Annotated in this window: 486 protein-coding genes, 5 tRNA genes, 3 rRNA genes, 6 pseudogenes and 1 riboswitch (2 of these 501 cut by a window edge); of the genes and pseudogenes, 326 read left to right on the top strand and 174 right to left on the bottom strand. The window is 36.6% G+C overall.

The genetic code is table 11. From position 1 onward, the window contains the following. The 12 genes from CDOMF_RS03385 to mnmC form a co-directional block, all read left to right on the top strand. Positions 1 to 108, top strand: partial view of a fibronectin type III domain-containing protein gene (locus CDOMF_RS03385; RefSeq protein ID WP_260952454.1) — the 3' end only. It extends 1,110 nt beyond the left edge of the window; only the last 108 of its 1,218 coding nucleotides appear in the window; its start codon lies beyond the left edge, outside the window; it ends in the stop codon at positions 106 to 108. Continuing rightward, positions 108 to 1,289, top strand: coding sequence for a tRNA (guanosine(46)-N7)-methyltransferase TrmB (gene trmB, locus CDOMF_RS03390; protein WP_260952455.1), 1,182 nt, complete (start codon positions 108 to 110; stop codon positions 1,287 to 1,289). Before CDOMF_RS03385 ends, trmB begins: the two co-directional genes overlap by 1 nt. Next, positions 1,273 to 1,944 carry a cell division ATP-binding protein FtsE gene (locus CDOMF_RS03395; protein ID WP_172128950.1) on the top strand — a complete coding sequence of 224 codons (672 nt, stop codon included), beginning with the start codon at positions 1,273 to 1,275 and terminating at the stop codon, positions 1,942 to 1,944. Before trmB ends, CDOMF_RS03395 begins: the two co-directional genes overlap by 17 nt. Then, the gene (locus tag CDOMF_RS03400; protein ID WP_260952456.1) at positions 1,931 to 2,746 is read left to right on the top strand and encodes an FtsX-like permease family protein; all 816 of its coding nucleotides are present in this window, start codon (positions 1,931 to 1,933) and stop codon (positions 2,744 to 2,746) included. Before CDOMF_RS03395 ends, CDOMF_RS03400 begins: the two co-directional genes overlap by 14 nt. Further along, the gene (locus CDOMF_RS03405) at positions 2,743 to 3,993 is read left to right on the top strand and encodes a murein hydrolase activator EnvC family protein (RefSeq protein WP_260952457.1); all 1,251 of its coding nucleotides are present in this window, start codon (positions 2,743 to 2,745) and stop codon (positions 3,991 to 3,993) included. The genes CDOMF_RS03400 and CDOMF_RS03405 overlap by 4 nt, the downstream gene beginning before the upstream one ends. 71 nt (positions 3,994 to 4,064) lie before the next feature. After that, positions 4,065 to 4,784, top strand: coding sequence for a UMP kinase (pyrH, locus tag CDOMF_RS03410; RefSeq protein WP_169974179.1), 720 nt, complete (start codon positions 4,065 to 4,067; stop codon positions 4,782 to 4,784). Between the two features lie 21 nt (positions 4,785 to 4,805). Continuing rightward, the gene (locus CDOMF_RS03415; protein WP_169974177.1) at positions 4,806 to 5,024 is read left to right on the top strand and encodes a DNA-directed RNA polymerase subunit omega; all 219 of its coding nucleotides are present in this window, start codon (positions 4,806 to 4,808) and stop codon (positions 5,022 to 5,024) included. After that, positions 5,008 to 7,191, top strand: a complete 2,184-nt coding sequence (locus tag CDOMF_RS03420; RefSeq protein WP_260952458.1) for a RelA/SpoT family protein — start codon at positions 5,008 to 5,010, stop codon at positions 7,189 to 7,191. Before CDOMF_RS03415 ends, CDOMF_RS03420 begins: the two co-directional genes overlap by 17 nt. 16 nt (positions 7,192 to 7,207) lie before the next feature. Next, positions 7,208 to 8,422, top strand: coding sequence for a tyrosine--tRNA ligase (gene tyrS / locus CDOMF_RS03425; RefSeq protein ID WP_260952459.1), 1,215 nt, complete (start codon positions 7,208 to 7,210; stop codon positions 8,420 to 8,422). Then, a complete protein-coding gene (locus CDOMF_RS03430; RefSeq protein ID WP_260952460.1) occupies positions 8,412 to 9,509 on the top strand; it encodes a nitronate monooxygenase in 1,098 nt (365 codons plus the stop codon). Before tyrS ends, CDOMF_RS03430 begins: the two co-directional genes overlap by 11 nt. A gap of 16 nt (positions 9,510 to 9,525) precedes the next feature. Beyond that, positions 9,526 to 10,983 carry an N-acetylmuramoyl-L-alanine amidase family protein gene (locus CDOMF_RS03435; RefSeq protein ID WP_336296820.1) on the top strand — a complete coding sequence of 486 codons (1,458 nt, stop codon included), beginning with the start codon at positions 9,526 to 9,528 and terminating at the stop codon, positions 10,981 to 10,983. Beyond that, complete coding sequence (gene mnmC / locus CDOMF_RS03440; protein ID WP_260952462.1) at positions 10,980 to 12,854, top strand: bifunctional tRNA (5-methylaminomethyl-2-thiouridine)(34)-methyltransferase MnmD/FAD-dependent 5-carboxymethylaminomethyl-2-thiouridine(34) oxidoreductase MnmC; 1,875 nt, start codon at positions 10,980 to 10,982, stop codon at positions 12,852 to 12,854. The genes CDOMF_RS03435 and mnmC overlap by 4 nt, the downstream gene beginning before the upstream one ends. A 297-nt stretch (positions 12,855 to 13,151) precedes the next feature. Here the strand turns inward: mnmC and CDOMF_RS03445 are convergent, their stop codons facing one another. The 5 genes from CDOMF_RS03445 to aspS all read right to left on the bottom strand — a co-directional run bounded on the left by CDOMF_RS03445 (position 13,152) and on the right by aspS (position 16,975). Beyond that, positions 13,152 to 13,355, bottom strand: coding sequence for a hypothetical protein (locus CDOMF_RS03445; RefSeq protein WP_260952463.1), 204 nt, complete (start codon positions 13,353 to 13,355; stop codon positions 13,152 to 13,154). 37 nt (positions 13,356 to 13,392) lie between these two features. Next, positions 13,393 to 13,911, bottom strand: coding sequence for an inorganic diphosphatase (gene ppa / locus CDOMF_RS03450; protein ID WP_170018520.1), 519 nt, complete (start codon positions 13,909 to 13,911; stop codon positions 13,393 to 13,395). Positions 13,912 to 14,043: 132 nt separating this feature from the next. Beyond that, positions 14,044 to 14,424, bottom strand: coding sequence for a YgiW/YdeI family stress tolerance OB fold protein (locus tag CDOMF_RS03455; protein WP_260952464.1), 381 nt, complete (start codon positions 14,422 to 14,424; stop codon positions 14,044 to 14,046). A gap of 220 nt (positions 14,425 to 14,644) precedes the next feature. Continuing rightward, positions 14,645 to 15,214 carry an adenylate kinase gene (locus CDOMF_RS03460; RefSeq protein ID WP_260952465.1) on the bottom strand — a complete coding sequence of 190 codons (570 nt, stop codon included), beginning with the start codon at positions 15,212 to 15,214 and terminating at the stop codon, positions 14,645 to 14,647. A gap of 9 nt (positions 15,215 to 15,223) precedes the next feature. Then, the gene (gene aspS / locus CDOMF_RS03465) at positions 15,224 to 16,975 is read right to left on the bottom strand and encodes an aspartate--tRNA ligase (protein ID WP_260952466.1); all 1,752 of its coding nucleotides are present in this window, start codon (positions 16,973 to 16,975) and stop codon (positions 15,224 to 15,226) included. 93 nt (positions 16,976 to 17,068) lie between these two features. Between aspS and CDOMF_RS03470 the strand changes: the two genes are divergently transcribed. The 14 genes from CDOMF_RS03470 (at position 17,069) to mrdA (ending at position 28,971) form a co-directional block, all read left to right on the top strand. Beyond that, positions 17,069 to 17,944: an NAD(+) kinase gene (locus CDOMF_RS03470; protein WP_260952468.1), complete on the top strand. Its 876-nt coding sequence runs from the start codon at positions 17,069 to 17,071 to the stop codon at positions 17,942 to 17,944. Continuing rightward, positions 17,937 to 19,460 carry an AAA family ATPase gene (locus CDOMF_RS03475; RefSeq protein WP_260952469.1) on the top strand — a complete coding sequence of 508 codons (1,524 nt, stop codon included), beginning with the start codon at positions 17,937 to 17,939 and terminating at the stop codon, positions 19,458 to 19,460. Before CDOMF_RS03470 ends, CDOMF_RS03475 begins: the two co-directional genes overlap by 8 nt. Before the next feature lie 81 nt (positions 19,461 to 19,541). After that, a complete protein-coding gene (locus tag CDOMF_RS03480) occupies positions 19,542 to 20,798 on the top strand; it encodes a GGDEF domain-containing response regulator (protein WP_260952470.1) in 1,257 nt (418 codons plus the stop codon). Then, complete coding sequence (locus tag CDOMF_RS03485) at positions 20,795 to 21,583, top strand: TatD family hydrolase (RefSeq protein ID WP_260952471.1); 789 nt, start codon at positions 20,795 to 20,797, stop codon at positions 21,581 to 21,583. Before CDOMF_RS03480 ends, CDOMF_RS03485 begins: the two co-directional genes overlap by 4 nt. Before the next feature lie 12 nt (positions 21,584 to 21,595). Then, the gene (locus CDOMF_RS03490) at positions 21,596 to 22,819 is read left to right on the top strand and encodes a lytic transglycosylase domain-containing protein (RefSeq protein WP_260952473.1); all 1,224 of its coding nucleotides are present in this window, start codon (positions 21,596 to 21,598) and stop codon (positions 22,817 to 22,819) included. Beyond that, complete coding sequence (locus CDOMF_RS03495) at positions 22,803 to 23,612, top strand: septal ring lytic transglycosylase RlpA family protein (protein ID WP_249934083.1); 810 nt, start codon at positions 22,803 to 22,805, stop codon at positions 23,610 to 23,612. Before CDOMF_RS03490 ends, CDOMF_RS03495 begins: the two co-directional genes overlap by 17 nt. Positions 23,613 to 23,614: 2 nt before the next feature. Then, complete coding sequence (gene hisB / locus CDOMF_RS03500) at positions 23,615 to 24,184, top strand: imidazoleglycerol-phosphate dehydratase HisB (RefSeq protein WP_170018511.1); 570 nt, start codon at positions 23,615 to 23,617, stop codon at positions 24,182 to 24,184. After that, complete coding sequence (locus CDOMF_RS03505; RefSeq protein WP_260952474.1) at positions 24,181 to 24,669, top strand: KdsC family phosphatase; 489 nt, start codon at positions 24,181 to 24,183, stop codon at positions 24,667 to 24,669. Before hisB ends, CDOMF_RS03505 begins: the two co-directional genes overlap by 4 nt. Then, positions 24,660 to 25,181, top strand: a complete 522-nt coding sequence (gene lptC / locus CDOMF_RS03510) for an LPS export ABC transporter periplasmic protein LptC (protein WP_260952475.1) — start codon at positions 24,660 to 24,662, stop codon at positions 25,179 to 25,181. Before CDOMF_RS03505 ends, lptC begins: the two co-directional genes overlap by 10 nt. Next, complete coding sequence (lptA, locus tag CDOMF_RS03515; RefSeq protein WP_260952476.1) at positions 25,160 to 25,633, top strand: lipopolysaccharide transport periplasmic protein LptA; 474 nt, start codon at positions 25,160 to 25,162, stop codon at positions 25,631 to 25,633. Before lptC ends, lptA begins: the two co-directional genes overlap by 22 nt. Continuing rightward, on the top strand, positions 25,630 to 26,232 hold the full coding sequence (gene yihA / locus CDOMF_RS03520) for a ribosome biogenesis GTP-binding protein YihA/YsxC (RefSeq protein ID WP_269468969.1): 603 nt from the start codon (positions 25,630 to 25,632) through the stop codon (positions 26,230 to 26,232). The genes lptA and yihA overlap by 4 nt, the downstream gene beginning before the upstream one ends. Before the next feature lie 47 nt (positions 26,233 to 26,279). After that, entirely contained in the window at positions 26,280 to 26,696 is a 417-nt protein-coding gene (locus tag CDOMF_RS03525; protein ID WP_260953125.1) for an N-acetyltransferase, read from the top strand. A 290-nt stretch (positions 26,697 to 26,986) separates the two neighbouring features. Then, positions 26,987 to 27,151, top strand: a complete 165-nt coding sequence (locus tag CDOMF_RS03530) for a hypothetical protein (protein ID WP_260952477.1) — start codon at positions 26,987 to 26,989, stop codon at positions 27,149 to 27,151. Continuing rightward, the gene (gene mrdA / locus CDOMF_RS03535; RefSeq protein WP_260952478.1) at positions 27,148 to 28,971 is read left to right on the top strand and encodes a penicillin-binding protein 2; all 1,824 of its coding nucleotides are present in this window, start codon (positions 27,148 to 27,150) and stop codon (positions 28,969 to 28,971) included. Before CDOMF_RS03530 ends, mrdA begins: the two co-directional genes overlap by 4 nt. Positions 28,972 to 28,973: 2 nt before the next feature. On the opposite strand, the gene ybeY is transcribed toward mrdA, so the two are convergent. Further along, on the bottom strand, positions 28,974 to 29,384 hold the full coding sequence (gene ybeY / locus CDOMF_RS03540) for an rRNA maturation RNase YbeY (RefSeq protein ID WP_260952479.1): 411 nt from the start codon (positions 29,382 to 29,384) through the stop codon (positions 28,974 to 28,976). A 76-nt stretch (positions 29,385 to 29,460) separates the two neighbouring features. Between ybeY and queC the strand changes: the two genes are divergently transcribed. Next, positions 29,461 to 30,129: a 7-cyano-7-deazaguanine synthase QueC gene (gene queC / locus CDOMF_RS03545; RefSeq protein WP_260952480.1), complete on the top strand. Its 669-nt coding sequence runs from the start codon at positions 29,461 to 29,463 to the stop codon at positions 30,127 to 30,129. Between the two features lie 37 nt (positions 30,130 to 30,166). Here queC and CDOMF_RS03550 read toward each other — a convergent pair whose 3' ends face one another. The 6 genes from CDOMF_RS03550 to mobB all read right to left on the bottom strand — a co-directional run bounded on the left by CDOMF_RS03550 (position 30,167) and on the right by mobB (position 35,382). Beyond that, positions 30,167 to 30,823 carry a hypothetical protein gene (locus CDOMF_RS03550; RefSeq protein WP_260952481.1) on the bottom strand — a complete coding sequence of 219 codons (657 nt, stop codon included), beginning with the start codon at positions 30,821 to 30,823 and terminating at the stop codon, positions 30,167 to 30,169. A 134-nt stretch (positions 30,824 to 30,957) separates the two neighbouring features. Beyond that, entirely contained in the window at positions 30,958 to 31,947 is a 990-nt protein-coding gene (locus CDOMF_RS03555; protein ID WP_260952482.1) for a ferrochelatase, read from the bottom strand. Then, positions 31,948 to 33,843: a methionine--tRNA ligase gene (gene metG / locus CDOMF_RS03560; protein WP_260952483.1), complete on the bottom strand. Its 1,896-nt coding sequence runs from the start codon at positions 33,841 to 33,843 to the stop codon at positions 31,948 to 31,950. 12 nt (positions 33,844 to 33,855) lie between these two features. After that, positions 33,856 to 34,059 carry a hypothetical protein gene (locus tag CDOMF_RS03565; protein ID WP_260952484.1) on the bottom strand — a complete coding sequence of 68 codons (204 nt, stop codon included), beginning with the start codon at positions 34,057 to 34,059 and terminating at the stop codon, positions 33,856 to 33,858. Then, a complete protein-coding gene (locus CDOMF_RS03570; RefSeq protein WP_442863519.1) occupies positions 34,052 to 34,903 on the bottom strand; it encodes a class 1 fructose-bisphosphatase in 852 nt (283 codons plus the stop codon). The genes CDOMF_RS03565 and CDOMF_RS03570 overlap by 8 nt, the downstream gene beginning before the upstream one ends. After that, on the bottom strand, positions 34,903 to 35,382 hold the full coding sequence (gene mobB, locus CDOMF_RS03575) for a molybdopterin-guanine dinucleotide biosynthesis protein B (protein ID WP_260952487.1): 480 nt from the start codon (positions 35,380 to 35,382) through the stop codon (positions 34,903 to 34,905). Before mobB ends, CDOMF_RS03570 begins: the two co-directional genes overlap by 1 nt. Before the next feature lie 104 nt (positions 35,383 to 35,486). Here mobB and CDOMF_RS03580 point away from each other — a divergent pair, with 104 nt between their 5' ends. Continuing rightward, the gene (locus CDOMF_RS03580) at positions 35,487 to 35,972 is read left to right on the top strand and encodes a hypothetical protein (RefSeq protein ID WP_260952488.1); all 486 of its coding nucleotides are present in this window, start codon (positions 35,487 to 35,489) and stop codon (positions 35,970 to 35,972) included. Here CDOMF_RS03580 and CDOMF_RS03585 read toward each other — a convergent pair. From CDOMF_RS03585 to gltX, 3 genes are read right to left on the bottom strand one after another with little or no spacing between them, the layout of a single operon-like run. After that, a complete protein-coding gene (locus tag CDOMF_RS03585) occupies positions 35,881 to 37,521 on the bottom strand; it encodes a lytic transglycosylase domain-containing protein (protein WP_442863520.1) in 1,641 nt (546 codons plus the stop codon). The genes CDOMF_RS03580 and CDOMF_RS03585 overlap by 92 nt on opposite strands. Continuing rightward, positions 37,505 to 37,798 carry a YggT family protein gene (locus tag CDOMF_RS03590; protein ID WP_169974113.1) on the bottom strand — a complete coding sequence of 98 codons (294 nt, stop codon included), beginning with the start codon at positions 37,796 to 37,798 and terminating at the stop codon, positions 37,505 to 37,507. The genes CDOMF_RS03585 and CDOMF_RS03590 overlap by 17 nt, the downstream gene beginning before the upstream one ends. Further along, positions 37,795 to 39,096 carry a glutamate--tRNA ligase gene (gene gltX / locus CDOMF_RS03595; RefSeq protein ID WP_260952490.1) on the bottom strand — a complete coding sequence of 434 codons (1,302 nt, stop codon included), beginning with the start codon at positions 39,094 to 39,096 and terminating at the stop codon, positions 37,795 to 37,797. Before gltX ends, CDOMF_RS03590 begins: the two co-directional genes overlap by 4 nt. Positions 39,097 to 39,212: 116 nt before the next feature. On the opposite strand from gltX, the gene mscL reads away from it, so the two are divergent. From mscL to CDOMF_RS03630, 7 genes are all read left to right on the top strand, one after another. Next, positions 39,213 to 39,611: a large-conductance mechanosensitive channel protein MscL gene (gene mscL, locus CDOMF_RS03600; protein WP_169974111.1), complete on the top strand. Its 399-nt coding sequence runs from the start codon at positions 39,213 to 39,215 to the stop codon at positions 39,609 to 39,611. 27 nt (positions 39,612 to 39,638) lie between these two features. After that, complete coding sequence (locus tag CDOMF_RS03605) at positions 39,639 to 40,277, top strand: Crp/Fnr family transcriptional regulator (RefSeq protein ID WP_336296826.1); 639 nt, start codon at positions 39,639 to 39,641, stop codon at positions 40,275 to 40,277. A 125-nt stretch (positions 40,278 to 40,402) separates the two neighbouring features. Next, complete coding sequence (locus tag CDOMF_RS03610; RefSeq protein WP_260952492.1) at positions 40,403 to 40,951, top strand: cytochrome c3 family protein; 549 nt, start codon at positions 40,403 to 40,405, stop codon at positions 40,949 to 40,951. A 19-nt stretch (positions 40,952 to 40,970) separates the two neighbouring features. Further along, a complete protein-coding gene (locus CDOMF_RS03615) occupies positions 40,971 to 42,317 on the top strand; it encodes a multiheme c-type cytochrome (RefSeq protein WP_260952493.1) in 1,347 nt (448 codons plus the stop codon). A 149-nt stretch (positions 42,318 to 42,466) separates the two neighbouring features. Then, on the top strand, positions 42,467 to 43,540 hold the full coding sequence (locus tag CDOMF_RS03620; protein ID WP_260952497.1) for a metallophosphoesterase: 1,074 nt from the start codon (positions 42,467 to 42,469) through the stop codon (positions 43,538 to 43,540). After that, the gene (locus CDOMF_RS03625) at positions 43,541 to 44,350 is read left to right on the top strand and encodes a phosphatidylserine decarboxylase (RefSeq protein WP_170018491.1); all 810 of its coding nucleotides are present in this window, start codon (positions 43,541 to 43,543) and stop codon (positions 44,348 to 44,350) included. Positions 44,351 to 44,361: 11 nt separating this feature from the next. Beyond that, positions 44,362 to 44,709: a hypothetical protein gene (locus CDOMF_RS03630; protein WP_170018490.1), complete on the top strand. Its 348-nt coding sequence runs from the start codon at positions 44,362 to 44,364 to the stop codon at positions 44,707 to 44,709. A gap of 52 nt (positions 44,710 to 44,761) precedes the next feature. Here the strand turns inward: CDOMF_RS03630 and CDOMF_RS03635 are convergent, their stop codons facing one another. From CDOMF_RS03635 to folD, 11 genes are all read right to left on the bottom strand, one after another. Next, positions 44,762 to 45,499 (bottom strand): DNA alkylation repair protein, encoded by a 738-nt coding sequence (locus CDOMF_RS03635; protein ID WP_260952498.1) that lies wholly within the window; start codon positions 45,497 to 45,499, stop codon positions 44,762 to 44,764. A 12-nt stretch (positions 45,500 to 45,511) separates the two neighbouring features. Further along, a complete protein-coding gene (locus CDOMF_RS03640; RefSeq protein WP_260952499.1) occupies positions 45,512 to 45,994 on the bottom strand; it encodes a DUF6622 family protein in 483 nt (160 codons plus the stop codon). A 25-nt stretch (positions 45,995 to 46,019) separates the two neighbouring features. Further along, positions 46,020 to 47,123 (bottom strand): redox-regulated ATPase YchF, encoded by a 1,104-nt coding sequence (ychF, locus tag CDOMF_RS03645; RefSeq protein ID WP_260952501.1) that lies wholly within the window; start codon positions 47,121 to 47,123, stop codon positions 46,020 to 46,022. Then, positions 47,123 to 48,574: a leucyl aminopeptidase gene (locus tag CDOMF_RS03650; protein WP_260952502.1), complete on the bottom strand. Its 1,452-nt coding sequence runs from the start codon at positions 48,572 to 48,574 to the stop codon at positions 47,123 to 47,125. The genes ychF and CDOMF_RS03650 overlap by 1 nt, the downstream gene beginning before the upstream one ends. Then, the gene (locus CDOMF_RS03655) at positions 48,564 to 49,160 is read right to left on the bottom strand and encodes a DedA family protein (RefSeq protein WP_170018485.1); all 597 of its coding nucleotides are present in this window, start codon (positions 49,158 to 49,160) and stop codon (positions 48,564 to 48,566) included. Before CDOMF_RS03655 ends, CDOMF_RS03650 begins: the two co-directional genes overlap by 11 nt. Before the next feature lies 1 nt (position 49,161). Continuing rightward, entirely contained in the window at positions 49,162 to 49,710 is a 549-nt protein-coding gene (gene apt, locus CDOMF_RS03660) for an adenine phosphoribosyltransferase (protein ID WP_169974093.1), read from the bottom strand. Between the two features lie 16 nt (positions 49,711 to 49,726). After that, complete coding sequence (locus CDOMF_RS03665; protein WP_169974091.1) at positions 49,727 to 50,059, bottom strand: hypothetical protein; 333 nt, start codon at positions 50,057 to 50,059, stop codon at positions 49,727 to 49,729. Beyond that, on the bottom strand, positions 50,056 to 50,508 hold the full coding sequence (gene rpiB, locus CDOMF_RS03670) for a ribose 5-phosphate isomerase B (RefSeq protein WP_260952504.1): 453 nt from the start codon (positions 50,506 to 50,508) through the stop codon (positions 50,056 to 50,058). The genes CDOMF_RS03665 and rpiB overlap by 4 nt, the downstream gene beginning before the upstream one ends. A gap of 102 nt (positions 50,509 to 50,610) precedes the next feature. Further along, positions 50,611 to 51,255: a site-2 protease family protein gene (locus tag CDOMF_RS03675; protein WP_260952505.1), complete on the bottom strand. Its 645-nt coding sequence runs from the start codon at positions 51,253 to 51,255 to the stop codon at positions 50,611 to 50,613. A gap of 6 nt (positions 51,256 to 51,261) precedes the next feature. After that, positions 51,262 to 52,128 (bottom strand): signal peptidase I, encoded by an 867-nt coding sequence (gene lepB / locus CDOMF_RS03680; RefSeq protein WP_169974087.1) that lies wholly within the window; start codon positions 52,126 to 52,128, stop codon positions 51,262 to 51,264. Positions 52,129 to 52,131: 3 nt separating this feature from the next. Beyond that, a complete protein-coding gene (folD, locus tag CDOMF_RS03685; RefSeq protein ID WP_260952506.1) occupies positions 52,132 to 52,980 on the bottom strand; it encodes a bifunctional methylenetetrahydrofolate dehydrogenase/methenyltetrahydrofolate cyclohydrolase FolD in 849 nt (282 codons plus the stop codon). Between the two features lie 83 nt (positions 52,981 to 53,063). On the opposite strand from folD, the gene CDOMF_RS03690 reads away from it, so the two are divergent. The 9 genes from CDOMF_RS03690 to CDOMF_RS03730 are packed head-to-tail and all read left to right on the top strand — an operon-like array spanning position 53,064 to position 60,130. Beyond that, positions 53,064 to 53,429 carry a cytochrome c gene (locus CDOMF_RS03690; protein ID WP_260952507.1) on the top strand — a complete coding sequence of 122 codons (366 nt, stop codon included), beginning with the start codon at positions 53,064 to 53,066 and terminating at the stop codon, positions 53,427 to 53,429. Beyond that, positions 53,419 to 54,705: a glutamate-1-semialdehyde 2,1-aminomutase gene (gene hemL / locus CDOMF_RS03695; protein WP_260952509.1), complete on the top strand. Its 1,287-nt coding sequence runs from the start codon at positions 53,419 to 53,421 to the stop codon at positions 54,703 to 54,705. The genes CDOMF_RS03690 and hemL overlap by 11 nt, the downstream gene beginning before the upstream one ends. After that, positions 54,698 to 54,985 carry an AtpZ/AtpI family protein gene (locus CDOMF_RS03700; RefSeq protein ID WP_169974081.1) on the top strand — a complete coding sequence of 96 codons (288 nt, stop codon included), beginning with the start codon at positions 54,698 to 54,700 and terminating at the stop codon, positions 54,983 to 54,985. Before hemL ends, CDOMF_RS03700 begins: the two co-directional genes overlap by 8 nt. Positions 54,986 to 54,990: 5 nt before the next feature. Next, a complete protein-coding gene (locus tag CDOMF_RS03705; protein WP_260952511.1) occupies positions 54,991 to 55,542 on the top strand; it encodes a hypothetical protein in 552 nt (183 codons plus the stop codon). 19 nt (positions 55,543 to 55,561) lie between these two features. Beyond that, positions 55,562 to 56,746: an MFS transporter gene (locus CDOMF_RS03710; protein ID WP_442863528.1), complete on the top strand. Its 1,185-nt coding sequence runs from the start codon at positions 55,562 to 55,564 to the stop codon at positions 56,744 to 56,746. 19 nt (positions 56,747 to 56,765) lie between these two features. Then, positions 56,766 to 58,430 (top strand): flagellar hook-length control protein FliK, encoded by a 1,665-nt coding sequence (gene fliK / locus CDOMF_RS03715; RefSeq protein ID WP_260952513.1) that lies wholly within the window; start codon positions 56,766 to 56,768, stop codon positions 58,428 to 58,430. A 22-nt stretch (positions 58,431 to 58,452) separates the two neighbouring features. Beyond that, the gene (locus CDOMF_RS03720) at positions 58,453 to 58,719 is read left to right on the top strand and encodes a FlhB-like flagellar biosynthesis protein (protein WP_169974077.1); all 267 of its coding nucleotides are present in this window, start codon (positions 58,453 to 58,455) and stop codon (positions 58,717 to 58,719) included. Positions 58,720 to 58,731: 12 nt separating this feature from the next. Next, on the top strand, positions 58,732 to 59,298 hold the full coding sequence (locus tag CDOMF_RS03725; RefSeq protein ID WP_260952514.1) for a CheB methylesterase domain-containing protein: 567 nt from the start codon (positions 58,732 to 58,734) through the stop codon (positions 59,296 to 59,298). After that, the gene (locus CDOMF_RS03730; protein ID WP_260952515.1) at positions 59,288 to 60,130 is read left to right on the top strand and encodes a CheR family methyltransferase; all 843 of its coding nucleotides are present in this window, start codon (positions 59,288 to 59,290) and stop codon (positions 60,128 to 60,130) included. Before CDOMF_RS03725 ends, CDOMF_RS03730 begins: the two co-directional genes overlap by 11 nt. On the opposite strand, the gene CDOMF_RS03735 is transcribed toward CDOMF_RS03730, so the two are convergent. Continuing rightward, the gene (locus CDOMF_RS03735) at positions 60,127 to 61,329 is read right to left on the bottom strand and encodes an MFS transporter (RefSeq protein ID WP_260952516.1); all 1,203 of its coding nucleotides are present in this window, start codon (positions 61,327 to 61,329) and stop codon (positions 60,127 to 60,129) included. The genes CDOMF_RS03730 and CDOMF_RS03735 overlap by 4 nt on opposite strands. 112 nt (positions 61,330 to 61,441) lie before the next feature. Continuing rightward, positions 61,442 to 61,882, bottom strand: coding sequence for a copper resistance protein NlpE N-terminal domain-containing protein (locus tag CDOMF_RS03740; protein ID WP_260952518.1), 441 nt, complete (start codon positions 61,880 to 61,882; stop codon positions 61,442 to 61,444). A gap of 114 nt (positions 61,883 to 61,996) precedes the next feature. Between CDOMF_RS03740 and CDOMF_RS03745 the strand changes: the two genes are divergently transcribed. From CDOMF_RS03745 to CDOMF_RS03770, 6 genes are all read left to right on the top strand, one after another. Further along, positions 61,997 to 62,911, top strand: coding sequence for an SPFH domain-containing protein (locus CDOMF_RS03745; protein ID WP_170018470.1), 915 nt, complete (start codon positions 61,997 to 61,999; stop codon positions 62,909 to 62,911). 16 nt (positions 62,912 to 62,927) lie between these two features. Further along, positions 62,928 to 63,320 (top strand): NfeD family protein, encoded by a 393-nt coding sequence (locus CDOMF_RS03750; RefSeq protein WP_260952520.1) that lies wholly within the window; start codon positions 62,928 to 62,930, stop codon positions 63,318 to 63,320. 67 nt (positions 63,321 to 63,387) lie between these two features. Further along, positions 63,388 to 64,440 carry a dehypoxanthine futalosine cyclase gene (locus tag CDOMF_RS03755; RefSeq protein WP_260952522.1) on the top strand — a complete coding sequence of 351 codons (1,053 nt, stop codon included), beginning with the start codon at positions 63,388 to 63,390 and terminating at the stop codon, positions 64,438 to 64,440. Continuing rightward, a complete protein-coding gene (locus CDOMF_RS03760; protein WP_260952523.1) occupies positions 64,437 to 65,663 on the top strand; it encodes a M16 family metallopeptidase in 1,227 nt (408 codons plus the stop codon). Before CDOMF_RS03755 ends, CDOMF_RS03760 begins: the two co-directional genes overlap by 4 nt. Then, positions 65,653 to 67,467, top strand: coding sequence for an ATP-dependent DNA helicase RecG (gene recG, locus CDOMF_RS03765; protein ID WP_260952524.1), 1,815 nt, complete (start codon positions 65,653 to 65,655; stop codon positions 67,465 to 67,467). The genes CDOMF_RS03760 and recG overlap by 11 nt, the downstream gene beginning before the upstream one ends. 11 nt (positions 67,468 to 67,478) lie before the next feature. Further along, on the top strand, positions 67,479 to 67,694 hold the full coding sequence (locus CDOMF_RS03770) for a 2-hydroxymuconate tautomerase family protein (protein ID WP_169974841.1): 216 nt from the start codon (positions 67,479 to 67,481) through the stop codon (positions 67,692 to 67,694). A gap of 42 nt (positions 67,695 to 67,736) precedes the next feature. Here the strand turns inward: CDOMF_RS03770 and hpf are convergent, their stop codons facing one another. Genes hpf through fliW form a run of 6 tightly spaced genes read right to left on the bottom strand, consistent with a single transcriptional unit; the run spans position 67,737 to position 74,660 of the window. Next, positions 67,737 to 68,264, bottom strand: coding sequence for a ribosome hibernation-promoting factor, HPF/YfiA family (hpf, locus tag CDOMF_RS03775; RefSeq protein ID WP_170000854.1), 528 nt, complete (start codon positions 68,262 to 68,264; stop codon positions 67,737 to 67,739). A gap of 43 nt (positions 68,265 to 68,307) precedes the next feature. After that, the gene (locus CDOMF_RS03780) at positions 68,308 to 68,772 is read right to left on the bottom strand and encodes a hypothetical protein (protein WP_260952526.1); all 465 of its coding nucleotides are present in this window, start codon (positions 68,770 to 68,772) and stop codon (positions 68,308 to 68,310) included. Continuing rightward, positions 68,748 to 69,665: a type II secretion system protein gene (locus tag CDOMF_RS03785; RefSeq protein ID WP_260952527.1), complete on the bottom strand. Its 918-nt coding sequence runs from the start codon at positions 69,663 to 69,665 to the stop codon at positions 68,748 to 68,750. Before CDOMF_RS03785 ends, CDOMF_RS03780 begins: the two co-directional genes overlap by 25 nt. After that, positions 69,665 to 70,282, bottom strand: coding sequence for a type II secretion system protein (locus tag CDOMF_RS03790; protein ID WP_260952528.1), 618 nt, complete (start codon positions 70,280 to 70,282; stop codon positions 69,665 to 69,667). Before CDOMF_RS03790 ends, CDOMF_RS03785 begins: the two co-directional genes overlap by 1 nt. A gap of 4 nt (positions 70,283 to 70,286) precedes the next feature. Continuing rightward, positions 70,287 to 74,246, bottom strand: coding sequence for a hypothetical protein (locus CDOMF_RS03795; protein WP_260952529.1), 3,960 nt, complete (start codon positions 74,244 to 74,246; stop codon positions 70,287 to 70,289). Positions 74,247 to 74,276: 30 nt separating this feature from the next. Then, on the bottom strand, positions 74,277 to 74,660 hold the full coding sequence (gene fliW, locus CDOMF_RS03800; protein WP_169974854.1) for a flagellar assembly protein FliW: 384 nt from the start codon (positions 74,658 to 74,660) through the stop codon (positions 74,277 to 74,279). 155 nt (positions 74,661 to 74,815) lie between these two features. Between fliW and CDOMF_RS03805 the strand changes: the two genes are divergently transcribed. Both CDOMF_RS03805 and lon read left to right on the top strand, forming a co-directional pair. Next, positions 74,816 to 75,463, top strand: a complete 648-nt coding sequence (locus CDOMF_RS03805; RefSeq protein WP_169974856.1) for an outer membrane protein assembly factor BamD — start codon at positions 74,816 to 74,818, stop codon at positions 75,461 to 75,463. A gap of 9 nt (positions 75,464 to 75,472) precedes the next feature. Beyond that, entirely contained in the window at positions 75,473 to 77,887 is a 2,415-nt protein-coding gene (gene lon, locus CDOMF_RS03810) for an endopeptidase La (RefSeq protein ID WP_260952530.1), read from the top strand. Between the two features lie 77 nt (positions 77,888 to 77,964). On the opposite strand, the gene CDOMF_RS03815 is transcribed toward lon, so the two are convergent. From CDOMF_RS03815 to CDOMF_RS03855, 9 genes are all read right to left on the bottom strand, one after another. Continuing rightward, the gene (locus tag CDOMF_RS03815; RefSeq protein ID WP_260952532.1) at positions 77,965 to 78,897 is read right to left on the bottom strand and encodes a hypothetical protein; all 933 of its coding nucleotides are present in this window, start codon (positions 78,895 to 78,897) and stop codon (positions 77,965 to 77,967) included. A 23-nt stretch (positions 78,898 to 78,920) separates the two neighbouring features. Continuing rightward, a complete protein-coding gene (locus CDOMF_RS03820; RefSeq protein WP_260952533.1) occupies positions 78,921 to 79,202 on the bottom strand; it encodes a hypothetical protein in 282 nt (93 codons plus the stop codon). Positions 79,203 to 79,267: 65 nt separating this feature from the next. Continuing rightward, positions 79,268 to 80,011, bottom strand: a complete 744-nt coding sequence (locus tag CDOMF_RS03825) for an alanine racemase (RefSeq protein WP_260952534.1) — start codon at positions 80,009 to 80,011, stop codon at positions 79,268 to 79,270. A gap of 125 nt (positions 80,012 to 80,136) precedes the next feature. Continuing rightward, positions 80,137 to 80,397 carry a 30S ribosomal protein S18 gene (gene rpsR / locus CDOMF_RS03830; protein ID WP_169942306.1) on the bottom strand — a complete coding sequence of 87 codons (261 nt, stop codon included), beginning with the start codon at positions 80,395 to 80,397 and terminating at the stop codon, positions 80,137 to 80,139. Positions 80,398 to 80,417: 20 nt separating this feature from the next. Then, positions 80,418 to 80,990 (bottom strand): single-stranded DNA-binding protein, encoded by a 573-nt coding sequence (locus CDOMF_RS03835; protein WP_260952535.1) that lies wholly within the window; start codon positions 80,988 to 80,990, stop codon positions 80,418 to 80,420. Positions 80,991 to 80,999: 9 nt separating this feature from the next. After that, positions 81,000 to 81,386 (bottom strand): 30S ribosomal protein S6, encoded by a 387-nt coding sequence (gene rpsF / locus CDOMF_RS03840; RefSeq protein WP_169974862.1) that lies wholly within the window; start codon positions 81,384 to 81,386, stop codon positions 81,000 to 81,002. Between the two features lie 80 nt (positions 81,387 to 81,466). Further along, positions 81,467 to 82,453, bottom strand: a complete 987-nt coding sequence (holA, locus tag CDOMF_RS03845; RefSeq protein ID WP_260952536.1) for a DNA polymerase III subunit delta — start codon at positions 82,451 to 82,453, stop codon at positions 81,467 to 81,469. After that, positions 82,446 to 84,368 (bottom strand): RNB domain-containing ribonuclease, encoded by a 1,923-nt coding sequence (locus tag CDOMF_RS03850; protein WP_260952537.1) that lies wholly within the window; start codon positions 84,366 to 84,368, stop codon positions 82,446 to 82,448. The genes holA and CDOMF_RS03850 overlap by 8 nt, the downstream gene beginning before the upstream one ends. Further along, a complete protein-coding gene (locus CDOMF_RS03855; protein ID WP_169974868.1) occupies positions 84,365 to 85,183 on the bottom strand; it encodes an HDOD domain-containing protein in 819 nt (272 codons plus the stop codon). The genes CDOMF_RS03850 and CDOMF_RS03855 overlap by 4 nt, the downstream gene beginning before the upstream one ends. Positions 85,184 to 85,333: 150 nt before the next feature. Here CDOMF_RS03855 and ilvC point away from each other — a divergent pair, with 150 nt between their 5' ends. Genes ilvC through ruvX form a run of 4 tightly spaced genes read left to right on the top strand, consistent with a single transcriptional unit; the run spans position 85,334 to position 88,694 of the window. Further along, on the top strand, positions 85,334 to 86,356 hold the full coding sequence (gene ilvC / locus CDOMF_RS03860) for a ketol-acid reductoisomerase (RefSeq protein WP_260952538.1): 1,023 nt from the start codon (positions 85,334 to 85,336) through the stop codon (positions 86,354 to 86,356). Further along, positions 86,357 to 87,562: a divergent polysaccharide deacetylase family protein gene (locus tag CDOMF_RS03865; RefSeq protein WP_260952539.1), complete on the top strand. Its 1,206-nt coding sequence runs from the start codon at positions 86,357 to 86,359 to the stop codon at positions 87,560 to 87,562. It begins immediately after the preceding gene. Continuing rightward, the gene (locus CDOMF_RS03870) at positions 87,559 to 88,323 is read left to right on the top strand and encodes a DNA-processing protein DprA (protein ID WP_169974872.1); all 765 of its coding nucleotides are present in this window, start codon (positions 87,559 to 87,561) and stop codon (positions 88,321 to 88,323) included. Before CDOMF_RS03865 ends, CDOMF_RS03870 begins: the two co-directional genes overlap by 4 nt. After that, on the top strand, positions 88,320 to 88,694 hold the full coding sequence (gene ruvX, locus CDOMF_RS03875; RefSeq protein WP_260952541.1) for a Holliday junction resolvase RuvX: 375 nt from the start codon (positions 88,320 to 88,322) through the stop codon (positions 88,692 to 88,694). Before CDOMF_RS03870 ends, ruvX begins: the two co-directional genes overlap by 4 nt. A gap of 8 nt (positions 88,695 to 88,702) precedes the next feature. Here the strand turns inward: ruvX and CDOMF_RS03880 are convergent, their stop codons facing one another. The 5 genes from CDOMF_RS03880 to hemW form a co-directional block, all read right to left on the bottom strand. Then, on the bottom strand, positions 88,703 to 89,731 hold the full coding sequence (locus CDOMF_RS03880) for a hypothetical protein (protein WP_260952542.1): 1,029 nt from the start codon (positions 89,729 to 89,731) through the stop codon (positions 88,703 to 88,705). 8 nt (positions 89,732 to 89,739) lie between these two features. After that, positions 89,740 to 90,759 carry a tRNA preQ1(34) S-adenosylmethionine ribosyltransferase-isomerase QueA gene (queA, locus tag CDOMF_RS03885; RefSeq protein WP_260953127.1) on the bottom strand — a complete coding sequence of 340 codons (1,020 nt, stop codon included), beginning with the start codon at positions 90,757 to 90,759 and terminating at the stop codon, positions 89,740 to 89,742. Beyond that, positions 90,752 to 91,555 (bottom strand): twin-arginine translocase subunit TatC, encoded by an 804-nt coding sequence (gene tatC, locus CDOMF_RS03890; RefSeq protein WP_260952543.1) that lies wholly within the window; start codon positions 91,553 to 91,555, stop codon positions 90,752 to 90,754. Before tatC ends, queA begins: the two co-directional genes overlap by 8 nt. Then, positions 91,555 to 91,968, bottom strand: a complete 414-nt coding sequence (gene tatB / locus CDOMF_RS03895) for a Sec-independent protein translocase protein TatB (RefSeq protein ID WP_260952544.1) — start codon at positions 91,966 to 91,968, stop codon at positions 91,555 to 91,557. The genes tatC and tatB overlap by 1 nt, the downstream gene beginning before the upstream one ends. A gap of 65 nt (positions 91,969 to 92,033) precedes the next feature. After that, positions 92,034 to 93,086, bottom strand: coding sequence for a radical SAM family heme chaperone HemW (gene hemW, locus CDOMF_RS03900; protein ID WP_260952545.1), 1,053 nt, complete (start codon positions 93,084 to 93,086; stop codon positions 92,034 to 92,036). A gap of 421 nt (positions 93,087 to 93,507) precedes the next feature. On the opposite strand from hemW, the gene CDOMF_RS03905 reads away from it, so the two are divergent. From CDOMF_RS03905 to CDOMF_RS03970, 14 genes are all read left to right on the top strand, one after another. Then, on the top strand, positions 93,508 to 93,768 hold the full coding sequence (locus tag CDOMF_RS03905) for a hypothetical protein (RefSeq protein WP_260952546.1): 261 nt from the start codon (positions 93,508 to 93,510) through the stop codon (positions 93,766 to 93,768). A gap of 355 nt (positions 93,769 to 94,123) precedes the next feature. Next, positions 94,124 to 94,591, top strand: coding sequence for an RNA pyrophosphohydrolase (locus CDOMF_RS03910; RefSeq protein WP_172128852.1), 468 nt, complete (start codon positions 94,124 to 94,126; stop codon positions 94,589 to 94,591). Then, positions 94,591 to 95,790 (top strand): aspartate kinase, encoded by a 1,200-nt coding sequence (locus CDOMF_RS03915; protein WP_260952548.1) that lies wholly within the window; start codon positions 94,591 to 94,593, stop codon positions 95,788 to 95,790. The genes CDOMF_RS03910 and CDOMF_RS03915 overlap by 1 nt, the downstream gene beginning before the upstream one ends. Further along, positions 95,787 to 96,329, top strand: a complete 543-nt coding sequence (locus CDOMF_RS03920; protein ID WP_260952549.1) for a HobA family DNA replication regulator — start codon at positions 95,787 to 95,789, stop codon at positions 96,327 to 96,329. The genes CDOMF_RS03915 and CDOMF_RS03920 overlap by 4 nt, the downstream gene beginning before the upstream one ends. Positions 96,330 to 96,334: 5 nt before the next feature. Beyond that, on the top strand, positions 96,335 to 96,955 hold the full coding sequence (locus CDOMF_RS03925) for a DNA polymerase III subunit delta' (protein ID WP_260952550.1): 621 nt from the start codon (positions 96,335 to 96,337) through the stop codon (positions 96,953 to 96,955). Continuing rightward, the gene (gene folP, locus CDOMF_RS03930) at positions 96,952 to 98,100 is read left to right on the top strand and encodes a dihydropteroate synthase (protein ID WP_260952551.1); all 1,149 of its coding nucleotides are present in this window, start codon (positions 96,952 to 96,954) and stop codon (positions 98,098 to 98,100) included. The genes CDOMF_RS03925 and folP overlap by 4 nt, the downstream gene beginning before the upstream one ends. Continuing rightward, the gene (ligA, locus tag CDOMF_RS03935; protein WP_260952552.1) at positions 98,093 to 100,030 is read left to right on the top strand and encodes an NAD-dependent DNA ligase LigA; all 1,938 of its coding nucleotides are present in this window, start codon (positions 98,093 to 98,095) and stop codon (positions 100,028 to 100,030) included. Before folP ends, ligA begins: the two co-directional genes overlap by 8 nt. 30 nt (positions 100,031 to 100,060) lie before the next feature. After that, positions 100,061 to 100,786, top strand: coding sequence for a 23S rRNA (cytidine-2'-O)-methyltransferase TlyA (gene tlyA, locus CDOMF_RS03940; protein WP_260952553.1), 726 nt, complete (start codon positions 100,061 to 100,063; stop codon positions 100,784 to 100,786). Then, positions 100,752 to 101,636: a bifunctional riboflavin kinase/FAD synthetase gene (locus tag CDOMF_RS03945; protein WP_260952554.1), complete on the top strand. Its 885-nt coding sequence runs from the start codon at positions 100,752 to 100,754 to the stop codon at positions 101,634 to 101,636. Before tlyA ends, CDOMF_RS03945 begins: the two co-directional genes overlap by 35 nt. Next, on the top strand, positions 101,633 to 102,337 hold the full coding sequence (cmoA, locus tag CDOMF_RS03950; protein ID WP_260952555.1) for a carboxy-S-adenosyl-L-methionine synthase CmoA: 705 nt from the start codon (positions 101,633 to 101,635) through the stop codon (positions 102,335 to 102,337). The genes CDOMF_RS03945 and cmoA overlap by 4 nt, the downstream gene beginning before the upstream one ends. Before the next feature lie 88 nt (positions 102,338 to 102,425). Beyond that, positions 102,426 to 103,517, top strand: a complete 1,092-nt coding sequence (locus CDOMF_RS03955) for a transglutaminase domain-containing protein (RefSeq protein WP_260952556.1) — start codon at positions 102,426 to 102,428, stop codon at positions 103,515 to 103,517. After that, a complete protein-coding gene (locus CDOMF_RS03960) occupies positions 103,514 to 103,837 on the top strand; it encodes an aryl sulfotransferase (protein WP_260952557.1) in 324 nt (107 codons plus the stop codon). The genes CDOMF_RS03955 and CDOMF_RS03960 overlap by 4 nt, the downstream gene beginning before the upstream one ends. Beyond that, positions 103,830 to 104,102 carry a heavy-metal-associated domain-containing protein gene (locus CDOMF_RS03965; protein WP_260952559.1) on the top strand — a complete coding sequence of 91 codons (273 nt, stop codon included), beginning with the start codon at positions 103,830 to 103,832 and terminating at the stop codon, positions 104,100 to 104,102. Before CDOMF_RS03960 ends, CDOMF_RS03965 begins: the two co-directional genes overlap by 8 nt. Positions 104,103 to 104,104: 2 nt before the next feature. Then, positions 104,105 to 105,382, top strand: coding sequence for a M20/M25/M40 family metallo-hydrolase (locus CDOMF_RS03970; protein ID WP_260952561.1), 1,278 nt, complete (start codon positions 104,105 to 104,107; stop codon positions 105,380 to 105,382). An 87-nt stretch (positions 105,383 to 105,469) separates the two neighbouring features. On the opposite strand, the gene nth is transcribed toward CDOMF_RS03970, so the two are convergent. Then, positions 105,470 to 106,102 carry an endonuclease III gene (gene nth, locus CDOMF_RS03975; protein ID WP_260952565.1) on the bottom strand — a complete coding sequence of 211 codons (633 nt, stop codon included), beginning with the start codon at positions 106,100 to 106,102 and terminating at the stop codon, positions 105,470 to 105,472. 106 nt (positions 106,103 to 106,208) lie between these two features. Between nth and CDOMF_RS03980 the strand changes: the two genes are divergently transcribed. From CDOMF_RS03980 to CDOMF_RS04010, 7 genes are read left to right on the top strand one after another with little or no spacing between them, the layout of a single operon-like run. Then, positions 106,209 to 107,021, top strand: coding sequence for a peptidylprolyl isomerase (locus CDOMF_RS03980; protein WP_260953129.1), 813 nt, complete (start codon positions 106,209 to 106,211; stop codon positions 107,019 to 107,021). 17 nt (positions 107,022 to 107,038) lie between these two features. Continuing rightward, the gene (fbaA, locus tag CDOMF_RS03985) at positions 107,039 to 108,103 is read left to right on the top strand and encodes a class II fructose-bisphosphate aldolase (protein ID WP_260952567.1); all 1,065 of its coding nucleotides are present in this window, start codon (positions 107,039 to 107,041) and stop codon (positions 108,101 to 108,103) included. An 8-nt stretch (positions 108,104 to 108,111) separates the two neighbouring features. Continuing rightward, positions 108,112 to 109,437, top strand: coding sequence for a MotA/TolQ/ExbB proton channel family protein (locus CDOMF_RS03990; RefSeq protein ID WP_260952568.1), 1,326 nt, complete (start codon positions 108,112 to 108,114; stop codon positions 109,435 to 109,437). Continuing rightward, a complete protein-coding gene (locus tag CDOMF_RS03995; protein WP_260952569.1) occupies positions 109,421 to 110,488 on the top strand; it encodes an OmpA family protein in 1,068 nt (355 codons plus the stop codon). The genes CDOMF_RS03990 and CDOMF_RS03995 overlap by 17 nt, the downstream gene beginning before the upstream one ends. Positions 110,489 to 110,528: 40 nt before the next feature. Further along, a complete protein-coding gene (locus CDOMF_RS04000; RefSeq protein WP_260953130.1) occupies positions 110,529 to 111,329 on the top strand; it encodes a 1-aminocyclopropane-1-carboxylate deaminase in 801 nt (266 codons plus the stop codon). Then, on the top strand, positions 111,326 to 112,633 hold the full coding sequence (hisD, locus tag CDOMF_RS04005; RefSeq protein ID WP_260952570.1) for a histidinol dehydrogenase: 1,308 nt from the start codon (positions 111,326 to 111,328) through the stop codon (positions 112,631 to 112,633). Before CDOMF_RS04000 ends, hisD begins: the two co-directional genes overlap by 4 nt. 50 nt (positions 112,634 to 112,683) lie before the next feature. Continuing rightward, the gene (locus tag CDOMF_RS04010) at positions 112,684 to 113,436 is read left to right on the top strand and encodes a flagellin (protein ID WP_260952571.1); all 753 of its coding nucleotides are present in this window, start codon (positions 112,684 to 112,686) and stop codon (positions 113,434 to 113,436) included. 62 nt (positions 113,437 to 113,498) lie between these two features. Here CDOMF_RS04010 and dnaK read toward each other — a convergent pair whose 3' ends face one another. From dnaK to CDOMF_RS04025, 3 genes are read right to left on the bottom strand one after another with little or no spacing between them, the layout of a single operon-like run. Further along, positions 113,499 to 115,385 (bottom strand): molecular chaperone DnaK, encoded by a 1,887-nt coding sequence (gene dnaK / locus CDOMF_RS04015; protein WP_260952572.1) that lies wholly within the window; start codon positions 115,383 to 115,385, stop codon positions 113,499 to 113,501. 35 nt (positions 115,386 to 115,420) lie between these two features. Next, positions 115,421 to 115,945, bottom strand: coding sequence for a nucleotide exchange factor GrpE (grpE, locus tag CDOMF_RS04020; RefSeq protein WP_260952573.1), 525 nt, complete (start codon positions 115,943 to 115,945; stop codon positions 115,421 to 115,423). Beyond that, positions 115,942 to 116,730 carry an HrcA family transcriptional regulator gene (locus CDOMF_RS04025; RefSeq protein WP_260952574.1) on the bottom strand — a complete coding sequence of 263 codons (789 nt, stop codon included), beginning with the start codon at positions 116,728 to 116,730 and terminating at the stop codon, positions 115,942 to 115,944. The genes grpE and CDOMF_RS04025 overlap by 4 nt, the downstream gene beginning before the upstream one ends. A 284-nt stretch (positions 116,731 to 117,014) precedes the next feature. Between CDOMF_RS04025 and CDOMF_RS04030 the strand changes: the two genes are divergently transcribed. Together CDOMF_RS04030 and CDOMF_RS04035 are read left to right on the top strand one after the other, a co-directional pair. Then, on the top strand, positions 117,015 to 117,269 hold the full coding sequence (locus tag CDOMF_RS04030) for an XRE family transcriptional regulator (RefSeq protein ID WP_169974929.1): 255 nt from the start codon (positions 117,015 to 117,017) through the stop codon (positions 117,267 to 117,269). Then, complete coding sequence (locus CDOMF_RS04035; protein WP_170018427.1) at positions 117,262 to 117,456, top strand: hypothetical protein; 195 nt, start codon at positions 117,262 to 117,264, stop codon at positions 117,454 to 117,456. The genes CDOMF_RS04030 and CDOMF_RS04035 overlap by 8 nt, the downstream gene beginning before the upstream one ends. A 42-nt stretch (positions 117,457 to 117,498) precedes the next feature. Here the strand turns inward: CDOMF_RS04035 and rpsO are convergent, their stop codons facing one another. Next, positions 117,499 to 117,771, bottom strand: a complete 273-nt coding sequence (rpsO, locus tag CDOMF_RS04040; RefSeq protein ID WP_169974933.1) for a 30S ribosomal protein S15 — start codon at positions 117,769 to 117,771, stop codon at positions 117,499 to 117,501. 144 nt (positions 117,772 to 117,915) lie between these two features. Between rpsO and CDOMF_RS04045 the strand changes: the two genes are divergently transcribed. From CDOMF_RS04045 to CDOMF_RS04075, 7 genes are read left to right on the top strand one after another with little or no spacing between them, the layout of a single operon-like run. Then, positions 117,916 to 118,320 (top strand): Rrf2 family transcriptional regulator, encoded by a 405-nt coding sequence (locus CDOMF_RS04045; RefSeq protein WP_260952575.1) that lies wholly within the window; start codon positions 117,916 to 117,918, stop codon positions 118,318 to 118,320. 2 nt (positions 118,321 to 118,322) lie between these two features. Then, positions 118,323 to 120,482: a flagellar biosynthesis protein FlhA gene (flhA, locus tag CDOMF_RS04050; RefSeq protein WP_260952576.1), complete on the top strand. Its 2,160-nt coding sequence runs from the start codon at positions 118,323 to 118,325 to the stop codon at positions 120,480 to 120,482. A gap of 9 nt (positions 120,483 to 120,491) precedes the next feature. Further along, a complete protein-coding gene (locus tag CDOMF_RS04055) occupies positions 120,492 to 121,523 on the top strand; it encodes a DHH family phosphoesterase (protein WP_260952577.1) in 1,032 nt (343 codons plus the stop codon). Then, positions 121,520 to 121,747 (top strand): hypothetical protein, encoded by a 228-nt coding sequence (locus CDOMF_RS04060; protein ID WP_260952578.1) that lies wholly within the window; start codon positions 121,520 to 121,522, stop codon positions 121,745 to 121,747. The genes CDOMF_RS04055 and CDOMF_RS04060 overlap by 4 nt, the downstream gene beginning before the upstream one ends. 28 nt (positions 121,748 to 121,775) lie before the next feature. After that, the gene (locus CDOMF_RS04065) at positions 121,776 to 121,946 is read left to right on the top strand and encodes a hypothetical protein (RefSeq protein ID WP_172128827.1); all 171 of its coding nucleotides are present in this window, start codon (positions 121,776 to 121,778) and stop codon (positions 121,944 to 121,946) included. Continuing rightward, complete coding sequence (gene cmoB / locus CDOMF_RS04070; RefSeq protein ID WP_260952579.1) at positions 121,947 to 122,843, top strand: tRNA 5-methoxyuridine(34)/uridine 5-oxyacetic acid(34) synthase CmoB; 897 nt, start codon at positions 121,947 to 121,949, stop codon at positions 122,841 to 122,843. It abuts the gene before it with no gap. A gap of 8 nt (positions 122,844 to 122,851) precedes the next feature. Continuing rightward, entirely contained in the window at positions 122,852 to 123,385 is a 534-nt protein-coding gene (locus tag CDOMF_RS04075; protein WP_260952580.1) for a PaaI family thioesterase, read from the top strand. Positions 123,386 to 123,431: 46 nt separating this feature from the next. Here CDOMF_RS04075 and CDOMF_RS04080 read toward each other — a convergent pair whose 3' ends face one another. Further along, positions 123,432 to 124,052 (bottom strand): MBL fold metallo-hydrolase, encoded by a 621-nt coding sequence (locus tag CDOMF_RS04080; protein WP_260952581.1) that lies wholly within the window; start codon positions 124,050 to 124,052, stop codon positions 123,432 to 123,434. A gap of 125 nt (positions 124,053 to 124,177) precedes the next feature. Here CDOMF_RS04080 and CDOMF_RS04085 point away from each other — a divergent pair, with 125 nt between their 5' ends. The 8 genes from CDOMF_RS04085 (at position 124,178) to CDOMF_RS04120 (ending at position 130,768) form a co-directional block, all read left to right on the top strand. Then, positions 124,178 to 124,942: an NAD+ synthase gene (locus tag CDOMF_RS04085; RefSeq protein ID WP_260952582.1), complete on the top strand. Its 765-nt coding sequence runs from the start codon at positions 124,178 to 124,180 to the stop codon at positions 124,940 to 124,942. A gap of 10 nt (positions 124,943 to 124,952) precedes the next feature. Beyond that, positions 124,953 to 126,086, top strand: a complete 1,134-nt coding sequence (locus CDOMF_RS04090; protein ID WP_260952583.1) for a DegT/DnrJ/EryC1/StrS family aminotransferase — start codon at positions 124,953 to 124,955, stop codon at positions 126,084 to 126,086. Continuing rightward, complete coding sequence (locus CDOMF_RS04095) at positions 126,079 to 126,990, top strand: tetraacyldisaccharide 4'-kinase (RefSeq protein ID WP_260952584.1); 912 nt, start codon at positions 126,079 to 126,081, stop codon at positions 126,988 to 126,990. Before CDOMF_RS04090 ends, CDOMF_RS04095 begins: the two co-directional genes overlap by 8 nt. A 36-nt stretch (positions 126,991 to 127,026) precedes the next feature. After that, a complete protein-coding gene (argB, locus tag CDOMF_RS04100) occupies positions 127,027 to 127,869 on the top strand; it encodes an acetylglutamate kinase (protein WP_260952585.1) in 843 nt (280 codons plus the stop codon). Beyond that, on the top strand, positions 127,866 to 128,174 hold the full coding sequence (gene cutA / locus CDOMF_RS04105) for a divalent-cation tolerance protein CutA (RefSeq protein ID WP_260952587.1): 309 nt from the start codon (positions 127,866 to 127,868) through the stop codon (positions 128,172 to 128,174). Before argB ends, cutA begins: the two co-directional genes overlap by 4 nt. Continuing rightward, complete coding sequence (thrC, locus tag CDOMF_RS04110) at positions 128,171 to 129,637, top strand: threonine synthase (protein WP_260952588.1); 1,467 nt, start codon at positions 128,171 to 128,173, stop codon at positions 129,635 to 129,637. Before cutA ends, thrC begins: the two co-directional genes overlap by 4 nt. Further along, positions 129,634 to 130,347 (top strand): 3-deoxy-manno-octulosonate cytidylyltransferase, encoded by a 714-nt coding sequence (gene kdsB, locus CDOMF_RS04115; RefSeq protein ID WP_260952589.1) that lies wholly within the window; start codon positions 129,634 to 129,636, stop codon positions 130,345 to 130,347. The genes thrC and kdsB overlap by 4 nt, the downstream gene beginning before the upstream one ends. Before the next feature lie 67 nt (positions 130,348 to 130,414). Next, positions 130,415 to 130,768, top strand: a complete 354-nt coding sequence (locus tag CDOMF_RS04120) for a nitrous oxide-stimulated promoter family protein (protein ID WP_260952590.1) — start codon at positions 130,415 to 130,417, stop codon at positions 130,766 to 130,768. Between the two features lie 41 nt (positions 130,769 to 130,809). On the opposite strand, the gene dsbD is transcribed toward CDOMF_RS04120, so the two are convergent. Next, positions 130,810 to 132,570, bottom strand: a complete 1,761-nt coding sequence (dsbD, locus tag CDOMF_RS04125) for a protein-disulfide reductase DsbD (protein WP_260952591.1) — start codon at positions 132,568 to 132,570, stop codon at positions 130,810 to 130,812. Between the two features lie 143 nt (positions 132,571 to 132,713). On the opposite strand from dsbD, the gene ppk2 reads away from it, so the two are divergent. Further along, positions 132,714 to 133,535, top strand: a complete 822-nt coding sequence (ppk2, locus tag CDOMF_RS04130) for a polyphosphate kinase 2 (RefSeq protein ID WP_260952592.1) — start codon at positions 132,714 to 132,716, stop codon at positions 133,533 to 133,535. Between the two features lie 17 nt (positions 133,536 to 133,552). Here ppk2 and CDOMF_RS04135 read toward each other — a convergent pair whose 3' ends face one another. The 5 genes from CDOMF_RS04135 to rpoD form a co-directional block, all read right to left on the bottom strand. After that, positions 133,553 to 134,149: a hypothetical protein gene (locus CDOMF_RS04135; RefSeq protein WP_260952593.1), complete on the bottom strand. Its 597-nt coding sequence runs from the start codon at positions 134,147 to 134,149 to the stop codon at positions 133,553 to 133,555. Positions 134,150 to 134,274: 125 nt separating this feature from the next. Beyond that, positions 134,275 to 135,036 (bottom strand): ABC transporter ATP-binding protein, encoded by a 762-nt coding sequence (locus tag CDOMF_RS04140; RefSeq protein WP_260952594.1) that lies wholly within the window; start codon positions 135,034 to 135,036, stop codon positions 134,275 to 134,277. After that, positions 135,020 to 136,000: a FecCD family ABC transporter permease gene (locus CDOMF_RS04145; protein ID WP_260952595.1), complete on the bottom strand. Its 981-nt coding sequence runs from the start codon at positions 135,998 to 136,000 to the stop codon at positions 135,020 to 135,022. Before CDOMF_RS04145 ends, CDOMF_RS04140 begins: the two co-directional genes overlap by 17 nt. After that, the gene (locus CDOMF_RS04150; RefSeq protein WP_260952596.1) at positions 135,997 to 136,884 is read right to left on the bottom strand and encodes an ABC transporter substrate-binding protein; all 888 of its coding nucleotides are present in this window, start codon (positions 136,882 to 136,884) and stop codon (positions 135,997 to 135,999) included. Before CDOMF_RS04150 ends, CDOMF_RS04145 begins: the two co-directional genes overlap by 4 nt. Before the next feature lie 408 nt (positions 136,885 to 137,292). Further along, the gene (gene rpoD / locus CDOMF_RS04155; protein ID WP_442863529.1) at positions 137,293 to 139,128 is read right to left on the bottom strand and encodes an RNA polymerase sigma factor RpoD; all 1,836 of its coding nucleotides are present in this window, start codon (positions 139,126 to 139,128) and stop codon (positions 137,293 to 137,295) included. 154 nt (positions 139,129 to 139,282) lie between these two features. Between rpoD and CDOMF_RS04160 the strand changes: the two genes are divergently transcribed. The 6 genes from CDOMF_RS04160 to CDOMF_RS04185 all read left to right on the top strand — a co-directional run bounded on the left by CDOMF_RS04160 (position 139,283) and on the right by CDOMF_RS04185 (position 144,021). Next, positions 139,283 to 140,095 (top strand): flagellar hook-basal body protein, encoded by an 813-nt coding sequence (locus CDOMF_RS04160; protein ID WP_260952598.1) that lies wholly within the window; start codon positions 139,283 to 139,285, stop codon positions 140,093 to 140,095. Between the two features lie 83 nt (positions 140,096 to 140,178). After that, a complete protein-coding gene (gene flgG / locus CDOMF_RS04165; RefSeq protein WP_170018405.1) occupies positions 140,179 to 140,967 on the top strand; it encodes a flagellar basal-body rod protein FlgG in 789 nt (262 codons plus the stop codon). Between the two features lie 158 nt (positions 140,968 to 141,125). Next, positions 141,126 to 141,788, top strand: a complete 663-nt coding sequence (locus tag CDOMF_RS04170) for an AzlC family ABC transporter permease (protein WP_260952600.1) — start codon at positions 141,126 to 141,128, stop codon at positions 141,786 to 141,788. A gap of 47 nt (positions 141,789 to 141,835) precedes the next feature. Beyond that, positions 141,836 to 142,138 (top strand): branched-chain amino acid transporter permease, encoded by a 303-nt coding sequence (locus CDOMF_RS04175; RefSeq protein ID WP_260953131.1) that lies wholly within the window; start codon positions 141,836 to 141,838, stop codon positions 142,136 to 142,138. Between the two features lie 131 nt (positions 142,139 to 142,269). Then, positions 142,270 to 143,316 (top strand): type II asparaginase, encoded by a 1,047-nt coding sequence (locus tag CDOMF_RS04180; RefSeq protein ID WP_260952601.1) that lies wholly within the window; start codon positions 142,270 to 142,272, stop codon positions 143,314 to 143,316. 108 nt (positions 143,317 to 143,424) lie between these two features. Beyond that, on the top strand, positions 143,425 to 144,021 hold the full coding sequence (locus CDOMF_RS04185) for a LysE family translocator (protein WP_260952602.1): 597 nt from the start codon (positions 143,425 to 143,427) through the stop codon (positions 144,019 to 144,021). A gap of 1 nt (position 144,022) precedes the next feature. On the opposite strand, the gene CDOMF_RS04190 is transcribed toward CDOMF_RS04185, so the two are convergent. Further along, positions 144,023 to 144,988 carry an SLAC1 anion channel family protein gene (locus CDOMF_RS04190; RefSeq protein ID WP_260952604.1) on the bottom strand — a complete coding sequence of 322 codons (966 nt, stop codon included), beginning with the start codon at positions 144,986 to 144,988 and terminating at the stop codon, positions 144,023 to 144,025. Positions 144,989 to 145,151: 163 nt separating this feature from the next. On the opposite strand from CDOMF_RS04190, the gene CDOMF_RS04195 reads away from it, so the two are divergent. The 12 genes and pseudogenes from CDOMF_RS04195 (at position 145,152) to glyS (ending at position 154,223) form a co-directional block, all read left to right on the top strand. Continuing rightward, entirely contained in the window at positions 145,152 to 145,793 is a 642-nt protein-coding gene (locus tag CDOMF_RS04195) for a Crp/Fnr family transcriptional regulator (protein WP_260952605.1), read from the top strand. Between the two features lie 99 nt (positions 145,794 to 145,892). After that, a complete protein-coding gene (locus tag CDOMF_RS04200) occupies positions 145,893 to 146,069 on the top strand; it encodes a YgaP family membrane protein (protein WP_260952606.1) in 177 nt (58 codons plus the stop codon). Positions 146,070 to 146,196: 127 nt separating this feature from the next. Beyond that, positions 146,197 to 146,673 carry a 3-isopropylmalate dehydratase small subunit gene (locus tag CDOMF_RS04205; RefSeq protein WP_260952607.1) on the top strand — a complete coding sequence of 159 codons (477 nt, stop codon included), beginning with the start codon at positions 146,197 to 146,199 and terminating at the stop codon, positions 146,671 to 146,673. A 1-nt stretch (position 146,674) separates the two neighbouring features. Beyond that, positions 146,675 to 147,748, top strand: coding sequence for a 3-isopropylmalate dehydrogenase (gene leuB / locus CDOMF_RS04210; protein ID WP_260952608.1), 1,074 nt, complete (start codon positions 146,675 to 146,677; stop codon positions 147,746 to 147,748). After that, positions 147,745 to 147,990, top strand: a complete 246-nt coding sequence (locus CDOMF_RS04215; RefSeq protein WP_169974993.1) for a hypothetical protein — start codon at positions 147,745 to 147,747, stop codon at positions 147,988 to 147,990. Before leuB ends, CDOMF_RS04215 begins: the two co-directional genes overlap by 4 nt. Positions 147,991 to 148,127: 137 nt before the next feature. Then, positions 148,128 to 148,295: pseudogene (locus CDOMF_RS10845) on the top strand (CiaD-like domain-containing protein); the annotation flags it as partial. Then, complete coding sequence (locus tag CDOMF_RS04225; protein WP_260952610.1) at positions 148,258 to 149,370, top strand: CCA tRNA nucleotidyltransferase; 1,113 nt, start codon at positions 148,258 to 148,260, stop codon at positions 149,368 to 149,370. The pseudogene CDOMF_RS10845 and the gene CDOMF_RS04225, both read left to right, overlap by 38 nt. Positions 149,371 to 149,431: 61 nt before the next feature. Next, positions 149,432 to 150,265, top strand: coding sequence for a formyltetrahydrofolate deformylase (gene purU / locus CDOMF_RS04230; RefSeq protein WP_172128738.1), 834 nt, complete (start codon positions 149,432 to 149,434; stop codon positions 150,263 to 150,265). Continuing rightward, positions 150,265 to 150,732: a tRNA (cytidine(34)-2'-O)-methyltransferase gene (locus tag CDOMF_RS04235; RefSeq protein WP_170018392.1), complete on the top strand. Its 468-nt coding sequence runs from the start codon at positions 150,265 to 150,267 to the stop codon at positions 150,730 to 150,732. Before purU ends, CDOMF_RS04235 begins: the two co-directional genes overlap by 1 nt. A 9-nt stretch (positions 150,733 to 150,741) precedes the next feature. Continuing rightward, positions 150,742 to 152,046, top strand: coding sequence for an endonuclease/exonuclease/phosphatase family protein (locus CDOMF_RS04240; protein WP_260952611.1), 1,305 nt, complete (start codon positions 150,742 to 150,744; stop codon positions 152,044 to 152,046). After that, positions 152,043 to 152,165, top strand: a complete 123-nt coding sequence (locus tag CDOMF_RS04245) for a hypothetical protein (RefSeq protein ID WP_257792998.1) — start codon at positions 152,043 to 152,045, stop codon at positions 152,163 to 152,165. Before CDOMF_RS04240 ends, CDOMF_RS04245 begins: the two co-directional genes overlap by 4 nt. A gap of 30 nt (positions 152,166 to 152,195) precedes the next feature. Continuing rightward, entirely contained in the window at positions 152,196 to 154,223 is a 2,028-nt protein-coding gene (gene glyS / locus CDOMF_RS04250; protein ID WP_260952612.1) for a glycine--tRNA ligase subunit beta, read from the top strand. A 40-nt stretch (positions 154,224 to 154,263) separates the two neighbouring features. On the opposite strand, the gene modD is transcribed toward glyS, so the two are convergent. From modD to CDOMF_RS04300, 10 genes are all read right to left on the bottom strand, one after another. Next, positions 154,264 to 155,103, bottom strand: coding sequence for a ModD protein (modD, locus tag CDOMF_RS04255; protein ID WP_260952613.1), 840 nt, complete (start codon positions 155,101 to 155,103; stop codon positions 154,264 to 154,266). Positions 155,104 to 155,106: 3 nt separating this feature from the next. Beyond that, entirely contained in the window at positions 155,107 to 155,376 is a 270-nt protein-coding gene (locus tag CDOMF_RS04260) for a helicase (protein WP_260952614.1), read from the bottom strand. Further along, positions 155,370 to 157,445: a heavy metal translocating P-type ATPase gene (locus CDOMF_RS04265; protein WP_260952615.1), complete on the bottom strand. Its 2,076-nt coding sequence runs from the start codon at positions 157,443 to 157,445 to the stop codon at positions 155,370 to 155,372. Before CDOMF_RS04265 ends, CDOMF_RS04260 begins: the two co-directional genes overlap by 7 nt. After that, positions 157,429 to 157,773 carry a YtxH domain-containing protein gene (locus CDOMF_RS04270; protein WP_260952616.1) on the bottom strand — a complete coding sequence of 115 codons (345 nt, stop codon included), beginning with the start codon at positions 157,771 to 157,773 and terminating at the stop codon, positions 157,429 to 157,431. Before CDOMF_RS04270 ends, CDOMF_RS04265 begins: the two co-directional genes overlap by 17 nt. Before the next feature lie 2 nt (positions 157,774 to 157,775). After that, positions 157,776 to 158,075, bottom strand: a complete 300-nt coding sequence (locus CDOMF_RS04275; protein WP_170018386.1) for a Cys/Met metabolism pyridoxal-phosphate-dependent enzyme — start codon at positions 158,073 to 158,075, stop codon at positions 157,776 to 157,778. Continuing rightward, the gene (locus tag CDOMF_RS04280) at positions 158,075 to 158,401 is read right to left on the bottom strand and encodes a hypothetical protein (protein WP_260952617.1); all 327 of its coding nucleotides are present in this window, start codon (positions 158,399 to 158,401) and stop codon (positions 158,075 to 158,077) included. The genes CDOMF_RS04275 and CDOMF_RS04280 overlap by 1 nt, the downstream gene beginning before the upstream one ends. Before the next feature lie 25 nt (positions 158,402 to 158,426). After that, positions 158,427 to 159,116, bottom strand: coding sequence for an aminotransferase (locus CDOMF_RS04285; protein WP_260952618.1), 690 nt, complete (start codon positions 159,114 to 159,116; stop codon positions 158,427 to 158,429). After that, positions 159,106 to 159,444: an HMA2 domain-containing protein gene (locus CDOMF_RS04290; RefSeq protein WP_169975018.1), complete on the bottom strand. Its 339-nt coding sequence runs from the start codon at positions 159,442 to 159,444 to the stop codon at positions 159,106 to 159,108. Before CDOMF_RS04290 ends, CDOMF_RS04285 begins: the two co-directional genes overlap by 11 nt. Positions 159,445 to 159,522: 78 nt before the next feature. Then, complete coding sequence (locus tag CDOMF_RS04295; RefSeq protein WP_260952619.1) at positions 159,523 to 161,691, bottom strand: heavy metal translocating P-type ATPase; 2,169 nt, start codon at positions 161,689 to 161,691, stop codon at positions 159,523 to 159,525. Then, positions 161,688 to 162,122 (bottom strand): Fur family transcriptional regulator, encoded by a 435-nt coding sequence (locus CDOMF_RS04300; RefSeq protein ID WP_260952620.1) that lies wholly within the window; start codon positions 162,120 to 162,122, stop codon positions 161,688 to 161,690. Before CDOMF_RS04300 ends, CDOMF_RS04295 begins: the two co-directional genes overlap by 4 nt. Positions 162,123 to 162,301: 179 nt before the next feature. On the opposite strand from CDOMF_RS04300, the gene CDOMF_RS04305 reads away from it, so the two are divergent. Beyond that, positions 162,302 to 162,511 carry a hypothetical protein gene (locus CDOMF_RS04305; protein ID WP_169943090.1) on the top strand — a complete coding sequence of 70 codons (210 nt, stop codon included), beginning with the start codon at positions 162,302 to 162,304 and terminating at the stop codon, positions 162,509 to 162,511. Between the two features lie 24 nt (positions 162,512 to 162,535). Here the strand turns inward: CDOMF_RS04305 and CDOMF_RS04310 are convergent, their stop codons facing one another. Next, complete coding sequence (locus CDOMF_RS04310; protein ID WP_170018380.1) at positions 162,536 to 163,192, bottom strand: lipid-binding SYLF domain-containing protein; 657 nt, start codon at positions 163,190 to 163,192, stop codon at positions 162,536 to 162,538. Positions 163,193 to 163,284: 92 nt separating this feature from the next. Between CDOMF_RS04310 and CDOMF_RS04315 the strand changes: the two genes are divergently transcribed. The 10 genes from CDOMF_RS04315 to CDOMF_RS04360 all read left to right on the top strand — a co-directional run bounded on the left by CDOMF_RS04315 (position 163,285) and on the right by CDOMF_RS04360 (position 171,367). After that, a complete protein-coding gene (locus tag CDOMF_RS04315; RefSeq protein ID WP_260952622.1) occupies positions 163,285 to 164,091 on the top strand; it encodes a M23 family metallopeptidase in 807 nt (268 codons plus the stop codon). 70 nt (positions 164,092 to 164,161) lie between these two features. Continuing rightward, positions 164,162 to 164,509, top strand: coding sequence for a DUF1104 domain-containing protein (locus CDOMF_RS04320; RefSeq protein ID WP_260952628.1), 348 nt, complete (start codon positions 164,162 to 164,164; stop codon positions 164,507 to 164,509). A gap of 183 nt (positions 164,510 to 164,692) precedes the next feature. Then, positions 164,693 to 165,196, top strand: coding sequence for a DUF1104 domain-containing protein (locus tag CDOMF_RS04325; RefSeq protein ID WP_260952630.1), 504 nt, complete (start codon positions 164,693 to 164,695; stop codon positions 165,194 to 165,196). Between the two features lie 104 nt (positions 165,197 to 165,300). Then, positions 165,301 to 165,963, top strand: a complete 663-nt coding sequence (locus CDOMF_RS04330; protein WP_260952633.1) for a response regulator transcription factor — start codon at positions 165,301 to 165,303, stop codon at positions 165,961 to 165,963. Continuing rightward, complete coding sequence (locus CDOMF_RS04335) at positions 165,956 to 167,068, top strand: sensor histidine kinase (protein ID WP_260952635.1); 1,113 nt, start codon at positions 165,956 to 165,958, stop codon at positions 167,066 to 167,068. The genes CDOMF_RS04330 and CDOMF_RS04335 overlap by 8 nt, the downstream gene beginning before the upstream one ends. Positions 167,069 to 167,168: 100 nt before the next feature. Further along, a complete protein-coding gene (locus CDOMF_RS04340; protein ID WP_260952636.1) occupies positions 167,169 to 167,777 on the top strand; it encodes a trimeric intracellular cation channel family protein in 609 nt (202 codons plus the stop codon). 11 nt (positions 167,778 to 167,788) lie between these two features. Then, positions 167,789 to 168,952, top strand: coding sequence for an acetylornithine transaminase (locus CDOMF_RS04345; RefSeq protein ID WP_260952637.1), 1,164 nt, complete (start codon positions 167,789 to 167,791; stop codon positions 168,950 to 168,952). Continuing rightward, positions 168,936 to 169,925: an SAM-dependent methyltransferase gene (locus CDOMF_RS04350; protein WP_260952638.1), complete on the top strand. Its 990-nt coding sequence runs from the start codon at positions 168,936 to 168,938 to the stop codon at positions 169,923 to 169,925. The genes CDOMF_RS04345 and CDOMF_RS04350 overlap by 17 nt, the downstream gene beginning before the upstream one ends. Continuing rightward, positions 169,925 to 170,794 (top strand): fumarylacetoacetate hydrolase family protein, encoded by an 870-nt coding sequence (locus tag CDOMF_RS04355; protein WP_260952639.1) that lies wholly within the window; start codon positions 169,925 to 169,927, stop codon positions 170,792 to 170,794. Before CDOMF_RS04350 ends, CDOMF_RS04355 begins: the two co-directional genes overlap by 1 nt. A gap of 30 nt (positions 170,795 to 170,824) precedes the next feature. Further along, entirely contained in the window at positions 170,825 to 171,367 is a 543-nt protein-coding gene (locus tag CDOMF_RS04360) for a ClbS/DfsB family four-helix bundle protein (RefSeq protein ID WP_260952647.1), read from the top strand. Between the two features lie 120 nt (positions 171,368 to 171,487). On the opposite strand, the gene CDOMF_RS04365 is transcribed toward CDOMF_RS04360, so the two are convergent. Continuing rightward, complete coding sequence (locus CDOMF_RS04365) at positions 171,488 to 171,784, bottom strand: helix-turn-helix transcriptional regulator (protein ID WP_260952648.1); 297 nt, start codon at positions 171,782 to 171,784, stop codon at positions 171,488 to 171,490. Positions 171,785 to 171,884: 100 nt separating this feature from the next. Between CDOMF_RS04365 and CDOMF_RS04370 the strand changes: the two genes are divergently transcribed. Continuing rightward, positions 171,885 to 172,310: a hypothetical protein gene (locus CDOMF_RS04370; protein ID WP_260952650.1), complete on the top strand. Its 426-nt coding sequence runs from the start codon at positions 171,885 to 171,887 to the stop codon at positions 172,308 to 172,310. Then, positions 172,307 to 172,621, top strand: a complete 315-nt coding sequence (locus tag CDOMF_RS04375; protein ID WP_260952652.1) for a hypothetical protein — start codon at positions 172,307 to 172,309, stop codon at positions 172,619 to 172,621. Before CDOMF_RS04370 ends, CDOMF_RS04375 begins: the two co-directional genes overlap by 4 nt. A gap of 220 nt (positions 172,622 to 172,841) precedes the next feature. On the opposite strand, the gene CDOMF_RS04380 is transcribed toward CDOMF_RS04375, so the two are convergent. The 3 genes from CDOMF_RS04380 to fliL are packed head-to-tail and all read right to left on the bottom strand — an operon-like array spanning position 172,842 to position 174,156. Next, entirely contained in the window at positions 172,842 to 173,288 is a 447-nt protein-coding gene (locus CDOMF_RS04380) for a hypothetical protein (RefSeq protein ID WP_260952660.1), read from the bottom strand. Next, positions 173,285 to 173,629 (bottom strand): holo-ACP synthase, encoded by a 345-nt coding sequence (gene acpS / locus CDOMF_RS04385; protein WP_260952662.1) that lies wholly within the window; start codon positions 173,627 to 173,629, stop codon positions 173,285 to 173,287. Before acpS ends, CDOMF_RS04380 begins: the two co-directional genes overlap by 4 nt. Continuing rightward, a complete protein-coding gene (gene fliL, locus CDOMF_RS04390) occupies positions 173,626 to 174,156 on the bottom strand; it encodes a flagellar basal body-associated protein FliL (protein ID WP_260952664.1) in 531 nt (176 codons plus the stop codon). The genes acpS and fliL overlap by 4 nt, the downstream gene beginning before the upstream one ends. A gap of 53 nt (positions 174,157 to 174,209) precedes the next feature. On the opposite strand from fliL, the gene ybaK reads away from it, so the two are divergent. From ybaK to CDOMF_RS04415, 5 genes are all read left to right on the top strand, one after another. Then, positions 174,210 to 174,683 carry a Cys-tRNA(Pro) deacylase gene (gene ybaK, locus CDOMF_RS04395; protein ID WP_260953133.1) on the top strand — a complete coding sequence of 158 codons (474 nt, stop codon included), beginning with the start codon at positions 174,210 to 174,212 and terminating at the stop codon, positions 174,681 to 174,683. Positions 174,684 to 174,753: 70 nt separating this feature from the next. Then, complete coding sequence (locus tag CDOMF_RS04400) at positions 174,754 to 176,124, top strand: phosphomannomutase/phosphoglucomutase (RefSeq protein WP_260952666.1); 1,371 nt, start codon at positions 174,754 to 174,756, stop codon at positions 176,122 to 176,124. Between the two features lie 4 nt (positions 176,125 to 176,128). Beyond that, positions 176,129 to 177,472 (top strand): mannose-1-phosphate guanylyltransferase/mannose-6-phosphate isomerase, encoded by a 1,344-nt coding sequence (locus CDOMF_RS04405; protein ID WP_260952668.1) that lies wholly within the window; start codon positions 176,129 to 176,131, stop codon positions 177,470 to 177,472. A 10-nt stretch (positions 177,473 to 177,482) separates the two neighbouring features. After that, positions 177,483 to 178,619, top strand: coding sequence for a glycosyltransferase family 4 protein (locus CDOMF_RS04410; RefSeq protein WP_169975052.1), 1,137 nt, complete (start codon positions 177,483 to 177,485; stop codon positions 178,617 to 178,619). Beyond that, on the top strand, positions 178,603 to 179,220 hold the full coding sequence (locus CDOMF_RS04415) for a sugar transferase (RefSeq protein ID WP_260952670.1): 618 nt from the start codon (positions 178,603 to 178,605) through the stop codon (positions 179,218 to 179,220). The genes CDOMF_RS04410 and CDOMF_RS04415 overlap by 17 nt, the downstream gene beginning before the upstream one ends. Positions 179,221 to 179,335: 115 nt before the next feature. Here CDOMF_RS04415 and radA read toward each other — a convergent pair whose 3' ends face one another. Then, complete coding sequence (gene radA / locus CDOMF_RS04420; RefSeq protein ID WP_260952672.1) at positions 179,336 to 180,676, bottom strand: DNA repair protein RadA; 1,341 nt, start codon at positions 180,674 to 180,676, stop codon at positions 179,336 to 179,338. Between the two features lie 211 nt (positions 180,677 to 180,887). On the opposite strand from radA, the gene brnQ reads away from it, so the two are divergent. Further along, entirely contained in the window at positions 180,888 to 182,219 is a 1,332-nt protein-coding gene (gene brnQ / locus CDOMF_RS04425) for a branched-chain amino acid transport system II carrier protein (protein ID WP_260952673.1), read from the top strand. 31 nt (positions 182,220 to 182,250) lie between these two features. Here brnQ and ftsY read toward each other — a convergent pair whose 3' ends face one another. Then, a complete protein-coding gene (gene ftsY / locus CDOMF_RS04430; protein WP_260952674.1) occupies positions 182,251 to 183,120 on the bottom strand; it encodes a signal recognition particle-docking protein FtsY in 870 nt (289 codons plus the stop codon). Next, positions 183,120 to 183,755 (bottom strand): TlpA family protein disulfide reductase, encoded by a 636-nt coding sequence (locus CDOMF_RS04435; RefSeq protein WP_260952675.1) that lies wholly within the window; start codon positions 183,753 to 183,755, stop codon positions 183,120 to 183,122. The genes ftsY and CDOMF_RS04435 overlap by 1 nt, the downstream gene beginning before the upstream one ends. A gap of 70 nt (positions 183,756 to 183,825) precedes the next feature. On the opposite strand from CDOMF_RS04435, the gene CDOMF_RS04440 reads away from it, so the two are divergent. From CDOMF_RS04440 to CDOMF_RS04600, 33 genes are all read left to right on the top strand, one after another. Next, positions 183,826 to 184,455 (top strand): 5-formyltetrahydrofolate cyclo-ligase, encoded by a 630-nt coding sequence (locus CDOMF_RS04440; RefSeq protein ID WP_260952676.1) that lies wholly within the window; start codon positions 183,826 to 183,828, stop codon positions 184,453 to 184,455. Next, positions 184,376 to 185,929: a ribonuclease Y gene (rny, locus tag CDOMF_RS04445; protein WP_169975093.1), complete on the top strand. Its 1,554-nt coding sequence runs from the start codon at positions 184,376 to 184,378 to the stop codon at positions 185,927 to 185,929. Before CDOMF_RS04440 ends, rny begins: the two co-directional genes overlap by 80 nt. 8 nt (positions 185,930 to 185,937) lie before the next feature. Then, on the top strand, positions 185,938 to 186,528 hold the full coding sequence (locus CDOMF_RS04450; RefSeq protein ID WP_260952677.1) for a lipid-binding SYLF domain-containing protein: 591 nt from the start codon (positions 185,938 to 185,940) through the stop codon (positions 186,526 to 186,528). Between the two features lie 9 nt (positions 186,529 to 186,537). Next, the gene (locus tag CDOMF_RS04455) at positions 186,538 to 187,113 is read left to right on the top strand and encodes a DedA family protein (RefSeq protein WP_260952678.1); all 576 of its coding nucleotides are present in this window, start codon (positions 186,538 to 186,540) and stop codon (positions 187,111 to 187,113) included. Positions 187,114 to 187,562: 449 nt separating this feature from the next. Beyond that, positions 187,563 to 189,073 (top strand): 16S ribosomal RNA (locus CDOMF_RS04460). 277 nt (positions 189,074 to 189,350) lie between these two features. Next, positions 189,351 to 189,426: transfer RNA gene (locus tag CDOMF_RS04465), tRNA-Ala, on the top strand. A gap of 129 nt (positions 189,427 to 189,555) precedes the next feature. Further along, positions 189,556 to 189,632, top strand: a tRNA-Ile gene (locus CDOMF_RS04470). Positions 189,633 to 190,191: 559 nt separating this feature from the next. Next, positions 190,192 to 193,299, top strand: a 23S ribosomal RNA gene (locus CDOMF_RS04475). A 393-nt stretch (positions 193,300 to 193,692) separates the two neighbouring features. After that, positions 193,693 to 193,811, top strand: a 5S ribosomal RNA gene (gene rrf / locus CDOMF_RS04480). The 16S, 23S and 5S rRNA genes sit together here with 2 tRNA genes alongside, the layout of an rRNA operon. A gap of 428 nt (positions 193,812 to 194,239) precedes the next feature. Further along, positions 194,240 to 194,395 carry a hypothetical protein gene (locus tag CDOMF_RS04485; protein WP_260952679.1) on the top strand — a complete coding sequence of 52 codons (156 nt, stop codon included), beginning with the start codon at positions 194,240 to 194,242 and terminating at the stop codon, positions 194,393 to 194,395. A 70-nt stretch (positions 194,396 to 194,465) separates the two neighbouring features. After that, positions 194,466 to 194,987, top strand: a complete 522-nt coding sequence (locus CDOMF_RS04490; RefSeq protein ID WP_260952680.1) for a 4'-phosphopantetheinyl transferase family protein — start codon at positions 194,466 to 194,468, stop codon at positions 194,985 to 194,987. Positions 194,988 to 195,018: 31 nt separating this feature from the next. Then, the gene (locus CDOMF_RS04495) at positions 195,019 to 195,417 is read left to right on the top strand and encodes a hypothetical protein (protein WP_260952681.1); all 399 of its coding nucleotides are present in this window, start codon (positions 195,019 to 195,021) and stop codon (positions 195,415 to 195,417) included. After that, positions 195,401 to 196,567 carry a beta-ketoacyl synthase N-terminal-like domain-containing protein gene (locus tag CDOMF_RS04500; RefSeq protein ID WP_260952682.1) on the top strand — a complete coding sequence of 389 codons (1,167 nt, stop codon included), beginning with the start codon at positions 195,401 to 195,403 and terminating at the stop codon, positions 196,565 to 196,567. The genes CDOMF_RS04495 and CDOMF_RS04500 overlap by 17 nt, the downstream gene beginning before the upstream one ends. Further along, positions 196,564 to 197,004, top strand: a complete 441-nt coding sequence (locus CDOMF_RS04505; RefSeq protein ID WP_260952683.1) for an ApeP family dehydratase — start codon at positions 196,564 to 196,566, stop codon at positions 197,002 to 197,004. Before CDOMF_RS04500 ends, CDOMF_RS04505 begins: the two co-directional genes overlap by 4 nt. Beyond that, positions 196,997 to 197,710 (top strand): 3-oxoacyl-ACP reductase FabG, encoded by a 714-nt coding sequence (gene fabG / locus CDOMF_RS04510; protein ID WP_260952684.1) that lies wholly within the window; start codon positions 196,997 to 196,999, stop codon positions 197,708 to 197,710. Before CDOMF_RS04505 ends, fabG begins: the two co-directional genes overlap by 8 nt. Further along, the gene (locus CDOMF_RS04515) at positions 197,704 to 198,927 is read left to right on the top strand and encodes a beta-ketoacyl-ACP synthase (RefSeq protein ID WP_260952685.1); all 1,224 of its coding nucleotides are present in this window, start codon (positions 197,704 to 197,706) and stop codon (positions 198,925 to 198,927) included. Before fabG ends, CDOMF_RS04515 begins: the two co-directional genes overlap by 7 nt. 15 nt (positions 198,928 to 198,942) lie before the next feature. After that, entirely contained in the window at positions 198,943 to 199,395 is a 453-nt protein-coding gene (locus tag CDOMF_RS04520) for a hypothetical protein (protein ID WP_260952686.1), read from the top strand. 14 nt (positions 199,396 to 199,409) lie between these two features. After that, positions 199,410 to 199,829 (top strand): excinuclease ABC subunit A, encoded by a 420-nt coding sequence (locus CDOMF_RS04525; protein WP_260952687.1) that lies wholly within the window; start codon positions 199,410 to 199,412, stop codon positions 199,827 to 199,829. Then, a complete protein-coding gene (locus CDOMF_RS04530; RefSeq protein WP_260952688.1) occupies positions 199,829 to 200,497 on the top strand; it encodes a beta-ketoacyl synthase chain length factor in 669 nt (222 codons plus the stop codon). Before CDOMF_RS04525 ends, CDOMF_RS04530 begins: the two co-directional genes overlap by 1 nt. Beyond that, a complete protein-coding gene (locus CDOMF_RS04535; protein ID WP_260952689.1) occupies positions 200,457 to 201,254 on the top strand; it encodes a lysophospholipid acyltransferase family protein in 798 nt (265 codons plus the stop codon). Before CDOMF_RS04530 ends, CDOMF_RS04535 begins: the two co-directional genes overlap by 41 nt. After that, positions 201,235 to 201,492 (top strand): phosphopantetheine-binding protein, encoded by a 258-nt coding sequence (locus CDOMF_RS04540; protein WP_260952691.1) that lies wholly within the window; start codon positions 201,235 to 201,237, stop codon positions 201,490 to 201,492. The genes CDOMF_RS04535 and CDOMF_RS04540 overlap by 20 nt, the downstream gene beginning before the upstream one ends. Before the next feature lie 2 nt (positions 201,493 to 201,494). After that, positions 201,495 to 201,740 (top strand): acyl carrier protein, encoded by a 246-nt coding sequence (locus CDOMF_RS04545; protein WP_260952692.1) that lies wholly within the window; start codon positions 201,495 to 201,497, stop codon positions 201,738 to 201,740. After that, the gene (locus tag CDOMF_RS04550; RefSeq protein ID WP_260952693.1) at positions 201,730 to 202,260 is read left to right on the top strand and encodes a DNA gyrase subunit B; all 531 of its coding nucleotides are present in this window, start codon (positions 201,730 to 201,732) and stop codon (positions 202,258 to 202,260) included. Before CDOMF_RS04545 ends, CDOMF_RS04550 begins: the two co-directional genes overlap by 11 nt. After that, positions 202,257 to 203,813 carry an AMP-binding protein gene (locus CDOMF_RS04555; RefSeq protein WP_260952694.1) on the top strand — a complete coding sequence of 519 codons (1,557 nt, stop codon included), beginning with the start codon at positions 202,257 to 202,259 and terminating at the stop codon, positions 203,811 to 203,813. Before CDOMF_RS04550 ends, CDOMF_RS04555 begins: the two co-directional genes overlap by 4 nt. A gap of 9 nt (positions 203,814 to 203,822) precedes the next feature. Then, entirely contained in the window at positions 203,823 to 205,442 is a 1,620-nt protein-coding gene (locus CDOMF_RS04560) for a glycosyltransferase family 2 protein (RefSeq protein WP_260952695.1), read from the top strand. Then, a complete protein-coding gene (locus tag CDOMF_RS04565) occupies positions 205,442 to 205,867 on the top strand; it encodes an acyl-CoA thioesterase (protein ID WP_260952696.1) in 426 nt (141 codons plus the stop codon). Before CDOMF_RS04560 ends, CDOMF_RS04565 begins: the two co-directional genes overlap by 1 nt. Further along, positions 205,864 to 206,385, top strand: coding sequence for a LolA family protein (locus CDOMF_RS04570; RefSeq protein WP_260952697.1), 522 nt, complete (start codon positions 205,864 to 205,866; stop codon positions 206,383 to 206,385). Before CDOMF_RS04565 ends, CDOMF_RS04570 begins: the two co-directional genes overlap by 4 nt. After that, the gene (locus CDOMF_RS04575) at positions 206,382 to 208,637 is read left to right on the top strand and encodes a hypothetical protein (RefSeq protein WP_260952698.1); all 2,256 of its coding nucleotides are present in this window, start codon (positions 206,382 to 206,384) and stop codon (positions 208,635 to 208,637) included. Before CDOMF_RS04570 ends, CDOMF_RS04575 begins: the two co-directional genes overlap by 4 nt. A gap of 24 nt (positions 208,638 to 208,661) precedes the next feature. Beyond that, positions 208,662 to 208,761, top strand: a riboswitch (TPP riboswitch). A gap of 25 nt (positions 208,762 to 208,786) precedes the next feature. Next, on the top strand, positions 208,787 to 208,981 hold the full coding sequence (thiS, locus tag CDOMF_RS04580; protein WP_169976137.1) for a sulfur carrier protein ThiS: 195 nt from the start codon (positions 208,787 to 208,789) through the stop codon (positions 208,979 to 208,981). Further along, positions 208,978 to 209,751: a thiazole synthase gene (locus CDOMF_RS04585; RefSeq protein WP_260952700.1), complete on the top strand. Its 774-nt coding sequence runs from the start codon at positions 208,978 to 208,980 to the stop codon at positions 209,749 to 209,751. Before thiS ends, CDOMF_RS04585 begins: the two co-directional genes overlap by 4 nt. A gap of 21 nt (positions 209,752 to 209,772) precedes the next feature. Next, the gene (gene thiH / locus CDOMF_RS04590; protein WP_260953134.1) at positions 209,773 to 210,906 is read left to right on the top strand and encodes a 2-iminoacetate synthase ThiH; all 1,134 of its coding nucleotides are present in this window, start codon (positions 209,773 to 209,775) and stop codon (positions 210,904 to 210,906) included. Further along, the gene (locus tag CDOMF_RS04595; RefSeq protein ID WP_260952701.1) at positions 210,899 to 211,477 is read left to right on the top strand and encodes a thiamine phosphate synthase; all 579 of its coding nucleotides are present in this window, start codon (positions 210,899 to 210,901) and stop codon (positions 211,475 to 211,477) included. The genes thiH and CDOMF_RS04595 overlap by 8 nt, the downstream gene beginning before the upstream one ends. A 65-nt stretch (positions 211,478 to 211,542) precedes the next feature. Further along, on the top strand, positions 211,543 to 212,412 hold the full coding sequence (locus CDOMF_RS04600) for an EamA family transporter (RefSeq protein WP_260952702.1): 870 nt from the start codon (positions 211,543 to 211,545) through the stop codon (positions 212,410 to 212,412). 124 nt (positions 212,413 to 212,536) lie between these two features. Here the strand turns inward: CDOMF_RS04600 and CDOMF_RS04605 are convergent, their stop codons facing one another. From CDOMF_RS04605 to CDOMF_RS04620, 4 genes are read right to left on the bottom strand one after another with little or no spacing between them, the layout of a single operon-like run. After that, a complete protein-coding gene (locus CDOMF_RS04605) occupies positions 212,537 to 213,457 on the bottom strand; it encodes a phage late control D family protein (protein ID WP_260952703.1) in 921 nt (306 codons plus the stop codon). Continuing rightward, positions 213,448 to 213,651 (bottom strand): tail protein X, encoded by a 204-nt coding sequence (locus CDOMF_RS04610; protein WP_260952705.1) that lies wholly within the window; start codon positions 213,649 to 213,651, stop codon positions 213,448 to 213,450. The genes CDOMF_RS04605 and CDOMF_RS04610 overlap by 10 nt, the downstream gene beginning before the upstream one ends. Then, positions 213,648 to 214,202 (bottom strand): hypothetical protein, encoded by a 555-nt coding sequence (locus CDOMF_RS04615; RefSeq protein WP_260952706.1) that lies wholly within the window; start codon positions 214,200 to 214,202, stop codon positions 213,648 to 213,650. The genes CDOMF_RS04610 and CDOMF_RS04615 overlap by 4 nt, the downstream gene beginning before the upstream one ends. Positions 214,203 to 214,213: 11 nt before the next feature. Further along, positions 214,214 to 214,597 carry a hypothetical protein gene (locus CDOMF_RS04620; RefSeq protein WP_260952708.1) on the bottom strand — a complete coding sequence of 128 codons (384 nt, stop codon included), beginning with the start codon at positions 214,595 to 214,597 and terminating at the stop codon, positions 214,214 to 214,216. A 619-nt stretch (positions 214,598 to 215,216) separates the two neighbouring features. Here CDOMF_RS04620 and CDOMF_RS04625 point away from each other — a divergent pair. Genes CDOMF_RS04625 through CDOMF_RS04635 form a run of 3 tightly spaced genes read left to right on the top strand, consistent with a single transcriptional unit; the run spans position 215,217 to position 217,640 of the window. After that, positions 215,217 to 216,929, top strand: a complete 1,713-nt coding sequence (locus CDOMF_RS04625) for a phage terminase large subunit family protein (RefSeq protein ID WP_260952709.1) — start codon at positions 215,217 to 215,219, stop codon at positions 216,927 to 216,929. Next, complete coding sequence (locus CDOMF_RS04630; RefSeq protein WP_260952710.1) at positions 216,926 to 217,195, top strand: gag protein; 270 nt, start codon at positions 216,926 to 216,928, stop codon at positions 217,193 to 217,195. Before CDOMF_RS04625 ends, CDOMF_RS04630 begins: the two co-directional genes overlap by 4 nt. Further along, positions 217,179 to 217,640 (top strand): hypothetical protein, encoded by a 462-nt coding sequence (locus tag CDOMF_RS04635; protein WP_260952711.1) that lies wholly within the window; start codon positions 217,179 to 217,181, stop codon positions 217,638 to 217,640. The genes CDOMF_RS04630 and CDOMF_RS04635 overlap by 17 nt, the downstream gene beginning before the upstream one ends. Here CDOMF_RS04635 and CDOMF_RS04640 read toward each other — a convergent pair. From CDOMF_RS04640 to CDOMF_RS04660, 5 genes are all read right to left on the bottom strand, one after another. Beyond that, on the bottom strand, positions 217,626 to 217,982 hold the full coding sequence (locus CDOMF_RS04640; RefSeq protein ID WP_260952713.1) for a type II toxin-antitoxin system HicB family antitoxin: 357 nt from the start codon (positions 217,980 to 217,982) through the stop codon (positions 217,626 to 217,628). The two genes, CDOMF_RS04635 and CDOMF_RS04640, sit on opposite strands and share 15 nt — an antisense overlap. Continuing rightward, entirely contained in the window at positions 217,979 to 218,206 is a 228-nt protein-coding gene (locus tag CDOMF_RS04645; RefSeq protein WP_169976153.1) for a type II toxin-antitoxin system HicA family toxin, read from the bottom strand. Before CDOMF_RS04645 ends, CDOMF_RS04640 begins: the two co-directional genes overlap by 4 nt. 72 nt (positions 218,207 to 218,278) lie before the next feature. Beyond that, positions 218,279 to 218,692: a hypothetical protein gene (locus CDOMF_RS04650; protein ID WP_260952714.1), complete on the bottom strand. Its 414-nt coding sequence runs from the start codon at positions 218,690 to 218,692 to the stop codon at positions 218,279 to 218,281. 15 nt (positions 218,693 to 218,707) lie between these two features. Beyond that, positions 218,708 to 219,121 carry a hypothetical protein gene (locus tag CDOMF_RS04655; RefSeq protein ID WP_260952715.1) on the bottom strand — a complete coding sequence of 138 codons (414 nt, stop codon included), beginning with the start codon at positions 219,119 to 219,121 and terminating at the stop codon, positions 218,708 to 218,710. A gap of 49 nt (positions 219,122 to 219,170) precedes the next feature. After that, positions 219,171 to 219,389, bottom strand: coding sequence for an XRE family transcriptional regulator (locus tag CDOMF_RS04660; RefSeq protein WP_260952717.1), 219 nt, complete (start codon positions 219,387 to 219,389; stop codon positions 219,171 to 219,173). A 296-nt stretch (positions 219,390 to 219,685) separates the two neighbouring features. Here CDOMF_RS04660 and CDOMF_RS04665 point away from each other — a divergent pair, with 296 nt between their 5' ends. The 31 genes from CDOMF_RS04665 to CDOMF_RS04815 all read left to right on the top strand — a co-directional run bounded on the left by CDOMF_RS04665 (position 219,686) and on the right by CDOMF_RS04815 (position 234,841). After that, a complete protein-coding gene (locus CDOMF_RS04665; RefSeq protein ID WP_260952718.1) occupies positions 219,686 to 219,844 on the top strand; it encodes a hypothetical protein in 159 nt (52 codons plus the stop codon). A 141-nt stretch (positions 219,845 to 219,985) separates the two neighbouring features. After that, a complete protein-coding gene (locus tag CDOMF_RS04670; RefSeq protein ID WP_260952719.1) occupies positions 219,986 to 220,642 on the top strand; it encodes an antA/AntB antirepressor family protein in 657 nt (218 codons plus the stop codon). A gap of 120 nt (positions 220,643 to 220,762) precedes the next feature. Then, entirely contained in the window at positions 220,763 to 220,978 is a 216-nt protein-coding gene (locus CDOMF_RS04675; RefSeq protein WP_260952720.1) for a hypothetical protein, read from the top strand. After that, complete coding sequence (locus tag CDOMF_RS04680) at positions 220,962 to 221,375, top strand: hypothetical protein (protein ID WP_260952721.1); 414 nt, start codon at positions 220,962 to 220,964, stop codon at positions 221,373 to 221,375. The genes CDOMF_RS04675 and CDOMF_RS04680 overlap by 17 nt, the downstream gene beginning before the upstream one ends. 101 nt (positions 221,376 to 221,476) lie before the next feature. After that, the gene (locus CDOMF_RS04685) at positions 221,477 to 221,704 is read left to right on the top strand and encodes a hypothetical protein (RefSeq protein ID WP_260952722.1); all 228 of its coding nucleotides are present in this window, start codon (positions 221,477 to 221,479) and stop codon (positions 221,702 to 221,704) included. After that, complete coding sequence (locus CDOMF_RS04690; protein ID WP_260952723.1) at positions 221,704 to 221,970, top strand: hypothetical protein; 267 nt, start codon at positions 221,704 to 221,706, stop codon at positions 221,968 to 221,970. Before CDOMF_RS04685 ends, CDOMF_RS04690 begins: the two co-directional genes overlap by 1 nt. Continuing rightward, a complete protein-coding gene (locus CDOMF_RS04695; protein WP_260952724.1) occupies positions 221,949 to 223,133 on the top strand; it encodes a phage portal protein in 1,185 nt (394 codons plus the stop codon). The genes CDOMF_RS04690 and CDOMF_RS04695 overlap by 22 nt, the downstream gene beginning before the upstream one ends. After that, entirely contained in the window at positions 223,126 to 224,859 is a 1,734-nt protein-coding gene (locus CDOMF_RS04700; protein WP_260952966.1) for a phage major capsid protein, read from the top strand. Before CDOMF_RS04695 ends, CDOMF_RS04700 begins: the two co-directional genes overlap by 8 nt. A 10-nt stretch (positions 224,860 to 224,869) precedes the next feature. After that, entirely contained in the window at positions 224,870 to 225,163 is a 294-nt protein-coding gene (locus tag CDOMF_RS04705) for a hypothetical protein (RefSeq protein ID WP_260952967.1), read from the top strand. Continuing rightward, complete coding sequence (locus CDOMF_RS04710) at positions 225,156 to 225,452, top strand: hypothetical protein (protein WP_260952968.1); 297 nt, start codon at positions 225,156 to 225,158, stop codon at positions 225,450 to 225,452. Before CDOMF_RS04705 ends, CDOMF_RS04710 begins: the two co-directional genes overlap by 8 nt. Further along, positions 225,452 to 225,907, top strand: a complete 456-nt coding sequence (locus tag CDOMF_RS04715; protein ID WP_260952969.1) for a hypothetical protein — start codon at positions 225,452 to 225,454, stop codon at positions 225,905 to 225,907. Before CDOMF_RS04710 ends, CDOMF_RS04715 begins: the two co-directional genes overlap by 1 nt. Further along, positions 225,907 to 226,353 (top strand): hypothetical protein, encoded by a 447-nt coding sequence (locus CDOMF_RS04720; protein WP_260952970.1) that lies wholly within the window; start codon positions 225,907 to 225,909, stop codon positions 226,351 to 226,353. The genes CDOMF_RS04715 and CDOMF_RS04720 overlap by 1 nt, the downstream gene beginning before the upstream one ends. A gap of 108 nt (positions 226,354 to 226,461) precedes the next feature. Then, complete coding sequence (locus CDOMF_RS04725) at positions 226,462 to 226,752, top strand: GPW/gp25 family protein (protein WP_260952971.1); 291 nt, start codon at positions 226,462 to 226,464, stop codon at positions 226,750 to 226,752. After that, positions 226,749 to 227,795 carry a baseplate J/gp47 family protein gene (locus CDOMF_RS04730; protein WP_260952972.1) on the top strand — a complete coding sequence of 349 codons (1,047 nt, stop codon included), beginning with the start codon at positions 226,749 to 226,751 and terminating at the stop codon, positions 227,793 to 227,795. Before CDOMF_RS04725 ends, CDOMF_RS04730 begins: the two co-directional genes overlap by 4 nt. Continuing rightward, positions 227,795 to 228,385, top strand: a complete 591-nt coding sequence (locus tag CDOMF_RS04735; RefSeq protein WP_260952973.1) for a phage tail protein — start codon at positions 227,795 to 227,797, stop codon at positions 228,383 to 228,385. The genes CDOMF_RS04730 and CDOMF_RS04735 overlap by 1 nt, the downstream gene beginning before the upstream one ends. Beyond that, positions 228,382 to 229,212 carry a phage tail protein gene (locus CDOMF_RS04740; protein WP_260952974.1) on the top strand — a complete coding sequence of 277 codons (831 nt, stop codon included), beginning with the start codon at positions 228,382 to 228,384 and terminating at the stop codon, positions 229,210 to 229,212. Before CDOMF_RS04735 ends, CDOMF_RS04740 begins: the two co-directional genes overlap by 4 nt. Before the next feature lie 10 nt (positions 229,213 to 229,222). Further along, positions 229,223 to 229,573, top strand: a complete 351-nt coding sequence (locus CDOMF_RS04745; protein ID WP_260952975.1) for a hypothetical protein — start codon at positions 229,223 to 229,225, stop codon at positions 229,571 to 229,573. Then, on the top strand, positions 229,566 to 229,778 hold the full coding sequence (locus CDOMF_RS04750; protein WP_260952976.1) for a hypothetical protein: 213 nt from the start codon (positions 229,566 to 229,568) through the stop codon (positions 229,776 to 229,778). Before CDOMF_RS04745 ends, CDOMF_RS04750 begins: the two co-directional genes overlap by 8 nt. Positions 229,779 to 229,781: 3 nt before the next feature. Continuing rightward, positions 229,782 to 230,318 carry a DUF4376 domain-containing protein gene (locus CDOMF_RS04755; RefSeq protein WP_260952979.1) on the top strand — a complete coding sequence of 179 codons (537 nt, stop codon included), beginning with the start codon at positions 229,782 to 229,784 and terminating at the stop codon, positions 230,316 to 230,318. Between the two features lie 3 nt (positions 230,319 to 230,321). Then, entirely contained in the window at positions 230,322 to 230,690 is a 369-nt protein-coding gene (locus CDOMF_RS04760) for a DUF1353 domain-containing protein (RefSeq protein ID WP_260952981.1), read from the top strand. Then, complete coding sequence (locus tag CDOMF_RS04765) at positions 230,687 to 231,103, top strand: hypothetical protein (protein ID WP_260952982.1); 417 nt, start codon at positions 230,687 to 230,689, stop codon at positions 231,101 to 231,103. Before CDOMF_RS04760 ends, CDOMF_RS04765 begins: the two co-directional genes overlap by 4 nt. Next, entirely contained in the window at positions 231,100 to 231,369 is a 270-nt protein-coding gene (locus CDOMF_RS04770; protein WP_260952983.1) for a hypothetical protein, read from the top strand. Before CDOMF_RS04765 ends, CDOMF_RS04770 begins: the two co-directional genes overlap by 4 nt. Continuing rightward, positions 231,366 to 231,530, top strand: a complete 165-nt coding sequence (locus CDOMF_RS04775; protein WP_260952984.1) for a hypothetical protein — start codon at positions 231,366 to 231,368, stop codon at positions 231,528 to 231,530. The genes CDOMF_RS04770 and CDOMF_RS04775 overlap by 4 nt, the downstream gene beginning before the upstream one ends. Before the next feature lie 2 nt (positions 231,531 to 231,532). Continuing rightward, a complete protein-coding gene (locus CDOMF_RS04780) occupies positions 231,533 to 231,757 on the top strand; it encodes a hypothetical protein (RefSeq protein ID WP_260952985.1) in 225 nt (74 codons plus the stop codon). Between the two features lie 3 nt (positions 231,758 to 231,760). Continuing rightward, complete coding sequence (locus tag CDOMF_RS04785; protein WP_260952986.1) at positions 231,761 to 232,054, top strand: hypothetical protein; 294 nt, start codon at positions 231,761 to 231,763, stop codon at positions 232,052 to 232,054. A gap of 3 nt (positions 232,055 to 232,057) precedes the next feature. Continuing rightward, complete coding sequence (locus CDOMF_RS04790) at positions 232,058 to 232,468, top strand: DUF5675 family protein (protein WP_260952987.1); 411 nt, start codon at positions 232,058 to 232,060, stop codon at positions 232,466 to 232,468. 238 nt (positions 232,469 to 232,706) lie between these two features. Further along, positions 232,707 to 233,594 carry a phage tail protein gene (locus tag CDOMF_RS04795; RefSeq protein ID WP_260952988.1) on the top strand — a complete coding sequence of 296 codons (888 nt, stop codon included), beginning with the start codon at positions 232,707 to 232,709 and terminating at the stop codon, positions 233,592 to 233,594. 1 nt (position 233,595) lies between these two features. After that, positions 233,596 to 233,847, top strand: a complete 252-nt coding sequence (locus tag CDOMF_RS04800; RefSeq protein ID WP_260952989.1) for a hypothetical protein — start codon at positions 233,596 to 233,598, stop codon at positions 233,845 to 233,847. A 3-nt stretch (positions 233,848 to 233,850) separates the two neighbouring features. Next, on the top strand, positions 233,851 to 234,345 hold the full coding sequence (locus tag CDOMF_RS04805; protein ID WP_170020591.1) for a phage major tail tube protein: 495 nt from the start codon (positions 233,851 to 233,853) through the stop codon (positions 234,343 to 234,345). Then, complete coding sequence (locus CDOMF_RS04810; protein ID WP_260952990.1) at positions 234,342 to 234,572, top strand: hypothetical protein; 231 nt, start codon at positions 234,342 to 234,344, stop codon at positions 234,570 to 234,572. Before CDOMF_RS04805 ends, CDOMF_RS04810 begins: the two co-directional genes overlap by 4 nt. Positions 234,573 to 234,574: 2 nt before the next feature. Next, the gene (locus CDOMF_RS04815; protein ID WP_260952991.1) at positions 234,575 to 234,841 is read left to right on the top strand and encodes a hypothetical protein; all 267 of its coding nucleotides are present in this window, start codon (positions 234,575 to 234,577) and stop codon (positions 234,839 to 234,841) included. 145 nt (positions 234,842 to 234,986) lie between these two features. On the opposite strand, the gene CDOMF_RS04820 is transcribed toward CDOMF_RS04815, so the two are convergent. Beyond that, entirely contained in the window at positions 234,987 to 235,211 is a 225-nt protein-coding gene (locus CDOMF_RS04820) for a hypothetical protein (RefSeq protein WP_260952992.1), read from the bottom strand. A 119-nt stretch (positions 235,212 to 235,330) separates the two neighbouring features. Here CDOMF_RS04820 and CDOMF_RS04825 point away from each other — a divergent pair, with 119 nt between their 5' ends. Then, the gene (locus CDOMF_RS04825; protein ID WP_260952993.1) at positions 235,331 to 237,637 is read left to right on the top strand and encodes a phage tail tape measure protein; all 2,307 of its coding nucleotides are present in this window, start codon (positions 235,331 to 235,333) and stop codon (positions 237,635 to 237,637) included. Position 237,638: 1 nt separating this feature from the next. Here CDOMF_RS04825 and CDOMF_RS04830 read toward each other — a convergent pair whose 3' ends face one another. The 5 genes from CDOMF_RS04830 to CDOMF_RS04850 all read right to left on the bottom strand — a co-directional run bounded on the left by CDOMF_RS04830 (position 237,639) and on the right by CDOMF_RS04850 (position 240,235). After that, a complete protein-coding gene (locus CDOMF_RS04830) occupies positions 237,639 to 237,935 on the bottom strand; it encodes a hypothetical protein (RefSeq protein ID WP_260952994.1) in 297 nt (98 codons plus the stop codon). A gap of 9 nt (positions 237,936 to 237,944) precedes the next feature. Further along, positions 237,945 to 238,937 (bottom strand): helix-hairpin-helix domain-containing protein, encoded by a 993-nt coding sequence (locus CDOMF_RS04835; RefSeq protein WP_260952995.1) that lies wholly within the window; start codon positions 238,935 to 238,937, stop codon positions 237,945 to 237,947. A gap of 88 nt (positions 238,938 to 239,025) precedes the next feature. Next, positions 239,026 to 239,325 (bottom strand): hypothetical protein, encoded by a 300-nt coding sequence (locus tag CDOMF_RS04840; RefSeq protein ID WP_260952996.1) that lies wholly within the window; start codon positions 239,323 to 239,325, stop codon positions 239,026 to 239,028. A gap of 3 nt (positions 239,326 to 239,328) precedes the next feature. After that, positions 239,329 to 239,715, bottom strand: coding sequence for a helix-turn-helix domain-containing protein (locus tag CDOMF_RS04845; RefSeq protein ID WP_260952997.1), 387 nt, complete (start codon positions 239,713 to 239,715; stop codon positions 239,329 to 239,331). Between the two features lie 379 nt (positions 239,716 to 240,094). Then, positions 240,095 to 240,235: a hypothetical protein gene (locus CDOMF_RS04850; RefSeq protein ID WP_260952998.1), complete on the bottom strand. Its 141-nt coding sequence runs from the start codon at positions 240,233 to 240,235 to the stop codon at positions 240,095 to 240,097. 48 nt (positions 240,236 to 240,283) lie between these two features. Here CDOMF_RS04850 and CDOMF_RS04855 point away from each other — a divergent pair, with 48 nt between their 5' ends. Beyond that, on the top strand, positions 240,284 to 240,496 hold the full coding sequence (locus CDOMF_RS04855) for a hypothetical protein (RefSeq protein ID WP_260952999.1): 213 nt from the start codon (positions 240,284 to 240,286) through the stop codon (positions 240,494 to 240,496). Positions 240,497 to 240,515: 19 nt separating this feature from the next. Then, on the top strand, positions 240,516 to 240,725 hold the full coding sequence (locus CDOMF_RS04860) for a hypothetical protein (protein WP_260953000.1): 210 nt from the start codon (positions 240,516 to 240,518) through the stop codon (positions 240,723 to 240,725). On the opposite strand, the gene CDOMF_RS04865 is transcribed toward CDOMF_RS04860, so the two are convergent. Further along, positions 240,694 to 240,873 (bottom strand): hypothetical protein, encoded by a 180-nt coding sequence (locus CDOMF_RS04865; protein ID WP_260953002.1) that lies wholly within the window; start codon positions 240,871 to 240,873, stop codon positions 240,694 to 240,696. The genes CDOMF_RS04860 and CDOMF_RS04865 overlap by 32 nt on opposite strands. A 183-nt stretch (positions 240,874 to 241,056) precedes the next feature. Between CDOMF_RS04865 and CDOMF_RS04870 the strand changes: the two genes are divergently transcribed. From CDOMF_RS04870 to CDOMF_RS10850, 13 genes and pseudogenes are all read left to right on the top strand, one after another. Further along, the gene (locus CDOMF_RS04870; protein ID WP_260953005.1) at positions 241,057 to 241,281 is read left to right on the top strand and encodes a hypothetical protein; all 225 of its coding nucleotides are present in this window, start codon (positions 241,057 to 241,059) and stop codon (positions 241,279 to 241,281) included. A gap of 23 nt (positions 241,282 to 241,304) precedes the next feature. Then, positions 241,305 to 241,448, top strand: coding sequence for a hypothetical protein (locus CDOMF_RS04875; protein WP_260953006.1), 144 nt, complete (start codon positions 241,305 to 241,307; stop codon positions 241,446 to 241,448). After that, entirely contained in the window at positions 241,417 to 241,623 is a 207-nt protein-coding gene (locus tag CDOMF_RS04880; RefSeq protein ID WP_260953007.1) for a hypothetical protein, read from the top strand. The genes CDOMF_RS04875 and CDOMF_RS04880 overlap by 32 nt, the downstream gene beginning before the upstream one ends. Beyond that, positions 241,596 to 241,802: a hypothetical protein gene (locus tag CDOMF_RS04885; RefSeq protein WP_260953008.1), complete on the top strand. Its 207-nt coding sequence runs from the start codon at positions 241,596 to 241,598 to the stop codon at positions 241,800 to 241,802. Before CDOMF_RS04880 ends, CDOMF_RS04885 begins: the two co-directional genes overlap by 28 nt. 34 nt (positions 241,803 to 241,836) lie before the next feature. Beyond that, the gene (locus CDOMF_RS04890) at positions 241,837 to 242,730 is read left to right on the top strand and encodes a hypothetical protein (protein WP_260953009.1); all 894 of its coding nucleotides are present in this window, start codon (positions 241,837 to 241,839) and stop codon (positions 242,728 to 242,730) included. 9 nt (positions 242,731 to 242,739) lie between these two features. Further along, on the top strand, positions 242,740 to 242,895 hold the full coding sequence (locus tag CDOMF_RS04895) for a hypothetical protein (protein ID WP_260953010.1): 156 nt from the start codon (positions 242,740 to 242,742) through the stop codon (positions 242,893 to 242,895). Between the two features lie 2 nt (positions 242,896 to 242,897). Next, positions 242,898 to 243,422, top strand: coding sequence for a hypothetical protein (locus CDOMF_RS04900; RefSeq protein ID WP_260953011.1), 525 nt, complete (start codon positions 242,898 to 242,900; stop codon positions 243,420 to 243,422). Further along, positions 243,415 to 243,947 (top strand): annotated as a pseudogene (ssb, locus tag CDOMF_RS04910) (single-stranded DNA-binding protein). The gene CDOMF_RS04900 and the pseudogene ssb overlap by 8 nt, the downstream one beginning before the upstream one ends. Then, complete coding sequence (locus CDOMF_RS04915; protein ID WP_260953014.1) at positions 243,944 to 244,873, top strand: DNA-methyltransferase; 930 nt, start codon at positions 243,944 to 243,946, stop codon at positions 244,871 to 244,873. The pseudogene ssb and the gene CDOMF_RS04915 overlap by 4 nt, the downstream one beginning before the upstream one ends. Positions 244,874 to 244,884: 11 nt before the next feature. Then, a complete protein-coding gene (locus tag CDOMF_RS04920; protein WP_260953015.1) occupies positions 244,885 to 245,052 on the top strand; it encodes a hypothetical protein in 168 nt (55 codons plus the stop codon). Positions 245,053 to 245,061: 9 nt separating this feature from the next. After that, entirely contained in the window at positions 245,062 to 246,453 is a 1,392-nt protein-coding gene (locus CDOMF_RS04925) for a DEAD/DEAH box helicase (RefSeq protein ID WP_260953016.1), read from the top strand. A gap of 10 nt (positions 246,454 to 246,463) precedes the next feature. Then, the gene (locus CDOMF_RS04930; RefSeq protein WP_260953017.1) at positions 246,464 to 247,204 is read left to right on the top strand and encodes an antA/AntB antirepressor family protein; all 741 of its coding nucleotides are present in this window, start codon (positions 246,464 to 246,466) and stop codon (positions 247,202 to 247,204) included. Positions 247,205 to 247,215: 11 nt separating this feature from the next. Beyond that, positions 247,216 to 247,416 carry a helix-turn-helix domain-containing protein gene (locus CDOMF_RS10850; protein ID WP_442863523.1) on the top strand — a complete coding sequence of 67 codons (201 nt, stop codon included), beginning with the start codon at positions 247,216 to 247,218 and terminating at the stop codon, positions 247,414 to 247,416. On the opposite strand, the gene CDOMF_RS04935 is transcribed toward CDOMF_RS10850, so the two are convergent. The 4 genes from CDOMF_RS04935 to CDOMF_RS04950 form a co-directional block, all read right to left on the bottom strand. After that, positions 247,367 to 248,566 carry a tyrosine-type recombinase/integrase gene (locus CDOMF_RS04935; RefSeq protein WP_260953018.1) on the bottom strand — a complete coding sequence of 400 codons (1,200 nt, stop codon included), beginning with the start codon at positions 248,564 to 248,566 and terminating at the stop codon, positions 247,367 to 247,369. The genes CDOMF_RS10850 and CDOMF_RS04935 overlap by 50 nt on opposite strands. 195 nt (positions 248,567 to 248,761) lie before the next feature. After that, positions 248,762 to 248,848: transfer RNA gene (locus CDOMF_RS04940), tRNA-Leu, on the bottom strand. A 112-nt stretch (positions 248,849 to 248,960) separates the two neighbouring features. Further along, complete coding sequence (locus tag CDOMF_RS04945; RefSeq protein WP_260953019.1) at positions 248,961 to 249,263, bottom strand: HU family DNA-binding protein; 303 nt, start codon at positions 249,261 to 249,263, stop codon at positions 248,961 to 248,963. Positions 249,264 to 249,383: 120 nt separating this feature from the next. Then, positions 249,384 to 250,121 (bottom strand): YaaA family protein, encoded by a 738-nt coding sequence (locus CDOMF_RS04950; RefSeq protein ID WP_260953020.1) that lies wholly within the window; start codon positions 250,119 to 250,121, stop codon positions 249,384 to 249,386. 133 nt (positions 250,122 to 250,254) lie between these two features. Here CDOMF_RS04950 and CDOMF_RS04955 point away from each other — a divergent pair, with 133 nt between their 5' ends. From CDOMF_RS04955 to CDOMF_RS04960, 3 genes and pseudogenes are all read left to right on the top strand, one after another. Continuing rightward, positions 250,255 to 252,507 carry a flagellin N-terminal helical domain-containing protein gene (locus CDOMF_RS04955; protein ID WP_260953021.1) on the top strand — a complete coding sequence of 751 codons (2,253 nt, stop codon included), beginning with the start codon at positions 250,255 to 250,257 and terminating at the stop codon, positions 252,505 to 252,507. Between the two features lie 80 nt (positions 252,508 to 252,587). After that, a pseudogene (locus CDOMF_RS10855) lies at positions 252,588 to 252,893 on the top strand (DNA translocase FtsK 4TM domain-containing protein); the annotation flags it as partial. 309 nt (positions 252,894 to 253,202) lie between these two features. Next, a pseudogene (locus CDOMF_RS04960) lies at positions 253,203 to 254,657 on the top strand (DNA translocase FtsK); the annotation flags it as partial. A gap of 2 nt (positions 254,658 to 254,659) precedes the next feature. Here the strand turns inward: CDOMF_RS04960 and truA are convergent. Genes truA through glmU form a run of 7 tightly spaced genes read right to left on the bottom strand, consistent with a single transcriptional unit; the run spans position 254,660 to position 260,970 of the window. Then, positions 254,660 to 255,382, bottom strand: a complete 723-nt coding sequence (gene truA, locus CDOMF_RS04965; RefSeq protein ID WP_260953023.1) for a tRNA pseudouridine(38-40) synthase TruA — start codon at positions 255,380 to 255,382, stop codon at positions 254,660 to 254,662. A gap of 1 nt (position 255,383) precedes the next feature. Then, positions 255,384 to 256,409, bottom strand: coding sequence for an LptF/LptG family permease (locus CDOMF_RS04970; RefSeq protein WP_260953024.1), 1,026 nt, complete (start codon positions 256,407 to 256,409; stop codon positions 255,384 to 255,386). Then, the gene (locus CDOMF_RS04975) at positions 256,402 to 257,154 is read right to left on the bottom strand and encodes a prepilin peptidase (RefSeq protein ID WP_260953025.1); all 753 of its coding nucleotides are present in this window, start codon (positions 257,152 to 257,154) and stop codon (positions 256,402 to 256,404) included. Before CDOMF_RS04975 ends, CDOMF_RS04970 begins: the two co-directional genes overlap by 8 nt. Beyond that, complete coding sequence (uppS, locus tag CDOMF_RS04980) at positions 257,151 to 257,822, bottom strand: polyprenyl diphosphate synthase (protein WP_260953026.1); 672 nt, start codon at positions 257,820 to 257,822, stop codon at positions 257,151 to 257,153. Before uppS ends, CDOMF_RS04975 begins: the two co-directional genes overlap by 4 nt. Before the next feature lies 1 nt (position 257,823). After that, positions 257,824 to 258,507: a hypothetical protein gene (locus tag CDOMF_RS04985; protein ID WP_260953027.1), complete on the bottom strand. Its 684-nt coding sequence runs from the start codon at positions 258,505 to 258,507 to the stop codon at positions 257,824 to 257,826. Continuing rightward, a complete protein-coding gene (coaBC, locus tag CDOMF_RS04990) occupies positions 258,504 to 259,676 on the bottom strand; it encodes a bifunctional phosphopantothenoylcysteine decarboxylase/phosphopantothenate--cysteine ligase CoaBC (protein ID WP_260953028.1) in 1,173 nt (390 codons plus the stop codon). The genes CDOMF_RS04985 and coaBC overlap by 4 nt, the downstream gene beginning before the upstream one ends. Continuing rightward, positions 259,666 to 260,970, bottom strand: coding sequence for a bifunctional UDP-N-acetylglucosamine diphosphorylase/glucosamine-1-phosphate N-acetyltransferase GlmU (glmU, locus tag CDOMF_RS04995; RefSeq protein WP_260953029.1), 1,305 nt, complete (start codon positions 260,968 to 260,970; stop codon positions 259,666 to 259,668). The genes coaBC and glmU overlap by 11 nt, the downstream gene beginning before the upstream one ends. Positions 260,971 to 261,245: 275 nt before the next feature. On the opposite strand from glmU, the gene CDOMF_RS05000 reads away from it, so the two are divergent. The 7 genes from CDOMF_RS05000 to CDOMF_RS05030 all read left to right on the top strand — a co-directional run bounded on the left by CDOMF_RS05000 (position 261,246) and on the right by CDOMF_RS05030 (position 269,297). Next, the gene (locus CDOMF_RS05000; RefSeq protein ID WP_169974787.1) at positions 261,246 to 262,013 is read left to right on the top strand and encodes a motility protein A; all 768 of its coding nucleotides are present in this window, start codon (positions 261,246 to 261,248) and stop codon (positions 262,011 to 262,013) included. A 5-nt stretch (positions 262,014 to 262,018) separates the two neighbouring features. Further along, the gene (locus tag CDOMF_RS05005; RefSeq protein ID WP_260953031.1) at positions 262,019 to 262,798 is read left to right on the top strand and encodes a flagellar motor protein MotB; all 780 of its coding nucleotides are present in this window, start codon (positions 262,019 to 262,021) and stop codon (positions 262,796 to 262,798) included. Next, positions 262,795 to 263,529, top strand: coding sequence for a flagellar type III secretion system pore protein FliP (gene fliP / locus CDOMF_RS05010; RefSeq protein WP_260953032.1), 735 nt, complete (start codon positions 262,795 to 262,797; stop codon positions 263,527 to 263,529). The genes CDOMF_RS05005 and fliP overlap by 4 nt, the downstream gene beginning before the upstream one ends. A gap of 97 nt (positions 263,530 to 263,626) precedes the next feature. Continuing rightward, a complete protein-coding gene (locus CDOMF_RS05015; protein ID WP_260953033.1) occupies positions 263,627 to 264,907 on the top strand; it encodes a TolC family protein in 1,281 nt (426 codons plus the stop codon). A 1-nt stretch (position 264,908) separates the two neighbouring features. After that, positions 264,909 to 265,652 carry an efflux RND transporter periplasmic adaptor subunit gene (locus CDOMF_RS05020; RefSeq protein ID WP_260953034.1) on the top strand — a complete coding sequence of 248 codons (744 nt, stop codon included), beginning with the start codon at positions 264,909 to 264,911 and terminating at the stop codon, positions 265,650 to 265,652. Beyond that, a complete protein-coding gene (locus tag CDOMF_RS05025; protein WP_260953035.1) occupies positions 265,653 to 268,673 on the top strand; it encodes an efflux RND transporter permease subunit in 3,021 nt (1,006 codons plus the stop codon). It begins immediately after the preceding gene. A 9-nt stretch (positions 268,674 to 268,682) separates the two neighbouring features. Further along, positions 268,683 to 269,297 carry a tetratricopeptide repeat protein gene (locus CDOMF_RS05030; RefSeq protein ID WP_260953036.1) on the top strand — a complete coding sequence of 205 codons (615 nt, stop codon included), beginning with the start codon at positions 268,683 to 268,685 and terminating at the stop codon, positions 269,295 to 269,297. Here the strand turns inward: CDOMF_RS05030 and CDOMF_RS05035 are convergent. The 4 genes from CDOMF_RS05035 to CDOMF_RS05050 form a co-directional block, all read right to left on the bottom strand. Beyond that, on the bottom strand, positions 269,294 to 270,460 hold the full coding sequence (locus CDOMF_RS05035) for a sensor histidine kinase (RefSeq protein WP_260953037.1): 1,167 nt from the start codon (positions 270,458 to 270,460) through the stop codon (positions 269,294 to 269,296). The genes CDOMF_RS05030 and CDOMF_RS05035 overlap by 4 nt on opposite strands. Then, positions 270,453 to 271,115, bottom strand: a complete 663-nt coding sequence (locus CDOMF_RS05040; RefSeq protein ID WP_260953038.1) for a response regulator transcription factor — start codon at positions 271,113 to 271,115, stop codon at positions 270,453 to 270,455. The genes CDOMF_RS05035 and CDOMF_RS05040 overlap by 8 nt, the downstream gene beginning before the upstream one ends. Beyond that, on the bottom strand, positions 271,115 to 271,366 hold the full coding sequence (locus CDOMF_RS05045) for a hypothetical protein (RefSeq protein WP_260953039.1): 252 nt from the start codon (positions 271,364 to 271,366) through the stop codon (positions 271,115 to 271,117). Before CDOMF_RS05045 ends, CDOMF_RS05040 begins: the two co-directional genes overlap by 1 nt. Positions 271,367 to 271,437: 71 nt before the next feature. After that, positions 271,438 to 272,346: an AEC family transporter gene (locus CDOMF_RS05050; protein WP_260953040.1), complete on the bottom strand. Its 909-nt coding sequence runs from the start codon at positions 272,344 to 272,346 to the stop codon at positions 271,438 to 271,440. Between the two features lie 186 nt (positions 272,347 to 272,532). On the opposite strand from CDOMF_RS05050, the gene CDOMF_RS05055 reads away from it, so the two are divergent. The 3 genes from CDOMF_RS05055 to CDOMF_RS05065 are packed head-to-tail and all read left to right on the top strand — an operon-like array spanning position 272,533 to position 277,009. Continuing rightward, on the top strand, positions 272,533 to 273,729 hold the full coding sequence (locus tag CDOMF_RS05055) for an efflux RND transporter periplasmic adaptor subunit (RefSeq protein WP_260953041.1): 1,197 nt from the start codon (positions 272,533 to 272,535) through the stop codon (positions 273,727 to 273,729). 3 nt (positions 273,730 to 273,732) lie between these two features. Further along, the gene (locus tag CDOMF_RS05060) at positions 273,733 to 275,664 is read left to right on the top strand and encodes a MacB family efflux pump subunit (protein ID WP_260953043.1); all 1,932 of its coding nucleotides are present in this window, start codon (positions 273,733 to 273,735) and stop codon (positions 275,662 to 275,664) included. A 1-nt stretch (position 275,665) separates the two neighbouring features. Then, positions 275,666 to 277,009 carry a TolC family protein gene (locus CDOMF_RS05065; RefSeq protein WP_260953044.1) on the top strand — a complete coding sequence of 448 codons (1,344 nt, stop codon included), beginning with the start codon at positions 275,666 to 275,668 and terminating at the stop codon, positions 277,007 to 277,009. Positions 277,010 to 277,276: 267 nt separating this feature from the next. Here the strand turns inward: CDOMF_RS05065 and tgt are convergent, their stop codons facing one another. Further along, positions 277,277 to 278,395, bottom strand: coding sequence for a tRNA guanosine(34) transglycosylase Tgt (gene tgt, locus CDOMF_RS05070; RefSeq protein ID WP_260953045.1), 1,119 nt, complete (start codon positions 278,393 to 278,395; stop codon positions 277,277 to 277,279). 34 nt (positions 278,396 to 278,429) lie between these two features. Here tgt and CDOMF_RS05075 point away from each other — a divergent pair, with 34 nt between their 5' ends. From CDOMF_RS05075 to mog, 6 genes are read left to right on the top strand one after another with little or no spacing between them, the layout of a single operon-like run. Further along, entirely contained in the window at positions 278,430 to 279,839 is a 1,410-nt protein-coding gene (locus CDOMF_RS05075) for a COG3400 family protein (protein WP_260953046.1), read from the top strand. 41 nt (positions 279,840 to 279,880) lie between these two features. Beyond that, positions 279,881 to 280,921, top strand: coding sequence for a 3-dehydroquinate synthase (gene aroB / locus CDOMF_RS05080; RefSeq protein WP_260953047.1), 1,041 nt, complete (start codon positions 279,881 to 279,883; stop codon positions 280,919 to 280,921). Continuing rightward, positions 280,918 to 282,519 (top strand): mechanosensitive ion channel family protein, encoded by a 1,602-nt coding sequence (locus CDOMF_RS05085; RefSeq protein WP_260953048.1) that lies wholly within the window; start codon positions 280,918 to 280,920, stop codon positions 282,517 to 282,519. The genes aroB and CDOMF_RS05085 overlap by 4 nt, the downstream gene beginning before the upstream one ends. Further along, positions 282,519 to 283,769 (top strand): tRNA (N(6)-L-threonylcarbamoyladenosine(37)-C(2))-methylthiotransferase MtaB, encoded by a 1,251-nt coding sequence (gene mtaB, locus CDOMF_RS05090; protein WP_260953049.1) that lies wholly within the window; start codon positions 282,519 to 282,521, stop codon positions 283,767 to 283,769. The genes CDOMF_RS05085 and mtaB overlap by 1 nt, the downstream gene beginning before the upstream one ends. Further along, on the top strand, positions 283,756 to 285,423 hold the full coding sequence (locus tag CDOMF_RS05095) for an ATP-dependent metallopeptidase FtsH/Yme1/Tma family protein (RefSeq protein ID WP_260953050.1): 1,668 nt from the start codon (positions 283,756 to 283,758) through the stop codon (positions 285,421 to 285,423). Before mtaB ends, CDOMF_RS05095 begins: the two co-directional genes overlap by 14 nt. 51 nt (positions 285,424 to 285,474) lie before the next feature. Continuing rightward, entirely contained in the window at positions 285,475 to 286,014 is a 540-nt protein-coding gene (gene mog, locus CDOMF_RS05100; protein ID WP_170019948.1) for a molybdopterin adenylyltransferase, read from the top strand. A 35-nt stretch (positions 286,015 to 286,049) separates the two neighbouring features. Here the strand turns inward: mog and CDOMF_RS05105 are convergent, their stop codons facing one another. The 8 genes from CDOMF_RS05105 to pbpC form a co-directional block, all read right to left on the bottom strand. Further along, complete coding sequence (locus tag CDOMF_RS05105) at positions 286,050 to 286,643, bottom strand: DedA family protein (protein ID WP_260953051.1); 594 nt, start codon at positions 286,641 to 286,643, stop codon at positions 286,050 to 286,052. A gap of 65 nt (positions 286,644 to 286,708) precedes the next feature. Next, the gene (locus CDOMF_RS05110) at positions 286,709 to 287,485 is read right to left on the bottom strand and encodes a MetQ/NlpA family ABC transporter substrate-binding protein (RefSeq protein ID WP_260953052.1); all 777 of its coding nucleotides are present in this window, start codon (positions 287,483 to 287,485) and stop codon (positions 286,709 to 286,711) included. 272 nt (positions 287,486 to 287,757) lie between these two features. Beyond that, the gene (locus tag CDOMF_RS05115) at positions 287,758 to 288,432 is read right to left on the bottom strand and encodes a methionine ABC transporter permease (RefSeq protein ID WP_260953135.1); all 675 of its coding nucleotides are present in this window, start codon (positions 288,430 to 288,432) and stop codon (positions 287,758 to 287,760) included. After that, a complete protein-coding gene (locus CDOMF_RS05120) occupies positions 288,432 to 289,388 on the bottom strand; it encodes a methionine ABC transporter ATP-binding protein (RefSeq protein WP_260953053.1) in 957 nt (318 codons plus the stop codon). Before CDOMF_RS05120 ends, CDOMF_RS05115 begins: the two co-directional genes overlap by 1 nt. Before the next feature lie 17 nt (positions 289,389 to 289,405). Continuing rightward, the gene (locus CDOMF_RS05125; protein ID WP_169974737.1) at positions 289,406 to 289,552 is read right to left on the bottom strand and encodes a hypothetical protein; all 147 of its coding nucleotides are present in this window, start codon (positions 289,550 to 289,552) and stop codon (positions 289,406 to 289,408) included. Between the two features lie 14 nt (positions 289,553 to 289,566). After that, a complete protein-coding gene (locus CDOMF_RS05130) occupies positions 289,567 to 292,182 on the bottom strand; it encodes a valine--tRNA ligase (RefSeq protein ID WP_260953054.1) in 2,616 nt (871 codons plus the stop codon). A gap of 135 nt (positions 292,183 to 292,317) precedes the next feature. Then, the gene (locus CDOMF_RS05135) at positions 292,318 to 297,504 is read right to left on the bottom strand and encodes an alpha-2-macroglobulin family protein (protein WP_260953055.1); all 5,187 of its coding nucleotides are present in this window, start codon (positions 297,502 to 297,504) and stop codon (positions 292,318 to 292,320) included. After that, positions 297,504 to 299,672 (bottom strand): penicillin-binding protein 1C, encoded by a 2,169-nt coding sequence (gene pbpC, locus CDOMF_RS05140; protein ID WP_260953056.1) that lies wholly within the window; start codon positions 299,670 to 299,672, stop codon positions 297,504 to 297,506. Before pbpC ends, CDOMF_RS05135 begins: the two co-directional genes overlap by 1 nt. A 99-nt stretch (positions 299,673 to 299,771) precedes the next feature. On the opposite strand from pbpC, the gene fumC reads away from it, so the two are divergent. The 17 genes from fumC to CDOMF_RS05225 all read left to right on the top strand — a co-directional run bounded on the left by fumC (position 299,772) and on the right by CDOMF_RS05225 (position 318,672). After that, a complete protein-coding gene (gene fumC / locus CDOMF_RS05145; RefSeq protein ID WP_260953057.1) occupies positions 299,772 to 301,169 on the top strand; it encodes a class II fumarate hydratase in 1,398 nt (465 codons plus the stop codon). 495 nt (positions 301,170 to 301,664) lie between these two features. After that, positions 301,665 to 302,822, top strand: coding sequence for a hydrogenase small subunit (locus tag CDOMF_RS05150; RefSeq protein ID WP_169974727.1), 1,158 nt, complete (start codon positions 301,665 to 301,667; stop codon positions 302,820 to 302,822). Between the two features lie 2 nt (positions 302,823 to 302,824). Beyond that, positions 302,825 to 304,543, top strand: coding sequence for a nickel-dependent hydrogenase large subunit (locus CDOMF_RS05155; protein WP_260953058.1), 1,719 nt, complete (start codon positions 302,825 to 302,827; stop codon positions 304,541 to 304,543). A gap of 9 nt (positions 304,544 to 304,552) precedes the next feature. Further along, positions 304,553 to 305,236, top strand: a complete 684-nt coding sequence (cybH, locus tag CDOMF_RS05160) for a Ni/Fe-hydrogenase, b-type cytochrome subunit (protein ID WP_260953059.1) — start codon at positions 304,553 to 304,555, stop codon at positions 305,234 to 305,236. Between the two features lie 3 nt (positions 305,237 to 305,239). After that, entirely contained in the window at positions 305,240 to 305,779 is a 540-nt protein-coding gene (locus CDOMF_RS05165) for a HyaD/HybD family hydrogenase maturation endopeptidase (RefSeq protein ID WP_260953060.1), read from the top strand. Continuing rightward, the gene (locus tag CDOMF_RS05170; protein WP_260953061.1) at positions 305,779 to 307,332 is read left to right on the top strand and encodes a hypothetical protein; all 1,554 of its coding nucleotides are present in this window, start codon (positions 305,779 to 305,781) and stop codon (positions 307,330 to 307,332) included. Before CDOMF_RS05165 ends, CDOMF_RS05170 begins: the two co-directional genes overlap by 1 nt. Beyond that, positions 307,310 to 309,544: a carbamoyltransferase HypF gene (hypF, locus tag CDOMF_RS05175; RefSeq protein WP_260953062.1), complete on the top strand. Its 2,235-nt coding sequence runs from the start codon at positions 307,310 to 307,312 to the stop codon at positions 309,542 to 309,544. The genes CDOMF_RS05170 and hypF overlap by 23 nt, the downstream gene beginning before the upstream one ends. Before the next feature lie 46 nt (positions 309,545 to 309,590). Further along, positions 309,591 to 310,004: a nickel-responsive transcriptional regulator NikR gene (nikR, locus tag CDOMF_RS05180; protein WP_169974715.1), complete on the top strand. Its 414-nt coding sequence runs from the start codon at positions 309,591 to 309,593 to the stop codon at positions 310,002 to 310,004. Between the two features lie 140 nt (positions 310,005 to 310,144). Continuing rightward, positions 310,145 to 311,329: a Na+/H+ antiporter NhaA gene (gene nhaA / locus CDOMF_RS05185; protein ID WP_260953063.1), complete on the top strand. Its 1,185-nt coding sequence runs from the start codon at positions 310,145 to 310,147 to the stop codon at positions 311,327 to 311,329. Between the two features lie 3 nt (positions 311,330 to 311,332). Continuing rightward, on the top strand, positions 311,333 to 312,592 hold the full coding sequence (locus CDOMF_RS05190) for a DUF2157 domain-containing protein (protein ID WP_260953064.1): 1,260 nt from the start codon (positions 311,333 to 311,335) through the stop codon (positions 312,590 to 312,592). Then, positions 312,582 to 313,055 (top strand): GDYXXLXY domain-containing protein, encoded by a 474-nt coding sequence (locus tag CDOMF_RS05195; protein ID WP_260953065.1) that lies wholly within the window; start codon positions 312,582 to 312,584, stop codon positions 313,053 to 313,055. The genes CDOMF_RS05190 and CDOMF_RS05195 overlap by 11 nt, the downstream gene beginning before the upstream one ends. A 76-nt stretch (positions 313,056 to 313,131) precedes the next feature. Continuing rightward, positions 313,132 to 313,941 carry a hydrogenase nickel incorporation protein HypB gene (hypB, locus tag CDOMF_RS05200; protein ID WP_260953067.1) on the top strand — a complete coding sequence of 270 codons (810 nt, stop codon included), beginning with the start codon at positions 313,132 to 313,134 and terminating at the stop codon, positions 313,939 to 313,941. Continuing rightward, positions 313,941 to 314,228 carry a HypC/HybG/HupF family hydrogenase formation chaperone gene (locus CDOMF_RS05205; RefSeq protein ID WP_260953069.1) on the top strand — a complete coding sequence of 96 codons (288 nt, stop codon included), beginning with the start codon at positions 313,941 to 313,943 and terminating at the stop codon, positions 314,226 to 314,228. The genes hypB and CDOMF_RS05205 overlap by 1 nt, the downstream gene beginning before the upstream one ends. Continuing rightward, positions 314,225 to 315,316, top strand: coding sequence for a hydrogenase formation protein HypD (hypD, locus tag CDOMF_RS05210; protein WP_260953070.1), 1,092 nt, complete (start codon positions 314,225 to 314,227; stop codon positions 315,314 to 315,316). Before CDOMF_RS05205 ends, hypD begins: the two co-directional genes overlap by 4 nt. 17 nt (positions 315,317 to 315,333) lie before the next feature. Then, positions 315,334 to 316,314 carry a hydrogenase expression/formation protein HypE gene (gene hypE, locus CDOMF_RS05215; RefSeq protein WP_260953136.1) on the top strand — a complete coding sequence of 327 codons (981 nt, stop codon included), beginning with the start codon at positions 315,334 to 315,336 and terminating at the stop codon, positions 316,312 to 316,314. Positions 316,315 to 316,322: 8 nt separating this feature from the next. Beyond that, positions 316,323 to 316,664, top strand: coding sequence for a hydrogenase maturation nickel metallochaperone HypA (gene hypA, locus CDOMF_RS05220; RefSeq protein WP_260953071.1), 342 nt, complete (start codon positions 316,323 to 316,325; stop codon positions 316,662 to 316,664). Between the two features lies 1 nt (position 316,665). Continuing rightward, complete coding sequence (locus tag CDOMF_RS05225; RefSeq protein ID WP_260953072.1) at positions 316,666 to 318,672, top strand: site-specific recombinase; 2,007 nt, start codon at positions 316,666 to 316,668, stop codon at positions 318,670 to 318,672. 1 nt (position 318,673) lies between these two features. On the opposite strand, the gene CDOMF_RS05230 is transcribed toward CDOMF_RS05225, so the two are convergent. Together CDOMF_RS05230 and CDOMF_RS05235 are read right to left on the bottom strand one after the other, a co-directional pair. Beyond that, the gene (locus CDOMF_RS05230) at positions 318,674 to 319,441 is read right to left on the bottom strand and encodes a sulfite exporter TauE/SafE family protein (protein ID WP_260953073.1); all 768 of its coding nucleotides are present in this window, start codon (positions 319,439 to 319,441) and stop codon (positions 318,674 to 318,676) included. A 34-nt stretch (positions 319,442 to 319,475) separates the two neighbouring features. Then, the gene (locus tag CDOMF_RS05235) at positions 319,476 to 322,034 is read right to left on the bottom strand and encodes a YhdP family protein (protein WP_260953074.1); all 2,559 of its coding nucleotides are present in this window, start codon (positions 322,032 to 322,034) and stop codon (positions 319,476 to 319,478) included. Between CDOMF_RS05235 and mltG the strand changes: the two genes are divergently transcribed. The 13 genes from mltG to CDOMF_RS05300 all read left to right on the top strand — a co-directional run bounded on the left by mltG (position 321,931) and on the right by CDOMF_RS05300 (position 334,442). Further along, complete coding sequence (mltG, locus tag CDOMF_RS05240) at positions 321,931 to 322,926, top strand: endolytic transglycosylase MltG (RefSeq protein ID WP_442863530.1); 996 nt, start codon at positions 321,931 to 321,933, stop codon at positions 322,924 to 322,926. The two genes, CDOMF_RS05235 and mltG, sit on opposite strands and share 104 nt — an antisense overlap. Positions 322,927 to 322,987: 61 nt before the next feature. Continuing rightward, positions 322,988 to 325,189, top strand: coding sequence for an NADP-dependent isocitrate dehydrogenase (locus CDOMF_RS05245; protein ID WP_260953076.1), 2,202 nt, complete (start codon positions 322,988 to 322,990; stop codon positions 325,187 to 325,189). 9 nt (positions 325,190 to 325,198) lie between these two features. After that, positions 325,199 to 326,092, top strand: coding sequence for a lactate/malate family dehydrogenase (locus tag CDOMF_RS05250; RefSeq protein WP_260953077.1), 894 nt, complete (start codon positions 325,199 to 325,201; stop codon positions 326,090 to 326,092). A gap of 4 nt (positions 326,093 to 326,096) precedes the next feature. Next, positions 326,097 to 327,263: an ADP-forming succinate--CoA ligase subunit beta gene (sucC, locus tag CDOMF_RS05255; RefSeq protein ID WP_260953078.1), complete on the top strand. Its 1,167-nt coding sequence runs from the start codon at positions 326,097 to 326,099 to the stop codon at positions 327,261 to 327,263. Next, a complete protein-coding gene (gene sucD, locus CDOMF_RS05260; protein WP_260953079.1) occupies positions 327,264 to 328,145 on the top strand; it encodes a succinate--CoA ligase subunit alpha in 882 nt (293 codons plus the stop codon). 124 nt (positions 328,146 to 328,269) lie between these two features. Then, complete coding sequence (locus tag CDOMF_RS05265) at positions 328,270 to 328,575, top strand: 4Fe-4S binding protein (protein WP_260953080.1); 306 nt, start codon at positions 328,270 to 328,272, stop codon at positions 328,573 to 328,575. A 1-nt stretch (position 328,576) separates the two neighbouring features. Beyond that, on the top strand, positions 328,577 to 329,698 hold the full coding sequence (locus CDOMF_RS05270; RefSeq protein ID WP_260953081.1) for a 2-oxoglutarate synthase subunit alpha: 1,122 nt from the start codon (positions 328,577 to 328,579) through the stop codon (positions 329,696 to 329,698). 1 nt (position 329,699) lies between these two features. Continuing rightward, positions 329,700 to 330,545, top strand: coding sequence for a 2-oxoglutarate ferredoxin oxidoreductase subunit beta (locus CDOMF_RS05275; RefSeq protein WP_260953082.1), 846 nt, complete (start codon positions 329,700 to 329,702; stop codon positions 330,543 to 330,545). Then, positions 330,542 to 331,096 carry a 2-oxoacid:acceptor oxidoreductase family protein gene (locus CDOMF_RS05280; protein WP_260953083.1) on the top strand — a complete coding sequence of 185 codons (555 nt, stop codon included), beginning with the start codon at positions 330,542 to 330,544 and terminating at the stop codon, positions 331,094 to 331,096. The genes CDOMF_RS05275 and CDOMF_RS05280 overlap by 4 nt, the downstream gene beginning before the upstream one ends. 27 nt (positions 331,097 to 331,123) lie before the next feature. Continuing rightward, positions 331,124 to 331,609, top strand: coding sequence for a flavodoxin domain-containing protein (locus CDOMF_RS05285; protein WP_260953084.1), 486 nt, complete (start codon positions 331,124 to 331,126; stop codon positions 331,607 to 331,609). Between the two features lie 348 nt (positions 331,610 to 331,957). Then, positions 331,958 to 332,344 (top strand): hypothetical protein, encoded by a 387-nt coding sequence (locus CDOMF_RS05290; protein ID WP_260953085.1) that lies wholly within the window; start codon positions 331,958 to 331,960, stop codon positions 332,342 to 332,344. 339 nt (positions 332,345 to 332,683) lie between these two features. Next, the gene (locus CDOMF_RS05295) at positions 332,684 to 333,142 is read left to right on the top strand and encodes a GNAT family N-acetyltransferase (protein ID WP_260953086.1); all 459 of its coding nucleotides are present in this window, start codon (positions 332,684 to 332,686) and stop codon (positions 333,140 to 333,142) included. Next, complete coding sequence (locus tag CDOMF_RS05300; protein WP_260953087.1) at positions 333,135 to 334,442, top strand: DUF4135 domain-containing protein; 1,308 nt, start codon at positions 333,135 to 333,137, stop codon at positions 334,440 to 334,442. The genes CDOMF_RS05295 and CDOMF_RS05300 overlap by 8 nt, the downstream gene beginning before the upstream one ends. 252 nt (positions 334,443 to 334,694) lie before the next feature. Here CDOMF_RS05300 and CDOMF_RS05305 read toward each other — a convergent pair whose 3' ends face one another. The 11 genes from CDOMF_RS05305 to murJ all read right to left on the bottom strand — a co-directional run bounded on the left by CDOMF_RS05305 (position 334,695) and on the right by murJ (position 346,654). Beyond that, positions 334,695 to 335,345, bottom strand: a complete 651-nt coding sequence (locus CDOMF_RS05305; protein ID WP_260953088.1) for a YggS family pyridoxal phosphate-dependent enzyme — start codon at positions 335,343 to 335,345, stop codon at positions 334,695 to 334,697. Continuing rightward, positions 335,342 to 336,454 (bottom strand): RIP metalloprotease RseP, encoded by a 1,113-nt coding sequence (gene rseP / locus CDOMF_RS05310; protein ID WP_260953089.1) that lies wholly within the window; start codon positions 336,452 to 336,454, stop codon positions 335,342 to 335,344. The genes CDOMF_RS05305 and rseP overlap by 4 nt, the downstream gene beginning before the upstream one ends. 63 nt (positions 336,455 to 336,517) lie before the next feature. Continuing rightward, on the bottom strand, positions 336,518 to 337,531 hold the full coding sequence (locus CDOMF_RS05315; RefSeq protein ID WP_169974662.1) for an AI-2E family transporter: 1,014 nt from the start codon (positions 337,529 to 337,531) through the stop codon (positions 336,518 to 336,520). A 12-nt stretch (positions 337,532 to 337,543) separates the two neighbouring features. Next, positions 337,544 to 338,083 (bottom strand): CDP-diacylglycerol--glycerol-3-phosphate 3-phosphatidyltransferase, encoded by a 540-nt coding sequence (gene pgsA / locus CDOMF_RS05320; protein ID WP_260953090.1) that lies wholly within the window; start codon positions 338,081 to 338,083, stop codon positions 337,544 to 337,546. After that, on the bottom strand, positions 338,080 to 338,865 hold the full coding sequence (locus tag CDOMF_RS05325) for an enoyl-ACP reductase (protein ID WP_260953091.1): 786 nt from the start codon (positions 338,863 to 338,865) through the stop codon (positions 338,080 to 338,082). Before CDOMF_RS05325 ends, pgsA begins: the two co-directional genes overlap by 4 nt. After that, complete coding sequence (gene dapA / locus CDOMF_RS05330; protein WP_260953092.1) at positions 338,865 to 339,758, bottom strand: 4-hydroxy-tetrahydrodipicolinate synthase; 894 nt, start codon at positions 339,756 to 339,758, stop codon at positions 338,865 to 338,867. Before dapA ends, CDOMF_RS05325 begins: the two co-directional genes overlap by 1 nt. Then, positions 339,755 to 341,005, bottom strand: a complete 1,251-nt coding sequence (locus CDOMF_RS05335) for a M16 family metallopeptidase (RefSeq protein ID WP_260953093.1) — start codon at positions 341,003 to 341,005, stop codon at positions 339,755 to 339,757. Before CDOMF_RS05335 ends, dapA begins: the two co-directional genes overlap by 4 nt. Positions 341,006 to 341,014: 9 nt before the next feature. Continuing rightward, positions 341,015 to 342,082 (bottom strand): quinone-dependent dihydroorotate dehydrogenase, encoded by a 1,068-nt coding sequence (locus tag CDOMF_RS05340; RefSeq protein ID WP_260953095.1) that lies wholly within the window; start codon positions 342,080 to 342,082, stop codon positions 341,015 to 341,017. Positions 342,083 to 342,154: 72 nt separating this feature from the next. Then, positions 342,155 to 343,885, bottom strand: coding sequence for an ABC transporter ATP-binding protein (locus CDOMF_RS05345; protein ID WP_260953097.1), 1,731 nt, complete (start codon positions 343,883 to 343,885; stop codon positions 342,155 to 342,157). Further along, on the bottom strand, positions 343,882 to 345,267 hold the full coding sequence (gene cysS, locus CDOMF_RS05350) for a cysteine--tRNA ligase (protein ID WP_260953098.1): 1,386 nt from the start codon (positions 345,265 to 345,267) through the stop codon (positions 343,882 to 343,884). Before cysS ends, CDOMF_RS05345 begins: the two co-directional genes overlap by 4 nt. After that, positions 345,254 to 346,654 carry a murein biosynthesis integral membrane protein MurJ gene (murJ, locus tag CDOMF_RS05355; protein WP_260953100.1) on the bottom strand — a complete coding sequence of 467 codons (1,401 nt, stop codon included), beginning with the start codon at positions 346,652 to 346,654 and terminating at the stop codon, positions 345,254 to 345,256. The genes cysS and murJ overlap by 14 nt, the downstream gene beginning before the upstream one ends. 142 nt (positions 346,655 to 346,796) lie before the next feature. On the opposite strand from murJ, the gene CDOMF_RS05360 reads away from it, so the two are divergent. Genes CDOMF_RS05360 through CDOMF_RS05390 form a run of 7 tightly spaced genes read left to right on the top strand, consistent with a single transcriptional unit; the run spans position 346,797 to position 353,666 of the window. Continuing rightward, a complete protein-coding gene (locus CDOMF_RS05360) occupies positions 346,797 to 348,695 on the top strand; it encodes a FapA family protein (protein WP_260953101.1) in 1,899 nt (632 codons plus the stop codon). A gap of 4 nt (positions 348,696 to 348,699) precedes the next feature. After that, complete coding sequence (locus CDOMF_RS05365) at positions 348,700 to 349,866, top strand: MlaE family ABC transporter permease (RefSeq protein ID WP_260951053.1); 1,167 nt, start codon at positions 348,700 to 348,702, stop codon at positions 349,864 to 349,866. Position 349,867: 1 nt separating this feature from the next. Then, the gene (locus CDOMF_RS05370; protein WP_260951054.1) at positions 349,868 to 350,602 is read left to right on the top strand and encodes an ABC transporter ATP-binding protein; all 735 of its coding nucleotides are present in this window, start codon (positions 349,868 to 349,870) and stop codon (positions 350,600 to 350,602) included. Beyond that, on the top strand, positions 350,603 to 351,520 hold the full coding sequence (locus CDOMF_RS05375; RefSeq protein WP_260951055.1) for an MlaD family protein: 918 nt from the start codon (positions 350,603 to 350,605) through the stop codon (positions 351,518 to 351,520). Further along, a complete protein-coding gene (locus CDOMF_RS05380) occupies positions 351,517 to 352,071 on the top strand; it encodes a hypothetical protein (RefSeq protein WP_260951056.1) in 555 nt (184 codons plus the stop codon). The genes CDOMF_RS05375 and CDOMF_RS05380 overlap by 4 nt, the downstream gene beginning before the upstream one ends. After that, positions 352,068 to 352,622: a Holliday junction branch migration protein RuvA gene (gene ruvA / locus CDOMF_RS05385; RefSeq protein WP_260951057.1), complete on the top strand. Its 555-nt coding sequence runs from the start codon at positions 352,068 to 352,070 to the stop codon at positions 352,620 to 352,622. The genes CDOMF_RS05380 and ruvA overlap by 4 nt, the downstream gene beginning before the upstream one ends. Before the next feature lie 9 nt (positions 352,623 to 352,631). Continuing rightward, complete coding sequence (locus CDOMF_RS05390; RefSeq protein WP_260951058.1) at positions 352,632 to 353,666, top strand: D-alanine--D-alanine ligase; 1,035 nt, start codon at positions 352,632 to 352,634, stop codon at positions 353,664 to 353,666. A gap of 52 nt (positions 353,667 to 353,718) precedes the next feature. Here the strand turns inward: CDOMF_RS05390 and CDOMF_RS05395 are convergent, their stop codons facing one another. Next, a complete protein-coding gene (locus CDOMF_RS05395) occupies positions 353,719 to 355,707 on the bottom strand; it encodes a TonB-dependent receptor plug domain-containing protein (RefSeq protein WP_260951059.1) in 1,989 nt (662 codons plus the stop codon). Between the two features lie 189 nt (positions 355,708 to 355,896). Between CDOMF_RS05395 and CDOMF_RS05400 the strand changes: the two genes are divergently transcribed. The 4 genes from CDOMF_RS05400 to CDOMF_RS05415 all read left to right on the top strand — a co-directional run bounded on the left by CDOMF_RS05400 (position 355,897) and on the right by CDOMF_RS05415 (position 360,575). Continuing rightward, a complete protein-coding gene (locus CDOMF_RS05400; protein ID WP_260951060.1) occupies positions 355,897 to 356,127 on the top strand; it encodes a type II toxin-antitoxin system Phd/YefM family antitoxin in 231 nt (76 codons plus the stop codon). Then, entirely contained in the window at positions 356,117 to 356,860 is a 744-nt protein-coding gene (locus CDOMF_RS05405) for an alpha/beta fold hydrolase (RefSeq protein WP_260951061.1), read from the top strand. The genes CDOMF_RS05400 and CDOMF_RS05405 overlap by 11 nt, the downstream gene beginning before the upstream one ends. After that, a complete protein-coding gene (locus CDOMF_RS05410; RefSeq protein WP_260951062.1) occupies positions 356,857 to 358,305 on the top strand; it encodes a Mur ligase family protein in 1,449 nt (482 codons plus the stop codon). The genes CDOMF_RS05405 and CDOMF_RS05410 overlap by 4 nt, the downstream gene beginning before the upstream one ends. Before the next feature lie 725 nt (positions 358,306 to 359,030). Further along, positions 359,031 to 360,575 (top strand): class I SAM-dependent methyltransferase, encoded by a 1,545-nt coding sequence (locus CDOMF_RS05415; RefSeq protein ID WP_260951063.1) that lies wholly within the window; start codon positions 359,031 to 359,033, stop codon positions 360,573 to 360,575. On the opposite strand, the gene CDOMF_RS05420 is transcribed toward CDOMF_RS05415, so the two are convergent. Genes CDOMF_RS05420 through CDOMF_RS05435 form a run of 4 tightly spaced genes read right to left on the bottom strand, consistent with a single transcriptional unit; the run spans position 360,572 to position 363,125 of the window. Continuing rightward, the gene (locus tag CDOMF_RS05420; protein WP_260951064.1) at positions 360,572 to 361,060 is read right to left on the bottom strand and encodes a SixA phosphatase family protein; all 489 of its coding nucleotides are present in this window, start codon (positions 361,058 to 361,060) and stop codon (positions 360,572 to 360,574) included. The two genes, CDOMF_RS05415 and CDOMF_RS05420, sit on opposite strands and share 4 nt — an antisense overlap. Positions 361,061 to 361,068: 8 nt before the next feature. After that, a complete protein-coding gene (locus CDOMF_RS05425) occupies positions 361,069 to 361,884 on the bottom strand; it encodes a ferritin-like domain-containing protein (RefSeq protein WP_260951065.1) in 816 nt (271 codons plus the stop codon). Continuing rightward, positions 361,881 to 362,417 (bottom strand): rhomboid family intramembrane serine protease, encoded by a 537-nt coding sequence (locus tag CDOMF_RS05430; protein ID WP_260951066.1) that lies wholly within the window; start codon positions 362,415 to 362,417, stop codon positions 361,881 to 361,883. Before CDOMF_RS05430 ends, CDOMF_RS05425 begins: the two co-directional genes overlap by 4 nt. A 21-nt stretch (positions 362,418 to 362,438) precedes the next feature. Next, on the bottom strand, positions 362,439 to 363,125 hold the full coding sequence (locus CDOMF_RS05435; protein WP_260951067.1) for a C40 family peptidase: 687 nt from the start codon (positions 363,123 to 363,125) through the stop codon (positions 362,439 to 362,441). A gap of 130 nt (positions 363,126 to 363,255) precedes the next feature. On the opposite strand from CDOMF_RS05435, the gene murA reads away from it, so the two are divergent. The 11 genes from murA (at position 363,256) to thiF (ending at position 373,381) form a co-directional block, all read left to right on the top strand. Next, positions 363,256 to 364,521 (top strand): UDP-N-acetylglucosamine 1-carboxyvinyltransferase, encoded by a 1,266-nt coding sequence (gene murA, locus CDOMF_RS05440; RefSeq protein WP_260951068.1) that lies wholly within the window; start codon positions 363,256 to 363,258, stop codon positions 364,519 to 364,521. 2 nt (positions 364,522 to 364,523) lie between these two features. Further along, entirely contained in the window at positions 364,524 to 365,681 is a 1,158-nt protein-coding gene (locus CDOMF_RS05445; protein ID WP_260951069.1) for a molybdopterin molybdotransferase MoeA, read from the top strand. Between the two features lie 40 nt (positions 365,682 to 365,721). Then, positions 365,722 to 365,796 (top strand) — tRNA-Gly (locus tag CDOMF_RS05450). A 59-nt stretch (positions 365,797 to 365,855) separates the two neighbouring features. Continuing rightward, the gene (gene flgA / locus CDOMF_RS05455) at positions 365,856 to 366,662 is read left to right on the top strand and encodes a flagellar basal body P-ring formation chaperone FlgA (RefSeq protein WP_170020173.1); all 807 of its coding nucleotides are present in this window, start codon (positions 365,856 to 365,858) and stop codon (positions 366,660 to 366,662) included. Next, a complete protein-coding gene (locus tag CDOMF_RS05460; RefSeq protein WP_260951070.1) occupies positions 366,659 to 367,207 on the top strand; it encodes a UbiX family flavin prenyltransferase in 549 nt (182 codons plus the stop codon). The genes flgA and CDOMF_RS05460 overlap by 4 nt, the downstream gene beginning before the upstream one ends. Next, a complete protein-coding gene (gene coaD, locus CDOMF_RS05465; RefSeq protein WP_172128390.1) occupies positions 367,204 to 367,680 on the top strand; it encodes a pantetheine-phosphate adenylyltransferase in 477 nt (158 codons plus the stop codon). Before CDOMF_RS05460 ends, coaD begins: the two co-directional genes overlap by 4 nt. Further along, the gene (gene tmk, locus CDOMF_RS05470; protein WP_260951071.1) at positions 367,681 to 368,280 is read left to right on the top strand and encodes a dTMP kinase; all 600 of its coding nucleotides are present in this window, start codon (positions 367,681 to 367,683) and stop codon (positions 368,278 to 368,280) included. Next, the gene (hisS, locus tag CDOMF_RS05475; RefSeq protein ID WP_260951072.1) at positions 368,273 to 369,508 is read left to right on the top strand and encodes a histidine--tRNA ligase; all 1,236 of its coding nucleotides are present in this window, start codon (positions 368,273 to 368,275) and stop codon (positions 369,506 to 369,508) included. Before tmk ends, hisS begins: the two co-directional genes overlap by 8 nt. Then, positions 369,501 to 371,336 (top strand): biosynthetic arginine decarboxylase, encoded by a 1,836-nt coding sequence (gene speA, locus CDOMF_RS05480; RefSeq protein ID WP_260951073.1) that lies wholly within the window; start codon positions 369,501 to 369,503, stop codon positions 371,334 to 371,336. The genes hisS and speA overlap by 8 nt, the downstream gene beginning before the upstream one ends. Positions 371,337 to 371,355: 19 nt before the next feature. Next, on the top strand, positions 371,356 to 372,519 hold the full coding sequence (locus tag CDOMF_RS05485; protein ID WP_260951074.1) for a pyridoxal phosphate-dependent aminotransferase: 1,164 nt from the start codon (positions 371,356 to 371,358) through the stop codon (positions 372,517 to 372,519). Positions 372,520 to 372,586: 67 nt separating this feature from the next. Further along, positions 372,587 to 373,381, top strand: coding sequence for a sulfur carrier protein ThiS adenylyltransferase ThiF (gene thiF / locus CDOMF_RS05490; RefSeq protein WP_442863531.1), 795 nt, complete (start codon positions 372,587 to 372,589; stop codon positions 373,379 to 373,381). A 39-nt stretch (positions 373,382 to 373,420) separates the two neighbouring features. On the opposite strand, the gene lpxD is transcribed toward thiF, so the two are convergent. The 4 genes from lpxD to flgH form a co-directional block, all read right to left on the bottom strand. Continuing rightward, positions 373,421 to 374,374, bottom strand: coding sequence for a UDP-3-O-(3-hydroxymyristoyl)glucosamine N-acyltransferase (gene lpxD / locus CDOMF_RS05495; protein ID WP_260951076.1), 954 nt, complete (start codon positions 374,372 to 374,374; stop codon positions 373,421 to 373,423). Then, positions 374,374 to 374,835: an acetolactate synthase small subunit gene (ilvN, locus tag CDOMF_RS05500; protein ID WP_170020193.1), complete on the bottom strand. Its 462-nt coding sequence runs from the start codon at positions 374,833 to 374,835 to the stop codon at positions 374,374 to 374,376. Before ilvN ends, lpxD begins: the two co-directional genes overlap by 1 nt. A gap of 8 nt (positions 374,836 to 374,843) precedes the next feature. Then, positions 374,844 to 376,532 (bottom strand): acetolactate synthase large subunit, encoded by a 1,689-nt coding sequence (locus tag CDOMF_RS05505; protein ID WP_260953137.1) that lies wholly within the window; start codon positions 376,530 to 376,532, stop codon positions 374,844 to 374,846. A gap of 307 nt (positions 376,533 to 376,839) precedes the next feature. Next, complete coding sequence (flgH, locus tag CDOMF_RS05510; RefSeq protein ID WP_260951077.1) at positions 376,840 to 377,544, bottom strand: flagellar basal body L-ring protein FlgH; 705 nt, start codon at positions 377,542 to 377,544, stop codon at positions 376,840 to 376,842. A 74-nt stretch (positions 377,545 to 377,618) separates the two neighbouring features. Between flgH and pta the strand changes: the two genes are divergently transcribed. From pta to CDOMF_RS05525, 3 genes are read left to right on the top strand one after another with little or no spacing between them, the layout of a single operon-like run. After that, a complete protein-coding gene (gene pta, locus CDOMF_RS05515; RefSeq protein ID WP_260951078.1) occupies positions 377,619 to 379,001 on the top strand; it encodes a phosphate acetyltransferase in 1,383 nt (460 codons plus the stop codon). Continuing rightward, complete coding sequence (locus tag CDOMF_RS05520; protein ID WP_260951079.1) at positions 378,998 to 380,194, top strand: acetate kinase; 1,197 nt, start codon at positions 378,998 to 379,000, stop codon at positions 380,192 to 380,194. The genes pta and CDOMF_RS05520 overlap by 4 nt, the downstream gene beginning before the upstream one ends. A 44-nt stretch (positions 380,195 to 380,238) precedes the next feature. Continuing rightward, a complete protein-coding gene (locus CDOMF_RS05525; RefSeq protein ID WP_260951080.1) occupies positions 380,239 to 380,667 on the top strand; it encodes a VOC family protein in 429 nt (142 codons plus the stop codon). 152 nt (positions 380,668 to 380,819) lie between these two features. Here the strand turns inward: CDOMF_RS05525 and CDOMF_RS05530 are convergent, their stop codons facing one another. Continuing rightward, entirely contained in the window at positions 380,820 to 383,810 is a 2,991-nt protein-coding gene (locus CDOMF_RS05530; RefSeq protein WP_260951081.1) for a molybdopterin dinucleotide binding domain-containing protein, read from the bottom strand. A 12-nt stretch (positions 383,811 to 383,822) separates the two neighbouring features. Next, a complete protein-coding gene (locus tag CDOMF_RS05535) occupies positions 383,823 to 384,563 on the bottom strand; it encodes a 4Fe-4S dicluster domain-containing protein (RefSeq protein ID WP_260951082.1) in 741 nt (246 codons plus the stop codon). A gap of 153 nt (positions 384,564 to 384,716) precedes the next feature. Between CDOMF_RS05535 and CDOMF_RS05540 the strand changes: the two genes are divergently transcribed. After that, positions 384,717 to 385,784 (top strand): tyrosine-type recombinase/integrase, encoded by a 1,068-nt coding sequence (locus tag CDOMF_RS05540; RefSeq protein ID WP_260951083.1) that lies wholly within the window; start codon positions 384,717 to 384,719, stop codon positions 385,782 to 385,784. 46 nt (positions 385,785 to 385,830) lie between these two features. On the opposite strand, the gene CDOMF_RS05545 is transcribed toward CDOMF_RS05540, so the two are convergent. Further along, on the bottom strand, positions 385,831 to 388,407 hold the full coding sequence (locus tag CDOMF_RS05545) for an ATP-dependent Clp protease ATP-binding subunit (RefSeq protein ID WP_260951084.1): 2,577 nt from the start codon (positions 388,405 to 388,407) through the stop codon (positions 385,831 to 385,833). A 293-nt stretch (positions 388,408 to 388,700) separates the two neighbouring features. Here CDOMF_RS05545 and CDOMF_RS05550 point away from each other — a divergent pair, with 293 nt between their 5' ends. From CDOMF_RS05550 to CDOMF_RS10860, 9 genes and pseudogenes are all read left to right on the top strand, one after another. Then, positions 388,701 to 390,020, top strand: a complete 1,320-nt coding sequence (locus CDOMF_RS05550; RefSeq protein ID WP_260951085.1) for a S41 family peptidase — start codon at positions 388,701 to 388,703, stop codon at positions 390,018 to 390,020. Between the two features lie 15 nt (positions 390,021 to 390,035). After that, positions 390,036 to 390,746, top strand: coding sequence for a phosphoribosylaminoimidazolesuccinocarboxamide synthase (gene purC, locus CDOMF_RS05555; protein WP_170020135.1), 711 nt, complete (start codon positions 390,036 to 390,038; stop codon positions 390,744 to 390,746). Between the two features lie 9 nt (positions 390,747 to 390,755). Beyond that, positions 390,756 to 390,992, top strand: coding sequence for a phosphoribosylformylglycinamidine synthase subunit PurS (gene purS / locus CDOMF_RS05560; protein ID WP_260951086.1), 237 nt, complete (start codon positions 390,756 to 390,758; stop codon positions 390,990 to 390,992). Then, positions 390,989 to 391,654, top strand: a complete 666-nt coding sequence (gene purQ, locus CDOMF_RS05565) for a phosphoribosylformylglycinamidine synthase subunit PurQ (protein WP_260951087.1) — start codon at positions 390,989 to 390,991, stop codon at positions 391,652 to 391,654. The genes purS and purQ overlap by 4 nt, the downstream gene beginning before the upstream one ends. Then, positions 391,648 to 392,841 carry an SH3 domain-containing protein gene (locus tag CDOMF_RS05570; protein ID WP_260951088.1) on the top strand — a complete coding sequence of 398 codons (1,194 nt, stop codon included), beginning with the start codon at positions 391,648 to 391,650 and terminating at the stop codon, positions 392,839 to 392,841. The genes purQ and CDOMF_RS05570 overlap by 7 nt, the downstream gene beginning before the upstream one ends. After that, positions 392,822 to 393,508 (top strand): lysophospholipid acyltransferase family protein, encoded by a 687-nt coding sequence (locus tag CDOMF_RS05575; protein WP_260951089.1) that lies wholly within the window; start codon positions 392,822 to 392,824, stop codon positions 393,506 to 393,508. The genes CDOMF_RS05570 and CDOMF_RS05575 overlap by 20 nt, the downstream gene beginning before the upstream one ends. A gap of 37 nt (positions 393,509 to 393,545) precedes the next feature. Beyond that, on the top strand, positions 393,546 to 394,430 hold the full coding sequence (locus tag CDOMF_RS05580) for a hypothetical protein (protein ID WP_260951090.1): 885 nt from the start codon (positions 393,546 to 393,548) through the stop codon (positions 394,428 to 394,430). A 113-nt stretch (positions 394,431 to 394,543) separates the two neighbouring features. Beyond that, positions 394,544 to 396,409: a molecular chaperone HtpG gene (gene htpG, locus CDOMF_RS05585; RefSeq protein WP_260951091.1), complete on the top strand. Its 1,866-nt coding sequence runs from the start codon at positions 394,544 to 394,546 to the stop codon at positions 396,407 to 396,409. Positions 396,410 to 397,735: 1,326 nt separating this feature from the next. After that, positions 397,736 to 397,993: pseudogene (locus CDOMF_RS10860) on the top strand (methyl-accepting chemotaxis protein); the annotation flags it as partial. Between the two features lie 273 nt (positions 397,994 to 398,266). Here the strand turns inward: CDOMF_RS10860 and CDOMF_RS05595 are convergent. Further along, the gene (locus CDOMF_RS05595; RefSeq protein ID WP_260951092.1) at positions 398,267 to 400,300 is read right to left on the bottom strand and encodes an ATP-dependent helicase; all 2,034 of its coding nucleotides are present in this window, start codon (positions 400,298 to 400,300) and stop codon (positions 398,267 to 398,269) included. Between the two features lie 143 nt (positions 400,301 to 400,443). On the opposite strand from CDOMF_RS05595, the gene CDOMF_RS05600 reads away from it, so the two are divergent. Further along, entirely contained in the window at positions 400,444 to 401,604 is a 1,161-nt protein-coding gene (locus tag CDOMF_RS05600) for a peptidoglycan glycosyltransferase FtsW (RefSeq protein WP_260951093.1), read from the top strand. Beyond that, positions 401,605 to 402,642 (top strand): undecaprenyldiphospho-muramoylpentapeptide beta-N-acetylglucosaminyltransferase, encoded by a 1,038-nt coding sequence (gene murG, locus CDOMF_RS05605; RefSeq protein WP_260951094.1) that lies wholly within the window; start codon positions 401,605 to 401,607, stop codon positions 402,640 to 402,642. Here the strand turns inward: murG and CDOMF_RS05610 are convergent. From CDOMF_RS05610 to CDOMF_RS05650, 9 genes are all read right to left on the bottom strand, one after another. Continuing rightward, positions 402,620 to 403,366, bottom strand: coding sequence for an imidazole glycerol phosphate synthase (locus CDOMF_RS05610; protein ID WP_169974569.1), 747 nt, complete (start codon positions 403,364 to 403,366; stop codon positions 402,620 to 402,622). The two genes, murG and CDOMF_RS05610, sit on opposite strands and share 23 nt — an antisense overlap. Then, positions 403,367 to 403,867 (bottom strand): PAS domain-containing protein, encoded by a 501-nt coding sequence (locus CDOMF_RS05615; RefSeq protein ID WP_260951095.1) that lies wholly within the window; start codon positions 403,865 to 403,867, stop codon positions 403,367 to 403,369. A gap of 114 nt (positions 403,868 to 403,981) precedes the next feature. After that, a complete protein-coding gene (locus CDOMF_RS05620; RefSeq protein ID WP_260951096.1) occupies positions 403,982 to 404,875 on the bottom strand; it encodes a TPM domain-containing protein in 894 nt (297 codons plus the stop codon). 2 nt (positions 404,876 to 404,877) lie between these two features. Further along, a complete protein-coding gene (locus tag CDOMF_RS05625) occupies positions 404,878 to 405,744 on the bottom strand; it encodes a TPM domain-containing protein (RefSeq protein ID WP_260951097.1) in 867 nt (288 codons plus the stop codon). Further along, entirely contained in the window at positions 405,686 to 406,576 is an 891-nt protein-coding gene (locus CDOMF_RS05630) for a TPM domain-containing protein (protein WP_260951098.1), read from the bottom strand. The genes CDOMF_RS05625 and CDOMF_RS05630 overlap by 59 nt, the downstream gene beginning before the upstream one ends. 55 nt (positions 406,577 to 406,631) lie before the next feature. Next, on the bottom strand, positions 406,632 to 407,510 hold the full coding sequence (locus CDOMF_RS05635; RefSeq protein ID WP_260951099.1) for a TPM domain-containing protein: 879 nt from the start codon (positions 407,508 to 407,510) through the stop codon (positions 406,632 to 406,634). Positions 407,511 to 407,528: 18 nt separating this feature from the next. Then, complete coding sequence (locus CDOMF_RS05640) at positions 407,529 to 408,119, bottom strand: LemA family protein (protein WP_260951100.1); 591 nt, start codon at positions 408,117 to 408,119, stop codon at positions 407,529 to 407,531. A gap of 78 nt (positions 408,120 to 408,197) precedes the next feature. Further along, positions 408,198 to 409,256, bottom strand: coding sequence for a tetratricopeptide repeat protein (locus CDOMF_RS05645; protein WP_260951101.1), 1,059 nt, complete (start codon positions 409,254 to 409,256; stop codon positions 408,198 to 408,200). A 100-nt stretch (positions 409,257 to 409,356) separates the two neighbouring features. Next, positions 409,357 to 409,433: transfer RNA gene (locus CDOMF_RS05650), tRNA-Arg, on the bottom strand. 245 nt (positions 409,434 to 409,678) lie between these two features. Between CDOMF_RS05650 and CDOMF_RS05655 the strand changes: the two genes are divergently transcribed. From CDOMF_RS05655 to CDOMF_RS05670, 4 genes are read left to right on the top strand one after another with little or no spacing between them, the layout of a single operon-like run. After that, positions 409,679 to 411,136 carry an acetyl-CoA carboxylase subunit A gene (locus CDOMF_RS05655; RefSeq protein WP_260951102.1) on the top strand — a complete coding sequence of 486 codons (1,458 nt, stop codon included), beginning with the start codon at positions 409,679 to 409,681 and terminating at the stop codon, positions 411,134 to 411,136. After that, positions 411,137 to 411,322, top strand: coding sequence for a hypothetical protein (locus tag CDOMF_RS05660; protein ID WP_260951103.1), 186 nt, complete (start codon positions 411,137 to 411,139; stop codon positions 411,320 to 411,322). It abuts the gene before it with no gap. Continuing rightward, entirely contained in the window at positions 411,319 to 412,041 is a 723-nt protein-coding gene (locus CDOMF_RS05665) for an arginyltransferase (RefSeq protein WP_260951104.1), read from the top strand. The genes CDOMF_RS05660 and CDOMF_RS05665 overlap by 4 nt, the downstream gene beginning before the upstream one ends. A 40-nt stretch (positions 412,042 to 412,081) precedes the next feature. After that, positions 412,082 to 412,906 carry an adenylosuccinate lyase gene (locus CDOMF_RS05670; protein ID WP_260951105.1) on the top strand — a complete coding sequence of 275 codons (825 nt, stop codon included), beginning with the start codon at positions 412,082 to 412,084 and terminating at the stop codon, positions 412,904 to 412,906. Here CDOMF_RS05670 and CDOMF_RS05675 read toward each other — a convergent pair. The 6 genes from CDOMF_RS05675 to CDOMF_RS05700 are packed head-to-tail and all read right to left on the bottom strand — an operon-like array spanning position 412,903 to position 418,480. After that, the gene (locus CDOMF_RS05675) at positions 412,903 to 414,147 is read right to left on the bottom strand and encodes an RNA polymerase factor sigma-54 (RefSeq protein WP_260951106.1); all 1,245 of its coding nucleotides are present in this window, start codon (positions 414,145 to 414,147) and stop codon (positions 412,903 to 412,905) included. The two genes, CDOMF_RS05670 and CDOMF_RS05675, sit on opposite strands and share 4 nt — an antisense overlap. Before the next feature lie 9 nt (positions 414,148 to 414,156). Further along, positions 414,157 to 414,885: an LPS export ABC transporter ATP-binding protein gene (gene lptB / locus CDOMF_RS05680; protein WP_169974550.1), complete on the bottom strand. Its 729-nt coding sequence runs from the start codon at positions 414,883 to 414,885 to the stop codon at positions 414,157 to 414,159. Next, on the bottom strand, positions 414,878 to 415,282 hold the full coding sequence (tsaE, locus tag CDOMF_RS05685; RefSeq protein WP_260951107.1) for a tRNA (adenosine(37)-N6)-threonylcarbamoyltransferase complex ATPase subunit type 1 TsaE: 405 nt from the start codon (positions 415,280 to 415,282) through the stop codon (positions 414,878 to 414,880). The genes lptB and tsaE overlap by 8 nt, the downstream gene beginning before the upstream one ends. After that, positions 415,279 to 415,524, bottom strand: a complete 246-nt coding sequence (locus CDOMF_RS05690; RefSeq protein ID WP_260953138.1) for an RNA-binding S4 domain-containing protein — start codon at positions 415,522 to 415,524, stop codon at positions 415,279 to 415,281. The genes tsaE and CDOMF_RS05690 overlap by 4 nt, the downstream gene beginning before the upstream one ends. A 47-nt stretch (positions 415,525 to 415,571) precedes the next feature. Next, positions 415,572 to 416,399, bottom strand: a complete 828-nt coding sequence (locus CDOMF_RS05695) for an alpha/beta hydrolase (RefSeq protein ID WP_260951108.1) — start codon at positions 416,397 to 416,399, stop codon at positions 415,572 to 415,574. Continuing rightward, positions 416,393 to 418,480: a TonB-dependent receptor domain-containing protein gene (locus tag CDOMF_RS05700; protein WP_260951109.1), complete on the bottom strand. Its 2,088-nt coding sequence runs from the start codon at positions 418,478 to 418,480 to the stop codon at positions 416,393 to 416,395. Before CDOMF_RS05700 ends, CDOMF_RS05695 begins: the two co-directional genes overlap by 7 nt. Positions 418,481 to 418,657: 177 nt before the next feature. On the opposite strand from CDOMF_RS05700, the gene CDOMF_RS05705 reads away from it, so the two are divergent. From CDOMF_RS05705 to CDOMF_RS05775, 15 genes are all read left to right on the top strand, one after another. Further along, positions 418,658 to 419,881: an argininosuccinate synthase gene (locus tag CDOMF_RS05705; protein ID WP_260951110.1), complete on the top strand. Its 1,224-nt coding sequence runs from the start codon at positions 418,658 to 418,660 to the stop codon at positions 419,879 to 419,881. 23 nt (positions 419,882 to 419,904) lie between these two features. After that, positions 419,905 to 420,351: a 50S ribosomal protein L9 gene (gene rplI / locus CDOMF_RS05710; protein WP_260951111.1), complete on the top strand. Its 447-nt coding sequence runs from the start codon at positions 419,905 to 419,907 to the stop codon at positions 420,349 to 420,351. Beyond that, the gene (hslV, locus tag CDOMF_RS05715) at positions 420,351 to 420,896 is read left to right on the top strand and encodes an ATP-dependent protease subunit HslV (RefSeq protein ID WP_260951112.1); all 546 of its coding nucleotides are present in this window, start codon (positions 420,351 to 420,353) and stop codon (positions 420,894 to 420,896) included. Before rplI ends, hslV begins: the two co-directional genes overlap by 1 nt. Beyond that, positions 420,893 to 422,215 (top strand): HslU--HslV peptidase ATPase subunit, encoded by a 1,323-nt coding sequence (gene hslU / locus CDOMF_RS05720; RefSeq protein ID WP_260951113.1) that lies wholly within the window; start codon positions 420,893 to 420,895, stop codon positions 422,213 to 422,215. Before hslV ends, hslU begins: the two co-directional genes overlap by 4 nt. Then, entirely contained in the window at positions 422,212 to 423,081 is an 870-nt protein-coding gene (gene era, locus CDOMF_RS05725; RefSeq protein WP_260951114.1) for a GTPase Era, read from the top strand. Before hslU ends, era begins: the two co-directional genes overlap by 4 nt. Positions 423,082 to 423,142: 61 nt before the next feature. Further along, on the top strand, positions 423,143 to 424,654 hold the full coding sequence (locus CDOMF_RS05730) for a hypothetical protein (RefSeq protein WP_169974532.1): 1,512 nt from the start codon (positions 423,143 to 423,145) through the stop codon (positions 424,652 to 424,654). Then, on the top strand, positions 424,654 to 425,301 hold the full coding sequence (gene pilO, locus CDOMF_RS05735) for a type 4a pilus biogenesis protein PilO (RefSeq protein ID WP_169974530.1): 648 nt from the start codon (positions 424,654 to 424,656) through the stop codon (positions 425,299 to 425,301). The genes CDOMF_RS05730 and pilO overlap by 1 nt, the downstream gene beginning before the upstream one ends. Further along, positions 425,283 to 425,789, top strand: a complete 507-nt coding sequence (locus tag CDOMF_RS05740) for a hypothetical protein (protein ID WP_260951115.1) — start codon at positions 425,283 to 425,285, stop codon at positions 425,787 to 425,789. Before pilO ends, CDOMF_RS05740 begins: the two co-directional genes overlap by 19 nt. Continuing rightward, positions 425,767 to 427,383, top strand: coding sequence for a pilus (MSHA type) biogenesis protein MshL (gene mshL, locus CDOMF_RS05745; protein WP_260951116.1), 1,617 nt, complete (start codon positions 425,767 to 425,769; stop codon positions 427,381 to 427,383). Before CDOMF_RS05740 ends, mshL begins: the two co-directional genes overlap by 23 nt. Next, on the top strand, positions 427,370 to 428,191 hold the full coding sequence (locus CDOMF_RS05750) for an ATP-binding protein (RefSeq protein ID WP_260951117.1): 822 nt from the start codon (positions 427,370 to 427,372) through the stop codon (positions 428,189 to 428,191). The genes mshL and CDOMF_RS05750 overlap by 14 nt, the downstream gene beginning before the upstream one ends. Next, positions 428,184 to 429,071: a transformation system protein gene (locus tag CDOMF_RS05755; protein ID WP_260951118.1), complete on the top strand. Its 888-nt coding sequence runs from the start codon at positions 428,184 to 428,186 to the stop codon at positions 429,069 to 429,071. The genes CDOMF_RS05750 and CDOMF_RS05755 overlap by 8 nt, the downstream gene beginning before the upstream one ends. A gap of 108 nt (positions 429,072 to 429,179) precedes the next feature. Continuing rightward, entirely contained in the window at positions 429,180 to 430,922 is a 1,743-nt protein-coding gene (locus CDOMF_RS05760) for a GspE/PulE family protein (RefSeq protein ID WP_260953139.1), read from the top strand. Then, a complete protein-coding gene (locus CDOMF_RS05765; RefSeq protein ID WP_170020074.1) occupies positions 430,919 to 432,163 on the top strand; it encodes a type II secretion system F family protein in 1,245 nt (414 codons plus the stop codon). The genes CDOMF_RS05760 and CDOMF_RS05765 overlap by 4 nt, the downstream gene beginning before the upstream one ends. Before the next feature lie 17 nt (positions 432,164 to 432,180). Then, complete coding sequence (locus CDOMF_RS05770; RefSeq protein ID WP_170000800.1) at positions 432,181 to 432,693, top strand: PAS domain-containing protein; 513 nt, start codon at positions 432,181 to 432,183, stop codon at positions 432,691 to 432,693. An 11-nt stretch (positions 432,694 to 432,704) separates the two neighbouring features. Then, the gene (locus CDOMF_RS05775) at positions 432,705 to 433,979 is read left to right on the top strand and encodes a methyl-accepting chemotaxis protein (RefSeq protein WP_269468964.1); all 1,275 of its coding nucleotides are present in this window, start codon (positions 432,705 to 432,707) and stop codon (positions 433,977 to 433,979) included. 48 nt (positions 433,980 to 434,027) lie between these two features. Here CDOMF_RS05775 and CDOMF_RS05780 read toward each other — a convergent pair whose 3' ends face one another. Continuing rightward, positions 434,028 to 434,465 (bottom strand): GatB/YqeY domain-containing protein, encoded by a 438-nt coding sequence (locus CDOMF_RS05780; protein ID WP_260951119.1) that lies wholly within the window; start codon positions 434,463 to 434,465, stop codon positions 434,028 to 434,030. A gap of 89 nt (positions 434,466 to 434,554) precedes the next feature. On the opposite strand from CDOMF_RS05780, the gene CDOMF_RS05785 reads away from it, so the two are divergent. The 3 genes from CDOMF_RS05785 to CDOMF_RS05795 all read left to right on the top strand — a co-directional run bounded on the left by CDOMF_RS05785 (position 434,555) and on the right by CDOMF_RS05795 (position 437,867). Then, positions 434,555 to 435,328 (top strand): pyridoxine 5'-phosphate synthase, encoded by a 774-nt coding sequence (locus tag CDOMF_RS05785; RefSeq protein ID WP_260951120.1) that lies wholly within the window; start codon positions 434,555 to 434,557, stop codon positions 435,326 to 435,328. After that, complete coding sequence (pdxA, locus tag CDOMF_RS05790) at positions 435,316 to 436,233, top strand: 4-hydroxythreonine-4-phosphate dehydrogenase (RefSeq protein ID WP_260951121.1); 918 nt, start codon at positions 435,316 to 435,318, stop codon at positions 436,231 to 436,233. Before CDOMF_RS05785 ends, pdxA begins: the two co-directional genes overlap by 13 nt. A gap of 92 nt (positions 436,234 to 436,325) precedes the next feature. After that, positions 436,326 to 437,867, top strand: coding sequence for an inorganic phosphate transporter (locus tag CDOMF_RS05795; RefSeq protein WP_260953141.1), 1,542 nt, complete (start codon positions 436,326 to 436,328; stop codon positions 437,865 to 437,867). A 142-nt stretch (positions 437,868 to 438,009) separates the two neighbouring features. On the opposite strand, the gene CDOMF_RS05800 is transcribed toward CDOMF_RS05795, so the two are convergent. Next, a complete protein-coding gene (locus CDOMF_RS05800; RefSeq protein ID WP_260951122.1) occupies positions 438,010 to 438,786 on the bottom strand; it encodes a hypothetical protein in 777 nt (258 codons plus the stop codon). Between the two features lie 121 nt (positions 438,787 to 438,907). Beyond that, positions 438,908 to 441,463, bottom strand: coding sequence for a bifunctional aconitate hydratase 2/2-methylisocitrate dehydratase (locus CDOMF_RS05805; protein WP_260951123.1), 2,556 nt, complete (start codon positions 441,461 to 441,463; stop codon positions 438,908 to 438,910). Between the two features lie 130 nt (positions 441,464 to 441,593). Here CDOMF_RS05805 and CDOMF_RS05810 point away from each other — a divergent pair, with 130 nt between their 5' ends. Together CDOMF_RS05810 and CDOMF_RS05815 are read left to right on the top strand one after the other, a co-directional pair. Continuing rightward, positions 441,594 to 442,058, top strand: coding sequence for a methylated-DNA--[protein]-cysteine S-methyltransferase (locus tag CDOMF_RS05810; protein ID WP_260951124.1), 465 nt, complete (start codon positions 441,594 to 441,596; stop codon positions 442,056 to 442,058). A 216-nt stretch (positions 442,059 to 442,274) separates the two neighbouring features. Beyond that, the gene (locus CDOMF_RS05815) at positions 442,275 to 446,606 is read left to right on the top strand and encodes a hypothetical protein (protein WP_260951125.1); all 4,332 of its coding nucleotides are present in this window, start codon (positions 442,275 to 442,277) and stop codon (positions 446,604 to 446,606) included. 122 nt (positions 446,607 to 446,728) lie between these two features. Here CDOMF_RS05815 and CDOMF_RS05820 read toward each other — a convergent pair whose 3' ends face one another. The 7 genes and pseudogenes from CDOMF_RS05820 to CDOMF_RS05845 form a co-directional block, all read right to left on the bottom strand. Further along, a complete protein-coding gene (locus CDOMF_RS05820) occupies positions 446,729 to 448,072 on the bottom strand; it encodes a methyl-accepting chemotaxis protein (RefSeq protein ID WP_442863532.1) in 1,344 nt (447 codons plus the stop codon). Next, positions 448,061 to 448,687, bottom strand: a pseudogene (locus CDOMF_RS10865) (PDC sensor domain-containing protein); the annotation flags it as partial. The pseudogene CDOMF_RS10865 and the gene CDOMF_RS05820, both read right to left, overlap by 12 nt. A 134-nt stretch (positions 448,688 to 448,821) precedes the next feature. After that, positions 448,822 to 451,380, bottom strand: coding sequence for a molybdopterin-dependent oxidoreductase (locus CDOMF_RS05825; RefSeq protein ID WP_260951127.1), 2,559 nt, complete (start codon positions 451,378 to 451,380; stop codon positions 448,822 to 448,824). 48 nt (positions 451,381 to 451,428) lie between these two features. Next, positions 451,429 to 451,995, bottom strand: a complete 567-nt coding sequence (locus tag CDOMF_RS05830) for a cytochrome C (protein WP_260951128.1) — start codon at positions 451,993 to 451,995, stop codon at positions 451,429 to 451,431. A 191-nt stretch (positions 451,996 to 452,186) separates the two neighbouring features. Next, positions 452,187 to 452,915, bottom strand: a complete 729-nt coding sequence (locus CDOMF_RS05835) for a response regulator transcription factor (RefSeq protein WP_260951129.1) — start codon at positions 452,913 to 452,915, stop codon at positions 452,187 to 452,189. Then, positions 452,908 to 454,155, bottom strand: a complete 1,248-nt coding sequence (locus CDOMF_RS05840) for an ATP-binding protein (protein WP_260951130.1) — start codon at positions 454,153 to 454,155, stop codon at positions 452,908 to 452,910. Before CDOMF_RS05840 ends, CDOMF_RS05835 begins: the two co-directional genes overlap by 8 nt. Before the next feature lie 29 nt (positions 454,156 to 454,184). Further along, positions 454,185 to 455,201: a bifunctional 3,4-dihydroxy-2-butanone 4-phosphate synthase/GTP cyclohydrolase II gene (locus CDOMF_RS05845; RefSeq protein WP_260951131.1), complete on the bottom strand. Its 1,017-nt coding sequence runs from the start codon at positions 455,199 to 455,201 to the stop codon at positions 454,185 to 454,187. Between the two features lie 221 nt (positions 455,202 to 455,422). Between CDOMF_RS05845 and CDOMF_RS05850 the strand changes: the two genes are divergently transcribed. Continuing rightward, the gene (locus tag CDOMF_RS05850; protein ID WP_260951132.1) at positions 455,423 to 456,244 is read left to right on the top strand and encodes a class I SAM-dependent methyltransferase; all 822 of its coding nucleotides are present in this window, start codon (positions 455,423 to 455,425) and stop codon (positions 456,242 to 456,244) included. Between the two features lie 17 nt (positions 456,245 to 456,261). Here the strand turns inward: CDOMF_RS05850 and CDOMF_RS05855 are convergent, their stop codons facing one another. The 4 genes from CDOMF_RS05855 to CDOMF_RS05870 form a co-directional block, all read right to left on the bottom strand. Then, positions 456,262 to 457,464: an MFS transporter gene (locus CDOMF_RS05855; RefSeq protein WP_260951133.1), complete on the bottom strand. Its 1,203-nt coding sequence runs from the start codon at positions 457,462 to 457,464 to the stop codon at positions 456,262 to 456,264. A 101-nt stretch (positions 457,465 to 457,565) separates the two neighbouring features. Beyond that, positions 457,566 to 459,341 carry an ABC transporter ATP-binding protein gene (locus tag CDOMF_RS05860; RefSeq protein ID WP_260951134.1) on the bottom strand — a complete coding sequence of 592 codons (1,776 nt, stop codon included), beginning with the start codon at positions 459,339 to 459,341 and terminating at the stop codon, positions 457,566 to 457,568. After that, positions 459,334 to 461,085: an ABC transporter ATP-binding protein gene (locus CDOMF_RS05865; RefSeq protein ID WP_260951136.1), complete on the bottom strand. Its 1,752-nt coding sequence runs from the start codon at positions 461,083 to 461,085 to the stop codon at positions 459,334 to 459,336. Before CDOMF_RS05865 ends, CDOMF_RS05860 begins: the two co-directional genes overlap by 8 nt. Positions 461,086 to 461,170: 85 nt before the next feature. Continuing rightward, positions 461,171 to 461,373, bottom strand: partial view of a TonB-dependent receptor gene (locus CDOMF_RS05870; protein ID WP_260951137.1) — the final stretch only. The gene runs 1,873 nt beyond the window's last position; only the last 203 of its 2,076 coding nucleotides appear in the window; the start codon falls outside the window, past its right edge — the gene reads right to left on this strand; the stop codon is at positions 461,171 to 461,173.

Genomic DNA, 461,373 nt, shown 5'->3' on the forward strand with positions numbered 1-461,373 from the left:
GATACTGATGTCAATTATAGTCTAAAATATACATATAAAGTTATAGCTATAGACGAGTATGGCATAAGTTCTGATGAATCCCATAAAGCTATGGTAATTATAGAATAATGCCAAATTTTATAACTAAAAATTTAAAATCTTTAGCCTACCCGATTATTCAGGATGAGGTGGTTTTTGCATGGGAAGCAAGAGGCAGAAACTCTACTATTATCTATACTCAAAGTGGAATTGAAGAGTTTTTTGTGACTTTGAAAGAGCATAAAAATGGCTTTTTAGTAAAAGGCGATAAGATCACGAGACCTGCTCAAGTAGGGCTGCTGCAAAAGGCTTTGGTTAAATTTAAAGAGCTAAATTGCCAAGAAGTTTTAAGTGAGGCAATAGCTGTAAAAAAAACTCATTTAACGCAAAAAACTACTTATATTTCAGATACTAAAGAGCTTTTAAAAATTTTAAAAGAGCCAAGGCTATCTAAAATTTTTATAGAGATAGGATTTGGTTCCGGTAGACATCTACTCTGGCAAGCAGAAAAAAATCCTGATACTTTGGTTATAGGAATCGAAGTATATAAGCCATCAATAGAGCAGGTGGCAAAACTCGCAAAAAGTAAAAATTTAAACAATATAGTACTTATTAATAGCGATGCTAGGTTGCTTTTGTCTTTAATTGATTCAAATTTTATAGATAAGATTTTCCTTCACTTTCCTGTGCCCTGGGATGACGCTCCTCATAGGCGAGTAGTTTCTGAAAAATTTATAAAAGAGTGCGAAAGAACTCTTAAAATAGGCGGTAGATTCGAGCTTAGAAGTGATAGTAGAAATTATACAGAGTACACTATATCTCAGCTTTTAAATTTGCATAGCTCAAAACTTATTGTGGATAAAAATAAATATCTTAATGTTTCAAGTAAATATGAGGATAGATGGAAAAAACAGCTTAAAGACATATATGATGTAACTTTTGAGTGCGAAATAAAAAGCGAGCCCTTAAAAACACTTATCGAGATGAAATTTGATAGCAATTATGATGTTAAAGCCATATCAAAAAACTTTAAAAATATAACTATAAAAAAAGATGACTGCTTCTTGCATATTGAGGAGAAATTTGAGAAAAGCGAAGATGAAATTTTGCTTCGTATATCTTTTGGAGCATTTTCTCAGCCTGAGCAGTGCTATATCCTAATCACCCCTCAAAAGTGCGAATACTTTATAAAAAAGCCGCTTTTAACGAGAGAAAATTTAAATGCGCATTTCGCATTAAAGGAGTATTTGGCTAATGCAAAAGATTATTAGTTCTCATGGTCTTTCTCTCGGGTATAATCAAAATGAACTTATAGTCCAAAATGTGGATTTAGATATAAGCGCTAGTGATTTTGTGATAATAACAGGAAAAAGCGGTAGCGGTAAATCAACTATCGTTAAATCGCTTTACGGTGAGATTAAGCCATATTCCGGCTCTCTTGAGGTTTGTCTTGCTAATATGAACAATATAAGCCAAAAAAAACTTAGTGAAGTTAGGCAAAAAATTGGGATCATATTTCAAAATTACCGCCTGATAAATGAGTGGAGTGTCGAGAGGAACGTGATGCTGCCGCTTATGATAAAAGGGCTTGCGCATAATGTATGTAAAAATCAAGCTCATAAGCTGCTAAAGCATGTAAATTTACTGCATAAAGCTCATAAATTTCCTCTTGAGCTAAGCGGAGGAGAGCAGCAGCGAGTAGCGATGGCAAGGGCTTTAGCACATAATCCAAATTTGCTTTTATGCGATGAGCCTACTGGAAATTTAGATGACTATTCAAGCGATGTTATATGGTCGCTTTTACGCTCTGCAAGAGAGTTTTTAGGCACCTGCGTGGTAGTTGTAACTCATAAAATCCCGTCTACTTTAAGAGTGCATTATCGCCACTTCGTGATAGAAAACGGAGGCGTGCATGAGATCTCTTAAAAATCATTTCGGAGTTATCTTTCCTCTTATTGCTCTTCTTTTTTGTATCCAGTTTATAACTCTTGTGGGTAATGTCATAAAAGATTATGAAAAACTTATGAGTGAGGATTATAATATCATAGTAGTTAGCTCAAAAGATCTGAATAGCTCTAATATAAAGCCTTTGGTAAGTGATTTTGAATCCATCGAGAGATTGAGTACAAAATCGGTTTTAGATAGACTTTCTAAGGATATTTCAGCCAAAAATTTAAATATTTTACAGAATTCTTTACCTAAATTTTACTCCATTAAACTGCAAATTTTTCCAAGTGTTGAATATATGGAGGAGATTAAAGCAAAGCTTTTGAAAGTAAATGGCGTTAGTAGAGTGGAGACATTTTCAAAGACTCATAATAAGATTTATAAAATTTTAAATCTAATTAAAAAAATATCTGAAATTTTTTCTATTTTAATTGTTATTTTAGGACTTATGCTAGTGCTAAAACAGATGAGAATTTGGCTATACGAGCATAAGGAACGAATAGACATCATGACTCTCTTTGGCGCATCTTTTTGGCTAAAATCAGGAGTGCTATATAAGATGGCTGTAGTTGATTCTATTATTGCTACTATTATTGTTACCGTATTTTACTATTTGCTGCCTGATTTTAATGTTGTAAGTTTTATGATGGATGAGGTTGGTTTAAAAATTCCTAACGTGGACATAATATATGAAGGAGGTAGGCTACTTGCCATATCTTTGGCGCTTAGCATAATAGCAGTTTCTTTGGTTATGAGAGAGGCTAAAAAGAACAGCATATGAAAATTTTACTATTTTTATTATTTTTTTTAGGAGCATCATTTTGTGCTAGTACTGATGATAAAATTAAAGTGCAGACGTCATCTTTGCAACTTTCAAATCAAATAGCAAGTAAGCTAAATAAAAAATTAGATGACTTAGCTAAAGACATCAAGGATGGAGAGTCGGAACTAGAGAAAATAGATTCTAAAATGAAAGAGTTATTAGCTCAGATTGCTGAGCTTGAAAATAGAGCAAGCAGTGCAAATAGCGAGCTTAAAAAGCTAAATGAACAAAATAGCGAACTCTTGCAAAATCAAAGACTTATAGAGCAAAATATGATACGTATAATATCAGATCATTTTGCGTTTGATCTTATTGCACCAAAAGAGTATGAGGATAGCAACGAAAGCATAATCGCAACTGAAATTTTGGCTAATTTAAATAGCGTGATAAAAGATGATTTCAAAAATTTAGTTAAGGATTATGAAAAGACCACAAATTCAATCAAAGATCAAAATGATAAGATACAAAATATACAGGCTGATTTAAAAACTTATAAACAAAAGCGAACGGAGCTTGCGTTGCTTCAAAGTGAACAGTCTAAGACCGTGGCTAATTTAAAGCAAGATAGGCAGAGCTATTCTAAAAAATTATCTATGATTCAAGAGCAGCAAAAAGAGATAAGAAAGACTCTAGAGGAGCTTAAAATAGTCGCAAGACAAGAGATTGAAGAGGCAAAGAGGCTAGCGGAGCAAAAAGAAGCCGAAAAAACAAAAAAAGATAAAAAGCATAAAAAAGATAAAGATACTAAAGATGAAAAAAACAATGGTTCTGTTAAGCAAGTGGGCTCAAGCTATCAGGCAAGTTTGGTGAAAAAATATAGCGGAGAAAAGACGATAGCCCCTCTTGATAGCTTTACTGTTAAGCAAAAATTCGGAAACTATATCGATCCTATATATAATATTAAAATTTTTAATGAGTCCGTAGTGCTAAGCTCTCAAACCGCTGATGCAAAGGTAAAAAGCGTATTAAATGGCAAAGTTGTATTCGCAAAGGATACGGCTATGCTGGATAAGGTTGTAATTATAGAAAATGCAAACGGAATTCATACTATCTATGCACATCTTAGCCAAATAGCGCCTACTGTAAAAGTTGGCAAAAAGGTTCAAAAAGGCTATGTTATAGGACGAGTATCAAAAGATCTAACATTTGAAGTAACTCAAAAAAATTACCATATAGATCCGCTTGAAATGATAACCCTTAAATAGATATTTGAGATAAAAGATTAGCAGAATTTAAACACTTTTTTGCTAAAATGCTTGAATTTTAAGGAGAATTTATGGAGCGTAAAAAGCGAATTTTAGTCAAATTTTCGGGTGAGGCATTAGCTGGAGAGAGTGGGTTTGGTATAGATAATTTAGTTTTAAAATTTATCGCCAAGCAGATAAAAGAGCTTGTCGAAAACGGCGTTGAAGTAGGCATAGTTATAGGCGGCGGAAATATTATAAGAGGCGTGAGTGCCGCAAAAGACGGTATCATCAAACGCACAAGCGGCGATCATATGGGTATGCTTGCAACCGTTATAAACTCAATTGCCATGAGAGAGGCGCTTGAAAAATCGGGTCTAAGCGTTCGCGTTCAAAGCGCCATCAAGATGGAGGCGATTTGCGAAACATTTATCGTGGGACGTGCACAAAGACACCTTGAAAAAGGACGCGTGGTAATCTTTGCCGCAGGAACGGGAAATCCGTTTTTTACAACTGATACGGCGGCAACTTTAAGGGCTATCGAGATCGATTCGGATATGATTATCAAAGCCACGAAAGTTGATGGAGTTTATGATAAGGATCCGAAGAAATTTGACGATGCAAAACTGCTAAGAGAGCTTACTTACGAACTGGCAATGAACGACAACATCAAGGTTATGGACGATACAGCCATAGCGCTTGCTAAGGATAACAAACTGCCGATTTTAGTATGCAATATGTTTAAGGACGGAAATTTATTAAGCATTATTAAAGGTGATGAAAACGCACTTTGTTCGGTAGTAAAAAATTAAAATAAAGATTAAGGAGAAATAATGAGAATAGAAGAGGTGGCCGCGAAAGCATTAAAAACGGTTGAAGGTGATAGATATAAGCTATCTTTAGTAGTGGCAAAACGCGCAGAAGCTTTGGCTGCAGGAGCTAAAAGTTTGCTTGATAAAGATGTAAGCAAGATGAAATTTGCAGATATTGCACTTTGCGAAATTGCCGAAGGAAAAATTAGTCTAGAGGCTATCATTGAAACAGCAAAATAGCGGGATTTTTTTAGAACAACTCATTGAAGATATAGTTGTTTGTAAGGATGTAGCCGGTGCTAGAGATATTTTAGCCTCTCTTTGTAATATTACCCCAAACATAGAAAAGGCTATTAGCTGCTGTATAACATCTCATGCCGGGCAATTTAGAAAGAGCGGAGAGCCTTACGCGATACACCCTATATTGGTATCTTCTATCGTGGCTCATATGGGTGGTGATGAGAGTATGATAATATCTGCTATCTTGCACGATGTAGTGGAGGATACGGATTGCTCTACTGAGACTGTCAGAGAGGAATTTGGAGAAGAGGTAGCAAAGCTGGTAGAGGGACTTACTAAAATTGTAGCCATTAGGGAGGATAAGCTGGCCAGTTCTGAGTCAAACGAGCGTCTAGCAGCCTCTGCTATGACATTTCGTAAGATGCTTTTAGTGTCTATTGAAGATGTTCGTGTGCTTGTAGTAAAGCTTTGCGATAGACTTCATAATATGATAACCCTAGATGCTTTAAGACCCGAAAAGCAAAAGCGAATCGCAGAAGAGACTCTTATGGTTTATGCTCCTATTGCTCACAGACTAGGAATCTCTTCCATAAAAAATATACTTGAGGATATAAGTTTTAAATATGCACTTCCTGAAGAGTATAAAAAAATAGACAAATATGTAGATGAGCATAAGCAAGAGCTTCAGTTAAAGCTAAATTCGTTTATAGAAAAGATTAGTCAAATTTTACTTCAAAACGGTTTTAATGAAAGCAGTTTTGATATACAAAAGCGTGTAAAGCATCACTATTCCATCTATCTTAAGATGCAAAGAAAGGGAATATCCATAGAGGAGGTTTTAGATCTTCTTGCGGCTAGAATTTTAGTCAGAGAGCCTCATGATTGTTATTTGGCACTCGGGCTTTTACATATAAATTTTAACCCTCTTATATCAAGATTTAAGGACTATATCGCACTTCCTAAACAAAATGGATACCAAACTATTCATACTACAATTTTTGATAATAAAAGCATTTTTGAAGTCCAAATTCGCACCTTTGATATGCACAAGACCGCAGAATACGGAGTTGCAGCCCACTGGAAGTATAAAAGCGGAGGATTTTTAAATCCTAAGCTTGATTGGCTAAGTGATATCGGTATGCAAAACGAGAGTGAAAATAACCCTGAAGAGCTATATGAGTATGCAAAAGATAGCCTATACGTAGAGGATATTGCCGTTTATTCGCCAAAGGGAGATATTTTTACTCTGCCGCGCGGAGCTACTGCGCTTGATTATGCCTATGAGATTCACACCGAGATAGGACTGCATGCTAAAGAGGCTTATGTAAACCGCATTAGAGTTTCGCTTCTAACCGAGCTAAAAAATGGAGATATAGTAAATATTGTCACAGGAGACGAGCCAAAATATCGCTGCTCTTGGCTTGGAAGCGTAAAAACAGGCAAGGCAAAGGCTACCATAAGATCGCTTTGTAAGCAGAAAATCAAGGATATAAACAATATCGTCGCACTTGAAATTTTAAGTGGAATTTTTGGGGTATCTACTAATAGAATCCTTGTTTGGCTTGAGAGCGAAAAGATGACAAAAAGAGTATTTAGAGCCGCCTATGACTCCGTATACCTTCAAGATGTCGTAAATGCGCTTAAGAAATATATCAAAAAAGATCGTCCATTTGCTCTTGCTTTAACAGATAAATATCTTGTTAGAAAGCAGAAATTTGATCATATAGTTATCTATTCAAACCATAAAATAAGCAGTGTAGAGTTTGATTACTGTTGCAATCCAAAAAGAGGCGATGATATTATGGGCTTTAGAAATGATCATCACGTAACCGTTCACCATAAGCTATGTGAGCGTGCTATGAAGTTAGCCGAATATAAGAATGAGATGATTTTTGTAAAATGGACTAGAAATGCTCCTCATAGATATAAGATCATATTAAGTCTAGAAAATCGTCGCGGTTCTTTGGCGGAGTTTTTAACTTATTTGGCTAGATTACAGGTGGATCTGGTTACTATAACGCTTTCCGAGGCAAATGATATTGCAGCAGACGTATTTAATCTCACCATAGAGCTTAATGAGAATTTGGATGTGAATGATATTAAAGAGAGACTAAGGGATCGTTATAAGATAATGGAATTTGTATCTCTTGATGATGCGTATAATTAAAATTTAAGGAGAAGAAGTGGCTGATATTGCAAAAATTATAGACGAGATAAAAAAGGGTGTTGCAGAGATAATTGGCGAAGAGCAGGTTGTAGAGCTTGTAAAAAGATATTATGAAAAAGGCGAAAATTTTTATGTAAAAGCAGGCTTTGATCCTACTGCGCCAGACCTTCACCTAGGTCACTCCGTAGTGCTTACTAAGATGGCATTTCTTCAAAAGCATGGCGCTATAGTGCAGTTTTTGATAGGTGATTTTACCGGTCAAATAGGCGATCCAAGCGGTAAATCAGCCACTAGAAAGAAGCTTGACAAAGAGACTGTGGCTAAAAATGCCAAAACTTACGAAGAGCAGGTTTTTAAAATTTTAGATCCTAAAAAAACCGTAATAATGTTTAACTCAAAGTGGTGTAACGAGCTTGGAGCGGCAGGTATTGTTGAGCTAACAAGCACTTTTCCCGTGGCTAGAATGCTTGAGCGTGATGATTTCGAGAAGAGATTTAAGTCCGGTAGCTCCATATCCATAAGTGAGTTTTTATACCCTCTTTTACAAGGTTATGATAGCGTAGCTATGAAATGCGATATAGAGATGGGAGGAACAGACCAGAAATTTAACCTTCTAATGGGTAGAACTCTGCAAAGAATTTATAATATCGGAAAAGAGCAAGCGGTTATAATGATGCCGCTTCTTGAAGGGCTTGACGGCGTAAATAAGATGAGTAAAAGCTTGGGTAATTATATAGGAGTAACGGATAATGCAAATGATATGTTTGGTAAAATTTTAAGCATTAGCGATGATCTTATGTGGAGATACTATGAGCTTTTGAGTGATAAAAGTGTGGATGAGATAAAGAGTCTAAAAGATGATGTTGATAGTGGCAAAGCACATCCAAAGGCTGTAAAAGAGGCTCTTGCATTAGAAATAACGGCACGCTATCATGGCGAATCGGTTGCCAACGAGGCTAAGGCTGAATTTGACCGAGTTCATACTCAAAATCAAATTCCAGCAGAGCTTGAAGAATTTAATCTTAAGGCTCCAGTTTGGATAGTCGAGGCTTTGGTTCATTGTAAATTAAGCTCTACAAATTCTCAAGCAAGACGAGATATAAGTGCAAATGCGGTTAGTATAGATCAAAAGAAAATTTCCGATGAACAGTTAAAACTTAGCGTTGGAGAGTATATTTTACAAGTAGGCAAGAGAAAATTCGCAAAACTAAAGGTAGTAGATGGAGTTTAAATCGATAAAAATTGGAAAATATGAGATAAAGTACCCAATAATTCAAGGCGGAATGGGGCTTGGTATAAGTTGGGACAAGCTGGCTGGCAACGTAAGCTTGGAAGGAGGTCTAGGAGTAATAAGCTCTGTTGGTACCGGATATTATGAAAATAGAGCACATATAACCAAAGAGCTAAATTCAAAACCGCTTGGAAGTGAAAATTTCTATTCACGTGAGGGTCTTAAGGCTGTAATTGATAATGCTAGAAAAATTTGCGGAGATCTGCCTCTTGGAGTAAATATACTATATGCCAGCAACGATTATGCCAGAACCGTAAAAGATGCCTGCGAACACGGTATAAATATAATAATAAGTGGAGCAGGACTACCTACAAATTTGCCAGAATTCACACAAAATTTCAAAGACGTAGCATTAGTTCCGATAGTATCTTCCGCTAAAGCTCTTAAGATCATCTGCAAACGTTGGACAATGAGATATAACCGTCTTCCTGATGCTGTGATTTTAGAAGGACCTCTTAGCGGAGGACATCAAGGCTTTACATACGAGCAATGCCTAGATCCAGAGTATCAACTTGAAAATCTAATAAAACCTGTTAAAGATGAGATAAAAGAGTGGGGCGATTTTCCGCTTTTTGCGGCGGGCGGCATCTGGGATAAAGATGATATAAAAAGAGTCTGTGATCTCGGTGCTGACGGAGTGCAGATGGGAACGAGATTTATAGGTACTCACGAGTGCGATGCGAGCAAAGATTTTAAGGATGTGATATTGAATGCGAAAAAAGAGGATATCGAGCTTATTAAAAGTCCGGTTGGATATCCTGCACGCGGAGTAAGGACTAATTTATTAGACTTAGTGGATAAAAAGGCTGGTCCAAAGATAAGTTGTATCAGTAATTGTGTGGCGCCTTGTCAACGCGGCAAAGAGGCTAAAGAGGTCGGGTATTGTATAGCCGATAGGCTTTTTGACGCATTTTCAGGAGTTAAAGAAACCGGACTATTTTTTACTGGTGCAAATGGGTATAAGCTAAACGAGATAATCAGTGTAAAAGAGCTTTTTAAAAAACTAATACATGGCGAAAATAATTAGGGTTATTTTATTTTTTTTGTTTATTGCTACAGTGGGAATTTGCTCTACTTTTGATGCTAGGATAAAGAATTTTGACGATAAATTTCTAAAGGCAAATAAAACTATCAAGCTTGAACTCCATCAGGATATGAAGGGATTATATATAAAGTCCGTCATAGATAATGATGATAAAATCAGAGTCGAGATATTAAAAAGACTGATTGAAAGCTCAAAAGCATTAGGATTAGGCTCTAATCCGTATGAAAGAGAGCTGGAGTCATTAGTACAAGCGGCGCAAAAAGATAGTAAAAATAATAAAAAGTTACAAAAAGAGTCAAAGGGATCAAATCAGCCATTAATAACAGCTAAAGAAAATTACTCAAATAAATCAATTCAAATTCTAAAAGTTATCGAACATCCAAATGGCTTGGAGATAAAATTTAGTAGTCCTATTTTTGAAAGTAGTATAAAACATTTTAAACTGAATTCAAAAAACCATTTTAGAAATGTGTATGACTTAAACAGAGTCTGGATAAGTAAGCCTCAAGCTTTTAAAAATATAATATCTGATGAGATCAAGGTAAGCCAGTTTGATAAAAATACTATCAGAGTCGTATTTTCTCACAAAAAAGAGCAAAAAATAAATTTCAAAATAAAACAAAATTCTATATTTTTCGCGCTTGATAAAGTGGAATTGGAAAATTTAGCATCAAATTCAAAAAGTCAGCAAAAAACTGAACTTAAAGACGATAAGAGTAAAAAACAAAATTCTAATCTATCTAAAAAAATAGTTAAAACTAAGATTAGTACATCAAACAAGATCATAGTCCTTGACGCAGGACACGGCGGCGATGATCCCGGTGCGATAGGCGGCGCAAAACTTAAAGAGAAAAATATCGTCTTAAGCATAGCTCTTAAGGCGGGAGATGAGCTTAAAAAGCGTGGATACAAGGTGTATTACACCCGCACAAAGGATAAATTTATCAATCTTAGAAGCAGAACAAAGCTTGCAAACGATAAACTCGCCGATCTTTTCATATCCGTTCATGCAAATGCCGCGCCAAATAAAGAAAAAGGCGCTGTTATGCAGGGTATCGAGACGTTTTTCCTTTCTCCTGCAAGAAGCGAGCGCAGCAAAAACGTAGCCGCACTTGAAAACAAATCAGACATAGATGAGATGAATTTCTTCTCCAAACAGACCTTTTTAAACTTCTTAAACAGAGAAAAAATCATCGCTTCAAACAAGCTTGCCATAGACATTCAGCGAGAGGTGCTTGCACGCACTAAAAAGATAAATTCAAAGGTTGTTGATGGCGGAGTAAGAGAAGCGCCGTTTTGGGTTCTAGTAGGTGCGCTTATGCCTGCTGTCTTGCTTGAGGTGGGTTATATCTCGCATCCTGATGAGGGCAAGCTCATAGGCAAATCAAACTACCAAGATGCGATCGCTAAAGGTATCGCTGACGGTGTTGATGTCTATTTTGCAAATCAGCAATGAAAACAGCCAAAATTTCTTTTAAAGAGAGCATCGCATATAGCGAGGATTTTGGCGACATATACTTTAACAGCGACGATCCTGCAGGCGAGAGCAGATATGTGTTTGCTAGTGCGATTGATGAAATTTGGGATAGTAAGCAGAAATTTATCATCGCTGAAGCCGGCTTTGGAGCAGGGCTTAACTTTTTAACAACACTAGATAAATTCAAAAACTCAAGCAAATTTTTACATTACGTGAGTATCGAAGCAAATCCTATAAGCAAGGAAGATCTTGCTAAAATTTATGAAAATTTAGGCGTTTTTAACGAGCTTTCAAGTGAGCTTATAAGCAACTATCCTCCTCTTATACGAGGATTTCATCGGCTAAATTTTGCAAATTCACGTATCACGCTTGATCTGTGCTTTGGCAAGATAGATCAAATTTTGCCTGAGCTTGATTTTAAGGCTGATATCTGGTTTATGGATGGCTTTGCACCTAGCAAGAATTCCGATATGTGGAGCGATGAAGTCTTTAAAGAAGTTGCAAATTTAAGTAAATCTGGAGCCATTTTACGAACCTACTCTAGTGCTAAAGCCGTGCAAAATGCACTTGCTAAAAACGGTTTTAAAGTAAATTTACAAAAAGGCTTTGGCAAAAAGCGCGAGATGATAAGCGCCACCCTTGAAACCGCAAGCCACGACGTTAAAAATCCATGGTTTAGTAGATTTGATATCCAAAGTAGCGACAAAACTCCAAAGAGCGCGCTTATCATAGGTGGCGGAGTGGCAGGATGTGTGAGCGCTTATAAGCTAGCCGAGCTTGGCGTAAAGGTTACCATAGCTGAAAAATGCGAAGATATCGCTACAAACGGCTCGGGCAATCACTGTGGAATTTTGATGCCGCTTATCACAAAGCCTGAAGTAGAGCTTGGCAGGATGCACATGAACGCGTTTTTACAAGCGGTTAGGTTTTATAAAAAGACTATGCGCAAGGAAGAGTGCGAATTTAAGGGGTGCATAGACTATGCGCACGATGAAAAGCTTTTAGTAAGATTAGAAGAGTGGCTTAAATTTGATGATAAAAATGGAGTTTTTGATATAAATTTAAATAGTGCTCCTTATCCTAGTGCCTTTATAAAAGAAGGTGCCAAGGCTAGACCGCGTAAGATGTGCAAGGCGGCAAGCAAGTGCGCTGATATCTTGCTTGGATATGAGTTTGAGAGCTATGAGGTTTTACCTGATGGCAAGATCTCGGCGAAATTTAAAAACGGAAAAACCATCATTAGCGATATGCTTATCCTAGCTCTTGGTAGCGATAGTATGGAATTTTTTTCAAATTTTGACATGCAACTTAGCTCGGTTCGCGGGCAGATCACGCACATAAAAGAGTCCATAAAGACAAATTTGGCTTTTAGCACTAAAGGCTATGTCTGCCCTGAGGTTGATGGCGTGCAAGTTGTCGGTGCAACTTATGATAGAAATTTAAAACTTGATGAGCCTAGAAGCAGTGACGATGAGAAAAATTTAGCCGATATAGGTGAGTTTTTAGAAGGCAAGAAGCCTCAAATTTTAGGCTCAAAAGTGGGCTATAGAAGCTATAGTGGCGATAGATTTCCGATCATCGGAAGGCTTTATGATGAGGAGTTTTATAAGGATAGCTACAAAGCTCTTCTTTGGACGAAAAATAAGAGCGAAAATTTAAGCGCCAAATATATCCCAAACGTCTATATAAATACAGCTCACGGCTCGCGCGGACTATGCACTGCCGTGCTTGGGGCTGAGCTCATCTGCGATCTTGTGTTTGATCGCCCATTATGTGTAGAAAAGAGCCTTTTTGACGCGCTTCATCCTGCTAGATTTTTGATACGAAAGCTTAAAAAAGGCATTAAGTAGCTTTCTGAAATTTAAACGCAAATCAATTAGCGCTTTTTATCTTTATCAGCGCTTATAAAATAACTCGTTATAATAAATCCATGAAAAAGCTCTTTATCCTTGCTCTTATAATCCTGTTTTTTACCGCTTTTATCTCTATGTTTAGACCATCGATTCAAACTGAGCCAATTGGCGCAGCAGGTGGCGCACGAGTGATATTTTGGCTATCGATCTTATATATAATTTATCTAAGCGATCCTGGCAATATAAAAGGCATGATAAATTTCTTTAACAAAAACGATCTCGCGTTTGGATTGCTTATTTTGACGGATATTTATCTTGTTTGTAAGATTTGGATTGCTCTTTAAATTTGCCAAATCTGCTAGAATTTGAGTCCTCAAATTTCTTTGAAAATCCGCCATATTTTTGCGTTTTGCCTCCGTGCATATCTATGACGCCTCTTTCTTGAGAAGCGCCAAGTAATAAGGCGCAAGCAGTTAGTATAAGTAGTAGTTGTTTCAAATTTTACCTTTGAAAGCCCCAAATTTAGGGGCTTATATTATTTGTAGCTTGCTATGGCTTTATCTAAAATCGCTTTTGCTGTGTCCGCGCACTTAAACTCTTTTACTTTCACCCATTTGTTTGGCTCAAGCATTTTGTAAGTCTCAAAGAAATTTCTGATCTTGTTTAGTGTCGCTTCTGGAAGATCTTTGTAGCTTTTTATAGCGTCATATCTTGGATCTATCTTGCTAACCGGCACCGCAAGAAGTTTTTCGTCCATGCCTGCTTCATCTTCCATCACAAGAACTCCGATCAGGCGGCAAGGGATGACGCTGCCCGCTTGCAAAGGATACTCGTTAAGCACCAAGATATCGGCAGGATCGCCATCTTCTGCTAAGGTATTTGGCACGAAACCGTAGTTTGCAGGGTAAAACATCGCCGAATAAAGCACGCGATCGACGAAAACCGCACCGCTATCTTTGCAAATTTCATATTTTATGTTTGAGCCGTAAGGTATCTCGATAACGGCATTGATCTTATCAGGGTTTGAGCCTGCTTTGATTTTTGATATATCCATGTTTGCTCCTTGTTTTATGTGAGTGTGATTATACTTATTTGCGGCTTTTATTTAAGTTAAATTTGAGTTGTGACACGGCTACCGCTTGATAGCCGTGCGGGTGAGTATGAGATGGATTAAAAGTAGGTAAAATTATTTGATTATCTCGACAGATTTTACGTCGATAGTTGTTTTCATGAGGTCTTTATCGACTTTTCCCGTGATTCTTATAGGTGTGTTTTCATCTACGGTTACGCCTTTCCAGACGTGGTTATCTATCTCGATTTCGATTGTATCGCCGCTTCTGCCGACAAATTCATAATCATCTGATCTGATTTGAGATTTGATCTTGCCTTCAAGTATGACCGGCGCACCGTCTCTCATATTAAGAGCCTCTTTGATAGTGACTAAAGTCGCACTTCCTTTGCCTGTGAAGCCGCCTTGGTTTTGTGCGGCGTTGTTGGTGCCAGTAAATCCTCCGCTTGCTAAAAGCGAGCCTGCAAGAAGAGCTGATAGTGTAAGTTTTTTAAGCATTTTGTATCCTTTAAAATTTTGATTTTGTTTTTTTAAGCTCCGCTAAATAGAGCAGCCTGATAACTTGGTTTTATAACTTGCTATGAAGTTTGTTATAAACTGAAGCGAATTGTAATGCGAAATTGTTAATTAAAAGTTAAGGGGTAATACTGCTTAAAAAAGAGGAAATTTGCCACATTTTGCGCTATTTGCAAAGCGTGGCAAATCAAATTTGTGTAGGTTACAGAAGCGAATTTATCAAATTTCTCATATCTGTTACGATCTCATCGATCGTTCTTTCGCCGTTTATCTCGTGAAGCAAATTTTTGCCTGAGTAAAATTTGCGGATCGCGCCGATTGGCTCAAGATATACTTTCATTCTGTTGTTAAATACTTCGTTGTTATCATCTGCGCCTCTTGCACGTCCAAGCACACGCTCTCTAGCCACATCTTCGCTAACATCCACTTCGATGACGCCTTTTAGCGAGATCTCGTTTTGAGCGGATAAAACTTTATCAAGTTCAGTCATCTGCTCAATGCTTCTAGGGTATCCATCAAGCACGACATTTGGCGTTTTTGAGCTTTTGATGGCGCTTATTATCGCATTTACAACCACTTCAAGAGGGACTAAATTTCCTTTTGAGATGTAGCTGTCGATGAGTTTGCCTAGCTCGCTTCCGCTTGCAACCTCTGCACGAAGCAGATCGCCTGTGGAGTAGTGAGTAAAGCTATCATCGCCTTTTGTGATCAAATTTGCGTCTGTTGTTTTGCCGCTTCCCGGTGCTCCGATTATCAAAAATAGTTTTTTCATCAAATTTCCTTAATTAGTTTTTTCTCTTAGACGAAGTCCTAGCTCGCGAAGTTGTTCAGAGCTTGCCTCGCTAGGCGCTTTTGTCATAGGGCATTGCGCGCGCTGTGTTTTAGGGAATGCGATCACATCGCGAATACTGGTTGATTTGGTTGCCAGCATCACAAGGCGGTCAAATCCTATCGCGATACCACCATGCGGCGGCGCTCCAAAGCTAAGCGCGTCAAGTAAGAAGCCAAATTTCTCTCTTTGCTCCGCTTCGTCTATGCCAAGAAGTTTAAATACCTTTTGCTGAACGTCGTTTTTGTGGATTCTCACACTTCCTCCGCCTAGCTCAAAGCCGTTTAACACAACGTCGTGAGCGACTGAAAGGATGTCTTCTAAATCCTCTTCGTCTATATTTTTAGGGCATGTGAATGGGTGGTGCATCGCAGAGTAGCTTCCGTCGTCGTTTTGCTCAAACATAGGGAAGTCTAGCACCCATAAAAACTCCATTCTGTCTTGATCGATGATACCCATTTGCTCAGCTAGGAAAATTCTAAATCTTCCCATATAATCAAGCACTATCTTTTTCTTTCCTGCGCCGAAAAATACTACGTCGCCAAGCTTTAGCTCGCATCTATCAACTATCTCTTGCAGGTCTTTTTCTTCAAAGAATTTGCAAAGCGGACCTTTTAATCCGTCCTCTTTCATCTGGAAGTATCCTAGTCCTTGAGCTCCGAATTTGCACACGAACTCTTCAAACCTATTCATCTCGCGCTTGCTAAATATATTATCTCCGTTTGGCACTTTAAGCGCTTTTATGCGGTTTTTCTTAGGATCTTTTGCAATATTTGCAAAAATTTCATTTGACGAGCGAGCAAATATGTCAATCACATCAACCATAGCTAGATCGTAGCGAAGATCAGGCTTATCTGAGCCGTATTTCTCGGTAGCCTCTTTATAACTCATACGTCTAAATGGAGTTTTTATATCATATCCGCAAGCTGCAAATATATCTTTTAGCACCTCTTCAGCCATATTTAGGATATCTTCTTGCTCGATAAAGCTCATCTCGATATCGATCTGCGTAAATTCAGGCTGACGATCAGCGCGCAAATCCTCATCTCTAAAGCATTTTGCTATCTGAAAGTATTTATCAAAGCCAGAGCACATTAAAAGTTGCTTAAACAGCTGCGGGCTTTGCGGAAGCGCATAAAACTGCCCGGGATACACGCGGCTTGGTACTAGATAGTCTCTTGCGCCCTCAGGTGTAGCGCGAGTTAAAATCGGAGTTTCAAACTCTATAAAGCCAAGGCGATCAAGCGAATTTCTAGCGGCGATCGCAGCCTTTGAGCGCATTTTAAAGATATTTTGCAAGCGCTCGTTTCTTAAGTCTAAAAAGCGGTATTTAAGCCTGATGTCCTCATTTACCGAGTTGTCGTTGATCATAAACGGAAGCGGTTCGCTTGGATTTTCTACCGTCACTTCGCTTACTACCACTTCGATCTCGCCTGTCTTTAGCCTAGGATTTACAAGCCCTTCGCCACGCGCTCTTATCTTGCCTTTGATTCTTAAAACATACTCATCACGCACTTTTGAGGCGACTTCATGAGCGCTTACGCTATCAGCAGGATCGCAAACCAGCTGGATTAGCCCAGTCCTATCTCTTAAGTCGATGAAGATAACTCCGCCGTGATCTCTATAGGTATTTACCCAGCCGCAAAGATCGACTTCTTTGCCGATGTCCGCCGCACTAAGCTCTGCACAATAATGGCTTCGCATTAGATACTCCTTAAATTTCGTTTTGAAAGCTTGATTATACTCCAATTTTGCTTTTGCCGAGCTTTTAAACCAAAATATGCTACAATCAAAACTATGAAAAAAGAGATAAATTTAAATTTTGCTGATGTGAAAAAGGTCGGAGTTGTTGCTAAGATAAATGGCGATTTGCCTAAAAATTTAAAGACTATCAAGAAAATTTTAGCCAAATACAAAGTGGAAATTTTGCTTGAGAAAAGCTGTGCTAAAGAGGTTGGCGAGCAGGGCTTTGAGCTTATAAATTTGGCCAAGAATTGTGACTTTTTGATCTCTTTGGGAGGAGATGGCACCATCATCTCAGCCTGTAGGCAAAGTGCTGAAATTTCGCCGTTTGTGCTTGGAATTCACGCCGGTAGGCTTGGATTTTTAACCGATATCACGATGGATGAGTGCGAAGAGTTTTTTAAGGACTTTTTTGTAGGAAAATTTGAGATAGAAACTCCATATATGCTTGATGTTTTTATGCATAAAAAAAGTGGCGAAGTAGTTAAAAAGATCGCATTTAACGAAGCTGCGATGCTAAGTTCAAAATCAGGCTCCATGACTCACATCGAAGCGCTTTTAAACGGGAAAGATTTTAACTCATACTTTGGAGACGGCGTGCTCATCTGCACTCCGATAGGATCAACCGCTTACAACATGAGCGCAAACGGACCTATCATCTATCCGCTAAGCGATGTTTTTGCCGTAACTCCGATATGCTCTCACTCGCTTACTCAGCGTCCTGTCGTACTTCCAAGAGGATTTGAGATGAAATTTAAGACTAAAAGCGATGCGATTTTGGTTATCGACGGGCAAGACCGCTTTAATATGTCAAATTTAGATAGCATAAGTGTGACATTAAGCGAAAAATCGGCGAAATTTATCCGCCATATCGGCAGGGATTACTTCCAAATTTTAAAAGAAAAACTTCACTGGGGATATAATGATTGAGAGGCTTTTGATAAAGGAATATCTAAATTTTGATAGCGTTGAGCTTAAATTTAAGGAGGGGCTTAGCGTATTTACCGGCGTAAGCGGTGCGGGAAAGTCGGTTTTGATGAGTGCGATAATGGCTGTTTTTGGCCTTAAAGATAGTGAAGCAAAGCTCGTTGAAGCCGATGTGGAGTATAAATTTAGCGCTGAAGAATACGGCATTGAAAGCGAGCAGATGAATACATTTAAACTGTTTAGAGATAAGGCGACAAGGTATTTTATAAACTCTCAGTCCATCTCAAAGAAAAATCTCGCTGCAATCGCAAAAGAGCACATCAAATACCTCTCGGCAAAAGAGATAAATGAGTTTGAAAACGAGAGATTTTTAAATTTGCTTGACATTAGCCAGAGTAAAAAAGATGGTTCGTTTCTCAAGTTTAAGCAGGAATTTGAGGCGAAATTTAAAGAATTTGATCAAATTTCAAAGGATCTTCAAAAGATAATCGAAGATGAAAAAAGAGTTGAAGAGCTAAAGGAATTTGCAAGCTTTGAAATATCTAAAATAGAGTCCGTGAACCCAAAAATAGGCGAATTTGAAGAGCTAATAGAGATAAAAAAGCGCCTTAGCAAAAAAGATAAGATAAATGAGGCTTGGAGTAGGGCTGAGGCTGTGTTTCATGCTGAAAAAGCAGTTATAGACGCGCTAAACATAAGCGATATCGACGCGAGCTTTTTTGAAGAGGCGATGAACGAGCTAAGAATAGCGCGCGACAGCCTAAATATGGACGAGCTTGAAGAGATCGATATAGAGGGCGTTCTAGATAGGATAGGGGCGCTAAATTCGCTCATCAGAAGATACGGCAGCGTGGAAGAGGCGCTTGAGCTGCTTCAAAAACGAAAAGTGGAACTTAATAAGTACGAAAACATAAGCTTTGAAAAGAGCGCGCTTGAGGCGAAATTTAAAGCTCTTAAAAGTGAGATAGACGCTATGGCTAGCAAGCTTACTAAGGCAAGAAGTGAAAATCTAAAAGAGCTTGAAAGCCTTATAAATTCTTATCTTAAAGAGCTTTATATGAGCAAGATAACTCTTAATATAAGTCCAAAACAGCTTAATAAATTTGGAGTTGATGAGGTTGGCCTGAGTCTAAACGAGACAAATTTAAAAAATTTGAGCTCCGGTGAGCTAAACCGATTGCGTCTTGCATTTATAGCGAGTGAAACGCAAATTTCAGGAAGCGGAAACGGAGTAATAATACTTGATGAGATAGATGCGAATTTAAGCGGAAAAGAGGCGATGAGTATCGCAAATGTGCTTTTAAATTTAGCCAAATTTTATCAAATTTTTGCCATCTCGCATCAGCCGCAACTAAGCTCAAAGGCAAATTCTCACTTTTTAGTTGAAAGACATGGCGAAAAATCAATCGTAAGAGAGCTTGAAAACAGCGAGCGTATATCAGAACTTGCCAGAATGATAAGCGGTGAGAAGATAACAAATGAGGCTTTAAATTTTGCTAGGCAACTTTTGGAGGGTTAAAAATTTTATATTTTAACAAGAAAAAAAATGGTAGCATTGAAGAAAATTATAAATTTAATGTGTAATGGATAACTTATATTTATGAAAAAAAGTAGAATTTTAATAGTAGAAGACAACAAGGCATTGGCAAAACTTATTGCAAAAAAGATGGAAGGCAACGTCGAAATGGATATAGACGTAGCCCATAGTATGGCTGAAGCGGAAGTTTTTTTAGCTAAACCAAGCGAATATTTTATAGCCTTGCTTGATCTGAATTTGCCTGACGCTCCAAATGGAGAGATAGTAGATTATGTGATTTCAAAAGGTATTGCGGCGATAGTGCTAACAGGAAGCCTTGATCCTAAGACTAGAGAAATATTTATACATAAAGATATAGTGGATTATGTTTACAAGAACAATATGGATGACATAAACTATATATTTCAAATGATAAATAGGCTTATTAAAAATAAACAGTATAAGGTTATGATCATTGAAGATTCGATGCCTTTTAGAAATAATATTAAAAAAATTCTAACAAGTCTTCAGTTTCAGGTATTTACAGCCGCTCATGGCGAGGAGGCTATGAGCTATTTTGCCGATCACCCCGACATAAAGCTTGTTATAACTGATTATAGAATGCCTATTAAGGATGGCCTTGGAGTTTTAAAAGAGCTTAGAAAAGAAAACGATAAGAACAAGCTTGGAATAATAGTTATTACATCTCCAAAAGAAGAGGTTAATGCCTCTATATTTCTTAAAAACGGAGCAAATGATTTTATCGCAAAGCCTTTTGAAAAAGAGGAATTTATATGCAGGATACATAATACCATAGAGGCTATAGAAAATATTAATAGAATTGCAAATTTTGCGAATCATGATTTTTTGACAGGTGTTTATAATAGAAGGTATTTTTATGCCAATATGGAGGAGTATTTAAGTAAGCATGAGGAATTCTTTGAACCTTACGCGATAGCTATGCTTGACATAGATCATTTTAAGAGCATTAATGACACTTATGGTCATGATGGCGGAGATAAGGTGCTTCAGTTTTTGGCAAAAAAATTAGTAGATGAGACAAAAGGAAACGATATTGTGGCTAGATTTGGAGGGGAGGAATTTTGTATAGTTCTTAAAAATATCTCCAAAGAAGAGGCTATTAAATTTTTTGTAAATTTAAGATCTAATATTGCGTCTCAATCCATAACTCTAAAAAAAGAGAGTTTTAAATTTACCGTTTCTATCGGTGTTGCATTTGGAAGAAGCGATTATTCTTTAGATGAAATTTTAGAATTTGCAGACGGCGCATTGTATGAAGCTAAGGAGAATGGTAGAAATAGGGTAGAGGTAGCTGGATGATAATAGATACGCATTGTCATCTTGATGATAATAGATACGATGAAGATCTTGATATGGTTATGCAAAATGCCTATAGTGGCGGCATTGGTGGGGTTTTGATACCTGGTGCTGATATTAAAGATTTACCAAAAGCTGCTAGAATAGCCAATGCTTATAAAAATGTTTTTTTTGCAGTGGGTGTTCATCCGTATCATATAGATGATTTTGATGAGAATGAGTTACGTAAATTTGCTAAGAACAGCAAATGTATAGCTGTAGGCGAATGCGGACTTGATTATTTTAGGCTACCAAAAGATGAGAGTGAGAAATTAGCCGAAAAAGAGTCTCAGAAGAGGGTTTTTAAGGCTCAGCTTGATTTGGCTGTAGAGCTTAATCTACCTGTAATTTTGCATATTAGAGACTCTAATGAGGATTGTTATAATATATTAAAAGAGTATGCAAGTAGGCTAAAAGGGGCGGTTTTGCATTGTTATAACGCATCGCCATTACTATTAGATCTTAGTAAATTTGGAAAATTTTATTTTGGAATCGGCGGAGTTTTAACATTTAAAAATGCTAAAAATTTAGTGGAAATTTTGCCTAAAATTCCAAGGGATAAGTTACTTATCGAAACAGATGGGCCATATCTTTCGCCTGAGCCATATAGAGGCAGGAGAAATGAGCCTTTTTATACGCAATTTGTTGCACAAAGAATGAGTGAAATTTTAGATTTAGAAAAAGAGGAGATAATTAGAATAACCACGCAAAATGCTAAAATGCTTTTTGGAAATTTTAATACCGAATAAATAAGGAGAAAAATGAGAATTTTAAAAATAGTTTTTTTGTGTATGACATGTACTATGTTTTTATCTGCTTCGACTATGAATAAAAACGTTAAAGATGTAACCGAATCACAAAAAAAAGTATTGAAAGAATTTGACATAGACTATAAATTTCTAACCAGTCCTTACTATAAAACAGTTAAAAATAGTATCAAAGATAGTAAGAAAAAAGAATTTGCAAGGACAATAGAGAACGGATATAGGCATATTCCTGTTTTGCAAAAAATTATTAAAGATTCAGGTATCCCGGAGTCGTTTTTATATCTTGCGATGATAGAATCCGGTTTTTCCAACGAGGTTGTATCAAGAGTTAAAGCCGTAGGTATTTGGCAGTTTATGGCTCCTACGGCTAAGCTTTATGGTCTTAGAGTAGATGAGTACGCTGATGAGCGTAAAGATCCAATAGCTGCCACTATCGCCGCTACAAAGTATCTTCAAAATTTAAAAGATGAATTTGGAAAATGGTATTTGGCTATGATGGCATATAATTGTGGAGGAACTAGGCTAAAATCTGCTATAAAAAAGGCCGGAGGCGATGATATACACGTGCTTCTTGATAGCAAAAAAGGTTATTTGCCAAAAGAAACCAGGGCTTTTGTCACTAAAATTTTAACTGTAGCAAATATAGCTGCTGATAATAGCTTCAAAAACTCAAGCGATTCTAATTTGATAAGCGATGCTAAAGTTGTTGAGCTTGCCAAGATTGATGTTCCTGGAGGAACTACCTTGATGGAGGTTGGAGACAGTATAGGAGTTAGCTTAAAAAGAATGAAAGAGTATAACTCTCATCTTAAATTCGTATATACTCCACCTACGGATAAGCAATACTATCTATACATTCCTAAAAATAAAGAAAATATGTTTAATGATAATTTTGAGGCCTCCCAAAATCGTAAATTTGAAATTTATACAATAAAAAAAGATGATACTCTCTTGGCTATTGCTCAAAAAACAGGAGTTAGTCATAAGATAATCAAAGAGTATAATAATCTAACATCCGATAAGCTAAAGCCAAATGAGAACATAGTGATCCCTACGGAGCAAAACATCAACTATCTTGCTGAATATATAGTAAAGAGCGGAGATAGCCTAAATGAAATTTCTGAGAAATTTGATGTCGCACTTAAGGATTTAAAGGATGCAAACAGTCTAATTAGCTCAAATTCATCTATCGGAGCAAAGCTTGCTACTGCAAAATAGTATCAAATTCGGCCTTTTGGCTATTTTTGTATCTATTTTTTTTACAGGATGCTCTTGGATAGGTATAAATTTTGGTCCTACGGGACCTACAAACGTAAAGATAAATAATTCAAAAGGTGTTCATCAAGCCACCATGCGTCCCTATACCATAAACGGAAAGACATATTATCCGACTATAGTAAGCGTGGGAGATAGGGCAAGTGGAATAGCCAGTTGGTATGGACCGAATTTTCATGGCAAAAAAACCTCAAACGGTGAAATTTATAATATGTATAATATGACTGCCGCGCATAAAACTTTGCCTATGAATACAATGGTGAGAGTTACAAATTTAAAGAACGGCAAAAATATTATAGTTAGAATTAATGATCGTGGTCCTTTTGTGGCTGGCAGGGTTATAGATCTGTCAAAAGTAGGAGCGCAAAAGATAGACATGATAGCATCTGGCACTGCACCTGTAGTGCTTGAAGTTGTCGGGTTTAATGGTAGTATAAATAGCAAAGTTGCCAATATACCAAGCTCTCAAAAGCCTAAGGTATCAAGTAGAGTTCAGCAAGATACTTTTGTTGGCGGTATATTTATGGTGCAAATTGGTGCTTTTAGAAATTTAAGTGGTGCAAATGCTTACAAAAGAACTCACTCTGCCAGGAACTACAATACTCAAATCAAAGAGTATATACTTGATGGAAGGGCTATATATAGAGTATTTTTAGTAGGCTTTAGAAGCGAAAACGAGGCTAGAGACTTCATTGAAGCAGGACATATAGAGGGCGCATTTATCGCAAGGGAGTAGGCGTGCAAAAGATAAGAAAGACCAAAGAGACTGATATAAGCTTAGATTTAGAAATTTATGGAAGCGGCAAGTGTGAGATAAGCACCGGTATAGGATTTTTTGACCATATGCTCGAAGCTTTTGCAAAGCACGCTTTGTTTGATATGAAGCTTGTTGCAAAGGGCGATTTACATATAGATTTTCACCATACGGTTGAAGATACAGGCATCGTCATAGGCTCGCTTTTAAAAGAGATGATATATCCTGTAAACGGAATTGAGAGATTTGGCGAGGCGACGGTTGTCATGGATGAAGCAGCTGTAAACTGTGCTCTTGATCTATCTAACCGACCTTTTTTAGTCTATGAAAGTATCCATGAAGGCAAGGTTGGCGAGTTTGATATAGAGCTTGTGAATGAATTTTTCCAAGCGCTTGCATTTAATGCAAATATCACGCTGCATATTGCTAAAATTCGCGGTAAAAACTCTCATCATATAATCGAAGCAAGCTTTAAAGCTTTGGCTGTCGCACTTAGAAGAGCTCTTGCCAAAAACGAGCGAATCGGAGTTCCAAGCACAAAAGGCGTGTTGTGATAGAGATAATTTTTTTAGATGTTGACGGTTGTATGACTGACGGCAAGATAGTCTATGGCGCAAATGGAGAAGAGGTTAAATTTTTTGACGTTAAAGATGGATATGCTATAGAAAGTTGGCTAAAGCTTGGAAAAAAAGTTGCTATCATCACAGGTAGGAAATCTGCAATCGTAGAAAGAAGGGCTGAAAATTTAAAGATAAATCATGTCTATCAAGGAGTAAGCGATAAATTTGCAGTCGCTGAAGAAATTTTAAAATTTGAAGGTCTAAGCTTTGAAAACGCAGCGGCTATCGGGGATGACTATAACGACTACAAGCTTTTAAAAGCTGTTAAGTGGAGCTTTAAGCCAAAAAATGCGATAAAAGAGCTTGATGTAAAAACTAAGCTTGATTTTAAGGGCGGAAACGGCGCTATCAGGCAGATGATAGAGATACTTATAAAACACGAAAATCTTTATGAAGAGTGGTCTAAGCGTTGGTTATAAGGATTTTTTACTTCGTCATAGCTATTTTTAGCGTGGCGATGGTATATATGACACTTCAAGATCCTTACTATAGTGAAATTCTAAAGCCAGACAATAGTATCGCTACTATTGGTATGAACGATGTTGTGGACTACGAAATCAATGCTACCATTGTAAGTGCTAAATATGAGGCTGACGAGTGGAATAGATATAAAAATATGGATGAATTTTTAAATTTTAGGGCTGATGTTTTAAGAGACGATACTTATCATAGTGTTATTTCCGACAAAGCTTTTTATCAAGACGATACTATTAAGCTTAAAGGAAATGTTAGATATTTAAATAGTGAAAATTTGAAATTTGTTTCAGAGGAAGCAGATTATAATACTAAGACAAAAATCGCCAGTTCGAGCATGCCTTTTGTGATGACTAAAAATGAGGATAAGATAGTTGGCAATAGTCTTGTTTATGATGCAAATTTAAAGAGAACTTACGCAAAGGGAATTCAAGCATGGGTGCAAGAAAAAAGATAATTTTGGCTTTTGTTTTTAGTATTTTACCTTTAGTCGCTCAAAATGTAGAAGTAACCGCTGATGATTTTTTTGCAGACGAGAACAAATTTATAAGTGAATTGAGCGGTAATGTTAGTGTCAAAAAAGGTAAAGATATATTAACTGCCGATAAGGTTGTGATACATTTTGATAAAAATCGTAATCCTATTAAATATGTTGCCACAGGAAATGCTAAATTTAAGGTTTTGATTAAAGACAAGAATTATAACGGAAGTGGAAATGAGCTTGTATACGAACTAAAATCAAATTTATATACCATAAACGGAAGCGGATTTTTGCATGAAGTCGATAGCGATAAGAGAGTTTATGGCGAAAAGATAAGTGTAAATCAAAATAGCGGCACATATAGTGTAAATAGCGGCAATAAAAAGCCTGTAAAATTTGTATTTCAAGTAGAGGATAAGAAAAAGTGATAAGGCCTATAAATGCCAGATTTCTTTTGTCTGCTCCAAATATATCACTTGCTCCTCCTGTTAGCGGTAGCGAAGTGGCATTTTTAGGACGTTCTAATGTTGGTAAAAGTAGCCTGATAAACGCTCTTGTGAATCAAAACAATCTGGCTAAAAGCTCCTCAACTCCGGGCAAAACAAGGCTTATCAATTTTTTTGAAGTTGAATATATAAATGATGAGGATAGGGTAAATTTAATATTTGTGGATCTGCCGGGTTTTGGATATGCAAAGGTATCAAAAACTATGCATGATGATTGGAGACGAAATTTAGATGAGTATTTGAAACAAAGATCAAATATAAGGCTTTTTGTCCATCTTATAGATAGCAGACAACATGATATGCTCATAGATAGAGAGGTGGGTGATTATCTGCAAAGTTTTTTGAGAGCCGATCAGAAAATTTTAAATATCCTAACAAAGGCTGATAAGCTAAATCAAAGTGAGAAAAGCGCAGCTTTAAAAGCATATCCTAACGCACATCTAGTATCGACTCTAAAAAAAATAGGAATTGATAAAGCAAATGAGCTTATAGTAAAAAACGCATTAGGTATAAATCAGTAGTGAAAAATTTAGATTTTAGAAAGCCCAAGCCAAAAGATATAAAAGCTATGCAAGATCTTGTCAAAGATGAGGTTGCAAGTGGGGTGATACTGCCAAGAAGCGATGATGAGATCGCTATGAATATTCGCTCATATATCGTGGTTTGCGACAAAAATGAGATAGTGGGCTTTTGCGCTTTACATATACACACTGTAAATTTGGCCGAAGTAAGAAGTCTTGTAATATCTAAAAATTTAAGAGATAGCGGAATAGGAAGCGAGCTAGTAAGAAAAATACTTGATGAGGCTAAATTTTATGATATTGAAAAGGTTTTTACGCTTACTTATAGAAAGAGTTTTTTTGAAAAATTGGGCTTTGTAGAGATTCCTAAATCAGAACTTCCTGCACAAAAAATTTGGGCTGATTGTATTAAATGCAAGCACTTTCCGGTATGCGACGAAATAGCACTGATATACAGCTTTTAAAATCCTTTTTTTGGGTTGCTTTATTATTTATATATCAAGCTTCTACTACGGTATTTATCTGGGCTCCTCCACTGATAGGACTCTTTTTTGCATACATGATTATTCTTACTATGGAAAAACAAAAAAGACTTTTAAAGTATGATATAAGGTGGTATTTTTCTATAGTTTATATTATTTTTGTTGAGCAAGTTCATGGATTTGCTCTATTTTCAACAATTTTAGCCTTTATAGTTTTTTACTATTTTATTTGTGATTGGCTTGTGGTGACTTTTAAATCAAGAGCTGTATTATTGATTTTTTTTGTATCAAACGGATATCTGGGAACGTATCTTATAAGCTCTCTGCTTTTATATATCAAAAATCTACCTATTTTAAATTTTGGATATGAATACTTTGTCTATACTGCCTTAGAGTCGGCTTTGGCTATTGTTTTATTTAAAGAGCGCGTCAAATGAGAATGCGCATAGTTTTTGCCATAATATTTAGTGTCTGGGTGCTTTTGCTGGTTAGAATCTATTATCTAAGCATCAAGTCTAATGAATTTTACGAGGAAATTGCAGAACAAAATATAGTAAAAAAGCAGTTTATGCCACCTGCAAGAGGACTCATACTTGATATTAAAGGGCGTCCTTTGGCAGTTAATAGGCTTGGCTTCTCGGTATCTGTTAAGCCTCATCTTGGTAAAAAAGATGTTTTGGATCAAGAACTTGAAAATTTGCAAAATATGTTTCAAGATCTAAACGTTACAAAATTAAAAAAAGATTATATTAAAGCCGATTCGCCTTATAATCAAGATTTTATAGAAATTATTGACTTTATAGATTATGACAGGATGATTCCTAAGATAGCTGCGCTTTCCTTGCGTGAAAATTTAGAGGTTAAACCGGCTTCCAAGCGTCACTATCCATATTCCAACCTTGCTTCTCATATCATAGGCTATGTCGGCAGAGCTAATCAGCAAGATTATATTAATGATCCTGTGACCAAGATTACAAACTATACGGGAAGAAGCGGAATAGAACGCTATTACAACTCTATTTTGCAAGGACAAGAAGGTGTTAGAAAGATAAAGGTAAATGCTCTTAATGAGGAGATAGAAGAGATTTTTAAAGAAGAGCCCAAGAGTAGCGATATAAGGCTAAGCATAGATCTGGAATTTCAAAAATATATAGAAGAAATTTTTGGAGAAAATGCAGGTGCTATTATTGTAATGGATGTCACCGACGGCTCTATTATAGCTGCCGGGAGTTTTCCCGAGTATGATTTAAATCCATTTGTAACAGGAATTTCACAGGCTAGATGGAACGAGCTTATAAACAGCATAGATCATCCTTTTACTAATAAGCTTGTAAACGGGCTATATCCTCCGGGATCAGTTATAAAGATGGGCGTGGCTTTGGCGTTTTTAGATTCTGGCAAGATAGATAGAGGGACTGATTATTTTTGTAGCGGTTCCTTTGAGCTTGGAGGGCGAAATTTTAGGTGCTGGAACATATACGGACACGGTAAAATGGATATGAATTCCGCAATTAGGGAGAGCTGTGATGATTATTTTTACAAGGGAAGTTTAAAAATAGGCATAGATGCTATAGCTCCGGTGCTTGAACGCTTTGGTATGGGTCAAAAGACAGGCGTGGATCTGCCTAATGAATTTGTAGGTATTGTTCCGAGTCGCGAATGGAAGATGCATAAATACTCTCAGCCTTGGTATCAGGGTGAGACCCTAAACACCTCTATAGGGCAGGGGAATTTTCTAGTAACTCCTATGCAGATTGCTAGGCATACAGCTATGCTTGCAACGGGTAAAAACATAATACCTCATTTTTTACATAGTATAGGCAAAGAAGAGGCTAAATTCGAGGCTAGTGATATATTCACTCCTTTTGAAAAAAAACAACTTCCGTATATTAGAAAAGCTATGTATGAGGTTGTAAATCATCAAAAGGGAACCGCTTTTAAATATTTTACAGATGCGAATTTAACGATAGCCGCTAAAACAGGCACAGCTCAAGTAGTCGGTATTTCTCAAGCTGAAAAAAAGCGTATAAAAGAGGAGGATATGAAGTATCTTCAACGCTCTCACGCATGGATTACAACTTATGCTCCATATGAAAAACCAAAATATGTAGTTACTATAATAATAGAGCATGGAGGTCACGGTGGGCTTACTGCGGGTCCTATGGCGGTAAGAGTCTACAATAAGCTTATAGAGCTTGGATATATCGATAAAAAATATGCTAAGAACGAGCAGGCTATTAAAAAAGATAAAAAATAGCCTTAAATTTCATCCATAGTACGCACTATGAGGCTTTTGGGAAGATTAAATTTATTAATTATCTCTTCTTCTTTTTCTCTCATCTCTCCGCTGTCTTTTTCGTGATCAAAGCCTAAAATATGAAGTAGTCCGTGTGTAAACAAAAGAGCTATTTCATCGTCTTTACAGTGGTTAAATTCTTTTGATTTTTCCTCTGCTAAATCTAAATTTATAACTATACAGCCAAGAGGAACGTGCATAATGAACTCAAATGGAAAGCTCAAAACATCGGTTGTTTTATCTATTTTGCGTTGCTTTAAATTTATATCTCGCATCTGCTTACTATTTACAAAACTTAGCTCCACATCGCCAGCAGTGAGATATTTGCAAATTTGATCTAAAATTTCTGGATATTGTTCATCGCATATTATCATTTTTAAGCTCTTTCATATAAAATTTTGTATAATTTTATCTAATTTTTATTGTTTTTAAATTCCAAAAGAGGCAAGGATGATGAAAAAGGCTGTTTGTATAATGAGTGGAGGGATGGATAGCACTCTATGCGCTACTATGGCAAAAAAACAAGGTTATGAGGTAATAGCGCTTCATTTTGATTACAATCAGTGCACTATGAATCGTGAAAAAAGAGCTTTTGAAGAAATTTGCGACAGACTTAGGATAGAAAAAAGACTGAATTTAGATGTTGGTTTTATAGCCGATATTGGTGGAAATTCTTTAACCGATGCTAATCTAAAAGTGCCAAAAGCCGGGCTTGGCAATGAAATTCCAAATACCTATGTGCCTTTTCGCAACGGAATCTTTATCTCTATCGCTGCTGCACTTGCTGAAAAAGAAGGTGCAGAGGCTATATTTATAGGAGTAGTTGAAGAGGATAGTAGCGGCTATCCTGATTGCTCGGCCAAATTTATAGAGAGGATAAATTTGGCGATAAATGAAGGCACCTCGCCAAATTTCAACGTCAAAATCATAACCCCTCTTGTAAATTTAAGCAAGGCTAATATCGTGGCTAAATCCATTGAAATGAACTCTCCTATCGAGCTTACATGGAGTTGCTATGAAAGTGAGGATATAGCTTGCGGAGAGTGCGATAGCTGCAGGTTAAGACTAAACGGGTTTAAAAGAGCCGGAGTAAAGGATCCGATCCCGTATAAAAAATAGACCTCGCCTGTTTTTGATCAAGAGGCGAGGAGTAAGATTATTTAAATTCTTGAGCAATTTTATCTGTAAGTTGTTTTTCGTAAATTCGTAAAGCGTCATTTGTCACTTTTTGATAGTCTCTATCTAAAACCATCTGAAATTTTTCCATGTGATCCACATCTGTAGTAATGTTTTTGCTACCTGTAGAAACGTCGCTTTTTATATGTGTATTTACAGCAACCGACCAAAATCCTGGGCGGAAAAAAGACCAAAATTTAAGCACATCAACTTTTAATATTATTGTATTTTGATTTATTTGTTTTTCATCGTTTAAAACATAAAATCCATTGTTTGCAAATGCTCTAGCAACACTCGTTTTGACTAAATTTGTAACTGTTTGATTGCCATCAAGAACTATATTTTCCATAGCTTTGCCGTAACTATTTCTTTTTCTTGCTATATACTTATCTTTTTCTTTTGCATTCAGACTTTCTACTTGCATATTGTGAACGGATGGAATCGAAGCATTTTTTGGAGTATCTTCAAATTCTCTTTTATCGTTAACTGAAGCTATAAATACAACTCCTTTTGCTGAATTTATATTTTGGTAATTCTGAAATTCAGGGTTTTGTAGTGTAAATTTACCTTTTGAAGCGGGGCAGCCAGCTAAAAATAAAGCTATGAAAAACATAAAAACTATATGGATAAACCGCATATCTTCTCCTTTTTTTGAAATATTATTTAATATCCGGTAAAAATAGAAATTTTATTTAGATTTGCTTAATATTTACTTATGATATATAGATTTATATAAATAATTTTTATGATATATTTGAAAAATTCTGGATTTTAAAAATCAAATAGAGTTTTTTCGGTTTCGCTCTTGTTTAGCATTGCTTCAAGCTCTTGTTTTTGACACTTTACAATAGCATATCGAAAATCTTTGAGTTGTTTTAGCTCGGCTATATCGTTAAAAATGAAGGTTGGATCTATCTTTGTCTTATAATTTTTAGGCGCACAAATTTCTACTGAGTCTTTGAAGTTTTTTCTTAAAAAATTTGCTTCCATCTCAAATAATTCATCGTCGCTTTCTACTATAAAAGCTCTAAAACTTGCTCCGAATGGAGTTATCTTAAAATTTCTATCTACAAAAACAGGCTCAAAATGCTCAATCCCTCTTAAATCGCCCATCTTAAAGGATATTTGATTTTTATTAAGATGACGAATAAGCCCTGACAAAAACCCCTTGAATGCTTTTGGTATGGCTAAATTTTGATAATACACATCGTCGCAAATAATTGATGTAAAAAATATTGAGCCTTTATTAATTGCTTTGGCTTGTGTATCTGTCCATACGGTATCGTAAAATGGCGCAATCTTTGATAGAATTTTTATATCGTCGCTAAAAAATATATCGTTCTTGTCGGCATTTATGATTTTTAAAAATAGCTCTTTGGTGTCTATGGGCAAGATATTTGCATGTTTTGGTAGGCTCGTTCGTTTTAAGATGGCCTTTTGTACACAATTTATAGAGTAAAATTTAAGATTTTTATAGCTGCTTTCAAAGCGCATTAGACGCATTAAAGCCACGCTTAGACTATCTACCTTTAAAAATGCAATCTCTTTATCGATAACTTCAAAATCATCCTCTATAATGACTGCATAGGCTCCATTTGATATGGCTTCTTTAATCTCATCTTCGTTGGCATTTATGCCTATATAGGCATAGCCATGTCTAATATTTTTGGCTTCAAATGCGAAATTTAAGACGCTTGAAACACTTGGCTTGTTTAAAACCTCTGCATTTATCAGTCGTCTTAAATTCTCAATATTCATCATTTAGCCGACGATCGCTCCGTTTTTAACGCTTGAGATAGGACTTAGCAGCGCTAGCGAGCCATCTTCTGCCGTTAGTATCATGCCTTGAGAGACGTTGCCAAATATCTTAGCCTCTTTTAAATTTGCCAGCACGCAGACCTGCTTGCCGACAAGCTCTTGAGGACCATAAAATTTGGCGATCCCTGATACGATCTGTCTTGGCTCGCTCTCGCCAAGATCTATCTTAAATTTAAGCAGTTTATCGCTGCCTTCGATATTTGAAGCATCTAAGATAGTGCCAACTTTGATAACGCACTTTTTAAACTCATCTATCTTGATCTTTGGCGTTTCATCCTTGATAGGCTCTGCAACGCTTGGCGCAGGAGTACTCATAAGCTCTTTTTCTATCTTTGGAAAGAGCGGTGGTGTCTGCTCGCAAACAAAGTCTAAAACCTCATTTTCAAGTATGATTTTTCTATAGTTTTGGGTTGAAATTTCAAATTCCATCGCTTTAGCTATTTTCTCGCAAGTCTTTGGCATAGCAGGGCTTAGCAAGATCGCCACGCGTGCAAGCAAATTTGCACAAAGACTCACAAGTGCATTAGCCTCATCGCTTCTGCCCTCTTTTATCAAATTCCACGGCTCAAATTTAGCAATGCTTGCGTTTGCGATATTTAGCACTCGCCAAAGCTCTTCTAAGTAGCGATTTGTGGCAAAAATTTCTAAATTTTCGCAGGCTGCTTTTAGGTGAGTGGTTGATTCATCCAAAATTTCGCCATAATACCTCTTAACGTCTTTGCTTGAAACTTCGTAGTTTGAGTATTTGCCGCTCATTCCGATTATGCGGTTTAGTAAGTTTCCAAGATCGTTGCTAAGCTCCGAGTTTATGCGCTCTATAAGTGCTTTTTGCGAGAAATCGCCGTCTTGACCAAACGGCACTTCACGCAGCATAAAGTATCTGAAATTTTCAAGTCCGTAAGCATCTGCAACCTCTTTTGGCACGACTACATTACCCTTGCTCTTGCTCATCTTTTCACCGTTTCTAGTCCACCAGCCGTGTGCCGCGATATGTTTAGGAAGCGGCAGATCAAGGCTCATCAAAAACGCAGGCCAGTAAATCGCATGAAAGCGCAAAATGTCTTTGCCTACTAGATGCACCGCACTATCCCAAAAGCCCATTTTTTCGCCGTCTCTAGTGTAGCCAAGTGCTGAAAGATAGTTCATTAGCGCATCAAGCCAGACATACATCACGTGCTTTGGCTCGTTTAAATTTGTAGGCAGTTTTACACCCCAGTCAAAGCTGGTACGAGTTATAGATAGGTCCTTAAGTCCGCCTTTTACGAAGCTTACGACCTCGTTTTTCTTGCCTTTTGGAAGTATGCACTGCTCATTTTGCTCGTACCATTTAAGCAGGGCGTCTTCGTATTTTGACAGTTTAAAAAAGTAGCTTTCTTCTTTTACTAAGCTTGTAGCACGGCCGCAGTCAGGACAGCATTCGTTATCTAAAAGTTGAGTTTGAGTAAAAAACGTCTCGCAGCTAACGCAGTAAAAGCCCTCGTATTCGCCTTTGTAGATGTCGCCTTTTTCAAGCATTTTATTAAAAGCGTTTTGAACCGTTAGTTTGTGACTCTCGTCAGTCGTGCGGATAAAGTGGTCGTAGCTTATCTCAAATTCATCCCAGAGCTCTTTAAATTTCGCGCTTATCTCGTCTGCATAGGCTTTTGGGCTCTTGCCTTTTTTTTGCGCCGCTTGCTCTATCTTTTGTCCGTGCTCGTCCGTGCCTGTTAAAAAAAACGTCTCTTCGCCCTTAAGTCTTGCAAATCTAGCCATCGTATCTGCGATGATCGTAGTATAGGCGTGTCCGATGTGCGGGACATCATTTACATAATAAATAGGTGTTGTTATATAAGCTTTCATAATCTTCCTTAATTAAAAATCAAATCCACCCGTGTTGCCCTTAGACATTGAGTTATAGACGGCATCAACGTAGTTTTTACGAGTATCACATTCAAATAAATTTTCGCATTCAAAGCAGCTTTTGAGATCCTTTTGCTCTTGGCACGATCTTAAAATTTCAAGCTTTGCGTCAAGCTCAAGTTCAAATTTGTCCTTTTGCTTAAGCTCTTCAGCCATTTTTGCTTCCGTAAAATTCGTGCAGTGTCTTTATCTCGTCTTTTGAGCCAAAGAAGCACGGAGTGGTTTGGTGGATTTTTTCTATCTTTACTTCAAAAAGGCTTTTGGAGTAGCCGTCGCTCGTAGCTCCTCCTGCGCGCTCGTAGATAAATGCAAAAGGTAGCACCTCAAAGAGCACTCTAAGCTTGCCGTTTGGCGCATCGGTGGTAGCAGGATAGCTAAAAAGTCCGCCGCCTTTTAGTAAAATTTGATGCAAGTCGCTTACCATCGCGCCAGAATATCTAAGGCGATACCCCCTCTCAAAAAGCTCTCTTATAAATTTAGCGTGTGTGTCGCTCCAGCCTTTTTGCGTAGCACCAGTGGCGTTTAGCTTACCTTTTTCTTTTAGCTGTAAATCTTTTATAAACTGAAATTTGCCCTCTTTGTTGAGTCTATAAAGCTTTGGCTTGTCCGTGCAGATAACCAGCTCAAGTCTAGGTCCGTAAACGGTATATGCTGCAGCTACTAAATTTTCAGGCTTTAGTTCGTTTTCATATATGCCAAATATCGAGCCGATGGCAAAATTTACATCAACCAAGCTTGAGCCGTCAAGCGGATCGTAGGCTACGATAAATTTTGCGTTTTCGTTTAGTGAGAGCATCTCATCTTTTTCTTCGCTAACTAGAGCTTTGACGCACTCTAAATTTGCAAATTCGCGCGTGATGATCTCATCGCTTAGCACGTCAAGCTTAAGCTGGGTGTCTCCCGTGGCGTTTGCGTGATCGGTGTAGCCAAGATCTGCAAATTTTATCTCGTTGCTGATTTTAACGGCGATTTGTTTAATCGTTTCAAAAATTTTTTCCATCATAAAGCCTTTGCGTTTTGTAAAATCCACTCACAGATACTATTTATATCATCTAAATTAAAATTTGGTTTGTCTATTTTGTATTCTGGTTTGTAAGTAGCGATTGCATTTGAAAAACTCAGATAATCTTCGTTTATCTCATCTTTAAAAACGCTTAGTCTGGGAAGTGGCAGAGTTTTTAGACCTTCGACTAATAATATATCAAATTCTCCAATCATATCCACTATATCATCTAAGCTCTTTTGTGCTTTACTAAAATATGTTGTTCTTGTAGGGCTTGCCACTACGACATCTGCTCCGATTTCACTAAATTTAAAGCTGTCTTTGCCATCTACATCAAATCTAGCCTTATCGCCTGGATCATGCTTGATGATTACAACCTTAAATCCATCGTCTATAAATTTTTTTCCTACTTTTAAAATAAGCGTCGTTTTTCCGCTATTTGACGGACCTGAAAACGCCATAGCTAATCTTTTCATGCTCTCTCTAATCTTAAATTTCGCTAGATTATAGCAAATTTAGGCTTTTTTAAAGCAAAATTATTCAAATTCAAGATAAAATACTTCAAATTTAAAGGGATGATATGGGCAAATTTTTTATATATTTGAGTGTGGTTTTTTTATTTTTAGGGTGTGCAAATAAAGCTATTGTTCACGATCCTCTAAAAAATGAACTTTTGGCATATACTAGTAAATTTGAGATAGTTGAAAAAAACGATAAATTTTTGGCTCTTGGAACCTATTTAAATCCTATTCATAGTGATATTATTACAAAAGATAAAGATGAGAGATTTATAATCGCTATTCATCCAAAAGAAAGTAAAACAAGCCTGTCAAGCTTTAGCGTAAATGGATCTAAAGATGAAGTAAGAGCTAGGATTTTAGCTAAAGATGATCCGCTTTTAAAATTAGTAACTTTTAATATGCCTTGGGGTGAATATATAGAGGTTGTATCGCCACAAAAAATTAGCGATACACTTAAGGTCGAGTTCGAAATTTATCCGTCAAAGAAGGCTCTTTTAGAATTTCGAAAAGTTTCAAAATCGATGTATTGGAGTTCAACAAATTAGAGTATATGATATAGTTTGCTAGAACTTTTTTACCGTAAATTCTACTCTCTGTATATGGAATTAGATCTATAGATAAAAAAGGCTCAAATTCACCATCGTTGAACAAATCCCCTCTTTGTAATACTCTTTTAGTAAAGCCTATTCCTCCGTTATATGCATAGGCTATAAATAAAGGGTGGTGCAGAAATTTTTCTAAGTAGTTTAGGTGGTGGTCGGCAAATCTTAAAGCAACTCTCGGATCAAACATATCATCTTGATCAAAGCCCTCTATCGTGAGCTCTTTTTTGCCGATGTGATTAGCAAGAAATGGCATAAACTGCATCATTCCAAGCGCGTAGGATGTGGATATCACAGAGGGGATAAATCTACTTTCTTGCCTTCCTATAGCATAAATCGTAGCCTTTCTGGTCGCATTTATATCCTCAAGTTCTTCTAAAAACGGCATGACAAAGTAGTGATCTTTATATCCGCTTGCTTTTTCCATGAAGTAAGCGTGCTGCCCAAGTGTTTCTTTAGTGTTGAAAAGCTCTGCGAATTCAAGAGCTTTAGTCGCATTTACCTCTTTTACGATAGCAAAGGTTTTTTGCCATAAAAATGGATCTTTGATGTCGTAGTCTTCGAGCTTTTGCTTAGTTGGTGTCGGCGAAAAAACTTTTGGAATTTCTTTGCCCGTTAGTTCGTTTGCGTATAAAGTATAGATGTTTATGTCGCTACTTTTGTTTAGCTTTTCAAGCAAAATTTGATTTTTAGTTATGAGGTATTGCCAAAAGATCGCAGCGTCTTTTGCACCTTGGTTTTTAAAGCTATCTTCGGCTCTTTTAAAAAACTTAAAAGCAGTCTCTTTTGAGTCTAGTAAAATAGCGTTAATGCCAAGAATATAAGCTATCTGATCGCTTATCAAATCATCTTTGATATTTAAAAAATTCGCTCTAAATTTAGGAAGCTCTTTATCTATAATTACCCTATTTATGATTTTTTGAAAAGATTGTTCTTTGGCTAGTAGATTGATAAATTCGGTACTAAATTTTTGATTAAACCTAAGTTCTTTATGTTTTTTGTCACTTGCCTCAAATAACTCTATAAAGGCTATTGCATCTTTAAATTTATCAAATTTCAAGGCCGAATTTTTAGAGTTTAGAATCCTTAAATTTCTAGCCGTTGTTTTATTTATATCATCAAATTTTTGAGCCAGTTTTTCTCTATCTTTTTTGGATATTTTTAGCATAAAAGGTATTTTTAAAAGCGCTTTTTGACAGGTTAAATTGGCATCTACTATGTTTTTTGCATTTATCTTTGCGCAGTTTGTAGGTTTTAACTCCGGTTTTATTATAGTATTTAGCGCTTTTATCATGGTCGGAGAGCGACGAAATATATCCTTATTTAGCTCCTCAACCTGCTTAATTGTATAATTTCCCTCTGTTATTAACCTATATATATAATAATCTTTTGCTAGCCCTTTTTCTTTAACTTTTATCTCGTTAAAGCTTTTTACCTCTCCAAACAAGAAAGTCGTAAGGAGAAATAAAATTATATTAAATCGAATTAGCATATTGCAGCAGTAAGCTTATGAAAAATCTATCAAAAAACTGAAGTGCTAAAAGTATGAAAATCGGCGCTAGGTCTATCCCTCCAAATACTGTAGGGACAAATTTTCTAATCCAGGCATAAACGGGCTCCGTAAGACGATATAAAAGCTGAACAACAGGATTATACGGATCTGGTCTTACCCAGCTAATAATGGCTGATATAATGATAATCCAGACGTAAATTTGAATCACCATATGCAAAATATCGGCAATAGCGGATAAAAAAGTAGATAGTATCATTGTAAAATTTCCTTTAATTTTTCTTTTATTAGAGGGAACAGCTCGCTTAGTTCAGGTCCGTGCTGTTCGTTTGTAAGCAGAATTCTAAGCGGCATAAAAAAGCTTTTGCCTTTTAAATTTGTAGCGCTCATTAGAGCTTTTTTAAACTCATCAAAGTTTTCAAAACTATCCAAATTCATCGAATTTATAGCGGTTTTTATCGCTTCGCATTCGTTTTTAAACTCATCGGGGATATTTTTTGGTGCAAATATGGCTTTTATTTTTTGCTTGATCTCATTTAGCAAGCTTGCTTCTTGAGTGTAAAATTTGATTAGCTCTGCTAAATTTTCATCCATACCGCAAAGCTGGGCAAGCCGTTTACTGCTTGCTAGTTTGATGTGCTCTCTGTTTATGTGCTCTAGCTGTTTGATATCAAATTTTGCCGGACTTGCCGAGACTTTGGAGATATCAAACCACTTGGCGGCCTCTTGTATGGTAAAAATTTCAACAGGAGCTTTATAACCAAGGGAGATGATGTAGTTGGCTATCGCTTCAGGCATAAATCCTTGTGCAAAGAGCCATTTTACGCTACTTTCATTCTCTCGCTTGCTCATCTTTTTACCATCTATATTTAAGATGATAGGCAGATGTGCGTAGCGAATTTTGTCGGTGTAATCAAGCCCTTCTCTGATAAGCTCTTGCTTGGGCGTGTTACTTACGTGATCCTCTCCGCGTATGACGAAAGTAACGCCCTCAAGCATATCGTCGGTTGCACAGGCGAAGTTGTAAGTAGGGGTTTTGTCCGCGCGCATGATCACAAAGCTATCGACGTTTTCGGGTTCAAAGCTTACTTCGCCTTTTATGGCGTCTGTAAATTTCATCGTTTCTTTTGGCTTTTTCATGCGGATTACAAAAGGCTTTTCGCACGCCAAAACCTCTTCATCACTCATCTTTTCGCAAGTGCCGTCATAGCGATATGCAACACCTTTTGCTTTAGCCTCTTCTTTTTTGGCTTCTAGCTCGCTTTCAGTACAAAAGCAGGCAAATGCGTGTTTGTCTATCATTAGCTTTGAAGCAAGCTGACGGTGAAATTTTAAATTTTCACTTTGATAGTAAAGCTGATCCCATTTGATGCCAAATTTAGTTAAAATTTCTAAAATTTCTTGATCTTTTCCCGGTATATTTCTCTCTTTATCGGTATCTTCTATGCGTATTATAAAGCCGCTTTTATCCTGTAAAGAACATAGATAATTTAGGATGGCTACACGCAAATTTCCAAGATGCATATCTCCTGTAGGAGATGGCGCAAAACGATACATTTTGATATTCCTTTATTAATTTTTAAAGAGTGATTATATCATCTTGTATTTAAATCGCTTGTTAAGAAAAATCTTATATAATGTGATTTATTACACTAAAAACAAGGAGTTTAAAAATGAGTTTCGTTAAGGAATTTAAAGAATTTGCCATGCGCGGAAACGTCATAGACATGGCCGTAGGTGTCGTTATAGGAGGCGCTTTTGGCAAAATCGTAAGCTCTCTTGTGGGTGATGTGATTATGCCTATCGTAGGTGTTTTAACTGGAGGAGTAAATTTTACAGATCTTAAATTTACTCTTAAAGATGCAGTAGGAGATGTGCCGGCTGTTACTGTTAATTATGGCTCTTTTATACAGACTATGGTTGATTTTATGATCATTGCGTTTTGTATATTTTGTGTTATAAAGGCTATAAATACTCTTAAAAAACCAAAAGTCGAAGCTCCTAAAGAACCTGCTAAACCAAGCGAGGATATCGTTCTTTTAACAGAGATTAGAGATCTTCTTAAAAAGTAAATTTGGCTGTTTTACTAAACAATGAGCATTTTAGGACAAATTCCATTTTTTAAAGAGCTGGACCAAGAGGAGCTTAATCAGCTAGAAAAAATCAGCATAATTAAAAAATATAAAAAAGGCGAATTTTTGTTTATGGAAGGAGAGGATTCTAAGTGGCTCCATCTTCTTCTAAAAGGCTCATTGAAACTTTATAAAACTACACCAAAAGGAAAAGAAATTTTTATGCATCAACTCAATGCTATGAATTTCGTAGCAGAGCTTGGAAATTTTGAAAACATTAAATTTCCTGCCAGTGCTTTATTTGTAACCTCGGGAGAGGTTTTAAAGATAGATTACGAGAAGTTTTATAAAGATTTTCTGTCTAATCCTCAAATTTCGGTATCTATTATAAAATCTCTATCTCAAAAACTAAAAATTGCAAGCGATGTTTTGCATCAGGAGCTTGTTTTAAGCTCGGAGGCAAAGGTTGCTAAATTTTTAACAGATCATCAAGACCTTTTTAATACATTAAAGCATGTAAAAATTGCTTCAATCTTAAATATAACTCCGGAAACTTTATCGAGAACACTCGCGAAATTTAGGGCACAAGAGCTTGTTGATTTGGATCAGAACAACAAAATAATCAATATATCAGAGACAAAGCTTAAAAATTTTTTTGATAACTGATACTTAATTTCAAATTAAGAATAATTGATGAACGTCAAGAATTTCCAGATACTGCTTAGTTATAATAATTTAAATATTTTATTAATAATATTTAAATAAAATAAAATATTACAAGAAGGATCCGCATGAAAAGAAAGTTTTTTGTTTGGTCGGTTGTGCTTGGTATATTTATAGGAGTTATATCATCGATCGGAATTGCTGATCTGATCCACTATACTGGAAGTGATAAGTTTTGCACAATGTGCCATACTATGGAGCCTATGGTAAAATCTTATCACAATGACGTGCATGGCGGAAATAATAAGCTTGGCGTAAAAGCAGAGTGTTCAGCCTGTCACCTCTCGCATGATAATACTTTAATGTATCTTTGGACAAAGACAAAAGTGTCTCTAAATGACGGCTACAAGACTGTTTTTACTGATGTAAGTAAAATCGATTGGCATAAAAAACGCGATCATGCTCACAAATTTACTTACGATAGCGGCTGTATGACCTGTCACTCGAATCTACAAGAGATGAATAATCAAGTCGATAAGGCTTGGCTTGCTCACAGAGATTATTTCGCAGGACATATCAAGAAAACCTGTGTCGAGTGCCATAACAACGTAGGGCACAAAAATATGGGTATTGAGATTAAAAAACACTGGGAGAATATAAATGCAAACAATAAATAAAACCTATAAAGGAGGAATAATGTTGAAAAAAGTTATTGCATTACTAGCCTGTCTTTTTTCGTTCGCATTTGCCGAGAGCATTTCGGATGCAAATCTTGTGAAAAACTTAAAAGTCGATCGCAATTTGACTCCGCTTGCTAAAAGTTGCGTTGAATGCCACGCAAAAGAGACACCGGGCATTGTGGCGGATTGGAAAAATAGCCGTCATGCGCATGTCGGAGTAAGTTGTACGGATTGTCACTCGCATCCTGCGGATAGCCCTATGGCAATGAAGAAAGTACATCCAAAAGATAGCAACAATCACGTATCTGCTTTGGTAAGTCCAAAAACCTGTGAAAAGTGTCACGCTAATGAGGTTAAGCAGTTTAACGAGAGCGGTCACGCAAGAGGTGGTATACAGGTATATGCTAAAAAAGGAATGCTTGATTTGATGTATCATTTTGAGGGTAGAGGTCACCCTGACCTACAAATTTCTCCTGATTCAACAGGCTGTATGCAGTGCCACGGCTCTATAATCAAGATGGATGCTGATAATCGTCCTACAAAAGAGACTTGGCCAAATTATGGTATAGGCAATTTGTATCCAGATGGTGGAATCGGCGGATGTAAATCATGTCACAGTGTGCATAAGTTTTCTGTAAGCGAAGCTAGAAAACCGGCTGCTTGTGCATCTTGCCACCTTGGACCTGACCATCCGGATATAGAGATTTACAACAACTCTATGCACGGTCATATCTTCAACTCAGAAGGACACACATGGAATTTCGACAGCGCTCCTGATACATGGGCTGTGCCTGACTATAGGGCTCCAACTTGTGCGACTTGCCATATGAGCGGAGTAGGTGAGTTACAAAGTACTCATAATGTTTCAAGACGTTTGAAATGGAACTTGTGGGCACCACATAGCAACCTAAGAACAGGCGGTAACGACACTGCGGTTAGTGAGTATGAAAAAACAGGTAAGCTAAATGTAGGCACTCCTCTAGCAGGTCATGTTGATGGCCCTGAGGCTGCTAGAAAAGAGATGATGATGGTTTGTAGAGAGTGTCACAGTCCTCTTCATAGTGAGAACTTCTTTGCGATGGCAGATAAGCACGTGATGCTTTATAACGACTATCATAAAGATGCTAAAGCTATGCTAGATGAGCTTAAGGCTAAGAAACTTCTTAAAGAAGATCCATGGGCGGATGAATTCCAAAGAATTTACTACCATTTATGGCATCACGAAGGTCGTCGTATGAGACAGGGTGCGATGATGAACGGACCTGACTATGCTCACTGGCATGGAGTATTCGAGGTTAAAGACGATATCAGAAAACTTAAAGACATCTATGACAAGAGACTTAAGAGCGGAACCATCGAGTAATATTTTTTAAAACATAGGGCGAGAATTTTCTCGCCCTATTCGATTTTTTATTTTCTATCGAAACACTACTTTATTTGACGACATTATTTAATAATTTTTGCTAAATTTATAATATGTTTTATATAGTTTCTTCACTAATTATCATTTTAATGAATTTTGTTGGCTACAGAGGGTTGTTTGCTAAAACCGAAGGGCGAAGTCTGCATAAATTTTTGCTCGCGGTCTTTTTTGCCACTCTTGCCGTAGGTGGCGTGCTGCTTGCGTTTTCGCTTAGGTTTAACTTCTTAAATGCCCAGTTTAGGCTTGCGTTTTCACTCATGCTTGCGCTTAGTTTTATACTCTTTTCGTTTGTGCTGGTTTCAAATCTAATCATCGTCTTTTTTAGACCCGTCACAAAGCGTGTATTTAGCGAAAGCAGGCGTAAATTTTTAAGATTTTATCTTGATATTACTATCCTAATCCTTGCTTTTAGCTACTTTTTTAAAGGTATGTATAATGCCTCGCACGTCCCACAGGTTAAGCCTCAAGAGATAAGGCTAAAAGGACTTAAAGAGCCTCTTAGGATAGCGATGATAACGGATGTGCATTTGGGCGATTTTTTAGGCGTGCCTTTTGCCAAAGCTTTGGTTGAGCGTATAAATTCGTTTGATGTAGATATGGTTGTGATAGTGGGCGATATAGCAGATCTTCATCCAAAAAGGCTTGGCGAGTATATAGCTCCTTTTGCCGAGTTTAAGTCGCGATACGGGACGTTTTATGTGCCCGGAAATCACGAATACTATCACGGTATCGAGGGAACTCTTAAAGAGATATCAAAGATAGGCATTAAAATTTTAGGCAACGAAAGCGTGCAAGTAGGCGGTATAAATTTAGCCGGAGTTTATGATCTTATCGGTTATAGATATAAGTTTTACGAGCCTGATTTAGAGGCTGCGCTTAAAAACACGGATAAAAATTTGCCAACTGTTTTGCTAGCTCATCAGCCTAAATTCATTAGATATATGCACAAAGACGTTGATCTTGTGCTTTGCGGGCACACTCACAGCGGACAAATTTTCCCATTCTCGCTTCTTGTAAAGCTTGATCAGAAGTATTTAGCGGGGCTTTATCAAGTAAATGATAAAATGCAGGTGTATGTAAGCAGAGGTGCGGGATTTTGGGGGCCTCCGGTGAGAGTTCTTGCGCCTAGCGAAATTTCTTTGTTGGAGCTTAAAGGAGAGTAGATGAGAAAGAAAATTTCTCAAATTTTTGGCAAAATCGCAGGAACTAAATTTCCGAAATTTATACAAGATTTTATAAATTCAAACTACGTCAGACACTTTAAAATCGATATGAGCGAGTTTAAAAATCCGCAAGATTACGAGAGTTTGACCGCGCTTTTTACCAGAGAGCTTATGATACCTAGAAAATTTGATGAAGCCAAAGAGGTGCTTATAAGCCCAAGCGACGGGCTTTGCCTTGAGTGCGGTATTAGCAATTTAAGAAAAGCTATTAGTATAAAAGGACACGAATACTCCATAACCGAGCTTTTAGACTCCGCTTTGAGCGAAGAGGATGCTGGTCGTCAAGAGGAGTTTGTCTATGCCAATATCTATCTAAGTCCTAGGGACTATCACCGCTATCATGCTCCTTGCGATATTGAAATTTTAAGCGCTCTTTATGTCCCTGGAGATTTATATAGTGTAAGCGTCAAGGCTCTTGAGAAAGTTGAAAATCTATATGCCCTTAACGAAAGAGTTGTTTTAAAGTGTAGAATTTCAAATAAAAAGATAGTTTGGCTTGTATTTGTCGGAGCTTTAAACGTTGGAAAGATGAAATTTATTTTTGATAATAGAATTCAAACCAATGCGATGGCCTCATTTGTCCAAAGCTATGAGTATGAAAATTTAAGTGTCAGAAAAGGTGAACTTTTGGGTTATTTTGAGCTAGGCTCCACGATTGTGATAGTCGGTGAAAAAGATAGCTTAGAGCTTAATCTTTTTAACTCTAAAGTTTTAAAATTCGGCGACAGTGTCGGAATTATAAAGGCTTAAAGGGAGACAAGATGGGAACTCAGCTGATTGAGCAAACAGAACTAAAGGAAATGATCGAATTTAAAGAGCGTATAGAGAATAATACAGTAGTTGAGTTTTGGGAAAACTCTGAAGATTTCGAGCGTCTAGCCAATACTACTGTTAAGACTATGCGTTATGTCAATGAAGAACAGATTAGGGAATTTGCTCAAGGTATAAATCAGATGAATGAAAAGATCTTAAATCTTACATTCGAAGGCGTTAAAAAGCACTACGAAAAGCAACACGAGAGTGTTGGCAAAAAGCAAAAAATTAATATCGCCTGTGCATTTGCGATAGGACTTATTGTTGGAGCGGTACTAGTTAAATTATTTTTCTAAATTTGACGCTGGAGTGCCTGGCAATTCTTAAGCCCAAACTCTGGCGTTTGCTCTAAATTTTAATCTTTCTTGTGGCGTGTTTTACTATCCACTGCGTGTTTTGATTTTTGGATTTTGTCCATTTGCTAAGAAGCTCTTTAGCTGCTTCAAAATTTAGCTTTAGATAGTCGTTCATGTGATTTGCTACCGATCTTTGCACAAATTTTACATTATCTTCTTTTAAAAGCTCTAAAATTTCAAAAACTGGCTTTGGATCATCTATGAAATTTTCAAGCTTACTCGCCCAAGGAAGCTTCGGACGCAAGCCCTCAGATGCAAGACGCCTTAGGTGAAAGTTGCCGGACTTTGCCCAGTTTCGCATAACTTCTAGCATTTCGTTTGGATATTTTCTTATAAAGACCCTTATCGCGTATTCGCCTGTGTTTCGCTTAGTTATCTCGGCAATCGCGTTTATGGATGTTTCAAAGTCGTTAATCCCGTAAATTTCAACAAATTTGCCAATCGGCAGCACCCAATAGTAGTTTTTAAACATGCCTGTTTCGTTTGGATTTTCTTCGCCTAATATGCTTGTTAAAATTTCTATCTGATCTTTGTAGTTTAAATTTAGCGCGGAGTTAAGCTCTCTTGCGTGAAGCTCTATCCTGCCTGAATAGGCTAGATCATTAACCTTGCTTGCTATATTTTTTATATATTTTTGTTCGTCAAATTTGGGATATACGGCTTTAATCTTGCCTGATAAAAGCTCTGCTAAATTCACGCCAAAATGTTGCGCTAAGCTATAATCGCTCATTAAATTCCTTTTTTATCTTAAACGTAGTATTGCTAAAATTCTAGCGGTAAACATTCCGCTAAAAACTCCTAGTATAAAGCTTGCTGAGCTTATAAATAAAATTGATTTAAGTATTTCAAGATTTCTAGCTTCGCTGTAAGCAACTATATATTTTGCAAAAAAAATTGCCATCATGATTACTATATAGACTTTATTGCCCTTGATTAAAAACAAATCCGAAGATATTTTTGTGATTTGAGATTTAAATTTGTATAAACCTATAATAATACCCAAAATAAGACCTATTAGCCAACTCAAAGATGAGCAAAATAAAAATCCAAATGACGATAAAAGGCTAAAAATTGAAAAGACTAGCATTAAAATAGGAAAAACAACCGCTTTTGTAAAGCATAGAGTGCGATCAAAGCTTTGCTTGTAGCCTAGAAAAATCAAAGCGATAAATATCACAAAAACCCACCAAGGCGTATGTAAAATAGCCTCGGTTATAGTATTCATGACTTATTTTATCGCTTTGATTAAATTAAACATTAAACCTAAAGTGCATCACATCGCCGTCTTGCACGATATACTCTTTGCCTTCAAGCCTCATTTTGCCGGCTTCCTTTGCACCTGTTTCGCCGTTGCAAGCGATGTAGTCATCATAGCTTATCACCTCTGCACGTATAAATCCGCGCTCAAAGTCGTTGTGTATCACGCTTGCGGCTTTTGGAGCTTTCCAGCCTTTTGTGATCGTCCATGCGCGCACCTCGACAACGCCTGCGGTAAAGTAGCTTATCAAATTTAGCTTGGCAAAGGCTGTTCTGATGATCTTTTCAAGACCGCTTTCGTTTGTACCAAGTGAGCTTAAAAACTCATGCGCCTCTTCGTCACTTAGACCCACAAGCTCCTCTTCTATCTTTGCACACAGCTTTATCACTTCATGACCTGAGTGAGCGGCAAATTCGCGAAGTTTTTTTACATATTCGTTATCCTCGCTAATGCCGTCCTCATCGACATTTGCACCGTATATCACCTCTTTAGCACTTAGTAGTCTTAGCTCCTTGTTTAAAGCGATAAATGCTTCGTCGTCGCGCCCCTCAAAGCTGCTTGCGCTCTTGCCTTCATTTAGGTGAGCTAAGAGCTTAGTTGCTATCTCAAGCGCTTCTTTTGCACCTTTTTGATTTGCTTTTGTCTCTTTGTTTAGGCGTTCGATCTTTTTATTTAGCTGCTCGATATCGGCTAGGATTAGCTCGGTTTCGATGATTTCTACATCTCGCACGGGATCGACTCCGCCTTCTACGTGAGTGATGTTTTCATCCTCAAAGCAGCGCACTATGTGAAGTATGACTTCTGTCTCGCGTATATTTGAAAGGAATTTGTTTCCAAGACCCTCTCCCGAGCTTGCACCCTTAACAAGTCCGGCGATATCGACAAAATCGATGGTGGAATACTGAATTTTGTTAGGATTTACGATTTTAGCCAGCTCGTTTAATCTCTTATCAGGCACAGGCACCACAGCTTTATTTGGCTCGATCGTGCAAAACGGATAGTTTGCACTCTCTGCGTTTTGCGCCTTTGTAAGAGCGTTAAAAGTGGTTGATTTGCCGACATTTGGAAGACCTACGATACCTACTCCAAGACCCATTACAGCTCCTTTGCAAGCGCGTTAAGATAGTATAAATTCATCCTTACTCCGGCTCCCGTTGCGCCTGATTGGTTATATCCCCAAGCTTTTTCGGTGTATGCAGGACCTGCGATATCTTCGTGGATCCACTTATCTTTAAACTCTTCTTTTATAAATTTATCTAGGAAAATTCCTGCCGTGATAGCTCCTCCGTATCTGCTTGAAGCTATGTTGCTAACGTCTGCGATTTGGCTTTTTACAAGCTCTCTTAAGTGCCTGTTAAATTCTAAAACAGTGGCAAATTCGCCGCTTTTTGCACTTTTTGCTTTAAGCTCGCTCTTTAGCTCTTCGTTATTTCCCATTAGTCCTATCGTGTACTCGCCAAGGCCAACCACGCAAGCTCCCGTAAGAGTTGCCATATCTATTAAGATATCAGGCTTTAGCTCTTGCGCCCAGCTTAAGCAGTCAGCCAGCACCAAGCGGCCCTCTGCGTCAGTGTTTCTTACTTCTATGCTTACTCCTGAGCGTGAGATAAGTACGTCATCAGGTTTATAGGCGTTGCCTCCTATCATGTTTTCGGTTACTCCGCAAACCGCGTGAATTTCAAAAGGCAGCTCAAGCTCGCTAGCGCCCTTTATGATGCCAAGTGCAGCCGCAGCTCCGCTTTTATCGGCTTTCATCGTAAGCATATAATCAGCCGGCTTCAAGCTAAGTCCGCCGCTATCGTAAGTTAGACCCTTGCCTACAAATACGATCTTCTTTTTAGGCGATTTTGGTTTATACACTAGATGTATCAAGCGAGGCGGATGAACAGAAGCGCGATTTACAGCTAAAAACGCGTTCATATTCTCTTTTTTTAGGAATTTTTCATCGTAAATTTTGCATGTTACGTTTTTTAAATTTTTAGCCAAATTTTGTGCGTCTTCAGCCATTTTTAGCGGAGTGTAAATTTCAGGAATTTCATTTACGATATCTTTTGTGAAATTTGCCGCGCTTGCCATTATCTCACCGTGTTTTATGCCAAGTTCTGCCTTTGCGGTATCTACTTTTTTGCCTTCAAACTCTTCTGTGCTAAAGATTATCTCATTTAGCGTGTAGCTCTCTTTTTTCTCTTTGTATTTGTTAAACTCATAAGCTCCAAGCGCAAAGCCCTCAACCAAGCTTTGAAAGCTCATTTTGGCACATTCTGCTAAGTAGCTTGCAAGCTTGATTTTTTTTACATTTAGCCCTTTTAGGCAGTTATAAGCCTTTGCGGCTGCCAGTCTAAGCTCGTCAAATTCAAGCTTTGCTACAGGGATATAAAGCCTTGCGTTTTCTATGAGAAGTAGCGGACTATCTCCTTTGTAGTTGCTAAATTTAAAGCTTTTTTCATCTTTTATAAATTTGTGTTTTAAATTTTTATCCACGACAAAGATCAGCTCCAAATCGGCTTTTATGGCATCTATTTTTTTATTGACTATACTAAATTGCATTACGTCTATTTTTCCTTTCGTTTAATATCTTGTTTTCTATCCTTTTAAATCCATACAAAAGCGCCCCAAGGAAGGTTGCAGCGATAGGTATTGCTATATACCAATGCTCTTTTGCCTTATCTAAAATATCTAGTATATGCTCTCCTAAAAAATATGCAGGGATGATTGTTATCGCAGCCCAACACCATGCGCTTATTAAATTTATAAAAGCAAATTTTTTGGCATCATATCTTGTAAGTCCTATACTCATAGGTATTACAGTCCTAAGTCCGTACATATAGCGCTGAATAAAGATGATCGGCCATCCGTTTTTCTTAAGAAGCATATGGGCTATTGCGAATTTTCTTCTTTGGGAACGTAGTTTTTTGGATATAAAATTTTTATTATATCTCCCTATGTAAAAATAGACTTGATCTCCTGCAAATCCGCCAAGTCCTGCTATAAATATAGCAAGTCCCAAATCCATCTGTCCCGTATGAGACATGATACCTCCCATTATAAGAGCCATCTCTCCTTCCATCATACACCATATAAAAAGTATAATATATCCGTATTTTGTAAGAAGATCTATAAAAAAAGCCTCCATATTAGATCTCCAAAATACTATAAATTTTTGTAAGAGGTTTTAGATTCTCGCTTCCTTTAAGCTCTTTTAAATCTATCAAAAAGCACGCTTCAACACACTTTGCGTCGGTTTGATTGATTAACTCAACCGAAGCTTTGGCCGTGCCGCCGGTGGCTATGAGATCATCTACCAAAAGCACTCTAGCATCCTTTTTATCGCCAAATGCATCTATGTGAATTTCTATCTCGTCAACTCCGTATTCAAGCGAGTATTTTTGCGAAATCGTTATATAAGGCAGCTTTTTAGGCTTTCTAATAGGCACAAAAGGTATCCTAAGTCTTGCCGCGAGAGCCGCCCCGAATATAAATCCGCGCGATTCTATACCTGCAATAAAGTCGATCTCAAAATCCTTATATCTCTCAAATAGATGATCCATTAAAAAGTTAAAAGCTTCGGTATTATTTAAAAGCGTAGTTATATCGCGAAAAACTATTCCGGGTTTTGGAAAATCCTTGATACAGCGGATTGAATCTAGTAAAAACTCTTTATCTTTTTGACTTAACTCTCTCATGATTTGTCCTTAAAATTTATAGTAATGCCTCGATTTTACCCTCTAGCTCACGAATTCTCTGTCTTAGCTTGTCATTTTCTAAGCGGTATTGAGAATTTCTCGTGCGAAGGGCGTTTGCATCATTTTTTACCTTGCCGAGTTCCTCGGTTAGAATATCGATATTGCCTAGACTTCTTTGTAATTGAACTTGAAGCTTTCTGATAACAACTTCGGTATCCTGGAGATTATCTTTCATAAAATCTTTAGTAGCTCTCTCTTTTTTAAGTAGGGTTTTGAAGTAAAATACCATTACAACTAAATATATGCAAATGCAGATTAAGAATGTAAGTATGAGCCAATCAGTTATCATATTTGCGCCCTGCAGCAGCCCAGCTTATCGACTCTTCTTAAGTGTCTTCCTCCCGCAAATTCGGATGAAAAGAATTTTTTTATCATCTCTTTTGCATCCTCTGGCTTTGTAGTTCTTGCACCAAAAGCGATTATATTTGCATCATTATGCTCTCTTGCCATAGATGCTGTGTATATATCGTGACATAGCGCACACCTAATGTGCTTGTGCCTGTTTGCGGCGATTGATATTCCAATACCTGTTCCGCAAATTAATATTCCATATTCGTTTTGGTTTTTTAAATTTTCCGCCATCAAGTTTGCAAAATCTGGATAATCTACGCTTACTTCGGAGCTGTTTGTACCAAGGTCTATAACTGTTAAATTTAAGGTTTTTAGAAATGTTTTTATCTCGTCTTTTAAATCAAATCCTGCGTGGTCGCTCGCTATAAAAATCTTTTCGATATTCATTAAGTAGTCCATAGGTTTATTAAATTTAGCAATTATATCAAAACTACTATTAAATAAAAATTTTCTAAATTTCGGTAATAAAAATTTGCGTTTTTTGTTTAATTAAAGCGCAAATTTAACCATTTCAAGCGCATATCTTATAGGATAAAAAACATGGTCTTTAAGCGGTGAGGCTATGATGAGAATAAGTATTATCATTCCGTAACGTTGAAGACTAGAAAATAAACTTGCGATTTTATGAAGATTTATGGATCTTAGTGAGTATTCTACAGCTTGAGAGCCATCAAGCGGAGGAATAGGGTATAGATTAAATAGCCCTAGTATTAAATTTACGAGCATGAGCATAATTAAAAATTTTTGTAAATCCGCTTGAAAAATCCCGGTTTTTATCATAAAAAACGATATGGTCGCAAGAATAAAGTTATATATAATTCCTGCAAGAGATACTAATATCATTGCCTTATATCCACCGTTTCTAATAACCGTGTGAGCGTTTATAGGAACAGGCTTGGCCCATCCTATAACAAATCCGGCGGTAATATATAGCAATCCAGGAAATATGATGGTTCCAAACGGATCAATGTGCTTGATAGGGTTTATGCTAAGGCGACCGAGATTTTTGGCTGTATTGTCTTTAAATTTATAAGCGACCCACCCATGAGCTATCTCGTGTCCTACGATAGCTATGGTGAGCGCTATGACAAGAGTAACAATCTCTACGATATCGATATTTTCAAATCCGCTCAAATCTTATCACTCTATCTTGGTGCCGTCATCATGCCCTTCGCTCATAGCTTTTTGGGCATATATAGAATCGTTTTGGATGCTTTCTATCGATTTACCGATCCTATTCCATCTTATCTTGTACTCGTTATCCCAGCTAAAGTAGATGAACCAAGGCTTTCCGACAATATCTTTATAAGCAACGCTTCCCCAAAAACGGCTATCGTTAGAGTGGTCTCTGTTGTCTCCTACCATGAAATACTCATCATCTGGAACCTTAAAATAAAATGCGTTAAACGGCAGGTCTTTTATCTTATCAAGTTCATTTACTATGACTGGCTGCATAGCGAATTTGCCAGCATTTAAATAATATAGCGCCTGCTCGAATAAATTTACCTTATCGTCATAGTAAATTCCTGGAAATTTATAAGGCTCTTTTACAAAGAGTTTTCCAGCTATTGTTATCAAGCTCTCTTTTGGATAATTTTCTTTGATAAATTCCTCTCCTTCTTTAGGGTGTAAAAATAGAGCCTTTTCTGTAAATATTACCTCATCTCCTCCGGTTGCAAAATTTCTCTTTACATAGTGAATTTTCTCATCGTGAGGATATCTAAAAACAACGATATCGCCTCGCTTTGGTCCGTCTCCGTTTATAATATGTCCGTTACCTCTAAAATCTGGTAAAATTTTAAGCTCTATCCATGGAATTCTGGGAGTAGGGATTCCGTAACTAAATTTTTTAACAAAGAGGTGATCGCCTATTAGGAGTGAATTTTTCATAGAACCTGACGGAATTACAAAAGCTTGAGCTATAAAAAATATGACAAGCAGGACAATTACTACAGTGCCTGTCCAGCTGTTTGAGAAGTCTAAAAATTTATTAAATGCTTTTTTCAAAATTTACGCCTTTGCTCTATTTTTGGCTGATTTTATCGTATTTGCAAGTAGCATTGCAATTGTCATAGGACCAACTCCTCCAGGAACCGGTGTGATATAAGAGCATTTTGGCGCTACAGAGTCAAAATCAACATCTCCTACAAGTCTTCCGTCTTCGAGTCTGTTTATGCCTACATCTATGATTATTGCATCATCTTTTACCATATCGGCTGTTAGAAAAAACGGCTTTCCTATCGCGGCTACGATGATATCGGAGTTTAGGCAAATTTCTTTTAAATTTTTAGTCTTGCTATGAGTTACAGTTACTGTAGCATCGGCATTTAGCATTAAATTTGCCATTGGTTTTCCGACAATGTTGCTTCTGCCGATTACGCAGACATTTTTGCCTTTTACATCTATTTTGTACTCTTTTAAAATTTCCATTATGCCAAGTGGGGTGCAAGGCACGAATCCGTCAAGACCGCTTGCTAATTTGCCGACATTTATCGCATGAAATCCATCTACGTCCTTGCTAGCTTTTATAGCCTCTAAAATGCGAGATGTGTTGATGTGCTTTGGAAGCGGGAGTTGGACTAAAATCCCGTCTACGCTATCGTCTAAATTTAAAAGATCTATTAGTGCTAAAAGCTCGCTTTGGGTTGTTTGTTCGGGTAGTCTGTGCATGATGGATTTGATCTCGCAAGCGTGGCAGGCTTTTTCTTTTGAGGCGACGTATGTCTGGCTTGCCTTGTCCTCGCCGACTAGTATCACCGCAAGAGCAGGCTCAACGCCTAAATTTTTAAGCTTCACGGCTTCGTTTTTAACTCTTTCTTTCATCTTTGCGCTTACGGCTTTTCCGTCTAGTAAAATCATAAATTTGTCCTTTATGCTGTTTTAATCACAAAGAGTGTATCATAACTAATTTTATATTAAATTTACGAAAAACGAAAGAATTTATGAGAAAATTGGCCCTTTTTTCTTTGCTTTTTAGCTATCTTTTTGCAAGTGATTTTATAACCAAAACAGAATACGCCAAGATGCTTTATTCAAACCCTAGAGGAATAGGATGCGATAAGTGTCACGGTAAAAAGGGCGAGGGGGCTTTGATAGCTAAATTTAGACGCTTTGATAAAAAATTAAATAAAGTAATAGATGATGAGCTTAGAGCCCCAAGAATAAATGATCTAGACTTTTGGACATTTCAAAAGGCCGTAGTAAGCCCTAAAGGAATGATGCCAACATACTTTTTAACCGATGAAGAGATGGTTTTACTCTACGAATATGTAATAAATTTTAATAAGGATAAGAAAGATGAGAAATAGTGAAGCTTTTGTTGAGGCTAAAAAATATATCCCGGGAGGTGTAAATTCGCCTGTTCGTGCTTTTGGTAGCGTTGGTTCCGAACCATTTATAGTATCAAGAGGTGAGGGTGCTTATCTAATAGATATTGAGGGTAATAGATATCTTGACTTCATCCAAAGCTGGGGGCCGCTTATATTTGGACACTGCGATAAGGATATAGAAAATGCCGTTATTGAGACTGCCAAAAAAGGTCTTAGCTTTGGAGCTCCGACCGAGCTTGAGACAAAGCTAGCTAAGCTTATTTGCGATGAGTTTGAAAACGTAGAAAAAATTCGCTTTGTAAGCTCAGGCACCGAAGCTACAATGAGTGCTATTAGAGTTGCTAGAGGATACTCTAAAAAGGATGGACTTATAAAATTTGAAGGCTGCTATCACGGACATAGTGATGCGCTTTTGGTAAAGGCTGGAAGTGGGGCTACGACTTACGGTAATGCTTCAAGTTCAGGAGTGCCTGAAGATGTCGTAAAAAACACATATTTGGCTAAATATAACGACATAAAAAGTGTTGAAAATATCTTTAAAAGCGGAGCTAAGATAGGAGCAGTTATAATCGAGCCAATAGCTGGAAATATGGGACTGGTGCCTGCTTGCAATGAGTTTTTAAAAGGTCTTAGAAGGCTTTGCGATGAGTATAAAGCAGTTTTAATCTTTGATGAGGTAATGAGTGGATTTAGAGCTAGCAAAAAGGGTTCTTTTGAATTTAATCACATCTTAGCCGATATGGTTACCTTTGGTAAGGTTATAGGTGGGGGCATGAGTGCCGCGGCATTTGGCGGAAGAGCTAAGATAATGGACTGTTTAAGTCCTGATGGAAGCGTATATCAGGCTGGAACTCTAAGCGGAAATCCTGTGGCTATGGCTGCTGGTATAGCCTCTGTTAGCAAGATATATAATGACTCTACCATATACAAAAAGCTTGAAAATTTAGCCAATATGCTTATGAGAGGATTTAAAAAAGCTGCCGATGATAACGGGTTTAAAATGCAAATTTGCGTTCGCGGCTCTATGTTTGGATTCTTTTTTAATAAATTTGAAGTAAAAAACTATGACGATGCGCTAAAGAGCGATACCGCTCTTTATGCTAAATTTCATAAAAAGATGCTTGAAAAAGGAGTTTATTTAGCTCCTAGTCAGTTTGAAACAGGCTTTATATGCACTGTAATGAGCGAAGAAAATATAAAATTCGCCGTAAAAGCCGCAGAGGAATCTTTGCGCGAGATAAAAAACAATGGCTAAACTAAATTTTGGCGAGATCGTAAAAGGTGCAGAGCAGCTAAGTCTTGGTATATCTATGGTGGTTGCAGTTGCCATAGGAACCGGACTTGGGTTTTGGATAATGAAGCAGACGGGTTGGACTTGGGCACTGTTTGTTGGTATGGCTTTTGGTATCGCAGCAGCCATTTTAAATGTCAAAAAGGCTTATAACAGAGTTAAAAAGAGTATGGACGAGCTTAAAGATGAGACAAAATTTAAGCCTGTGCCATACGATGAGGATGATGAAGAGGAAGACAAATAGTGTCTGTGGCTAGAAGGCTTTTAGCTATTTACGGTATTTTTGAAATTTTGCTTTTAGCAAGCTCTTTTTTTATGGGCAAAAGCTGGTTTTATAGTACTCAAGTAGCGTTTTTTGGTTCTCTTTTAATCTTGTTTGCGACATTTAAATCGTATCAAAGACGTGTTCTTTCAAGAGTTGAGAACGAGAAATTTATCTTAGACGATGACTATTATGATGAAGATGATGGTAACGAATGGGGTGAAAATTTTACCAAACACACAGACGATGGTAAAAAAATCATTAAAAAAGATAGCAAAATAGAGAACCTTGCTGAACAAGAGCTTGATCCTAAGGAAATTTTAAAAAGAGAAAAAGAAGCTATGAAAAAGATTCCTAAATTTGCAAATTTGCATACCGCTTTTGTGCCTTTTAGGCTTATTACTTATGCTGTTTTGGCTCTTGGATTTTTAGCTTTAAATAGACAGGGAAATTTAAATATCATAGCATTTTTAATAGCTCTTGGAATTATGCCCATAGGAGCTTTAGTTTATGGAGTAATGAGTCGTGCAGACAAGTAGTAAAAGAACGATAAAGGCGATGATCCCGCTATTTTTCGGGATAGCGCTTCTTTTTGTAGGAAATGGACTTGTAGTAAGCTCGGCTGGAATTGAGCTTAAAAAAATGGGCGCTGGTGAGCTTGAAACCGGACTTGTAATATCAGTGTTTTTTGTAGGCGCCATGCTTAGCACTATAATATCACACAAAATCGTATCAAAAGTAGGGCATATTAGAAGTTTTGCCATATTTTCATCGATATTTGGCGTCTGTGCTATGTTTCATGATTTAAGCCAGAATTTATATCTATGGGCGCTTCTTAGAGGCGGTCTTGGATTTTGTTATTACTCTATTTTGATGATAGCTGAAAGCTGGCTGAATACTAGAGCTAAGGATCAGATAAGATCGCGTGTTTTAGCCTTTTACGAAGTTGTTTTTTACTCTTGTTTTGGACTTGGAATTTTGATATTAGGATTTAATCTAACTAGCTCTCAGATATTTTTAATCAGCGCGGCTTTTATTCTTTTATCAAGTATTCCTCTAAATTTAAACCGTATTAAAGAGCCGCCAATACCAGAAAAAAGAAGCGTTAGCATACCAAGTATATTTAACTTAGTGCCGCTAGCTCTTATTACAAGCATAGTTGCCGGAGTTTTGGTAAACGGCTTTTTTTCTATGGCTAGCATATATATACTACTTCAAGGATATGATGCCAAAGAGGTTTCATTTTTTATGACTATTGCGATGGTTGGAGGGTTTATAGCTCACTGCGTTATAGGTTCACTTTCCGATAGATTCGGAAGAAGACCGGTGATAATCGGCTGTTCTTTTGTCTCTTTGATTGCGGCGTTTATTTTTATCTTGTTTGATTTGGATATAAATTTGCAATACATATTGTCGTTTTTTTTAGGGTCAGGAGTTTTTTGCCTATACGCTTTGGCTCTTGCAAGAGCAAATGATATGCTTGAGTATAAGTCAAAATCCATAGAGATGGGTCGGGCTATACTCTTTAGTTACTCACTAGGCTCGCTGTTTTCACCCATAATAATGGGCGCTACTATGTATTTTTTTGGTCCTCAGGGATTTATGTGGGTCTATGTGGTGCTTTTGATATCTCTTATTATTTTTGCACTTACTCAAAAAACTATTCCGATTGAGAGCAGAAAGATCTTTGAACATAGTCCCGGAACTATGGCTAATGTTACTGTAAATATAAAACAAAAGTGAAAAATAGTGATTTGGTAGTATGGAAATTTTAAGAAATTTAACCTCGGCCAAGATAGGACTAGACCCAAATCAATTAAAAGGCTCCGAGACCAAAGATAGTAAGGCTCTATTTAAAAATCATCCTCAAAATTTACCGACTCAAATAGATTCGGAAGTTTCTGCTAATGATATAGGCGATATCAATAAGCTTGTAAATAGGCTTTTAGACGAGCTGAAGACAAGCTCTAGCGGCGCAAAGATGGCTGAAATCGCAAATCAAGCTAAAGATTTGCAGGTTGCGCCAAATTTAGTAAAAGATCTGAAATCTTTAATAAAATTAGCAGATCAAAATTCTGAGTTAAAGCCCTTTATTGATAAATTAAAGACCTTTTTAAAGCCTATTTCAGAGCTTAAGGCGAGCGCCTTAAACGAGCAGATAAAAAATTCCGGCATAATGCTTGAGGCTAATCTAAAAGACGTTATAGTAAATAAAAATATCCTTCCAGTTTCAATAAATAAACTTTTTGACGATATTAAAAACTTATATAATTCCAAGCTTTTAAATCAAATTTTAACTCTAGCCAAAGATGATAGTTTAAACACTAACGAGAGCTTTGAAAAACTAAGTGAAATTTTAAAAAACGCAAAAATTCAAAACAAAGAAATTTTAAATAACTCCTCTATAAAGTCGCTTTTGGAAAATAGTGCAAAGCTTGAAAATATAGTTAAATTTCTAGATAAGCAGGCTAATGCAATGAGCGAAAAAGGGCTTATTTTAAGTGAAAAAGCAGTAAAAAATGAGATTAATAAAATAAATGAACTGATAGCAAATTTAAAGACTAAAATTCCAGAAATTTCAACAGAAAAACTAAGTCAAAATAGAGCCTATAGCTCAAATTTAAAAGAGCTTTCAAACCTTATAAACGAGGTTGAAAAAGCTATAGAAAATACGGTAAATCAACCAAATGTGATAAATTCATTTGTCGAGCAAATTTTAAATAAAGGATTTAGTGTAGAAAATTTTAGTTTGCAAGATAGATTAAAAGCGGTCGCAAATAAGCTAAATCAGGCGCTAAATTTAGCTGATAAAATAGGATTTGAAGCAAAGACAAATATGGATGAGATAAATAGACTTTCAAAGCAGCAAAATTTGGCTCAAAAAGATATTAAAAACATTCAGCCAAAGATCACAGAAGAGAGCATAAAAGCACTTCAAAACGATGTTAAAAGCGTGCTTTTAAATATACAGACAAAGAGCGTTTCCGACCCAAATTCTCAAATAAATCAGCTGAGCTCAAAACTGATAGCTCAAATAGAGATGCATCAGCTCGTATCAAGTATGGCAGGGGGCATTGAGACCTATCTTCCTTATGTTTGGGATGATGTTGACGGAGCTAAAATCGCCTTTAAACGCGGTAAAAAGCAAAAGCACTATGCGCAGATAGATTTAAATTTCCAGAAGCTAGGCAGTATTAATATAGTTTTAGGACTAAGTGAAAATAGATATATAGATATATCCATAGCAACTCAAAAAGAGGAGTTTAAGCAGCTGATTTTAAGCGGCGCCAAAGAGCTAAAAAGGGTCATAAACGATCAAGGTCTAATACTTTCGAATTTTAGTTTAAAAACAATGCCAAAGCTCTCTTTAAATACGCTTTATAATGATTTTGATAGACTTAATATGGGATTTGACAGGATAATATGAGTTGTGATTTAGGGGTTAATAATTGGCAAAGGTAAAGACCAAAAAAGCAGTAGCTTTAGGATATAATCGTTCAAAAGATAATGCACCAAAGGTTTTAGCCAGCGGATCCGGCGAAGTGGCCAAAAATATAATAAATTTAGCAAGATCTAACGATATCCCTATAAAAGAGGATGCGGATTTGGTAGAATTATTAAGCAAGGTGGATATAAATCACGAGATTCCGCCTAATCTTTATAAGGCAGTTGCCGAGGTTTTTGGATTTCTTTATAGAATGACAAATAAAAAATAGATTGGATAAAATTTGAAGAGAAAATTAGTATTAGCAGGAGCTTCTACCGGAGGTCCGGGACATTTAAAGAAGCTTTTTAGAAATTTAAAAATACATAATACGAGTGTTGTTATAGCCCAGCATATGAGCTTAATGTTTATACCGAGTTTTGTAGATCAATTTGGCAAAGAGTGTTGTGCGGATGTGGTAAGACTGGAAGACAAAACAGAGCTTAAGGATGCTATATATATATGCGAAAAGAACTCCGAAATAACTACATGCAGGCCACTTAGCGCAAAAGTATGTGATCTTATTAAAGAGACTACATATAATCCCAATGTAGATATTTTGTTTAGCTCCGCTGTTGAAGCTTGTAAATTTTGTGATGTTATGGCAATACTTCTTACCGGCATCGGAGATGATGGGGCAAGAGGTCTAAATGAGCTTTATAAGGCCGGAGCAAACTGTATAGCGGAAAGTAAAGAGAGTGCTATAGTATATGGTATGCCAAAGCGTGCAAAAGAGATAAATCCAAATCTTAAATCCATGTCTATTTATCAAATAAGAGCTGAGCTTGAAAGGTTTATAAATGTTTTTTGATAAATTTAAGAAAGATAGTGTTACATCAGGTGTAAAAGATACAAAAATACCTCCTTTGCCTAGCGATAGTTCGGGGCTTGATATGCTGATAGATAATATTAAGAGTATTTGCGGGGTAGATCTTGAATCAAAAAAAGATATCGTAAGGCATCGTTTGGCAAATTTTTGTCAAGCCAATAATATTGCCACATTTGAAAATTTAAGCCTAAAGATTAGTGTCGATAGAGCCCTTAGACAAGATATACTAAACCTCATCACAATAAACGAGACATATTTTTTTAGAGAGCTTGCTCAGCTTCAAGCAGCAATATATCATGCTAAAAATTTGGGAAGAGTGCGCATACTTTGCGCCCCTTGCTCTAGCGGAGAAGAGGTTTATTCTCTAGGAATTTTGGCTCATTCAAATATGCTTAACACATCTCAAATTTCAATTACCGGCATAGATATAAACTCTGAAGCCATTGACAAATGTTTTGAAGGTTTATATTCCGAGCGCTCTTTACACCGCCTAAATGATACTCAAAAGAAGATCTATTTTGATAAGGTAGATGATAAATTCAGGATAAAAAAAGAGCTTTTGCCAAGGTGCGATTTTAGTGTAGTAAATATCTTTGATGACTCTATATTTAGGCTTGGCAAATTCGATATTGTCTTCTCTAGAAATATGATTATATATTTTAATGAGGAGTATAAGCTAAAGACGGTAGAGAGATTTCATAAAATTTTAAACGATAATGGAAGGTTATATATGGGGCATGCAGATTTAGTTCCTTATACTCATATTTATAAAAAGCTAACATTGCCAAACGTGACCTATTACACAAAGGTTTAGTCTAGAGTATCCTTATATTTTTTATAAACCACACTCCAATATATTGCCCCTAGAAAAAATATACATCCCATTAGTATCGTAATACCCCAAAGCGTAACGCCAAGCTTAAATAACATTCCTATACTAGCCGATGTTATAGCGCCTATTCCAAGATAGACCATGTCGTTATAGGCTATTATGCGACCGTGATACCTCTCATCGCATTTGCGCTGAAGCAGGGTGTAGGTATAGCTCCAAAGCGTCGAGGTAAAAAATCCTGCTGCCATAGTACCTAAAAATCCAAGATAGAAGTTAAATTGTAAAATCCCCCATAGGCAGACCCCCACCCCGTGACCTATATAGATATAGACTAAATTTTGATTATTTATAATTTTACTCATAAGGATAGGACCGCTAATAAGGGCTATCGCTCTACAGGCATTTATAAAACCTATTACAAGAGAGGCCGACAAAATTTCTTTATACTGATAATCGGCTAAAAGTGCTACAAGAGCGTCGTAAGATGTTACCCCTACTATTCCGTGAAGCAAAATCAGGTGTATTATGATGGGGTTTTGTTTCATGTATGAAAGTCCGCTTTTTAGCATCTGCATAGTAGAGGCTGAAGTTTTTGTAAACTCTGCTTTGATATTGATTTTTAATAGGATAAGAAGAGCCGCTATATATAAGATACAGTCAAGTAAAAATGCGCTTTTAATGCCAAAAAAATGTATATAAATACCCGCCAGCCCCATTCCGGCCGTATATGAAAATGCCCATATTAAAGAGTGAATTTCGTTGGCAAGCTTTAAGTCGTCTTTGTTTAAAATTTTAGGGAAAAGGCTCATTTCTACTTGAAAATATGTTCCTCCTGCGCCTGCTCTTATGAAAATGATTGCGAAAAGTAGCCAAATCATATCCAAGGAATCTATAAAAATGAGCATAAACACCGTCACAGCCTCTACTATAGTAAGCACTACAAGCATCGGTTTTGGACTAAATTTATCGACTAAAATCCCGCTAAAGGGTGCCAAAATAACTCCCGGTAAAAAGGCCAAAGCGGCAGCCGTAGTTATAGCCCATACAGGGGCTTTAAGCTCTATTAACAGTGTAAAAACTCCGGTGTGCGAAAACCAAATTCCAAAGTAACATATCAGTTGAATAAGTGAAAGGCGAGTAAGGATTTGATCCTTTTTTAGTAAAGTGATAAATCTATTCATTTATGATTTTTTACTTGCTCCAATTCATATCTAAAAACGTAAATTTATCAAATTTCTCATAATTTTTCCTAAAAAAGAGGCAAGTTAAACTAGAAAATTTATTTATTTGGTTTTAATTTATAGTTTCCAAAGGCCTGTATATTACCTTTTGCCAAATCGGCTCTTTGACAAAAATATCTTTTGACTCGATTCTGATTAAATTGACTCCGTCAAATCTATATTTACTTTTCTCTCTATATTGATTTATAAGGGTTACGGTGTCTCCGTCTATCGAGTAAAGACCAACTTCAAGGATTTTTTGGACATTTTTTTTGTTAAGTATGGTCTCGATTTCAAAGCTTTTATTTTTATTTAATGTAAGTGTGCTTGTAGCGGTTTCGCACTCTTTGCATATTAGGTTTGCCAAAAATGTGCTAGGTATTTTTATGTTTTGAATTTTACAGGTAGTTGCACTTGCTGTGTTTTCGCACTCTACTTTAGGTTTATTTAAATTTTGTGAAGCACAGCCCGAAAAAATCACTATACTAACTATAAAAAATACTATCTTTTTCATCGGCTATCCTTTAAATTTTTTGTGATTATAGCCAATTTAAATTATAGTTAGATAAGTTTAAATCTTTTAAATCCATATGTGTTATAATTGTTTAAAATATATAAAGGATAAAAAATGTATAGTGAAGCATTTATCGTTTTTGTAGTTATTGTAGCCATTTTGGTTTTTTTATTTTTAAAAGCCGGTATCAAAATCGTATCTCAATCGGATATTATGATAATTGAACGCTTGGGCAAATTTCATAAGGTTCTAGATGGTGGATTTCATCTTATAATTCCTTTTATAGATAGAATTAGAGCCGAAATAACAGTTAGGGAGCAACTTGTGGATATTTTAAAACAGCAGGTTATTACAAAAGATAACGTAAATATCTCTGTTGACGGTATAGTGTTTCTAAAAGTAACCGATGGAAGAATGGCTCTTTATAACGTGGATAGCTATAAAAAAGCTATCGCAAATTTGGCCATGACAACCCTAAGAGGCGAGATAGGCGCTATGAATCTTGATGATACTCTAAGCTCTAGAGATAGACTAAACGCTGCGCTTCAAACAGCTCTTGGTGATGCGGCTAGCAACTGGGGAGTAAAGATCATGCGCGTTGAGATCTCCGAAATTTCAGTTCCTGCTGGTATTGAAGCGGCTATGAATATGCAGATGAAAGCCGAGCGCGAAAAGCGCGCCATCGAGCTTAAGGCCCAAGCTGAAAAAGAGGCTTTGATACGAAATGCAGAGGCTTTAAAACAAGAAAAAGTGCTTCAAGCTGAAGCTATCGAAAGAATGGCAGATGCTAAAAAATACGAGCAAATAGCCATCGCTCAAGGTCAAAAAGACGCGATGGATATGATAAATGAGAGTATGGAAAAAAATGCCAATGCGGCAGAGTTTTTGCTAGCCAGAGACCGAGTAGGTGCTTTTAGTGAGCTTGCAAAAAATAGTAGCAAGGATAAAATTTTAGTGCCTTATGAGGCAACTGAACTAATCGGAGCTATTAGTGTTTTAAAGAACTTTATAAGCACTAAGAAAAGTTGAAATTTAGGAAAATAAAATGATATCTCCGTTTTTAGTCTTAGCTTTAGGTGTATTTTTGATAGTAGCCGAACTACTTATAGGATCATTTTTTATAATGTTTTTTGGCCTAGGATTTTTGATAGTAGGAGTTTTTGGATTTTTTATAGATATGCTCTGGTATCATCAAATTTTACTTGCAGCTATTATATCCGTCATCCTGCTTTTTACCCTAAAAAAGCCTATAAAAGATAAATTTTATAACTCTAAAAACGAAGTTAAAGATGATTTTTTAAACGAAAGTGGAATGGGAGAAGTAAAAGAGGGTAAGATTTATTTCAAAGGAACCCTTTGGAGCTATGATGGGGAGCTAAAAGATGGAGAAAAGGTTCAGGTAATTGGAACTAAAGGAAATAAGGTTATATTGAAATAATTTGCTACTTTATCATATTTAAAACCATTTTTAGCTACACTTTTGCAAATTTAAACAAAGGAAAATTTTGGCAAGACTTAGTGTAGATGAAGCTATAAATTTGATAGAAAATGCCGAGCTTAACGAGCTTGGAGCTATGGCGCTAGCCAAAAAGCGAGAGCTTCATCCTGAAAAAATCACAACTTTTATCGTCGATAGAAACATAAATTATACCAACGTTTGCTGGGTTGATTGTAAATTTTGCGCATTTTATCGCCATGCAAAAGAAGAAGATGCTTACGTGCTAAGCTTTGAAGAAATCGGGCAAAAGATAGAGGAGCTAATAGCCATAGGCGGTACGCAAATTCTCTTTCAAGGCGGCGTTCATCCTAAACTTAAGATCGACTGGTATGAAAATTTAGTCGAGTGGATCAGTAAAGCTTATCCGCAGATAACCATCCACGGGTTTTCGGCGATTGAGATTGATTACATCGCAAGAATTTCTAAAATTTCAACTCGCGAAGTTCTAGCCCGCTTAAAGCATAAAGGACTCTATTCGATCCCGGGGGCGGGCGCTGAGGTGCTAAGCGACAGAGTTAGAGACATCATAGCGCCCAAGAAATGCGACACCGCAACTTGGCTAAAAATTCATAAAGAAGCCCACGAGCTTGGGGTAAAATCAACGGCAACGATGATGTTTGGCACGGTTGAGACGACTCGCGAGATAGTTGAACACTGGCAGCACATCAGAGATCTGCAAGACCTCACAAGCGGCTTTAGAGCATTTATCCTGTGGAGCTTTCAAGGGCTAAATACCAAGCTAATCGCCGAGCAGCCGCAAATCGAAAAACAGTCATCAAATCGCTATTTAAGGCTGCTTGCGGTTTCAAGGCTATTTTTGGATAATTTTCAAAATATTCAAAGCAGCTGGGTCACGCAAGGAAGCTACATCGGTCAGCTTGCGCTACTTTTTGGTGCAAACGATCTAGGCTCAACCATGATGGAAGAAAACGTCGTAAAGGCCGCAGGCGCAGCATACAGGATGAATCAAGACGAGATGATAAATCTAATACGCGATGTAGGCGAAAAGCCTGCAAAACGCAATACAAATTACGATATATTGGAGAAATTCTACGAATGAAAGCTGTAAATTTAAAAGTTAAAAACACTCAAATTCCCGTTATCTTTGAAAGTTCAAAGGTTTTGCCTGTAGTTTATCTTAAGCTTATTTTTAAAGTTGCCGGAAGTTGCGAGGACTCACAAAATAGCGGTCTTGCAAATTTGGCGGCTAAAATTTTAAATGAAGGCACCCTTAGCGAAGGCACAAGTAGATTTGCTAAAGAGCTTGAAATAAGAGCTATCAATATGCATGCAAGCGCCGGATTTGAGACGATAAGTATAGAGCTGAATTGTTTAAAAGAGTATTTTGGCTTCGCCCTTAAAAAACTTCAAGAGCTGTTGAGAGAGCCGAATTTAACCGATGAAATTTTAAATAAGCTTAAAAAACTTACGATTGGTGAAATTTTAAGTAATGAAAACAACTATGACTATGTAGCCAAATCGGCTTTAAATGAGCTTTTGTATCCTAATACAGCTTTAGCAAATCAGACAACAGGCACTAAAGAGAGTATAGAAAAAATAACTATTGATGATGTCAAAAACTTCCTAAAAGCCCATCTTGATTTAGCAAATCTATTTGTAGTTTTTGGTGGAGATGTGGCTATGGATGAGCTAAATTTAAGCCATATTTTGTCAAATTTGGAAAGCGGAAAGAAAAGGGTTCAAGGGAGAATAGAAACAAGTGAAAAAATGAGCGAAAAGCTTATCATTAAGCCAAGCGAGCAAGCATACGTATATTTTGGTGCTCCTTTTAGGGTGAATATAGAAGATAGATTTAAGGCTAGAGTGGCTACATTTATTTTGGGAGAGGGAGGATTTGGCTCTAGGTTAATGGAGGAGATTCGTGTCAAGAGAGGACTTGCATATTCGGCTTATGCCAGATCGGGTTTTGTTCCTAGCCATTCTCAAATAGCAGGGTATCTGCAAACTAAAAACGAAAATAAAAATGAGGTCATGAGTGTAGTCAGAAGCGAATTTGAAAGATTTGTTAAAAACGGTGTAAGCGCCTATGAGTTGACTCAGGCTAAGAAATTTTTACTAGGCTCAGAACCTCTCATGCAAGAGACTTTGCTCAATAGATTAAACATCGCTCAAAACGAATTTTACAATGGATTTAAGCTTGGGTATTTTAAAGAGGAGCTTAATAAAATTTCAAAACTAAAACTTAGCGAATTAAATGAATTTATTGCCGAGCATACGGAGATAACCAAGCTAAGTTTTGCTGTGCTGTATAATGAAATTTGACGCAAAAGATAAAGAAGACTTAAATAAAATCGGGATTTTTACTCTGCTTGATCTGGCTCTAAAAATCCCGAAAAACTACGACGATACCACGCTTACAAATACTCCTAAAGATGGTAGTGTGAGCGTGGAAGTGGAGATAAAAAACTCATATAGACAAAATGGGATTTTGCATATTGTAAGCTGGTGCGAAAGCTGGTCTACAAATATAAAGATAGTGATTTTTAATGCGAAAGCCTGGCACTTTGGAGCTTTTAAGCTCCATAAGAAAATATATATTAACGGCAAGTGTTCCTATGCTTTTGGCGGATGGCAGATAACAAATCCCAAGATTATCACTAAAATAAATGAAATATTACCCAAATACAAACTGAATTTGCGCGATGATAGATTTCGCTCTTTGATCGATAAATATATCAAATTTGAAAATTTGATATTTGAGGGGCTAAGTCAAAACGAAGCCGAGTTTTTAACCAAAATTCACAAAAATGATGAAAATAGCGTAATTTTAATAGATGAATTAAATAAAAATGGGCTTGGGATTGAGATTTTGAAATTTGTAGAAATTTATAACTATCTAAAAAAGTTAAGTGCCAAAAAGAGAAATTTTAAAGCAAACGATATAGAAATTTTTGATATTGTGGGATGGATAAGCTCTTTGCCCTTTAGCCTTACAAACGATCAAGAAAAGGCTATAGCTGATATAAGGGCTGATTTTAGCGGCTTTGAGGCTAAAAGACGCGTTGTTATGGGTGATGTAGGAAGCGGCAAGACTGTTGTCATCCTTGCGTCTGCTTTGATGGTTTATCCAAAAACTGCCGTTGTGATGGCACCTACGTCTATCTTAGCCGAGCAAATTTATGATGAAGCTGTTAGGCTTTTGCCAAATTTTATGAAGATAAAACTTGTAAAAAGCGGCGAAAAAGAGCCTAAATTTGATGGTGTAAATTTAATAATAGGCACTCATGTACTGCTTTATAACGAGCTTCCAAAGGCAGCAGTCGTGATGATAGATGAGCAGCACCGATTCGGCTCAAACCAAAGAGAAAGGATAAATCAGCTAGCTAGGAATGGTGAAAGCTACGCTCATATTATTCAGTTTTCCGCTACGCCGATACCGCGCACGCTTAGCATGATACAAAGCTCGTTTGTGGAATTTAGTTTTTTAAAGCAGATGCCTTTTAAAAAAACTATACATTCGCAAATTTTGCAAAGCGGGGATTTTGACTCGCTTTTAAGGCATATAAAAGAGCAAATTTCAAAAGGCAAGCAAGTTATCATCGTGTATCCGCTGGTTGAGATTAGTGAAGGCTCGACGTATCAGAGCTTGAGTGAAGCGCAGGGCTTTTGGCTTAAAAATTTTAAAAATGTCTTTGTGACGCACGGCAAGGACAGAGAAAAAGAGCAAATTTTGCGTGATTTTAAAGAGCGCGGCAACATCTTGCTTTCAACTACGGTTGTAGAGGTCGGTATATCTTTGCCTCGGCTTGGCACTATCGTGGTAGTAGGGGCTGAGAGGCTTGGACTTGCCACGCTTCATCAACTTCGTGGCAGAGTAGGTAGGCAGGGTGGAGAGGGCTTTTGCTTTCTTTTTACCAAGCTTAAAAATCCGCCGGAGAGACTAAAGGAGTTCTGTGCTACTCTTGACGGATTTCAAATCGCCGAAATAGATCTTAAAAACCGTCAAAGTGGCGATATTTTGGGCGGAGCTTTTCAACATGGAGCTACTTTTGAATACTATGATTTTGAAGAGCATATTACTCAAAGTGCAAAAAAACGCCTACGTATGCAAACAAAAATGATTTAAAGGGGATGATGATGCCATTTATAAATATTAGAGTAACCAAAGAAAATAACGAGCCTACGACAGAGCAAAAGCAAAAACTGATTGCCGGTGTAACTCAGCTAGTGGCGGAAATTTTAGGTAGGAGTAAGGCTTCGACAGTTGTGATAATAGATGAGGTTGATAGTGACAACTACGGACTCGGCGGTGAAGCAATCACAAATTTAAGAGCTAAAAGCAGGATAAATTAAGAGTAGGTTAAGATAGAAGAGCGGATCTTTCCGCTCTAAATTTTAATAAAGTCCAAATTTGCCATCAGTGCGCTTATATATTACACGCATCCTTGCGTCTATATCGTTAAATACGTAAAATTGCATTTCGCTATTTTTTAACTTCTCTAAAGCATCTTCTATCTCAAGCGGTTTATAAAGCTCCAGCTCCATAGGTATAATTTCATCGACACCCTCCACAGGCTCATCTGCAATTCTGGCTCTTATCTCCTTGCCTTCGTCTTTGTTTTTGACCGTTGTCATCTTGTCGTGCTCTCTTCTTAGAACCTTTGAGGCGCGATCTACTGCCAAATCAACCGCTGCGTATAAATCTTTATCTTTTTGGCGTATTACTATAGTGTCTTTTCTTGCTAAATTTATCGCAAATTCGACTGAAAAGCCTTTTTTGCCATTTTTTTCATCCGCTGATATGACACAACGCCCTGAAATGATGTCGAGATTATATTTGCCAAGAGCGTCAAACGCATTCTCTACATAACCTTTTATAGAGTCTGTTAGTTCAAATTGTTTACCTACAATGCTTGTGTTCATTATATGGCTCCTTTATTAGAAATGTGCCATATTATAGCACATATTAGAGCTTTTGGATAGTGCGTCTATGGAATCTAATAGGGGTATTTGTGATAGCTTGATTTGCTGTTACTGTAACATCAAGTATTACTGTGCCTTTAGACGCATCTGTGGATATAGCTGTACCGCAGCCATTAATGTCGCCAAAAATTTGTATGACATCAACTCTTATGTCAAATAGTCTATTTTCAGTATTGTCAGGAAACTTTATAGGTAAAAAATTTGCCCCAGGACAGTTTGTAGCACTTAATTTGTTTTTATCAGATAATATTTTTTCTATAGTCATCTCTGTTGCACCTTGTGCTAAAAGCTCGGCTTGCTCCCTTAAAAATATATCGGTAGTATGTTTTGCTGTAGAAGTCGATAGACTAAGTGCAAATGCACCAAGGGTGGCTACTAAAACCATGAAAAATATCGCCATAACCATTGCAAATCCGTGTCTCATTAGTATATCGCCTTTGTCTTGCATACGGTGGATTCCTCTTCGCCATTACCAAGTGACCTGCCAGCATCTCTTATACATAGTTTAAGCACTATCATGCCATTTACTTCCGTAAAATTAAATCTGGTAACGTTTGTTGCAATTATAACACTGTTTGAATTTTTACCATTATATTGGTTGTTCTCTCCTAATAACCATGGACGATAGTTGTAATGCAATATCAAATCAGAGTCGCCGTTAGCAGAAGGAGTTCCTGGAACAATAGCATAAGCTGTATGGAGTAAGTAATAATACTCTGATATATTGGTTCCTGTATATGTAGGTATGGTTAAATTTGTAGTACTGCCTGTTGTAGTATTGACTATGCCTATAGAGTTTGCATTTACTTTATCATAACCGAAAGATGTGTTAACATTAGCCCCTATACCTCTAAAGTATATTCCGACAGTGTTATTATCAAGCTTAGATTTTTCGTTTGTCAGATCCGATATTGTATTGTCTGCTCTGGTTAAGTTGCTGCCCGGTGTTTCTATTTTTCCACCGCCACTACCTGATGTGGCTGGCGGAGTAGTATTCGTGTGTTGAAGATCTACAAAGCCGCTCCACCCACCGTCTTGAAAGCTTTCATAGCTATAGCTTATCCATTCTAGAATAGTGTAGTCTTGATTAAGTCCTGCATCAGAAGTAGATACAAATTCTCCCGTAGGCTTTCTGCCTATTGTGGATTCTTTTATACGAAACATTAGTCTTTTGGAAATTTGCTCTAAAACTATCTCTGTTTGAGCCTCAAGAGTGTTTATTGCTCTACTTTGTAAATATCCTCTGTATATATTTAGTATTATGTCCGTGCTTAGAATGGAGATAATACCTGTAATAACCAAAACTACTATTAGTTCAAGAAGTGTAAAAGCTTTTTTCATTACCATGATCTTGTCTGTATGATAGGGCTATCGCCTATGTTTGCCGAATAAGCTCTAAGTATTATATTTATATCTGGGCTGGCGTGTGCAGTCGTGTTTATTTCTATGACTTTAATGTTATTATTTGTAGCTCCTGTCATGTCTTTTTTATCAACCTGTGTTTTCATTGTCGCACTTACTACATTATCCCTGTTGTAAGTTGTGCTTTCTGGATTTACAGTAAATTTTAATCCTTCGCTATTGGCTTTATCGGAAAATGAACTTATACTTTTTTCCTCTGGAGAAGTTGCTGTTGAAGCTAAGCAACTATCGCCTGATTCAGTTGAAAATGCCCTTCTATTAGTTTCCGAAATTGAATTTTTTGTGTAAAAATTATTTGCAGAATCGCCACTAAAAATAGGGGTGGGTTTGCCTATAAGAGAAGTATTATTCACGCAGCCCCACGGTGCTTTAAGTATAAGAGCCATACGTGTTTTGGTATCCATTACACTTTGTTGGATTATGGCTGATGTATTGTTTTTTGCATTTTGCATTATTATAGTGGGAATAGATAAAAAAACTATTCCCATTACTACGATAGAAATTACAAGCTCAAGCAAAGAAAACCCGCGCTTCATATTATTACCATTCCAGCCTTCTATTTGTTTGGCTTGGTATGTCCTCTAATTTACTTCCGCCTATTACGGAACCTACGCCAGCTTTATTTTCGCCTTTTTTATTTAGAGATTGTCCTCCCCATACGGTACCATCTGTAAATTCTACTATAAAATCATTTGTCTTTGCATTGCTATCTACTTGATTAAACAAAAGCCAAGACGAGGCTTCCATCTTTATAGTATCAGAACCTGGGATAGAGCTTGATAAAAATATTTTTTCAATACCATCTTGCACGGATTTTGTTACGGATACATTCGTAGAAGGAGAATTTGGTTTATAGTTTTTGACTTCTCCCATGTTTATATCATCGTGTTCTTTATTGACAAACCAATTGGTTTGATCCGGAAATAATTCGGCATTTTTTGCTATAGTGTATTTATCCGTATCACAAAGATTGCAGTATACGCCAAAATATACATTGTGATCAAACCCTTTCTTAGGACCCTTGCCTTTAGTGGCATATACTCTACCATAATAAAAATCAGCATTAGTTTCATTGCTTGGTTTTGAATATATTGCGCCAGCTACTCCATTTGTATCTGATATATTATTAAAGGTAAATATATTACTATTTACGGCAAAAGGATTCCTTGGGCTTGTAATATTTTTATCGAAATTAAACCTTACTTCTCCGCTTGCGATTGCTGTAGAATCACTAAAAGCTGTATTTAATATTTGATATTGCCCAGTGTTGCCAGTACCCGTTATTGTTTTTCTGATATTTAAATTGGTTGTATCATCAAAAAATAAAAGATCATTTTTTAATTCGGCTATTTTTGTTATATCTTTTCCATTGTTACCTATTTTATACTCAGGTATTAGTTGATCTATATCTAATGTAAAATTTACATTATTGGCATAGCAACTTCTTGTATATAGTTTGGCTATACTTTTCGTCGCATCATCAATTCTTGCTTTTGTATCAAACAATACTCTAGCATACATTCCTGAATCGCTTGAAGTATATGTCATATTGTTTTCGAAATTTGAAACAGTGACGTTATCTATAAATATGTCATTGGGCAGGAAAGTAAAGTTAAAAGTCGATTTGATATCACAACCTATCTTTCCTTCCGCATTTGGAGTAGTGGAATCACTATCGGCTATACAGTCGCCAGAGACTCGGTCCACAAGTGTAAAGGACGAGTCTTGCAGTGTGAGTTTTGCAGGACCTATATCTGGGTAAGAGAAATTTATTGCACCGGATTTATAAAAATTTGCTTTACCCTCATTAAAATCGGCTCTTATTTTGTGGCTTGTTATTTCTGATAACACACTAGAATTTATATTATTTCTACATATCTCATTTGGATTTGGCGCTATCTGAACTATATTTGATATAGAGCCCTTTCCTGGCGCTATTTCGATAGACTCTGTTTGTAAATCTCTAGTATATCTAGTGGCTATATTGTCTTGCTTGAATACTGCCACAACTCCTGTGTCAGAATAGTTTCTGCCTCCTATTAAATTCTTTAAATTAGTATCAGATAGAAAACTATTAGATGAAGTATTATACATCCTAAATTTTTCTGGTCTTACAGAGAATCTATCTGAAAGACAATTTACTATAATCTTCTTTTTGGGTGTTGCGGTAGGATCTTGCGGGTCTATAACGGGATCTTGAGCCGGATCTATATAAGATAGTCTAAATGTCAATGATGGATAAACATTATTTATCAATAGTTTATCTTGTGGTATTTCTATCATTCCTGTGTTTTTATTAAATTTTAGACCTTCTATTTTAGGCACTATAGAGTCACTGTCACAATCCTCAACTACTTCAACACTTACTTCTAAATCCTCAGATGGACCTTTAGGAGTTTCGTTGTCTTTTAGTTTTTCATCCATGTAGACAATTTTGGTATTAAATCCCTTTCCTGCAAGCTGTGTATAAAGGCGCTCCGAATCACCTTTTTTAGTAAAATTATGATTGACCGCTTTAAATTCAGCTATATTAAAAATAGACAAGAAGTAGTCTTTCTTTTCACATTTTTTTATAATTATTCCATCATTGTATTCAAGATTAAGAGCGTCGTTAGAAAATGATGCTTTGTATGTAGATTCTTTAAAAGTCTCATTTAGTACTATATCATATCTGATAAAAGCACTATCTGTAGGATCGAGATTTCCTCCGTTGTTGTTATCTGCTCCTTGTCCTATATTAACCTTAATACCGTTTACAATCGTTTTTTGAAGATCTGTATTGTCTGGATTGTGGGAGCCTAATATAAAATCTGAATTTCCTTTATGATACTTATTGATATATGTACTATTATTATCATATTTTCCACTTGTAGGATCTGTACTTGCAATTATTGATAGTTTTTCTACTCTTTCGTTTGTTTTATTTTTTATGCTAAGCTCAACTCTTAAAATATCATCTTTTTTTAAAATTGTTTTTGATCCGCTTGATTTGCTTACTTCTCTAAATGCTGCGTCATTATCGTTTTTTCTTTTATAAAACAATTTTTCTTCATAGCATACATTCGGCACATATAGATCTGTAGAGAATGCAACTAAGCCTACTGTGGCTTCATCTCCCATTGAAGAGCCTCCTTGAGAAACAACTTTGGCGCTTAGTTTTGCATATGCATGAGTTTGACCATTGTCCATTAGTGAAGAAATATCATATATGTCCAGATCCATACTTGCATTGTATATTTTATTTGAATTCATATGTTCGTTAAATCTAGCAATTGTACTATTAAACTGAGAACCTTTTGGATTTATTGAATTTGCGCCGGCAACATATACTGAATCATCATCCGAGTATGAATCAAGTTGATTTTTTTTCAGCTGAATATTTTCAGCAGGTATCTCTTTGGCTGCACCAAAAGATAGTATTGTTAAAGCTGCATCAAAATCACCATGTATTGGAGTGTAAAAATCTTTAAATTCCATTTCTGTACTAGCGTCTCCCACTAAAGGAGTCAAGACTTTAATTCCATCATATATATTTATACCTTTTGGCTTTACATTATGGTTTTCTGTGGTACCAAAATCATATACTATAACAAGCGCCCATCCTCCATAAGTAGGAGACATTACACCAGAATACCATTTTCCTTTAAGAGGATTGGTTGAATCATATAAAGATATAAAACCTGGTATTAATGGAGGATTTCCATCATAAACTTTTATATCTCCAGCACTAAATGTTCTTCGTCCTGCTGTGCCTAATGCTTTTTTAACTATATCTGTTACATCATAACTAGCTTGATACTGAAATCTAAAACCTCTATTGGTAAACGAGCCAAACCATTTTGTATCTTTTTCTAAGGCTTGTAGAGTTTTATAACTCATGCTCCCGCTACTATTAGGATATCCAAATTTTATCTTATTAAACCCTTTAATATCTTCGAAATATTTTTTTATAGTGTTTTCGTAACTATTCTGTTCTCTGCTCCATTTTTTTACTATGCTTGCTCCCCAATACAATCTAGCAAATATTATTTTATTTCCTGTTATTTTACTATCTATACTTGCTCCTGTTTGATCTTTTCTATCTGAGAATTTAAATGTAGCTTTTGCGGAATTTGTTGTATATGAATTATCTTCTTTTTCAAATTCCACTTTTGTTATGGATGTTTTTTCTGTAGGATACTGCAGTGGACTCCATGGGTTGTAATTATAGTAAAAATTTTGTTGGCTATTTCCTATAGTTTTAACTACCGTAGCTCCTATAGTTTCTATATCTCCATAAATTACTTTTTTTTCAGATTTTTTCCCTCCGATTATTTCGTCTATTGTCCTTTTTGTTAAAGTTTTTTCTTCATTATTGTCTATGTATCCGTTACGACCAATTCCAGTGTCTGTAATTGTAATTATACTATGAGTAAAACCATCATTGTCATTATGGTTTATTGCCAATAAGCTGATTTTTAGCATAAATATTGCAATCAGTAGAATTTTAAAATTTTTCATTTTATATCCTTTTTAGGAAAAGGCAGAATTTTACTTTTGTATAAAATCTGAAATTTTCTCGGCTTGTTTATAGTATGGATAGCTATATACATCTAAAACCACCTGGGATAACGTCATATTGGTCATATTGCATACGATAGGAGCCATAAAATTTACAGTAGATGTCTCTATCGGGGTGCTTACAACCATGATGTTATATACTCTTAATTCGCTATTGTCGTTTATATCCATAAGTTCTTGGTAATATGTAGGTATTTCAAATTCATAATTTCTTAAAGCGTAAGGATTGATCATGGTAAAAGACGTATTATCGTCTTTACTTTGAAGCTTTACAAAAAATTTATCAAGCTCCATAAGCTCCATAGTTTTTATATGCTCAAATCCTAAAATCGGGCTTTTTACTTCAAATACCATAAATATCTCCTATAATTTTTAAAAATATTTTACTATAATTATATCAAAAATTTCAATGTATGAATAATAAAATATAAAAATATCTAAATTTATCGAAAAATAACCGAATCAGTAGTAAAATATACGGTTTTTTAAATCTTAAAATAAGGAATAACATGAGCTCGTTTGTTAAAATTTTGAGTTTTTTTATTTTGATCGTATTTTTAAGCGGTTGCGCTGAAAAATACAGCGAACTTTATAACTTAACACCCGATGAGTGGTATACACAAATAATATCAGACATTAACGATAGAGACTTGGAAAGTGCCGATAAACATTATACATCTATGTCAAGCGAGCATGTCGCAAGTCCGATGCTTGAGCAAATTTTACTAATATTGTCGCAAGCTCACGCAAACGAAGAGGAGTATTTGCTAGCTAATTTTTATCTCGATGAGTATATTAAAAGATACGGCGATAATGGACCTAAGAGTGAATTTGCCCAATATCTTAAGATAAAGGCGAATTTCGACTCGTTCTCACAACCAAATCGTAATCAAAAACTAATGCAGGATAGCGTGGCGGAGATTGAAAAATTTCTATATATATATCCAAATACCAAGTATAGACCCTTGATTGAAACTATGCTTACTAAATTTCAGCTTGCCATATTTTATCTGGATGAGCAGATAGCTGACCTGTATAAGAGAACAGGAAGAGAGCAATCGGCTGAAATTTATAGACAAAAAGTCGAAGAATCGCCTCTAATGGATGCGAATTTGATACCGCCAAAGCTTCCTTGGTATAGAAAAATATTTGAATAGGAGAAAAAGTTGCAAATAAATGAATCAAAAGCTTTTCCGGCTGAGCTTCCTATAATAGTTGAAGACGAGCTATTTTTATATCCTTTTATGATAACTCCGCTATTTTTAAATGATGATGAAAATTTAGCCGCCCTAAATTTGGCTATAGAAAATCAAAGTCAAATTTTGGTAGCTCCGACAAAGCCACAAAATGAAGGAATGAGGGATTTTGAAGGTATTTATGATGCAGGAGTTATAGGCACGATTATGAGAAAAGTTCCGCTTCCTGACGGCAGAGTGAAAATTTTATTTCAAGGCTCAAGCAAGGGTCGAATAATCAATAAAATTGGTGTCAAGCCTTTAAGGGCTATTGTGGAAGTTGTCCATGAAAAGCACCCTACGGCTGTTAAAAGTGATGCTTTGGTAACCGTTCTTAGGGAAAAAGTTAGGGATTTAGCCGCTCTTAGCCATTTTTTCCCGCCTGACCTATTAAAAACTATAGAGGAAAGTGTAGAGGTTAATAGGGTATGTGACCTTGTGCTTAGTTCGCTTAGATTAAAAAAACAGATTGCTTACGAATTTTTTACAGAGGAAAATTTGGAGCAAAAACTCCTAAAGTTAATTGACTATATTATTGAGGAGATTGAGGCTAATAAACTGCAGCGCGAGATAAAAAACAAGGTTCATTCTCGCATAGACAAGGTCAATAAGGAGTATTTTTTAAAAGAGCAGTTAAAACAGATTCAACAAGAGCTTGGTACCGATACTACCCGTGAAAATGAGATAGAAGAGTATCGCAAGAAACTTGAGAAAAAGAAAAAATTCATGGCTGATGATGCTTATAAAGAGATTAAAAAGCAGATTGATAAACTAAGTCGCATGCATCCAGATTCTGCTGATGCGAATACTATCCAGAGCTATCTTGACTGGGTTATTGAGGTGCCTTTTGAAAATATTGCAAACAAAAAGCTAAGCGTAGCCGAGGTTAGCAGGCACCTAAATACCGATCATTACGGACTCGTCAGACCTAAAGAGAGGATAGAGGAATACTTCTCTCTAAGAGAGCTTTTAGAGCTTAGAGGAATTGCCGATAAGGTAAACAACGGAGCGATTTTATGCTTTGCAGGACCTCCGGGTGTGGGTAAAACCAGCCTTGCAAACTCTATCGCAAAGGCGCTTAAAAGAGAGCTTGTGCGAGTAGCACTTGGCGGGCTTGAGGACGTAAATGAGCTTAGAGGGCATAGAAGAACTTATATAGGAGCGATGCCGGGACGCATAGTGCAAGGTCTCATAGAGGCTAAGCAGATGAATCCTGTCGTAGTGCTTGATGAGATAGATAAGGTCGGCAGAAGTTTTCGTGGTGATCCTACGGCTGTTTTACTTGAAATTTTAGATCCGGAACAAAACAATAAATTTAGAGATTACTATCTAAATTTTAATATAGATCTAAGTAAGGTAGTATTTGTGGCTACTGCAAACGATGTTGGCTCTATCCCACCTGCACTACGCGACAGGATGGAGTTTATCCAGCTTAGTTCATATACTCCGCAAGAGAAATTTGAGATAGCCAGGAAATATTTGATACCTCAAGAACTTAAAAAACATGGATTAAAATCAAGCGAGGTAAGTTTTGGCAAAGATGTCTTAAATTTAATTATATCTGATTACACAAGAGAGAGCGGAGTAAGAAATTTACGCAGACGTATAGCGGATATCTTTAGAAAAGTTGCAAAAAAACTTTTAAGTGATATGAGTATTAAAAAAGTGAATATCACTACTAAAAATTTGAGTGAGTTTTTAGAGAAAAAAGTATACGAGATAGAGCCTGCGGATAAGATAGATCAAGTAGGGCAGGTTAATGGTCTTGCTTGGACAAGTGTGGGCGGAGATGTCCTAAAAATAGAGGCTATTCGCATTCAAGGCAAAGGCTCTATGCAGATAACCGGATCTTTGGGAGATGTGATGAAAGAGAGTGCATACATAGCATTTAGTCTCGTTAAGGTATTGATAGACAATAAGAAGATAAAAGTGCCTACTAAAATCATACCCGTTTTTGCAGATGATAAAAAGAAAGTTGAGCCAAGCGATGTGTATCGTAGGTTTGATCTGCATATACATGTGCCAGAAGGTGCGACTCCCAAAGATGGTCCAAGTGCTGGAATCACGATGGTAACCGCAATAGCTTCGATACTTACCGATACAAAGGTTAGGGCTGATGTGGCTATGACAGGAGAGATAACTTTAAGTGGTAGAGTTTTACCTATAGGCGGGCTCAAAGAAAAGCTGATAGCGGCTCATAAGGCCGGCATAAAAACTGCTTTAATACCGCGCAAAAACTACGAGCGCGACTTAGACGATGTGCCAAACGATGTAAAAACCGACGTAAAGATCGTTGCCGTTGATACTATAGAAGATGTTTTAAAAGTCGCTTTGGTCTTAAAATAAATTTTATGAAGTCTTGTGGAGTAAAAGCAAGACTTCATTTTTTGTTGTTAAAGTTGCTTAAACTTAACACTTTTTATTTATAAATTTAAATTTTTACAAGTTTCTTTGAGCTTATTTTTTGACCATACTTTTATTTTAGTTCTTGAATCAATATCTTTAGTTTTTAAATATTCTTCATTTTTTAAAAACCAGCTGATAGTATCCATATATGTTTTTAAATACATGTTCTTATCGGCTTGACAAAAATCATCTATTTTTTGATATCTCTTTGTAAGTATTTGCCAGTATAAAATTTGACTTGTTATTCTGTGCAATCTCTCATTTTCAAAATACTCTGAAGCCTCGGCTTTTTTGGCTCTATTATAAATTTCGGGATATTTTGATGAATATAGATTATCCATATATTTTATATAATCATAAAGTTTTATAAGGCGCTCATGTTGTTTGACATCTTTAATAATTAACTCATTTTGCTTTTTTTGCGCCCAATATACTAAAAAATTAGTAGTAAAAATAATAGATAAATTATTAAAAGCGGCATATCTAATCTCTTGAAACATCTTGTCTTTGGCCTCATATTTAACCATATTTTCTATAGTTTCCCATGCTTTTTCATTAAATTTTATTACCTCTTCAAAAGAATATTTATTGTTACCGTATAGAACGGTACTGCCTGAGGTATTCATAATATATGCCATCAGTCTAAAAACATACCAGTCCGTGTATTTCTCTGCATCGTCGTTTGGCAGATTTTCTTTCCATCTTTTTATGAAATAATCCTGCAAAGCAAGTACAGGCTGAACGATAAAGCTTTTTTCGTCTACAAAGGGTAGTTTGGTTAGAAAATTGCCATACACCATCATAAAATTTGCACCTATTAGCCACTCTTTTGCTTTTCTGTATGGCTGATCTTTGTATAGCCACTCGCTCCTTTGGGCTATATACATTCCTATGTGTCCTATTGTTAAGACTATTAAAGCTATTTTTAGGACATTTTTAATTTTTGACATTTAATACCTTTTCTTGTTATTTTTTAGTAAATTTTACCCCTGCAGCTTACCTCTATTTTGTCTACAACTTGCCCGTCTTTAATCAAATAAGCAAATTCATATAAATTTACGACAGGGCAGATGTGGTTTGGGTAAATTATATTAACGCTATCTCTTAAATTTTTATCATAGATTATGGCATGCTCGTCATAGACGGAGTCAATCCACACGTCAGTTCCTTTTATCTTGCCAAGTCCGGGTGTAGCCACAAATCCTACGGTGCGTCTTTGCTGGGTTAGACCCTTTGCTCCAACATCGGTTATCACGCGTTTGTTTGTAGGCTTGCTGATGATAGTCGTAAGCAGGTAGCTACATTCATGCTAAAGTCGCCTTAAGCCATGGCTTGAGATGAGTCCATAAAGATATAAGTTCCCGGTCTTATCTCCGTTACGCCATTTAGTATCTCAAAATCATTAATTAGCGAAGGCGTAGAGCCGATACTTACTATCTCGGCCGGCAAATTTAGCTCACTAGCGATAGATGAAAATTCAAGAGTGCGCTTTTGGCTTTTTAAGTGAATTTGCTCACACTCTTTTTTGTCGGTAGCTTTGTATGAGTGACCGTCGTGTGAAAATACGCCTTTGAAATTTATATTTTTGCAAATTTTAAGATGGTTTATAAGTGCTGTAAAATCTTCTTTTTTGATTACTCCTGAGCGATTTTCGCCGACTTCTATCTCTATTAACACATTAGCTTTGGCGCTAAATTTTTCAAACGCACTTTGAATTAAATTTGCTTGCTCGATACTATCAATCCCAAAGCTTAAATTTATGCCGTCTTTTGTGAGTTTTATGATTCGCTCAAATTTTTCATCGCCTACTATTTCATTTGCTATAAATATATCTTTAATTCCGTTTTTAGCCATCACTTCAGCCTCGCCGACTTTAGCCACAGTTATGCCTTTGGATCCAAAATTTTCTTGAAGTTTGGCGAAATACGGCATTTTGTGAGTTTTGGTATGAGGACGCAAATTTACTTTGTATTTTTCTGCATACTCTTGCATTTTTTGCAAATTTTGCATTACGATTTTTTTATCTATGATTAAAGTGGGTGTTGGAATTTCATGAAATCGCATATTGTCTCCTTGAATAGAGTAAGGAAATTATACTACGTAAATACTGATAAAATTTATGAAACTAAAGAAATTAAAAGTGAAATTTAAATGTATAAAAACAGAAAAGCCCTAAAAAGGGCTTTGTATTATAATCCTTCAAAAGGATTGGTAACTACGTTATCGCGATCTACGATATATGGGATAAATGCCGCGTGTCTAGCTCTTTTTATAGCTTGCTCAACCATCTCTTGGTGCTTTTTGCAGTTGCCTGTAAGACGTCTTGGCATTATTTTAAAACGCTCCGAAAGAGAGTATTTTAAAAGTGTCGTGTCTTTGTAGTCTATAAAATCAACTTTTGCTTCGCAATATTTGCAATATTTTCTTGAATATTTTCTTTTCTCTGCCATCTTTAAATCCTAATCCTTAATTAAAATGGTATTGTCTCGTCGCTGTCGTACTTGTCAGCGTCCACATCTATATCTTGAATTTTATCGTTGTAATCATCTTGTCTAGGCTGTCTATTGTAGCTTTGCTGACTTGGTGTTTTTGCACCGCTGTTTGCATAGCTATTTGCATTTTGACTGTAGCTTTGGTTGCTATAGTTTTGATTACCGTAGCTGCCACTTTGGCTGTATCCGCCTTGTTGATTACTATTTTGATTAAATCCGCCTTGTCCTTGAGCTGAGCCAAGCATCTCCATATTCTCTACACTTACGCTATGTTTGCTTCTTGTTTGTCCGTTATTATCGGTCCATTGGTCGAATTTCAAACGACCTTCTACTAGAAGTTTGGAGCCTTTGTTTAGATATTGGTTTGCTATTTCGGCTTGCTTTCCAAAAAATGTAATATCGATGAAGCAGGTCTCTTCGCGCTTTTCACCGTTTGCTGTAAATTTTCTTGTAACGGCTATAGAGCTGTTTCCTATCGCAACTCCTGATGTTGTGTATCTAAGTTCGATATCTCTTGTAAGATTTCCTACTAAAACCACTTTATTAAACATTTTTTATCCTTAAGCTTCCTCTGCCGGAATTTCTTGGGCTTTAGCTTTTGACTCTTTTTTGCCTTGTTTGATACCTTTGCTTAGCCTTTCCCAAGCTGCTATCTCTTTTTTATTTTCGAATTTTACAGTTAAGAATTTAATGATCTCCTCATTGATTCTTATGATACGCTCAACTTCTGCGATAGCGGCAGTAGGAGATGTAAAATATACTACAAAGAATATACCACGCTCATATTTTTTAACGGTATAAGCAAGTTTTCTTGTACCAAGTGGCAATAAAGATGCTATCTCTGCACCATTTTTTGTAAGGATTTCTTTTATGAAATCAACTTTTGCGCCTACTTCTTCTTCAGTCAAGGTAGGCTTAAATACGAATAAAAGTTCGTAATGCTTCATTAATTCTCCTTGTGGATATTAAGCTCGCATGCGAGCAAGGATGTCTATAAAGACAAGGACTGATTTTATCTTTTTTTTACTTAATATTTGCTGTTTTTATGGATTAAATTTTGCATGGAGATGAGCGAAGATAACAAGAAATGCGTTTTATCAAGCTTTGTGTTTGTCTTTATCTCAAATTCCATCAAATTTAAGGCTATAAAAATTTCTTTATAGCTATTTAAATTTATGCTTAGACACTGTCTTTTAAGCTCATTTGCGATATTTGGAGGCGGTGTGTAGCCAAGAGTTTCCTTGATGTCAAATTTGCCCTCTATCTTGATAAAACTATGTAGTTTAAAAAGCCTAAAAAAGGCTCTGTAAAGTGAGTTTATAAATAAAATTTCACTAAAATTTCCATCATCCACGCAAGAGAAAAAATCCTGCCTGATATCTTTTAGATTTATAAATTTGTCGAAAAAATCATCAAAACTTATACTTGAAAGCGAAAAAACTAAATTTCTAACTATGTTTTCGTTGATCGGCTCATTCAAGCTTGCAAGCTTGTTTAGCTCGCTTGCGGCTAAGTATAAATTTTCGTTGTGGATCCTATAAAGCTCAAAAAGAGCGTTTTTGGTTATGTTTAAATTTATCTTGCCTGCTTGTCTACTTAGCAAAGTTACTGCTTCATCTGGCGAATTTGGCTTAAAAAATCTAGCAAAATTCACGCCAAAAGCCTTTTGTGTGTCAAAGGTCGACTTTGTATCTGCTTCGTAAAATTCATAGATAAAAGCGCCACCGTTTTTGCAAGCCTCGATTAGCACTTTTAGCTCTTTTGACGGGATTTTTTTATCGCTTTTTATATGAAGTAGCGGTTCATCGCCAAATAGCGAAGGCTCGCAAAGATGTGATTTGGCAAGGTTGAAATCATACTCGTCGTAGTAGAGGCTAAGCAAATTTAGCCCTTCAAATTTAGCCAAAATTTCTTTGGCAAAGAGCTCTATTTGATACTCGTCCGCTCCAAAAAGCAAAAATGTATTTGGAAATTTCGGGCTTTGCAGTAGCCCCTCAAGCTCTCTTCTATACATCGATTTTTTTGACTACTTTTGCAAAAATTTCACCGCTTGCGATATCAGCATCGGTAATTTCTATGATGAGTTTTTGAAGCAGCTCTGCGGAGTAAGAGTTTAGGTAGATCCTAGCGCCCTTTATCTCATCATCAAGCTTTGCAACGAGCATGTTTTGATTTTCGCTTACGTAAGCTTTAAATCTCTGCCCAATTCGCTCTTTTGCCCATCTGGCAAATTTTCTATCCATGAAGTCATACGCCACTTTATCCGCTTCTCGCTCAAGTTCGCTCAAACTCGCACAAGCGCTTTCGATGTTTAAAAGCAGGTAGTTAAAGAGCTTTTTATCATCTTTCATCTTGGCTTTTAGCAGTCTATGAAGCGTGAGATCCGAGTAGCGGCGAATCGGGCTTGTAAAGTGAGTATAGCGGTCAAACCCAAGTCCGAAGTGTCCTAAATTCTGAGCCGAATATTCAGCCTTCTTTTGAGCCTTTATGATGAGTTTATCTATCTCTTCTCGGTTACCCATAGCGTCAGCTTGAGCTTGAATTTTACGTATCAAATTTGCAAGATCGCTTTCATACACGAAGTCAAATCCAAGCGAAGCTAAGTCTTGGAGCAAATTTTCGATCTTTCTGATGTCCGGCGTGCCGTGATTTCTAAAAACTCCTTTGCCGTCTATCAGCTTTGCCGCGGCTTTGTTGGCTAGTAGCATACAGTCTTCAACCAGTCTGTGTGAGTTTGAGTCGCTCTCAAATCTAGTTGCAAGCAGCTTGCCCTCGTCATCAAGGCTCATCCTAAGCTCCTGCGTTCTAAAGTCAAATGCGTTTTTAAGCCTTTTGGCACGCAAATTTGAGGTGAGTTCAAAAAGTGGTTTTATCCAAGAGATCTCGCTAGCTCTTCTGCCTTCTAAAATTTCATCGATCTCATCGTAGTTAAATCGCTTTTTAGAAGTTATGATGGCTTCAAATAGCTCTTCATTGACGACATCTAAATTTTTATTAAGTTTAATTTTAAAGCAAAAGGCAAGTCTTGCCACATCGGGCTTTAGCGAGCAGATGTTTTCGCTAAGACTTCGCGGCAACATCGGTATGGCGATATGCGGAAAATATATGGAAAACCCGCGCGACTTAGCCTCTTTGTCAATTGCCCCGTAGCTGCTTACGTATTCGCTTACATCGGCGATGGCTACGTAAATTTCTAAATTTTTCTCATCAAAATATATTGCGTCATCAAAGTCTTTTGCATCAATGGGATCAATCGTGCAAAACTCAAGCTCGCGCAGATTAACTCTGTTTGGATACATGCTGGCATCAACGCTATCTCCCCAAGCCTTGGCTTCAAGTTCGCTCGCTTCGCTAAATTTATCGTTTTTGTTATAGATCGCAAGTGAAATTTTCTCATCCGAAAAAGGATCATTGATGTTGCCTATGACTTCGGTTATCTCGTTGTTTAAGTTGTTGATTTTTAGCAGTGTGCCTATAGGCAGTGCTTTTAGCGATTTTTGAGTGGCTTTTAGCGCTATGCTAAGCCCTGTTTTTAAATTTACTCCCAAGACGGCTTGACCAAAGTGCTTGGTGTAAACTACGCTTGTTTCGTTTGCTAGTTTAAGCGTGAGAACTACTTTTGCGCTTTGGCGTTTTTTCTTAAGCGGAAGCAGTTTGGCTAAGATGATATCGCCGTAGTGAGAGTTGTTTAAATTTTTGTTTTCTATGAGGATATCTTGCTTAAATCGCTTGTCAAAAGGCATCAAAAATCCCGTGCCGTTTGAGCTTATATCAAGCTTACCGCATACAAAGCCGTTGTTTAGGTAAAATTTGTTATTGTGAGAGGTGATAGCGCCTAAATTTAGGAGATTTCTAAGCGTCTCTTTGTGATCGCTTGAAATCTCTTTTTCGCTTAATCCATCAAGTAGTCTGGTTAAAAATTCTTTCACAAATTAGCTTTTACTTTAGCCACTGCTTCTAGGAATTTATCGTGAGCAAAGCCGTATTCGTCAAGGAACGGAAGTGTGTTTTGGATACTTTCATCATCAAGCTGATGGAAGATATTTACCGCATTTTTTACGATTCTAAGGGCTACTGAATACATTTTTATATGTTCAGGCGCATCTTCTGGAGAATTTGAGAAAAATATAGAATCAACGAGCTCTGATTCCAAATTCCACTGTTCAAAAATTTTAGCAGTTACAATCTCGTTTGATATGTCAAGCACTTCATTTTCAAGCTCGGCAAGATCAAATGGGTTTGATATATCTTTTAGTTTATGTTTAAACTCATTTGCTTTTCCGGTCTCGATCAGCTCGTGAGAAAGTACTATTTTACCAACTTCAAGCATGAATGAAGCTGGAGATAAGATAGCCAAAGCGCCAGGGTTTATCTTATTATACCAGTTGTACATTAGGGCGTTTTGCATTATTGATATATTTAAAAAATCCTGACTTGTGATATCGTATGGATCAAGATCTATTCTAAAGCTCTTTTTTACAGCACTTGATAGCGCAAAACCGCGAATTGTAGCCATTCCAAAGAGTGAAACGGCTCTTGAGATAGTAGTTATCTCGCGGCTAAAACCATAAAGCGGAGAGTTTGCGGAACGGAGAATGTTTGCCGTAAGCATCGGGTCTTTTTCTATGATCTGGGCAAGTTCTCCTAAAGAGCTATTCTCGTCTGCACAAATAGCTTGAATTTTAATAACCGTATCATCAAGCGGTGGAAGTGTCTTAATGTGTTTATATATTGATTGATTCATATTTTCACGCTTTAAATTTAAATTAATTTTCGGCATTTTACACTAAATGGCTTGTTAAAAAACTTAAATGATAAAAATTATTTTATTTCAGTGATATTTGAGTTGTATGAGTGTATAATCTGCAAAATTTATGGCAAAAAAGGGGAAAACATGGCAGTAAATATTTATTATGACAAAGATTGCGATTTAAGTCTTATTAGAAGTAAGACAGTCGCTGTTATCGGCTTTGGCTCTCAAGGACACGCTCACGCTGAAAATTTAAGAGATAGCGGAGTAAAGGTTGTCATCGGTCTTGCAAAAGGCGGAAAAAGCTGGGTGAAAGCGGAAGCTAAGGGCTTTGAGGTAAAAAGCGTGAGCGAGGCTTCAAAGATGGCAGATGTGATTATGATTTTAACCCCTGATGAGATGCAGGCTGAAATTTTTTATAACGAGATCAAGCCAAATTTAAGCGAGGACAATGCGATAGCTTTCGGGCATGGATTTAACGTGCATTTTGGACAGATCAAAGCTCCTGAGGGAATCGATGTGATAATGATAGCTCCAAAAGCCCCAGGACACACAGTAAGAAGCGAATTTGTAAAAGGTGGCGGCATCCCTGATCTAATCGCAGTTGAGCAAAACGCCTCAGGTCAAGCAAAAGAGCTTGCGCTTAGCTACGCAAGTGCGATAGGCGGCGGAAGAACAGGCATCATCGAAACTACATTTAAAGATGAAACTGAAACCGATCTCTTTGGCGAGCAAGCAGTGCTTTGCGGCGGGCTTTGCGCCTTGGTAAATGCGGGCTTTGAAACGCTGGTTGAAGCAGGATATGAGCCTGAGATGGCGTATTTTGAGTGCTTACATGAGCTAAAACTTATAGTTGATCTGATGTATCAAGGCGGAATGGCGGATATGCGCTACTCTATCTCAAACACAGCTGAGTATGGCGACTACGTAAGCGGAACAAGAGTGGTAAACGAAGATAGCAAGAAGGCTATGAAGGAAATTTTAAAAGAGATTCAAAACGGTAAATTTGCAAAAGACTTTATCCTTGAGCGCAAAGCAGGATATGTAAGAATGAATGCCGAAAGAGGAATCGCCGAAAGAAGCCTACTAAATCAAACCGGCAAAAAGCTAAGAGCTATGATGCCTTGGATAAGCGCAGGTAAAATCGTAGATCAAAGTAAGAATTAATTGAGCCTAAGAACAAAGAGAAAAACTACCAAAAGGCGTGTAAAGCATAGCGCTAAGACACGCTCCTTTTGGAGCTATTTTATAATCCTGCTTATAGCTTTAGGCGTAGGTGCTGTTACATATTTTTTACTTAACTACCTATATAGCAAAAGCGATAATAATATACAAATTATAAATAAGATAGAAAAATACTTAGATAGTCAAAAACAAGAGATAAAAAGAGATAGTGCTAAAAAAGAGTCTGCTCTAAAATCTGAGTCAAAACTACAAGAAAAAACAAAAACCAAAGAGTCAAATTTAGAACAAAAGAGATCAATAAAGGATCTAAATTTAACTGAAAATGAAAACCGTGCTATAAAAAATATAATAAAGAGCATGGAGAAAAATGATGTGAATTTATCTACACAAAAAGAGTTAATAAAACCAAAAGAGCGAAAGATAAGTGAGTCTGGAAATAAAATCCATATAGAGATTGTAGAGAGAAATGCAACAAAAAAAGATAAAAAAAATGATGTAGATAAAAATCAAAAATTTACACTAGGTAGTAAGGGATCATCTTCTTCTAAACCAAAATTAGTAATTATAATCGACGATATAGCCCATAAACATCAGGTGGATGCCGTAAAGGCTATAAATTTAAAGCTCACTCCGTCTATTTTTCCTCCGACAAAGCATCATCCTGATACCCCAAAGCTTGCAAAAAGGTTTAAATTCTATATGATTCATCTACCAATGCAGGCTCATGGATTTAAAAAAGAGGAGATAAATACCCTGCATACCAACGATAGCTATGATAAAATTTTAAAAAGATTACGTGATATCAAAAGAGATTTTCCGGAACTAATGTATATAAATAATCATACCGGAAGTAAATTTACGAGTGATCTTGATGCTATGAATAGGATGATGAGGGCTGTAAAAAATGAAAATCTTATTTTTATAGATAGCAAGACCATATCAAATAGCAAGGTTGAAGAAGCTGCTAGAAATCATTCTATGCCATATATTGTAAGGGATGTTTTTTTAGATCATCAGGATGATAAGAATACTATTAGAAAACAGCTCAAATATGCTATCGAATTAGCTAAAAAGAACTCAAAGGCCATAGCTATAGGACATCCTTATAAAAATACACTTGAAGTTTTAAGGCAGAGCGGCGATATTTTAAAAGACGTTGAAGTAGTCTATCTAAAAGATGCCCTGTGAATACTTTAAGTAAAATTCCGTCACAGCTAAATAGGCTTAAAAATCCTCCCGATCAGCTATACTACAAAGGAAATTTAGAGCTTTTAAATATGCCTTTGGTCTCTATAGTAGGCTCTAGAAAGGCTAGCGCATACACCAAGGATTGTGTTTTTAATCTGGCTAAAATCCTATCATATTCTGGAGTTTGTGTGGTTAGTGGAGCTGCTATTGGTGTGGATATAGCGGCCCATAAAGGAGCCTTTCCTAATACTATAGCCGTTTTTGGAAATGGACTTGATAGAATTTATCCTCAATCAAATGCTAAAATGATAGATGAGATCTATCGAAATTCTCTTGCCATAACCGAATATGCTCCGGATGTTACGCCTAGAGGTTATCAGTTTTTGCAGAGAAATCGTATAGTGGTGGCCCTATCTCAAGCTCTTATCGTGGCTCAAGCCGATCTTTTAAGTGGTTCAATGCAGAGTGCAAGAATGGCATATGAACTTGGTATTAAAATTTACGTTTTGCCTCAAAGGATTAATGATAGTAGAGGAACAAATGAGCTTTTGGCTCTTAAAAAAGCCGAACTAATAAATGATTTTGATAAATTTGCTACGCGATTTGGCGAAGTAGCAAATGTCACAAAAGATGAAATTTTAGAATTTTGCAAAAATGGAGTAGATTTAGATGATGCCTTGGCAAAATTCGGTAGTCAAATTTACGAATACGAGCTTCTTGGCAGGCTGAAAATTTCAGGTTTAAGGGTTAATCTGGCATGAGCATAGTGGCTATAGATGTGGGGCTAAAAAGAATTGGAGTGGCTCTGGCAGTAGGTAGCGTAGTGATGCCTCAAAAACCAGTTCTTAGAAAAAATCGCAACCAAGCAGCTCGCGACGTCAATGCCGTTTTATCAGAGCTAAATGCAAAAACCTTAGTCGTAGGCATTCCACTTGGTGGAAGTAGCGAAGATGAGATGAGAAGGCGCATAAGCCACTTCGTATCGCTTCTAAATTTTAGCGGCGAGATAGTCTATGTCGATGAGGCGATGAGTAGCTTTGAAGCAAGCGAAATTTATACGGACACGAAACGAGATGGCAAGCTTGACAGCATAGCTGCGATGATTATTTTAAAGAGATATATTAAAGTATAGTTATATTTTTATACTCTATGGTAACGGTGTTTGTAGGCATTGTTAATAATACAAATTAGAGTGTCTGGAGTGTAGGGCTGAGATAAGTATTGCACGTATATATTCGAATTTATTTTTAAACCATCATGATTGTTTTTGATTATAACCAAGCATATTTTTTTATTTATTAGATAACTCTCTATATCTTTTAAGTTTGTATCATCTATAATATCTGCTTGCATAAACACCATATCCGGTCTAAAAATATTATCTTCTATATGTCTTTTGATTATGTTTAGATCAGAAGTTGGTTTAACGTCAATATTCATAAATTCAAGTTCTTTCTTTAAAATATCAAACGAATATTGATTTTTTTCGGCTATTAATACAGTAAAGTTTTTTGGATATTCTATTTTTAATCCTTCAAGAGTATCCGTTTTAGCGTCTGAAAGATCAAGAGATATGTCGGCAGATGCTTTTAAATATCCTTTTGACTCATATTGAAACGATACTGCGGAACCATTTTTATTCGATATTTCTTGGGCTAAACGAAAAAATTTTCTACTTTTTGGCGTCATAGTCGTATGTATCATACTTTTACTTATGGAATCTGTGTAAAAACTATTATTGGCCCATACTGAGATTGTAAATTTGATCTGTCTTTTACTGTAATTGCTTAATAAAAATTTAATAATTATTGTTGAATTTGACAAATTCAAGAGCATTGTTTGAGTTAGCGCATCTATTAGTTTAACGACATTGGAAAAATCCGCATCAAATGTCCTTGGATAGTTCATGTTGTAATCAAGCAGTACTGTGTTATTATTTTTTTTTGAATCTTCGTTTAATGAATTCATTAGAAAGAACATGCTTTCTAATATATCCATTTGTGCTATTTTTCTTCTTGTATTACCGGATTGAAACTCAGGGTTTTTTCTAAGCAGCCTAACTCTTTTGTTGGTAAATTTTTCATTTAAATTTTTAGAATGTATATAGTATGCTACAAGTAGCATTAGATATAGAAAAAGAATTATGAAAAGTATTGCGCTAAATTCCATTGCTTATCCTAAATAATCAGCATTCCGTCACCATAAGAGTAGAATTTATACTCTTTTTCAATTGCCGTTTTATAAATTTCCATTGTCTTATCGAGTCCTATAAAGCTTGTTACTAGCATTATGAGGGTTGACTTGGGAAGATGAAAATTTGTTAGAAGATAGTTTTGACGAATGGGTCTATTGTATAAATTCAAAAATAGCTTACACTCGCCGCTTGATATTTTGCTTCTTGCAAATTCCTCTACGCACCTTGTTACTGTTGTTCCAATACCTAAAATCGGCTTATTTGAATTTATTAGCTCTTGAGTATCTTTAGGGATTTGATAAAACTCGCCATGCATAAGATGATCCCTTATGATTTCAGACTCTACACTTTTAAATGTCCCAGCTCCGACATGAAGTGTGAGAAAATTTATATCATGATCTTTTTTTAGTGTTTTTATCATCTCGTCATTAAAGTGAAGGCTTGCCGTAGGAGCTGCTACTGCGCCTTGGTGCCTGGCGAAAATACTCTGATACCAGCTCTCATCATCTTTGTTATCAGCTCTTTTTATATACGGAGGAAGCGGCACATGCCCTATCTCTTCAAGTAGGTCAAATAGACTGGCGGCATCTAAAATTTGGCCGTTTTGAGTAAATTCAACAGCTCTTGTGCCATTTTCATAAATCTCGCAAACCTTTGCAATCAAATTTTTACTAAATTTTATAATGCTTCCTATTCTTACCTTACCTTTTATATAAACACTAAATTTATTATCATTAAGGGGAGTGTTTAGTAGTATCTCGCTTGCCCCTCCGCTGTCTTTATATCCTAAAATTCTAGCCTTGACTACTCTTGTATCGTTAAAAATAATAGAACAATCCGGTAAAATTTCGTGTAGATTTTTAAATTTCAGATGGTGTATTTTATCCTTGCAGCGTTCATATACAAGTAGCTTTGCCTCCTCTTTTGGCAAAGTTGGAGTGGAGGCTATTAGATTTGGAGGAAGATAGTAGTCGTAACTTGATAACAGATCTGTATCAGTCACCATTGTAGTATATTTCGTCATCATCATCGTCGTTGTTTTGCTTCCGCCTAGGCTCTTCTTTTGACTCTTCTTGAATATCCTCTTCTTTTGGAGCAGGATTTACCTGTTTAGCTATAAATATCGATAGTCCGTAAAGTCCTATTAGAGGAATTGCCATTAAAAACTGACTTATAATGTCAGGAGGAGTCATGGCCGCAGAAAATATAAATATAATTACTACTGCATATCTAAATGAATTTCTAAGTGTCGCATCGGTTATGAGGCCTAGTTTGGCTAGAAAAAATGTAAGTACAGGAAGCTCAAATGCTATACCGAAAGCTATTAAAAGCTTAGTAAAAAATCCTACATATTGCCCTATGCTAGGAAGCGCCGTAAATAATTCGCCTCCGAAATTTATAAGAAATACAAAGCCGATAGGAATTACTACATAGTAACAAAACGCAGCGCCAACTAAAAACATAAATGTAGCTGCTAATACAAAAGGGATTACATATTTTTTCTCATTTTCATAAAGCCCCGGAGCTACAAAGAGCCAAAACTGCCAGAATATTACAGGGAGTGAAAACATAAATCCTGCAAAAAACGCTACTTTCATTGCAGTAAAAAATGGCTCTTGAACCTGAGTGAAGATGATATTGCTTCCTGCTGGAAGAGCGTTTTTAAGAGGGGCGGTCATAATGGCTAGAATTGGATTCCAGAAGCTAAAGCATACTATAAACATTACCAATACGACAGAAACGCTTATAAAAAGTCTCTTTCTAAGCTCTACTAAATGCGGTTTTAACTCTTCAAACATTACGCCTCTTTCTTCTCTTCGTTCTTCTTATCATCCAAAACCGCATCTTTTATTATGTTTTGTGGATTTTTTATATTATCAATACTGCTTTTTATGTCGGATATATTCTTGTTAAGTCCGCCGGTAACGTCATTAATGCCTTTTTTTAGCTCATCAAGCTCTTCAAAAGTAAGCTTTTTTCGAACACTTTCTGTAGTTTTTGAGATGTTTTCTTTGTATTTTTTTGCATCTTCTTTTAGCTCTGCAATCTTAATCTCCTGATCAAAATTCGCCTTTGCATCATTTACCGTTTTTTTAACGGTTTTAAAAAATCTAGCTATCTCGACCATTGTACCAGGAAGCTTATCGGGACCTAGAAACAATACGGCTATGATTGCTATGATGATTATTTCAGGAAAACTCATACCAAACATTTAATATCCTAAATTTACATTTTAAATCAAATATTTTATCAGCTTTTTGCTCAATTTTCTATAAATCAACCAACTATAAACAAAGAAATTTCATCGGCAAGCAAAAAGTTCTTCACAAGATACCTGTCTTGCCTTAGCTCAAGCTTTTTATGAGCTCTTAAAATTTCAGCTCTTTGAAGCTGCTCTTTGCCAAGTTTTGAAGCCTCTATGCCGACTATGCTTCTTGCTCCTAAAAATATATGCTCCACATTTAGATCCTTTTGGCTTAAAATTTCAGCCTCTTTTTCGTGCGGATTTTTGATATATGCGCTTAAATTTTTAGTGTTTGCATATCTTTCGCCTTGCATAAAACCAACTGCATAAACTCCTACTCCTAGATATTCTTGCCCGCTCCAGTATCCAAGGTTATGCCTGCAAATTTGACCGAAATTTGATATCTCGTATTGTTTTAGACCTGTTTTTTCTATCTCGTTTATGAGAAATTTAGCTAGTAGCGGGCTATCTTTTTTATAGCTTATTTTGCCTTCAAAAGGTGTGTTTTCTTCAAGCGTTAGCGAGTACGCGCTAGTGTGTGAAACGCCTAAATTTTTAATGTTTTGAACCTCTATGGCAAGGTGTTTTTTAGTGTCAAATTTTGTGCCGTAGATGAGATCTACGTTTATGTTTGTAAATCCGGCAATTTTAGCGTTTTTGACCGTTTCGTAAATTTGAGCGGCACTATGCGTGCGACCAAGAAATTTAAGCTTATCTTCAAAGAAGCTTTGAGCGCCAAAACTCATGCGGTTTACGCCTAAATTTCGCATTTTTTTAAGCCAAGTTAAATTTGCCGAGTTTGGATTTGCTTCGCTTGTTATCTCACAGTTTTTAGCTAGATATGGCGAAATTTCGCTAAATAAATTTTCATATAGATTAGCATTTACCGCACTTGGTGTGCCGCCTCCGATAAATAGGCTATCAATGCTCTCTTTTGCGATCTTAAAATTAGCTGCTTGAGCTTTAAAATCAGCTATCAGCGCTTTAAAATAATCGGTTGCTAAATTTTCCTTGCCTACAAGTGAGCCAAACGCGCAGTACGGGCATTTGCTCTCGCAAAATGGAATGTGTATGTATAAAAGCATCTTTACCTTGGATTTAAAATGTAGATTAATTATAGTATAAAAAATATACATTTCGTATTGTGCAATGATTGTATGAAGTAAGAATTTATCATCAAGATAATATTTGATTTTATGGTTCTTTGGATTAAAAATTATCATTTTAACGAGACTTATAAAGTGTTTGAGAGGTGTTTTTGACCATATTTGTTAGAAAAATGTGTGGGGGTGTTGGTCTAATTCTCTTATTTGTCGATACAGATTTTTACTAAGGCTTTACAATAACAATCTTGCTCTTGCTGACCTCTTGAGTTAAAGGAGATTTTATATAAATAGTCGAAATTTTAAAAAGACTTATAAGGATGATAGATAAAAGGAATTGATGGTGTATAGTGTTGGTGTTTATTTGTATAGATATTTATCCTTATTATATTCTTGCAATCCAATGATTACACCAATGACTACACCCGCGCAAATAGCCGTCAAAGCACCTACGGCAATAGTTTTAAAAACATACCACATCCCTACTGGATCAGCAAGAGTGGCAAAAGATATTAAGAATATGAATAATAAAACTAAAAATGGGCGAATAAAAAACATTTTTAACTACTTAAAAAAGATAACCTTGATAAGGCCAAAAAATATGGGCGCAACTATAATAAAAGCGATTGTAACTAAAAATATAGCCAATTGCGGAGTAAAATAAGCCACAATGATCAATCCAAAAGCGCAAATGCAAACAGTGCAGATTATGATTATTTTATATAAAACATTAATCAGTTTAATAATCGCTCCTATATTTTTATTTAATTATAACAAAATTTAAACGGAGAATAGATGGTATTGGTATTTAATGATATAAAAATTGGGATATAAATTCTCATTTTATTTGTCCGGACATATGTGGTTTTACGCTTTAACTTTATCTTTTTTAAAATGTATAAAAACGTGTGAAAATGTAAAATCAAGTTGCTCTTTATCTTTTTAAAAGCTCGATTTAAAGCTTGATATAAACTCTTTTAAGTTAAAATCTATCAAATTTTACATTTAGGTTTTAATCTATGCAAAAAAGCTACAGATCAAACGTTGCCGCCGTTGTTTTGGCTGCCACATACCCTTTTGATTGTAGGGTTTTTATAGCTCAAAGATGTGATTTGCAAGGTGTTTGGCAGTTTCCGCAAGGTGGGATTGATGAAGGAGAAAAGCCAAAAGAGGCGCTTTTAAGAGAGCTTAAGGAAGAGATAGGCACCGATGAGGTTGAGATTTTATGCGAGTATCCTGACTGGCTTAGTTATGATTTTCCACCAAATGTCTTAAAAGCTAAAAAATATCCCTATGACGGTCAAACTCAAAAATATTTTCTAGTAAGATTAAAGGCCGGAGCTAGGATAGACATTAAGACTAAAACCCCTGAATTTGATGAGTATAAATTTGTCCCTACCGATGAGGCGTTAAATGACATTAATCATTTTAAAAAACCGATTTACACTAAAGTTATGGGATACTTTAAAGAGAAAGGATTTATCTAATGCTAATCATTCAAAAATACGGCGGAACAAGCGTAGGAACGCTTGATAGAATAGAAAATGTTGCCAAAAGAGTGATTGAGAATAAAAAAGCGGGCAACGATTTAGTGGTAGTTGTTTCAGCTATGAGTGGAGTTACAAATCAGCTTATAGAGTATGCCGATTATTTTACTAAAAATGCCGATACTATAGCTATGGATATGCTTTTAAGCTCAGGCGAACGCGTTACCTGCGCACTTCTTACTATAGCTCTTAATAATATGGGTTATAAGGCTGTAGCACTGACCGGAAGGCAGGCTGGAATCATAACAGATAGTGTTCATACAAGAGCAAGAATAGAGATGATAGACACAAAGCGTATGAGAAGCGAGCTTGATGATGGTAAGATAGTGGTTGTAGCAGGCTTTCAGGGTATAGATCAGGATGGAAACGTCACTACTTTAGGACGCGGGGGAAGTGATCTAAGTGCAGTTGCCATTGCAGGAGCTTTGAATGCTGATTTGTGTGAAATTTATACAGATGTGGACGGAGTTTATACAACAGATCCTAGAATAGAAAGCAGAGCTAAAAAGCTTGATAAGATAAGCTATGACGAGATGCTTGAGCTTGCAAGCTTGGGTGCGAAAGTATTGCAAAATCGTTCTGTTGAGCTGGCTAAAAAACTAAACGTAAATTTAGTCACAAGAAGTAGTTTTAATCATAATGAAGGAACATTGATAACAAAGGAAGAGAATATGGAAGCAGTTTTAGTAAGCGGAATAGCACTTGATAGAAATCAAGCGAGAGTAACATTAAGAGGAGTAGTGGATAAGCCTGGAATCGCAGCCGAGATCTTTTCGGCCTTGGCAGAAAAAAACATAAATGTTGATATGATAATTCAAAACGTAGGGCAAGATGGCACTACAAATTTAGGATTTACCGTTCCTCAAAATGAACTTGCTGTAGCAAAAGAGTGCATGGATAAATTAGCCGCTGCAAAACATGTGGAGTATAGCGAAGATATAGTAAAAGTATCGGTAGTGGGCGTTGGTATGAAGAGCCATAGTGGTGTAGCATCTTTGGCGTTTAAAACTCTTGCAAAAGAGGGCATCAATATACAGATGATATCAACAAGCGAGATTAAAATTTCCATGATTGTAGATCAAAAGTACGGAGAACTGGCAGTTCGCGCACTACATCAGGCATACAAGCTAGACCAATGAGTGATTTTATAAAGTGGACGTTGGAGGCGATTAGAGACGAAGGCTCTCTAATGAGCTGGATGGAAGAAAGGCGCACGGAGTGGACGCCTTTGCTTGCATCAAAGCTAAAATTTTTACTCGAAGGGCGCGCTTTTATCCTGATAACCGATAACGAAAGGTTTTGGTTTGAGAAATATTTTTTAAAAAATATAAATAAACCCACAAATTCGCGTCCTGTCTTGCCATTTTTCTCACTTAGAGCTCTTTATCCGTCTTTTGACTCAATATCTTCAAAAGAAGAAATTTCTCTTTTGCAGGATATGCTAAGCCTTGCTTTTCCAAACGGTTATGTCTTCTTTTATGTAGGCAAAAGCAACGACAAAAGCGCGCAGATAGCCAAAGGCAAGGATGATAGCTACATGTGGCTGTTTGATGAGCAGGCGCAAAACAGCTTTTATCTAAGCTCAAGCGACGAGCTTTTAGATATCAAGCTTTTATCGCTCTATAAACTTTTTGATAAGAGCGTGGATGCGGCACTCTTTGCTAAAGTGATGCTTTAGATTTCATGCATAGCAAGATCGTTATCACGAGTGATTTTGAAGCTTTAAAGGATGAACTTCTAAGGCTTCACGATCCAAATTTTTTAAGATTTTTTATAACCGAAGATTTTTTGCTTGAAAATGCAAAAGAGGTCGTAAGCGAGGCTTATATCGCTGAAAATAGCGAAAAAATACTTGTTGTGATGGCTAAAAATTTCCGCATAGAAGCGCAAAATTCACTCCTTAAGATCATAGAAGAGCCTCCTAGAAATATCAAATTTATCATCGCTTGCGAGTCTAAAAACATGCTGCTTCAAACGATTCGCTCGCGTCTAATCACCGAAAACAGGCTTATCAAAAAAGAGCGCATAAAAAGCGGGTTAAATTTCGCTCGCCTTGAGCTAAAAGAAATTTACCGTTTTATAGATGAAAAAGTAGAGCTTGAAAGAGCTGATAAATTCGGTAAAAATGAGCTAAAAGAGCTGATTTCGGCTATCTGCTTAGAAGCTAGTGGGGCTGGAGTTAAATTTAGCCAAGATGAGCTAAGCTACTTTTACAAAGCAGTTAAACTTGCCGAGCTAAATACAAAATCACACTCGCTTTTAACGCCGATTTTGCTGATGATATATGAAAAGGGCCGAAAGTGAAAATTTTTAAGATAAATCAAGACACAAATTTTGATGAAATTTGCAAATTTATAAGCCCTAGCAAAGAAGGACAGGCGATAATGAAAAAAAAGGCGAATCTAAATTTTTTCCTTTTAAAAGATATCCGCTCGCCTGCTGCAAACATACTAAAACAAGACGCGCTTAGCATAGGAGCTGAGCTTGTCACTCATAAAAATACGATTTTAAACGGCGAGAACTCAACCGCGCTTTTAATAGCAACAAACGCGCAGATAAAAGAGCTTGCGAAAAAAGAGGCTGCGCAGGATTTTGGACTTAAAAATTTGGCTATCTTTTTAAAATCAAGCTTTAAAAAGCCAATTAAGCCCCAAATAATGGGAGTTGTAAATATAAACGAAGATAGCTTTAACGCGCAAAGCAGGGTAGATACAAAAAGCGGTATAAAAAAGATAGAAACGATGATAAAAGAGGGTGCCGAGTATATCGATGTGGGCGCAGTTAGCTCGCGTCCGGGCAGCAAATACGTAGGCAGAGAAGTTGAGTTTGAGCGCCTTAAAGATATCGTGGCTGAAATTTACCGCCTAAATTTGCATGAAAACGCGAAATTTAGCCTTGATAGCTTTGATGAGTACTGCCTTGAATATGCGCTAAATCACGGCTTTAAGATGATAAATGATATCACGGCAGATACAAATTTAGCTAGCCTTGCCGTTAAGTACGGCGTGCAGTACTGCCTCATGCATATGCAAAATAGCCCTGAAAATATGCAGGATAACCCGCATTATGATGATTTGCTTGGCGAGATAGATAGCTTTTTTGCGGATAAAATCGCCAAAGTGCACGAGCTAGGATGCGAAGATATCGTGCTTGATGTTGGTATCGGCTTTGGAAAAACGCCGCAAGATAATCTGCTTTTGATAAAGCATTTGGAGCATTTTTTACACTTTGACTTGCCTCTTTTGGTTGGTGCAAGCAGAAAGTCCGTCATAAATTTTTATAGTCCAAGCGAGGTTAGCAAGCGACTTCCGGGAAGTTTGTATCTGCATCAAAAAGCCTTTGAAAACGGTGCAAGCATAATAAGAACACACGATGTAAGCGAGCATGTGCAGATGTTTAAGATGGATGAAGCGATGAGAAATTTAAGCCTTTGGAGCCAAAATGGATAAAAAAGAGTATCTAAAAAGCGTTGATCTGCTAAATTTGTGGGCGAAGGCGTATTACGAAGATGACGCTCCAATCGCAACTGATGAGGAGTATGACGAGCTTTATCACAGAGTGCTTGAATTTGAGCGTGCAAATCCTGCTGAAATTTCGATGTTTTCACCGACTAAGCGAGTTGGCGGAGAGGTAAGCGAGGGCTTTGTGAAGGCTGATCACATAGAGCGTATGTGGAGCATGGAGGATATATTTGACGAGGCTGAGCTGGTAGCTTGGCTAAACCGAGGCGATAAGCTCGGGCAAAAATTTGTTATCCAGCCTAAATTTGACGGAGCCAGCCTTAATCTTCTTTACGAAAACGGCGAGCTAAAACGCGCCATAACTCGCGGTAACGGCATAACAGGCGAAGATGTAACGACAAATGCAAAGGTGATTAAAAATATCCCGACAACTATCGCCTATAGCGGTAAGATCGAAATTCGCGGTGAGGTTGTCATATCAAAAAGCGATTTTGACGAGATAAATTTAGCCCGCATACAAAGAGGCGAAACCCAGCTTGCAAACCCTAGAAATGCAGCTTCCGGAAGCCTTAGACAGCTTGATAGCAAGATAACGGCAAGCAGGCGGCTTCAGTTTCGTCCGTGGGGCTATGGGGCGCAAAATTTAGGGCTTAAAAACTACTCTGAGATCATGGAGTTTATCTACTCTCTTGGTTTTGAGCGCGAAGAGTTTTTTAAAATTTGCTCCACGCTTAAAGAGATAAAAACCGCTTACAATGAGCTTTTAAATTTGCGCGAAGATAAGCCCTTTATGATGGATGGAATGGTCGTAAGAGTTGATAGCGTGGCTTTTTCAAACGAGCTTGGATACACCGAAAAATTTCCAAAATTTATGGTTGCTTACAAATTTCCTGCGATTGAAAAAACGACAAGGCTCGTTGATGTGGCGCTTCAGGTTGGAAGAAGCGGGGTTGTAACGCCAGTTGGCGTGCTTGATGAAGTAAATATCGACGGTGTTAAGGTTAAGTCAGCCACTCTTCATAACTTCGATGAGATCGAGCGTCTTGGGGTTATGAAGGGCGATTTTATAAGTATTATCCGCTCGGGCGATGTGATACCAAAGATAACAGGAGTCTTTAAAGAGCGCAGAAATGGCTGCGAAACGCCGATAGAGCGTCCGCACAACTGTCCAGTTTGTGGCACCATGTTGCTTGATGAAGGAGTGTTTATCAAGTGTCAAAATTTAGAGTGCAAGGCGCGCGTCATAAACTCGCTCATCCACTACGCTTCAAAGAGGTGCCTCAATATCGATGGACTTGGCGAAGCTATCGTAAATCAGCTTTTTGAAGCGGGATTTGTAAGTAAGATCGTTGATATCTATAGGCTTAGCGCAAGCGAGCTTGCAAGCCTTGAGGGCTTTAAAGATAAGAAAATTTCAAATCTGCTAAACGCTATCGATGTAGCGCGCACCCCGAATTTACATAGCTTTATAACCGGTCTTGGAATAGAGCATATAGGAGAAGTCGCAGCTAAAAAGATAGCAAGGCAGTTTGGCGAAAGGTGGCTTGAGCTAAGCTATGATGAGCTTATGAGTATCGACGGCTTTGGTGACGCAATGGCTGAGAGTTATGTGGAGTTTATGCAGGTAAATAGGGAAAATTTAGCCGAGCTTTTAAGCTTCGTAACTCCGAAATTTGAGAAATTTGAAGTTAAACAAAGCGATATAAGCGGCAAAACCTTTGTGATAACGGGCACGCTTAGCAAGGGCAGGGATGAATTTAAGGCTATTTTAGAGGCTCACGGTGCTAAGGTTTCAGGCTCGGTTTCTAAAAAGACTGATTTTGTTTTGGCAGGAAGCGAAGCCGGAAGTAAGCTTGATAAGGCGCACGAACTTGGTGTTAGAGTGATAAGCGAAGAAGAACTTATGGAGATGCTTTGAGGTTAAATTTGGCTTGTTTTAGGGGTTGTGATGAGGTTTGATCTGTTTGTGGCACAAAGGCTTGATATCAGCAGAAACAAGGCTAGCGAGCTCATAAAATCGGGCAAAATTTTACTAAACGGCGAAGTTGAGACAAAGCCAAATAAACAAACTTGCGAAGAAGATAATATAAATTTGCTTGAAGAAGTTTATGTCGGACGAGGAGCGCTTAAGCTAAAGAGCTTTTTAGAGAATTACAGGCTTGATTTAAAGGGTAAAACGGCTCTTGATATCGGTAGCAGCACAGGCGGGTTCGTGCAAATTTTGCTTAAAGAGAGTGCAGGTAGAGTAACCGCGCTTGATGTGGGCAACAGTCAGCTTGATGAGAGCTTAAAAAGCGATAGCAGGGTCGAGGTGAAAGAAGATACCGACATAAGAGAGTTTGCTCGCGAGGCAAAATTTGAAGATGAAAGTATGAAATTTGACGTCGTAACCTGCGATGTGAGCTTTATCTCGGTAACTCAAATCCTGGCTGATATTTTTAGAGTCGCAAAAAAGGATATAATAATACTCTTTAAGCCCCAGTTTGAAGTAGGGCGCGAGGCTAAACGCAACAAAAAAGGCGTCGTAACCGATGCTAAAGCGGTATCGCAAGCAAGGGCGAAATTTGAGCTTGCGGCTGCAAATTTGGGCTTAGTATTAAGGGCATGCCAACAGTGCGAGATAAGAGGAAAGGAAGGAAATGCCGAATTTTTCTACGCTTTTAACAAAGGATAATATCACCGCTGTTGCTATCGGGCATTTTGACGGGGTGCATCGCGGTCACAGAGAGCTTTTAAACCGCTTGGGCGAATTTGGCGGACTTGTCGTCATAGATAAAAACAAGGCAAATATAACTCCAAAGCTTAAACGCGCCGAATACTCCAGATATCCGTGCTTTTTGTATGATTTTAACGAGATAAAAGGGCTTAGCGGAGATGAGTTTGTCGAGCTTTTAAAAAGGGATTTTAAAAATTTAAAAAAGATAGTCGTGGGGTTTGATTTTAGATTTGGGCGAAACAGAGCGTGGGACAAGTATGGCTTAAGGCGACTTTTTGACGGCGAGGTTGATATCGTGGAGGAAGTTTGCTTTGAGGGTATGGGCGTGCATAGCTCTGCGATTCGAGAGTTTATAAAACAGGGGCAAATTTACGAGGCAAATCTCTTAATAGGGCGCGAATACTCAATCGAAGGCGATGTGATCAAAGGTCAAGGAATAGGGCAAAAAGAGCTTGTGCCGACTTTAAATTTGGACGTGAAAAACTATCTTTTGCCTATCGAGGGCGTTTATGCAACTAGAACCAGAATAGGCTATAAGACTTACGGTTCGGTAACTTTTATCGGAAATCGCTTAAGCACGGACGGCAAATTTAGCGTAGAAACTCACGTCATAAACGAAAATATATCAAACGCAAGCCACGTGGCGGTATGCTTTATAAAGCGACTTCGCGGAAATATGAAATTTGCCGATTTAAGCAGTTTAAAAGCGCAGATTAAATTCGACATAAGCGAAGCCTCTAAATTCGTAGGAACCTGTGATCTGTATATAGACGACAAGATGATAAGAGGGGGTGTGGCGCAAAGATGAGAGATGAAATTTTTAAAGAGCCGATAAAAAAGCAGTTTGAATTTGACGCTGCGGTCGCTAGCGTGTTTGACGATATGATAAACCGCTCGGTTCCGCACTATGATATAGCCCAAAGCCTCATTGTCGAATTTCTTGTAAAAACCTTAAAAAAAGAAGCTTTTGTGCTTGATCTTGGCTGCTCTACGGCTTCTACTTTGCTAAGGCTTTATGAGGCGAGAAGTGATCTGAATTTGCGCGGTATAGATAACGCAGCCGCCATGCTTGAAAATGCAAACGCCAAGATAAGAGCTTATGGTGCAAATATAACTCTTGAGCTCGCCGATATCTTGGAGTGCGATTTAGGTGTGCAAGATGTGGTGCTTATGAACTATACTTTGCAGTTTATTCGCCCTATAAAAAGACAGGAATTCGTAGGCAAAATTTACGAGAGCCTAAATGAAAACGGAATTTTCGTCTTTAGCGAAAAGATGATATTTGAAGATAAGACATTAAGTAAAAATATCATCGAAATTTACGAAAACTACAAGCTAAATCAAGGGTATTCTAAATTCGAAATCGCTCAAAAGCGAGAAGCTCTTGAAAACGTGCTGATACCATATACTGAAGCCGAAAATAGAGAGCTTGCTTTAAATGCGGGATTTAAGAGTGTGGAGTGCTTGTTTAGGTGGGCAAATTTCGCCGCATTTATAGCATTTAAGTAGTATAAAATTTTCAAACGAATTTTAGTAATTAGCAAGTAAAATACCTCTTAAGAGTTGCGGTGCAACTATATTTATACAAGGCATTTTCATGCAAAGACGTGATTTTTTCAAATTTAGTGCGGTTGTCGGTGCGGCTAGTTTTGCGCCTAATGTTGTTTTAGCTAATAGTGAGGCGATTAAGACGCCTAACAAAAATAGAATTTTTGACGTTAGCCTTAAGCATAGTCTAAAAGAGCAAGGAAAGTTTAGTAGGCTTTGGGTTCCGCTTCTTGTCGGTAACGAATATCAGCAGCTTGTAAGCAACTATGATGTATCGACAAACGCAAAAGAACACTATATCTCAGATCTTGTGATACCTACGCTTTATGCGGGATTTGGCGAAGATGAAAAAGATGCGAATTTAGAGCTTAAATTTCGAGTGCAAACACAGGAGAGAAATACCGATTTTAGCAAGGTAAATTTCAACGAAAACGAAAAACTTAGCCCTGAAGTTGAGTTTTTCTTAAAACCTACCAAACAAATTCCAAATACAGGCATAGTAAAGCAAAAGGCTGATGAGATCGTAAAGGGAATTAACGGCGATCTTGAAAAAGCAAGAGCGATATACACTTGGGTTGCAAATACTATGGAGCGCGATAACAGCGTCATAGGATGCGGTCTAGGAGATGTAAAAGCGATACTTGAAAGCGGAAAGCTCTTGGGCAAATGCACCGATATAAATTCCGTTTTCGTAGGGCTTTGCAGGGCGGTTGGCATACCTGCTAGAGAGCTCTTTGGCATAAGAGTCGGTCAAAGCAGATTTTCAAACGAGATGGGCAAGGCGGATGAAAACGGACTTGCTAAAATTTCAGGCGGACAGCATTGCAGGGCGGAATTTTATCTTAAAGGATACGGCTGGATACCTGTTGATCCTGCCGATGTTACTAAAGTGCGTCTGGGCGAAAAGCTAAGCAATAGCGATGAGAAGCTAAGCAAAATTCGCGAATATCTCTTTGGTAACTGGGAGATGTGCTGGGTAGGATTTAACTACGGGCGCGACTTCATCTTAAAGCCAGAGCCAGAGCAGATTCCGCTAAACAACTTCGGCTATCCGTATGCGGAAACTGACGGAAATACGGCAAATTATTATTCGCCAAAAGAATTTAGCTACGACTATACCTCACAAGAGTTAAAAGCTTGAGAAGTGTATTTTTAGCCATTGCTTCGATAATAAGTGCCTTTGCGGCTACACTTTGTTGCTTGCCGGCACTTGTTTTTTTGATATTTGGATCTACATTTACTCTTTTTGGTTTTACCGAGCAGCTAAGCGAATTTAGAGGGATTTTAAGTATTCTTGCCCTTGTTTGCTTGGCTCTTTCTATATTTTATTTTTTTAAAAAAGATAGAAGTTGCTCGCTTAAAAAAACAGGCAAAAAATGGCTTTTGATATACGTTTTTTTAGCTGTTTTTGTGTTTATTTTGCTATCATATCCTGAAGTTTTGGGAGCTATCTATGCGTAAATTTATCGCTCTTATCTTGCTTTGTGCTTTTGTATTTGCCGATCAAAAAGTTGTTATTTTGGTTGAGGAGATGCACTGTCCGCTTTGTACGGCTATGGTTAGAAAAGCGCTATTAAAAGTAGATGGCGTAAAAGAAGTAAAGGCTAGTTTGCGCGATAAGACGGCAGTTGTTAAGATGCTTAAAGATATAAGCGAGCAACAACTCTTAGACGCAGTAGCAACAACAGGCTATAAAGGTAAGATAATAAATAACTTAAAGGAGTAGAAATGCAAAAAAATGACGTTATGAGCGACTTTAAAAAGCTTTGCGAAATTCCTCACTGTAGCTATGAGACGGAACAGATGAGAGAATTCTTGGTAGAATTTGCCAAATCTCAAGGCTTTAATGTAGATGTGGACGAGCTTGGAAATATACACGCTCACAAGGGAAATCCTAAAATTTGCCTTCAAAGCCACTATGATATGGTTTGCGTAGGTGCTGCTCCAAAGCTAGAGCTTATCGAAGAAAACGGGATTTTAAGAGCTAAAAACTCAACTTTAGGTGCAGATAACGGCATAGGTGTAGCCATGATGATGGGTGCAATGAGAGAGTTTGCGAATTTAGAGTGTCTATTTACTAACGATGAAGAGGTTGGTCTTGTAGGCGCAAATGGATTTAAGGGTAAGATTATCGCTCCAAATTTGTTAAATTTAGACAGCGAAGAAGATGATCGTGTGACTTTAGGTTGTGCCGGCGGTATAAACGTAAGCGCAAAGGTAAGCGATGAGAAAGTTAAAAAAATCGGAAAAGTTTATGAGGTAAGCGTTACCGGACTTCCTGGCGGTCACTCAGGTAATGAAATCCACAAAAATATACCAAGTTCTATAAAGATAATCGGCAAATTTTTAGCCGAAAACGGTTGTGAGCTGATCAGTCTTGACTTTGGCGAAAGAAGCAACTCTATCCCTGCAAATGCAAGATGCAAGGTGCTTTGCGCGCAAGAGCTAAAATCAAACGGCCTTGTAGAAGTAGTTGCTCTTAATGAAGATAGTGCCGAGGTGCTGGCTCATAGTGGTAAAATTTTAGCCCTTATTAACTCATTCCCGCAAGGCGTAAGAAGCTATAATGTCGAGCTAAATATGGTAAATAACAGCATAAATCTCTCAACCGTCAAGCAAAAAGACGGCTTGGTGGAATTTGACTTCTTCGGAAGAGCTATGACTAGAGAAGGCCTTGACATCGTAGGTTTTGAGACTAAGACTTTGGCCGAGGCTCTTGGATTTGACGTTAGCGTAAGAGATCGTTCGGCTAACTGGAGTCCGTCTATTAGCGAATTTAGCGAAGTAGTACTTGAAGAGCTTAAGAAATTTAAGCCAGAAGCTAAATTTTCGGCAGTTCACGCAGGGCTTGAATGCGGAATTTTAGTAAGCAAGCAGCCTGGGCTTGAAGCTTGCTCTATCGGACCGAACATCCACTCGCCTCACTCGGTAAATGAGCGCTGCGAGATAGAGTCAGTCGAGATGATGGATAAGGTAGTAAGAAATATAATCGCTAGATTTCAATAATCTTAAATGATATTAGATAGGGTGCTTGCGAGCTATTAGCGCTTGTGGCACCCTTAAAATTTTCAAGCTTGTAAATGCAAATTTAACTCAAATTCTCTTATCTTTGCTTTTACAAAGCTCGCTCATAAAGCACTCTTCACACTTTGGTTTAACCGCTTTGCAGGTATATCGGCCAAATAAGACCATGGCTTGATGAAGTATATTTAGATCAGTTTTAAATGCTTTGGTTAGATCTATCTCTACGCCTTCTGGAGTCTTTGCATTGCTTAAATTTAATCTATGGGACACTCTAAATACATGCGTATCTACAGCCATTAAATTTTCACCATTATGCTCTATTAGCACGACGTGTGCGGTTTTTTGTCCAACTCCAGCAAGGCTTATCAGGTCTTTTTCATTTAGCGGAATCTCGCCTCCGAAATTTTCCATCACGCTTTTTGCCATTTTGATCAAATTTTGAGCCTTGTTATTAAAAAAACTACAGCTTTGTATGAGCATTTTAACGCTTGCTAAATTTGCCTGCGATAAGGATTTGATATCTGGATATGCTTTAAACAGCTCAGGTGTTATTAGATTGACCCTTTTGTCTGTGCATTGTGCAGATAACATTACACATACTAATAGTTCGTATAGATTTCTAAACCGAAGTTCGCTTCTTGCATTTTCAAAATTCGCTAAAAATTTATTTTTTATATTTTGTATGTCTTTTTTCGTTCTCAAGGATATAGCTCAGCCTTTTTAGTTTAAAATTTCAACGAATTATAACCTATTCTTAACAACTTTCTTGGTATAATCGAGCGTAAATTTTTTAAAAAGGATTCGCATGATGAATAAGGTTTTGTTTGGAGCTTTGAGTTTAGCGGCTGCTATGAGCCTAAATGCAGCTGTTTATGCAACTGTTGATGGTATGAATATAGAAGATAAAGATGTGCAACTTACGCTTGGTGCTATGCCTGGAGTTACTCTTGAACAACTTCCTAAAGATACTCAAAAAAAGGTAATAGACGAGACTATAAATAGAAAACTTCTTACTAAAGAGGCTAAAAAAAGCGGAATAGAGAAAGATAGCGAATATAAAAACGCTATAGAGACTTTAAAAGATAATGTAGCATTAGATGTTTGGATGAGAAAAATTTTTAATGCAATTAAGGTAAGCGAAAAAGATGTAAAAGATTTTTATGATAAAAATAAAGATCAGTTTGCAGAGCCCGCTCAGGCTAAAGCTAAACATATTTTAGTATCTGCTGAAAAAGACGCAGTTGATATAATAAATCAGCTAAAGGGACTAAAAGGAGATGCTTTAGTTAAAAAATTTGAAGAGATAGCTAAAGCTAAATCAATAGATCCCGGTTCAGGCGCTAACGGCGGTGAGCTAGGCTGGTTTGGTCAATCTCAAATGGTAAAACCATTCGCAGATGCTGCTTTTGCTCTTAAAAAAGGTGAAATTACAACAAAACCTGTTCAAACACAGTTTGGTTATCACGTAATATTTAAAGAGGATTCCAGAAATGCAGGAACAGCTACTTTTAATGAGGTCAAGGGACATATTGAAAGTAATTTAAAGATGGAAAAATTTAGAGACGAGATCAAAAAACGTGGCGATGATCTTCGCGCTAAATCAAAAGTTGAATATAAATAATTAAAAAGAGGTGCAAAATGGGTGTTTTAGATATCATAAAGCCAGGAGTTTTGGTAGGAGATGACGTTAATAAACTTTATGAACATGCTAAAAGCGAAGGGTTTGCGATCCCTGCGGTAAATGTTGTCGGAAGCAACTCAATAAATGCTGTATTGGAAGCAGCAAAGACAGCTAAATCACCTGTTATTATTCAGTTTTCAAACGGCGGGGCTGGATTTTATGCCGGTAAGGCCTGCGAAAATGCGGCCGTTCTAGGAGCGGTCGCAGGAGCGCAACATGTGCATATGCTCTCCAGTGCCTACGGTATTCCCGTGATCTTACATACTGATCATGCCGCAAAAAAATTGCTCCCATGGATAGATGAACTTATTAAATTTAGCCGTGAGTATAAGAAATTTCACGGCAAACCGCTTTTTAGTTCTCATATGCTTGATCTTAGCGAAGAGAGCTTGGAAGAAAATATTTCCATTTGTGAAAAATATCTAAAAGAGCTTAGTGAGCTAGGAATTAGCCTAGAAATCGAGCTTGGAGTAACAGGTGGAGAAGAGGACGGAGTCGATAATACGGGCGTAGATAATGCTCTTTTATACACACAACCTGAAGATGTCGCGCTTGCTTATGAAAGACTTGGTAAGATAAGTGATAAATTTAGCATAGCGGCTAGCTTTGGTAATGTTCACGGGGTTTATAAGCCAGGAAATGTGGTTTTAAGACCTGAAATTTTAAAAAATTCTCAAGAATTTGTAAGTAAAAAATTTAATACGGCTTGCAAAAAACCTGTAAATTTCGTATTTCACGGTGGAAGTGGAAGCGAAATCAAAGACATTAAAGATGCCGTTAGCTACGGCGTGATTAAGATGAATATAGATACCGATACTCAGTGGGCGTTTTGGGACGGAGTAAGGGAGTATGAACTAAAAAATAGAGCCTATTTGCAAGGTCAAATAGGAAATCCTGAAGGTGATGATAAACCTAATAAAAAATATTATGATCCTAGAAAATGGCTAAGAGGCGGAGAAGAGTCTATGATGAAACGCCTACTTACAGCATTTGAGGATTTAAACTGCTTGAATAGAAATTAAGGTTGTATATGGGTTTAAAAAACGATACCTTAGCCGAACTTGCTCTGCCTGAAGCGCAGAATAGAAAGTCGGCTCTGGTATATTTAAAAATAGTATTTTTGCCGATTGCTATATATGTTATTGTTCTTCTTGGTTATTTTAAAGTTATAGATTTTAAAGTGGGTCTTCATACTGTCATAATGATGGGTATAATACTTTTTATCGCTTTGATTTTTGCTAAAAACAGTGCCGAGCTTGCCTATTGTCACTTTGAGCAAAGTGGAGCTGATTTTAAGAGAAATTTAAAAGAGTATATTATCAAACATCTCTTGGTGATCGGAAAAGATACGAAGTCAAACGCTAGTTTCGATGATTTTGTAGAGTATTATACCAGAAATTTAAGAAATGAAAATTTTGCTTCAGTGGGTGCTGGCATCTTTCCTATGCTTGGAATTTTGGGAACATTTATAAGTATAGCTTTATCTATGCCTGAGTTTAACTCATCAAATACTATTGGGCTTGAAAAAGAGATTTCAATGCTTTTAAGTGGCGTTGCTACCGCATTTTATGTCTCAATTTACGGAATATTCTTAGCTCTTTGGTGGATTTTTTTTGAAAAATACGGAATGAGTCGTTTTGAAATTTTGGTTAGGCGACAAAAGAATTCTACAAGCTCGTTTTTTTGGACCAAAGAGGAGATTGATAGAAGATTTCTACAAGAAAATTTAAGCCATTTTGAAAAGATAGGTGTGATATTTGAGCATGTAAGCAATCAAGAATTTTTTGCAGAACTTAATAAGACTATAGATAATAAATTTAAAGTATTTAGCGATATTGTAAAAACAGAGGGAGATGCTGTAAAACTTAGTAGCGAACATATAAAACAGACCATGACAGCCCTTTTAAAATCCTCAAAAGATCAAAGGGATCTAGTTAAAATTCATGCTGAAATTTTAAATGTTATCAATAAATTTAATATCAATATTAAAGATATGCAGATGAAATTTTCAGAGCAGTATAATAAGCTTTATGACGTAGGAAATGAGCGCATATTAAAGCTTGAAAAAAGCGTCATAGATTTAGAAAATAATATTAAAAATTTCAACATCTCACTTAATACTTTTAGCGATGAGATATTGGAAAAACAAAAACAAGCTATGGATGGATTTAAGACTAGCCTAATAGAAGGAATGAGTGCTTTTAAAGAGGCTTTTAACGAAGAAAATATAGCCTATGATAACAATATAGATCTTATTAACGAGCTAAAACAGGATATTGACGAGCTTGATAAAGAAGCAAGTGAGATCTTGCAAACAATAGAAAAAGCAAGCATGTTAAATGAAGATAAGAAATAGCGAACAAAACGGAGATCAGACCTTTTGGGTATCTTATGCCGATTTAATGGCTGGGCTTATGTTTGTCTTTATGCTTATAATCGGAGCAGTTGTCGTTAAATACGTTTTAACTCAAAGCGATCTGATAAAACTTCAGTCAAATTTAAAAGAACAAGAGAGAAATATCACAATATCTCAAAATGAATTAAAAAAACAAGAGAAGATAATACAAGAAATTTTTGTAAATTTAAATGCCGCAAAGAGTGAAAACAGAGAGCTTGTAGATATAAATCAGATAGTAAAAGAGCAGCTAGAAGCCACAAAGGCTCAAAAAGATAAACTTGAAAGTATAACCTCTTCTTATGAAAATAGGCTTGACGATGCAAATAAGACTATCTTGGATTTAAGTCTTGAACTTTCTAAAGCTTTGCAAACTCTAAATCAAAAAGAGATGCAGATAAATGAGTTGTTATCAAATTTAAAACTAGAAAATTCCAGATACTTTGCCTTGGAGTCTGATTATAACGATACTAAAAACAAGATAAAAAACATTAGCTTACTTCGCTCAAATGTAATATCGAATTTAAAAGATAAGCTTGGAAGTAAGGTAAATATAGATCCAGCATCCGGTGTAGTCGCACTTCCTGACTCTATACTTTTTGATACCGGCTCATACAAATTAAAAGAGAGCTCTAAAGAGCATCTAAAAGAGATATTGCAGAACTATTTTGAAGCTATTTTAAATAGCGAAGAGATATTAAAACATATAGATAAAATCGTTATAGAGGGACATACAAATTCTATAGGTAGCTATTTATACAACCTTGATCTATCTCAAAAAAGAGCTTATGAGGTACTTCAGTTTATCTATTCTTGGAATAAAGATAAGAGGCTTGAAGAGTATCTAATGGCAAGCGGACGTAGCTTTAGCGATCTTGTTATTAGAGATGGCGTGGAAGATGCCGAAGCTTCAAAAAGAATTGAGATTAAAATTTCATTTTCGGACAAAGAGGCTATGCAAGAGATAGAGAAGTTTTTGGAGCAACAAAATAAAAAATATTCACAAAATTAGCTTTAAGGGACTTCATTTTTATCTGCTTCGCGATGATCTGATAGGCGGAGAATTTAATGGAAATAAGGCCAGAAAACTTGAGTATTTTTTAAAAGCCGACTTAAGAGGTATCAAGAGAGTCGTAAGCTATGGTTCTAGCCAATCAAATGCGATGTATAGCATAAGTTTATTTGCTAAAATAAAGGAGCTTGAGTTTTATTATGTAGTTTCAAGCTTAAACTCAAATTTGGCCGATAATCCGATTGGAAATTTTAAATTCGCACTTGAAAACGGAATGCAAATTTTTATAGATAAAGATAGAGAACAAAAGGCAACAGAGCTAGCAAGTAGCAAAGACTCTTTGCTTATAAACGAAGGAGTTTGGCAAAAAGAGGCCGAAATGGGCTTTATCTCTCAAGCCAAAGAGATTGAAACTTGGGCCAATAAACACTCTAAAACTTTTGATATTTTTTTGCCATCTGGCACCGGAACTAGTGCAGCATTTTTAGCTAAGCATATTAAATTTGATGTATTTACTTGTCCTTGTGTAGGAGACGCAAAATACCTAAAAAGCGAGATTTTGGCTCTAGATGCTAATTCAAAGGTTGAAATTTTAAATCCTCCTAAAAAATATCACTATGGGGATTTAAAATTTGAGCTTTATGAAATTTGGCAAGAAATTTTAAAAGAAACAGGCATAGAGTTTGATCTAATCTATGATCCTGTAGGGCTTTTGACACTTTTTGCAAATTTGGATAGATTTAAAAATGAAATTTTATATATCCATCAAGGTGGAATTTTAGGTAATATTAGTCAAAAAATAAGATATGAAAGAAAGATAAAAATGAGGGGGATGAGATGAAATTTTTACTTACAACAGATACTGATTTTAGAGAGAAATTTGATAGGCTGGTAAATAGGTCTGATATGGATATGAGTCATGTTATGCCGGTGGTTTCCGGAATTTTAAATGATGTTAAAAAAGAAGGAGATAGGGCACTTTTTGAGCAGATTTCTAAATTTGATCGTTGGAATCCTGATGAGAGTAGCTTTAAAATAAATCCGATAGACATGCAAAACGCTTATGATGATATTGATAATTCGCTAAGAGTGGCGCTAAACTTAGCCTATGATCGCATTAAGGCTTATCATGAAAAACGCATACCTAAGACTTGGATCAAAAGAGATAGTGTCGATGTGCTTCTTGGCGCAAAATACACCCCTATTGATAGGGCCGGGCTCTACATCCCTGGTGGCAAGGCAGCATATCCTAGCTCGCTTCTTATGAATGCAATTCCTGCTATAGTAGCCGGCGTAAAAGAGATAGTTGTTTGCACTCCTGCAGTTGAAGGAAAAGTAAACAAGCTACTTTTAGCAGCTATGCACGTATGCGGCATAAAAGAGGCTTTTAAGGTAGGCGGAGCAAGCGCGATCGCCGCGATGGCATACGGCACAAAGAGCATAAAAAAAGTAGACGTGATAACAGGGCCGGGAAATATCTACGTCGCAACGGCTAAAAAGCTTGTTTACGGAGAGGTAAATATCGACATGATAGCAGGGCCAAGCGAGATAGGCGTAATAGCAGATGAGAGCGCAAATGCTCGCCATATAGCTATAGACATGCTCTCTCAAGCCGAGCATGATGAGCTTGCCAGTGCATTTTTAATCACTCCAAATCAAACTTTTGCAACCAAGGTTCAAGAGCATATAAATGAGGAATTAAAGAGTCTTGAAAGGCGCGAAATAGCTGGGGCAAGTATAAAAAATAAAAGTGCAATAATAGTAGCAAAAGATATGAACGAATGTGTGTCTCTTATGAATGAGCTTGCGGTAGAACACTTAGAAATTGCTACAAATAATGCTCTTGAGATCATGGAGGATATCACACATGCGGGAGCGATATTTTTAGGACACTTTACTCCTGAAGCCATGGGGGATTATTTGGCCGGACCAAACCATACTCTTCCTACAGGCGGAAGCGCTAGATTTTACTCTCCTCTTGGTGTTGAAAATTTTATGAAAAAAACCTCTATTATCTCTGTTGGAACTAAAGGCATAAGCGAATTAGGGCTTGCTTGCATGAGGCTTGCGGAAGCAGAGGGATTAACAGCTCATAAGCGATCTGTAGAAGTAAGATATAATGAGATAAAAGGTTCTTGTATATAAGAAATTTATAAGATAATTTGTATAATGTGCAAAATTTAAAGGAATTTGATATGAAACTAGCAGGATACAGTACAAATTTAAATAATCACTATCTTGAGCAGGCTAAAAACAGTAGCGATAAAGCGTTAAAGAATATAGCTGCTGAGCGCGCTATAAGCGGCATCGATAGTGCTAATTTAATAATAGCCGATAATTTAAAAGCTCAAAGCTCTGTGCTAGAGCAGGGTATTACAAATGCAAATGACGCTATAGCGATGCTTCAAATCGCGGATAGCACTCTTGCAAATATCACAAAGAGCGCCGATAGGATAAACGAGCTATCCGTGTCTTTTAATAATGTCGCTTTAAATAGTGATCAAAAAAGGATGATAAGAAGTGAGGCTACAGCTTTAGTAAAATCCATGGACGATAGTCTTTCTCAAGCAAGCTTTAATGGCAAAAATATCTTTGGCGGCGAAATGAGCTTTTTAACCGGAAACGGCATGCAAGGATTAAATTTATCATCCGTCAACTCATCGGATATAGATGTGGCCAATCAAGATAGCATACATAAATTTATATCCAATGTAAATTCACTACGTGCTGAGATCGGATCAACTCAAAATGCAATGATTTCTGGAATAAATTCTAGTTTGACTAAAAACGTAGCGCTTAAATCAAGTGAAAATAATATGCTAAATAATGATATGGCTAAAAATATAACTGATCTAAATAGCAATAATTTAAAACTAAATGCGTCCATTATGGCTCAAACGCATAATAACGCAAATTTACAAAATCAAGTCACTAGACTGCTTGGATAAAATTTAATATTTTTAATGTGTTTATTTATGAGAAAAAGGGGCTAATTTAGCCCCCTCGTAGTTTATTCTACTTCGGCGTCTATTACGTCGTCATCTTTCTTTTTGTTTTTAGAAGTTGCATCAGCATTTGCATTAGCGTTATCATCTTTTTTATACATAGCCTCCGCTAGCTTATGACTTGCCTCGCTTAGAGCTTTTACTTTTGCATCTATCTGTTCTTTTGAAGCATTTTCATCTTTTAAAGTCTCTTTTAGCTCGTTTAGGGCTTTTTCTATATTAGCCTTATCGTCAGCTGGAATTTTGTCTCCTAATTCATTTAGGCTCTTTTCTGTTTGATGTGCCAAGCCGTCCGCTTGATTTCTAGCTTCCACAGCCTCTTTGCGCTTCTTGTCATCCTCTTTATGAAGCTCAGCGTCTTTTACCATCTTGTTTATCTCGTCATCGCTTAGTCCGCTTGAGCCTGAAATAGTGATGTTTTGCGCTTTTCCTGTTGCTTTGTCTTTAGCTGAAACAGTTAAAATTCCGTTTGCGTCTATATCAAACTCAACTTCTATTTGAGGTACTCCGCGAGGTGCTGGTGGGATGCCCTCTAGGTTGAATTGACCTAGAGATTTATTGTCTCTAGCGAAGTCTCTTTCGCCTTGAAGCACGTGGATAGTAACCGCACTTTGGTTGTCCTCTGCGGTTGAGAATACTTGGTTTTTCTTAACAGGTATTGTTGTGCCTTTTTCTATTATTTTAGTCATTACGCCACCAAGAGTTTCTATGCCAAGGCTTAGCGGAGTAACGTCAAGTAAAAGCACGTCTTTTACATCGCCTTTTATAACCGCACCTTGTATTGCGGCGCCTATAGCAACGACTTCATCAGGATTTACGCTCTTGTTTAGCTCTTTTCCGAAAGCCTTTTTTACCTCTTCTTGAACAAGTGGCACACGAGTAGATCCACCCACCATTACTATCTCTTTTACCTCAGATTTATCTAGCCCTGCCTCTTTTACAACCTCGTTTATCTTAGATATGGTCTCTCCTACCAAATCTTCTATCATAGACTCAAATTTTGCACGAGTTAGCTTTTTAACAAGGTGTTTTGGGCCTGTCGCATCAGCTGTAATAAATGGTAAATTTATCTCTGTCTCTTGTGCAGAGCTTAATTCTTTTTTAGCATTTTCTGCGGCCTCTTTTAATCTTTGAAGTGCCATAACGTCTTTTTTAAGGTCTATTCCTTGCTCGTTTTTAAATTCATTTGCGAGCCAGTCTATCAAGCGGTTATCAAAGTCATCACCACCTAAAAACGCGTTACCGCCTGTTGAAAGAACCTCTACTACGTTATCTCCAGTTTCAAGAACGGTTACGTCAAAAGTACCACCACCAAGGTCATATACTACTATCTTTTCTGCTTCTTTTTTATCAAGACCGTAAGCAAGTGCAGCCGCTGTCGGCTCGTTTATGATACGTAGCACGTTTAAACCGGCTATGGTTCCAGCCTCTTTGGTAGCCTTTCTTTGGCTATCGTTAAAGTACGCAGGCACTGTAATAACCGCATCTATAACCTTTTCGCCAAGGTAAGCTTCGGCATCCTCTTTTAATTTCATCAAAACTTTAGCGGAAATTTCTTGAGGAGTATATACCTTGCCGGCTATTTCTATAGCGCAGGCACCATTTCTATCCACCACATGATAAGGAAGCCTTGTTTTAGCCTCTTTAGCCGCCTCTTCATTACTCATTAAGCCCATTATTCTTTTTATAGAATAAATTGTTTTCTCAGGGTTTGTAACCGCTTGACGTTTAGCGCTATCGCCTACTAAAACTTCACCTTTATCGGTAAAAGCGACAACAGAAGGAGTTGTGTTTTTGCCCTCTTTGTTTTGTATTACCTTACTCTCTCCGCGCTCGTAAACACTCACACAAGAGTTTGTTGTACCAAGGTCGATTCCTATAACTTTTCCCATTTTCTATCCTTTTGTTTAAATTTTATTTCTTAAATTTATTTAGCTATCGTAACCATAGCAGGGCGCAATACTCTGCCATTTATCATGTAGCCTTTTTGTATAACTTGCACTATCGCACCACTATCATGCCCATCGCTTTCTACTTGAAGCATTGCATTATGCACATTAGGATCAAATTCACAATCTGTACTAATTGCGGTTATCCCGTTTTTCTCAAAAGATTTTCTAAACTGATCTATTGTTATATTTATTCCATCTTTTATTTTTTGCGCAAATTCATCTCCTTCCGGATCAAAATTTACAGCCATCTCCAACGCATCAATTACAGGCAAGAGATCTCTAGCAAATTTCTCATTAGCGTAATTTGCTAGGTCTATTTTCTCTTTTTCAAAGCGTTTTTTTATATTTTCAAAATCCGCATTGGCCCTATAATACTTATCTGTTAGCTCATCAATCTGTTTTTGCAGTTCAAGATTTTTTAAGCTATCACCGCCGAAGCTAATACTCTCGTCGCTTCCTTCGGCAGGTATTAGATCTTCTGCTTTTATCTCTTCATTCATGCCACATCCTTTATTTGGTTAAAAAATTTTTCATAATCTGCATAAACACTGCCTGCGCATATCATCTTGGCTTCTTTATCAAGATAATTAACCTTGCATTTTATGCCTATAAAACTTTCTTCAAAAAGTGGAGAAAATGTCAAATTTGAAGCCATCAGATGTTCAAAGCTAGGATCTAAAATCATCCTAAATCTATCGTCCTTAAACATATTAAAGGCTACACCCTCATTCTCCTGAAAGTAAATTTTCGTTCTCTTTAACTCCTTTATCTTATTTTTAAGCTCATTTAAACCAACTTGCATAGAGATCTGCTCAAGTTTGTTTAGGCTTACTCCAATTAGATTGTTTAGAAATTTTTCAACCCTTGGATCAAATTTTAAGACAATCTCGTCATAGTTAAAATTTAAAATTAAAAATTTGTCGTTTACTCTCAAAATTTCTTCTAAATTTTGCTCTCTATCGCCATAAATCATGCAATAAATTTCCATGCTATCAACAAGCATCTTTAAAAATCTCTCATTATGTATCAAAATTTCATCTTTGAAATTTAAGTGACTCTGCCAGTAAGCATTCATTGTCGATGTCGTAGGAATTCTGCCTCCACTGATGTGAAATTGTGTTATTGCACCTTCGTCAGATAGTTTTTTAAAATATACTCTGATCGTAGAGGCAGGAATTGACACCGACATACGAGAACCAAGCTCGCTAGAACCTATCGGAGAGTTATCGCTCAAATAGGCTTGAATGATTGATTCAAGTATTAAATCTCTTTTGCTTATTTTCATATATTAGCACTCTTTTATTTTAATTGCTAAGTGCATTATACAACATTGAGTGTATAAATGTCAAGTGATAAAATTAAAGAAAATTATTTAGATAATCTTAGTCTAATAGACTAAGCTATATTTTGTGGTTTTAATACAAATTTTATATAAATATATACGTAATTACGTATAAAATAATTTATTAAAAGTATAAATACTACTATTAAAATTATATTTTATCTATATTAATACTATTTAAACAATATTTTATGTATATTTAATAATAAATATCGTATAATTATTAAATGGTAGAGATAAGCGATATTTTTAATTTATTGCATAATGCTGTTGAATCAAAAAATATGGGCAAGAAGATTTCTCAAGCTCAGATGGCTAAAAATCTTGGAATATCCATGAGAACATATCAAGATTGGAGACTTGGAGTATCTAAACCTCAAGCTGCTATTGCAGTATGTCAACTTTTATGCGAGCTTGATGATGAAGATTTGCTATATACGATAAAAAAGATAAAAAAACTTATAGGAAGAACTGATGGATAGATTAACACAAAAAGAGCGAGCAGCGCTTGAAGATGTTTTTACAGCTATTTATGCAGATAGAGAGTCTAAAATTAGTAGTTTTTATAGAGTTTTTTATAAAAAGATAATCCTAAATACTAAAAATTTTACTTCTAAGATAAATTATAAAGTTTTGAAATTTAAAAATATAAGTTTAAAAAGAAAGTAGTTTTAGAAAAAAATAAAGAGCCCTATTTAAAAGGGCTCGTGATTACTTATCTCTTAGATTTAGCTCAGCTATTAGTTTTGAGTATGCTGTATAATCTTTTTCTTTAAGATATTTTAAAAGACGTTTTCTGCGACCTACTAATTTAAGTAAGCCAAGGCGTGAGGAGAAGTCTTTTTTGTAAATTTTTAAATGCTCTGTAAGCTCCGCAATTCTTGCGGTAAGAAGAGCTATTTGAACCTCAGGCGAACCTGTATCGTTCTCTTTTCTAGCGAATTTCGCAACAATTTCTGCTTTTTTAGCCGAATCCAAAGCCATGATGACCTCCTGATTGGTGAAATTAAAAACCCGATTATATCATAAAATTTAAAAATTTAATCAAAATTGCTCAAATTTTAATTTTAATCAAATTTGCAGATAAAATTTTATAAAATACCAAGAAAACTACATAAGGAGAACTTTTTGCTTTTTACAAAAGCCAGTGAATACGCTATGCTATCACTTATCTATATTTCACAAAAGAGCTCTCCCGTGGATGTAGATACGATGTCAAACGAGCTTGGAATTTCAAAGAGCTTTTTGGCAAAAATTTTACAAAGTCTTGCAAAAGAAGGTGTTTTGATTTCGTTTAAGGGGGCAAACGGAGGATTTTTATTAGCTGATGTGCCTGAAAATATCAGTATAAAAAAAATTATTGAGAGCGCCGAAAAGAGAAAAACGGCAGTATTTGAATGCTCTATATCTCATGATGATTGCCCTACTAATAAGGGTGCTATATGTCAAATTTGGTCTACTTTTAATGCCTTGCAGATTCAGCTTGACGATTTTTTAGATACTATCAAACTATCAGATATTATTAAGAAGTAGTATTGGCTAAACAAAAGCGTAATATTTTAACACTGGTGGCACCTTTTTTAGAGCCTATTATTAGATTAAGGGGCTTGGCTATAGTAGCGGTTATAGTTGCTATACTTGCTATTATAATAGTACCTTTGCCACCGGCTATTCTTGACTTTTTTCTTGCGCTTTCGATATCTATTTCTGTGCTTATTATATTAATTTCGGTATATGTACCAAAACCTACCGATTTAAGCACCTTTCCTACGCTCATACTGATAATAACCCTTTTTAGATTATCGTTAAATATAGCTACTACTCGTATGATTTTAAGCGAGGGACACAATGGTCCGGATGCGGTAAGCGAGATAATATCAAGCTTTGGACAGTTTGTTGTAGGCGGAAACTATGTAATCGGAGTAATTGTATTTTGCATCTTGGTTATTATAAATTTTATGGTTGTAACTAAGGGATCAACCCGTGTTTCAGAGGTTCAAGCCCGCTTTACTCTTGATGCGATGCCCGGTAAGCAGATGGCGATAGATGCCGATCTAAACGCGGGATTAATTGATGAAAAAACCGCAAGAGAGCGCCGCGAAGCCATTATAGCGGAAGCAAATTTTTACGGTGCGATGGACGGTTCGTCTAAATTTATAAAAGGCGATGCGGTAGCCGGTATTATTATTACTATTATAAATATAGTTGGCGGATTTTTAATAGGCTCATTTCAGCATGGACTTGATATGACTAGCGCAGCTCAGATGTATACGATTTTAACTATAGGAGATGGGCTCGTTAGTCAAATTCCAGGCCTTATTACTTCTACTGCAACCGCTATAATTATTACAAGAGCGAGCAAGGATGAAGAGAATTTCGCAGAAGGTGTGCTAACTCAGCTTTTAAGCGAGTATAAAACTCTTTTGATAGTTGGATTTATACTTTTTGTCTTTGCCTTAGTGCCCGGGCTTCCAACTCTTTCGCTCGGATTTATGGGGCTTTTGTTTTTAGGAATTGGCTATATAATGAAAGAGACAAAAGAGGGCAAATTGTTTACGACTCAAGCTAAAAAAACAGAAGAGCAAGTCCAAAATGAAGCAAAGGCTCAAGCTCAAAAAATTCCTAAAAAAAGCGATGAAGAGATAGCTAGAGAAGAAGAAGCCAAGATAAATGATATATTAAAACTTGAAATTTTGGAGCTTGATCTTGGGTATGGATTATTAAAACTAGCGGATAACGATCTGATAGAGAGAATTAGAGCGATGAGAAGAAATATCGCGACTCAGCTTGGATTTTTGATGCCAAAGATTAGAATTCGCGATAATTTGCAACTTCCTCCAAATGAGTATCGTTTCAAGCTTAAGGGCGTAGTGATAGGTCAGGGTGAAATTTATGCGGATAAATTTCTTGCCATGGACAGCGGACTGGTAAGCGATAGTATACAAGGAATAGCTACTAAAGAGCCTGCTTTTGGGCTTGATGCGTTATGGATAGACTCAAACGTAAAAGAAGATGCGATTTTAAGCGGATACACTATAGTTGATCCGGCAAGCGTAATTTCAACTCACATGAGTGAGCTTATAAAACAAAATGCAGCAGAGCTTCTTACTCGTCAAGAGGTTCAAAATCTGCTTGATAAACTTAAAAAAGATTATCCTATAATAGTTGAAGATACTTTAAGGATTGCGCCAATAGGGCTAGTCCAAAAAGTTTTAAGAACACTTTTAAAAGATAGCATTCCAATTAAGGATATGCTAAGTATCCTAGAGGCGCTTAGTGATATTGCCGAAGTGAGTAAAAATATGGATATGATAATAGAGCATGTTCGTGCAAGTCTTTCTCGCGTTATTACATCTTTATATGTTGACGAAAATGGACAGCTTAGATTTTATATCCTTGAGACAGCCGCCCAGCAAAAGCTTCTTGACGCCGTGCAGTATAAAGATGGCGTATATCATCTGATGATAAATGTGGCTCAAACTTCTGCTATAGTGCAGGCTCTTCGTGATGCAAGAACCAAGCGTCCTATATCGGAATATGGGGCTATGGTGCTTTGCGTCGAGCCTAGTCTTAGAAAATTTATAGCTGATATATGCACAAATTTTGGTATCGATATCGTGGTATTAAGCTTTGCTGAGGTATCTGCAAACACACCTTTTGAAACTGTCGGTACTATTGAAATTGAAAATTTATAAAGGAAAAATATGCAAATTTACCACTTGTCGCACACAGATTTAGACGGATATGGTGCGCAAATAATAGCAAATCATTATTTTAAAGATATAAAATTTTATAACTCTAATTACGGCAAAGAGATAGATGAAAAATTTAATGAAATTTTATCAAATTTAGGCGATGAAAAATCCTTAATATTAATAACGGATCTAAATTTAACTCTTGCTCAATGTGAAGAGTTTGAAAAGTCTTTAGTGAGTAAAAATGCTAAACTTATACTGCTTGATCATCACCAAAGCGGAGCCGAATGCGCTAGCAAATTTGACTGGTATTTTCTGGATAGCTCAAGATGTGCCACTAAGATAACTCATGATTTTTTCTCCGCTATTTATGGAGTGGATGAGAGGCTTAAAAAATTTAGCGATGTAGTAAATGCCGTTGATATTTGGCTAAAAGATGATGAAAATTTTGAGATGGGTAAGGTTTGTCTGGGTCTTATAGCAAGCGCAAAAGAGATTAATAAGGTGATGTTTGAAGAGCAAAGCACTCAATATATGTTTTATCTGATTAAAAGAGCGCGCGAGTTTTTTAACGGTAAAAACGACTATATCGGGCTTGATGAGGCTGTTTTTAAATTTAAAAAAGATTTTTTTAGAAATCAAAAAGATGATACATTAAGCAACCTTATCTCTGATTATGTTGTAGATTTGCTCACTAAAAATAGAGATAGATTTGAGATAAAATATAATGAATTTAAGGGAATTTTGACTTATAATATCGGAAATACATCAGTCATCGGAAATGATTTTTTAGTGGCAAATGATGATATTGATTTTTTTATCGATGTTACCAGTAAAAAAACACTTAGCTTTCGAGCCAATGGCAGAGTTGACGTAAGCCAAATGGCTAAGAATTTAGTTGGCGGCGGCGGGCATGTAAATGCTAGCGGAGGTATGTTTGCCGGCTTTAAAGACAGCTTTAATTATAATAATATAAAGGCTCAGATAGTAGATCTGATAACCAAAAAAACTTTAGAAAAAGAACAAAAGGAGACAAGATGAGAGAGGAAGATCTAAGCATAGACGAGCTAAGTTACGAGCTTTCAGTAATGCTTGAAGGCATGCTTTATTATGCCGGAGTTAAAAAGGATAAACTTCAAGATGCAGCGGAAACTTATATAGAGAGCATAGAAGAGGCTCTTGATGGAAGCGACGCAGAGGGTGTTGATGAAGTAATAGAAGTAATAGAGTATATGAAGAAAAAACACTCTAAATTTTTTAAATAACGTCTGAAAATATGATAAAATCAGGACTATGAAACAAATTTTACTTTTGATAATAATGATGTTTTTATTTGGTGGATGTCTTTTTGTCAATGAGCGTGGAATATCTACTAATTATTATAATGACTGCAAAGAGTATTATGATGCTACCGGCACTTACCGTAAAGATTGTCCGAAAAATATAATTGACTGGTCTAAATAAATGGTAGATTTACAAAGCGTTAGAGTTGCCAAATTTAAGGAGCTTGAAGGCAAAATTTATGCACCGCTTTTAAAAGAAATTTCAGATATTGCGCCTTGTGAAAGCATTGTAAAATTTACAGATACTGTTGAAATAGATACGAATTTAAACCGTGAAGAACAAGAAAAAACTCTGCAAACAGCCTTAAATTTACGCTCTTGGCGCAAGGGACCTTTTAGAATAGATGAAACTTTTATCGATGCGGAGTGGAGAAGCTTTATTAAGTTTAATATCCTAAGGCCGCATATTGATTTAGATGGCAAGGTTGTAGGCGATATAGGCTGTAATAACGGATATTATCTGTTTAAAATGTTGCCTTTTGGGGCTAAAAAGCTAGTGGGCTTTGATCCTGGCATTATGACGTTTTTGCAGTTTAAATTTATAAATCACTTTGTGCGCTCTAAGATATCCTATGAATTGCTTGGAGTTGAGCATTTGCCGTATTATGAGCATAAATTTGATACTTTGTTTTGTCTTGGCGTGATTTATCATAGAAGTGACCCTATTAAGATGCTAAAAGATCTTAAGATGTCTTTAAATTCTGGCGGAGAGTTGTTTTTAGATACGATGTATTTAGATATGTATGGAGATTTTGCGCTTACTCCAAAGCAGACATATTCTAAAATTTCAAATATATATTTCGTTCCTACGATTAGTGCGCTCATAAACTGGTGCGAGCGTGCAAATTTTAAGGATATAAAAATTTTAGCTACTAAAGAGACAGACTTTAAAGAGCAGAGAAAGACCGAGTGGATATTGGGACAAAGTCTTGAAAATTTTCTTGATCTAAATAATCCAAAGCTAACTATAGAGGGCTACCCCGCTCCAAGACGTGTCTATTTGAAACTAAAAATTTAAGGGATAATATGAGCGATAATATTTTTGATGATAGTATGCAAGAGAGTGTGATTTTGCCTGAGGATGAAAATCCATTTCGCAATGAGCTTAAAACTTCTCCGCATATCAATTTAAGTTTAAGCGGCAGTGTAGTAGCCTTAGGTCCAAATCACGCTAAGACCAATTTTTTCGCGACTAACGAGATGGTGTGTGATGCACAGGGGCTTATACATGGAGGATTTGTTTTTTCTGCGGCTAGTTATGCTGCGCTTGCCTCTATCAACGAGACTTATAGTGTGATGATAGGGGCTAAAATTCACTTCTATGCTCCGACTATGGTCAATGAGATGATAGAATTTGATGCGCATGCACATTTTGGAGAGAGTAAAAAACGAGAGGTTAGAGTTATTGGAAAAACTAAAGATATAAAGGTTTTTGAAGGAACTTTCCAAGTGGTTGTTTTGGAAGATCACATATTAAAAATTTATAAAGAAAATATACAAAAACAAGCTACAGCAAGACGTGCCGAAGAAAGAGCTAAAGAGACTAGTTTAAAAAATTAAGATATAAATAGCTTAATAATTTAACTTTGTCGTATAATTTAACTCACTAATACCCCCCCCCATCAATCATATCAATCCAATAGCCCATATTTTTTTGTTCGTATTTTAGAGTAGTTTTCTCACCATGACCGGGGTATAAAATAAAATCTCCATCTATTTTCATGCATCTTTCAAGGCTTAACTTCATACTATGTTTTTCTGAAAAAGGAAAATCGTATCTTCCTATTGAATCCATAAATATAAAATCGCCACTAAAGATCGCATCGTCTACTTTTATCATACAAGTTCCCGGAGTATGACCCGGAAAGTGTAAAAAAGTAACATCAAAATCTCCTATTTTGAAATGCACATCTTCAAATTTTGCTCCACCTATACCTATAGCATCATCTACCGTTTTGTATCCATACCTAAAAACGTCATTTTCTAACATAAATTTATCTTCTTTATGAATAAATACATCAATATTAAAAAATTTTTTTAAGCCAAAATTTGAAAAAATATGATCAAAATGTCCATGAGTGTTAAGAATCGCAACAGGATTAGCTGCATTTTTAATAACAAATTCGTATACTGATTCACCCGGATCTATAATCAGATCGAGTCCGTTTTTTGACACTATATAGCAGTTTGTCTGATATTTGCCACAAGTGTTACATATTATTTTCATATAGTTCTCTTTAAAAAAAATTATGACTCGTATTTTATAATTTTTAACCTTAAAAGAAATTTTTCCTTAAAATTTAGTATAATGTTACATTGAAAAATTAAAGTTAAAGTGTTTAAAAAATAAAAATGGTCGCGGATTATAGCAGAATTATTATTAAATTACAAGACTTTTTAGTGAATTATTTAAAGACAAGTGGCGCAAGTAACTTTTTGGTGGGTGTTAGCGGAGGACTTGATTCCGCTGTGGTTTTGACTCTTTGTGCACTAGCTAAGCCAAAAAATACCCATGCCCTGATAATGCCAACTAAATTTTCAAGTAAAAACAATCTAAATGATGCTTTAAATCTTTGCAAAAAGCTTGAAATAAACTATAAAATAATAGATATAGAGCCTATAATTCAGAGTTTTAGAGATCAAATTTCAGAGGATTTATCCAGGATAAGAGCGGGAAATTTGGCGGCGAGAATCCGAATGTGCCTTCTTTATGATTATTCCGCCGATCTTAATGCGCTGGTAGTTGGCACTAGTAATAAGAGTGAGAGGATGTTAGGGTATGGCACGATATATGGAGATATCGCGTATGCGCTTAATCCTATCGGCGGGCTTTTTAAGACCGAGATTTTTGAATTTGCTAGATTTTTAAACATAGATGATAGTATAATAAATAAAGCACCGTCTGCTGACTTTTGGGAAAATCAAAGCGACGAAGCTGAGATAGGGTATGATTATAATCAGATTGATATGGTGCTAAAAGAGATATGTTTAAATAAAAATAAAGAAGATTTGCGTAAAATTTTTGATGAAAAGTTGGTTGACACCGTATTTTCTAGAATGAGGGCAAATGAATTTAAACTTAAGATGCCGCCAATTGCGGATTTGAATATTAACTAAGGAGTCGTGTATGGAGGATATTACTTTTTATAAGCCATCAATAGATGAGCAAGAAATAGAGGCTATCAAAGAGGCTTTTAAAGAGAGCGGTGTTTCTATAGTTAAAAAGCTTGAAGATAGAATAAAAAATTATTTTAACGTTAAGCATGCTATCGCTACAAATAACTCGGCTGCCGCTCATCATCTCGCCCTTTGTTCGATGGATTTAAAAAGAGGGGATAAAGTAATATGCTCTGTAAACTCCATACCAAGTGTTGCTCAAGCCATTAGACACTTTGATGCCGAGCCTATATTCGTAGATATTAACGAGGATGATTTTAATATAAATCCAAATTCTTTAAGAGAGGTGTTAAAGGTTCATCATCATAAAAAATTAAAAGGAATTTTTGTCAATCATGTGGCGGGTCAAGCGTCCGATATGGACGAGATATATAAGATTGCCCAAGAGTATGATGTAAAGGTTTTTGATGATGTAGGAAAAGGGGCAGGGTTAAGGTATAATGATCAAAAAATAGGCTCTATAGAAAAATCTACAATATCTTGCTTTTGCGTCTATTCTAGGTTGGTAAACCCTATAGGAACGGCCGGATTTTTATTGACAAACAATGATGATATAGCAAGTCGCGCCAGACTTCTTAGAAATCATGCGATAGTAGATGGTATAGATAAAGATGGAAATTTAGGATATATATATGATGTTGTAGATATTGGTGTAAAATATGATATAACGGCGCTTTGCGCAGCATATTCTATGGCTCAGTTTGACAAAAACGATAAATTTATAAAAAGACGTCAGGAGATAGCAGCCATATATGATAAAGAGCTAGTTGACTGCCCTCATATAAAGACACCTATTAAAAAAAGAGACCATGTTTATGTTCAATATATAATAAAAGTTGATAAAAATCGCGATAGTTTTGCTAAAGAGATGCTTGAAAACGGCATTCATACAGCATTACACTATGTTCCTATACATCTTTTAAGCTACTATAAAAATAAATACGCTCTTAAGGTTAATGCTTATCCAAATGCCTTAAAATCTTATCAGCAGATACTTTCTTTACCTATTTATAACGCATTAAAAGATGAAGAGGTTTATAGGGTTTGCGAGACTATAAAAGAGATAGTTAAGCACCGTGTTTAAGAGGTTTGCGCATAGTTTTGCGCAGCGGTATTTTTATAGCCCGAATTTGCCCTGCAAACTCGTTGCCATACTGCTTTTGGCTATTAGTTTGCTCTACCTTGTCGTTGTTTGGCTCAAATTTAAGCTTGCTTCCAAGAAAGATTTTCATATACCGATAATAAGCATCGGAAATTTAACCCTAGGCGGAAGCGGAAAAACTCCTCTTTGTATGGCTATAGCAAACGAATTTGAAGGCGGATTTATCATCCTTAGAGGATATAAGCGCGCTTCAAAAGGGCTTAAACAAATTTGCATAAACGGTGAAATTTTAACCGACGTTAAAACAAGCGGCGATGAGGCGATGGAGTATGCAAAAAGCGTTAGAAACGCAAACGTTATCGTAAGCGAAAATCGCGATGAGGCTATAAATTTAGCTCGAAGTTTAGGAGCTAGATATATCCTGCTTGATGACGGCTTTTCTAAATTTCACATAAAAAAATTTGACATTCTCATTAAGCCTTCACATGAGCCGTATTTTGATTTTGTCATACCAAGTGGAGCTTACAGATACCCAAAAAGCTTTTATAAATTTGCCAATCACATAGCTTGCGAAGGTGTTGATTTTACTCGCGAGAGTGAAATTTCAAACGAGACAAAAAGGATGGTTTTGGTTACCGCCATAGCAAATCCTAATAGGCTAAAAGATTTTTTTGATATATGCGTGGGACGCGAGTTTTTTGAAGATCATCACAGCTTTACCAAGGACGAGCTTCAAGAAATTCTAAAACGCCATAACGCAACCTCGCTTCTGGTAACAAAAAAAGATTTCGTAAAGATCGAAGAGTTTGGTTTGCCGGTCTCTTTAATCACCCTTAAAACAACCCTATCGGTCTCTTTCAAAGAGCTTATCAAAGCTAGCCTCTAGGCAAAATTTGCTATAATCGCCCAAAAAGGATCAAATTTGCAAAGAAATATCAAAACAGCCGAGATCATCGTATCAGCGCTTCCTTACATACAAAAATTTAGAGATAAAATTTTCGTCATCAAATACGGCGGTGCAGCCCAGATAGACGAAAGGCTTAAAAACGACTTCGCGCGCGATATAGCCTTGCTGCATTTGGTAGGCATAAAGGTTGTGATCGTCCACGGCGGAGGCAAGAAGATAAACTCCATCCTTGAAAAACTTGATATCAAAAGCGAATTTGTAGATGGGTTTAGAGTCACCGATGAAGCTACGATGGAAGTCGTTGAAATGGTGCTAAGCGGGCTTATAAACAAAGAGATAACGGCACTTTTAAACAAGCACGGCGCAAAGGCTATAGGCATAAGCGGCAAGGACGCAAATATGCTCAAAGCCGCAAAGACAGATAGCGGCAAATACGGCTTTGTGGGCGACATCACGGACGTTGATGAGAGCATAGTGCTAAATTTGCTAAAAGAGGGCTTTGTGCCCGTTATCGCACCTATCGCAACCGATGAGAATGCAAACAGCTACAACATCAATGCCGATCTTTGCGCAAGTGCGATAGCTTGCAAGCTAAAAGCCGAAAAGATAATGTTTTTAACCGATACGGCTGGGATTTTAGACGGCGAAAAAAATCTCATCAGCAAACTTGATGAGGCAAGCATAAACGAGCTAAAAAGCTCAGGCGTCATAAGCGGAGGCATGATACCAAAGGTTGATGCAGCGCTTGCATGCGTAAAAAGTGGCGTTAAAAACTCGCACATCATAGACGGCAGATTGCCTCACTCGATACTTCTTGAGCTGTTTACCGATGATGGAATAGGAACGATGATAAGATGAAATTTGTGATCACTTCTTGCGACAAAAAAGGCGCAAAAAAACTTTCAAAAAAGCTTATAAAGCGCAAATTTGCAGCTTGCGTAAGCGTGATAAAGGCTAAAAGCACTTATGTGTGGAACGGCGAAATTTGCTGCGAAAAAGAGATAATTTTACTCATAAAAACAGCTAAAAAATTTAAAAAGATAAGCAAATTTATAAAACAAAACCATAGCTACCAGCTTCCTGAAATAGCCTGCTTAAAGGCTGATAAGGTGCTTAAAAAATACGCAAAATGGGTTATAAAATCAACAAAAGGTAAAAAATGAAACTTCATCAAACAAGAGCTAATGAAAATGAAAATTTAAATGCGGTAAATTTTAGCGAGGCGCTGCTTGCTCCAAGCTCGGCTTACGGCGGACTTTATGCGCCGCTTAGCTTGCCTGAGCTAGGCAAAGATTTTTTTGCTAGTGCGCAAGAGTTAAGCTACGAGCAGCTCGCACTTGAGATTATAAAAAAATTTGAATTTGACGTAAGTGATGATGTTTTTAAAAAAGCGCTTAAAAGATATCTGAAATTTGACAAGCCAAACGAGCCCGTGCAGATAAGAAAAATCGGTGAAAATTTATACATAAACGAGCTTTATCACGGGCCTACGCGCGCTTTTAAAGATATGGCGCTTCAGCCCTTTGGAGTGATTTTAAGCGAGCTTGCTAAAAGTAAAGGCGAAAACTACCTCATAATGTGCGCGACAAGCGGTGATACCGGTCCTGCAACTCTTGAAACCTTTAGCGACGCGCCAAATATCAAAGTGGTGTGTCTCTACCCAAAAGACGGCACAAGCGAGGTTCAACGCCTTCAGATGATAAATGCAGGAGCTAAAAATTTAAAAGTTCTTGGCATAGAAGGCAACTTTGACGATGCGCAAAGAGCGCTTAAAACGCTTCTAGCTAGCGAGATTTTTAAAAACGCACTAAAAGAGCTTGGAGTGTCGCTAAGTGCTGCAAATTCAGTAAATTTCGGGCGAATTTTATTTCAGATCATTTACCACATCTATACTTACGTATACCTGCTAAAAACAGGCTCTCTAAAAGAAAACGAAAGCTTTGATATCATCGTTCCAAGCGGAAATTTCGGCAATGCCTTGGGTGTTTATTACGCTAAAAAAATGGGCGCAAAGATAGAGAAGATAAAAATCGTCTCAAACTCAAACAACATCTTAACCGAATTTTTCACAACTGGCATTTACGACTTGCGCGAAAAAGAGCTTATAAAGACGATAAGTCCTGCTATGGACATCCTTATCTCATCAAACGTTGAAAGGCTACTCTTTGATAAATTTGGCGCAGTTAGAACAAAAGAACTTATGCAAAATTTAGCCCAAAACGGCTTTTATAAACTAAATGAGAGCGAGCTAGAAGAGATCAAAAAAGAGTTTGAAGCTGATTTTTGTGATGATGAAGAGTGTGAAAAGATCATCAAAGAGCAAGCAAGCAAAGGCGTCATAATTGATCCTCACACAGCCACTTGCTTTAAGATGAGCTCGAATTTAACTCGTCCAAATGTGATAACCTCTACCGCTCACTGGGTAAAATTTGCGCCAAGTATGTTTAAAGCGTGTAAAAACGAGGAGTTAAAAGACGAAAGATTAGGGCTTGAAGCCTTGGCAAAAGAGTTTAGCGATATCGTCCCAGAGTCGATAAAATCGCTATTTAGCTCACAAGCCGTCCACACGGATATCGCAAAACAAGATGAGATAGAGGAAAAAATTCTAAACTGGATAAAAAGATGATAGTTATACCCGCTCGCCTTGCTTCAACGAGGTTTCATAACAAAATTTTAGAGCCCATAAACGGCGTGCCGATGTTTATCGCGACTGCAAAAAGAGTGCAAAATGTAGATGAAATTTTAATCGCAGTTGATGATGAAGAGGTGCTTGAGATAGCTAAAAAGCATGGATTTAAGGCGGTTATGACAAGCAAAGATCATCAAAGCGGAACAGACCGAATAAATGAAGCGGTTAAAATTTTAAAACTGAGTGAAGATGAAATCATCATAAATGTTCAAGCCGATGAGCCTTTCATAGAGCCTGAAAATATCGCCAAATTTAAGAAATTTTGCCAGGAAAATAGCCAAAAAGCCTTTATGTTTTCATGCTATAAGAGTGTTGGCGATGAAAATGCCGATGATAAAAATTTAGTTAAAGTAGTAACCGATAAAGACGGCTTTGCGCTGTATTTTTCTCGCTCGCGCATACCGTTTAACCGCTCGGAATGCAAAACCTATAAAGCCCACCTTGGCATCTACGGATACAGTGTAAAAGCGCTTAACGAGTTTTGCAGTTTTGAAGCATCTTTTCTTGAAAATATAGAAAAACTTGAGCAGCTACGAGCCCTTGAAAACAGCAAAAAGATCGCAATGCTTGAAGTTAAAAGCGATAGCATAGGCATAGACTGCAAAGAGGATCTAAAAAGAGCCTTAGAAAAATTTTGCGATAAATGATCTTGCGTTGATTTAAATTAACGATTTGTGCGATGAAATTTGCTAAATTTACGCCAAAGGAAACAAAATGACGCAAGAAAAATTTATAGAGCAAGTTAGCACAATGGCAAGGTTTTTGAAGACAAACTGCGAGGACAACCACTCGGGTGCGCCTAAAAAAGATATAAATTTAAGGTTATCTTACAAGGGAGAGGATCTAAATTTTAACGTCTCTACAACGCTTTGCAAAGAGTGCGAGGAGCTGTTTTACTACTCTCATGAAAGGCTTGGCGAGTGCCCGCACGAGATAAAACCAAGCTGCAGAAAATGCCCTCATCCGTGCTACGAAAAAAGCAGATGGAAGCAGATGGCAAAGATAATGAGATATAGCGGCATGAAGCTTGGGCTTACGAAACTTAAAAAACTATTTAGATTAGCTTGATAACAACATCACGTATCTTAAATTTATGCAAAAGTAGCAATTTAAAATGCAAATTTATCCAAGTGCTCTATAAATTTCTTGGGCTCATAAAATCCTATAACTCTTGCGCTTTTTAGCTCCTCTTCGCCTTTATAAAATATCAGTGCAGGCGGTCCGATGAGTCCAAATTTTTTCATTAGCTCGTTATCTTCACTCGTGCCTTTTGTAACATCGACTCTTAAAAGCGTAAAATTTTCAAGCCTTTTAAGTACTTCTTCGTCTTTGAACGTTATCTCATCAAGCTCGTTGCAGCTTACGCACCAAGTAGCGTAAAAATCAATCATCACAGCCTTGCTTGAGCTTTTTATAGCGTTTTCAAGCTCGTTTACGTTTGATATGCTGATAAATTTCGCCTCTTTGCCAGCAATGCTACTTGAAATTCCAAAATTTGCCAGCGGATTTAGCAGGGATTTTGCTCCCGCAAAAGAGCCGATAATGAGTATAAAAGCGTAGATAAAAAGCGTTAAAGAAGCCGCTTTTATCATCTTTTTGGCTGCGCTTGTATTTTCGCTTGTGCTATCAAACGCTCCGAAAAACACACTCATAAATACAGCCGTAACACCATATAACAAAAACTCCACGCGAGAGCCAAGCACGCGCGCACTAAGCCATATAGCCATAAATATCATGATAAAGCCAAAGAGTCTTTTTATATTATCCATCCAAATTCCCGGGCGCGGAAGCAGCTTGCCGGAACTTGCGCCGATGATTAGAAGCGGCACACCCATACCAAGCCCCATGATAAATAGAGCCGATCCGCCAAAGAGCACATTTCCGCTTTGCGCTATGTAAAGTAGCACACCTGCAAGCGGAGCTGCGACACAAGGACTTGCGATGAGCGCAGATAAAAATCCCATGATAAAAATTCCGGCGACTCCGTCCTTGCTTTCAGCCTTTTTGTTAAGTAAATTTTGTATTTTTAACGGCATTTGAAGCTCGTAAAGTCCAAACATCGATAGGGCAAGAGCTACAAAGACCAAACTAAAGCCGATAAGCACGGCAGGGGTTTGAAGCATGCCGCTAAGCCCTGCGCCAAAGACGCTTGCGATGACGCCTGCCACCGCGTAAGCTAGCGCCATAGCAAGCACGTATATGAGCGAGAACCAAAATCCGCGTTTCGCGCTTAGTTTTTCGCCTGATTTGGATACGATGATGCTTGAAAGTATCGGTATCATCGGAAATATGCAAGGAGTAAGCGAAAGTAAAATTCCGTAACCAAAAAACGTAATAAGCGAGAGAATGAAGTTTTTGTCGCTTAAATTTTTAGCGATCCCCTCTTGCTCTGAAAGCTCGTTGCCGCTAGATAGGCTCGAAGCCGCCGGCGTATCGTCATCCTTTGGCACGAGGGCTATTTTGTATCCGCTTAAACCTTTTGATACGTTATAGTTATTTACCTGCGGTTGATAGCAGATACCGTCTTTTGCGCAGCCTTGATACTCAAGCGTTAAGCTAAAGCTATCGTTTTGATTTATATCTTTAAGCAAATTTATCGGTACAAATAGGCTAAATTTCTCAGGATAGACATCAAATGTGCCGTCGTTTGTAAATTTAGGCAAATTTAGCTGATCGTTTAAGAGTTTACCGCCGCTAAGAACCTTTACAGTGTCCTTATATACGTAAATATCTTTGGCGAGATCAAATCTAAATTCGACATTTTGGTTATCGGTTTTTGCACTCAGTCCAAAAGCTTCAGCTACCGAAAGCGGATCGGCAAAGGCTGAGATGATAGATAAAAGTATAGAAAAAATCGCTCTTTTAAACATAATTGTCCTTAAAAATTTCTGGTCGTATTTTACAAAAATAATATAAAGCCAGTGTTAAATATGCAGAAATATAGCGTGCTTAATTTAAATTTAAGAATCTAAAAAGTAGCATTTGATATATGAAATTTTTAAAAGGAAGCCTCATGTCAAAACACAAAAAAGAAGATAAACATAACCACGATAAATTCGACTACGAACACGAGCTTAGAAAGCTTCAGATCGAGCTTTTGAAATTTCAAAACCATGTAAAAGAGCAGGGCTTAAGAGTGCTTATCATCGTTGAGGGGCGTGACGCGGCAGGCAAGGGTGGAAGCATAAAGCGCCTAACCGAGCATCTAAACCCGCGCGGATGTCGCATAGTAGCACTTGAAAAGCCAAGCGATGTGGAGCGCTCGCAGTGGTATTTCCAAAGATATGTGGCGCACCTTCCAAGTGCCGGAGAGATCGTGATATTTGACCGCTCTTGGTATAATAGAGCCGGAGTTGAGCCTGTGATGGGATTTTGCACACAAGAAGAGCACAAGGAGTTTTTGCGCGAAGTGCCAAAATTTGAAGAGATGATAAAAAACTCAGGCATAATTTTCTTTAAATTTTACTTGTCGGTTTCAAAAGAGGAGCAGAAAAAACGCTTCAAAGAGCGCCTTACCGATCCGCTTAAGCAGTTTAAAATTTCGCCTGTAGACGCTAAAAGCCAAGAGCTTTGGGATCAATACACTATCGCCAAATACTCCATGCTGCTTGCTTCAAACACACCTGCTTGCCCGTGGACGATAGTTGCGTCTGATAGCAAAAAGCACGCGCGGATAAATATATTTAAGCACATTTTGGCAAATGTCGAATATCCAAAGAAGATAGACGCGAAAAATTTTGAATGCGACCCTGATATCGTAAGAAGCGGCGAAGAAGAGATAAGGCTGATGGAGGTAAATTTAAAGAATGAAAATTTATCAAAAATGAATGGCTAAACAAGAATAACTTTAGCTTAAATACAAGCTAAAGGCTGCTCGCTTTTAATGTTTTCTATCTTAGCCCAAGCACTAATATATATAATTTGAATTATGACAAGCAGTCCAAATTCTGTATATATTAGTATTTCATTATCTATTTTGGCTAATCTTATATATAATGCAAATATTATATCTATAGTTAGAAGTATTAAATATAATTTAAAATCTGAAATTCTAGTGATGTTTGCCAGTTTAAGAGTAGATATAAACCAGGCATAAGCCATGCAGACAGCAGATATCGCTAGAGGAATGGCAAAATATAATGAATAAAATTCAGTAGCTATATAAGATATCAAAAAAATAACTGAAAATATAAGGCTTAATTTGTAAAATTTATGAACGCTTACATTTGATATCTGCTCAAATTTTTTAAGAGCTTTGTATAGATAAATTGCTGACATTATTGACATTGCAGCAGATATAGTCCCATTATCAAAATACATGGGAGCATTGCTTGTTAAAATTCCGACTCCTAAAAACGAACTACCAAATATACCTTCTTGCTTTGCTTTTTCAAACAACTCTTTAGAGCTATTATTTTTTAATTTTTCGTTGGTCAAATTTTCTTTCATAACAACTCTTTATTTTTATTTATCTCACTTACTTATTGTAATATAAGATTTATTCATAGTAGTGTTAGTTTTGAGATGATCACAATATTTTATATAAACATACTTTAAATACTTATTAAATTATTTTATATCTGAGTAGTAAAAATTTGCGTTATGCTTGGTATTTGCTTGCTGCCTATATCAAATTTAACTCCTCTTATATCCACATCATAAAGCGAGCCTAAATTCTCTTTATTTAGCACCTCACTGCTTTTGCCAAAGACATAGCTAAGGTCGTTTTTAAGGATGAGAGTGCTATCGGCTACGGCTAGAGCGTGATTTGGCTGATGAGTGGTAAAGACGATGCTTGCATTGCTTTGCTCTTTTAGATTACGAATCAGTGTTAAAACCCTATCTTGGTTTTTTAGATCAAGCGCGCTTGCAGGCTCATCTAAAAACATCACTTCGCTTCTGCCGGCAATCGCTCTAGCAAGCAAGACAAGCTGCTTTTGTCCGCCTGAAAGGGAGTTGAAGCTCTTGTTTTTAAGATGCGAAATTTCTAAGCTACAAAGTGCGTCTTCGCAAATTTTGATATCCTCTTTGCTCGGCTTTGAAAAAAGCGAAATTTCACGAATCCGACCCATCAAAACTATATCAAGCACGCTATAGTCAAACGCAACGCTAAAATTTTGCGGTAAAAAGGCGAATTTAGCCTGCGTTTTTATCTCGCCCTCTTTGAGCTTTAAAACTCCCATCATGCAAAACATAAGCGTGCTTTTACCTTGCCCGTTTAGTCCAAGTATCGCTAGTGTTTCGCCTTTGGCAAGGGCAAAATTTAGCCTGCGAAAGAGAAATTTTTGCTCCTCGTAGTAAAATCCCGCATCTTTTATCTCAAGCAGATTTTGCATTTGACGCGCTCCTTTTTAAGAGTATCGCAAAAACGGGGCTTCCGATTAGTGCTGAAAGTATGCTAAGAGGCACTTCCGCGCTGCTTATGCTTCTGGCTAAATCATCCACAAACAGCATAAATATCGCGCCTATGATGAAGCAAGCGGGCATTGAGCGAGTGTGGTCGCTTCCGCATATGAGCCTTGCGATGTGAGGCACGACAAGCCCGATCCAGCCGATGTTTCCGCTTACGCTTACTTGCACACCAATAAGAAGAGTGCAAAGGATCAGTATAAATGAGCGAAGAAGCGTGATGTTTACGCCTAAAACTTTAAGGTCATCGTCGTTTAAGCTAAGCAGGTTAAACCTATATCTAAGCATGATCAAAAGCGCCGCGCAAGGCAGGCTGATGACGGCTAAAAGCGTGAGTTTATCGTAGTTTGCGCTTACGAAGCTTCCAAGCAGCCAGTAGATGATGTTTGGCAATACCTCTTCGTTATCGGCAAGATACTGCACCAAGCTTGTAAGTGCGGCAAATACGCCGTTTATGACGATACCTGCTAGGATGAGTGAGAAGATATCGGCTTTAGAGACAAATTTAGCTAGGAAAAATAGCGCCAAAAGAGCTAAAATTCCAAAGAAAAAGGCAAAGCCTACGATGTAAAACGAGCCAAATCCTATGAGTATACAAAGTGCTCCGCCAAATGCCGCTGCGGTGCTAACTCCTACGATATGAGGACCTACGAGCGGGTTTTTAAAAACGGCTTGCAAGCTAAGTCCGGCAAGCGCCAAAACTCCGCCGCAAAGGCTTGAAAGCAAAATTCTAGGCACTCTAATGCCCCAAATGACGCTTTTAGCCGTTTCGTTATCGCTACTGCCAATTAAAATGCTTAAAACTTCGCTAAAATCGATGTGATACTGCCCCATCCCAAGCGAGACGAGGCAGGTTATAACCCAGATGATTATGAGGGCCGGAAGCATCATTTAGAGTATGATGTGCGGTAGAATTTTTGATAAAACTCCTCAACTTTCTTATCAAAATCCACACCTTTAAAATGCTCAGGATATAGCCTTATAGCCAGCCACTCCTCGCCAAGCGCCATGGCTTCTGCCGTAGGATAGCCCCAAGCCTTGGCAAATTCAGGCATCATGTAAATTTTATCCATCTTGATAGCCGCTACGTTTGCAAGCTGAGGGTTTGACTTAAGTTCGCTTGGAACTTGCGGATAGCGCTCTTGGACAAATATCATGTCGGGGTTGTAAGCGATTAAATTTTCGGCTGAAATTTGCTTGTATCCTTTGATATCTTTTGCAGCCACGTTTTCTCCGTCCGCTCTTGCAAACAGCACTCCCGTGTATTTGCCGCTTCCGTAGGTGGTAAGATCGGGATTTGCCATGTAAATTCTAACTTTTTTGTCTATCTTTAGATTGTCCATTTTGCTTTTTAAGAAGGCTTGCTGATCTTTTACAAATTTAATGAGCTCGGCCGCTTCTTTTTCGCGGTTTGCCACTTTGCCAAGTATCTCAACGCCTTCATAGTAGCCCTCTGTGTAAGCTTTGGCTTCGTCTTCAAGCGTAGGATTTAGCTTATCTTTTTCTTTATCCTCTCTTTTTGAAAAGCTGATGCCAACAACTGGTATCTTAAGCTCCTGCATTTTTGCGATATATTCGCTTGGGATGTAGTTAGTTACGATAACGACATCGGGTTTTAGCTTAAGAACTGATTCGTAGTTTATGACCTTTAGATCGCCAGGGGTCGGCATATCCTTAAGGCTTGGAGCAAGGCGAGCGTAGTTTTTGCCAAGCGTTTTTTCCCAAGTTTCAAGCACGCCCACGACTTTATCCATGGCGTTTATTTGATTAAGCACGTTTAGGCTTTGGTGCTGAAGCACGATTATGCGATTAACTTCGTCGGGGGGTTACATCTCTGCCCAGTTGATCTGTGATGATGCGATCTGCAAATAAAGATGAAGCGCAAAGCGCAAGACTTAATATAAGAGTTGAAAATTTACTCATGCTCTCTCCTTGAAATTATTATAATATATTTTGTAAAGCTTTAAATTTAAGGTCTTAAAACTAAAAATATAAAACTATATATTATAAATCATAATGAGTAAATTTGATATAAAAACTGAAATTTAGAAAAAATTTTAGGTTAAAAGTATAAGAATGAAATTTGTATGTATCCGAGCGGAATTTTAAATTTATTGATATCTGAGCGGTGAATTTTGATGTGTAAATTCGTATAAATGCAGAGCCTGAGAGGCTAGTATAAACTAGCCCTCGATGTAGTTTTTAAGTTTTCTTCCGACTTTTGGATGTTTTAGTTTTTTGATTGCCGAGCTTTCTATCTGGCGGACGCGCTCACGAGTGACGTTTAGCTCCTTGCCGATCTCTTCAAGTGTGCGATCGCTTTCGTCTTCAAGCAAGCCAAATCTCATTCTGATAACTGCTTTTTCGCGCTCGTTTAGCTGATCAAGAACTTCGTCGATCTGCTCTTTAAGGTCGTTTTTAAGGATATGATCCATCGGACTTAGCGAGCTTCTATCCTCGACAAAGTCGCCAAATTTACCGTCTTCTTCGTTACCGATAGGCGCTTCAAGGCTGATAGGCTCTTTTGTTATCTTAATAACTTGTTTAACTTTATCCACACTTAAACCAACCTCTTTAGCGATGATGCTTACATCAGGTTCTTTTCCTTCTTCTTGGAGGTATTTGCGGTTGATTTTATTTATCCTGTTTATCGTCTCGATCATGTGGATAGGTATGCGTATAGTGCGCGCCTGATCGGCTATCGCGCGGCTTATGGCTTGGCGTATCCACCATGTGGCGTAGGTTGAAAATTTATAGCCTTTTTTATACTCAAATTTATCAACCGCTTTCATAAGACCGATATTTCCCTCTTGGATGAGGTCTAAGAACGGCAAACCGCGATTTGTGTAGCGCTTAGCGATGCTTACGACAAGACGCAGGTTTGACTTAGCCATTCTGGTTTTCGCCTCGTCTGAAATTTTCTTACCGCGTTTGATCTGCTCTAAAATTTCTTTTAATTGCACAGGATCAAGGTCAAATCCTTGCTTGCTTGCCTCTTTTGTTTGAAATAGCTTTTTGATCTCTACATAAGTTGAAACCATCGTAGCTTCAGGCACTCGCGCGATGATATCTTCCTTACTAAGCTTTATGATATCTTTTAGGATGCTTTTGTGATTTTTCTTAAGTTCGTCGCTAAACATAGGCAGTTTATACTCAAGCCTTTTAAGCTCTCTGTCAAACTCATCATCACTCTTTAGAGCCGTTTCCATCGACTTTACGATTTCGCTTATAAGTTTGCTTGTAGGACCAAGATCCATTAGCTTATCTTTTAAAATTTTCTTTTTAAAGGCTAGCGTTAATTTAGCCAAAAGCTCATCTTCTTGCTCAACGTCGTTTTGCTTGTTTGCCATTTTCATCCAGTCTTTTTTGGCTTTTTCAAGGGCTTTGAAGCTCTCTATGACCTTTTCGGCTCTTTTATCCTCTTTTTTGGAAGGTTTTTTTGACGTCTCTTCTTCAAATTCCGTCTCTTCTTCAAATTCCTCTTCCTCTTCGCTTTCGCCGTTATCCTCATCATCAAAGCTCTTAAATAGCTCCTTGACCCTTCTTTCGCGGTTTATAAGAGGCTCTTTATAATCAAGTATGAAATCAATCAGATAAGGCACCGAGCAAAATGCATCTATGATGATATCCTCGCCAAGCTCGATCTTTTTGCTTATTTCCACCTCTTCATCTTTTGTAAGAAGTGAAATTTGACCCATTTCGCGCAGATACATCCTGACAGGACTATCAGAGCGTGACCATTCAAGTAGATCATTTTCGCTTGCCAGATCAAATTCGTCCTCTAAGCTTTCGTCTTGAAGCCTCTCTCTCTCTTCGCGGCGTTTTTTAGCATCTTCGATATTTTTTAGTTTGGCGATTTCTGCTGCAGTTATGAGTTTAATTTTGTGGGTCTTGGCTAAGGCTTCTATTTTTTTTGCTATTGCACCAGTGGGTGCTTTTTCAAAAAATTTGATAAGTTTTTCGTAAGTTACATAGCCTTTGGCGTTTTCTTGAAACAGTTCTTCTATAAGTGACAACATCTCTTTTTTTGCGCTCATCAGTGGATTCCTTTGCCGCTATTTTTTACTAAAAGGGACTTATTATACTCAGATTTATTTAAATATGTCTGAAAGGTAATCTGGAACGTATCTTGCTTTATCTTATTTCAAATATCAAATTTTAGGAAAATTTATAATGCAAAACGGATATTATCAAGCAACGGGTGCGATGGTTACGCAGTTTAACCGCCTTGATGTCATCTCAAACAATCTTGCGAACATAAACACAATCGGCTTTAAGCGTGATGATGTAGTTGTTGGGGATTTTGAGAGAATTTTTCAAGAGTTTAGAGATGTTTTACCGCTTGAAAATCACACAAAGCAGGCTGCTAAATTTTTAAACCGAACTATCGATAGGGTGCCTCAAATTTCAGAGCAGTATGTTGATTTTAGTAATAGCGGCATCAAATTTACGGGCAATACGCTTGACTTTGCTATAAAGCGCGAGGATCTGTTTTTCTTGGTTGAAACTAAAACAGGAGAAGTAAGACTTACTAAAAATGGAGCTTTTAGCCTTGATAACGAGGGCTTTTTAGTGACAAAAGAGGGCTTTAGAGTGCTTCCGAGCAATTATTTTGAAGGCGGGGCAAACGGGATACAGATTCCGCAAGACGAGAGACTAAGTGTCGATAAAAACGGAAATATCTACGCAAATGACGAGCAGATCGCAAGATTTTATCTAGCTCAGCCAAAAGAGATGAGAAACCTCACAAAAGAGGGCGATAATCTATACGTTTTGCCTGATTTAAAGGAGCTAAGGGATCTTGGCGATGATGTGGATGCTGTCGCTCAAGGTTACACTCAAATTTCAAATGTAAATGCCGTAACCGAGATGGTGGGACTTATAGAGACAAACCGATTAGTTGATATGTATCAAAAAGTGATGAGAAGCCATATGGACGATCTTAATCAAGATGCCATCAGTAAACTGGCTAATATTAAGGCTTAGTTTATTTATGGTTTTTGGAACGTATTTTGCTATTTTAGTCATATTATAAATTATAAGAAAATTAAGAAAGGAAATTTAAGACTATGATGAGGTCAATTTACTCAGCTGCAACCGGTATGATAGCGCAGCAGACCCAAATAGACGTAACTTCACACAATATCTCAAACGTAAATACAATGGGTTATAAAAAAAACAGAGCTGAATTTGCCGATCTTATGTATCAAGTGATGGAGTATGCTGGTACGGCTTCAAGCACTACTACAAAGAGTCCAACTGGTATAGAGGTCGGTCTTGGAGTGCGCCCTACTGCGATAACTAAAATTTTCTCTCAAGGATATTTTAAAGAGACTGGCAACAACTTAGATATGGTAATAGCTGGCAATGGTTTTTTTCAAGTGCAGCTTCCAGACGGCACTACGGCCTATACAAGAAACGGGGCTTTTAAGCTTGATAGTGAGGGAACTATAGTAAATTCCGACGGATATATTCTTCTTCCTCAGATGAGTGTTCCTGCAAATGCAACTCAAATTTCTGTAGGGGTTGATGGCACCGTATCTGTGCTTCAGTCCGGAAACACGGAAATGGTGCAGATAGGTCAAATTGAGCTTGCAAATTTCATAAATCCAAGCGGGCTTCATGCGCTAGGAGACAATAACTATCTGCCTACAGGTTCAAGCGGTGATGTGGTAACCGGAATCGGTGGGATTGATGGATTTGGAACGGTAAGGCAAGGATTTGTCGAGATGAGTAACGTCCAGTTAGTTGAAGAGATGACCGATCTTATCACAGGACAGCGCGCGTATGAGGCAAATTCAAAGGCGATAACCACAAGCGATGATATGCTTCAAATCGTAAACAATCTTAAGAGATAATCCATGATATATCTTATCCCCATAATCGTGCTTATCCTTGGAATTTGGGTGTTTGATGCGATATATTTTGGCGAGAGCTCAAGCGGACTATAAAATTTAATAATTAAGCCAAATTTGAGTAATATTCGCCTTAAATTTTTAAAATTACAGGGCGGATATTGAGCTTTTATACTATTTTTAAGATCACCATACCCGTTATGCTGGGCTTCATCCCGCTTGGTATAGCATTTGGACTGCTTGCTGAAAATATCGGCATAGCTCCGCTTATGACCATGGCTTTAAGCGTGATCGTGTATGCAGGGGCGGGGCAGTTTGCTTTGCTATCCATGCTAAGTGCAGGCACGGGCTTGGTTGAAATTTTTATCGCAAGTTATGTCATAAATTTGCGTCACACTTTTTATTCGCTTGCTCTTTTAAAGGACTTTAAAGGGCTTAAATTTAAATACTACAACATCTTTGCCTTGACCGATGAGAGCTTTGCGATATTTAAGACGCTTAAGACAAATTCTCAAGATGAAAAGGATAGAGCCTACACGCTTATAAATTTTCTCACTCAGTTTTACTGGGCCATCGGCACTCTGCTTGGAATTTTAGTTGGTAAGAGCATTAGGATTGATTATAGCGGGATTGAATTTTGTTTAACTTCGCTTTTTATCGTGCTTGCTATCGAGATGTTTAAGGATGATAAAAACTACAAGCTTCTTTTCTTTTCGCTTGGACTGGGAGTGTTTGCAACCGCATTTTTCCCGTCGTCATATATGCTTTTGTTATCGCTTTTTATTGGATTTACGGTTATTGTCGTAGCAGATAGGGTCAAATGAGCGATATCTTAACTTCAGGCATAAATTTAAACTCAAGCCCGCTTGTTATGTCTTTAGTTGTGCTAACCGCTACGGTTGCAACGTTTTTAACCAGAGTTGCGCCGTTTTGGATATTTAAAAAAGACAAGCCAAACAAGTGGCTTTTAAGCGTTGAGCGACATATGGGGCTTTTTATAATGGTTATTTTGGTCTTTTACGCCCTTAAGGATACCGATTTTAAAGAATTTCCTTTTGGTGGACGCGAGATCGTTTCTGCTGTTTGCGCTATATTAATTCATCTTAAATTTAAAAATGCGCTTTTAAGCATAGTTTTTTCAACGGCTATTTATATGTTTCTTTTGAGAATTTAGTAGAAAAATTAAAAAATAATAAAAAAATAATATTAATTGACTTTATATAGTTTAAAGTGTATAATTCAAGCTGAAATTTCAAAATACAAGATCTTGTCGGTTTGAAACTTAAACTTCAAAGGAGATTTAATATGCGTTTTTCGTTAAAGGTGTTTATCGTGATGATTTTTAGTGCTACGATGGCTTTAGCAAAGCCTACGATTTATATACTGGCAACCGGCGGAACGATAGCCGGAAGCGGTTCGGGTGCTCTTGATACGAGCTATACTTCAGGAACGGTTACGGTTGATAAGCTAATCGCCGCAGTACCTGAAATAAACAAGATCGCAACGATCAAAGGCGAGCAAATTTCAAACATCGGCTCACAAGAGATGAATAATGAGGTTTGGTTTAAGCTTGCCAATAGAGTAAACGAGCTTCTAACTAGCGGCAAAGCTGACGGCGTGGTTATCACTCACGGAACTGATACTATGGAAGAGACTGCATACTTCTTAAATTTAGTCGTAAAAAGCGACAAACCTATCGTAATGGTTGGTGCTATGAGAAGTAGTAGTTCACTTAGTGCAGACGGTCCTCTTAATATCTTTAATGCTGTAAATGTTGCTATCAATAAAGAAACAGCAGGTAAAGGCGTAGTGGTAACTATGAATGATGAAATTCACGCAGCTCGCGAAGTTACTAAGACAAATACTACAGGTGTTGAGACATTTAAATCTCCAAATGCAGGTAAAATAGGAACAGTATTTTATGGCAATGTAAAATACTATATGAATCCGGTTCGCAAACATACTGTAAATTCAGCTTTTGATATCACAAAAATCAAAGAGCTTCCTAGAGTAGATATCATCTATAGCCATTCAAACGACAATCCTGACTTTGCTAACATTTCTATCAAAAATGGAGCAAAAGGTATAATCAGCGCTGGTATGGGTAACGGAAATCCATTCCCTACCGTTCTTGAAGTTCTTGGCGAGGGTGTTAAAAAAGGTGTGGTTGTAGTTCGTGATTCACGTGTAGGAAGTGGTGAGACTACTTTAAACGGAGAAGTTGATGACGGCAAATACGGCTTTTTAGCAAGTGATAACCTAAACGCTCAAAAAGCTAGAGTATTGCTAATGCTAGCTCTTACCCAAACAAACGATAAAGCAAAAATTCAAGAGTTCTTCTATACTCATTAAAATTTAAAAAAGGTGGCAAATTTAATTTGTCGCCTTTTTTAAATTTTTATCTTAAATTTATCCACTTTCTTTTAAAATTTTACTAATTTTTAAACCACAAGGCTCTTTGTGAACTATCTTTTGTTTATAGCCACATTTTTTCCTATCAGCTTTATGCCCGGAATTAATATGACTTTGGCTTTAAGCATAGGTATTAGCATAGGTTACTTTAGGGCGCTACCCATGATTTTGGGTCAGCTATTATCTGTTGGTATTGTTGCTTTCTTGTGTATTTTAGGTGCTGCTACTCTTATGATGAAGTATGAATTTATATTTATAATTATAAAAATTTGCGGTGCTATTTATATCATATATCTTGGCATAATGCTGTTTTTTAGTAGAGGCAAGCTGGCTTTACATCGATATAATGGAGAGATGGGTAAGATTTCTTTGTTTATACATGGAATGATTATTAGTATATCAAATCCTAAAGCTTGGATATTTTTTGCCGCCATTTTACCACCGTTTATCGATAGGCAAGATCCCTTTGGAAGCGGAATCTATATGATTATCGCATTGCTTTTGGTTATAGAATTTATATCTCTTAGTATATATGCTCTTGGTGGAGCAGTCCTAAAAAGACTGCTCTTAAATCATCTTAGAATTTTAGAAATTTTTACAGCTTTGCTAATGTGCAGCATCGGAATTTGGATGATTGTAGGCTGATTTATTCAGCTACGCAAATTTCATTATTTTTGATTGCTTTGACCGTGAAATAGCTAACTACTCCTATAAAAAATAACAAGAATATAAAGGCTAAAATCCCAAAGCATAAGAAAATATCGCCCTTGTTAAGTTCATAAGCCCTTATAAACGCTATACTGGCAGCCGCTGTAGGAAAGGTAAATGCCCACCATGATAGGAAAAATTTAAGCTTCATAAAATTTTTATACATAAAAAATATAAGTCCCACAAAGAATAGTGTCAAATTTAAAAGTATATGCGCAAACGTATCAAAGCTCCCGGTTAGCTTCATATAGCCTAAAAATGCCACAGCTGGAGGGGCGATAAATATAAATAAAGTAGGCATAAATTTCTGAGCTAACTGATCATGAAAGATAATTCTGTAAAATATAATAGTAAATAAGACTATCCAGAAAAATACTCCTATGGAGAAGTAATACCATAAAAATTCGCTTTTACTCTCGCTTGCTATCACAACTATTAAATTTCCTACTATAGGTATAAACCAAGCCGGGTTTGAGTGGTTGATGAGCATATTTTTGTTTATCCAAAAGGCTATCACATAAAATGTAAAAAATGTTTGAAATATAAGCGCTATGTAGAATAAAATATAGTGTAAAGTGCCAATATCACGCCATAAAGCGGCTAATAAAAATAATGATATTGCAAATGCGGCAAAGAAATTTATCTTAATAGGATGATTTATTTCAGCCTTTACCTCTTCTTTATATTTTATTATTTTAATACTATAAATTATTGTGATAATGACAAAGATAAGACTTGTGGTTAAGCGTAAAATTTCAAATAAAAAATCAGATATCTGAACTACTAAATTTAGTTTTTCGTATGCTAACGTAAGTCCTCCAAGTCCCATAATAATGGCATATAGCATAATTGGAAAATTAGATATTTTAGAAATTTGATTTTTTGTTATAGCTGCTTGATCCATAAAATTCCTTTAATTTTTTTGCAATATTATCTTTAAATAGGCCTATTTATCAGTGACAATATCACGATATTTAATGTTTTTGGTTTTTAAAAAATACTTAAATAAGAATTTTTTTAATATTTTTATATACAATACGACATTACACTCTGAAAAAGGAGAAGATATGCTAAATGAAGAAGATAGTAAATTTTTAGATGATAATTTTCTTTCTCAGTTTGAATTTTGTGAAGATGACAAAAAGATTATATTTCAAAGAAGTATAGTAAAAACCTTTAGAAAAGATGAAATTATATATACTAAAGATGGATGCAAAGGCTTTATAATGCTAAAAAACGGAAATCTAAGGGCATATATAGCATCAAGTAATTTTAAAGAGATAACCGTTTTTAGCCTAAATGAAAATGAATGTTGTATATTGTGCTCATCTTGTGTTAAAGATTCTTTTGAAATAGAGATAAATTTACAGGCCTATGAGGATACTGATATCATCTTAATTCCTGTAGATACTTATAAAATTTTAAGAGATAAATATCCAGATGTAATGAACTATACCTTAAGTCTTGTGTCAACTAGATTCGCAAGTGTTATAAATGTGATGGAGCAGGCTTTGTTTTCTCCTCTGGTTGAGCGTATTAGAAATTTTTTAAGTCAAAATGCCAAGAATTCAAATATAAAAATTACTCACGAACAACTTGCAAATCATATAGGAAGTGCTAGAGAAGCCGTATCAAGAGTACTAAAAGAGATGGAAAGAGAAGGCGAGATAGTTCAAAAAAGAGGCGTAATTGCTTTTAAAAATACTTAAAGTGTAACTTTGTTGCAATTCTAAATATCTATTTTTTGATATAATCTCGATATTAAATTTACCGAAAGTGATATGCTTTTGGTCTTTGAAAGGAATAAAATGTTAAGTAAAAAAAATAGAATTATTAGAATTGTTTTGGGCGTTTTGTTAATGACCGGCATCTGGTTTTTCTTTAAGAGTTATTGGGCTTTAATAGGATTGATACCTATTATAGTCGGAATTACAGGTTTTTGTCCGGCTTGCTCGCTTCTTGGCAGATGCTCTTTAAAAAGATAAATTTAGGCTAGTTTTAGCCTAAATTTTAATATTCTCATATTTCTAAAGCATACTCTTTTAAAAATTTATTTGATAAATTATTTAGCTTTATTTTGCTAGAATCCGTAAAATTTAAATAGGATATCATATGAATAAAGTTTGGAAATTTGGCGATAATATCGACACTGACATAATTATTGCCGCAAGGTATTTAAACACATCCGATGAAAATGAGTTGGCAAAACATATAATGGAAGATGCTGACCCTGCTTTTAGCACTAAAATCTTAAAAGGCGATATCATAGTAGCTGGTGAAAATTTTGGTTGCGGAAGCTCTAGAGAACATGCTCCTATAGCGCTTAAAGCGGCTGGAGTAGGTGCTGTTATAGCTAAATCTTATGCAAGAATTTTTTATAGAAATAGCTTTAATACGGGTCTTTTAATCCTAGAGATAAATGAAACAGATGAGATAAATGAGGGTGATGAGCTTAAGATAGATGTTGATAATGGCGTTATCTTAAATTTAACTACAAAAAAAGAGTATAAATTTAGCCCGATTCCACCATTTATGCAAGAGCTTTTAAAAAGTGGCGGATTAATAGAATATGCAAAAACGAGGATATAAAATGGCAAAAATTTATAATATAGCGGTAATAAAAGGCGACGGAATAGGCTCTGAAATAGTTGATGAGGCTATTAAAGTTTTGGATGCGTCAAGTGTAAAACATGGATTTGAGTTAAATTACAATTTTTACCTTATGGGTGGGGCTGCTATAGATGTATTTGGCGAGCCTCTGCCGAGTGAGACTTTAAATGGAGCCCTTTCAAGCGATGCAGTGCTCTTTGGGGCAATAGGCGGTCCAAAATGGGATAATCTTCCTAGAGATAAGCGTCCTGAAAGTGGCTTGCTTAAACTACGCAAAGAGCTTGGAGCCTATGCGAATTTACGTCCGGCAATGATATTTGATGAGCTTGTAGACGCTAGCACGTTAAAGCCGCAAGTTCTTCAAGACGTTGATTTTATAGTTGTTCGTGAGTTAACAGGCGGCATATATTTTGGCCAACCTAGAGAAAAAAAAGACGATAGCGCATTTAATACTATGGCATATTCCAAATTTGAGATTGAGCGTATAGCAAAGGTTGCTTTTGATAGTGCAATGCTACGTAAAAAACAGGTTTGTTTAGTTGATAAGGCAAATGTACTTGAGACGAGTCAGCTATGGCGCGAAGTTGTAAATGAAGTAGCTCAAAACTATCCTGAAGTAAAAGTTGATTTTATGTATGTAGATAATGCAGCGATGCAGATTGTAAGAAATCCGCGCCAATTTGACGTTATTTTGACTGAAAATTTATTCGGAGATATTTTAAGCGACGAGGCTAGTATGGTATGCGGGTCTATAGGACTTCTTCCAAGCGCTAGCATAGGGGGTAAGGTTGGAATTTACGAGCCTATTCATGGTTCAGCTCCGGATATTGCGGGACAAGGAATTGCTAATCCTATCGCTACTATTTTAAGTGCCGCTATGCTTTTAAGATACTCTTTGGGCGAAAAAGAGGCCGCAAATAGTATAGAAAATGCAGTTAAAATGGCTTTAGCTGAGGGTTATAGGACAAAGGATATCGCTGATTTTGGCGCTAAAGAGATATGCACCACAAGCGAGATGGGCGGAATAATAGCTAAATTTATAGGAAAACAGTGAAAAATACTATCACGGAAGCTTTGATTTATGAGGCGCAAGGGCTTCAAGACGATGCTCTTTTAGTCTATAGAAATATATTAAAGAATGAGCCCGGCAACAAAGATGCTGTAAGTGCGATTAGAAGGCTTAGCGGACTTAGAAAACGAGATCCTAATTTAAACGAGCAGATGCGTGATTTCTTTATAAATATGAAAAGCGATGAAGAGATAATAGAATTTAAAAGGTGGCTGATAAGATTATGAAATTAGAAGATATTGCAAAAATGGCCATAGATGAGGTTGCGGCAGAACTTAAAGAGATAAGCTCTATCGAACATCATACAACTAAAAATGAGCAGATTAAAGATGAGCCGGAAGCAGAAAAATTTAATATAAACGGCGAAGAGATATTTTTAAAAAATTTAAAAGAGCGAATCTTGGTACTTTTTGAAGGGTTAAATGCCGTAAGTAGAGAAAATTTAGAGGATAGATTAGAGCTTACTTTGAAATTTTTAGAATTTGTACTTGCCAATGTTGAAAACAGGCTTGATAATCTCAAAACTAAATGAGCTAAACTGGGTAAGAAATTTACTACGACCCTATACTAAACGTGCTTATATCGTGGGCGGCTCGGTTCGCGATATCTTTCTTGGAAGAAAAATAACCGATTTTGATATAGAAATTTATGATATCCATCCTGCTAAATTTGATGAATTAATGAGTCAATATGGAGCAAGTGGAGTTGGTAAGAGCTATTTTGTTTATAAATTAAACGGCTTTGATCTTAGCTTGCCTCGTATCGAAAATAAAGTCGGAGAAGGACATAAAGCCTTTGATGTAAGTTATTGCAACGATGAAAAGAGTGCCTCTATGAGGCGTGATTTTACCGTAAATTCTATCATGATCAATATCTTTGATGATAAAATACTTGATTTTTGGAGCGGATTAGATGATATCAAAAAAGGTGTTTTAAGACATATTGATGACGAGAAGTTTTGCGAAGACTCATTAAGGGTTTTACGCGGAATTCAGTTTAGTGCCAGATTTGATTTTAAAATTTCACAAAAAACACTAAAATTGATGAAAACAATAAGCTTAAAAGATCTAAGTAAAGACAGAATAAGCGGTGAAATGCTAAAACTTTTTAATGCCAAATTTCAAAGTACAGGAGCTAAATACCTTTATAGGCTTGGACTTTTTAAAGAGTTGTTTGGCTTAAATTTAAATAAAAATCAGCTGATTAAGTTTCAAAAAAAACTTACAAGCGTTAGAAAATTTAAAAAAGATCAAAAAGAGTTTTTATATCTGCTTAGAGAATTTGGGTTACAAGATAGAGTGGTGAAGGATCTAAATTTACCAAATAGCTTTATCTCTGTTTTTAGGGAACCATTTTTTAAAGGAAGAGTGAGTGATAAAGATCTTTTACGTATCGCAATTAAGATGCCTTTAAGAGATTGGCTTGGGTTAAATTCAGCAAGCCTTGTAAGAAGAGCTAAAAAATTTGGAATATACGATAGCAAGTTTGAGCCACTTATAAATATCGATGAGATATTAAGAGCGGGCTTTAAAAATGAGGCTATAGGGGCTGAAATTTTAAGGCGACAAAATTTAGCCATAGATGAGTTTTTGAAAAATAAATTTTAATTGTTATAAAAGTCCAAATTGGCTAAAATAAGAGCTTTTTAAAAGACAAAAGGCAATGAAAATGAAAAAATATATTCTTAAAATTGAGTGCCAGGATGAGAAAGGACTCATTTATAGAATTTGTGATGTGGTATTTAAATATCATCTAAATATCGAGACAAATAATGAATTTGTAGATGAAGATAATAATAGGTTTTTTATGCGAGCCTCGCTTGTAGGTAATATAAATACAGCCGAATTTATAGGCACACTTGAAGCTTTCTTGCCAAAAGGTGCGATTATAGAGTGTGTGGAGGCTGCCAAAAAAGATATTATTATTTTAGCCACTAAAGAGGCGCATTGTCTTGGAGATCTATTAATAAAGCATCACAGCGGAGAGTTAAATGCCAATATCTTAGCGGTTATTGCAAATCGTGAAATTTTAAGAGAGCTGGTTGAAAAATTTAATATCCCTTTTCACTACGTCAATTCTGATGACATCGAGAGACAAGAGCATGAAAAAAGAGTGCTTGAAGCAATGAGTCAGTATAAATTTGATTACGCAGTGCTTGCAAAATACATGAGAATTCTATCGCCAAATTTTGTAAAACACTATCCAAAAAAGATTATAAATATACACCACTCGTTTTTACCTGCATTTATCGGAGCTAATCCATATAAACAAGCCTATGAGCGCGGAGTAAAAATCATAGGAGCAACGGCTCACTTTGTAAATGATGATTTGGATGAAGGGCCGATTATCTCTCAAGATGTAATAAACGTAAATCATGAGATGAGTTGGCAGCAGATGCAAAAAGCCGGTAGAAACTGTGAAAAAAGCGTTCTTGCGGCAGCACTTGATCTGGCTCTTGAGGACAGGTTGTTTGTGTATAAAAACAGAGTAGTTGTCTTTTAATGTTTAATATAGTTCTGCTTAGCCCTCAAATTCCCCAAAATACAGGCTCTATAGGCAGAATGTGCGTAAATGCTAATTTAACTTTGCATATTATTAAGCCTACCGTTTTTGATTTAAGCGAGAAGGCAGTAAGGCGTGCAGGGCTTGATTATTGGAAGATTTTAAATCCTAAAATTTGGGAAAATTTAGATCAATTTTTGGAAGAGAATGCAAAATTTGAGGATAGATTTTTTTACGCTACTACAAAGTCTAAAAAATTTTACTTTGATGTTAAATTCCAGTCTGGAGATTTTTTGTTTTTTGGAGGCGAGAGTACCGGGCTTCCGATGCAGCTTATGCAAAAAAATTTCGCCAATGCCATTACTATACCGATGGGAAAGCAGGGTAGAAGCCTAAATTTGGCCACTAGCGTAGGCATAATCGCGTATGAGGCAATTAGGCAAAATATTGATAAATTTGAGTTTTAAAGAGGATTGATGAGAAAAATAATTTTGCTATGTTTTAGCTTTATCTTGGCAATCGCAGCTGAACTTAGCATAGCTACTTTTAATGTTGAAAATCTATTCGATGCTAAAAATAACGGCACTGAGTATCAAGACTTTGTGATAGGAAAATCGCAGTGGAGCGAAAAGGCCGCCAGTGTTAAATTTAATAATATAAAAAATATAATCAAAGAGCTTAATGCCGACATAATCGCGCTTCAAGAGATAGAAAACGAGGAAATTTTAAAAGAGCTTATGAGAGCTTCGGGATATAAATATTTTGCCTTTTCAAAGGACAAAAGATCTCCTATCGGACTTGGATTGATATCTAAAATAAGGCCTGTTGAGACTAAAATTTTTAAAGTTCCAAATGTAAAGACAAGAGATATTGTAAAAGTTAAATTTGAGCTTGATGGACATGAGTTTAGTCTATTTGTAAATCATATGCCGGCTCAAAGAAATAGCCTAAAGAGTAGAGAGAGCGCTTTTAGGTCTTTAAAAAGCGCTATACAAAACGACGAAAATGTAATATTACTGGGGGATTTTAATACACCTTACGGTAAAGAATCACTGCTAAATGATATTTTGATAAGTAGAAATATGGTTGATCTTTGGCAGTTTATGCCAAGCGATAAGAGGTATTCTCATATAAATTTAAGACCTATTGATCATGTAGTTGTTTCAAAGCGGATGGTTAATGGCGGTGGAATAAGCTATGTAAATGGAAGTTTTGAAGTCTATAAACAGGGCAAAAATGTTTATTCGGATCACTTTCCTTTGAAATTTAAAATAAGCACCGCTGCTAAGGCCAAAATTCAAGAAAAGAATATAGACGATATATTTAAAAATCCTAAAAATACACCTTTTGTTATAAGCGGAGTGACGGTGGTTTATAAGGATAAAAAAGGTTTTGTGATAGCTAAAGACGGGCGTGGAATTTACGTATATGAGCCAAAAAACGACGATCTAGTCGGCAGTGTAATGGATGTGGTTATAAATGATGTAGGCGAATATAAGGGTATGCTTGAGGTAAAATCTCTCTATGTCTCAAAGATATATGATAAGCTTATGGATCCTAAGCTTCAAATGCTAGGCGAGGAGCGTATAAAAGAGGCTAGAGCGGGAGACGTTATAAGAAGTGTGAGTGGAGAGATTAAAAGGGGTAGACTATATACCAACTATGGCGATATTAGGATTTATAGCTCCAAGGGCAAGATGGAAGATGCAAAAGAGGCTAAATTTGAAGCGGTTAAAGTAGTGCTTTATCACAATGAGCCTCAAATTTGGATAGAGAAATGAAGATATTAGACTTTGCAATACTTTCTGCTTTTGTGCTTTTTATGATATTTTTAGTGCGTGGATTTGTTTTGCAGATGAAAGAGAGAAATGATGAGAGAAATTCAAAGAAAAAAAGTTAAAATAACAAAAAATCAAAAAAAGAGTTGGCTATGACAAAAGAGTTAATAATAGAAATTGGAGTTGAGGAGTTGCCGGCCATTCCGTTTTTAAAAGAGTCTGGTAATATCAAGGAAAAGTGGCAGGATATTCTTAGGGAAAACAGCCTTTTTAGCGAGTGTGAATTTTACTATACGCCTCGTAGAATAGTTTTTTATCATCCTAATTTTAAGATCAAACAAGATGATGGATTTAGTGAGTTTATAGGTGCTCCTAAACAAGTTGCTATTAAAGACGGCAAATTTACTCAGGCTGCGATTAGCTTTGCCAATAAATGCGGGATAACCGAAAGTGAGCTCAAATTTGAAACAATAAACGGTAAAGAGGTTTTATACTATAAAAAACCAGTTGCCGGAAGACCTAGTAAAGAGCTTTTAGGCGATATGATAGAGAAATTTTTGCTTAGCCTAAATTTCGGCAAGTCTATGCGATGGGGGGATGGGAAATTTGACTTTATTCGTCCGATAAGATCTTTTCTTGTGATTTTAGGAGATGAGGTGGTTAAATTTAATAAATTTGATGTAGATAGCAGCAATTCCATATATCAACACAGAAGTATAAGCTATGACAAATTTAGCGTTAAAAACGCGAAAGACTATTTTGGCTCGATGTTAAAAATAGGCGTTATTTTGGATCAAGAAAAAAGACGCGAGAAAATTTTAAAAGAGTTTAAAGATATAGAGCAAAAAAGCGGATTTGATATAGAGATAGATGAGGATCTGCTAGATGAGGTTGTGGCTATTACAGAGTATCCTACTGCTTTGATTGGAGAATTTGAGTCCGAGTTTTTGGGCGTGCCAAGCGAGGCTATCATAACTTCAATGAAGGAAAATCAGCGCTATTTCCCTGTGTTTAAAAATAAAAAACTAAGCAATCATTTTGCGGTAGTAAGCAATGCTATTGCGGATGATTACAACCTTATAATAAAAGGAAACGAAAAGGTTCTGCGTGCTCGTTTAAGTGATGCAATGTTCTTTTGGCAGAGTGATTTAAAGGCTGATTTTGGCCCTGAAAAACTAAAAAATATAACATATTTAAAAGAGCTTGGAAGCATCTATGAAAAAGAGCTAAGAGAGCTAAAGGCGGTAAAAGCTTTAGCTAAAATTTACTCTAATCGCTTAAATAGTGAAGTGGGAGAGCAATATGAGGCATTGCTTGAAAGAGCGGTAATGCTAAGTAAAGCAGACCTCACTACTCAGATGGTATATGAGTTCACGGAGCTTCAAGGAGTAATGGGGTATTACTACGCAAAGGCTAAGGGCGAGAGCGAATTTATAGCAAATGCAATTAAAGAGCAGTATCTGCCAAGTGGCGAAAAGAGCGAATGTCCAAGCGGTATTTTTAGCTCTGTAGTAGCGCTTGCAACTAAGATAGATACTCTAATGGGGCTATTTAGCGTAGGTAAAATTCCAAGCGGCAACAAAGATCCATACGCATTAAGAAGAGCTGCGAACGGAATAATTAAAATCATACTGAACGAGAAGCTAAATTTTAATCTCAAAGAGATTTTATCAGGTCTTGCAAATGGCTACGCAAAATTTGATCTAAAACAGCTTGAAAATTTTATATTTGATAGACTTTACACTTTCTTTGATGCTAATGCCTCTATAATAAAAGCCTGCTTAGCAAGTGAAAAAGGCGATATTTTAGCTCAATGCGAGGCTATAAAAGCGCTTTATGAGATTAGCGAGAAGAGCGATTTTAGAGAGAATTTTAGTACATTTAAACGTCTTGCAAATATTATCAAAGATGAGAATATTGGTGCGGTAGACGAAGCTCTTTTTGAAAGCGAGCAAGAAAGAAATTTAAATAGCGATTTTAAAAAAGTGGTTGCTAAAGATAGCGATTTTAAAGAGAGATTATATGATCTGTTTGCATTAAAATCTGTTATTGATAGCTTTTTTGATAAGGTAATGATAAATGTGGATGATGCTAAAATCCGCAGCAACCGTATAGCTCTAATAGGTCAAATTTATAAAGAGTTCCTAAAAATCGCAGACATTAAAGAGATAAGTTTATAATTTTTATGAGCAGATATTTATATTTAATGTAAATATCTGCTTAGATAACTTTTAGAGTTGAAGTTAGATTTGCCATTCCTTGAGCATACATTGCGGATGTTACGATAGCATCTACTCCGGTATTTGCATACTCTTTGACATTTTTTAGATTTATTCCGCCGCTTGCCACTATGGTGATATTTGGATTTTTTTGATTTCTTGAATTTACAGCCTCTTGCAACATTGATATATCAAATTTATCACATTGCACTATATCAACATTGGCGTCTAAAAGCTTATTAAGTGTTTTTAAGTTTTCACACTCTACTGATATTTTTTTCTCTGGCATCTTGGCTTTAAAAATTGGAATTTGAGTTAAAAACTCATCAAAATTTTTGTAAGCTTTTATGTGATTTTCAAAAAACAACACACTATCGCTTAGATTTAGCCTATGTATTCCACCTCCGCCCTCAAGAACAGCTTTAATGCAGATTTTTTTAGCAAAAGGAAAACTTTTTCTGGTTGCTAAAATTTCACATTTTTTATTGACGCTTTTGGCAGAATTTAGCATCAAATTTGTATATGTAGAGATTTTACAAGTGTATTCAAGTAATATCTGGCACAGCTTCCAAGCTTTATGAACATCATTATATGAGCCCATGATTTTTAAAAGCACGCTTTGAGATTTAACCAGACTTTGGTTATTGTAATAAATCGTAGTTTCGCAACCTAGCAAATTTGCGATTCTGGAAGAGATATCAATGCAGCTTACTACGATATCGTCTCTTGTTTTTATCTCTAAAATCGCATTTTTATCAATATTTTGAAGCGAAGTAGTAAGATCAAAATACGGTATATCTTCATTTATATAGCTTAAAATTTCACTATCGCTAAAAAACATCTCTTAACTCTTTTTTGGTTTGCTAAGACGTTTTTTAACAGATTGGTCTTTTTGAGCCTTTACAATCATATTTTTAAATATCCCATTATCATAAAGTCCAGCATGGTATAGAGCAAAACCTACAAAGGCTATGCTTGAGGCTACATGCAGTTGTTTTATGGGTTTATTTTTCATATTTAAAGCCGTAAGGCAAGCAGTGACCAGAGTAACGCTCATACCAACTTTTGCTGCTTTTCTATGAGTGTTTAGATTTAAAAGTTCTCCGCTTAGCATTGTTTTATTTTCACACCTTTCATCGAATTGGCAAGCAGGCCTATGGTGGTTCCGTTATGCAAAACAGCTGTTGCAATAGGATTAAATAGTCCAAATGTCGCACCTGCTAGTATAAGTGAATTTATTCCAACTGTTGCATTAAAATTCGTATTGATAAGCCTCATCGTTTTATTTGCCATATCTTTTGCGGTTACGACAGAGTAGATGTCGTCTTTTAGTAGGCTTATATCCGCTGTAGCCTTGGCTATATCGGCTCCTTTTTGCATGCTTATACCGACATCGGCTTTCATTAGGCTTGGAGCATCATTGATACCGTCTCCTACAAAGGCTACTTTTTTACCCTCTTGTTTGAGTCGTTCTATTATCGTCGCTTTATCGGTAGGTAGACAGTTGGCAAACACTCTGTCTATACCTAGCTCTTGTGCAACTTGATTTGCCTTGCTCTCGATATCACCGGTTAGCATTACAAGCTCTTTTACGCCCAGTTTTTTTAGCTCGTCAAGTGCATATTTCGCGTTTTCTCTCATTGTATCTTTCATCGAGATGACACCTAAAAGCTCTTTATTGTAGCCTACGTAAAGTAGAGTAAATCCATTGTCTATGGCATCTCTTATAATGTCTTCATGCTCTATAAATGATATATTTTCGTCATCTTCTAAAAAATGCCTGCTGCCTATTACGACCTCTTTGCCGTTTACATGTGTTTTGACACCGTGAGCTACTATAAATTCCACCTCATCATGATGTATATGGTGGAATCCTACCTCGCGAGCCGCTTTTACAATAGCTTCTGCGACAGGATGAAAATAGTGCTCCTCTGCGCTTGCGGTTAAGTTTAAAAGTTCTACCTTGCTAAATTCTTTTTTAAACGAATAAACTTCTACTACGCTAAGGCTTCCGTGGGTCAGGGTTCCGGTCTTGTCAAACACAAATGTATCAGCATTTGCAAGAGCCTCTATAGCTTTTGCGCCCTTTATAAGCACTCCGTTTCTACCTGCCTTTGATATACTTGATTTAAAGGCCACCGGGGTTGCTAGTTTGAGTGCGCATGAGTAGTCGGCCTGTAACACTGATGCAACTCTTGTCATATCTCTGCTTAAAAGATAGGACACTCCAGCCAGAGAGAGTGTTACTGGAACTAGCTTGTCCGCTAGTTTTGTAGCTCTTAATCCGATGCTTGATTTTTCGTTTAGAGAGCTTTGTATGTATTGTTTAATGCGGGCAGTAGCGGTCTCTTCTCCTACTCCTTCAGCCCAAATTTTTATTTTTCCGTCCTCTACGACAGTTCCGCTCATTACGCGGTCTCCGCGCTCTTTTTTTACAGGCTCGGCTTCCCCTGTCATTGAAACCTGATTGACACTCGCTTCTCCATCCACGATATATCCGTCTATACCTATGCTCTCTCCTGCTCCTACTACTACGATATCGCCTATTTTTACGCTATTGGTAGCCACCTTGTTAAGGATCTTTTTGCCATCTTTTATAGTCTCTACCCATACCTCTTCTATATTTGGCTTGGCTAGCTCTTTTACTAAGTCATCACTTCTATGAACAGCGCTTTCTTCCATATATTCGCCGATTGCGAGCATTAAATTTGTACTATTTGCGGCCATATAGTCGCGCCTAGCCAGACTAACTCCTACAGCCATGCTCTCAAGCACTTTTGAGGTAACACCTTCATTAATTAGCTCGCCTACACCCTCCTTAAGAAGCGGAGCGCAAGCGTACAGGCTTGTTGCAGTTTTTAGCATATTGCCATTTATTAGTGGAGTTATGGCTATGCTTGCAACAGCCTTATAAATACCCGCTTTGCTTGGGCTATCGTTTTGTTTGCTCAGATTTTTAATTTTTAAATTTTCTAAAAATTTAAAAATTTCATCAAAATTTGAATCAAACTCTATAATTATGCTTTTGGCTTTTTTGTTCAGCCTGACGCTTTTTACATACTTAAATTCTGAAATTTGAGCCTCTAAAAAGCTCTCATCACACTCTGAGGTTATATCTTCGCATATAAATCTTACACGATTTTTACTCTTATGTGCGATATAAATTTTATTTTTGTGACTCAATTTCAGCCTTTACGTCTTCAAATCGCTCTTTGAGCTCTTCAAATCCGGCTTGAAGCAAATTTGAACCTTTCACTATAGCTGAAAACACTGCTTGTTGAGCCTTTTCATTTGTTAATATATAAGCTACAGTTCCGCCTATCAAAGCTCCTTTTAAAAATCCTGCCGCATTGAAATTTTCAGGAACGAAGTCTTTTAAAGCCTCGTTAATACCCTTGTCAAAAGCGCTTGGAACACCGGTTGTTTTAACTGTAGTAGTCGTTGTTGTAGTGCTTCCATCGTTATTGATTTTATTGACGGTTTGAGTCGAATTTATATATGGGTTGTTCATCTTTATTCCTCTGGATTTATTAATTTCTCGGTTAGTATTATGCCGCCAATTCCTACAGCTGCACTAACTGCCGCACCGATATAGTTTCCCATAACGAGTCTATTTGATGCACTGATAGCGCAAGCCGTAGCTAAACCGCCCTGAATACTTAGTTTTATTGTTTTTTTGGTTGCTTGTTTAGAGCTTATATTGCCTTTTTTATATTCATTATAGCTAAGCCCGCCAATTGTAATTCCGGCTATTAGAGCACCACTTATAAGGTGGTCCATAGGAAGCCTTGCGGTAGAAGTCAATGCTCTCATTATTCAGCTCCGTCCGTTACTTCTGGAGTTGTTTGAACCGGAGCTTTTTTAGCTCTTGGGGCTCTTTTTTTCTTTGTAGCCTCTTTGGCTTTTTTATCAGCTTCTATCTCTTCAGGCGTTCTTCTTTTACGTCTTTTTTTCACTTCTTGTTTTACTTCGGTTGAAATTTTTTCAAATTTTTCTGTCGCAAATTCTTTAACATCCTTCGCTGCTTCCTTACTCTTTTCTAATCCGCATTCTAAAGCAGATTTAACCTTTTTTCTATTATTAAAAGCAACAACGACTAATCCGCCCACTGCAAGTCCTGCTAAAAATGGTAGTGCCATCTTAAATCCTTTATCATTGGTATTGTTAAACATCTTCTTTCTCATCCTCTTTGTTTATCATTTTATTTATTAAAATCCCAGCCATTCCACCTACCGCAAGTCCGCTAAAAAACGAGAAATTAGGGTTATTAAGAAGCTCTACGATATCTTCTTGACTACCTCTTCCCGAAGCTATACGCTCAACTCTTTTACTCATCTCTGTAAATACGTTTTGGTTAAATCCGCTAAAGCCGAAATTATTTTTTGATCGATCTTCTTTATATTCTTTATGGTCATCATCGCAATCGTCATCTTTTTTGTAATCGTAATCTGCAAAATTCGTCTGTCTTGTCGCGCCAAGCTCTTCATAAAGCCTTATTTTGAGTGCTGCGACATATTCGTTATAAGAGGTAGCCCACAGTCTAAAGCATATATCTCTTAAATTTTCATCTTCTACTTTATCTGTCAACGTCTCATAAAAAGCATTTAATTCTATCTCGTAATTTAATGCTTTTATAAGGCAGTTTTCAAGACTTTGATTATTTAAACCATCAAAATAACACTCTACAGGTTCATTTGATTCGTAACCGCTTAACAGCATTAAGCCGCTATTTTTGATGGCTAAAATTTGAGCGAAAATCGGATCCTTATCCTTTAAGTTCTCATAAAGCCTAATTCCTCTAAGCTCAAATATATAGGCTGCTTTTACGATCTCTTTTAAGTTTTCATCCTGCATATGCGCTCCTTGCAAGCTCATTTATGGTTTGAGATATTTTATCTAAATTTCTACCTGCCAATAGATCGTCCCAGATATCTTTTGGAAAAATCGCGGAATCATACTCTATCGTTACAGAGCCTATTAGCTGGTTAAATTTTACATTTTTTATACCATCTATTTTTTTTATTATCTGATCTATCTTGTCTAAATTTAGATTACTAGCCTCGTCTTTTATCTTTGCGCTGACTCTTACTCTAAGGCGTCCTGAGGTATGATGAATCGGCGTAAAATATGAGGTTATCTTTACAATAAGATCCGGTAGTATTAAATTTGGTGCTACACTCAAAGTTCTCTCCTTTTTATCTTTGCGTTATTATCGGCTTCGTATGCTTAATTGTAACTTAAAGTTTTTTGCATATCGTTATCATTTTTTAATGCTAATTCTGCTTGAATTCGCAATGATTCCTGCAGTATGAGCGATATGCACTAGACCCGCTCCGGCTGGACTTAGCACGCCAAGAGCGCCAAGTGCCGCTCCTAGCATATTTGTGCTTGTGCCGATATTGTAGTTTTGTTTTACTACACGAAGTGCAAAAGCGCTTAAATCGTGAAGTTTGACTATGTCAATAGGGCGAGAGTTTGTGATGGCTATGTTTGAAATCTCTATAGCGGCCTCGCTTCCGCCACTGGCAAAGGATATTCCTATATCGGACTTACTCATAGCCAAGGTATCATTTACTCCGTCTCCTATCATCACGACTTTACCATAGTTTTTAAGCTTTTGAATTATTTTTGCCTTATCATCAGGCATTAAAGAGAAGTAGATATCGTCAAACTCAAATTTCTTTGCAAATTCTTTGGCCACTTTTTCATCATCTCCAGTTAATAGTACAACTTTTTTACCTCGCTCTTTTAGCGCCTTCACAGCTTCTATACTTCCTGTTCTAATCTCATGCTCATAGATTATAGCTCCCAAAATTTCACTATCCCTGGCAAGGTATATGATTGTATTTTCGCTTGTAAATTTAGGAATTTTAAAATTTTGTATTTTTACCTTATATTTTCTCATTAGATTTAGATTACCTAGTAAGAATTTGCTGTCTTCAAATTTAGCTTTGACTCCAAGACCGGGCAAAATTTCGCTTTTAAAATGGATATTTGCAGAGATGTTTAAGCCCTTGGCATATTCGTTAATAGAGACGGCAAGAGGATGCGTGTTGTGATGCTCTATGCTTGAAGCTATTTTAAAAAACTCTTCTTTTGTTATCTTGCTTATTAGTTTAAAGCCTACTATCTTTGGTTTGCCTGTAGTAAGTGTTCCTGTCTTATCAAAGCAAAATATTTCGCTTTGACTGACATTTTCTAAGTACTCTCCACCTTTTATCAATATTCCGTCTTTTGCGGCTCTTGCTATGGCTGCGCTTACGGCAGAGCTTGCAGCAAGCACCGTAGAGCAAGGGCAGCTCATTACTATCATGACACTAAAAGCTCTTAAAAATGAACCAGTCACAAAAAATGTCCCGACACTTAAAGCCGAGCCGATTTTTAGCACTTTTTGAGCTAGTCTATCAGCGCTTAGCTCGCTTTGGCTTTTATTTAAGAGATTTTTTTCAACTTCGCTTATGATTCTGGCTATATACGTTTCATTTCCTGTTGCGCTTACTTTTATGTAAATTCTTCCTTTTTCAACTAAAGTATTTGCAAACACGCTATCGTTTTTCTTTTTATATACACTCTCGCTTCGTCCGTTGATTATAGCTTCGTTTATCTCCGCACTTCCATTTATGATAACTCCGTCGGCTACTATTTTTTCTCCACTTCTGCATACTATTATATCGCCATCTTTGACATCTTCTAAAGAGACTTCGACTTCTAAATCGCCTTGCAAAACATAGGCTTTTTTGACATCCAGGCTGATTAGCTTATGAATTTCCGCACGTGATTTGTTTGCCGTATACTCTTCAAACAGCATGCTTCCTCTAAGAATATAAATTATCTCAAATGCAGCCGTTACCTCTCCGCCCAAGATCGCTATAAGAAGTGCAAATGCAATGAAGCCTTGCAGACTCATTTTTTTCTCTTTTAGCTCTTCTAGCCCCTCTTTTATAAGAGGAATTGCTGAGTATATGCTAATAGCTCCTATGGTAAGCTTGGCAAGCAGTCCAAGAGGCGTAGCCATAATATGCTCTTTTACGAAAACACCTACGGCTATTAAACTAAGAGCGCCGAAATTTAGTAGCTTTTTTCTCCAGCTAGATTCTGACACTAAATTTGTAGAGCAGTGCAAGCAGGCATTGCATGCCGGAGTCGAAATTGTTAAAGACTTTGATTTTTCTATCTTTTTTGAGATTTTTTGGCTCTCTTTTTGTCCAGCAACTGCAAAATTTTTCTCCAGTTTTGTTAATATCTCATCTAAATTTATAATATTTTGATCAAAATGTATTATTAGAGAGTTGCAGTATTGGTTTAGTCTTATGTTTTTTACTTTTTTTTCTAAAATTTTATTAATTTTTTCAAAATTTTTAGGATTAAATTCCGGAGATTTGAGTCTAATTCGTCCGTTTATATGAGCTTTTACAACTATTTGCGTCATTTTTGACACTCTTTACAAATTCCATATAATATCATCGTATGGCCTTCTGTTTTAAATTTTTTGTTTTCGCAGATTATGTCTTGTCTATTTTCTATGGTTTCATCGTAAAAGCTTACGATTTTACCGCATTTAGTGCATATTAGGTGGTCGTGATGAGAATTTAGATTTAGTTCAAATTTTTTGATTCCACTCTCTTCAAAAGATATCGCCAGTCCAATCTCCTCTAAGAAATTTAAAAACTGATATATTGCCGTTAAGCTAATATTTTCTTTAAATTCACGATAAAACCTCTCTTGTATCTCGGCAGCACTAAGGTGATCATCGTTAATATACAAGATTTTTAAAACCCCTTCCTTTTGGCTTGAATTTTTATAGTTAAAATCTTTTAAAAAGGTAGAAAATTTTGAGTAAAAATTTTCAAAATTTTGCATATAATCGCCACTCTTTATTCTAAATTCATAATTGCTATCATGATTATAATAAAATAAGCTGATTTGCGAATAAATTTGCAATTTTTATATAAAATTTTTATAAATTTTAAGAAAATTTGATAAGCAAATATAAAGGTTTTTTTGGCATAATTCCGCAAAAACTTTCAAAAAGGCAGGATATGACATACGACGAGCTTGAATTAGACGCCGTTTTGCTTGAAGTTCTAGAGAATAGAGGTAGCTTTGAGTCTATGGATGACGAAGAGCTTTTTGAGCTAATCGAAGAGGTTGCAAAGTATACCGACGGCGATTATGAAGAGGCGTTTGAGTATATGACTCAATTTTCTCCGATTAACAAAAAAAGATTTGTCTCGCTTTATATGGTTTAGCCTTAAGCTAAACCATGATTTTAGCTATTCAAAATATTTATTTATTATCTCTTTTAGTTTTTGAGTATATCTGCTATCTTTAGGTGAGTTATGATAGATATCAGCGATATCATAAATTCTTTCGTAGTAGTCATTTGTATCTTGATTGTTTACTACCATCATAGAAGTGTTTATGCTAACTCCTAAAAACACTCCTTTTGCCTTTCCTCTTTCTAGTACCCATGCGGAAATTTCAGGAAGATCTGTTGAGACTCCGGACTTCTCTCCGGCTCCTAATATAACGGCATCAGCGGTAATATCTATGGAGCCTTTGCCATCAACTAAGCCAGCCCATGATCTGCTTGATTTAAAAAGTAAAATAAGATCAACTGATTTATAACCAGCCTGTGCTCCAAAACCAACACCTTTATAGTCTACAAAGATAGGCGCGCTCCATTCGTTATCATCGTTTCTAGCTACAAAAATTCCCTTTCCGTCATGCCCAGATATTATAAATCCGCTTTTGACCATGCTTGGTATTATTGCTATGCCGGTAATGCCTTTGAATTTCTTATTTTTACTTACTCCAAAGTCGTTAAGTATATTTAGTGAGGTTTTGACCTTCTGACTCTGTGTAAAATCTGCAAGCGCAAATGTAGATAGTGTCAAAATGCAAAGCATAAGCTTAAATATTTTATTCATCAGTATTTCCTTTTTGATAAACTTTAATTGCTATTATATTACTTTTTACTAAATTTTAAAACCGTTTTTTTAATTTTATATAAAGGATTTATATGAAAAGTATATTTTTAATAATTTTTATCTCACTTAATATTATGGCTCAAGATATAATAAACGGAGATATACAGATAGCCCAGATTGAATCAAATTTTGCAGGCAAGCTAACAATAGACGGTAAGCAAAGAGAGTGGCTTGTTAATCCTGCTAATAAAAATGTAAAATTTACCATTATTGCCGCAGGATATTATAAAAAGGGTGAAATAGTTTTAAGAAGCGATTTTAATGGAGATATAGATGAGATTGTTTTTAAAGTTATTAATGGTCAATACAAGAAAGAAAAGATAAGTGTCGAGAGCTCAAAAGTCGCACCTCCAAAAGAAGTATTAAAAAGAATCGAGGAGGAGAGGGATGAGGCTAATAAAATTTATTCAACCAGCACTCCTGGATTAAAATTTAATACAGCTTTTATGCTTCCTATGAGTTCGGTTATAACAAGTCCTTTTGGCACCGCAAGAGTTTTTAATGAGCTTGTTAAAAGCTATCATTCAGGAACCGATTTTCGCGCAGCCGTCGGCACTCCTATAGCCTCTAGCAATGACGGCGTAGTCGTGATCGCTAAAGATAGATACTACGCTGGAGGCTCTGTGGTGATAGATCACGGAGAGGGAATTTATACGCAGTATTATCACATGAGCAGGATAGATGTGAAGCTTGGCGATGAGATAAAAAAGGGCGAGGTCATCGGACTAAGCGGAGCTAGCGGTAGAGTCTCTGGACCGCACCTTCACTTTGGCGTCATCGTAAACGGCGTGCAGGTAAATCCGATAAATTTCATCAAAAAGATAAACGCTCTTTTTTAGTGTGACGACTTAACTTTTTCTTCACAACTTCTTTTTAAAATCTTTTCATAACTTTTATAAGGAGAAAAATATGAAAAGATTAAAAATCATGAGTATATTAGTTGCTCTTAAGGCCTATTTGGGTGCTAAATTTGACAAGGCTCAGTCGTGCGGATTTGCTAAGATGATAAAAAATGCCGATGCTAAAACTTTAGGCGAAATTTCATTTGAGATAGATAAAAGAGCCGGCAAACTCATAGCTGAAGCGGATAGTTCAAAGCAGGATTTTAAGAGCGAATTTGATAAGAGAATTTCTGCTCTTAGCGAGGATGAGCGAGCAAAATTTAAAGAGGAATTTGCAGCTAGATATAACGAAAAAGTGCTAAACTTAAGCGTTAAAGAGGCTCAAGAATTAGGTCTTAAAATTATAGAAAATTGATCTCAAAATTTTAAAAATTTGACCGAAACGGCTCGGTCAAATTTTACAACTCAAAAAACACATAAAAACCAAGATATAAAATTAAAAAATATTTATGAAATAAGTTATGATATAAATTTTACTTAACTTTTTCTTCACAACTTTTCTTTATACTTCACTTACATTTCAACACAAGGAGATAAGATGAAAAAGTTAGCTTTTATCGGCATATTGATTGCCGGAAGTTTGTTTGCAGGCTCAATTAGCGATAGCTCAAATACCCAGCTAAACAGTATGGTGGCAGGTGCGGACGCAAAGACGCTAAGTGAAATTTCATTTGAGATTCATAAGCGTGCTAGCAAGCTAAGCTCGCAAGAAGCGGATATCATAGATGAATTTAGAGAGCAGATGCGAAGCAAGATCTCCGCGATGAGTCCTGATGAGAGAGCGGAATTTATGCAGGAGTATAGAGGCATAATGAGAGATAAGATGGATAGTTTAAGCGTAAAAGAGGCTGGAAAAATGCGATTTTACGCTCATAACGGAGGTCAAAACAGCGGTCACGGTCGGCATGATAAATTTGGCAGAGGACACAATAATCACAAATTCGGGCGTCATTACAACTGCGGCGAATTTGGCTTTGAGTGCGGCAACCAAGGCTATATGAGGCAAGCAAGAGGCTCTGGCTTTGGTTGTATGTGGCAATAAATTTATAGGTCTTGCGCCGTTTGACGTGAGACCTTAAAGCTTAAATTTATGCCTTATTAAAAGCAAAAATAGTAATATCTACAAATTTCGCTTAAGGAGCAAGAGTGGCTAGAATTTTAGTAGTTGAAGACGAGGCGATGCTGCTTGATATGATGTGCTCGTATCTTAGAAGCGAGAATTTCGAGGTGCAGGGCGTTAAGAGCTATGATGAGGCGCTTAGTTTGGCTTATGAAACCAACTTTGATCTGTGGATATTTGACGTTAAAATCATCGGTGGCAACGGCTTTGAGCTACTAAAAGAGTTAAGAGAGGCTAAGAGGCTCACTCCTTGCATATTTACTACGTCACTAAATACGATAAATGACCTTCAAAAAGGCTTTTTAAGCGGGTGTGACGACTATATCAAAAAGCCGTTTGAGCTTAAAGAGCTACTTTTGCGAGTAAATAATATCCTTAAACGAACTTTTGTGCATAATGTAAGCGAATTTCAAAAACTTGATGAAAATTTCAGCTTTGATATGAAGCAAGGAGTGCTCTATAAGGGCGAAGAGGCGGTTAGTATGCCTAAAAAGCAGGCTAAGCTCTTAGTAATGTTGCTTAAAAATAGGGATAGATTTGTCAGCAGAGATGAAATTTATGAGCAAATTTGGGACTACGACGAGAGTCCAAGCGAGCTAAGCTTGCGCGTGTATATCACGGAGCTTCGCAAAATTTTAGGCAAAGAACGCATAGTAAGCGCCTCAAAGCTGGGGTATAAGTATGTTTAAAAAACGCCACGTTTTGCCTATATTTTTGCTCTATTTTTTAACTAGCGTTGCGTTTTTGGTGTTTTTCGGCAAAGTTTTTTATGATAGAGAAAAACACTTCATAATGGACAAGGACGCTTTTGATTTTAGGGATTTTAAGCGCGAACTTCAGATAAAACTTCACAACAACGGCAAGCTTGACGATGATGATTTTGACGATATGAAGGCCTATGTGGTAAATTTAAAGACAGGCGAGGTTATAGAAGATGACTTTAAGCCAAAGCAGGGCATGGGGCGACACCATATCGAGAGTGAAGAAAACGTAGTGCAGTTTAGAGTACATGATAAAAGAGGGCAAAACGAGTATCTGGTAGCCATTAAACGCGCTGATGTTAATGTAAAGCTCTTAGCGCTCAAGGCTCAAATTTTACTCGTTTCGCTCGGTGTTTTGGCGGCGATATTGCTCATAGCCTATCTTATCATTAGGCTTTCGCTTCGTCCGCTTTATGCTAAAATCGAGTTTTTAGACGGCTTTATCCGCGATACGACTCATGAGATAAACACGCCTTTAAGCGTGATTTTGATGAGCATAGAGCTCTTTAAAACCGATCCTGAAAAGTATCTTGGCAACATAAAAACAGCCGCTCACACGATCTCAAATTTATATGAAGACCTAACCATCCTAAGGCTAAATAAAAAATACGAAGAGAACGAAGAGGTAAATTTAGCCCAAATAGTAAGCGAGAGGCTTGAGTTTTTTTCGATAAATTTAAAGCAAAAAGGCATAAATTTAAGCACCGATATCAAGGATGTCGTGCTAGTAACTTCAAAATTTAAGGTGCGAAAGATAGTTGATAACCTCCTAAGCAACGCTGTAAAATACTCAAACGAAGGCGGAAGCGTGAGCGTAAAGCTAGATAAAAAAGCTCTTATCGTCACAAATAGCGGGCAGGGCATAGCAAAGGAAAATTTGCCCCACATCTTTGATCTTTATACTCGCTTTGACGAGACGAGCGGAGGCTTTGGCATAGGGCTTAATATCGTTAAGAAATTTTGCGATGAGCTGAAATTTAAGGTAAGCTGCAAGAGTGGTGACGGTATGACCGAGTTTAAAGTGGCTTTTTAAATTCGCGCCTAAAAACGCTTGGCGAATTTTGGAATTTCAACCAAATTTATAGCTTCAAGATGTAAAATATCATCTAGATTTTTACAAAAAGCGGTGACTTATGGATGTTTTTCTTATCGTTGAGAGTATCGGTATAGCTTCGGCTGCGCTGAGCGGATTTTACTTCGCTATCAGAAAAAATTGCGACTGGCTTGGTATCTTTGTGGCGGGATTTTTGACCGCTCTTGGCGGCGGACTTATGCGTGACGCGATAGTTTCGCGCCCTCCTTATTCGTTTACAAACTACTTGCCGGGGCTCATCGTGGTCGTTATCTTGATAGCTGCGGCGCTTCTTAAGCTCCATAAGCGCGAGGATTTGGAGACTAAATTTTTATTTATCACGACTGACGCCTTTGGTATCGCAAGCTTTTCGATAGTCGGAGCCATCGTCGCACTTGAGTATAACTTCAACTTTTTTGGCGTGACTATGCTTGCACTTTGTAACGGAGTTGGCGGAGGCATACTGCGCGATATCTTGCTAAATGAGGTTCCTTGGTTTTTAAAGACGGGGCTTTATGCGACGGTTTGCTTAACTATCGGCGCGATATATTATCTCATGCACTATCTTGGGCTTACGAGCATTTTTTGGGTGATGTTGCTTTTTGCTTTCGGGGTAGTTTTTAGACTTCTGGCGTATTATAGAGGCTGGCACCTGCCGACACTTGATTAAAAGGAGTAAAAATGTATCTTTTAAACACTTATGCGAGATTTGATTTTGGATTTGAAAGGGGCGAGGACTCTGTGCTTTTTGACGCAAAGGGCAGGGATTATATCGATTTTGCCTCGGGTATCGGCGTAAATTCGCTCGGATACGCTCACAAAAGAGTTGTAAAAACCATAAGCGACCAAGCGGGCAAGATACTTCATAGCTCAAACATATACCGCATAAAACCGCAAGAAAAGCTTGCAAAGCAGATTTCAAAAATGCTTGGCTTTAAAACCTTTAGCTTCTTTTGCAATTCCGGCGCAGAGGCAAACGAGTGCGCCATAAAGCTAGCCAGAAAGTATGGTGCGACAAATTTTAAAGAGAAGAAATTTGAGATCATAAGCCTTGCAAACTCCTTTCACGGCAGAACTCTTGCGACCTTAAAGCTAACCGGTCAAGATAAATTTCATCCCGAAATTTACGCTCCTTATATCGATGGCTTTAAATTTTACAGCAGTATCAGTGAGATAATTGAAAATATAGGCGAAAAAACCGTTGCCGTTATGATCGAACTGGTTCAAGGCGAGGGCGGTATAAACGCACTTGATAAGAGCGAAGTAAAACGCCTCGCAAAGGTTTTGAAAGAGAAAAATTTACTTCTTATAACCGATGAGGTGCAGTGCGGAGTATTTAGAACGGGCGAGTTTGTGACGTCTAAGCTCTACGGCTTAAAGCCTGACATCATAACCTTTGCCAAAGGGCTTGGCGCGGGCGTGCCGATAGGTGCTTGCGTAAGCAAAAAAGAGATATTTGAACCGGGCGATCACGGCTCGACATTCGGTGGAAATTTTTTAGCGACCGCAACCGCGCTAACTGCGCTAGATGAGCTTAAAAAGCTTAAAAAAAGCGGCAAGATAGACAAACAGATAGAAATTTTTAACGAAAATTTAGATGAACTTTGCGCCAAATTTCCAAAAGTTATCAAGCAAAAAGAGGGTCTTGGGCTCATGCTAGGCCTAGTGCTTCATGAAAGCGTAAATTTAGCCGATGTCATAAAGCTAGCCGCTAAAAACCGGGTTTTAGTGCTAAAATCAGGCACAAGTACGCTTAGATTTTTACCGCCTTTAAATATGAAAAAAAGCGAGATAAAAGAGGGCTTTAAAAGACTTCAAAAGGCGCTTAGTGAGTATAAAATTTAGCTCGTATTTTAATGAGTGGCTAAATGAAAACTACTATAAATCCCCCGCTAGAGTAGGTAAAGGCGGGGATTTTTATACTTCCGTTAGTGTGGGACCTCTTTTTGGTGTCACGCTTGCTTATCATTTTTTAAATTTAGTTGAAAAAGGCGAGTTTTCACCACACGCAAATATCGTTGAGATAGGTGCAAATAACGGCGCTATGATGTATGATTTTATAAGCGGAATTTTTACTTTCAGTCCTGAAAATTTAAAAACACTAAAATTTAATATCATCGAACCGCATGAAAATTTAAAAGAGATCCAAGCTCAAAATTTCAAGCAAAAATTTGGAGATGAGGTATACGTAAAGCACTTTAATAGCCTTAAGGAGTGTGAGTTTAACGAGGCTTTTTTCATCTCAAACGAGCTTCTTGACTGCTTTGCTTGTGAGGTGGTGGATGAGGATAAAATGCTTTATGTAAAAGATGATGAGCTCTTTTGGGATGGCATAAATAGCGATACTTTGGCAACTTGCAAAAAATTTGGCGTTAATAAAGGCGAAGTTATGCTTGGGCTTAAGGAGTTTGCAAAGGGTGTCAAAAACTGCGCAAAGAGGCTTAAATTTATCACTTTTGACTACGGAGATATGGCTAGGCGAGATGAGATAACGCTTAGAATTTACAAAGATCACAAGGTTTTTAGCCCTTTTGAGCTTGCAAATTTAAAAGAGTATTTCGGCATAAGCGATATAACTTATGATGTTAATTTCGCGCAGGTTGAAGAGGAGTTTGAAAGCTGCGGGCTTAAATTTAAAAGCTTTAAAAAGCAGTCTGTAGCGATAGTCGAATTTGGCGGTGCAGAGGTACTTGAATACGTGCTTAAAAACGGCGGTGAGAGCGTTTACAAAAGCTTTTTAAAGCAGTTTAAGTTCCTAACTAGCCCTGAGTTTTTGGGCGAGAGGTTTAAAATGATAGAGTTTGATAAGGGGATGTGATGAAATTTGTAACATTTTTTGACGGCTGTGTAAAAACCGGCATAGTAAGCCTTGATGACTCCATCATCAGTTTTGGCGAAATGGGACTTGAAATTAGCGATTTAAATGATTTTATCTCGCGAGCCGGCAAGCAAGACTATGAACATTTAAAAGAATTTAAAAGCCATACGAGCAAGCTTAAATTTAACGAAGCAAAGCTACTTGCGCCTATCATAACTCCTCGTCAAGATATCATCTGTCTTGGCATAAACTACATGGAGCATGCCAAAGAGTCGGCTAAATTTAAGGGCGAAAAATTTGACGGTACGCGTGAGTATCCGGTCTATTTTTCAAAACGAGTTAATGAGGCGGTCGGGCACAATGGCGAAATTTTAGCTCATGAAGATGTCATGCAAAAGCTTGATTATGAAGTGGAGCTTGCACTCATCATAAAAAAAGACGCTAAAAACGTAAGCGAGCAAGAGGCAGGCGAATATGTCCTTGGATACACGATACTAAATGATTTTAGCGCGCGTGATTTGCAAATTCGCCATAAGCAGTTTTACTTCGGCAAGTCGCTTGATACTCACTGCGCGATGGGTCCTGTAGTGGTGACACCTGATGAGCTTGATAGCACAAATTTGGCTATCAAATGCTACGTAAACAATGAGCTAAGACAGAACTCAAATACCTCAAAAATGATCTTTGATGAAAGGTATGTGATCGCCGAGTTAAGCCAAGCGATGACTCTAAAAGCGGGCACCATCATCTCTCTTGGCACGCCAAGCGGAGTTGGTATGGGGCTTGAGCCGCCTAAATTTCTAAAGAGCGGCGACGTGGTGCGTTGCGAGATAGAAAATATCGGAGTGCTTGAAAATATTATAAAGTAAGGTTTGAATGTTTGAAATATAGGAGATAGTATGCCAAGACCTGTAACAAAGAGTGATTTAATAGATGTGGCGACCGAGAACTACTCAATGCTCAGTCTGCTTATTTCAAATTTGACCGAGGTGGAACTAAATACTCCGTTTGATTTTTTAAAGGACAAGAAGAAAAAAGAGGCACACTGGGCTAGAGATAAAAATTTAAGAGATGTTTTAGTCCATCTTTATGAGTGGCACCGACTTATTTTAAACTGGATTAACTCAAATCAAAATGGAGTCGAAAGACCGTTTTTGCCGTTGCCGTACAACTGGAAAACTTATGGCGATATGAATATGGAGTTTTGGAGAAAGCATCAAAAGACTTCGCTAAAAGAGGCGACAGAGCTGCTTCGTAGGTCGCATGACGATGTTTTGAAGCTGGCAGAGTCTTTTACTAACGAGGAGTTATTTTCTAAAAGTGTGTTTAAATGGACAGGCGGAACTACACTTGGCTCTTATTTTGTGAGTGCCACCTCAAGCCATTATGATTGGGCGATGAAAAAGCTAAAAGCACATCAAAAGAGTTGCAAGAGTAAATAATATACGGTGTATTTTACAAAAAAGCAAAATATCCGCACTAGAGCCTAGCTTATCAACGATTTGAAACACCAAATAAATGTACAGATGCTGGAATTACAAAATCATCATCATGACTTGTGCTTATAGCCTATTGTCTGTTTTATAGTTAAAATTTATATGCTTGATGTCTTTGAAAATATCCTCAATATCTATTTTAAGAGCCTTTGAAATTTTATAAATATGCTCTAGGTTAAAATGCTTATTGTATCTATTGTTTTCGCAATTGGAGTAAAAAGCAACAGATTTTATTCCAATTTCAAGAGCTAAATCAAGCTGAGAAATATTTTTTTCTTCTCTAAGAAATCTAATTCTTTTTGATACTTTTTTATAAAAATCTAAAATTTCACCACTATCAGAATTGCTAAAATCTTTTCGCATATTTATCCTATAGGATTAATTTTAGTTTAAATTTTGCAGTGTTATAATTCATTATTCTATATCCCATGGGATAAAATAATTGTTTTAGAGAAGTATAGAGATGTGGTTTATTCAACTTATTGTCGTGCTGGTTGCCTTGCTTATTGTTTATCTACTTATGCGTCTTACTTATAGTTTGATGCCAAACGCCATAAAAAAAGAGCCTAATTTACAAGAAAGATTTTTGACTAATAGAAGAGAGATGCTAAAAAACAATGGAAAAAATCCATACGTCGATCTTTTTAGCGATGATGAAATAACTCATTTATACAATTTAATTGAGAAAGAATTTATAAAAGCTGCACAAGAACGAAATGAAAGCATAAGTCCAAATCAAAGATTATATATTTTATATGAAATTATTTTTGTTAGCGGGCTAAAAGGTAAAAAATTTGGTATGAAGCATTTAGAATATGAGCTTTTAAGATCTAAGGAAAAAGGAATTAGACCTGACAATAAGGGTCTTATGAAATGGAGGTTTGGATGAAAATTTTAGCTTTTATATTGGCTTTTGTTGTTGGTGGAGTGATTTGGATTATCCCTGTTGGTTTGTTGTCAGCAATTACTAAGGAGCAGACTGGACACGGTGTTGGTCTTGTTTGGATTTTACTAGGTTGGCTTCTTTTGATTTGGTTAATTAGGTCTATATATAGATTTCTTTTAAGAAAATTTGGTTACGAAGTTGCCGATCAATCACTAGAATGGGATAGACACAAGAGCAAAGTTATTAAATTAATTATTTATATATTAGTGTTTACGATTATTATGCTTTTAATATCTGCGACACTATCAAGATAAAAATATTTTAATATAATATTCGCAATCGCAAAGTTGCCGTTTGTATCAACTCATAAAATTTAAAAAAATGATATTTTATTTATACAAGATAACAAAGCTTAAAATAAGTGTAAATAAACTGATTGACATTGAAATTTAAGTATTACTAGATTGTAGTAGAGGTAGGTTTTGGGCAAATATGAACTTAATATGTATAAATTTATTTAACTCACATAGAAATTTAAATATTATAATGTAAGTCCGTAGATAGTACAAGCAGGCAAATTTTCTTACTCTGGTTTAACTTTAGTGCGTCTATAGAGTAAAATTTGCGCTTGTGCCTTTCTTTTTTAGTGATGATATCAACTTTATATGGCATGAAAGGAAAGCTTTTGAAGTGGCATGAGCTAACTTCATCTCTTGCTATTTGAGTCTTGGTAAAAAGCTTTGCGATTATGATTTTATCTTCGTAAATTGCAATGTATCTAAAATTTAACTTCTCAAATAAATTATAAAGTAAGATAGCGGCTAGTACCGCGCCCATCGCAAGCTTTGCTCCGCCGTCAAAAAGCAAAAAAGAGGTCGGAAATACAAGAAGTAAAAGTATCGGCGCGAAACTTATCAGCAAAGTTATCTTGTTTCTGCTATCAAGTCTGTATAAAAGCTTTGAGCTGTTTTCTTGGCTCATCTTAATATAACCGCTGCGATCGCAAAACCGCCGTCATGGCTTATGCTTACGTCCGCTTGTGAGATTTTGAAATTTTGTTTGAGCTTGTCTGAAAGTTTTATCTTTGGTGCGTTTTTTTCGGTTTTGTAAATTTCTATATCAAAAAACGAGCATTCGCTACTTATGCCACAACCCAAAGCCTTACTAACGGCCTCTTTAACAGCATAAAACCCTGCTAGAGTTGAGTCTGTCTTTGCTAAATTTATCTCGTCTTTATTTAAAAAGCGCTCGGCGAAACTCTCGCCGTAACGCTCTTTAAGCTTTGAAATTCTAGAAATTACGACTATATCTATTCCTATCATTGAACAACGAAATCAGTAAAATATATGTTTTTGATATGTCCGTCGGCTAAGACCTCGTTAAGCCTATCCACTATCTCGTCTTTTAGGCGGTCTTTGCCCTTTATCGTGCTAACTTCTTCAAAAGTTTTAGACGATAGAGTCCTAATGATAATATCGCGAATTAGGGATTTTTTCTTATCTATTTCAGGAGTTAAGACCTCATTGTTTAGCTCCAAATCAACCTTTGTTTTAAGAAATCTTGAGCCGCTTTCGCTTAATAAATTTACTATAAATTGATCCATAGGGTGTATGGGACCCATATTTATATAGTCGTTTGAGCGTTTTGGGATTGTATTTCTTGAGATTTGTTGAGGCTGTTGCATTGTTTGCATATCTTGCGCATTTATTTGCTGATTATCATTGCCTCCTAAAACTAAAAATGCTATCAAACCCCCGATAGCTAAAAGTAGCACTAAAACGATAATGATTATTATAAGCAAAAGACTATTTCCCTTTTTATCTTGCTTCTCTTCAACCTCTTGGGCCATTAACACTCCTTTTTTTGTATAATTATATAACAAAATTTAAAAAATGAGAAAAAATAATACATAAAACTAACGCAGCAAGATTTTTGGATGCTAAAAATATAGCTTATGAGCTATGCGAATATGAAGTGGATGAGAGCGATTTAAGCGCTGTTAGCGTGGCTTTAAAGTGTGGCGCGGATATAAGGCAGGTTTATAAAACGATAGTGTGCGAGTGTGAGCCAAAGGGATTTGTCGTAGCTTGCATTCAGGGTGATTTGAGCCTTGATCTAAAGGCTTTGGCTAGAGCTAGTGGACATAAGCGTTGCGAGCTTTTAAATTTAAAAGAGCTTGAAAAAGTAACAGGCTACATCAGGGGCGGCTGCTCGCCTATCGCGATGAAAAAGGCTTTTGATACTTTTATCGACGAGCGAGTTTTGCAGCAGGAATTTATATACATAAGCGCAGGCGTTAGAGGCAAGCAGTTGCGTTTAAAACCTGGCGAATTTATAGAAGCGATGGGCGTAAAGCTTGCAGCTATCGCTAAATGATAATTAATAAAAAGATGATATAATCCGCTTTAATTTTTTAAATTTAGTATATTTTAAAGAGATGTGATTGATGCTAGAAGAAATTTTTAGAGAGTATGATATACGCGGAATTTACGAGAGAGATCTGAATGAAACAAGCGTAAAGGCTATAGGCTTAAATTTGGGTCGCGAGATGTTAAAGCGCCGCGCTAGAAACGTAAGTGTGGGATATGATGCGAGGCTTAGTGCAAAAGATATTTTTGGCTGGCTTGTTAGCGGGCTAAACGCTGCTGGCATAGAGGTTTTTGATATCGGACTACTTCCTACGCCGGTTGGATATTTTAGCGTTTTTAACGACAAATTTGACGCAAACATCATGATAACCGGCTCTCATAATCCAAAAGAATACAACGGATTTAAGATTACGATTTTTAAGGATAGCTATTTCGGTGCCGATCTTCAAAAGCTAAAAGATGAGGTTTTCTCCACTATCAAGACAAAAACGCAGATAAAAGATGATTTTAGAGCGGTTAAATTTGATATCGCAAGCGAGTATAAAAAATTTATCATAGATCAGTTTGCGCATCTTAAAAACATGAAGCTAAAAATAGTAATGGACTGTGCAAACGGAGCCGTAGGAGCGGTGCTTCCTGAAATTTGCGATAGTTTAAATTTAGACGCTGAAATTTTGTATCCAAACCCTGACGGAAATTTTCCAAACCACCATCCCGATCCAAGCGAAGAGAAAAATTTAAAAGATATAAAAGAGGCATTAAAGTGGGAATTTGAGATAGGATTTGGCTTTGACGGAGACGGCGATCGTATAGCAGTTCTTACCAAAAATCGTAACATAAAAGGCGATGAACTAGCCTACCTATACTCTCTTGTGATGAAAAATCCGCGAGTTTTAGGCGAGGTAAAATGCTCGCAAAACATGTATGATGAGATCGATAAAAACGGCGGCAAGAGCTTCATGGGTAAAACCGGTCATAGCAATATCAAAAAAGCCATGAAAGAGCTAAATATCGATATGGCGGCGGAAGTTAGCGGGCATATATTTTTTAAAGAGCGATATTTTGGCTTTGATGACGCCTTGTATGCTATGTTTAGGGTGCTTGAGCTTATTCAAAAAGGTATAAATTTAGATGCCGAGCTTGAGAAACTTCCAAAAGTTTTTAGTACTGATGAGATCAAGGTAGAGACTAGTGAAAGTAAGAAATTTAAGATAATTGAGGCTTTAAAGCTTGAACTTGCAAAAGGAGTAAAAGAGCTTCCGGAAGCAAAAGAGATCATTGATATAGACGGCGTTAGAGTAAGATTTGAAGATGGCTGGGCACTTGTAAGGGCCTCAAACACAACTCCTGTCATAGTAACTAGGTTTGAGGCTAAGAGTGAGGTTTTGCTTAAAAAACTTAGCGAAATATTTTTAAATTTAGTCGAAAATTTAAAGAGTAGGGTGTAAAATTATGGTAAATGTAATACTTTGCGGAGGCTCAGGCACTAGACTTTGGCCACTTTCAAGAACTCTCATGCCAAAGCAGTTTGTTAAAATTTTTAATGATGAATCACTTTTTAGTCTTACTCTTAAGAGAAATTTTGAATTTGAAAAGAGTATCATTGTTTGTAATGAAGAACACTATTTTCTAGCTCTTGATGAGTGTAGTAATAAAGAGATAGAGAGATTTATTTTAGAACCTTTTGGTAAAAACACTGCTGCTGCGATAACTTTTGCGGCTTTGGGTGCAAAAAGCGATGAAATTTTATTAGTAACTCCAAGCGATCATATGATAGAGGATGAGGATGCTTATAAAAAATCACTTATGACGGCAAAGGAGTATGCCAAGGACGGGTTTTTAGTTACTTTTGGCATTAAGCCTACTGAGCCAAATACCGGATATGGATATATGAAAGCTGAAAAAAATGGCGATGTGGAGAGATTTATCGAAAAGCCTAACCTTGAAAATGCGGTTAAATTTATAAAAGATGGCGGGTATTACTTTAATAGCGGAATGTTCTGCTTTAAAGCGGGAGTCTTTTTGGAAGAGATGATGAAATTTTCTCCAAGTATAGTAAAAAACGTTCGTTTGGCGATAGAAAATTCTCACCTAGAGGCAAATGTCTTAAAAATAAATCCAAAATATATGGATTCTATTGAGGATATAAGTATTGATTACGCATTGATGCAAAAGAGTATGAAGATAAAGATGGTTGGTCTTGATGCCGGATGGAGCGATGTGGGAAGCTTTGATGAGCTTAGTAGAAAGATCGAAAACAGCAAAGAGATTTACGAGATAGACTCTAAAAACAACTTTGTGATTAGCGAAAAGCCAACAGCTCTTATAGATGCAAATGATCTCATAATAGTGAATACAAAAGATGCTCTTTTGATTACTAAAAGAGGGTCTAGTCAAAAAGTAAAAGATGCTCAAAAACATTTTCAGAATTTCTTTCCTGATCTTTGTGAAGCACACTCTAGAGTTTTTCGCCCATGGGGAAGTTACGAAGTCTTAGAGAGTAGTGACGGCTATAAGATAAAAAAGATAATAGTTAGACCAGGAAAGAGACTGAGTCTGCAAAAACATCTAAGGAGAAACGAGCACTGGGTAGTTGTTAAGGGTAGAGCCTTCGTAACTATTGATGATAGGGAGTTTTATCTCAATCAAAATGAATCTACTTATATAAAAAGCGGGCAAATTCATAGATTAGAAAATCAAGAGAGCTCAAATTTAATAATCATAGAGGTTCAAACTGGTGACTATTTGGGTGAAGATGATATTATTAGACTAAACGACGATTACAATAGATCTTAATAGGAATTTGATGAAAAAGGCTTTAGTGCATGATTGGTTTAGTGTATATGCGGGTGCGGAGCGATGCGTAGAGAGCTTTACAAATATCTGGGATGATTTTGATATATTCTCTCTTGTTGATTTTTTAGACCCGAAAGATAGAGAGATAATCCTTAAAGGCAAGATTTCACAAACCAGCTTTATACAAAATTTACCACTTTCAAAGAATAAATTTAGAAACTACCTTCCGCTATTTCCTTTTGCTATAGAGCAGCTTGATCTACGCGAATACGATCTTGTCCTATCAAGCTCTCATGCGGTTGCTAAAGGTGTTTTAACAAGACACGATCAGCTACATATCAGTTATATTCATACTCCGATTCGTTATGCTTGGGATATGTATCTTAACTACCTTGAACAAAATTCTCTGCAAAGCGGATTTAAGTCTCTTCTGGCAAGATATTTTTTGCATAAAATTCGTCTTTGGGACATAGCTTGTGCAAATAGAGTCGATCTTTATATTGCAAATTCAAATTTTGTATCAAATAGGATAAGAAAAATTTACCGTAAAGATTCAAAAGTCATCTATCCTCCTGTAGATACTAATAAATTTAAAATAAATTCTAAAAAAGATGATTTTTACATCACAGTCTCAAGGCTGGTCGCCTATAAAAAAGTTGATTTGATAGTAAGAGCATTTAATGAGAATGGCAAAAAGCTGGTAGTGATAGGAGATGGTAATGAGATGACAAGGATAAAGAGCATAGCAAGGAGTAATATAGAGATATTGGGTTTTCAGGATAGCAAAATATCCGCCGATATGATGAGTAAGGCTAAAGCCTTTGTTTTTGCTGCAATTGAGGACTTTGGAATAACCCCTGTTGAGGCGCAAGCTTGCGGAACGCCTGTAATATGCCTAGATAAAGGTGGGGCGAGAGAGAGCGTGATAGATGGAGTAAGCGGGGTTTATTTTGCGGATCAAAATGTCCAGAGTATAGTTGAAGCGGTAGATAAGTTTGAGAAAAATTTGGATAAATTTGATTCAAATATTATAAAAGCTCATGCAGGAAGGTTTTCTAAAGAGAGATTTGAGTCCGAGATAAAGGAATTTGTGGAGGACAGTTATGATAAATTTCGCTTTGGCGGTATAGATGCGCTTAGAAAATAAAATTTTATTAAAAGCTATGATAGATTATATTTTAGTGATAATAAGTATGCCGATATGGTTATTTGTTATGGCTTTTATTGCTATTGGTATGAAAATTTTACAGCCTAGCGAGAGCATATTTTTTAAGCAAAAGAGGATTGGGCACTTTAATAAAGCGTTTGACTGCTATAAATTTAGATCGATGTATAAAAACGGACATGAAATTTTGATCCAATATCTTAAGGAAAATCCAGATGAAGTCGAGCACTACAAGAGGTATCATAAGTATAGAAACGATCCTAGGATAACAAAGATTGGGCATTTTATCAGAAAAACATCTTTGGATGAGTTGCCTCAGCTTTTTAATGTATTAAAGCTGGAGATGAGCTTAGTAGGACCAAGACCATATATGATAGCCGAAAAGAAAAAAATCGGAGCAAATATTAAAAAAATAACAAGCGTTAGACCTGGAGTTACAGGTCTTTGGCAAGTAAGTGGCGGAAATAAGCTATCATTTTATGAACGAGTTAATTTAGACTGCAAATATGTAGATAATATTTCCATTTTAGGAGATGTTTTAATACTTTTAAAAACAATAAAAATAGTTTTTAAAAACCAGTAGCAGGCATATAATATTGAATTTGCTATAAATAGTTTTTTCTTAATTTGATATTTATTACTTTTAAATAAATTATCAGTACTATATATTATGTAAATAATATTTATATAAATATTATTTACATCCACTCTAGAACTTGAGTGATATCGCTTGTAATAAAGCACTTAAGCCCTTGACTATCAAGCGGTTTTGAAGGGATGATAGCGTTTTTAAATTTTTGTGTTTTAGCTTCTTTTAGACGTTGATCGAGGTTAAAGACCTCTCTTATCTCTCCGTTTAGGCTAAGCTCACCGATAAATACGCTCTCTTTGCTGATCGGACGATTTTTAAAGCTACTTATGATGGCCGCCATTACGGCTAAATCAGCCGCCGTTTCGCTAACTTTCACTCCACCTGAAACGTTTATAAACACATCGTAGTGCCCAAGCGGAATTTCTAGCTTGCGTTCAAGAAGCGCTAGCAGCATATCAAGGCGGTTTTTTTCATACCCTGTGCTGCTTCGTTTCGGATAGCTGCTTTCGCAAACCAAAGCTTGAATTTCAACGCTTAAGGCGCGTGAGCCTTCCATAATGATGGTTATAGCCGAGCCGCTAATCGCTTTTCCGCGTGTAAAAAATTTGCTTGAAACGTCATTTGCGCTTACGAGCCCCTGAGGAGTCATCTCAAAAATTCCAACTTCACTAGTCGAGCCAAAGCGATTTTTAAACCCTCTTAGCATCCTAAGCTCGCGGCTTGCATCTCCTTCAAAATAAAGCACCACATCAACCATATGCTCAAGTATCCTGGGGCCTGCTATCGAGCCGTCTTTTGTGATGTGTCCGATGATGAAAACGCAGATATTTTCGTTTTTGGCTAGGCGCATAAGCTCGAAAGTTATCTCGCGCACTTGCGATACGGAGCCCGGCGCTGAAGCGATCTTTTCAGAATAAAGCGTCTGGATGGAGTCGATAACAAGCACTTTATAATCATTTTTTCTAACTTCAGCTATGATGTTTTCAAGCAAAATTTCAGTGAGCAGAAAAAGTCCGTCACAAACGGCGTTTAGCCTATCTGCTCTGATTTTGATCTGGCTTGCGCTCTCTTCGCCGCTTACGTAAAGAGTTTTTTTATCTTGCGAGGCTAAATTTGAAGCGATTTTTAAAAGCAGGGTTGATTTGCCTATGCCCGGGCTTCCGCCGATTAGTACTAAGGAACCTTCCACTATACCTCCGCCAAGCACCAAATCAAGCTCTTTATCCTGCGTGCTTATGCGTGAAATTTGCTCGATCTTTATATCTTTTATCTCTTTTGCAAGAGTTTTTGAGCTTGAAGCTTTTGAAATCTCATTTAGCACTTTTATCTGAGTTTGATTAAGCTCCATAAAGCTATCCCAAGAGCCACATTCCGGGCATTTACCTACCCATTTACTCTGCTGATTTCCGCATGCTTGACATTCAAAAATAGTTTTTGCTTTCGCCATTTTTATCCTTTTTGAAATTATACTTAAGATTTATAAAATTTACTATTGCTTAAAATAGAGTATAAATTTGATCTAAATATCAATAAAATTAGCTATTTAAATTTCAAAATGAAACATAAATTCAAATTTTTTAAGAAATATCAATATAATAAATAATTTTTAAACTTAATAAAAATATAATTCATGATTAAAAGTTTTAATGGAGTGTCTTATGAAACCTGGTTTAAGTAAAAAACAGTTTATGACTATATCTTTAACACTCTTTGCTATGTTTTTTGGAGCGGGAAATTTTATCTTTCCTCCAAATTTAGGCAAAGAGGCTGGAGATAATTTTTATATGGCTATTATGTTCTTTTGTGCTACAGCCGTATTGCTTCCAGTACTTGGAGTAGCAGGCATAGCTAGAGCTAAGGGCTTGCAAAATTTAGTTAGGCGAATAGATCCTGTATTTGCCTTTGTATTTACTGCACTTTTATATCTTACGATAGGACCGCTTTTTGCGATACCAAGGGCTGCAAATATGCCGTTTGATATCGCTATCAAGCCTTTTGTGCCTGATGACAGCTTACAAATTTGGCTATTTGTATATTCGGCAGTATATTTTGCTTTAAATTACTATATCTGTCTTAATCCTTCGGCTCTTGTAAAGCTTCTTGGCAGATATCTTACCCCGCTTCTTTTACTGCTTATACTTTTGCTTTTTGGGGCGGGATTTTTATATCCGATAGGCGAATTTACCGCTCCTATGGGAGATTATGTAAATCACTCGGCATCAAAAGGGTTTGTCGAGGGCTATCAGACTATGGATGCTCTTGCGTCCTTGGCTTTTGGAATTATAGTTATAAATGCCATTAAGGATGTAGGCGTAAAAAACGAGAGGCATCTAGTTGTATCTACGATAAAAGCCGGTATGATGGCGGGAATAATATTAATGGTGATATATTTGATGCTTGGTTACTTGGGAGCTACATCAGGAGAGCTTTTTAAGGATACTCCGGATATCAACGGAGCCGCTTTGCTCTCTAAAATAAGTGATCACTATTTCGGTAAAATCGGTGTCGTAATACTAGGAAGCGCATTTTTGCTAGCTTGTCTTACAACTACTTTAGGGCTTATAACTTCTGCTAGCGAGTATTTTGAGGAGCTAAGTAAAGGCAGGGTAAAATATAAAACTTGGGTAATTTTATGGTGTTTAATCGGTTTTGCGGTGGCAAATTTCGGGCTTACTACCATTATAAAAGGTAGCATTCCGGTTCTTGTGGCCATATATCCTGTATCGATAATTTTAATAATTTTATCTCTAATAAATCCGATAATAGACTCAAGCAAGCTAGTATATAGAGCTTGTGTGTACACATGTGTAATTATCGGAGTTGTAAATGGGCTTGATATTATAAATATATCTATACCTCTTTTGACTCCTTTTGTTAAGACTATGCCATTTTATGACTCTATGCTTGGTTGGATAGTGCCTAGCTTGGTAGTATTTGCACTTAGTTACGTGTCATATCTAATGTTTCATAAGAGAGAGGGAAGCTATTAAAAGTAAATTCGGCGATATTTTTCGCCGAATTTTAACTATAAATTTCATCTACCAAAGTATCTACAAATTCTTTAGGTTCAAATTTTATCAGATCATCCATTTTTTCGCCTACGCCTATAAATAAAATAGGAAGCTCTAAGTCCCTTGCCACACCAAACAAAGCACCTCCTTTTGGAGTGCCATCAAGCTTGGTAATAATAACCCCGTCAAGCTTAACTATATCGTTAAACGCTTTTGCTTGGGCTAAACCGGCATTGCCTTGAGTTCCGTCCAAGATCAAAATTTTTCGGTGTGGTGCGTTTTCATAGGCTTTTTGGCTTATTCTTACGATCTTGCTAAGCTCATTTGCTAAATTTGTTTGATTTTGCAAGCGTCCGGCGGTATCTAGGATGACATTATCTATGTTTTTAGCTATCGCTGAGCTTATCGTATCAAAAGCTACTGCTGATGGATCATGCCCTTGCTGTGTGGCGACTATAGGCACATTTAGGCGAATTGACCACTGTCTAAGCTGCTCTATGGCTCCTGCTCTAAATGTATCACAAGCACCTAAAATAACGCTTTTATTTGAATTTTTATATAAATTTGTAAGCTTTGCTATCGTGGTTGTCTTGCCTGCTCCGTTTACGCCAAGAATAATTTCTACGAATGGCTTATCTTGTTTGACTTGTGTCACATTTTCATATATAAAATATGTGTTTAAAATTCTTTTTAAATCATCTTTTTTTACTTCGTCTTGAGGCGGCAGATAGTATAAAATTTCCTCTACTATCTCATAATCCACATCAGCTTCTAATAAAATTTCTTCAAGTGCGTTTTTTGATATTTTTTTATCTGTGGGCTTAGATGATCTTATGGCTTCTAATGTCTTATCAAGACCTCTTTTTAAAAATCCAAACATCAGTTTATTACCTTTAATATATCGTTTTCTAGCATCTCTTCCGGAACCAAGCCAACATAGTGAGTCGCGTATGTGCCATCGGCCCTATATAAAACCATATAAGGTATGCCGATAACTCCGCCAAGAGATTTTGCAAAGTTAAAATTATTTTCGCCGTATGTTACGTCAAATTTAATCTTGTATCTATTGATAAAAGCTTCTATCTCTTCTTTTGTCTTATCCTCCATAAGGACGCTTATGATTTTTAGCTTGCCTCTAAATTTATCCTGAAGGTTATTTAGATGAGGGATTTCCGCCTTGCAGGGAGGACACCAAGTAGTAAAAAAGTTAAACAAGATGGCTTGATTGTTATTTTCGACTTTTAAACCTTTTTCAAATTTTTGAAGCTGTAATTTTTGCTCGTTTGTAAGTGTAAGCTCTATATGGTCATTATTGATAGTATCCTTTTGTACTTCCACTTGCTTAACTTCTTTAGCTTTTGTATCGTTTTTATTGCTTTCTGTTGTATTGGCAGCTATGGTTATGTTATTTTCAGTTTTAGCAGAGGTAGATGATGGTGTGCTTTTTTTCTCACCGTTTTCGCATCCGCTTATAAAAAATAGTAAAAGTGCTATAATTGAGAGTTTAAATTTCATATAATTCCTATCTTAAAGTCTTAGATTTGGGTTGAATTATATCTTAAGTATATAAAATGAGTGTTAAATTTTGAAAAAAGAAAATTTTAGAAAACATATTAAAAATAGGCTTAAAAGCGAGCTAAAATTTAGAGCCAGATGCTCGCATTACGGTATGTTTAAGCCGCTTTTAAAACTTCTTGAAAAATTTAATGCAAAAAGAGTATTAATCTTTAGTCCTCTTCCTAGCGAACCGAATTTGAATATTTTAAAGCGTACTTTAGTTAAGAAATGTGAAATTTTTATTCCATTTATGTCAAATCTCAACTTAAAAATGGTAAAATCAAGACTTCCGTTAGAGTGTTCTAAATTTGGCATAAAAGAGCCACTTGGCGCCAAATTTTTCCAAAAACGGATAGACGTAGCTATTATTCCTGTCGTTGGGGTTGACGGAAATATGGCTAGAATAGGGCATGGTAAAGGTTTTTATGATAGATTTTTTGGAGATTTGCCTTACCGACCTATTGTGATATTTGTTCAGATTAAAGATACTTTTATACATGAAATTATCACCGAAGATCACGATGTACAATGTGATTTTTATATTACCCCAAGAAAAATTTATATAAAAAGAGGAATCTATGATAGAGATTTTAGTAGGATTGGGGGCTGGTGCGGTAGGCGCTGGCGCAGGGTATCTTGTAGCAAAAAAGATAAATGATGCTAACTACAATATATTTTTAGAGCAGGCAAAAGCAAAAGCAAAAGCGATAGAATACGAAGCTGAGCTTACGCTTAAAAATTCTAAAATTTCAGTCCAAGAGGCTGAATTTGAAGCTAAAAAGAAGTATGACGATAAGACGGTAAAACTTCAAAAAGATTATGTCCAAAAATTTGACGAACTTACCAAAAGAGAGCAGGCTCTTTTAAATGAACAAGAAATTTTAAAAGAGAGCAAGAGCGAGCTTGATATATCTAAGCTGGAGGCTAAAAATTTATACGAAGAGGGCTTAAGCCTAAAGAATAACTATCAGGTAAAACTACAAGAGGCGCTAAAGGTGCTAGAACATGCAGCAGGACTTACCGAGGCTGAGGCCAGGGAAGAGGTGCTAAAGAAAGTCGAGGAAAAGAGCCGCGCAGATATCGCTCATATAGTTAGAAAACATGAAGAAGAGGCTAAAAGAGAGGCTAAAAAGAGGGTTAATTATATCCTTGCGCAGGCTACATCGAGATTTGCCGGAGAATTTGCAGCCGAGCGTCTAATAAATGTCGTAAATATTAAAAATGACGAACTAAAGGGTAGAATCATCGGAAAAGAAGGGCGTAATATAAAAACCCTTGAGATGGTTTTGGGCGTAGATATCATTATAGACGACACTCCGCATGCGATAATCTTAAGCAGTTTTAATTTATATCGCCGTGCGATTGCGACAAGAGTTATAGAGCTTTTGGTTGAGGATGGCAGAATCCAGCCTGCAAGAATAGAGGATATCCATAAAAAAGTTACCGAGGAATTTGAGGCTAGCATCTTAGAAGAAGGTGAAAATATCGTAATTGATCTAGGACTTAGCAAGATGCATCCCGAGATTGTTAAACTTATAGGAAAGCTTAAATTTAGAGCAAGCTACGGACAAAACGCTTTAGCTCACAGTCTTGAGGTGGCTCACCTTGCAGGAATTATCGCCGCTGAAACAGGTGGAGATGAGAAACTCGCAAAAAGAGCCGGAATACTTCACGATATCGGCAAAGCGCTGACACATGAATATGAAGGAAGCCACGTAGATCTTGGCGCTGAAATTTGCAAACGCTATAAAGAGCATCCGGTCGTAATAAACGCCATATATGCTCACCATGGGCACGAAGAGGCTACAAGTGTAGAGAGTGCTGCTGTGTGTGCGGCCGATACTCTGTCGGCAGCTCGTCCTGGCGCTAGACGCGAAGTACTTGAGAGCTTTTTAAAACGCGTTGAAGAGATAGAGGAGATAGCAAAGAGTAAAAACGGTATAAAGCAAGCTTATGCCATAAATGCGGGTCGCGAGATACGCGTCATAGCCAATGCTAAGCTGATAAACGATGATGAAGCGGTGCTTGTGGCTAAAGAGATAGCTCAAGAGATCGAAGAGAAAGTGCAATATCCTGGCGAGATAAAAGTAAATGTTATTAGGGAGATTCGCGCTGTAGATTTCGCGAAGTAGGTCATATGATGAAAAAAATTTTAATGTTGATTTTTGGAATTTCATTATTGTTTTCTAATGATGAGCTTGTGTTTGACGCTTCTAATTCATTTACTCTAACAATGCGTAAAAATAACGGAGCGCCTATTAATGCGTTAATGCAAAATGCAAAAGCCGTGGTTATCTTCCCTAAAGTTACTAAAGTCGGATTGATTTTGGGGGGCATGCATGGCAATGGTATTATGGTTGTGGGAAGCCCATATAGTCCTGGTGAAATTTGGCCTGTTAGTATAAGTGGCGGAAGTATAGGGCTTCAGATAGGATATGAAAATAGCTCGCTTGTGATTTTTATACTAAAAGAGAGTATTGTTTCTGATATTAAAGATGCCAAGATAACTTTAAAAGCCGATGCTTCATTTGCATTTGGGGAGATAGGTCAAAACTACGGTAAAATTAGTGATTTTAAATTTTCAAGCAGTATATATGCTTATGCCAGTAATGATGGATTTTTTGCAGGAGCTAGCTTTGGCGGTGCCGTGATATCAAAAAGCGATACAAATGAACTTAATAAAAATTCATACGGCTACTCTTCACTACTAAATTCTTTCTCTAAATTCTAAGGATAAAATTTGCAAGAAATGTTTACATCGCTATCCACATATGGATATGCAATTTTATTTTTATACTCTCTTGGTGGAGGAATGGTGGCTATAATAGCGGCAGGAATTTTAAGCTATGCCGGCAAGATGGATTTAGCCACAAGTATTGTTGTCGCATCTATAGCAAATGCCTTGGGCGATACAATGCTCATATATTTAAGCAGATATAACAAGCATATGATAATGCCTTATCTTAAAAATCATAAGCGAAAGATGGCGTTTTCGCACATACTTATGAAAAAATATGGAGATAGGATAATTTTTATTCAGAAATTTATATACGGTGTGAAAACCTTAGTACCTATTGCTATAGGACTTACAAAATACTCATTTGTTAAATTTAGCATTTTAAATGTAATAAGTTCTATTGTATGGGCTGTTATTCTTGGCGTAGGAAGCTTTTATATGGGAGAAATTTTTACAAATGCCATTTCTTACTTTAGCTCTCATGGATGGATCATGCCTATAGTAATGTTTGCTCTATTTGCTTCTATTTGGATGTATCTACAAAAAGTTACAAAAAAAAGAGATATTAGACAAAAATAGTATTTTGATTAAAATTTTATACGCTTAGACTAATTTTTAGCTTAGTTTAAGCGTCATTTCTATATACTTCAATTTCCGCTTCACAGAAAGCAAGTTTTTTAATTTACCAATGTTAAACTAATTAGTCAATCTTTGAAATCTAAACAAGTGATCGATTGAGCCATCTACTTTAATAGGCTTTCTTTGGAAAGTAATTAATGTAGAAAAACTAAAAACAATCATCTTTTAATTAGCTTGCTAATTTAAAAGATCGTAGATTATAAAATTAAAAGTTTTTTGATTAAAACTTCATATAAATTTAACTAAAGAGCTCTAAGGTTTTCTAAAGCTTAATCCGCTTTTTGAATAAGACCTTAAATTTACGATTTATGACAAACGTAGTTTGGAATAAATCTTAGTCTTTAGTATTGCTTCTTAGGTTTGGCTTTGCCAAACCGTTAAAGAAGATTAATATGGAGAGTTTGATCCTGGCTCAGAGTGAACGCTGGCGGCGTGCCTAATACATGCAAGTCGAACGGAGATATGAGGGCTTGCTCTTATATCTTAGTGGCGCACGGGTGAGTAATGTATAGCTAATCTGCCCTACACTAGAGGACAACAGTTGGAAACGACTGCTAATACTCTATACTCCTTCTTTACATAAGTTAAGTCGGGAAAGTTTTTCGGTGTAGGATGAGGCTATATCGTATCAGCTAGTTGGTGAGGTAATGGCTCACCAAGGCTATGACGCGTAACTGGTCTGAGAGGATGATCAGTCACACTGGAACTGAGACACGGTCCAGACTCCTACGGGAGGCAGCAGTAGGGAATATTGCTCAATGGGGGAAACCCTGAAGCAGCAACGCCGCGTGGAGGATGACACTTTTCGGAGCGTAAACTCCTTTTCTTGGGAAAGAATTATGACGGTACCCAAGGAATAAGCACCGGCTAACTCCGTGCCAGCAGCCGCGGTAATACGGAGGGTGCAAGCGTTACTCGGAATCACTGGGCGTAAAGGACGCGTAGGCGGATTATCAAGTCTTGAGTGAAATCTAACGGCTTAACCGTTAAACTGCTTGGGAAACTGATAATCTAGAGTAAGGGAGAGGCAGATGGAATTCTTGGTGTAGGGGTAAAATCCGTAGAGATCAAGAAGAATACCCATTGCGAAGGCGATCTGCTGGAACTTAACTGACGCTAATGCGTGAAAGCGTGGGGAGCAAACAGGATTAGATACCCTGGTAGTCCACGCCCTAAACGATGTATACTAGTTGTTGCCAAGCTAGTCTTGGCAGTAATGCACCTAACGGATTAAGTATACCGCCTGGGGAGTACGGTCGCAAGATTAAAACTCAAAGGAATAGACGGGGACCCGCACAAGCGGTGGAGCATGTGGTTTAATTCGAAGATACGCGAAGAACCTTACCCGGACTTGATATCTAACAAATCATCTAGAGATAGAAGAGTGTCTGCTTGCAGAAATGTTAAGACAGGTGCTGCACGGCTGTCGTCAGCTCGTGTCGTGAGATGTTGGGTTAAGTCCCGCAACGAGCGCAACCCACGTATTTAGTTGCTAACGGTTAGGCCGAGCACTCTAAATAGACTGCCTTCGTAAGGAGGAGGAAGGTGTGGACGACGTCAAGTCATCATGGCCCTTATGTCCGGGGCGACACACGTGCTACAATGGCATATACAATGAGACGCAATATCGCGAGATGGAGCAAATCTATAAAATATGTCCCAGTTCGGATTGGAGTCTGCAACTCGACTCCATGAAGCCGGAATCGCTAGTAATCGTAGATCAGCCATGCTACGGTGAATACGTTCCCGGGTCTTGTACTCACCGCCCGTCACACCATGGGAGTTGATTTCACTCGAAGTCGGAATGCTAAACTAGCTACCGCCCACAGTGGAATCAGCGACTGGGGTGAAGTCGTAACAAGGTAACCGTAGGAGAACCTGCGGTTGGATCACCTCCTTTCTAGAGTACATATAGATATTCTCTCACAAGATATCTATAAGAAAGATATGTTTCAATCTAAGAGATTGAAATTTAACTCAATCATCCTTGTTTAGTTTTGAAAGATTGACAGCTAATAAATTTGTCTAATTCCTTAATTGCCTAGACAAAAACCTAAATTTATTATTTATGATAAACGAAGTTTAGAATAAATCTTTATAACTTTAGGTGGGTGCAGGGAACAAAACTCCTGCTCGTAAATACTAGCTTTTGCTAGTATACGAAGTAAGGATGTTAAGGGGAATTAGCTCAGCTGGGAGAGCGCCTGCTTTGCACGCAGGAGGTCAGCGGTTCGATCCCGCTATTCTCCACCAAATTTAAGTGCGAAGCTATTTTTTTCTAGACAAGGAAAAGTGACCGAGTAACAAGGAGCGTAGATACACTACGTGACGAAGTTATGACCAAGCTTTGACGCAGTATAGAATGCAAAAGAGCAAGCAAGAGGGCCTATAGCTCAGCTGGTTAGAGTGCACCCCTGATAAGGGTGAGGTCACAAGTTCAAGTCTTGTTAGGCCCACCATTAATTAGCAAATAAATAAAAATTAGTTTAACTAAACAGACATCAAGGTTTAAATCAAGTGTTCTAAAAAGAATATTTGCTTTAGACTTTGAGTTGATTAATATCCTTATCTTACGGTGCCTCCGAAAGAGGCAGTGTGCTTTAGGGGTTTCCAAAGGGCTTTGCTCTTTGGTCGCAAATACTAGCTTTGCTAGCATGCGAAGTCTAAAAGTTCTTTTAATTATCATTGTTAAGAGTCACAAGCAAGTTTTTAAATAAAACAATTTTACAGGACTTGTTAAAGATTTAAATATCTTATCTCTTGAATATAATCAGTATTCAGAAGTTTAACGTCACAAGATATATGGAGTTTAAAACTTATCTATATATCAGTTAATGCTTTCCGTCTTGGGGATGAGAGTTTAAATTTAGTAATTGCAAAGTAAATTTGACTAACTTTTCTATTTTTATTATTTATCTTAAAATAAATATAAATATAAATAGATAAAGCTTTAAATTTATAAATTACCTTTAACAAGGAAGTGATGCGAATTAGAATATATTAATCTAATATAATAAAAGGTAAGCTACTAAGAGCAAGTGGTGGATGCCTTGGCTAGTAGAGGCGATGAAGGACGTGCCAGGCTGCGATAAGACTCGGGGAGCCGTCAAGGGGCTTTGATCCGGGTATTTCCGAATGGGGCAACCCAGTTAAGTGCGAACTTAACTACCTATATGGAGCGAACGTTGGGAATTGAAACATCTTAGTACCAACAGGAAAAGAAATCAAACGAGATTACGCTAGTAGCGGCGAGCGAACGCGTAAGAGGGCAAACCGTTAGTTTACTAACGGGGTTGTAGGACTGCAACATAGACTAAGCAAAGCTAATAGAACAATCTGGAAAGGTTGAGCATAGAGGGTGATACTCCCGTATATGAAAGCGATGTTTTACTTAGCAGTATCCTGAGTAGGGCGGAACACGTGATATTCTGTCTGAAGCCGGGTAGACCACTATCCAACCCTAAATACTACTACTAGACCGATAGTGCACAAGTACCGTGAGGGAAAGGTGAAAAGAACTGAGGTGATCAGAGTGAAATAGAACCTGAAACCATTTGCTTACAATCATTCAGAGCCCTATGATTTATCAGGGTGATGGACTGCCTTTTGCATAATGAGCCTGCGAGTTGTGATGTCTGGCGAGGTTAAGGAAACCCGGAGCCGTAGCGAAAGCGAGTCTTAATAGGGCGTTTAGTCAGATGTTGCAGACCCGAAACGATGTGATCTATCCATGAGCAGGTTGAAACTGGTGTAAGAGCCAGTGGAGGACCGAACCCGCTAGCGTTGAAAAGCTATGGGATGACTTGTGGATAGGGGTGAAAGGCCAATCAAACATCGTGATAGCTGGTTCTCTCCGAAATATATTTAGGTATAGCGTCATGTAGTAACACTAGGGGGTAGAGCACTGAATGGGCTAGGGCATACACCAATGTACCAAACCCTATCAAACTCCGAATACCTAGTGTGTAATCATGGCAGTCAGGCGGCGAGTGATAAAATCCGTCGTCGAGAGGGGAACAACCCAGACTAACAGCTAAGGTCCCTAAATCTCATTTAAGTGGAAAACGATGTGGAGTTACTGAAACAACCAGGAGGTTGGCTTAGAAGCAGCCATCCTTTAAAGAAAGCGTAATAGCTCACTGGTCTAGTGATTCTGCGCGGAAAATATAACGGGGCTAAAATGAGTACCGAAGCTTTAGACTTGCACTTAATCATTTATACTAGCTCGTCTTTTGAGCGTATTTAAATGAGTTTGTATTTTTCTCAATCGACAGCCTATATGGCTAGTCTCAATCGAAAAATATCTCACAACATTTAAATCCATCTCAAAATACTTCGCTTAATCCGTTCTTTTAAATTTCAGATTAAGCACTAAAATTTACAGTATAAATTTTGATAGTATGAATAATTAAGTGCAAGTGGTAGGAGAGCGTTCTATTCAGCGTTGAAGGTGTACCGGTAAGGAGCGCTGGAGCGGATAGAAGTGAGCATGCAGGCATGAGTAGCGATAATTGGGGTGAGAATCCCCAACGCCGTAAACCCAAGGTTTCCTACGCGATGCTCGTCATCGTAGGGTTAGCCGGGTCCTAAGCAAAGTCCGAAAGGGGTATGCGATGGAAAATTGGTTAATATTCCAATGCCAACTATTATGTGCGATGGAAGGACGCTTAGAGTTAGAGGAGCCAGCGGATGGTAGTGCTGGTCGAAAGGTGTAGGTTAAGATCCAGGCAAATCCGGATCTTTTTAAGCCGAGACCCCACAGGCACACAAAGTTCTTCGGAACAGCGTGTGAATCCTTGATACTGTCGAGCCAAGAAAAGTTTCTAAGTTTAGTAATAGTTGCCCGTACCGTAAACCGACACAGGTGGGTGGGATGAGTATTCTAAGGCGCGTGGAAGAACTCTCTTCAAGGAACTCTGCAAAATAGCACCGTATCTTCGGTATAAGGTGTGCCTAACTTTGTTAAGGATTCACTCCGTAAGCAAAGAAGGTTACAACAAAGAGTCCCTCCCGACTGTTTACCAAAAACACAGCACTCTGCTAACTCGTAAGAGGATGTATAGGGTGTGACGCCTGCCCGGTGCTCGAAGGTTAATTGATGACGTTAGCTCTGCGAAGCGTTTGATCGAAGCCCGAGTAAACGGCGGCCGTAACTATAACGGTCCTAAGGTAGCGAAATTCCTTGTCGGTTAAATACCGACCTGCATGAATGGCGTAACGAGATGGGAGCTGTCTCGAAGAGGGATCCAGTGAAATTGTAGTGGAGGTGAAAATTCCTCCTACCCGCGGCAAGACGGAAAGACCCCGTGGACCTTTACTACAGCTTGACACTGCTATTGGGATAAAGATGTGCAGGATAGGTGGGAGGCTTTGATCTATAGACGCCAGTTTATAGTGAGCCATTGTTGAGATACCACTCTTTTTTATTCTGATAGCTAACTGGCATGAGTTATCCTCATGCAGGACAATGTCTGGTGGGTAGTTTGACTGGGGCGGTCGCCTCCCAAAATGTAACGGAGGCTTACAAAGGTTGGCTCAGAACGGTTGGAAATCGTTCGTAGAGTATAAAGGTATAAGCCAGCTTAACTGCGAGACGTACATGTCAAGCAGAGACGAAAGTCGGTCTTAGTGATCCGGTGGTTCTGTGTGGAAGGGCCATCGCTCAAAGGATAAAAGGTACCCCGGGGATAACAGGCTGATCTCCCCCAAGAGCTCACATCGACGGGGAGGTTTGGCACCTCGATGTCGGCTCATCGCATCCTGGGGCTGGAGCAGGTCCCAAGGGTATGGCTGTTCGCCATTTAAAGCGGTACGCGAGCTGGGTTCAGAACGTCGTGAGACAGTTCGGTCCCTATCTGCCGTGGGCGTAAGAAGATTGAGGAGAGTTGACCCTAGTACGAGAGGACCGGGTTGAACCAACCACTGGTGTACGAGTTGTCCTGCCAAGGGCACCGCTCGGTAGCTATGTTGGGACGTGATAAGAGCTGAAAGCATCTAAGCTCGAAGCCAACTCCAAGATGAATCTTCTTTTAAGACCTCATAAAGACTATATGTTTGATAGGCTGGGTGTGTAATGGATGAAAGTCCTTTAGCTGACCAGTACTAATAGGTCGTCTGCTTATCTTTTAATAAGCATCACTTCCTTGTTAAGGGTAAAATTGATTCCTAATTTTTCTACTATGCTTCGTTAGACTTCGTTTCAGACTTCGGTCACATACTATATGTATGCTCCCTCGTCTTTACTCGTCTGCCTTGCCTAGCGAAAAACTAGTTCTCAATTCAAAAACCTTACAAGAAAAGATTGTTATTTAAAACGCTTTAACTCTTAGCAATTAAAAGACAGTGTTAGTTAAGCAAATTTATCTATAGATTATAGGCAAGGTGAAGTATTTTTAGATAGATTTGAATGTTGTGAGGCTGTTTTTAAACGGAGCGGACGTGTTGTCCGTGAGTATTAAAAATAGCAAACTCATTCAAAGATACTAAAAAGACGAACCGATAATTTACTTAACTAACACTGCCCGTGACTATACAGACGAGGAAACGCCTTGCTCCATCTCGAACCAAGAAGCTAAGCTCGTCCTGGCTGATGATACTCTCCCTTACTGGGATGCTGGAAAAGTAGGTCGTTGCGGGCTTTGTTATTTATACAAAGCTACTACTTATTTAAATCACTAAAATTCATTAAAACATTATCATAAACATCTAATCTAAACGGCTATTAAAATATTTATATCGATAATATCAACATCAAGACATTTATATATTTATACAAGATAAGCTTTATAAACACTTATATTTAAAATCTTTACCTAATGTCTTATTCTCCTTATACATAGCAGGCTGAATTTAAGAAGTATTCTGATTGTAGGATGGATGTTTTAATTGGTTAAATTAGTTTAATGTCTTTGATGTAATGAATTGGCAACATGTATATTTATGGATTATTCTTTTAGACGATGGTTTTATATTATTAGACATAAATTTAAACTATTGCCTCATAAAATTCTTATTGTTAAAATAAATTTGGATAGACTAAGGGATTAAATTTGGATGAAAGAGTATGATGAGTAACGAGATAGAACTAAAAAAACAAGGTGTCATCAAGCGCCTTACAAACAAAACTTTCAAATTTGACCCAAGGATAGCCGAGGGTTTTTATACTGCAAGATATTTTTTGAAGATAAATCAAGTCATAAGGGAAAATTTGGATAAAATATAAAACAATAAATATTTGAAATCATTTTCTGCATGATTGTGGCTTAAAAAACGAGGTAGATCTAATAACTTTAATGAAAAATGCATTAACTTTATGTATATCGTTGCAAAATTATACTAAGCCTGTTTTAAAGCTTACGGATAGAAAGAGTATAAGAAAGGCCAAAAGATATTTTAATATAAAAATATCAAATCAATTTATTATTTCGCGTATGATAATTAGTAGATTTAAGAAGCGTTCAAAATTTTGTATAAGTCATAAGGATGGATGTGTAGGAGTGCTTTTTGGAAAAGGAAAATTCGGACTCGATATAGAAGAGATAAAACAAAGAAATTTTAGCTCTATTTGTGAGTTTTGTTTTACAGAAGATGAGCTAAATATATATAAAAAATCAGAAAATACTAATACTTTTTATCAAATTTATACAGTAAAAGAAGCCATACTAAAGGCTGAAAATTTAGGTTTTTCAGAGCTAAGATTGATTAATTCTTTAAATTATAAAAGCTATATATGTAAGAGTTTTTTAATTAGTAATAAGTATATTATCTCTATTGTTTTTAAAGGTAAAAAAGATATAATCTTAAAATTTATATAGTTAAAAATTATTTATAGAGGACTTATTATAGATGAAAATATACATATATTCTAAAATAAAAAATATTATATTTTTTACTCTGTGTATATTTTTTATTGGATGTGTTGATAAATTTAGAAGTCCTAATTTGCCAAAATTTGATAGTGTAATGTTTGAGATAGTTGCTGAAAGTGGATTAAAGAAGCTTTATGTATCTCATATTGATGAGGATTATAATTTTATCATGCTGGATTCAATAGGAACACCTCTTGCAAGGCGTGTCTTAAAATATGATGGTAAATTTGAAAGTATAGGTTTTTTACCACCCAAAAAAGCCTATAACGAGCTTTTTGTTAAAGTGCTCGATATGATAAAATTTAATAATATCGAGTCTATAATTTTAATAGATAATGAAATTTTTAAGGTGAGAGTAGTTGATATACATAAGTAGGCCTTCGATCATTAGTGCAGCAGGCAAAAATAGTGATGAAAACATAGTAAATTTACAAAGCGGTAAGAGATTTTTAAATGTGAGCAGTAGTTATAGAGAGGATAAAAAATTTATTTTAGGTATGCTTACTGCTTCTCTTGCAAATTTTAATAAAGATACGCCAGAACATTTTAAAACACGTACAAATTCGTTGGTATTAACTGCTCTTGACGACATAAACGATATTATATTAAGAGCTATTAAAAAATATGGTAAAAATAGAATTGGTGTGGTTATAGGTGCTACGACTAGTGGAGTAGAAGAAAATTACGAGACTTTTAAAGAGTATGCTAAGACGGGATTTTTTGATGCTAAGAAATTTAATATTAGTCGTAATACACTTGTGAATCCATCCGAGTTTATAGCTTATTACTATGGCTTAAATTCTGTTATATTTTCAATATCTACTGCTTGCACATCCGGAGTTAAGGCTATAATGCAAGCAAAAAGGCTTATAGAGGCCAATATTTGCGATGCAGTGATTTGCGGTGGTGTGGATAGCTTAAATACGCTTACGATAAACGGATTTGATTCGCTTGGAATTTTAAGTGAAAGAGAAACTAATCCTTTTTCAAAAAATCGCGACGGTATTAATATAGGAGAGGGTGCAGCTCTTTTTTTAGTAAGTAGGGATGAAATTTCAAATGTAGTAGTTGCTTCTGAGTATTCAAACTGTGATGCATTTCATACTACACAGCCGGATTTTAGTGCTAAAATGCAGACTATTTGCGTTAAAAGTGCACTTGATAGAGCTAAATTATCAAGTGTGGATTATATAAATCTGCATGGTACCGGCACTATAGCCAATGATCAGGTGGAGGCTAAAGTAGTGCATGATATAATGCCAAATGTTCCGTCAAGTTCCATCAAGCCATCCATAGGGCACACACTGGGTGCCGCCGGTGCGATAGAAAGTGCCGTTTGTGTTATTCTTTGTCAAAATGATGAGAGTATTTTGCCACCTCATATTTATGATGGAAATTATGATGATAGCATTTGTCCAATAAATCTAGTAAAATTTGGACAAAAGGCAGTAGTTAAATCCGCAATGTCATTATCTTTTGCATTTGGTGGAGATAACGCAGCTATAATTTTTAGGAGATTAAATTGAGTATATCAGATCATCTTCCTCATGCTTCAAAGATTGTTATGATAGATGAAGTTGTTGAATTTGGCGCAGGAAAAATTAAGACAAGAAGTGTTATTACAGAAAATAATAGTTTTTTAAGAGAGGGTAGGGTTGAAATGTATAAGGCTATTGAGATTATGGCTCAAGCCCTTGGCATATACGATTCTAAAATTCGTGAATTAAGAGGAGAGAAATCGGGACTCGGGTTTTTATTGGGAAGTAGAAAATTTGAGATATTTATCCCTTTTTTGAGCGTTGGGGACGAGATAGAAGTAGTATCTATTTGCTCAATTCAGGACGATAGTGGCTTTGGAGTTTATGATTGCGAGCTTTATGTCAATGGAATACTTGGTTCAAAGGCTAGTTTAAACGTAATAAGTCCTGATGATGATTTTTTGCAAAAGGTATTAAATGACTAAGAGAGTGTTGGTTACCGGTTCTAGTAGAGGTATTGGCGAGGCAGTGGCAAGAAGGCTAAAAAAAGCCGGATATGATGTGGTTTTGCACGGACGAAGTGAAAGTGAGAAATTAATAAATTTACAAAACGAATTAAATTTAAAGAGCTTAATTTTTGATGTTAGTGATATCGATAGTGCAAGATATAATATCCAAAAAGATATAGAGGCTAACGGTGTTTATTATGGCGTAGTTTTAAATGCCGGAATTACGCGTGATAATACTTTTGCGGCAATCGAGGAAGATGATTGGTTTGATGTGATAGATACTAATTTAAATAGTTTTTATAATGTTTTAAAACCTATTATTTTGCCTATGGTTCGCACAAGAAAACCTGCTCGCATAGTAGCTATTAGCTCAGTTTCTGGTATCATAGGTAACCGTGGGCAGGTTAATTATTCTGCTAGCAAAGCAGGTATAATAGGTGCCGTAAAGGCTTTAGCCATAGAGCTTGCATCAAGAAATATTACCGTTAACTGCGTGGCGCCCGGACTAATAGAGACTGATATGACGGATGAAAATTTGCCTATGGATGAAATTTTAAAGATGATTCCTGCAAAAAGAGCAGGTAGGGCCGATGAAGTCTCACCTTTGATAGAATTTTTACTAAGCGAAGATGCGGCATATATTACCAGGCAGGTTATTGGGGTAAACGGAGGATTGTGTTGAGAAGAGTTTTTGTAACCGGAATAGGAATGGTAAGCGCCTTTGGTAAGAGCTGGAGTGATATAAAACATAAATTTCAAGCTGAAAAAAATGCCGTAATGTATATGGGTGAATGGGATAAATTTGTAGATTTAAACACCAGATTAGCAGCGCCCATTATAAACTATGAACATCCAAAAGAGTGGGATAGAAAGCAGTTAAGAAGCTTAGGCATAGTATCAAGATATAGCGTAGAGGCTGCAGGAGCGGTGCTAAGAGATGCCGGGCTAATAGATGATGAGAGTATAAAAGACGGTAGATTGGGAGTAGCCTGCGGTAGCTCTACAGGATCCACTGACTCTATAAGATCTATGGCTCAGCTTTTGATAAACGGTTCGAGCGACTGTAATGCAAACACATATATAAAAATGATGCCTCATACTACGGCTGCCAATATTGCTTTGTTTTACTCTTTAAAAGGTCGAATCATACCCACTTCTTCAGCTTGTACCAGCGGCTCTCATGCGATTGGTTATGCTTATGAGAGTATAAAATATGGAATGATAGATATGATGCTGGCGGGTGGAGCAGAGGAGCTTTGTCCCAGTGAGGCTTATGTGTTTGATACTCTTTATGCTACAAGTGTTAAAAATCAGACTCCAGAACTGTCACCATCACCTTTTGACAAGGATCGTGATGGGCTAGTGCTAGGAGAGGGTGCAGGAATACTTTTGTTGGAGAGTGAAGATAGCGCATTAAAAAGAGGAGCTAAAATTTATGCCGAAGTTGTTGGATTTGGTTCAAACTGCGATGGCACGCACATAACTCGTCCTCAAGGTGAAACTATGAAGGGCGCGATGATTCTTGCTTTAAAAGACGCTAATTTAAATCCTAAAAAAATAGGTTATATAAATGCTCACGCTACCGCCACAAAACATGGAGATATAGCGGAGAGCTACGCTACAAACGAGCTTTTTGGAGATAAGGTAGCGATTAGTTCTTTAAAAAGCTATCTAGGTCATACTCTTGGAGCCTGCGGTGGACTTGAAGCGATATTTAGCATAATGATGATGAATGAAGAGCATTTTTTTCCTACTATAAATTTAAAGAATATAGATAGCGAGTGTGCCAGACTGAATTATTTAAAAGAGCAAACTTCTATCAAAACAAATTTTGTGATGAGTAATAACTTTGCATTCGGTGGAGTTAATACCTCTTTAATATTTAAAAGAATTGATTAGAAAAGGAGATGGATTATGAAAAAGCTTATCGCTTTAGCTGTGCTTAGTTTATTTGCTATCGGAAAGGATCAGATTTTTTATCATAATATAGCCGATGCTTTAAATTTAAAAAATGCTTCAGAATATGTGAGGAGCGGTTTTATTATGGAGTTTTCTAAGCAGTATAATGAAGAGTTAAAATCCATTAAAGCAAACGGTTCTACTGTAAGATATAGGAATAAACCTCACAATATGCCGGCACAAGACTATCAAGAGGAAGAAGAGATTGACTATACTAAGTCGTGTCAATATGCATTTTTAGCTGCATTAAGAAATTTGCAAAAATTAGCTGAAAAAAATGGATCTAAAAATATAGTAAATATTCAAGGAAATTTTAAAAATGAAATTTATGATAGCAAAGATAAATTTCAATGTGCTGTAGGCGGAACAAAGACAACTGTTGCCTTAAAAGCCGATTTAAAAAACTAAACTGAGGAGAAAGTATGAATAAATTTTTTACAGCAATTGCTATTTTGGCATTAGGAGTCGGTTTGAGTGCGCGTGATGAAGTGCTTTATTTTTCTATAGATAATCTTTTAACTTCGCCGAAGGCCATAAGAGTGCTAAATCCTAATATAAAATTTAGCTTTGGTTCCGGAAGCAAGGGGCAAATATTACAAAAAGGTTTAATGGCTAACAAGAAGACAAATGCTTTTAATAAAAGCGATCAAGAGGCTTGTGAGTGGGCGTTTTTATCAGCTCTTAAAACTTTTCAGGAAAGAGCCGTAAGAGAGGGCGGAACTAAGGTGATAAATATTACAGGATATTATAAAAAACAGCCTTTTGATTCAAAAACTCAGTTTCAGTGTGGTGCCGGCGCTTTGATGGCAGGAGTAACTTTAAGAGGTGATATAGCTAAGTAATGAATTTAAGCTTTGGTATAAATTTTTTTGACGCTATTGTTTTTGATGATTTTGAAGATACTACTCTTTTAAGATATAATAGGGGTTTTGAAATTTCACATATTCCTCCACTTGAAAGACGCAGATTAAGCAAGGCTGCAAAATGTGCATTTGATCTGACGAAGGAGTTTAAAACTCTTGATATTCCGGTAGTTTTTAGCTCATACGCAGGAGAGATAAATAGATGCTTTGAGCTAGAAAAAACTCTTGCCGCAAATGAGCTTATGTCCCCTACATCTTTTTCTTTGTCGGTTCATAACGCGCTTTCTTCACTGCTTAGTATAAGCATGAAAAACAATAGTGAAATTTCGGCCATCTCAGCCTTTGCACCTCTTGAATATGCTTTAATTGAAGCTAGTTTGTACTTTAACGAAGGTGTCGATAAAGTGCTTGTAATAGCATATCATGAAGCTATCAAGCAAAGTTATTATATGGAGAATTCAGCCTCTTGTATGGCGGCACTTATAGTTAGTAAGGGTGAAAATTTAAGACTGGCTAAACTAAAAAAACAGAGTAAAAATGATGAAAATTTACTGATCAGATTTTTACAAAATTTTGATCCATCTAAAAAATCATCTTGGCAAAGTAGTGATAATAGTTCGACTTGGCAATGGGACTATGAACCTTAAGTATCTTTTTAAACAGCTAATTACCGGCACACTATTTGCTATTTTTGGGCTTATATGCATGCTTGGAAATATGCTTTTTATACCAATTGTGGTTTTTAAATTGAATAAGCTCAAGTTTATTCAAAATTTTGCCCGCGATACAGTTTGGTTCTCGTGGAAGATTTTTATAGAGATTACGAGAGTATTTGGCTATCTTGATTATAAATATAAGATAAAAACTAAGCTTGGAAAAAATGCCCAGATGATAATAGCGAATCATCCTTCGCTTTTAGATGTAGTATTTTTGATATCTAGAGTTAGGCGCGCAAATTGTGTTGTTAAAGGAGAACTTGAAAAAAATATATTTTTGTTTGCCGCTATAAAAGCTTGCAATTATATACCAAATACGCAAAATGAAGAGCTTTTACAAACAGCTGTAGATGCTCTGAAAAAAGGCGAGAGTCTAATAATATTTCCAGAGGGAACAAGAACCGAACATGAGATAATCTTTCATAAGGCGGCAGCCTATATGGCTGTTAAGGGAGCCAGTGAGATCATTGCAATAGCTATAAATATGCATCCAAGGAGTCTTAGAAAAAAAGAGCCTTGGTATAAGACACCAGATGTTGTGATAAAATACGAGTTCAAAGAGCTTTTTGGCATTAATTTGGAGGATTTTCAAGGTCAAAAACCAGATCCAATACGCGCTAGAGAGTTACATTTATATATGAGTGAAATTTACAAGGAGGAATTTAAAGATGCAAAATTTAATCAATGAGATAAAAGAGCTGATTATCGATAGCTTAAATTTAGAGGATATGAAGCCTGGTGATATAGACGAGAGTGCTCCGCTTTTTAATGATGGCTTAGGACTTGATAGTGTCGATGCTTTAGAACTTGGACTTGCGGTTCAAAAGAGATACGGACTTATACTTGACTCAAAAGCAGAAAATTTAAAAGAGATTTTTTATAGCGTTGAAACGCTTGCAAGATATATTTTTGAAAACAGGAAGTAAAGATGACAAGAGATGAGATTTTTAAAATTTTAAAAGATGCCTTGACGGAACTTTTTGAGATAGAAGAGGATAGGATAAAGCCTGAGACGCTTATATATGAAGATTTACAGATAGATAGCATAGACGCTATAGATATGATAGATTATATCAAGAGAAAGACGGGATATAGGCTCATGCCAGAGGATTTTAAGAGCGTAAAAACTCTTGATGACATTGTAAAAGCGGTGGCTAAGAAATTTGAAGCTTAGGACGCTTAAATTTATCCTGACAATATTTAGCGTAATTTATCCATTTGCTCTTTTTTTCGCAAGCGGTTTAAGTATATGGATACTTTGTCTGCTCGGGATTTTATGGGCGATTAGAGGAATTTTTGAAAGCGGAAATTTTAAATATATCTGCTTTTTTATAGCTGTTTTTTTTATGCTTTGTATGATTTTTAGAGGAACTAATCTAGCCTTTTTGTATCCGGTTTTAATGAGTCTTTTGTTTTTGGCTATCTTTGCAAATAGCCTAAGAAATGAAGCCTTAATAACTAAGATAGCAAGGCTAAAAGAGCCAAATTTAGATCAAAATGGCGTAATATACACAAGACAGCTAACTAAAATTTGGTGTGTATTTTTTGTAATAAACGGCGTAATCGCATATGTATTGTCTTTGATGGAAGATAAAATTTATTGGAGCCTTTATAGTGGAGTGATATCTTATATGATAATGGGAGTGTTATTTGGCGGAGAAATTTTATATAGAAAGATTGTTTTAAAAATATGAGAGAATTTAGTAATAAGTTGCAAAACTTCAGATTTGAAGATGATGATAGAAACGTATATGTAAATGCATTGAAGTTTGCAAAAAAGATAAAAGAAGATAATATAAGAGAGATTCAAATTTATCTAAGTGATACATTTGAATTTTGCGTAGCATTTTTTGGCTCTATGATGGCGGGACTTGCACCAGATATTTTACCAAAGCCAATTTTTAGTAGTGATAAGCGCTACGTGGATAGTAATAATTTTGCCAGCTATATTGATGCTGATTGCAATGAAGAGATTTTGCTTGGCGAGGATTGCAGATTTTTTCTAAAGACTTCCGGCTCAAGCGGAGAGAGTAAAAGGATAGAAAAAAAACTCTTAGATATGATAGCCGAATCAACTTATTTGGCTAAAGAATTTGGCTTTGAGAGTGATGGTATATTTTTCTCAAGCGTCTCTCATCAGCATATGTTTGGGCTTACATATAAGGTCTTTTTGCCAATCATTCTTGGCGCAAAAGTGGTTTCTAAAGAGATGAACTATCCGGAGAGGATACTTGAATTAGATCTGAAAAATCATATATTTATTACCAGTCCAGTGTTGCTTCAAGCGCTAATTAAAAGCCCAAGATCAAGCGAAATAAGAGAGTTAAAGTGGATAATAAGTGCGGGATCTGAGCTAAAAAAAACGCTTAGAGAGGAGTTAACTAGACTTTGTAATGCAAAGATAGTCGACATATACGGCAGCACAGAGACAGGTGTAGTGGCTAGAAATTTTGGTGATGGACTTAGATTGTTTAGTGCTGTTAAAGCCAAATTTGACGAGCGAGAAGCTCTTGGCGTAAGCTCTCCTTGGTGCGAGTTTTTTCAAAGTAACGACTGGGCAGAAGTAAGCGGTGACAGACTTATATTAAAAGGAAGGATAGATCGCATAGTAAAGCTAAACGATAAGCGCGTAAGTCTGGAGAGTATCGAGAAAAAGCTATTTGAAAGCAAGATTTTAAGCGATTGCTACTGCGAAATACATCCGAATTTTAAGCGTCTAGCCGCACTTTTGGTATTAAATGAAAACGGGATACGTAAATTTAGACGATATGGTAAAAAGAGTATAGTAGCAGAGCTTTCAAATATCCTTAAAAACGAGTTTAAAAATAGTGTTAGATATTTTAAGATAGTTGATAGTCTGCCTAGAAATTCTCAAGGTAAATTTGCAAAACATGAGTTTGCAAATGTTTTGTTTAGAAGTATTTGTCCAAAATGGGAGCATAAGATATTAGAAGATGGCAAGAGTAAATTTAGCTCTGTTATGAGTGCGGAGCTTGAAATTTTCACCAATCATTTTCCCAATTTACCTCTAATTCCTGGTTTTATGCAGCTTGATTTTGTTTTTGAGCTGGCAAGGTCAATAGGTATAGATTTAAGCGGTGCGTCAAGGATAGAGAATCTAAAATATATCAAATTTGTTCGTCCAAACGATAGACTTGATATATTTATAGAGAAAAAAGAGAATAGAGTATATTTTGAAATTTTTTGCAATGATGAAAAATGTTCTATGGGTAGAGTTGTTTATTAGGAAATTTGGATGAGCAAATACGCCTTTTTGATACCATTTTATAATCATCCAGAGCGCATCAATGAATTAATAGAGGCTCTAAAAGCTTATAAGCTTGATATTATTATCGTGGATGATGGCTCTGATGAAGCCAGCAAAGAGGTTTTAAAAGGGATTAAAGATATATTGCTATTAGAGCGTAAGAGTAATGGCGGCAAGGGTGCCGCTATGAAAGATGGGTTTAAGTTTGCTATTGATAATGGCTTTACTCATGTGCTTCAGGTTGATGCAGATTTTCAACATGATGTAAGCATGATAGATGAATTTTTAGATGTTAGTAATAAATTTCCTAAAGATATAATATGTGCAAACCCCATCTATGACAATACTGCCCCAAAGTCAAGGGTTTATGGAAGAAAGATTACAAATTTTTGGGTAGCTATAAATACACTGAGTCTTGAGATAAAAGATGCGATGTGTGGCTTTAGAATCTATCCTCTTAAAGAGATAGACGAAGCCGTAAAAATAAGCAAGACAAATAGGATGGAATTTGATATAGAAATCCTTGTAAACGCACATAGATGCGGGATAAAAACTCGGTGGATAGATATAAGAGTGAGTTATGAAGCAGGCGGAATATCTCATTTTAAAATGCTTAGAGATAATGCAATGATAAGTCTTATGCATGCTAGAGGATTTTTTTCTCTGCCTAAATTTATCTTTCAGAGATTTGTTTCTAAAAACAATAGTGAGCTGTGGTGGAAGAAGAACGAGAAGTCAAATAGCTTTTTTTTAAGGCTCACATTGATTTTAACTCAATATCTGCCGGCATTTTTACTAAATTTTGTGATCAAGATAGTTGTGCTTTTTTACTATCTTACTTCTAAAAAAGAGCGTGATAGCATAGAAGAATTTAGGCTAAATTTGGCAAATTTCGCAGGCGAAAATGTGCTAAAAAACACAAGCGTATTTGGAAATTTTTATCAATTCGGTGTGGCCATTTGCGATAAATTTCGTGTATGGAAAGGCAAAATAGGCTTTCAAGAACTTGATATAGTAAATGTCGAATATGTAAAAACCGAGCTAATAGGAGCAAAAAGAGGTCAAATTTTATTAACCGCTCATCTTGGCAATATCGAAATTTGTAAAAAAATAGCTGCTAGTGTGGATGGCTTTGAAATGGTTATTTTGGCATATGACGAGAATGTTAGGAAATTTAACGATATCATAAACGAGATAAGCAAGGAAAAGATACGGGTGCTGCTTGTAAACGAGCTTGACGTAAGAGCTATGCTAGAGCTTAAAACCATCGTAGACAGCGGAACTCATATAGGTATAATGGGAGATCGCGTGCCGATAAACGGAGATAAGTTTACAAATATAAGCTTTTTGGGAAAAGAGGCTAAATTTAATCATGGTCCATATTTAATAGCTGGCATTTTAGGAGTGAAAATAAGCTCTCTTTGGTGCCAAAAGATAAATGATAAATTTAGGATAGAATTTACTAAGATAGCAGATGAGATAAAGCTTTCGAGGGATAAGGCAACTAGCGTGAGGCCTTATTTGCAAAATTATGTAAGCGAGCTAGAGCATCGCTGCAAGCAGACTCCCGAGCAGTGGTTTAACTTTTATGATTTTTGGAGGCAGTAGTGCAAATCTCAAAAACAACTATAGTAAAGGCGCAGTTTTTTGATGTGGATTCGATGAATGTGGTTTGGCATGGCAACTACGTAAAATACTTAGAGATCGCACGCTGCGAGCTGCTTGATGAGATAGGCTATAACTACGAAAACATGAAAAAAGACGGCTTTGCTTTTCCTATCGTAAAACTTGATATAAAATACGTAAGGCCAGTATTTTTCGCAGATGAGATTGAGGTAGAGGCTAGATTGGTGGATTTTGAAAGCTTTTTAAAGATATCCTATATAATTAAAAATCATAAGACTAAAGAGAAGATAAGTGTCGCAAACACCTGGCAAATTGCTATAGATATGATAAATAAAGAGACTTGTACTATTATGCCCGATAGCTTTAAGGAGGCTATTAAAAAGTACCTTAAAAGGAGTTCGGAATGAAAATTTTATTAGCTATTTTAACTATTGCAACTAGCTTTTTTGCTCTAAATGCCGAGGATATAAGGGCTAATATAAAGACTCAAAATATAGATGGGAATTTCACTCAAACTAAGATTTTAAGCGGATTTCCTAATGCTTTTAAGAGCTATGGAAATTTTTCGTTAAAAGAGAGTGGGCTTATCTGGCATACTTTAAAACCTATTAACGCAAAAGTTATCATAGGAGAGGATGGAATTTTTGAGCAAAGAGGTGAGAGTTTAGTAAAAATAGGGCAAAATTTTGATAAAAAGCTTTTTTTGTCAATCGTTAAGCTTGATTTAGACGAGCTTAAAAAAGAGTTTGATATCCAAATTTTAAGCCTTCAAAATGGCTGGAAAATAGATCTAAAGCCAAAAAATATTTTATTTAAGCAAATTTTTTCTCATATATCAGTATTTGGAGATAAATTTGTAGAAAAAATCGAATTGGCTGAGGTTAGCGGCGATAAGACGATAAATGAATTTTATGACATAAGATGAAAAAAATCTCGATTTTTATACTGTTTTCTTCTATTTTTTTAGTCTCCGTTTTTTATATTTTTGCAAATATAAACCGACTTGAAACCGATATTTTTTCGCTTATAAATTTTAAAGATAATCAAAATGAACAGCTTATATTAAAATCTATGCAAGATGATTTGTCAAATGAGTTTTTACTTATTTCAGACTCAAAGGAGTTTATGAAAAGCACGGAAATTTTGGCTAATAAAACCGGACTTTTTGAAAAATTTAGCGCTACTGTTGATATCGATACAAAAAAATATTTAAATGATCTTGGACGTTTAAAATTAACTCTATTAAATAGATCTGCCGTAGATAAAATTATAAATAAGACTGATGAGTTTTTTAAAGAGAGTGCAGAAAGTTTTTTAAATCAATTTATCTTTAGGCCTTTAAACGTGAGGGATGATTTTTTTGCACTTGCGACTTACTCAAGTATGTTTGATGAAAAAATAAGATTGAATATAAGCGATATGATGCTTGAGATTAAGAACGAAGATGGCAATTTCTTTCTCGTAAAAGCACGTTTGAAGCCAAATTACGATCCAGAGGAACTTATTAAATTTTATCAAGAGTTAAAAGCGCAATCTAATATTAAAAATTATAAAACATATATAAGCTCCGGCGCGCTTTATGGGGCTTTTGCAAAGATGAATGCCGATAAAGAGAGTTTATATATGAGTCTTATTTCTTTATCTCTTACTAGTCTATTTTTGCTACTTGCCTTTAGAAATTTCTCAATTTTTAATATAGTTTTTATAGCTATTTTTGGATTTGCTTGCGGATTTTGCGCCTCACTTTTATTGTTTGATCAGCTTCATGTTATGGTGGTTATTATTAGCACGAGTCTTGTTGGACTCATGTTTGATTTCGCGCTTCACTGGCTTGGTAAATTTAAAAATCAAAAGATACGTGGTCATAGCGTAAAAAGTATGCTAAAGATTTTTTTATTAGGTCTTTTTATCACTATGAGTGGATACGCAGTCTTTATTCTGGCTCCTCTTGAGTTATTAAGGCAAGTTGCGGTGTTTTCATTTTTTACACTGTTTGGAGCGTTTTTATTCACATATTTTTGCTTGCCTTTATTGCTGGAAGGCAAAATTTTTTCACAGAGTATCGGATTTAGTAAAATTTTGATATGGTTTCATGGTTTTTGCATTTTATTGTCAAAAAGAATAGGATTAAAATTTTTAATATTCTTATTTATTATCTCTTCTTTGTTTTTGATGATAAATTTTTCTAAAATAATTGTGAGTGATAATATTAGAGATTATTCGAATTCCCCACAAAATTTGCTTGATGATTCCGTAAAAATCGCACATATAACAGGCACAAACGTCTCAAATTCAATGATAGTCGTTAGAGAGGACGAGGACATAATAGCTAAAGAAAGAGCTTTAATAAAAGAGCTTAAAGATGCAAAATTGATTCAAGACTACTCGTCAATTTCAAAAATATTTTTAAGCAAAACGGAACAAGACAGTATAAAAGAGCTATTTAAAAAAGCTAAAACCGATAGTAAAATATCTGGTTTTTATCAAAATTTAGGCATTGATAAGGAGCTATTAAAGGCCGAATTTGAGAAGATTGTTAATTTTAATACACTAAGTATAGATGAAATTTTAAGTAGCAATTTAGCAAGAGAATTTAAAAAATTTATACTAGAGAATAAAAGCAGCGTAATATATGCCGATGGATTTATAGAAAATAATCAAAGCAGCGAGATTTTAGCTAAACATAATGCCTTTAGTGTTAATTTTGTAGATGCTCTAAATCAAAATTTTACCGAAGCAAAACACTCTGCGGTAATATTAAAGATAGCTGCATTTTGCTTAGCTTTTATGGTTTTATGGTTATTTTTTGGTTTTGCCAAAGCCTTTATTGTAATGAGCCTTATCGCTCTTGGTATACTTATAATTTTGTGCGCATTTATTATATTTGGTTTTCATATAAACATATTTGTCGTATTTGGGCTCATATTGGCAAGCGCTGTTGGAATTGATTATATGATATTTGCGATGAATCAAGATTTGATGAGCAACGAGCGTATTTTTGGGATTCTTACTGCATCGCTAACCAGCTTTATATCGTTCTTTATGCTCTTTTTTAGTTCGACAAACGCCATAAGTCTATTTGGACTCTGCGTTAGTTTAAGTATAGCTTTTTACGCATTGGTGGCTAGTATTTTAAGCGTGAAGATGGAGTCAAGACAGCCAAATAAGCTTGCGTAAATTTAGAAAAAATAAGTATAATCACGCATGTATCAGGGGAGCGTTAGCTGAGATTAGGCGCAGGTCTTAGACCCTTAAACCTGAAGCGGATAATGCCGACGTAGGAAGATGCGCTACTTCTGATGCAAATTTAACCCAAAAGAAAAAATATGCTAATAATAAACGGCAAAGACGAGAGTGCCTTCATCGGCAAAAGTGTCGATGAATTCGCTTGTCAAAAAGGATTCAATAAAGAGTATATGGCTGTGGAAATCAATGGTGAGATTTTGCCGAGGGATAAATTTGACTCTAAATTCAATGACGGGGATAGAGTCGAGATAGTTTGCTTTGTAGGTGGTGGATGATGGATATTAATGATGATTTTTTAGAGCTTAGCGGGCATAAATTTAGCTCTCGCTTTATCTTGGGTTCTGGCAAATTTTCTCTATCTTTGCTTGAGGCTGCGATAAAGGACGCAAAGGCTCAGATCGTTACGCTTGCACTTCGCAGGGTAAATGATGGCGGAAGCGAAAACATACTTGATTTTATCCCAAAGGATATCACTATCCTGCCAAACACTTCAGGAGCCAGAAACGCCGATGAAGCCGTACGTATCGCAAAACTTGCGCGCGAGCTTGGATGTGGCGACTTCGTTAAGGTTGAGTGCATAAAAGATAGCAGATATCTGCTGCCCGATAACTATGAGACGATAAAAGCAACGGAAAAGCTTGCAAATTTGGGCTTTGTCGTGATGCCTTACATGTATCCTGATCTAAACGTGGCGCGCGATCTTGTAAATGCGGGCGCTGCTTGTGTGATGCCTCTTGGAGCGCCTATCGGCACGAACAAAGGGCTTGCCACTCGCGAGTTTATAAAAATTTTAATAGACGAGATAGATCTGCCTGTGATAGTTGATGCGGGCATCGGAAGCCCTTCTCAAGCGTGCGAGGCGATGCAGATGGGTTGTGCTGCCGTGATGGCAAATACAGCCATTGCAACTTCGGGTGATGTGCGCGCGATGGCAAAGGCTTTTGCGCTATCTATCGAAGCGGGCAGACTTGCCTATCTGGCTGGGCTTGGCGAGGTGAGTGAAATCGCAAGAGCCTCTAGTCCTCTGAGCGGATTTTTGGAGTAGGGCGTGAAAAATTTTGACGTGATGAGCTATATGGAAGGCATGCAGCGCATAGATGAAAGCCTGATGAAGCGCGTTTTAAGCCTTAGAGAGAGTTACGAATACAAGCGCTACGGCAAAGCTGATGTGGCAAGAGCGCTAAAGATGCAGCGAGTGGATATAGAGGGCTTGCGTGCGCTTTTAAGCCCCGCGGCAGGCGACTTTCTAGAAGAGATGGCGGCTCGCGCGCAAAGTGATATGAAGAGGTATTTTGGTAACAGTATCGAGCTTTTTACTCCGCTTTATATCTCAAATTTTTGCGATAGCAACTGCGTTTATTGCGGATTTAGCTCGCATAATAAAATTTCGCGCCTAAGGCTAAAGATAGACGAGGTAAAAACGGAGCTTGAAAATATCGCAAAAAGCGGGCTTAAAGATGTGCTGATACTTACGGGCGAGAGCGCTAAGAAGCGAGATCTAAGCTATATAGGCGAGGCCTGCAAAGAGGCTTCAAGGCTCTTTAGCAACGTTGGTGTTGAAATTTACCCGCTAAATTCAGATGAATACACCTACTTGCACGAGTGTGGCGTGGATTACGTGATAGTTTTTCAAGAGACATATAGCCCAGAAAAATACGCGCAGGTTCATATCGGCGGGCAGAAGATGAGCTTTGCTTATCGCTTCAACGCTCAAGAAAGAGCGCTTATGGGCGGCATGAGAAGCGTTGGGTTTGCGGCTTTGCTTGGGCTTGATGACTTTAGAAAAGACGCCTTTGCAACGGCGATTCATGCAAATTTTATCCAGCAAAAATATCCGCACGCAGAAATCGCGATATCCTGTCCTAGGCTAAGACCTGCTAAAAATAAGAGCGAAGTAAACGCGGGCGAAGTGGATGAAAGAAGCCTTTTTCAGGTGATTTGCGCTTATAGAATTTTTCTTCCTTTTGCTAATATCACGATCTCAACACGCGAGAGTGCGAAATTTAGAAACGGGATCATAAAAGTAGCCGCAAGTAAAATTTCGGCAGGTGTTAGCGTAGGGGTCGGCACTCACTCTGATGCCGGCAAAAAGGGCGACGAGCAGTTTGAGATAGACGATACTCGCGGAGTGAATGAAATTTACACCGATATCCGCGCGCTTAATCTGCAGCCCGTGATGAGCAATCACATCTATGTTTGAGCTTATTTGCGTTACAAATCGCCATTTAAGTAGGGATTTTTTAGGCGATTTATCGCGTATAGTTAGCGAAAAAAAGCCAAATGCTGTTATCTTAAGAGAAAAGGACTTAAGTGAGTGTGAATATGAAAATTTAGCTTTAGAGGTGCTAAAAATAACTAGAAATTCTGAGACTAAGCTCATTTTGCATACACATTTAGATGTCGCTTTAAGGCTTGGAGTTAAAAATTTACACCTTCCTTTTGGTGAATTTGTGAAATTTAATGAGTCAAAAAACAAACGAGATTTAGCTAAAAGCGCAAATTTAACTATCGGAGTTTCGGTTCACTATCTTGATGAAGCCATTATGGCACAAAATTTAGGTGCAAACTATGTAGTAGTAGGACATATCTTTAAGACAAAGAGTCACGAAGGCGAACCTTCTAAAGGACTAGAGTTTCTAAAAGAAATTTGTGCAAATTTAAACATTAAGACATACGCTATCGGCGGGATAAATGCTAAAAATTTAAGCCAGATCAAGGACGCCGGAGCTAGCGGAGCTTGCATGATGAGGGAGTTTTTGAAATTTGATTAAGGCTAGCGGGAAGCTAGATTTAAGGCTAATTTATTATCATTTTAAAATTTTTTGGAGGATAATCGGTGAATAAACTTATTTTTGTGACATTGCTTTGGGCTTTTAGTTTTAGTTTGATAGGCGAGTTTTTAGCAGGCAGAGTCGATAGCTACTTTGCGGCATTTTCGCGCGTTGTTTTGGCGCTTCTTGTCTTTTTGCCGTTTATGAAATTTGAGGCGAAAAACGCCTCCATTTACGCCAAGATCGCACTCATAGGCGCGGTTCAAATCGGGGCTATGTATATGTTTTACTACAACTCGTTTTTGTATCTAAGTGTGCCTGAAGTAGCGCTGTTTACGATATTTACGCCTTTTTACGTAAGCGTGGTTTATGATCTTTTTGCCAAACGCTTGCGCCCGCTTTATCTACTTAGCGTTGCGGTTGCGGTTTTTGGTGCTTTTATCATCAAATACGGCGGTGTAAATAGCAATTTCTGGCTTGGATTTTTGCTGGTTCAAGGCGCAAATTTATGCTTTGGTGTCGGACAGAGTGCGTATAAATTTTTGCTTGAAAGCAAGGGATTTAGCGAGCAAAAGGGGCTTTTTGGCTGGTTTTTTGTAGGTGCTTCAATGGTAACCGGCGTAGCGTTTGGTGTATTTGGAAATTTCGAGAAAATTTCACTTGATATGACGCAGTCTTTAGTGCTTCTTTGGCTTGGTATCGGCGCTAGCGGGCTTGGATACTTCATGTGGAACAAAGGCGCATGCGAGGTTGATAGCGGAACTTTAGCGATCATGAATAACGCACTCATACCTACTGCGATCATTGTGAATTTGGTATTTTGGCATAAGGATGCAGATCTTGCACGCCTTATCATCGGCGGAGTAGTGATATACATCTCGCTTTTAGTACATAATAAGATAATAGCTTACTACGAAAAGAATCAGTTGTTATAAACAAGGATTTTTAATCAGTTATAAATGGTGCCAGAGGTCGGACTGTAATTATATGGAATAATCCCTATTTTTAGGGATTTTAATTAAAAGTATTCTTTTAAAACTCCGTAAAAACTATATCTTTTTAAAAAAAATCTATATTGCTGGTCCATGATTGATTAATAGTATGTGTTATCTTTTTTATTATTACTCTATATATTTTATTTTCAATCTGCAAATTTAAATATCCTCCGGCAAAAAAGGGTACCCCCATACATCTTACATTGCCTTTAAAAGTATTGTTTTGATTGTTTTGTAGATAGCTCTGTCCTATTTTTATGGCTTCATTCTCATTGTCTGCAGAAAAAAGTTGCCTTTTTAATACTGGAGCCCCACTGCCTACTACAGTTACTTTATCTTCTCCTGTCGCAGCATCTCTCCATGTAACCTCGCATGAAGAGTAGTTTGTGATTTCTGTTTGTTCAAAATTAAGCTCTAAATAGTCCTCTTCTTTTATAATATAATCAACTCTGTCTGCTACTTTGTCCCGATCAATAAAAATCATGGTTTTATTTTTTATACTAAAAGTTAAATCTAGATCTTTGGCTATCTTCTCGCAAAATGCCACGTCACTCATATCGTGTTGCTCTAACTCTACCACTTCATTAGATCTATCAAAATTTATTTTGGTTCTCAATCCATGTTCTTTTGCTATATTTTCAATAATTTGTTTGTAGCTGAGTCCTATGTGAGATCTGCTTTTGCGGTCTTTTAGCGAGCTCATAAAATCAGCCGATATAGCCTCTATATCATAGGTTATTTTGTATTTTGTTTTTATAGTAGCGATTTTAAAATGGCCTAGGAAGTATCCATCTACATAAATTTCAATATCATCTTTAAGCCTAGGCGCAGGACTACCATATCCTAGAACTATATTTAGCTTGTCTGTATCTTTGCCTTCATTGTCATTTATGCTTATATTTATCCAATCCATTACATGTGTTTTGTCTACTCCGTTATATAAAATTTTTACTTTTGGCGATAGATATTTTGATGTTATTCCCATAGATAAGTAACCTTTTTGACTTGCTTGATTTCAATATCGGGCAAATTTACTATATCTCCGCCCGATAAAAATTCTTTATTTAATAGATTTTCATTGGCTCTTAAAAATTGAGAGTAGACATCATCGTCTATTGTTTTGTAGCGTTTGTAGCATATAGCATCTAACGTGTCGCCGTCTTTTGCTAGGTATCTCATTTGTTTAACTCCTCGGTAAAAATATCATTTGCTACTGCAAGTAACTTGTTTATATCTTTTAATGCGTACTCTGCTAAATCATCATCTAGTTTTTTTGCTATAAAAGCTTCACGAGGCTTAGATAATATAGTACCATGCGATGTTTTATAGCTTGACTTTAATAAATGACGTGAAATAGAAAAATCACTATTTTTGGGGGTTTTACTGGTAATTAAGAATTTACCGCCGCCATCTCTTGGCTTTTGTTCTGCAAATCCTGCTAAAGTTATGCTCTTTTGCTTATTTAAACTAACTACTACCCCGCTACTTGTAGCTTTTCTTGGTAACATGGTGGGCGTAATCTGTTTTCTAAAAGTAAAAATCTTAATATTCATATCATTAGGGCTGGCTCTTTTATGCGTAGTCAAGAAGTTTATTTTTTTCTTAGTAAGCGCAAGGCGTGATATTATTGAGCTAGACTGCTCCCTTTTAACTTTTGTTAATGTCCTGTTCATAGCGTTTTGAACATTTTTGCGCAATCTATCTAGCTCTTTGTCATTCTTTCCGCTCATTTTATGCCCTTTTATATCTTAGGTGGCTCTACCAAGTAGCCCGATATTTGTATTTTTTTAGTGTAATAAAATACTCCATTCATTTGTGTTTTTACCCAATTTGATATATTCTGAGTAAGCTTTGTTATAAAAATTTGTCTATCCTCGGTTAAGTCAAAGCTAGATATATTGAGCGGTATGCCTAGCTTTACTAGATTTTCAAAACCTTTAAAGTCAGACATATCATCAAGGAGTATTGTCGCATCAAAGCTAACCTCATCTTCATATCCTCCAAGATGAGTGTAAACCGGTTTTGTTATTGTGTTTTGTTTGTCAAAGTTTATACTGGTAGTCTTAGTGATATTAAAAATATTATGCTTGACCTCAAATATATATCTGTCTATTACTATTAACATTTTTATCCTTTTTTGTTATATAGGCTATCAAAAAATAAGATGAATTTTATACACGTGATGAAGATATTATTACCTTAATTTCCGATAAATACCCCATATACCATCGCTTAAAGTCCGCTGAAGTCAAGGGATATACGTTTGCTTAATATCCGCTTAATGTGCAATATGCCAAAAACATTATATGGCGCGCTATAGGCGCTATTTGTAAGTCTTTTGCAAAAAACATTTAAGCATATAATACTACAAAACCAAACAATACTTAAGTTCTTAATAGCGGTGTCAATACTTGTAAAATATTTTGGGTCCTTCCTGAAAAATATTTTAAACTGCGGTGGCGTCTCGCGAAAGATTGAGAGATATAAATAATCTTAAAGGGGTTCGTTTTCGTTTTTAACGTATTTTTCCTGATATTTTTAGTAAAAAAATGCAGTAAAGCTTAAAAATATTCTCATAATTGTATAAATACATAAATATATTATTAAAAACCCCTATTTTTAGGGCTTTTATTTGATTTTTTATGCAAAAAAAGATAAAATCTTAAAAAGCAAAAAAGCTTTTTTGAATAACTGAGCCACTGACTTCAAACAAATTTCTAAAAATATTAAAATCTGAATGCAAAATGGGAAAAATAATAGATATTTTTGCTAACGCTATTTTTATTAAACCCAGGCTAAATTTAACAGAGTGGGCTGAAAAATTTAGAGTATTGTCGCGTGAGAGTTCATCCAACTACGGAAAATTTAAGCCTTTCTCCTACCAGATTGAGCCAATGAATGAAATTTCAAATCAAAAAAGGCGTAAAATTGTACTGCTTTGGGCATCTCAACTTGGCAAAAGTGAAATGATTAATAACACCATAGGATATTACATACATCAAGAGCCAAGCACAATACTATTTATGCTACCAAATGAAAACGATGCGGAAGATTACTCAAAGCGAAGATTGGCACCTATGATCAGAGATTGCAAGAGCCTAAATGATCTTATAAACTCAAACGATGCCAATAATACTATTTTGATAAAAAACTTTAGGGGTGGAAATTTAGCTCTTGTTGGATCAAATTCTCCTTCAAAGCTTGCAAGTAAGCCTATAAAAGTGCTACTTGTTGATGAAGCCGATAGATGCGAGGCTACAAAAGAGGGAGATAGCATAAAACTTGCAGAGAAGCGAACTATCACTTTTGCAGATAGAAAGATCATAATTAGCTCAACTCCAACCATCAAAGGTAGCTCAACGATTGAGGCTGAATTTGCATCATCAGACAAGCGATTTTTCTATGTCGATTGTCCTCATTGCGGATTTTCTCAAACTCTTAAATTTGAGTATTTGGTTTGGGATAAAGACAAAAACGACAACCCAATTTATGACAGCGCAAAATATCAATGTGCCGAGTGCGGGTCTTTGTTGAGCGAGCAAGAAAAGAACGAGGCGGTAAGAAGCGGCAAGTGGATAGCTCAAAATCAATCTTCAAAAACAGCCGGATTTTTTTTAAATGCTATTTATAGCCCATACTTTAAAATGAGCGATATTGCTAAAGATTGGTATGAGAGCAAAAACGATCAGCTAAAACTTCAAACATTTATTAACACTATAAAATGCGAGGGCTTTGAGCCGCCTTCTGTTAAATTTAATGAAAATGAGCTATATAACAGAAGAGAAGAATATACTAACGATAACTTCCCGGCAAGCGTAGAGTTTATAACTGCGGGAGCTGACATACAAGATAACAGAATAGAGATAAATTTCATAGGATGGGCTAGAGGGCTTGAGGCCTTTAACCTTGAGTATGTCCAAGTTTGGGGCAATACTGATCAGGATAAGGTTTGGATGGAGGCGTATAAAGAGCTTGTAAAGAAATTTAAAAGGGAGGACGGCAAAATATTTGCCATTTCGCTTGCATGTATAGACAGCGGATTTAATACTGAGAGAACTTACAAGCTCGTGAGCCTTGATAAAAGATTTATAGCCACAAAGGGGCTAAGCGAGCAAAGCTCAAAAGCCTCATTTTTAAATAAAGTAAAAAATATCAAAAAAGGCGTTAAATTTATGCCTGTTGGCACCTGTGCCGGCAAGAATGAAATTTATAGACTTCTGCATATAAAAAAGCCTTCAGAAGGGTATTTTCACTATAACGAGAGCTATACTCAGGAGTTTTTTAATCAACTTACTGCAGAGAAAATCGAAAAAGTAAAAGATAAAAACGGATATTCTAAACTAAAATGGGTAAAGACAAGAGATCGTAACGAGGCACTAGATATAACACTGCTTGCGTATGCCGCCGCAAAACTTATTAAATCAGTTAAGAAAAAAGTGGAAGTGAAACAAAAATGAAAAAAGTCCATGATAATTTAATGATCAAGAAAACTAGATATGACATGACGATAAGTATAGAGTGTGCTTCAAAATTTGAGCAGCTCTGTGAAGCCTACGATCTTAAAAAATCAGATATGGCGGATTTGATTATAAATGCATTTTGCGAAGGGAACTTAAAATATAAGCACTATATGCAAAATTTAAGAGCTAAAAAGCAGATCGTCAAAAAAAGAGCGATAAAAAATCTATCACTTTTTGGAGATTTAGGTGATAGTAACAACTAGTGAATTAGGCGACATCTTATCTTTAACCTCTAGGCGCATTCAGGATTTGGAAAATGAGGGCGTTTTTGATAAAGTTGAGCGCAACCGGTGGGATTTAAAAGAGTGTGTTGAAAAGTATCTGGAATATAAAATCGCAGGCGCAACTAGCCAGTATGGACTTACAGAGGCTAGAGCTCAGAAAGAATTTGCCGAAGCAGAGATTAAAAAGCTAACTTTAGCAGAGAAAAAAGGCGAAGTTATACCTATTGAAAAGCTAGAAAAAGAGCTAAGCGACATAGCATCAACCTTATCAAATAAGCTTTATAATTTGCCAAACAGAATAAAGATGAATATAGAAATTAGCGATGAGGTAGAAAACAGACTTATATACGAGCTTGAAGAGATACTAAGAGAGCTTAAGATGCCCGAAACTTATCAAAAACACAAAAAGTTAAATGCTAGCTAACTTTAAATTTGCTGCATCGGTTAAAAATTTAGAGCGGTTTGAGCTTACGCGATCGATTGCCTCTAAAACAGATTTAGGCATAGTTAAATTTATGCGCACTTTTACATCTTCTTTTATAGGCTCATATATGCTTTCTCCGTTTTTTAAAGCGCCCTCCACATAGCACGCAAAAGCCTCTTTAAGTTCTTTTATTGCCTCCGCTTCACTCTCTCCCCATCCCGCCATTAGGTTATTTTTAGTAAGCCCTAAATCGGCATATTGCGCGTAATAGTCGCCGTCATCAAGTCTTTTAACTGTTATGGTATAAGGCAAATTTAGATAGTATTGAAGGTCTTTTTTCATTTTTTAGCTCCTATTTTTTCTAAAACAGCAAGAGTATAAACTTCTTTTATAGGCTTATGTCTAGGGATTATTATGCTATCTTTGTCTTTTTTAAATTTATGGTGCGAGCCTCTTGCGTGCTCTAATTCCCAGCCGAAATTTATTAAAATTCTTTGCAAATCTTCAAAGCTTGCATTTTTTGGATTATTCGCTAGTTTTGATATAAGTTTATCCAAGCTTCCCATTTAATTTCCTTGTTTATACACATAAATATACACACTTATTAATTAAAACAAGATAAAACCCGCGCCGTTATTTCACTTTAAAGCCCCGACAGCTAGGCTTAATATGCTATTAGTAACCGATTTTATAGCCTCTTCGCTTGAAATGGATACCGCCTTTTTAAGTTTAGTTAGTATCGTTTCGCTCTCTTTTAAATTTGAAGGAGTTTGATTAAGCACTATAAGCCCTTTAGCCGTTAAGATAGCGTTATGCACGCTCTTATCTCCGCCGTATCGCTCCAAGCTTATATAATCGTTTTTGCGTAACCACTCTATAGAGGCTTGAGCTAAGCTCTCAGCCTTGCTTAAAGGCTCGTCAAGCTCGGTTATAACGCCTGTTATATCGGACAGATAAAAGCTTTTTTCTATCGGAAAGCTGCCTGCTAAGATAGCGAAAATCTTACCCGCATACAAGTTAAACATATCCATATTTTTAAAGTCCGCTTGCATTTTAACCCCCTTTTTTTATTTTAAAGCCCCGACAGCTAGGCTTAATATGCTATTAGTAACCGATTTTATAGCCTCTTCGCTTGAAATGGATACCGCCTTTTCAAGTCTTGACATCAAATTTTCATCGTTTTTAAGGCTAGGCGGGGTTTGTTTAAGCAATATAAGCCCTTTAGCCGTTAAGATAGCGTTATGCACGCTCTTATCTCCTCCGTATCCGCCTACCTTTATATACTCGTTTTCGCAAAGCCACTCAACGCTTGCAAGGGCTATTTTTTCACATGAATTTATAGGCTCGTCAAATTCGGTTTTATCTCCGGTTATCTCATAAAGATAAAAATTCTTTTTAAGCGGAAAGCTATCTATCAAAAGCGCAAAAATCTTACCGATATATAGGTCAAATAGCTCCATATTTGAAATTTCTATTTTCATTTTTTATCCTTTCCTTTGTCGTATCTTTTTCTAAAATTTTAGAAAAAGCCTATTTTTGGACTTTTTCGATATCAAATACTTTGTTTTTTATCTCTTCGTATGATTTGGCTTTGATGTAATTATCTAGCCAAGTATCAACCCAAGAGGGCACTTTATTTGTGCTACCCCAATTAATAATAGTTTGATAGGCTAGACCTGTCATTTCTGCAAAATCTTTTTTATTTAAATTTATACTCTTTAATACTTCTTCAAATTTATTTATATCCATATTACGCCTTATAACTTATTCGGTTACAATTTTACAAAAAAATAACTGAATTTTAGCTTTTTGTATTGACAAACTAACCGATTTTTGTTATTATTCATTTCATAAGTAACTTATTAGGTTACTTTTAATAAATACAAAGGAATAACATGAGTAACTTAGTTGCAATCAATGCAGTTGAAGTAGAGTTGGAGGTAGTAAATAGCTGATTTTAGATTTTTCCAAAACCTCAGAAAAACAAAGAATTAATTTAAAATCTGCTATAATAATATACAAATACTTATCATAAAGGATACATTATGGCAGATGAAAAAGAAACCAAAGGCAGCAATATCGTTCAGATAAGATTGAGCGATAAACAAAAAGATGAGTTGCAAAGAAAGGCTGATGAGGTTGGATTGCCACTCACGCAATACATAATCTTTTTGATAACAAAGGACTTAAAAGCCCTAAATTAAGGGCTTTGCTTATTTTTCTAAAATTTTAGAAAAATAAAAATATACATTTCCATATCATTTTCTTATCGAATAACTTGACAAAGGATAAGTAATTAGTTATACTTCGCATATCATTTGAAATTACTTTGATAAGGATTTGATATGCAGCTATCTTTAACTTTCCCAACAACGGAGCTACAAGGCGCATTCCCGGCTAAGGCTGAAATGCTTTTTAAATTTTTAGCCGTCGATAGCAAATTCGCCGACTGGATTAAAAACCGTATAGCTCAATACGGCTTCATAGAAAATCAAGACTATGTTATTCAAATCACATACACCGGAAGACGACCGCGCAAAGAGTATTTTATAACTCTTGATATGGCTAAAGAGCTTTGCATGGTAGAGAATAACGACAAAGGCAAAGAGGCTAGGCAGTATTTTATCAGGTGCGAAAAGGAGCTACAGGCATTAAAATTTGACAAATACATAAGCGAAGTGGCGAATTTAAACGCTTGCCTTATAGATAAAGCCAAACGTCACCGAAGAGAGATAAACGGATATAAAGGTCAGTTAGTCCGGCACAACAAGAAAATAACGATTTTAAAACACGAACTAGCCAAATTTGAAGACAGAGCTAAAAGATACGAGGATATAAGTTATGAAAATTTAAAAGCTCTTTATCATAATACCTTGCTTGATCTGGAGTATTACAAAAAGAAATACAAGGAAAAAGAGAAAAAAGAGCGAGTATCGATGGACTTTTTAACCCAAATCCAAAACGGACTATCAAATTTAAACAACTACATCTACGAAGATTAAGGCGGGATAACTTCTCGCCTTAATACGCTTTAGGAAATTCTCTTGATTTCAAATTTAATTTTTAAGCATTGTATTAATTATTTTTTGATATCTTTTCTATTCACGGATTAAGGAATCACCATGTCATTAAATACAAATATATTCGCAAGAGCTAAAAAATTGCAAAACAATACCACTCAAAGCGTCGTAAAAGTAGTATATAAGAACTATCAGGGCTATACCTTAGAGATAGAGCCCGTGGAATTAGCGGTTATTAAAAGCTCTATAGGCTTTTTAGCCCAAAGCGGAAATAGCTTTATCGCCAACGCTAGGGGAAAGTATGGCGGAAAATATTAAAAATCAAAAACAATCCAATAACAATGAGTTAGTCGATAGTGAAATTATAGACGATAGCGATAGCTCTGCAGTCGAGAGCATAAATACCGAAACTCTTGAAAAGGTGGGCGATGTTATCTCCAAGATAGAGACAAGCAAGCAACGCACCGCTTTAGCTCAGATACAAGCTACTAGCGAGGACAATCAAAGACAATTTGAATACGCTATGCTCCAAGCTAAAAATGCTAACGATAGATGGAATAAGTCGTTAATAGTCGGAGCCGTTGCGGTAGCAATTATGGTAATTGTAAGTATATATCTTTTAATTAACGGCGATCAAGCTATAGGACTTGGTCTTTTAGCCTCTACATTTTCGGGCGTCTTTGGGTATCTTGCAGGTGCCGGAGCTCATAAGTAATTAATTTAAACAATTACATCTACGAAGATTAAGGCGGGATAACTTCTCGCCTTTAAATCCCTTGTATAAATAAAACACTCCGTTTTGTTAATCTTGCCTCTATGAAAGCGCAAGAAAAAATCAAAAAAATAGACGAAGCCATAGACAGTGTTATAGCAAATTTAAGCAATGGTATAGAAATCAAGGAGTATTGGATTGACAACATCAAAATCGTTAAACGCACTCCGCTTGAGCTTATTGATGAGCTAAGGCGCATTAAAAAACTTACCGTTAAAGACATGCAAAAAGACAAAAAGAGCGTTAAATACGTATTTGGCGGTAGCTACTAATGAAGATATTTAATATTTTTTCTAAAAACCAAACCAAAATAAGAGGCAAAAGCGGCTTTTTTGGTTCAGGGCGAAAACAAAAAGTAAGCCTATTTCGCTATCCAAGCCTTGAAGCCCCCGAGATTAACAGAGGCGAACTTACAAGGCTTATAAGAAACACTGATCCCGACAATGCAAATAAAATCTTAAGAAATCAAGCAAGAAGCCTAAGCACGGCAGTAAGCCTTGCAAGCGGCTTTTTGATATGCTCGACTCTGAAATTCTAGGCGAGAGCGGTTTTGTGCTTGATATTGCAACACAAAATAGAAAGTTAAATACCGCTATTCAAAACGCCTTTTTTGATTGGGAGCAAGAGTGCTGCCTGCACGGAGTATATGATTTTGAAGATTATGAAGAGCTAGTTTTAAATGCCTTATATAGAGACGGAGAGGCTTTTATAAGGATTATTAGAGGTCAAGCGCTTAAAATCGAGCTTATCGATGCCGATGATATAGATAACGACTTTAACGATGAAGCCCTAAATATCAAATGTGGCATACAAAGAGCGAGTAAATATAGTTTAACGCCTATTAGATACTACGTTAAAAAAGATGGAAACGAAAGACTAGTTATTGAGGCTAAGGATATTATACATATCAAAAAGCCGCTCATCGCAAAACAAACAAGAGGTAATTCAAAACTAGCAAGCGCGATACTGGATATTCATCAAAAAGATAAATTTAAAAAAGCAGAACTAAATAGAGCAAGACTTGGCAGTGAAATGACCGGGTTTTATCTAAGAAAAGACGACAGTCCACTTGGCGGAGCAATTCCTGAGTTTGATGAAAATACAGGGGAGCTTATAGAAAATTCAAGCGTTGAGCTTCCTGAAAGCGTAGAAGTAGGAACTATGAGGTTTTTAGATGATGGCATACAGCCACATTTTATAGATCCTCATAACCCAACAAATATAGAATTTTATCTAAAAAGCACAAATCAAGAAGTAGCGCGCTCACTTGGCATATCTTACGCAACTCTAACAGGAGATTTGAGTAGCGTTAATTATAGCTCTATTAGACAAGGAACCACAGCGGAGCGCAGAGGATTTAGACGAACTCAAAACTTCTTACGCCGCAAAATGCACAATACAATCTTTAAAGAGTGGCTACTTATTGAGCTTTTAGCCAACAAAATAACTCCAAGCGAATATGCTTTAGTATTAGCTCATTTCTCATTTAAACCTCAAGGGTGGGAGTATATAGATCCTAGTAAGGAAGTAGCGGCAAATTCAAAAGCTATAGATAGTGGTTTTAAGACTCGTGTTGAGGTATTGAGAGAAAAAGGCATTGAGTATGACACTTATCTTGATGAGCTTGAAAAAGAAAAGCTGATAGTCGCCAAACTAAAAGAGATTGAAAATATTAGAAATTCAAGGAGCAAGAATGAATGAGGAATTGTTAAAAGAGATGCAAAATTTCAGCGTGTCTTTTAGTAAGGATACCGGATTTGATGACGAAAACAAGACTATAAGTTTTATTGCCTTATCAAAAGATAATCTGCATAAAAGAGTGAGCTTTTGGGGCGATGAGTATTATCTTAGCGTAGATACAAAAGGCGTTAAATTTAATGCAAAAACACTATATAAAGATCACAATCCTACATTCCAAAACGCTATCGGCAAGATTGTAGAGGCTAAATTTGAAAACGGAAACATAAAAGCCAAAGTTAAATTTAGCGATGAGGTAGCAGATTCAAAAGAGGCTTACGCCAAATACAAAGCCGGGCTAAGCAACTCGGTTAGTGTCGGGTTTGGAGATTATAAAGTAAAAGAGATGGATAAAATCGATGGAGTAGAACATTATCAAATTTACGAGGGCGAAGTTGTAGAGTTATCCGCAGTTTGGCAAGGGGCAGACAAGAACGCAGTAGTTTCAAAATTTAATAAACCAAAACAAGGAGAAAATATGCCAAAACCACTAGAAATTAAAGAAGAATTGCAAGAAACACAAGCTAATGAAGAGTTAGCTAAATTTAGCGAAAAGCAAAAGGCTCATGATGAAAACAGAAGCAATATCATAGAGCTTGCAAAGATACTAGGACGCGAAAAGGAGGGGTTAGAAGCCATAAGCGAAGGCAGAAGTTACGCCGAGTTTTCTCGCGATATGGCCACCTTAAATTCTCAAAGCGAGATTAAGAGCGTAAATGTGATCACAAAAAGAGCCGATGAGCGAAATTTCAGCCTTGCTAATATCATCAAATCCGCAGTCGATAGAAATATAGACCTTTCAAGAGAGATGGAGTATAGAGGCAAAGAGATAGGGCGCTTTGCCGTGCCAGATAGCTTTATAGCCAATTTTAACGATCAGATTACAAGCACCGTGACCGCACCGGGAGGAGTAGATAGAGAGTTTAGAAGCGATCTTTTAATAGAGCAGATAAAGCAAGAGAGCAAGCTGTTAAATTTCTGCACTTGGCTACCTAACCTAAGTGCAAATCTAACTATCCCGAGAGATACCTCAGAGATTACTGCCGATTTTGTCGAGGAGGGTAAAAGAAGAGATGCCGAAAAGCTAAATTTCGATAATATCACTCTTAGCCCGCACACTCTAAACGCCAACATCATCATCACGAGAACTATGTTAAATATGAGTGCTTTCGCGCTTGAGAGTTTTGCGTTTAAAAAGCTAAGAGACGCTATACGCAAGAAGATAGAGCAAACCATACTATACGGCGAAGGTGTAGTAAAAGGGCTCTTTGCCACAAGCGGAGTTCCAAGCGTTACGGGCTATATGACGGCGCCTACGCTTGAGCTAACTTTGCAATTCGGCGATAAACTTGATGCCGCAGGGTTTGATACGGAGCATTCAAAATTCTTCTTTAACGGAACGGACATCAGCAAACTAAGAGCGACAAGGCGCGGTAATAGCACCGAAAGAATGCTTATAGATGTAGGCGATACGGACCTACAGGGCTACGCCTATTATAAAAACAACAACCTAAAAGCGGGCGATGTGATATTCGGAAACTTTGAGGACATTTGGATAGGAGCGTTCGGATCGCTTGAAATCTTGCCGTTAATGCAAGAGGGTGGAAACGTATTGCTTCAAGCGTTTTACGATATAGACGCAAAACTTGCACGCGAAAAGTCTTTTGCGATTTCTAAAACATCACATTAAGGAGTAAGTTATGGGAAAAACATATATAGTTTTATACTCTACCTTGATCATAGATGAGGTATATGAAGAGGGAGATACTTTTAAATTTCCAAGTGGAACCGATAGAAATTTTATAGAAAGATTAGAAACTATAGGGGCTATCAAGGAGTTAAAGGAAGAGGAGGAGGACGAATCGGATATTGATGATGATCAAACAAAAGATGATGAGCAGAAAATAAAAAAGACTGCCAAAGATGATAAAAAAACATCTAAAGGCAGCAACAAAAACAAAAAGATAGACGAAAACGGCAATATAAATGATTGACTTGGGTATGGTAAAAAGAGATGTGAGTACAATTTTAAACCAGAGTTTTAGTATAAATTTAAAGTGTATTAGAACAGATAAGGTTATAAAATGCCATTTTAACACAAACTCTAAAATCATATATTCAGACGGGGCGGTAGGAACTGAAATTACCGCCCTTATATCCATTGATGATTCAAAATACTTAAGGCTTAAAGATGAGGTTGAAATTTTAGGCATAAGATATGAGATTACAAAAAGCATCATCGAAAGCCAAGTATTAAAAAGACTATTTTTAAGGGAGATTTAGTGTCAAAGAGATATTTTATAGAAGAGCTGCAAATTCCTATAGATAGCAATACCCCATCGCCATCAAAGAACCGTAGGGCGCAAATAGTAAAATCCCTTAAAAATCATCTTAGCGAACTAAATTACGGCATAGAAGTTTTTGAAATATACGTATTTGATAAAGACAATCTGCTTCTTATAGTTATTAAAGACACTGAGGACAACATAGAAGCGGCTGCGTTAAATCGTATAAAACACGAACTAAGCGTAAGTGTAAACATAATAACTTCATCATATACGCAAAACGATGAGATATTGACAAAAACCCTAGATAGACTTAAAGAATTTGATGAAGAGTTTAACTATATGAATCTTAGTGCTATAAATAGATCTAATATAGAAGTTTTAGACAAAGATTACGTTATGACAGAGATAAAGATAGAGTTTATTTATCAGACTGATATTTGGAGAGCATAATGCAATATATAGGCACTATTTGCGAAATTACTCCCGATAAAAGCATGGTAAGAGTTAATTATTTGGGAACTATTACAAAATTTATCCCTTATGCACAAAGGGCTAACTCTTTTAAAAGATCGTTTTCTCCGCCTCGAATCGGCGAGCAGGTAGTAGTAAATCAACTTAGAGACGGAGGATTTAAATACGCAATGCCCTCCATATTTAACGCTAAGACCCCAGAACCTAGCGGATGCTCTCAAACAAAAGAGATTACAGAGTATGAAGACGGCACAATAATAAGTTATGACACTTCAAATTCCACGCTTGAGATACTATCTCCAAAACTTATATATATAGTTTGTAATGAAGTTAGAATAAAAGGAAATTTGGAAGTAGAAGGAAATATTCACGCTACAGGAACTATTATCGATGATAGCGGGAACACAAATCATCATACGCACTAAAAATCCCTTGTATAAAAACACTGCATCAATTTAATATCATAATCTCGTTAAAGCCATAAAGGAGGCGGTGTGTTTTGGAGCACCGCCTTATAATTTTTAAGGTTAAAAATGTATCAAATAGATGAAATAGAAAGCATAAAGCGCATTTGTAAAACTTCAAAACTGACAAAAACTCTACGTCCGACATTTGGATTGGATAGATACATTGACAAAAAGATGACTCTAAGCGAGCTTTTGGCTTTAAAGCGTGATATGAAATCTCAAATTTTAACCTTTGAGCCTAGGGTTGAAAATCTAAAAATAGATCTTACGCCAAGATTTGATAACGTTTTGGACGTGGTTATAAGCTATACAGCCAAAGGTGATATTAAAACAAACGAAGTGAGGCTTAGTTTATGAAACCATTAAGAGTGCCACAGTTTATCAAGCCTCTAAATATCGAACGAGAGCGCCAAAGTATAGTAGATGAATTTAAAGTAAAAAGCGGAAAGCTTGACTATATACCTTTAGTCGGAGATGATTATATGACGCTCATCGATATATTTTTATTTAGGCTTAATAATTTTTTTGAGCTCATAAATATCAAGATTGCCAATAATTATCTAAATTTTAGCACTGGAGAATACCTTGATGAGCTAGTATCTCTTATCGGGATTAAGCGAAATGAAGAAGTAAAGCCTATAGCAGAAGTTGAAATAACTGTAAATTCGGCTACTTTTCTACCAAAAGGCAGCAAATTTACCGACGGAAAGGGGCATTTTGCCTTTTTGCTTGAGGATGCAAATATCGCAGACGAGGCGACTGTTAAAATCGAAGCCGGCGGATATTTTAAAGAAAATTACGAAACTACGGTGCTAGAGATCCCCAACATCTATATCAAAACAATCAAAATGACAAAACCCTTTAGCGGCTTTAAAGCGCGCGAAAACGATGATGAGCTAAGAAATAGGTTTTTGCTCGCTTTGCATCGTTTTAGCACTGCGGGGAGTCAAAAAAGCTATCTTTTTTATATTTTAAGCATCGAGGGCATAACAAAGGCTAACGTCTATCATTTAAGCCCCGGTGTCGTGCAGATAGTTTATTTTTCAAAATACGAAAAAAATATCGCCGAAGCCAAAATATCCGAAGCTCTGCAAGATAGAGTACCGCTTACCGATAATGTTTTAATGAAAGAAGCAATGCAGATCAAATTTGACTTAGTTATTGAAGTTAGACTAAGACAAGACTATATGTTTGCAGAAGTTTTAAAGAATGCAGATCAAAAGTTAAGAGATTATTTCGCAAATATAGACATCGGTTTTACTCCGCATTTTTCTCAGATCATCGAGATAGCTTTTGATGAAAACACTATAGCGGTTGAAATAAAGAGCGAAATACCGCAATCAAATAGGGATAGTATTTTGATACTTAATTCATTGCAAATTTTAAAAAAGGCTGACTGATGCTAGACCTGAGAACTTATAACGATACTTTATTCCGAGTTGATCAGGTATTGGGAAGCAAAATGTCTCAGTGGTTAAGATTTGATAAGCGTTTTTTCTATGAACAAGATGATTTTAATAGGGCGTTTTTAGCACAAACTTTTGATATTGAGCCGGCATCCCAAAGTCTAGAAGAGACTAAAGGGCTTTTGGATGAACCTCTAAAAACTTATTTTTTTGAAGGAACTTTTTTTAGTCTTGAAAAGGCACTTAACTCTTTTTATAAAGGGATTGTTTTAAAAGAGTGGCAAGATTACGGCGGAGAGCCTTATCACTTCAGACTTGAGATTGAGCCGGATGAAAGAGGCGTGAGCAAAGAGGGTTTTAGAAAACTTGATGAGTTGGTTGAAAATTATAAAAACGTTCGCTCTACACTTGGCGGCATAGAGATAAGCCTAAGGGTGGAAGTAGATGAAATTTTTAAAGGAGTTGCGGTAGATGGCGAATTGATCCGCATTATCCCTGAGATTATTACGCAAAGAGATTCAGACATAGGAGTATATTATGCAGCGATTACACATGAACTTGAGACATTGGAGGTTGGAGCATGAGCTTTAAAACCTTGCTAACCGCTAAAGGCGCAGAGCTTATAGTGCTATCCCAAACTACTCAAAAGCTTATAGAATTAAATGAGTTAGCAGTAGGAGATGGGGAGGGGGATATAAGCGTTAGCCAAACTGCTTTAAAAAACGAAAAATTTAGAATAGGCATAGCAGCAGTTTTGCAAGATCCGCAAAATCCAAACTATCTAATAGTTGAAGCCGTAATCCCTCCTAGCCAAGGCGGATTTTATGTAAGAGAGGCTGGTGTATTTACTGCTGAAAATGAACTATTTGCAGTGGCTATCATGCCGCCTACATATAAACCAAATCTCGATGAAGGGAGTGCAAAGGAGTTAAAAATTCGCTTTGTGATTGAGGTAAGTAGCACAGAGAACGTCCAAATTACGGTAAATAACGACATATCAAGCGTGAGTAAGGAGTTTGTGGTATTTGAGCTGGGTAAAAAGGCTGATAAAATTCACGTCTATACCAAAACGCAAAGCGATGAGAGGTTTGCCGGTAAGCATGTAGAGACTGATAAGGCGGATAAGGCAGATACCTATACAAAAGAGGAAGTAGATGCTCTGATACCGGAGATACCCGATCAGCTTGATGCATATACAAAAACCCAAACAAACGAACTACTAGAACAAAAGGCTGACCAGCTTACTACTTACACAAAAGAGGAGGTCGATGCTCTGCTAGCCGGCAAGTATGATAAAACAAGAGTTTATAACAAAAACGAAATAGACTCGATGCTTCTTGGATTAAGCAGTGGTGTAACGCTTAATCAAAATAGTAACAGCGCATTTCTAGACGCATTGATATTTTCATAAAGGATAAAAGATGAAATTTAAAAGAGTAAAAGATAAGTTTTTGGAAAAAGAATCAAGTCATACGATAATTAGCGGCATTGACGGTAAAACTATAATAGTAACAGCACTTGATTTTTTTACGGTAGTTCAGACGTCAAAGTTGAACAAAACCGAGGCTGTGCATGATAATGTAGCTTTATTTATATCAAAAAAGACAAGCGGCAATGTAGTTTTAGCGCTTGGTGAGTTTGCTATTGGTGGAGCTGCTACACCGCTATATATTTCAAGCGATGAAGAGCTAATCATAAAAACGAGTGGCAATCAAGGCACTCAAAAATATTTAAATTATTTAGTTAAATACGAGGAGTTGGAAAATGCGTAAAATAATAAGAAATGCAGGCAGTATTTGTCCTAGTGGGTATATATGGATAGCGCATATTGGGCTTTCTACTACAACCAGTGGGCAACCTATATCAAAACTAATATTTCCGGCAGGAACTTTTAGGACTGAGGCAGAAGCTGCAGCTAAAGCAATGAACACAAATGCGAAAATAGTCAATATCATAGAAGTGAGTATTCAAGGATAAAATATGCAATACAAAGAGATAAAAAATAAGACTATATATTATGAAGATAGAGGCGAGACAAAGGCGTTAAGTATAAATCCACAGACTGATAAACCGTTTAGTAGCGATGATGAAGCTTGGTTTTTTGCAGAAATCACAAGCGAGCTAAATCCTATGCTTTTAAGCGAGGCAAACAGCTTTAAAGCTAGCATCGAAGGTAGAAAGGGGTATCTAAAAGGCGTTTTAACGTCTAAATTTAACGAGGCCGTATCTAAAAGCAAGGTTTACGTAGACGGCATAGGCGACGTAGATGCGGGCGTGCAATATCTCATAAACGTAATGACGCTGATCGACTTGTGCGGAAAAAGCGGAACGATAGCTTTTAGGATGTTCGACAATACGAGTAAAAATTTAGACCTAGCGCAACTAAAGGCCGTTAAAACGGCGATACAAACCAAAGGCATAAATTTATACTCCAAAAAATGGCAGCTTGAAAAGATGATCGAGGACGCCAAAGACGAAACCGAGCTAAATGCCGTAAATATAGATTTTGGAGAGTGATAGATGGACTTAAACGTTACGCCGCTTTGCGAAAACAGATACGAACTTACGCAGGATTTTGAAATTTTAGGCATAACGATACCCAAAGGGTATAAAACCAACGGAGCGAATATCCCTAGAGTTTTTTATATCTTTTATCCGCCCTTTATCCCAAAATACCTAAAGGCTATCGTTTTGCACGACTACCTTTGCGATCTAAGCGATCAGACCATACAAAACGACAAATTTAAAAGCAAAAACGAAGGTTTTAAATTTGCCGATCTTAAACTAAAAGAGGCTTTGAGAGAGTGCGGAGCCGGCGCTTTTACTCAAAATTTATTTTATATCTGCGTCCGTATTTACCATAAGCTAAAGTATGGGAGAGAAAAATGATAAAAACCGTTTTATCCACCGTCGCGAGTTTTGTAGGCGGTAATAAAATATGGCTTGCGATAGTTTGCGCGCTAGTCGGAATCATAATAGGATCGTGCGTATTTTTTAAAATTTCAAACGATTCCATGATTGAAAAAATAAGCGATCTAAACATAAAGCTCGCCGCCGAAAAAATAAGTCGCGACATAGAAAAGTCGAATTTAAAAGCTTGCGGCGACAAATTAGAGACTCAAAACGCCAAATTTGAAGCGCTCGAAGTAAAAACGCAAGACGCTATCAAGGAAGCAAACAAGGCAAAGGCGAGATTTAAAAAGCTTGCCGCGCCTAGCAAGGACGACGCGTGCGAAAAGAAGCTGAAATTTTACGAGGACGCGGCGGCGGTAACGGCTAAGTCCTTTAAGGAGAGAAAATGAATCGGGAAAGTAAACGAGCCGTTCGGAAATACCGAACCGTTGCTTTAGTTATCGCTTGCGGATTATTTCTCGGCGGCTGCGCAAGCAAAGAGCCCCAAATCATCACGCGCACGGAGTATCAGGAGGTAAAAACCCCCATAGCTTGCATAAAGCGCGAGGATTTGCCTACGCCGCCCGAATACGACCCGAGCGAGCCCGAGACGTTTAAAGAGCTGATGGGGTATGCGGTAGAGGCGGATAGGCTTTTGAAAGGATGTGCAAAATGAATAAATTAGTGCCGATACGTTGTATAAATAAAATGCCAAATAAGCCAAAATACGATTATGAGGATATACAAACCGCGCGCGAGTTGATGGAATATTATAAAACGTGCGAGGAGCTTTTGAAGGGCTGCGCATCGCAAGAGTATGAGTCGGTCAAGGAGTAAAAATGAGCGAAATTAAGCTTTTACCCGAGCCAAAAAGTAAATTTAGGCGTTGGCTAGTGCTGGCGCTGGGTGCGGTGTTTATTATACTTTTTAGCATCGCCGCGTATAGCTTTTATGAGCGCCTTTTTTACAACAAAGACATAGCCCTCACGGCCTGGGCGGTCACTCAGGGCGTGATAAACGTCCTACTAAGTCCCGCGAAACTACTAACGATTTTTAAGGCCTAGTCCGTGGAAATGCACTATCTTTTCTACGTGATGATCATAGGCTGCGCGGGATCAATAACGGCCTTTATCAAAAACGGAGGCAGCGGCGGGATAAAGGAGCTAGCCAAAAGAACGTGGGACGGGTGCTTTAGCGCTTACGTAGTTTATGAGATAGCCTTTTTCTTTGCCAAAGACGAGCGTGTGAGCTTTGCTATTTGCGGGATAGGGGCTTGGATGGGGAGCGAGGTGCTGATATTCGTGCGCGATTTCGTGTCGAATAAAGCCGGAGGTAGGAGATATGATAGTTATGAGGAGTAAAAAATGAAGCTAAAAATTACAAGATTTAAAAACATAAAAGACGGCACGCTCGGCAAATTTGAGCTATTTTTAAACGATAAAGTCTTTTTGGACGGCTACACGCTAGAGCCCGCAGGGCCCGATACGACGGCGCGCGGTAAAGATAGGCGAATACCCGAGGGCGCTTATGATGTGTTTTGGCATCATTCAGCTAGATTTAACCGCGTTTTGCCGGTGCTTTACAACGAAAAAGTGCCAAAAGATCGTTACATAGAGATCCATTCAGGCAACTATCCCAAACACACCGAGGGCTGCATACTTTTGGGATCTACGTTTAGCGACGAGGGCGTTTTAAATAGCCTCAGCACGCTAAAAAGTTTTTTAGCTCTGACTTTGGACAAAGAGCTACAAGTGGAAATAATAAATAAATTTTAGAAAGTGAGGTAAAAAAATACCAAGTAAATACGGCGTCAATGTCGAGCTTTATAACGGCTCGCTAAACCCATACGAGATAAACAATCAAAGACCCATAGCCATAGTCGGAGACGATACTAAACTAGTTGCAGGGCTTTACGTTTATAGTACCGTCGAGGATGCGATTAAAGAAGTAGAAGGCGGCACGATTAAAAACGCACTTGATGATCTAAAAGCATGCGGGCTTCATTCGCAAGTCGTGTTAAGTTCTTTTAGGCCAAGCCAAAATGGAGATAGTGATACAGCAAAGCAGGAAAATTTAACAGCTTGCCTAGCTGCTATTGATGAGCTTAAAAAGGCTGAGAGTGTTGTTATGGCCAAGCCAAAATTTATAGCTGCTCCTGAGTATAACGACACAGGAGTATATGAGAAGCTAAAGCAACTTGGCGAGTATTTAAGAGCTGTATATGCTATAGAAGTTAACGCCACAAGTGAACAAACCGCGAAAGCTGCAGTGCAAACTCTATCTACAAAGACAGCTATCATAACATATCAAAAAGTAAAAAGAGTTGATAAAACAATAAGGCCTATGAGTATGTTTTTGATAGCTCTTTATGCAAAAGTTATGAGTGAAACTGAATACGGATTTTCGCAGACATACTCAAACAGAGTTATTCCGGGCATTACCGGTATAGTAGATAGTGTAGAGTTTATTCAGGGTGTAGATTGTGAAGCAGATAGACTTAGAAGCGAGGGCATAACCATAGCATACGTTGATGATGGAATTCGTGCATGGGGTGGTGAAACAAGAGATGAGGATTTTACTAGCATGCATACTTACGTGATCTTTTACACTGCTATTGAGACTATATTTGAAGCACAAAAAAGAGCTATAGATAAAAGAATGCGAGATGTGCTTAAAAATGTAGTGGATAGCCTTGAGGCATTTTATCGTAGGCTTGTGGCAAATAACGTAGCAGTCGGATTTGAAGTAACCGTACCGCCTGAATTAAACACAAACGAGACTATAAGCGAAGGTAAAATTTATATAAAACATAGAGTTCAAGAGATGCCTCTAATCAAAAACATCACAAATAGAATTTACCGCGTTACCGATTATTCTCAAGTTCTTATAGAGGAGCTGTAAGATGAATGCAAACAAGAAATATGAACTGATCGGACGCATAGTAGAACAAAAAGAGATTGCTCATAAATTAAACAGAGACATAGGAGAGCTAAAAGAGGCTATCGTATCGTTTTTAAACAGGAAATTTTTATTTAGTATCTGGGATGAAACAACTCAAAACTACAAAAATAAAAATATATTATTAAACGAGACTTTGCAAAAAATAAAAGAATATGAAGATGAGCTAGAAACGCTTAAAAACACAGAGGAGTAAAAAATGTTAAAAGCACAGGCTATCACAGGTGGAAATTTATTTATAGACGGCATAGGGCTTTTTGGAGAGCTGGTGGATTTTGAGCCGCCAAAATTTGAACATGAGACTATTGAGGCGAATTCCGAAATAGGCAAGTATGAATTGGTATTACCGACATTAAAACCTTTGTCTGCAAAATTTACTGTAAATAATGTAAGTGAAACGTATTTTGGTCTTTTAAATACTAAAGTTAAGCAAAAGGTATATGTAAAGGCTAATCATAGCGGTAGTGAAGGCAAGCATGTTCCTATAATCGCAACTTTTACGGGCAATATCAAAGTTCTTGAAGCTCCAAAATTTGAGATGAATAAAGAGGCAAATATGACTATCGAAATGAGCTGCATAACAGTTAAATATGAAGTCGATAAAAAGCCTGCAATTACTTATGACATTGAAAATAAGATATATTCTGTAAACGGCGAGGATCTATACGAGCCAATCAGAAAGAATATATCATGACGCCGGAAGAGAGAAAAATTTATAACTTTGGGCTTCTTAAACTAAAAGAAGATGAGGTATATAAATGGGGTTCAAGAGCCGCGAGACTAAAAGAAAATTTAGTCTCTTTGTTAAACGAGCCCTTTAATGTCAGAGAATTTAAGATGGTTTCAGACGATTTAGTAGAAGCCGTAACAAAAAGAGATGAGATAAAAAAGCAAATAGATGAATTAAGAAAGGAAATTTAACCATGCCACTTAAAAAAATTGAATTACCAAAACAGACTTTCATATTTTCAGACGGACAAACAGTAGAGCTTAAGGCTCCAACCTTAGCACAAATCCAAAACGCCGAAAAAAGATGCAAAGGCGATGACATAGAAAGAGCCAAGCTTTTACTTATAGATATGAGCGATGGCGAGCTTGATAGCGAATTTTTGCTCTCCTTGCCTGTCGGGGAATGGGTAGAGTTGGCTAAAAATATTAGTGATTTTATGGGCATTGAAATAAAAAACTAGCAGAAGGGTTTGCTCTAATAGGGCATACCCTACATTTTACTCTTAGTGATATTTTATCAATGGAATTTAATGATTTTGTAGAATACTACAATATATCTAGGCGGCTAAATGAACTTTAGTTTGGTCGCCACTCGTAAATTTATTATTAAAATTTAATATCTGAATAGCTTAAATTTTCAGTATCTATTTTTTGCTGTTTGATTCGCTTATTTTCAGCTAAAAACTCTTTAATATTAGAGTAGTATTTAATAAGTAAGTAGGCAGAAACCAGAGGGACGGTAATATACCAAAATGATAAAAAAGCTAAAAAGCCGACTGCAAGCATTATATAAAATGCGAGCATTGAAAAAGCGAAAAATATAGTATTCATTTTAGCCCTCCATTGTATAAATTCATAATTAAATTTTAATAATATAAAGATAAAAAAAGGCTGAAAATGAGCAAAACGACCCTGCAATGGGCATTACTGGCGACTAAAAGGAGCGTAAAATGAGTAAGAGTGCCACACTTACCTTTGGTATGGATTTAAGCGATTTTAATAAGGCGATGAGTGCCATCAATCGCCAAGCTACAAGCTTTAGTGATCAGATAGAAAAATCAATACAAGCTCCTATGGCGGCATTAAAAAAAGGGATGGAGCAGATAAAAATAAATCCTTTTGATTTAGAAAAAAATGAATTAATACAATCAAAAATCAAAAATTTAACTTCAGACATCAAAAAAGCCATGACTCATAAGCTAAATTTAGATATTGAGGAAGCCAAAAAAAATATAAGCGGGCTTAAAGAGGAGATTATAGCCACTGTAGGCTCTATGGCGGTTTTAAGTAAGCCTATATCAGCAGCTATTGATTTTGAAAGCTCTATGGCTGATGTAAAAAAGGTTGTTGATTTTACAGGAGAAGAGGATATAAAAAACTTCTCAAGCGAAATTATGAAAATGAGTAGAACCATACCTTTGAGTGTAAGCGAGCTAGCTCAAATAACAGCGTCCGGCGGTCAGCTTGGAATACATAAAAAAGATTTATTGAATTTTACAGAAACTGCCGCAAAGATGGGAGTTGCTTTTGATATGAGTGCAGGCGAAGCCGGTGATAATATGGCAAAACTTATGAACATCTTTAGTATGGAGAAGGTTAGTCAGGTTGCTGCTCTTGGTGACACAATAAATCATATCTCAAACAACACTGCAGCAAAAGCCAGTGATATTGTAAATTCGATAGGCAGAATAGCTGGTAACGCTAAGGATTTTGGGCTTAGTGCTGATGCTACCGCAGGTCTTGCAAGTGCTTTTTTGGCTTTAGGTAAAACGCCAGAAGTTGCATCTACGGCAATCAACTCTATGTTGACAGTTCTAAATAATGCTGATACAGCAAGTGGGGATGTAGCCGATGCATTTAAGCAGATAGGTATAGATGGTAAAGATCTAAAACAAGCAATATTAAAAAATCCACAGCAGGCTTTATCTAGATTTTTACATACCTTGTCAACAATACCAAAGGCTAAAAAAACAGGAATTTTAACCTCAATATTCGGTAAAAATTTCGGAGACGATATATCGCTTGTTACAGGTGCTATAGATAATTTTGATAGGGCTATGAAATATAGTGGAGACAAGAAGAAAGTCGGATCTATGGAATCGGAATTTAAAGCCCGTAGCGAAACGACTGAAAATAATTTACAGCTTATGAAAAATGCCTTTAATGAAATAGGAGTAAATGTTGGGTCAGTATTTTTACCTATTTTAAACAAGGCTATAGATGTTATAAAGTGGGTTAGTTATCAAATTTCAAGTTTCGCAGAGACTTTCCCTGGGCTTATAAAATTTGGATTTGGTGCAGCAGCGGCAATAACAGCCCTAAAGGCAGCATTTATAGCAAAACAAATAGCTGTAAATGGGGCTGTCTTGATGAGTGGCGAATTTAGAAAAATTTTGATGCGATTGCCTATCGATTGCCTAAGGGCAGGCGGAGCGCTAAATACTTGCTCTTTAAGCTTTAAAAATTTTGGCTTCTCAATGGCAGGCGCAAAACTCCAAGCTGGGCTACTGTTTAATACATTGCTCTTAAAAATTAAGGCTGTTGGTATCGCAATGCTAACAAATCCTATAGGAATAATAGCCATGTCAATTGCCACGGCTGCATTTTTAATATACAAATATTGGCAACCTGTAAAAGCATTTTTTAGCGGTATTTGGCAAGGATTAAAAGAGGGGCTATCTCCACTCATTGAATCAATATCTGCCGTTTTTACACCAATAATAAAAATCATATCGGCTGTATTTGAGCCGTTAAAGCCTATATTTAGCTCTATAAAGAGTTTTTTTAGCTCTCTTTTTTCTCAAAGCGAGTCCACTAAAGAAAGCTTGCAAGGATTTGAGAGTGCGGGTAAAGCTGTAGGTAATGCAATAGCTGGCGTGATCAGCTTAATATCAACACCTCTTAAATGGATCATGGATAGCATAAAGTGGGTGTTTGATAAAATATCAAATTCTGCAATAGGTAAGTGGCTAGGTGAAAAAATGGGGATAAATCTAAAGGGAGCTGACAGGATTGAATCAAGTGAAAACATTATAAACCCTGCCAAATCTCAGCCAAATCAAAATCCTATTCCAGTGCAAACTACTCAAGGCACAATAGACAAAGTAGTCCAAGATAGGCAAGCTGCCGCATCAAATCAAAACACAAAGACTATCACAGACAATAAAAAGATAGATATAAATTTATACGGATCACAAACCACACCTCAGGATGTAGCATTGGCCATTAGTGAAAATAGTTATAGTTTTGGGGATTAGGCTACTTCTGAGACTTATTGTGATTTTTTAAATAGTTTTCAAAAGCTTTTTCTATATCATTCTGGTCTAGTCTGCTAGCATCATAAATGCAATATGTATGAAATTCTTGCTGAGTATAAAAGACGAAATGAGTAGAGGTCTCCAAATTGTTTATGGCGGCAACGTTGTGTTTTTTGCATAGGCTATTAAATGACTCCTTTAGATATTTTATTAAATCATTGGTTGAATGACAGAAAAAGCCCTGCTCTAATATTGTTTTATGAATTTCCAAAAATTCGCCTTTTGTTACTTTATCCATTTTATCTCCTTATTTGACATTATTTAAAAAAATTTTTATTTCCTCAAGCTTTTTGGCTCCTATACCTTTAATACTTAGTATTTCATCATCGCTTAGTTTTTTAATATCATCTAATTTTTCATATCCTGCTTTTATAAAAGCCGTAGATGCCGGCAAACCCTGCAAGTTTTGAATTTTTATCATCATCTCTTTTTTTGTGTTAAATTCTTGATAAAAATCACTTGTAGCCTCAAATCCATTTTTTAAAAAGTCGTTTTTCTCTATGAAGTTATTAAATTTCGACTCTTTGTCTTCATCATGCGAGTAGTATATTTCAAAAAGTCTAAGTATAGCCATACAATTTTTTGATATTGCATTTTTTATTAGCTGTTTAAAACGTCCTTTGCTATAATTATAGTCCTCCATTGTAATCTTCTTAAAAAATCTCTTTTCTATCTCATTAAGACTGTTGTATGCTTCTGGCGTTATTATTTCACCTATGCTTTGTATAACATTATTAGTTGGGGATTCATAATAAAATATAGTGTTTAGGCTTTTAAAATCATCTTTAAATTTTACATAGTATCCGTAAGCTTGATAACTTGCCATGTTATAGGCTATGCGAAGTGGATCGTCAAAGTCAAGATATGACGCTCTTTGTTTTAGTCTGCTTAACTCTTTTGGCGTAGCTATATTGCTTGAAATTTCTCTAGCTTCATTAACTTCTTCATCACTTGGATCTGGGTATTCTACCGTTTCACCTATGTTTGAGAACTTTGTAAATTCTCCATTTTTTAAACTGTTCATCATGTCAGTTACTGCATCATTGTTTTTAGCATTTTGTTTACTTGCTTTTTCTTCTTTAATCTTTTTTTCTAATTTTTTAGCATTATCGGTTTGTCCATAAAATATTAAGGCTACGAATAAAAATCCTATCGACACCCCTATTTGTCCGCCTAAAAGCATAATAAAACCTAAGATTATCAAAAGCCATATCAAGGTAATAAGTATCTTATTTTTCATGCTATCTCTACACTATACTTTTTATAACTTTGCCTACAAGCTTACAAGTCTCTTGTGTTTTGTTTGGTTTATTTCTAATAAAAAGCATTTAGATCTCTAAAATCTGATTTTGACTTCCCGCAATAACTATGTTTTGAGAGCCGTCAACGTTTATATCTATTTTTACATAAGCTCCGTCTCTTAGTGCTTGCAGAAATTCCTCGTTTGTAAACACGGTCAATATCCCGTTTGCCACGCCGTCGCTTATCCTGCTTACGTCCTCGTTCCTTTTGGCTTGATAAATCCTGCGATTTTGCTTTCTTTCTTCTTTAATAATATAAACCCAAAGGAAACCCAAAGTTGCAAAAGAAAGTATAACCTGCCAATATTTTGTAACAAACTCTATCATTTTTTATCCTTCTGAAATTTCTTTTAAAGCATTTAATTTTTTTATAAAGCCGTCAAGTATAACTTCGTTCCCGTATCTTTCGTAAAGATCAAGAAATTCCTTAAATTTAGGGCTGCTTGTCTTTGTAGTTTTGTAGCCGGCTATTTGATTGCCCGATCCGCTTACGGCTATATTTCCACTTCCTATGTTTATGCTTGATCCCATAAGTTTATCCATACTTACTCCTAGTTGCTTTGAAATTTCTAGTAATTTTTTATAATCTAACCTTCCATTGTTTGTTTCATACCTCTGATATGTTCTAAGAGATACTCCCAATTTATCTGCTAACTCTTTTTGGGTTAAGCCTTTTTCTTCTCTTATTTCTCTTATATTTATGACATTTTGTTTCATATATACGCCTTTTATTGACATATTTAAGCTATTTTTAATTGACATACGACAAAAAATGACGTATAATTCAAACATCAATTAAATAATTATACCAAAATATTATTTTTTGATAAGTTCTTTTAAAAAAGGCAAAACGATGATTTTGTTTTATTTATTGTTGGGATTGATTGCGGGGCTAGCTACGGCGCATTTTATGGCTTGGATTTTAGGGATGCTCGACTAAAAGTGTGTAAAGGCTTGGCATTTTTTGCCGGTTAAAGTGCATTTTTTCTTTTTGTAGTTTTCGCAAAACACAATTATTGGCTTAGTATCCTTAAAACCTATCTGCGCATTATGCTTTGCGTATCCTCCGTCAAGGTATAGGTTGCATTCAAGGGTTTTAAAGGTGGTCGGGGGTATTGGCTTTAAAGATACGCCAAGCTGAGTATGAGCCTAAGCTAAAGCCGCCGACAAAGCCGACGATGAATGCGTGTGTAGTGTCGCCGAATGTTTCGGCTATGAAATTTAAAAGAAAATCCACTTTAAAGCCTTTGGTTTTTAAGTGAAATTATAACGAAAAGGAGATGAGATGAAAAATAAAAAACATGAATTTTTGCAAGAGGCTTATTTAAAAATCGGAGAATGTGATGAAGAGATCAGGAAGCTAGAAAGGCAAAAACTAATATCTTCAAAAATAGCAAAGCTTATAAACAGCGGAAGAGACCCTGAGTTCTTTGATGATTGCAAAAGCTTTGATGATGTGGTTAGTAAATTTAAAGACAAATACGGGTTTTTACTATAGAAATTTGAAAGGGTGTGAGATGAGAAATATGGATGAGCTTTGCATAAGCCTTTGCAAAACAAACAACGAGATTGAGAAGCTAACGGAAAAAGCCAGAATTTTAAATAGCGTAATTAAGTATCTGCTAAACGGTGGCGATGATAGCGTATTTGAAAAGTGCCAAACCATAGATGAAATTTTAGAAACGGCAAAAAAAATTAATTTTCGCCGTCTTGAGTTGTGCGAGTAGTGAGCTCGCTACTTAGGTAGTTTAGCTCCTGATTGATGTGTTTTATGAATGACTCTATATTTTCTATACGGCGCAGCAGACTTTCGCGTTGTTTGTTTGCCTCGTCGGTAAGCTTTATTAATGTTTCTAGTTGGGTAGTTGTATCCATAAATAAGTTCTTTATGTTGAGGTTGGTTTGGCAGTCTAATTATAACTTAAAGGGCTTTTTTATGGATGCGAGTTGAATAGATATGTCTGTTTCATTGTTTTGGCTCCTTTAGGTTGTTTTATTCGTGGTGGTTTCTGCAGCATAGAGGGGCTTAAAGAGTGAATTTGAATGAAAGGTGGGTTAATGAAAACTCTAGCACAAATCATATATGAAAAAACCCGATACGCATTAAAAGCGTATTGTGAGGTAAGGGGCATATCTTATGGAGGGCTCAGAGGTGGATTTGTTGGCAAGGCAAACGCTAAAGTCCTTGAAGCAGATGGTATAGAGTGGCGCAAGGCCAGCAATGTCAAAGTAGGCGACGGAACTTGTGCCGGAAAAATATATCTAAACAAGAAAGCGAGTTAAAAATGAACACAAAGGCTATTCAATTGGCTATTTTTAGAGCCAAAATGGCATTAAAGGGATTTGAGGTGGCTACAAGCTCAAAAGGTGCTATATATGGCATAAAAAGAGGTGTAAAAAGGGTAAAAAATGCGAATAATGCAAATTTTAAAACAAATTTTAGCGCATAGGCACAAACCTCCGGCAGAGAGAAAGATATACGGATTAAGCGGAGCGGTTTTTAGCGGTGCGCACTACTACGTAAGCATAGACGGCTTTATAGTATGTCGTGTAGGTGGTGCTGCTATAGATATAAAAGACAAAACAAGGATGACAAAATGCAAACAGAACTTATCAGAAAGCTAAAAAGATTTTTTGAAGCAAAGAGTAGCCTAGAAAGACTGGAGTCTCAAATAAGAGATCTGAAAAATAATAAAAAGAGTTATGTTGAGACCATAGAAAGACTTGAAGCAGAGTTAATGGGCGAACTTAGCGAAGAAGAGCTAGATGAAGCAGCGGAGATGATGGACGACCGACACAAATAATATATGGAATAAGTAGTTAGCAGTAGGGGACTTCGTGTCTAAGATCAATATAGATGATGTATTAAATGCAGGAATAGATAGCGTTAGGTTTGTTATGCCAAAACAGAGTTTAAACGGCTTTTTGAAAAAGCTTGAAATTTTAAGCAAATTAAGGCTTGTAAGCCGCAATAAAACAGTGAAAGAATATGCGGAGCATAAATTTAAAGGAGTCAATAAGCCTCTTTTTGATGCAGATGAAAAGCATCCGTTTAAAATCCGCTACATAAGCTTTAAAAGAGGTGTAAAAAGTCTAACCAATACGATGTTGGTCGTTGAAAACTCAACTGAGCTAAACGATCTTTGCAAAAAGCGTAAAAAGCAGTTTGGCTATTACGTTTGCGTTGTTTTTGCCGGGCTTTTTCAGCCAAGCAGAGATATTTATAAAAAAACTTACCAAATTTTAGGAAAGTTCTTGAGGCGTTTTAAGCCTTACAGTTGGGATATTGCCGTAGATTTCAAAGACGAAGAGTCTATAAGCTACAAATCAAAGGCAAGGTTTAAAGAAGCTGTTGAGGATTATGGCGAAGATGTAATAAGCTATAAAACCAGCCTTTATGCCAATAGAGGTATTAAGGGCGGCAAGTTTTATGCAATCGATAAGATTTTGCTTTATGATAAATATAACAAACAGGTTAATTATCACAAGCAAAAAATAAATGAGCAGTTTAAGGGATGGAAACGATTAGAAATCACCTTTAAGCTCAAGGGTAAATTTATTGATTTTATAGAAAACGAAAGTTTTAAAGAGTGCATAGAGGTGATGGACGATATAGCGGGAAGGCTAAGCGATGAGTTCCCGTTTGGTGTTTGTCTTGATAAATTTAATGAGCAGACTGCATATTTTAAAGATATGCGTAGGCGATTAAATTTGGCTAAAACTATTTACTGAGGATCTTAGATGAAAGATTTTAATGTTGATATTTATATCAAAGCACTAAAGGTTTGTAAATATTTTACATTGGAGGGTGTTGAGAATTTATGCAAAAGATACCCAAATAATAACTATATAAAGCTAGCTTTAAAAATCAAAGCAAAAAATCAAGCAAAGGATTAAAAATGAGAGTATATGTGGCAAGTGCTTACGAAACAGCTTTAAAGTATGGTAAAGATAAAAAATTCGTAAGAGATTTAGCTCTCAAAGCCCTAGATCAAGCTAATCAAAAATTTGATAGTAGCGATGAGCTATTTTCTCCTGTGCTTAGTTTTATGAATAAGCATGAAGATAAGAGCAGAGATGTTGTTATGCAACTTTGTTTTGATGAATTGAGACAATGTGATGCGTTATTTGTTCCTAATTTGAAATATACAATCTTGAGTGAAGGCGTAAAAGATGAGTTTGAATTTGCAATAAATAACGGCAAGGAGATATTTTTTGAGAGTTTGTCTATGTGGGAGATATTTTTAAGAAGAAGAGAATATCAAAAAAAAGATACAAAAGACACCAAAAGCAATGATATTGCACTACTAAAATATATGATAGAGATACAAAACGAGAATCTTAAATTTGCTTTTGAAAAATTAGCTTTTTTATTCTCAAAAGTAGAGGATATACACAAAAGCCTAAAGGAAGATCATGTTTAATAAAACTATTTTGATTGGCAATTTAACCAAAGATATAGACTTAAGGTATCTTCAAAACGGAACAGCCATAGGCAAAAGCTCAATAGCTGTAAATAGAAATTATGTCTTAAATGGTGAGAAAAAAGCGATGTAATGTTTGTGGATATAGTATTTTTTGGAAGGTTGGCTGAAGTAGCAAAGCAATATACATCAAAAGGCTCAAAATTGCTTATTGAGGGCAGACTAGTGCAGGAGTCCTGGAGAGATACTGCCGGGCAAAACAGAAGTAAACATGTGATAGGCGTAGAGAATATGGAGATGCTAGGAGGAGATGGCGGATATAGCATAAATACACAAAATAATACATATTCCAAAAACGGACATGATACAGAAGTAGATGATAAAGTAGCTGATGCTAGGAATTTTGCCAACCCCGTAGCTAAAAAGGCCAAAGAATCCAAAGAGTTAGATCGTAATCTTGAAATTCTAAATGAAGAATACGACAGAGTAAATGAAACTTCCCATTTTAAAAAGGCATTGATATGAAAGTTTTGGATCAAGTTATATCTGATGAATACGCCATATATAACGGCGATAGTTGTGAAGTTATAAAGAATTTTGGCGATGATAGTATGCATTTTATCATATACTCGCCGCCTTTTGATAGTCTTTATACTTATTCCAATTCAGATAGAGATATGAGTAATTCGGTTAATGGCGAGTTTATGATGCACTTTGAATTTTTGGCTTATGAGCTTTATAGGGTGTTAAAAAGCGGGCGACTTATGGCTTTTCATGTTATGAACGCTACAACCTCAAAAAGCAAAGACGGGTTTATCGGAATTAGGGATTTAAGAGGCGAGCTTATAAGGCTATTTCAAAAAGTAGGCTTTATATTCCACAGTGAAGTTTGCATATGGAAAGATCCTGTTATAGCTCAGCAACGCACAAAGGCGATAGGACTTTTACATAAACAAGTAGTGAAGGATAGCGCTATGAGTCGTCAAGGCTTAGCCGACTACCTAATCGTTATGAGAAAACCGGGCGAGAATTTAGAGCCTGTCGAGGGCGGATTTACTTACTATAACGGCACGGATAACTTTAACGAAAAATTTGAGCCTGAAAAAGGAAGGCTGGATCGCGGCAGCATAGAAGTATGGAGTAGATACGCAAGCCCGGTGTGGATGGATATAAACCCGAGTAAAACCCTAACCAAAGAAGGAAGAGAAGATGAGGATGAAAAGCATATGACTCCAACTCAACTTGATGTTATAGAACGTGCAATCCAACTTTGGAGCAATGAAGGCGATATTGTCTTTACTCCGTTCTTGGGAATTGGTAGTGAAGTATATCAAGCTTTAAAAATGCGTAGAAAAGGCATAGGCATAGAGCTTAAAAGCTCATATTTTAATGTTGCGGTCAAAAATTGCAAGTTGGCCATAAATGAGCGAGAGCAAAAGAGTCTGTTTTAAAGGTCGATGCTATGAATTTATTTTTACAAGAAGCGAACTTTAAAATTTATGAGATGGTAAGAGAGTTTTTAGATGGTATGCTTGACAAGCTAAACGAGCTTGATGAGTTTGAAATAAGCGAAGATGCGCGTGAGATAATAGAAGAAGTCAAACGCGATATAGAAGACTTTTTGAGATAAGGATAAAAAATGACATATGAAAGTTTTTTAAATTCAAAGAGAAGATTGGCAGCTTTTAAAAGCATAGATATATCAAGAGATGAGTTAAATAAAGCACTTTTTGAGCATCAAAAGGATTTAGTCCAGCTTGCACTTAAAAAAGGGCATTTTGCAATATTTGCAATGACAGGAAGTGGCAAAACTCCTATGCAAGGAGAGTGGGCTTATCAAATTTGGAAAAAAGAGCAAAAGCCGGTTTTGATATTAGCTCCTTTAGCGGTAGCTCATCAAAGCATAAATGAGATAAAAAATATACTAGGCTATGACGTTAAATATTGTGAAAGTGCCAAAGATGTGATTAATGGTATTAACATAACAAACTACGAGAAGCTCGATAAATTTAATCCGTGCGAGTTTGTAGCGCTTGTATTAGATGAAAGCAGTAGGATCAAAAGCTATACATCTAAAAGCAGAGATTTAATTATACAGAGCTTTAAATCTACTCCATACAAACTCGCATGCTCAGCAACGCCATCGCCAAATGACTATACGGAGCTAGGTAATCATACAGAATTTTTAAACATAATGAGCTTAAGTGAAATGCTATCTATGTATTTTATACATGATGGTGGAGATACTTCAAATTGGATATTAAAAGGGCATGCGGTTAGGCCTTTTTGGGAATTTATAAGCACTTGGGCTGCATTTTTTACAAAGCCTAGCGATCTTGGATACTCTAAAGCGGAAGATGAAAAATTTAAGCTGCCAAATTTAACTATGCATCACATAGAAGTAGAGCATGCAAGCACTACTTCGCTTTTTGCTGTGGCTGCACAAACCTTAACGGAGCGTAGGCAAGCAAAGAGAGATAGCATAAAAGATAGGTGTGAGGCTGTTGCTAAAATTTGTAACTCTAGCGATGATAACTTCTTGGTTTGGTGTGAGCTAAATGATGAAGGAAAGATGCTAAAGGATCTCATAAAAGATAGTGTTGAGGTCAAAGGTAGCGATAGCGATGAGTTTAAGGCTAAAGCTATGCAGGACTTCGCAGAAGGCAAGATAAGAGTTTTAATCACAAAGCCAAAAATAGCAGGGTTTGGAATGAACTGGCAAAAGCATTGTAAAAATGTAATATATGCGAGCTTATCGGATAGCTTTGAGGGATTTTTCCAAAGCTTGAGGCGAGTTTATAGATATGGCCAAAAGCGAGATGTGGATTGCTATATAGTCACTAGTGAAGCGGAAGCCAATGTAATATCTAATATAAAGCGCAAAGAAGAAGAGTTTATAAAGATGATAAGCGGGGTTTTGGAGCAAACAAAAGAGATGATTCAAAGAGAGATAAGGCGGACAAAAACGATCAAAACAGAGTATGAGCCAAAAATGGCTATGGCTATGCCAGAGTTTTTAAAAGTGAGTTGAGGAGTAAGCTATGAATGAATTAATCAAAATTTCACAAGTAAGAATGAACACTGATGAGGTCAATGCAGTAAATGCAAGAGATCTGCATATGTTTTTGGAGAGCAAAACAGACTTTTCAAATTGGATCAAGAGAAGGATAGACGAAGCTGATGCCGTTGAAAATACCGATTATACGTCATTCGCCAAAAAAGTGGAGCGAGAAATCGGCGCAACAGAACGCATTGAATACATCATAACCTTAGATCTTGCTAAGGAAATAGCAATGCTTGAAAGAAATCAAAAAGGCAAAGAGATACGCAGGTATTTTATAGAGTGTGAAAAGCAACTAACAAGGCGCATTAAAGCCCCAAGCACTATGAAAGAAGCTCTGCTCTTAGCTCTAGAACAGCAAGAGCAAATCGAAGCTTTAGAGGCTGAGCAAAAAGCTAATTTGCCATATGTAACATTTGCCAAAGCAGTTGAAGCAGGAGCAACTAGCATAAACATAGGTGATTATGCGAAGGCGCTATGCAGTAATGACAAAATAAACGTGGGGCAAAAAAGACTTTTTAGATGGCTTAGAGAAAATGGATATTTGCAAAAAGACAATATGCCATATCAAAAATATATAGATAACGGCTACTTTGAAGTAGTGACAAACACAATTGTAACAACAAGAGGCAATATGCAAACCTTTACTACCAAAGTAACAAGCAGAGGACAGGTTGCACTATCGCCAAAGATAGAATTTGACTTTTCAAAAAGCGCTTAAAGGAGTCTATTATGCAAAGTGATTTTATAACAAGGGCGCAAGCTCAGGAGATTTTAAAATGTAGTGTAAGCACTCTATGGAGGCTTTGCAAGGCTGGCAAGATCAAAAAATTTCAAAGATCTTCAAAACTAAACCTTTACTCTAGATCGGACATTAATGCTTTTATTCAAAGCACTCAAGATTATTCAGCCAATCAGCCCACCACTGCATAAGCCCTCGCATTAAAGGCATATAATTAGCCCTGTTATATGCCTCTCTTATCTTGTCTTTCTCTTTGTGTGCTAGGCATCTTTCTATAACATCTGGGCTAAATCCGTGAATATGAGCATTTTCATTTGTAATTGTGCTAAACATAGCCCTAAAGCCATGAGATACTATTTCGTCTTTACTAAAGCCCATGCGCCTAAGAGCCAAATTCAAAGTGTTTTCGCTCATAAATTTGCCGTTTTTAATACTAGGAAATAAAAAATCATTTGGTAAAGTGTTACTTTTATACTCATTTAATAGCTTAATTGCTTGCTTTGATAGCGGAAGAGTAAAAGTTTCACGCATTTTCATCTTTTCGCTTGAAATTTGCCATATGCCATTTTCAAAATCAAACTCATCCCATCTTGCGCTTCTTATATTAAATGGTCTAACAGCAGTATATATGGCAAGTTTTAGAGCGAATTTAGTTTTTATATCTCCATTGTAATTATTAACGGCTATTAGTAGTCTTTTGATGTCATCATGGCTGGTAAGTGTTGAGAAATTTTTAACCTTGCCTGATTTGAATGTGTATTGATAGTTGATGTCGGATATGATGTTATGGCTTACTTTATCTACTCCAACGGCGTATCGCCATATCTGAGAGCAAAGCATATAAATTCTATTCATAGTTTCAAAATGCCCTGTCTTTTCTATCTTTCTTAAAATGCTGATAATGTCCGCTTTTGTTATATCGTTAATCTCTTTGGAGCCTAAAAACGGGAAAAGATGCCTTTCAAGCCTTATAATTTGTTTATCAAGTGTAGTTTTAGCGACTTTTGTAGCTTTGATGTTTAACCACTCCATAGCTATACTTTTAAGTGTCGTATCTGATGAGGTCTTGATGATGAGCGGGTCATCTCCGCTTGCAATCTGCTTTAGAAGCTCCATTTTGCGCTCTCTTGCTTCGGCAAGACTAAGAGTAGGGTATTCGCCTAGAGCCATTCGCCTGATTTTTTGAGTTATCGGGCTTTTAAACTCGAAAGCAAAATATTTACGCCCGATTGGTGTTACAAATAGGTATAAATTTTTGCCGTCCGATTTCTTATACTCTTTTTCTTTTGGTTTTAGTGACTTTATTAGCTTATCTGTTAGCGGAGCGTTTATTTTAGGCATTGTTACTCTTTTTACGGATTATTTTTGATATTTTATAAAAACTCCGTTAAAAACTCCGTAAAAAAATCTGGCAAGAGATGAAAAAAGATGAAATAAAATGATTAAATATGAAAATGTATTTTTAACAAAACAGCGTATTTTAGGGGCTTATTTGAAACAAAATGAAAAGATGTGAAATGTTTTGGAAAGTATAAATGGTGCCCGAGGTCGGACTCGAACCGACACAAGGTTGCCCTTACCAGATTTTGAGTCTGGCGCGTCTACCAGTTTCACCACTCGGGCCAAAAAGAATTGTATTTTACCTAAAAGAGATAAAAGATATATTAAATTTTGAAAGAATATTTAAAATTTTGGATAAATAAGAAGCTCCGCAAGGAGCTTCTATGAAAAGAAATTATTTCTTTTTGCCTTTTTTGCCAGCACCAGCCACAACTGCTTCTTTCAGCTTTTTGCCAACTTTAAATTTGACCGCTTTACTAGCAGGTACATCAATAACTTTCTTAGTTCCTGGAACTCTAGCTTTTCTTGCAGCTCTATCAGCTGTGCTAAAAGTACCAAAACCTATGAAGCTAACGCTACCGCCAGCAGTAAGAGCTTCTTTGATTGTCTCTAGAGCGGCATCAACAGCTTTTAGAGAATCTTTTTTTGAAAGACCAGCCTTTTCGGCGACAGCTTGAATAAATTCAGCTTTTTTCATAGAACCATCCTTTTAAGAAGTGATATATAGGCATTTTACAACGTTTTTTGAAAAAAAACAATAGTTTTGAAACCTAAATTTCATTAAAAAATGTAGTTTTTTATAAAAAAAGTGAATTTTTTATAAAATTTGCATATAAAACTCATTTTTGAATCCATTTTTTTTGATATCAATTAGCATTAAATTCTCTAAATTTAATTTGCTTAGTTCGTCAATTGTTTCAATCCTTGCTTTTGCTATTTCTCTTAAAATAATTCCTCGGTAAGCTTTGGCATAATGGCTTACGACTTTGCCGTTTTTTATAAATTTAAAAGTCGTAAAAGGCTTTTTTATTTCATAAAATTTTTCATAAAATTCAGCTCTTAAGTCTAGTATGTCATCATCTTTGAGCCAGTTATCTATTGCTAAGGAAAAATGTTCTTTATAAAATTTTTCAATATTTAATTTGTCTATTTTTTCTCCCTGCTTTAGTTTATACTCACAAATTTCATCTCCAGCCAAAATGCCTCCGAATAAATTTGAGAATATCATTACGTTTTTATCGATAAAATTTTGAGCTTTAGTGTCTAAATTTTTATAGTTTAAGTGCTTGTAGGCTACGCCTTCGTATCTTAAAACAGCTTTTATAGCACTTTTTTTAAAAATATCCTCTCTTAAATTTTCGCACTCTTCTAAATTTTTAAGTCCGAATAGCTTTGATAGTTCGCTTGTTGTAGCTCTTTTTAAAAATTCATTGTATTGATTTAAAATTTCAATCCTTAGATCATATAGCTCTGGAAATATAAAGCTATTTTTGTCTATAAATTTATTTGATTTTACGGCACTTTTTGCCTCGCTTGGAGAGAATAAAATTTTCATAACCGCCTCGATAAAAGTAAAATTTTAAAGCCTAATAATACTCTAAACTAAATAAATTTTTAAATTTGACGATAATTCATGAATTGGAACTTAAATTGCTTCTAAAAGTTTATAGAAATATTAGGATATAGATATGCGTATTACCAATCAACTAATGAAATTTAACGATACATACAACTACCAAGTAAATATGAAGGAACTTTATAGGCTAAATACTCAAATTTCAAGCGGATTAAAGATACAAAATTCATTTGAAGATAGCAGTATTTATAATGATGGCATGAGGCTTGATTATGAGGTTGCAACGCTAAATCAAGTTCAAGACGCGACCTCTAAGGCTGGCAGTTTTTCTCTTAATACGGATAAAGCTTTAAAAGAATTTAAAGAAAAACTTGAACTGTTTAAAACAAAGCTTGTTCAGGCCGGAAATGAACATCATTCAAAAACTTCAAGAGAGGCTTTGGCAAATGATCTACAAGGCATAAAAAACCATCTTGTAAATATCGCAAACACATCTATAAATGGGCAGTTTTTATTTTCTGGAAGCGCTATTAATACAAAGCCGATAAATGGCACTACAAATCAGTATTTTGGAAATTCTCAAGAGATGAGAGTGGTCGGAGGCTCACAGGTTAAGCTGGCTTATAACATGCCAGGAGAAGAGTTATTTCTAGGTAGAGATGGTGATTATAACAAGCATATAAGCACAAATGTAATGCTAACCGATCAAAGCGTTTTAAATAGACATGATAATATAAAATATCTGAACGAAGAGAGCAAGATCAGAAATATGATCGGTTTTAACTATGTTAAGGATGAAAAAACTCTATCCGATTTGGATTTTGGCGGACCTAATGCAAAATCATTTCAAAATACGACATTTTATCTACAGGGTAAAAAGCCTGACGGAACAACTTTTACAAGTAAATTTCAAATGACAGCTGACGCTTCCATAAAAGATCTCATGGAAAAAATCGGAACCGAATACGGAAATACTCCAAATAATAGAGTTGTAGATGTCACGATAAATAACGAAGGGCAATTTAATATCAAAGATCTATCAAAAGGAAATCAGGTAATAGATTTTCATATGATAGGCGTTACAAGAAAATTAGATAACGAGCAAGCTCTGACCACTGCCAATATCAATACAGCTTCTAATCATTTTAATCCTACTAATAGTCTTGAAGACTTAGAAGCTATGGTAAATGCAAATCCAAATGACTTTGTAGTAACGGAATTTGTTAAAAGCAATTACAATGATATAAATGGTAATCAAACCAATGCCTTTGATTATGATAGGGTGAAATTTAAAAATGACGGCAGGCATGTCGTAGGTACTGTTTCTCAGATCGCAAGAAAAAGTGGAGAATTTGCGACAGATAATACTACATTAAGTGAAGTTGCCGGAACTGAAAAATTATACAATGGCGAAAGCAGAAAATATAATATTGATGGACAATCTTTGCAGATGAGTATCAAGTCAAAGCATGGTGGAAAATATACTGTGTCTATGACATTTAGCCTAAATGGATTAAATCCAAATTTCACTATAAAGGGAACAATGCCCGATGGTGCAGCAGTAAACTATAATACTCCTGTGTGGGATAGTGTATATAATCCTGTTACAGATAGTATAGATGGCGTTAGAACTCACGCAAAAGATGTAACTTTTAGACAACTTAATGATATTATCTCTTTTGTAGTTAACGACAATATACCAAATCCTGATGCCATAGTTAATCCTCCAGGATTAACTCAGCTTGAGAAATCTTTTTTAGCCTATCAGCAATCCATTAAAGACGCTCAAGGTAGCGTAGAGGTAAATATGGATCATAGAGGAAGAATTAAGATAACCGATAAGCAAAATACAAATACTCCTATTGAGGTTGCTATTTTTGATAGAAGAAATTCGGATATTTTTGCCGGTGATAGCACCGGTAATACTCCGGCTACTTCTCAAGGAGTTGGCTCTGTTTTTACTTTTTCTGCGAATAACGCACTTGATATAGACGTGCCAAGCGTGGATATATTTAGCGATCTTGACAATATGATAGAGGCTGTAAGACTAGGACAGTATCGTGCCGATTCAAATGGACCAGATCCTAGAAATTCTGGAATCCAAGGCGCAATAGAGAGGATAGATCATATATTTGATCACGTAAATAAGCTACATACCAAGGTAGGTGCTCTTTCTAACTCATTAAAAGACACAAATACAAGAGCAAGCATACTATCGGTAAATGTTAAAACAGTAAAATCAGAGATAGTAGATGCCGACTATGGAGAGACTTATATGCATCTTATGCAAAAAATGATGTCATATCAAGCTATGTTGCAATCTGTTGCAAAGGTTAATCAGCTAACTCTATTAAACTATATGTAAAAATACGCTATAATCAGGCTTTTTATAAAGGATTTAAAATTTTAAGAGAGTCGATTTTAGTTGTTGTTATATGTTTTTTAATGTTTTTTGGAGTTGCTACCATAGCTCCTGATGCAAATTTTGTAGGGAGCTTTGGTAAAATTTTAGGTGAAACAAACTTTAAACTGTTTGGATTTATCGGCTATATTTACCCTTTTGTTTTTATCTTTTTTGCTTACTATATTTGTAAATTCGTAAAAAATCTTGATTGGGATTTGGCGCAAATAGTTTCTGGAGTTATACTTTTATTTTTTGCGTTTTTGATGTTTCAGGCTAATTCAAACTCCGATTATGGCGGTCTTATTGGTAATTTTGCGATTTTAGCTTTAAAGGATATCATCGGAGTTATAGGCACATGGGTTTTTATAGCTATGATTTTCATTTTGGCTTTTGGACTTATTGCTCAAGAGAATATAGTGATAATACTAAAAAGAGCCTTTGTGGAACCTACAAAAAAAGAGCCTAAAAATTTAGCACAAGCTCAATATAAAGAGCCAAAACCGATTGCAAAAAAGAAAAAATGTGAAAATATAGAAAATTTAAACCAAGATGAAACAAAGCAGAATTTATCTGGATATGATGAGATTTTGGATTGTGAAGAAAAAACGCAAATTTCTACTATAAATGGAGTTGAGATTTTAAATGAGGTAGTGGAAAACAAAAAGCTACTAGACGAGCTTGATAAGGGTAAGGTAGAAAAACCAAAGGATTTTGAGCTTCCACCGCTTAAATTTCTAAACGATCCCCCAAAGCGTTCACATAATATAAATGAGGTTGAGATTGATCAGAAAATTTCAGATCTTTTGGATAAACTTCGCAAATTTAAGATAGATGGTGATGTGGTTCGCACCTACACCGGCCCTATTGTAACTACATTCGAGTTTCGTTTGGCTCCACATATAAAAGTAAGTAAGATTTTGACCTTGCAAGATGATATTGCTATGGCTCTTCGCGCCCAAACAATACGTATTCAAGCGCCAATTCCTGGCAAAGACGTAATAGGTATTGAGGTGCCAAACCAAAATATAGAAACAATATATTTAAAAGAAATTTTAGATAGTGAAATTTATAAAAATGCCTCAAGCCCTCTAACTATCGCGCTTGGCAAGGATATAGTGGGGGCGCCTTTCGTAACAGATCTTAAAAAGCTTCCTCATCTTCTTATAGCAGGAACCACAGGAAGCGGTAAGAGTGTGGGCATAAACGCCATGCTTTTAAGTTTGCTTTACAGAAATAGTCCGCAGACCTTACGCCTTATGATGATAGATCCTAAGATGCTTGAATTTAGCATCTATAATGATATTCCACACCTCTTAACACCGGTTATTACTCAGTCTAAGCAGGCTATAACAGCACTTGCAAATATGGTCTCTGAAATGGAGCGTAGATATACGATAATGAGCCATACTCGTACTAAAAATATCGAAAGCTACAATGAGAAGATGAAAGCAGAAGGCGGAGAGCAGCTGCCATATATAGTTGTTATAATAGATGAGTTAGCAGATCTTATGATGACAAGCGGTAAGGATGTGGAAATATATATCGGTCGCCTGGCTCAAATGGCAAGAGCTAGCGGAATACACCTTATAGTGGCTACTCAGCGTCCAAGTGTGGATGTGGTAACGGGACTTATAAAGGCAAATTTGCCAAGTCGCATTAGTTATAGGGTAGGGCAAAGAGTAGACAGTAAGGTCATTCTTGATCAAATGGGTGCCGAAAGCTTGCTTGGACGAGGCGACATGTTGTTTACTCCTCCTGGAAGCCCGGGTATCATACGTCTGCACGCACCTTTTGCAAGTGAAAAAGAGATAGAAAAGATAGTGGAATTTCTAAAAGCTCAACAAGATGTCGTATATGATGATAGATTTTTAGCTGAAAATGGCACGGAAGGAGTCGGTTCTACTTCTAGCGGAGCTATTGGCAGTGGCGAACTAGACGAGCTATATGATGAAGCCAAAGAGATTGTATTGAGCGAACAAAAGACATCCATAAGCTACTTGCAGCGCCGCCTTAAAATAGGTTACAACAGGGCTGCTACTATAATAGAACAGATGGAGCAAATGGGTGTGCTAAGCCCTGTAAATGCCAAAGGGCAAAGGGATATTTTATAATTTTAGTAAAAAACTCTATTTAGATAAAGTCCGTTTGGTGGGGCGGGTATTCGCGTAAGAGGTTGTTTGTCTTGTAGGGCTAAATTTATTAAATCTGCTCCATTTTCTAGCCTTAAAGCCTTTAGTATCGTAGCCACCATTAGACGAATTTGAGCGCGTAAAAAACCGTTAGCCTTAAAAACTATAATGGTCTTTTCTTTATAAGAGTAGCAAAATGCTTTAGTTATAGTGCGAACAGGACTTTTTGTATCGCTTCCAACTTTCATAAATGCGCTAAAATCATGCTCGCCTATAAAAAGTGCTAAAAGCTTATTTGTCTTATCTATATCAAATTTTGGCAAAAATGTCTGATATTGACTTAAAAAAGGGCTAAAATCTCCATGATTTATAATATATCTATACTGCCTAAATTTAGCATTATATCGGGGATGAAAGTTATCATCAACTCTTAAAATTTTTTTTATATGAATATGCGGGTGAGCGTGGCGATTTATTAGATCGGCCAGTCTTTTAAAGTCTTTAAAATGATCTCCGCATCTAACGCTTGCAACTTGATTATTGGCGTGTACGTCTTTATCGGTTCTAGAGCTTGATGTGATCTTGTCAAAGATTCCAACATGGGCTAAGGCTATACCGAGTTCATCTTCTACTCCGTTTTCGTGCGGTTGTGTTTGAGATCCTTGAAATTTGGAGCCATCGTAGCTAAATATTAGTTTTATTTTCAATCTAATATCTTTTTAAAATCGTTTTTTTGTAAAATAGCATCGAGCTTATTAAAAATAGAGAAAATATTGATAAAATTGCTATAAAAAGCTTTGAAGATAACATCATAATCATTGCAAAATAGGCAAACAAAACTCCAAAAGTACCAAAATATACAAATCCTTTTTCATATCTATAGGTTACTACTCCAAAACTTAAGGAAAACAGCGTTGTAGCAACCGGAAAAAGCGCTATCAGAACATAGGTGGTAAAATCTCTCGCCTTTTTTTTGTTTGTATTGATATCGCTCCAATACTCTAAAAAAGAGCGTGTTTTTGAAATTTTATCGTTAGAAAGAGTGTTTATTTTCATATATTTAAAATCGGCCTGATGCCATACATCATCTTTTATATCGTAAATTTTGCCGTTATTTAGTCTAAGTTCCAAATTTGATCTATTGTTTATTATCTTTGCGTTTTCGGCGATAATTAGCCTTTGAGCATTAATTTGTGGCGAATATAGGGTTACACCCTCATATGTAGTGCCGTTGATATCGTTTTTTTGACTTTGGATATATATCATCCAGTTTGAAAATTTCTGCCCAAACTGAGTTGTCTTTAAATTTAGCTTGGCTATAGTTTTTTTATACTCTATAAAATTTCCGTTTAGCTCAGCCGCCGTAGGGATTAGGACTATGGCCGTGATTAGTAGAAAAATCGAAACTATAGAGCTAATTAACATAAAAAATCTAGCAATAAAATTTGGAGAGTATCCTAAAGTAAAGATCACAATACTCTCGTTCTCTTTAGATAGTCTAAAAAGCGTCATCGCTAAAGATACGAAAAATGCTATCGGTATCGTAAAAAGCAGTATACGAGGTAGCATAAATAGATATAGCTTAAAGAGTTCAAAGAAGGTTATCTCGATATAGGAGGTAATGCGTGCTATCTGTATAAAAAATACTATCGACATTATCAGAAATAGTGTAGAAAATAGCGAAGCGAAGGTGCTTATAAAATTGGTAAAAAGATAGCTATTCACTCTACCCATAAAGTTTTTCCAAAAGTTCTAAAAATTGAGGTTTTAGCAGATAAACAATAAGTAGTCCGAGGCTTAAAAACGGCACAAATGGTAGCTCGTATCCTCTTTTTCTAACTATCATGTATGCGGGTAGCGTCAAAAGAGCCGCCATGTATATCGACATAAGCCCAAGTTTAATACCTAAAATCGCCCCCATAACTCCTGCTATAAAGATATCCGCACTTCCCATAGCCTCACGTTTCATGATGAAGCTTACGGCAAGTCTAAGTAGCCAAAATACGAACATAAAAATTGCTGCACTAATTAATCTATCAAAGTCGCCACTCTCGCCAAATATGGGTAAAGCTCCATAAATAAGAGCCAAAATAAGACTTGTAAATAAAAGTGGATCCGGGACGGCTTTGTATCGAAAGTCAATCACACTAAGACAAAGCAGGATAATAAAGCAGGTGCCAATTATCACTGCCGCATAAAGCTCTATTTCAATAAAATATGCAAAGAGCATTAATATACCGCTTAAAAACTCGACTAAAGGATACTGAAAGCTAATCTTATCCTTACAAAATCCGCATTTTCCACCTAAAAAGATCCACGAAAGTATCGGCACATTGTGATAGAATTTAAGCGGAGTTTTACAGCTTTGACAGTGAGATGCTGGAAAATTTATACTTTCGCCCTTTGGCATTCTATATATCAAAACATTTCCGAAAGAGCCGATAACCGCACCTAAAATAAAAAATATCGCACCTATCATAACCCGCCAAATCTCCTACTGATTTGATAAAAATTTTGAACTATTTTTTCTAATTCCAAACTTGTAAAATCCGGCCAAAGAGTATCGGTAAATGCAAGCTCGGCATAACTTGCCTGAATAAGCATAAAATTTGAAAGTCTCTTTTCTCCACCAGTTCTAATTAGTAGGTCAATAGGTTCACTTTCATCTAAATTCGCTTCTAAATTCGCTTCATTAATATCTAAATTTTGCTCTTGCATTCTTTTAAGAGCTCTTAAAATTTCATCTTTGGCACCATAATTTATAGCCAAATTTAGCTTTAGCTTTTTATTGTCTTTAGTAAGTGATTTTAAATTTGAAATTTCATCTCTTAATTTATCGTTAAAAGGTATTATATCGCCGATCACATTAAAATTTATCTCATTTTTTATAAAGCTCTCTTTTTTTGAAACTAAGAATTTTAAAAGTAGATCCATTAAAAAATCAACCTCACTTTTTGGTCTACTCCAATTTTCAGTGCTAAAGGCGTATAGGCTTAAAATTTTTATATCATTTCTTATACAAAACTCGCACATGGCTTCGACTACGTTTGCGCCAGCCTCATGTCCTTTTGTGCGTATGAGCCCTTGCTTTTTCGCCCATCTGCCATTGCCATCCATTATAATCGCCAAATGTTTTAAACTATTCAAATTATCCCTTAAAATCGATTATAGAGCTGCTTTGAGTATAAAGTTCGTTAAATACCCCGATATTTACATCGCACTCAAATTTCTCTTTTAAAAACCTTGCAACTTTTTCAAAAGGCGTTGTTATATTTAAGATTTGAGAGTTTTTTATATTGAAAAATAGCGGAGCGAAATTTGAAAATATAAGATAAATTTGAGCTTTTTCATTATCTTTTTTCATCTGAAAAATTCCTAAATGCTCATTATAAAAAAACGGAATATGTATGATATTTTTTTGTAAAGCAAATAGCATATTTACGTAAATTTCATAGCTCTCTTTTGTCTCGCAGGATGCTAAATTTGAAAATATATATTCATAAAACCAGTTTAAATTATCATTTATTATCAATTTTTCTATAATACTCAATCCGTCTGAAAGTGCACTATGGGCTTTTAAATCAGGCTTTTCGTATAGATTTTTTATCACTATATTTTCACTTCCCGAGCCTATTTCACACCAATATTCTCCGCCTATTTTTAGATTTTTCATGCTCTTTGTGCTTAGGGTTTTGTTTGCAAATTTTAAATTATATCTATTAAAGCCAGTTTTTTCCAATACTTTTATGCTTACCGGAAGTGAGGCGTTAAGCATGATAGCACTTTTATTTCCGCTTGCTATTTTTTGTATTTTTGATATCGAACTTATCATAAATTATAGGCCAAATTTAAGATCTCTCTTGCAATATTTTGTTTTGAATTTAGAGTTATCTCTTTAGTTTCCGATGTTGTTATAAAGCATATTTTACTTACATCCGAGCCAAATTTTACCTCATCATCTAATACATTTAAACATACCGCATCTAAATTTTTATTTTTTAACATATTTTTAGCGTTTGTCAAGGCGTTTTTTGCATCCATTTCCATCTTAAAGCCTATTTTTTTAACATTTTTAAACTCTTTTAAAGAGCCTAAAATATCTATATTTTGCCTTAAATTTAAATCCCAGTTGCTACCAAGACTCTCTTTTTTCAGCTTGCCAGTGAATTTTTCTTTTGGGATATAGTCGCTTACCGCAGCAGTCATTACAAGCATATAGGCGTTTTGTAAATTTTCATCTATAGCACTTTTTAGCTCTTGAGATGTTTGAAATTTTATAGTTTGATATGGAGTTTTGTTTGTTTCAAAACTTGCTATTAGTGTTACATCAGCACTAGCGAAATAAAACTCGTCAGCAAGAGCCTTTGCCATCTTACCGCTTGAAAAATTTGTAATAGCCCTTGCATCATCGATTTTTTCTATAGTAGCTCCGCCGGTTATTATAACTTTTTTGCCTTCAAATTTTGGCTCGTTTAAAGATTTTTTTACTTCGTAAATTATTGTTTCTGCATCAGCTAACGCGCCTTTTCCAAAATCTTTGCATGCCAAAGTTTTCTCTATCGGATCAATAAATTTAATCCCATTTGATTTTAAAAACTCAAAGCTATTTTTAGTAGAGAAATGCTCTATCATCTTTGTATTTGCCGCAGGAGCTATTAAAATAGGAGCATTTGAGGCTATGAGAGTCTGCATAAATACATTATCACAAATTCCGTTTGCAAGCTTATTTATTGTATTTACGGATGCTGGAGCGATTAAAATCAGATCCATTTTGGCATAGTTTATATGATTAAGCCCGGCTTGCCAATTTTCACTTTGGCTTGTTAAAATCGGATGATCACTAAGTGCTTCAAAGCCAAGTGAAGAGCAAAATTTAAGCGCTCCGTCGCTAAGCATCACATATACGTCCGCACTTTCTTTTTTAAGTATGGATAGAATTTCAAAGGCTTTATAAAAGGCTATGGAGCCACAAACAGCTAGTAAAATTTTTTTATTTTTCATCTTTTGCGCCAAAGAATTTATAGAAAAATCCGCTTTTATTAATCTGCTTTGTTCGACTTATGGCAAGAGCACCGCTTGGGATATTTGAGGCTATTGTGCTTCCGGCCGCTATTAATACATTATCTTCTACGGTTACAGGCGCGATCAGCTGAGTATCGCTACCTATGAATACATTTTTACCTATTTTTGTTTTATGTTTTGCTTTGCCATCGTAGTTGCAAGTTATGGTTCCGCATCCTACGTTTGTGCCTTCTTCTATTTCACAATCTCCAAGATAGCTTAAATGCCCAGCCTTTACGCCGTTTAACTTACCGGCCTTTACTTCTACAAAATTTCCGATATGAGTATTTTTGATATGAGAATTTGGTCTAATATGTGCTAGAGGTCCGATGTCAGAGTTTTCTATCACGCTATTTTCTATCACGCTTGAACTCTTGATTTTAGAGTTTTTGATAACGCACTCTCCAATTATGCTGACGTTTTCTTCTATCTCGCACTCATCTTCAAATTTTGCCCTGCTGTCGATATAAACAGTATCGCTTAGACGCATCAGCACGCCAGCTTGCATCCATTTTTTTCTAATCTCTTTTTGCATCAAATTTTGAGCTATATCTAGCTGAAATTTATCGTTTATGCCCATAAAATTTTGTTCATCCACCAAGACGGCACTGCACTTTAAATTTAGCTTATTTGCGATTTTAATAGCATCTGTTAAATAATATTCATTCTGTGCGTTTTGGTTTTGTATGAGAGGTAAAATTTTCTTTAAAGCCTCGCTTTTAAAGCAGTAACAACCCGCGTTAACGCTTTTTATTAGCCTTTGGCTTTCGCTTGCGTCTTTTTGCTCGACTATATCTTCTATGGTGCTGCCGTTCATTATGACTCTACCGTATCCTTGAGGATTTGCTGCTTCAAAGATACTCACGGATATATCGGCATTTGCCGAGCTTAGTCTTATCAGATCGTTTGTTTTTACAAGAGGCATATCTCCGCACATTATGATTGTTTTTTCACTTGTTAGGCAAACATCTTTAAGAGCTCCTGCCGTGCCAGGGAACTCTTTTAAATTTTGCTCATAAATTTTTATTTTTGGGAAAAATTCTTTTATTTTAGCCTCTACAATCTCTTTTTGATAGCTTAAAACCACGCTTACATCATCGCTTATTTCGTAGGCTTTTCTTAAAATATGCACTATCATAGCCTCTCCGCAAAGCTCGAAAAGCACTTTTGGCTTTGTTGATTTCATCCTTGTGCCAAGACCTGCGGCAAGCACTACCACGCCTATATTGCTCATTTTAATTCCTCGAGGTGTTTTTAAAAATTTGAAATAAATTTTATCTTGTAGTTGCTAAATAGTTGATTAACTAATATCTTAATTATTAATATACAACTTTAATAATTATTACTAATTTTATTCAAAGACAAGATAGCGTTTCTATTTCATTATCAATATATTTTATCTATATCTATAAAAATTTAAAAAAGAGCTAATATTAATCAAATTTTAACTGCTTTTCAACTAAAAGAAATTAAAATAGTAAAAAATTTTAACTGCAAAGAGGGTTTAGAATGGATTTAGGAACCGTTGTTGGTTGGATTTTGATTATGGTTTTGCTATTTGGCTCGATGGCCATAGGCGTTGGTATCGGTCCTTATATAGATATTCCATCTGTTATGATTGTTTTTGGAGGAACTGCTGGTTGTCTATTAGTTGGCTTTAAAATGGAGCAGATGAAAAAGCTGTTTACGTTTTATGGTGTTGCAGTTAAGCCAAAACTTTTTAATCTTCCTGAAATAGTTAAAAAAATGGTTGAATATTCTACGAAAGCAAGAAGAGATGGAATCTTAGCTCTTGAAAATGACGCTAACAACGAAACTGACGAATTTTTAAAAAAGGGCCTTTCTATGGCTGTAGATGGTAATGAGCCAGACGCCATTAGAGCTTTGCTTGAAATAGATATGGAGCAAACCAGCTCAAGACATACTGATAATATTAAAATTTTTGATCAGGTTGCAGGTTTTGCAGGCTCTATGGGTATGATAGGAACGCTAATCGGACTTGTTGCGATGCTTTTAAATATGTCAGATCCTTCGGCGATTGGTCCATCTATGGCTGTTGCTTTGATAACCACTCTTTATGGAGCGATGATAGGAAACATACTAGGAGCTCCGGTGGCAAATATCCTTAGCATTCGCGATAAGGATGAAAGCCTTGCTAAAACAATAATAATCGAAGGTATTATGGCTATTCAAGCAGGTGACAACCCAAGAACTCTTGAAACAAAACTTTTATCCTTTTTGCCGCCAAAAGATAGAGTAAGTCAGTTTGATAGGTAATAAAAATGGCTAAAAAACTAATTGATCCGGCTGATTGTCCTAAATGTTTGCCGGCGTGGCTTGCATCTTTTGGTGACTTGATGTCTCTTTTACTATGTTTTTTCGTCCTTCTTCTTTCTATGAGTACTATGGATGCCAAAAAGCTTGAGGCGGCTATAGGCTCGCTTAGCGGAGCTTTGGGCGTGCTTGAAGGCGGAAGAAGACCTGATGTGGCGGCTGAGCAAAATGAGGAATTTCACTCCGCTGCAAAGCTACCAACCACCGATATACAATCAAAATTTCAGCAGACTGTAAAATCCATAAATGAGCTTTTGCATGCAAGCGGATCTCCGGAAGTATCATTTGAAGAGAGCGAGGATGGATTTATCATAAGATTGCCTGCAAGTTTACTGTTTGAAAAAGGTAAAGCAACTTTACAAAACGATGATGCGATTTTGTTTTTGAGACGAATTTCTATGGTGATAGATAGGCTTCCCGAAGATATCGTAGCAAACGTTATAGGGCATACCGATAATCAAACGCCAGATAGTCTAAGTATATATAAAAACAATTGGGAACTCTCATCCGCAAGAGCCATGAGTGTAGTTGATGAGCTTATCAAAAATGGAGTCAATCCTAAAAAACTGATGGCTTCAGCTAAAGCTGAATTTGAGCCTTTTGCTCCAAACACAACAGAGCAAGGCAGGGAGAAAAATCGTAGAGTAGAAATTCACTTCATATCTATGAATTCTAAAAATAAAGAAAAAACGCAAAAAAGCATACTTGACATGCAGGGAGCTCAGTGAAAAAGGTACTGATATTATTATCGGTCGCTTTTGTGCTATTTGCCGATGATACTGTAACTATCCCGACGGTAAATTTAACCCTAACGGCTCCTGATACACCTCAGCAGTTAGTAACCTCGCTAAATGTATTAATAGTCTTAACCATACTTACTCTTGCGCCTTCGCTTGTCTTTATGATGACAAGTTTTTTGCGCCTTATCATCGTGTTTTCGTTTTTGCGCCAAGCGATGGGAACTCAGCAGATGCCGCCATCTACCGTGCTTATCTCGCTTGCTATGGTACTTACTTTTTTTATCATGGAGCCTGTGGTTAAGCAGTCTTATGAAGTAGCAGTAAAGCCATATCTGGACGAAAAGATAAGCTATCAGGTTGCGTTTGAAGAGGGAGTTAAGCCGTTTAAAGACTTCATGATAAAAAATACTCGCGAAAAAGATTTGGCTCTGTTTTTCCGCATAAGAAATTTGCCAAACCCTCAAAACATCGATGATATCCCGCTAACGATAGTTATGAGCGCATTTATGATAAGCGAGTTAAAGACTGCTTTTGAGATAGCGTTTTTGATCTACTTGCCGTTTTTGGTTATAGATATGGTTGTAAGTTCGGTGCTTATGAGTATGGGTATGATGATGCTTCCGCCTACGATGATCTCGCTGCCTTTTAAGCTGCTTATCTTCGTGCTTGTGGACGGATGGAATTTACTTGTGATGAATTTAGTGCGGAGTTTTCATTAGATATTTAGTGCTAAAATTGAAAAAAGGATGGCAAAGATGGCATTTAAGTATAAATTTTATCTTCCGATTAAACATCTAAGCCATAGCGGAGCTTAGTATGAAAAAGGCTTATCTGGCGCTCGCTCTTGGTTTAAGTCTAAGTGCAAGCAGTCTAAGCGAGATCATAAACCTAGCCCAGAGCTCAAATTTAGCCCAAATTTCAAACATGCAGCCTCAAATCGCCCGACTAAAACAAGAAAGCGTGAATAGTGCGTACTTGCCAAATTTAAGCATAAAGGGCGGATATAACTACCACCTGCTAGATCCAAGTATATTAACTCCAAAGCAGAGCCTTCAAATTTTAGCAAGCATTGAGCTTTTGCTTTATGATGGAGGCAAGAGGGAAGCTAGCCTAACTGCGCTTAAACACCTGCACGGAAGCGAAATTTTAAAAAATGAGGATTTTAAAAACTCTCTTGCACTTGATATTTCAAGGCTTTATTTTAACTTTGTTGCGTTAAACGAGATAATTAAAGCAAAAGAGGCTCAGATAAAATACCTTCAAAACGCTCTTGATAGACTTGAGAAATTTTACTCCGCAGGGCTTGCCGCGATCGATGAATTTGAAGCGATCAAGGCTAAATTTCATGCCGCAAAGGTTGAAGCGCTAAGCTATAAACAAAAGCAAGATGAGATAAACAGCAAGATAAATCTTCTTACAAATCAAATTTTAACCCCAAAAGAGGGCTCTAGGATAGATGAGCCAAATTTGGCGCAAGCCTCAAGTAAAACGAGTCTAAAGGTGCTTGAAGAGGAGCTTAAAGCAAGCAGAGAGGATATAAAGATAGCAGACTCTGCTACGCTTCCGCAAGTTTTCATCAAAGATACATACTCATTTTACCGAAATGACTTTGACAACGACTTTTCTTCGCTTGATCCGCGTTTTCGCGCTATCACGCCATATCTTGATACTATCTTTAAAAAAAGACATAGGACAAATGAGATAACACTTGGCTTTTCTTGGAAAATTTTTGATTTTGGTTCAACCGATAAGGAAAGGCAGATCAAACAGATAAAATCAAATCAAGCGGCTTTAAATTTAGAGCAAAAACGCCTTGAAAACGAGATAAATTTAAAAAATTTAAAAAACGAGCTAAATATCTTAAAAGAAAAGATCAAAGCTCATGAGCTGGCACTAAAGGCTGCGGATAGCTCTTATGAGGCAGTTTTTAAAAAATACGAAGCGGGACTTAGCGGATATGTGGAGTTTTTGCAGGCTTTAACGGCTAAATTTGAGGCAAAAAGCGGACTTGAGCTAAGCAAAGATGAGTACGAGATAAAAAAAGCCGAGTTTTTATACGAAAACGGCGAGGAAATTTTAAAGCGAGTGAGAGATTGATATGGGTAAGATTTTAAAAATTTTAATCGCATTTTGCGTGGCTTTGTGCGCTAACGAGCAAATTTATGCAAATTTTGACGTAGTGGCTAAGCATAGCTCAGAGCTTGCCATAAAGAGCTTTGGTATCGTTAAGCGAGTAAATGTCGATGTATCAAGCGTGGTTAAAAAGGGCGATGTGCTGGTTGAGCTTGAAAACGAAAGCGAAAAGATCGCGCTTGAAGCAGCTAAAAATGATCTGGAGCTTGCAAATTTGGCTTTTAAACACACCAAAGATATCCTAGATCGCTTTAAAAAAGTAAAAAGCGTCACATCCGCACAAGCCTACGAAGACGCCGAATTTGAGTTTAGGCGAGCTAGTTTGGCAGTGCAAAAAGCCAAAATCGCTATCAAAAATGCAAACGAAATGCTTGAAAACAAGCTTTTAAAAGCACCTTATGACGGAGTGATATCCAAAAAAAGCGTTGAAGTAGGCGAGGGCGTGGGAGGAGTGGCTCAAAAGCTCATTAGTATCTTTTCATATCCCGAGGTTAAGCTCGTGCTTAGCTTTGATGAGAAATTTAAAGACGCAGTAAAGATAGGAAGCGAGTTTAGATACAGGCTTGATAATTCAAGCGAGGAAAAGGTGGGCAAGATAGCTCTCATCTATCCTAAGGTGGATACAAAAACGCGTAAAATTTATGCCGAAGTTTATGCGGAAGCACTTACCGTCGGGCTTTTTGGCGAAGGCTATATAGTGGTGAAATAGATGTATAGATTTGCCATAAACCGTCCCATAACTACGCTCATGATATTTATGTCGCTTGTTGTTTTTGGCGTCATGTCACTGCAAAGAATGCCCGTAAATCTCTTTCCTGAGATTGAAATTCCGCTTATCAAGATCACTACCTACGCAAGCGGCGATATGAATCTGATCGAATCAAAAGTGACAAAAAAGATCGAGGATGAGATCTCCACGATCGACGGCATAGATAAAATTCACTCATACAGCTACAATAATCTAAGTGTGGTGCTTATACAGTTTGATCTTGAAAAAGATATCAATGTAGCTGCCGATGACGTGCGCGATAAAGTTAGTAAAGCTGGCGTTGAAGGCAGAAGCGAGATAGAAAAGATAAAAGGAACGGGAGATAGAATTTTAAATATCTTCGTAAGCTCAAAGAGCGGTGACGAGGTTGCGCTTATGAAGCTTGTGGATGAGAAGGTAAAGCCCTTTTTGCAGCGAATCGACGGGATAGGTAAAGTCGGTGATGTGGGTTTTTTAGAGCCTCAGGTTAAAATTTATCTTGATCCTTTTAAACTTGATAAATTTAGGCTAAATGCAAATGATATTGCAAATTTGATAAAAACTCAAAATTTAAAAGCTCCTCTTGGCAAGCTTGAAAGCGCAAATTCGCAGCTTTTCTTAAAGAGCAGTTTTGACGCTAAGAGTATAGAGGAGCTTAAGGAGCTTAGGCTTGCTAGCGGAGTGTTTTTAAAGGATGTCGCACGCATAGAGCTTGACAAACAAGATACCGACAGTATCGCCGTGATGAACGGCAAGCAAGGCGTCATGCTTGAGCTTTTAAAGATAAGCGGTGTAAATGCGCTAGCCACGATAGAAAACGTAAAGTCCAAGATAGATGAGTTAAGTCAGATCGTGGGCGAAGAGTATGAGCTAAAGATCGCTTTTGACAACAGCGAAAACATCACAAAGCACATCGGGCAAGTTGGCTTTGATATGGTTCTTGGCGTTGTTTTAACCATCTTTATAGTCTTTTTCTTTCTTAGAAATTTTAGTTCCACTGTTATCTCGGCGCTTTCCATACCTACGAGCATTATCGGGACGTTTTTTATCATCGATATGCTTGGATTTGACCTAAATCGCCTTACTTTAATCGCGCTTACACTTGGAATTGGAATTTTTATCGATGATGCGATAGTTGTTATAGAAAATATCTCAAAAAAGATGCAAGAAGGCGAGACAAACCCGTTAAAAGCAAGCTTTGCCGGAGTTGGCGAGATAACATTTAGCGTTCTTTCCATAAGTGCTGTTTTACTCTGCGTGTTTGTGCCTATTGCATTCATGGAAGGCATTGTTGGCAGATACTTTAACTCCTTTGCCATGAGCGTAGCGGGCGGTATCGCCGTATCGTTTTTCGTTTCCATAATGCTTATACCAAGCCTTGGCGCTAGATTTTTAAACGCACAAGAGGGCAAATTCTTTCATCTTACGGAGCCTTTTTTCGTCGCTCTTGAAAACGGCTATGCGTGGCTTTTGGCGATTATTTTAAAATTTAAAACTCTATTTGTGGTTTTAAGCCTTGCTTTGCTTGCGCTTTGCATGAGCCTTGCCATGAAAGTCGGCATGGATTTTATGCCTATTGAAGATAATGGCGAATTTGAAATTTTCATTAAAGCCCAGCCCGGAATTTCACTTGTTGCTATGAGTGAAAAGTCCTCGGTCGTGCTTGATGAGCTAAATAAAGACCCACGTGTGGATTATGCCTATATGCTTGTAGGATATACCGACGCTAAGGATGCTTTTAAGGCTAAAATTTACGCTAAATTAAAAGATATAAAAGAGCGCAAAGATAGGCAGCCTCAGATCATGGAAGAGTATAGAAAGAAGCTTAAGATCGATGGTTTAAATATCAAAATTTCAGCCCTTCCTATGGTTGATGCAGGCGGAGCAAACGAGCCTGTGCAGCTAGTTATCACGGGTGATAGTTTAGAAAAACTTGATGAAATTTTATCTCAGGCTAGGAAAATTTTAGAGAGCGTTAGCGGAGTTGTCGATATAAGCAGCGACAACGAAGATAGGATAAATCAGCTTGAAATTTCGGTAAATAAAGAAAAAGCCAAGCGTCTTGGTATAAGCCAATATGATATCACAAGGGTGGTTTACGGCTCTTTTGGGCAAAATTTCCTCGGCTCTTTTGACGATGGCAATGACCAATACGACATAATGCTTAGATTTGATGACGAGTATAGAAAGGATATAACTTCACTTGAAAAGCTGCATATCAGAAGTGCAAGCGGTGAAGCTATCGCGCTAAATTCGGTTGCAAATTTTAAGCTTACTAAGACCTTTTCATCGATCATGCGATTTAACAAACAGCGCCAAATTTTAATCGTAGCAAACGTTGATAACATCCCGCTTGATAACGTGCAAAAAGTTGTCGATGAGCAAATTCCAAGCATACTGCCAAAGGGGTATGATTACCGCATGACGGGTTTTATCGAGCTTATGAATGATACTAATGAGGCGTTTATATTTACGATTAGCCTTAGTGTAATTCTCATATACATGATACTAGCTGCACTTTATGAGAGCCTTATCATGCCTTTTATCATCATGATATCCATGCCTTTAGCCTTTGGCGGAGTTGCCGTGGGGCTTTATCTAAGCGGAAATTCTTTCAGTCTTTTTGTGATGGTTGGAGCGATTTTGCTATTTGGAATGGTCGGTAAAAACGCCATTTTGGTTGTGGACTTTGCAAACAGATACGCAAACGAGGGCATGAATGTAAATGAAGCCATCATAAAGGCGGGCTCAAAGAGGCTTAGAGCGATACTGATGACAACCTTTGCGATGATATTTGCGATGCTTCCGCTTGCTCTTTCAAGAGGCGCAGGATATGAGGGCAACTCACCTATGGCTATATCTATCATCTCAGGACTTATTAGCTCGACTATCCTTACGCTGTTTTTGGTGCCTGCGCTGTTTGGAATAACCTATAAGATAGATAAATTTATCGGCAAAATTTACAAAAGAGATCAAATTTAAGGATCCAAAATGAGCTTTAGAGCCTTTTATCTGCTTGTTTTTATCGGGATTTTATTTAGCGGTTGTGCCTCTTTAAGCCCGGCTAAAAATCAAAATTTACATAGTAAATCAAACAATGCTGAAGCCAAGCAAGAGCATATCTGCAAGGATAAAACCTCAAGCGAGTGTAACGATATGGGTGTTGAGTTTGAGCTTGCGGATGATTTTAAGAGTGCTGAAATTTGCTATGAGGAGGCTTGCAAGAGCGACCTTGCGGTAGCCTGCTCAAATCTTGGCTCGCTTTATCAGAGATTTGGTGATGATAAAAACGATGCGGAAGTGTTAAACCTCTTTTTAAAATCTTGCAGGCTAAATAGCAAATACGGCTGTTATAATGCAGGCAATTCATATAGACTAGGCACCGAGACGGGACATAATTTCGTGCGAGCTATAAAGCTCTATGAAAAAGCCTGTATAGATCTTAAGCACTCAAAGAGCTGTACGAATTTAGGCGGTATGCATCATTTCTCTTTAGGAGTTGAGGGCGGTAGCAGAGATGTGGCTAGGAAGTATTATAAGATGGGTTGCGAGCTTGGCGATGAAGTAGGGTGTAAAAATTTCTCCTTGCTTGAGGATAAATTTTAGCTCCAGCTTACTTTAAAAGTCGTGTTTTGACCGATCTCGCTTTCGCAAATTATGCTTAAATCGTTGCTTTCGCAAACTCTTTTTACCAAATTCAGTCCTATACCAAATCCGCCTTGGTCGTTGTTAAAGCGTGTGTAGCGATCGTAAATTTTCTTTTGCTGCTCTTTACTGATACCTTCGCCGCTATTTGTGATGGCAAATTCATTTTTGCTTAAATTTATACTTACAAATCCGCCTACATTTGAATATTTTATAGCGTTACTGATGAGGTTATCTATCATTCTTCTTACCTCATAGAGGTTTGCGTTTATACTCGCTTCGCTTAAATTTATTTGCGGGCTGATTGAGCGTTTGGCAAAAAACGGAGCGAAATATTCAAGCCGTTCGTTAAATAGATTTTTTAAATTTATCTGCTCTTTTTTGCTTGCGTCGCTTTTGCTAAAGGATAGGTAGGTAAGATCTTCATAGATATTACTTAGGCTTCTAGCTGCCAGTTCGATGTTATTAAGGCGTTTTAAATTTTTGCTGCTAAGCGTGTTTTTATCGGTTGTTTCTATACTCATCATTATTATGCTAAGGGGCGTGTTTATCTCGTGCGTTGAGTCTTTTATGAAGCGATTTAGCGCATTTATCTTGGCGTGAAGCGGCTCTAAAGAAAGCTTTGCCAAGTAGTAGGCTATAACCATGATAATTGTAAGTATCAGAAGTAAATTTCCTAAATTTTTAAGCTTTAAGAGATTTAAATCGCTTCTTATATCTCTTCCTTCAAGCAATATATTTGCCGTTGAGAGCTCTCCGGTAGCATTGCTTTCCATGCTTTGAAGTGCTTCGTATATGACTACCTTGCCATCTTTTAAAAACGCTACGTTTTTTTTGGTATCTTGCAGACACTCAGTGTCTTGATAGATTATCTTACCTTCTTTTGAGACGATACACGCGCTTACTTGTTTTTCTTGCATGAGTGCAGCGGCGGAATTTATGCCGTTCATGCTGGCTTTCATGTAAATTCCCATTTTTATCTCTTTAAGATTTTTTGCTTCGTTTGAGATAAGTGCCTCTTTTGCCATTTTGTAATCGTTTATCGAAAAATAGCTTAAAAATAGCGCACTGGTGATTAGATAGAGGGATAAAATTTTAGATATTATCTTGGTTTTTTCAGACATAGATGTAGCCGTCACCTCTTTTGTTTATGATGCTGTCCTTGCCTAAAATTTGGCGTAAAGTCCTTATATATACGCGCAAACTTTGCTCGCTTGGCTCTTCGTCATATCCCCAAATTTTATCATATATAATCTCTTTTGTAAGAAGCTTGTTTTTGTTTTGTAAAAATAGCGCTAAAAGCTCGCTCTCTTTGTTTGAGATATTTACGTTTTCACCGTCTTTTTGAACTGTTTTGCTGTCTATGTGAAATCTAAACCCGTCGGCAATTTCGATAAAGTCATCGTTTGTATGTGAGAAATTTCGCCTAAGTAAATTTTTGATACGCAAAAGCAACTCTTTAAGCTCATAGGGTTTTTTGAGGTAGTCATCGCAACCGCTTTTATAGCCCACCTCAAGATCTTCTATAGTATTTAGGGAGGTCGTAAATATAGCAGGCGTAGTTACGTCAGCCTTCCTTAAAGACGATAGAAGCGAAAATCCATCGCCTTTAGGAATTTTAACGTCAAGTATCAAGATATCGAATTTTTGCTCATAGGCTAGATCAAGAGCGGTTTTAGCATCTATGCAAGCGGTTATATTATAATCTCTCTCGCTTAGATACTCGGTTATCATTTCGCTTAGAATTTCATCATCTTCTACGAGCAAAATTCTTGTCATTACATTATGCCTTCAGGTTTTTTCATCTCTTTTTTCATTTCATCTTTTTTCATCATCATATCATCTTTTTTGCCAGACATATCTTTTTTCATGTCGTTTTTCATCTCGTCTTTGTGCATTTTCATATCATCTTTCATCTCTTTTGCCATCGGCATATCTTTTGACATCATATCATCTTTTTTCATATCTGCCGCCATAGCGCCACCAACCATAAACATAGCGCCAAGCGCAACTAAAACTAACTTTTTCATTTTGTCTCCTTGTGATAAATTATGCTGAAATCTTAACCAAGAAGTATAAAGTGAGTGTGAAATATAAAAAATTACAAAAATCCGCAGATAAAATATACCAAAGGAAGACTGATAAAGCTAAATGCAACGCCTGTAGCTACGGCTGAAACTGCAAGCTGACTGTCTAAATTTGCCTTCATTATCATCGCACTTGCTAAAACCATCGGCGGCATGGCACACTGAAGAATTCCTATGAGCCATTTAGGGCTAAATTCAACGCTAAATATTAAAGCTATAAGGATAAATATAAGAGGAGCTACTAGCATTTTGCCTGCGATTACGATTAAAGTGGCTTTATATGAGCTTCTTATGCTTCTAAAACCAAGTCCGATACCTATAGCAAAAAGGGCGACCGGAACAACGCTTTGGCTAAAAAGATTAAGCGCGGTAAAGATAACTGAAGGAAGCTCGATACCTCTTAGTATAAGACCTGCTATAAGTGCGATAAATGGCGGAAATTTAAGCACTTTTATCGTGTTTTGAACCAAAGAGACCTTTGCGGGAGCTCCAAAAGATAGTATGAATGGGCCAAGTATTGATATGGGTATGGATGTGGCGAACTGATCGTAAAATATAACTTCATTTAAAGCATCTTCTCCAAAAAAGCCCGTGATGATAGGCATACCGATAAAGATGGTGTTGCCAAACATCGCCAGCAATAAAGCGCTAATGGCTGTAGCTTGGCTAAATTTAAACACCTTGCAGATAAAAAACACGATAAAAGCGGCTACAAACGAGGATAAAAAGCCTGCCAGGATTATGTTTATGAGAGTTTTATCTATACTTACGTGATAAATTTTATCAAATATCAATGCGGGCAGAGCAAAACATAGTGCGTAATCTATAAAAATACTCGCTTGCTTTTGCTCGAAAATTTTAACTTTTTTTGCAAAATATCCGGAAGCTATAAGAATAAATATTGATAGCAGGGGAGTAAGCATAATTTTCTTTATCTTTTAAATTTAAGCCAAAATTATATGGTAATGGTTATTAAATAAAAATAAAAATTCTTTTGTAAATATTAATAAAGTTAATATTTGTATATTAAAAATTTTTGAATTTAACGTATTTTTTACAAAATTTTTAATATAATACTTGATTTAAATTTAAAAATTCAAAGTAATAGTATGAAAAAAATAATCAAATTTATAATATTTTTAGCCATTCTTTCCGCCTGTTTTTATTTTGCGTATGAAAAATATTTCAAAGAAGAGAAAAAAGATGAGTTTATAACATCTGTCGCCGTTAGAGGAGATCTAAGCAAAAGCATAGATAGCAACGGCGAAATTTACGCAAACGAGCTTATCGACGTGGGTGCGCAGGTTTCCGGTCAGATAAAAAAGCTATATGTAAAGCTGGGCGATAAGGTAAAAGCAGGCGACATGATAGCAGAGATCGACTCCGCAACTCAGCAAAATAACGTAGATACTAAAAGAGCTCAGCTTGGAATCTATGAAGCGAAGTTAAATAGCGCAAAGGTCGCTCTTGAGATTGCAGAGAGTAAATTTAACCGCGAAAAAGAGCTTTTTAGTAAAAACGCAACCTCAAAAGAAGAATTTGAAAATGCCAAAAATTCTCTTGCCGTTACAAAGGCAAACGTAAAAGAGATAGAAGCGCAGATAGCTCAGACTAAAATTTCTCTAAACACCGCTCAGATCGATCTGGGATACACTAAGATAGTTGCGCCAAAAGAGGGCACTATCGTATCGGTTCAGGTTGAAGAGGGTCAAACCGTAAATTCAAACCAGACGACGCCGACCATCGTAAATATAGCGGATCTAACGAAGCTAAAGCTAAAAATGGAGATAGCAGAGGGCGACATCACGAAAGTAAAGGTTGGCTCAAAGGTTGAGTATTCTATACTTTCAGAACCAAATAAGAAATTTTATACCGAAATTAGCTCCATTGACCCTGGACTTACCACTCTAAGCAACGGCAAATACAGCCAAAAATCGTCATTGAGTAGTTCTAACTCCGCTTCATCTGCAATATATTACTATGCGAACGCTCTTATAGATAATCGGGATGAAATTTTGCGCATAGGTATGACAACCTTAAATGTCATCATACTTAAAAGCGTAAAAGATGCGATCATAGTGCCAAATACGGCTATCAAAAAGCAAGATTCAAGGATGGTGATAGAGGTGCTAAAAGATGACGGCTTAATAGAGACAAGAGAGGTTAAGGTGGGGCTTAGCGATAGTATAAAATCTCAAATAATAAGCGGTATAGAAGATGGCGAAAGAGTTATTACCTCAAGGAGTTCGGCCGATCAAATAAACAAGATGATAGAGCGCGAAAATAAAAGAATAAGAGGCAGGTAAAATTTGAGTTCATTAATAGAGCTTAAAAATTTAAGCAAGAAATTTAAGCTTGGTGAAAATAGTTTCGATGCTCTTAAAAATATAAATTTAAATATAAGAAAGGGCGAATTTATCGCTATTATCGGGCAGTCCGGTTCAGGCAAATCAACGCTTATGAATATCCTTGGCTGCCTTGACAGTCCGACAAGTGGAGAGTATCTTTTAAACGGGGACAATGTGGCTAAATTTGACTCGGATTCACTTGCTAATCTAAGACGTAATAAATTTGGCTTTATATTTCAAAGATATAATCTATTAGGAACTTTAAATGCGCTATCAAACGTATCACTGCCTAGCGTTTATGCGGGGCTTGAAAAAAAGGATAGAGAGGAAAGAGCGACTAAAATTTTAAGCGGATTAGGATTAGATGACAAGCTTGATTCGCTTCCAAATAAGCTAAGCGGTGGACAGCAACAGCGCATAAGTATCGCAAGAGCGCTTATGAACGGAGGCGAGATAATCTTAGCCGATGAGCCCACAGGCGCGCTTGATAGTGCAAGCGGGCTAATGGTGATGGAAATTTTAACGAATTTACATAAGGAGGGACACACCATAATCATCGTAACTCACGATGCAAACATCGCGGCCTACGCAAATCGTATCATAGAGATAAAAGACGGTGAAATTTTAAAAGACATAGCAAAAAAAGATGAAATTTTCCCTTCTAAAACCACTAAGCTCAAACAAAAAAATGCCATAAGCTTTTACAAAGATCAGTTTATAGAGAGTTTTAAGATGTCGTTAAATTCGATATTTAGTCATAAGCTAAGATCTGTCTTAACCATGCTTGGCATCATCATCGGCATAGCTTCGGTTATCTGCGTAGTAGCTCTAGGCAAGGGCTCTCAGCAGCAAATTTTATCAGACATCAGGGGTATAGGTACAAATACCATAGATATATATCCTGGAAAGGGTTTTAGCGATCTTAGAGGCATAGTAAAGACTCTAACCATATCAGATACGGTAATGTTATCTCGCCAAGACTATCTTGATAGTGTTACTCCAAATACAACTGCAAGCGGTATGTTGACATATAGAAATAAATCAGCCTCGGCAAGCATGAGAGGAGGAGGTGCTCAAAGTCTTGATGTCTTGGGGCATAAATTTGAAAAAGGTAGATCGTTTAATGAAGATGAGGTAAAAAACTCCGCTTCGGTTTTAGTCATAGATCAAAATACAAAATATGAATTTTTTCAAGGAATCGATCCGATAGGAGAAACTATACTTTTTGACAAACGTCCGTTTCGTATAATAGGAGTTTTGAAATATAGTAGTAATATAGGCGACTCAAGCACGCTTAGAATTTACACTCCATACACGACTGTTATAAACAAGATAACCGGCGATAGGTTTATAAACTCCATAACAGTCAAAGTAAAAGATGAGGTGAATGCTCAGGTCGCCGAGCGAAGTCTGACTGAGGTTTTGGCTGCAAAAAGAGGAAAGAAGGACTTTTTTACAAGAAATTCGGACACCATAAAAAAGACTATAGAGAGCACGACTAGAACGATGACGCTTCTGATATCTTGCATAGCTTTTATATCGCTTCTGGTAGGCGGAATAGGGGTTATGAATATAATGCTTGTTTCAGTAACCGAGAGAACAAGGGAGATAGGCATAAGAATGGCTATCGGTGCAAGACAGGGAGATATCTTACAGCAGTTTTTAATAGAGGCGGTATTGCTGTGTGTGATCGGAGGGATAGCCGGTATAGCGGCGTCTTTTGGGATAGGATATGTGTTTAATAAGTTTTCACCAGAAGTTCATATGATATTTTCTAATCTCTCTATAGCAGTCGCTCTATTTACCTCTACTTTTATAGGCATAGTTTTTGGCTATATGCCGGCAAGAAGCGCCTCAAAGCTAAATCCTATAGAGGCTCTTTCAAGGGAATAAGATGAAGAAAATTTTGGTATTTGTGTTTGTGGTTTTGTTTAGCGGATGCGCGGTAAAAAGCATAAATGAAGACTATAGTAAGCTTATTTTAGATGAAAATTTAAGCCGAAATTTTGAGTTTGAACAAGAGTGGTGGAAGGGGTATGATAGAGCTTATCTGAACGAGCTTGTTGAGCTTGCGTTAAAAAACAACACAAATTTGCTAAAAGCAGCGATAAATATAAATAAAGCTTTGGCTCAAGCAGGCGTCGTAAGTGCAAATTTGATCCCGAATTTTAGTGCAAATTTCTCGTCTGATGTAAGTAAAAATTTAGAAGGCGGTAAGCTAAGTAAAAGCTATAAAAGTGGTGTTTCGCTAAATTATGAAATCGATCTTTGGCAAAAGCTTGCAAACTCACGTGACGCTGCTCTTTGGGAGGCAAATGCGACGAAATTTGACGCCGAAGCCGCAAGGCTTGCTCTCATAAATGGCGTTGTGGATAGCTATTTTGAGATCATATATCTAAACGAAAGTCTTGAGCTTTATGATGCCGCGCTTAAAAATTACCGCGAGCTTGAAGCGATAACTAGGGCTAAATTTGAGCTTGGTAAAGGCGAAGAGCTATCTTTAAAGCAGATTCAAAGCTCGCTTTTAAACGCTCAAAATAGAGTTTTAACCACGCAAAAAGATCTAAATTTAGCCAAGCAGACTTTAAGGATATTGCTTGCCGAAGGACCGGAATTTGAGTTTAAATTTGCCAAAATTTCACTTGAAAATATAAAATTTCTAGGTGTAAATTTAGACGTGCCGCTTTACGCTATCGCAAATCGCCCCGATCTAAAAGCGGCCATAGCTCGCATAGAAGAGAGCTTGCTAAATGTAAAAGTTAGCCAAAAAAACTTTTATCCAAGCGTTAGCATTGCAGCTAGCCTTAGCGGAAGCGGTGATCAGGCAAGTGAAGCATTTTCGCTTAAATTTTTAGGCGGAAATTTAAATCTTAATTTGCCGTTTTTGAACTACTCTCGCCTTAAAAATAGCCTAAAAATTTCAGAGGCGAATTTTGAACTAGCCAAAATAAACTACTTTGAAACCTTGATAAAATCGCTAAATGAGCTTGATACGGCGTATAAAAATTTAAAAAACGATGAGCTACTTTTGAAAAATTACGAAAAGCAAGCCATAAATTTTGAAGATATAAGCGAAATTTATAGGCTCAAATTTGATGCGGGCAAAGGCGAGCTAAAAGACTACTTGCAAGCTAAAAATAGCGAACTTGACGCTCGCTCCAACCTCATCTTACAGCGATATAAACTGCTGCAAGATGAGATAAGTATATATAAGGCTATGGCAGGTAGGGTTAAATAAGGGCAGAAAATTAGAAGCTGGGATGTGGCTATTTGATTTTGGTCGCAACTATCCTGCTACGATAGCGATGAGCCTCAAAAACTCCATAGCAATAGACATTGATGATATCAACTAATGTAGAAACAAGCCAGATCAAATCGGTATAAAACAAGTGTTATTATTGATTATTAAACCATCTTAGTTTTTGATATTTATGATATAGAAGGCAATCAAATTTCATTCGCTCAAGAGATATGAAAACTTAAAAAATAGATATCGCAAGAGGATTTAGCTCCTCTTGGCGTAAAAATTCCTTTTAAATTCGCTAAATTTGCCCTGCATGATCGCCTCTCTCATCTGTTTCATCAAATTTAGATAGTAGTGCAGGTTGTGAAGGCTGGCTAGGCGGAAAAATGTAAGTTCGCGCGCTTTATATAGGTGATTTAAGTAGCCGCGCGAGTAGTTGCGGCAAGTATAGCACGAGCACTCAGGATCTATGGGCGCGTGGTCGTTTATAAATTTGGCCGATTTTATATTTATCTTGCCAAAGTTTGTAAACAAAGTACCGTTTCGTGCATTTCTAGTAGGCATCACGCAGTCAAACATATCAACTCCACGCTCCACGTTTTCTACCAAATCCTCAGGAGTTCCAACTCCCATTAGGTATCGCGGGCGGTTTGCGTCGATATATGGTATCACGCCTTCAACTGTATCATACATCTCTTCGTTGCTCTCTCCTACGCTTAAGCCACCTATTGCAAGTCCGTCAAAGTCCATATCGCATAGCGCTTCGGCACAAAATTTGCGCGCTTCGTAGTCGGTTCCACCTTGGATAATGCCAAATATATTTTGCGTTAAGCCTATGCCTTTTTGCTGATTAGACCTGTGATAATCAACAGCCTCTTTAGCCCAATTTATCGTGCGTCTTATGCTAAGCTGGGCCCGCTTAGCCTCAGCAGGCAGGGCGATAAGATCATCAAGTATCATCATGATGTCTGAATTTAGATCATACTGCGTATCAAGCACGCTCTTTGGCGTGAAGTAGTGAGAGCTGCCGTCGATATGACTTTTAAAGTGGATCCCATGCTCGTCAGGCTTTGAAATTTTACTAAGAGAAAACGCCTGAAAGCCGCCGCTATCGGTTAAAAAAGAGCGGTTAAATTTGCTAAATCCATGAAGTCCGCCAAACTCTTTTACAACCTTGCTTGTCGGGCGCAGATAGAGGTGATATGTGTTTCCTAAAATGATCTTGGCGTCTAAAATTTCCATCATATCTATAGCATCCAGGCTCTTAACGGCACCGACCGTTCCTACAGGCATAAAAACGGGGGTTTGTATGGTCGAATGAGCGGTAGTTAAAGTGCCTGCGCGTGCGTTGCCGTCCGTTTTATCTATACTAAAAGTCATTTTGCTATAATATTCCTTTAAATTTGGAGTAGTTATGAAAAATATTTTGGTAATTGCAGATGGAATTGTAGCGAAACATTTCTTAGAAAGATTGTTTGTGGCTAAAAATAGCTCACATCATTATACTGTTATAACTTATAAAGACGATATTATACCTAGAAATTTAAGCTTGGAAAATTTCTCTTTTTATCGGTTTGATCCTACTAGCTTTGAAAGATTAAAAGGTGTAGTGAATGATTATTTTAGCCAGTTTATGGTAGTTGTAAATGATAGCTTTGATGCTGTAAATGTATATAAAAATTTAAGGCAAATTAGCAAGAAAACCGATATTTTGCTTATGGATATTTGGGGGCTCGAGGATAAGTGCATAGATGAAGACAAACATTTGACGATTCTTGACGAGAGAGATGTTATGACGGTTAAGCTTATTGATTCACTTCCTGATATGCCTTTGGTAGCCGATAATGTAGGACTTGGAAGAGGTGAGATAATGGAGGTTAAGGTGCCTGTAGGAAGCTCATATATGTATCGTCACGTAGCATCCATACCTCAAAAAAAGTGGCGTATAGTTATGATTTATCGTGGATCAAATTTTATGATCGCCACCCCATCATCAATGATATTGCCAAACGATACCTTGCTCATAGTCGGCGAGCCAAGTGTGCTTTTAAGCGTATTTAGAAGCATTAAAAAAGAGACGGGGCAGTTTCCAAGCCCATTCGGATCAAATTTGTATGCCCTGATAGATATGAAGAATATGAGTGAAGATGAGTGCAGAAAGCTTGTCGCAAGAAGTATTAAATTTAACAAAAGGCTCAATAACAAGCGACTTTATATCAAAGTGATAAACTCTATGATAAATGAGGTTTATGAAACTCTAAGAAGTATGAGCAATGAGTCTATAGTTGTTGAATTTAACTATTTTACCAGTAGTTGCGAGATCATAAAAGAAGATGTAACAAAGCACGATATAGGTATGCTAATAACTACAAATAGTTTTTTTGAAGCCAATAAAAGGCTGTTTTTTGATACAAAAAGGCCTATTATGACCATAGGCAAAAACAAGATAGAGGATATTTCAAAAGGCGTTGTTTTAAGTGGCGGAGAGGATATAGAGAGTCAGTCTGCGGCTATTCTTGATTGCTGCTCTCAGCTTGATATCCCTATTTCTTTATATCATTTTACTATTGGCAAGGCTAAAGACTCAAGTCTCGCAGAGCACTTTGACAACCTCTCTAGAATTTTCGGCAGAAAGGTGGAAATCATAGAGGACAGTGAAAAAAATCCGATATTAAAGCTAAAAAACGAGGAAAATTTGCTGCAATTTGTTCTATTTACCAAAAAAATGAGCAGAAAAGATCCTTTGGCATCTATTTCAAACGATATGAACAGGCTTTATGTTAAGCTTAGCGGTAATTACCAAATTTTTATACCAACAACTTAGTAAATTTAGATAGAATAAAACATATAAAAATGGGGGATGCTTTGCAAATCGATATAAATTTAAAAGATATATCAAGAAACTACAAGGTCTATATAGATGAGCTTAAAGAGCTAAAAATTGATACAAAGGTGGCTATTATTACTAATTCTAAAGTAGGTGGGTTACATCTTGATAGTCTGCTTGCTGTTTTAAAATGTAAAGAGAAATTTATCATTACCCTGCCTGACGGAGAAGAGTATAAAAATTTAAAGAGCATAGAAGAGGTTTTAGAACAGCTTTTTGTAAGTAGGCTTGATAGAAGTAGTGTTATCATCGCATTTGGCGGAGGTGTGATAAGTGATATGGCCGGGTTTGTAGCTAGCATTTATCAAAGAGGAATAAGGTTTATAAATATACCGACTACTCTTTTAGCTCAGGTTGATGCGAGTGTGGGCGGCAAAACAGGTGTAAATAATAAATTTGGCAAAAACCTTATAGGCTCGTTTTATCAACCAAGTGCGGTGTATTGTGAGAGTAAATTTTTACAGACCTTGCCAAAACGCGAATTTGCAGCTGGTGTCGCAGAGGCTATAAAAATGGCTGTGATGTTTGATAAAGAGATGTTTGAGTGGCTTGAGGGTGCAAATTTAGAAGAGAAAACAAATTTACAGCAGCTTATCTATAAAAGCGTGTTTTTAAAGGCTAAAGCCGTTGAAGCCGATGAGCGCGAAAAGGGTGTGCGTGCTGTGCTAAACTACGGTCACACCTTTGCTCATGTGATAGAAAACGAAACCGGATATAAGAGATTTTTACACGGAGAAGCTGTGGCTATAGGTATAAATATGGCTAATTCATTAGCGGTTAAATTAGGACTTTTAACTGATTTAGATAGAGATAGGATTAAAAATTTACTGATTAAATTTAATCTACCTGTAGAATATAAAATTGCAGATTTAGATGTCTTTTATGATGCGTTTTTCTTAGATAAAAAGAGCGAAAATTCAAAGATTAAATTTATTTTACCAAATGGTATAGGCGGATATGAGATAAGGCAAGATATCTCAAAAGATATTGTAATGCAAGTTTTAAGCGAGTTTAAATGAGAAAATTATCGGTTTTTTTACTGTTTTTTGTATTTTTGTTTGGTAATGGTGATGGAATAATAGCCGAATCAAACGCTACTGCCGCTATCAAAGATACCGCTTTGCTTGAGCTTAGGAATAAACTTATACCTATTAACGAAAAGCTTGCAGGCAATATTTGGATTACAAGGTATTCAAACTATAAAACATTTCAAAACTTAACTGATGAGCTTAAATCTATTGAGGCTATGCTTAAAAAGCAGAGTAAATCTAGTAGTAAAAGCACGATTGAGCTGCAAAAAAAGCAAAACACTATCAAAGAACAGCTTGAGCTTTTAAAGGAATTTGAAAAAGCACCTTTTTCTAGCATGATAACGGCTCCTGAGATAGATAGTATGCAAAAGATCACAAACCCCATAGCTGTAATTTCGGGCTTTTCTTATATTAAGCAGCTTAGAAGCACTAAAGACGAATACAAGATACGTCTTGAGGGGCTTGATAGGATTATAGACGAGCTTAATAAAAAAGAGGAAATTTTATCTGAAATAGTAAAACTTAGCGAAGACGAGATCTATAAAAATGAACTGATTGATATTAGGCAGGAGATTGTCGAGTTTAAGGCTGCTGAAGATATCGCTCAGACTACATACAGTGTATATGAAAAAAGGATTATAGAGGCCATAAGTAGAGTGACCGAAGATATCAAGGCTCAAATGAAAAAGGCTATGAATATAGGGATTTTTATCCTTGTCGTTGTGGCTTTGTCGTTTTTATTTAAATTTATTATCAAAAAGACAATTACCGACAACGAGAGATTATATACTGCAAATAAATTTATAAATTTAGTAAATATAACTCTTATAATTTTGATTTTACTTTTTGCCTATATTGAAAATGTCACGTATCTTGTTACCGTGCTTGGTTTTGCCTCGGCGGGTATTGCCATCGCGATGAAAGATATGTTTATGAGTATGCTTGGCTGGACGGTTATCGTATTTGGTGGAAGTTTTCACGTAGGAGATCGTATCAAAGTGCGAAAAGACGGGGAAAATTTTGTGGGCGATATCATAGACATATCTCTTCTTAGAATGACCATATATGAGGATGTGACTTTTAACACTTATCAATTTAATCGCAGAGCCGGACGCATTATCTTTATACCAAATAACTATATTTTTACCGATCTTATAGCAAATTTCTCGCACCAGGGAATGAAAACCGTTTGGGACGGTATAGATATTACCCTTAGCTTTGAATCAAACCACAAAAAAGCTGTATATATAATAAAAAATATAGTTAGAAAGTACTCTAAAGGCTATACGGACATAGCAAAAAAGCAGATGAGTAAGCTAAGAAATCAATACAGTATCAAAAATCCAAACGTAGAGCCTAGAATTTTCTCATTTATAGAGCCTCATGGAGTTAAAATTTCGGCTTGGTATATGACAAATTCTTTTGCTCCTATGGCCTTAAGAAGCACTATTAGCTCAGAGATTATAGAGAGCTTGCTAAAAGAGGATGATATAGTGATCGCATATCCTACCCAAACTCTTTATATGGATAAAAGAAGAAAGGCGAGTGATCCAAAACCCATAGAAAATAACGAAGAAATAATGTAATGCAGGCAAGAGAGAAAATTTACTTTAAAACCTTCGGATGTCGCACAAATATATACGATACCGAGCTTATGAAGAGCTACGTAAAGGATTATGAGATCACAAATGATGAAAATGAAGCCGATATCGTAGTGATAAACTCATGCACAGTCACAAATAGCGCAGATAGCGGCACTAGAAGCTATATAAATAGCGTTAAAAAGCGCGGCGCAAAGGTGATACTCACAGGATGTGGAGCGGTTAGTAAGGGTAGGGAGCTCTTTGATAAAAGCTCTGTTTTTGGCGTTATAGGCGCAAGCAAAAAAGAAGATATAAATTCGCTCCTAAAGTTTGAAAATCCGTTTTTTGAGCTTGGAAATTTAGAAAGTATCGATAAAAATATCGTTACAAACTACGAAAATCACACAAAGGCTTTTATAAAGATTCAAGAAGGGTGTGATTTTATTTGTAGTTACTGCATCATCCCTTCGGTGCGCGGTAAGGCAAGGAGTATGAATGAGGCAAGTATCTTAAATGAGGCTAAAATTTTAGCCTCAAACGGCTACAATGAGCTTGTCTTAACGGGAACTAACATCGGCAGCTACGGCAAAGATACAAACTCATCTCTTGGAAAGCTGCTTGCAAGGCTTGGGCAAATAAACGGCATAAAAAGAATTCGTCTTGGAAGTATTGAGCCAAGTCAGATAGATGAAAGCTTTAGAGAAATTTTAAAAGAGAGTTGGCTGGAAAGACACCTTCATATCGCGCTTCAACACACAAGCGAAGCAATGCTTAGGATAATGAGGCGCAGAAATAGGGCACTTAAAGATATCGAGCTGTTTTTAGAGCTAGCAGAGCTTGGCTTTGCGCTTGGGACTGATTTTATCGTCGGACATCCCGGAGAGAGCGAGCAAATTTGGGCTGAGGCACTGGAAAATTTTAAGAAATTTCCGCTTACTCACTTGCACTGCTTTGCTTACTCGCCAAGAAATAACACTCACTCGGCAACTATGAAGATCGATGTAAGCGGCGATGTGGCAAAAGAGAGGATGAAAACTCTTAAAGAGATAGTAGCGCAAAATAATCTCAAATTTAGAAACGACAACAGAGTGCCTTTAAACGTCTTAGTCGAGCAGTTAAACGGCGAATTTTATGAAGGGTTTGATCAGTTTTATAATAAAGTCAAGATAAAAACAGATAGAGATATTGTCAAAGAGTGGGCAATAGTGGATAAATACGATGTCAATAACGAGGCAAATTATGCAAAAATTTAAATTTAATAAGAAAAATATTATTGCTATTTTAGCGCTACTATTAATATGCTTGATGTCTATAGTGGCATTTAAAAATCAGCCAAAAAATATTATGTATGATAGTTACGAAAAGCTACTTGATGGTAATCTGATATCTGAAGCTACTATAGTGCAGAATGAAATTTTGATCACGACAAAAGGCGGGCATAAATACACTATCGTAAAAGATGGGATAGATATGAGCAAGCTGGTTCAAAAAGTGCCCGTAAATGTGAAAAAAGAGCATCCTATAATAGAAGAAATTTTAGCTGTAATATTTCTTATAGCGATTGGATACGGTGTTTTATTTGTTTACGGAAGATACAAGCTAAAGAAAAAATCGGAAAACACAAGCGATGAGAAAATGGGAGTGTATGAGATTGAAAATATATTTACAAGCTCGGTTGTGCCGGCTATATCAAATGTAAGCTTTAGCGATGTGGCAGGCATAAAAGATGTGAAATTCGAACTTAGCGAGATAGTGGACTTCTTAAAAAATCCTGCCAAATACAGAAAATTTGGTATCAAAATGCCAAAAGGCGTACTTATGATAGGACCTCCCGGAGTTGGTAAGACGCTTGTGGCAAAGGCTGTAGCAGGAGAGGCAAACGTGCCGTTTTTTTACCAAAGTGGAGCTGCATTTGTGCAAATTTACGTAGGAATGGGCGCAAAGAGGGTTAGAGAGCTGTTTTTAAAAGCTAAGGCTTACGCTCCATCGATAATCTTCATTGATGAGATAGACGCGGTCGGTAAAGTGCGCGGCGGAAGCAGAAACGATGAGCGTGAGGCTACGCTAAATCAGCTTTTAACCGAAATGGACGGCTTTGAGGATAACTCGGGCGTCATCGTGATAGCCGCTACAAACAGGATCGAGATGATAGATGAGGCATTGCTTCGCTCAGGCAGGTTTGATAGGAGAATTTATCTATCGATGCCTGATTTTTCAGATAGGGTTGAAATTTTAAAATCATATCTTAAAGATAAAAGCTCTAGCGTATCGCCTGAAGATATAGCTAAGATCAGTGTCGGTTTTTCAGGAGCCGCACTTGCTACTTTAGTTAATGAAGCTGCTATAAACGCACTTAGAAATAACAAAGGCACGATAGATATGAGCGACTTTGAAAACGTGCTAAATAAAGTCTTGCTTGGCAAAAAGCGCGTGCTTAGCTACAACGATGAAGAGAAAAAAATTCAAGCACTTTATCAAAGTGCAAAGGCTCTAAGTGCTTATTGGTTTGGAGTTGAGTTTGAAAAAATTTCGCTTGTGGAAGATCACTTTAGAGCCACTGAACGCGAGATAGAGTCTAAGACTCAAATGCTCTCTCGCATAAAAGTATGTCTAGCCGGTATGAGCGCTTTAAAAGAGAGCAGGGATGACATCTTTTCAAACGCACACAGCGATATAGCAAAGGCAAAAGAGATCGCTCAAAATATGGTTTTTGAGTATGGTATGGGCAAAACTCTAGTGCCAAATCCTGCTGATGTGGAGAGCATACTTCAAGAGGCGTATAGCGAGATATCGGAGTTTTTGCGAGGGATGAAGGTGCAAACGGAAAAAATTTGTGAGTACATCATAGCAAACGAGAGTATAGATAAGACAGCGATAAAGATAATAATACAAAGCTCTTATGAATAATTTGCAATAATATGCTAAAATCGCACATATTTTAACAATGGAGTAAAATTTATGAAGATAAAAATAGGAATTTTAACGCTTTCAGATAGAGCAAGCGAAGGTACTTACGAGGATCAATCAGGACCTGCGATAAAAGCGGTTCTTGATGAGTGGATAACAAGTGAGCGCGAGTATATATACGAAGTAATCCCTGATGAGTTTGAACTTATAAAAAAGCGACTTATAAATATGGTTGATAATCTTGGATGTAATCTGGTTTTAACCACCGGAGGAACCGGTCCTGCGGTTAGAGATGTGACTCCTGAAGCAACTGAAGCAGTATGCGAAAAGATGATGCCCGGCTTTGGAGAACTAATGCGAGCGGCAAGCTTGAAATTTGTGCCTACTGCGATACTGTCACGCCAAACAGCTGGCATTAGAGGACGCGCCTTAATCGTAAATTTACCTGGGCAACCAAAGGCTATAAGAGAGTGCTTGGAGCCGATATTTCCTTCTATACCTTACTGTATTGATCTTATCGAGGGTGCTTATATAGAGACTGATGAAAATGTGATGAAGGTCTTTAGACCAAAGCAAAAGAAGATTTCTTAACTGATCAAAAGGAGAGTTTAAAATCTCTCCTTAATCTATTTTTTTGATTTTTTTATATAAATATAAATTGCCGTTAATGCAGCTACCGCTACAAGCATTGCTAAGACTATATTTTTAAATAGCTCTTTATCATAATCAGTCCCTAAATAATACCCCACAGCAAGTAAGATCGCCACCCAAATTCCAGCTCCCAAAGTTGTATAAAGGCTAAATTTAAAAAGATTCATTTTGGCTAGACCTGCAGGAAGGCTTATATATTGACGAATTCCAGGGATTATACGACAGTTAAATGTAGAAATTTCACCGTGCTTGTTAAAGAAATTTTCAAATTTTTGCATCTTTTCTTCTGTAATTCGCACGTATTTGCCGTATTTTAGTATAAGATCTCTTCCGAAAAAGTAGCATAGATAGTAGTTAAACACTGCACCGGCTAAAGAGCCGCCTGTGCCTGCTAAAAAGGCTATGATCAGATTCATCTCGCCTTTGCTTGCAAGATATCCTGCTGGTATCATAACTATCTCGCTTGGAAACGGAAAAAACGAGCTTTCTAAAAACATCATGCAAAATATGCCGATATATCCCCATTGCCCGACAGTTTCAACGATGAAATTTATAACTTCACTGAGCAAATTTAGCCTTTAAAGTAAAATTTGGATTTGTAAAGCCTAAACGCATTGTTTAGGCTTTGGTTGCATTAAAACGCAGGAAGAATGGCACCTTCGTATTTACTCTCTATAAATTTTTTCACTTCAGCCGAATTTATAGCTTTATCTAAAGCTTTTATTTTTGGAGCGTTTTCATTGCCTGCTTTTACAACCACGTAGTTCGTATAAGGGCTATCTTTGCTCTCAAGCGCAAGCGCATCTTTTGACGGATTTAGCTTCGCGTTTAAAGCGTAGTTTGTATTGATAACCGCGATAGTTACGTCACTTAGTGTTCTTGGAATTTGCGCTGCTTCGATCTCGCTAAATTTTAAATTTTTAGGATTTTCCACGATATCAAGCGGAGTTTTTAGAGGATTATCGTTTAGCTTGATAAGTCCTGCAGTTGCAAGCACATCCAGTGCACGGCTCTCGTTTGTCGGATCGTTTGGTATCGCTACAGTGTCGCCGTTTTTTAGCTCGCTTAGATCTTTTATCTTAGCCGAATAAACTCCCATTGGCTCAAGGTGAACGCCTACAGTTTTAACCAGATGAGTGCCTTTGTTTTTGTTAAATTCGTTTAGATATGGTAGGTGTTGAAAGAAATTTGCGTCAAGATCGCCATCTTCGGTTGCCAAATTTGGGATAGTGTAGTCGTTAAACTCTTTGATCTCAAGTTTAAATCCGTCTTTTTCAACTAGAGGTTTAACCACTTCAAGAATTTCTGCGTGAGGAACAGGTGTAGCGCCAACTATGATTGTCTTAGCTTTATCAGCCGAGCTTAAAGTTACTGCAAGTAGTGCACCAAGTAGAATTTTAGAAAATTTCATTTTTTTATCCTTTAAATTTATAAATATAGCTAATTCATTTAAAAGGATAGTATAGGCGGGAAGCTTATTAAATTTCTTTTTAAATGTTTAGCCAAAACTAAGCACTTAAAAAGAAATTTGTGCTTAGCGTTAGTCTTTCGACGACTTAAATTTTACACAACGACACATTTCGCACATATCTGATTTCATCTTCTATCCTTTCTTTTAAATTAAAATAATTTTGAGATTGTAGATAAAAAATATTTAAAAAAAAATAAAAGTAGCAAAAAATGCTACTTTTTTGTTACTTTGTAGAGTAAATTTCCTATTGATTGAAAAATTTGAACCATTATGATTAGGATAACCACCGTATAAAGCATGATATCAGGTCTAAAGCGCTGATATCCGTAGTTGATCGCAACTGCTCCAAGACCGCCTCCGCCGACCGCTCCAGCCATCGCTGAAAATCCAACGATAACTATCAAAGTAAGAGTTATGGCTGATATTATGCCCGGAAGTGCTTCGACAAACATTATCTTAAATATGATCTGCGAATTTGACGCGCCAAAGCTTTTTGCGGCTTCGATTATGCCTTTATCAACCTCTTTTAGCGCACTTTCGATGAGTCTTGCGATGAAGGGTGCAGCACCTATGGTAAGAGGCACGATGGCTGCCGTTGTGCCGATACTTGTGCCCACTATCATCTTAGTAAACGGGAAAAGCACGATGATGAGTATGATAAACGGAAAGCTTCTTAGCGTGTTTACGATTATATCAAGCACTAGATACAGCTTTTTGTTTGGCTTAAGTCCGTCTTTATCGCTAAGCACTAAAAGCACCGCGGGGATAAGCCCAAGCGCGAATGCAAGCAGGGTGGAAACCAAGCTCATATAAAGCGTCTCGTTGATCGCAGGAAGCAAAATTCGCTCAAAAACATCGGGAAATTTAGAAAAATCTATCCCAAACATCACGCTACCTCCCATAAAACGCCACTTTGTTTGACATACTCTATCACTTTTGCTTCATCTTCTTTTTCTACGTTTATCACGAGTGAGCCAAGGACGTTTTCGTTTAACTTTTCAAGCTTTCCCCAGACGATGTTAAAATCGACATTTAGAGTTCTTGCCATGTGTGTGATAATGCTTTTTTGAGCTACTTCTTTTGGAAAAAACAGACGGATATTTACTCCGCTTTGAGGCAGAATCTCAACTTCTCCTAAAAACTCTTTCATCTTCTCATCCGGCTTTAAAAATAACTCTTCGATCCTGCCTGAGCCTATGATTTTGCCGTGTTCTAGCAGGATAGCTCTATGTGCGGTTGATTTTACGACTTCCATCTCGTGAGTAACTATAACTATGCTTATTTTTAGCTCGCGATTGATTTTTTTTAAAAGCTCAAGAATAGAATTTGTCGTGTTTGGATCAAGAGCCGATGTCGCCTCATCGCTTAGTAAAATTTTAGGATTTAAGGCAAGCGCTCTAGCTATAGCTACACGCTGCTTTTGACCTCCGCTTAGCTCGCTTGGATAACTTTTTGATTTGTTGCTTAGCCCTACAAGCTCGAGCAACTCGCTTACTCTTTTTTGAATTTCACTTTTTGGATATTTCCAAAACTCAAGCGGTGTTGCGATATTGTCAAATACGTTTTTTCTAGCCATTAGCGCAAAGTGCTGAAATATCATGCCGACATCTTTTCTAAAGTGTCTAAGCTCATTTGCGCTGATATCTTTTATTTCTTTGCCATATACTTTTACGGAGCCGCTTTGATAACTCTCAAGTCCGTTTATGCAGCGAAGCAGGGTTGATTTGCCTGCGCCGCTATGTCCTACAAGTGCGAAAATTTCGCTCTCATTTACTGTAAAACTCACGTCGTCTATGACTTTTGTATCACCATAGTATTTAATCAAATTTGAAATTTCTATCATTAAGTTTATATGCCTTGTTATTTAAATAAAAAATAATAAATCACATAAAACCAACTAAGAAATCCATGTATAATCGCCCATAAAATGCTTTTGTTCGCACCCCATGACAAGGCGACCGCAACGACAGTTCCTAAAGTAAATCCACCAAATCCTAAACCCTTCATTCTTATCCTTTAAGTTATTTACTAAATTTTTTAAGCTCAGCTTCCACCTTTTCAAACTGCTCTTTTGCACTTGCAAGACCTGCTTTGTTTGTTTCTATCACATCAGCAGGAGCATTTGCCACAAATTTTTCGTTATTAAGCATGTTTGAAAGCTTTATTATCTCTTTTTCAAGCTTGTTTTTTTGCGCGGTAAGTCTACTTATCATCGCCGACATATCAACGCCTTCAAGCGAGATAAATACCTCTAAATTTTCGCTTACATCACATACCGCATCATCTATCTTGCTACTTGTAAATTCGATTTGCTCGCATTTGGAAAGTAGGGCGATATACTCTTTTGCCTCGCTTAAATTTTCGCTTCTATTTAGCTTCACGTAAGCCTTTGAGATTTTAGAATTTCCTAAATCGATAGTCGCTTTTGCGCGTCTTATAGCAACTATCGCTTCGATTACTAGTGAAAAAATGCCTTCGATCTTTAAATTTTGCTCTTTTATCTCAGGATAGCGCGAAATCATTATAGAGCCTGAGTTTTGTAAATTTGTGCCGCTTAGCTCGTGATATAAGTATTCGCTGATAAACGGCATAAACGGACTTAGCAGCCTCATCGCCTCTTTAAATATGCTTCCAAGCTCTTTTACGCTACTTTTATCGGCTTTGCTAAGCTCAATTCCCCAGTCGCAAAACTCATCCCAGAGAAATTTATAAAGCGCATTTGCAGCGTCATTAAAGCGGTAAGCATCGATATTTTCACGCACCTGCTTAACACACTCGTTAAAGCGACTGTTTATATAAATTCCAAGCTTGGTTTTAAGCTCTATCTTATCAAGATCTTCAAATTTACTCTCGTTTAGTAGCAAATATTTGCTAGCATTATAAAGCTTGTTTGTAAAATTTCTTACTAGCTTCATCTTGTCTTCACTAAGCTTTATATCGCGTCCTTGAACGGCAAGCAGTGCCAGAGTAAAACGCAAGATATCGGCGCTATACTCCTCGATGCTATCAAGCGGATCGATTACGTTTCCAAGGCTTTTACTCATCTTTCTGCCTTGCTCGTCTTTAACTAAAGCGTGCAGGTAGATATCGCTAAACGGAAGCTTACCAAGCGCATTTTGCCCTTGAAACATCATCCTTGCAACCCAGAAAAATAGTATATCAAAGCCTGTTATAAGTAGGTTGTTTGGATAAAATTCTTTTAAATCCTCTTCAAACCATTTTTCGTTTTTAAGCTCGTCACCGTTTCCCCAGCCAAGCGTGCTAAACGGCCAAAGCCCGGAGCTAAACCACGTATCAAGCACATCTTTATCTTGATGTATCTTTTTGCTTTTACATTTTTTACATTCGGTTGGTTCGCCCTCATCGGCCCACTCATGACCGCACTCATCACAGTAAAAAACGGGAATTTGATGTCCCCACCAAAGTTGGCGAGATATACACCAGTCTCTTAGCTCCCTCATCCACGCGTTAAAGCTATTTACCCAGTGTGCAGGGTAAAATTTAGCAAGCCCTGCGCTTACGTCGGCTATGGTCTGATCGGCGATCTCGCGCTTTACGAACCACTGTTTTGAGATGTAAGGCTCTACGACATTTTTACAGCGGTAGCAGTAGCCTACTTGATTTTCGTAGTCTTCAATCTTTTCGATATTTCCGATCTTTTCAAGCTCCGCTACGATGATATCTCTTGCCTCAAGTCTTTCAAGACCTTTAAATTTATCGCACTGCTCGTTTAGGATTCCGGTCTCATCAAAGCAGGTGATAAACTCCAAGTTATGGCGTTTGCCAACCTCGTAGTCGTTCATATCGTGAGCAGGAGTAACCTTAACAAGTCCCGTTCCAAACTCCATATCTACGTGCTCGTCGGCTATGATCTCTATCTCGCGGTTGATGATAGGCAAAATCACTTTTTTGCCGACTAGATGTTTGTATCTCTCGTCGTTTGGATTTACCATTACGGCTGTATCGCCGAAGTATGTTTCCGGGCGAGTTGTGGCTACTACGATATAGTCTTTGCTATCTTTTAAAAAGTATCTGATGTTATAGAGCTTGCCTTTGTTGTCTTTATGCTCAACCTCGATATCGCTAAGTGCGCCATCATGTGTACACCAGTTTATCATATAGTTTCCGCGAACTATCGTGCCGTTTTCATAAAGCTTGACAAATGCCTTTTTAACGGCTTTTTTAAGCCCTTCATCCATGGTAAATCTCTGGCGACTCCAAGCAGGAGTTATGCCAAGGCGGCGCATCTGATGAACTATCATACCGCCGCTTTTTTCCTTCCATTGCCATACGCGCTTTACAAACTCTTCGCGTCCTATACTCTCTTTGGTTATGCCTTGAGCTAAAAGCTGCTTTTCAACGACGTTTTGAGTGGCGATTCCTGCGTGATCAAGCCCCGGCTGCCAAAGCGTTTTGTAGCCGTCCATTCTTTTATAGCGAGTGATGATATCTTGAAGTGTAAAAGTAAGGGAGTGGCCGATATGAAGCGAACCTGTTACGTTTGGAGGAGGCATCATAATGCAAAATTTGCGTCCGTCTCTTTGGATCTCTTTGTTTGCGTCTATCTCGAAATATCCGCGCTCTTCCCAAATTTTATAAAATTTCTCTTCAACCTCTTTTGCGTTGTAAAAACTCACTTCAAATCCTTTTAGAATTTATCAAAAATGCTCGATTTTATCAGAATTTTACTAATAAGGCGATTAAATTTATAAGAGTAGATTTAAATTTAAGGTTGAAGGAGGAGGCTCTAGCTGAAGCCGCCTCTTTTTGGTTTATTTTACGATAAATTCTTTTTGAGCTAAATCGTAATCGCTCATGCTCTCATCATACATATTTTCAGTGATAACAGCAGGAAGCATGCATTTACCACTCATCACAACTCGAAGCGGAGTGTAAAGAGTAAATGGCGTCTTATCCTTTTCGTTTACGTATCCTGAGCTAAGAGAGTAGAACGTAAGCACTCTATCGTCAGCTATCACGTTATGCTCGACATTTAAGGTATTTGTAGTTGCTTTTGTCCTTAAATTTGGAGCTATGTTTTCATTTATGATCTCAAAGCAAGGGCTTACCTGCTCGTTTATCACGCCGTTTCTTATGTAGTCATCTGTCTTAATCATGAGTTTAGAGTATATCACGTCGTTTAATTTAAGGTTGTTGATATCTATCTCTTTGCCGTCTTTGCCGACAAATTTTCTCATGATATCAAGCCCTTTTTTATCAAATTTGTGATTTATCTCAAGCGGTTTATATGCCATACTTCTTACGCTTAGATATACAGATGATCCAGATTCGGGGATGACTGTAATTTCAGGTTTTTTAGGAGATATATCGATACTATTTAATCCGTCAAAAAGAATATCTTTGCCATCGTAGCTTATTTTAAATTTATTTCTAGATGAAGTATCTTTTATGTAGGTTCTTAAAGCCATGAGAGTAAATGCACGCTCCTGAGTAGAATACATTTTGTCTATATTTTTTATTAGATAGCTTGCCATCTCTTCGCTAAATGGATTTTTCTTAAAATGTCTAGCGTGAAGTAATAGCGCAAATGCAGTATTTCTCTTTCTTGAGCCAAAATTATCGGCTAGGGATTTTTCTTTATTGTAAATTACATCACCAATTTGCTTAAGCGCATTTTCACTCTCTTTTTTAAGGCCAATATTTTGAAGGATAGATGCCATTAGATAGGTTTCAAGAGAGGTTGAAAATTTCCTATTGTCATAAAGAGTATTGGCTGCGGATTTTTCAAGCTTGTTTTGAGTGCTTAATACATAAGCTGCATATAGGGCTTGAAGATTGTCTTTTGAGCCAAAATTTATGAGCCAGTTAAGCGCTTTGGATTTCACATTTTTATCAAGAGCAAATCCTGATTTTTCAAGCTCTAGAAGCGTATCTATAGCGTATATGGAGGCAAAATTATTAGTATAGCTTAACTCACCCCAATATCCGAAGCTTCCATCTGTTTTTTGCATTTTTATCAGATCTTTCATACCGGCCACTATAAATCTCTTGATATCTGCCGCATCTATTCTTGATTTTGTGCTATTTTCATCGTTAAGCACTAAGGCGTTAAGCTCTAAAAGCTTACTTGAGCGTTGCTCTGAGCATCCGTAAGGATAGTTTATAAGCTTATCGCTATTTGCTCCAAGAAGGCTTTTTATAGAGGTTGAAGCATCTATTTTAATATCTTTAAATTCGGGGTCTAGTGTTAATGTCTTTTTTTCGCTTGCTTGAAAAGATGTCATATATGTACTAAGCGGATATGGGTAAACTACGTCTAAATTTAATGAGTATGAGTAGCTTTCTTTGCCGTCATTTGCTTTAAATTTTAAGAATGATTTACCGGTAGAGTTTGCATCTATGACAACGATTGTTTTTAAATTCTCGTTTGGCTTTAGAGTTATCTTCTCTTTTTCAAGTTTTGCGTTTAAATTTGTATCTAAGCTAAGAGTAATCTCTTTTGTATCGTTTGTAGTATTTATAACTCTTAGGATGTAATTTATCTTATCGCCTTTTACTAAGTATGCGGTTTGTGTAGGTTTTAATATAATGTCATCTTTGACGTTAATTTCACTTATATCAAAACCAAGCTTACTTTCGCTCTTTGCTAAAACGGCTAGATTTATCTTGGAATTGAAGTCCTCAAGAACCTCTACTTCAAAAGTTGCATTTCCGCTAGCATCAGCTTTTGTAGTCTGCATTTTGATATAAGTTTTTACGTTTTTCTTGTCAACTGGAGTTGCAAATTTCGCCATTCTCATCTCCATTAGTGAGCTAGCCGTATCACCGCCAAAGCTTAGCACTTTACCGTCTTTTTTAAATCCGGTAATACTGTCAAATATATCAAAATCAAGCACAGAATCCGCTATTGCTTTATTAAAGAAATCAAGAGGGCTTTTTAATTTTTGATTAGTTATCTGCAAAATTCCCTCATCTACAGCAAATAATGTAATCTCAGAATTAGGATCGGCTTTTACTTCCATCTTAAATTTAGAATTTGACCTTACTACATTTGGAGCCTTTGCTTTTACTTCCATATTTCTTTCTTTATGTTCTGCTTTGGCATAAACTTTATCGTATGCCCTAAACGGAAGTATATCGCTATCGGCTACTCTTATGATGAGAGCGCTTACATATAATCCCTCAAAGTCAAAATCCAGATCAAATTTTACATTGGCTGAGTTATTTTGGATATTTAAAATTTTATGTTTTTTTACCCCGTTGCTTTCAAGTGTAACGAGTGCCATAGCGTTTTTGAGTACAGAGCTTACATCTACACTCATCACATCGCCTTTTTTATAGCTCTTTTGATTTAGTTTTATTTGAGCTTTTGCCAGTTCTTTTGTAGGAGCAAGTGAGCCGTAATCCCAGCCACTGACATATATATTTATGCTTGAACTATGTCCGCTTATAGTATCCGTTACGACTACTTTGTAATCTCCGCTTTGAGAGAAGCTGTAAGAAAATGTATTTGTAGATTGCGATACTTTAGATATGCTTTCATAGTTTTTATTCCATCTCATCACACCTTCTTTATCTAGGTTGTAATTCCATACTCCTCTTTTTATATCTATTACTTTTTCTATTCCTTGTTTTTCTTCGCCACTTATAGGATCTATGTTGATGAAGTTAAAATTTACATTGTTTTTAACCTCTGTAAAGTCGGTATCGGCCTTAATCCCCACCATAGTTTCAAAAGGATAGATAGTTAGACTTTTACTTGCCGATATATTTTTACCATCATCATTGATATTAAAGACCAAGGTTGCTCCAATTACGCTTGCAACCTTTTTTTGCCCTATAAGTGGTTTTACTATCTTTGTGCTCTTGCCGTCTTTGTCAAGCTTTACATCTTTAAATATCTGGTCAAAGTAGATTTTAGAATATTCGCTATTGCTAAAATTATAATTTTTAAATTTATCGTTTGAATACTCTTTTTGATACATATTTAGCTCTATGCTACCTTTTAAATCACCAGCAGGAGCACCAAATAGATAGTTGCTTTGAAGCTTGGCTTCTATTAGTTCATCTTTTTTATATATATCTTTATTTAGTGTTATATTATTTTTTATGCGTTGAGGAGTGAAAGACTCAACTGAGAAATTTTGAGAAGTTAGTATTCTGTCTGCGAAAATAACTTCAAATTTAAACGATCCGCTAAGTTCTGAATTTACACTTTCGTCAAAATTTATCACTCCAAGCCTATCTGTCTTTACTGATTTATTGAGTATTGTTTTGTTTTGAGGATCTTTTATTTTAAGTTTTACAGGCATTTCGGATAGAGCGCTAAATAGAGCGTTTTTGATTATTATCTCTCCTTTTATTGTATCTGATGGACGAATTATATCGCTCGCAAAGTGTAAGTAAGCGCTGTAAAGTTCATTTGGAGCTTTCTTTGGATAGTAGCCATTTTCGTTTAAATTTTTGCCCTGAGTCAAGATTATAAACCCTTGCTCTTTGCCTATGGTTACGACAGCAGATGAAGCTTCTTCGCCGATATTTTTCTTGTTAAATTTAAATATGCCCTCATCGTTTGTTATTCCGCTTGCTAAAATTTCGTTTTTATTAGAATAAATTTTTACATCCGCGTTTGCTACCACAGCATTTTGACTAAGTCTATTGGCGAATAAAAAGATCTCATCTTTAGCCAGTTTGACGCTTACGCCTATATCTGTTAAATATACTACTTTAGATGTGCTTTTTTCTTTGTCGTAATATATTGTTATAAGATACACTCCATCTCCGCTATCTGCGAAGTCAAGCTTGATCTTATGTTTTGAAATTTCATTTAAAGTCCCGCCAAGCTCATAGTTTTTACTTGCTACCTCTTTAACTAAAGGCGATAGGTCTTCGTTTGAAAAATTTAAGAAGTATCTATAGTTTTGATCCATTAGTTTTTCTACTACTACTTTTGCAGTGCTTGTATTGACGCTTTCTATGGCTATCTCGCCGATATTTGACATATATGGAGCATTTTGCGGATCGCTAAATTTTAAAAACGGTTTTAAATTTCCAAATTTGATTTTAAATTCAGCACTCTCTCTTAGTAATGAATACCTATCTCCAAATCCTTTTAAATATCTTATTTTATATTCTGTATTCGGTTTAAATTCATCGCTTGTGACATCAATGTAATAATAGTGATCTTGCGGTATATCTTCTTTCTCTGTATAATTCGTATACTCAATCTCGCTAACTTTAAAATTTTTAACTCCGTCTATACTTACAAATTTATGAAAATTTCCATAATCAAGCCAATTTTTTAAATATAGTCTTATGGCTAATTTTCCATTATCCAAACTAACTGCTTTAGGGGCGGTTAGAAGCATAGTTTTAGCCTCTGGATTATCCACAAACATCTCTTCTGTCGTAGGCTCTTGAGGTATTGCGTAGTTATTATCCAAATTTATTCCAGAGGTGCTTTTTAGATTATTTGATACGTCAAATATCAAATTTTCTCCGCTACTAAGTAGTTTTACATTAAAGTTATTCTTTGTTTTGCTTGTGATTTTGTATTTGATATCGTTTTTCGCTAGATTTTTTCTCTCGTAAATTTTAAAATTTTTAACAAATTCCTCTTCTTTAACTTCGTCATTAAAGCCTATCAGATAATCACTTTTAGAGTATTCTACAAATTTGTCTAATACAAAATCCCCGCTGTAAAACCCGGACGAAGTTTTATCTTTAATGCAGTTGTAATCAATACCTTTTACAAGTGGTTTTGTAAGATAAAGCGTGATATCGTTGTTTCCGTATTCGTATACTCCTTCAAGTTCTGGTGTGCATGTTAGAAGTTTTTTATGCGTCATCGTTCCAATTAGTGACGATGTAGCCTTTTTTTCGTATTTTACTCCAAAGATTAATACTCTATCATCAGGCGCTCTAAAATCACCCGTAAGAGTGAAAGCATTTAGGCTCAAACATAGCATAAGAGTAGCTGCTGTAGATCTAAATAACATCAAAACCTCCTTATTTCTATTTTTATTTCGCTTAAATTTGAATTCTCATCCAGACAACCTATTTTGTGTTCACCTTCTTTTAGAATTAGCATTTTTTCGGCTGCGTTTGTGGTCTTATTAAACTCTTCGTCATCTATTTTGTAATAAATTTCATCTCCAATATATGCGTAACATTTTAGCATAACTTTAGTTTCCTTCTCATTACTCATTATTATTTGTTCGTTAAAAGGTGAGGCTATTAGAGGCTTATGGTTTTTAAATTTATAAAAGCAGGGGCTGTCTTTTATATCCTGTTTTGAAATTTTATTGTTTTTTAGCAAGAAATCCACCTCTTCGCTTCTTATGCTATCGCAGTCATCTTTTAGTTTAATACCGCTGATAAGCTCGTCAATTTGTATATTTTTACACTCTTTAAATTTAAAAGCGTCCAGACAGCTCTCTTTTTCTTCGATTCCATTTGGAATATCCATAAAAGATAGACTCTCTTGCTGAGCTAAAATTTTAAAAATATCAAAAACGACTTTGGAAGCATCAGAAAATCCGCTTAAATTTTTAGTCTTTTTACCGTTAAAATTTCCAAACCACACTGCTATTGTGTAGTCTTGATTAACCCCTATGGCATATATATCTCTTGAGCCATAGCTAGTGCCGGTTTTAAAGGCGATTTGCGGAGTATCCTTTGCATATCGCCATGTGACTCCTAGGTAGCTTCTGGCTGCCTTTGATAGCATTTTTGCAGTTAGATACGCACTTTGTTCGCTTATTAGACGTTTGTTTTCTCCTACTGTTTTTCCTGCGACTTCAAGAGGTTTTAACTCCCCTTTATTGGCGTAGATTGTATATAAGTGGGCTAAATTTAATAGGCTCATTTCAGCGCTTCCTAATGATATGCTGTCGCCGTAAAATTCTTTTGTGTTTTTTACTAAATTTATCTCTTTTAGCATCTCGTATAGTGAGTTTTCTTTAAGTTTGTGATTTAAATTTACAGCAGGTATATTTAGGCTAAGCGCTAAGGCCTCTGTAGCCGAAACTATGCCCAAAAATTCGTTATCGTAATTTTTTGGATTGTATTCTCTTATGAAAATTTCAGTATCTATCATCTCTTTTTTAGGGGTTATGAAGCCTTGATCAAGTCCTAATGAAAATATAAAAGGTTTTAGAGTAGAGCCTACGTTTCTACTCATAATCACTCCGTCATTTTCTCCGTCTAAAGCCTTTTCGTTATGTGAGCCAACATATGCAGCTACACTCATTGATCTATTGTCTATAATTATGCCGGCTGAATTTTTGGCGTTTTTGTCTATCATTAAATCTGAGGCTATTTTTAAATTTGTTTCTAAAATATTTTGTAAACTTAGATTTAGATTCGAGGTTATAACTCCGTTTTTAATAGCGATTAAAGAGTATTGTTTGGCATTTAAAGGCGCATTAAAACGTTTATTTTTAAATGGCTCGCTTCTGGCTCTTTGATATTGGCTCTTATCTATTATTTTAGCCTTATACAGCAAAGTTACTACGCGGTTTTTTAAAGCATTTATGTTTGATTTTTTATCAAGGCGATTTGCGTTTGGATTTTTTGGGATCGTGCTAAGAAGCGCCATTTGAGCGATGCTTAGATCTTCTAAATTTTTATTAAAATAAAATTTCGCAGCCGCTGCAACGCCTTCTATGTTGCCGCCATAAGGAGCGAGATTAAAGTAAAATTTTAAAATTTCATCTTTACTGTAGTGCCACTCAAGCTGAAAAGCGGTAAAAATTTCTTTTATTTTATTAGCGTACGTACGCTCTTTTGGGCTCATCATGCGGGCTACTTGCATGGTTATCGTTGAAGCACCTATGCGGTTTTTGTGCGTTAGGTTGTGAAACGCAGCCCTAATCATAGAAAAAGGATTAAAGCCAAAATGGTAGTAAAAGTATCTATCTTCAAAGAGTAAAACGCTATCTTTGAGTGTTTGTGGGATATTTTGCGCCTCAAAACGCCAAATTTCATCGCTACTTGGGCGCATAGAAATAATCTCGCCATTTTTATCAAACAATATCGAAGAATTTTCTCTAGTGAGCATTTTCGTATTTAAAGGGAAGGCAAAATCAAGTATTAAAAATGCCAAGAAAAGAGATGCGATAAAGATAAAACCAAATTTAGCAAATTTAATAATTTTACTCTTCATTTTAAAATTATAACAGATTTTATAGGCAAAGCTAACGTAGTTATCCTTTATTTATTAATTATGATATAAAATATCAAAAATAATTTAAAAGGATCATTTATGCAATATAGAATAGAAAAAGACACCATGGGTGAAATCAAGGTTCCAAACGATAAGTATTGGGGTGCTCAAACCGAAAGAAGCTTTGAGAATTTTAAAATCGGCGAAGAAAAAATGCCAAAAGAAGTTATCAAAGGCTTTGCTTATCTTAAAAAAGCTTGCGCGATAGTAAATCACAAGCTAAACAGACTTGATGAAGCCAAAACCAAAGCCATATCACAGGCTTGCGACGAGATAGTGCAGGGCAAGTTATGCGGAAATTTCCCTCTTGTAGTTTGGCAAACAGGCTCAGGAACTCAGTCAAATATGAACCTAAACGAAGTCATCGCAAATAGAGCGACTGAAATTTTAGGCGAGGACTTTAGAGTAAAAAAACTTGTTCACCCAAATGATGACGTAAACAAAGGTCAAAGCTCAAACGACACTTATCCAACCGCGATGAGAGTTGCGTTTGTAGTAGAAATTCAAAAGCAGCTTTTGCCTGCGCTTAGCAAGCTTAAAGCGACTTTAGAAAGCAAGAGTAAAGAGTTTAAAGATATAGTAAAAATAGGGCGCACGCACCTGCAAGACGCTACTCCGCTCACGCTTGGACAAGAGCTTAGCGGATATGTCGAGATGCTTAGAAAAGCTCAGCTTCAAGTAAATGACGCTATGAAGTACCTTTGCGAGCTTGCTATCGGCGGAACGGCCGTAGGAACGGGGCTAAATTCGCATCCGGAGTTTTCAAATTTAGTAAGCGAAGAGCTAAACGCTCTAACAAAAAGCGAGTTTAAATTCGTCTCTCATCCGAATAAATTTCACGGACTTACAAGCCATGACGGCGAAGTATTTTTAAGCGGAGCTCTTGACGGCTTAGCTGCAAATTTAATGAAGATAGCAAATGATATAAGATGGCTTGCAAGCGGTCCAAGATGCGGAATAGGCGAGATATTTATCCCTGAAAACGAACCCGGTAGCTCCATAATGCCCGGCAAAGTAAATCCGACACAGTGCGAAGCGATGACTATGGTGTCAGTTCAAGTTATGGCAAATCACTTTGCGGTCACTCTTAGCGCCTCTCAAGGAAATTTCGAGCTAAACGTGTTTAAGCCTGTGCTTACTTACAACTTGCTTCAATCAATCAGACTTTTAAGCGATGCGATGATAAGCTTTAACGACCACTGCGCGGTGGGAATTGAGCCGAATTTAAAGGTGATAGACGGCTACTTGCACGGCTCACTTATGCTAGTAACCGCGCTAAATCCTTACATAGGATATGAAAATGCAGCCAAGATAGCTAAAACGGCTCATAAAAACGGCACGACACTAAAAGAAGAGGCTGTAAATTTAGGAATTTTAACTGCCGAAGAGTTTGATAAATATGTCCGTCCTGAAGAGATGACATATCCTAAAAAATAAATTTGATTTAAATTTTACCCTTTCGCTTGATTTTTTTAACTTTTTGCGAGTGGGTAAAATTTATTTTACTTTAAATTTAGCTACAAAAAACATACAAAAAATAAAAAAGCAAATTTGGCATATTTTCAAATAAATCAAATATTTTAAATAAAAATTTCATTTAAACAAAAATCAGAGTATTTTTATCTTAAATCTTATTTTTGATAATTTATATAATAATTTTAAGTATATATTTTTATTTTAAAATAATGAAAATAGCATATTTCTAAAAAATATATTAATCAATTATTATAAAAAAAAATTAATATATTTTATAAATAATAAACAATGAGAATTAATAGTAATATTTCATCCAAGACAAAATATTATTAAAAAATTTATATTTCATTTAGTATTTTGTAAAATATTAAAGTTCTTTTTATTTTTTCTATATATATAATTATGTAAAATTTACATATTTGTTGTGGTATAAATTCATTTTTTTAAGGAGTAGGTATGAAAAATGATGTTCTTGCCAGAGTTAATGAGCGACTCAATATTCTGGCCAAGCTACCAAGAGTAAAGAGTGAAGGCTCCATAAGCGAAGCTCTGAAGGCAAGCGGCTTTACTCGTCGTGATTTTATGAAATGGGCAGGTGCGATGACGGCGTTTATGGCGCTTCCTGCATCTATGACGCCTATCGTTGCAAAGGCTGCAGAGCTAAGCGATCGCTTGCCTGTGATATGGCTTCATATGGCAGAGTGTACAGGCTGTAGCGAAAGTCTACTTAGAACGGATACTCCTACGGTAGATAGTCTTATATTTGATTATATATCGCTTGAATATCACGAGACTATCATGGCGGCTTCCGGTTGGCAAGCTGAGGAGAATTTAGAAAGTGCTATAGAAAAATATAAAGGCAGGTATATACTTTTAGTTGAAGGTGGTATACCTATGGGTGCTACAGAAAACTATCTAACTATCGGGGCTTTAGGACACACCGGATATCACAATGCAAAACACGCTAGTGAAAACGCTGCAGCAATCTTTGCCATAGGTACCTGTTCCAGTTTTGGAGGTGTTCAGGCGGCTCGTCCAAACCCTTCAAATTCACAAGCTATGAGCAAGGTTACAAGCAAGCCTGTTATTAATGTTCCTGGCTGTCCTCCAAGCGAAAAAAATATCGTAGGAAACGTACTTCACTATATTTTATTTGGGACACTTCCGGCTCTTGATGTATTTAATCGTCCAAAATGGGCTTACGGTCTTAGGATTCACGATCTTTGCGAAAGACGCGGACGCTTTGACGCGGGCGAATTTGTTCAAAGATTTGGTGATGAGGGCGCAAAAGACGGATACTGCTTATATAAAGTCGGCTGCAAGGGTCCATACACATTCAATAATTGCTCACGCGAGAGATTTAATCAGCATACAAGCTGGCCTGTTCAAGCAGGTCACGGCTGCATAGGTTGTAGTGAGCCTGATTTCTGGGATACCATGGGACCATTTGAAGAGCCTATGGGGGATAGACTGTTTGACACCGTTTTGGGTCTTGGTGCCGATAATGTAAGCGACAAGATAGGCATAGGTGTGCTTGCGCTTGCTGGTATAGGTATGGCTGCACACGCTGCACTTGCTGTTTTTGCAAAAGATAAAGAAGAGAAAGAGGCATAATTATGAGCGAACAAAGAATAGTAGTAGATCCTGTAACGAGGATTGAAGGGCACTTGCGCGTAGAGGTAGTGGTAGATGAAAATAATGTAGTTAAAGAGGCCTATTCAGGCTCAACTCTTTGGCGCGGAATAGAACAAATCGTAAAAGGACGCGACCCTAGAGATGTTGGATTCTTCACTCAAAGAATTTGCGGAGTATGCACCTATTCTCACTACAAGGCAGGTATTATTGCTGTAGAGGATGCATTGGGTATTACGCCTCCTTTAAATGCCGTATTAACAAGAACTCTTATGAGTGCGGCGCTTTTTATGCATGATCATCCTGTGCATTTTTATCAACTTCACGGACTTGATTTTGTTGATGTTGTATCGGCTCTTAGTGCCGATGTTAGAAAGGCTAGTGAAGAGGCTTTTAAATACTGTGATACACCTCTTGCGACAGGAGCTGATCACCTAAAAGCTGTACAAGATAAGGTAAAAGCCTTTGTTCAAAAGGGAAATTTGGGGCCATTTGCTAATGCTTATTGGGGACATAAAACTTATCATTTTACTCCTGAGCAAAATTTAATAGCTCTCTCTCACTATCTTGAGTGTTTGAGAATTCAAAGAACTGCGGCTCAAATGATGGTCATATTTGGTTCTAAGCAACCCCATCCGCAAAGTTTAACAGTAGGTGGAGTAACCTGTGTGATGGATATTCTTAGTCCTTCAAGACTTGGCGAGTATATGGTTAAATTTCAGGAAGTTAAAGAATTTATAGATAGAGCTTACTATCCTGATTTGGTAATGGCAGGCAAGGCTTATGCCAATGAGCCTAGCGTACTAAATGATGTTGGAACACCTAATTTATATACATATAAAGAGTTGCCTTTGGGTTCGAATGAATGGCTATTTGAGAGCGGTATTATCTTAAACGGCGATATAAGCAAGGTTCATGAGGTTGACGATAATAAGATTACCGAAGAGGCTACACACGCTTGGTATAAAAATCCTGCACCTCTTCACCCTTATGAAGGACAAACCGATCCTAATTATACGGGCTTTAAAAAAGGCAAAACCCTAGATCAAAATGGTAAAGAAGTTGAAGCTCAACTGTTTGATATTAAGGGTAAATACTCTTGGATTAAGGCTCCTAGATATGACGGAATTCCTATGCAGGTAGGACCTTTGGCTAATATTGTTATTAACTATGCAAAAGGCAACAAATATGTAGTTCCTGTTGTAGATAAATTCTTAAAAGATACAGGACTACCGATAACAGCAGTGCTGTCTACACTAGGAAGAACAGCTACTCGTATGATTGAGGCAAAGGTTATTGCAGATAATGCCTTGAAGGCATTCGGTAATCTTGTGGAGAATTTAAAAGTTGACCAAGAGACTTGCGCTAAATATGTCATAGATCCTAAGAAAGAGTATAGGGGCAGATATATGGGGCATGTTCCAAGAGGCGCTTTATCTCACTGGTGCAGAATCAAAGACGGCGTTATAACAAACTGGCAAGCGGTTGTTCCTTCAACTTGGAATGCATCTCCAAAGGATGCAAACGGTGTTCGCGGTTCATACGAAGAGTGTCTAATAGGGCTTAAGATAGCCGATTTAACTCAGCCGCTTGAAATTATTCGTAAAATTCACTCTTACGATCCATGCATTGCGTGCGCGGTTCACGTTATGGATACTAAGGGAAATAAGATTAGCGAATACAAAATCAATCCAAATTTGTAAGGAGGATTTATGTCACATCATAAACCCGATCGCATCAGCGAATACGAATTTTCGATAGGTCTTAGGCTTACGCACTGGATTAGATTTGTAGCGATTGCATTTCTAGTTGTAAGCGGGTTTTATATATCTTATGTGTTTATAGCTCCTGAGGTGACTAACGAGCCTACGATATTTTTAAATGCAAAATGGCGCGCGGCTCACCAAGTAGCGGGATTTATACTCATTGCGGTTACGATATTTAAGCTATATCTTTTCTTCTTTGATAAGCTTAGCAGAAAAGAGCTTGCTAGTATTTATGATTTCTTTAGTTCAAAGGTTTGGATAGCACAGATCAAATACTACATATTTTTAGGACCGCATCCGCATCTAAGAGGCGTTTATAACCCGCTTCAGTTTGCGTCATATCTATTCTTTTATCTCGTGCTTTTTGTGATCTGCCTAACTGGCATGGTGCTTTATGTGCATGTTTATCACGAAGGGCTAGGCGGCTTATTTTATGAGCCGATGAGATATTTTGAGGAGCTTATGGGCGGACTTGCAAATGTTAGAACGATTCACCGCGTAGCGATGTGGATAATTATGATATTTGTTCCGGTTCATATTTATATGGCTGTATTTAACGCAGTTAAAGGCAAAAACGGCGCTATGGATGCCGTTGTAAGCGGATATAAATTCGTCAAAGAAGAGCACTGATATATGAAGGTGCTTGTCCTTGGCATCGGTAATGTAATGTTCTCCGACGAAGGTGTCGGAGTTCATTTTACCGAAATGATAAAAAGAAACTACAAATTTACTCACGAAACCGACTTTTTGGAATTTGTTGACGGCGGCACTTTGGCTATCGCTCTAACTCCTATTATCACAGAATTTGACTATCTTATCGTAGTTGATTGTATAAGCGCTGATGAATCAAGCATAGGCGATGTATATTTTTTCGACTACGAAGCAATGCCAAACAAAATTTCTTGGGATGGCTCAGCGCACGAAGTTGAGATGCTTCAAACTCTTCAGCTTATGGAGCTTGCAGGAGATATGCCAAAGACTAAAATTTTAGGCGTAGTTCCAAAGCGAATAGAGCCTATGAGTTTTGAGCTCTCAAGTGAAATTCAAGCTAGCGCCAAAGTCATGGAAAAAACACTGCTAAAACACCTTGAAGAACTTGGATTTAGCTATGAAAAAATCGCAAATTTAAATATAATAGACCTCGCAAACGAATACAAAAACAAAGGCATCTGATGATACTTACCTATGAATTTGAGTATGCAAACTCAAATGAAAATTTGGCATTTTTTTTGAATTTTTATGCTAAAAAAAGCAAGCTTTCTTATGGTATAGAGCGCGAAGGCTCGTTTATAAGGCTTCATCTGGAAGGTGAGCAAGAAGAGCTTTTAAAATTTTCCGATGAAATTTCAGCTCTTATACCACACTTTATATTTTTATCAAATTCAAAAGTTTTTGTAAGCGAAGAGCTAAAAGGCGAGCAAAAAGAGTTTAAAAATACTCTTTCAAACATCACTCCAAGCATAATACAAGACTTTCACGAGGGCAAAATTTCAGCTTGTGAAAATGGAGTTTTTAGTGATGTTAAACTCTTTAAAGATGATAAATTTGAAGCTGTTATAAAAGAAAATTTTACAGAGTTTTTAGAATTTGCGCTTTTAAGCTTTAAAAATGGAGAAAATTTTAAATTTAAAGATTTAGAAGGAAGTTTTGAAATTTTAAATTTTGATGAGCTAAATAGCGATTTTGATCTTGTGATGCCTACAAAGCTTAAAAATTTGCCAAAAATTTTCATTTGCGATCAAAACTCGCAAATCGCTCTTGCAAGCTACGAAAAGCCTATGATAGAGCTTAAAACAAACGCCCTTTATAGACAAAATCACCCAAGCGCACCGCATTTTTTTAACGTAAAAGCGCCTCGTGATATATTTATCTACGCATTTTGTGAAAAGCTTTTTGAAGCGGGCGTAAATTTCATAGCGCTTAAATCAGGCAAAGAGCTTTTTAAAGCTACCGTTTTAGAAAACGAATATATCTTTTCAAATGCTCAAATTTATTATAAAGATGGCTTTAGCGACTTCATAGAGGTTTCAAAAGATAAAAATTTGGCTAATTTCTACTTAAGCGCCGATGAGCTAGGCATCAAGGACGAAAATAAACTCAGAGTGTTTTTAAGCAAATTTGATGAAGATGAGTTTAAAATTTATCTTAAAAACAGCGATTTTGAAGTGCTAAATTTACAAATTCCAAGTAGCTTTGAAGAGATTTTTGAGATGATATCAAAAGAAGAGGGCGGAGATAGGCTTGTAGCAAATTTTAGCGCAAATTTTTCGCTCGCAAGTGGAAGCATAAACACGCCAAACAGCTTTTTCTCGCTCTTTTGCATAGTCGGCAAGATATTTGGATTTGATGATGATTTAAAAAGAGCCGGCACTAAACTGCTTGAAAATGCGATGGATTTTAACGGTCCAAAAGGTCCGAGACTTGATTTTAAAATGGCTTCAAAAACTGGTTTTGATATCGTAAAATTCATAAGAAGCGGTATGAGCTTTCGCTTAGCTGGCGTTGATGATAAGATTTTAAGCTTTGGCTATCTTGAGTCATTTGCGCATTTTATATCTGATTTTTGCGATGTTTTAAGAGAGGATTTTGAGTTTAAACACATCGTTTTGCAAGGCTCTTTGTTTGAGTGTAAGGCTCTTTCAAATCTGATCGCTAAACACGTAAGAGTCGGCACAAGCGCAAAATTTAGCAAAGGACTTTCGCTTGAAGAGATGCGTGAGATATGAAATTTCAGGTCTTGTTCAGGGGGTAGGATTTCGTCCTTTTATCTATAATTTAGCTCTTAAATTCAATCTTTTTGGCGAAGTTTATAACGATGATGAGGGTGTTAAACTAACGCTATATGGCAAAGATGAGGCATTAGCTAAATTTGATAAAGCTGTGATAGATGAGCTTCCTAGCCTAGCTAGGATCGATCAAGTTTTAAAATTTGAGCTTGACGGTGTTAAATTTAGTGACTTTAAGATAATTGCTTCAAAGTCCGCCAAAAAGCACGCTCCGATTTTGCCTGATTTTGCACTTTGCGTTGATTGCGAGCGAGAATTTTATGATCCTAAAAACCCGCGCTATCACTATCCTTTTATAAACTGCACTAATTGCGGGCCTAGATTTTCCATCATCAAATCACTTCCATACGACCGCATAAATACGACTATGAACGAGTTTAAGATGTGTGAATTTTGCGGTGGTGAATATAAAGATCCAACCAACAGAAGATATCACGCTCAGCCGATATCTTGCCCAAACTGCGGCCCGAGCCTAAGCCTAAAAGACAAATTTGGAAAAATAGTAACAGCAGGAAATGAGAGTGTAAAAACTGCCGCAGAGCTTATAAATGAGGGCAAAATTTTAGCTATCAAAGGGCTTGGCGGCTTTCATCTGGTTTGTGACGCTACAAACGAACAAGCCGTTAGCGAGCTTAGAGCCAGAAAACACCGCCCTAAAAAGCCTTTTGCTATCATGTGTAAAAATTTGCAAAATGCTAAAAAACACGCTTATATCTGCCCTGCCGAGGAGCAAATTTTAACCTCAAATTTAAAGCCGATAGTAGTACTTCAAAGCAGAGCCGAATCAAATTTATCAAAGCAAATCGCACCAAATCTTAATAAAATAGGCATATTTTTGCCGTATACCGGCGTGCATCTTTTGCTGTTTGAATACCTAAAAAACGACATAGTGGCAACCTCTGCGAATATCTCAGGCGAGCCTATCATCTATAATGAGGCTAGCTTGCTTGAAAAGATGAGCGATGTGATTGATTATTATCTTGATAACAACCGAGAGATAGAGTCACCAAGTGATGATAGTATCGTATTTGTCGTTGATGATGAGCCTGTTTTTTTACGAACGAGTAGAGGGGTAAATCCTAAATTTTTGCATACAAATTTTAAAGATAAACGCACGATTTTAGCTGTCGGAGCGGAGCTAAAAAATCAATTTGCCATACACAAAGATGGCGAAGTGATGATAAGCCCTTATATAGGCGATCTCAAAAACGTAGCGACTTATGAGAGGTTTTGCTCTTTAATAGAGCTTTTTGAGCAGGTTTACGAGCTTAAATTTGACGAGATAGTAGCTGATTTACATCCGCATTTTTTAAATTTAAAATGGGCAAAAGAGTATGCCGCTAAAAACGGGGCTAAAATCACTCAAATTCAGCACCACTATGCTCATCTGCTATCTGTTATGTTTGAGCATAATCTTGATAAAGATAAAAAATATCTTGGTTTTTGCTTTGACGGAACTGGGTATGGAGGTAACAATACAATATGGGGTGGGGAAATTTTACTCACTAGCTCAAAAAAATATGAGAGGATTTTTCATTTTGATGAGTTTTTGTTGCTCGGTGGGGAGAGTAGTATTAAAAACATATACAAGATTGCCTACTCGATAATATTAAAATATCACTTGGAGGAAACTGCAAAGGAATTTTTGAAAAAATTTGATCAAAACGAGCTAAAAAATTTAAAAACAATGCATGATAAAAAGATAAATTCCATTGCTACAAGCTCGCTAGGAAGGATATTTGATGCTTTTGGAAGCATTATTTTGGGGCTTAAAACTGTTAGTTACGAAGGTGAAATCGGAATGGAACTTGAGGCTTTATATGACGAAAGTATACAAAAAAGCTATAAATTTGAACTGGATAATCAAAAAATAGTCTTTAAAGAGGCTTTCAAGTCGGCTCTAAAGGATGATAAAAAAACAGCTGCAACAGCTTTTATAAACGGACTTTGTGATATTGTAACCCAAATTGCTAAAATTGATAGTAGGGATGTTTTGCTTTCGGGTGGAGTGTTTCAAAATAGAGTTTTCTTAAGAAAAATAATTAATAGTTTTAAAAATAATAGTATAAAATATTATTTTAACAAAACTCATCCAATAAATGATTCTTCGATAGCTACGGGGCAATTATACTATTCATTAAACAACTTATAAGATTTAAGGTTCTATAATAGTATAGGATTCACTTAAGGAGGGCGATATGGACGAGATAATCAGATTTAGTGTTTCCTTGCCGAAGCAGTTGTTAGATGAACTTGACAAGAAGGTAAGCTCACAAGGCTATGCATCAAGGAGCGAATTCACGCGTGACTTGATTCGAGAAAAGATTATCAGCGATAGTTGGAAAAATGCTGATGAGGATTTGATAGGAGTTTTGACGCTGATTTATACTCATCATCAAAACGATTTAGTAGTTAAAATGATGAATATAGAGCATGATGCCTGTGTGGAGATAACATGCACAACTCATATACATATAGATCATTATAATTGTCTGGAGACTCTTATTTTGCGCGGGAAAGCGGCGCAGATAGAGGAATTTTCAGCTAAAATAGCAGGGCTTAAAGGAGTGAAATTTGCAAAACTCACTAAAGCGGCTGTTCCAAGCTCGTAGATTTTAGATTGGTTGGCGGGCAAATTTAAGATTGCCCGCCTAAAAAAGTTATTATTTTTTATTCAGTATTTATCAACTTCTTGCTAAAATCGTTCATATCCTACTAAATTTTTATTCCATTTAAAAGGTTCTTATAATTTATGAAGCACTTCTCTTTTAAAAAATTTGTCGAACATGAGGCTAGCTCCGGAATCTTACTGATTTTTGCCGCTATTATCGCAATGATATTTCAAAATGGTGTTTTAAGTGAGTTTTATAACTCATTTTTACGTATAAATGCAGGTTTTATTTTTGATGAGCTTGATATCCAAAAGCCCCTTATTTTATGGGTAAATGACGGTCTTATGTCGATATTTTTCTTTCTTTTGGGGCTTGAGTTAAAGCGTGAACTTATAGAGGGAGAGCTTAGAAATTTCTCTCAAGTAATTTTGCCAGTAATTGGAGCTATAGGTGGCATTGTGATCCCTGCTCTTATATTTTATCTTTTTAATCATTCGGATTCTTTTGCTATAAAGGGCTGGGCGATACCGACTGCCACTGATACGGCTTTTGCACTTGGTATTATTATGATACTTGGCAGGAGAGTGCCTGCTAGCCTTAAAATTTTCTTGGTTACTATGGCGATTATCGATGATGTTTGCGCAATTTTAATAATGGCAATTTTTTACAGCGGGAATTTATCTATAGTCTCTATCGGTATTGCAGGTGTTGTATTGTTGGGACTTCTTGCATTAAATTTACTCAATGTAAACAAAAAAGCACTATATCTGATTTTGGGCATTATTCTTTGGATAAGTGTTTTAAAATCCGGAGTGCATGCGACTTTAGCAGGTGTTGTATCGGCATTTTTTATACCGCTTAAATTTAAAAATAGTGATAGATCTATGCTTAAAGAGATTGAACATGATCTGCATGGATATATAGCATTTTTTGTGTTACCTGTGTTTGCATTCGTAAATGCAGGAATTTCATTAAATGGAATTGGCGTAGAGCAGATATTTCATCCTGTATCGGTAGGCGTAATCGCAGGTCTTTTTATAGGCAAACAGCTTGGAGTTTTTGGATTTTGTTTTATCGCCATAAAACTTGGCATAGCAAAACTTCCGAAATATTCCAATATGCTTCAGTTTTATGGACTTTGTATATTAACAGGCATTGGATTTACTATGAGTTTGTTTATCAACTCTCTTTCTTATCACGATACTCAGCAGTTTGCATATGCAGATAAACTTGCGATATTGATAGCGTCTTTGATATCAGGAATCGTAGGGTATGCGGTTTTATATTTTGCTGGTCGCCATAGAATAATAAGGTGCGTAGAATAATTAATGTTTTTCTTAAATAAGAATTTTTTAGCAAACGAGCTTGTGAAGTGGCGTAATGAAGGCCTATTAGATAGAGTAAGTTCAGAAAAAATAGCAGCTAGATATGACATAGATTTGCAAAATGTGAGCGATAAAAAGAGCTTTATTTTAAAGCTTATAGCGTATTTATTTTTGGCTCTTTCATTGATTACTCTTGTAGGAGCCAATTGGGAAGAGATGCCAAGAGCTGTAAGACTTTTAATTATTATAAGCATTTTGGCTTTTGTAAATTTAAGTGCGCTTTTTATGCTAAAAAACGGTAGAGAATCTATGGCTATCAGCTTATTTTTCTTAGGAAATTTTTGCTACGGTATAGCTATAGCATTGATAGCTCAAATTTATCATTTGGGCGAACATATGCTAAATGGAGTGTTATTGTGGGCTGTTGGTGCCTTTATACTCTCAATAGCTACCAAAAAATCAATTTTAATTACTCAGAGTTTAGCAATAGCTCTTCTTTGGTTTCTTATGGATATCGAGCTTAGAGTCTCGCATGAGTTTTTGATCTTTATGGCAATATCTTTTTATATGCTTTTAAAAGATGAGTCAAAGGCGCTTACCGTGATGCTTTTTATATCTATTTTTGTCTATATTATTTGTAATATGGCAAATTTAAGCTCTTTTGAATTTTCTCAATTTATGTGGTATATAACTATAAATCAAATCGTCTTAATAGGACTTTCATACTCGCTTTTTGGTATTTCTTTATCACTTGTGGCTCAAAAATTTAATAAGATTAAAATAGCGGTTGCGTTAAGATGGATCTCTTTGATTACCGGGATAGTAATACTTCTTTTTGCTATGTCTTTTATTAGCCATAGAAATTATGACTATATAGATCTAAACAACTCACTTGCTTTTTATGGCAGGATTTATGGTGTTTTACATATCGTTTTTGCTACATTTTCTTTAATTATTTTAGCCCAATTTAAAAGGTATTACGTAGCTATTATTGCTCTGTTTTTATTGTTTTTGCCTTTTGGTATCGGATATTTTTTTGAGTATTCAAACGCTATATATTCCATACTAAGTGTTATAACAGGAGCCGTGCTCATAAAACAAGATTATTTAAAGTTAGGGTTATCAACTATCTTTATAGTTGCCAATGTGAGGTATTTTGATCTAATAGGCGATTATATAGGCACAAGTTTACTGTTTTTGCTATTTGCAGTAATAGTACTTGTAGTCTCTAGAAATAAAAAGGCTATAAAAAATGAGAGTTAAAATTTTAATATTTGCCATTATTTTTCAAATTTTAAGCCTAATTGCGATGCTTGCTTACGCCTATGCTCCTATATATTTTGGCAAAGAGATTAAAGTAGATGTAACTCTTTATGATCCAAGGGATTTACTAAGAGGAAATTATGTGAGTCTGAACTATGATTTTTCGGCTTTGCCGATTAAATACGCAGATCTTCAAAAGCCAGGAACTAAAATTTATCTAGCACTAAAAGATATAAACGGTACATATGTAAAAGATGAATACAACTTTGTAAAGCCTAAAAATCAAATATTTTTGACCGGAAGAATTTATGGAAACAGGGTAAAATTTGGAATAGAGGCATTTTTTATGCCTATTGATAAAGCCTTGCAAATAGAGAGGGATATCCGTCAAAAAGGCGCTTGGGCAATCTTATCGGTAATGGATAATGGTAGCGCAAGGATAAAAGAGATAGTTTTAAAATAGTAAAAGATAAAAATAAGCCAAATTTTAATTTAAATCAGTAGTATTGTTATTTTGAAAACACAAAAAAGGATATAACATGTGCAAAGATTGTGGATGTTCACTAGGTGGACATAATCATACTCATACCCATGCTGATGGAACGACTCACTCTCATACACATGATCATAGTGGCGATCATGGACACAATGCCCATCATGAGCATACTCACGAAGCCCATACTCATCCTGTGCTTGGCGAGACAAAGACCATTGAAGTAATTACTAAAATTTTATCTGAAAACGACAAAGAGGCGCAGCACAATAGAGACCATTTGGATGAGCACGGAATTTTATGTATAAATTTAATGAGTAGTCCAGGTGCTGGCAAAACCACTCTTCTTGAAGCCACTATAAAGAGTGATAAATTTAAGATCGGTGTTGTTGAGGGTGACCTGGAGACAAACCAAGATGCCGATAGGATATTAAAAGCTGGCGCAAAGGCTCATCAGATCACAACCGGGCAAACCTGTCACTTGGATGCTTTTATGGTTCATGAAGGTCTTCATCATCTGCCTTTAAACGATCTTGATCTGGTTTTTATAGAAAATGTCGGAAATTTAGTCTGCCCTGCAAGCTATGATGTGGGTTCACACTTAAATGTTGTGCTTATCTCGGTTCCTGAAGGAAGCGATAAAGTAAGCAAATATCCTGTTATGTTTCGCTCGGCAGATCTTGTAATCATTACTAAAATTTCATTGCTTCCTCATTTTGATTTTGATGTAAAAAAGGTTATTGGTGACGCCAGAAAACTCAATCCAAAAGTAGATATTATCGAGCTTGATAGCAAAACAGGTCAAGGCGTTGATAAATGGATAAACTATTTGCAGTTTAAAAAGGAGTTTAGATAATGTGCCTTTCTATTCCATCAAAAGTCCTTGAGATAGATGAGAATAACGTCGCATTGGTTGAGACTTTGGGCGTAACTAGACGTGTGAGCTTAGATCTAATATCCGATACTGTTAAAGTGGGCGAATATGTGCTAATTCATGTTGGATATGCAATGGAAAAAATTGATACTAAGTTCGCACTTGAAAGCTTAGAAATTTATAAAAAAATCGCCGAAGATATGGCAAACGGTGAGATAGATGAGGATGAGGGTGATATGGGTTTAAGTGCTATGAGTGAGAAAAGATGACTCTAATCAATGAATTTAGAGATAAAGATCTAATTTTAGCTCTTAGTGAACTTATTAAAAGAGAGAGTGTAAAGCCTCTAAATATCATGGAAATTTGTGGAGGACACACTCATAGTATTATGAAATTTGGTCTTACCGGGCTTGTAGGAGAGAAGATAAACTTCGTTCACGGTCCAGGTTGTCCTGTGTGTATAATGCCTAAGAGTAGAATAGATGAAGCTGTCAAGATTGCTTCTAGAGATGACGTGATACTATGCACGCTAGCGGATATGCTTAAGGTTCCTGGCTCAATTACAAGCCTTCAAAAGCTTAGAGCTGATGGCGCTGATATTAGAGCATTGTATAGCCCGCTTGATTGTATAAAAATAGCTCAGGAAAATTTGAGCAAAAATATTATATTTTTTGCAATCGGTTTTGAGACCACCACTCCAATGACTGCTAGTCTAATGCAAAAAACAGTAGAGCTGGGCATAAAAAATTTATTTTTTCATATAAATCATGTAACAGTTCCAGCTCCAGTAAGAGCGATAATGGACGATGAGAGCGTCAAGATAGATGCCTTTTTGGGACCAAGCCACGTAAGCGTGATAACTGGATATGAAATTTATGAAGATATCGCAAAGGATTATAAAAGACCTATAGCCGTAAGCGGATTTGAGCCACTTGATATTATGGATTCGGTTTTAAATTTGGTTCGTCAGCAAAATGCCGGTACTTATAATGTATATAACGAATACGCAAGGGTTGTAAGTAGAAGCGGAAATTTAAAGGCCAAAGAGCTGATAAATAGATATTTTGAGCCATGTGATTTTAATTGGCGCGGACTTGGGGTCATAAAAGATAGCGGAATGAAAATACGCCAAGAGTTTAGCTATCTTGACGCAAGAATGAAGTTTGATTGCGAAGTTAATAGTAAAGCCGAGAGTAAAGCCTGTATATGCGGAGAAATTTTACGAGGGCGAGCAAAACCGTATGATTGTAAAATTTTTGCTAAAGCCTGCACTCCAAAAAATCCGATAGGCTCATGTATGGTATCTAGCGAGGGAGCCTGCGCGGCATATTTTAAATACGCAAAGGAAGCGATTTGAGTAAAGATAGCAAGATAATGCTCAGTCACGGCGGTGGCGGAGAGGAGATGAATTCTCTTATAAATGATCTGATTTTTAAAATTTTTGATAATGAAATTTTAAGCCAATCAAACGACTCTGCACTATTAAATTTAAGCGGAAAATTAGCATTTAGCACAGATAGTTTTGTGGTAACTCCAATATTTTTTAACGGCGGAAATATAGGTAAGATAGCCGCTTGCGGCACTATAAACGATCTTGCGATGGTGGGAGCCAGAGCCAAATATTTAAGCTGCGCACTAATTATCGAAGAGGGGTTTGAGATAGATAAGCTTGAACGAGTTTTAACCTCTCTTGCCGATATTTGCAAAAGCTGTGGCGTTAAAGTAGTTTGCGGAGATACCAAGGTAGTTCCTAAAGGAAAATGCGATGGAATTTTTATAAATACTTCCGGTATTGGAGAGCTTATAGACGGGCCTGTAGGACTAAATGGATTGAAGCAGGGAGCAAAAATACTTCTTTCTGGTGATATCGGAAGGCATGGAGCAGTTGTTCTTGCCAATAGAGAAGAGTTAAGCTTAGGAGGCAATCTTAAAAGCGATTGCAAGAGCTTAAAAGAGATAGTTGAAGAGCTATTTAATGCCGGCATAAAGCCATTATCTATGCGAGATGCCACCAGAGGCGGACTAAGTGCGGTTTTAAACGAGTGGGCTAAATTTTCTAAATTTGACATATTGATAAAAGATGAATTTATAAAAGTTAGCGACGAAGTAGCTGGAGTTTGCGAATTGTTTGGATTTGAACCTTATGAGCTTGCTAATGAGGGTACGTTTGTGCTGGCTGTAGATGCTAAAGACGAAGAGAAGGCTCTGAAGGTTTTAAGAAAATTTGATGCAAACGCAAATTCTGTAGGAGAAATTTTAAAAGATCAACATTCAAGAGTAATACTTCAAAACATATACGGCTCAAAAAGACTGCTAGAGGCTCCCAAAGGCGAGCTTTTGCCTAGAATTTGCTAGGAAATGCGATGCACGAATTAAGTATAGTTCAAGATCTAGTAAGGCTCTGCGAACAAAATGCAGCTAAACAAAATGCAAAAGAAATTATAAAAATAGAGATAAAAGTAGGGCGCCTAAGCGGAGTTGAGCCACACTATCTGCAAAGCGCCTTTGATGTATATAAAAATGAGACTATCTGCTCAAACGCCAAGCTTGTAATAAATTTACAAAATATAGTCATAGAGTGCAATCAGTGCGGACTAAATACACAATTGGGAGAAAATGACTTCACCTGCCCAAAATGCGGTAGTCAGGATTTAAGAGTAATAGACGGAGAGGATATGTATCTGATGCGTCTTGAGATGAGATAAGGTGAAATTATTGAAAAACGGCAAAGATATAAATGTAGAATTTGAAAAATTATTAAAAAAAATAGAGATTGAAGAGGCTGATGTAGTAGCTAAACTAAAAAAATTAGTAGATTTTATTAGGCCTGAAAATTTAGAAAATATTGATTTAACAGAATCAAAAATCAATATGCTTATAGAGTTTTTTAACCGAAAAAGCCAAAGCTCAAACAAAATTTCCGATGAGATAAATCTATTTTTTATAAAATTAAAGCTATCGAACAATATCAGTAAATTTGGTATCTTGTCAAAAAACGGCTTCGGATATGAAATAAAAGAGAGATTTTATAATAAATTTCTTCCAAACCCTCCAAATAAAGGCGAACTAAGATATCTTTTTGCCACTCTTTTTAAAAGCGGGGATGATCACAAATGGATCTGCAATATAGATGATGAAAAATGGATAGAACTATTTTCGTCTATTTTTTCAAATTCGACTCATATACACTCTACCAAAAAGCATCTTTTTAACGAGCTATTATACGCTATGGAGATACTATCCATACGGATAGCTTCAGAGGAGTTTGATCATAACTTCATCAGGCTTGATAATACACTATTAAACAGAGACTCCGCATTCATAGCGCTTCAAAGGGATGTAGCGAAATTTGTTAGCAAGATGCAAGATGATCACATAGAAATAAGCTCTACAAAGCTTGATTTCAAGCATTTAGAAGTGCTTATAGAGCAGTGTAAAAAGCAAATTGATAAATTTAAGAAAAAATCTCTAAATTTGGGAATTTCTATCGCGGTCACATATGAGCTTGAACGTTTGGTTCAGATTATAAAACGAATAGAAAATATCATAGAGCTTATTAAAAAATTTGATACAAAAGAGTCAAATATAGTTTTTATTAGGTTTTTTAAAGAGTCTGTCAAAAGAAACTCCACTAGAAATTCTCTCAGCGAGGTATATAGACAAAGCAGTCGCATAGTGGCTAAAAGTATTACAAATAATATTAGCGAGCACGGCGAACACTATACGGTTGATAATAAAAAAGAGTATTTTAAAATGTTTTTAAAGTCAGCTGGAGCCGGAGTTATAATAGCATTGATGGCTCTACTAAAAATCAATATAGTTCAGTCTGACTTTTCGTTTATAACGCAAACCATCCTAATAGGATTGAATTACGGTCTTGGCTTTGTGATAATTAGTCTGATAGGCTTTACGGTAGCTACCAAGCAGCCTGCGATGACAGCCTCTACCTTTGCAAAAGAGGTTGAAAAAGAAGAAGATAATATGGTAAATCAAGATAAGCTTATAGGGCTTATATTTAAGGTTAGCAGATCTCAATTCGCCTCTGTTGTAGGCAATGTAAGTTTGGCTCTACTGACATCGTTTTTAGTTGCATATTTTGTCATAAAGGGTAGTGGGGCTATTTTAAATCCTAGTGAGGCTTCTTATTATCTAAAAAATTTAGAGCCTTTTACCCCTCTTTTCTTTGCAGCGATAGCCGGAGTTTGGCTATTTTGTTCAGGGCTAATATCTGGATATTTTGATAATAGAGCGGATTGCCTGGAGCTTAAAGAGAGACTTTATCACCATCCTTGGCTAAAAAAGGCGCTTAGCGATGATAAAAGGCTTAAGCTGGCAGAGTATATCCATGATCATCACGGAACAGTGGCTGGAAATTTTTTCTTTGGTATTCTTTTGGGTATTACGCCTCTTATAGGTAATATCTTAAATTTGCCTCTAGATATTGCTCACGTGGCTTTTTCTAGTGCAAATTTAGGCTACGCATCTACTCATTTGCAAATATCTTATTATGATTTTTTGTATTACTTAGCTTGCGTATTTTTAATAGGTTCAATTAATCTTTTAGTAAGCTTCGCTCTGGCTCTCAAGGTCTCTTTAATCTCAAGAGATACAAACATAGGAAATCTCTTTTCTTTCTTAAAAAAGCTTTTAAAACAGATGTTAAAGCGTCCTCATGAGCTGATTTTTCCTTTTAAAAATAGATTGGATGAGTAGCTTATAAAACCCCAGCCATCATAGATAGTGCTATAAAAACCAAAAGCATAGATATTATTATCTTGATAAAATCTATAGTGACCTTTTTAATAAGTTTTGCACCAAAAAATGAGCCTATAAATGCAAAAACCGTTGCCATAAGAGCCAAATATAAATTTTCATCTATGCTGGAAAAATTTGTGCCATATACCATAAGCCTTGAGATATCAACCATAATGGCAATAAATATGCCTGTGGCTACAAACTGCTCCTTTGGCATTTTACATTTTATTAAAAACATACTTCTAAAAGCACCTTGATGCCCTGATAATCCTCCGAAAAATCCGCTTATAATTCCTCCCAATGGCAGAAATTTAGGCTCAAATTTGATATTTTTAAACTGAGGCATAATATCTATAAATACAAATATCAATATCAAAAATCCTATGATAAATTTTATAGTATCAACTTGAAAATTCATATCAAAAATTTGGTAATTAAAAAGAATTTTTGCGCTACCTAAGGCTTTTAGCGTTAAAGCTCCGATAAACGAAAATATCATGGCTAAAATTCCAAATCTTAGCAATATATCTTTGTTTATAGAGCGAGCAAACAAAGCTCCTTTGAATATATTATTGCCAAAATGCACTATAGCCGTTATCGTTACCGCTACATCCACCGGAAAGAATATCGCCATAACCGGCATTAGCAGTGTGCCAAGTCCGAAACCTGAAAACAGAGTAAGCAAAGACGCTGTAAAGGCGACTAGACTAATTATTATAATTTCCACCAAAACTCCTATACATAAAATTATATGTAAAATTTTACTCAAATATTAAAAATGGTGCTTCTAATACATTTCTTATTATCTTAAGCGGCGACATTAGGGTATCTGCCAAAACCTGAGTAGAGTATTTAGGTTTATCAAGTGTTCCGCGCACCTTAATTACGGTTGAAAGCCTGCGATCTTTGCCTAGAATTATCTGATTTACTATCGGGATTGAGCCGATTATCGAGCTTGCGTCCTTTAAAAGCCTTAGTTCCAAATCCACATCTATCTCTTTGGTCGCTAAATTTATAGTCCCACGACCACCTATATCTGCGCTTGAGCCATCCAGCTCTATAGCTATAATATTTAGCAAGTCTCCTTTTTTTTCAAATAAAATTTTACCAAATTTTACAGGAAAGCCTTTTTCGGTAAAGTCCGGAGTCTTAAAGATGATTAGAGACGGAACAGAGTTTAGAAATGTCAGTAATTGATTGTAGAATGTATAGCTCTTTAAATTTGCGCCATGTAGCCTTATTTCACCCTTTAAATCATCGGTACTATTGCCGACTATCCTTAGCTTAAAAAATCCACCTTCAAAGCTATCCATGCCAAAAAGGTTGTTTACAAAATCTCCCGTGATATCGTTTGCAAACATATTAAATTTTTTATCACTTTGTATTATGCTGACATTTCCGCTTTGAGGTCTTGCATTAAATTGAATTTTGTCTTTGACAATACTTCCGTTATAGCTTAAAAACTTTAGAGTGCGATTCAGATCTGATATAAATAGATCTGAATTTAATCCGTCAAACTCTAAATTTTTGTTTTTACCGCTACTTTTATCGCTTAAAATTATCTCATTATCTATAACCAAATCCATATTTTTTATATGAACTTCGGTTTTTTTATCTTTGATGTTAATATTTAGATTATTGCTGAGGCTATTTGCAGTTATTAAATTCTCGCCTATCTTTATGTCAAAGCCGTCACTATCGTATTTTGAGCCGTCTTTATTTAAAAATGGCATATTGAATTTCGCATTTCTTAGGCTAATTTCAAAATCATCGAAATTTTTTGTTTTTAGTGTGAAGTTTCCACTATTTAATCCAATCTGCTTAATTAAAGGCGAATAATCATAAATTTTTGAAATATCATCTATTCTTATTGTGCTTTCATCTCCGAAACTTAACTGTATTCTTGGATCAAGGATATCAAAAAGCACATCTTTCTTTCTAAAGTCAAGAGAGGCGTTTAGTGGCAAGTTTTTAAATTTTACTATCTCCTCGCCATCAAAGCTTAAATCAAATTGATTGATAGTGCCGTTAATATCGCCTTTTTCTTTGGTTGCATCTATGGCTACTTTAATATCCCCCTTAAAAAAATCCATTCCGCTATCTTTGGCATCTACGATTATTTTATCATCTCTTATCTCTACTATCGCCTCTTTTACATTAAACATCGCGCCAGCTATATCAATCTTGCTATCTTTTGCTTTAAATTTGCCATTTGGCGTTACTTTAAGCGGATCAAATTTAATATCAATGCTTATTTTTCCTACATTTCTACCGCTTTTTTGTTCTATCGGCACATTTATATCATAAGCTTTTAGTATAGAATTAACCGCTTTATCGTAGATTGAGTTTGTTTGTAAATTTAAAATTAGTCCGGCATTTTTCTCATCAAAAATTTTATAAATTTCTAAATTTGATCCGTTTAGATTCTTTCCATTCCATCTTGGTTTTTTAAGCTTAAAATAAAGCGTCTCGTTTTTTAGCTCTATATCGGCTTCTTCAACAATTGCAGCAGGCAAGCTATCTTCGAATTTGACCTTTAGATTTTTAGAAACTCCTTTGGCACTAAGTTCATTTAAGAAGAAATTTTGAGTTTTTAGATCAACTTTTCCGCTTAGATTATGCACAAAATAGTTATCCGCTACAATGTAGCCGTATATCCAATTTTTAACATCTTCGTTTAGATTTAGCTTGACATCAAGCTCGTGCATAAAGCTTTTTAGACTGCTTGCGTTTATGTCGCTTACATCGTAGTTTATAATCTCATTTTCAAGATGAAATTTCATCTTTCCATCAAGTTCGTGGCTCACGAAAGTGCCGTTAAAATCATATATATTATGTCTTATGTCGGCATTTGATGTTCCGCTTAGATTAATGTCAAAATCCTTAAAGGCAAGATTGTAAACATCTATAAACAGACCGTTTTCTTGGCTTGTAAATGTGGTATCCAAAGTAAGATAAGCGGTGTCGACATGAAATGCGTTCTCGTAAAAAAGCACAGTTAGCTCATTGTCTTCAAACTCGATCTTTTCTAAAATAATCTCCTTAAATAGTCTATCAACCCATATTATATTGTTCGTAAGACTTAAAAAGTCTTCGTTTGAGCTGTCTTTGTGGCTTGTTTTTGGAATTTTTAATTTTTGAGCTCTTAAAATGAGTTTTTTATCAAGTTTTATATATAATTTCTCTATTTTAAAATCGTTGAAATCTATATTTTCGATACTGATACCATGTTTTAACGTAGCTATAAGGATTGTAAAAAATATGATAAAAAATAGCAGAATATGCCAAATTTTTTTAATTGCCTGTGAGATAATAATCATTTTTTTCCTAAGCTTTTTGGTCTATCTTAGTAGGCCTATAGCTACCGATAGCGTAATTTACCTGCCAAAAGGGACAGTCGGAGAAATTATAACATATCTAAAACAAAGAAATTCTAACATAATCAACATAGATAAATACATTTTGGCCACACTTGGGCATCCGCAATCTGGCTGGGTGGATATCAAAAAACAGAGCTTAAGCAAATTTGATTTTTTATACGCTCTTACTATAGCTAAGGCTGCAATGAGCGAGATAACCTTAATACCTGGAGAAACCACGGCTATATTTTTACAAGATATGGCTAAAAGCTTAAATTTAAATGAGCAAATTTTAAATGAAATTTATGATAAAGTCGCACCTTTTGGTGATGGATTTTTTATTCCGGAAACTTACAAGATACCGATTGGAATAAGAGAGAAGCAGCTCATAAATCATTTAGCGAATCTATCAAAAAAACGTCATCAAGAGCTTTCTATTGAGCTACTTGGAAAATTTGATCAAAAAGAGTGGCAAAAATATCTAATAATAGCATCCATCATACAAAAAGAGGCTGCGGATGAGAGTGAAATGCCAATAGTAAGTTCTGTGATATATAACCGCCTTAAAAAAGGAATGAAGCTGCAGATGGACGGAACTTTAAATTACGGACTTTACTCTCACGAGACAATTACGGCCAAAAGAATAAGAGAGGATATGAGTAAATTTAATACATATTTACATGACGGGCTGCCACCAAGTCCTATATGTAGCGTATCTTTGGCTGCGATAAAGGCAGCCGTAAATCCGCAAGAAAGCGAGTTTTTATACTTTGTTAGAGATAAAAAAACAATGAAGCATAAATTTAGCAAAACATACCAAGAACACAGCAGAATAATCGATATGCAAAGATAAAAAATCAAAAGAATTTAACCTAAATTTTGATAACATAACACATTTTAATAAAGGGTCTATTATGAGTGATATTATCTGGACAAAAACCGATGAGGCTCCACTTCTTGCAAGCTACTCGCTTTTTCCTATTCTAAAAAGCTTTTTAAACAGAGCAGATATCAGTATAGATGTAGCCGATATCTCGCTTGCAGGTCGTATGATCGCCACTTTTAGCGATGTTTTGAAAGATGATCAAAAAGAAAAAGATTGGCTGGAAATTTTAGGAAATATGACAGAGGATAAATTTGCCAATATTATAAAACTACCAAATATTTCAGCCTCTATTCCTCAGCTAAACGATGCCATAAACGAACTAAGAGCCAAGGGATATGATCTGCCTTTGTATCCAAATGAGCCAAAAAATGATGCCGAGAGAGAAATTTACAAAAGATATCAAAAAGTGCTTGGAAGTGCCGTAAATCCTGTACTTCGCCAAGGAAATTCAGACCGCAGATGCGTAAGTGCAGTAAAAGAGTATGCGAGAAATAATCCTCATAAGATGGGAGAATTCAAATCAGACAGCAAGGCAGAAGTAGCCTATATGAATAGCGGAGACTTTTATTTTAATGAAAGATCTATGACTGCAAAGAGTGATGATACTTTAAGAGTTGAATTTACTAACAAAAATGGTGAAAAAACGATATCAAAAGAGATAAAAATTTTAAAAGGCGAGGTAATAGACGCTACATTTATGAGTGCAAAGGCTTTAAAGCAGTTTATAAGAGATCAGATAAAGGATGCTAAAGCCAAAGATCTGCTCTTTTCGGTCCATCTTAAAGCTACCATGATGAAGGTTAGTGATCCTGTGATATTTGGACATTTTGTTAAAGAGTATTTTATCGAGGCATTTGATGAATTTAAAGATGAGTTTAAGAGCGTGGGAATCAATGAAAATAACGGCTTAAAAGATCTTTTTGAGAGAATTTCAAAGCTAGATAAAAATACTCAAGATAAAATTAGAGCTAAATTTTATGAAATTTATACTATGCGTCCAGGTTTGGCTATGGTAAATTCTGATGCAGGAATTACAAATTTACATGTCCCAAGCGATGTCATCATAGACGCTTCAATGCCTGTGATGATAAGAAATTCCGGCAAAATGTGGGATCAAAACGGGGCTCTTAAAGAGGCTAAGGCCGTAATCCCCGATAGCACATACGCTAAAATTTATGAGGCTGTGATTGAAGATTTTAAACAAAAAGGCACACTTAACCCAAGCAAAATAGGAAGTGTATCAAATGTAGGTCTTATGGCTAAAAAGGCGGAGGAGTACGGAAGTCACGACAAGACTTTTATAATGCCTGATGACGGGATTTTAAGAGTAAATAATTTAAATGATGAGGAAATTTTTAAATTCGAGCTTTGTAAAGACGACATTTTTAGAATGACTCAGGCAAAAGATGCTGCGATAACCGACTGGGTAAATTTGGGAATAAAACGTGCAAAACTTACTAACACTAAAGCGATATTTTGGCTGGATGAAAATAGGGCGCACGATAAAGAGATTATCAAAAAGGTTAAAGAGATACTCTCAAAAAGCGATTTAAGCGGAGTGGATATAGAAATTTTAAGACCTGAACTAGCTTGCAAAAAATCTCTTGACATCATAAGATCTGGCAAAGACTGCATAAGTGTTACCGGAAATGTGCTAAGAGATTATCTAACTGATCTATTTCCTATACTTGAGCTTGGCACAAGCGCGAAGATGCTATCGGTTGTTCCTCTTTTAAAAGGTGGAGGAGTGTTTGAAACGGGAGCCGGCGGGTCCGCTCCGAAGATAGCCGAGCAGTTTTTTAATGAAAATCATCTTAGGTGGGATAGTTTAGGAGAATTTTTAGCTTTAATTGCGTCTTTAGAGCATTTGGCCAATTTAAAATCAAATCAAAAGGCTAAAATTTTATCATCTACTCTAAATTCCGCGGTTTCAAGATGGCTTAAAGAAAACAGATCTCCGCAAAAAGAGGTAAAAACTCCTGATAATCGTGGCAGCCATTTTTATTTGGCGCTTTACTGGGCCGATGAGTTGGCTAAAAATGGCGAAATTTTGGCTGATAAATTTAAGGATATCGCCAAAGAGTTAAAAGATAATGAGAAAAAGATATCCCAGGAGCTTTTAGAGGTTCAAGGTCAAAAGATGGATATAAAAGGGTATTATAAATTTGATGAAAATTTGGCCTCTAAGGCGATGAGACCGAGTGAGACTTTTAATAAAATCATAAATTAAGGAAGAGAAATGAAGATTTCAGTAATTGGAGCGGGTAACGTAGGTGCTAGCGCTGCAAGCGCGATAATGCTAAGAAAGATAGCTGATGAGATAGCTTTGGTCGATATATTTGGTAATGTTGCGCTTGCAAAAGCTATGGATTTGGCTCAAAGCGCTGCTGTTTTTGACATTGATGTTAAAATTTCTGGCGGAGATGATTTTTCACTTATAAAAGATAGCGATATAGTCGTAGTAACGGCAGGAAGCCCTAGAAAAGAGGGTCAAAGTAGAGAGGATCTACTTCTTAAAAATGCTCAGATAGTAAAGAGTACCGTAGAAAAGATCGCCAAATTCGCACCAAATTGCATAATTATAAACGTAACAAATCCTCTTGATATACTAACATTTGTAACATATAAGGTTAGTGGGTTTGATAAAAGTAGAATTTTAGGTATGGCTGGAGAGCTTGATTCAGCAAGGCTAAAATTTGAAATTTCAAAAAGGCTAAATTTACAAAATTCTCAGATAAAAGCTCATGTAATGGGCGCTCATAATGACGATATGCTTGTGCTAAAAGATAATATAAACGTAACTTTAAGCGATGATGAATTTGAAGAGATATCAAATGACACAAAAACCGGTGGAGCTAAATTTGTAAAGCTTCTAGGAACTTCGGCCTATTATGCACCAGGAGCCGCGGCGGCTAAGATGTGTGAAGCCATAAAAGATGAGAGCGATGAGTGGTTAAGCTGCTGCGTAGTAGTGGATGATGGTCTAACTTGCGGTCGCAGAGTCAAGCTTAATAAAAATGGAATTGCAAAGATAAAAGATCCAAGCCAAGAGGAAAAAGAGGCGCTTGTAAAGAGCGAAAACGATATAAGAAAAAATATAAATTTCTTGATAGAAAGTAGTGTATTGAGCTAATTTAATGGATATTCACGAGTATCAAGCAAAAGAGATCTTAAAAGAATTCGGTATCAAAATCTCAAACGGCAAACTTGCATATACGAGTCAAGAAGCTTTGGATGCGGCTAAAAATTTAGGCGGAAATATCTTTGCGATTAAAGCTCAAGTTCATGCCGGAGGAAGAGGTCTTGGAGGAGGCGTAAAGATAGCTAAAAGCCTAAGTGAGGTAGAAAATATCGCAAAAAACATGCTTGGTATGTATCTAATTACACCTCAAACCACAAAAAAAGGAAAGCTAGTTCGTAAAATTTATATCGAGCAAGGACTTAATATAAAAAGGGAATTTTATCTAAGTTTAGCCTTTGATAGAAAGCAAGAAAATATTGCGATTATCGCCTCAAAGGATGGAGGCGTTAGTATAGAGGAGGTTGCTCATAGATCTCCTGAACTGATAAAAAAGATAAACATAGATCCGCAAATCGGACTTTGCAATTTTCACATCTTAAATTTGATTGGATTTTTTAATTTTGACAAAGATTTAAGTAGAAAATTCATTGAAATTTTAAAGAAACTTTATCAAATTTATATACAAAAAGACGCTACTTTAATCGAGATAAATCCTCTTATCTTAAATGATAATGATGAATTTTACGCACTTGATGCAAAGATGAGTTTTGATGATAACGCTTTATTTCGTCACCCTGAAATTTTAGCCCTTAAAGATGAGAGCGAAGAGGAGCCAAGTGAAATTGAAGCCAAGAAAAATCGCTTAAATTATATAAAGCTAAATGGCGATATAGGCTGCATAGTAAATGGTGCAGGGCTTGCTATGGCTACAATGGATGTAATAGAAAACGTCGGCGGAAAGAGTGCAAATTTTTTAGACGTAGGCGGTTCTGCGAGTCCTGAAAGTGTGGCTAAGGCCTTTGAGCTTATACTAAAAGATCCAAACGTCAAAGTGGTTTTTGTAAATATCTTTGGTGGAATCGTTAGATGCGATAGAATTGCAAGCGGAATTTTAGAAGCCGCGAAAAGTATAAATTTAAATACCTCTATAGTCATAAGACTTGATGGGACGAATGCAAAAGAGGCCATGGGCATGCTAAAAGATGCGAATCTTAAAAATTTGCATATAGCTTTCAATCTGCTTGATGGCGCTAAATTGGCTGTAAGCTTAGCGAGAAGTTAGATGAGTATTTTAATAGACAAACAAACAAGAGCCATAGTTCAGGGCTTTACCGGCAAAGAGGGAAGCTTCCATGCTCAAAGCTGTCTAGAATATGGCACTAAAATAGTCGGCGGAGTTACACCGTTTAAGGGCGGAAGCACACATCTTGGACTGCCTGTTTTTGATACTGCAGCGGAGGCTGTCGAAAAAACCGGTGCTAATACATCTTTAATATTTGTTCCGAGTGCATTTGCCAAAGACGCTATTATAGAGGCTGCAGACAGCGGAATAAAGCTTGCTGTTGTCATTACAGAGCATATAGCCGTGCTTGATATTCTTGCGGCAAAGGCTTATGCTATCAAAAAAGGAATGAAGATTATCGGTCCAAACTGTCCTGGCATCATAAGTTCTGATCTTTGCAAGCTCGGCATTATGCCAAGTTCTGTTTTTAAAAGATCGGATATTAATATTGGCATAATCTCAAAGTCCGGCACTCTTACATACGAAGGCGCAAACGAGATTGTAAGAGCGGGATACGGAATATCTACGGCTATAGGAATAGGCGGAGATGCCGTTATAGGAATGGATTATGAGGAGCTTTTGCCTCTTTTTGAAAAAGACGATGATACTAAAGCTATACTTTTGATAGGAGAGATAGGCGGGGATTTAGAGATAAGAGCTTGCAAGATGATAGAGGAGAAAATTTCAAAGCCTATAGTAGCCTTTATCGCTGGAAATTCAGCCCCAAAAGGGCGCAAGATGGGTCATGCCGGAGCTATTATAAACGGAATCGAAGGAAGTGCTGAATATAAGATGAAAGCGCTTAGTAGAGCCGGAGTTTATGTAGTGGATTCTCCAAGTAAGATAGGTGAAAAATTTAAAGAGGTAATGAAATTTTCATAGATAATAATTAGCAGAAGTTCTCTTAAATAAAATTAAAATAATTTTTATCTATTTTTTACAATCTTAAATTTAAGCAAGATTATATAAAAATGCTGGATTTGGAAATTTGAGTCAAGGAAAATATATGCTGATAAGAGATGATGCCCCAGTATGGGTAGACACTACCCGCTGTAAGGCGTGTGATATCTGTGTGAGTTACTGCCCCGCAGGAGTTTTGGGTATGCGTATAGAGCTTGGTGCAGTACTTGGAAAAATGATAGAGGTGGTTCATCCTGAGGCCTGTATAGGCTGCAGGGATTGTGAGCTTCACTGTCCTGATTTTGCCATTTATGTAGCAGACAAGGGCTTTAAATTTGCCAAACTTACTGCAGAGAGTAAAGAAAGAGCCGCGGCAGTCAAAGCAAATCATTATGAAAAGCTAGGGGTCTAAAATGAGAGAGGTGATAGCTAGCGGTAATGAGCTTGTTGCAATGGCGGCTGTGGATTGCGGTTGTAATTTTTTTGGCGGATATCCTATAACGCCTTCAAGCGAGATAGCTCATGAGTTAAGCGTTCTTTTGCCAAAAAAAGGCGGTAAATTCATACAGATGGAAGATGAGATAGCGGGAATCTCTGTAGCGCTTGGCGCCGCTATGAGTGGAGCTAAGGCGATGACTGCAAGCTCAGGGCCTGGAATTTCATTAAAAAGTGAGCAAATAGGGCTTGGATTTATCGCCGAAATTCCGATTGTGATAGTAAACGTAATGCGCGGAGGCCCTAGTACAGGACTTCCTACAAGAGTAGCGCAAGGAGATCTGCTTCAAGCCAAAAACCCAAGTCATGGCGATATTAATAGTATTGTTTTAGCTCCTGCTAGCTTGGAGGAGTGCTATACTGAGACGATTCGAGCCTTTAATTTAGCCCAAAGATTTATGACTCCGGTATTTTTACTGCTTGATGAGACTATAGGGCATATGCACGCTAAGGCAATTTTGCCTGATATCAGTGATATAAAAATAGTAAATAAAGAGCAATTTACCGGAGATCCAAAGGATTATAAACCTTATGAAGCTAAAGCAGATAGGCCTGCCGTGCTTAATAAATTTTTTCAAGGCTACAAATATCATATTACCGGACTTCATCATGGAGTTACCGGCTTTCCGACAGAGGATGGAGAGATAGTTTCATATAACATAAATAGGCTTTTTAATAAGATTAACCTACATCTTGACGAGGTAGAAAATAGCGAGGAATTTGAGCTTGAAGATGCAGAAATTTGTATCATAGCATTTGGAAGTGTTGCTAGGGCGGCAAAAGAGGCGATTTTAAATTTAAGAAAAAATGGAGTCAAGGTAGGAATGTTTAAGCCTATAACTTTATTTCCAACTCCTGAAGCGAAGTTAAAAGAGATAGGTAAGAGATTTAAAAAAATACTAATCTGCGAACTAAATTTAGGGCAATATACGGGAGAGATTAAAAAAGCAATGCTAAGAGATGACTTTAAGACTCTACTTAAGGCAAATGGACGCCCGATAAGCCCTCAAGAGATAGTTCAGAAAATAGAGGAGTTTTAAAATGGCATTTAATTACGACAAATATTTAAGAATAGATAAGATGCCGACTCTTTGGTGCTGGGGATGTGGGGATGGAGTGATACTTAAAGCTGTTATTAGAGCGATAGATAGCTTAGGCTGGGATATGAACGATGTATGTGTAGTGTCTGGTATAGGTTGCTCCGGACGATTTAGCTCTTATGTAAATTGCAATACAGTTCATACTACTCATGGACGCGCTATAGCCTACGCAACAGGTATAAAGCTTGCAAATCCGGATAAAAAAGTTATCGTGATAACAGGCGACGGAGATGGGCTTGCGATAGGCGGAAATCACACTATACATGGATGCAGAAGAAATATCGATATAAATCATATTTTGATAAATAACTTTATTTACGGACTTACAAATTCTCAAACCAGCCCTACGACTCCTCGCGGTATGTGGACCGTAACGGCTCAATACGGAAATATAGATCCAACTTTTGACGCATGCAAGCTAGCTACGGCTGCGGGGGCAACTTTTGTAGCCAGAGGAAGCGTGATAGAACCTGTCAAGATGGAAAAGATGCTAGTAGAAGGATTTAGTCATGATGGCTACTCTTTCTTTGATATTTTTTCAAATTGCCATATAAATTTAGGTAGAAAAAACAAGATGGCAGAGGCAACTAAGACACTTGAATGGATAGACGGTATAACTTTAAGCAAGACAAAATTTGATCTGATGAGTGAAGATGATAGGATTGGCAAATTTCCTCTTGGAGTTTTACACAAAGATAACAGCAAAACCGAATATACAAAGGCTTACGATCAAGTTATAAAAGCGGCTCAAAGTGGCGAGAAAATCGACTTTAAGGATATAAATTGAAAAGAGAGCTTAGATTTGTCGGGGTTGGCGGACAAGGTGTAATTTTAGCCGGAGAAATTTTAGCCGCCGCCAAGATAGAAGATGGAGGATATGGGGTCAAAGCATCTACTTATACTTCACAGGTTAGAGGCGGTCCTACTAAAGTTGATATAGTATTAGACGAAAGCGAAATTTTATACCCATATGCAAATGAGGGTGAGATAGAATTTATGCTTGCAACGGCACAAGTAAGCTACAATCTTTTTAAAAGCGGAGTCAAAGAGGGTGGTATAATAGTCATAGAGCCAAATTTGGTCAAAGCTAGCGATGAGGATAGAAAAAAGTGGAAAATTTATGAAATTCCTATTATCTCTATAGCTAAAGACGAAGTCGGAAATGTCATCACGCAAAGCGTTGTAGCCTTAGGAGTAGCTGTAGAGATGAGTGGTTGCTTGGATGCCAATTTAGTAAGAGAAGTTATGCTATCAAAGGTACCAAAGAAAGTCTATGAGGCCAATGCTATGGCTTACGAGCTAGGATTAAAATACGCTAAAGAGGCAAAAGAGAGTTAATTAATACAAAAATTATAAAGGAAAAATATGAAAATAGGAATTTTTTACGCTACAGGAAAGGGCGATACCGCAAAGGCTTGCGAGTATCTAGCTTCAAAATTGGGTGCTAAAGTAAAGGCTGTTAAGGAAGTAGAGCAATCAAGCGAGTTTGAAGACTTTGATCTTTTGATTTTGGCAAGCTCAAGTTATGGATTTGGCGAACTTCATGATGATTGGAAAGCAAAATTATGCCTGTTAAAAGAGGCTAAGTTAAAAGGTAAAAAAGTAGCTATTGTAGGAGTTGGCAACCAAGAGCGCCACAGTGATAACTTCTGCGGCGGTGTAGTTGAGTTTTTGCCTTGCATAAAAGGAACCTTATTGCTTGGTACCAGTGAAAAAGACGGTTATAAATTTGACTACTCTTCATCGTTTATAAATGATAAATTTATAGGTCTTGCGCTCGATACAAAAGGCGATAAGGAGTATGAAAAGCGCATTGATAAGTGGGTAAGCGAGATAAAAAATCAAATTTAGATTTTTATACCGCCAATAGTTAATTGCGATTAGTAAGATATTTCTTCTTAAATAAGTGTATTTTAGCAGGTCTGAACGCTATCTTGCACTTGTTTAGCAATGGATAAAATTATTTATTGCATTTCATTTAGATAAAACAGCTTTAATACTATAAGCATTCACACAAAATTATAAATAATACTTTATATCATGGATAATAAATTTAATTTTATTTATATTGATATTGACTTTTATTTTATATCTTATTATAATTTCAAGAGCATATTTTATTTTCTTATTATAGGAGTAAATCATGAAAAACTTTCAAGAAGCACGAAACAGGCTACAGTTGTTTTGCTGGCGATAGCTATGTCGGGATTTGCTCAAGAGGCGGATAAAGTCGTATCCGATAATTCGCTTTTAAAAAAAGATACGAAAACAAGCGAATATTCGGATATAAAACTAAATATCTTAAAATATGCTTATATCCCCACGGATAAGCTCTTAATGCTTTGGAGCGATAACTCTTATGCTGATAAAGCCATGTCAAACCCTGCGATATTGTTTAACGACAAAAGCGATGACGTAGAGATAAAGGCTTATTATCAAGTTTCAAACGGAATTAAAAATTTTTCCATACCCTACCTTGAAAATATAGAAGAGTTATCAAGCGGTCGGATTAAAGAGATTTTACAAAACGAAATTCGCTTTGTGATTTCAGAGCAACTTCCTGCGGAGATTATGCTTAAGGTTTGAACGGATATAGAGTTTAAAAGAGATTTTATAAGTGATCCTACTAAAATCTTATCCGATTTTGGCTATGATCTAAAGAGTAATTATAAAATAAATATATATGAAGATACCGCCTCTACAAAACATCTAATCATACCGAATTCTCCTATCAATTTAGCTCAAAAAAGCAAAATTGATAGTGAGATAGAGTATTTTTTAAAAAATGAAAGTAGTTTATTGTCCGATAATCAGTATAAGAAAATTATTATATATAATTCTAAGTGTAATAATTGCCATAAACCATACGATACTAAAATTTATATCGAATGCACATCTTTACCTACTTGTCAATAAGGAGAAAAAATGGAAAATTTAGTAATTATAGAAAATTCGGCGAATTTTGATCCGAAAGATATCGATGAAATTCAGTTATCCATAGGCTGGACGGAGCAAAAGTATATAGACGCGGCTCCTTTGTATTCACACTATGATATGTTTAGAAGCTATGATTATGTAGCTATCGCTAAGATAGGAGAAAAAACTATCGGAGTTTTGCATGCTTTTTCGGATAGAGATAACTTTGCCACATCTTATCTTTACGGTATTATGGTTCATAAGGATTATCAACGTAAAGGCGTAGGACGAGCTTTGATGAACGCTTTTAATAAAAGATTTGCTCATACTACGACTTGGGTCGTAACGCCGATTAGCAAAAATAGGGATGCGGTAGCGTTTTTAGAAAAATTCGGTTTTATAGAAAATTCTAAAAATTTTACGATTTGCTCTAGAAAAAGAGTGCCTAGAATAAATATAAATGAGTGATTTTGCTAAGGCTATCTGCGATCAATTTCCAAATTGCATATTTAGCGAAAAGTTCGTTTTAAAAATAGAAGAGTTTTTAAAACAGACTAAATTTATAAGTAGCGCTCAGTGTATGGCATTTGATAAGAGATTAAACGGAAAGATAAATTTAGAAAATTTTAAAGCCGATATATCTAGTATTAATCTATACGCTGAGTATATGCTGCAAAAATATATTTGCAAGGCTATTTTAGATGTCAAAAAATATTTAAAGTCGGATGTCGTTAAATTTGACGATATTGAATTTGCTAGCAAAGAGACGCACAATGAAAAGCGAAGCATACTTATATTTAGCGCAAACGACAAAAAGCTTGTGTATAAGCCCTATAACGTAAAACACTTAAAAGTTCTATTAGATATCTTTAATCATATTAAGCAAAATTTAAAATACGATATATCTATGTTTCCTGAAATTTTACACTATGAAAAAGATTATTGCATTATAGAATTTTTAGATAGCGATCAAAATTTAGATGAGACTAGATTATGCTACTGTATAGGGGCGGCTTTAGCTTTTAGTTATTGCTTTAGAATTACCGATCTACATAGCGAAAATATCTTATATGCAAATAACTCTTTTTATATCTTAGATACCGAAACTTGCTTTTATAGAGATGTTTATGCGGATCATTTTGCGCTAAGCTATACGGGGCTTTTAACGACTAAGAATAGTTGCGGACTTTTTGATAGGACTACAAAAGATATGATCGTGCAAATAAATAAAGATTTTGAAGTCTCATTTTTAAGCGATAGAAGAAATAGGTCGAAAATTATTAACATAAAAGATAACGCACATATCGTTTATAGGGGCTTTAAGGATTGTTATAGGGCGATTATGAAGCATAAAGATAAGATTTTAGAGATTATAAATTCAAACGATTTGATATTAAGATTTGTATTTAGACCGACTAGTGTTTATATAAAATGGATGATTTTACTATTTACGCCGTCTTTAAATTTTAAAGATAATATAATCAAACTTCGTAATGAGATGACAAAATATAAAAAAGGAAATATATCTGAAGAAAATTATCAAGATATAATAAAAAACGAGCTAGCCGATATGATACTAACCGATGTGCCGTATTTTTATTATGATACTACAAAAAACTGCATATATCATAAAGATAGATTAGTTGTGGATAATTTTTATAAGGAAAATTTTAGCTTTTTTGTAAAAAGATGGCTTGATAGTATAAATAATAAAAATTTTATAAGTTTGCAAAAAGAACTAAACTACTTAATGGCTTTAAAAAGATAAATATCTCATATATAAATTTGATTTTGATAGAAAATTAAAGGCTTTATATACTTAAACAATATAAATTAGATAATGCTATATGATACGAATCGGCAGCTATATCCATACCTTTAGCAAAGCAAAATATACATTGTCCGTATTTCAAAAAACATATAAGGCATATAGCTGCATTACAAATAATATCTTTAAACTTAAGACTTGGTATCAAATACCAATTTTATTTATTTTATAATTAAAAATTACGATTGAGCCTTATTTATACAAAACAGACCCCAGTCTTACCATATTTGAGCCGCATTTTATGGCCAGCTCAAAGTCGCCACTCATCCCCATAGAGCAAATTTTAGCTCCGTGCGGTTCAAGCTCTTCATAAATTTTACGCGTGATTTCAAAGCTTTTTTGGATACTCTTTATATCATCCACGTGCGCGCCGATACTCATCACTCCAACAGGACGTAAGAATTTGCAGCTCTCTTTGATAGACAAAAATGTCTCCACCGCCATTTTGGCTTCCACTCCTTGCTTGCTCTCTTCTTCGGCGGAGTTTATCTGAAGCAAGCATTCAAGCTCATAATCAAGCCTTTTATCCACTTCAAGCGCAGCCTTAAGACTCTCACAACTTTGCCAAAGAGTGGGGCGAAGAGATATGAGTTGGTTTATCTTGTTACTTTGAAGACGACCGATAAAGTGCCATTTTATAAGATTCTCAGGCAAAATTTCAGCTAAAATTTGCTGCTTGTTTTTAAGCTCTTGAACTCTATTTTCGCCAAAGTCGATCTGCCCCTCATTAAAAAGCTCTAAAACCTCTTTTGTGGTTACGTTTTTACTAACGGCTATGAGTTTAACCTCTACACCGATTTGCACCTTTTTGATGCGCTCTAAAATTTCAGCTAAATTTTTCAATTACTAACTCCGCCAAGCCTTAATATATCGTTGAATGTAGCAACTAGCATAAGTGTAATCAATAAAGCCCATCCGCAATATGTTAGGCCGATATAGACTTTTTCATTCATTTCTCGTCTAAAAATCAGCTCATATATATTAAATAGAATATGTCCTCCGTCAAGTGCTGGGATGGGAAGTAAATTTAATACGCCTAAATTTACAGAGATTAAAGCAGTGATTACAAGAAGGGTTGATATACTTATCTGTGCGGCTTTAGAAGTAATATCTGCTATCTGAATTATACCTCCCATATCTTTTATAGGCACCACGCCCTCTATTAGCTTGCCAATGCCTGTAAATATGAGTTTTGAGGCGTTTATCGTCTCATTAAATGCAAATTTTAAAGAGTCAAGACCTCTGCTTTTTAGATTTATAACCTCGCCTGAAGGAGAAATTCCTATAAGTGGTTTTTCTATTTTTTCTCTGAAAAGATTAACGCTTTCGCCTATTTTTGGCGTTAATTTTACAGTTTGTATCTTTTTGTTTCTCTCTATTTCAATTAGGGTTTGAGTTAGCTTTACATTTTTGCTTATATCGTCCCATTCGCGAATTTCTACTCCGTTTATGCTTAAAATTTTATCATTTTTTAGTAGACCGGCTTTTTGCGCGGCTGAATTTGGCATCACATTACCGACCACGGGAGCTAGCCTATCTACACCAATATACCCAAGCACAATAAATATCAAAAATGCTAAAGCGAAGTTAAAAAACGGCCCTGCAAAAAGTATGAAAATCCGTCCAAGAGGGCTAAGTTTGGTATAGCTGTCATCGTCCATATTTTTTAGATTTGGTTTGGTATCATCCTGTCCTTTTAGGCTCACATACCCTCCAAGAGGAATAGCTGAAATCGCATATTCGGTTTGGCCTACGCGTTTTGAGTATAGACTATCTCCAAAGCCTACGCTAAATTTTAAAACTCCTACATTTAAAATTCTAGCTGCCATAAAGTGCCCAAGTTCGTGAAAAAATATTAAAAAAGATATGGCAAAAACAGTTATAAAAAAATACCATGAATAAGCGTAAACACCTAAAATAAGCAACAAAACTACAAAAATTATACTTTTCAATATTTACCTTTTTTATAAAAACTGGCTAAATTTAGCATTTTATTTTAAATTTTACGCTTAATATTAATCTATCTTATCACTAAGCAAAACGGCTATAAATTTAGTGTTTGGATTGGCGTCAAGTGCTATTTTAAGGCTCATTGTAAGAGGTACTGCCAAAAACATTCCGCCGATTCCAAATAAAAATCCCCAAAAAAGTAGACTCATTAATACAACTAGCGTGCTTATACCAAGCTCTTTACCTAAAAATTTAGGCTCTATAAAATTTCCTATTGCAACATTTATTACAAGATATAAGGCTATCGTCCAAACGGTCGAACTTACATCGCTCATCAAGAGTGCAACTAAAATAGCAGGTATTGCAGCTATGACCGAGCCTATAGTTGGTATGAAATTTAAGACAAAGGCTACTATTCCCCAAAGCGGTGCGTAAGGCACACCGATGATATGAAGTCCGATAAAGATCAAAATTCCGGTAGCCAAAGAGGTTAATGACTTAATCTCCAAATATCTTTTCAAATTTGATATGAAGGTATCTGCTATCTGGTTTGCTTGAGGATTTTTGCTAGCGAAATACTCGATTTTTTGATGAAATACATTGGTTTCAAACAACATAAAGGTAACTAATAAAAATATAAAAAAGCTCTTTGATACAAGTTCTGTACTCCCTTTTAATAGAGTGCCAAAGGCGGCAAAAATTTTATTAGGGTCAAATTCGCTTGGTACTACTATATCTTGTGTATTGATAATATCATATCTCTCAATGATCTGAATAGTCTGATCGCTAAAAGTTTTAAACTTTTCCTGAAGCTCCGGAAGATAGCCAAGAAGTCCATTTATAGTAGTTATAACAGTATTCGCAATAAAGCCAAGCGTTACAAATACAACTCCAACAACAACCATAAAAGCTAATATTCTAGGAAATTTAAGCCTTTGGAGATAATTTATCGCAGGAGACATTACTATGGCTATAAAAACTGCTATAAGGAAGGGAAATACAACCATACTTGCAGCCTTTAAACCTGCGGCTACAACAACAAAGCTTGCCAGATAGACTATTACTAGATTACTTCTCAAACAAATATTCCTTTATCTGGCAGATCTTATATATGCAAATATATACTCAAATCCAGAATATAGTGTTAATGCTACGGCAAACCATAAAAGTGCATTGGCAAAAGGCCACTGCATGATCAAAAATCCAATGGCTATCATCTGAAATACCGTTTTTACCTTGCCTGCCATTGAGGCGGCGAAATTTAGTCCCTCTGCAGCTATCACTACTCTAAAACCTGTTATAAAAAATTCTCTTATAAGTATCAGATATATAGCCCAAGGATTGGCTCTATCCATCATCATAAGCCCTAAAAATGCGGCTAAGGTTAGCATCTTATCGGCCAAAGGATCTATTATGGCGCCAAGCTTTGTTTTTTGATTCCAAGCTCTTGCGATATATCCGTCAAAAAAATCTGTCACGCTGGCTATTGCAAAAATTAGTCCCGCAAAATAGTTTATCCAGCTAATATGGATATTTTCAAAATGAGTATTTGTATTTACAAGGATATAAAACATAGCAGGCGCCAGTAAAATGCGTAAAAACGCAAGGATATTCGGTAAATTTAAACTCATTTAAATGTTGTTCCGCCATCTATTATAAATGTATGACCGGTTATCCAGCTAGCCTTGCTTGAGCATAAAAACAGGCAAGCTCCGGCCAGATCCGTAGGCTGACCTATACGATTTAACGGGCTTAGCTTAGCTGTCATATCTCTTACTTCTTCATAGTTTGTAAAGGCTCTTAAAGCATCCGTTTCGATAGGACCTCCGCTTACTATGTTTACTCTAATGTTTTTTTCTCCAAGCTCTGTTGCGGCGTATCTTGCCATAGCTTCAACAGCAGCCTTTGAGGCTCCGTGACCTGCGTAGTTTTCTATATATACTAAATTTCCGGTTGAACTAAGCGAGATAATACTACCACCGCCGATTTTTTCCATTCTCTTGGCGGCCTCTTGAGCTCCTACCACAAAGGCATTTACAGTAGCGGTAAAGATATTATTTATACCTCTTGGTCGAAGTTTCATAAATTTAGTATATCCACCAACTACGGCACGCCCTGAAATAATCGCATTTGATATAAAAAAGTCCACTCTATCAAAATCGGCATCTATAAGCTCGAAAAGATCCTTATATGTTTCTGGTTCAAGTATATTTAAAGAGTAGGCGCGCGCCTTTATTTTGAACTTATCCTCAAGCCCTTTGGCTTGCGTTTTGGCTAGTTCCTCATTTGAGTTATAAGTAAAAGCAATATTTGCTCCAACCTCTGCAAACTGCTCTACTATCGCCCTTCCTATACCCCTTGTCCCACCGCTTATTACTAAGGTTTTACCTTTAAATTCGTTTTTAAAATCCATTAAAATCCTTTTATCTCATACTGCTTCATAGTCTCTTCTATCTTTTTGAAATTCTCTTTGCTAGGTTCGCAAAGCGGCAGCCTATACTCTAGACTTGGAAGTAGTCCCGCTATATACATAGCCGCCTTTATAGGTATTGGATTGCTCTCGCAAAACAACATCTTATTGATATTATAAAGCTTATCATTGATAGCCTTTGCCTTGATATACTCTTCATCAAGAGCCAGATGCGTAAGCTCTGAAATTTTATCAGGAAGCAGGTTTGAGGTTACTGATATGACACCCTTCCCACCATTTGAAAGGATAGGGTAGTTTATAGCATCCTCTCCGCTTATAACGACCAAATTTGGCTCATGAGCAAGCAAATCTACGCATCTATCGATACTTCCGCTCGCCTCTTTTACGCCAAATATATTTTCACAGTCATTAAAAAGTCTAAAAATCGTGCAAGGTAGTATATCCACACCTACACGACCCGGGACGTTATATAAAAGAACCGGAATTTCAACACTTGAGGCTATTGTTTTATAGTGTTGATATAGTCCTTCTTGGGTAGGTTTATTGTAATACGGCGCAACCGAAAGGATGCCGTCAGCTCCATGAGCTTGGGCAAATTGAGCAAGTCCAACCGCCTCATGAGTAGCGTTACTGCCGGCGCCGGCAAGCACTTTTACATTCGTATTTTTGCATGTCTTTACGGCTATTTCTATACAAATTCTATGTTCATCATGGGTTAGAGTGGCACTCTCTCCGGTAGTTCCCACAGGCACTACTGCGTCTATTCCGTTTTGAATTTGCCTTATAATAAGTTTTTCATAACTTTCTTCATCTAATTTACCGTTTTTAAAAGGTGTTATAAGAGCGGTCATTGCGCCCTTTAGAATCTTTTTCATTTTTGATCCTTTCTTAAAATAACTGTAGTAGAAGCCCTATCGGTAAAGTATTTTTTAGAAATTTCATTAATATCTTTACCCTTTAGATTTTCTATCTTCTCTTGAAGCTCAAAAAGAGGTTTTATGTCGCCCTTGATAAGAAAATCCCCATATAAATTCGCAACTCTTGAAGCGCTACCAAAAGAGTGTATGAAGTCCGATTTTATGCTATTTTTTATCTTTGTTAGCTCATCTTGATTTATATTTTCTTTTTTAATATTTTCTAAAATCTGATGTATCTCTTTTTCCACCAATTCAGCTTTTACTCCGGGATTGCAAACCGCTATTATTATAAAAAGACCTTCGTCGATATTATCCATATTGTAAGCATAAATTTGATTTACTAAACATTTTTCATCAACTAAAATCCTATGCATTACTGAGCTTTTACCACTACTTAAATACTCGCTTATAGCGCCTAACGCCACCTGATCTTGATGGTTAAACGGCGGGGCTTTAAAGGCAATCGCGATCATCTCCACTTCGCTCTCTTTATAAATTTCAACCCTCTTTGCTCCATTTTGAACAGGTTCTACGCAGTGAATATTTGGAATATCCTTTGAGTTTTTAATCTCTTCAAAGTGCTTTTTACCAAGCTCGAATGCCGTTTTTTTATCTATATCTCCGCTGATTAATAGTATCGCATTTTTAGGCTGATAAAAGATAGAATGAAATTCTTTTATATCTTCAATTGTCCAGTTTTTAATATCCTCTATAAAACCTATCGGCGTCCAATGGTATGGATGATAGGTAAAGGCTGTATTAAAGAGAGTGAAGTACAAAAAACCTATAGGGTTATTATCTGTACGCCAAAGCCTCTCTTCTAAAACAACATTTCGCTCAGGCTGAAATTCCTTGTCTTTAAGGCTTAAATTCGCCATTATATCAGCGTATAATCCTAGCGATTTGTCTAAATTTTGCTTTGAGCACTTAACAAAATAGTGAGTATAATCAAAGCCTGTGCTTGCGTTATTTATACCGCCAAAACCCTTGACTATCTTGTCGAACTCTCCAGCTTTTAGATTTTTGGTAGATTTGAAATTTAGGTGCTCTAGCATATGAGCTATTCCACTTTTTCCCATTACTTCGTTTCTTGATCCTACCTTGTAAAAAAGATCGATACTGATTACATTTGAGCCTTTATTTACCGGAATGTGATAAATTCCAAACCCGTTTTTAAGTTTAATTTTTGAATATTTTAAAAGCATATTTTTTCCTTATTTTCCTATATCTATTCCCACGGCTTCGCTAATATTTGCGAATCCGTCTCTTTCAAGCAGCTCTAAGAGCTCTAAATTAATATACCTACAAACAGCAGGACCTCTAAATATAAAAGCGGTGTAAATTTGAACCAAATTTGCGCCCATTCTAATACGCCTATAAGCCTCTTCGCCGCTATCTATACCGCCACTTGCGATTAATACGGTTTTACCAAACAATTCATCAGCTACGATCTTAAAGAGGCGTCGAGATTTTTCAGTAATCACTTTACCGCTTAGTCCGCCAAAATTTTGTAAATTTTGTGATTTACTAAGGCTATAATCAACGCTTGTATTGTTTATGATAACCCCGCTTGCACCACCTTCGACTGCTGTTTTACAAATTTCAACTGCTTTTTCATCGTCCATATCTGGTGCAATCTTAAAAATAATAGGTTTTGTAGTTATAGAAGTTAGCCTGTTAAAAAGCTCCTTCACGAACTCTACATTTTGCAGATCACGCAGGTTTAGCGTATTTGGAGAAGAGATGTTTATAACAAAAGCATCACAAATATCGCTAAATTCTTTAGTTAAATTTTCATAATCTTCAAGTGCGTTTTCATTTGGAGTTACTTTATTTTTGCCTATATTTGCAAAAAGAGGTATGACAAAAGGGTATAGTTTTTGAACTCTTTTTGCTATTTTTTTTGCCCCCTCATTGTTAAAACCCATTGCATTTTGGATACTCTCTTCTTCTACAAGCCTAAAAAGACGAGGTTTTTTATTTCCGCTTTGGGGCTTGGGAGTCAAGGTCCCAAACTCTATATGACCAAATCCAAGTGCCGTTAGCGGTTTTAGCATAGTAGCGTTTTTATCAAATCCTCCAGCGATTCCTATAGGATTATTAAAAACCAAATTAAATAAATTTTGCTGAAGTCTAGCATCATTTACGACACATTTATTGGCAACAAAACTCATTGAACCCGGAAATATCTTATCTGCATAGACCATCGTACACTCCGCTATCGCGTGTGCAGTTTCTGGTTGAAATTTAAAAAAAATAGTTTTTAAATTATTATAATTCAAGATCTTTCCTTTAAATTTTCGCTGATTTTATCAAAACAGAGCTTAAATTAGCGATTTTTATTACCTTTACAACTATCCTATCTTAGGCAAAGAGCCTTTTAGCTTTTGATAAATTTCACAGCCTTGACTAAGCTCTTCATCATTGCCAAATCCTACTACTTTACCACCGTTTATAACGGCTATTTTATCGGCATTTTGAACCGTACTTAGACGGTGGGCTATGACGATAATTATCTTCTCGTGTTGTAAATTTGATATCGCCTTTGTGATCTCTTTTTCACTCTCGTTATCAAGAGCCGATGTAGCCTCGTCAAATATCAAAATTTGCGGATCTTTATATAAAGCCCTTGCGATAGCTATCCTTTGGCGCTGACCTCCGGAAAGATTGGTGCCAAACTCATTTAAAATCGTATTAATCCCATCTTCAAGCGCACAAACAAATTCATAAGCATTAGCCATCCTTAAGGCTTTTATCACAGCTTCCTCATCAAATTCTCTTCCGTAAGCTACGTTATTTGCAATCGTATCGTTAAATATATATACGCGCTGAGTAACAAGGCCGATATTATCCCTCAAAGATCTTATATCAAATTCTCTTATATTTGTTTCGTTTATTAAAATTTCTCCGCTATTTGCATCATAAAACCTCATCAGCAAATTTACGATTGAACTTTTGCCTCCTCCGCTTGAGCCTACAAGTGCTATCATTTGAGATTTTAAAGCGGTCAAATTTATACCTTTTAATATCTCTTTATCTGCATAATTTAGTCTCACATCTTTAAATTTAACCGACTCTATAACCAAAGGAATCTCTTTATCTCCACTTTTTATAGATGGGGTTTTGTCAAGTAACTCAAATGTCCTCTCTGCGGCAGCTACGGCATCTTGAACCTTGTTATAAAGCTTTGAGATTCTTTTAACCGGAGTATATAGCATAAAAAGTGCGGTCAAAAACGAAAAGAAGCTTCCCATGGTGATTTGTCCGTCAATGACCTCTTTGCCACCTATTATTACAACCGCGGCAACACCTATGCTGCCGATAACCTCCATTATCGGACTTACGGATTCATCTATTTTGACGCTTTTTAAATTTAGCTTAAAAAATTTATTGTTTTCGTCTATAAACCTGCCATGTTCGTATTTTTGAGCATTATTTGCCTTAATTATCTCAATATTTGTAAAAATTTCACTAAGCCTAGAGCTAATATCAGAAGTCTTCTCTTGCGCCGCTTTTGATAGTTTTTTCATCTTTTTTGCAAGTAAAGAGAGCGGATATATCGCTACAGGAAGCACTATAAGAGCAAAAAAAGCAAGCTGAGCGCTTTGATATATGACAACGCATAACAGCCCCACTATAGTAATACTCTCTCTTATCATCTCAGGAATCATTGAGGAAACTATGCTTCTTATGCGCTCTATGTCATTGATATTTCGGCTTATAAGCTCTCCTGTACGAAAGTCGTTAAAGAATTTCATATCTAAATTTAACAAATTTCCAAGTAGCTTCTCTCTAAATCTACGCACTACGTCTTGTCCTATAAAAGCCGTAAAATAAGCTTGCAGAAAAGTTCCAAGACCCTTTAAAAAGTATATCGCGACTATGGCGTATGGCAATAGATATAATAACTCTTTGTTTTTGTCTATAAAAATTTTATTTAATACCGGCTCTATAACCCAGGCTGATGCCGCAGTGCCTCCACTGGCTAAAAGCATACCGGTTATGGCTAAGGCAAATTGCGGGATATAGTCTTTAAAGTATGGTGTAAACCGTCTAAACACGTCCTTTAAACTCATAGATTTCATACTTTTTCCCACATAGTGCCACTTGGAGTATCCATAATGGCTATTTGCATAGAGGCAAGCTTCTCTCTAATCTCATCCGCTTTAGTGTAATCTTTTAGCTTTTTGGCTTCATTTCGCTCTTCTATTAAACCTTTTATCTTTGTTTTTTCCTCATCGCTTACGCCAAACTGAAAATACTCATATACATCGATTTGTAAAATCCCAAGCACTCTGGCTATTAGCTCTAAATTTGCTAAAATTTCACCTTTTTGAGATTTATCTTTTGGATTTTGATCTAAATTTTCGTTTGCTGTTTTTACAAATTCATCTATTGCAGCAAGCGCTTTGGAAGTATTTAAATCGTCTCTCATGGCATTTAGAAACTCTTCTTTAAACTCTTTGTTTTCTTTTCCTAAATTTGAGTCTATAACTCGTTTTTTGAGCCTATAAATCTTATCAAGCCTCTTTTTGCTAGCCGATAAATCCTCATCAGAATAGTTAAAATGAGCTCTATAATGAGAGCTAAGCAGATAAAATCTCAAAACCTCACCTAGATTTTGCTTTAAAGCATCTTTAACAAAGAAGCTATTTCCAAGACTTTTACTCATCTTTTCATCGTTTACTTTAATAAATCCGTTGTGCATCCAGTATTTTGCCAGGGTTTTTTGCTCGCCGCATCTGCACTGTGCGGCCTCGTTTTCATGATGCGGGAATAGTAGATCTATACCTCCTGCGTGTATATCTATTTCATAATCTTGTCCGCTTGAAAGATATTTTTTTATCATTGCCACACACTCGGTATGCCAGCCCGGACGACCTCTGCCAAATGGACTTTCGTACCATTTTTCATCAAATTTCCATAGTACAAAATCCTCTTCATTTCTTTTATCGATATTTGACTCAACTCTGGCGATATTTTGATCGCTCTTAGCTTTTCCGCTTAGGCTTAGATACTCGTTATCTTGAGCAGTGTCAAAGTAAATTCCGTCCCCTTCTATCTCGTAGGCGATATTTTTGTTTTTTAGATTTAAAATATACTCTATTATAGCATCAAGACACTCGGTAGCCTTTGGCTCTATATCGGCTTCAAACACGTTTAAAGCTCGCATATCATCTTTATAGCTTTTAATATATCTATTGGTGATAGATTCTAAGCTCTCACCGGTTTCATCCATCTTTTTTAAAATTTTATCATCGATGTCGGTAAAGTTTTTTACAAATTTAACATCAAATTTAAGCTCTATCAATACTCTTCTAAGCAGATCAAAGCTAATAGCGCTTTTAGCGTGCCCAAGATGCGAATCATCATATACTGTTGGTCCGCATACGTAAATTCTAACCTTTCCGGTTTCAATAGGCTCAAAATTTAACTTTTGTTTTTTTACACTATCAAAAATTTGCATCTATAAATTTCCTTAAAAATATTAAAATGATCATTTCTATGACCAAAATAATAGCCATAATTCCTAATCTTTTAAAGCTGATTATAGCCAAAAATCTTTTAGTCCCAAAGGCTCGTATGGTTAGTATAAGCAGTATAAAACCTCCCATTGAGCTAGCCAATGCTAATCCGAAAGCTCCATAATATTTCATTAAAATAACTGCCAATATTAAGTTTATCACCAAAGTTATTACCGCTATTTTAGAAGTGGTTTTTTGCTGCATTTTTGCATGAAGCCATTTTGAAAAAATTTTAGCCAAACCAAACGGCACAAGTCCTATCATATAAGCCTTTAACACAAGAGCGGTATTGGCCGTATCTTGCTCATTAAACTGACCTCTTTCAAAGAGTAGCTTTATAATAGGATCTGCCAATATAAAGCCTCCTATTGCCGCACCAAAAAGCAGAAAAAATAAAGTTTCAAACCCTTTATTCATAAATTTTAGAGCCTCTTTTTCGTTGCCGGCTTTTAGATTTCTTGCTATTTTCGGGAAAAGTGCAGTAGAAAGAGCTATGGCAAAGACCGCAAGTGGAAGCTGAAAGATACGGTTGGCGTAGAATAGATAGCTAATGCTTCCGTATACTAAAAAACTAGCCAACCAAGTATCCATAAAAGAGCTTATTTGTATTGCGGATGAACCAAATAAACCATGATAAAAATTAGTAAAAAAGCCCTTTGTATCAGCTCTTTTTCCTTTGACAAATTTAATCATTCCTCCAAAAAATATCTTTGACATAGAGGTAAGATAAAGCGCTATCAAATGAGATATTACCTGCAAAATTCCCCCCGCAACCACTCCGAAGCTCAGATAATAAGCGACAATTTTAGGCTCTTTGCCTTGAGCTAAAATAAGTGCAAATATCATGGCTATATTTAAAAGTGCGGTTGAAAATGCAGTTGTGATAAAGTGTTGTCTATACTGAAGCAAGGTAGCAATAAATGTGACTACGTAAATTAACCCAAGATAATAAAAATTTATCTTTACCAAAGGAACAGCTTGAGAGATTTGACTCTCGTTTAAACCCGTTGCGATAATTTTTGTAAATTGAGGAGCAAATAGATTGACTAGTAATGTCAAAATCATTACAAAAGATAAAAATTTTAAAAAAATTTCAGCAGAAAATACGCTTTTGTTTTTAGAGTGAGTGAAATTTGGCAATAATGCATCTCCAAATGCTCCTTCTGCAAAAATTCTGCGAAATAGATTTGGAATTTTAAAAGCTATAAAAAATATATCACTATAAATTCCTGCACCAAGAGTAGAAGCCGTCATCACATCTCTGAAAAATCCTAAGACTCGAGACACCATAATGCCGGCACTATTTGAAAAAAAGCCTCTTATAAACATAAATTTCCATTTTGATATTGTTGCTGAAATAATATTTAAATTTATATTTAAAAAACGTAAAACTAGACCCTATAAACTAGTTTTAATTAAATTTTAGAGAAAATAGACAAATTTAAAAATAAGAAATTTGAGAGAATGTTGGGTGGAAAATAGTCAAAAAGAGCCAATTTGCCTTGATCCTATTGCAATGGACACTATAAATCCTTATAGTGAAATTCCTGTTTTAGCTAGAAATTTTAATGTCGATAGCAAATTTATAGATTTTAAAATTTTATCGATTGTTACAGAATATAAGTTAATAGGTGATAGTGAAAGTAAGATATTAGAAGATGTCGAACTTGATATTTTTGACGACGATACATTCTATGTAAATCAAGTTGAAAACATAAAACAAAGCTATAAGGTAGAATTTTTTGACACAAGAAGAAAAAAACAAAATTTACTACCGGATATCTCCATAAGTGCCAATAAAAATCTGACCAAGATAGTAGCTACAGTTTTTAAAAGCAGTGACGTAGTTTATTTTAAAGAATTTGAAAATAAAGTAACTGAATTTATCTATAAAAAATTAATTAAAGTTGGAATTTTAGTAGGAATTAGAAATAAGGCTATGAAAAGCGAACTAAGCAAAATTTCATCGTTTTTAAGAGTAAAAGAGATAATAGATAAAGACTATACCTTTGTAGTAACTTCCGGCGTAGATAAAAAAGACTCTATCGATGATTCTATTATATATCATTATAAAAATAAGATTCAAAAGACAGATGATAGTGACAGAATAAACTACGCCAATCGCGGCTATCTGCTTGGAGTGGCCCAAGGCGAGCTTATAATAGAATATCAAAAGCCTGTTTTAGGTGAATCAGGACGTGATGCAAGAGGTGCTTTATTGCCTGTGACGGAGCCTAAAACGACTGTTGTAAAGATGATAGAGCATAGCGATGAGATAGAAGAGAGGGTGGATGACTCTGGTATAAAATATTATTCCAAAAAAGCAGGGTATGTTTACGATCAAAAAAATATATTTGATATCAAAGAAGAGCTTGATGTAAACGAGATCTCCTTTAGAGCAACCGGATCTATAGATACGGGACTTGATAATAATGTTGTCTTAAACGTAAAAGAAAAAGATGTTACAAAAGATGCCATAGGCGAGGGAATGAGTGTTGAAGCCAATGAGATAAACATAGAGGGTAATGTCGCTCAAAACGCCGTAATAAAAGCAAATAAGGTAAAAATTGGCGGACAAACTCACGCAAAAGCTCATATAGAGGCTAAAGAGGCTAAAATAGCCGTGCATATAGGAAGCTTTGATGGAGATTACGTTGAGATAGATCGTCTTGAGAATGGAAGAGTTAAGGCAAAAACAGCGAAAATAAAATCTGTTCTTGGCGGTGAAATAATAGCTGAAAAATTAGAGATAGGAGTGCTGGCTTCAAATTCAAATATAATCATAGCCGACACCCTCGAAATAAGGCAGCTTAAGGGCATAAACAATAAAATTCTAGTAGATTTTAGCATGGTAAAAAATACTGGCGAAACTATAAATAAAAATTTACAAAAAATAAAAGAGATTAGAGAGCAGATAGTAAAAATACCCAAACAGCTTGAAGCCAAAAAGTGTATTATAGAAGAAAATAAGGGTCCTATCAACATCATAAAAGAGAAGATGGAAGAGTTTAGGGTTGCTAAAAATTCTCCTCCTGTAACATTCATAAAAAAACTTAAAGAGTATCAGCAATTGGTTCATGAATACAACAATCTTTTAAGTGAATTTGAAGAAAAAAAATCCAAAATAACAGATCTAAAAGATGAAATTCAGGCTATTCAGGATGGAATTTTTAATTCAAAGGTTATAAATTATAGTAACTGGCGTGAATTTAATGAGATAAAATTTAAGTTAGTAGATCCTCCAAGAGAGATATCTTATGTAACTAGAGAAAATGAAATAGCAAGAGTTTTAACAATTAAAAAAGTAGAAAATGAAAACGGAGAGATCGATTACGTAATTAGGAAAAACAACAACATAAGAAAGGCCTAAATAGTTGTTTTTTGGTCTTAAATTTAAAAGCGATTTTTACGAATGTTTGGCTCAAGACGATGGATCCCTTGAGATAAATTTAAAAAATTCTTGGGATTTTAAATTAAAAAGAGATATTTTAAATCAAATTTCAGCCATTTTATTATCCAAAAAATTTAAAAGAATTATCTTAAATTTTGCAGAAATTACCGAGCTTGACTATGCTGCGGCTCTATTTATAAGCTCAGCTGTTAAAAAATCGGATAAAAAATATGAGCTTATAAATTTACGCAGTAGTCATGAGAAAATTTTTACATCAATCAAAAAAGAGTTGTCAATGGCTGTTAAAAAAGACACTCTTGCTCCTGCAAAGAAAATTATCAATATAAAAAATACAAAAAATTTTCTTTATGAAATAGGGGAAAAAATAGGTGAATTTTACTTTGGAGCAGTTCTGTTTTTTACTTTTTTGGGTGAATTTTTAGTTAAATTTATAAAAACTATCTTTATACCAAAGACCCTTAGAATCAAAGAAATTTTAGCTCATTTTGAAAATGCCGCTATCAAGTCAGCGTTTATAGTCTGCCTCACTTCTTTTTTGGTGGGTATAGTTTTAGCTTATCAGGGAGCTAATTTATTAGAGCAGTTTGGCGCAAGTATAATCATAGTCGAGATGATGGGTATGTTAACTCTTAGAGAGATAGCACCTTTGATTGCTGCCATAGTTATCGCCGGACGCCTAGCATCAAGCTATACCGCGCAGATTGGCGTGATGAAGATAACAGAAGAGATAGATGCTATGAAAACTATGGGGTTTGATCCCTTTAAATTTTTAGTCTTGCCAAGAGTTATTGCTCTAATTTTTGCTATGCCTATAATTGTATTTTTAGCCGATTTGATAGGGCTTTTGGGCGAAATGGTAGTATGTCAGACATATCTTGATATTAGTTTTGGCGATTATTTGGCGAGGTTTAAGCAAGAGGTAGAGATAAGACACTTTTACGTGGGTCTTTTTAAAGCTCCTTTTTTTGGTATGGTTATAGCATTTATAGGGTGTTGGCGAGGATTTGCAGTTGGCGGAAATACTCAAAGCGTAGGCAAATATACAACCATAAGCGTAGTAAATGCAATATTTGGAGTAATAATGACAGACGCGTTATTTTCTATAATATTTACTCAGCTTGAGGTCTAAGATGATAATAAAAGCTACCGATATAACTACTAAATTTAATGATCGAATTATACATGACAAGGTTAGCTTTTATGTCAAAGAGGGTGAAATTTACGGACTTTTAGGTGGTAGCGGTAGCGGTAAATCCACACTTATGAAAACAATGATATACTTAAAGGAGCCAAGCGAGGGCAGAATAGAGATGCTTGGAGAAGATCTATGGTCTATAAGAGAGGTAAAAAGACAAGAGATAAGGCAAAAATGCGGAGTGATGTTTCAGTTTGGAGCGCTTTATACCTCGATGAATGTGCTTGAAAACATCTATATCCTACTAAAAGAGTATAGTAATATGAGCGAAAAATCGATGAAAGAGATAGCGATGTTTTGGCTACTTAAAGTAGGCTTGAAACCAGATACAGCTCTACTTTACCCAAGCGAACTAAGCGGTGGTATGAAAAAACGTGTCGCTATGGCAAGAGCTCTTGTATTAAGCCCCAAAATTCTATTTTTAGACGAGCCAAATAGCGGACTTGATCCGATGAGTGCAAGGGCTTTTGATGAGCTGGTTTTAGAGCTTAGAGATACTCTTAGTCTAACAGTTGTGATGGTAACGCATGATATAGACAGTATCCAAAGCATATTAGATAGATTTTTAATACTTGAAAATAAAAAGATAGCCTTTGAGGGAAATTTAAACGAGCTTAAAAGCTTTGAAAACAATCCTCTTGAAGAGCTCTTTAGGGCAAGGAAAATTTAGATGGAAAATAAGATAAACTATACTCTTATAGGGCTATTTTTTGTCATAGTCGTGTCTATCGCCGCCGGCTTTATATGGTGGATGATAAGCTATGGAAATAATAAGAACGAATACAGATCATACTACATACTTACAAATGACCTTCCAAACGGGATCAAAAAGGATTCTACTGTTAAATTTATAGGGGTTGATGCGGGAATAGTAAAAGATATTAAATTTGCAAGCCAAAAAGATGCACAAATAGAGATTGAATTATGGGTTGCCAAAGGGCTTCCTGTTAAAAAAGATAGCACTGTAGTGGCAGAGATTCAAGGAATAACAGGCATAAGCTATCTAAATATACAAAGAGGATCACAAAATAGTCCTATATTTAGTGATAGCGAAAAGCCTTATATTACTCTTGAAGAGAGTTTGTTTCAAAAAATAGGCGGAAAGGCTAGTAGCTTAACAGAAAATATCGATAGAACGCTTGCAAATATAAATAAAGTTTTAAACGAAGAGAATACTAAAAAAATATCTTCCATTTTAAAATCCATTGATGAGCTTGCGGCTAACTTAAATAATATTAGTGCAAATACCGATATAAATGGTTCTTTGGAAAATCTAAACAATACTCTTTTGGAGTTTCAAATCTTGGCCAAAAACGGCTCTAAGACACTTGAAAATATCAACTCATTTTCTAATAATTTTTCCAATCTGGCAATTAAGCTAGAAAATTTACAAAGAATCATGGAAGAAAAGATAAAAAGCGGAGAGTATGATATAAAAGATATTTTAAGCTCATTTTCACAAGAGGCTATAACTACATTTTTAGAATTTCAAAAGACTCTGAAAGAATTTAGGCAGACTCTTTTTAGGCTGGAGGATAAGCCTTACGAATTTTTCTTTAAAGACCCTCAAGACAAGGATAAAAAATGAGAAATTTGGCTATTTTTGTTTTTTCTATATTTATGGCAGGTTGCTCAATAATAGCAAAACCGGCGCCATCTATTGAATATTTTATGCTTGGCAACAATAGCTTTAGTAAGTGTGAAGGTAAAGATAAAATTTTAGTTTTTGTAGAGCAAACTAAAGTTATTAGCATGTTTGATTCAAGAAATATAATTAAAATTAACAGCAAAGGGCAAGTAGAGACTATCAAGGGAGTCAAATGGATAACGACACCAAGCGATATGATATATAAGAATTTTCTTGCCACAATAAATAGTAGTTGCGAGCTTGACGCTAACTTTGATAGAAGAAATTTAGTTCTAAAAACAAATCTAATTACACTTCAAACTGATGAAAAAGAGGCTACTATTAGCCTAGGATTTACTATTTTAAAAGATGAAAAAAATTTAAACAGCTCTATTATAACGTCAAAAAGAACTATTGATGGCAATAATCCGCAAGATGCAATAAGTGCACTAAATTTAGCTATGGATGATATAGTAAGTAAAATTTTAAACGAACTTAAGGAATACAGATGATAAAAGCAATCGAAGGCGTAATAACCAAAAAAGAGCCTGCATACCTGCTACTTAAAACCGCAAGCGGCGTGACATACGGCATATCCATATCGCTTTTTTGCTCGGCAAAGCTTGAAAAAGGCGAAAAAATAGAGCTTAACATCACGCAAATCATCAGAGAAGACGCAAATTTACTCTACGGATTTTTAGACGCAAGCGAGCAAAGGATGTTTGAGATGCTCATCAAACTAAACGGCATAGGCGCAAGCACGGCTATGGCGGTATGCTCCAGCCTAAATCCAAACGCCTTTACTAACGCGATCATAAATGGCGATGCGGACGCTCTTAAATCAGTTCCCGGCATCGGTGTAAAAACCGCAAGGCGTATCATAGCCGAACTAAGCGACGCCAAACTAGTAGCCGATGAGGCGATGCCAAGCCACCAGCACGAGGCGGTCTTGGCACTTGAGAGTCTTGGATTTAAGCGAGATAAGATATCTAAAGCGCTTTCAACCTGCACGGCAACTAACGTAAGCGAGCTTATCAAAGAAGCTCTTAAAAAACTCGGATAAAGGATAGATATGAAATTTGGAATTTTATTTGGCGCTAGAAGCTACGAGCATGAAATCAGCATCGTAAGCGCAATAGCTCTAAAAAACATGCTTAAAATCGAGCCGGTGTTTGTATTTTGCGATAAATTTAGGGAGTTTTATCTAATCGAAGCAAAAGACATGAAGGCAAATTTCTTTAGCTCGGGCAACTATAAAAAGAGTAAAAAGCTACTGCTTAAAAACGGCGGATTTTTTGCGGGCGGGATGTTTGGCGAGAAAAAGATAGAGGTTGATGTGTTTATAAATTTGATACACGGCATGGACGGAGAAGACGGCAAAATGGCTGCCTTGCTTGATTTTTACGAGATAAGATATATCGGTCCTAGGCTTGAAGCAAGCGCGATGAGTTACAACAAAGAGCTAACCAAGCTTTTAGCCGTAAAAGCAGGCGTTAAGGCGCTAAAATACGAAGTCTTGCGCAGGGGCGATACACTAAATTTAGCGCTTCCCGTCATACTAAAACCTGTTCGCCTAGGCAGCTCTATCGGAGTAAGCGTGGTAAAGGATGATGGCGAGCTTGAGTATGCACAGGACGTGGCGTTTGAGTTTGACACTCAGGTTTTGGTTGAGCCGTTTATAGAGGGCGTGAAGGAATATAACCTAGCAGGCTGCAAGATAGACGGCAAGATAAAATTTTCGATCATCGAAGAGCCAAAAAAGAAAGAATTCCTTGACTACGAGCAAAAATACATGAGCTTTTCAAGCGAGAGTAGAGCAAAAGAAGCCGATATAAGCGAGGCTCTTATGGCAAAACTAAAAGAGAGTTTTGAGAGAATTTATAGCTGTGGATTTGACGGAGCGCTTATCAGATGTGATTTTTTCGTGATAGATGATGAAGTCTATCTAAACGAGATAAATCCAAATCCCGGAAGCCTTGCAAACTATCTATTTAGCGACTTTGAAGAGACTATAAATTCGCTCGCTAAAAACTTGCCAAAAGAGCGCGATATAAAGATAGATTATCAGTTTATAAACTCAATCACATCGGCTAAAGGAAAGCTGTAAATTTTAAGTAGAAAGCAGGGGAAGAGTGACCCCCTGCAAATTTTAAGATATATCAGAAATCATATCTTATGTTAGCAAAAAATGTTCTGCCGTCGCCAAAAAATCCCTCTGTATACTCGTAAGCCTTATCAAATAGATTATCCACGCCCACATCTACGTTAAGATTTTTCGTAATATTTGCGATAAATTTTACGTTTGTGACCATAAATCCACCGGGTTTAAATGTGCCGTCACTATTGCTTTGTCTGCCTGTTTCGCCCTCTTGGCTTATGTAAAGGCTAAATTTAGGAGCGATCTTAAGATCTGCATACAAAAAGCCTTTGTGTTTTGGGATACCCGTTAGATAAACCCCATCTTTGCCTGAATCTGCGTGCATATATGTGTAGTTTGCACCCATTTTTAAATTACTCATCAAATTTGCATGAGCTTCGAATTCAAACCCATAGATATCGGAGTTACCTATATTTTGAAATTGTCCAATTTTTTTAGGCTTTGTTTGCACTACTATAGTCTCAAATTTCTTTCTGATATCAGAATAAAATATTGCGGCATTAAGCCTAAAATCATCACCGAACTTCTTACTATAACCAACTTCATAGTGATATGCCTCTTCAGCTTTCAAATCAGGATTTGGGATAAATCTACCAAATCTAAACGAGTATCTATCTTTAATAGTTGGAAACCTTGTTTTTTTGGCAAAGCCAAGCATAAGCTCATCTTCATCCGTAAAACTATGTTTAAATATGGCTTGATAGTTAAACGATCCGTCTTTTTTGGTTGGATGTTCATATAGTCTCTTTTTGGCTTTAGGATTACTCTCCCAAGCAGGTATGCCGTAGTGCTCTGCTTTGATAGCCTTTCTTGAGTCATAGCTTATACCTGTTGTTAAATTAGTTCTCTCTGTAAAGAAATAGGTATGCTCAAGTGCAAGCGATAGTGTCTCATCCTCATATCTTTGCACAGGCACGTCTATATCGCTTTCTCTATGCACATCCCTTTTGTAGCTTGGTGCAAATTTAAGGATATTATTTTCGCCTATATTTGCTCCAACCTCAAATCCAAATCCGTAAGTATAGTCATTGTATTTACTTTTGAAACCTCTTTTGCCAGGTGCCGATTGGTTAAAATTACTATCGCTCATATTGTGAAGCGAGTTTTTAAACTTATCATAGTATGCTTTTGACTTGACATACCAGTTGTTAAAATCAGTATTGGATAGAAAATAAATACTCTCTTTATTCCACTGCGGCCAATACCAGTAAGAATCGCTAAAGAAATCCGTCTTATCCCTACCTTCATAAAGCCTACCGGTTTTTTCACCTTCTTGCTTTGAATAGCTGATAACGTATTCATCGCTATCGGTAGGAGTAAAACCGAGTTTTAATCCTACTTTTTTATCTCTACTTTCAACATGGCTATGATCTTTTACAAAATCATGATTCGAGGTCATAGGATTACCGTCATTTTCGATAAAGCTTCCATTAACTTGAACATAAAAAAGCTCCTGCTTGGTAGCAACTCTAGCATCTACAATATTGGTAAGCGTTCCGCTATCCTTGCCGGCCCTTGCTCCGTAACCCAAAGAGGCCTCGAGCTCTCTTGTGGGCTTTAAACTTACTATATTTATAGCGCCGCCAAGAGCGTTTGGTCCGTACAAAACACTACTTGCACCTTTGCTTATATCTATACGAGAAAGATCGTAAGTGGTAAATCTACTTAAATCCATGTTTCCATCATAAGGCACATAGACAGGAATTCCGTCTATATAAACGGGGATTTGAGTAGAGCTAAGACCTCTAATTGATATAGAGGTTTCATTTCTAGCATAAGCTCCTCCTCTTAAGCTAACTCCGGGAGTAAGTTTAGCTATGTCACTTACAGTTTTAGCATTGTTTAATTGAATAGTCTTTTTGTTTACCACAGATACGTTTGGTGTCGATACACCTTCATCTTTTGCAGTAACTTCGACTACACCAAGAGTAAATATCTCTGCATGCAAGCAGACGCAAAGCACAGCACTTAAAGCTATAGACTTTTTCATTAAAGCAGTCCTCCTTAAATTAAATTTTTATATAGAGATAATGCCCTAATTTTCATTAAAATATATTTAATAAATTTTATAATTTTATTTATTTTTGAGATGAAATTTTAATATTATTCTTCTAATTTAGCCGAATTTAAAGGCTTATTTGTTATATTTTATGTAAAATTTTACATAAAAGAGCAAAAAATGACTACATTTAGCAAAGATGAAATCTACACCGCCACCGAAGTTGTTAGAAATTTTAGCACTGTTCTTACCAAAGTGGGCTCGGCACAGATAAAGCGAGCCGTCATCGTAAAAAATAATAAATTTGAAGCGGTTTTACTAAATATGGCCGAATACGAGCGCTTATGCGAGGCAGTGGAAGTTTTGCAAACTATATATTCGTCAAGAAAAAAGGGCGAAAATGGCGAGTAAGGAGATAATATACAAAGGCAAAGGCTACCAAATCAGCTACGAGATGCTAAATTTATCAAACGAACACGCGATAGTCTTTTTACACGGCTGGGGAGCAAGCAAAGAGATAATGAAAAAGGCTTTTGGCAAATTTCTAACTGGTTTTAAGCATATCTACATCGACATGCCCGGTTTTGGCGCTTCAAATATGCACGAGCCGCTTTATACGAAAGATTACGCCGAGATTATGAGACTGTTTTTACAAGAGATAAACATAACCCCAACTCTTATCATCGGGCACTCGTTTGGCGGCAAGGTCGCAACCCTGCTAAAGCCTGCAAATTTAGCTCTTTTAAGCAGTGCCGGCATAGTTACCAAAAAGCCGTTTTTTGTGAGATTTAAGATTGCTATTTTTAAAATTTTAAAAGCGCTTGGATTTGGCTTCTTGTATAAATTTTTTGCCACAAAAGATGTAAAAGGCATGAGCAAGCAGATGTATGAAACGCTTAAAAACGTCGTAAATGAGGACTTTACAAGCGAATTTAAAGACTACAAGGGCAGGGCGTTCATATTTTGGGGCGAAGATGATAGCGCAACTCCGCTAAAAAGCGGCGAGCAGATACATAGACTCATAGCAAATAGCGATTTTCATCCGCTTAAAGGCGATCACTTCTTTTTCTTGCTGCATGCAAATTATATCAACGGAGTTATCAACTCTGAATTAAATTTAAAGCCAAATGAGGAGCTAAAATGAGTGAAAATTTAACGCAAATTTTAATCCAAATCGGACTTGTCGCCTCGCATATCTTATTTACTCTTGCGCTTGGATTTTATCTCATCACATGCCTTCAGTGGTTTTCGTATAAATTTGAGCGAGTGCTTTTTCACTTCACAAAGCCCGCCTGGCACGTATTTTTTGCGATCATTCCTATCGTGCTTTACTATACGACAGGTAAGTTTTTTTGGATATATTTTTACTTTGCAATGGTGCCAAGTCTTTATCTATGGCACAAAAAGCTTGATAAAAAGCTGGTTTTTACGCCTAGAATCAAGCGATTTTTCATCATACTTGCACTTGCTTTGGTGCTTGAAAATGTATTTTGTTTCATCTCCGCAAAATGTCAAAATTTAGGTGTTATCTTGCCGCTTACACTTTCGTTTATCCTTAGTTTTATGCTTGAAAAAATGAATTTTAAAGTTTACGAAAAATCGGCTGTTAAAAAACTTGAAGGTATGAAAGAGCTTAAGATTATCCTTATAACGGCAAGTTTTGGCAAGACGAGCATCAAAAATTTCTTATTTGAGATCTTAAAAGATGATTTTAGATGCCATAAAACTCCTCGCAGCGTAAATACCCTAGCAGGACTTATCCAAGATATAAACAACAATCTTGCCGCCGATACGCAAATTTATATAGCCGAAGCAGGGGCTAGACTAAAGGGTGATATCGCTGAGATAACGGCCTTTTTGCAGCCTCAAATCGTAATCGTAGGCGAAATAGGGGCTCAACATATCGAATACTTTAAAACACTTGATAATATCCGCTCAACCAAGCTTGAAGCGCTTGGCTCCAAACAGCTTGAAAAGGCTTTCGTGCATAGCTCAACACTAGCAAAAGAGAGCGAAAAAGTGGAAATTTTTGATAAAAATTTAAAGGATATAAAGGCAAATTTAGAAGGCATAAATTTTAGCCTTGATGAAGTTGAATTTAGCTCGCCTTTGCTTGGCAAATTTAACTGCTCAAACTTAGCCGTTTGTGTTAAAACCGCTCTTTATTTAGGGCTCGAGCCGGCAAAAGTTCAAAATTTGATATCTAAGCTTAAAAATGTCGAGCATAGGCTTCAAAGGATTGATGCGGGCGGCAAAATCATAATAGATGATAGCTTTAATGGCAACTTTAACGGCATGAGTGCGTCTTATGAGCTTGTTTCAAGCTATGAAGGTCGCAAAGTGCTGATAACTCCGGGAATAGTCGAAAGCACTGCTGAAGAAAATGAAAAACTAAGCAAAATTATAAATGAAACTTTTGACGTAGTGATGATATCAAGCTCACTAAACGCAATCGCACTGCTTAAATATCTTACAAAACCAAAGATAATCATCATAAAAGATAAGTCAAAAATGCAAGAAATACTAGCTCAAAAAACCAAAGCAGGGGATCTGATACTATTTTCAAACGACGCGCCTAACTTTATGTAATAAATTTGGGCTTTTATAAAGCCCAAAAATTGATTATAAGGCACGTTAAAAAACTACTTTAAAAAGCCAATACTTTCCAAAATCTTTAGAAAAATAGAGCTAAAATTTCAAAGATAAATTTTTCATTTGCATTTTTGCGTCAAAGTTCGCTTTTTAGGCAAAAATTTAAAAGCACTGTGTTTATATCTAACACACAAATTACTTCAGATTTCTCAAGCCAGAAGAGCTCATTTATAATCTAGCTTCACTATTGCCAATCATCAATTATGACTGATACAGTGTGTTATATTGGTGTTTCTTAAAAGCAGATTTTGGTTTTAAGCAAAAGAGAAATTCCTCTGCATACACATCAACACATCCAACAAAAAGTTGCATTTTACTCATTGCGTTTTATGCTGTTTTATTTTATGATAAAATCTATAAAAAGGTTAAATGCAAACTATTTTCATCATTTTGTATTGAAAACTATAATTTTCAAATTAATATTTATATTTTCAAGATACGCTTTTCGAATATAAATCAAAGCTCTATATATACGATATTTTATAAACTTTACATTTTGTATATTTTAAATTTATCCATTAAATTTAATGTGATATTTTACGCTTGATTTCATATATTTTTCTATATATTAACAAAAACCTTCTCTTTTATAAAATTCCTAAAAATTAAATTTATGCAACTAATGATAAAATAAACTTTGAAAAAACTAAGGAGAGTATAAAATGGAAATAAAACATATAGAAGAAAGCTACGATAGCATACCTTATGTATCACAATCTTTCAAATATTCCCACCCTCATAAATTAGAAGCTATAGCGAAACTTTTGTTGCTTGATCCACCTAATGCTTCAAAGGCAAAAATTTTAGAGATAGGATGTTCTTTTGCTGGAAACCTGATACCTTTTGCCCTGAATAATCAAGAAGCAACATTGGTTGGAATTGACTTATCTGGCACTCAAATAGAAAAAGGAAATAAGATTATCGGTGAAATTGGAATAGAAAATTTAAAACTATATCAAAAAGATATATGCGAAATGAGCGATGAACTAGGAAAGTTTGATTACATAATAGCTCACGGTGTATACAGCTGGGTTCCAAAAGAGGTTCAAGACGCTATTTTAAAGACCATAAAAAATTTACTATCCCCAAATGGAATCGCTTACGTATCTTACAATACCTACCCTGGATGGAAAAACAAGTCGATTATAAGAGATTTTATTGATATTTTTATGCCAAAAAATAAATTTTCCCCGCAAGAACAAGTTAAATTTTTAAGAGAAAATCTGAAATTTCTAAAAAGTTATATGAGCGCTATAGGTTTTTCTGACAAACAAAAAAACCTTATAAGCACCATAGACAGCTTAGATACGAATGATGACAGTTATATATTTCACGAGTATTTTGAAATTTTCAATGATCCTTGCTTTTTTTATGAATTTATAGAACATATAGAAAAATACGAGCTTGGCTATCTTGTTGATTCCAATCTAATATTTTCCTTAAATAACGCATACGATCAGCAACTATCAAATATAGTTAAAAATTTTAATAATATGGAGCCAAGAATAGCCATAGAGCAATTCTTTGATTTTACGGCAGGGATGTCCTTTAGAAGAAGTATCATAACACATAAGGAAAATTTAGCGAAAGCAAGACTTGATAAAACATTTAGTAAAAAAGTTTTAGATGAGCTAAATTTACTCGGATCATTTATGATTAAGGACAATAAAATATTTGATTCAAAAAATAAAGAGATAAATAGTAGAGTGATAAAAATAGTAAATATTTTAAACTCATCCTTCCCTTCTACAATCTCTATCAAAGATCTTGTGGAGATGTTTGATGAAAATGATAAAAATCAAGTTTATGCAGATATTATATCGCTGATCATTAACGATAGCGTGGATATACTACCAAATCCTATAGTTTGCGTTAAATACAACCCTGGCAAAAGCAAAATAAAAAATATCTATAAAAGATACATTAAATATTTTTTGAATAACGATGAGCGAATCATATCATTTTCCAACTATCTAAACGAAATAATAGGAAAATTTGGCAAAGAGGAATTTGAGATAATGCTAGCTTTTGATGGGCAAAATAGTATTAAAGATATCAAAAGACTACTAAAAGAAAAAAATATAGAGATGCAAAGAAAAAATGAAAAAGGCGAGCTCGAAAAAGTAGATAAAAACGAAGCAATAGATATCTATACTACTGGTTTAGTTGAAAAGATGATCAGAAATAATATGTTTGAGTTAATTTAGTCCTTATGTTTTTTTGGATAGTCAAAAAACAAAGCACGGTTTTCATGCTCTTTGATCTCTTTAAAAGAGCATTCAAATTCTACGCAAAATATCCCGCAAGTAGGGATATTGCCTATTACGGCATCGCTTAGAAGCTCACAAATTTCAGTTATAGTGTCGTTGTGCGATACGATAAATACGCTATTTAGCCTATCATCAAGCCCTCTTATAAACTCAAGCATATCACTCACACCAGCTTCGTAAAACATATTTATAAATTCTATCTTGCTTTTAAATTTAACCGCATCAGCCATCTTATTAGCAGTTTTTGCACAGCGTTTAGCAGGGCTTGAAAAGATCGCATCCGCCCTCACCTTATGCTTTTTAAGCCTATCGCACATCAAAGCCAGATCTTTCTTGCCTCGTTCGTTTAGATCGCGTTCAAAGTCGTTTTCATATTCTTTTTGAGCTGCTTTTGCATGCCTTATAAAGTAAATTTTTTTCATATTCACTCCTATTTATACGCCCTATTTCTGGCTATTTGCTTGATGCGCTCTATCTCTAAAGCGCTAAATCCGGACTTTAGTCTAGCCTCTTCGTTTAGCTCCCTGCTTTGCATAAACGAATTTGGATAAATTCTCTGAACGATAGCGATATACTCGTTTGGATCGACGTTTTTACGCTCACACTCAAATTTAAACCACCTATCGCCCTTGCTGACATGTGAAATTTCCTCATCCAAAATCACTTGCAAAATCTCTTTTAAGGCAGCTTTCGTATCGTTATTTTCAAGTTTTTTAAGCATAAAAGCATTTGCATCAAGTCCGTTTGCCTCCATATATCTTGGAAGCACAGCCATACGCTCAAGCAGTGAGTTTTCAGTCATCTTAAGCGCTACAAAAAGTCCGTTGTGAACTTGCATATCGCCGTATTTCACGCCAAAATTTTGCATATATTGTTCAATCATCTCAAAGTGCCTGATCTCATCTTCAGCCACCTCAAGCCAGTCGTCATAATACCGCTTAGGAAGCCCTCGGAAGCGATAAGCCGCATCAAGCGCTATATCTATGGCGCTATATTCGATATGAGCGATCGAGTGAAGGAAAGCTGCGTCTTTATTTTGCTTGCTTGATTTTTTATCCAGATTTTTCATCTCTACTACATCGCAAAATTTAGCGTAGCTTGGCTCTTTAAGCTCTAAAATTTCGCCGTCATCGACTATCTCGTAATGCCCTACTTTGTAGCCACTATAAAATCTCTTAAATTCGGCAAATTTTTTATCCCTGTCACCACAAAGTAAAATTTCACCAAGCTCTTTAAAAAATCTCATAAAATTCTCGCTTTCATTACAAAATACCCTACTGTAAAGCCTATTATATGCGCATACCAAGCGACATTTACGCCCATTATCAAAGGCACGAAACTCATAAGCAAGATAGCTATTAAAAGCCCTTTGGCACTGCTTCTATCAAGAAATGCCATGATGCCAAGAAGCACGCTTATGGCTCCGCTTGCTCCGACTAAATTTATAAAATTTCCGTTAAATTCATAGGCAAAATAGATATAAACAAAGCTTAAAAGCGAAGTAGCTATGCCTCCAAGGAGATAAACTAGGCTAAATTTTAAAGCTCCAAGTTCGCGTTCCAAAATAGAGCCAAACTGAAAAAGAACCGCCATATTCATAAGTAAGTGAGTTAAATTTCCGTGCATAAACATCGAGCTTAGTGGTTGCCAGAAAAAATTTTGATCTAAAAGTAGCAAATTTAGCCCGAAAACCAAATTTAAATCACTATCTTGAATAATGAAATTTATAAGAAAATATACCAAACAGTTAAAAGCTATCAAAAAAGGGGTTGCATACAATCAAAATCCTTTTAAAAGCCTTTAAATTTTAACTCTGCCAAAGCCTGCAAATCTATTTGAGCTAAGATATGTAGAGCTACATTTTTTACAGCTTACCACATAGGAATTTATCTTTTTTCCGCCTGCTTTATGCTTATTTTTTTGAGAAAAATTTATGACTCCTTTTTTACTTTCCTTCCCGGAATGATGTATAAATTCTATAGTTCCATCGCTATATATATCGCTTACTATGCCTATATGCGTAATTATTTTTGTCTTTTTATAATTTTTTGTTTTGTTTGTAGTGTTGTTAAAAAATATCAAATCTCCTACTTTTGGGTTCTCTTGAAAAATCATATCCTGATTTTTATATAGATTAAAAATAGCCTCCGATTTAAAACCATATTTAGTATAAAACTTTTCTAAATTAGCCTCTTTAAAATATATATTGTTATTTTTCTTATTTATTAAGGATACAAATCCTGAGCAATCTTTTCCATTTTTCTTTCCAAGATATCCATTTATCATTTTTGAAATATAAGATGCCTTGGCCGCATAATATACTCCAGTATGATCAAATTCTGCAAATTTGATATGAGTTTGATTATCTTTTATTTCTTCTATTGTGTTTGGTATTTGTTTTTGATCTAAATTCGGAGTTAAGTGAGAACAACCTGATAGAAAAAAGCAGCTTAACATTGTGATTAAAATAGACTTTTTAAATTTCAATTTATATCCTAAGTTTTTATTAAGCGATTAAAATTATATAGATAATTGGGTAAAAAAGGCTTTAAATGACTTAAATTTTCTTTTTATAAGTTAAATTGCGTTATAATCGCTATCTTATAAGGATTTAATTATGTTTTATTTGGAAATAGAAGGAAATAGTAAATTAAGCGGAGAGGTCGCTATAAGCGGTGCTAAAAACGCGGCATTACCGCTTATAGCATCAACGTTGATAATGAAAGATGATGTGGTACTAGAAAATATCCCAAATGTTGCAGATATAAAGACTCTTGCGACTTTACTTGTAAATTTAGGTGCGAAGTGCGATTTTTTAGACTCTCATATACTAAAAATCAATACAAACAATATAAACTCTACTAAGGCAAACTACGATATAGTCCGTAAAATGCGCGCTTCCATCTTGGTTCTTGGACCCTTACTAGCCAGATTTGGACATTGCGAAGTAAGCTTGCCCGGAGGTTGCGCCATAGGCCAGCGCCCGATAGATCTGCACTTAAGCGCACTTGAAAAGATGGGTGCAAATATCGAAATAAAACAGGGCTATGTAGTAGCTACCGCGCCAAATGGCTTGCACGGAGCCGATATTGTATTTGACAAGATTACAGTTACAGGAAGTGAAAATATCATAATGGCGGCCGCCTTAGCGCACGGCACCACACGTCTTACAAACGTAGCAAAAGAGCCTGAGGTAGTGCAGCTATGCGAGGTTTTAGCAGATGTCGGAGTGTATATAGAAGGAATCGGGACTAATGAACTTACTATTAAGGGCACGGGTCAAAACCTCATAACCTCTAAAAATATAAGAGTAATTCCAGACAGAATAGAGGCTGGCACCTACCTTTGCGCAGGTGCTATTACAAATTCTAAAATCACAATAACAAATGCCAATGCAAATCACCTAAAGGCTATATTAACCAAATTTAACGAGATGGGCTTTGGCATAGAAATTAATGACGACAAAATAACCATACTTCCTACGGATAAAATAAAGCCTGTAGAGATAGTAACAACAGAATATCCCGGCTTTCCAACCGATATGCAAGCTCAATTTATGGCTCTTGCGCTAATTGCAGACGGAGTTAGTGTGATTGATGAAAGATTATTTGAAAATCGTTTTATGCACGTAAGCGAACTTAGCAGAATGGGCGCTGATATACGTTTAAACGGGCATATAGCAAGCATATATGGAGGAGAGAAGCTAAACGCAGCAGATGTCATGGCTACTGATCTTAGAGCCTCTTCAGCCCTTGTTCTTGCAGCTCTTGCAAGCGATGGAACAAGCAAGGTGCATAGAATTTATCACCTTGACCGAGGTTATGAAAATTTAGAAATAAAGCTCGCAGAACTAGGAGCTAAAATAAAAAGATTGGAAGAGTGATAATGATAGTAAATGAAGCTTTAAAAACTATATTTGATAGTGTAAAATCGAGTAATAATAGTGAATTTGTAAGCATATCCATGGCAGTAGGAGAAATTTTAGCCGAGAATATAATCGCCGTAAAAGATTTGCCTGCATTTGATAACTCGGCATTGGACGGCTATGCTATGAAATTTGCCGATAAAAACAAACCTCTAAAAGTTATAGACGCTGTTTTTGCAGGAGATAGCAAAGATACATCGATAAAAGATGGCGAGTGTATAAAGATAATGACAGGCGCAAAAATGCCAAAAGGTGCAGATACCGTGGCTAGACTTGAGGATGTTATCATAGAGGATGAAAAAGTCATAGTAACCGATAAAACAAGAGCCTATGATGCATTTAGGCATAGAGGAGAAGAGGTAAAAGTAGGAGATGAGCTTATCAGCGCAGGCACCAGACTGGCTCCAGCTCATATAATGATGCTCGCGGCTCAAGGCATCTCTCGTGTAAAAATATTGGTAAAGCCAAAAATAGGTATTTTCTCAAGCGGAGATGAGATAATAGAGCCTTGGCAAATAGCCAATGAGAATCAAATTTATAACGCAAATGCCGAAGCAATAGCTGCCATACTGTTAAATTTCGGTTTCAAAAGTAGCTATTTGGGGATAATAAAAGATGATTTAAACGAGACTATAAATTCGTTTCAAAATGCAAATTTTGATGTGATTATTTGTTCTGGTGGGGCTAGTAAAGGTGAAGCTGACTATATGAAAACCGCTCTGCTTTCGCTTGGTTTCAAAGAACTTTTTGAACATATAAATGTTAGACCTGGTCGCCCATGCAAGGCATACTCTAAAGATTCAAAATTAGTTTTTATACTTCCTGGAAATCCTATGGCAGCCTTTTTACTCGCATTTTTGCTTGTAGTGCCATTTTTAAACGGCAAAAATTTGATGCAAGTTGAAGCGGAAGCCTATCAGGATCTAAAGATAAAGTCCGGACGTCAGAATATAGTATTAGGAACACTAAAAGATGGTAAATTTCATATAACAGATAACAATAAATTTGGTTCAGGTATGATATTGCCTCTAGTAAAAAGTAACGCCATCTACCTTTCTGATTTCGATCAAAACGAGATAAAAAAAGGTGATAAGATTTTTATTTATAAAATTTCTTGACAAACGGTGATGATTTTGATAGAATTGCGACTTCTTATCCGCGGGAATAGCTCAGGGGTAGAGCACAACCTTGCCAAGGTTGGGGTCGCGAGTTCGAATCTCGTTTCCCGCTCCATCTTTTTTTTAATCTTTTTTTCTGTATTTTTATCCGCTAACTCTATTGCTTTAAACCCTATGTATTGCATAAATAGTGACTCTATAACCCTTAAAACATTAGGATATGATGGAAAAGATGAAGAAATTTTAAATTTAAACGGCAATAAGGCCGCTAAAATAAGCTCAAACCAGATAGCCAGTATCGCAAAGTCTCGCCTTATTAATTTTGAAGACAAAAGCGGTGGCGAGATGATTTTTGTAAAAGATTGTAGTGAGATTGAGAAACTTCAAAAAGAGTTTTTAATAGCCGTTACAAAAGAGTATCCTGATATCAAATTTATCAAATTTCCTGAAATTTCGGCACAAAACGAATTTCCTAAAGACTTCTCATCCTATAATCTAGATCAAATTTATATTAACTCTTTAAATAACTCAAAAGGAACCTTTAGAGCTATATTTAACGCAAACGGCATACAAAAAACATTTTTTTTCAGATATGAGTTTAAGGCTCTAATGCCTGTTTTAAAAGCTGTAAAAAATATCTCAATGAGGCATATTTTGGGCATTGCTGACTATAAAATGGATATGGTAAATTTTGATAATTTTTTAAAAGATTCTTTTACCAAGATTCCGTCATCAAGACTAATATCAAAACAAAACATTAAAAATGGCGAAATTCTTTTAAAAAGACAGTTTGAGTTTTTAACTCTTGTAAAAAGAAATGATAATATTCAAGCTGTTTTAAACGATGGTTCTTTAAGTGTAGTGATAGAGGTTAAAGCTCTTGAACATGGAAATTTGGGCGATATTATCAAAGTAAGAAGCAAGGATAACAAAACTTTTTATGCTACAATCGTATCTAAAAAACAAGCGATCATAAGATGAGAAAAATTCTAGTAGGCATTAGCGGGGCAAGTGGTGTAAATTTAGGCGTTAAGCTTGCTAATGAGATAGCTAAAACAAACGAGTGTCACGTCGTCGTAAGTAAAAACGCTAAACTTGTGCTTGAAAAAGAGCAAAAGCTAAATTTGGCTATCAAAAACGCTAAAATTTACGATGACAGCGATATCTCAGCAGCCGTAGCCTCAGGCTCATTTGGCATAGAAGCTAACATCATAGCGCCCTGCTCTATAAACACATTAGCAAAAATTCATGCAGGATTTAGCGACACTTTGCTAACTCGCGCGGCCGCAGTTGCACTTAAAGAGCGAAGAAAGCTGATCCTTGGCGTTCGCGAGATGCCGTTTTCTACGATCGCACTTAAGCAGATGGCAAAGCTTTCAAGCATGGGCGTTGTCATTGCGCCGCCTATTTTAGGGTATTATGCAGATATAAAAAGCGTAGAAGATATGGAAAATTTCATCATCGGCAAGTGGCTTGACGCTCTTGGCATAGAAAATCGAATTTATAAAAGATGGGGCGAAGAGTGAAAAAATCTTGCATATATCCGGGAACCTTTGATCCGATAACCAATGGACACATCGACGTTATCAAGCGTGCGACAAGGATTTTTGATAAGGTTATCGTAGGCGTTGCAAAAAGCGAGAGCAAGCAGCCGTATTTCGATATCCAAAAGCGCGTTGAGATGGCTAAAATCGCAACTGCAAATTTAAAAAACGTAAGTGTTATCAGCTTTGATAATCTGCTTGTGGATTTTGCCAAGAGTCACGATATAAACATCGTTATACGCGGGCTTCGCGCAGTTAGCGACTTTGAATACGAGCTTCAGATAGGCTATGCAAACGCCACGCTTTGGGATGAGTTTGAGACGGTTTATCTCATGCCAAGCCTTAAAAACGCCTTCATATCAAGCTCTATCGTGCGCTCGGTTTTAAGGCATAATGGCGATGTAAGCAAGCTTGTGCCAAATGAAATTTTAGAAATTTTAAAGGAAAAAAATTAGATGTATGTACTGTTTGAAGGGGTTGATGGGGTCGGCAAAAGCACTCAGATAAGAAGAGTTGCGAAATTTTACGAAAACTCCGTTATCACTCACGAGCCCGGCGGAACGAAGCTTGGCGAGAAGCTAAGAGAAATTTTGCTTGGCAAAAACTCGCTTAGCAAAGAGGCTGAAATTTTGCTATTTTTAGCCGATCGTGCCGAGCATTTTGATAAAATTATAAGCAAAAACGAAGATAAGATAGTTTTAAGCGATAGAGGGTTTGTCTCGGGCATGGCTTATGCGATGGCAAATGAAAGCCGTACAGGCAAAGCCTGCGACGAAGCGTATGTGCAAAAACTGCTTGAGTTTAATAAATTTGCTCTAAGAGGCAATCTGCCTCATAAGATAGTATTTTTCGAGGCGAATTTGGAGCTTTTAAACTCCCGCGTTTTTTCTCGCAAGCTTGATCATATAGAAAGTCGCGGGGCGGATTATCTGCTAAACGTGCAAGAGTGCATGAAGCGCGTTTTAGGCTTGCTTGATATAGAAATTTTAACCATAAATGCAAGCGATGAGATGGATAAAATAACAAATTTGATAAAGGAATTTATAGATGATTAGCGCATTAAGAGGGATGAAAGATCACCTGCCTCCAAGCGGGCAAACCTACGAATATATCATTAAAATTTGCGAAGAGGTGACGAAAAACTACGGATATAGCTTTATCATGACACCTCACCTTGAGCAAACCGCGCTTTTTAGGCGAAGTGTGGGCGAAAGTAGCGATATCGTGGGCAAAGAGATGTATCAGTTTATCGACAAGGGCGAAAACGACGTCTGCTTGCGCCCTGAAGGCACGGCAGGCACGGTTAGAGCGTTTATAGAAGCAAAGCTTGATAGAGCCGGAGGCGTTAGAAGATACTTTTATCACGGCTCGATGTTTCGCTATGAACGCCCGCAAAAGGGTCGCTTGCGCGAGTTTCACCAGTTTGGCTGTGAGTGCTTCGGCGAGGCAAGCGTCTATGAAGACGCAAGCGTGATCTTGATGATAAATGAAATTTTTACTAAGCTTAATATCAAAACTTCGCTTAAGATAAACTCGCTTGGAGATAGTAGCTGCATGCCTGCTTACCGCGAGAAGTTGCTTAAATTCTTAAGCTCGCATGAGGCTCTCATTTGCGAAGACTGCAAAAGACGCAAGGATACAAATCCTATCCGCGTGCTTGACTGCAAAGAGCAAAAATGCCAAGAAATTTACAAAGATGCGCCTTTGATAATCGATAATTTAAGCGCAGAGTGTAAGGCTGATTTTGATAAATTGCAAGAAATTTTAACCGCAAACGGCATAAAATTTGAGATAGATTCAAGGCTCGTGCGCGGGCTTGACTACTACTGTAAAACGGCTTTTGAATTTATAAGCGATGAGATAGGAAGCCAAAGTGCGGTCGCAGGCGGCGGAAGATACGATAAGCTAGTCGAATATCTAGGCGGCAAGGCAAGCTATGGGGTCGGCTTTGCTATGGGTATTGAGCGGATAATGGAAATTTTAAGCACGAGAGAGGCTAGCGCCAAACGCGAAGGAGTTTATATCTGCGCGCTTGATGAAATGGGAGTTGATCACATTTATAACCTCGGCACAAATTTAAGGAAAAAATATAAAACCGAGATAAGCTACGAGGCTAGAAATTTGCAAAAACATCTTAAAAACGCAGACAATAAAAACTGCGAAATTTTCCTCTGTGTGGGCGAAAATGAGCTAAAAGAGGGTAAAATTTGGTATAAAAATTTAAGCACAAAAGATGAACGCGTGCTAAATTTAGACGAACTTCAAGGAGTGCTAGGTGAATAACTACGGTTTAAATTTATGGGGCGATTCAAATTTCGTCATTGAAAACGGCAAAGTCTGTATAAATCACGGCTCAAAGCCGGCGATCATTGACATCGTAAAAGGTATCAGAGACGAAGGCTACAGAGGCCCTATGCTTCTGCGCTTTCCGCACCTTATACAAAAGCAAATCGAGCAAATTTACTCAAATTTCAAATCAGCCATCAAAGAATTTAGCTACAAAGGCAGCTTTAACGCCGTCTATCCGCTTAAGGTAAATCAATATCCGGGCTTTGTAAAAAACCTAGTTAAACACGGCAAAAAATACGGCTACGGACTTGAGGCGGGTTCAAAGGCAGAGCTTTTGCTCGTGATGGCCTACAACAACGAAGGCGCGCCGATAACGGTAAATGGATTTAAAGACAAAGAGATGATAAACATAGGCTTTATCGCCGCTGAGATGGGGCATAACATCACGCTTACCATCGAGGGTCTTAACGAGCTTGAAGCGATAATCGCAATCGCAAAAGAGCGCTTTAAACCAAAACCAAACATCGGACTTCGCATCAGACTTCACAGCTCGGGTTCTGGAATTTGGGCAAAAAGCGGCGGTATAAACTCCAAATTTGGACTAACGGCAACGGAGCTTATTGAAGCGGTAAATTTGCTAAAAGATGCGAATTTGCTGGATTGCTTTAATATGATCCACTTTCATATCGGCTCGCAGATAACCGAAATCCATCCGCTTAAAAAGGCTCTCATAGAAGCGGGCAACATATACGCAGAGCTACGAAAAATGGGGGCGAAAAATCTAAAAGCCATAAATTTAGGCGGCGGTCTAGCTATCGAATACTCGCAGTTTAAGGAAAATTCAAGCCGCAACTACACCCTAAGCGAATACGCAAACGACGTAGTTTACCTGCTAAAAACCATCGCCAACCAAAAAAACGAGCTTGAGCCTGATATATTTATAGAAAGCGGTCGCTTCGTAGCCGCCTCTCATGCAGTGCTCGTTGCGCCCGTGCTTGAGCTTTTCTCTCAGGATTACACAGAAGAAAAGCTTGCGCTTAAAAAGAAAAATCCTCAGCTCATAACCGAACTAGTCGATCTTTTAAACACGATAAAAGCGTCAAATGCGATGGAGTATCTGCACGATAGTATGGATCATATGGAAAGCATTTTAACGCTATTTGACCTTGGATATGTGGATCTGGTTGATCGCTCAAATGCAGAAATTTTAACCCACCTTATCATCAAAAAAGCGGTAAAAATGCTTGGAACTAAGCAAAATAATCCGGAGCTTTTAAAGCTACAAGAAGAGGTGCAAGAAAGATACCTGATAAATTTCTCGCTCTTTCAGTCGCTGCCTGATTTTTGGGGTTTAAAGCAAAATTTCCCTGTCATGCCGCTTCATAGGCTTGATGTGCGTCCTACCCGCTCGGCTTCGCTTTGGGATATCACCTGCGATAGTGACGGGGAGATTGGATTTGACGATGAGTTTAACCCTCTCTTTTTGCACGATATTGACGTGGAAAAAGAAGAGTATTTCTTGGGATTTTTCATGGTGGGAGCCTACCAAGAAGTGCTTGGCATGAAGCACAACCTCTTTACGCACCCGACGGAAGCTACGATCGAGATAGATGAGAGTGGATATAAAGTAGCTCACCTACTTGAGAGCCAATCAATCCTTGATATCATGGAGGATCTTGACTATGACATCTATGAAATTCAAGACACGCTAAACGAGCGAATCGAGAAATCAAAACTGGTTACCGACACACAAAAGAAACAAATTTTAGGCGAGATGTATCTCTTTTTAAACGATAACGGTTATCTAAAAACCATATCTTAAATTTACGAAAAGGACAAAAATGCTGTCAAATAGAGTTCAAGTACTAAGCGAGTCTTTAACCATTGCCATAAGCTCGCTTGCAAAAGAGATGAAGGCAAAGGGCGAGGATGTGGTAAGCTTTTCAGCGGGCGAACCGGACTTTGATACCCCAAAAGCGATAAAAGATGCCGTTATAAAGGCGCTTGATAAGGGTTGCGGTAAATACACTGCAGTTCCCGGCTCTCCTGACGTGCTCAAGGCTATCGCTTCAAAACTAGAGCGCGAAAACGGCTTAAAATATGAGCCAAGCCAGATCATTACAAACGTGGGTGCTAAGCATTCGCTGTTTAATATCTTTCAAGCGCTGATAGATGGTGGCGATGAGGTCATCATACCAAGCCCTTACTGGGTGAGCTATCCCGAGATGGTGAAATTTAGCGGCGGAAAGCCTGTTTTTATAGAAACTTGCGAAAAGACAAAATTTAAGATAACGCCTGAACAGTTAAAAGCGGCGATCACTCCAAAGAGCAAAATTTTAGTTCTAAACAGCCCTTGTAACCCGACAGGAGCGATATATAGTCGCGAAGAGCTGCTTGCTTTGGGCGAAGTTTTAAAAGATACGAAAATCATCGTGGCAAGCGATGAAATTTACGAGAAACTTAGCTATGACGCGCCTTTTGTGGCGGCTGCAAGCGTGAGCGAGGATATGTTTAAGCGAACTATCACGATTAACGGACTTAGCAAGTGCGGAGCGATGCCGGGCTGGCGCTTTGGCTATATGGCAAGCGTGATACCTGAGCTAAACACGGCTGCTAAAAAGCTTCAAAGCCAAAGCACGAGCAACATAAGCTCGATCGTACAAGAGGGAGCTATCGCAGGGCTCATGGGACTAGCCGATGATGATATAGCTATGATGAGAGCTGAATTTATCAAGCGAAGAGATACGGCTTGCGAGATGATAAACTCCATAAACGGACTTAGCGTGCTTAAACCCGAAGGTGCGTTTTATCTCTTTGTAAACTGCTCTAACGTTGAGCCCGACTCTATGAAATTTTGCCGTCGCTTACTTGAAGAGGCGAAAGTAGCTTGCGTGCCGGGAGTTGGATTTGGCATGGACGGATACTTTAGACTATCATTTGCTACAAGCATGGAAAATATCAAAAAAGGCATAGGTAAAATTGCGGAATTTGTCAAAAATTACTAATATTTAAAGATGCAAAATGACTAATGTAACCATAAACGGCGCAAATTTTAAAATTCAATCCAAAACTATGGATGAGCTTAGGAGTGAAATTTTTAGCAATAAAGAGCTGTATCAATTTTTAAAGAAATTTAGTGCTGAAAATCCGGATATCTTTATACTCAATGGCTTTGCAACCAGTGAAAATTTAGATATAAAAGATGGTGCAAATATTGTGCTCATAAAACGAGGAGTTATGCCTGAAGCTGGAATTTTACGTTCTATGATAGAGGCTAGAAACACACCTGAACTAAATGACGCGCTCAAACATAGTTGCATTGGAGTAGCCGGACTTGGTGGACTTGGATCCAACATAGCTATTAGTCTGGCACGCGTAGGGGTTGCTAAGCTTGTACTCGTTGATTTTGACGTGGTTGAACCTAGCAACCTAAACCGCCAACATTACTTTATAAAACATATCGGAATGAAAAAAGCTGAAGCTTTAAAAAGTATGATTAGCGAAATTAATCCGTTTGTAAATGTAATTACTCATGATATTTTTTTAGATAGCTCAAATGTCGCGGAAATTTTTGCACCATGCTCCATAATCTGCGAGGCTTTTGATAATGTCGCAAGCAAAACTATGATAGTAAACGAAGCCGGAGCGAGCTTAAAAGATAAGCAAATTATCGCTGCCTCCGGAATGGCGGGATATCATAGTTCAAATTTAATAAAAACAATAAAATTTGCTAAAAATGTTCATATATGTGGCGATCTAAACAACGCCGCCAAAGTAGGACAAGGACTAATGGCACCGCGCGTAGCGATTTGCGCTAACCACCAAGCAAACCTTGCAATCCGCCTTATGATGAAGTTAGAAGTATAATAAATTATTTTTTGTATTGTGTAAAAAGGTTTAGTTTTCCTATTTTTTAAAAAACCTTAATATCTTGGCTTGCATCTTAAAAAATTCGCCAAGCTCTAGTATAGGGTAAGCACCGGCGTATTTTTTACCGCCTTCTATACTTTTTGAGACACCTCCTCGTGCGGCAATTTGAGCAAAATCACCTACTTTTAGATGCCCTGTAGTGCCGCTTTGTCCGCCCATTACGACGTTTCTGCCTAGCTTACTTGAGCCTGCAAGACCGGTTTGGGCTACTATGAGGCAGCCTTGTCCTAGCTCGCAGTTATGTCCTATCTGCACGAGGTTATCTATCTTTGTGTGGCGCTTGATGATGGTTGGCTCAAACACGCCACGATCTATCGTCGTACACGCGCCGATCTCTACAAAATCCTCTAAAATCACATTTCCGTTATGATAAATTTTTATATGCTCACCCGTTTTTGTGTGCGCGTAGCCGTAGCCGTCCGAGCCTATAACTGCATTTGCGTTTATGTGGCACTCATCGCCGATCACGCAGTCGTTATACACGACTACATTTGGATGCAAGATGCAGTTTTTACCGATTTTTACGTTATCACCCAAAAACACTCCCGGCATTAGTACGCTACCCTCGCCCACCGTTACGCCAGAGCCTATATATACGTTTTGCATTACTTTGGCACTAGGTGAAATTTGAGCCTCTTTTGGCGAGCTTGCAAAAAGCTCTTTTGCAAAAAATTTGCTTAAAATCGCAAATGCCAAATGAGCGTTTTCCACGACTATCGCGTGCATATTTGCAGGCACAAATTCCTTTAAATTTTCGCCTACTAGTATCGCTCCGGCCTTAGAATTTGCGATAAATTTTGCGTTTTTTTCGCCGTCACAATAGCTTAGCTCGCTATTTTTTGCATTAGCAAGCGAATTTAGCGCAGTTATCTCGCGCTCTTCACCTTCAAATTTCAGCTCTAAAATCTCATAAATTTCACTTAATTTCATCACATATCCATAAGTACCGACCCACCGCAAACGATGTCGATCGGATTGTATTTTTTGATGGCTTTTAAGAAATTTTTCACTCTAATCGTATCGTCAGCCACCATAACAACGATAAAATTTTCATTTGTATTTGCAACTATGCCGTTATAAGCCTTAAGTATCGCGTCAAGTCCGCCGAAATTTTCACTTAGCGGAATTTTTACAAGCGCCATTTCTTTCTCGACAAATTCGCCCGTTTCTATAACCTTATAAGTAGGTATGAGCTTGTGAAGCTGTTTTACGATCTGCTCTAGCACCTTCTCATCGCCCACCGTTACGATACTAAGGCGAGATAAATTTGTCTCAGGTATCGGCGCAACGGTAAGAGTGTCGATATTATACCCACGCCCTGCAAAAAGCCCGGAAATGCGCGAAAGCACGCCGTGTTCGTTAAGAACGATGACTGAAATTACTCTTCTTATACTCATCTTCATTCCTTGCTTTTTAATATCATATTATATATTGCAGCCCCCGCAGGCACCATAGGAAGCACATCTTCAAAGCGATCGACTCTAACGTCAAGCATAGCCACCTTGCCAAGCTTTATCGCTTCTTTTAGTGCCTTTCTAAACTCATCTTTGGTGTGGCAGACAAACCCTACTCCGCCAAAGCCCTCTACGATCTTTACGAAGTCAGGTTGCATGCTAAGATCGGTTGAAGAGTAGCGCTTCTCGTAAAAAAACGTCTGCCACTGGCGCACCATGCCCAAAAAGTTGTTATTTAGGATGATGTTTATCACCGCGATACCGTTTTCCGCTGCGGTCATTAGCTCTTGGATGTTCATTAGAATCGATCCGTCGCCCGTAAAATTTATGACCGTTTTTTTAGGATCTGCGCACTTTGAGCCAATCGCCGCAGGCAAGCCATATCCCATCGTGCCAAGCCCGCCGCTGGTTATAAGCTGTCTTGGTCGCGAAAACGGATAAAACTGCGCCGCCCACATCTGGTGCTGACCTACGTCGGTTGATATTATCGTATCATCGCCCGCTATCTTGGCAGTCTCTTCTATAACCCACTGCGGCTTTAAAATTTCATCGCTATCGCTGTATGCAAGCGGATTTAGCTTGTCGTAGCGAGAGAGGATATCTTTCCAGTCTTTGATGTTTTCAGGATTTACTTCGACCTTTTCTATGAGCTCTTCAAGGACGAAATTTAGATCACCGACTATAGGAAAATGTGCGTTTACTATCTTGGAGATCGAGCTTGGATCGATATCCACGTGAATTATCTTTGCGTATCTTGCAAATTCGCTTAACTTGCCCGTTATCCTATCGTCAAACCTCGCTCCAAGTGCGATAAGTAGGTCAGTCTCACTAAGCGCCATATTTGCAGCATAGCTTCCGTGCATACCTGCCATCGCAAGTAAATTTTCATCATCATGAGCCAAAACTCCAAGCCCCATTAGAGTCTCTATCGCAGGAATTCCAGTCTTCTTAGCAAATTTTCTTACAAGCTCGCTAGCGTTTGACGCTATCACTCCGCCGCCTAGATAAAGTAGCGGTCTTTTTGCCGCCGATATCGCTTCGGCAGCCTTTTTGATCTGCTTTGCGTTGCCTTTATATGTAGGCTTATAGGTTAGCATTTTTATCTCTTGAGGATAATCAAAATCACCAATTGCCGCCGTTATATCCTTCGGTATATCCACATGCACAGGACCGGGGCGACCTGAGCGAGCGATGTAAAACGCCTCTTTTAAGATTCTTGGAAGCTCTTTGATGCTATTTACTAAGTAGTTGTGTTTCACACAGGGGCGAGAAATTCCCACCGCGTCGATCTCCTGAAAGGCATCGGTGCCTATGAGCGAGCTTGCAACCTGACCGCTTATAAGCACGATAGGAATGCTATCAGAATACGCTGTAGCAAGCCCTGTAACGGCATTTGTAAATCCGGGACCACTCGTTACGAAAGCCACTCCGACCTTACCGCTTGCTCTTGCATAGCCGTCAGCCGCATGAACTGCAGCTTGCTCGTGGCGCACTAAAATATGCTTGAAATACTTTTGCTTGTAAGTTTCATCATAGATGTTAAGCGCCGCACCGCCAGGGTAGCCAAAAACTATCTCAACGCCCTCTTTATGCAAGGCTTCGCTGATCATCTGCGAGCCGGAAATTGCCTTTATCATAACAACGCCTTTTTTGAATTTGTTTAAATTATAAGCTTTATAGCTTTAAAAAGGCGTAAAATGAAATTTGGATTTTAAATTTTAACCCTCGTTTTGTTACGATATTGCAAGGGGTTTATGAGAATTTGGATAAATTTATCTGTTTGCGGTTGGTTGTTTTAAATTTTATGATTTTAGAGCAAATTTATATTTTGAGCAGAACCTGCATAGTTTAATTTAAATTTTAAAGCCTGCCCGTTGAACGCACTCGGTCTAGCATGACCGAGTATAATAGCCAAAAATAAATTTTAGCCAAACCAAGCGATCAAAAAGGCCAGATAGCCTCCATAAGCTTCGTTCCCCACGGCTTTCTGGTTGATTTATCCACATCGCCTTCGGTTTTATATAAAATTTTTGCATCAGCGATATATTTTGAGTCTATTTCGTTTGAATTTGATATATCATAAGGTCTTATGACGCCGCTTAGCTGCACGATCTGCTTTTCGCCGTTTAGCAGCAGTTCACGAGAGCCTTCAATGAAGTAGTTGCCGTTTTCAAGCACTTTGATAATGCGCGCTGAAATTGTCGTTTTAAAGCTCTCTGTGCGAGAATTTGAAGCTCCTCCGCTAAATTCGTTTTTAGTGCCTGCTTTAAAGCCAATATCGCCAAATTTATTTAGCTGATCCGCGACATGAGAAAGAGGCGCGGAGCCTGCAGTAAACACACCTCCGCCAAGTCCTATCGTGCTATCTTTGTTTGTATTTCGCTTGCCCGTTGAGCTTTGATTTGCGCTTTCGCTTATGACGACTGTGACGATGTCATTTACGTTCATAGCCTTTCTATCAGAAAATAAAGGATTATCCCCTCTTCCAAACAAGCTTCCCGGATTTGGCTGGTTATTTACGTGCTTTGCAGGCAGTTGCTCGACGTAAACGGGCGGTTTCATGTCGATTTTAGGATCGGCACTTGGCACACATCCGCTAAAAATCGCGCCTATGAAAACAAGAGATAGATAAAATTTGGCATTCATAAAAATTTACCTTAATCTGAATATTTATGATAAAATTAAGCAATTAAAGTTCCACATATCACCAAGGAGATGGGATGCAGTCCAAAGGAATTTATCTAATAACCGCTAATTTCTCAAAAATTTACGAAATTATATCAGCAAAATTTAAAAATGTGACCGTTTTTGAGCCCATCGGCGGATTTGTATGCACGAAAGAGGCGGCTGTCGCATTTGAAAACGGCAATGAAAAAGAGCTTATCAAAAGCATCATAAAAGAATTTAACAGGCTACAAAAAAAATATGATTTAGTAGTCGTTAGAGCCTTTGAAGCCTTTTCTAATCTCGGCAAATTTGAGCTAAATTTGATGCTTGCCAGACATCTTAACACTCCCGTTTTTAGCGAAAAAAATTTAAAAGCTCTAAATATCAACTCAAATTTAGTGATAAGCTCGGATTTAGATGAGGTTTTAAATGCAAATCAAAGCATAATGACGCCTTTTAGATTTGAAAATTTGCTTATAGAAACGGCAAGCAAAGACAAAAAAATGGTCGTTTTGCCCGAGAGTAACGATGAGAGAATTCTAAAGGCTAGCGAGCTTTTAATGCAAACCAAAGCCGTAAATTTAACCCTTCTTGGAGACGAAACCGCCGTAAAAAGCAGAGCTGATGAACTCGGTATAAATTTAAGCGGAGTGAAATTTATAAATTTAGAAAAAAACGTATTTCAAGAGAGCTTTGCCAAGGAGCTTTACGAGCTTAGAAAACACAAGGGCTTAACGCTTGAAAAAGCAAAAGAGCTGATCTTAGATAAAACCTACTTTGGCACCATGATGGTGCAAACAGGACTTGCCGACGCCATGGTAAGCGGAGCCAGCACAAATACCGCAGATACCGTTAGACCGGCATTTCAGATAATAAAAACAACTCCCGATAGCCCATTGGTATCAAGCTCTTTTATCATGTGTATGGGCGAGGAAATTTTGATATATGCAGATTGCGCCGTAATACCAAATCCAGACGCTAACGCACTAGCTCATATAGCAATCTCATCCGCTAAAACCGCAATCGAATTTGGAATAGAACCTAGAGTCGCCCTACTCTCATACTCTACAGGAAATAGCAGTGAAGGAAGCGACACAGATCTTGCAAAAGAGGCAAAAAAGATTATTAACGAGCTTGAACCAGAGCTTAAAGTCGAAGGGCCGATACAATATGATGCCGCAATAGATCTTGGAGTGGCTAGAAAAAAGATACCAAATAGTGATGTGGCAGGACGTGCTAATGTATTTGTATTTCCAAATTTAAATTCAGGCAATATAGGCTACAAAATAGCTCAAAGAAGCGGTCATTGCATAGCCATAGGACCGATTTTGCAAGGATTAAAAAAACCTGTAAATGACCTAAGTAGAGGATGCCTGGTAGATGATATCATAAATACAGTTTTAATAACAGCAATACAAGCAGGAGAGAAAAAGTGAAAATTTTAGTATTAAATTCAGGTAGCTCATCCATAAAATTTCAACTTTTTAATATGAAAGACAATCATGTCATAGCAAGCGGACTTATAGAAAAAATCGGAGAAAGCAACTCTTACGCCAAGTTAAAAGATATAGCTAAAGATATAATTTATGAGAAAAATTTGGCTATAAAAGATCACCACGAAGGGCTTGAAGTGATGACAAGTCTTTTTGTGGCGTCAAATATACTGCACGATTTAAGCGAGCTTGACGGAATCGGACACAGAATAGTACATGGCGGAGAGAGTTTTACCGAGTCTGCTTTAGTGAATAATGAGGTCATCGCTAAAATAGAACAAAACTCAATACTCGCCCCGCTTCATAACCCTGGTCACTTAGCCGGCATAAGAAATGCGATGCAAGAGAGCGGAGAAAAAGTGCCTCACGTAGTCGTATTTGATACCGTTTTTCATCAGACAATGCCAGAATATGCCTATAGATATGCTCTACCTTACGAACTTTGCAAGCGATTGCACATACGCAGATATGGCTTTCACGGTACATCTCATCACTACGTTACAAAAACCGCGGCAAAAATGCTTGGTATAGAGTATGAGAAATTTAACGCCATCTCGCTTCACCTTGGCAACGGCGCTTCGGTTTGTGCGGTCAGTAACGGCAAAAGTGTCGATACTTCGATGGGTCTTAGCCCACTTGAAGGGCTTATAATGGGCACAAGAAGCGGCGATATGGATCCTGCTATAATAACTTATCTGCTAAATTTGGGCGAGCTAAAGGCTGATGAGATCGATGCCTTTTTAAACAAAAAGAGCGGGCTACTTGGAATTTGCGGCTCAAACGATATGAGAGAGGTAGTAGCCAAGATGGAGCATGACGAAAGAGCGCACCTAGCCTTTGAGATGTTTTGCTACCGTATCAAAAAATATATCGGAGCTTACTATGCTGTGCTTGGGCGCGTTGATGCGCTTATCTTTACAGGTGGTATCGGCGAAAATGCACCATATAGCAGAGAGAAAATTTGTGGCGATTTAGCGCATCTTGGCATAAACATAGATCATAAATTAAATTTCGCCAAAGCAAGCGGAGCTAGATGTATAGACGCTGACAAAGCTTCTATAAAAACTTTAATCATTCCTACAAACGAAGAGCTTGAGATAGCACTTGAAACAAAAAGGGTGATAGAAAACAATTAAAATACGTAATTATGACACAATAAATCTAAATTTAAGAGAACTAAATGAATAAAATCACTTGCGTTTGTCTGGGAACAAGAAATATGAAGAAGGCTCTGGAGTTTTACAGGGACAAATTAGGATTTAAAACTAACTGCAAAGAGAGTAATCCAAATGTTGTATTTTTCGATACTTTTGGAACAAAATTTGAGTTATTCCCACTTGAATTGCTAAGCAAGGACATTAATGAATCCAGCCCGCCGACAGGTAGCGGTTTTGCGGGAATTACGCTTGCTTATAATGTAAAGAGCAAAAAAGAGGTAGATGAGGTTATTGAGCTAGTAAGAAAGGCGGGAGGAGTAATCGTAAAAGAGCCGCAAGATGTCTTTTGGGGCGGATATCATGCCTATTTTACAGATTTGGACGGCTATTACTGGGAAGTGGTGTGGAGTCCTGATTTTAAATACGATGAAAACGGATTATTAAAATTTTAGTAAAGATAGAAAATATCATCTCAAAACACAATCTCATTTTATTGTTTCGCAAACTAATACAAGATGATTCCTATTTGGTTGTTAAAAGAGGTATTTTACTATTATTTAAGAAATTTAGGCTAGCCAAGATAGCTAGCCTAGCGCCTAAAAGGCTAAATTTTATAGATATTTGCAGGTAGCGCTTGTCTAGCGCAAGTGCCTACAAGCCAGTCGTTAAGGCTAAATTTGCCTTTGCGCTTTGGATCAAGCAGACCAAGCAAGTTGTGATTTATACCCACTTCGGTTCCTTCTATCCTGAGTGCAGGTTTGCCGTCTATGTAGTGAGTTCTAGCGCCAAATTCGGTGTGTCCAAAGCCGTGCTCAAGGCTTATAACACCTTTTGCGACGCCGTTTGTCACAAACGCAGTTCCTTTTGCGCTTGCGTATGGAGTTACGACTTTGACCTCATCGCCTGTTTTGATGTCGCGCTCTTTTGCTATATCTTCGCTGATACGCACGAAATTTACAGGATGTATGCTTCTCATCCTATCGCTCATGATGGTGTAGTAGTGCTGCGCGTTTGATTTTTTCGAGCTTACCAGATACTTCCACTCAGATTTCGGGAAGAATTTTTCAAGCGGAGTGCCGTCGCTTGTCACAGGTTTCATCAGCGTAGGCGTGCCCGGCATGTATTCGCCCGTGATAGAGTGGCGATGTCCGCCAAGCGGCTCATAGTATATCGAGGCCGGATTTGGCGCAGGCACTTTTACGGTTGCCTTATCGCCCTTATAAGCCGTGACGTAATCATCATATCTTCCGCCTTTTGCAAGCACGTGAGCGACCTTTGCCACCTCTTCTTTTTTGAGATATTTTTCTATAACAGGCATGATCCTATCTATCTTGCTAAGCTCGGCGTCTTCTTTACTGATGTCACTTACCGCTTCGCCGTCAAAAGCTAAATTTGCAAGTGCGGCTGCATAAAACTGCTCTTTAGTGTCAAGATCCATGGCGTTGCCGTCCTTATCCTTAAACGCACCCTTGCCAAAGCCTTTTAGCCCAAGCTTTTTGGCTATCGCGATATAAAATAGCTCGACATCTATCGGCGTGCCGTTTTTATCGGTATCTTGTCTTGGTTTAACGGCAGGATAGCGCACGACTGAAGTTTTGGTTATAGTTCCCCAAAGTGAGTTTGGCATACCCCAGTTTTCTAAATTTAACCCGTCAGGCACGATATAGTCGGCATAAGCGTTAGTTTCGTTCATAAATGCGTCTATACCGATGAAAAGCGGCAGATCGCGGCTATCTTTTAGCGAATCTTTCACCGCTGTTTCAAGCCCCGCTTGTCCGTAGATGACGTTTGTCATGTAGTTTATAAAAATTTTAGCCTTGTAAGGATAGCCCACCGCGTGGCTTGTAAGCGTCTCGTTGATAAGCGGCATAGAGATAGGATACCAAGGCTGCTGCGCAGGATAGCCCGTCCCGCCTGCTGCGACCTTGCGCTTAAACTCCGAGCTTGTCTCGTAGTATTTGCCAGAGCGAGATAAATTTACGCCGCTTGGCTTATAAGCTCCTTCAAATTTCTCAAGCTCATATCTACCGCTTAAAAATTTATGCGTGCCTGCGCTTGCATTTACATTTCCACCCTTGTAGCCGTAAGTGCCCATAAGCGTATTTAGACAAAGTATCGCGTAAGTGCTCATCGCAGCTTGAGTGTGCATCATACCGCCGTGCACGTTCGTGCTTACTTGGCGACCGTTTTTAGTGAAGTTATCGCAAAGCCAGAGGATATCATCCATGCTTACACCGCAAAGCTCGGAATACTCTTTCATGGTGTGCTTAAAGGCTGATTCTTTAAGTAGCTGCATAGAGCTTTTTACCGCTACTTTTTTACCCTCTATCTCTATCTTGCCTTTGTAGTATAGTTTAGCAGGCTCGTTTATCTTGTAGCTTTGAATTTTGCCGCTTTGCGAGCACACCTGCCACTCGTCATTAACTCGCGCAAATTTGCCGTAGTCTTTATGCCCCTTTTGAGTGATAACTAAGTGAGTTGCGTTGCACCAGTGAATTTCGCCTGCTAGCTTGGCTTGGTCTAAATTTGGCTGGATGAGGTAGTTTGTCGCGTATTTTTCATTTTCGATTATCCATCTTATCATCGCCATAGCAAGCGCTGAGTCCATGCCCGGCCTTATGCCTATCCAGCGAGCCTTGTCGCTTGTGGCGTATTTGATAGAATTTGATACCGTAGGATCGACGACCGCGTAGCCAAAGCCGTTATCTTCGCTTCTTGCATGAGCTATCATCTTGGCTTGTTTTTGGAACGGATTTCCGCCGTTGCCCGGCGCAGTGCCCCAGTAAATGCTAAATTTAGAGTGCTCGTAATCAGGCTTTGTATGCGCAAAGCCGCCCGCATTATGAGCGATCTTGCCGCCTGCTCTAAAGCCGCCGCCGCAAATTCCGCCGTGCGAGTAGTGATTGACGGTGCCGAAAGATTTTTTCATAAATCTATCTACGATATCGCTTCTGCCGTCATATAGATAAAAGCTTAAAAGCTGGTTGCGTTTAGTGCCGTATTCAGGATTTTCAGCGTCTATTAGCTCATCTGAGTAAAGCGCGCGAAGTCCGTCCACGTGTCCTTCGCCAAATAAATTTCCACCCTCGACAACCTCTTCTATAAGCTGCTCAAAGCTGATCTTTTGCCATTTGCCCTCGCCTCTTTTGCCAACTCTTTTAAGCGGAGAGAGAATTCTAATCGGCGAATAAAGCATCTCAGGAAGCATCGCGCCTCTAACGCAAACCGTAGCGCGCTGATCGTCTTCACCGCTTCTGGTTGTGGCTATGAGAGCGTCGTTTATAGAAGTGTTATAAGGCATCCAGTGGAAATTTGCAAGCGGGTGGAAGGGATTTCCCACAGAGCGAAGCACGCGGTTATTTTTATCATCTATGTGAAGTCTAAGACCGCATTTTGTCGTACATCCATGACACATCGAAAAGACTATAGAGTGGCCTTCGTTCATCACAACCTTGCCGTCAACTACTCTAAATTCAGGCTCGTGAGAGTTGCCTTGCACCTTATAATCATCTATTTTTTCATCTTTACTCGCAGCCGCAACCACAGGAAGAGCTGAAGTAAGCATAGCTTTTTTTATAAAATCTCGTCTTTGCATTTTTAGCTCCTCTTAAAGTGTTATCTCTTCGTTCCAGTGAACGACTCGTTTGTAGCCCGCTTTTTCCTCTGCTTCTACGTCATTTTTAGTTAGAACCTCGCTAACTCCGTAGTAAAACACCTGCGGATTTGTATTTTTCGGACTATTTATAACCATAGTCTCGTGAGTTGCTAAAAATTTTCTGATGTTTGAGTTTGGATCGTTTAGATCGCCCATTATACGGCTTCCGCCCACACAGGTTTCCACACAGCTTGGAAGCAGTCCCGCGCGAAGTCTATGATCGCAAAATGTGCATTTATCGGCTTTTAAAGTCTCTTTGTTGAAGTATCTTGCGTGATACGGACAGGCCTCAACGCAAAGCGCACAACCTATGCACTCGCTACTGTTTATCTTAACGATACCGTTGCTTCTTTGGTGGCTTGCACCTGTCGGACACATGTCGATACAGGCTGGACTTTCGCAGTGGTTGCAAAGCCTTGGAAGTGAAGCCATAGCGGCTCTTTTGCCGTCTTTTGCATACGCCTCATACTCAGAAACTATCGTGCGAAACATCCCCGCCGGCACGTTGTTTTCCATGGCGCAGTTCATGGTACAGGATTGACAGCCGATACAGCACGTTAGGTCTATAACCATACCGAAGCGCTCCTCTTTACTATCTTCAAACTTAGTCGGTGCAGCCTTAAGCGCAGTCGCAGCGACAAACAACCCCGCAGCAGCCATGAAGCTACGACGCGAATTTTGGTTTGATTGCATCTTTTCCCCTTTATCAAAAAGTTTTGAACTTGAGAAATTTAACATAAATTAACTTAAAATTATTATTAAATTTAACTATTTATTTTTAAGCTAAATTTTAGCTACGCAAATTTGGTATAATTTCCATCATCTAAATTTAGTAAGGATAAGATCTTGAAATACGCGCTTGACTATAAAGATAGTTTTGAAAAGTCACTACTTTTTTGGCTAACTCGATACGTGAAATTTAAACTAAGCTCGCTATCAAATAAAGAGCTTAGAGACCCGAAAGCGCTTGCTAGCGTGAATTATTCATTAAGCAAAGAGGTAAGAAGTATAAACGAGCTTGACGGACTGGTTAAATCAGCCCGCAACGCAGGACTTACAGGCATAAATACTTATTTTAACCCGCTTAAGAAAATTTACGAGACGCTTTGTTTTTACGAGCTTGAGAGCCTAAAACAGATAGATGAAGAGCTGCTTAGCGAAGTTTTGGCAAGCACTACAGGCGGGCTAAGTGATGCAAGCAAGAAAAACTACAGAATTTCGGTTATAAATTTCTTTGCGTTTTTAGATAAACAAAACGAAGAGGACGGCAGAGCGCATATATATGATATATCGCTTAAAAATTGGGGCGGCATAAGCGGCATGAGAGGGCAAAAGCTGCCTGAATTTATGAGCGAAGAAGAGGTTAAACGCTTTTTATCCGCTATCGAAAATAGCGACTTTAAAGTAAATACAAACCGCAACAAGCTCATCATAAAGACGATAATATTTACAGGGATTCGTGTGAGCGAGGCTCTGAATTTAAAGCGCAAGGATATAACGGAAGACGGCGATCTTTACACTATAAGAATACGCGGCAAAGGCAACAAATACAGAATAGTAATGATAAAGCGCCATCTTATCGAGGCTCACCTTGACGCTATCGCGATAAACTACATAAACAAAGAGGGCTATCTCTTTATAAACAAAAAAGGCACGCGCCTAACGCAAGCTTACGTAAGCAGGATAGTCGAGCAAATTTTATTTAAAGCAGGAATTCGCAAGGAAAAAAACGGTGCTCACATGCTTCGTCATACCTTTGCAACGATGTTATATAAAAAGCAAAAAGACCTTGTGCTAGTGCAAGAAGCGCTCGGACACGCAAGCTTAAATACATCCAGAATTTATACGCATTTTGATAGCGAGAAGCTAAAACTAGCCGCACAAGTGGCGGAGGATCTAAACTCTAATGAGTAAAAGGCTAAAACCGAAATTTTAGCCTTTTAAATTTGGCTACTTAAATTTACCTTGCGACTTCTATCGAGATATTTTTGCCGTTTGAGCTTATCACGATCTCATCGCCGCTTTCAAGCTCATCTTTTAGTATCATATCGGCTAGGCGGTCTTCTACCAGCTCATAAAGTGCGCGTCTAAGCGGTCTAGCGCCATACACTATGTCAAATCCCGCTTTAGCTATAAATTTCTTAGCCTCTTCGTTCATGCTAGCCTTAATACCGCGATTTAGAAGCGTTTTTTCAAGCTCTTTAAACATAATTCCGACGATTTGGACAAGCCCTTCTTCGCTTAGCGGATTAAAAATGATCGTATCATCAAGCCTGTTTAAAAATTCAGGCTTAAAATAGCTTTTTAGCTCGTTTTTAACAGCCTCTTCCCTCTGCTCACCTTTTAAATCCATGATGAAATTTGAAGCGATGTTTGAGGTTAGGATGATGATCGTGTTTTTAAAATCAACGGTTACACCCTTATTATCAGTTGCTCGCCCGTCATCCATGATACCAAGCAGGATATTAAACACATCTTTATGCGCCTTTTCGATCTCATCAAACAGTATCACGCTATACGGACGCCTTCTAACAGCCTCGGTTAGCTGTCCGCCCTCATCGTATCCTACGTATCCCGGAGGCGCTCCAAGCAGCCTTGAGACGCTGTGCTTTTCCATATATTCGCTCATATCAAAGCGGATAAGCGCTCTTTCATCATCAAACAAAAATTTAGCCAGAGCCTTAGCCGACTGCGTCTTACCTACGCCTGTTGGACCAAGAAATAGAAACGATCCTATCGGACGAGAGCCTTCATTAAGCCCTGCTTTATTTCGCTTGATAGCTCGTGCTAAGGCGTGAAGCGCAGGATCTTGCCCCACGACGCTAGCTCTTAAGTGATCTTCTATCATGAGATACTTTTGCTTCTCGCTTGTTAGCATCTTAGAAACTGAAATTCCCGTCCATTTGCTTAAAATTTCAGCCACCAGCTCCTCATCCACTTGATTTTTAAGCAACACGCCAGCTTTTTTCATCTCTTCCCACTTGATCTCAAGCTCTTTTTGGCGGTTTGAAGCGTCTAAAATTTTGCCGTATTCTATCTCGGCAGCCTTTTGAAGATCGCCGTTTCTGCGTGCTATTTCGGCTTCATTTTTTAGGCTGTCTATCTCTTTTTTTGCATTTGAAATTCCGTTAAACACGCTCTTTTCGTTTTCAAATTTTACTTCAAGAGCTTGCTTTTTCTCGTTTAGATCGGCGATTTCCTTTTCTATCTCTTTAAGGCGCTCTTCGTTTTTAGCCTCATCCTCCATCTTGAGCGCCTCTTTTTCAACCTGCAATGTCACTATCTCACGCTTAATCTTAGCCAACTCATAAGGCTCGCTTTCTATCTGCATCTTAAGCTCAGCCGCTGCTTCATCAATTAGGTCTATGGCTTTATCAGGCAAAAAGCGGTTTGAGATATATCTATCGCTTAGCTTAGCAGCTGCCACTAACGCGCTATCGGTTATACTTACGCCGTGATGAACCTCTAAACGCTCCTTTATACCTCGCAAAATTTGCAAAGCCTCGTTTACGCTTGGCTCTTTTACGTCAATCGGCTGAAATCTACGCTGGAGTGCGGCATCCTTTTCAAAATACTTTCTATACTCTTTTAGCGTCGTTGCACCAACGGCATGAAGCTCTCCGCGCGCTAGTGCCGGCTTTAGTATGTTTGCCGCGTCCATACTTCCCTCACTAGCTCCGGCACCTACTATAGTGTGAATTTCATCGATAAAAAGTATGATATTGCCCGCACTTTTTACCTCGTTTATAACGGCTTTTAGCCTATCTTCAAACTCACCTCTATACTTTGCACCCGCGATAAGAGCGCTCATATCAAGAGCGATAACTCGCTTATTCATAAGGCTTGTCGGAACGTCTTTTGAAACTATTTTTTGCGCTAGCCCTTCGACGATAGCCGTTTTTCCGACACCCGGTTCGCCAAGCAAGATAGGATTGTTCTTGCTCTTTCTTATTAGAATTTGCATCATCCTAGTTATCTCTTCATCTCGCCCGATAACCGGATCAAGCTCGGCGTTTATAGCTTTTTTAGTTAGATCAATGCCAAATTTTTCCAAACTATCAAGCGTCTCGTCGCTTGTTTGAGTGTCTATCTTGCGCCCTGCCCTAATGGCTTCTAAACTCTTTTTGATCTCAAGCACATCGGTAAATTTAGCCAAAATTTCTCTTATCTCTTTAAGCTCTAAAGCTGAAATTATCCAAGTATCAACCGCTATAAAGCTATCGCCCATGCTTACCATAAAAGCCTTTGCGCTCTCAAGCGAATTTAAAAGCTCGCGTGAAATTTGGACATTTTCTTTGCTTACGTTTGAGCTGGTCGCTAAGCTTGAAATTTTACTCTTAACCTCCAAATCAACAGCGTTTTTTGAGATCGACATCCGGTTAAATACTTGATTTAGTATGGAAGCCGAGTCCGTAACTAAACCCCAAAATACGTGAAGAGGCATGACTTGCGGATTTTTAGCGTGTATGGCTAAACTTATCCCGTTCTCAAGAGCTTCTTGCATCTGCGCAGTTAAACTTTCACCTATGTTTGCCATTTTATTCTCCTTAGTTTTATAATAATCGCATTATATAACTTTAGTGAAGTATTGTCAAGTTTTATTAGTAAAATTTACTAAGTTTACTCTTTTGAAATATTAAAAACCGGCTCAAATTTTTAATAAATGCAAAAATTTATTTTTAAATTTTAAGCTAGTTTTTTAAAAGTTATAAAAGCTAAATTTGGTGTGTATTTTCTTGATTTATCAACTCTAATTTATTTTAAATTTAGCCGATTTTTAGCCAAATTTCATTAAAATTAACCCCACTTAATAATGTATAGGAGAATTTTTTGAATAAGAGAAAGCTTTTTTTTGCTTCAGGTTTCATCTCAACCGTTCTTGCAGCAGGCTTAATAGCCGTAAATTTAAACGCAAAAAACAACCAAGATGATGCAAGCGCTAGACTTGAGGCTCTATCAAAATTTACAAAAACGATATCAACCGTTGAAAAATACTATGTAGATGATATGAAATTTAAAGAGATCGTCGATAAGGCGATTGAGGGGCTTTTAAATAATCTTGACGCCCATTCGGGATTTTTAAACGAAAAAGCGTTTAAGGATATGCAGGTTCAGACAAACGGCGAATTCGGAGGGCTTGGTATAACCGTAGGCATTAGAGACGGCGCACTTACGGTTATATCGCCTATCGAAGGCACGCCTGCGGATAAAGCCGGTATAAAAAGCGGAGATATCATATTAAGAATCGACGGCAACGCGACGCTGGGCACAACGATAGAAGAAGCCGTTAATAAAATGCGCGGCAAACCAAAGACGCCAATCACCATAACTATCGTGCGAAAAGGCGAGCCAAAGCCGTTTGACGTTAAGCTAATTCGCGATATCATCTCGGTAGAATCAGTCTATGCAAAGATGATAGAAAATGAAAATATCCTCTATGTTCGCGTTACAAATTTCGATAAGCACGTAACTCAAAAAGCAGAAGAGTTCATAAAAAAACATCCAAAAGCCCAAGGCATCATCCTTGATCTTAGAAACAATCCGGGCGGACTCTTAAACCAAGCGGTCGGGCTTACAAATTTGTTTGTCGATAACGGAGTAATCGTATCTCAAAAAGGAAGAAACGCAAGCGAAAATTCCGAATACAAGGCGATAAAATCAAATAAGATCACAAACCTTCCGCTAGCTGTTTTAGTAAACGGCGGAAGTGCAAGTGCTAGCGAGATAGTAAGCGGTTCGCTTCAAGATCATAAGCGCGGCGTGGTGATAGGCGAAAATACATTTGGCAAGGGAAGCGTGCAGATAATATTACCGGTAGACGGAAAAGAGGCGCTAAGGCTTACTATAGCTAGATATTACCTGCCAAGTGGTCGCACAATACAAGCAGTAGGAGTAACTCCTGATATAAAAGTATTTCCTGGCAAGGTTCCTCAAGAGGAATCGAGTATGTTTGCGATAAAAGAGAGTGAATTAAAAAAACATCTTGAAAATGAGCTAACAAAAATCGCAGATCATAAGCAAGATGTAAATTCAACAGCTAAAAAAGATGAAGCAAAAGAAGATAAGACTATACTGGCTCAAGCAAAAGTCAATGAGGACATGCAGCTAAAATCTGCTATAGATGCTATAAAAGTGTTAAAAATCAAATAACCTAAGGAGAACAGGATGGAGAAAAAAGAGTTAGTCTATGAAGGAAAAGGCAAAAGGATGTACGCGACTGATGATGCGGATCTTTTAATAGCCGAGTTTAAAGACGATTTAACGGCTTTTGATGCCCAAAAAAGAGGAAACGAGGCTGGAAAAGGTGCTCTAAATAATAAAATTTCAACGCAACTTTTTAATCTTTTAAAAGAAAAAGGTATAGAAACCCACTTAGTAAAAACACTAAACGATACTGAACAACTGATTAAAAAATGCAAAATAATCCCTCTTGAAGTGGTAGTAAGAAATATAGCTACAGGTTCACTTACTAAGCGCCTGGACATACCTGACGGAACGGTTTTGCCTTTTGCCTTGGTTGAGCTATATTACAAGGATGATGCGCTACACGATCCTTTGGTAAATGACGAACACTGCCTGGCTATGGGGCTTGTAAAAAGCGAAAACGACCTTGATAGACTTAAACATTTAGGTAGAGAGATAAACTCTGTATTGTTTAAATTTTTCGCGGATAGGAAGCTAAAACTTGTTGATTTTAAAGTCGAATTCGGCGTAGATAAAGATGGAAATATTATACTAGCAGATGAAATTAGTCCTGATAGTTGCAGATTTTGGGATGCCGATACAAATGAAAAGCTTGACAAAGATAGATTTAGACAAGATATTGGAAATGTAAAAGTAGCCTACGAAGAGGTTTTAAGAAGAATTTTATCATAAAGGTTATAGATGAAAGCTATAGTAAACGTATCACTTAAAAACGGAGTTTTAGATCCTCAAGGAAAGGCTGTAGAGCACGCACTTGGCTCGCTCGGATTTAACGGCATATCAAACGTAAGAGTTGGAAAACAAATCGTCCTTGATATAGACACCAAAGATAAAGATGAGGCCAAAAAAGCTCTTACAAATATGTGTGAAGAGCTTTTGGCAAACACAGTTATAGAAGATTACGAGATAATAATATGAAAGTAGCGATAGTTCTTTTTCCTGGAACAAACTGTGAAACGGATACAAAATACGCATTTGATCTTTTAGGATGCGAAACTGAGATCATCTGGCATAAGCAAGATGAGATAAAAGCCGATCTTATCGTTCTTCCCGGTGGCTTTAGCTACGGAGACTACTTAAGAACGGCTGCTATCGCTAAATTTTCTCCCGCTATGAAAGCGGTGTTAAAGCACGCTCAAAAAGGTGGATACATCTTAGGAATTTGCAACGGATTTCAGATGCTTTGCGAGCTAAAACTGCTTGCAGGAGCTATGAGAAGAAACGAAAATTTAAGCTTTATCTCAAAGTATCATCACCTTAAAGTCATTGCAAATTCAAACAAATTTCTTTCAAATTTAGAGGTCGGCGAGATAGTAAATGTCCCGCTGGCTCACGGTGAAGGAAATTTCTATACTGATGAAGATACTTTAAAAAGCATGTATGACAACGAGCAAGTACTTTTAAAATATTGTGATAAAGATGGAAATGAACTGAATCCAAACGGCTCTATAGATAGTATTGCTGGAATTTGTGATAAAAATAAAAAGATTTTCGGACTTATGCCACATCCTGAGCGAGCATGCGAGAAAATCTTAGGTGGAGATGATGGACTTAGGATGCTTAAAGGGCTAGTTTGTTAAAACACATCGCCCTATTTTTGATAGCCGCTTTTGCTATCGCTCAAGAACCTAGTATCTTTGATATGATGGGAGGCGAAAGAAGCGAAAAGGTTATCAAAAAGGCTCCACTACAAACTATAGCTCCCACAAACGAGCCTGAAATCAATATATCTGAAACTCAAATTTATCAGACAGTAGAGCCGAGTCAGCTTATAATCACAACCTCTAATATACCAAAAGAGGTCTATGCTGGCGAGATTTTTAAATTCGGAATTACCGCCAATACTCAATCAAATATAGTCGTAGATATCAAAACAACTGTATTAGAAAATGAAAATTTAAAATGGTTGAATAAAAATTTACAATGGGAAAATATCGGCAACGGAATTTACAAAAGTGAGATATTTTTAGAGGCTAACTCAACAGAGCAAAAAAATACTAAGATAACCATAAATTTAAAAAGAAATGGTGAATTTTTCCAAACTGCAAACACAACTATCAATCTACCAAGCTTAAAACAGATAAAAAGCGATCAAAATTATAGTCACATAGTAGCAAACTCGCTAGAAATCAAAAAACATAAAACAAACAAATTTGATGATAAAAATTTAATTATGATAGTTGAACTAGTCGGCAAAAATACCAACATAACAGACTTTTGGCTAAATGACCCTGCAATATTAAAGCAGGGAGTTGATTCCGTAAGTGGGAATTTTAATTCACATAGCGGTTTTTATTTTGCGATTTTTACTCCCGAAAAAACTTCTCTGGATTTTAGCTATTTCAATCTAAAAAACAAAAAACTAGAAAGCTTTTCTCTTCCTGTCATAGTCGAAGATGACGAAATAAGCACTCAAATCGGACTAAATCCAAAACAAAGCAAATTTGAAATTTACAAAGATACAGCCGGATATATTCTACTGGCAACTTCCTTTATTTTGTTTTTAATCAAAAGAAATAGTATATTTTTAGTATTGACACTGATTTTTGGAGCTTATGGAATATATAGCTATAACCCTTTGGGGAATGCGGTGCTTAAAAAAAATGTAAGTATAAAAATTCTCCCTACTCAAAATTCAAGCATATTCTTTACGACTGAAAATGAAGAAAAAGTAGAAATTTTAGGAGAAAGAAAAGATTTTAAAAAAGTCTTGCTAAATGATGGCAAGGTTGGCTGGGTGTTAAAAGATGATATTATCAAGAATTAAAGCCGCCTATTTCGCGGTTGAATTTACAATCAGTATTTTTTTAGTTGTGTTTTTTATGTGGCTTTTTAAAAATAACATTCGCACTATAAGGCGTATTTGGGCAAGAACACAGAGGTTTTTTGGATTTTACTCTATAAAAATCGAAGGAGAATTTAGCCAAGACGCCAATATGATTATTATGAATCATCAAAGCATGCTAGATATAGTGGTTTTAGAAGAAGTGCATCCTAAAAATCTTTGTTGGATAGCCAAAAAAGAGATAGGAGAGATACCTGCAATAGGCAAAATTTTAAGCTTGCCAAAAATGATCGCCGTAGATAGAGAGAGTAGACACTCTTTGGTAAAATTGGTAAAAGAGGCGCAAGATCGGATAAATAACGGGCGCGTTTTAGCTATTTTTCCTGAAGGAACTAGATCTCAGACAGATACGCTTTTGCCCTTTAAAGGTGGAGCAAAAATAATAGTAGATAGGCTAAATTTAAAGGTACAGCCTATAGTTATAGTCGGAAGCGATATAATGGATGTTAAAAATTTCAGCTTCAAAAACGGCGAGATTAAAATAATATGCCTTGATTTGGTTGATACAAGTGATAAAAATTGGCTAGAAATTACACGCGAAAAAATGCAAAAAACCCTTGATAAAGAGCGAGAAAGTCTTAAAAGCTAATACGCTGCTATTTTAACTACATAAAAAAGGAATAGTAATGAAAAGAATTTTTCTTATTCTATTTCTATTGTTTAAAATTTCAGTTGCAGATGAGATAAATTTTGATATTTTTTATGATCAAAACATCACAAACCAGCAGGTAGATAAAGAGCTTGATAGACTGCTTTTTATTTTAGATAAAAATCCGAATTTGATAAATAAGGAATTTGGATACAATGAGCGAATTTTTTCATTTTTTATCATAAACAGCAAGATCGGCAATACCGGCAAATTTGACTTTGAGCGTATAGAAAAAGTGCTTCAATTCAAACCTGATTTAAATTACAATATGTATAGACTGGATTACACCTCTCCGCTTCATATGGCTATTGTTTTAGGAATTAATATTGATGGTAGTAAATGGTTAAGAGAAGATGAAAATCTAAAACTGATTAAAATTTTACTTAAAAATGGAGCTGACTTAAACACTAAAGAGCTTTTGACCACAGCCTACTCTGCTAATAAATTTGAAATTTTTAGTTACTTTCTTGATAATGGCGCAAAAGATACTACTAGAATTTTATTTTCTATTGCTGCAGACATAGGAATATTTATAGGAAACAATGGATTTTCTATTCATAAAAATAAGTTAGAAAATAGCAACGAAAGAAAATTTGCTAGAACAGATATATTTAAAAAATTTTACGAAAATAAGATCAAATTTCTAAAAGAGTTAGTTAAATTTATAGAGTTGGATAAAATTGATCTCAAAGAGATCGAAAGCTTTATAATCATAAATTCTATCCTAGATAACAAAAGCGCAATTCAAATTTTACTAGATAATGGACTTTGCGAACTTACAAAAAGTTGTGAATTTTTAAAAGATACAGCAAATCATTACGATAGCAAAGAGATTCTAAAACTACTAGACGATGCAAAATAGTCTTAAACTTGATATTATCTATATCAAGTTTATTGAATTTATCTTATAATCAATTGAAAAAATTAGCAATTTATAGTATAATCTGCCAAAAATTTAAATAAAAAGGAAAAAATATGGCAAAAAAAGCAGATAAATTTGAATTTCAAACCGAAGTGAACGAGCTTTTAAATCTTATGATTCACTCTTTGTATTCAAATAAAGAGATTTTTCTAAGAGAGCTTATATCGAATGCTTCAGATGCTCTTGATAAGTTAAACTATCTTTGTCTAACAAACGATGAGTATAAGAAACTAAACTATATGCCTAGAATCGACATTAGCTTAGATAAGGATAAAAAAACACTTACAATAAGCGATAACGGAATAGGAATGAATAAAGAGGATTTGATAAATAACTTAGGCACCATCGCTAGAAGTGGAACAAAGAGCTTTGTTAAAGAGCTTAGCGGTGAAGCAAAAAAAGATAGCGCACTTATCGGACAGTTTGGAGTCGGATTTTACTCAGCCTTTATGGTATCTGATAAAATAGAGGTTTTAAGCAAAAAGACTCTTGAAGACAAGGCATTTTTATGGAGTTCTGATGCTAAAAGCTATGAGATAAAAGAATCTCAAAAAGATACCCATGGAACAACAATAACCCTATTTTTAAAAGATAGCGAATTTAGTGAATTTTACCGCATAGAAGGCATTATAAAAAAATATTCTAACCATATTCCGTATCCTATATTTTCCGATAAAGAAGAGTATATTCCGCCAAAAGACGGAGAAAAAGAGGGAAGCTACGAGACAAAAAATGTTCAGATAAATAAAGCCTCTGCTCTCTGGAAGCTAAATAAATCAAATATCAAGGCTAATGAATATAATGATTTCTACAAACAAATCAGCCATGACAGCACGGATCCTTTGGCATATTTTCATACTAAAGCTGAAGGAAAGATAGAATACACCACTCTATTTTTTATCCCGGCCACAGAGCCGTTTGATCTATTTAGAGTGGATTATCAAAGTGGCGTAAAGCTATATGTAAAAAGCGTATTTATAAGCGATGACGCAAAAGAGCTTTTGCCACCATTTTTAAGATTTGTAAGAGGAATAATAGATGTTGAGGACTTGCCGCTTAACGTAAGCCGTGAAATTTTACAAGAAAATAAGATAATGGCAAATGTAAAAGATCAAAGCATCAAAAAAATATTAACTGAGCTTAATAAAATCAAAGACAAAGATAGAGAAAAATACATAAAATTTTACAAATTATTTGGAAAAGTGCTTAAAGAGGGGCTATATGGATTTAATAACGATAAAGAGCAAATTTTAGATCTTGTTCTGTTTAAGTCTAGTAAAAGAGATAGTCTGGTAAGTCTAAAAGAGTATAAAGAACAGATGAAAGAGGATCAAAAAAGCATATATTATATAAGTGGAAACAACGAGTCTATGCTAAGAAATTCACCTCTTCTTGAAAGCTTTAAGAAAAACGATATAGAGGTCTTAATAATGGACGAGGAAATTGATACTATAGTAATGCCTATGGTGTATGAATTTGACAAAACTCCTATTAAGCCTGTAAATCACTCTGATATAGATAGCGAAATAAAAACCGAAGAAGATAAGATTGACGAGAGCAAGCACATTGAAATTTTAGTAAAAATGCGCGAAATTTTAAAAGACGATGTTAAAGATGTTAAACTTAGCTCCAGACTTAGCGACTCGGCTGCTGTTTTGATATATGATAAAAACGATCCTGACTTTTCTATGCAAACTATATTAAAGCAGATGGGTCAGACAAATTTGCCAAAGGTTAAACCTATTTTAGAGATAAATCCAAATCATGAAATTTTTGAAAAATTGAACAAAAACGAGGCTATGATCCATGATATATCTACTCTACTTCTTGATATGGCAAAGATCAATGAGGGAATGAATATAGAAAATCCTTTAGAATTTAGCAAAACCTTAACTAGAGTAATGCTAAAAGCACTATAAAAACTACTATTTTTAATTTTGGTTATCTTAAATTTTGAGTTTTTAAGATAACCAAAAATTTAGTTATAAATTTCTATTTCTTTAAGCAAAAGATAATACTCCTGGTAATATAATAAAGATAGATTAATTTAATGAAAATATTTATTTTTGAAAATAATCAAAGGAGTGCCAATGTCGCTATTTCAATCAAAAGGCTTTCAGCGTCTTTTGATGATTTTAAGTATAGCTTCGATACTTGTTTTAGGATATATCTTCCTACAAATGCGAAGCGTGTCAGAAGACTTAGTAGGTGCTGCACAAAAACAGCTTACATCATATAAATTGGCTGACGAACTTAGACAAAGTTCTGATGACTTGACCAGTCTTGTTAGAACTTTTGTGGCTACTAATGGAAATCCGATTTATGAAAAACAATACAATCAAGTATTGGATATAAGAAATGGAAAAATTCCTAGACCTGATACGAAAGAGCAAATTTCTCTAAAAGATCTTATGCAAAAAGAGGGATTTACACAGGATGAATTTAAGAAGTTGGAATCTGCTGAAGGAAAATCTACAGATCTTGCCAAGCTTGAAATAAAAGCTATAGATATTATTAAAAAATACGGTTCTAAAGATGAAGCTATGGAGCTTGTATTTGGCAAAACCTACAATGACTACAAAGCTGAAATTTCTAAACCTATAGATGAATTTTTCGCTTTAGTTGAGCAAAGAACAACAAAAAGCTTTGAGTTTTTTAAAGATAACCTGACAAACCTTCAAATTATATTCTTGACTTTATTGATAGTAACGATCATACTTGTAGCTCTGCTTGCATATGTTAGCGAAAAGGTTCCGGAAGGGCTTCTTGGGGCAAAAGCATCAAAGATAGAAGAAGTTGTCAAAGAGGTTTCAAAAGGAAATTTAGCAGTAGCTATAAAAACAGACAATCCAAGCAGTGCAATTGGGCTTTTAAAAACAGCTGTTGATAACTTAAAAGCTCTAATAAGCGAAGTTAAACATCTCTCTGCAGAAAACTCATCAGTCTCATACGAGCTATCTGCAGCAGCTATTCAAACTGGAAAAAACGTTGAAAACTCATCAAATATAATTCAGGAAACTACAAATAAAGCTACAACTATAAAAGAGCAAATTGAAAATTCCATAGAAGAGGCTAAAAAGAGCAAGGCTGATATGGAGGCTGCGAGTAGCGGTATCATAGAAGCAAATAACGCTATAGAGCATCTAAGCAACAAAATTCAATCCAGTGTCGAAGTTGAGCTTGATCTTGCAAGTAGAATTTCTCAACTTAGTAGCGACGCAGAGCAAGTAAAAGGTGTGTTAGCTGTAATAAACGATATAGCAGATCAAACAAACCTATTAGCACTCAATGCAGCTATCGAAGCGGCAAGAGCTGGCGAGCACGGGCGCGGGTTTGCAGTAGTTGCCGATGAGGTTAGAAAACTGGCCGAAAGAACTCAAAAAAGCCTAGTGGAGATAAATGCTACAATAAATATTATAGTGCAAGCTATATCAGACTCAAGCGAGAAGATGAACTCAAATTCTAGACAAATAGGAGAGCTTACTTTAGTGGCGGATGAGGTTAGAGACAAGATAGTATTTATGAGCAATAGTATGCAAAAAGCCATAATTATGTCTGATGCCAGAGTTGAAGACTATATAAAAACCGGTGATAATATAAAGCAAATTATCTATGGAATGTCAAATATCAACAACATCTCATCCGAAAATACAAAGAGTGTCGAAGAGATAGCAAACGCGACAGATCACTTAAATAAAATGACAGAGATACTAAATAATAAACTTTCTGAGTTTAAAACTTGATATTTTATGGTCTCTTACTGAGACCATAAAAATTTATATTTTTTCCTTGGCCATTCCAGCTTCTATCAAAAATCTACTTGGTTGATAAGTAACTCTTTTTATCTTATCGTATTTTGCATAGCTTAGATATAGCTCATCTCTTGCTCTAGTAACAGCAACATAAAACAGCCTTCTCTCCTCTTCCAAACTTCCACCCATACCCATGAGCTTTAAATTCGGAAAGCGATTTTGCGCAAGATCGACTATAAAAACCTGATCAAATTCAAGCCCCTTGCTAGCATGCACACTTAAGAGATTTACACCCTCACCTTCACTCATCTCATTACTGCCAAGAGTTATGAAGTTATAAAATTTTTCCAAATCACTGTAATTTTTACTAAGCTCACTTAATATTTCAACTTTAGCCATAATTTTCTCTATAGCTTCTACCTTTAAGCTCTCATCAATATTTCCGTTTTTCATTGTAGCTCTTTTAGTCGCTAAAAAATCCGCGATAAGAGAGTAAATTTTGCTATTTTTAATCTCGTTGATTAAAGAATTTGGTCTAGAAAGACGTCTTGCGTGAAGTAAAAAATTATAAATTTCATACAAAAATACAGCTGCATTTTCATTTAGTTTCTGCATTTTAAGTATTGGGTGAGAGAAAAATTTATCACTAAATTTAAGCTTAGAAAACCTAGACATCTCGCCTATCTCGCTAAATTCATCAAAAAGCCCCAATTGATAATTTTTTTTCTTTTTCTCAAAAGCATTCACTTTATCGTCAGGATTTAAAAATCCATCTATCAAATTTCCATGCCCTACTTTTACAATCAAATCAAATATCTCCTTACTAAGAGCGGCTCCAACACCCTTGGCATATTCGCACACATGAATAAATGCCATGATATCTTTTGGATTTATTAAAATCGCGTATATATCCATTAAAGCTCTTATCTCCCTACTTTCAAAAAAGCTAATTCCGCCTTTTCGCTTAGAGCTTACTCCTCGCTCTTTCAAAGCCACCTCAAGCCCATCGGCACTTGAGTTATTACGAAAGATTATCGCAATATTTTCTTTGCTAAATTTTGAATTTGATATTATCTCGGCAATATTTGAATACTGGTTAAAAAGCTCATCATAAACAAGAAGCTTTGGTGATGGTAAATTTCCCTCTCGGCTTACAATCAGTTTTTTATCATACAAACGAGGATTGTTTGAAATCACTTTATTTGCAAGGGCTAGTATACTTGAACTACTGCGGTAATTGATATTTAAAGCATAAATACTAGCGTCTTTAAACCTATCTTTAAAAGAGCCGATTATCTCTATATTTGCACCGTTAAAGGCATAAATGCTTTGATCAAAGTCGCCTACGCAAAAGAGGCTTTTTGTATTAAAAGCATCTATTAAAGAGCCTTGCAGAGTATTTGTGTCCTGATATTCGTCTATTAAAATTTCATCATATTTTAAAGGCGCTCCCTTTCTTAGCTCGTTTCGCATTTTTATAAGCAGATCGTTAAAGTCCGCATAGCCAAATTTCGCCTTCTCTTGTTCAAACTCACTTAAAATATCCTCATAAATTTCAGCATATACAGACTGCTCTTCATTTCTAGCCTTAAACCACTCATAAAAACTCTCTTCATTGCTTGAATTTTGATAAAGTGAATATAGATCGTATAGATAAGCTCCACCATACGCCTTAGCTTCGCCCAAATGTTGAAATCTGCGCCTTTCCACAAGACTTTTTAAAAGGGTTTTTAGCTCGCTTGGCTGTTTTAATACTATATTTTTTTCAAGAGATTTTAAAAGAGAGTAAGATACAGAGTGAAATGTGCCAGCAGTAATTTTAGAAGTAATTTTTTTGTCAAAATAACACTCTAGTCTCTCTATCATCTCACTTGAGGCCTTGTTTGTAAAGGTTAAAAGCAAAATTTTACTAGGATTTACTCCTAAATTTAATAGATGCGCTATCCTTGCAACGATCGTTGAAGTCTTGCCTGTGCCTGCGCTTGCTATGATAAGATTATGCCCAAAAGGCGCAGTTGCGGCACTGTATTGATCCGAATTTAGTCTTGAAAGTGGCATTTATCCTCTCTTAAAAAAGATTTGATTATACGCTAATTTAAATTTAAAGCTTATAAAATTTAAAATGACACTGACACTTTTAACATATTTATAAGAAAATTTTAAGTAAAATCGAGACTAAAATCCAAAATACGGAGAGAGTTTTGCAAGTAGATAAGTGGGTGTTTTACGCTTGCGTCGCACTAATAACTATAGGTATTATTTTTTCACTCTCTTTGCCTGTTTTTACCGTGCTTTTTTTTAACTATGAACCATATCACTTCTTTTATAGACAGCTAGCGGTCGGAGCTTTAGGTATATTTGTCATGTGGGCTCTATCGCAGCTAAATCCAGATAAGTCACTAGTATGGATAGGCTTTGGACTATTTATCCTATGCGCTCTTGCTATGGGTGTTATGCATGCACTTCCAAGCTCTATGGTTACGGATGCGGGAGGCGCAAAAAGATGGATTAGGCTACCTGGATTTTCACTCGCTCCGGTTGAGTTTTTTAAAATAGGCTTTGTCTATTTTCTTGCATGGAGCTTTGCAAGAAAGATTGATGATAGCAAAAAGAGCTTAAAGGAAGAATTTAACCTAATACTTCCGTATTTATTTTTATTTTTGATAGTTGTTTATCTAATAGCAGTCCTTCAAAACGATCTTGGTCAGGTTATAGTTTTGGCTCTTACTCTTGTAATGATGGCTCTTTTTGCAGGAACTAGCCTTAGGCTTTTTGGGATAGGGCTTTTTGGAGCGGGCATGCTTGCCACAATCGCAATAGTAACATCAGAGCATAGAATTTTACGTATTAAATCATGGTGGGGAACTATACAAAATATAGTGCTTTCAATACTGCCTGAAAATATGGCAAACGCCTTAAGAGTAGCAGATGTGCCTGAGCCATATCAAATTTCGCACTCGCTAAACGCGATAAAGCACGGCGGATTTTTCGGAGAGGGGCTTGGTGCAGGAGTATTTAAACTAGGCTTTTTAAGCGAGGTTCATACCGACTTCGTATTAGCGGGTATAGCTGAAGAGATTGGTGTATTAGGAATATTTGGTATCACTTCAATAATTGTATTTTTACTATATAGAATATTTAAAATTTCATCAAGAAGCGAAAATAAGGTCTATCATCTATTTTCACTAGGCATAGGGCTTTTGATATCATTTTCTTTTCTTATGAACTCTTACGGAATTACTTCCATAACTCCTATCAAAGGTATAGCGGTACCATTTCTAAGCTACGGAGGAAGTTCTATTTTAGCACTTTGCGTGGGTATAGGGATGGTTTTGATGATAAGCAAAAAGGTATCAAACTAAATGATAGTAATATGCGGTGGTGGCACCGGAGGACATCTGGCTATCGCAAAAACCCTCAATGAAGAGATTGCAAGTCGTGATATAAAAACCATCTTCATTGGCTCAACTAACGGACAAGATAGGCAGTGGTTTGAAAATGATCAAAATTTCAGCTCTAAATTTTTCCTGCCTAGCCAAGGAGTAGTTAACAAAAAAGGCTTTAATAAGCTTATTTCACTTTTTAATATCGTAAAACTAGCTTTTAAATGCAGGCAAATTTTTAAGGATAATAAAGTAAAGGCCGTAATAAGCGTAGGTGGTTACAGTGCAGCGCCTGCGGCATTTGCAGCCATTATATCAAATATACCGCTTTTTATACACGAACAAAACTCCATAGTCGGAAATTTAAATAAAATTTTAAAACCATTCGCAAAAGAGTTTTTTAGCTCATACGATGAGCCTAAATTTGACTATCCTGTAGCGGATAAATTTTTTGAAACCTCGCGAGAGAGAAAAGAGCTAAGAACTATAATATTTCTAGGAGGCTCTCAGGGCGCATCGGCTATAAATTCACTTGCTTTAAATCTAGCTACGATATTAAAAGAAAAAAATATAAAAATAATTCATCAATGCGGTAAAAATTCGCTTGATAACTTACGAGAAGAGTATAAAAAGCTTGGATTTACAGATAAAACTTTAGAACTTTTTGACTTCAGTAAAGAGATAGAGCTAAAAATGAAAAAGGCCGATTTAGCCATAAGCAGAGCTGGTGCTGGCACACTATGGGAGCTTTGCGCAAACAATTTGCCAGCCATATTTATACCTTATCCTTATGCGGCAAATAATCACCAAATGTATAATGCAAAATTTTTAGTAGATCAAAATTTAGCCAAATTTTGCTTTCAAAAAGACAACAAAATAGATAAAAACGAGATTTTACAACTAATAGAATCTATAAATTTAAGAGAAGTTTCATTGAATTTAAAGCATCAAATATACAAAAACAGTGCAAAAAAAATCATAGATGAAATCTTGTTTAAGATAACTTCTCTCCGATAGAATTTACCTTAAGCTCTTTTAGTTCATACGCTAAATAGTGGTATATAAGCTCCTCGGTCTTTAGGCTTTTATCGCTAAATATAGGATTTATCATAGATATTATCCTATCTGTCATTCCTGCGATCTCGACTAGCAGGAGTTGATCATGTCTTTTTTTAGCTATCTTGATACTATAGAGAAAAAACTTATATAAAACTTTAAATTCGCTCAAAATTACATTTGATATGATATTAGCCCTTATTTTTAGAGTTTCATCTATTTTTTTTTGGAATTCAACTAGATCTTTAAGTATATTTTTTATAGTTTTCATCTCTTTGGTATTTTTTTGTATCCATCTTTTAGAATCGGCTTTAAGCAAATTTCCATATTCTAAAACAAAAAGATCTATAATTTTTTTTATATTTTTAGAAGCTTCTTGAAGCTTACTGCTAGTCTCAAGACTAACTCCCTTTTTTTCGGTTTTGATTGAAATTTTTCTAATGATTTGATCAAGATATAAGCTAATATTATAATAGTATTCTTCATTATCGAATACATTTGCAAAATACATACTATCTTTGCTCTCTAAAATATCATGCACTTTAATGGAGTCAACCAAAGTACTAAATTCGGCAATACTCATCTGAGTAGCCTCTTTTGCAATCTCTATATTTAAGAGTAATGCAAGTTCAGACTTTATATCATTGATGTTTTTTAATATTGAAGGATAATCCATTTTGTCCACCTATCCTCTTTGGAGCTTATGTACTAATTCATCATACTCTACATTTGATTCTTTTAAAATTTTATCTAATAATTTACCAGAAGCTTCCATTCCGCCTGTTTTTTCAGCCTCTAAAAGCTTTTTATATATACCTTCTATGAATTTTACGCCATCCATATTGGGCCTTCTTCTCACAGAGTGATATCCCACTATTTCACCGTTCTCATCCACAGATGCAGTTACATTTGCAAAAACCCAATAATATCCGCCTTTAAAACTCTTATTCTTAACAAATGCAAAAATCTCTCTTTTCGACTTAATTCTATCCCATAAAAGCTTAAAAACAATGCGAGGCATATCCGGATGCCTTATGATATTATGAGGCTTTCCTAAAAGATCACTCGCTCTGGCTCCGACTATTTCTAAAAACGGTTCATTACAATAGGTTATCTTTCCTTTTGTATCCGTTTTAGAAACTATAAAATCATTCTCTTTGACAAAATACTGCTTCTCTTCTTGCATCTTACAAAAAATCCCTTAATTAAAAGAAAAACTTTATAATAAAGAAAAATTATACCCAATATAAAATATAAATTTTATAAATTTTTAATAAAGCTAATCAGCATTTGCTTATTTTTACCATCTTCCGCTAGCTCCGCCTCCACCAAAGCTTCCGCCTCCGCCACTAAAGCCGCCTCCTCCGGAAGAGCTGCTTGAACCCCCACCACTTGAACTGCTAAAACCTGAGCTACCAAGACCTCCTCTAGATCTTCTTCTTTTGGAGTTATTCATCTTTTTAACCATAGGATAAATGAGTATAAAAAACGCTCCAAGCAGAGCAAAAGAGACTAAAGCCGTATCGGTATTTAAAAACATATCCAAAAAAGAAGATGAAAACACGCCGGCAAATGCCGACATAAAAGATGTTAAACCAATGTCTTTTAAGAACTTAAATTTAAAAATTACACCTATAAAAAGCAAGGCAAAGCCGCCGACTATCATAATAGTAGTAAAACCAAAAAACGTATCCATCTTAGGATCAGTCACATAATCATTACTACTATCTTCATCTATGAAGTTTAGTATCTTATCTATACCATCTAAGATACCTTGTTCTAAATTTCCATCTTTAAATTTAGGGATGATTACTCTTTGTATTATCTCATGGCTTATAGCATCTGTTAATGATCCTTCTAAACCATATCCTACTTCTATGCGAATTTCCTTTTCATTTGGAGCTACTACTAACAATACTCCATTGTTTTTATCTTTTTGTCCTATGGCCCACTTTCTTGCAAGTTCTAAGGAGTAGCTTTCTATACTTTGTCCTTCAAGTGAATTTAAAGTAACTACTACTACTTGATTTGTTGTATTTGTTTCATGGTTTGCAAGAATTTTAGTTAAGTTTTCTCTTGCTGTTTGGCTTAGTATATTTGCTTCATCTACTACTCTGCCGGTGAGGGTTGGGAGTGAAATTTCACCCGCAAACAAAGATAAAAAAGCCGATAAAATCAGTAAAATTTTCTTCATCTCTAAGCTCTTAAGCCTCTTTTGCCTTCTTTATAGTTTAAAAAGCCCAAATTTACGTATCTGCTGCCATCTTCTCTCATCTCTATACGCATAGTTAAAAGTGTAAATACAAAGACGATACCAAAAAATAAAAAAGAAGGCAAACCGTAAGGCAAGGCTTTCATCAAAAACAAAGTTAGCATGCCTGAGAGCACAGAAGACATACCGACTTGAGTCAAAAAAAGAAGATTAAACTTATAACTCACGATCCACAAAACAAGCCCTCCAAATATCGAGATCGCAAGCATAGCGAAAGTAGCATCTTCATAAGGATGGGTTGTGTAGTCATTGCTCTTATCATCATCCATAAATTCTAAAGTCTTGATCACACCCAGCTTAAAAGCGCCGTTGATATTTCTTTCGCTCAGTTTAGCCTCTATAATATCTGATGTTATCGAATCGCCTTTAAGCCAGTCGCCATTCGTAACGATAATCGCTCTTGAATTTAGATAGTCTTTCAAGTCGTAAGATACAACCAAAATAGCCGTCTTATCGTCTATATTCCAGTGTTTTGCAAGATTTTGAGCGTAAGAAGTGATGTACTCTTCTTTTTTTAGTTTTACCGCAACCACTATGAGTTTGTTGCCGTATTTAGACTCATGCTCACTTATCCTCCTGCTAAGATCGCTCCTAGCAACTTCATTTAGCAGACCTGATTTATCTATGACAGCGCCTGAAAGCTCGGGGAAATTTGACTGAGCAAAGACAAAGCTAAAAACAACCATTAAAGATATCAAAATTTTATTCATAACAACCTCTTTTATACTAACTCTACCACTTGCCGCTGGCTCCGCCGCCGCCAAAGCTTCCGCCTCCACCGCTAGCGCCACTGCCGCTACTGCCTTCGCTTTCAACGAAGTACTTATAGCTATCGACTCCTTCTTTCCAGCCGTATATTAATTTTTCATCAGGTGTATTCATAATCTCTTTTAGTACATAAGGAAAAACGGCTACTATACTTACTAAAATGGCTAATGTTTTATATATTATAGGATCTATCGGTGCGCTGATAATAGCTCCGACAAAGCCTCCTAGCATAATCGAACCAAAGATACTAGAGCCTACATCGCCTATAACTCTACGTCCGCTTAGCCTACCTATAAATATAAAAACAGAACAAGAGGCTATCAAAAAGGCAATGACAAGCAAAACATTATCGACAAATACCTGCTCTTTTACTATATCGTTGCTTGCATCTTCATCGGTAAAATCCAAAATTCTAGCGACGCCTTCTAATACTCCCTCTTCAAAATCACCGCTTTTAAATTTTGGAACCATTACCTTTTCGATTATACTCTTGCTTATTGCGTCGGTTAGAACTCCTTCAAATCCGTATCCAACTTCTATGCGAATTTCCTTTTCGTTTGGAGCTACTAACAACAGCACTCCGTTATCTTTATTTTTTTGACCTATAGCCCACTTTCTTGCAAGAGCTAAAGAGTAACTTTCTATGGAGTATTTATCAAGCGATTTTACAGTTGCGACTATGATTTGACTACCGGTTGCTTTTTCATGGGCTTCAAGTGTCGCAGTTAAGCTATCTTTTGCCCCTTTAGTTAGTATATTTGCCTCATCCACAACCCTGCCCGTAAACTCAGGAAGTGAAATTTCAGCCGAAAAGAGTGACATAAAAGCTAGTAAAACAAATAATATCTTTCTCATAACAACCTAGTTTTTGGGTCAAATTTGACCTGTATTTTGTATAAATTTTATAAATTTACCACCTACCGCTGGCTCCGCCACCGCCAAAGCTTCCACCTCCGCCGCTAAAGCCGCCTCCTCTACTTCCACCGCCAAATCCGCCGCTACTGCCGCCCGCATAGCCGCCGCTCTTTAAAAGTCCTCTTGGCATCTTTCTTATGCTGTTAAAGACAAATATAAAAATTGCCACTGTTACAACCGCAGCTACTATTATAGAAAGCATAACAGAACCGGTAAATGCACTGACAAGAACTCCTATAAAAAATCCTAGCAAACTAGACACTAACACAGAAGTAGCAATGTCGCTCACAATCCTATACTTAATCAACTTGCTAATAAAAACTAGGATAAGCGAGCCTCCTACCATACTAGCAAATACAGTAAAAAACATATCTTCCATAGGATCTGTCACATAATTATTATTAGCATCATTATCTATAAAATCAAGTATTTTATAAGTTGCTTGCAATACTCCTTGATCTACGTCCGAGTTTTTAAATTTCGGAACAATAATCCTTTGTATTATACTGCTAGCCGTTGCATCCGTTAAAGAGCCTTCAAGCCCATATCCTACTTCTATACGAACCTCTCTTTCATTTGGAGCAACGACAAGTAACACACCGTTATTTTTATCTTTTTGACCGATACCCCAATGTCTTCCAAGCTTTAAAGAGTAAGACTCTATATCTTGACCCTGTAAAGAGTTTACCGTAACTACTACAACTTGATTTGTAGTGTTTTTTTCATGGTTTGCAAGAATTTCTGTGAGCTTATCTTTTGTCTCTTGTTTTAAAATTCCAGCTTCATCTACTACTCTGCCTGTAAGCTCAGGGAATTTTATATCCGCAGCAAAAATAGTTACGGATATAAATAAGAGGGTTAAAATTTTTTTCATAATAGCTCCTTTGGGTTGCTATTTAAACGAAACTTCCGGTGTCTTTTGCTCGCTTTCACTAGCCTCAAAAGTCTCTTTTATCTTAGCGTCAGGATGAAAAATTTGTGCTACAAATTTACCAGGAAAAGTTCTTAGCACTAAATTATACTCCTTAACTGCAGCAATATAGTCCATTCTAGCTACGGCGATGCGGTTTTCAGTGCCCTCAAGCTGAGACTGAAGAGCTAAGAAATTTTGATCGGCTTTTAACTGCGGATAGTTTTCACTAATAGCCATAAGTCTTCCAAGTGCTCCACCGAGAGTTTTTTGAGCCTCTTCAAATTCTTTAAGCTTTCTTGGATCCTCAATAGTACTAGCATCTATCTTCATCTGCGAAACTTTACTTCTAGCCTCTGTAACTTCTGCAAATACACCCTTTTCGTGAGCCGCATATCCTTGCACCGTGTTAACTAAATTAGGTATAAGATCAGCACGCCTCTTATACTGGTTTTGCACCTGCGACCACTTCTCTTTGGTAGTCTCGTCAAGTGTCGGAACTTGATTGTAATACTTTAAGAAAATTCCTCCAAAAATCGCAACTACGACTAAAAGTCCTGCTAATCCTTTCATCTTAAACCTTTCTTGGTGATTTTATTTTTTTTACTCCTGTTGATATAAAAATACTCCAAATGCTAGCTGCCAATGATTTTAAAAATTCGCCAACTCGTCGCAACCTGTTTTATTACCTAAATCACAACCCAGTTTAAAGTATTTTTTAGCTTCAGCCTCATTTTTTTCGACTAAACCGCCTTTTAAATACAAAAACCCTAGTCCCGCGCAACCTGCGGCAAGTTTATATTCGCAAGACTTTACAAAATACTCAACAGCCTTAGAATCCTTTTGCGCTGCATACGCAAAGCCTAAATTTCTGCACGCTTCGCCGTTTCCGCCATCGCAAGCCACCGCCATAAATTCAGGACTATTAATGACCTTGCAAGCGTCTTTGGATTTACCGCTTGCGCAAGCCTTACTAATAAAATTATAAGCTTTTAGTATATCTTTTTTTCCGTATTGATCGTCTTTATATATAATCCCTAAAACCAAGCAATCTTGAGGTCTTTCGCCTTCGCAAAGAGGCTCTAAAATTTTAATGGCTTTTTCTACATTTTGGCTTACGCCTTTGCCTTCTCTATAAGAATATGCCAAATTTCGGCAAGATAGTCCGTGGTTTTTCTTGCAACCTTGCTCCCATAGTTCAAAGCTTTTTTTGTAATCATTAGCGCCGTAGTAAAAATTACCTAAATCGTTGCAACCGCTAAGATCGCCAAGATCGCAAGATTTTTGCGCGAAAAATTTCTCTTTGCTTATTTTGTAAGCCTTATTGCATGCTGCGGAGTCGCCGCCTTCACACGCGGTTACGTATCTGGAAAAATCAGAGCCCTCCTGAACTTGTCCTCCGCCACTATCTTTTCCGACTTTAGAGCAGCAATCGCTTCTGCCTGTTTTATCGCAGCATTTTTGATAGGCTTGTTGAGCTAAAGACTGATCTTTTTTTACTTTTCCACCAAAGCCGAATTCATAAATTTTACCCGCCTCGTAGCAAGCCAAATCGTTATTTTTATTAAAACAACTGGCGTGAAAAAACTGAATCGCACTTACCATATCGCCTTTATTTCTTGCATTAACTCCATTGGCGTAATCTTGTCCCGCTTGCACGAAAGAAAAACCTAGGCATATCGCTAAAGCCGAAAAAATAAGCCTTTTCATAAAATCTCCTTAAGATAAATTTAAATACAAGGCTATTATATCGTAATGCTGCTATTATGTTTATAAAATATTTAATGATTGTATAAAATTTTTAAGAAAATGGTGCGCTCGAAGGAATTCGAATCCCTGACCTTTTGAACCGCAATCAAATGCTCTATCCAGCTGAGCTACGAGCGCACAATATAATTAAGCAAGGTTCGAAGTATAACCAAACCTTTCTTAAATCTTTCATAAATTTCTAAAAAGCCCTTATAAATTTACAAATTTCACCATAAAGTCTTAAATTTTATAAAATTTAATCATCAATAAAAAATCTTTATGCTATCGTTATAAAGTTTAAATTTAAGATCACAAATTTCATAAAAACAAATATTTTAAGATAGTTAAGTTATGACAAAAAGCTGTAAAAATAAGGAAAAGAAGTGATACATAAAATTCTAATTGCTAACCGTGGCGAAATAGCCGTGCGAATCATTCGCGCCTGCAAAGACCTACACATCAAAAACGTAGCCATCTACACAAAGCCCGATCAAGACTGCCTTCACGTAAAAGTTGCCGACGAGGCTTATCAGATAGGCATAGATCCGATCAAAGGCTATCTTGACGCCAAGCGTATCGTAGAGGTTGCCAAAGCCTGCGGAGCAGACGCCATACATCCCGGATACGGATTTTTAAGTGAAAATTACGAATTTGCAAAAGAGGTGCAAGACGCCGGACTAATATTTATCGGTCCAAACGCGGACGTAATCCGCAAAATGGGTAATAAAAACATAGCTCGCTATCTAATGAACAAAAACGGAATTCCCGTAGTTCCTGGCACTGAAAAGCTAAATAACGAAACCATGGAAGATATCAAACTTTTTGCCGAAAAGATCGGTTATCCCGTTATATTAAAAGCAAGCGGAGGCGGAGGCGGAAGGGGAATTCGCGTCGTGTGGAAAGAAGAAGAGCTTGAAAATAGCTTTGAAAGTTGCAAGCGCGAAGCCAAGGCGTTTTTCAACAACGATGAAGTATTTATGGAAAAATACGTCATCAACCCACGCCATATCGAATTTCAAATCGTGGGCGACAAATACGGCAACATCATTCACTTAGCCGAGCGTGACTGCTCTATCCAGCGCAGACACCAGAAAATTTTAGAGATCGCACCAAGTCCAAGTATCAGCGAAAATTTGCGTAAAAGCATGGGCGTAACGGCGGTTGCGGCGGCAAAGGCGGTTAATTATACCAATGCCGGAACGGTTGAGTTTTTGCTTGATGATTATAACAATTTTTATTTTATGGAGATGAACACAAGAATTCAGGTTGAACACGGGGTAACCGAAGAGATAACCGGAGTCGATCTAATCGTAATGCAGATAAGAATCGCAGCCGGCGACATCCTTCACATGCAGCAAAGCGATGTCGTCACTCAAGGCTTTGCTATAGAGGCTCGTATCACAGCTGAGGACGCGTGGCAAAATTTCATCCCAAGCCCGGGGCGAATTTCAGGCTACTACCCTGCCCTTGGTCCTAGTGTGCGCGTAGATAGCCATCTTTACAAAGATTATCAAATTCCGCCGTTTTACGATAGCTTGCTTGCAAAACTTATCGTGCGTGCGACAAGCTACGATCTAGCGGTAAATAAGCTAAAGCGCGCGCTAGATGAATTTACTATAGAAGGCGACGTAAAAACAACTATCCCGTTTTTGCTAAGCATTAGCAAGGAGCGTGACTTTAGACGTGGATTTTTTGATACTTCATACACAGAAACCAAGATGCCGTCATTGCTTGAAAATATGAAAACAAAAGATAATGAGAGCAATGAAGAGGTAATAGCTGCAATAACTGCGGCAATCCAAAAAGTAAAAGAAAATAGAAAGCTAAAAGAGGAACTTTAAATGAATGATTTTTTCGATAGTTTAAAAGATATAAAAAAAGAGATGATAAAAGAACTCGGCGAGACACCTAAAAAAGAGGTTAAAAAGCAAGCAATCAGCAAAGAAGAAGCTATAGCACATAAAGAAGAGGTGCTAAGAGAAGAGTTTTTAAAATATGTCAAAGATAGCGATATAAAAAAGATATGACGATATCCTTTTGTACACTTCCTGGTCTTTGTCCATATCTTAAAGACAGAGACTCAAGGATGGAGTATAGTTATATAAGTGATTGTGATTTTGATACAAATGACGCGATGGTAAAACATGGCTTTAGGAGATTTGGCAGATATTTTTCTAAGCCAAATTGTAATAACTGCCAAGAGTGCGTCAGTATAAGAGTTGATGCTCAAAATTTTAAATTTAGTAAATCCGTTCGCAGAACAATTAAAAAAAATACAAATACTTCTATATTTATTTCAGATCCGATTGTAGACGAAGAGCATCTAAGACTGTATAAAAAATATCATAAATTTATGGAGAAAAAGAGAGAGTGGAAGTATTACGAACTTGACCTAGTAAAATACTATGATCTTTATGTAGCCGGATATGGAGATTTTGGCAAAGAGATCTCTTACTATGTAGATAAAAGGCTTGTCGGAGTTGACCTTATAGATATTATAAAGGATGGGATTTCATCAATTTATTTTTACTACGATCCTGATTTTGCCTATCTATCTTTAGGAAAATTTTCTATATACCAGCAAATTTATCTAGCATTAAGACTAAATTTGCGTTGGATATACTTAGGATATTATGTCAAAAACTGCCCTAGCTTGGTATATAAAAATGAATATAAGCCTTATGAAGGTTTGAAAGAATATGTAAATCTTGATAAAGAGCCTATCTGGGAGAGTCTGGAACGCTAATTGCTTTTTATTAAAAATAGCCAATTTTGGAGATATTTTAATGAATATAAGGCAAACTTTAGAATCTTTAAGCATCGAAACAAGCGACGGCAGACTTTTTTCCGAACTTCAAGCAATGATGAAAAAAAATTTCACCAAAACTCTTGGAAAAAAGGATAAGATAATCTCATTTTACGATGAAAATGAGATAATTCAGAGAAAATATTTTTTTAAATTTATTACTAAAATTTATAACCAGACACATAAAGACGAGCTAAATATCAAATTTGCAGAATACATCACAATCAAACTACTGTATAAGCAAGAAAATTCTCTGAAAATTACCATCTTTGCAGATATCGAATTTGTAGATAACGAGGCAAGATTTAGATTTGACAGACCGAATGCTTTATTTATAAGCTATATTGCTCAAAAATTTAAAAAATCTCAAATTTTTATAAATGACGATCAAAATTACCTTATCATAAAAATAGCCAATGCGAACGAAACATCAGGATTTGATGAACTCTTTGATAAAAGTGAACATATGAGATTTTGCACATATTTTAGATACGACAAAGATAAATTTATAAAATTTAAACGTGAAGCCAATATTCAAAATTCACAAAAATTTGTTCGCAGATTCTCAGCCTTAGCAGACTTATTTTCAGAACATTTTAAAACACTTGAATGTGGGCAAAATAGTGATTTTGAAAGTGTTAGAAGCAGATATCTTGAGCTTGTCAAAATTTATCATCCAGACCGTCATGCACAAAAGTCTGAAAAAATAAAAAAAGAATATAGAGAAAAATTTGAAAAAATTCAAAACGCTTACGAGAGCTTAAAACCGTATTTTAAAGAGCAAGAGATATTTGTAAGTGCCTAGCCTTGCATCATATATATTCTTTTTCTTTCGCTAGAGCTACCTATATTTAAGGCTTTTCTATACTTTGTGATAGTTCTTCTTACCATAGTTACACCAAATTTTGATTGTATGAGCTCTAAAATTTTAAGATCGCTTAGAGGTTTTTGCGGATTTTCGTTTTTCACAATATCAGTCACAAAATCCTTAATTGTGGAATTTGAGACTTCTTCATCAATAGCTGCGGAAAAAAAGCTTTTTATAGGCACCAAGCCTCGCGAACACTGCAGATATTTATTTGAGATCGCCCTAGAAATAGTGGATGGATTCCTGCCAAGATCATCGGCAATATCTTTTAGCTTCATTGGCTTCATATCTCCACCGAAAAAATAATCATATTGATATTCTACTATCATTAAAGCTATTTTTCTAAGAGTTGCTTTGCGCATATCAAGGGCATCTACAAGATCTTTTGCTTCTTTTATACGACTACTTACAAACTCATTTTTAGTATCAAGACCTTCTGTATCAAGTAAAATTTCAGGGTAAAATTCATCATTTACACCTATCTCTATTCCGGCACTGCCACTACTTATAAAAATATCTGGAATTTTTGCTACTTGATCGCTTAAATACTCAATTGCAGGAGGATTTTTAAACTTACGCACTATAGCAATAGCCTCATCATACCTGTTGATTTTAGTAATCCTGTCTAAATTTTCAAAATTTTCTATTATAAATTTAGCACTCTTGTATAGCTCGTCATCAAGCTCAAATTCATTAAGCTGAAACAAAAAACTCTCTTTATAATCATACGCCCCTACACCACACGGCTCAAGATAGGCAAATCTGCTCCTAACTCGCTCCACTTCATCTCTATCAAACCCTGTAAAAATTTCATCATCCCAATTAAAATACCCTTCATCGTTAAGGCACTCTACTATCTTTTTTGCGATATCTTGAGATTTTTTCGTAGGGAAAAGAGGTTTATCTATTTGAGATATTAGCTTATCATACAAACTCTCTTTAAAAATAGTATAAGTTTCAATACTGTCACTAACTGAATTTTTAGAAATTTCAGTAAAGTAGTTCTTTTTAAAATAGTTTTGACTTCTATGTTCTATAGTTACAAATGGATTGTCTGCGACAAATGGCTCCAGCGTCTCTTTTAACTCTTCAATGCTTGAACTTAATATCGGAAGCCAGCTTCTAAGAGTGGCAGATAACTTACCTTTTAAGGCAAGCGACTCTGTTTGACGCAACATATCATAAACTTATTCTAAAAGCCTAAATTCTTCGCCAAGATAATGGGTTTTAACGAGTTTATCGTTAGCCACCTCTTTGGCATTTCCAAAAGCCAATAAAGAACCGTCTTTTATAACATACGCTCTATCGCAAATCGCCAAAGTTTCACGCACATTATGATCGGTTATTAATACGCCTATTCCCAAATTTTTAAGATCTCTTACTATATTTTGAATATCAAAGACGGCTATAGGATCAACTCCAGCGAAAGGCTCGTCAAGAAGTAAAAATTTAGGCGTTATCATCAGGCTTCTTGCTATCTCACAGCGCCTTCTCTCACCTCCGCTTAGGCTCACTCCCTTTCTTAGACGAATCGGCTCAATATTTAGCAGATTTAACATTTCATTGACTTTTTTTTCTATAATATCACTGTCTTTGTATAAAATTTCAGCCCCGAGAAGTAAATTCTCCTCTACGCTTAAATCTTTAAATATACTAGATTCTTGTGGTAGATATCCTATGCCCATCTGTGCTCGTTTATGAAGCGGAACATTTGTAATATCGACATCATCAAGCAGTATATTTCCGCTACTTGGAGTAATTAATCCACAAATCATATAAAAAGTTGTCGTCTTGCCGGCCCCATTTGGACCAAGCAGACCCACAACTTCTCCGCTTTTTACCTCAAGAGAGATTCCTTTAATTATATTTGATTTTTTAATAGTTTTTTTTAGCTCTTTTATCTCAAGTTTATGCACCGAAAACCTCGTATTTGCGCCCTCTTTCATGAGGTGTAATTAAAATTTTAACATAAGCGATATTAAATTTTTTAAGCATATCCTCAAGCTCATCATCACCCCACTCTACTAAGTGTAGCCCTTCTTCAAAAAAATTTTCAAATAGTCCGTTTTTTAAAATTCCTTCAAATCCATTTTGAAAAATATCATAGTGAAATACGTTATTTTCATATCCTTGCATAACAGAAAAAGTAGGAGAAGTAACATCAGAATCTATACCGCGAGCCTTAGCGATAGCTTTTACTAAAGTAGTTTTGCCACTAGCCAAATCACCCCTTAAGATTACAACCCCCTCTTTTGGAAGAATTTTGGCAAGCTCATCAAGCTCATTTAAATTCAGAATAAATTCTCTCTTCATAGCTGTTTTACATACTCGCTTTGGGCTGATTTTGGGATACTTTTTGTAACAGGGATGGCTAAAACCTCGTAGCTTACTTCTTTGGCTAGAAATTTGATCGTGATCTTGTCACCTATCTTAATCTCCTTGGCAGGCTTTGCTACGACTCCGTTTATGCTTACTACGCCACTTTTACACATATCTTCACTGACCGCACGGCGCTTTGTAATATTTACTGTATTTAAAAATTTATCTACTCTCATGTTAATAATTCTATCCAAAAATCTCTTAAACATAAAAGTAGACACACTTATTTATCGTAGTATTTCAAAAGATCTTGCAAATTTAGCGGTATTACGCTACCGTGAGTTTGATTTTCATAAATTTTAAATCTATATAAAATATTGCTATTTCTTAAAATTTCAGCTAAATCGCTAGCCTTTATTAAGCCTTCTTTGTCGGTTTTTCCGGCTCTTTTTTCAAACTCTCCCACACTTAAATTTACAAATTTAGCCTTTATTTTATCTTTAAATTTACCATTTAAAACAGATTCTTTTAAAATAAGCGAATCTCCCCACCATAAAGATGGAGAGGCTATAAAGAAATCATCAAATAACGCTTCATTTTTAAGCATGACAAATAGAGTAAAAAGTCCGCCAAAAGAGTGACCATAAAGTGTCTTGCGGCTCTGTCTCACATCAAATTTAAACTCTATAAAAGGCATTAAAATATCTTTTATAAATTTATAAAAAGCATCAGCTCCTCCACCTTTCGCAAATTCATTACCAAGAGCCTTTGGAGTATAATCTCTCGTGCGCCTTTTGGCGTCATAGGCTAAATTTGTATCATAACCTATCGCTATTATAAGGGGCGGCTCTTTGGTTGGCCTATATAAATTTAAAATCATAGGAAACTGTGCATTGGCATCAAGCATAAAAATAAGGTTTTTAAAGCTCTTTTTATCTTTTGGAATAGCTTGAAATATCCTGTAAATTTCACCGTTATCGGCTTTTAAATTTGAAATTTCAATATCGAAATGATCATATACGAAGCCCTGTATAGGCTTTACATTTTGATTTGGCGCACCGGCCAAAAAAGCAAATCCAAACATAATATATAAAAAGACTTTAACTACCATTTTGAATTAATCTTAAACAAAAATCTTCTTCCCTCTTCGGGATACCAGTAGTAATTGCCATCATCAGCCAAGCCCTCATCGTATCTAACATTGTCAAATATATTGTAGGTGGTAAAACTTAAAGATAGATTATCATTTACACTCCAATTCACACCAATATCTGTAGTAAACAGCTTTTTATTATTCTCGCTTACCTTATTTCCTGGTCCAAATTTTACGCTAGTTAGCTCACTTTCGTAATTTGCCCCTATAAATGCCGATATATTATTAATAGGCTCATAAGCTATCATTATATTGGCCTTATGCTCCGGAGTTGCCGTTAAAGACTTACCATCCAGTCTGGAAAGCGTTGTTTGATCAAAGCTAACATCACCATTAGGTGTGCTTATAACAGGATTGCCGGTTTTTATCTTAGAGTTGTTGTATGTGTATGACGCGCTTAAATTTAGATTTTGAGTTATATCGTAATCACCGCCAAGCTCAATACCCCAAACATCAGCTCCGTCTATATTAAAATAGGTTCCCCATCCGGGACATTTTACATGGGGTGCTCCTGTGCAGCCACTATATGCGGGGATTTTATTTAGATTACTTCCGTCGGTATCTAAAATTTTATTTTTAAACTCGTTTTTAAACAGTGTTAAGTTAGCACGAAAATCGCTACCATTATCGTAATATGCAGCGATCTCATAGGTAGTGCTCTTTTCAGGCTCCAAATCTTTATTTCCAAAGTCAACTATTCTCCATCCACCCTGAATAGTTCCTACTTCAGGTGAAATTTGATTTATGTCAGGGCTTTTATATCCCGTTGCCACTCCGCCTTTTATAGTCCAGCTATCGTTGATATTATAAACTGCATAAATTCTAGGAGAGAAATGGCTGCCAAAATACTGGTTATGAGTCCATCTGCCACCAAATGTCATATACAAGGTGTCTCTTAAAATCTCCCACTCATCCTCCAAAAATAAAGCATGCTCTTTCATCGAGTACTCTGCTGGAGTTTTAAGACCGGATTTTAATGCGTTTGACACTATAAAGGTAGTCTTGACCGCCTGCTTGCTAAAATCATATCCGAGAGTTAGAGTATGAGAGTCTAAAAATGTACTGAATTTAGAGTTAAAGTTATTATTTTTTACAGTAGCGGGAGATAGGCTGTCAAACAGGCTTGTTCTTTGCGTATGATCATAGGTATAACTTATATCCGCATTTATAATATCAAAATCTCCAAGATAGCCTACTGCGTAGCTATATCTGTCGTAGTCATACTTATTTATAAGCTTATTTGTCTTCAAGGTCGCCGTTTTACCTACTGTTCTTGAATAGTCATGCATATCCTTTGAACCTAGCAGATAAAATTTATTATGCTCGTCAGGAGCTATCCAAATTTTAGCACTTAAACTCTTTTTATCACTCTGCTGATATCCGCCTTTATACTCATCCTCATCTCTTAGTTTTTTATATCCCCAAAGTTGAATAGCCAATTTATCATCTAAGATAGGTGAATTTAAATAAAAGTCCATCTGCTTATGATCACCTATTCCATTATGATTTTGCAACAGATATGAAAATCCTACAGATCCGCTAAATTTATTAATACTCTTTTTCGTTATTATATTTATAACCCCACCTACAGCATCGCTTCCATATAACGAACTCATAGGCCCCCTTATAATCTCTACGCGCTCTATCGCATCGACAGGAGGAATAAAATTAGAGTTCATATCTCCCGCCCCTCCTTTTGGATTTGCGGCGCTAGAACTTACTCTTTTCCCATCTATTAGTATTAATGTTTGAGAGCTCTGCATGCCTCTTATTGAAATTCCGCTAGCGGGACCGTCTTCTCCGCCTACCACACTAACCCCCGGAACCTTATTTGCAATATTATGCAAAGATTTAAAAACTCCTTGAGACAATTTTTTATTATCAATCACAGAGACACTTGCTGGAGCCTCTTTTATATCTTGCTCAAATCCTCCGGCAGTTACTACTACTTGATCAAGCTGAATTAATTCCGCTCCAAGCAGATAAGAAGAACTAGCAATGCAAGCAAAAGCTGCTGCGGTCTTTTTAATTTTAAGCATACAAACCTCCATTTTAGAATATATTCCAGTGAGAAAATAGTAACTAATTTGTAATAAATTTAATATTAATTATCATTATATTACGGAGCGGTTGATAGTTTTTATTTACTCAAATATTTAGTAAAAATTAATTAAATTTAGCTAAAATTACAAATCTAATTTTCAAAGGATTTTATGATGAAAAAAGATGTTAAAAAGGTTGTTTTGGCATACTCAGGCGGTCTTGACACAAGCATTATTTTAAAATGGCTTCAAGATGAGTATAAATGCGAAGTTATAACTTTTACCGCTGATATCGGTCAAGGCGAAGAGCTTGAACCAGCAAGAGTTAAAGCGCTAGAGCTTGGTATAAAACCAGAAAATATCTTTATAGAAGATCTTAAAGAGGAATTTGTGCGAGATTTTGTATTTCCGATGTTTAGAGCAAACGCCGTTTATGAGGGCGAATACCTACTTGGCACATCTATAGCTCGCCCGCTGATAGCAAAACGCCAAGCCGAGATCGCAAGAACGGTAGGAGCTGACGGAGTAAGTCACGGTGCGACAGGCAAAGGAAACGATCAAGTTAGATTTGAGCTTGGATACTACGCACTTGGAGATAACTTAACCATAATCGCTCCTTGGCGCGAGTGGGATCTAAACAGCCGCGAAAAACTGCTTGCATACGCAGAAAAAAACGGCATAAAGATAGAGAAAAAACCGGGCAAAAGCCCATACTCGATGGACGCAAATTTGCTTCATATAAGCTATGAGGGCTTAGTGCTTGAAAACCCTGCGCACGCTCCTGAAGATGATATGTGGAGATGGAGCGTAAGCCCAAAAGATGCGCCTGATGAAAGCGAAATCATAGAGATAGGATATGAAAAAGGCGATCCGGTAAGCATAAACGGCAAGAGATTAAGCCCTGCGGAAATTTTAGCCGAACTTAACCGCCTTGGCGCAAAACACGGCATAGGAAGACTTGATATAGTAGAAAATCGCTCCGTAGGCATGAAATCTCGCGGCTGCTACGAAACTCCGGGCGGAACGATCATGCTAAAAGCGCACCGCGCCATAGAAAGCATAACTCTTGACCGTGGGGCTGCCCACCTTAAAGACGAACTCATGCCAAAATACGCAGAACTTATCTATAATGGCTACTGGTGGTCTCCTGAGCGAGTTATGCTGCAAGCGATGATTGATAAAAGCCAAGAGAACGTAAACGGAACTGTAAGAGTCGAGCTATACAAAGGAAACGTGATCATCCTAGGTAGAGACAGCAAAAACGATAATCTCTTTAGCGAAGCGTTTTGCACATTTGAAGAAGATAGTGTCTATGATCAAAAAGACGCGGACGGTTTTATCAAGCTAAATGCGCTAAGATTTATCATAGGGCGCAAAAACGGGCGCAAATTTGACTAAAATTTAAATTTATAAGGATAAAAATGAAAGTATTATTAATAAAAGACGTAAAATCTCTTGGAAAAGCAGGAGAGATAAAAGAGGTAAAAGACGGCTACGGAAACAACTTCCTAATCGGCAGAGGCTTGGCAAAAGCAGCAACTCCTGACGTACTTCGCCAATATGAAGCGGCTCAAAAAAGAAAGGCTGAAGAGCTAAAGTATGAGCTTGCAAATTTAGAAACTCTAAAAGAACAACTTGAAAACATAAAGCTGGTTATCAAAAAACCTCTTGGCGCTAACGGCTCGCTGTTTGGCGCAGTTACCAAAGATGAGATCGCTCACGCTTTAGAGCAAAAACACAACCTTGCAATAGATAAAAAAAGCTTTGATACCGACGGACATATCAAATCAACAGGTATTTTTGACGTGGACGTAAAGCTAGGACACGGCATCCATGCAAAGCTTAAGCTAGAAGTCGAGGGCGAGTAGTGTTTCACGCAACAACCATCCTCGCCTATAAAGGCAAAAACAAATCTGTAATCGGCGGTGACGGGCAAGTAAGCTTTGGCAATACGGTGCTTAAAGCAAATGCCGTTAAAATTCGCAAAATTCATAACGGCAAAGTTTTAGCAGGCTTTGCCGGAAGCACTGCCGATGCGTTTAATCTATTTGATATGTTTGAAAATAATTTAGAACACGCCAAAGGCGATCTGCTAAAAGCCGTGATAGAATTTAGTAAAGAGTGGCGCAAAGATAAGTATCTGCGCAAGCTTGAAGCTATGATGCTAGTACTAAATCGCGATAAAATTTTCTTACTAAGCGGAACAGGCGACGTGGTAGAACCTGAAGACGGCAAGATAGCAGCCATAGGAAGCGGCGGAAATTTCGCACTTGCAGCAGCTAGAGCGCTTGATAAATTTAGCGACATAGACGAAGAGCTTTTAGTAACCGAGAGCCTAAAAATAGCCGGAGAGCTATGCATATACACAAATACAAATATAAAAACCTACGTTTTAGAAGAGAATAAAGAATGAATTTAACCCCAAAAGAGATAGTGAAATTTTTAGATGATTATGTAATCGGCCAAAAAGATGCCAAGAAAATCATCGCAATCGCCCTTCGCAACAGATATCGCAGAATGAAACTTGAAAAATCAATGCAAGATGATATAGTGCCTAAAAATATACTTATGATAGGCTCAACAGGCGTTGGAAAAACCGAGATCGCCCGCCGCCTTTCAAAGATGATGGGACTGCCTTTCATAAAAGTAGAAGCTAGCAAATATACTGAAGTTGGCTTCGTAGGACGCGATGTAGAGTCTATGGTAAGAGATCTGGTTGCGGCTGCGATAAGTCTCGTAAAAACCGAATTTAGAGAGAAAAACCAAGATAAAATCGATGAATACGTCGAGGATAAAATAATCAAAAAGCTTCTTCCGCCACTTCCAACCGGAGCAAGTGAGGAGAAAAAGGCTGATTATCAAAGAAGCTATGAGAAGATGGCAGCAAGACTTAAAAACGGCGATCTTGATGATCTAAATATCGAGATAGAAATCACCCAAAGCAGCTTTGATGCTGGCACAAACATGCCTCCTGATATGGCTCAAATGCAAGAGAGTTTTGTAAAAATAATAGGACTAAGCAACAAAACCGTAAAAAAAGAGATGAAAGTAAAAGACGCTAAAGAGGCTCTTAAAAACGAAGCTAGCGAGAAAATTTTAGATATGGAAAGTATCAAGTCTGAAGCTTTAAGAAGGGCTGAAAATGAAGGTATCATCTTTATCGATGAGATCGATAAGGTTGCTGTTAGCTCCGGAAATTCAAGCAGGCAAGATCCGAGTAAAGAGGGGGTTCAAAGAGATCTTTTGCCTATAGTTGAAGGCTCGACCGTAACTACAAAATTTGGAGTTATAAAGACCGATCATATACTTTTTATCGCGGCGGGTGCGTTTCACATAAGCAAACCAAGCGATCTGATACCTGAGCTTCAAGGAAGATTTCCGCTTAGAGTTGAACTAAGCAGCCTTGATGAGAATGCGCTGTATCAAATTTTAACCCAACCTAAACATTCGCTTTTAAAACAGTACGAAGCGCTTTTAAAAACCGAAAATGTCGAGCTTAAATTTCAAGATGAAGCTATAAGAGCGATAGCCAAAATAGCTCAAAATGCAAATGAGAAGATGGAAGATATCGGTGCAAGAAGGCTTCATACGGTAATCGAGCGAGTTATAGAAGATATAAGCTTTGAAGCTAGCGAACATAGTGGAAAAACTATAGAAGTTGATAAAGCACTTGTGGAAGATAGGCTTGGAGATATAATAAAAGATCAAGATCTAGCAAGATACATACTATGAAATCAGGCTTTGTAAGCATAATCGGCAGAACAAACGCAGGCAAAAGCTCGCTACTAAACTGCCTGCTCAATGAAAAAATCACAATCGTATCACACAAACAAAACGCAACAAGACGCAAGATAAGCGGTATCGTGATGAACGGAGAAGATCAGATAATCTTTACCGATACACCAGGACTTCACGAGAGTGATAAAACGCTAAACAAACTAATGATAAACGAAGCTATAAAATCAATGAGCGATTGTGACGTGATTGTATTTTTAGCCTCGGTTCATGACTCAACGCAGGAGTATGAGAAATTTTTAAACTTAAAACCAGCCGTGCCTCATATCTTGGTTTTAACAAAGGTTGATGAAGTTTCAAATGATAAAATTTTAGAAAAAATATCTACGTATTCTAAATTTCAAGATAAATTTGTAGCTTTGCTACCTTTCAGTATAAAAAAACAGACTTATAAAAAGCCTCTGCTTGATGAAATTTGTAAGCTTTTGCCTGAGCATGAGTACTTTTACGATCCGGAGTTTTTAACACCCACTAACGAAAAAGAAATTTATAAAGAATTTATACTTGAGGCGATATATGATAATTTAAGTGATGAGCTACCCTACTCTACCGATGTGATCATAGATAAAGTTAAAGAAAAAAATGAAATTATAGAAATTTTTGCCTCAATAATAACCGATAAAGAGATACATAAATCCATGATTATTGGAAAAAATGGCGAAACAATTAAGAGAATCGGAATAAATTCACGAAAAATGATATCAAAATTAACAGATAAAAAAATATTTTTAAAACTTATAGTAATTGTTAAAAAAGACTGGCACAAGGATGGAAAAATCATAAACAAAATAAATAACTATTGATTTTTAATTTGTTTTTTATTAAAATGGTAAGTGTTATTTTATATTTTAAAGTGATTGCAATATGCCAAACAAAAATAAAAATAAGAAAAGTGGGAGCGGTATAGTATCTATAGATGCATATACCCAAAATTCATATATATTTTTAAACAACGAATTCTCAGAATGCAATATAGAAAAAGTAAATAAAAATAGTTTTTTTATATCTTACTTAAAATATAAAGACTTAATGATAGGCTCGGTAGAGATACCTGGCGGAAGTGAAGATGCAGATATTCCGGATCTCATCACCATTAAAGCTTATGAGGAATTTGATTTAGATACGTCTAAAGAGTATAAAATAACATACAATGAACTTGAACATACGGGTTCTGAAAATAGAATTTTTAACCTTTTTGTAATAGAAAATGCAATAATAAATCAAATATTTTCTCCTATAGCGAGAAAAGTATCCTATATAGACTATATCGCAGCTGCACCGCTTATGTTTGCAGCCCCTTACAAAAAAAATCTTTTATCATCCCAAAGCATAGATGCATTTGTAGTTATGCAAAATGACGATGCTTTCATATCTGTATATAAAAACGGGGATTATTTACAATCCAGACCATTAAGATACTCAATAAAAACAATTAACGATAAATTTTCTGCATTGCGTGAAAATAGAGTTGATGAGCTAGAATTTGAGAAAATCTTAAAAGACACCGAAGATGATATAGACAAAGAATTTTTATCTCAAATTTTTGATGAAATTTCATACTATATCAGTGATGTTTTAAATAGCATAAGCAGAATTTATGGCATAAAAATTCAAAACTTATTTATATTAAGCGATATTGATATAGCTAAATTTTACAATTCTTTAGAAAGTAAAATAGGCATACCTGTAAACACCTTTGATCTAAAAATATCCATAAACACAAAAGAGGTTCAAGTAAGTGGATTTCATGCGCTTATGTCTGTCTTTGCACAAGACTATAAAGATATAAATGATGATAATTTTAATTTTTCTCTATTTTTGAGACCACCACCGCTATTTAAAAGAAATAGTGGAAAGCTGATGCTGTATATAGCAGCAGGTTTTTTATTGGCTTTTTTATACCCATCATATCAGTATATATACGGTTTTATAACAGAACAAAATACAAATATACTGACAGATGAATACAATATAGCTCATGCGGAAAGAGTAAGAATAGAGTCTACTCTGGCAAGACTAGCCAATGAATATCAAAATACAAAAAAAGTTTTTGATGAAGAGAATGAAAAGATAGATTTTAGAAAGGGTTTGCTAACTGAAATTTATGATAAAAAAGCAAACTATCCTATGAAAAGCATAGTTCTTTATGAGCTTACAAAACTTATTAGCGAAAAAGATATAAAAGTTGGAAAAGTTGTTAATACGGATAAAAATATGACTATTATGTTACTTAGTCAAAATGAAAAACAACTTACCGAATTTATAGAAAATGTAAGCAAGCAGGTAAAATACTCTATAACAACGCAAGAGATTATTTTTGACCCAAATAAGCAAAATCCGATGTACGAAAGCAATGTCACAGTAAAGATCAAATAATGAAAAAAGATAGTATTTTAGTAAAAATAGACACTTATTTTGATAGCAAAAAGGATAGTGAAGTATCTATGATGCTTCTTGGAACTCTTGTTATAATAGCATTTTTAACATATCTACTTACTTGGGATCCCGCCCAGCAGTATTATGAAACAACATTAAATCAAAATGAAGAAATATCTAGAAAATTAGACGATACAAACAACTACTTAGCCTCTGTTACCGTAAATGGAGATGTAAATTTTAAAATAAAAGAGCAACAAAATAAGCTAAATTCTTTAAGCAAAGAACTTGATACAGCTAAATTTACAAATCAATATTTTGATAATAAACTACAAGAATTATCATATCTTCTTTTCAACGAACAAAACTGGGCTAAATTTTTAGACAGTTTAGCATTTTTAGCTAATAAAAATAGTGTTAAAATAACAAAAATTTCAAACGAGTTTAAAAACCCTACTCCAAAAAAAATTGAACAAGTATTAGATATAAAAATAGACCTTGAAGGAAGCTTTAAAGATATTGTAGGCTATATAAATTCTATTGAAGAATCCGATTTAGTTGTAGATGTAAATTATATGGATATTAATTCTACTAAAAAAGAACTAATAGGAACTGTTGGTATTTATGTATGGGGGATGAAATATTAATGAAATTTTATAAAATAATACTACTCGCTTCTATATCTTGTTTGACAGCTCTTGCAAACAACTCAACTCAAGAGCGGCAAAATATAGTACAAACACAAGAAAAAATTCAAAATGTTACTGCTCAAGAAAATGAGCTTAAAAACTCTGATATTAAAGAGTATGACAAGATGTTTGAATCTATAAATACACCCAGAAAAGGTCTAAATGAAACTAATATAAATAAGCTACAAGATCCTTTTTTAATACAAAAACACTCAAAAAAAACCATATCGGATGATAATGCAAGCTCTAGTGAGGTTCTTGGTCTGCATGCTATATTTAATGATAGAGCAAAAATTAATAATAAATGGTATAAAGTCGGCGAAAAAGTAGGAGATTATACACTTAAAAAAATAAAGGCATCAAGTGTGATGCTAGTAAATAAAGATCAAAATTTAGAACTAAATATTACAAAAGGAAGAAATAATGTTGGTATTAAGATTAAATAAATTTATAGCCATAATAGCTTTAATTCTTTTTTCAACATATCCGGCTTTGGCTAAGGATAGTTGCGATAAAAGAATTTTTAACTTAAAAATAAGCGAACAGGTATCCATACAAGAAATCTTAACGCAACTTTCTGATATATGCCATTTTAGCGTTATCACAAAAGACCAATTCGCCAAAAATGCAATAAACGAAGAGATATCGGGAATCAACATAAAAGATATGACTCTTAATGAAATTTTCAATATATTGTTACATGAAAAAAATATATACCATACCTTTGATAAAGGAATATTAAGAATTTCTGCACTGCAAACAAAAACATTTAAAATTGATTATATAACATCTATTAGAGAGGGTGCTGCTATTACTAAAGCATCTGTAGATTCTGCGCCTATTGAAGTAGGAAATGATCAGGATGACGGCGATGTTTCAGATATTACAAAAGGTGGCGGAAAGCTAGATAACGTAATCAGAAGTATTGAAAGATTCGATTTTTGGGAAAAACTTGATTCTGAAATCAAAGCCATATTAAATAACACCACAGAGAGTATTGTAGCCCCGGATCCTATAATAAATGCTAACGCGGGACTTGTTACAGTTACAGGAACCGCTGCTCAAATAAAAAGAGTATCAGAATATATTGATGATCTTCAAAAAAGATTAAAAAAACAAGTACTTATAGATGTATCTATAATATCCGTTGATCTATCGAATAGTTACACAAAGGGAGTTGATTGGAGCAAATTTAATATAGGTTTTAAGACGGGTCTTTTTAATAGATTTATACCTATAAGCATGGAAGAAACGATAGAAAAAGACTCCAGTGGCAACCCTATTAGAGTGCCTAAATTTACATATGGAACAACTCCCGGAAATACAATACATTGGTCAAGCAGAAATATTGATCAAGGAAATTTAAGAGGGGGATTGTCTCAAAATCTAAATCTAATACCCGGATTTACTTTCAATCTGGATGGGGTAATCAACTTCCTTGAAGTAAATGGAAAGACAAAGATAGTATCAAGTCCAAAGATAGCTACTCTTAATAATCAACAAGCCCTTATCTCTGTTGGAGATAACATAAACTACAGAGTCCAAGAAGAGAGTACAAACAACAACGCATTAAGCGGAAAGACAACTGTAACTTACAAACAATACTCAGTTTTTATAGGAATTTTACTAAATTTACTTCCTGAGGTTTCTGACGATAATAAGATTATGCTAAGAATCAATCCTTCATTAAGTAGCTTTAAATACAACGAGGACGATACAAGACAAACCACTACAATAAGGGAGATAGCTCCGGATACTATCCAAAAGAAACTTTCAACAGTAGTTCACGTAAATAGCGGAGATACAATAGTTCTTGGTGGGCTAATAGCTCAAACCAAAGGCAAAGAAAACACAAAAGTACCTTTCTTGGGTGATATTCCAGTTGTTGGAAATGCATTTAAAAGCACAAAAGACCAACTTAGAACAACAGAGCTTGTGTTTATAATAACTCCTAGAATTATAGATATATCATCACCTACCCCAGTAAAACAAACTCTTAAGGATTTAGGTTTTTCAAGGTCAACATATGAGCAGCAATAGATACACAATAATAAAAAATTTATTTGCCGAAGATAGCAATGAAAACGAGTATATACATTTAGATAAATCTGTTGCGGCATATAAAAAGATTATGAATCTTATAGAAAAACCTGTAAAGCTTATAGTGTTTTATGGAAAACCTGGCGGCGGAAAAACTTTTTTATTAAAAAAGATAGTAAAAGATCTTAAAGATCGAGATGATATCATATTTTTTTCTTATCCTTTTTTTAATGAATCTGAATTTATGAGTTCTCTCTATGAAGCAATATTCAAAGAAGAACCGAAAGACAAAGTAGAGACATATGAGCAGTTCGTTAAAATTTGTAATACAAAATTTGACGAGAATAATAAAAAAATATTTACAGTATTTTTAGATGAAGCCCAGCTATACCCTGAAATTTTAATAGAAAAAATTAGACTGCTTTCTGATAGCGGATTTTTTAGATTTATATTCACCGTCCGCAAAACAGATAGTGGAGATATATTGACAAAGGATTATTTTCAGGCTAGAATTTGGGAGAGTATAGATATAGGTTCTATTGATATTAATGATATGAGAGTTTATTTAGAGAGCAAATTGCAATCTAAAAAATTTGATTATCAATTTTTAAAATTTACAGATGAGCAATTTGAGTTAATCAGTCGCTTAATAAAAGGTAGTCTTACAATGCTTAATAAGTTGATGTTTAACTTTTTTGAACTTTATGAATACTTTGAGGAAAATCAACCAACCGTTATCAGTACTGATACAATGAATACTAAAATTTTAGAGATGTCAGCCATCAGATCGGAGCTTATAAATGCTTGAAGTACAAGAGATATTGGAACTTGAAAGAAAGTGGAGAGTTTACGATAAACAAAGAAAAAACAGTAAAGGCAACAAAGATAAAAAGTATCAAACATACATGCTCGTTGCTATACTTGCTGCATCTGTAACTACAGCCTCGCTTGTATTTTTTTATTTTGAAGATATGTCTATAAATATTGCCAAAAATAGCTCTTCAACATATGAGATAAAAAATACTAATGCAAATCAAATGAAGACACCAGAAACTATACTCAAAGATACTCTACCTAATACATATAACAATACATTAAATAATGATAATATAATAAACAATGAATCTACTATTGAAAATAATGATATTAACGATATGCAACAATCTTTGGCAAAAAATGATTTAGAACAACCGATTAAAGAATTAAAAAATACCAATACGAATCCTATAGAGACAGTATCGAGTGAAATCACTGGCATAAGAAAAGAAGTTATACTAAGCGCTCCCACTGAAGAAACTATAAATTTAAATGCTGAAAATGTGAGTCTCAAAAACGATAGCCCGATAGAGAGCCAAAAAGTATTCAAATTTGAAATACAATCTTCTAATTTAGATATCTCTGTAGATGAGTTAAAGACTAAATTTGATAAATCAAACAGCTCTGATTTAGCTGTGCTTATAGCCAAAAAATACTATGATATAGAAGATTATAAAAATAGTGAAAAATGGGCTCTGATAGCTAATGAACTAGATAGTGACAATGAAGAGAGTTGGGTAATTTTTGCGAAATCCAAGTATAATTTAGGTCAAAAATATGATGCAGTTAAGGTGCTTAGAATTTACAATGACAAAACAAACTCAAAAGAGATTGAGGATTTAATAAAACATATTGAGAGTAATGCCATATAAATTTAATTTTATATTAAGGAGCATAAGTAGGATATAAAAAACTTAATATATAAATATTAAAATCTATTTTTATTGCAGCAAGTCAAAAAGGAGAATAAAGTGGCAGATATGATTTATGATTTATTTTTATCTACTGCCTTTAAAAACAATATAATATCTGAGCAGCAAAAACAGGATATAGAGAAACTATTAAGCGAAAAAGTAAATTTTGAACAAGCTATAAAAGATATATCTGCAGATATATCAGAACAAAAGATTATGAATATATTGGCAGAGTTATATAGAACTCAAAGAATAAGATTATCCAATATAGTTGAGAAATTTATTATAGACTTGCCTGAGTTTTTGAAATTTACTGCAAAAAAATTTGATCTTGACTATATCGATCTTGACACTATAGACATAGATTATAGACTATCAGAAAAAGTATCACTGCTTCAACTTAAAAAGCATGAAGCACTTCCGGTAAAAGAGGATGAAATAAGAGTTTATGTAGCTTTTAAGAACCCTTTTGATATCGAGGCTCAAGACAAACTACAAAATATATTCAGTAGAAAGCTTCTAAAAGTAGTGGTGTCAGATCCGTCCCAAATAGATAAACATCTAAGTAAAATCGAGCTTAGCGAAAGTGTTAAAGGGATAATTGCAGATATCAGGAAAGAACTTTCAAGTACTGCGATTGCAGGAAACGAGGAGAGTTCTGGCATATTAAAACTTATTGAAATTATTTTAAAAACATCGATTCTAGGTAGGGCTAGTGACATACATATAGAGCCTACCGAAAATAACTGTATAGTTAGAAGCAGAATTGATGGCATGCTTACGGAGACATTTATTTTTGATAAAGACATATTCCCGCCAATGGTCTCTCGTATGAAGTTACTTTCAAATATGGATATCGCCGAGAGAAGAAAGCCTCAAGATGGTCGTTTTTCTGCTCAAGTAGCAGGCAAAGAGTATGATTTTCGTATCTCTACCTTGCCTATTTTAAATGGTGAGAGTATAGTTTTACGTATTCTTGATAAATCGAAGGTTCTTATTAGTCTTGAAAATTTAGGAATGCATCCTGAAAGTTTTGCTAAATTTAATAAGGCAATGAAGGCTCCATATGGTATTATATTGGTTACCGGACCTACTGGCTCAGGCAAAACCACAACTTTATATGCTGCATTAAACGATATAAAAAGCATTGAAACAAAAATCATTACAGTCGAGGATCCTGTAGAGTATCAACTAAATATGATACAGCAGGTTCACGTAAATGAAAAGGTTGGTCTGACGTTTGCTTCGGCTCTTAGATCTATATTAAGACAAGACCCGGATGTTATAATGATAGGAGAGATTAGAGATCAAGAGACGCTTCGTATAGCTATACAAGCGGCACTTACGGGTCACTTGGTTTTTTCTACTCTACACACAAACGATGCAATCAGTGCTGTAACTAGAATTGTGGATATGGGTATTGAATCTTATTTAATTAGTGGATCATTAGTAGCTATAGAGGCTCAAAGACTTGTTAGAAAACTATGCCCTTACTGTAAACAAAAAACTGCTCTTCCTTTAAAGATGCAAGAGCAGTTTGAAAGCTATCTACCGCAAGATTATCAATTTTATAAGCATGTAGGTTGTGAAAAATGCTCACAAACAGGATATATGGGACGTGAAATGATAAGTGAAATTCTACCTATTAGCGACACTATAGCTAGCATGATAGCAAACGGAACCACAAAAGAAGAGATAAAAAAAGTAGCTTACGAAGAGGGCTTTATAGACATGTTTAAAGATGGGGTTATAAGGGCTGCAAAAGGCATAACTACAATAGATGAAATTTTAAGGGTTGCTAAAGTATGAAATATTTTGAAGTCGAATATATGTCAAAGGGCCGTCGTCAAAAGATGGTACTTAAAGCAAACAACCAAAATGAAGCAAAAAATGCTGCCAAGCTTAAAAACGCAGGCGCTATAGTAAAAATTGGCGAGACAAAAACAATACCTCTTGAAGAGCAATTTCAAGATATTATTTCTAAGATTCAAAATTTCTTCCAAGGCACTAAGGTCAAAGTACCAAATTTAGTAGCAGCCATAAGACAGCTAAGTGTTATGACAAATGCCGGAATTTCGATTCATGATAGTATTAAAGAAGTAGCAAATGCCACAGATGATAAAAAACTAAAATTTATATTCTCTACTCTTAATGATGATCTAAATCAGGGACAAAGCTTAACTGATTCTATCTCAAAATTCAGATCAGAGCTTGGAGATGTAGTTATAGCAATGGTAAAACTTGGAGAAAATACCGGAAATATGGCAGAATCGCTTGCTAAGTTAGCTGAAATTTTACAAGAAGTTTGGGATAATCAACAAAAATTTAAAAAAGCAATCAGATACCCTATTATTGTAGTATGCGCTATAGCGATAGCTTTTTTAATATTGATGATATATGTTGTTCCTAAATTTAAAGAGATATTTGAGCAGCTTGGTGCAAATTTACCGCTTCCTACCAGGATACTGCTTGGAATTGAAAGTGCATTAAGCAATTATGGTCTATATATTCTAATAGGCTTTATAGCTACTATATATGCGATAAAGTATATGTACAGAAAAAGTGATGATTTTAGATCAGGCTTTGATAAATATATGCTCAAAGTTTACTTGATAGGAAAAATTATCTTTTTTTCGACTATGAATAGATTCAATCTAATATTTACAGAACTTGTAAGAGCCGGGATTCCTATAGCGGAAGCTCTTGATACGGCAACTCTTACAGTTTCAAATCAAGAGATCAACAAAAAAGTATCTACGGTAAAAATAGGGGTTCAAAGAGGAGTTCCGCTCACGGAAGCTTTTAGAGACACCGAGCTCTATGAAAATATGCTAATACAGATGATAAGTGCAGGAGAGCAAAGTGGAAATATTGATGGTATGATGGAAAAGGTAACAGATTATTATAAAGTAAAATTTAACGATATTGTTGATAACATTTCAGCATACATAGAACCTATTTTAATTGGTTTTATAGCTGTCATGGTAGTATTTTTAGCACTTGGTATATTTATGCCTATGTGGGATCTGGCTAGTGCCGTAAAAAATTAAACTAAAAAGAAGGAAAAATGAGTTACACATCAAATGGTTCAAAAGAGCGACAAGTAAGTAGTGATGCTTTTTTGGTCTCAAAGACGGATACAAAAGGAAAAATAACATATTGTAATATGCCTTTTGCAGATATTGTTGGCGCTAAAAGTTCAGAACTTATAGGCAAACCGCATAATATAGTAAGACATCCTGATATGCCAAGAATTATTTTTAAATTTTTATGGGAATACATTAAAAATAAACAAGAAATTTTTGCATATGTCAAAAACAGAAGTTTTGACGGATCTTATTATTGGGTTTTTGCAAATGTTACCGCATCAATCGATGAAAAAGGCAACATCATAGGATATTACTCCGTACGCAGAAAACCAAATCCTAAAGCACTTGAAATAATAATACCTTTATATCAAAGGCTTTTGGATGCAGAAAAAAGTGGTGGAATAGATGCTTCAGGAAAACTGTTGACGCAAATTTTACAAGAAAAAAATACAAGCTATGATGAGCTAATGAATAACTTACAAAGACTATAAAAGGAAAAATTATGTTTTTTGGCAAAAAAGTAAACTATGATGAAATTTTAAGCGTTATCTCACAAGCTAGAAACGGTATTTTAGAACCTAGAATTTTGGATATAGATCCAAATGAACCTATAGGTCAAATTGCGCTTGGGATCAATGATCTTCTAGATCAAATAGAAGCTTTGCAAAGAGAGATGGGCACATGCGTAAAATCAGCAGAAAATGGAATAGCCTATAGAAATATATTTGTAGAGGGTTTTAGAGGACTTTTTAAAAGCAATGCAGAGTCTATGAGTGAAGGCGTTGAGGGTATTAAAGCCGGACAAAAAGGTAAAACAAGAGGAGTTTTATCAGAGAAATTTAGCGAGCTTGGCAATGGAAATAGTGGCATTGTTGATGTTCAAAATGATCTTGATCAAAGTATCAAAAACTTAACAGAGATAGCTACTATGGCTCAAGAGACATCGAACAGGGCTAGCGAAAGCATAGTAGCGGTAAATGAGCTCAGCTCAAATATGAGCGATTTGGAAAGCTTGATAACCGATTCAAGCGAAGCTATAAGAAACCTTACAAACAGAACTGATGAAATTTCATCAGTTGTAAATCTAATTAAAGATATAGCAGAGCAAACCAACCTTCTAGCCTTAAATGCAGCTATAGAAGCGGCACGTGCGGGAGAGCATGGGCGCGGATTTGCAGTAGTTGCCGATGAGGTGAGAAAACTAGCTGAAAATACACAAAAAGCAACAAGTGAAATAGGAATAAATATCCAAACACTTCAACAACAGACAAACGAACTAAACGATAACTCAAATAAAATAACACAGATAGCCCAAGTAGCAAATGTAAGTGTTGCAAATTTCAGAGAGGCTATTAATGTATTTAGCCAAGGCGCTACAAAAACCGCTAAAATTTCAAAATATGTAGAAAATAAGACAGTGGGAATAATAGGAAAAATAACGCAGGTAACCTATCAACAAACCGCATACAATAACGTCATTAACGAAAGAGGAAATGACGAGGATATGCAAAGGCAATCTGATAATATGAGAAGCTGGTATGAAAATGATTGCAAAAACTACTTTAGCGGCTCAAAAAGCTATGATAAAATCAGGCTTCCGGCAGAAGAGATGAGTAGTTTGATTTACAAAAATCTACAAGAGTCCGAAAATGGCTACTCCATGAAAGATATTTCAAAATTTGTAGATAGATTTACAAAATTAAAAGAGCTTAGTAGCAATACATTTAAGATAATTGATGCTATGGTTGAAGAGAGTATATCAAACGATAAAAAATAATTTAACTACAAAAGAGATTTTAAAGATCTCTTTTGTAAATTTATAGATTTAAGAAAGAAGTTTTTTAGCACAATCGCTTATGCTTTTGCCATCGCTTCTAGCGCCGATTTTTTCCTTTGCTATTTTCATTACCGTGCCTATATTAGCCCCGCTTCCGAGCTCAGATATTATCGCTTCTATCTCGGCTCTTAGCTCATCCTCGCTTAGCTGTTTTGGCATGTATTCGCAGATAATCTTTATCTCATTTTCTTCATTTTGTGCCAAATCATCCCGACCGCCTTTTTTATACTGCTCGACAGAGTCGATTCTACGTTTAATTTGAGTTTGGAGTATCGCAAGTACTTTTTCATCGCTCATCTGGGCTCTTTCATCAACCTCAACCTGTTTTATTGCAGAGTTTATAAGTCTTAGAGTATCACGCTTGAAGTTGTCTTTTTCCTTCATGGCAGTCTTAATATCTTCTAAAATTTTTTCTCTAATAGTCATGACATTTCCTTTAAAAATTTGATTTTTGGATTATAACAATTGTAAATTTAAAGCAAAATTTAATATAATCATTTCAAAAAAGGATAAAAATGCTTCTTGGAGTAAATATCGATCACATAGCCGTTTTAAGAGAGGCACGCAAAGTAAATGATCCTGATGTTCTACTAGCTAGCTTTGAAGCCTATTTAGCGGGTGCCGATCAAATCACAATTCATCTGAGGGAAGATCGTCGTCATATAAATGAAATGGATGTAAAAAATATCATTACCAACTCCAAAATTCCTGTAAATTTAGAGTGCTCCATAGATACCGAAATAATAAATTTAGTTTTAAAATTAAAACCATCAAGAGCTACGCTGGTGCCAGAAAAGCGTGAGGAGCTAACTACCGAAGGTGGATTAAATTTAGAAATATCTAATTTAGGTCAAGTTATAAAAAAACTCCAAGAAAACGAGATAGAGGTATCTCTGTTTATAGACCCTATTGAAGAGAGCGTTCAGTTGGCACACGAGCTAAAAGCCGATTGGATCGAGCTTCATACGGGTGCGTATGCGAACACTTATCTGATGCTAAACTCGAATCTAGCCAATACAAACTACTCTATTAAAGATTTGCAAAAAAGCAAAATAGAGCTAAAAGAACTTCTAAATTTAGAGCTTGATAAGCTAAAAGAATCCGCTAAATTTGGAGATTATCTTGGTCTTAAGGTGGCTGCCGGACATGGATTGAATTATCAAAACGTAAAAGATATAGCATCTATTCCGGAAATTAAAGAGCTAAATATTGGACAAAGTATAATTGCCAGAAGTGTTTTTGTAGGACTTAAACAAGCCATAAAAGAGATGATAGAGTGCGTAAAATAGCAATTAGCTTAGGTGATATTAATGGCATAGGACCAGAAATTGCGCTAAAAACTCATGAGGAAATTTCTAAATTTATGGTGCCAATCTACTGTATAAACAAAGAGTTGTTAAGTAGTGTCGCTAAAAAGCTAAATCTTAGTATTCCAAGTGATATGAAATTTTATGAATGCGGAGAGTGTTTTGATATAAAGCCTGGCAAAATCAGCAAAAAGAGCGGTAAATTTTCGTTTGACTCTTTTAAAAATGCTATTAAATTAGCCAAAAAAGGTAAAGCGGATGCGATAACAACTCTACCAATCAATAAAGAGGCGTGGAGTAAAGCCAAAGTGCCTTTTGTAGGTCACACGGATTATCTAAGGCATAAATTTAAAAAAGATGCGATAATGATGCTTGGATGCAATGAACTTTTTGTGGCGCTTTTTACCGATCACATACCCCTTGGCAAGGTATCAAAACAGATAAAATCAAAAAAATTTTATAAATTTCTCATATCTCTTCATAAATGCACAAAATTTGAAAAAATAGGAGTTTTAGGCTTTAACCCTCATGCTAGCGATAATGGTGTGCTTGGCGGCAAAGAAGAAAGCGAAATAAAAATAGCCATAAACCGAGCCAATAGATATTTTAAGAAAGATATTTTTATAGGTCCTCTAGTGCCAGATGCCGCCTTTAATCCTAGCTCACTTAAAAAACTAAATAAAATAGCAGCCATCTATCACGATCAAGGACTAACCCCTCTTAAAGCGCTTTACTTTGATAAAAGCATAAACGTAAGCCTAAATTTACCCATTATCCGCACAAGCGTCGATCATGGAACCGCATTTAATATCGCATACAAGGGCATTGCTGATACTTCAAGCTATATAGAGGCAATTAAATTTGCAGTAAAACTATGCGAGAGTTAAAATCATATTTTATGTGCAAATGTCTTAAATTTTGGCTATTTTAAAAAATTATAGATATAATTATTATACTTTGACTTATTGTGGAGGTCACCTTGTCGCGCGATAATCTGTTCGCATTTATTGTATTTTCAATAGCTACTATAGGATTTTTTATCTGGGGGTACGAATACATCCCGTCTCACCACTTCTTACTATTTTTAATAGCCAGTATATTTGGTATATTTATGGCGTTTAATATCGGCGGCAACGACGTTGCAAACTCATTTGGAACAAGCGTCGGGGCAAAAACAGTTACGATCAAACAAGCTCTTATAATAGCTGCCGTATTTGAGCTAAGTGGAGCTATTTTCGCCGGAGGAGAGGTTACTAAGACAATTAGAGAGGGTATTATACGCTTTCCTGAGACTGGAATTGACCCGATGCTCTTTGTGCTTATTATGATGTCAGCACTTTTAAGCTCTGGATTATGGCTATTTGTTGCCTCTAAAAAAGGACTTCCTATATCCACTACTCACTCTATAGTAGGAGGTATTGTAGGTGCTGGACTTACTATGGGTTTTATGACTATGGATGGAAAAGATGCTCTAGGAATGGTATCTTGGCAGGGTATTGGAAGGATAGCTATCAGCTGGGTTATCTCTCCACTCCTTGGAGGAATTTTATCCTACTCGATATATAGCTACATAAAAACAAGAATTATAAATCCGACTAGAATTTCCACAATTGAGCTTAAAAAGCTTAAAAAAGAGAGAAAGAGCTTTAAAGAGCAGTATCTAAGAGATCTAAAAACAAAGCCAGTAGAAGAGCAGATAAGAATATTAAGCAAAATAGCAATAATAGATGAAGAAAATATTGATGCTGAAAAAAGCGAATACAAGATGGCTATAAAATCTATGAAAGAGCGCGAAAAAACAATAGATACTTTTAGAGCTATGAGAAAGCATATCCCCATCGTAGCCGCAGTAGGAGCGATCATAATATCTGCGATGATGCTATTTAAAGGGCTTAAACATCTAAATTTTGACGTTGGTCTCATAGGCACTGTTTGGATTATATGCGTTATAGGCATAGTCACATACCTTGCAACCTTGGCAATGATAAATGTAATGAGTAAAAGCGATGCGGAAAAAAGCACAAATAGAATTTTTTCTTGGTTTCAAATTTTTACAGCTTCGTCATTTGCCTTTTCTCACGGAGCAAACGATATAGCGAATGCCGTTGGACCTTTTGCCGCTATTTTGGACGTATTAAAAACCGGAAGTATAAACGCTACTGCGCCTATTCCAAATATAGCCATGATAACGTTTGGTATCGCACTCGTTGTAGGACTCTGGTTTTTAGGCAAAGAAGTTATCATGACCATAGGATCTAAACTTGCAGAGATACTGCCAACTACTGGTTTTAGTGCCGAGCTTGGAGCTAGTGCTGTGATACTATTTGCTACAAAGCTTGGTATTCCTGTCTCCTCAACACATATTCTAATAGGAGCTGTTCTTGGAATAGGAGTCTTTAATAAAGATGCAAACTGGGCTATGGTCAAGCCTATCGTGCTTGCTTGGGTTATAACTCTACCGATAGCGGGCGGATCTGCGGCGATCATTTATATGGTGCTTAAAAGCCTGCTTGGACTATAAAATTTCATTTTGATACTACAAATTTGAGGCGAAATAAGCCTCAAATTTTACTTCTTGTATTTTCTAAAGAATATATAGTTATTATATTAAGTTTAAATTTCATCAAGCAACCTTGAAAGTTTTGCACCATAAACTATATTAATTATTTTTTAAAATATCTTTTTATAAGCTCAATATCGCAAGAATTTCCCACACCTTCAATTCTGATATCTGCCGACTGACAGTATTTTGCAAATAAACTATCATCATATGCATGAAATTCAAAAGACAACATTTTTAACAGCCAGCTATTTACGCTACTATCTTTATATATGCAATAGCTATTTTTACTAACGGCTACAATTTCATCGGCACTTCTTAACATTGCCTCGTAATCAAATTTTATACCTATTAAGCGACCTAAAAAGCTTATCTTAGGTTGTTCCATTTTTTGGCATTTGGCACTATTGCAATCTACAAAAGAAATATCGGTGACTTCATTTTTCGTAATTTCTTTTTTTGCTATACATTTATTCATGAGCTTTGAGTGTATATGATTTAAAAAATATGTAATAGGGAATTCTCCTATATTATTTTTTGATAAAAAGCAATCTTTTGAGATATTGTTGTCAAGATATATTCTGTAAAATTTGTTGTCTTTTGTATGTTCATTTTTTTCTTTAAAATCTACAAAATCTACAAAATTATTAACAATAGACAAAATCCCTTTTTCTCCCACATAAAAATTAGTTGTATTACCTTCTATTTCGCCGACATAATAACCACGTTGTAACGACTTTTTATAAATTTCAATTCCAGCATATTTAGAGATATAATATCTGTTTGCTAAATTAAAAACTACCAAATCAGCAAAAAATATCACAAACCATACAAAAAGCCAAAGTAGCTTACGTTTGCCTTTAGGAATTATTATAGCCATAAAGAAAGTTACGATAAGAAGTATTAGGATTATAAAAAAAGGAGTTGCGGGATGCGAATGCATATTGATCCTTTATCTTATAAGCGGGTAAATTCGCAAATTCACCCGCTTAAATCAGAATTTAATCTATCTTGAAATTCTCTATCTCATTAAAATTTAGATATCTGTAAATTTCATCTTCTTTGCCTGCGATTCTTTCAGGAACTATCCTCATATACTCTTCCACACTCGGCAGTCTTCCAAGTAGAGCGCAAACTGCTGCAAGTTCTGCGCTTCCAAGATAGACTTTCGCGCCAAGCCCCATTCGGTTGTCAAAATTTCTAGTCGAGGTTGAAAAGACCACGGCATTATCCTCAACTCGCGCTTGATTTCCCATACAAAGCGAGCAGCCAGGCACCTCTATACGTGCTTTTACGCTTCTAAACACGTCATAGTAGCCCTCGCGCTCAAGCTTATCCTTATCCATCTTAGTAGGCGGCACAACCCAAAGGCGCGTAGGTATCTCGCCCTCGCCTCTTAGCACCTCGGCTAGCGCGCGGTAGTGTCCGATATTTGTCATACAGCTTCCTACAAAGACCTCATCGATCTTTTTAGCGCGTCTTTCATCAGCTAAAATTTCACTAAGAGTCGCCACGTCGTCAGGATCGTTCGGACAGGCAAGTATCGGCTCGGTTATCTCGTCTAAATCTATCTCTATCACCTCGGCATACTTGGCGTTGCTATCGGCTTTTAGAAGGGTTGGATTTGCCAACCATTCGCGCATCTTGTTAGCTCTTCGCTCTAAAGTCGCCTTGCTTTCATACCCTGCCTTTATCATCGCTTCGATGAGAGTTATGTTTGATCTTATATACTCTATCACGGGTTCCTTATCAAGAGCCACTACGCAAGCTGCAGCCGATCTTTCCGCCGAAGCGTCGCTTAGCTCAAATGCCTGCTCTACTTTTAGGCTCTCAAGCCCTTCTATCTCTAAAATTTTGCCTGCGAAGATATTTTTCTTGTTTTTCTTTTCGACGGTTAGCAGCCCGCGCTTGATCGCGTAGTAAGGTATCGCATTTACAAGATCTCTGAGCGTGACGCCTCTTTGAAGCTTGCCTTTAAAGCGCACCAAGACGGATTCTGGCATATTTAAAGGCATAACGCCAAGCACCGCCGCAAACGCCACAAGACCGCTTCCTGCAGGAAAGCTTATGCCGATAGGAAAGCGCGTATGGCTATCACCGCCCGTTCCAAGCGTATCTGGAAGCACCATGCGATTTAGCCACGAGTGTATGACACCATCGCCGGGTTTCAAGCTAACGCCGCCGCGAGAGTTCATAAATTTCGGCAAAGTCTTATGCGTGATCGCATCGCTTGGCTTAGGATAAGCAGCCGTATGACAAAAGCTCTGAAGCACAAAATCAGCCGAAAATCCAAGGCTTGCAAGCTCTTTTATCTCATCTCTCGTCATCGGACCCGTGGTATCTTGGCTACCTACGGTTAGAGTCATAGCTTCGACGTAAGAATTTGGTCTTACACCCTGCATGCTGCATGCCTTGCCCACGATCTTTTGAGCTAGAGTAAAGCCAAATTCGCCCTCATCCTTAGGCTGTGTAGGTTTAGTAAATATATCCTCAGCGCCCAAATTTAGAGCCGCCCTAGCCTTCATGCAAAGCCCGCGACCGATGATAAGCGGTATACGCCCGCCCGCTCTTATCTCATCAAGCAGAGTATTTGGCGTGAGAGCAAAGTGACTCACCACCTTGCCTGCGCGCACTATCTCGCCTTTATACGGGTAAATTTCTATCTCATCGCCGGTCTCAAGCGAGCTTACATCAGCGATGATCGGTAGCGCGCCGCTATCTTCTGCGGTGTTAAAAAATATCGGAGCGATAGTAGTGCCCATAACTATGCCGCCTGTTTTTTTGTTTGGCACGCCCTCTATCTCACGACCAAGATGCCACTGGATGGAGTTGATGCCGCTTTTTCTACTTGAGCCGGTACCCACAACATCGCCCACATAAACCACCTCGCGACCGCTTTTTTTAAGCTCAGCTATCTTTTCAAGGCTTCCGGGCTGCCTTCTAACGAGCATAGCATTTGCATGAAGCGGGATATCAGAGCGAGTAAAGGCTTCACTTGCAGGGCTTAGATCGTCAGTGTTCGTCTCTCCAAGCACCTTAAAGACAACCGCCTTTATCACCTCATCAAGCGGTTTGCGCGACAAAAACCACTCCGCATGCGCCCAAGAGTTGATAACCTCAAGCGCAAATTCGTTACTCTTACTTAAATTTAGCACGTCGTTAAAATAATCATGCACGAAAATCGTATCTTTAAGCACTTCACAGGCAGCTTTTGCTACGGATTTATCGCTGTTTTGAAGCGAGGCTATAAGCACGATCACGCTATATCCGCCAAGCATAGGCTTTAGCATATTTACCGCGCTTAGCTTATCAACGCCGGCAATCTTTACATCGTGATTTATAATCTCGTTTAAAAACTCAGCCTTTATCTTAGCCGCATCATCAACGCCCGGATTTACTCTATTGGCAAGCAAATTTATAAGCTCGGCTTGCCTTTTATCACCATCTTTTAAAAGCTCGCAAACTTCTTTCATCTGCTCGTCACTCAAAGCAAGCGGCGGAATACCAAGCATTGCCCTTTCATCAACGTGTTTTTCATACTCTTTAAAAAAATCCATCACCGATCCTTTTGCTTAAAGTAAATAAGCTACAAATTTTAACTATTTAGCCCTATTTTATCCAAAAACGCATAAGAAACTAAACTAAAATTTGCTAAATTTAAATGCATCAAAACAAAAAGGAGTAAATTTGCAAAAAGCCTACTTCAAATCCCCAATCGGAGTCTTGGAAATTTGTGCGGATGAGGGCAAAATTTGCGCTCTAAATTTCGTGGATAAATTTGTAAAAACAGAGGTTAAAGATGAAAATTTAAAGCTTTGTTTAAAAGAGCTTAATGAGTATTTCAAAGGAAATTTGCGCGAGTTTAAATGTGAACTTGAAATTTCAGGCACTCCCTTTCAAAAAAGCGTATATGAAGCGCTACTTAAAATTCCTTACGGAAAGACTATAACCTACGCCCAGCTGGCTAAAAACATAGACAGACAAAAGGCTTGCCGTGCGGTAGGCTCTGCAAACGGCAAAAACAAAATCCCCATCATCATCCCTTGTCACCGAGTGGTTGCCAGCAATTCGCTTGGAGGATACTCAGGCGGCGAAGGACTAAAAACAAAAATTTGGCTGATAAATCATGAAAACAAAAAATCAGTTTTTTAAAAATCTTTGCTGAATCACACTAAAAATATATTTTTAAAATCGAGTTTAATACTGTACCTAAGTACAATATACCAATATTATTTTTATTGATATAATTCATTCAAAATAAATTTTAAAAAGGATAAACATGTCAAATTTAGCAGGCATTGTAAAACAACTATTTGGAAATGTTGTTGCAAGAGACTCTTTAGAGTTTTAAAAGTAGGCGATGAACTAATGATCGGAGAGAAAGTTATGACTCTATCTCCTGATGCAAAAGTTATTATTACTAGTAAAAATGGTGTAGATATAACAATACTAGGTAATGATGAGATTGTTTTAGATCAATCCCTGATAGATTCTGGCTCTAATAGCAATGTATTAGCCGACATAAACGATTTACAAAAATCTATATTAGAAGGACAAGGGCTACAAGATTTAGAAGCTACTGCAGCAGGCGGTGGCGGATCTATCAGCGCAGAAGGAATCAGTCTAGGAGGAACCAGCTTTACAGATTCTGGGCATATAAGCAATGTATTTAGGTCTTTTGGAGATTTAGACAATTCACCACAATCAGATACAAATATATCAGGTGTAAACTCTAGCCCTATTCCTAATACAACAGAATCAAACAATCAATCACCTATAAATCCTGAACAACCAAATCAACCTGAACAACCAAATCAACCTGAACAACCAAATCAACCTGAACAACCAAATCAACCTGAACAACCAAATCAACCTGAACAACCAAATCAACCTGAGCAACCAAATCAACCTGAGCAACCAAATCAACCTGAGCAACCAAATCAACCTGAGCAACCAAATCAACCTGAGCAACCAAATCAACCTGAGCAACCAAATCAACCTGAGCAACCAAATCAACCTGAGCAACCAAAAGGAATAGAGCTGCCTTCATCTGTATATGTAAGAGAGATGGCATCATACACATCTACAAGCACAAACAATGATATGAGAAGTAATATTGAAACAACTTCAACAGCCGATAATTCAGGTGCACAAATCAACGGAGCAAACACTAACTATTTTAAAGCTTTAAACAGTCAGTTGGACAAAATAGACAATAACTCTGAAGCTCACAATAAAACCGATGGTTTTGAAGTGGAAAACAAAAGTAATATATCTAATTGGTTTAGTGAAATAGTAGGAGAATATAATCTTGAAAAAGGCGTAGTCCAAAAGGGTGATGATAAATTCGATAAAGCCTTTATTGATGGCGAATTTATCAAAGAGGGCGGTTGGTATTCAAAGACAAGCGAAAAAGGAACTGTTATTTTTGGTTCTGACGAGGCAAAGCCTTTGGTGATAACAAATTCAGGAAATGAAGCAAAATACAATGCTTTAGAAAACAGAGTAGTCGTATTAGATGATCAGGATACAAATCCTGTAAGAGTATTTGGATCGGATAAAGCGGATAATATCACCATAGATGGCGTAACCGTTGATTTTATCTCTACTGGAACAGGAGATGATGAGATAACTTTGAAAAACGGAGCTAAGATAACAAACGATATTAACACCGGAGACGGTAAAGATACCATATCTATAGATGGAGAAGGCACAACAGTTAAAGGCGATATCTTTACAAACGATGGTGCAGATACTATCACAATGACAAACAAATCTACTGTTGATGGCAATATAAATACCGGCGACGGAGATGATGTTATAAATATGGATGGAGAGGCGAAAGTAGGAGCTAGTATCTATGGTAGAGATGGCGATGAAACAATAAATTTAAATAATGGCTCTCAAGTTGCGGGAAATATTGAAGCGGGAGTAGGTAGCGGAAAAATAATTTTAGATGGCGGTTCAAAAGTATCTAAGCGTATAAGAAGCGGTATAGAAGAAGAGTTTAATGCACAAGGAGATACGCCTACAAATCATGATTTCGCAGGAAACGTAAACGTAGAACTCAAAAATAACTCAACGGTAGTTCAGCATATTGATCTAAACGGAACAGGATTTAGAGAAATAACTATTGACAACTCAACAGTAGGTGGAAACATACATGCAGGAGAGTACTCAGACTCTAAGGTGGTTATTCAAAATGACTCCAAGGTAAATTATACGATACTTGGAGAAGGCGGAAACGATACTATCATAGTAAAAGACTCTGAAGTAAGAAAGAGCGCGGGTGAATTTTCTATCTTAGGCGATGTAGAAAGACCAAAAGAAGACTATGACGGCAATGATACTATAGAGATAACAAATTCAACTATACACAAAAAAATCGATGCCGGTGGAGGAGATGATACGATTGAGATAATTAAATCAACAGTAAAAGATCAGGTGCATGGCAATGACGGTGAGGATGAGATCTATGTAGAAAACGAATCTACAGTAACAGGAAATATCCGCGGCGGCGCAGGCAACGATGTGATAACTGCTAAAGGAAATTCGTCGGTAAAAAATATACTAGGAGAAGCGGGAAAAGATATTATAACCATAGAAAGCGGCGCTAAAGTAATAGACCAGATAAGAGGCGACACAAAAACTATGAATGATGAGCACGAAAAAGCAGCACAGGCAAACCAGGGCAAAAATATAGATATAGTGGATAGTGGTGCTGATATAGATACTATAACCCTAAGGGGTGCAGGAACCAGCGCAAAATATATATTGGGCGGAGACGGCAACGATATCATTCAGGTAGAAGATGGCGCAAATACTAAGCTTATCATAGCGGATGAAGGCGACGATAAGATAACCGTAAGTGGTACTGGAACTTATGTCAGCGGTATAAACGGTAGAGGCGGCGACGATATAATTAAAGTAGAAGATGGTGCAAAGGTAGACGGCATAGTCGGAAGATGGGGTGACGACGAGATAACTATAACCGGAGCCGGCACGGTCGTAACCGGGAACGTAGAGGGAAATGAAGATAGCGATACGATCAAAATTTTAGACGGTGCTAAAATAGAAGGATACGTAAGCGGAGGCCGCGGAGAAAGTCCTAGCGTATATGGTGGAGCCGAAAAATCTGATGGAAATAATATCACCATCCAAAACGCCGAAGTAAAAGGCAACGTCGAAGGCGGCACTTATGGTGGCGAAAACAAGATCGATATTTTAGATAATTCTACTGTCGGAGGCGATGTTTTAGGCGGAGGAGATAAAGATGAGATTCAGGTAGAAAACAGCTATATAAAAGGCAATATCGATACTCGCGGTGGAGATGATGTTATCAATACAAATAAAGCCACTATCACAGGCGAAGTCCTAGGTGGAGCCGGTCAAGATAATATAACCGTATCTGGCGGATCGGCTAAAGCCGTGCGAGGCGGAGACGGCGACGATGCTATAACCGTAACGGGAACAGAAAAAGACAATAATGGCAAGTCGATTGGAGGCGGAGCCAATATATCAGGCAATGTAGAGGGCAACAGAGGAGCAGACACTATAGTATTTGACGGTAAATCTCAAGCGCAAAATGTCTTTGGCGGAACGGGTAATGACACTATAACCGTCTCAGACGAAGGCACTTTCGTAAGAAATATCGTATGTGGTCAAGACGGTAAAGATGCCGTCACCGTGAAAGATGGAGCCGATGTAGGAGCAAGAGTAAGCACCGGTGGCGTTGACGGCGGAACACCTGAAGCAATCAACATCTCAGGCGCAACTACTATAATAGGAACGAATTCAAATTTAGCTCAAAACGACAGAGGAGTTCGAACGGCGGGTAGAATGGAGCTAAATGTAACGGATGGAGCTACTATACAAGGAAATATACATACCAATATACATGGAGATAAAGTCGATCAAATAATTAATGTTACAAATTCTACCGTAAGAGGCGATATACTAGGCTCAGCTACGGGCGTAGATAAAGTGACCGTAACCAACTCCACGATAGATAACATAAATACTAAAGGTGGAGATGATATTATATCTATTTTAAGCGGAGCTAAAATATCTTCAGCCATAAAGAGTGGAGTAGGAGATGATACAGTAACCATTCAAGGATCAGGTACTTCTGTAGTAAGCGGTGTAGATGCAGAAGATGGAAATGACATTATCAAAGTATCGGATAGTGCTAAAATAGAAGGAAATCTCTTTGGTGGTAAAGGTGATGATATTATATCATTAACAGGAGAAGGTACTAGCGCAAGGCTATTAGATGGAGCTGGCGGGAAAGACGTTATCATAAAAGATGATAAAGCATCTTCAACCGGTATAGCAGGTGGAGATACTGTCGTTACTAATAAATCCGGAAATTTAATTATAAACGATATAGATAGTAGTAAAACAATAGATCTATCAAACATATCTAAGGTAGATAAAAACATCAAATCCATTGATCTGTCAGAAGTGGATGGTGCAAAGCTAAATATAACAGCAAAAGACGTCTTAGATATAGATAAAGCCAATGGCGATGAAACACTTACTGTAAAAGGTGGCAGTGATGACTCATTAAAAGATTCTGATGGTGGTAAATGGAGTACCGGAGCTACTATTGATGGAAACACTACATACACCAACAATACAAATACAGTATCTATAATTATAGATAACGATATAGACACTAAAGGTTTGACTAACGGCTAATAACGGATAATTATTCCATCTCTCTTGTTAAAGCATACAAGAGAGATGGTTGTTTTAGTCTTATTGTGAGGACAATAAGAGAGTTTCATAAACACTTCAGGCTTATAGGATCGTTTTATAAATTAAAATTTATTAATCCTAACATCGGCCAAAATTATCTTAGACATCTTGTCTACCTCTCTAGTAACTTCATTTGTTTTATCTACTATTCTGATATTTTGATGAGTCATATCATCGATTTGAGAGATGGATTTGTTTATCATACTTATGCCTTCAGCCTGCTCTTTTATACTTTCACTCATCTCATTTATGCTTTGAGCTAGGACATTTGCATTAGCCTCTATCTCACTTAGTGATTTTTGAGTTCTTTCCGCTAGTTTTCTAACTTCATCTGCAACTACCGCAAAGCCTCTTCCGTGTTCTCCTGCACGTGCTGCTTCTATTGCTGCGTTAAGTGCTAGTAAATTTGTTTGATCTGCTATATCTCTTATTATTACTATTATGTTTTTTATCTCTTCTGATTGTCTTGTTACATCTTCTGCTTTTTGACTTATAGCATTCATTGAGCTTGACATCTGTTCTACTGCTGCAGCACTTTCTTGAAGAGAATTTGCTTGGATGTTGGTTCCGTCGGTGAGCTCCCTCATAGATTTAGCCAAAATATTAGCCTTTTCCTCGAGCATCTGAGCCTCATTTAGATTGTCTTGGAGCATCTTACAAATTACATCTCCCATATTTTTAACACCCATAACCATATCTTTCAAATCACTTTCAAGACCCTCTCTAAGCTCTACTTTTTGAGTAAAATCATTTTTTGTATATAGGCTTAAGACCTTTGTAATATCTTTTAAATTTTCAGATATAGAAGCAAAAAATGTATTTAATAAATTTTTTAACTCCAAAAGTGATGGATTATTTGGATCGGATGAAATTTTCACACCCAAATTTCCTCTTATCATCAAATTTGCAACACTATTTAGCTCATCTATCATCATATTGTCTTTCTTAATGCCATCTATAACCTTATCTATATTTTCATTTATAACCCTACTCATGACTCCAAATTCATCATTTGTGCCTATTCCTAACTTTTTAGGAGCTTTCGCCTCATAGGTCACAAATTTAAATACGTCATTTAGCTTATCTTGGATAGCTTTTATTGGATTTAGCGATTTTTTAAGCAATATGTATACAAACGCTGAAAGAGCTATCACAAATATTATCGCCAAAATAGCTTGGGTTCTTAAAATAGGTATAGTATTGTTACTGAAAGTATCACCCTCAATCTCTGCTACAGCCAACCAACTCTCGCTATTTAAAGGTAAAATTTTAGCAAATACATTTTGATTTTCTTGATTTACATAAGAAATCAATCCATTTTCATCAAAATTTTTACTCTCAACCTCTTTCATAAGTTGCACTGTCGAAGGTAGGGATTTTGACAAATTATTTGAATTTGAATGCATTAAAATTTTTGCATCTTTACCTTCAATGACATAGATATAGCTATACTCGGTTCTACCCATTTCAAGTATCTCTTTATTTAGTCCATCTATGCCAACATTTAAAGACGCCACACCTATTAGCTTGCCATCTTTTATAACAGGAGCCGAAAAACTAACCACTAGTTGATTGTTTGCTACAGATATATAAGGCTCTGTAAAAATGGGCTTATTTTCAGATTTTGCCTTTTTATACCAACCACGAGTCCTTGGATCATAGTCTTTTGCCGGGTTTCCGTCCGAAAAAAATGTCGCACCATCAGACTCTCTACCGTAATAAGCAAGAGATATTAAGCTAGTGCCCCAATGCCTAGCATCTTTGACTATTTTGAAAATTTCATCATCGTTTCCAGATGAATCCGCTATATCTCTAGCAAGTTTTACTACATACTCTTTATACGAATCAAAAAATTCACCCATAACATTTTTTATATCTTTTAGGATCTGCTCTTGATTTTGATTTACAAGTTTGACAACTTTATCCTGAGCCATACAATAATTGACCACAGATATGGCAGCAAACGAAATAAAAAGCGCTACAATAAGCATAATAGCGATTTTGTTTGTTATTGATCTCATTTAATATTTTCCTTATTTTAACTTTTAATTAATTCTACTAATTTATTATTTAAAAGATATTAAAATAAATAGGATTACAAAATGTAGAAAATATGGTAAATTCTACCGCCGAATAAAGCGGTAGAATTTGGATATCACATAGCGAATTTAGGATCGCTAAATGCGGTTAGCTTAGGCGCCTCGCCTTTGAATTTCTCGATATTTACAAGAGCTGTATGAGAGATATTTCCGTTTGCAAGTTTGCTGGTTGGCATATCTATGGTTAGCATGTTTGCCGAACCGTTTTTGCAAAGCCCGTTCATATCAGGGTCATACCAAGCACCCTCGCAAAGTCTCACAACGCCAGGCATGATGTTTTTAGTCACAACCGCTCCGGCAAGAGCTTCGCCACGAGCGTTAAAGACGCGAACTAGATCGCCGTTTTTTACACCAAGCGATTTGGCGTCTTTTTCGTGTATCCAGATCGGCTCGCGATTTGCCACTGCGTAGTTATCGCGGATGCTTGTGTTGCTTAGCTGCGAGTGAAGTCTATCTGCAGGGTGAGCGCTGATCATGTGGAACTGCGCAGGTTTGTTTTGCATGCCTAGCCACTCGATCGGCTCAAACCACATCGGGTGCGCCTTGCAGTCATCATATCCCATCTTTTCGATAGTTTCAGAGTAAATTTCGATAAGTCCCGAAGGTGTTCCAAGCGCATTTAAGATAGGATCTTCTCTAAATTCGCCAAATCTCACCCACTGATCGCTCTCAGGCGTCGAAGCAAACGTAACCGCCTTGTTTTCATTCCAGAATTCGTTAAATTCTTTCATGTCGGTTACTAGATCAGGATTTGCTTTTACTTGAGCGTATGCTCCGTTATAGTACTCTTTGATCCAGTCAAATTCGTCTTTTCCGTTATCTGTGTAGGCTACGACTAAATTTTTAGCATAAGCCTTGCATAGATCGGTGAAAATTTGATAGTCATCTCTTGCCTCACCAAATTTCTCAACAACTTGTTTCATCGGAACAATGTTCATATTTGAGTAATCACCGGTCATAGTGATGTCGTTTCTCTCATACTGAGTTGTCGCAGGGAAAACTATATCAGCCATCTTTGCAGTCGGTGTCCAGTATGGCTCGTTTACTACGATAGTGCGAGGTTTTTGCCACGCTTTTACAAGTGTGTTTGTATCTTGGTGGTGGCAGAATGGATTACCGCCGACCCAGTAGATAAAGTCGATATCAGGATATGTGATCTTTTTGCCGTTGTGATCTATCGTTTTGCCCGGATTTAGCAGAGCTTCAGCTATCCTAGCTAGAGGGAATACATACTCTGTCGCTTTTGAAAGCCAGCTTTGTCCTGTTCCGCCTGAAGAGGTCGTTTTGCCGATAAATTTACCGTTTTCATCAAAACTACCTGTAACGCTTCCTATAAACTCTCCCGCTTCGTTGAAATTTCCAACGCTTGCGCTGTTCATACCGCTTAATACGCCGCCTTTGCAAGTCGGTGCGCCGCCGTTTGAGTAGTGATAGCTAAGACCAAAGCCTCCACCCGGAAGTCCGATTTGTCCAAGCATGGCAGCTAGAGTTACCATAGCCCAGTGCGGTTGCTCGCCGTAGTGAGCCCTTTGCATGCCCCATCCGCTCATTAGCATAGTGCGGTTATCCATAAAGGTATCTGCAAGCTCTTTTATAAGCGAGGCTTTAAGTCCGCAAATTTTGCTTGCCCACTCTAGGTCTTTTGCCACGCCGTCTGTCTTGCCAAGCAGATAAGGAAGGAATTTATCAAAGCCCACTGTGTAAGTTGAGATAAACTCTTTATCGTATTTATCGCTTGTATATAGGTAGTGCATCATACCAAGCATCATCGCTGTATCGGTATTTGGCAGAGGAGTTACCCACTGAGCTTTGTCGAAGTATTGAGCTGTTTCGCTCTTGATAGGATCGATGATGATCACTTTTTTACCCGATTTTTTAAGCTCTTCAAAGTATTTAAAGCCTTGCTCGTCTGTCGAAGTCCAAGCTATGCGAAGTGTGGATATAGGGTTTGCTCCCCAGATAACTACTACTTTTGAGTGCTCAAGTATAAGCGGCCAGCTGGTTTGTTGCTCATACACTTCGATACTTCCTACAACGTGAGGCATGATAACTTGACTTGCTCCTGTTGAATAATCGCCCAAGTGACCCACAAATCCGCCGCTTAAGTTCATAAATCTATGGAGCAAAATTCTTGAGTTGTGCACGTTACCGCTTGATTTCCAACCGTAGCTTCCTGCAAATACGGCTTGGTTGCCCTTTTCTTTTCTCGTCTTTTTAAGCTCTCTGGCAACAAGCTTGATAGCATCTTCGTATCTTACTCTAACCCACTCGTCTTTGCCTCTAAGTTCTGGTTTTGGGTTATTTGGATCCATTAGATAGCTTTTGCGCACCATTGGGTATTTGATACGGCTTTTATAGACCATATCGGCTGTGAAATTTTGAAGCGAGTTTGGTATCTCGCTTGTCTTTTGCACAGGACCTGAGCCTACGATAACTCCGTCTTTAACGTCCACTTTTAGCATGCCCCAGTGAGCTGCGGTATTTACGGTGCCGTTTTTTACAAGGGCCGGATTTAGCTCATCGGCTAGTAAATTTGTGGCTGTAACCTTTGATAGCAGAGGAGCTCCGGCTAAAAGTGCGCCAAATTTTAAAACATCTCGTCTTTGTCTATTCATCTTTTCTCCTTTTGTGGTTTTTATCTCTCGTCTAAGCATTTTTAGGCACTACTTCACGTCCGAAGAGTGTTTTTGAAGATATTGAGTGATGAGCCACTCGTCTTTTTTGTCTATCGCGGTTCTGCTAAGCATCGATTTTACAAGACCCGGCCATTGGTTTGCAGTATAATGATCGGTCGCATGAGCACCGTGACAAATACCGCAGTTGTCTTTGTATAGCTGATCGGCTCTTGCGAACATAGAAGATACTTCATTTACAAATTCGCCCTTTGTGGTGTAAGCAACTGCTTCTACTTTGTCCCATTTGCCGTTTTTGCCCTTTTCAAGTGTTTTATACTCGATCTTAGCCGTCTTAGCAAAAGCCGCCGCTATGACGCGCTGTGAATCACTATAATAAATCACGTTATCTATAGCAGGGTTTTTATAGCCACGGATGACTATCTTTACTCTATCTCCGCTCTCTTCGCTTATCTTAACTGCGTTGGTTGGAAGCAGTCTGCCTATAGACTTGGTTGAAGTCGCATCAGAAAAAAGTGGCTTAACGACATCCGTATAAACCTCTCCTGTGGCAAATAGCGAACAGGCTAGCGTTACTGATAGTAATACCTTCTTCATATTTCTCCTTTATCGTGGTTGTAGGGAAATTATAGATAAAAAGTATGATTTAAATATGATTTTTTTTGAAATTTACGAAATTTTATGAATTTATTTAAGTAGTTTTGTGGATTTAGAAAATTTTAATAAATATACTTAATTTTAGCATAACAAATATCTATTAAATACAACTCTTGGGCTATATTTTTCTCTCAAACATACCCAACTTCGCTCACCGTCCTATCGCACTCCTCGTTTAAGCAGAGCTTGTAGCCTCTACCTTGAGCGCTCTGGATAAGCTCGGGATATAATTTCTTGCGAAGTTTATAGACAAACGAGCGTATCGCATCACTCGTGCAACCCTCTCCTTGCCACACGTTAGCCTCTATCATCTCAAAGCTAACGGTTCGCGTCTGGTTTTTAAGAAACAGATGAAGCAGCGCTTGCTCCTTTTTGGTTAGCGCCACGACTTCGCCGTCCTTATAAAGCTCTCTTGTAAATGCGTTAAACACAAAGCCGTTTTTAAGATCAACGCTTGCAAAATCGCTTCTAAATTTATTCGCTGCAAAGCTCATTGTCATCACTAGCTCGCGTTTGTCAAAAGGCTTTTTAAGCACGCCTGAGCTCTTAACCTCGATCGCACTTAGCATATTTTCATCGCTATCATAAGCAGTTAGAAATAAAATAGGCACGTTCTCATCGCTCTTTCTGATGATCGAAGCCATTTTTAGACCGCTCATTCTGGGCATGTTGATGTCAGAAACTATCAAATTTATATTGCGCAAGCCAAAGCACTCCAGCGCCTCTTTGGCGTCTCTGCAAGCGTAAATTTCATGCACATAGTGCTCTATCGCGCTTTTTATCGCCTCTCTTAAGTCATCATCATCCTCAACTAGAAGCAAATTCACATCTTTTAATATCTCTTTTATCTTACTATACATTATCCGCCTCTTTAACCTCTCTTTTTAGATAAAGCGCAAATTTCGTGGGCTCTTTGGCGCTTTCAAGCACAAGTCTTCCGCCAAGCTTATCGGTAGCTAAAATTTTAGCCACATAAAGCCCCATGCCCGTTCCCGTTTCTTCTTTAGTCGTAAAAAACGGCTCAAAGATACGCTCTTTATCCCCTCTTATGCCGCTACCGTTATCGCTTACGCTTATGCAAATTTCGCCTTTTACCCTTTGCAAACTCACCCAAACTCTGGGCTCAAAATATATATCATCTTGCATAAAATTCACAAGCTCATCTTTGGCGTTTGAAAGCAGGCTTAGCAAAATTTGCTTTACGTAAGAAGGCACTCCACAAACGATAAATTCGCCCTCTTCGCACTCAAACTCAAACAAAATTCCATTCGTATTTATCTGCGGCTTTACTATAAATGCAAGCTCGTTTATAACATCTTTTACATTAAAATTTATTATATTGTTATCGTTTTTATAAAAACTTCTAAAAGCGCTTATCGTCTCATCCATAAGCCTGATCCCGTTTTTGCAGCGACTTAGATGAGTTTTTATCTCGTCAAACTTGGCTTCATTTAAGCAGTCTTCGATGTTTTCAAGCGATAGCAAGATAGAGCTAAGAGGCTGGCGCTGCTGATGAGATATGGAGTTTATCATCTCGCCCACAACCGCCATCTTTGCGTTAGATATGAGCATTCTGTGATGTTCAGCCTGCTTTTCTTCAAGCTCTCTTTCGTGAGTTACATCACTTGCAGTGATGATAAGTCCGTCAAATTTCACTCCGCCTTCAAGCACGCTTGAGACGTTTAATCGGTAAAAAATTTTATCGATACAGACGATGAAATTTTGATTTTCGTAAGGGTGGTTTTTGAGATTTGAAAAGCTTTTTAAGCACTCAAGCTCTTTGGAATTTGCGATAAGAGCGTTAAATTCTCGCTCGTAATACACCTTGCTTTTAAGATTAAAAATTTGCTCAAATTTTTTGTTTATAAATTTGATTATCCCGTTTTCATCTACGAGTAAAAGCCCCAGATTTGGAGTCTTTGCAAAGGCTCGCTCCACATCGTTTTTGCTCTGTGTTTTATTGCCGGCAAGTAGATATATCAAAACTCCTGCAAGCAAAAAGCCCGCTAAAACTAGAAATTTAACATCGCCGCTAGCATAATAAAACCCAACGCAAATCGCCCCAAACAAGAAAAATAGAGCGAAAATAACCTTTTGCAAAAAGCCTCCTTGGTTTTGCAAATTTAAGCTTAATTAAGCTCCTTATACTCCACTATATCAAGCCCAAAACCGCCAAGCGCTACGAATTCTCGGTTTTTGCTTGAGCTTAGAAGCTCGATCTCTTCAACTCCTAGCTTTCTTAAAATTTGAGCTCCGATGCCAAAGTCTTTTATAGTGCTGTCGCAGGTTTTTTCATCTTGCAAAAATACCAAAACTCCACCGTTTTCGCTTAGATACTTGATCGATTTTAAAAGATCTTCGAATTTAGCCGAGGTTAAAAGCTCGATATCGCTTGCGGTTTTGTGAAATTTTACATTTGCACGCTTGTTTATTTCGCCAAATGCAAATGCAAAATGCGTTTGGTCTTTATGGTCGATTATGTCGTATTTAACGGCATTAAAGCCGGCTATCTTAGCCTCTGATTTTTCTTTTATGCTTATTAAACTCTCATGCTTTAGTCTGTACTCAACTAACTCTGAAACCGAGACCATATTAAGCCCAAATTTCTTACAGAACTCCTCAAGATCGGCTCTTCTTGCCATATTTCCATCATCTTTTACGATCTCACAAATCACCGCTGCTTGCGTAACTCCTGCGTATTTGCAAAGATCAACCGAGCCTTCTGTGTGACCTGTCCTACTTAGCACGCCGCCTTTTTTGGCTATAAGAGGGAAGATGTGTCCTGGCTTTACGAAATCTTCAGGCTTAGAAGTATGATCAGTCGCCAAACGTATCGTCATATCCCGCTCATAAGCGCTAACTCCCGTTGTGGCAGCCTTTGCATCTATCGTAACGGTAAAGGCTGTCTCGTGGCACGAGGTATTTTTACTCACCATCAAATCAAGCTCAAGCCTTTTTGCTATCTCCTCGCAAACTGCAAGACAAAGCACGCCTCTAGCGTGAGTTATAGCAAAATTTACCTTTTGTGTATCGCTAAACGCACCTGCAAAGACAAGATCGCCTTCGTTTTCTCTATCCTCATCATCGACCATTACGACCATTTTGCCGTTTCTTATATCGGCAATCGCTTGTTCAACTCTATCCATTTTTTCTCTTTATAATTAAATTTGTAAGAATTATACCTATTTTGTTTAAAATTAAAGATTAAACTAAAATTATAAACAATTTATAAATTTTATATTTTCAACAAATAGTTGTTTTATAGACATTAGGATAAATTTGCTTTTTTAGTTTTCTTGAAACGATAATTAAATTTTAAAATATTTTTGATTATAATACTGATACAAATTATTATAAAGGCTAAGATATGCAAAAGATTTCTTTTAATGATGGCATCTCAGAGACTCTGCTTATAAACTTATATTTTAGAAGCCTTGAAAACGAAGTAAAAGAGCCGATTTTAAAGGATGAGTTTTCAAAAGAGATAGTTAAGAGTATAGATTATGATTTTGCCAAATTTGATTCAAGCGATCTAAGCCGTGTAGGAGTCGTGATAAGGGCGAAATTTATCGATGATGCGCTTATAGAATTTGCTAAGAAGTATGATGAAGTCGTTATCGTGCAGGTTGGCGCGGGGCTAGATACCAGACCGCTTAGACTTGAAGCGGTGTGTCCAAATGCTACCTTTTACGACCTTGATCTACCCGATGTAATAGCGCTTCGCGATAAGCTCATGCCAAAAGCCAAGAAAAACTTTAGTATCGCTAGCTCCATGCTTGAAACCGCTTGGATGGATGAGCTTAAAGCAAAGCATCCAAATGCCAAATTTGCCTTTGCCTTAGAGGGCGTTTCGATGTATTTTGAAAAAGAGGTTTTTAAAGAGTTTGTTCTGAATTTGGCTAAGAGATTTGAAGGCATAGTCGCGCTTGATCTTATAAATAAATTTACTGCAAATATGGATTCTAGAAAGCATGATACGCTTAAATTTATGAAAAAAGCCGTAGTTTTTAAAATGGGTATAGAAGATCCAAGCGAGGTTGAAGAGTGGGACAAAACTGCGATAAAACATCTAAAAACAGGCACAATGATGGATAAGCACAAAAACAGATGGAGCCTTAGGGGCAGAATTTTTGGTCTGATTCCTGCTTTTAGAAACTCTTGCAGGATGTTTGTGTTTAAGATAAATTGATACCAAATAATATTTAGCTAGATAAATTTCTTAAATTTTAAAATATAAAAAAAGACGCCCAAGCAAACAATAGACGAAAAAACGACCGTTGCTTTATACCCCACAAAAGAGGCGATAACAAAGCCAAGAGCAAACGACAAATACTGAAATAACATACTTATGCTACTTTGCAAGGCGCACTCGCTTACCGGAGATTTTGTGGCTTTGCTCATTATCATAGTTGAGATGCTTACGGCGCCTATAGTATATACGGCAAAGCAAATTTGACACACAAGGATTAATATTATTAAATTCGCATATCCTAAAATCGGCAAAAGTAGTGTTAAAATCCCAAAAGCTTGAATAGGCATAGCCAAAATCATAGTCTTAATATTGCCTAATTTGTTTATAAGATAGCTTGCCGTAATGCTACCTATGATAACACCGCAAAGCCCGTATATGTGCACTACTTTGCCTATCTCGTCAAGACCTCGTCCGCTATCGACAAGTATAGGATTGATTAGTCCAAAAGACATGCACACTCCGATGCCTTGTATCATCAACACACTTAGCCAAAATTTCTTATCTTTGAAAAATAACGCCATACTTTTAAAGCTAACTCGATTTTGCCCTCTTTCAAGTTCTCTTGGTCGCTCTTTAAAAGTTGCAATCATAAAAAGAGCAACAATGGTAAGAAATATCAAAAATATAGTGGAAGCTTTCCAGCCAAAATTTGAATATATGATCAGCGTAACGCCTGTTCCTAAAACATGACCTATGAAATTTCCGCTAGCGGCTAGCGAATTTGCGCCTGCTAAATTTTGAGGAGTTGAAATTTTAATAATTAAAGCACTTGAAGCTATAGCCGAAGTGGCGGACAAAAAGCCAAGCATACCCGCCATAGCAAGAATAAAGCTCAAATTTTCTCTGACGTTTAAAAACGCAGTTATCCCAAGAGATACTATCATTAGCATTAAGACAACCGTAATAAAATTTTTATAAACTCCACCCATTTTTGCGACTGCAAATTCCACAAACGGCGCCCACAAAAATCTAAATCCATAAAATAATCCTATAAAATATACCGCGCCTATCTTTTCTAAGCTGAGTCCGTCTTGCCTAAGTATGGCCGCCAAGCTTTCGGAGAAAAACCCGACGCTTATGTATTGAGCCATATTTAAAGAGATTATCAAAAAGGCGATTTGGGCTTTGAAATTTAAAATTTTAATAGGCAAATTCAAAGCCCTGCCTTATAGATAGCTTAAATTTTATGCGCAAGATAAGGTCGTATTGGCAATTTATTAAGCATACTTTGACCAAAGTGCAATTTATTAAATTTTTATTACGCATCTTTATTTTTAGCATGCCAAATTTTTACATTTTGCTGAGCCTGCCACATATCATAATATCTTCCTTTGGCATTTAAAAGCTCTTCGTGAGAGCCTTTTTCGACTAAATTCGCATCGTCAAAGACTAAAATTTGATCCGCTCCTGCGATAGTAGATAGTCTGTGAGCTATAACTATGACGGTTTTATCCTTTACTAAAGTATCGATCGCCTTTTGCACCGCAAGCTCACTTGCGGTATCAAGCGCTGCGGTAGGCTCATCTAAGATAACGATAGGAGCGTCTTTTAGTATGGCTCTGGCTATGCTTATGCGCTGCTTTTCTCCGCCCGAAAGATTGCCGCCTATGTCGCCTACTCTTGTTTCATAGCCGTTTGGAAGTCTTGCGATAAAATCATCGCAAAGCGCGGTTTTGGCCGCATTTGCCACCTCTTTATCGCTTGCGTTTGCTCTGCCCATGCGGATATTGTTTAGCACCGTATCGTCAAACAGATAGACATCTTGAAATACCACAGATAAGCACTTCATAAGCTCTTCTTGTCTTATATGCCTTATATCCACTCCGCCTATTTTTATCTCGCCTTTTTGCGCGTCGGCATATCGCATAAGCATCTTTATCGCCGTTGTCTTGCCGCTTCCTGAAGCTCCTACTATGGCGGTCATGCTTTTGGCCGGGATTTTAAAACTGATATTATTAAGAGAGTTTTTATCGCTACCAAAATATGCAAAATCGACCCCGTTAAATTCGATATCAAACTTTTCAGGCGTTGTTGTAGGCGGATGAAATTCAAGCTCTTTCATATTTAAAATTTCTTTCGTGCGCCTAAATCCGTTTTCGCTAAGATCAAATACGCTAGCTACTATTAAAAGTATTGAAAAAGGCTCATTTAGCCTTGGAAGGATGACAAGCAAGGCTGCGAATAATCCAAGTGAAATTTCACCGTTTATATTTAGATGAACGCCGATAAAAACGGCTAGTAAGGTGGTAAATATAATCAAACTTCCGGTTAGCAAAATAGGCAAATTTGATCCCGTCATCTCATCAAGCTGAATTTGCCTTACGTTTTCTATCTCTCTTTGTAGCTTATTTGAGTTTTTGCCGATCAAATTTACGGATCGAAGCACGCCTATACCTTGGATATACTCTATGATACTTGATTCAAGAGACGCGTTTGCCGTCATAAATTTCTTTTTATCTTCTACTGCCATCTTACGTTTTAGATTATAAAGCGGGATAACAAGAGGCAACATCACAATAAGTATAAGAGCGATCTTTAAATTTGCAAAAAGAGTGGCGATGATAACAAAAGAGCAGATTAAAAGCGGCTCTAAAAACATAAGAGGTATCATGTTCATAAACATTACCGCAGAATCAACATTGCTTGCAAATACGGCGTTTAGCTCGCCGGTCTTATATCTGCCAAGGTTTTCAAGAGGCACTGAGGTTAGCTTTTTTCCAAGCTTTAAGCGAAGATCGTATCCTACATCTACAAAAGTGCCAGCATGATCATAATGAGAGCTTTTAAATTTAGCCACCATAAATACTATAAGCACGGCTATCATCGCTAAAACAACGAAATTTAAAGAGCTTTTATCCCCCTGATAAGCAAAAACAAGAAGAGGGTAAAACAAACAAAGCAAAACGGCTTGAGATACTATAGCTACGACGCCTGAATAAAGGCTATTTTTATACTCTTTTTGATACGAGCCTGCAATCTCTAAAAACATCTTGTAAAGCTCTTTTATGGAAGCGAATTTGATATCTTTATTCATGATAGGACCCCTTGTGGATGTTCCAAATTTGAGTTTGCGTATAGCTATCCCAAAGCTTGGAGTATAAATTATCATTTGCTAAAAGCTCTTCGTGAAGTCCGTTTTCTACCACTTTGCCCTTATCAAAAACTACGATCTGATCGGCTTTTTTAATAGTTGATAGGCGATGAGCTATGATGATTACGGTTTTGCCTATTATGAGATTTGAAATGGCTTTGATGATCTTCTCTTCGTTTTCAGGGTCTGCAAATGCAGTCGCCTCATCAAGCACTATGATAGGCGCATCTCTTAAAATTGCGCGAGCTATGGTTATGCGCTGCTTTTGCCCTCCGCTTAAATTTGCACCTCTATCACCGCAAATAGTATCATATCCATTTGGCAAAGTCTCTATAAACTCATGAATTTGCGCTGCTTTTGCGGCACTTATAACCTCATCTCTTGTTGCATTTGGCTTTGCCATTGAGATATTTTCATACACGGTGTCGTTAAACAAAAATGTATCTTGAAATACGAAAGATACGAAATTCATGAGCTTCATAGGCTCAATTTGCCTTACATCAACTCCTCCTATTAAAATTTCTCCTTCATTAACGTCCCAAAATCTAGGTATCAGCTGAGCTGCCGTGCTTTTGCCCGCTCCGCTTGGCCCAACAAGCGCCGTTACACTCCCGGCCTCAACCTTGAAATTAACATCTTTAAGGGCAAATTCATCTCTTGTTTCATATTTAAAGCTTACGTTTTTAAACTCTACGGAACTATCTTTTGGCTCTTTAAATGAGTCTGAAATTTTAAGAGGCTTTATATCTAAAATTTCTAAAATTCCGCTTGCCGCCGCCCTTGACTGCTGAACAAAATTATTTACCCACATAAGCGGTATCATCGACTCTATAATGCCTGCTGCAAGTATCAACGCCCCTATAAATTTGCCAAATTCCAAACTACCATTCATATAAAGATAACTACCCGCTATACCCACAACAACAAGAGTTATAATCGGACTAGCAAGCATTATAGCAACCCTTGAAGCGGTAGTCGTCAGAGCTATCCACTCCTTAAGGCTCTTGCAGTAGGCGTTAAGAGCATCGTTATAGCGTTTAAAGGAGCTTGCGCCGTCACTAAATGTCCTAACCACCGGCATAGCTTGAACAAATTCTATAATAGAAGCGTTTATAAGCGCTTGGTTATCGTCATACTCTTTTCTATATTTTGCATTATCTTTAAAAGCCATACTCATAACAGCCGCACTTACAAAAACCAAAGCGAGGCTAAGCGCCAAAAGCCTTAGATCAAAAAAGCCAAGTGCGATTAGGCATGCCATAGGAGTTACGGCTACTCTTGCCAGCATAGGAGTAGTGTCTGCTACAAAAGAGTGCAAATTTTTCACATCATCAAGCATGCTTTTTTTAAGCTTGCCGCTTCCTTTGGTTATAACCTCGCCGAAAGGAATCGCCGCTATATGCTCAGAAAGCTTGGTGCGTAAAATTTGCTCAAGCTTAAAGGCTGCCACGTGAGATACTCTAAAGGCGTTTGAGCGCAAAAGATATTCAGCTATGATAAATCCTGTGCCTACAGACAGCAAAGTATAGTTTATCTCCGCATTTGCAAGATACGAGATGACAAAAGCAAAAATACTAAAAGCAAGCACATAGCAGATAGATGCGATGCCTGCTAAGATCATACCTAGCTTTATCTCTTTTACAACAGGCTCGATGATCCTTGTTAAATCTCCTTGCTTTTCTTTCATAGGAATTCCTTAATTTTATTTGAGCGAATTTAATCCGCTATAAGCAGAAATTTGGGCTTATAAACAAAAAGCCCAAATTTGAAGTTTAAAATGAATATCTAACACCTAAGCCAAATCTTCTTGGATCCGCAAAGTGATTCATCCCCGATATGCCTCCGTGATGCATGAAGGTTACGACGTGAGAGTTGTTTGTGATGTTTGTTACGTATCCATAGATATCAAAGGCCTTAAACCTATATCCGGCACGAATATCGGCGGTAATCCAAGATTTTTGCTTAAATTTATTCT

Origin of the sequence: Campylobacter sp. RM16187 (assembly GCF_025319965.1) — a bacterium.
Lineage (GTDB): Bacteria > Campylobacterota > Campylobacteria > Campylobacterales > Campylobacteraceae > Campylobacter_A.

Coding starts and splice junctions, on each gene's coding strand:
- trmB (WP_260952455.1), top strand. CDS start 108: ATGCCAAATTTTATAACTAAAAATTTAAAATCTTTAGCCTACCCGATT.
- CDOMF_RS03395 (WP_172128950.1), top strand. CDS start 1,273: ATGCAAAAGATTATTAGTTCTCATGGTCTTTCTCTCGGGTATAATCAA.
- CDOMF_RS03400 (WP_260952456.1), top strand. CDS start 1,931: ATGAGATCTCTTAAAAATCATTTCGGAGTTATCTTTCCTCTTATTGCT.
- CDOMF_RS03405 (WP_260952457.1), top strand. CDS start 2,743: ATGAAAATTTTACTATTTTTATTATTTTTTTTAGGAGCATCATTTTGT.
- pyrH (WP_169974179.1), top strand. CDS start 4,065: ATGGAGCGTAAAAAGCGAATTTTAGTCAAATTTTCGGGTGAGGCATTA.
- CDOMF_RS03415 (WP_169974177.1), top strand. CDS start 4,806: ATGAGAATAGAAGAGGTGGCCGCGAAAGCATTAAAAACGGTTGAAGGT.
- CDOMF_RS03430 (WP_260952460.1), top strand. CDS start 8,412: ATGGAGTTTAAATCGATAAAAATTGGAAAATATGAGATAAAGTACCCA.
- mnmC (WP_260952462.1), top strand. CDS start 10,980: ATGAAAACAGCCAAAATTTCTTTTAAAGAGAGCATCGCATATAGCGAG.
- ppa (WP_170018520.1), bottom strand. CDS start 13,911: ATGGATATATCAAAAATCAAAGCAGGCTCAAACCCTGATAAGATCAAT.
- CDOMF_RS03455 (WP_260952464.1), bottom strand. CDS start 14,424: ATGCTTAAAAAACTTACACTATCAGCTCTTCTTGCAGGCTCGCTTTTA.
- CDOMF_RS03460 (WP_260952465.1), bottom strand. CDS start 15,214: ATGAAAAAACTATTTTTGATAATCGGAGCACCGGGAAGCGGCAAAACA.
- aspS (WP_260952466.1), bottom strand. CDS start 16,975: ATGCGAAGCCATTATTGTGCAGAGCTTAGTGCGGCGGACATCGGCAAA.
- CDOMF_RS03470 (WP_260952468.1), top strand. CDS start 17,069: ATGAAAAAAGAGATAAATTTAAATTTTGCTGATGTGAAAAAGGTCGGA.
- CDOMF_RS03475 (WP_260952469.1), top strand. CDS start 17,937: ATGATTGAGAGGCTTTTGATAAAGGAATATCTAAATTTTGATAGCGTT.
- CDOMF_RS03480 (WP_260952470.1), top strand. CDS start 19,542: ATGAAAAAAAGTAGAATTTTAATAGTAGAAGACAACAAGGCATTGGCA.
- CDOMF_RS03485 (WP_260952471.1), top strand. CDS start 20,795: ATGATAATAGATACGCATTGTCATCTTGATGATAATAGATACGATGAA.
- CDOMF_RS03490 (WP_260952473.1), top strand. CDS start 21,596: ATGAGAATTTTAAAAATAGTTTTTTTGTGTATGACATGTACTATGTTT.
- lptA (WP_260952476.1), top strand. CDS start 25,160: ATGGGTGCAAGAAAAAAGATAATTTTGGCTTTTGTTTTTAGTATTTTA.
- CDOMF_RS03525 (WP_260953125.1), top strand. CDS start 26,280: ATGCAAGATCTTGTCAAAGATGAGGTTGCAAGTGGGGTGATACTGCCA.
- mrdA (WP_260952478.1), top strand. CDS start 27,148: ATGAGAATGCGCATAGTTTTTGCCATAATATTTAGTGTCTGGGTGCTT.
- ybeY (WP_260952479.1), bottom strand. CDS start 29,384: ATGATAATATGCGATGAACAATATCCAGAAATTTTAGATCAAATTTGC.
- queC (WP_260952480.1), top strand. CDS start 29,461: ATGATGAAAAAGGCTGTTTGTATAATGAGTGGAGGGATGGATAGCACT.
- CDOMF_RS03550 (WP_260952481.1), bottom strand. CDS start 30,823: ATGCGGTTTATCCATATAGTTTTTATGTTTTTCATAGCTTTATTTTTA.
- CDOMF_RS03555 (WP_260952482.1), bottom strand. CDS start 31,947: ATGATGAATATTGAGAATTTAAGACGACTGATAAATGCAGAGGTTTTA.
- metG (WP_260952483.1), bottom strand. CDS start 33,843: ATGAAAGCTTATATAACAACACCTATTTATTATGTAAATGATGTCCCG.
- CDOMF_RS03565 (WP_260952484.1), bottom strand. CDS start 34,059: ATGGCTGAAGAGCTTAAGCAAAAGGACAAATTTGAACTTGAGCTTGAC.
- CDOMF_RS03570 (WP_442863519.1), bottom strand. CDS start 34,903: ATGGAAAAAATTTTTGAAACGATTAAACAAATCGCCGTTAAAATCAGC.
- mobB (WP_260952487.1), bottom strand. CDS start 35,382: ATGAAAAGATTAGCTATGGCGTTTTCAGGTCCGTCAAATAGCGGAAAA.
- CDOMF_RS03580 (WP_260952488.1), top strand. CDS start 35,487: ATGGGCAAATTTTTTATATATTTGAGTGTGGTTTTTTTATTTTTAGGG.
- CDOMF_RS03585 (WP_442863520.1), bottom strand. CDS start 37,521: ATGCTAATTCGATTTAATATAATTTTATTTCTCCTTACGACTTTCTTG.
- CDOMF_RS03590 (WP_169974113.1), bottom strand. CDS start 37,798: ATGATACTATCTACTTTTTTATCCGCTATTGCCGATATTTTGCATATG.
- gltX (WP_260952490.1), bottom strand. CDS start 39,096: ATGTATCGTTTTGCGCCATCTCCTACAGGAGATATGCATCTTGGAAAT.
- mscL (WP_169974111.1), top strand. CDS start 39,213: ATGAGTTTCGTTAAGGAATTTAAAGAATTTGCCATGCGCGGAAACGTC.
- CDOMF_RS03610 (WP_260952492.1), top strand. CDS start 40,403: ATGAAAAGAAAGTTTTTTGTTTGGTCGGTTGTGCTTGGTATATTTATA.
- CDOMF_RS03615 (WP_260952493.1), top strand. CDS start 40,971: ATGTTGAAAAAAGTTATTGCATTACTAGCCTGTCTTTTTTCGTTCGCA.
- CDOMF_RS03620 (WP_260952497.1), top strand. CDS start 42,467: ATGAATTTTGTTGGCTACAGAGGGTTGTTTGCTAAAACCGAAGGGCGA.
- CDOMF_RS03625 (WP_170018491.1), top strand. CDS start 43,541: ATGAGAAAGAAAATTTCTCAAATTTTTGGCAAAATCGCAGGAACTAAA.
- CDOMF_RS03630 (WP_170018490.1), top strand. CDS start 44,362: ATGGGAACTCAGCTGATTGAGCAAACAGAACTAAAGGAAATGATCGAA.
- CDOMF_RS03635 (WP_260952498.1), bottom strand. CDS start 45,499: ATGAGCGATTATAGCTTAGCGCAACATTTTGGCGTGAATTTAGCAGAG.
- CDOMF_RS03640 (WP_260952499.1), bottom strand. CDS start 45,994: ATGAATACTATAACCGAGGCTATTTTACATACGCCTTGGTGGGTTTTT.
- ychF (WP_260952501.1), bottom strand. CDS start 47,123: ATGGGTCTTGGAGTAGGTATCGTAGGTCTTCCAAATGTCGGCAAATCA.
- CDOMF_RS03650 (WP_260952502.1), bottom strand. CDS start 48,574: ATGCAATTTAGTATAGTCAATAAAAAAATAGATGCCATAAAAGCCGAT.
- CDOMF_RS03655 (WP_170018485.1), bottom strand. CDS start 49,160: ATGGAGGCTTTTTTTATAGATCTTCTTACAAAATACGGATATATTATA.
- apt (WP_169974093.1), bottom strand. CDS start 49,710: ATGAGAGAGTTAAGTCAAAAAGATAAAGAGTTTTTACTAGATTCAATC.
- CDOMF_RS03665 (WP_169974091.1), bottom strand. CDS start 50,059: ATGATAACTGATTGGCTCATACTTACATTCTTAATCTGCATTTGCATA.
- rpiB (WP_260952504.1), bottom strand. CDS start 50,508: ATGAATATCGAAAAGATTTTTATAGCGAGCGACCACGCAGGATTTGAT.
- folD (WP_260952506.1), bottom strand. CDS start 52,980: ATGATTTTACTAGACGGAAAAGCCGTAAGCGCAAAGATGAAAGAAAGA.
- CDOMF_RS03690 (WP_260952507.1), top strand. CDS start 53,064: ATGAGAAAATTGGCCCTTTTTTCTTTGCTTTTTAGCTATCTTTTTGCA.
- hemL (WP_260952509.1), top strand. CDS start 53,419: ATGAGAAATAGTGAAGCTTTTGTTGAGGCTAAAAAATATATCCCGGGA.
- CDOMF_RS03700 (WP_169974081.1), top strand. CDS start 54,698: ATGGCTAAACTAAATTTTGGCGAGATCGTAAAAGGTGCAGAGCAGCTA.
- CDOMF_RS03710 (WP_442863528.1), top strand. CDS start 55,562: ATGATCCCGCTATTTTTCGGGATAGCGCTTCTTTTTGTAGGAAATGGA.
- fliK (WP_260952513.1), top strand. CDS start 56,766: ATGGAAATTTTAAGAAATTTAACCTCGGCCAAGATAGGACTAGACCCA.
- CDOMF_RS03730 (WP_260952515.1), top strand. CDS start 59,288: ATGTTTTTTGATAAATTTAAGAAAGATAGTGTTACATCAGGTGTAAAA.
- CDOMF_RS03735 (WP_260952516.1), bottom strand. CDS start 61,329: ATGAATAGATTTATCACTTTACTAAAAAAGGATCAAATCCTTACTCGC.
- CDOMF_RS03740 (WP_260952518.1), bottom strand. CDS start 61,882: ATGAAAAAGATAGTATTTTTTATAGTTAGTATAGTGATTTTTTCGGGC.
- CDOMF_RS03745 (WP_170018470.1), top strand. CDS start 61,997: ATGTATAGTGAAGCATTTATCGTTTTTGTAGTTATTGTAGCCATTTTG.
- CDOMF_RS03750 (WP_260952520.1), top strand. CDS start 62,928: ATGATATCTCCGTTTTTAGTCTTAGCTTTAGGTGTATTTTTGATAGTA.
- CDOMF_RS03760 (WP_260952523.1), top strand. CDS start 64,437: ATGAAAGCTGTAAATTTAAAAGTTAAAAACACTCAAATTCCCGTTATC.
- recG (WP_260952524.1), top strand. CDS start 65,653: ATGAAATTTGACGCAAAAGATAAAGAAGACTTAAATAAAATCGGGATT.
- CDOMF_RS03770 (WP_169974841.1), top strand. CDS start 67,479: ATGCCATTTATAAATATTAGAGTAACCAAAGAAAATAACGAGCCTACG.
- hpf (WP_170000854.1), bottom strand. CDS start 68,264: ATGAACACAAGCATTGTAGGTAAACAATTTGAACTAACAGACTCTATA.
- CDOMF_RS03780 (WP_260952526.1), bottom strand. CDS start 68,772: ATGCAAGACAAAGGCGATATACTAATGAGACACGGATTTGCAATGGTT.
- CDOMF_RS03785 (WP_260952527.1), bottom strand. CDS start 69,665: ATGAAAAAAGCTTTTACACTTCTTGAACTAATAGTAGTTTTGGTTATT.
- CDOMF_RS03790 (WP_260952528.1), bottom strand. CDS start 70,282: ATGAAGCGCGGGTTTTCTTTGCTTGAGCTTGTAATTTCTATCGTAGTA.
- CDOMF_RS03795 (WP_260952529.1), bottom strand. CDS start 74,246: ATGAAAAATTTTAAAATTCTACTGATTGCAATATTTATGCTAAAAATC.
- fliW (WP_169974854.1), bottom strand. CDS start 74,660: ATGGTATTTGAAGTAAAAAGCCCGATTTTAGGATTTGAGCATATAAAA.
- CDOMF_RS03805 (WP_169974856.1), top strand. CDS start 74,816: ATGAGCTCGTTTGTTAAAATTTTGAGTTTTTTTATTTTGATCGTATTT.
- CDOMF_RS03815 (WP_260952532.1), bottom strand. CDS start 78,897: ATGTCAAAAATTAAAAATGTCCTAAAAATAGCTTTAATAGTCTTAACA.
- CDOMF_RS03825 (WP_260952534.1), bottom strand. CDS start 80,011: ATGCGATTTCATGAAATTCCAACACCCACTTTAATCATAGATAAAAAA.
- rpsR (WP_169942306.1), bottom strand. CDS start 80,397: ATGGCAGAGAAAAGAAAATATTCAAGAAAATATTGCAAATATTGCGAA.
- CDOMF_RS03835 (WP_260952535.1), bottom strand. CDS start 80,990: ATGTTTAATAAAGTGGTTTTAGTAGGAAATCTTACAAGAGATATCGAA.
- rpsF (WP_169974862.1), bottom strand. CDS start 81,386: ATGAAGCATTACGAACTTTTATTCGTATTTAAGCCTACCTTGACTGAA.
- holA (WP_260952536.1), bottom strand. CDS start 82,453: ATGTATAGAAGAGAGCTTGAGGGGCTACTGCAAAGCCCGAAATTTCCA.
- CDOMF_RS03855 (WP_169974868.1), bottom strand. CDS start 85,183: ATGAATCAATCAATATATAAACACATTAAGACACTTCCACCGCTTGAT.
- ilvC (WP_260952538.1), top strand. CDS start 85,334: ATGGCAGTAAATATTTATTATGACAAAGATTGCGATTTAAGTCTTATT.
- ruvX (WP_260952541.1), top strand. CDS start 88,320: ATGAGCATAGTGGCTATAGATGTGGGGCTAAAAAGAATTGGAGTGGCT.
- CDOMF_RS03880 (WP_260952542.1), bottom strand. CDS start 89,731: ATGGAATTTAGCGCAATACTTTTCATAATTCTTTTTCTATATCTAATG.
- tatC (WP_260952543.1), bottom strand. CDS start 91,555: ATGTTTGAAGAGTTAAAACCGCATTTAGTAGAGCTTAGAAAGAGACTT.
- tatB (WP_260952544.1), bottom strand. CDS start 91,968: ATGTTTGGTATGAGTTTTCCTGAAATAATCATCATAGCAATCATAGCC.
- hemW (WP_260952545.1), bottom strand. CDS start 93,086: ATGCTTTTATACATACACATTCCATTTTGCGAGAGCAAATGCCCGTAC.
- CDOMF_RS03905 (WP_260952546.1), top strand. CDS start 93,508: ATGATTACACCAATGACTACACCCGCGCAAATAGCCGTCAAAGCACCT.
- CDOMF_RS03910 (WP_172128852.1), top strand. CDS start 94,124: ATGCAAAAAAGCTACAGATCAAACGTTGCCGCCGTTGTTTTGGCTGCC.
- CDOMF_RS03915 (WP_260952548.1), top strand. CDS start 94,591: ATGCTAATCATTCAAAAATACGGCGGAACAAGCGTAGGAACGCTTGAT.
- CDOMF_RS03920 (WP_260952549.1), top strand. CDS start 95,787: ATGAGTGATTTTATAAAGTGGACGTTGGAGGCGATTAGAGACGAAGGC.
- CDOMF_RS03925 (WP_260952550.1), top strand. CDS start 96,335: ATGCATAGCAAGATCGTTATCACGAGTGATTTTGAAGCTTTAAAGGAT.
- ligA (WP_260952552.1), top strand. CDS start 98,093: ATGGATAAAAAAGAGTATCTAAAAAGCGTTGATCTGCTAAATTTGTGG.
- tlyA (WP_260952553.1), top strand. CDS start 100,061: ATGAGGTTTGATCTGTTTGTGGCACAAAGGCTTGATATCAGCAGAAAC.
- CDOMF_RS03945 (WP_260952554.1), top strand. CDS start 100,752: ATGCCGAATTTTTCTACGCTTTTAACAAAGGATAATATCACCGCTGTT.
- cmoA (WP_260952555.1), top strand. CDS start 101,633: ATGAGAGATGAAATTTTTAAAGAGCCGATAAAAAAGCAGTTTGAATTT.
- CDOMF_RS03955 (WP_260952556.1), top strand. CDS start 102,426: ATGCAAAGACGTGATTTTTTCAAATTTAGTGCGGTTGTCGGTGCGGCT.
- CDOMF_RS03965 (WP_260952559.1), top strand. CDS start 103,830: ATGCGTAAATTTATCGCTCTTATCTTGCTTTGTGCTTTTGTATTTGCC.
- CDOMF_RS03970 (WP_260952561.1), top strand. CDS start 104,105: ATGCAAAAAAATGACGTTATGAGCGACTTTAAAAAGCTTTGCGAAATT.
- CDOMF_RS03980 (WP_260953129.1), top strand. CDS start 106,209: ATGAATAAGGTTTTGTTTGGAGCTTTGAGTTTAGCGGCTGCTATGAGC.
- fbaA (WP_260952567.1), top strand. CDS start 107,039: ATGGGTGTTTTAGATATCATAAAGCCAGGAGTTTTGGTAGGAGATGAC.
- CDOMF_RS03990 (WP_260952568.1), top strand. CDS start 108,112: ATGGGTTTAAAAAACGATACCTTAGCCGAACTTGCTCTGCCTGAAGCG.
- CDOMF_RS03995 (WP_260952569.1), top strand. CDS start 109,421: ATGAAGATAAGAAATAGCGAACAAAACGGAGATCAGACCTTTTGGGTA.
- hisD (WP_260952570.1), top strand. CDS start 111,326: ATGAAATTTTTACTTACAACAGATACTGATTTTAGAGAGAAATTTGAT.
- CDOMF_RS04010 (WP_260952571.1), top strand. CDS start 112,684: ATGAAACTAGCAGGATACAGTACAAATTTAAATAATCACTATCTTGAG.
- dnaK (WP_260952572.1), bottom strand. CDS start 115,385: ATGGGAAAAGTTATAGGAATCGACCTTGGTACAACAAACTCTTGTGTG.
- grpE (WP_260952573.1), bottom strand. CDS start 115,945: ATGAATGAAGAGATAAAAGCAGAAGATCTAATACCTGCCGAAGGAAGC.
- CDOMF_RS04025 (WP_260952574.1), bottom strand. CDS start 116,730: ATGAAAATAAGCAAAAGAGATTTAATACTTGAATCAATCATTCAAGCC.
- CDOMF_RS04030 (WP_169974929.1), top strand. CDS start 117,015: ATGGTAGAGATAAGCGATATTTTTAATTTATTGCATAATGCTGTTGAA.
- CDOMF_RS04035 (WP_170018427.1), top strand. CDS start 117,262: ATGGATAGATTAACACAAAAAGAGCGAGCAGCGCTTGAAGATGTTTTT.
- rpsO (WP_169974933.1), bottom strand. CDS start 117,771: ATGGCTTTGGATTCGGCTAAAAAAGCAGAAATTGTTGCGAAATTCGCT.
- CDOMF_RS04055 (WP_260952577.1), top strand. CDS start 120,492: ATGCAAATTTACCACTTGTCGCACACAGATTTAGACGGATATGGTGCG.
- CDOMF_RS04060 (WP_260952578.1), top strand. CDS start 121,520: ATGAGAGAGGAAGATCTAAGCATAGACGAGCTAAGTTACGAGCTTTCA.
- CDOMF_RS04065 (WP_172128827.1), top strand. CDS start 121,776: ATGAAACAAATTTTACTTTTGATAATAATGATGTTTTTATTTGGTGGA.
- cmoB (WP_260952579.1), top strand. CDS start 121,947: ATGGTAGATTTACAAAGCGTTAGAGTTGCCAAATTTAAGGAGCTTGAA.
- CDOMF_RS04075 (WP_260952580.1), top strand. CDS start 122,852: ATGAGCGATAATATTTTTGATGATAGTATGCAAGAGAGTGTGATTTTG.
- CDOMF_RS04080 (WP_260952581.1), bottom strand. CDS start 124,052: ATGAAAATAATATGTAACACTTGTGGCAAATATCAGACAAACTGCTAT.
- CDOMF_RS04085 (WP_260952582.1), top strand. CDS start 124,178: ATGGTCGCGGATTATAGCAGAATTATTATTAAATTACAAGACTTTTTA.
- CDOMF_RS04090 (WP_260952583.1), top strand. CDS start 124,953: ATGGAGGATATTACTTTTTATAAGCCATCAATAGATGAGCAAGAAATA.
- cutA (WP_260952587.1), top strand. CDS start 127,866: ATGAAATTTGTGATCACTTCTTGCGACAAAAAAGGCGCAAAAAAACTT.
- thrC (WP_260952588.1), top strand. CDS start 128,171: ATGAAACTTCATCAAACAAGAGCTAATGAAAATGAAAATTTAAATGCG.
- kdsB (WP_260952589.1), top strand. CDS start 129,634: ATGATAGTTATACCCGCTCGCCTTGCTTCAACGAGGTTTCATAACAAA.
- CDOMF_RS04120 (WP_260952590.1), top strand. CDS start 130,415: ATGACGCAAGAAAAATTTATAGAGCAAGTTAGCACAATGGCAAGGTTT.
- dsbD (WP_260952591.1), bottom strand. CDS start 132,570: ATGTTTAAAAGAGCGATTTTTTCTATACTTTTATCTATCATCTCAGCC.
- ppk2 (WP_260952592.1), top strand. CDS start 132,714: ATGTCAAAACACAAAAAAGAAGATAAACATAACCACGATAAATTCGAC.
- CDOMF_RS04135 (WP_260952593.1), bottom strand. CDS start 134,149: ATGAAAGAAAATTTGACCAACGAAAAATTAAAAAATAATAGCTCTAAA.
- CDOMF_RS04140 (WP_260952594.1), bottom strand. CDS start 135,036: ATGCAAAATCTGCTTGAGATAAAAGATGCGGGATTTTACTACGAGGAG.
- CDOMF_RS04145 (WP_260952595.1), bottom strand. CDS start 136,000: ATGATGCTTCCGGCCCTCATAATCATCTGGGTTATAACCTGCCTCGTC.
- rpoD (WP_442863529.1), bottom strand. CDS start 139,128: ATGTTGTCACTTATAGAAGAACTGTTTCAAGAAAACGCCAAAGGCTAT.
- CDOMF_RS04160 (WP_260952598.1), top strand. CDS start 139,283: ATGCAAAACGGATATTATCAAGCAACGGGTGCGATGGTTACGCAGTTT.
- flgG (WP_170018405.1), top strand. CDS start 140,179: ATGATGAGGTCAATTTACTCAGCTGCAACCGGTATGATAGCGCAGCAG.
- CDOMF_RS04175 (WP_260953131.1), top strand. CDS start 141,836: ATGTCTTTAGTTGTGCTAACCGCTACGGTTGCAACGTTTTTAACCAGA.
- CDOMF_RS04180 (WP_260952601.1), top strand. CDS start 142,270: ATGCGTTTTTCGTTAAAGGTGTTTATCGTGATGATTTTTAGTGCTACG.
- CDOMF_RS04190 (WP_260952604.1), bottom strand. CDS start 144,988: ATGGATCAAGCAGCTATAACAAAAAATCAAATTTCTAAAATATCTAAT.
- CDOMF_RS04195 (WP_260952605.1), top strand. CDS start 145,152: ATGCTAAATGAAGAAGATAGTAAATTTTTAGATGATAATTTTCTTTCT.
- CDOMF_RS04200 (WP_260952606.1), top strand. CDS start 145,893: ATGTTAAGTAAAAAAAATAGAATTATTAGAATTGTTTTGGGCGTTTTG.
- CDOMF_RS04205 (WP_260952607.1), top strand. CDS start 146,197: ATGAATAAAGTTTGGAAATTTGGCGATAATATCGACACTGACATAATT.
- leuB (WP_260952608.1), top strand. CDS start 146,675: ATGGCAAAAATTTATAATATAGCGGTAATAAAAGGCGACGGAATAGGC.
- CDOMF_RS04225 (WP_260952610.1), top strand. CDS start 148,258: ATGTTGAAAACAGGCTTGATAATCTCAAAACTAAATGAGCTAAACTGG.
- purU (WP_172128738.1), top strand. CDS start 149,432: ATGAAAAAATATATTCTTAAAATTGAGTGCCAGGATGAGAAAGGACTC.
- CDOMF_RS04235 (WP_170018392.1), top strand. CDS start 150,265: ATGTTTAATATAGTTCTGCTTAGCCCTCAAATTCCCCAAAATACAGGC.
- CDOMF_RS04240 (WP_260952611.1), top strand. CDS start 150,742: ATGAGAAAAATAATTTTGCTATGTTTTAGCTTTATCTTGGCAATCGCA.
- CDOMF_RS04245 (WP_257792998.1), top strand. CDS start 152,043: ATGAAGATATTAGACTTTGCAATACTTTCTGCTTTTGTGCTTTTTATG.
- glyS (WP_260952612.1), top strand. CDS start 152,196: ATGACAAAAGAGTTAATAATAGAAATTGGAGTTGAGGAGTTGCCGGCC.
- modD (WP_260952613.1), bottom strand. CDS start 155,103: ATGTTTTTTAGCGATAGTGAAATTTTAAGCTATATAAATGAAGATATA.
- CDOMF_RS04260 (WP_260952614.1), bottom strand. CDS start 155,376: ATGCTAAGCGGAGAACTTTTAAATCTAAACACTCATAGAAAAGCAGCA.
- CDOMF_RS04270 (WP_260952616.1), bottom strand. CDS start 157,773: ATGAACAACCCATATATAAATTCGACTCAAACCGTCAATAAAATCAAT.
- CDOMF_RS04275 (WP_170018386.1), bottom strand. CDS start 158,075: ATGAGAGCATTGACTTCTACCGCAAGGCTTCCTATGGACCACCTTATA.
- CDOMF_RS04280 (WP_260952617.1), bottom strand. CDS start 158,401: ATGGCACTACCATTTTTAGCAGGACTTGCAGTGGGCGGATTAGTCGTT.
- CDOMF_RS04285 (WP_260952618.1), bottom strand. CDS start 159,116: ATGCAGGATGAAAACTTAAAAGAGATCGTAAAAGCAGCCTATATATTT.
- CDOMF_RS04295 (WP_260952619.1), bottom strand. CDS start 161,691: ATGACGCAAATAGTTGTAAAAGCTCATATAAACGGACGAATTAGACTC.
- CDOMF_RS04300 (WP_260952620.1), bottom strand. CDS start 162,122: ATGCAAAATTTTGAAAATTTTTACTCAAAATTTTCTACCTTTTTAAAA.
- CDOMF_RS04305 (WP_169943090.1), top strand. CDS start 162,302: ATGACATACGACGAGCTTGAATTAGACGCCGTTTTGCTTGAAGTTCTA.
- CDOMF_RS04310 (WP_170018380.1), bottom strand. CDS start 163,192: ATGAATAAAATATTTAAGCTTATGCTTTGCATTTTGACACTATCTACA.
- CDOMF_RS04315 (WP_260952622.1), top strand. CDS start 163,285: ATGAAAAGTATATTTTTAATAATTTTTATCTCACTTAATATTATGGCT.
- CDOMF_RS04320 (WP_260952628.1), top strand. CDS start 164,162: ATGAAAAGATTAAAAATCATGAGTATATTAGTTGCTCTTAAGGCCTAT.
- CDOMF_RS04325 (WP_260952630.1), top strand. CDS start 164,693: ATGAAAAAGTTAGCTTTTATCGGCATATTGATTGCCGGAAGTTTGTTT.
- CDOMF_RS04335 (WP_260952635.1), top strand. CDS start 165,956: ATGTTTAAAAAACGCCACGTTTTGCCTATATTTTTGCTCTATTTTTTA.
- CDOMF_RS04340 (WP_260952636.1), top strand. CDS start 167,169: ATGGATGTTTTTCTTATCGTTGAGAGTATCGGTATAGCTTCGGCTGCG.
- CDOMF_RS04345 (WP_260952637.1), top strand. CDS start 167,789: ATGTATCTTTTAAACACTTATGCGAGATTTGATTTTGGATTTGAAAGG.
- CDOMF_RS04355 (WP_260952639.1), top strand. CDS start 169,925: ATGAAATTTGTAACATTTTTTGACGGCTGTGTAAAAACCGGCATAGTA.
- CDOMF_RS04360 (WP_260952647.1), top strand. CDS start 170,825: ATGCCAAGACCTGTAACAAAGAGTGATTTAATAGATGTGGCGACCGAG.
- CDOMF_RS04365 (WP_260952648.1), bottom strand. CDS start 171,784: ATGCGAAAAGATTTTAGCAATTCTGATAGTGGTGAAATTTTAGATTTT.
- CDOMF_RS04370 (WP_260952650.1), top strand. CDS start 171,885: ATGTGGTTTATTCAACTTATTGTCGTGCTGGTTGCCTTGCTTATTGTT.
- CDOMF_RS04375 (WP_260952652.1), top strand. CDS start 172,307: ATGAAAATTTTAGCTTTTATATTGGCTTTTGTTGTTGGTGGAGTGATT.
- CDOMF_RS04380 (WP_260952660.1), bottom strand. CDS start 173,288: ATGAGCCAAGAAAACAGCTCAAAGCTTTTATACAGACTTGATAGCAGA.
- acpS (WP_260952662.1), bottom strand. CDS start 173,629: ATGATAGGAATAGATATAGTCGTAATTTCTAGAATTTCAAAGCTTAAA.
- fliL (WP_260952664.1), bottom strand. CDS start 174,156: ATGGCCCAAGAGGTTGAAGAGAAGCAAGATAAAAAGGGAAATAGTCTT.
- CDOMF_RS04400 (WP_260952666.1), top strand. CDS start 174,754: ATGCTAGAAGAAATTTTTAGAGAGTATGATATACGCGGAATTTACGAG.
- CDOMF_RS04405 (WP_260952668.1), top strand. CDS start 176,129: ATGGTAAATGTAATACTTTGCGGAGGCTCAGGCACTAGACTTTGGCCA.
- CDOMF_RS04410 (WP_169975052.1), top strand. CDS start 177,483: ATGAAAAAGGCTTTAGTGCATGATTGGTTTAGTGTATATGCGGGTGCG.
- CDOMF_RS04415 (WP_260952670.1), top strand. CDS start 178,603: ATGCGCTTAGAAAATAAAATTTTATTAAAAGCTATGATAGATTATATT.
- radA (WP_260952672.1), bottom strand. CDS start 180,676: ATGGCGAAAGCAAAAACTATTTTTGAATGTCAAGCATGCGGAAATCAG.
- brnQ (WP_260952673.1), top strand. CDS start 180,888: ATGAAACCTGGTTTAAGTAAAAAACAGTTTATGACTATATCTTTAACA.
- ftsY (WP_260952674.1), bottom strand. CDS start 183,120: ATGTTTGGATTTTTAAAAAGAGGTCTTGATAAGACATTAGAAGCCATA.
- CDOMF_RS04435 (WP_260952675.1), bottom strand. CDS start 183,755: ATGAAATTTAAACTCTCAATTATAGCACTTTTACTATTTTTTATAAGC.
- rny (WP_169975093.1), top strand. CDS start 184,376: ATGATAGAGATTTTAGTAGGATTGGGGGCTGGTGCGGTAGGCGCTGGC.
- CDOMF_RS04450 (WP_260952677.1), top strand. CDS start 185,938: ATGAAAAAAATTTTAATGTTGATTTTTGGAATTTCATTATTGTTTTCT.
- CDOMF_RS04485 (WP_260952679.1), top strand. CDS start 194,240: ATGAGTAACGAGATAGAACTAAAAAAACAAGGTGTCATCAAGCGCCTT.
- CDOMF_RS04490 (WP_260952680.1), top strand. CDS start 194,466: ATGAAAAATGCATTAACTTTATGTATATCGTTGCAAAATTATACTAAG.
- CDOMF_RS04495 (WP_260952681.1), top strand. CDS start 195,019: ATGAAAATATACATATATTCTAAAATAAAAAATATTATATTTTTTACT.
- fabG (WP_260952684.1), top strand. CDS start 196,997: ATGACTAAGAGAGTGTTGGTTACCGGTTCTAGTAGAGGTATTGGCGAG.
- CDOMF_RS04520 (WP_260952686.1), top strand. CDS start 198,943: ATGAAAAAGCTTATCGCTTTAGCTGTGCTTAGTTTATTTGCTATCGGA.
- CDOMF_RS04525 (WP_260952687.1), top strand. CDS start 199,410: ATGAATAAATTTTTTACAGCAATTGCTATTTTGGCATTAGGAGTCGGT.
- CDOMF_RS04530 (WP_260952688.1), top strand. CDS start 199,829: ATGAATTTAAGCTTTGGTATAAATTTTTTTGACGCTATTGTTTTTGAT.
- CDOMF_RS04540 (WP_260952691.1), top strand. CDS start 201,235: ATGCAAAATTTAATCAATGAGATAAAAGAGCTGATTATCGATAGCTTA.
- CDOMF_RS04545 (WP_260952692.1), top strand. CDS start 201,495: ATGACAAGAGATGAGATTTTTAAAATTTTAAAAGATGCCTTGACGGAA.
- CDOMF_RS04555 (WP_260952694.1), top strand. CDS start 202,257: ATGAGAGAATTTAGTAATAAGTTGCAAAACTTCAGATTTGAAGATGAT.
- CDOMF_RS04560 (WP_260952695.1), top strand. CDS start 203,823: ATGAGCAAATACGCCTTTTTGATACCATTTTATAATCATCCAGAGCGC.
- CDOMF_RS04570 (WP_260952697.1), top strand. CDS start 205,864: ATGAAAATTTTATTAGCTATTTTAACTATTGCAACTAGCTTTTTTGCT.
- CDOMF_RS04575 (WP_260952698.1), top strand. CDS start 206,382: ATGAAAAAAATCTCGATTTTTATACTGTTTTCTTCTATTTTTTTAGTC.
- thiS (WP_169976137.1), top strand. CDS start 208,787: ATGCTAATAATAAACGGCAAAGACGAGAGTGCCTTCATCGGCAAAAGT.
- CDOMF_RS04585 (WP_260952700.1), top strand. CDS start 208,978: ATGATGGATATTAATGATGATTTTTTAGAGCTTAGCGGGCATAAATTT.
- thiH (WP_260953134.1), top strand. CDS start 209,773: ATGAGCTATATGGAAGGCATGCAGCGCATAGATGAAAGCCTGATGAAG.
- CDOMF_RS04595 (WP_260952701.1), top strand. CDS start 210,899: ATGTTTGAGCTTATTTGCGTTACAAATCGCCATTTAAGTAGGGATTTT.
- CDOMF_RS04605 (WP_260952703.1), bottom strand. CDS start 213,457: ATGGGAATAACATCAAAATATCTATCGCCAAAAGTAAAAATTTTATAT.
- CDOMF_RS04610 (WP_260952705.1), bottom strand. CDS start 213,651: ATGAGATACCTAGCAAAAGACGGCGACACGTTAGATGCTATATGCTAC.
- CDOMF_RS04615 (WP_260952706.1), bottom strand. CDS start 214,202: ATGAGCGGAAAGAATGACAAAGAGCTAGATAGATTGCGCAAAAATGTT.
- CDOMF_RS04620 (WP_260952708.1), bottom strand. CDS start 214,597: ATGTTAATAGTAATAGACAGATATATATTTGAGGTCAAGCATAATATT.
- CDOMF_RS04625 (WP_260952709.1), top strand. CDS start 215,217: ATGGGAAAAATAATAGATATTTTTGCTAACGCTATTTTTATTAAACCC.
- CDOMF_RS04630 (WP_260952710.1), top strand. CDS start 216,926: ATGAAAAAAGTCCATGATAATTTAATGATCAAGAAAACTAGATATGAC.
- CDOMF_RS04640 (WP_260952713.1), bottom strand. CDS start 217,982: ATGAAAAAAGACCTTCAATACTATCTAAATTTGCCTTATACCATAACA.
- CDOMF_RS04645 (WP_169976153.1), bottom strand. CDS start 218,206: ATGGGAAGCTTGGATAAACTTATATCAAAACTAGCGAATAATCCAAAA.
- CDOMF_RS04650 (WP_260952714.1), bottom strand. CDS start 218,692: ATGCAAGCGGACTTTAAAAATATGGATATGTTTAACTTGTATGCGGGT.
- CDOMF_RS04655 (WP_260952715.1), bottom strand. CDS start 219,121: ATGAAAATAGAAATTTCAAATATGGAGCTATTTGACCTATATATCGGT.
- CDOMF_RS04660 (WP_260952717.1), bottom strand. CDS start 219,389: ATGGATATAAATAAATTTGAAGAAGTATTAAAGAGTATAAATTTAAAT.
- CDOMF_RS04665 (WP_260952718.1), top strand. CDS start 219,686: ATGGCAGATGAAAAAGAAACCAAAGGCAGCAATATCGTTCAGATAAGA.
- CDOMF_RS04670 (WP_260952719.1), top strand. CDS start 219,986: ATGCAGCTATCTTTAACTTTCCCAACAACGGAGCTACAAGGCGCATTC.
- CDOMF_RS04675 (WP_260952720.1), top strand. CDS start 220,763: ATGTCATTAAATACAAATATATTCGCAAGAGCTAAAAAATTGCAAAAC.
- CDOMF_RS04680 (WP_260952721.1), top strand. CDS start 220,962: ATGGCGGAAAATATTAAAAATCAAAAACAATCCAATAACAATGAGTTA.
- CDOMF_RS04685 (WP_260952722.1), top strand. CDS start 221,477: ATGAAAGCGCAAGAAAAAATCAAAAAAATAGACGAAGCCATAGACAGT.
- CDOMF_RS04690 (WP_260952723.1), top strand. CDS start 221,704: ATGAAGATATTTAATATTTTTTCTAAAAACCAAACCAAAATAAGAGGC.
- CDOMF_RS04695 (WP_260952724.1), top strand. CDS start 221,949: ATGCTCGACTCTGAAATTCTAGGCGAGAGCGGTTTTGTGCTTGATATT.
- CDOMF_RS04700 (WP_260952966.1), top strand. CDS start 223,126: ATGAATGAGGAATTGTTAAAAGAGATGCAAAATTTCAGCGTGTCTTTT.
- CDOMF_RS04705 (WP_260952967.1), top strand. CDS start 224,870: ATGGGAAAAACATATATAGTTTTATACTCTACCTTGATCATAGATGAG.
- CDOMF_RS04710 (WP_260952968.1), top strand. CDS start 225,156: ATGATTGACTTGGGTATGGTAAAAAGAGATGTGAGTACAATTTTAAAC.
- CDOMF_RS04720 (WP_260952970.1), top strand. CDS start 225,907: ATGCAATATATAGGCACTATTTGCGAAATTACTCCCGATAAAAGCATG.
- CDOMF_RS04725 (WP_260952971.1), top strand. CDS start 226,462: ATGTATCAAATAGATGAAATAGAAAGCATAAAGCGCATTTGTAAAACT.
- CDOMF_RS04730 (WP_260952972.1), top strand. CDS start 226,749: ATGAAACCATTAAGAGTGCCACAGTTTATCAAGCCTCTAAATATCGAA.
- CDOMF_RS04735 (WP_260952973.1), top strand. CDS start 227,795: ATGCTAGACCTGAGAACTTATAACGATACTTTATTCCGAGTTGATCAG.
- CDOMF_RS04740 (WP_260952974.1), top strand. CDS start 228,382: ATGAGCTTTAAAACCTTGCTAACCGCTAAAGGCGCAGAGCTTATAGTG.
- CDOMF_RS04745 (WP_260952975.1), top strand. CDS start 229,223: ATGAAATTTAAAAGAGTAAAAGATAAGTTTTTGGAAAAAGAATCAAGT.
- CDOMF_RS04750 (WP_260952976.1), top strand. CDS start 229,566: ATGCGTAAAATAATAAGAAATGCAGGCAGTATTTGTCCTAGTGGGTAT.
- CDOMF_RS04755 (WP_260952979.1), top strand. CDS start 229,782: ATGCAATACAAAGAGATAAAAAATAAGACTATATATTATGAAGATAGA.
- CDOMF_RS04760 (WP_260952981.1), top strand. CDS start 230,322: ATGGACTTAAACGTTACGCCGCTTTGCGAAAACAGATACGAACTTACG.
- CDOMF_RS04765 (WP_260952982.1), top strand. CDS start 230,687: ATGATAAAAACCGTTTTATCCACCGTCGCGAGTTTTGTAGGCGGTAAT.
- CDOMF_RS04770 (WP_260952983.1), top strand. CDS start 231,100: ATGAATCGGGAAAGTAAACGAGCCGTTCGGAAATACCGAACCGTTGCT.
- CDOMF_RS04775 (WP_260952984.1), top strand. CDS start 231,366: ATGAATAAATTAGTGCCGATACGTTGTATAAATAAAATGCCAAATAAG.
- CDOMF_RS04780 (WP_260952985.1), top strand. CDS start 231,533: ATGAGCGAAATTAAGCTTTTACCCGAGCCAAAAAGTAAATTTAGGCGT.
- CDOMF_RS04790 (WP_260952987.1), top strand. CDS start 232,058: ATGAAGCTAAAAATTACAAGATTTAAAAACATAAAAGACGGCACGCTC.
- CDOMF_RS04800 (WP_260952989.1), top strand. CDS start 233,596: ATGAATGCAAACAAGAAATATGAACTGATCGGACGCATAGTAGAACAA.
- CDOMF_RS04805 (WP_170020591.1), top strand. CDS start 233,851: ATGTTAAAAGCACAGGCTATCACAGGTGGAAATTTATTTATAGACGGC.
- CDOMF_RS04810 (WP_260952990.1), top strand. CDS start 234,342: ATGACGCCGGAAGAGAGAAAAATTTATAACTTTGGGCTTCTTAAACTA.
- CDOMF_RS04815 (WP_260952991.1), top strand. CDS start 234,575: ATGCCACTTAAAAAAATTGAATTACCAAAACAGACTTTCATATTTTCA.
- CDOMF_RS04820 (WP_260952992.1), bottom strand. CDS start 235,211: ATGAATACTATATTTTTCGCTTTTTCAATGCTCGCATTTTATATAATG.
- CDOMF_RS04825 (WP_260952993.1), top strand. CDS start 235,331: ATGAGTAAGAGTGCCACACTTACCTTTGGTATGGATTTAAGCGATTTT.
- CDOMF_RS04830 (WP_260952994.1), bottom strand. CDS start 237,935: ATGGATAAAGTAACAAAAGGCGAATTTTTGGAAATTCATAAAACAATA.
- CDOMF_RS04835 (WP_260952995.1), bottom strand. CDS start 238,937: ATGAAAAATAAGATACTTATTACCTTGATATGGCTTTTGATAATCTTA.
- CDOMF_RS04840 (WP_260952996.1), bottom strand. CDS start 239,325: ATGATAGAGTTTGTTACAAAATATTGGCAGGTTATACTTTCTTTTGCA.
- CDOMF_RS04845 (WP_260952997.1), bottom strand. CDS start 239,715: ATGAAACAAAATGTCATAAATATAAGAGAAATAAGAGAAGAAAAAGGC.
- CDOMF_RS04855 (WP_260952999.1), top strand. CDS start 240,284: ATGAAAAATAAAAAACATGAATTTTTGCAAGAGGCTTATTTAAAAATC.
- CDOMF_RS04860 (WP_260953000.1), top strand. CDS start 240,516: ATGAGAAATATGGATGAGCTTTGCATAAGCCTTTGCAAAACAAACAAC.
- CDOMF_RS04865 (WP_260953002.1), bottom strand. CDS start 240,873: ATGGATACAACTACCCAACTAGAAACATTAATAAAGCTTACCGACGAG.
- CDOMF_RS04870 (WP_260953005.1), top strand. CDS start 241,057: ATGAAAACTCTAGCACAAATCATATATGAAAAAACCCGATACGCATTA.
- CDOMF_RS04880 (WP_260953007.1), top strand. CDS start 241,417: ATGCAAATTTTAAAACAAATTTTAGCGCATAGGCACAAACCTCCGGCA.
- CDOMF_RS04885 (WP_260953008.1), top strand. CDS start 241,596: ATGCAAACAGAACTTATCAGAAAGCTAAAAAGATTTTTTGAAGCAAAG.
- CDOMF_RS04895 (WP_260953010.1), top strand. CDS start 242,740: ATGAAAGATTTTAATGTTGATATTTATATCAAAGCACTAAAGGTTTGT.
- CDOMF_RS04900 (WP_260953011.1), top strand. CDS start 242,898: ATGAGAGTATATGTGGCAAGTGCTTACGAAACAGCTTTAAAGTATGGT.
- CDOMF_RS04915 (WP_260953014.1), top strand. CDS start 243,944: ATGAAAGTTTTGGATCAAGTTATATCTGATGAATACGCCATATATAAC.
- CDOMF_RS04920 (WP_260953015.1), top strand. CDS start 244,885: ATGAATTTATTTTTACAAGAAGCGAACTTTAAAATTTATGAGATGGTA.
- CDOMF_RS04925 (WP_260953016.1), top strand. CDS start 245,062: ATGACATATGAAAGTTTTTTAAATTCAAAGAGAAGATTGGCAGCTTTT.
- CDOMF_RS04930 (WP_260953017.1), top strand. CDS start 246,464: ATGAATGAATTAATCAAAATTTCACAAGTAAGAATGAACACTGATGAG.
- CDOMF_RS10850 (WP_442863523.1), top strand. CDS start 247,216: ATGCAAAGTGATTTTATAACAAGGGCGCAAGCTCAGGAGATTTTAAAA.
- CDOMF_RS04935 (WP_260953018.1), bottom strand. CDS start 248,566: ATGCCTAAAATAAACGCTCCGCTAACAGATAAGCTAATAAAGTCACTA.
- CDOMF_RS04945 (WP_260953019.1), bottom strand. CDS start 249,263: ATGAAAAAAGCTGAATTTATTCAAGCTGTCGCCGAAAAGGCTGGTCTT.
- CDOMF_RS04950 (WP_260953020.1), bottom strand. CDS start 250,121: ATGAAAATTTTATTCTCTCCAAGCGAGGCAAAAAGTGCCGTAAAATCA.
- CDOMF_RS04955 (WP_260953021.1), top strand. CDS start 250,255: ATGCGTATTACCAATCAACTAATGAAATTTAACGATACATACAACTAC.
- CDOMF_RS04970 (WP_260953024.1), bottom strand. CDS start 256,409: ATGGGTAGAGTGAATAGCTATCTTTTTACCAATTTTATAAGCACCTTC.
- CDOMF_RS04975 (WP_260953025.1), bottom strand. CDS start 257,154: ATGATAGGTGCGATATTTTTTATTTTAGGTGCGGTTATCGGCTCTTTC.
- CDOMF_RS04985 (WP_260953027.1), bottom strand. CDS start 258,507: ATGATAAGTTCGATATCAAAAATACAAAAAATAGCAAGCGGAAATAAA.
- coaBC (WP_260953028.1), bottom strand. CDS start 259,676: ATGAAAAATAAAAAAATTTTACTAGCTGTTTGTGGCTCCATAGCCTTT.
- glmU (WP_260953029.1), bottom strand. CDS start 260,970: ATGAGCAATATAGGCGTGGTAGTGCTTGCCGCAGGTCTTGGCACAAGG.
- CDOMF_RS05000 (WP_169974787.1), top strand. CDS start 261,246: ATGGATTTAGGAACCGTTGTTGGTTGGATTTTGATTATGGTTTTGCTA.
- CDOMF_RS05005 (WP_260953031.1), top strand. CDS start 262,019: ATGGCTAAAAAACTAATTGATCCGGCTGATTGTCCTAAATGTTTGCCG.
- CDOMF_RS05015 (WP_260953033.1), top strand. CDS start 263,627: ATGAAAAAGGCTTATCTGGCGCTCGCTCTTGGTTTAAGTCTAAGTGCA.
- CDOMF_RS05020 (WP_260953034.1), top strand. CDS start 264,909: ATGGGTAAGATTTTAAAAATTTTAATCGCATTTTGCGTGGCTTTGTGC.
- CDOMF_RS05025 (WP_260953035.1), top strand. CDS start 265,653: ATGTATAGATTTGCCATAAACCGTCCCATAACTACGCTCATGATATTT.
- CDOMF_RS05030 (WP_260953036.1), top strand. CDS start 268,683: ATGAGCTTTAGAGCCTTTTATCTGCTTGTTTTTATCGGGATTTTATTT.
- CDOMF_RS05035 (WP_260953037.1), bottom strand. CDS start 270,460: ATGTCTGAAAAAACCAAGATAATATCTAAAATTTTATCCCTCTATCTA.
- CDOMF_RS05040 (WP_260953038.1), bottom strand. CDS start 271,115: ATGACAAGAATTTTGCTCGTAGAAGATGATGAAATTCTAAGCGAAATG.
- CDOMF_RS05045 (WP_260953039.1), bottom strand. CDS start 271,366: ATGAAAAAGTTAGTTTTAGTTGCGCTTGGCGCTATGTTTATGGTTGGT.
- CDOMF_RS05050 (WP_260953040.1), bottom strand. CDS start 272,346: ATGCTTACTCCCCTGCTATCAATATTTATTCTTATAGCTTCCGGATAT.
- CDOMF_RS05055 (WP_260953041.1), top strand. CDS start 272,533: ATGAAAAAAATAATCAAATTTATAATATTTTTAGCCATTCTTTCCGCC.
- CDOMF_RS05065 (WP_260953044.1), top strand. CDS start 275,666: ATGAAGAAAATTTTGGTATTTGTGTTTGTGGTTTTGTTTAGCGGATGC.
- tgt (WP_260953045.1), bottom strand. CDS start 278,395: ATGACTTTTAGTATAGATAAAACGGACGGCAACGCACGCGCAGGCACT.
- CDOMF_RS05075 (WP_260953046.1), top strand. CDS start 278,430: ATGAAAAATATTTTGGTAATTGCAGATGGAATTGTAGCGAAACATTTC.
- CDOMF_RS05085 (WP_260953048.1), top strand. CDS start 280,918: ATGAGAAAATTATCGGTTTTTTTACTGTTTTTTGTATTTTTGTTTGGT.
- mtaB (WP_260953049.1), top strand. CDS start 282,519: ATGCAGGCAAGAGAGAAAATTTACTTTAAAACCTTCGGATGTCGCACA.
- CDOMF_RS05095 (WP_260953050.1), top strand. CDS start 283,756: ATGCAAAAATTTAAATTTAATAAGAAAAATATTATTGCTATTTTAGCG.
- mog (WP_170019948.1), top strand. CDS start 285,475: ATGAAGATAAAAATAGGAATTTTAACGCTTTCAGATAGAGCAAGCGAA.
- CDOMF_RS05110 (WP_260953052.1), bottom strand. CDS start 287,485: ATGAAATTTTCTAAAATTCTACTTGGTGCACTACTTGCAGTAACTTTA.
- CDOMF_RS05115 (WP_260953135.1), bottom strand. CDS start 288,432: ATGTTTGGGATAGATTTTTCTAAATTTCCCGATGTTTTTGAGCGAATT.
- CDOMF_RS05120 (WP_260953053.1), bottom strand. CDS start 289,388: ATGATAGAAATTTCAAATTTGATTAAATACTATGGTGATACAAAAGTC.
- CDOMF_RS05125 (WP_169974737.1), bottom strand. CDS start 289,552: ATGAAGGGTTTAGGATTTGGTGGATTTACTTTAGGAACTGTCGTTGCG.
- CDOMF_RS05135 (WP_260953055.1), bottom strand. CDS start 297,504: ATGTTATTTAGATCTACAGCAGCTACTCTTATGCTATGTTTGAGCCTA.
- pbpC (WP_260953056.1), bottom strand. CDS start 299,672: ATGAAGAGTAAAATTATTAAATTTGCTAAATTTGGTTTTATCTTTATC.
- fumC (WP_260953057.1), top strand. CDS start 299,772: ATGCAATATAGAATAGAAAAAGACACCATGGGTGAAATCAAGGTTCCA.
- CDOMF_RS05150 (WP_169974727.1), top strand. CDS start 301,665: ATGAAAAATGATGTTCTTGCCAGAGTTAATGAGCGACTCAATATTCTG.
- CDOMF_RS05155 (WP_260953058.1), top strand. CDS start 302,825: ATGAGCGAACAAAGAATAGTAGTAGATCCTGTAACGAGGATTGAAGGG.
- cybH (WP_260953059.1), top strand. CDS start 304,553: ATGTCACATCATAAACCCGATCGCATCAGCGAATACGAATTTTCGATA.
- CDOMF_RS05165 (WP_260953060.1), top strand. CDS start 305,240: ATGAAGGTGCTTGTCCTTGGCATCGGTAATGTAATGTTCTCCGACGAA.
- CDOMF_RS05170 (WP_260953061.1), top strand. CDS start 305,779: ATGATACTTACCTATGAATTTGAGTATGCAAACTCAAATGAAAATTTG.
- nikR (WP_169974715.1), top strand. CDS start 309,591: ATGGACGAGATAATCAGATTTAGTGTTTCCTTGCCGAAGCAGTTGTTA.
- nhaA (WP_260953063.1), top strand. CDS start 310,145: ATGAAGCACTTCTCTTTTAAAAAATTTGTCGAACATGAGGCTAGCTCC.
- CDOMF_RS05190 (WP_260953064.1), top strand. CDS start 311,333: ATGTTTTTCTTAAATAAGAATTTTTTAGCAAACGAGCTTGTGAAGTGG.
- CDOMF_RS05195 (WP_260953065.1), top strand. CDS start 312,582: ATGAGAGTTAAAATTTTAATATTTGCCATTATTTTTCAAATTTTAAGC.
- hypB (WP_260953067.1), top strand. CDS start 313,132: ATGTGCAAAGATTGTGGATGTTCACTAGGTGGACATAATCATACTCAT.
- CDOMF_RS05205 (WP_260953069.1), top strand. CDS start 313,941: ATGTGCCTTTCTATTCCATCAAAAGTCCTTGAGATAGATGAGAATAAC.
- hypD (WP_260953070.1), top strand. CDS start 314,225: ATGACTCTAATCAATGAATTTAGAGATAAAGATCTAATTTTAGCTCTT.
- hypE (WP_260953136.1), top strand. CDS start 315,334: ATGCTCAGTCACGGCGGTGGCGGAGAGGAGATGAATTCTCTTATAAAT.
- hypA (WP_260953071.1), top strand. CDS start 316,323: ATGCACGAATTAAGTATAGTTCAAGATCTAGTAAGGCTCTGCGAACAA.
- CDOMF_RS05235 (WP_260953074.1), bottom strand. CDS start 322,034: ATGATTATTATCTCACAGGCAATTAAAAAAATTTGGCATATTCTGCTA.
- CDOMF_RS05245 (WP_260953076.1), top strand. CDS start 322,988: ATGAGTGATATTATCTGGACAAAAACCGATGAGGCTCCACTTCTTGCA.
- CDOMF_RS05250 (WP_260953077.1), top strand. CDS start 325,199: ATGAAGATTTCAGTAATTGGAGCGGGTAACGTAGGTGCTAGCGCTGCA.
- sucC (WP_260953078.1), top strand. CDS start 326,097: ATGGATATTCACGAGTATCAAGCAAAAGAGATCTTAAAAGAATTCGGT.
- sucD (WP_260953079.1), top strand. CDS start 327,264: ATGAGTATTTTAATAGACAAACAAACAAGAGCCATAGTTCAGGGCTTT.
- CDOMF_RS05265 (WP_260953080.1), top strand. CDS start 328,270: ATGCTGATAAGAGATGATGCCCCAGTATGGGTAGACACTACCCGCTGT.
- CDOMF_RS05270 (WP_260953081.1), top strand. CDS start 328,577: ATGAGAGAGGTGATAGCTAGCGGTAATGAGCTTGTTGCAATGGCGGCT.
- CDOMF_RS05275 (WP_260953082.1), top strand. CDS start 329,700: ATGGCATTTAATTACGACAAATATTTAAGAATAGATAAGATGCCGACT.
- CDOMF_RS05285 (WP_260953084.1), top strand. CDS start 331,124: ATGAAAATAGGAATTTTTTACGCTACAGGAAAGGGCGATACCGCAAAG.
- CDOMF_RS05290 (WP_260953085.1), top strand. CDS start 331,958: ATGTCGGGATTTGCTCAAGAGGCGGATAAAGTCGTATCCGATAATTCG.
- CDOMF_RS05295 (WP_260953086.1), top strand. CDS start 332,684: ATGGAAAATTTAGTAATTATAGAAAATTCGGCGAATTTTGATCCGAAA.
- CDOMF_RS05300 (WP_260953087.1), top strand. CDS start 333,135: ATGAGTGATTTTGCTAAGGCTATCTGCGATCAATTTCCAAATTGCATA.
- pgsA (WP_260953090.1), bottom strand. CDS start 338,083: ATGAGTTTAAATTTACCGAATATCCTTGCGTTTTTACGCATTTTACTG.
- CDOMF_RS05325 (WP_260953091.1), bottom strand. CDS start 338,865: ATGGATTTTAAAAACGAATTTAAAGGTAAAACCTTAGTAATAAGCGGT.
- dapA (WP_260953092.1), bottom strand. CDS start 339,758: ATGAAAAAGATTCTAAAGGGCGCAATGACCGCTCTTATAACACCTTTT.
- CDOMF_RS05335 (WP_260953093.1), bottom strand. CDS start 341,005: ATGCTTTTAAAATATTCAAAAATTAAACTTAAAAACGGGTTTGGAATT.
- CDOMF_RS05345 (WP_260953097.1), bottom strand. CDS start 343,885: ATGAAATCTATGAGTTTAAAGGACGTGTTTAGACGGTTTACACCATAC.
- cysS (WP_260953098.1), bottom strand. CDS start 345,267: ATGCAAATTTTTGATAGTGTAAAAAAACAAAAGTTAAATTTTGAGCCT.
- murJ (WP_260953100.1), bottom strand. CDS start 346,654: ATGTTTATAAGAGGCTTTTTTTCAAATAGTGCCGGCATTATGGTGTCT.
- CDOMF_RS05370 (WP_260951054.1), top strand. CDS start 349,868: ATGATAATAAAAGCTACCGATATAACTACTAAATTTAATGATCGAATT.
- CDOMF_RS05375 (WP_260951055.1), top strand. CDS start 350,603: ATGGAAAATAAGATAAACTATACTCTTATAGGGCTATTTTTTGTCATA.
- CDOMF_RS05380 (WP_260951056.1), top strand. CDS start 351,517: ATGAGAAATTTGGCTATTTTTGTTTTTTCTATATTTATGGCAGGTTGC.
- ruvA (WP_260951057.1), top strand. CDS start 352,068: ATGATAAAAGCAATCGAAGGCGTAATAACCAAAAAAGAGCCTGCATAC.
- CDOMF_RS05390 (WP_260951058.1), top strand. CDS start 352,632: ATGAAATTTGGAATTTTATTTGGCGCTAGAAGCTACGAGCATGAAATC.
- CDOMF_RS05395 (WP_260951059.1), bottom strand. CDS start 355,707: ATGAAAAAGTCTATAGCTTTAAGTGCTGTGCTTTGCGTCTGCTTGCAT.
- CDOMF_RS05400 (WP_260951060.1), top strand. CDS start 355,897: ATGACTACATTTAGCAAAGATGAAATCTACACCGCCACCGAAGTTGTT.
- CDOMF_RS05405 (WP_260951061.1), top strand. CDS start 356,117: ATGGCGAGTAAGGAGATAATATACAAAGGCAAAGGCTACCAAATCAGC.
- CDOMF_RS05410 (WP_260951062.1), top strand. CDS start 356,857: ATGAGTGAAAATTTAACGCAAATTTTAATCCAAATCGGACTTGTCGCC.
- CDOMF_RS05415 (WP_260951063.1), top strand. CDS start 359,031: ATGGAAATAAAACATATAGAAGAAAGCTACGATAGCATACCTTATGTA.
- CDOMF_RS05420 (WP_260951064.1), bottom strand. CDS start 361,060: ATGAAAAAAATTTACTTTATAAGGCATGCAAAAGCAGCTCAAAAAGAA.
- CDOMF_RS05425 (WP_260951065.1), bottom strand. CDS start 361,884: ATGAGATTTTTTAAAGAGCTTGGTGAAATTTTACTTTGTGGTGACAGG.
- murA (WP_260951068.1), top strand. CDS start 363,256: ATGTTTTATTTGGAAATAGAAGGAAATAGTAAATTAAGCGGAGAGGTC.
- CDOMF_RS05445 (WP_260951069.1), top strand. CDS start 364,524: ATGATAGTAAATGAAGCTTTAAAAACTATATTTGATAGTGTAAAATCG.
- flgA (WP_170020173.1), top strand. CDS start 365,856: ATGTATTGCATAAATAGTGACTCTATAACCCTTAAAACATTAGGATAT.
- CDOMF_RS05460 (WP_260951070.1), top strand. CDS start 366,659: ATGAGAAAAATTCTAGTAGGCATTAGCGGGGCAAGTGGTGTAAATTTA.
- tmk (WP_260951071.1), top strand. CDS start 367,681: ATGTATGTACTGTTTGAAGGGGTTGATGGGGTCGGCAAAAGCACTCAG.
- hisS (WP_260951072.1), top strand. CDS start 368,273: ATGATTAGCGCATTAAGAGGGATGAAAGATCACCTGCCTCCAAGCGGG.
- CDOMF_RS05485 (WP_260951074.1), top strand. CDS start 371,356: ATGCTGTCAAATAGAGTTCAAGTACTAAGCGAGTCTTTAACCATTGCC.
- thiF (WP_442863531.1), top strand. CDS start 372,587: ATGGATGAGCTTAGGAGTGAAATTTTTAGCAATAAAGAGCTGTATCAA.
- lpxD (WP_260951076.1), bottom strand. CDS start 374,374: ATGAAATTAAGTGAAATTTATGAGATTTTAGAGCTGAAATTTGAAGGT.
- flgH (WP_260951077.1), bottom strand. CDS start 377,544: ATGAATGCCAAATTTTATCTATCTCTTGTTTTCATAGGCGCGATTTTT.
- pta (WP_260951078.1), top strand. CDS start 377,619: ATGCAGTCCAAAGGAATTTATCTAATAACCGCTAATTTCTCAAAAATT.
- CDOMF_RS05525 (WP_260951080.1), top strand. CDS start 380,239: ATGAATAAAATCACTTGCGTTTGTCTGGGAACAAGAAATATGAAGAAG.
- CDOMF_RS05530 (WP_260951081.1), bottom strand. CDS start 383,810: ATGCAAAGACGAGATTTTATAAAAAAAGCTATGCTTACTTCAGCTCTT.
- CDOMF_RS05535 (WP_260951082.1), bottom strand. CDS start 384,563: ATGCAATCAAACCAAAATTCGCGTCGTAGCTTCATGGCTGCTGCGGGG.
- CDOMF_RS05545 (WP_260951084.1), bottom strand. CDS start 388,407: ATGGCAAACATAGGTGAAAGTTTAACTGCGCAGATGCAAGAAGCTCTT.
- purC (WP_170020135.1), top strand. CDS start 390,036: ATGGAGAAAAAAGAGTTAGTCTATGAAGGAAAAGGCAAAAGGATGTAC.
- purS (WP_260951086.1), top strand. CDS start 390,756: ATGAAAGCTATAGTAAACGTATCACTTAAAAACGGAGTTTTAGATCCT.
- purQ (WP_260951087.1), top strand. CDS start 390,989: ATGAAAGTAGCGATAGTTCTTTTTCCTGGAACAAACTGTGAAACGGAT.
- CDOMF_RS05575 (WP_260951089.1), top strand. CDS start 392,822: ATGATATTATCAAGAATTAAAGCCGCCTATTTCGCGGTTGAATTTACA.
- CDOMF_RS05580 (WP_260951090.1), top strand. CDS start 393,546: ATGAAAAGAATTTTTCTTATTCTATTTCTATTGTTTAAAATTTCAGTT.
- htpG (WP_260951091.1), top strand. CDS start 394,544: ATGGCAAAAAAAGCAGATAAATTTGAATTTCAAACCGAAGTGAACGAG.
- CDOMF_RS05595 (WP_260951092.1), bottom strand. CDS start 400,300: ATGCCACTTTCAAGACTAAATTCGGATCAATACAGTGCCGCAACTGCG.
- murG (WP_260951094.1), top strand. CDS start 401,605: ATGATAGTAATATGCGGTGGTGGCACCGGAGGACATCTGGCTATCGCA.
- CDOMF_RS05615 (WP_260951095.1), bottom strand. CDS start 403,867: ATGCAAGAAGAGAAGCAGTATTTTGTCAAAGAGAATGATTTTATAGTT.
- CDOMF_RS05620 (WP_260951096.1), bottom strand. CDS start 404,875: ATGAAGAAAATTTTACTGATTTTATCGGCTTTTTTATCTTTGTTTGCG.
- CDOMF_RS05630 (WP_260951098.1), bottom strand. CDS start 406,576: ATGAGAAAGATATTATTTGTTTTACTAGCTTTTATGTCACTCTTTTCG.
- CDOMF_RS05635 (WP_260951099.1), bottom strand. CDS start 407,510: ATGAAAAAAATTTTAACCCTCTTATTTATATCCGTAACTATTTTTGCT.
- CDOMF_RS05640 (WP_260951100.1), bottom strand. CDS start 408,119: ATGAAAGGATTAGCAGGACTTTTAGTCGTAGTTGCGATTTTTGGAGGA.
- CDOMF_RS05645 (WP_260951101.1), bottom strand. CDS start 409,256: ATGAAAAGGCTTATTTTTTCGGCTTTAGCGATATGCCTAGGTTTTTCT.
- CDOMF_RS05660 (WP_260951103.1), top strand. CDS start 411,137: ATGAATGATTTTTTCGATAGTTTAAAAGATATAAAAAAAGAGATGATA.
- CDOMF_RS05665 (WP_260951104.1), top strand. CDS start 411,319: ATGACGATATCCTTTTGTACACTTCCTGGTCTTTGTCCATATCTTAAA.
- CDOMF_RS05670 (WP_260951105.1), top strand. CDS start 412,082: ATGAATATAAGGCAAACTTTAGAATCTTTAAGCATCGAAACAAGCGAC.
- CDOMF_RS05675 (WP_260951106.1), bottom strand. CDS start 414,147: ATGTTGCGTCAAACAGAGTCGCTTGCCTTAAAAGGTAAGTTATCTGCC.
- tsaE (WP_260951107.1), bottom strand. CDS start 415,282: ATGAAGAGAGAATTTATTCTGAATTTAAATGAGCTTGATGAGCTTGCC.
- CDOMF_RS05690 (WP_260953138.1), bottom strand. CDS start 415,524: ATGAGAGTAGATAAATTTTTAAATACAGTAAATATTACAAAGCGCCGT.
- CDOMF_RS05695 (WP_260951108.1), bottom strand. CDS start 416,399: ATGGTAGTTAAAGTCTTTTTATATATTATGTTTGGATTTGCTTTTTTG.
- CDOMF_RS05700 (WP_260951109.1), bottom strand. CDS start 418,480: ATGCTTAAAATTAAAAAGACCGCAGCAGCTTTTGCTTGCATTGCTAGT.
- CDOMF_RS05705 (WP_260951110.1), top strand. CDS start 418,658: ATGAAAAAAGATGTTAAAAAGGTTGTTTTGGCATACTCAGGCGGTCTT.
- rplI (WP_260951111.1), top strand. CDS start 419,905: ATGAAAGTATTATTAATAAAAGACGTAAAATCTCTTGGAAAAGCAGGA.
- hslU (WP_260951113.1), top strand. CDS start 420,893: ATGAATTTAACCCCAAAAGAGATAGTGAAATTTTTAGATGATTATGTA.
- era (WP_260951114.1), top strand. CDS start 422,212: ATGAAATCAGGCTTTGTAAGCATAATCGGCAGAACAAACGCAGGCAAA.
- CDOMF_RS05730 (WP_169974532.1), top strand. CDS start 423,143: ATGCCAAACAAAAATAAAAATAAGAAAAGTGGGAGCGGTATAGTATCT.
- pilO (WP_169974530.1), top strand. CDS start 424,654: ATGAAAAAAGATAGTATTTTAGTAAAAATAGACACTTATTTTGATAGC.
- CDOMF_RS05740 (WP_260951115.1), top strand. CDS start 425,283: ATGGGGGATGAAATATTAATGAAATTTTATAAAATAATACTACTCGCT.
- mshL (WP_260951116.1), top strand. CDS start 425,767: ATGTTGGTATTAAGATTAAATAAATTTATAGCCATAATAGCTTTAATT.
- CDOMF_RS05750 (WP_260951117.1), top strand. CDS start 427,370: ATGAGCAGCAATAGATACACAATAATAAAAAATTTATTTGCCGAAGAT.
- CDOMF_RS05755 (WP_260951118.1), top strand. CDS start 428,184: ATGCTTGAAGTACAAGAGATATTGGAACTTGAAAGAAAGTGGAGAGTT.
- CDOMF_RS05760 (WP_260953139.1), top strand. CDS start 429,180: ATGATTTATGATTTATTTTTATCTACTGCCTTTAAAAACAATATAATA.
- CDOMF_RS05765 (WP_170020074.1), top strand. CDS start 430,919: ATGAAATATTTTGAAGTCGAATATATGTCAAAGGGCCGTCGTCAAAAG.
- CDOMF_RS05770 (WP_170000800.1), top strand. CDS start 432,181: ATGAGTTACACATCAAATGGTTCAAAAGAGCGACAAGTAAGTAGTGAT.
- CDOMF_RS05775 (WP_269468964.1), top strand. CDS start 432,705: ATGTTTTTTGGCAAAAAAGTAAACTATGATGAAATTTTAAGCGTTATC.
- CDOMF_RS05780 (WP_260951119.1), bottom strand. CDS start 434,465: ATGACTATTAGAGAAAAAATTTTAGAAGATATTAAGACTGCCATGAAG.
- CDOMF_RS05785 (WP_260951120.1), top strand. CDS start 434,555: ATGCTTCTTGGAGTAAATATCGATCACATAGCCGTTTTAAGAGAGGCA.
- CDOMF_RS05800 (WP_260951122.1), bottom strand. CDS start 438,786: ATGGCTATAATAATTCCTAAAGGCAAACGTAAGCTACTTTGGCTTTTT.
- CDOMF_RS05805 (WP_260951123.1), bottom strand. CDS start 441,463: ATGGATTTTTTTAAAGAGTATGAAAAACACGTTGATGAAAGGGCAATG.
- CDOMF_RS05815 (WP_260951125.1), top strand. CDS start 442,275: ATGATCGGAGAGAAAGTTATGACTCTATCTCCTGATGCAAAAGTTATT.
- CDOMF_RS05820 (WP_442863532.1), bottom strand. CDS start 448,072: ATGCATTCAAATTCAAATAATTTGTCAAAATCCCTACCTTCGACAGTG.
- CDOMF_RS05825 (WP_260951127.1), bottom strand. CDS start 451,380: ATGAATAGACAAAGACGAGATGTTTTAAAATTTGGCGCACTTTTAGCC.
- CDOMF_RS05830 (WP_260951128.1), bottom strand. CDS start 451,995: ATGAAGAAGGTATTACTATCAGTAACGCTAGCCTGTTCGCTATTTGCC.
- CDOMF_RS05835 (WP_260951129.1), bottom strand. CDS start 452,915: ATGTATAGTAAGATAAAAGAGATATTAAAAGATGTGAATTTGCTTCTA.
- CDOMF_RS05845 (WP_260951131.1), bottom strand. CDS start 455,201: ATGGATAGAGTTGAACAAGCGATTGCCGATATAAGAAACGGCAAAATG.
- CDOMF_RS05850 (WP_260951132.1), top strand. CDS start 455,423: ATGCAAAAGATTTCTTTTAATGATGGCATCTCAGAGACTCTGCTTATA.
- CDOMF_RS05860 (WP_260951134.1), bottom strand. CDS start 459,341: ATGAATAAAGATATCAAATTCGCTTCCATAAAAGAGCTTTACAAGATG.
- CDOMF_RS05865 (WP_260951136.1), bottom strand. CDS start 461,085: ATGAAAGAAAAGCAAGGAGATTTAACAAGGATCATCGAGCCTGTTGTA.